Source organism: Sorangium sp. So ce693 (assembly GCF_051521375.1).
GTDB lineage: Bacteria > Myxococcota_A > Polyangia > Polyangiales > Polyangiaceae > Sorangium > Sorangium atrum.
This window is the reverse complement of the sequence record NZ_CP150347.1, coordinates 1037622-1498994: the sequence shown is the minus strand read 5'-3', so window position 1 is coordinate 1498994 and position 461373 is coordinate 1037622. Positions and strand designations below refer to the sequence as shown.

325 protein-coding genes, 4 pseudogenes and 1 riboswitch (2 of these 330 running past the window's edge) are annotated in these 461373 nt (G+C 70.4%); of the genes and pseudogenes, 156 read left to right on the top strand and 173 right to left on the bottom strand.

Annotated elements, in window-relative coordinates:
• Window positions 1–2464, top strand: the 3' portion of a protein-coding gene (locus WMF14_RS05590) for a DNRLRE domain-containing protein (protein ID WP_437799153.1). It extends 554 nt beyond the left edge of the window; the window shows 2464 of its 3018 coding nt (coding positions 555–3018); its start codon lies beyond the left edge, outside the window; the stop codon is at window positions 2462–2464.
• Between the two features lie 120 nt (window positions 2465–2584).
• Here the strand turns inward: WMF14_RS05590 and WMF14_RS05585 are convergent, their stop codons facing one another.
• Entirely contained in the window at window positions 2585–3703 is a 1119-nt protein-coding gene (locus tag WMF14_RS05585; protein WP_437799152.1) for a hypothetical protein, read from the bottom strand.
• Between the two features lie 627 nt (window positions 3704–4330).
• On the opposite strand from WMF14_RS05585, the gene WMF14_RS05580 reads away from it, so the two are divergent.
• Window positions 4331–5626, top strand: coding sequence for a trypsin-like serine protease (locus WMF14_RS05580; RefSeq protein WP_437799151.1), 1296 nt, complete (start codon window positions 4331–4333; stop codon window positions 5624–5626).
• Window positions 5627–5802: 176 nt separating this feature from the next.
• On the opposite strand, the gene WMF14_RS05575 is transcribed toward WMF14_RS05580, so the two are convergent.
• A complete protein-coding gene (locus WMF14_RS05575) occupies window positions 5803–6159 on the bottom strand; it encodes a hypothetical protein (protein WP_272100410.1) in 357 nt (118 codons plus the stop codon).
• Between the two features lie 496 nt (window positions 6160–6655).
• Window positions 6656–8917 (bottom strand): SdrD B-like domain-containing protein, encoded by a 2262-nt coding sequence (locus WMF14_RS05570; RefSeq protein ID WP_437799150.1) that lies wholly within the window; start codon window positions 8915–8917, stop codon window positions 6656–6658.
• Window positions 8918–9984: 1067 nt separating this feature from the next.
• Here WMF14_RS05570 and WMF14_RS05565 point away from each other — a divergent pair.
• Window positions 9985–10680: a hypothetical protein gene (locus tag WMF14_RS05565; protein ID WP_437799149.1), complete on the top strand. Its 696-nt coding sequence runs from the start codon at window positions 9985–9987 to the stop codon at window positions 10678–10680.
• Between the two features lie 120 nt (window positions 10681–10800).
• Here WMF14_RS05565 and WMF14_RS05560 read toward each other — a convergent pair whose 3' ends face one another.
• Window positions 10801–11376: an exonuclease domain-containing protein gene (locus WMF14_RS05560; RefSeq protein WP_437799148.1), complete on the bottom strand. Its 576-nt coding sequence runs from the start codon at window positions 11374–11376 to the stop codon at window positions 10801–10803.
• Between the two features lie 47 nt (window positions 11377–11423).
• Here WMF14_RS05560 and WMF14_RS05555 point away from each other — a divergent pair, with 47 nt between their 5' ends.
• Together WMF14_RS05555 and WMF14_RS05550 are read left to right on the top strand one after the other, a co-directional pair.
• Window positions 11424–12425, top strand: coding sequence for a hypothetical protein (locus tag WMF14_RS05555; RefSeq protein WP_437799147.1), 1002 nt, complete (start codon window positions 11424–11426; stop codon window positions 12423–12425).
• A 186-nt stretch (window positions 12426–12611) separates the two neighbouring features.
• Complete coding sequence (locus tag WMF14_RS05550) at window positions 12612–13139, top strand: hypothetical protein (protein ID WP_437799146.1); 528 nt, start codon at window positions 12612–12614, stop codon at window positions 13137–13139.
• Window positions 13140–13303: 164 nt separating this feature from the next.
• Here WMF14_RS05550 and WMF14_RS05545 read toward each other — a convergent pair whose 3' ends face one another.
• Window positions 13304–14239: a LysR family transcriptional regulator gene (locus WMF14_RS05545; protein WP_437799145.1), complete on the bottom strand. Its 936-nt coding sequence runs from the start codon at window positions 14237–14239 to the stop codon at window positions 13304–13306.
• A 69-nt stretch (window positions 14240–14308) separates the two neighbouring features.
• On the opposite strand from WMF14_RS05545, the gene WMF14_RS05540 reads away from it, so the two are divergent.
• The gene (locus WMF14_RS05540; RefSeq protein WP_437799144.1) at window positions 14309–14641 is read left to right on the top strand and encodes a cupin domain-containing protein; all 333 of its coding nucleotides are present in this window, start codon (window positions 14309–14311) and stop codon (window positions 14639–14641) included.
• Here WMF14_RS05540 and WMF14_RS05535 read toward each other — a convergent pair.
• A complete protein-coding gene (locus WMF14_RS05535; protein WP_437799143.1) occupies window positions 14536–15903 on the bottom strand; it encodes an FAD-dependent monooxygenase in 1368 nt (455 codons plus the stop codon). The two genes, WMF14_RS05540 and WMF14_RS05535, sit on opposite strands and share 106 nt — an antisense overlap.
• Window positions 15904–16108: 205 nt before the next feature.
• On the opposite strand from WMF14_RS05535, the gene WMF14_RS05530 reads away from it, so the two are divergent.
• Window positions 16109–17068 carry a TetR/AcrR family transcriptional regulator C-terminal domain-containing protein gene (locus WMF14_RS05530; RefSeq protein ID WP_276597520.1) on the top strand — a complete coding sequence of 320 codons (960 nt, stop codon included), beginning with the start codon at window positions 16109–16111 and terminating at the stop codon, window positions 17066–17068.
• Window positions 17069–17093: 25 nt separating this feature from the next.
• Here the strand turns inward: WMF14_RS05530 and WMF14_RS05525 are convergent, their stop codons facing one another.
• Window positions 17094–17459, bottom strand: a complete 366-nt coding sequence (locus tag WMF14_RS05525) for a VOC family protein (RefSeq protein ID WP_437799142.1) — start codon at window positions 17457–17459, stop codon at window positions 17094–17096.
• Between the two features lie 338 nt (window positions 17460–17797).
• Here WMF14_RS05525 and WMF14_RS05520 point away from each other — a divergent pair, with 338 nt between their 5' ends.
• On the top strand, window positions 17798–18325 hold the full coding sequence (locus WMF14_RS05520) for a hypothetical protein (protein WP_437799141.1): 528 nt from the start codon (window positions 17798–17800) through the stop codon (window positions 18323–18325).
• A gap of 53 nt (window positions 18326–18378) precedes the next feature.
• Here the strand turns inward: WMF14_RS05520 and WMF14_RS05515 are convergent, their stop codons facing one another.
• Window positions 18379–19848: a cytochrome c peroxidase gene (locus WMF14_RS05515; RefSeq protein ID WP_437799140.1), complete on the bottom strand. Its 1470-nt coding sequence runs from the start codon at window positions 19846–19848 to the stop codon at window positions 18379–18381.
• 224 nt (window positions 19849–20072) lie between these two features.
• Between WMF14_RS05515 and WMF14_RS05510 the strand changes: the two genes are divergently transcribed.
• The 10 genes from WMF14_RS05510 to WMF14_RS05465 all read left to right on the top strand — a co-directional run bounded on the left by WMF14_RS05510 (window position 20073) and on the right by WMF14_RS05465 (window position 34329).
• On the top strand, window positions 20073–21179 hold the full coding sequence (locus WMF14_RS05510; RefSeq protein WP_437799139.1) for a sensor histidine kinase: 1107 nt from the start codon (window positions 20073–20075) through the stop codon (window positions 21177–21179).
• Window positions 21176–21991: a LytR/AlgR family response regulator transcription factor gene (locus WMF14_RS05505; protein ID WP_437799138.1), complete on the top strand. Its 816-nt coding sequence runs from the start codon at window positions 21176–21178 to the stop codon at window positions 21989–21991. The genes WMF14_RS05510 and WMF14_RS05505 overlap by 4 nt, the downstream gene beginning before the upstream one ends.
• A gap of 135 nt (window positions 21992–22126) precedes the next feature.
• Entirely contained in the window at window positions 22127–22975 is an 849-nt protein-coding gene (locus tag WMF14_RS05500) for an SDR family oxidoreductase (RefSeq protein WP_437327767.1), read from the top strand.
• Between the two features lie 11 nt (window positions 22976–22986).
• Window positions 22987–25347, top strand: a complete 2361-nt coding sequence (locus tag WMF14_RS05495) for a tetratricopeptide repeat protein (RefSeq protein ID WP_437799137.1) — start codon at window positions 22987–22989, stop codon at window positions 25345–25347.
• Entirely contained in the window at window positions 25344–25607 is a 264-nt protein-coding gene (locus tag WMF14_RS05490; protein WP_272100378.1) for a GIY-YIG nuclease family protein, read from the top strand. The genes WMF14_RS05495 and WMF14_RS05490 overlap by 4 nt, the downstream gene beginning before the upstream one ends.
• Before the next feature lie 455 nt (window positions 25608–26062).
• Window positions 26063–26626: a PH domain-containing protein gene (locus WMF14_RS05485; RefSeq protein ID WP_437799136.1), complete on the top strand. Its 564-nt coding sequence runs from the start codon at window positions 26063–26065 to the stop codon at window positions 26624–26626.
• 34 nt (window positions 26627–26660) lie between these two features.
• Window positions 26661–26879, top strand: a complete 219-nt coding sequence (locus WMF14_RS05480; RefSeq protein WP_012233609.1) for a hypothetical protein — start codon at window positions 26661–26663, stop codon at window positions 26877–26879.
• A 755-nt stretch (window positions 26880–27634) separates the two neighbouring features.
• On the top strand, window positions 27635–31153 hold the full coding sequence (locus tag WMF14_RS05475) for a caspase family protein (protein WP_437799135.1): 3519 nt from the start codon (window positions 27635–27637) through the stop codon (window positions 31151–31153).
• Between the two features lie 177 nt (window positions 31154–31330).
• Entirely contained in the window at window positions 31331–32113 is a 783-nt protein-coding gene (locus WMF14_RS05470) for a M12 family metallopeptidase (RefSeq protein WP_437799134.1), read from the top strand.
• A gap of 47 nt (window positions 32114–32160) precedes the next feature.
• Window positions 32161–34329, top strand: coding sequence for a caspase family protein (locus WMF14_RS05465; RefSeq protein ID WP_437799133.1), 2169 nt, complete (start codon window positions 32161–32163; stop codon window positions 34327–34329).
• A 62-nt stretch (window positions 34330–34391) separates the two neighbouring features.
• Here WMF14_RS05465 and WMF14_RS05460 read toward each other — a convergent pair whose 3' ends face one another.
• Window positions 34392–34721: a DUF2325 domain-containing protein gene (locus WMF14_RS05460; RefSeq protein WP_437327760.1), complete on the bottom strand. Its 330-nt coding sequence runs from the start codon at window positions 34719–34721 to the stop codon at window positions 34392–34394.
• A gap of 225 nt (window positions 34722–34946) precedes the next feature.
• Here WMF14_RS05460 and WMF14_RS05455 point away from each other — a divergent pair, with 225 nt between their 5' ends.
• Together WMF14_RS05455 and WMF14_RS05450 are read left to right on the top strand one after the other, a co-directional pair.
• Window positions 34947–35918 carry a ferritin-like domain-containing protein gene (locus tag WMF14_RS05455; RefSeq protein WP_272100364.1) on the top strand — a complete coding sequence of 324 codons (972 nt, stop codon included), beginning with the start codon at window positions 34947–34949 and terminating at the stop codon, window positions 35916–35918.
• Window positions 35891–36805, top strand: coding sequence for a hypothetical protein (locus WMF14_RS05450; RefSeq protein WP_437799131.1), 915 nt, complete (start codon window positions 35891–35893; stop codon window positions 36803–36805). The genes WMF14_RS05455 and WMF14_RS05450 overlap by 28 nt, the downstream gene beginning before the upstream one ends.
• Here WMF14_RS05450 and WMF14_RS05445 read toward each other — a convergent pair.
• The 3 genes from WMF14_RS05445 to WMF14_RS05435 all read right to left on the bottom strand — a co-directional run bounded on the left by WMF14_RS05445 (window position 36741) and on the right by WMF14_RS05435 (window position 39527).
• Complete coding sequence (locus WMF14_RS05445) at window positions 36741–37412, bottom strand: RNA polymerase sigma factor (protein ID WP_437799130.1); 672 nt, start codon at window positions 37410–37412, stop codon at window positions 36741–36743. The genes WMF14_RS05450 and WMF14_RS05445 overlap by 65 nt on opposite strands.
• On the bottom strand, window positions 37405–38316 hold the full coding sequence (locus WMF14_RS05440; protein WP_437799129.1) for a helix-turn-helix transcriptional regulator: 912 nt from the start codon (window positions 38314–38316) through the stop codon (window positions 37405–37407). Before WMF14_RS05440 ends, WMF14_RS05445 begins: the two co-directional genes overlap by 8 nt.
• Window positions 38317–38435: 119 nt before the next feature.
• Window positions 38436–39527, bottom strand: a complete 1092-nt coding sequence (locus WMF14_RS05435; RefSeq protein ID WP_437799128.1) for an RNA polymerase sigma factor — start codon at window positions 39525–39527, stop codon at window positions 38436–38438.
• Between the two features lie 346 nt (window positions 39528–39873).
• Between WMF14_RS05435 and WMF14_RS05430 the strand changes: the two genes are divergently transcribed.
• The 3 genes from WMF14_RS05430 (at window position 39874) to WMF14_RS05420 (ending at window position 44137) form a co-directional block, all read left to right on the top strand.
• The gene (locus tag WMF14_RS05430) at window positions 39874–40893 is read left to right on the top strand and encodes a hypothetical protein (protein ID WP_437799127.1); all 1020 of its coding nucleotides are present in this window, start codon (window positions 39874–39876) and stop codon (window positions 40891–40893) included.
• A gap of 20 nt (window positions 40894–40913) precedes the next feature.
• Complete coding sequence (locus WMF14_RS05425) at window positions 40914–42554, top strand: hypothetical protein (RefSeq protein ID WP_437799126.1); 1641 nt, start codon at window positions 40914–40916, stop codon at window positions 42552–42554.
• Between the two features lie 392 nt (window positions 42555–42946).
• The gene (locus WMF14_RS05420; RefSeq protein WP_437799125.1) at window positions 42947–44137 is read left to right on the top strand and encodes a hypothetical protein; all 1191 of its coding nucleotides are present in this window, start codon (window positions 42947–42949) and stop codon (window positions 44135–44137) included.
• A 13-nt stretch (window positions 44138–44150) separates the two neighbouring features.
• Here WMF14_RS05420 and WMF14_RS05415 read toward each other — a convergent pair whose 3' ends face one another.
• From WMF14_RS05415 to WMF14_RS05400, 4 genes and pseudogenes are all read right to left on the bottom strand, one after another.
• Window positions 44151–44867, bottom strand: a complete 717-nt coding sequence (locus WMF14_RS05415; protein ID WP_437799124.1) for an energy transducer TonB family protein — start codon at window positions 44865–44867, stop codon at window positions 44151–44153.
• Between the two features lie 269 nt (window positions 44868–45136).
• On the bottom strand, window positions 45137–45415 hold the full coding sequence (locus WMF14_RS05410; protein ID WP_437799123.1) for a hypothetical protein: 279 nt from the start codon (window positions 45413–45415) through the stop codon (window positions 45137–45139).
• Window positions 45412–45576: pseudogene (locus WMF14_RS05405) on the bottom strand (HNH endonuclease); the annotation flags it as partial. The pseudogene WMF14_RS05405 and the gene WMF14_RS05410, both read right to left, overlap by 4 nt.
• A gap of 105 nt (window positions 45577–45681) precedes the next feature.
• Window positions 45682–51668: pseudogene (locus tag WMF14_RS05400) on the bottom strand (RHS repeat-associated core domain-containing protein); the annotation flags it as partial.
• Window positions 51669–51870: 202 nt separating this feature from the next.
• Between WMF14_RS05400 and WMF14_RS05395 the strand changes: the two are divergent.
• From WMF14_RS05395 to WMF14_RS05380, 4 genes are all read left to right on the top strand, one after another.
• Window positions 51871–52467: an HD domain-containing protein gene (locus WMF14_RS05395; protein WP_437799122.1), complete on the top strand. Its 597-nt coding sequence runs from the start codon at window positions 51871–51873 to the stop codon at window positions 52465–52467.
• A gap of 12 nt (window positions 52468–52479) precedes the next feature.
• Window positions 52480–53046, top strand: a complete 567-nt coding sequence (locus WMF14_RS05390; RefSeq protein WP_437799121.1) for a sterol desaturase family protein — start codon at window positions 52480–52482, stop codon at window positions 53044–53046.
• Window positions 53043–53801: a sterol desaturase family protein gene (locus WMF14_RS05385; protein ID WP_437799120.1), complete on the top strand. Its 759-nt coding sequence runs from the start codon at window positions 53043–53045 to the stop codon at window positions 53799–53801. The genes WMF14_RS05390 and WMF14_RS05385 overlap by 4 nt, the downstream gene beginning before the upstream one ends.
• A 568-nt stretch (window positions 53802–54369) precedes the next feature.
• Window positions 54370–55584 carry an aldose epimerase family protein gene (locus WMF14_RS05380; RefSeq protein ID WP_437799119.1) on the top strand — a complete coding sequence of 405 codons (1215 nt, stop codon included), beginning with the start codon at window positions 54370–54372 and terminating at the stop codon, window positions 55582–55584.
• A gap of 170 nt (window positions 55585–55754) precedes the next feature.
• Here the strand turns inward: WMF14_RS05380 and WMF14_RS05375 are convergent, their stop codons facing one another.
• Window positions 55755–56009, bottom strand: coding sequence for a hypothetical protein (locus tag WMF14_RS05375; RefSeq protein WP_437799118.1), 255 nt, complete (start codon window positions 56007–56009; stop codon window positions 55755–55757).
• 130 nt (window positions 56010–56139) lie between these two features.
• On the opposite strand from WMF14_RS05375, the gene WMF14_RS05370 reads away from it, so the two are divergent.
• Window positions 56140–57015: an alpha/beta hydrolase gene (locus WMF14_RS05370; RefSeq protein ID WP_437799117.1), complete on the top strand. Its 876-nt coding sequence runs from the start codon at window positions 56140–56142 to the stop codon at window positions 57013–57015.
• A gap of 44 nt (window positions 57016–57059) precedes the next feature.
• Here the strand turns inward: WMF14_RS05370 and WMF14_RS05365 are convergent, their stop codons facing one another.
• The 3 genes from WMF14_RS05365 to WMF14_RS05355 all read right to left on the bottom strand — a co-directional run bounded on the left by WMF14_RS05365 (window position 57060) and on the right by WMF14_RS05355 (window position 59906).
• Window positions 57060–57278, bottom strand: a complete 219-nt coding sequence (locus tag WMF14_RS05365; protein ID WP_437799116.1) for a hypothetical protein — start codon at window positions 57276–57278, stop codon at window positions 57060–57062.
• Window positions 57279–57346: 68 nt separating this feature from the next.
• Window positions 57347–58765: a glycoside hydrolase family 30 protein gene (locus tag WMF14_RS05360; protein WP_437799115.1), complete on the bottom strand. Its 1419-nt coding sequence runs from the start codon at window positions 58763–58765 to the stop codon at window positions 57347–57349.
• A 622-nt stretch (window positions 58766–59387) separates the two neighbouring features.
• Complete coding sequence (locus WMF14_RS05355) at window positions 59388–59906, bottom strand: hypothetical protein (protein ID WP_437799114.1); 519 nt, start codon at window positions 59904–59906, stop codon at window positions 59388–59390.
• On the opposite strand from WMF14_RS05355, the gene WMF14_RS05350 reads away from it, so the two are divergent.
• The 3 genes from WMF14_RS05350 (at window position 59896) to WMF14_RS05340 (ending at window position 63213) form a co-directional block, all read left to right on the top strand.
• Complete coding sequence (locus WMF14_RS05350) at window positions 59896–60492, top strand: glycoside hydrolase family 11 protein (protein ID WP_437799113.1); 597 nt, start codon at window positions 59896–59898, stop codon at window positions 60490–60492. The genes WMF14_RS05355 and WMF14_RS05350 overlap by 11 nt on opposite strands.
• A gap of 301 nt (window positions 60493–60793) precedes the next feature.
• Complete coding sequence (locus WMF14_RS05345; protein ID WP_437799112.1) at window positions 60794–62386, top strand: DUF5924 family protein; 1593 nt, start codon at window positions 60794–60796, stop codon at window positions 62384–62386.
• On the top strand, window positions 62383–63213 hold the full coding sequence (locus WMF14_RS05340; RefSeq protein WP_437799111.1) for a hypothetical protein: 831 nt from the start codon (window positions 62383–62385) through the stop codon (window positions 63211–63213). Before WMF14_RS05345 ends, WMF14_RS05340 begins: the two co-directional genes overlap by 4 nt.
• Window positions 63214–63251: 38 nt before the next feature.
• On the opposite strand, the gene WMF14_RS05335 is transcribed toward WMF14_RS05340, so the two are convergent.
• The 5 genes from WMF14_RS05335 to WMF14_RS05315 form a co-directional block, all read right to left on the bottom strand.
• A complete protein-coding gene (locus WMF14_RS05335) occupies window positions 63252–65210 on the bottom strand; it encodes a sensor histidine kinase (RefSeq protein ID WP_437799110.1) in 1959 nt (652 codons plus the stop codon).
• Window positions 65211–65354: 144 nt separating this feature from the next.
• Window positions 65355–66518: a formimidoylglutamate deiminase gene (locus WMF14_RS05330; RefSeq protein WP_437799109.1), complete on the bottom strand. Its 1164-nt coding sequence runs from the start codon at window positions 66516–66518 to the stop codon at window positions 65355–65357.
• Between the two features lie 164 nt (window positions 66519–66682).
• Window positions 66683–67321 carry a hypothetical protein gene (locus WMF14_RS05325; RefSeq protein WP_437799108.1) on the bottom strand — a complete coding sequence of 213 codons (639 nt, stop codon included), beginning with the start codon at window positions 67319–67321 and terminating at the stop codon, window positions 66683–66685.
• Window positions 67322–67382: 61 nt separating this feature from the next.
• Window positions 67383–67628 (bottom strand): hypothetical protein, encoded by a 246-nt coding sequence (locus WMF14_RS05320; protein ID WP_437799107.1) that lies wholly within the window; start codon window positions 67626–67628, stop codon window positions 67383–67385.
• Window positions 67629–67688: 60 nt separating this feature from the next.
• Window positions 67689–68666: a YegS/Rv2252/BmrU family lipid kinase gene (locus WMF14_RS05315; RefSeq protein WP_437799106.1), complete on the bottom strand. Its 978-nt coding sequence runs from the start codon at window positions 68664–68666 to the stop codon at window positions 67689–67691.
• 203 nt (window positions 68667–68869) lie between these two features.
• Here WMF14_RS05315 and WMF14_RS05310 point away from each other — a divergent pair, with 203 nt between their 5' ends.
• Complete coding sequence (locus WMF14_RS05310; protein ID WP_437799105.1) at window positions 68870–71950, top strand: PEP/pyruvate-binding domain-containing protein; 3081 nt, start codon at window positions 68870–68872, stop codon at window positions 71948–71950.
• Between the two features lie 216 nt (window positions 71951–72166).
• Entirely contained in the window at window positions 72167–72679 is a 513-nt protein-coding gene (locus WMF14_RS05305) for a DUF1993 domain-containing protein (protein WP_437799104.1), read from the top strand.
• 85 nt (window positions 72680–72764) lie between these two features.
• Here WMF14_RS05305 and WMF14_RS05300 read toward each other — a convergent pair whose 3' ends face one another.
• Entirely contained in the window at window positions 72765–73466 is a 702-nt protein-coding gene (locus tag WMF14_RS05300; protein ID WP_437799103.1) for a type 1 glutamine amidotransferase domain-containing protein, read from the bottom strand.
• A 143-nt stretch (window positions 73467–73609) separates the two neighbouring features.
• On the opposite strand from WMF14_RS05300, the gene WMF14_RS05295 reads away from it, so the two are divergent.
• Window positions 73610–74515: a LysR family transcriptional regulator gene (locus tag WMF14_RS05295; RefSeq protein WP_437799102.1), complete on the top strand. Its 906-nt coding sequence runs from the start codon at window positions 73610–73612 to the stop codon at window positions 74513–74515.
• Window positions 74516–74571: 56 nt separating this feature from the next.
• Here the strand turns inward: WMF14_RS05295 and WMF14_RS05290 are convergent, their stop codons facing one another.
• The 3 genes from WMF14_RS05290 to WMF14_RS05280 all read right to left on the bottom strand — a co-directional run bounded on the left by WMF14_RS05290 (window position 74572) and on the right by WMF14_RS05280 (window position 80939).
• Window positions 74572–76521 (bottom strand): FG-GAP repeat protein, encoded by a 1950-nt coding sequence (locus WMF14_RS05290; RefSeq protein ID WP_437799101.1) that lies wholly within the window; start codon window positions 76519–76521, stop codon window positions 74572–74574.
• A gap of 315 nt (window positions 76522–76836) precedes the next feature.
• Entirely contained in the window at window positions 76837–78873 is a 2037-nt protein-coding gene (locus WMF14_RS05285; RefSeq protein ID WP_437799100.1) for a sulfatase-like hydrolase/transferase, read from the bottom strand.
• Between the two features lie 5 nt (window positions 78874–78878).
• A complete protein-coding gene (locus tag WMF14_RS05280; protein WP_437799099.1) occupies window positions 78879–80939 on the bottom strand; it encodes a sulfatase-like hydrolase/transferase in 2061 nt (686 codons plus the stop codon).
• 154 nt (window positions 80940–81093) lie between these two features.
• On the opposite strand from WMF14_RS05280, the gene WMF14_RS05275 reads away from it, so the two are divergent.
• From WMF14_RS05275 to panD, 13 genes are all read left to right on the top strand, one after another.
• Window positions 81094–82368: a SprT-like domain-containing protein gene (locus WMF14_RS05275; RefSeq protein ID WP_437799098.1), complete on the top strand. Its 1275-nt coding sequence runs from the start codon at window positions 81094–81096 to the stop codon at window positions 82366–82368.
• 123 nt (window positions 82369–82491) lie between these two features.
• Window positions 82492–83022 carry an SRPBCC family protein gene (locus tag WMF14_RS05270; RefSeq protein WP_437799097.1) on the top strand — a complete coding sequence of 177 codons (531 nt, stop codon included), beginning with the start codon at window positions 82492–82494 and terminating at the stop codon, window positions 83020–83022.
• Window positions 83023–83466: 444 nt separating this feature from the next.
• Complete coding sequence (locus tag WMF14_RS05265; protein ID WP_437799096.1) at window positions 83467–84921, top strand: sensor histidine kinase; 1455 nt, start codon at window positions 83467–83469, stop codon at window positions 84919–84921.
• 369 nt (window positions 84922–85290) lie between these two features.
• Window positions 85291–85692: a c-type cytochrome gene (locus WMF14_RS05260; RefSeq protein WP_272100296.1), complete on the top strand. Its 402-nt coding sequence runs from the start codon at window positions 85291–85293 to the stop codon at window positions 85690–85692.
• 138 nt (window positions 85693–85830) lie between these two features.
• Window positions 85831–88431 carry a transglycosylase SLT domain-containing protein gene (locus WMF14_RS05255; RefSeq protein ID WP_437799095.1) on the top strand — a complete coding sequence of 867 codons (2601 nt, stop codon included), beginning with the start codon at window positions 85831–85833 and terminating at the stop codon, window positions 88429–88431.
• A 125-nt stretch (window positions 88432–88556) separates the two neighbouring features.
• Window positions 88557–89978, top strand: coding sequence for a protein kinase domain-containing protein (locus WMF14_RS05250; RefSeq protein WP_437799094.1), 1422 nt, complete (start codon window positions 88557–88559; stop codon window positions 89976–89978).
• Window positions 89979–89982: 4 nt separating this feature from the next.
• On the top strand, window positions 89983–91062 hold the full coding sequence (locus WMF14_RS05245; protein ID WP_272100291.1) for a dipeptidase: 1080 nt from the start codon (window positions 89983–89985) through the stop codon (window positions 91060–91062).
• Window positions 91063–91109: 47 nt separating this feature from the next.
• Window positions 91110–92300, top strand: a complete 1191-nt coding sequence (locus tag WMF14_RS05240; protein ID WP_437799093.1) for a hypothetical protein — start codon at window positions 91110–91112, stop codon at window positions 92298–92300.
• Window positions 92301–92533: 233 nt separating this feature from the next.
• The gene (locus WMF14_RS05235; protein ID WP_272100287.1) at window positions 92534–93079 is read left to right on the top strand and encodes a DUF1232 domain-containing protein; all 546 of its coding nucleotides are present in this window, start codon (window positions 92534–92536) and stop codon (window positions 93077–93079) included.
• Between the two features lie 82 nt (window positions 93080–93161).
• Entirely contained in the window at window positions 93162–94268 is a 1107-nt protein-coding gene (locus WMF14_RS05230) for a metallophosphoesterase (RefSeq protein WP_437799092.1), read from the top strand.
• Window positions 94269–94470: 202 nt separating this feature from the next.
• Window positions 94471–94647 carry a hypothetical protein gene (locus WMF14_RS05225; RefSeq protein ID WP_272100284.1) on the top strand — a complete coding sequence of 59 codons (177 nt, stop codon included), beginning with the start codon at window positions 94471–94473 and terminating at the stop codon, window positions 94645–94647.
• Window positions 94647–95789, top strand: a complete 1143-nt coding sequence (locus tag WMF14_RS05220) for a hypothetical protein (RefSeq protein WP_437799091.1) — start codon at window positions 94647–94649, stop codon at window positions 95787–95789. Before WMF14_RS05225 ends, WMF14_RS05220 begins: the two co-directional genes overlap by 1 nt.
• A 117-nt stretch (window positions 95790–95906) precedes the next feature.
• Entirely contained in the window at window positions 95907–96296 is a 390-nt protein-coding gene (panD, locus tag WMF14_RS05215) for an aspartate 1-decarboxylase (protein ID WP_272100281.1), read from the top strand.
• Window positions 96297–96371: 75 nt separating this feature from the next.
• Here the strand turns inward: panD and WMF14_RS05210 are convergent, their stop codons facing one another.
• The 10 genes from WMF14_RS05210 to WMF14_RS05165 form a co-directional block, all read right to left on the bottom strand.
• Window positions 96372–97757 (bottom strand): MATE family efflux transporter, encoded by a 1386-nt coding sequence (locus WMF14_RS05210; RefSeq protein ID WP_437799090.1) that lies wholly within the window; start codon window positions 97755–97757, stop codon window positions 96372–96374.
• Between the two features lie 409 nt (window positions 97758–98166).
• Window positions 98167–99819 (bottom strand): hypothetical protein, encoded by a 1653-nt coding sequence (locus WMF14_RS05205; protein ID WP_437799089.1) that lies wholly within the window; start codon window positions 99817–99819, stop codon window positions 98167–98169.
• A gap of 8 nt (window positions 99820–99827) precedes the next feature.
• Window positions 99828–101915 carry a PhoX family protein gene (locus tag WMF14_RS05200; RefSeq protein WP_437799088.1) on the bottom strand — a complete coding sequence of 696 codons (2088 nt, stop codon included), beginning with the start codon at window positions 101913–101915 and terminating at the stop codon, window positions 99828–99830.
• A 603-nt stretch (window positions 101916–102518) separates the two neighbouring features.
• Window positions 102519–102722, bottom strand: a complete 204-nt coding sequence (locus WMF14_RS05195) for a hypothetical protein (protein WP_272100273.1) — start codon at window positions 102720–102722, stop codon at window positions 102519–102521.
• Window positions 102723–102874: 152 nt separating this feature from the next.
• Window positions 102875–105325: a sodium-translocating pyrophosphatase gene (locus WMF14_RS05190; RefSeq protein ID WP_437799087.1), complete on the bottom strand. Its 2451-nt coding sequence runs from the start codon at window positions 105323–105325 to the stop codon at window positions 102875–102877.
• A gap of 495 nt (window positions 105326–105820) precedes the next feature.
• Window positions 105821–107572, bottom strand: coding sequence for a protein kinase domain-containing protein (locus tag WMF14_RS05185; protein ID WP_437799086.1), 1752 nt, complete (start codon window positions 107570–107572; stop codon window positions 105821–105823).
• A gap of 204 nt (window positions 107573–107776) precedes the next feature.
• Complete coding sequence (locus WMF14_RS05180; RefSeq protein ID WP_437799085.1) at window positions 107777–110326, bottom strand: sensor histidine kinase; 2550 nt, start codon at window positions 110324–110326, stop codon at window positions 107777–107779.
• 21 nt (window positions 110327–110347) lie between these two features.
• The gene (locus tag WMF14_RS05175; RefSeq protein WP_437799084.1) at window positions 110348–111052 is read right to left on the bottom strand and encodes a DNA-directed RNA polymerase; all 705 of its coding nucleotides are present in this window, start codon (window positions 111050–111052) and stop codon (window positions 110348–110350) included.
• Window positions 111053–111216: 164 nt separating this feature from the next.
• Window positions 111217–113121 carry a hybrid sensor histidine kinase/response regulator gene (locus WMF14_RS05170; protein WP_437799083.1) on the bottom strand — a complete coding sequence of 635 codons (1905 nt, stop codon included), beginning with the start codon at window positions 113119–113121 and terminating at the stop codon, window positions 111217–111219.
• 463 nt (window positions 113122–113584) lie between these two features.
• Window positions 113585–115870, bottom strand: coding sequence for a TonB-dependent receptor (locus WMF14_RS05165; protein ID WP_437799081.1), 2286 nt, complete (start codon window positions 115868–115870; stop codon window positions 113585–113587).
• Window positions 115871–116107: 237 nt separating this feature from the next.
• Window positions 116108–116315, bottom strand: a riboswitch (cobalamin riboswitch).
• A 160-nt stretch (window positions 116316–116475) separates the two neighbouring features.
• Between WMF14_RS05165 and typA the strand changes: the two genes are divergently transcribed.
• Both typA and WMF14_RS05155 read left to right on the top strand, forming a co-directional pair.
• On the top strand, window positions 116476–118362 hold the full coding sequence (gene typA / locus WMF14_RS05160) for a translational GTPase TypA (RefSeq protein WP_437297989.1): 1887 nt from the start codon (window positions 116476–116478) through the stop codon (window positions 118360–118362).
• 73 nt (window positions 118363–118435) lie between these two features.
• On the top strand, window positions 118436–118930 hold the full coding sequence (locus WMF14_RS05155) for a hypothetical protein (RefSeq protein WP_437799080.1): 495 nt from the start codon (window positions 118436–118438) through the stop codon (window positions 118928–118930).
• On the opposite strand, the gene WMF14_RS05150 is transcribed toward WMF14_RS05155, so the two are convergent.
• The gene (locus WMF14_RS05150) at window positions 118918–119856 is read right to left on the bottom strand and encodes a LysR family transcriptional regulator (protein WP_437799079.1); all 939 of its coding nucleotides are present in this window, start codon (window positions 119854–119856) and stop codon (window positions 118918–118920) included. The genes WMF14_RS05155 and WMF14_RS05150 overlap by 13 nt on opposite strands.
• Window positions 119857–120111: 255 nt before the next feature.
• Between WMF14_RS05150 and WMF14_RS05145 the strand changes: the two genes are divergently transcribed.
• A complete protein-coding gene (locus WMF14_RS05145) occupies window positions 120112–120921 on the top strand; it encodes a haloacid dehalogenase type II (RefSeq protein ID WP_437799078.1) in 810 nt (269 codons plus the stop codon).
• An 80-nt stretch (window positions 120922–121001) separates the two neighbouring features.
• On the opposite strand, the gene WMF14_RS05140 is transcribed toward WMF14_RS05145, so the two are convergent.
• The gene (locus WMF14_RS05140; protein WP_437799077.1) at window positions 121002–121895 is read right to left on the bottom strand and encodes a hypothetical protein; all 894 of its coding nucleotides are present in this window, start codon (window positions 121893–121895) and stop codon (window positions 121002–121004) included.
• Window positions 121896–122369: 474 nt separating this feature from the next.
• Window positions 122370–122990, bottom strand: coding sequence for a DUF1990 family protein (locus tag WMF14_RS05135; protein WP_437799076.1), 621 nt, complete (start codon window positions 122988–122990; stop codon window positions 122370–122372).
• A 285-nt stretch (window positions 122991–123275) separates the two neighbouring features.
• Between WMF14_RS05135 and WMF14_RS05130 the strand changes: the two genes are divergently transcribed.
• The 12 genes from WMF14_RS05130 (at window position 123276) to WMF14_RS05075 (ending at window position 136212) form a co-directional block, all read left to right on the top strand.
• Window positions 123276–123635 (top strand): hypothetical protein, encoded by a 360-nt coding sequence (locus WMF14_RS05130; protein WP_272100248.1) that lies wholly within the window; start codon window positions 123276–123278, stop codon window positions 123633–123635.
• Window positions 123632–124822, top strand: coding sequence for a caspase, EACC1-associated type (locus tag WMF14_RS05125; RefSeq protein WP_437799075.1), 1191 nt, complete (start codon window positions 123632–123634; stop codon window positions 124820–124822). The genes WMF14_RS05130 and WMF14_RS05125 overlap by 4 nt, the downstream gene beginning before the upstream one ends.
• A 136-nt stretch (window positions 124823–124958) precedes the next feature.
• Entirely contained in the window at window positions 124959–125456 is a 498-nt protein-coding gene (locus tag WMF14_RS05120) for an HD domain-containing protein (protein WP_437799074.1), read from the top strand.
• A complete protein-coding gene (locus WMF14_RS05115; protein ID WP_437799073.1) occupies window positions 125428–125835 on the top strand; it encodes a sigma factor-like helix-turn-helix DNA-binding protein in 408 nt (135 codons plus the stop codon). Before WMF14_RS05120 ends, WMF14_RS05115 begins: the two co-directional genes overlap by 29 nt.
• Entirely contained in the window at window positions 125832–126677 is an 846-nt protein-coding gene (locus WMF14_RS05110) for a nucleotide-binding enzyme (RefSeq protein ID WP_272100240.1), read from the top strand. The genes WMF14_RS05115 and WMF14_RS05110 overlap by 4 nt, the downstream gene beginning before the upstream one ends.
• A gap of 1323 nt (window positions 126678–128000) precedes the next feature.
• The gene (locus WMF14_RS05105) at window positions 128001–129491 is read left to right on the top strand and encodes a hypothetical protein (RefSeq protein WP_437799072.1); all 1491 of its coding nucleotides are present in this window, start codon (window positions 128001–128003) and stop codon (window positions 129489–129491) included.
• Between the two features lies 1 nt (window position 129492).
• Window positions 129493–129978: a hypothetical protein gene (locus WMF14_RS05100; RefSeq protein WP_272100236.1), complete on the top strand. Its 486-nt coding sequence runs from the start codon at window positions 129493–129495 to the stop codon at window positions 129976–129978.
• Window positions 129979–130133: 155 nt separating this feature from the next.
• The gene (locus tag WMF14_RS05095; RefSeq protein WP_437799071.1) at window positions 130134–131348 is read left to right on the top strand and encodes a DUF2169 family type VI secretion system accessory protein; all 1215 of its coding nucleotides are present in this window, start codon (window positions 130134–130136) and stop codon (window positions 131346–131348) included.
• A gap of 217 nt (window positions 131349–131565) precedes the next feature.
• A complete protein-coding gene (locus WMF14_RS05090; RefSeq protein ID WP_437799070.1) occupies window positions 131566–132606 on the top strand; it encodes a glycoside hydrolase family 16 protein in 1041 nt (346 codons plus the stop codon).
• 440 nt (window positions 132607–133046) lie between these two features.
• On the top strand, window positions 133047–133889 hold the full coding sequence (locus WMF14_RS05085) for a helix-turn-helix domain-containing protein (RefSeq protein ID WP_437799069.1): 843 nt from the start codon (window positions 133047–133049) through the stop codon (window positions 133887–133889).
• A gap of 45 nt (window positions 133890–133934) precedes the next feature.
• Window positions 133935–135122: a methylated-DNA--[protein]-cysteine S-methyltransferase gene (locus tag WMF14_RS05080; RefSeq protein WP_437799068.1), complete on the top strand. Its 1188-nt coding sequence runs from the start codon at window positions 133935–133937 to the stop codon at window positions 135120–135122.
• Window positions 135123–135489: 367 nt separating this feature from the next.
• Window positions 135490–136212 carry a glutathione peroxidase gene (locus WMF14_RS05075; RefSeq protein ID WP_437799067.1) on the top strand — a complete coding sequence of 241 codons (723 nt, stop codon included), beginning with the start codon at window positions 135490–135492 and terminating at the stop codon, window positions 136210–136212.
• 42 nt (window positions 136213–136254) lie between these two features.
• On the opposite strand, the gene WMF14_RS05070 is transcribed toward WMF14_RS05075, so the two are convergent.
• The 7 genes from WMF14_RS05070 to WMF14_RS05040 form a co-directional block, all read right to left on the bottom strand.
• Entirely contained in the window at window positions 136255–137781 is a 1527-nt protein-coding gene (locus WMF14_RS05070; RefSeq protein ID WP_437799066.1) for a hypothetical protein, read from the bottom strand.
• Window positions 137782–137894: 113 nt separating this feature from the next.
• A complete protein-coding gene (locus WMF14_RS05065) occupies window positions 137895–139691 on the bottom strand; it encodes an AMP-dependent synthetase/ligase (protein ID WP_437799065.1) in 1797 nt (598 codons plus the stop codon).
• Window positions 139692–140239: 548 nt separating this feature from the next.
• Window positions 140240–142096 (bottom strand): hypothetical protein, encoded by a 1857-nt coding sequence (locus WMF14_RS05060; protein ID WP_437799064.1) that lies wholly within the window; start codon window positions 142094–142096, stop codon window positions 140240–140242.
• A 154-nt stretch (window positions 142097–142250) separates the two neighbouring features.
• On the bottom strand, window positions 142251–143540 hold the full coding sequence (locus WMF14_RS05055; protein WP_437799063.1) for a glycoside hydrolase family 5 protein: 1290 nt from the start codon (window positions 143538–143540) through the stop codon (window positions 142251–142253).
• Between the two features lie 230 nt (window positions 143541–143770).
• On the bottom strand, window positions 143771–144127 hold the full coding sequence (locus tag WMF14_RS05050) for a hypothetical protein (protein WP_272100218.1): 357 nt from the start codon (window positions 144125–144127) through the stop codon (window positions 143771–143773).
• A gap of 79 nt (window positions 144128–144206) precedes the next feature.
• Entirely contained in the window at window positions 144207–144593 is a 387-nt protein-coding gene (locus tag WMF14_RS05045; protein ID WP_272100216.1) for an NFACT RNA binding domain-containing protein, read from the bottom strand.
• A gap of 14 nt (window positions 144594–144607) precedes the next feature.
• A complete protein-coding gene (locus tag WMF14_RS05040; RefSeq protein WP_437799062.1) occupies window positions 144608–145603 on the bottom strand; it encodes a lysophospholipase in 996 nt (331 codons plus the stop codon).
• Between the two features lie 93 nt (window positions 145604–145696).
• Between WMF14_RS05040 and lon the strand changes: the two genes are divergently transcribed.
• Window positions 145697–148132: an endopeptidase La gene (gene lon / locus WMF14_RS05035; protein WP_437799061.1), complete on the top strand. Its 2436-nt coding sequence runs from the start codon at window positions 145697–145699 to the stop codon at window positions 148130–148132.
• Between the two features lie 6 nt (window positions 148133–148138).
• On the opposite strand, the gene WMF14_RS05030 is transcribed toward lon, so the two are convergent.
• The 3 genes from WMF14_RS05030 to WMF14_RS05020 form a co-directional block, all read right to left on the bottom strand.
• A complete protein-coding gene (locus tag WMF14_RS05030) occupies window positions 148139–149062 on the bottom strand; it encodes an N-acetylmuramoyl-L-alanine amidase family protein (RefSeq protein WP_272100210.1) in 924 nt (307 codons plus the stop codon).
• Window positions 149063–149226: 164 nt separating this feature from the next.
• Window positions 149227–150477, bottom strand: a complete 1251-nt coding sequence (locus tag WMF14_RS05025) for a DNRLRE domain-containing protein (protein WP_437799059.1) — start codon at window positions 150475–150477, stop codon at window positions 149227–149229.
• A 667-nt stretch (window positions 150478–151144) separates the two neighbouring features.
• Window positions 151145–152368 (bottom strand): MFS transporter, encoded by a 1224-nt coding sequence (locus WMF14_RS05020; RefSeq protein ID WP_437799058.1) that lies wholly within the window; start codon window positions 152366–152368, stop codon window positions 151145–151147.
• Window positions 152369–152511: 143 nt separating this feature from the next.
• Here WMF14_RS05020 and WMF14_RS05015 point away from each other — a divergent pair, with 143 nt between their 5' ends.
• Entirely contained in the window at window positions 152512–153384 is an 873-nt protein-coding gene (locus WMF14_RS05015) for an MBL fold metallo-hydrolase (protein ID WP_437799057.1), read from the top strand.
• Between the two features lie 180 nt (window positions 153385–153564).
• Here WMF14_RS05015 and WMF14_RS05010 read toward each other — a convergent pair whose 3' ends face one another.
• Complete coding sequence (locus WMF14_RS05010; protein WP_437799056.1) at window positions 153565–156033, bottom strand: ATP-dependent helicase; 2469 nt, start codon at window positions 156031–156033, stop codon at window positions 153565–153567.
• A 179-nt stretch (window positions 156034–156212) separates the two neighbouring features.
• On the opposite strand from WMF14_RS05010, the gene WMF14_RS05005 reads away from it, so the two are divergent.
• Together WMF14_RS05005 and WMF14_RS05000 are read left to right on the top strand one after the other, a co-directional pair.
• Window positions 156213–158531, top strand: a complete 2319-nt coding sequence (locus WMF14_RS05005) for a D-alanine--D-alanine ligase family protein (RefSeq protein WP_437799055.1) — start codon at window positions 156213–156215, stop codon at window positions 158529–158531.
• Window positions 158528–159730 carry a P1 family peptidase gene (locus tag WMF14_RS05000; protein WP_437799054.1) on the top strand — a complete coding sequence of 401 codons (1203 nt, stop codon included), beginning with the start codon at window positions 158528–158530 and terminating at the stop codon, window positions 159728–159730. Before WMF14_RS05005 ends, WMF14_RS05000 begins: the two co-directional genes overlap by 4 nt.
• Window positions 159731–159754: 24 nt before the next feature.
• Here the strand turns inward: WMF14_RS05000 and WMF14_RS04995 are convergent, their stop codons facing one another.
• On the bottom strand, window positions 159755–160132 hold the full coding sequence (locus WMF14_RS04995) for an STAS/SEC14 domain-containing protein (RefSeq protein ID WP_272100194.1): 378 nt from the start codon (window positions 160130–160132) through the stop codon (window positions 159755–159757).
• Between the two features lie 153 nt (window positions 160133–160285).
• Window positions 160286–161527 carry a glycosyltransferase gene (locus tag WMF14_RS04990; protein WP_272100193.1) on the bottom strand — a complete coding sequence of 414 codons (1242 nt, stop codon included), beginning with the start codon at window positions 161525–161527 and terminating at the stop codon, window positions 160286–160288.
• 178 nt (window positions 161528–161705) lie between these two features.
• On the opposite strand from WMF14_RS04990, the gene WMF14_RS04985 reads away from it, so the two are divergent.
• The 5 genes from WMF14_RS04985 to WMF14_RS04965 all read left to right on the top strand — a co-directional run bounded on the left by WMF14_RS04985 (window position 161706) and on the right by WMF14_RS04965 (window position 168856).
• The gene (locus tag WMF14_RS04985; RefSeq protein ID WP_437799053.1) at window positions 161706–162794 is read left to right on the top strand and encodes a Gfo/Idh/MocA family protein; all 1089 of its coding nucleotides are present in this window, start codon (window positions 161706–161708) and stop codon (window positions 162792–162794) included.
• On the top strand, window positions 162791–163801 hold the full coding sequence (locus WMF14_RS04980) for an NAD-dependent epimerase/dehydratase family protein (RefSeq protein ID WP_272100189.1): 1011 nt from the start codon (window positions 162791–162793) through the stop codon (window positions 163799–163801). The genes WMF14_RS04985 and WMF14_RS04980 overlap by 4 nt, the downstream gene beginning before the upstream one ends.
• A complete protein-coding gene (locus tag WMF14_RS04975; protein ID WP_437799052.1) occupies window positions 163798–166263 on the top strand; it encodes a hypothetical protein in 2466 nt (821 codons plus the stop codon). The genes WMF14_RS04980 and WMF14_RS04975 overlap by 4 nt, the downstream gene beginning before the upstream one ends.
• A 134-nt stretch (window positions 166264–166397) precedes the next feature.
• Window positions 166398–167363: a hypothetical protein gene (locus WMF14_RS04970; protein WP_437799051.1), complete on the top strand. Its 966-nt coding sequence runs from the start codon at window positions 166398–166400 to the stop codon at window positions 167361–167363.
• Between the two features lie 116 nt (window positions 167364–167479).
• Window positions 167480–168856, top strand: coding sequence for an O-antigen ligase family protein (locus tag WMF14_RS04965; RefSeq protein WP_272100184.1), 1377 nt, complete (start codon window positions 167480–167482; stop codon window positions 168854–168856).
• A gap of 105 nt (window positions 168857–168961) precedes the next feature.
• Here WMF14_RS04965 and WMF14_RS04960 read toward each other — a convergent pair whose 3' ends face one another.
• A complete protein-coding gene (locus WMF14_RS04960) occupies window positions 168962–169693 on the bottom strand; it encodes a sugar transferase (protein ID WP_012233516.1) in 732 nt (243 codons plus the stop codon).
• Window positions 169694–169785: 92 nt separating this feature from the next.
• Here WMF14_RS04960 and WMF14_RS04955 point away from each other — a divergent pair, with 92 nt between their 5' ends.
• The 5 genes from WMF14_RS04955 to WMF14_RS04935 all read left to right on the top strand — a co-directional run bounded on the left by WMF14_RS04955 (window position 169786) and on the right by WMF14_RS04935 (window position 175901).
• Window positions 169786–170346, top strand: a complete 561-nt coding sequence (locus tag WMF14_RS04955; RefSeq protein ID WP_437799050.1) for an ATP-binding protein — start codon at window positions 169786–169788, stop codon at window positions 170344–170346.
• The gene (locus WMF14_RS04950; RefSeq protein ID WP_012233514.1) at window positions 170343–170642 is read left to right on the top strand and encodes an STAS domain-containing protein; all 300 of its coding nucleotides are present in this window, start codon (window positions 170343–170345) and stop codon (window positions 170640–170642) included. Before WMF14_RS04955 ends, WMF14_RS04950 begins: the two co-directional genes overlap by 4 nt.
• A 352-nt stretch (window positions 170643–170994) precedes the next feature.
• On the top strand, window positions 170995–172551 hold the full coding sequence (locus WMF14_RS04945; protein ID WP_437327674.1) for a GumC family protein: 1557 nt from the start codon (window positions 170995–170997) through the stop codon (window positions 172549–172551).
• The gene (locus WMF14_RS04940) at window positions 172544–174403 is read left to right on the top strand and encodes a hypothetical protein (RefSeq protein ID WP_437799048.1); all 1860 of its coding nucleotides are present in this window, start codon (window positions 172544–172546) and stop codon (window positions 174401–174403) included. Before WMF14_RS04945 ends, WMF14_RS04940 begins: the two co-directional genes overlap by 8 nt.
• A gap of 88 nt (window positions 174404–174491) precedes the next feature.
• Window positions 174492–175901: a hypothetical protein gene (locus WMF14_RS04935; protein ID WP_437799046.1), complete on the top strand. Its 1410-nt coding sequence runs from the start codon at window positions 174492–174494 to the stop codon at window positions 175899–175901.
• A gap of 93 nt (window positions 175902–175994) precedes the next feature.
• Here the strand turns inward: WMF14_RS04935 and WMF14_RS04930 are convergent, their stop codons facing one another.
• From WMF14_RS04930 to WMF14_RS04915, 4 genes are all read right to left on the bottom strand, one after another.
• On the bottom strand, window positions 175995–177689 hold the full coding sequence (locus WMF14_RS04930; RefSeq protein WP_044963983.1) for a SpoIIE family protein phosphatase: 1695 nt from the start codon (window positions 177687–177689) through the stop codon (window positions 175995–175997).
• Window positions 177690–178147: 458 nt separating this feature from the next.
• Window positions 178148–179482 (bottom strand): nucleotide sugar dehydrogenase, encoded by a 1335-nt coding sequence (locus WMF14_RS04925; RefSeq protein ID WP_272100170.1) that lies wholly within the window; start codon window positions 179480–179482, stop codon window positions 178148–178150.
• 326 nt (window positions 179483–179808) lie between these two features.
• Window positions 179809–181290, bottom strand: a complete 1482-nt coding sequence (locus WMF14_RS04920; RefSeq protein WP_437799045.1) for an oligosaccharide flippase family protein — start codon at window positions 181288–181290, stop codon at window positions 179809–179811.
• Between the two features lie 2 nt (window positions 181291–181292).
• The gene (locus WMF14_RS04915) at window positions 181293–181904 is read right to left on the bottom strand and encodes a polysaccharide biosynthesis/export family protein (RefSeq protein WP_437327669.1); all 612 of its coding nucleotides are present in this window, start codon (window positions 181902–181904) and stop codon (window positions 181293–181295) included.
• Window positions 181905–182166: 262 nt separating this feature from the next.
• On the opposite strand from WMF14_RS04915, the gene WMF14_RS04910 reads away from it, so the two are divergent.
• The 4 genes from WMF14_RS04910 (at window position 182167) to WMF14_RS04895 (ending at window position 187570) form a co-directional block, all read left to right on the top strand.
• On the top strand, window positions 182167–183522 hold the full coding sequence (locus tag WMF14_RS04910; protein ID WP_437799044.1) for a 3-dehydroquinate synthase: 1356 nt from the start codon (window positions 182167–182169) through the stop codon (window positions 183520–183522).
• Window positions 183519–184967, top strand: a complete 1449-nt coding sequence (gene eboE, locus WMF14_RS04905; RefSeq protein WP_437799042.1) for a metabolite traffic protein EboE — start codon at window positions 183519–183521, stop codon at window positions 184965–184967. The genes WMF14_RS04910 and eboE overlap by 4 nt, the downstream gene beginning before the upstream one ends.
• Entirely contained in the window at window positions 184964–185845 is an 882-nt protein-coding gene (locus WMF14_RS04900) for a UbiA family prenyltransferase (RefSeq protein ID WP_437799040.1), read from the top strand. Before eboE ends, WMF14_RS04900 begins: the two co-directional genes overlap by 4 nt.
• 366 nt (window positions 185846–186211) lie before the next feature.
• Window positions 186212–187570, top strand: a complete 1359-nt coding sequence (locus WMF14_RS04895; protein ID WP_437799039.1) for a hypothetical protein — start codon at window positions 186212–186214, stop codon at window positions 187568–187570.
• 55 nt (window positions 187571–187625) lie between these two features.
• Here the strand turns inward: WMF14_RS04895 and WMF14_RS04890 are convergent, their stop codons facing one another.
• From WMF14_RS04890 to WMF14_RS04880, 3 genes are read right to left on the bottom strand one after another with little or no spacing between them, the layout of a single operon-like run.
• Window positions 187626–188999 (bottom strand): alkaline phosphatase family protein, encoded by a 1374-nt coding sequence (locus tag WMF14_RS04890; protein ID WP_437799038.1) that lies wholly within the window; start codon window positions 188997–188999, stop codon window positions 187626–187628.
• A 12-nt stretch (window positions 189000–189011) separates the two neighbouring features.
• The gene (locus tag WMF14_RS04885; RefSeq protein WP_437804143.1) at window positions 189012–189896 is read right to left on the bottom strand and encodes a TatD family hydrolase; all 885 of its coding nucleotides are present in this window, start codon (window positions 189894–189896) and stop codon (window positions 189012–189014) included.
• Window positions 189897–189919: 23 nt separating this feature from the next.
• Complete coding sequence (locus WMF14_RS04880) at window positions 189920–190666, bottom strand: EboA domain-containing protein (RefSeq protein ID WP_437799037.1); 747 nt, start codon at window positions 190664–190666, stop codon at window positions 189920–189922.
• Window positions 190667–190804: 138 nt separating this feature from the next.
• On the opposite strand from WMF14_RS04880, the gene WMF14_RS04875 reads away from it, so the two are divergent.
• The 3 genes from WMF14_RS04875 to WMF14_RS04865 all read left to right on the top strand — a co-directional run bounded on the left by WMF14_RS04875 (window position 190805) and on the right by WMF14_RS04865 (window position 195087).
• Window positions 190805–192217: a PQQ-dependent sugar dehydrogenase gene (locus tag WMF14_RS04875; RefSeq protein WP_437799036.1), complete on the top strand. Its 1413-nt coding sequence runs from the start codon at window positions 190805–190807 to the stop codon at window positions 192215–192217.
• 90 nt (window positions 192218–192307) lie between these two features.
• Window positions 192308–194158 carry an MYXO-CTERM sorting domain-containing protein gene (locus WMF14_RS04870; protein ID WP_437799035.1) on the top strand — a complete coding sequence of 617 codons (1851 nt, stop codon included), beginning with the start codon at window positions 192308–192310 and terminating at the stop codon, window positions 194156–194158.
• A 167-nt stretch (window positions 194159–194325) separates the two neighbouring features.
• The gene (locus tag WMF14_RS04865; protein ID WP_437799034.1) at window positions 194326–195087 is read left to right on the top strand and encodes a YdcF family protein; all 762 of its coding nucleotides are present in this window, start codon (window positions 194326–194328) and stop codon (window positions 195085–195087) included.
• 18 nt (window positions 195088–195105) lie between these two features.
• On the opposite strand, the gene WMF14_RS04860 is transcribed toward WMF14_RS04865, so the two are convergent.
• The 3 genes from WMF14_RS04860 to WMF14_RS04850 all read right to left on the bottom strand — a co-directional run bounded on the left by WMF14_RS04860 (window position 195106) and on the right by WMF14_RS04850 (window position 199517).
• Window positions 195106–196230, bottom strand: coding sequence for a glycosyltransferase family 2 protein (locus tag WMF14_RS04860; protein WP_437799033.1), 1125 nt, complete (start codon window positions 196228–196230; stop codon window positions 195106–195108).
• Between the two features lie 300 nt (window positions 196231–196530).
• Window positions 196531–198969, bottom strand: a complete 2439-nt coding sequence (locus tag WMF14_RS04855) for a peptidylprolyl isomerase (RefSeq protein WP_437799032.1) — start codon at window positions 198967–198969, stop codon at window positions 196531–196533.
• A gap of 2 nt (window positions 198970–198971) precedes the next feature.
• Window positions 198972–199517 carry a YdcF family protein gene (locus WMF14_RS04850; RefSeq protein ID WP_437799031.1) on the bottom strand — a complete coding sequence of 182 codons (546 nt, stop codon included), beginning with the start codon at window positions 199515–199517 and terminating at the stop codon, window positions 198972–198974.
• Window positions 199518–199978: 461 nt separating this feature from the next.
• Between WMF14_RS04850 and WMF14_RS04845 the strand changes: the two genes are divergently transcribed.
• Window positions 199979–200800: an MBL fold metallo-hydrolase gene (locus WMF14_RS04845; RefSeq protein WP_237245092.1), complete on the top strand. Its 822-nt coding sequence runs from the start codon at window positions 199979–199981 to the stop codon at window positions 200798–200800.
• A gap of 87 nt (window positions 200801–200887) precedes the next feature.
• On the opposite strand, the gene WMF14_RS04840 is transcribed toward WMF14_RS04845, so the two are convergent.
• Window positions 200888–201715 (bottom strand): sigma-70 family RNA polymerase sigma factor, encoded by an 828-nt coding sequence (locus WMF14_RS04840; RefSeq protein WP_272100138.1) that lies wholly within the window; start codon window positions 201713–201715, stop codon window positions 200888–200890.
• Between the two features lie 380 nt (window positions 201716–202095).
• Here WMF14_RS04840 and WMF14_RS04835 point away from each other — a divergent pair, with 380 nt between their 5' ends.
• Window positions 202096–203979, top strand: a complete 1884-nt coding sequence (locus WMF14_RS04835) for a S41 family peptidase (RefSeq protein WP_437799030.1) — start codon at window positions 202096–202098, stop codon at window positions 203977–203979.
• A gap of 6 nt (window positions 203980–203985) precedes the next feature.
• Here the strand turns inward: WMF14_RS04835 and WMF14_RS04830 are convergent, their stop codons facing one another.
• Together WMF14_RS04830 and WMF14_RS04825 are read right to left on the bottom strand one after the other, a co-directional pair.
• On the bottom strand, window positions 203986–208188 hold the full coding sequence (locus WMF14_RS04830) for a DnaJ domain-containing protein (RefSeq protein ID WP_437799028.1): 4203 nt from the start codon (window positions 208186–208188) through the stop codon (window positions 203986–203988).
• Window positions 208188–211016, bottom strand: a complete 2829-nt coding sequence (locus WMF14_RS04825) for a serine/threonine-protein kinase (protein WP_272100131.1) — start codon at window positions 211014–211016, stop codon at window positions 208188–208190. Before WMF14_RS04825 ends, WMF14_RS04830 begins: the two co-directional genes overlap by 1 nt.
• Before the next feature lie 666 nt (window positions 211017–211682).
• On the opposite strand from WMF14_RS04825, the gene WMF14_RS04820 reads away from it, so the two are divergent.
• Window positions 211683–212111, top strand: a complete 429-nt coding sequence (locus WMF14_RS04820) for a hypothetical protein (protein WP_437799026.1) — start codon at window positions 211683–211685, stop codon at window positions 212109–212111.
• A gap of 275 nt (window positions 212112–212386) precedes the next feature.
• On the opposite strand, the gene WMF14_RS04815 is transcribed toward WMF14_RS04820, so the two are convergent.
• Window positions 212387–213337 carry a 3D domain-containing protein gene (locus WMF14_RS04815; RefSeq protein ID WP_437799024.1) on the bottom strand — a complete coding sequence of 317 codons (951 nt, stop codon included), beginning with the start codon at window positions 213335–213337 and terminating at the stop codon, window positions 212387–212389.
• Window positions 213334–215124, bottom strand: coding sequence for a hypothetical protein (locus tag WMF14_RS04810; RefSeq protein WP_437799022.1), 1791 nt, complete (start codon window positions 215122–215124; stop codon window positions 213334–213336). The genes WMF14_RS04815 and WMF14_RS04810 overlap by 4 nt, the downstream gene beginning before the upstream one ends.
• A 347-nt stretch (window positions 215125–215471) precedes the next feature.
• Between WMF14_RS04810 and WMF14_RS04805 the strand changes: the two genes are divergently transcribed.
• The 6 genes from WMF14_RS04805 to WMF14_RS04780 all read left to right on the top strand — a co-directional run bounded on the left by WMF14_RS04805 (window position 215472) and on the right by WMF14_RS04780 (window position 225895).
• Window positions 215472–216614 carry an SDR family oxidoreductase gene (locus tag WMF14_RS04805; protein WP_437799021.1) on the top strand — a complete coding sequence of 381 codons (1143 nt, stop codon included), beginning with the start codon at window positions 215472–215474 and terminating at the stop codon, window positions 216612–216614.
• A complete protein-coding gene (locus WMF14_RS04800; protein ID WP_437799019.1) occupies window positions 216611–218023 on the top strand; it encodes a GDSL-type esterase/lipase family protein in 1413 nt (470 codons plus the stop codon). The genes WMF14_RS04805 and WMF14_RS04800 overlap by 4 nt, the downstream gene beginning before the upstream one ends.
• A 132-nt stretch (window positions 218024–218155) precedes the next feature.
• A complete protein-coding gene (locus WMF14_RS04795; RefSeq protein WP_437799018.1) occupies window positions 218156–219586 on the top strand; it encodes a protein kinase domain-containing protein in 1431 nt (476 codons plus the stop codon).
• On the top strand, window positions 219586–220233 hold the full coding sequence (locus tag WMF14_RS04790) for a tetratricopeptide repeat protein (protein ID WP_437799017.1): 648 nt from the start codon (window positions 219586–219588) through the stop codon (window positions 220231–220233). Before WMF14_RS04795 ends, WMF14_RS04790 begins: the two co-directional genes overlap by 1 nt.
• 374 nt (window positions 220234–220607) lie before the next feature.
• Window positions 220608–224843 carry a protein kinase domain-containing protein gene (locus WMF14_RS04785; RefSeq protein WP_437799016.1) on the top strand — a complete coding sequence of 1412 codons (4236 nt, stop codon included), beginning with the start codon at window positions 220608–220610 and terminating at the stop codon, window positions 224841–224843.
• A 56-nt stretch (window positions 224844–224899) separates the two neighbouring features.
• Window positions 224900–225895 (top strand): tetratricopeptide repeat protein, encoded by a 996-nt coding sequence (locus WMF14_RS04780; RefSeq protein WP_437799015.1) that lies wholly within the window; start codon window positions 224900–224902, stop codon window positions 225893–225895.
• A gap of 140 nt (window positions 225896–226035) precedes the next feature.
• Here the strand turns inward: WMF14_RS04780 and rpsS are convergent, their stop codons facing one another.
• The 9 genes from rpsS to rpsL all read right to left on the bottom strand — a co-directional run bounded on the left by rpsS (window position 226036) and on the right by rpsL (window position 232944).
• Window positions 226036–226335 (bottom strand): 30S ribosomal protein S19, encoded by a 300-nt coding sequence (rpsS, locus tag WMF14_RS04775; RefSeq protein WP_020733179.1) that lies wholly within the window; start codon window positions 226333–226335, stop codon window positions 226036–226038.
• Between the two features lie 2 nt (window positions 226336–226337).
• The gene (gene rplB / locus WMF14_RS04770) at window positions 226338–227168 is read right to left on the bottom strand and encodes a 50S ribosomal protein L2 (RefSeq protein WP_272100109.1); all 831 of its coding nucleotides are present in this window, start codon (window positions 227166–227168) and stop codon (window positions 226338–226340) included.
• Window positions 227169–227170: 2 nt separating this feature from the next.
• A complete protein-coding gene (locus tag WMF14_RS04765; protein WP_012233478.1) occupies window positions 227171–227467 on the bottom strand; it encodes a 50S ribosomal protein L23 in 297 nt (98 codons plus the stop codon).
• Between the two features lie 15 nt (window positions 227468–227482).
• Window positions 227483–228106 (bottom strand): 50S ribosomal protein L4, encoded by a 624-nt coding sequence (rplD, locus tag WMF14_RS04760; RefSeq protein ID WP_272100107.1) that lies wholly within the window; start codon window positions 228104–228106, stop codon window positions 227483–227485.
• 13 nt (window positions 228107–228119) lie between these two features.
• Window positions 228120–228431: a 30S ribosomal protein S10 gene (rpsJ, locus tag WMF14_RS04755; protein WP_272100105.1), complete on the bottom strand. Its 312-nt coding sequence runs from the start codon at window positions 228429–228431 to the stop codon at window positions 228120–228122.
• A gap of 10 nt (window positions 228432–228441) precedes the next feature.
• Window positions 228442–229632, bottom strand: a complete 1191-nt coding sequence (gene tuf, locus WMF14_RS04750; protein ID WP_012233037.1) for an elongation factor Tu — start codon at window positions 229630–229632, stop codon at window positions 228442–228444.
• 9 nt (window positions 229633–229641) lie between these two features.
• Entirely contained in the window at window positions 229642–231756 is a 2115-nt protein-coding gene (gene fusA / locus WMF14_RS04745; protein WP_272100102.1) for an elongation factor G, read from the bottom strand.
• Between the two features lie 305 nt (window positions 231757–232061).
• Window positions 232062–232532: a 30S ribosomal protein S7 gene (gene rpsG / locus WMF14_RS04740; RefSeq protein WP_012233474.1), complete on the bottom strand. Its 471-nt coding sequence runs from the start codon at window positions 232530–232532 to the stop codon at window positions 232062–232064.
• 13 nt (window positions 232533–232545) lie between these two features.
• Window positions 232546–232944, bottom strand: coding sequence for a 30S ribosomal protein S12 (gene rpsL, locus WMF14_RS04735; RefSeq protein WP_012233473.1), 399 nt, complete (start codon window positions 232942–232944; stop codon window positions 232546–232548).
• A gap of 1422 nt (window positions 232945–234366) precedes the next feature.
• On the opposite strand from rpsL, the gene WMF14_RS04730 reads away from it, so the two are divergent.
• Window positions 234367–235263, top strand: coding sequence for a hypothetical protein (locus tag WMF14_RS04730; protein WP_437799014.1), 897 nt, complete (start codon window positions 234367–234369; stop codon window positions 235261–235263).
• A 70-nt stretch (window positions 235264–235333) separates the two neighbouring features.
• On the opposite strand, the gene ppk1 is transcribed toward WMF14_RS04730, so the two are convergent.
• The gene (gene ppk1, locus WMF14_RS04725) at window positions 235334–237547 is read right to left on the bottom strand and encodes a polyphosphate kinase 1 (protein ID WP_272100091.1); all 2214 of its coding nucleotides are present in this window, start codon (window positions 237545–237547) and stop codon (window positions 235334–235336) included.
• A gap of 193 nt (window positions 237548–237740) precedes the next feature.
• On the opposite strand from ppk1, the gene panC reads away from it, so the two are divergent.
• Complete coding sequence (gene panC / locus WMF14_RS04720) at window positions 237741–238631, top strand: pantoate--beta-alanine ligase (RefSeq protein WP_437799012.1); 891 nt, start codon at window positions 237741–237743, stop codon at window positions 238629–238631.
• Window positions 238632–239330, top strand: a complete 699-nt coding sequence (tmk, locus tag WMF14_RS04715; RefSeq protein ID WP_437799010.1) for a dTMP kinase — start codon at window positions 238632–238634, stop codon at window positions 239328–239330. It begins immediately after the preceding gene.
• 82 nt (window positions 239331–239412) lie between these two features.
• Here tmk and WMF14_RS04710 read toward each other — a convergent pair whose 3' ends face one another.
• On the bottom strand, window positions 239413–240969 hold the full coding sequence (locus tag WMF14_RS04710; protein ID WP_437799009.1) for a hypothetical protein: 1557 nt from the start codon (window positions 240967–240969) through the stop codon (window positions 239413–239415).
• A 422-nt stretch (window positions 240970–241391) separates the two neighbouring features.
• Here WMF14_RS04710 and WMF14_RS04705 point away from each other — a divergent pair, with 422 nt between their 5' ends.
• Window positions 241392–242531: a vWA domain-containing protein gene (locus tag WMF14_RS04705; protein ID WP_437799007.1), complete on the top strand. Its 1140-nt coding sequence runs from the start codon at window positions 241392–241394 to the stop codon at window positions 242529–242531.
• Between the two features lie 36 nt (window positions 242532–242567).
• Here WMF14_RS04705 and WMF14_RS04700 read toward each other — a convergent pair whose 3' ends face one another.
• A complete protein-coding gene (locus WMF14_RS04700; protein WP_437799006.1) occupies window positions 242568–243740 on the bottom strand; it encodes a tetratricopeptide repeat protein in 1173 nt (390 codons plus the stop codon).
• Between the two features lie 338 nt (window positions 243741–244078).
• Between WMF14_RS04700 and WMF14_RS04695 the strand changes: the two genes are divergently transcribed.
• A complete protein-coding gene (locus WMF14_RS04695; RefSeq protein ID WP_272100080.1) occupies window positions 244079–244300 on the top strand; it encodes a YdcH family protein in 222 nt (73 codons plus the stop codon).
• A gap of 266 nt (window positions 244301–244566) precedes the next feature.
• Here WMF14_RS04695 and WMF14_RS04690 read toward each other — a convergent pair whose 3' ends face one another.
• From WMF14_RS04690 to WMF14_RS04670, 5 genes are all read right to left on the bottom strand, one after another.
• Entirely contained in the window at window positions 244567–245070 is a 504-nt protein-coding gene (locus tag WMF14_RS04690) for a hypothetical protein (protein WP_272100077.1), read from the bottom strand.
• 134 nt (window positions 245071–245204) lie between these two features.
• Window positions 245205–246386, bottom strand: coding sequence for a serine/threonine-protein kinase (locus WMF14_RS04685; protein WP_437799004.1), 1182 nt, complete (start codon window positions 246384–246386; stop codon window positions 245205–245207).
• Window positions 246387–246421: 35 nt separating this feature from the next.
• Window positions 246422–247801, bottom strand: coding sequence for a serine/threonine-protein kinase (locus WMF14_RS04680; protein WP_437799003.1), 1380 nt, complete (start codon window positions 247799–247801; stop codon window positions 246422–246424).
• Between the two features lie 78 nt (window positions 247802–247879).
• Window positions 247880–249274 carry a formylglycine-generating enzyme family protein gene (locus tag WMF14_RS04675; protein ID WP_437799002.1) on the bottom strand — a complete coding sequence of 465 codons (1395 nt, stop codon included), beginning with the start codon at window positions 249272–249274 and terminating at the stop codon, window positions 247880–247882.
• Window positions 249271–250737: a formylglycine-generating enzyme family protein gene (locus WMF14_RS04670; RefSeq protein WP_437799001.1), complete on the bottom strand. Its 1467-nt coding sequence runs from the start codon at window positions 250735–250737 to the stop codon at window positions 249271–249273. The genes WMF14_RS04675 and WMF14_RS04670 overlap by 4 nt, the downstream gene beginning before the upstream one ends.
• Before the next feature lie 182 nt (window positions 250738–250919).
• Here WMF14_RS04670 and WMF14_RS04665 point away from each other — a divergent pair, with 182 nt between their 5' ends.
• Window positions 250920–251876: a hypothetical protein gene (locus tag WMF14_RS04665; protein WP_437799000.1), complete on the top strand. Its 957-nt coding sequence runs from the start codon at window positions 250920–250922 to the stop codon at window positions 251874–251876.
• 43 nt (window positions 251877–251919) lie between these two features.
• Window positions 251920–252939, top strand: coding sequence for a PEGA domain-containing protein (locus tag WMF14_RS04660; protein ID WP_437798998.1), 1020 nt, complete (start codon window positions 251920–251922; stop codon window positions 252937–252939).
• An 84-nt stretch (window positions 252940–253023) separates the two neighbouring features.
• Here WMF14_RS04660 and WMF14_RS04655 read toward each other — a convergent pair whose 3' ends face one another.
• Genes WMF14_RS04655 through WMF14_RS04645 form a run of 3 tightly spaced genes read right to left on the bottom strand, consistent with a single transcriptional unit; the run spans window position 253024 to window position 270331 of the window.
• Window positions 253024–260862, bottom strand: coding sequence for a beta-ketoacyl synthase N-terminal-like domain-containing protein (locus WMF14_RS04655; RefSeq protein WP_437798996.1), 7839 nt, complete (start codon window positions 260860–260862; stop codon window positions 253024–253026).
• An 11-nt stretch (window positions 260863–260873) separates the two neighbouring features.
• Entirely contained in the window at window positions 260874–268655 is a 7782-nt protein-coding gene (locus WMF14_RS04650; RefSeq protein ID WP_437798995.1) for an SDR family NAD(P)-dependent oxidoreductase, read from the bottom strand.
• Window positions 268656–268681: 26 nt separating this feature from the next.
• The gene (locus tag WMF14_RS04645; RefSeq protein ID WP_437798994.1) at window positions 268682–270331 is read right to left on the bottom strand and encodes a PfaD family polyunsaturated fatty acid/polyketide biosynthesis protein; all 1650 of its coding nucleotides are present in this window, start codon (window positions 270329–270331) and stop codon (window positions 268682–268684) included.
• Between the two features lie 561 nt (window positions 270332–270892).
• On the opposite strand from WMF14_RS04645, the gene WMF14_RS04640 reads away from it, so the two are divergent.
• The gene (locus WMF14_RS04640; protein WP_437798993.1) at window positions 270893–273472 is read left to right on the top strand and encodes an ATP-binding protein; all 2580 of its coding nucleotides are present in this window, start codon (window positions 270893–270895) and stop codon (window positions 273470–273472) included.
• A gap of 52 nt (window positions 273473–273524) precedes the next feature.
• On the opposite strand, the gene WMF14_RS04635 is transcribed toward WMF14_RS04640, so the two are convergent.
• A complete protein-coding gene (locus WMF14_RS04635; RefSeq protein ID WP_437798992.1) occupies window positions 273525–274274 on the bottom strand; it encodes a hypothetical protein in 750 nt (249 codons plus the stop codon).
• A 509-nt stretch (window positions 274275–274783) separates the two neighbouring features.
• Here WMF14_RS04635 and WMF14_RS04630 point away from each other — a divergent pair.
• Window positions 274784–275953, top strand: a complete 1170-nt coding sequence (locus tag WMF14_RS04630) for a hypothetical protein (protein ID WP_437798991.1) — start codon at window positions 274784–274786, stop codon at window positions 275951–275953.
• An 81-nt stretch (window positions 275954–276034) separates the two neighbouring features.
• Here WMF14_RS04630 and WMF14_RS04625 read toward each other — a convergent pair whose 3' ends face one another.
• Window positions 276035–277387: an MBL fold metallo-hydrolase gene (locus WMF14_RS04625; RefSeq protein WP_437798990.1), complete on the bottom strand. Its 1353-nt coding sequence runs from the start codon at window positions 277385–277387 to the stop codon at window positions 276035–276037.
• Between the two features lie 762 nt (window positions 277388–278149).
• Between WMF14_RS04625 and WMF14_RS04620 the strand changes: the two genes are divergently transcribed.
• The 3 genes from WMF14_RS04620 (at window position 278150) to WMF14_RS04610 (ending at window position 282637) form a co-directional block, all read left to right on the top strand.
• Entirely contained in the window at window positions 278150–280063 is a 1914-nt protein-coding gene (locus WMF14_RS04620; RefSeq protein ID WP_437798989.1) for a glycosyl hydrolase, read from the top strand.
• A gap of 234 nt (window positions 280064–280297) precedes the next feature.
• Entirely contained in the window at window positions 280298–281032 is a 735-nt protein-coding gene (locus WMF14_RS04615) for a hypothetical protein (protein WP_437798986.1), read from the top strand.
• 111 nt (window positions 281033–281143) lie between these two features.
• Window positions 281144–282637, top strand: coding sequence for a carotenoid oxygenase family protein (locus WMF14_RS04610; RefSeq protein ID WP_437798985.1), 1494 nt, complete (start codon window positions 281144–281146; stop codon window positions 282635–282637).
• 283 nt (window positions 282638–282920) lie between these two features.
• Here WMF14_RS04610 and WMF14_RS04605 read toward each other — a convergent pair whose 3' ends face one another.
• From WMF14_RS04605 to WMF14_RS04595, 3 genes are all read right to left on the bottom strand, one after another.
• The gene (locus WMF14_RS04605) at window positions 282921–283250 is read right to left on the bottom strand and encodes a nuclear transport factor 2 family protein (protein ID WP_437798984.1); all 330 of its coding nucleotides are present in this window, start codon (window positions 283248–283250) and stop codon (window positions 282921–282923) included.
• A gap of 107 nt (window positions 283251–283357) precedes the next feature.
• The gene (locus WMF14_RS04600; RefSeq protein WP_437798983.1) at window positions 283358–284188 is read right to left on the bottom strand and encodes an SDR family NAD(P)-dependent oxidoreductase; all 831 of its coding nucleotides are present in this window, start codon (window positions 284186–284188) and stop codon (window positions 283358–283360) included.
• Window positions 284189–284248: 60 nt separating this feature from the next.
• Window positions 284249–284557, bottom strand: a complete 309-nt coding sequence (locus WMF14_RS04595) for a hypothetical protein (protein ID WP_437798981.1) — start codon at window positions 284555–284557, stop codon at window positions 284249–284251.
• Between the two features lie 39 nt (window positions 284558–284596).
• Between WMF14_RS04595 and WMF14_RS04590 the strand changes: the two genes are divergently transcribed.
• A complete protein-coding gene (locus tag WMF14_RS04590) occupies window positions 284597–285361 on the top strand; it encodes a GxxExxY protein (protein WP_437798979.1) in 765 nt (254 codons plus the stop codon).
• A 228-nt stretch (window positions 285362–285589) separates the two neighbouring features.
• Here the strand turns inward: WMF14_RS04590 and WMF14_RS04585 are convergent, their stop codons facing one another.
• The 6 genes from WMF14_RS04585 to WMF14_RS04560 all read right to left on the bottom strand — a co-directional run bounded on the left by WMF14_RS04585 (window position 285590) and on the right by WMF14_RS04560 (window position 292131).
• The gene (locus WMF14_RS04585) at window positions 285590–285901 is read right to left on the bottom strand and encodes a hypothetical protein (RefSeq protein WP_437798978.1); all 312 of its coding nucleotides are present in this window, start codon (window positions 285899–285901) and stop codon (window positions 285590–285592) included.
• Between the two features lie 65 nt (window positions 285902–285966).
• The gene (locus WMF14_RS04580) at window positions 285967–286926 is read right to left on the bottom strand and encodes a protein phosphatase 2C domain-containing protein (protein ID WP_437798976.1); all 960 of its coding nucleotides are present in this window, start codon (window positions 286924–286926) and stop codon (window positions 285967–285969) included.
• A 261-nt stretch (window positions 286927–287187) separates the two neighbouring features.
• Window positions 287188–287565 (bottom strand): response regulator, encoded by a 378-nt coding sequence (locus tag WMF14_RS04575; protein ID WP_437549671.1) that lies wholly within the window; start codon window positions 287563–287565, stop codon window positions 287188–287190.
• A gap of 36 nt (window positions 287566–287601) precedes the next feature.
• Window positions 287602–288138 (bottom strand): chemotaxis protein CheX, encoded by a 537-nt coding sequence (locus tag WMF14_RS04570; protein WP_437798975.1) that lies wholly within the window; start codon window positions 288136–288138, stop codon window positions 287602–287604.
• A 48-nt stretch (window positions 288139–288186) separates the two neighbouring features.
• Window positions 288187–290976 (bottom strand): nitrate- and nitrite sensing domain-containing protein, encoded by a 2790-nt coding sequence (locus WMF14_RS04565; protein WP_437798974.1) that lies wholly within the window; start codon window positions 290974–290976, stop codon window positions 288187–288189.
• Between the two features lie 645 nt (window positions 290977–291621).
• Window positions 291622–292131, bottom strand: a complete 510-nt coding sequence (locus WMF14_RS04560; RefSeq protein WP_272097904.1) for a chemotaxis protein CheX — start codon at window positions 292129–292131, stop codon at window positions 291622–291624.
• Between the two features lie 474 nt (window positions 292132–292605).
• Between WMF14_RS04560 and WMF14_RS04555 the strand changes: the two genes are divergently transcribed.
• Window positions 292606–294777: an alkaline phosphatase D family protein gene (locus WMF14_RS04555; protein ID WP_437798973.1), complete on the top strand. Its 2172-nt coding sequence runs from the start codon at window positions 292606–292608 to the stop codon at window positions 294775–294777.
• A 36-nt stretch (window positions 294778–294813) separates the two neighbouring features.
• On the opposite strand, the gene WMF14_RS04550 is transcribed toward WMF14_RS04555, so the two are convergent.
• Both WMF14_RS04550 and WMF14_RS04545 read right to left on the bottom strand, forming a co-directional pair.
• Window positions 294814–296238: a multicopper oxidase family protein gene (locus WMF14_RS04550; protein WP_437798971.1), complete on the bottom strand. Its 1425-nt coding sequence runs from the start codon at window positions 296236–296238 to the stop codon at window positions 294814–294816.
• A 158-nt stretch (window positions 296239–296396) separates the two neighbouring features.
• Window positions 296397–297917, bottom strand: a complete 1521-nt coding sequence (locus WMF14_RS04545; protein WP_272097901.1) for a right-handed parallel beta-helix repeat-containing protein — start codon at window positions 297915–297917, stop codon at window positions 296397–296399.
• 481 nt (window positions 297918–298398) lie between these two features.
• Between WMF14_RS04545 and WMF14_RS04540 the strand changes: the two genes are divergently transcribed.
• Together WMF14_RS04540 and WMF14_RS04535 are read left to right on the top strand one after the other, a co-directional pair.
• On the top strand, window positions 298399–300123 hold the full coding sequence (locus WMF14_RS04540; protein WP_437798970.1) for a DUF1592 domain-containing protein: 1725 nt from the start codon (window positions 298399–298401) through the stop codon (window positions 300121–300123).
• Window positions 300124–300127: 4 nt separating this feature from the next.
• The gene (locus tag WMF14_RS04535; protein ID WP_437798968.1) at window positions 300128–301600 is read left to right on the top strand and encodes a DUF1552 domain-containing protein; all 1473 of its coding nucleotides are present in this window, start codon (window positions 300128–300130) and stop codon (window positions 301598–301600) included.
• A gap of 18 nt (window positions 301601–301618) precedes the next feature.
• Here the strand turns inward: WMF14_RS04535 and WMF14_RS04530 are convergent, their stop codons facing one another.
• The 3 genes from WMF14_RS04530 to trmB all read right to left on the bottom strand — a co-directional run bounded on the left by WMF14_RS04530 (window position 301619) and on the right by trmB (window position 305852).
• Window positions 301619–303220, bottom strand: coding sequence for a GMC oxidoreductase (locus tag WMF14_RS04530; protein WP_437798967.1), 1602 nt, complete (start codon window positions 303218–303220; stop codon window positions 301619–301621).
• 566 nt (window positions 303221–303786) lie between these two features.
• Complete coding sequence (locus tag WMF14_RS04525; RefSeq protein ID WP_437798966.1) at window positions 303787–304509, bottom strand: MXAN_6577-like cysteine-rich protein; 723 nt, start codon at window positions 304507–304509, stop codon at window positions 303787–303789.
• Window positions 304510–305171: 662 nt separating this feature from the next.
• The gene (gene trmB / locus WMF14_RS04520; RefSeq protein WP_437798964.1) at window positions 305172–305852 is read right to left on the bottom strand and encodes a tRNA (guanine(46)-N(7))-methyltransferase TrmB; all 681 of its coding nucleotides are present in this window, start codon (window positions 305850–305852) and stop codon (window positions 305172–305174) included.
• Between the two features lie 111 nt (window positions 305853–305963).
• On the opposite strand from trmB, the gene WMF14_RS04515 reads away from it, so the two are divergent.
• The 7 genes from WMF14_RS04515 (at window position 305964) to WMF14_RS04485 (ending at window position 316601) form a co-directional block, all read left to right on the top strand.
• The gene (locus WMF14_RS04515) at window positions 305964–308198 is read left to right on the top strand and encodes a hypothetical protein (RefSeq protein ID WP_437798963.1); all 2235 of its coding nucleotides are present in this window, start codon (window positions 305964–305966) and stop codon (window positions 308196–308198) included.
• A 390-nt stretch (window positions 308199–308588) separates the two neighbouring features.
• A complete protein-coding gene (locus WMF14_RS04510; protein ID WP_437798962.1) occupies window positions 308589–310928 on the top strand; it encodes a TonB-dependent receptor in 2340 nt (779 codons plus the stop codon).
• Window positions 310929–311073: 145 nt separating this feature from the next.
• The gene (locus WMF14_RS04505) at window positions 311074–311574 is read left to right on the top strand and encodes a chemotaxis protein CheW (RefSeq protein ID WP_437798961.1); all 501 of its coding nucleotides are present in this window, start codon (window positions 311074–311076) and stop codon (window positions 311572–311574) included.
• A gap of 155 nt (window positions 311575–311729) precedes the next feature.
• The gene (locus WMF14_RS04500; protein ID WP_272097893.1) at window positions 311730–312083 is read left to right on the top strand and encodes a response regulator; all 354 of its coding nucleotides are present in this window, start codon (window positions 311730–311732) and stop codon (window positions 312081–312083) included.
• A gap of 75 nt (window positions 312084–312158) precedes the next feature.
• The gene (locus WMF14_RS04495; protein ID WP_272097892.1) at window positions 312159–312740 is read left to right on the top strand and encodes a YfiR family protein; all 582 of its coding nucleotides are present in this window, start codon (window positions 312159–312161) and stop codon (window positions 312738–312740) included.
• 137 nt (window positions 312741–312877) lie between these two features.
• Entirely contained in the window at window positions 312878–314443 is a 1566-nt protein-coding gene (locus WMF14_RS04490) for a methyl-accepting chemotaxis protein (protein ID WP_437798959.1), read from the top strand.
• Window positions 314427–316601 (top strand): response regulator, encoded by a 2175-nt coding sequence (locus tag WMF14_RS04485; RefSeq protein WP_437798957.1) that lies wholly within the window; start codon window positions 314427–314429, stop codon window positions 316599–316601. Before WMF14_RS04490 ends, WMF14_RS04485 begins: the two co-directional genes overlap by 17 nt.
• Before the next feature lie 30 nt (window positions 316602–316631).
• Here the strand turns inward: WMF14_RS04485 and WMF14_RS04480 are convergent, their stop codons facing one another.
• Window positions 316632–317426 carry a hypothetical protein gene (locus tag WMF14_RS04480; RefSeq protein WP_272097889.1) on the bottom strand — a complete coding sequence of 265 codons (795 nt, stop codon included), beginning with the start codon at window positions 317424–317426 and terminating at the stop codon, window positions 316632–316634.
• 308 nt (window positions 317427–317734) lie between these two features.
• Here WMF14_RS04480 and WMF14_RS04475 point away from each other — a divergent pair, with 308 nt between their 5' ends.
• From WMF14_RS04475 to WMF14_RS04465, 3 genes are all read left to right on the top strand, one after another.
• The gene (locus tag WMF14_RS04475) at window positions 317735–318430 is read left to right on the top strand and encodes a DUF4339 domain-containing protein (protein WP_437798955.1); all 696 of its coding nucleotides are present in this window, start codon (window positions 317735–317737) and stop codon (window positions 318428–318430) included.
• Window positions 318431–319214: 784 nt separating this feature from the next.
• The gene (locus WMF14_RS04470; protein WP_437798954.1) at window positions 319215–320657 is read left to right on the top strand and encodes a glucose/sorbosone family PQQ-dependent dehydrogenase; all 1443 of its coding nucleotides are present in this window, start codon (window positions 319215–319217) and stop codon (window positions 320655–320657) included.
• Between the two features lie 357 nt (window positions 320658–321014).
• Window positions 321015–322706, top strand: coding sequence for a CotH kinase family protein (locus WMF14_RS04465; RefSeq protein ID WP_437798952.1), 1692 nt, complete (start codon window positions 321015–321017; stop codon window positions 322704–322706).
• 55 nt (window positions 322707–322761) lie between these two features.
• On the opposite strand, the gene WMF14_RS04460 is transcribed toward WMF14_RS04465, so the two are convergent.
• On the bottom strand, window positions 322762–323184 hold the full coding sequence (locus WMF14_RS04460; protein WP_272097884.1) for a DoxX family protein: 423 nt from the start codon (window positions 323182–323184) through the stop codon (window positions 322762–322764).
• A gap of 97 nt (window positions 323185–323281) precedes the next feature.
• On the bottom strand, window positions 323282–324184 hold the full coding sequence (locus WMF14_RS04455; protein ID WP_272097883.1) for a LysR family transcriptional regulator: 903 nt from the start codon (window positions 324182–324184) through the stop codon (window positions 323282–323284).
• 257 nt (window positions 324185–324441) lie between these two features.
• Between WMF14_RS04455 and WMF14_RS04450 the strand changes: the two genes are divergently transcribed.
• Entirely contained in the window at window positions 324442–325812 is a 1371-nt protein-coding gene (locus WMF14_RS04450; protein WP_437798951.1) for a glycoside hydrolase family 15 protein, read from the top strand.
• Window positions 325813–325991: 179 nt separating this feature from the next.
• On the opposite strand, the gene WMF14_RS04445 is transcribed toward WMF14_RS04450, so the two are convergent.
• The gene (locus WMF14_RS04445; protein ID WP_437798950.1) at window positions 325992–326879 is read right to left on the bottom strand and encodes a transglutaminase-like domain-containing protein; all 888 of its coding nucleotides are present in this window, start codon (window positions 326877–326879) and stop codon (window positions 325992–325994) included.
• 668 nt (window positions 326880–327547) lie between these two features.
• Here WMF14_RS04445 and WMF14_RS04440 point away from each other — a divergent pair.
• Both WMF14_RS04440 and WMF14_RS04435 read left to right on the top strand, forming a co-directional pair.
• Window positions 327548–328390, top strand: a complete 843-nt coding sequence (locus WMF14_RS04440) for an STAS domain-containing protein (protein WP_437798949.1) — start codon at window positions 327548–327550, stop codon at window positions 328388–328390.
• A 465-nt stretch (window positions 328391–328855) separates the two neighbouring features.
• Complete coding sequence (locus WMF14_RS04435) at window positions 328856–330181, top strand: trypsin-like serine protease (protein WP_437798948.1); 1326 nt, start codon at window positions 328856–328858, stop codon at window positions 330179–330181.
• Between the two features lie 83 nt (window positions 330182–330264).
• Here the strand turns inward: WMF14_RS04435 and WMF14_RS04430 are convergent, their stop codons facing one another.
• A complete protein-coding gene (locus tag WMF14_RS04430) occupies window positions 330265–332514 on the bottom strand; it encodes a prolyl oligopeptidase family serine peptidase (RefSeq protein ID WP_437798947.1) in 2250 nt (749 codons plus the stop codon).
• A 381-nt stretch (window positions 332515–332895) separates the two neighbouring features.
• On the opposite strand from WMF14_RS04430, the gene WMF14_RS04425 reads away from it, so the two are divergent.
• Together WMF14_RS04425 and WMF14_RS04420 are read left to right on the top strand one after the other, a co-directional pair.
• Window positions 332896–333162, top strand: a complete 267-nt coding sequence (locus WMF14_RS04425; RefSeq protein WP_437798945.1) for a hypothetical protein — start codon at window positions 332896–332898, stop codon at window positions 333160–333162.
• A 77-nt stretch (window positions 333163–333239) separates the two neighbouring features.
• Complete coding sequence (locus WMF14_RS04420) at window positions 333240–334757, top strand: M20/M25/M40 family metallo-hydrolase (RefSeq protein ID WP_437798944.1); 1518 nt, start codon at window positions 333240–333242, stop codon at window positions 334755–334757.
• Between the two features lie 23 nt (window positions 334758–334780).
• Here the strand turns inward: WMF14_RS04420 and WMF14_RS04415 are convergent, their stop codons facing one another.
• Complete coding sequence (locus tag WMF14_RS04415; protein ID WP_437798942.1) at window positions 334781–335413, bottom strand: HD domain-containing protein; 633 nt, start codon at window positions 335411–335413, stop codon at window positions 334781–334783.
• A gap of 291 nt (window positions 335414–335704) precedes the next feature.
• Between WMF14_RS04415 and WMF14_RS04410 the strand changes: the two genes are divergently transcribed.
• The gene (locus WMF14_RS04410) at window positions 335705–336148 is read left to right on the top strand and encodes a helix-turn-helix transcriptional regulator (RefSeq protein ID WP_012233393.1); all 444 of its coding nucleotides are present in this window, start codon (window positions 335705–335707) and stop codon (window positions 336146–336148) included.
• A 53-nt stretch (window positions 336149–336201) separates the two neighbouring features.
• Window positions 336202–336588 carry a VOC family protein gene (locus WMF14_RS04405; RefSeq protein ID WP_272097873.1) on the top strand — a complete coding sequence of 129 codons (387 nt, stop codon included), beginning with the start codon at window positions 336202–336204 and terminating at the stop codon, window positions 336586–336588.
• An 81-nt stretch (window positions 336589–336669) separates the two neighbouring features.
• Here WMF14_RS04405 and WMF14_RS04400 read toward each other — a convergent pair whose 3' ends face one another.
• The 3 genes from WMF14_RS04400 to WMF14_RS04390 all read right to left on the bottom strand — a co-directional run bounded on the left by WMF14_RS04400 (window position 336670) and on the right by WMF14_RS04390 (window position 339631).
• Window positions 336670–337797, bottom strand: coding sequence for a hypothetical protein (locus WMF14_RS04400; RefSeq protein ID WP_437798940.1), 1128 nt, complete (start codon window positions 337795–337797; stop codon window positions 336670–336672).
• An 89-nt stretch (window positions 337798–337886) separates the two neighbouring features.
• Entirely contained in the window at window positions 337887–338726 is an 840-nt protein-coding gene (locus tag WMF14_RS04395) for a hypothetical protein (protein WP_437798938.1), read from the bottom strand.
• The gene (locus WMF14_RS04390; protein ID WP_437798937.1) at window positions 338723–339631 is read right to left on the bottom strand and encodes an ABC transporter ATP-binding protein; all 909 of its coding nucleotides are present in this window, start codon (window positions 339629–339631) and stop codon (window positions 338723–338725) included. Before WMF14_RS04390 ends, WMF14_RS04395 begins: the two co-directional genes overlap by 4 nt.
• Window positions 339632–340309: 678 nt before the next feature.
• Between WMF14_RS04390 and WMF14_RS04385 the strand changes: the two genes are divergently transcribed.
• Window positions 340310–340903 carry a hypothetical protein gene (locus tag WMF14_RS04385; RefSeq protein ID WP_044963911.1) on the top strand — a complete coding sequence of 198 codons (594 nt, stop codon included), beginning with the start codon at window positions 340310–340312 and terminating at the stop codon, window positions 340901–340903.
• A gap of 67 nt (window positions 340904–340970) precedes the next feature.
• On the opposite strand, the gene WMF14_RS04380 is transcribed toward WMF14_RS04385, so the two are convergent.
• Both WMF14_RS04380 and WMF14_RS04375 read right to left on the bottom strand, forming a co-directional pair.
• The gene (locus WMF14_RS04380) at window positions 340971–342329 is read right to left on the bottom strand and encodes an FAD-binding oxidoreductase (protein ID WP_437798936.1); all 1359 of its coding nucleotides are present in this window, start codon (window positions 342327–342329) and stop codon (window positions 340971–340973) included.
• On the bottom strand, window positions 342326–343033 hold the full coding sequence (locus WMF14_RS04375; protein ID WP_437798934.1) for a FadR/GntR family transcriptional regulator: 708 nt from the start codon (window positions 343031–343033) through the stop codon (window positions 342326–342328). Before WMF14_RS04375 ends, WMF14_RS04380 begins: the two co-directional genes overlap by 4 nt.
• A gap of 685 nt (window positions 343034–343718) precedes the next feature.
• Between WMF14_RS04375 and WMF14_RS04370 the strand changes: the two genes are divergently transcribed.
• Entirely contained in the window at window positions 343719–345032 is a 1314-nt protein-coding gene (locus WMF14_RS04370) for a hypothetical protein (protein ID WP_437798933.1), read from the top strand.
• Window positions 345033–345131: 99 nt separating this feature from the next.
• Here WMF14_RS04370 and WMF14_RS04365 read toward each other — a convergent pair whose 3' ends face one another.
• The 6 genes from WMF14_RS04365 to WMF14_RS04340 all read right to left on the bottom strand — a co-directional run bounded on the left by WMF14_RS04365 (window position 345132) and on the right by WMF14_RS04340 (window position 351772).
• Window positions 345132–346094 (bottom strand): IS3 family transposase, encoded by a 963-nt coding sequence (locus WMF14_RS04365; RefSeq protein ID WP_437798931.1) that lies wholly within the window; start codon window positions 346092–346094, stop codon window positions 345132–345134.
• A 221-nt stretch (window positions 346095–346315) separates the two neighbouring features.
• A complete protein-coding gene (locus WMF14_RS04360) occupies window positions 346316–346753 on the bottom strand; it encodes a hypothetical protein (RefSeq protein ID WP_437798930.1) in 438 nt (145 codons plus the stop codon).
• A gap of 235 nt (window positions 346754–346988) precedes the next feature.
• Window positions 346989–348302, bottom strand: a complete 1314-nt coding sequence (locus tag WMF14_RS04355; protein WP_437798929.1) for a hypothetical protein — start codon at window positions 348300–348302, stop codon at window positions 346989–346991.
• Between the two features lie 169 nt (window positions 348303–348471).
• Window positions 348472–348708: a hypothetical protein gene (locus WMF14_RS04350; RefSeq protein ID WP_437798928.1), complete on the bottom strand. Its 237-nt coding sequence runs from the start codon at window positions 348706–348708 to the stop codon at window positions 348472–348474.
• A 995-nt stretch (window positions 348709–349703) separates the two neighbouring features.
• Window positions 349704–350717: a hypothetical protein gene (locus WMF14_RS04345; RefSeq protein ID WP_437798926.1), complete on the bottom strand. Its 1014-nt coding sequence runs from the start codon at window positions 350715–350717 to the stop codon at window positions 349704–349706.
• The gene (locus WMF14_RS04340) at window positions 350714–351772 is read right to left on the bottom strand and encodes a YaaC family protein (protein ID WP_437798924.1); all 1059 of its coding nucleotides are present in this window, start codon (window positions 351770–351772) and stop codon (window positions 350714–350716) included. The genes WMF14_RS04345 and WMF14_RS04340 overlap by 4 nt, the downstream gene beginning before the upstream one ends.
• Before the next feature lie 567 nt (window positions 351773–352339).
• Here WMF14_RS04340 and WMF14_RS04335 point away from each other — a divergent pair.
• The gene (locus WMF14_RS04335; RefSeq protein ID WP_437789980.1) at window positions 352340–353728 is read left to right on the top strand and encodes an IS1380 family transposase; all 1389 of its coding nucleotides are present in this window, start codon (window positions 352340–352342) and stop codon (window positions 353726–353728) included.
• Here the strand turns inward: WMF14_RS04335 and WMF14_RS04330 are convergent.
• The 9 genes and pseudogenes from WMF14_RS04330 to WMF14_RS04290 form a co-directional block, all read right to left on the bottom strand.
• Entirely contained in the window at window positions 353721–354404 is a 684-nt protein-coding gene (locus WMF14_RS04330) for a hypothetical protein (protein ID WP_437798923.1), read from the bottom strand. The two genes, WMF14_RS04335 and WMF14_RS04330, sit on opposite strands and share 8 nt — an antisense overlap.
• A complete protein-coding gene (locus WMF14_RS04325; RefSeq protein ID WP_437798922.1) occupies window positions 354401–355717 on the bottom strand; it encodes a hypothetical protein in 1317 nt (438 codons plus the stop codon). Before WMF14_RS04325 ends, WMF14_RS04330 begins: the two co-directional genes overlap by 4 nt.
• Before the next feature lie 192 nt (window positions 355718–355909).
• Window positions 355910–357058 carry a hypothetical protein gene (locus WMF14_RS04320; protein WP_437798920.1) on the bottom strand — a complete coding sequence of 383 codons (1149 nt, stop codon included), beginning with the start codon at window positions 357056–357058 and terminating at the stop codon, window positions 355910–355912.
• A gap of 1052 nt (window positions 357059–358110) precedes the next feature.
• Window positions 358111–358311, bottom strand: coding sequence for a hypothetical protein (locus WMF14_RS04315; RefSeq protein WP_437798919.1), 201 nt, complete (start codon window positions 358309–358311; stop codon window positions 358111–358113).
• Window positions 358308–358871, bottom strand: coding sequence for a sigma-70 family RNA polymerase sigma factor (locus WMF14_RS04310; protein WP_437798918.1), 564 nt, complete (start codon window positions 358869–358871; stop codon window positions 358308–358310). The genes WMF14_RS04315 and WMF14_RS04310 overlap by 4 nt, the downstream gene beginning before the upstream one ends.
• A 995-nt stretch (window positions 358872–359866) precedes the next feature.
• A complete protein-coding gene (ltrA, locus tag WMF14_RS04305) occupies window positions 359867–361186 on the bottom strand; it encodes a group II intron reverse transcriptase/maturase (protein WP_437798916.1) in 1320 nt (439 codons plus the stop codon).
• Between the two features lie 576 nt (window positions 361187–361762).
• Window positions 361763–361972: a hypothetical protein gene (locus WMF14_RS04300; protein ID WP_437798915.1), complete on the bottom strand. Its 210-nt coding sequence runs from the start codon at window positions 361970–361972 to the stop codon at window positions 361763–361765.
• Window positions 361973–362092: 120 nt separating this feature from the next.
• Entirely contained in the window at window positions 362093–362617 is a 525-nt protein-coding gene (locus WMF14_RS04295; RefSeq protein ID WP_437804465.1) for a hypothetical protein, read from the bottom strand.
• A gap of 180 nt (window positions 362618–362797) precedes the next feature.
• Window positions 362798–363211, bottom strand: a pseudogene (locus WMF14_RS04290) (RNA polymerase sigma factor); the annotation flags it as partial.
• A 263-nt stretch (window positions 363212–363474) separates the two neighbouring features.
• Here WMF14_RS04290 and WMF14_RS04285 point away from each other — a divergent pair.
• The 3 genes from WMF14_RS04285 (at window position 363475) to WMF14_RS04275 (ending at window position 367795) form a co-directional block, all read left to right on the top strand.
• Window positions 363475–364560, top strand: a complete 1086-nt coding sequence (locus WMF14_RS04285) for a hypothetical protein (RefSeq protein ID WP_437798914.1) — start codon at window positions 363475–363477, stop codon at window positions 364558–364560.
• 275 nt (window positions 364561–364835) lie between these two features.
• A complete protein-coding gene (locus tag WMF14_RS04280; protein ID WP_437798913.1) occupies window positions 364836–366221 on the top strand; it encodes a hypothetical protein in 1386 nt (461 codons plus the stop codon).
• A 38-nt stretch (window positions 366222–366259) separates the two neighbouring features.
• Window positions 366260–367795, top strand: a complete 1536-nt coding sequence (locus WMF14_RS04275) for a hypothetical protein (protein WP_437798911.1) — start codon at window positions 366260–366262, stop codon at window positions 367793–367795.
• A 177-nt stretch (window positions 367796–367972) separates the two neighbouring features.
• Here the strand turns inward: WMF14_RS04275 and WMF14_RS04270 are convergent, their stop codons facing one another.
• Window positions 367973–368614: a hypothetical protein gene (locus WMF14_RS04270; protein WP_437798910.1), complete on the bottom strand. Its 642-nt coding sequence runs from the start codon at window positions 368612–368614 to the stop codon at window positions 367973–367975.
• A 77-nt stretch (window positions 368615–368691) separates the two neighbouring features.
• Window positions 368692–369447, bottom strand: coding sequence for a hypothetical protein (locus WMF14_RS04265; RefSeq protein ID WP_437798908.1), 756 nt, complete (start codon window positions 369445–369447; stop codon window positions 368692–368694).
• A gap of 1028 nt (window positions 369448–370475) precedes the next feature.
• Between WMF14_RS04265 and WMF14_RS04260 the strand changes: the two genes are divergently transcribed.
• Window positions 370476–371159 carry a hypothetical protein gene (locus WMF14_RS04260; protein WP_437798907.1) on the top strand — a complete coding sequence of 228 codons (684 nt, stop codon included), beginning with the start codon at window positions 370476–370478 and terminating at the stop codon, window positions 371157–371159.
• A 547-nt stretch (window positions 371160–371706) separates the two neighbouring features.
• Here the strand turns inward: WMF14_RS04260 and WMF14_RS04255 are convergent.
• Together WMF14_RS04255 and WMF14_RS04250 are read right to left on the bottom strand one after the other, a co-directional pair.
• Window positions 371707–372288 carry a TetR/AcrR family transcriptional regulator gene (locus WMF14_RS04255; RefSeq protein WP_437798905.1) on the bottom strand — a complete coding sequence of 194 codons (582 nt, stop codon included), beginning with the start codon at window positions 372286–372288 and terminating at the stop codon, window positions 371707–371709.
• A gap of 13 nt (window positions 372289–372301) precedes the next feature.
• Window positions 372302–373051: an SDR family oxidoreductase gene (locus WMF14_RS04250; RefSeq protein WP_437798904.1), complete on the bottom strand. Its 750-nt coding sequence runs from the start codon at window positions 373049–373051 to the stop codon at window positions 372302–372304.
• A 1841-nt stretch (window positions 373052–374892) separates the two neighbouring features.
• Between WMF14_RS04250 and WMF14_RS04245 the strand changes: the two genes are divergently transcribed.
• The 4 genes from WMF14_RS04245 to WMF14_RS04230 all read left to right on the top strand — a co-directional run bounded on the left by WMF14_RS04245 (window position 374893) and on the right by WMF14_RS04230 (window position 379234).
• The gene (locus WMF14_RS04245) at window positions 374893–375300 is read left to right on the top strand and encodes a hypothetical protein (protein ID WP_437798903.1); all 408 of its coding nucleotides are present in this window, start codon (window positions 374893–374895) and stop codon (window positions 375298–375300) included.
• Window positions 375301–375402: 102 nt separating this feature from the next.
• On the top strand, window positions 375403–375930 hold the full coding sequence (locus WMF14_RS04240) for a hypothetical protein (protein ID WP_437798901.1): 528 nt from the start codon (window positions 375403–375405) through the stop codon (window positions 375928–375930).
• Between the two features lie 440 nt (window positions 375931–376370).
• Entirely contained in the window at window positions 376371–377801 is a 1431-nt protein-coding gene (locus WMF14_RS04235; protein ID WP_437798900.1) for a tyrosine-type recombinase/integrase, read from the top strand.
• 266 nt (window positions 377802–378067) lie between these two features.
• Window positions 378068–379234 carry a hypothetical protein gene (locus WMF14_RS04230; RefSeq protein ID WP_437798899.1) on the top strand — a complete coding sequence of 389 codons (1167 nt, stop codon included), beginning with the start codon at window positions 378068–378070 and terminating at the stop codon, window positions 379232–379234.
• Window positions 379235–379408: 174 nt separating this feature from the next.
• Here WMF14_RS04230 and WMF14_RS04225 read toward each other — a convergent pair whose 3' ends face one another.
• From WMF14_RS04225 to WMF14_RS04210, 4 genes are all read right to left on the bottom strand, one after another.
• Window positions 379409–379963 (bottom strand): DUF1003 domain-containing protein, encoded by a 555-nt coding sequence (locus tag WMF14_RS04225; protein WP_437798898.1) that lies wholly within the window; start codon window positions 379961–379963, stop codon window positions 379409–379411.
• Between the two features lie 172 nt (window positions 379964–380135).
• The gene (locus WMF14_RS04220) at window positions 380136–381800 is read right to left on the bottom strand and encodes a hypothetical protein (RefSeq protein ID WP_437798897.1); all 1665 of its coding nucleotides are present in this window, start codon (window positions 381798–381800) and stop codon (window positions 380136–380138) included.
• Window positions 381801–381959: 159 nt separating this feature from the next.
• Window positions 381960–383177 carry a hypothetical protein gene (locus WMF14_RS04215; RefSeq protein ID WP_437798896.1) on the bottom strand — a complete coding sequence of 406 codons (1218 nt, stop codon included), beginning with the start codon at window positions 383175–383177 and terminating at the stop codon, window positions 381960–381962.
• 775 nt (window positions 383178–383952) lie between these two features.
• The gene (locus WMF14_RS04210) at window positions 383953–384303 is read right to left on the bottom strand and encodes a hypothetical protein (protein ID WP_437798895.1); all 351 of its coding nucleotides are present in this window, start codon (window positions 384301–384303) and stop codon (window positions 383953–383955) included.
• Between WMF14_RS04210 and WMF14_RS04205 the strand changes: the two genes are divergently transcribed.
• Window positions 384284–384988, top strand: a complete 705-nt coding sequence (locus tag WMF14_RS04205; protein WP_437798894.1) for a hypothetical protein — start codon at window positions 384284–384286, stop codon at window positions 384986–384988. The genes WMF14_RS04210 and WMF14_RS04205 overlap by 20 nt on opposite strands.
• A 138-nt stretch (window positions 384989–385126) precedes the next feature.
• On the opposite strand, the gene WMF14_RS04200 is transcribed toward WMF14_RS04205, so the two are convergent.
• The 6 genes from WMF14_RS04200 to WMF14_RS04175 form a co-directional block, all read right to left on the bottom strand.
• Window positions 385127–385984 (bottom strand): ATP-dependent Clp protease adaptor ClpS, encoded by an 858-nt coding sequence (locus tag WMF14_RS04200; RefSeq protein WP_437798893.1) that lies wholly within the window; start codon window positions 385982–385984, stop codon window positions 385127–385129.
• A gap of 69 nt (window positions 385985–386053) precedes the next feature.
• The gene (locus tag WMF14_RS04195; RefSeq protein ID WP_437798892.1) at window positions 386054–386992 is read right to left on the bottom strand and encodes a hypothetical protein; all 939 of its coding nucleotides are present in this window, start codon (window positions 386990–386992) and stop codon (window positions 386054–386056) included.
• 256 nt (window positions 386993–387248) lie between these two features.
• Window positions 387249–387623: a VOC family protein gene (locus tag WMF14_RS04190; RefSeq protein WP_437798891.1), complete on the bottom strand. Its 375-nt coding sequence runs from the start codon at window positions 387621–387623 to the stop codon at window positions 387249–387251.
• A gap of 75 nt (window positions 387624–387698) precedes the next feature.
• Window positions 387699–388193, bottom strand: a complete 495-nt coding sequence (locus WMF14_RS04185; RefSeq protein WP_437804142.1) for a cupin domain-containing protein — start codon at window positions 388191–388193, stop codon at window positions 387699–387701.
• Between the two features lie 118 nt (window positions 388194–388311).
• Window positions 388312–389550 (bottom strand): DUF1552 domain-containing protein, encoded by a 1239-nt coding sequence (locus WMF14_RS04180; protein WP_437798890.1) that lies wholly within the window; start codon window positions 389548–389550, stop codon window positions 388312–388314.
• A gap of 122 nt (window positions 389551–389672) precedes the next feature.
• Complete coding sequence (locus WMF14_RS04175; protein WP_437798889.1) at window positions 389673–391418, bottom strand: DUF1592 domain-containing protein; 1746 nt, start codon at window positions 391416–391418, stop codon at window positions 389673–389675.
• Between the two features lie 431 nt (window positions 391419–391849).
• Between WMF14_RS04175 and WMF14_RS04170 the strand changes: the two genes are divergently transcribed.
• Window positions 391850–393439: a B12-binding domain-containing radical SAM protein gene (locus tag WMF14_RS04170; RefSeq protein ID WP_437798887.1), complete on the top strand. Its 1590-nt coding sequence runs from the start codon at window positions 391850–391852 to the stop codon at window positions 393437–393439.
• A complete protein-coding gene (locus WMF14_RS04165; RefSeq protein WP_437798886.1) occupies window positions 393429–393893 on the top strand; it encodes a hypothetical protein in 465 nt (154 codons plus the stop codon). Before WMF14_RS04170 ends, WMF14_RS04165 begins: the two co-directional genes overlap by 11 nt.
• Window positions 393894–393960: 67 nt before the next feature.
• Here the strand turns inward: WMF14_RS04165 and WMF14_RS04160 are convergent, their stop codons facing one another.
• A complete protein-coding gene (locus WMF14_RS04160; RefSeq protein ID WP_437798885.1) occupies window positions 393961–394794 on the bottom strand; it encodes a helix-turn-helix domain-containing protein in 834 nt (277 codons plus the stop codon).
• A 131-nt stretch (window positions 394795–394925) separates the two neighbouring features.
• Between WMF14_RS04160 and WMF14_RS04155 the strand changes: the two genes are divergently transcribed.
• Window positions 394926–395777, top strand: coding sequence for an NAD(P)H-binding protein (locus tag WMF14_RS04155; protein ID WP_437798884.1), 852 nt, complete (start codon window positions 394926–394928; stop codon window positions 395775–395777).
• 48 nt (window positions 395778–395825) lie between these two features.
• Here WMF14_RS04155 and WMF14_RS04150 read toward each other — a convergent pair whose 3' ends face one another.
• On the bottom strand, window positions 395826–396584 hold the full coding sequence (locus tag WMF14_RS04150) for a hypothetical protein (protein WP_437798883.1): 759 nt from the start codon (window positions 396582–396584) through the stop codon (window positions 395826–395828).
• A gap of 505 nt (window positions 396585–397089) precedes the next feature.
• Here WMF14_RS04150 and WMF14_RS04145 point away from each other — a divergent pair.
• Window positions 397090–397581, top strand: a complete 492-nt coding sequence (locus WMF14_RS04145; RefSeq protein WP_437798882.1) for a UPF0262 family protein — start codon at window positions 397090–397092, stop codon at window positions 397579–397581.
• Window positions 397582–397810: 229 nt separating this feature from the next.
• On the opposite strand, the gene WMF14_RS04140 is transcribed toward WMF14_RS04145, so the two are convergent.
• Entirely contained in the window at window positions 397811–398317 is a 507-nt protein-coding gene (locus tag WMF14_RS04140) for a DUF1993 domain-containing protein (RefSeq protein ID WP_272097846.1), read from the bottom strand.
• A 401-nt stretch (window positions 398318–398718) separates the two neighbouring features.
• Here WMF14_RS04140 and WMF14_RS04135 point away from each other — a divergent pair, with 401 nt between their 5' ends.
• The gene (locus tag WMF14_RS04135; protein ID WP_437798881.1) at window positions 398719–399291 is read left to right on the top strand and encodes a hypothetical protein; all 573 of its coding nucleotides are present in this window, start codon (window positions 398719–398721) and stop codon (window positions 399289–399291) included.
• A gap of 112 nt (window positions 399292–399403) precedes the next feature.
• On the opposite strand, the gene WMF14_RS04130 is transcribed toward WMF14_RS04135, so the two are convergent.
• Entirely contained in the window at window positions 399404–401314 is a 1911-nt protein-coding gene (locus tag WMF14_RS04130) for a response regulator (RefSeq protein ID WP_437798880.1), read from the bottom strand.
• A gap of 328 nt (window positions 401315–401642) precedes the next feature.
• Between WMF14_RS04130 and WMF14_RS04125 the strand changes: the two genes are divergently transcribed.
• Window positions 401643–402566, top strand: a complete 924-nt coding sequence (locus WMF14_RS04125; RefSeq protein WP_437798878.1) for an RNA ligase family protein — start codon at window positions 401643–401645, stop codon at window positions 402564–402566.
• 344 nt (window positions 402567–402910) lie between these two features.
• On the opposite strand, the gene WMF14_RS04120 is transcribed toward WMF14_RS04125, so the two are convergent.
• The 3 genes from WMF14_RS04120 to WMF14_RS04110 form a co-directional block, all read right to left on the bottom strand.
• Entirely contained in the window at window positions 402911–403909 is a 999-nt protein-coding gene (locus WMF14_RS04120; RefSeq protein WP_437798877.1) for a lipase family protein, read from the bottom strand.
• Between the two features lie 156 nt (window positions 403910–404065).
• The gene (locus WMF14_RS04115) at window positions 404066–405097 is read right to left on the bottom strand and encodes a lipase family protein (RefSeq protein WP_437798875.1); all 1032 of its coding nucleotides are present in this window, start codon (window positions 405095–405097) and stop codon (window positions 404066–404068) included.
• 313 nt (window positions 405098–405410) lie between these two features.
• Window positions 405411–406799, bottom strand: coding sequence for an IS1380 family transposase (locus WMF14_RS04110; protein ID WP_437789980.1), 1389 nt, complete (start codon window positions 406797–406799; stop codon window positions 405411–405413).
• Window positions 406800–407194: 395 nt separating this feature from the next.
• Here WMF14_RS04110 and WMF14_RS04105 point away from each other — a divergent pair, with 395 nt between their 5' ends.
• From WMF14_RS04105 to WMF14_RS04080, 6 genes are all read left to right on the top strand, one after another.
• Window positions 407195–408403, top strand: coding sequence for an aminoglycoside phosphotransferase family protein (locus WMF14_RS04105; protein ID WP_437798873.1), 1209 nt, complete (start codon window positions 407195–407197; stop codon window positions 408401–408403).
• A gap of 481 nt (window positions 408404–408884) precedes the next feature.
• Window positions 408885–409127 (top strand): ComEA family DNA-binding protein, encoded by a 243-nt coding sequence (locus WMF14_RS04100; protein ID WP_437798872.1) that lies wholly within the window; start codon window positions 408885–408887, stop codon window positions 409125–409127.
• Between the two features lie 461 nt (window positions 409128–409588).
• A complete protein-coding gene (locus tag WMF14_RS04095; RefSeq protein WP_437798871.1) occupies window positions 409589–410578 on the top strand; it encodes a lipase family protein in 990 nt (329 codons plus the stop codon).
• Window positions 410579–410723: 145 nt separating this feature from the next.
• On the top strand, window positions 410724–416351 hold the full coding sequence (locus WMF14_RS04090; protein ID WP_437798870.1) for an nSTAND1 domain-containing NTPase: 5628 nt from the start codon (window positions 410724–410726) through the stop codon (window positions 416349–416351).
• A gap of 907 nt (window positions 416352–417258) precedes the next feature.
• The gene (locus WMF14_RS04085) at window positions 417259–422958 is read left to right on the top strand and encodes an nSTAND1 domain-containing NTPase (protein ID WP_437798869.1); all 5700 of its coding nucleotides are present in this window, start codon (window positions 417259–417261) and stop codon (window positions 422956–422958) included.
• 97 nt (window positions 422959–423055) lie between these two features.
• Complete coding sequence (locus WMF14_RS04080; RefSeq protein WP_437798868.1) at window positions 423056–428794, top strand: nSTAND1 domain-containing NTPase; 5739 nt, start codon at window positions 423056–423058, stop codon at window positions 428792–428794.
• A 265-nt stretch (window positions 428795–429059) separates the two neighbouring features.
• On the opposite strand, the gene WMF14_RS04075 is transcribed toward WMF14_RS04080, so the two are convergent.
• The 5 genes from WMF14_RS04075 to WMF14_RS04055 all read right to left on the bottom strand — a co-directional run bounded on the left by WMF14_RS04075 (window position 429060) and on the right by WMF14_RS04055 (window position 435869).
• A complete protein-coding gene (locus tag WMF14_RS04075; protein ID WP_437798867.1) occupies window positions 429060–429860 on the bottom strand; it encodes a hypothetical protein in 801 nt (266 codons plus the stop codon).
• 371 nt (window positions 429861–430231) lie between these two features.
• Window positions 430232–431956, bottom strand: a complete 1725-nt coding sequence (locus tag WMF14_RS04070; protein WP_437798866.1) for a CHAT domain-containing protein — start codon at window positions 431954–431956, stop codon at window positions 430232–430234.
• Window positions 431953–433341, bottom strand: a complete 1389-nt coding sequence (locus WMF14_RS04065; protein ID WP_437798865.1) for a CHAT domain-containing protein — start codon at window positions 433339–433341, stop codon at window positions 431953–431955. The genes WMF14_RS04070 and WMF14_RS04065 overlap by 4 nt, the downstream gene beginning before the upstream one ends.
• On the bottom strand, window positions 433338–434717 hold the full coding sequence (locus WMF14_RS04060) for a hypothetical protein (protein ID WP_437798863.1): 1380 nt from the start codon (window positions 434715–434717) through the stop codon (window positions 433338–433340). The genes WMF14_RS04065 and WMF14_RS04060 overlap by 4 nt, the downstream gene beginning before the upstream one ends.
• A gap of 105 nt (window positions 434718–434822) precedes the next feature.
• Window positions 434823–435869, bottom strand: a complete 1047-nt coding sequence (locus tag WMF14_RS04055; protein WP_437798862.1) for a hypothetical protein — start codon at window positions 435867–435869, stop codon at window positions 434823–434825.
• Window positions 435870–436173: 304 nt separating this feature from the next.
• Between WMF14_RS04055 and WMF14_RS04050 the strand changes: the two genes are divergently transcribed.
• Both WMF14_RS04050 and WMF14_RS04045 read left to right on the top strand, forming a co-directional pair.
• Window positions 436174–436485, top strand: a complete 312-nt coding sequence (locus WMF14_RS04050) for a hypothetical protein (RefSeq protein ID WP_437798860.1) — start codon at window positions 436174–436176, stop codon at window positions 436483–436485.
• Window positions 436486–437209: 724 nt separating this feature from the next.
• On the top strand, window positions 437210–438676 hold the full coding sequence (locus WMF14_RS04045) for a hypothetical protein (protein WP_437798859.1): 1467 nt from the start codon (window positions 437210–437212) through the stop codon (window positions 438674–438676).
• A 194-nt stretch (window positions 438677–438870) separates the two neighbouring features.
• On the opposite strand, the gene WMF14_RS04040 is transcribed toward WMF14_RS04045, so the two are convergent.
• Complete coding sequence (locus WMF14_RS04040; RefSeq protein WP_437798858.1) at window positions 438871–439317, bottom strand: hypothetical protein; 447 nt, start codon at window positions 439315–439317, stop codon at window positions 438871–438873.
• A gap of 300 nt (window positions 439318–439617) precedes the next feature.
• On the opposite strand from WMF14_RS04040, the gene WMF14_RS04035 reads away from it, so the two are divergent.
• Window positions 439618–440094 carry a VOC family protein gene (locus tag WMF14_RS04035; protein ID WP_437327539.1) on the top strand — a complete coding sequence of 159 codons (477 nt, stop codon included), beginning with the start codon at window positions 439618–439620 and terminating at the stop codon, window positions 440092–440094.
• Between the two features lie 54 nt (window positions 440095–440148).
• Here WMF14_RS04035 and WMF14_RS04030 read toward each other — a convergent pair whose 3' ends face one another.
• The 9 genes from WMF14_RS04030 to WMF14_RS03990 all read right to left on the bottom strand — a co-directional run bounded on the left by WMF14_RS04030 (window position 440149) and on the right by WMF14_RS03990 (window position 456957).
• Window positions 440149–441450 (bottom strand): aminotransferase class V-fold PLP-dependent enzyme, encoded by a 1302-nt coding sequence (locus tag WMF14_RS04030; protein WP_437798857.1) that lies wholly within the window; start codon window positions 441448–441450, stop codon window positions 440149–440151.
• A 136-nt stretch (window positions 441451–441586) separates the two neighbouring features.
• The gene (locus WMF14_RS04025; RefSeq protein WP_437798855.1) at window positions 441587–442624 is read right to left on the bottom strand and encodes an aldo/keto reductase; all 1038 of its coding nucleotides are present in this window, start codon (window positions 442622–442624) and stop codon (window positions 441587–441589) included.
• 158 nt (window positions 442625–442782) lie between these two features.
• Window positions 442783–446658, bottom strand: a complete 3876-nt coding sequence (locus WMF14_RS04020; RefSeq protein ID WP_437798853.1) for an ATP-binding protein — start codon at window positions 446656–446658, stop codon at window positions 442783–442785.
• Between the two features lie 377 nt (window positions 446659–447035).
• The gene (locus WMF14_RS04015) at window positions 447036–447758 is read right to left on the bottom strand and encodes a hypothetical protein (RefSeq protein WP_437798852.1); all 723 of its coding nucleotides are present in this window, start codon (window positions 447756–447758) and stop codon (window positions 447036–447038) included.
• Between the two features lie 143 nt (window positions 447759–447901).
• On the bottom strand, window positions 447902–451822 hold the full coding sequence (locus tag WMF14_RS04010; protein WP_437798850.1) for an ATP-binding protein: 3921 nt from the start codon (window positions 451820–451822) through the stop codon (window positions 447902–447904).
• Between the two features lie 385 nt (window positions 451823–452207).
• The gene (locus tag WMF14_RS04005; RefSeq protein WP_437798849.1) at window positions 452208–453248 is read right to left on the bottom strand and encodes a metalloregulator ArsR/SmtB family transcription factor; all 1041 of its coding nucleotides are present in this window, start codon (window positions 453246–453248) and stop codon (window positions 452208–452210) included.
• Window positions 453249–453468: 220 nt separating this feature from the next.
• A complete protein-coding gene (locus tag WMF14_RS04000) occupies window positions 453469–454071 on the bottom strand; it encodes a glutathione S-transferase N-terminal domain-containing protein (protein ID WP_272097822.1) in 603 nt (200 codons plus the stop codon).
• Window positions 454072–454205: 134 nt separating this feature from the next.
• On the bottom strand, window positions 454206–455885 hold the full coding sequence (locus tag WMF14_RS03995; protein ID WP_437798847.1) for a right-handed parallel beta-helix repeat-containing protein: 1680 nt from the start codon (window positions 455883–455885) through the stop codon (window positions 454206–454208).
• A 133-nt stretch (window positions 455886–456018) separates the two neighbouring features.
• Complete coding sequence (locus tag WMF14_RS03990; protein WP_437798845.1) at window positions 456019–456957, bottom strand: helix-turn-helix domain-containing protein; 939 nt, start codon at window positions 456955–456957, stop codon at window positions 456019–456021.
• A 170-nt stretch (window positions 456958–457127) separates the two neighbouring features.
• Here WMF14_RS03990 and WMF14_RS03985 point away from each other — a divergent pair, with 170 nt between their 5' ends.
• Both WMF14_RS03985 and WMF14_RS03980 read left to right on the top strand, forming a co-directional pair.
• Window positions 457128–457583, top strand: coding sequence for a nuclear transport factor 2 family protein (locus WMF14_RS03985; RefSeq protein ID WP_437798844.1), 456 nt, complete (start codon window positions 457128–457130; stop codon window positions 457581–457583).
• Window positions 457580–458485, top strand: a complete 906-nt coding sequence (locus WMF14_RS03980; protein ID WP_437798843.1) for an NAD(P)H-binding protein — start codon at window positions 457580–457582, stop codon at window positions 458483–458485. Before WMF14_RS03985 ends, WMF14_RS03980 begins: the two co-directional genes overlap by 4 nt.
• Window positions 458486–458614: 129 nt before the next feature.
• Here the strand turns inward: WMF14_RS03980 and WMF14_RS03975 are convergent, their stop codons facing one another.
• The 3 genes from WMF14_RS03975 to WMF14_RS03965 form a co-directional block, all read right to left on the bottom strand.
• Entirely contained in the window at window positions 458615–459247 is a 633-nt protein-coding gene (locus WMF14_RS03975) for a MarC family protein (protein WP_437798842.1), read from the bottom strand.
• Window positions 459248–459363: 116 nt separating this feature from the next.
• Entirely contained in the window at window positions 459364–459834 is a 471-nt protein-coding gene (locus tag WMF14_RS03970; protein WP_437798840.1) for an MgtC/SapB family protein, read from the bottom strand.
• A 117-nt stretch (window positions 459835–459951) separates the two neighbouring features.
• Window positions 459952–460350 carry a low affinity iron permease family protein gene (locus WMF14_RS03965; protein ID WP_437798839.1) on the bottom strand — a complete coding sequence of 133 codons (399 nt, stop codon included), beginning with the start codon at window positions 460348–460350 and terminating at the stop codon, window positions 459952–459954.
• 317 nt (window positions 460351–460667) lie between these two features.
• On the opposite strand from WMF14_RS03965, the pseudogene WMF14_RS03960 reads away from it, so the two are divergent.
• Window positions 460668–460928 (top strand): annotated as a pseudogene (locus tag WMF14_RS03960) (nitrate reductase); the annotation flags it as partial.
• 4 nt (window positions 460929–460932) lie between these two features.
• Window positions 460933–461199 carry a hypothetical protein gene (locus tag WMF14_RS03955; RefSeq protein ID WP_437804463.1) on the top strand — a complete coding sequence of 89 codons (267 nt, stop codon included), beginning with the start codon at window positions 460933–460935 and terminating at the stop codon, window positions 461197–461199.
• 12 nt (window positions 461200–461211) lie between these two features.
• On the opposite strand, the gene WMF14_RS03950 is transcribed toward WMF14_RS03955, so the two are convergent.
• On the bottom strand, window positions 461212–461373 hold the 3' portion of the coding sequence (locus WMF14_RS03950) for a hypothetical protein (protein WP_437798838.1). The gene runs 2109 nt beyond the window's last position; the window shows 162 of its 2271 coding nt (coding positions 2110–2271); the start codon falls outside the window, past its right edge; the stop codon is at window positions 461212–461214.

Here is a 461373-nt window from a genome sequence, read left to right as displayed (position 1 = left end):
CGACTGGCTCTACCCGGCGATGCCTGCGGCGACCAAGACGCGCCTGATAGCTTCGATGAACGCGTGGATCGATTGGTACGACGAGAGCGGGTTGATCAAGAACGACCCGATCGGCAACTACTTCGCCGGCTACTATCTGGCCAAGACCACGGCGGCGCTGGCGACCGAGGGCGAGAACGCCAAGGCCAGCGCGTACTGGAACGACGTCGTGACGCGCATGTGGGGACAGCTCGTGAAGCCGAAGTTCACGAGCATGATGGGCGGCGGAGGCTGGCCGGAGGGCTGGGGCTACGGCGGCAGGGCCGTCATGTACATGGTCGAGGCGCTGTGGGCGACCAAGACGGCGACCGGCCTCGACTGGTGGAAGGAGCTGCCGCTGGCCCGTGAGGAGGCGACCTATGCCCGGTACTTCACGTGGCCCTCGCTCAAGCACATGGACGACCAGGGCACGATTCGCGCGGGCATCGACATGCGCCCTTCCGCGGCGCTGTTCCTCGGTCTGGCGACCATGCTCGAGCAGCAGGGTGACACCTCGGCCGCCGTCGCGCGCGGCTTCGCCGCCGACGTGATCGCGGCAGCGGGCGACGACTCGGCGCCGTGGTCCAAGTTCTTGTATGGCGATACGGGCGCCGCCAAGAGCGGGTACCAGTCGAGCGGCTTGTCGCACTTTGCGGCCGGCCCTGGCCACGTCGGCATGCGCTCGTCCTGGGACAAGACGGCCGTGTGGGGGGCGCTGTCTGGCGGCGCGTACATCAACGCCGCCTACTCCGGTGAGCAGATGTTCAACGCCGGCGGTCTGAGCGTGGTGGTCGGCGATCAGCCGGTGCTGATGAACGCTACCGGCTGGCTGCCCCAGAACTGCGGCAACGCCTGCGAGACCATGGTGAACGACGACAGCTACGGCAAGAGCCAGCGCCGGCTGTACAATACCTTCTTCGTCGACGACGCCACGAACCGGTACAACCCCGGACAAAATGCGCTCTCACCGGTCGATTCGAACGCCCATGTAGAGCGGTACGAGGACCGCGGCGCGTTCGTGCGCGCGCGCGCCACGGGCCTCGGAGACCAGTATGGCAGCGCCACGGTCAAGCCGGTCTCGCAGTTCACGCGCGACGTGGTGTTCTTCCGTCCAGGCAGCTTCGTGCTGTTCGACCGCACGACGGTGGCGAAGGCCAGCGCCGACCAGTGGATGAGCTTTCACACGCCCGTGGCGCCGCGTCAGGTGACCACCGCCGATGCGACACAGAAGCGCTTCGACGTCGTGGTGGGTGCGACGCTGGTCGGAAGCGTGCGCACGCTGCTGCCGAGGAGCGCGAGCACGACGACGACGACTCTGCCGGCTTCGACGGCGCGGCTCGAGGTGCACGCTCCGGTGCGCGCGGCGGCGCAGCAGTGGCTGACCGTCGTCTCGGCGGGCGCGGCGCTCGGCGAGCAAACGCGGCTGTCGTCCGCGGACGGCAACGTCATCGCCGGCAACGTGGTGGGCGTCGAGCTCTCGGCGCCGCAGAATCAGGTCGTGCTGTTCTCGGCCGATCAGGCCGCGACCGGCGCCGTGTCGAGCGCGGAGTACCTGGTCTCGCAAACGGCAGCCGAGCACGTGCTGGTCGACGTTGCGCCCTCCAGCTCCGGATATGCGGTCACGGCCGTCGCCTCCGGCGGAAAATGGCGCATCCGCGTGAGCGCGGGCGGCGCGCTGCAGGTGTCGGGCGCCAGCAAGACCTTGAGCTTCAAGGTCAGCGCCACCGGCGCTGTCACGGCGGGCTCCTCGACGCCTCCGACGTCGACGCCGACCACACCGCCGCCGCCCACCGAGCCGACGCAGCCGACGCCGTCGACGCCGACCGAGCCGACGCAGCCGACGACGCCCAGCGGCACAGCGCAGACGTTGACCTTCACGCAGGGCGTCAATGGCTACACCGGCGTGCAAGATCTGAGCATCTCCAGTTTGAATTACTCGTCCAGCAACCCTGTCGGCACGCTCTACAAGACCAACGACGTGCTCCTCGCCGACACGCGCAGCTACACCACCAAGGCGATCATTCGCTTCGACGTATCGCAGATCCCCACAACCGCCACGGTGACGGCCGCCACGCTCGACGTGACCTTCGAGAGCTGGGTTGGGCCGCAAGCCCTGAACGGCAACTTCATGAAGACGCCGTGGAGCTACAGCTCCGCGACGCTGGGCTTCACCAGCGGGGGCGCGGGCAGCAACTGGACCGCGCCGGGCATCGGCTCGGGCGACGTGCAGGGGCCGACCTTTCAGTTCCTGAACATCGACGCCAGCGGCTATCAGCGCAAATCCATCGCGCTCGACCCCGGCAGCGTGCAGAGGTGGGTCCGGAGCAGCGCCGCCAATCAAGGCCTCGTGCTCGCCAACGCCGCGACCGGCAAGGATCTGCGCATCTGCTCGAGCGAGGTGGCCAATGCCGCGAGGCGTCCGACGCTCTCGGTGACCTTCCAGTAGCACCGCGCAGCCGAGCGCAGGGGTGAGTCGTGCGAGGATCGCATTTCGGCTCCCCCGCCCTGCGCCGGACTCCCGCGCGTCATCAATTATCCATACGTCGACGATGAGGCAGCCCTGAGGTCAAGGCTGGGGGACGACCTCGTTCGTGGGGTTGCCGTCGATGTCACCGACCACGTTGTTGGACCAATCAGCGTACGTACACGTCGCGCACGACGTCGTGTAGCCCCAGTGGCTCGGGCCGAAGACGTTGTTGCGCAGGATCATGTCCTTGCCGTTCTCGGGGTAGAAGTCGTAGGCGCCGAGCGAGACGAAGTTGTCGTGGACATCGTAGTTCTGCAGCGTCGAGCCGTCGACGCCCTGGGTGAAGAGCACGGCAGTGATGGCTTGCCAATAGTTCGGCACTTCGTTGCCCGTGGCGGCGTCGACGCCGGGCTCGAGTCGGTTGTGGCTGATCTCGAGCGGCCCGCTGCCCCCGTACGGGAAGATGCCGCCCGTATGCGCGAGCGAGGGGTCCGCCAGGTGCGCGATGTAGTTGTCGTGCAACCAGCTCTGCTCGACGATCGTGTTTTGGCTGCAAAGGCACATGCCGCCGGTATTGGCCACATCCACCCGGGTCAAGCGGATGGTGCACGTCGCGCAGGCGTTCACGGCATGCTCGGTGAGGGCGGCGTTCGTACCTCCGAGGCCGACCGGCTCGGGGCGAATGGTCGTATCGCTGATGTTCAAGGTGAGCGGCGCGGACTCGTCGGCGTTGACCAGGATGCTGCGGTTCGTGGAGCCGGGCGGCGGCGCGATGATCGAGTTGGTGATGTTGACCGTGCCGTGGCAGCCGGTGCCGATGTAAATGAACGCGTGGAAATACATGTGGTCCAGGTTGACAGTGCCGTCGCAATCGTACAGATCCCACTCTTTGCTCTGGTCGTCGCTCGGCCACACTTCCGTGTACCCGGGCGGCACCGGGAGCTCTGGATCGGATTGGGCGTAGGTGCCCACGCCGGGCGCGCCGACGGTGAAGCGATCGGGGTAGCCCTTGGCGCTTGGCGCGTCGCCGCCTCCTGCTCCGCCACCGCTTCCGCCGCTCGTGCCTCCGCCGCCGCTGCCTCCGGCGCCTGAAGACATGGATGAGGAGCTCGACTTCATCTCGTCGTCACCGCACCCTGCGAGGAGGGCGCACAGCAAGACCACCCCCGGCAAGCTCGGTCCGAGGCCCGCTGCAGGACGATTGGTCGCTCTCTTCATGAGATCTCCTTCGCTTTCGGGGACGTCGCGTCGCTCGTGATCGGAGTTGCAGCCGAGCAGTCTACGGCCTGCTGCACGCCGGTCCTCAGCCTCATAAGCCACTCGTTTTCGGGGTCATGGGATCCGGAGGACGGGCCGAAACGACGGTCGGTGAACGTGCCGCGTATCGAGGGCGGCGTCGATCGAATTCATCAACGCCCGGCGCCTTGAGGCGACGTGAAAGGGGATCCCCATCGGCCGTGGACGGCGCTGACCGAGTCGGCGTGCCCAGCATAAAAATGCAATTCGGTGCGAACAGCGGGATGCCGCCTCGTTCCACGCCTCGAACGCGGCTGTTCCAGATCGTCGCCTGGCGCCGCTCGGAGTAGCGCAGCATACTCTGGACGTGATTTTTGAGCCGTCGCGGGCGGATTTCGTACGCCCGCCTTCGGGCCTGCCGCTCCGGCCGTCCCTTCACCGGTTTCAGCCAGGTGCCCCATGGGTCTGCTCGGAGACGCCGTCGCCGAGCCTGGCGCGCCGCAATCACAGGCCCCGTCACGTTGATTGCTGACGAACGCTGGCTCCTGGCGGAGGCGGACTCCGTCGGCGCGAACGATCGTCTGAACAGAATCATGATGTGGAGGCAGAATGAAGAAGAGAGAACTTGGTCATAAGCTTGGTCTCGCGGTGTGCGCTGGCGCCGCGCTCGGCCTCTCCACGGGCTGCTCGATTGAAGGCGCGTCGGACGAGCCGCTCGAGGCGTTCGAGTCGCATTCGTCCGCGATCATCGGCGGCCAGGTCGCCGAGGCGAGCCCCTGGGCCGTCCAGGTCTTCGACGTGCGCGGGAGCACCGGCGACTTCTACCAGTGCACCGGCACCCTCGTCGCGGCGCGCTGGGTGCTCACCGCGCAGCACTGCATCGCGGACGAGGGCGAGACGTCGGCGGTGCGCGTCGGCAGCAACACGTACCGCGAGGGCCAGCGCATCGCTGTCGACGCCGTCGAGGTGCACTCGGCCGACGCCGACATCGCGCTGCTCCACCTGACCGAGAACGCCGATGGACCGTTCGTCCAGCTGGCCCAGGCGACGTCGGTCGCGACCGGCAGGGACGCCACGGCCTACGGCTGGGGGAGCGAGGGCACGCCGCTGGTGATGGCGCCGTCGCTCAAGAAGGCGACCATCCACATCGACGGCTGGTACTCCGCCGAGGAGCTCATTGCGACGGGCGTGACGGGCGCGGGCTGGAGCGGCGACTCCGGTGGCCCATGGTTCGTCGACGGACGTCAGGTCGCCGTGTTCACGGCCTCGAACGGGCAGGACGGCACGAACCTGCACGCGAGGCAGCTCGGCGTCGACGTCGCGCGCCACCGCGCTTGGATCGACGCCACGATCGCCGGCGGCCCCACCGTCCACCCCAGCGGCCAGGTGGTGCTCCACGATCTCTCGAACTTCTCCGGCGTCTCGCAGGGCTTCGGGATCGGTCGCTACGACCTGCCGAACATGACGATCATCGGAGACAACCGCGTGAGCGCCATCAGGGTCCCCGCCGGGCTCCGGGTCACGGCCTTCATGCACGGCGACTTCGGGGGCGAGGCGCGCGTCTTCACCTCGGACACAAATCTCGTGGCCGCGGGCTTCGACAACACCATCTCGAGCATCGTCGTCGCGCACGCCTCGGACCCGCAGCCGGACGTGGTCACCTTCTACGAGAACGCCAACTTCTCGGGCGCCTCGGTCGTGTACGGCGTCGGCTCCTCCCTCTTTTACAGCACCCCATGGGACCAGAGGGCCAGCTCCGTCCGCGTCCCCTCGGGCTTCAGGCTGACGCTCTACAACGGGCTCTGGCGCTACTCGGGCGAGTGGCGCGTCTTCACGACGGACGCGAACCTCGCGCCCCAGAACTTCGACGACAAGACCCGGAGCTTCCTCATCGAGCGCTTGTAGGAGCGAGCGCGCGGAGCGGCCAGCGCTCCTCGCGCCGCGAGCCGAGCGCCGAATCGTCCCCGCGCCGGCCGCGCGAGGCATGAATACGCCACTATCGCCGTAGCGATCCCGACACTACCTGTCCATGGTCAATTCGACAGCTGTCCGCCTGGGTTGCGCGCGTTTGCCGAAACGCCCTAACAGGACGGGGATGCCTTGCGGCTGGATCCCGTCCTTCGAGGCTCGAGCTCAAGATGATTCTCGCCGGCGTTGCGCCGATGCCAGCGCTCGATCACGCTGACGAGGGCCGCGTGGATCCGGCCCAGCGCTGCCCCGAGTCCGGGTGAAGGCTCGTCGCACAGCGTCGGCGCGGCCGAGAGTCCCAGCCGATCCTGGATGATCTCCTGAGCGCGGCGAATGGATCGTGGATCCCGGCGGTCGAACCAGATGGCTTCGCCAAGCGACTCGCTGGCCTCGGGGCCTTCGTCCTCCGCGGGCCCGAGGTACAGGGTCACGGTGTGTCGTCCCACTGTGGCTGGTGGATCGATCAGCATGTTCCTGCAGCGTGCCCCGCGCTCGTGACAGAACGGTGGCGCAGACGAAGACTCTCCGTTGCAGCGCGGCGCTCGCCCCGCAGGCCGTGGAGTGAACGTTACCCCCGATGCACGGATAAGTTGCTGATACAGCGTCACTTTTCCGGGAGGGATGCAGATCGCGCAGGGTTCTCCGGCTCAACCAGCGCGTCCAGCATGGCTGTACGGTGGACGGCAACGACGAGGAGATTGACTTCCGGAGCCGCGCGCGGGGTCGTTCCACGCGCAGCGGGAGCCGTCGGGTGCCGCGCGTCCAGGGCGGCGATCCGCCTGCGCACTGTTGGCTGTAGAGAGGTTGACCACGGAACGGCCAGAACGGCCCTGGGGATCGAGGCGAGCCTGGAGAGGGGGGAGGGGCCAGCGCAGGTCGCGCTTGAGGTGGTTCGCTCGGGGCGGGCGCTGGCCTCGGGGAGCTCTCGTCTTGCTGGCCGATTACCGGTTATCGGCCGATCATCGGTCAGTCACGGTGCGGCGCGCAGAGGAGGCCGTTGTTGTAGTCGTCGAGCTTCGTGGCGAGCGGCTCGCCGACCGACCAGGGCGAGTTCTTGCCTCCCTCCTTCACGTTGCTGCCGAGCGGGTTCTTCTTGAGCCAGGCGTCGGCCGCGGCGATGGTGTCCTCGATGCAGCTCGACTGGTTGCCGATACCGACGTTGAGCTTGGCGACGATGAGGTGCTTCGCGATGATGTAGGTGACGTCGCCCTTCGTCGGACGGCTGATGATGTCGAGGAGCTGGGCCTTCGTGTACGTCTTGCCGCCGATGGTCAGCTGCGAGACCTTCCACGCGCTCTCGTGGTTCTTCCAGTAACCGGGGGTGCCCGTGCCGGGAGAGGCGCTCTGGCAGACGCCGCAGTCGGCCGCGCAGCTCGAGCAGTCCTCGGAGCCGGCCTTGCAGACGCCATCGCCGCAGACCGGCGGGCACTCGCCGCAGTCGGCCGCGCAGCTCGAGCAGGTCTCACCCACCGCGCAGACCTTGTCGCCGCAGACCGGCGGGCAGATGCCGCAGTCGCTCGGGACCTCGAAGCAGTTCTCGCCGGCCTCGCAGACGCCGTTGCCGGGGACCGCGGGGCAAGCGCCGCAGTCGCCGGTGCAGGTCGCGCAGTCCTCGCCGTTCTCGCAGACGTTGTTGCCGCAGACCGCGGGGCAGGCGCCGCAGTCGTCCGAGCAGGTGCCGCAGTCCTCGCCGGCCTCGCAGGTGCCGTTGCCGCAGACCGGCGGGCAGGCGCCGCAGTCGGCCGCGCAGGTGCCGCAGCTCTCGCTGCCGTTGCAGGTGCCGTCGCCGCAGGCGGGCGGGCACACGTCGCAGTCGGCGCTGCAGCTCCCGCAGTCCTCGCCGGCCTCGCAGGTGCCGTTGCCGCACTGGGGCGGGCAGACGCCGCAGTCGACGGCACAGGTGGAACAGCTCTCGTCGCCGCCGCAGACGCCGTTGCCGCAGGAGAGCTGGTAGCCGAAGTCCGCGTCGAGGAGGTCTTGTGCCCAGCCGAGCGAGACCACGCCCACGTTGTCGAGCCCGCCATCGGGGTCGGCCGTCGGCTCCTGTCCGGCGAGCGGGCCGCTCGCCATGAAGTTGTCGGGCGTGATGACCACCGAGTAGGTGCCCGCCGGGAGCGTGTCGAAGAGGTAGAAGCCGGGCTGGCCGGTGTAGGGGCTGGTGCCGGTGATGGTGAAGTCGAGCAGCTGGGTCCCCTGGAACAGCTCGACACGGACGCCGTTGACGCCGAGCTCGCCGGTCTCCGGCTCGTAGAGCCCGTCGGCGTCGCTGTCGAGCCAGACCGTGTCGCCGATCGACGAGTAGGTCACGTAGCCGAAGTCGGCGTTGGCGACGTTCTCACCCACGCCGAGGGACACGCCGATCGGCTCGTCGTCGCTTGTCAGGAGGTGGCCGAGCGGGAGCGTCGTGTCGTCGACGTCGACGACGTAACAGCCCGCGTTGAGCTCGGAGAAGCGATAGATGCCGTTCGCGCCGGTCACGGTCGTCTGGAGCGCGGCGCCCTCGGCGACACCGTCGCAGTTTGTGTCGCCGAAGAGGTCGACGACGACGCCGGAGATGCCGAGCTCGGAGGCGTCCTCGATGCCGTCCGCGTTCGCGTCGAACCACACCTTGTCGCCGATCGAGCCCTTCGGCACCGTGTAACAGACCTCGAGGAGAGGCCGGTAACTCAGGTCGGTGTGGGCGCTGCCCTTGTACGACGTCTTCCCGCTGGCGCCCTCCTCGAGGAGGATCCCGTAGCTCGGCGCCGTCCCGCTCACCCAGCTCTGCACCATCCCGGTGAGGTCGACGGTGGTCCACCCCGTGACGTTGGGCACGAACGAGGTGAACGCGGCGGGATCCATGCCGCCGAAGTTGTTCCACGTGACGAGCGCCTCGCTCCAGGGGGCGAGCACCTGGTGGACGTACACGGTCTTCGCCGTGCTCGTGTACGACAGGGCGTAAAATTTGGCCGACGTGACGAGAGAGCCGGCGGGGATGGGGCTCAGATCGAAGCGGAACAGGGCGCGCTTCTCTCCGACCGAGCTGGAGTACCCGGTGTTGACCTCGAAGGGGGACGGGACGTGGTAGCTCGGGGCGAGGCTCCAGATCTCCGCGTTGTAGATGTCACCCAGGACACCCCGCTTGATCACGGTGCACGTGGGAGACGGAGCGGTGGTGTTGGCGAGGCTGGTGGCGGTGATGAACAGCGTGGCGAGCGCGGCAGAAGATGCGATTACGATCTGCTTCATTGGTAGCTCCTTGAGGTCCTCACGGGTGAACCATTGCTGGAGCGTCATCCGAATAGCAGGCACCATGACACACGGGTCAGGCGAGGTCGGTTTCGCGGGCTCCGGTCGGAATGAGCCCCCGCAGGCTGATCAGGATCGGATCAAGTACGCGGGTGCTTTTGCTTCGATCGGAGAGCGGATGCGCAAGGTGACAGTGTTTAAGTTAGCAACTCAGAGATGAAGATGTCCAGATCTTTTTGAAGGCGGACGAGAAAAATGCATCGAGTTGCGAAGTGACAATTTTGGGTCGTGCGGTGACGTTTTTCGTCGTCTCGCGTCGTCTCGCGTCGTCTCGCGTCGTCTCGCGTCGTCGCGCGTCGTCTCGCGCCCCGTGGGGAGGAAGGCAGAGAAGAGCGCGGTCTGCCGCGTCGATGTCGCGTCGAGTTCGATGGCCAGTGTGCGGCGCGCGGTCCGCGGATTCTCGCGTGCCTCGCGCCGCGCGTTCGGCGGTGGCGCGCCACGACGCCCAGCGGGCCCAGCGGCCCTCTCCGACCCTTCGCGGGGGCCGAGGGATGAACAGGATCGGATCAGGTACGCGGGAGTGCCTGACGAGATTTGATGCAGAATGCGCACGGGACCATTTTTCAAGATAACGAGTCTTCGCGTCGCCTGTCTAGATCCTTTTTTTGCGGCATGAGCTTTTTGTGCGGCTCTTGATCTCGCGTGCGGGTGGGTGTTGGGTGCCGGGCGCAGCTCATCGCACATCGTTCGTCTCGCACGTCTCGCACGTCTCCCACGCTCATCGGCCACCGCGGCGCCCACCGCGGCCGGGGACGGGCGCCCTGGGGCCGTCCGCCGGCGCCCGGGCTTTGCTGAGATCGCCTGCACGCTGCGGAGCGGTGAGGTGGCCTACCGGATGAAGTACCCGACGGAGTCGCGGTCCGGGCATCACGTCCACGGGCACGTGGGGCAGGATGGTACTGGACCGCCGAATGGCGTTTGGACGCGCTACCCTCCTACCCTCTACCCTCTTTCCCCGACAGCGTTCGGCGCGCGCTCGAGGGTCGACCGGCGCTAAGGTCGCGCTCATGACGTCCACCGTGACCCGCAACACCGGCTCCACCATCAAGTACGCCGTCATCACGGCGGTGCTCGCCGGGCTCTCGTTCCTCTGTTTCAACGCGATGATCGGCCGCTCCGGTCCGCTGTGGCTGCTCTGTCTCGTCGGCGGCCTCGGGCTCGCGGTGTTCGCGCTCGGGTCGCTCCTGGCCGCCAAGGACCTGGCCGGCACGGCGACGTGCCCGCGCTGCCAGGCGACGCTCACGGAGATCGAGCTCAACCATACCGACGACCCGGCGTTCTGCGACAAGTGCCAGGCCGCGTACCTCGTCGACAAGCGCGTCCTCACCGTGCTCGCCGGCGACTACGTCCATCCGGAGCCGGGCTTTCCGGTGCCGGTGACGAGCGAGACGATCCGCTGGCCGGAAGGCTGCTGCGTGTGCGCGAAGCCGGCGACCCGCGGCATCGAGGCGAAGGCGCATGACGGTGAGACAGGGACCAACGCGGCCGTCGCCGCGGCCGGGCTCGCGCTCGGGAGCATCGCTGTGCGCACCGGCGGCGGCACGACCTACACGCTGCGCATCCCGCACTGCGCCGAGCACGACGACGGCGCGAAGGTCGAGATCGAGAGCAACAACAAGCCGCCGCTGAAGATTCGCTTTCGCTCCTACGCCTACCAGCGCCGCTTCCTCGAGCTGAACCCGAAGCCGGCGAAAGCCGCGTAGACCCGCTTCAGCGCTTCACGCGACTTCGTCGTTTGGATCGAGCGCGCTGACCTCCTCGAGGCCTTCCACCGCACCCGCTTCGTCGTGGAGCAACTCACGCATGTGCATCCGGACAGGCGCTCACCCCGCGGGCCGTGCCGCCGGGATCGGCACGCGGCCGATCGCGTAAGGCAGGATTCGTGCGATGTTGCGCGCGTCGTCGATCCCGCGGTGGTGTGTCCCGTGGAGCGGGAGTCCGAGCCGCTCGAGCGCGCTCGCCATGCCGTAGCGCTGGGTCACCCCGAGCGCCGCCGAGAAGCGCTTCTTGATGTTCATGTGCCCCTGCAGCGGCAGGGGCACGCCCCAGCGGGCCGCGTCGATCTCGAACTGCTTGCGGTCGTAATCGCCCCACGAGCAGAAGAGCGCCTCTCGCTGGCCGACGAAGCGCCCGAGCGCCCCGATGGCTTCGGGGAACGTGGGCGCGGAATCGACGTCTGCTTGCGTGATCGTGGTGAGCTTCGTGCAGAACTCCGTGAGCTTCGGCCGGATGACCGGGCGCACGAAGGTGGCGAGCTCGCTCACGGGCTCGAGCGTCGCGCCGTCCACGAGGACCGCGCCGATCTCGATGATCTCCATGATGCGCTCGGGGATGCGGCCCTCCTCGTCACATGTCGCCTCCAGATCGATCACCAGGAAAAATGCAGGATCCTTTCCCATGTCCGTCCTCCTTTCTGCTGAACCTTGATACGATCCGCCCTCAGAAAATGCCCGGACACGAAACCGGACAGGCCGCTCCCGCGGGCTTTTCCTGGGAGGATTACGTCGCCTGGCTCGTCGCGCAGCACGGCTCGTTGACCGCGGTCGCCGAGCGGCTCTCCTCCCTGCGTGGCTACGAGGACGACGTCACCTCGATCGAGCGCGCCCTGCGCCGGCTGCGGACGCGTGGCCAGCGGGACGGCGGGACCTGGGGGGCGCGCGCGCTCGCGGCCTTCGGCTTGCCGGACGCGCTCACCGAGCGTGCCCGCTGGATGGGCGCCTATCACTCGCGGTTCACCGACCTGCCCCTGCCCCTCGCCCAGGACCTCTTGCGCCTCTGGGATCGACCGCCGGTGAGCGAGGATCCGACCTCCCACGTCTTCCTCGCCCTCGCCCACGCCACCTGCGCGCTGCGCGGCGACGACCGCGAGGCCGGAAAGGCGCACCTCGCCCGCATCCGGCCGCTGCTCGGAAAGGCCCCGCCCGAGGCGCGGGTGGAGGCTCTGCTCACGGAGGCCTTCCTGGCGAGCCGTGATGACGTCGCGCGCGTGGCCGGCCTGCTCGACGAGATCGAGCCGCTCTTCGAGCTGCCGATGCCCGCCCACGACCGAGCCTGCCTGTTCGCCCGGTGGATCGATCAACGCGCCTTCGAGCGGAACCGCTCCTGGGGCGGCAAGCAGCCGGATCCGGCGGCTGCCGAGGCGCTTTACCGGCGCATCCCGGAGGACGGTCCGGCCTTCGCGCGGGCGCGACGGGCGAACGGGCTGGCGTATGCGCGGTGGAAGCAGGGTTTCCCCGAGGAAGGCGCGGCGCTCGCGCGCGAGGCGTGCCGGCACGCGGGGGACGGCGGGCTCATGCGGATGCGCGCGATGGCGCTGAACATGCTGGCGCGAATCGTGGCCGGCGAGGAGGGCGCGGAGGCGAGGCGGCGGGCGATGGCGATCGCGAACGAGCTCGAGGACGAGGTGCTCAGGCTGCGGTTCGAGCGGCGAGCGGGAAACAAGGGGTGAGGCGGATCATGACGCCTGCTCGATCGTCTCCTTTTCCGACTACCGGCGACCCCCGGGGAGGGGCTTCTGGCCGTCGCGCAGCTTCTCCTCGAACCCCGGAGCGCGTAGGCGAAGAAGCCGGATCGCCGCGCGAGGAAGTGTGACGCGGCGAACCGAAGTGGCGGCTGCAAGCGTCGGAGGAGCGTCATGGGCTTGACGACCATCCCCCCGGCGGAAGGACAATCCTTCACGATGATAACGGCCCGTCCTCCTCCGATGACGGCCGAGCTGCTCGAGCGCACGGACGGATACGTGGTGGCGGTGTGGCGGCGGCTCATGCTGCTGGTCTGGCGGGACAAGGCCAGCGCGGCCGGGATCGATCGCTCGCGGGAGCACTTCGCCCGCTGGTCGGCGAGCCAGCCGGACGGCGCGGTCTTCGTCGTCGTCCTCCCCCGTCATCTCACCGGACCGCCGGACGAGGCGAGCCGGGCCGCGATGCAGCGGGCGGCGCGCTCCCCTTCCCGGCACCTCAGGGGCACGGCAACGCTCGTCGAGTCGGAGGGGTTCATCGCCTCCTCGGTCCGCTCCATCATGATGGCGCTGACCACGGGGCGGGCGCCGAACGTCTTCCGGACGATCGGCGAGCTCGCGACCTGGGCGGCGACGCTCCTGAAGGACCCCGAGCTCACCGCCGCCGGCCTCGCGGAGGCGATCCGCGTGGCGCGCAAGGGTTGAGTCAGCCCGCGCGGCTATGCAGCGTCCCGAGCGCCTTGCGGCGCAGGACCGGTGCTCTTCCAGCGCGGCGGCCCTCGGGTGGGTGAGCACGCTGGAACATCGGTGGGCGCGCCGGCTCAGTCCTCGTCGACGGCCTGACGCCCCTTGGGAAAGACAGGCCATCGTCAACGGGACCGTCGCCGGCGCGCGCGTGAAGGGGTGATGAGGGAAGACGGCGCGCGGAGGAGCTCGACGAAGCGCGCGAGCGGAAAGCGCGCAGCCGCGTCGCGCCTGTAGACGGCCGCCCACTGCTCCGGGAGGCCCTCGCGGGTGAGGCGGCGCGCAGCGACCTCGCCGCGCGCGATGTCCGGCGCGACGGCCCACCGGGAGACGAGCCCGACGCCGAGGCCGGCCTTGACCAGATCCACGAGCGCGTCGGTGAGCGGGATGCGCGCGGCGAGCGGCATCGGCGCGCGCTCGCTGGCGATGAGCTCGCGAAGTCGCTCGACGTCGCTCCGCGGGGCGTCGTGGGTGAGGAGCTTCTCCTGACCGAGCTCGATCGCGGTGACGTACGGACGCGCGGCGAGCGGGTGCGATGGTGAGACGATGACCGTCCACTCGTCCTCGAAGAGCGGCTCGACGACGAGCGCGCGATCACGCACCGGCGAGCTCACGACGGCGAGCTCGATCTCGCCGCGGAGGAGCGCGGCGACGGGCTCGCGCCGCGCCTCGAGCACGATGCGCACGTCGACGTGCGGATGGTCCTTCGCGAGCGCCGAGAGGACCGGTGGGAGCCAGTAGTACGTGGTGAAGCACTCGACGGCGATGCGGAACACCTCGTGCCTGCGCGATCCGGCGTACTGCAGGTCCCCCTCGATACGCGCCAGATCGACGAGCATCGTGCGCGCGGCGTCGAGCAGCCGCGCGCCGGCCGGGGTGAGCTTGAGCTGGCGTCGGACGCGCGTGAACAGGACGACCCCGAGGCGGCCTTCGAGCTCGGCGAGCTGATGGCTCACGGCGGACTGCGTCAGGTGAAGGCGCGCCGCGGCGCGCGTGGGCCCGCCCTCTTCGGCGATGGCGCGGACGAGGCGGAGGTGGCGGATCTCGAGCATCTGGGACATGAGCTGCCCTCATGAAGCCATGCGAAACATGAGTTTCTCACATGCCGATACGACGATCATAGTGGATTCATGAACACGACGACCTTCCGCCCTCAGCAAGATCAGCCCTTCGAGACCGTCGCGCCCGGCATCCAGTTCAGCTTCCTGCGCCGCCACGACGGCGGCAACGGGCTCACGGTGCTCGTTCGCATGGAGAAGGGGGCGCACGCGCGGCGCCACGACCACCCCGGCGGCGAAGAGACATACCTCGTCTCGGGGAGGCTTCGGATCGGCGAGCGGGTGCTCTCGCCAGGCGACTACCTCTGGACGGCGCCGGGCGAGCGCCACGACGGATACGCCGAGGAGGAGAGCGTCTTTTTCGTCGTCCTCCCAGGCGGCCTCGACGTCATCGACGCGCGCTGAGCGGCGGCCCTCGGGGGAAGTACTGCGGTGAGCGCGTCCACGCCGAGGTGTCTCACGCGCGCGTCAGCACCTCGAGGAGGTAACGCCGGGTACGCGGGGAGCACGAGGTCGCTGGCGGCGCTCGTGACCATCTTCTCGAACCAGCGGGAGAGCGGGCGCGAGGTGAGCGCCCGGTACATCGTGTTGCGCAGCGCGAGCTGCACGCGGGTCGGCGGTGCGTAGAACGAGCCGACGTGCTTCGCCCCCTGCTGGCAGCGCCGGGCATACCGACGGATCCGCGCCTCGTAGCGCTGGAACGCGGCGCGATGATCTCCCTTCGCGACGGCGAGCTCACCCGCGAGCACGTACGCGCAGACCACGGCGAGGCCGGTCCCCTGTCCGCCGAGGGTGCCGCCGTAGCCGGCGTCGCCCAGGAGCACGACGCGACCGCGGGAATAGCTATCCATGTCGATCCGCCCCACGGCGTCGAAATACAGACTCGGACTCTGCCTCATCGCCTCGAGCAGACGCGGCACCTCCCACCCCATCCCCGCAAACCGCTCGGCCAGGATCGCCTTGTGCTGCGCGACCTCGCGCGGATCGTGGTCGAGCGGCCTGGAGGCGAACATCAGGAGCGCCGTTGCCTCCTCGGGGCGGCGGGCGCTCGTGATGCTGGCGGCCCGCCCCGGCTCGCTGAAGATGAGGCCCTGGTGATCGAGGCCGAGGTGGTTCGGCGCGGCGAACGTCGCCACATAATGGCCGTGGAAGCGCAGGAACCTCGACTCGTCGCCGAACGCGAGCGCGCGCACGCGGGAGTGCAGCCCGTCGGCGCCCACGACCAGGTCGAAGCGCCGCGGCCGGCCGCGCTCGAACGTGACGTCGACGCCGCCGGGCGTCTCGGTGAGCGAGGCGATGCTGTCGTCGAACACGAACTCGGCCGCGTCCTTCGCGGCGTCGTGGAGGATGCGGCTGAGATCGCCGCGCTCGATCTCGACGTCGCCGCTCGCGAACGCCGCGGGGAGCGTGACGATTCGCCGGCCGGCCTCGTCCACCATGGCGAGATCCCGCATGTGGGTCTGATGCTGTCGAATCGCGTCGAGCACCCCCATCTCGCCGAGGACGCGCAGGTGCGTCGGCCCGCGGAAGTCCACGGCGTTGCCTCCTGCCCGCAGGGCGGGGGCGCGCTCCACCACGGTGGGGGTGAACCCGCGACGCGAGAGCCAGTAAGCGAGCGCGGGGCCTGCGATGCCTGCGCCGGAGACGAGGACGGTGCCGTTCGACATGGGGACCTCGGGGGGAAGGTTGCGTACGACGTACGCAACCTGTCGCGTACGACGTACGCACGAGCATGGCGACGACGGAGGCGCCCGGCAGCCCCCCTAGGGCGCCATGGCCTAAGATTCTAGGCTAGAACAGCTGCGGCTGCGCGCTCTATCCCGGCGGCATCGCGCGCTCTTTCAACGGAACATCTGTGCTAGTACAGTCACCATGCCTCCGGTGAAGCGCGGTGCGTCGACGAACCGTCGCAAGTCGGGCGACGGACCGCCCTACGTGCAGATCGTGAACGAATTGCGCGCGCGCATCGCGTCCGGGCGCCTCCGTGCGGGCGATCGCATCCCATCGACGCGCCAGATCGTCCGCTCCTTCGGCGTCGCGCACGCCACCGCCACCAAGGCGCTGTCGACCCTGCGCCACGAGGGGCTCATCCGATCGATCCCGCGCTCGGGCCACGTGGTGGCCGAGGGCGATCGCGCGGCACGCGAGCCGTCCGAACGAGGCGGCGCCCTGACGCGCGAGCGGATCGTGCAGATCGCCATCCTGCTCGCCGACGACGAGGGGCTCGACGCCCTCTCCATGCGCGGTGTCGCCGCGAAGCTCGGCGTGCCGACGATGTCGCTCTACCGGTATGTGGAGGGGAAAGACGCGCTCGTGCTCCTCATGATCGACGAGGTGTTCGGCGAACACCCGCTGCCGAGGTCGCCTCCTCGCGATCTGCGCGAGGCCCTGATCCGCGCGGCCCGCGCGCAGTGGGCGCTGTACCGGCGGCACGGGTGGCTCGCGCACGTGATGCCGCTCGCGCGGCCGGTCGCGCTGCGCAACGTGATCGCGCACGCCGAGTGGATCCTGCGAGCCATGGAAGCCCCCGGGCTCGACGCGGTGACCCGGATCGAGGCGCACATGACGCTCTACAGCTACGTTCGCGGCGTCGCCGTGAACCTAGAGTCGGAGCGCGAGGCCGAGGCGACCACGGGGATGACCGAAGCGCAGTGGAACGAATCGCAGGGGGCCGCGTTCCTGGCGATCGCGACGTCGGGGCCATATCCGAGCTTCGCCAGGCTGCTGAACGAGCTCTCGGGCGGGTACGATTTCAACCTCGATCGCGTGTTCGAGTTCGGCCTCCAGCCGATGATCGACGGCCTCATGAAGACGCTGCGGCCGCGCGAATGAGCGGGCCCGCGGCGCGAAGCCGAGCTCACGCGCGCGTCATCACCTCGAGGATGTGCCCGTCGAGATCGCGGAAGTAGAAGCCGCGGCCGCCCTTCCGGTGGTTGATCCGGCCCATCTCCTTCGCGTGCGGATCGGCGCTGAAGGGGATGCCGGCGCGCTGGACGCGCTCGAAGATCCGGTCGAACTCCGCGTCGTCCACGAAGAACGCGTAGTGGTGCGGCTCGAACGTCTCCCGGTCGGCGAAGTCGAGCGTGAGCCCGCCGTTGATGCGCACGGGGGAGAACGGCCCGAACGGGGTGTCCACCGCGAGTCCGAACATGCGCGCGAAGAACTGCGCGGCAGCCTCCTTGTCGTGCGCGGGGACGATGGTGTGGTTGAGCTCGATCGACATCGGTGATCCCCTCCCCTCTTGCCATTCGATCCGGAGCGTGGATCGTCAAGCGGCGCGCGCGTCCTCTTCCATGCTTGACTCCCCCTGCGCGCTCCAGCCGGACAAAGCCGGGGGCGATGGGCGGCGCCCGGCCATCTCGCCGGCTCAGACCTGCGCGAGCAGCAGAGCGCCGCGCTCACGCCCGATACCGAGGGCGAGCGGAGCTCCGGCGAGACGTCCTGCGGCCCTCGGCCGCGGCGGGTGATCCATGGTTGCGATGGCAGCCCGCACGAGGCACCCTGTTTCGAGCTTGCCGCTGTGCTGATGAGGCGGCGGGGTATGGGCTGGAGGTGCACCTCATGCTGCTCGACCGATCCTTTCGACGAACGCTCCTTGCCGGTCTCCTGCTGAGCGCCGGTCCGTCAACCGCAGCCGCGCCCCTCATCGCGGCGCCGGGCTGCGCCGGGAACGACATCCGCTGCTTCGAGTGGCCCGAGGAGCTCGGGGCGTGCCTGGACCGCGACCAGGCGCGGGAGGAGCTCAACCTGATCAAGGAACGTTGCTCTGACTTGATCCTGTCGGTAGAGAGCGACGCGAAGCGGCGAGATGGCGCGTGCTGCTATGAGGTGATCTCCACGAAAGTGCCCGCTCGCTGCCACATCGCGGGCGGTGGTGGCGGCCGTGGTGGCCCGTCGGAAGGCACTGGTGGTCGGTTGGAGGGCGGTGGTGGCCAGTCGGCGGATGGCGGCGGCCAGTCGGAGGGTGGCGGCGGCCAGTCAGCGGGTGGCGGCGGCCAGTCGGAGGGTGGTGGCGGCCAGTCAGCGGATGGCGGCGGCCAGTCGGCGGGTGGCGGCGGCCAGTCGGCGGGTGGTGGCGGCCGGTTTTGACTGAAACTGGCTGGATCCGGCCAGTCTGACGATCCGCTCGCGTCGGCTCGCTCTTACAGCCGCTTCAGAAAGGCCACCAGGTCGCTCTTCTGATCGGCGGTCATGGCCTCGGGAGGGCCGATATCACCATCATCGTCCGGCTCCTTCTCCCCAGGTAGCGTGAGAGATGGGAATCTGCTGAGCAGGTGGTCGCTGTAGACTTCAACGACCCTTTCCAGGGTGTCCGCGGCATTGTCGTGGAAGTAGGGTGCAGTTTTCCCTATTCCACGCAATGTCGGCACGTCGAATGACTCAAAGTCGTTGAGGCTTCCGGTGATCATGGAGCGACCCGGATCGGCAGAAAAAAGTTGTAGCCCGAAGTTCGGCCCCGCGACGGGGTTGCCGTCGCTGTCCGGATCGTCATTGAAGCCCGCGGGGTCGCCATCGCCGTCCAGATCGTCATCGAAGCCCGGCGGGGCAGTCGGAGGCAGGTCCGCGGCGATCTCTCTTCGAGAATCGTCCGTGTAGAAGCGATACCGGTAACGTGGAAAGCTCACATCCCTTGTAAAGACATGCGAATCAGGGTCCAGCTGACCCATGAATGTTTCGTATGCTGACCCAATGTTCAGAAATTCGTTCCTGGGTTGAGCGACGAGCACCGGGGTCGGAGGATCTGTAGCTGGCACTTCATAAAGCACGGTTCCGTCGGGCTTGATGGCCGGGAAGGCCAGATCGTGAATCTCCCGATCCACGATGGTCGCCCGGTTGCCGCCCCCATGGCATGCCGCGCATATGGCCTTGTAAACCTCTCGTCCCCGCTCCTCCGTCGGAGTGAGCTCGAGCCCGTCCTCCACGTCGGGCGCGCTCTCCGGGTCGCCGCCGCCGGCGAGATACTCCGCGACGCTGCGCGCCCGGTCCGAGGAGAAGACATCGCGCTCGAACGCGGCGATGCGCTCGAGCTCGCCCCGGGGAGCTTTACCGCTCTCGCTGTGCCCGGTGATGGCTCCCTGGGCTTGATCTTCGAGCGTCTCCACGCGTCCATCCAGCTGGAAAGGCGCAGTCAACGCGGAGTCAGCGATGGAGGGCACCCCGCGCCACACGAAGAGCTTGCGATCGCTGGGGGTGATCACGTCGCCATCATCGTCTATCAGGTCCACGTTGTCGGGCAACGTGAGCCACACGCGCACGAGTCCCTTTTTCAGGTGTTCGAACGTGAGTTTTTCGGCCGTGGGGTCGTCGGCGTCGATCGCGCTGAACAGCGGGTCGTCCGGGTTCGCCTCCAGCAGCCGCGCCACGTGGGCGGGTGTGAGCGTGAAGTTGTCCTCCGGTACGTGGCAGGTGGCGCACGAGCGGCCGTTGGATCGCGGGAAGGGCGTGCTGAAGAGCTGCTCTCCCGTGAGGTCCTCTCTGCTCGTGCTGCTCGTGCCACAGGCGCTCGTCGCCATCAGCACGACTGCGGCCCAGCACCAAGGGCGGGTCACGAGCCGGCCTGGACGCGAGCCGCCGGACGGCTCGCGCTCTCTGCGGAATGTGTGTTGGGTCATGGTTCGTCCGTCTGAGCGAGTGGGATTGATGAGCTGGCTAGGTTTCTCAGCTCTCCCATCTGGCGCGCGGCGCTGCCGTACACTTCCGACGAGCCGGGTGTTGGTTCCGACGAGCCGTCGCTCCGCGCGCACGAGCCGGTGAGCGCTCGATTGCGGTTCTTCTTCCCGTCGTCGCGCGAGCGGCGAACGTTGTAGACCATGTCCCCGAATGGTAGCTTTCCTTCATGGAAGGCTCTGCTTCGGGTGCGCCGCTGACGCTCCACACCCGGCGACGCTGGCTCCTCGGCATGGCCTCGGCCATCGGCGTCGGGGTGCTCCAGACCGCCCCTGATCTCGGCGGCGGAGAGGACCTCGTGAGCATCGTCATCAGCTTCTCGCTCTGGCTGGTCGCGGCGCCGGTGGTGCTGCTCGCCCTCGCCGTCGCCTTCGAGCGCGGCGTCGAGCGCGGTTTGAGCCCGACGAGGTTGCTCGTCGTGAGCCTCCTCGGGGCGGTCGTCGTCGGGGCCCTGTTCGCGCTCGCGTTCGTGCTCGTCTTCGAGGGGCTCCTCGGCTTCGAGCTCGACGAGAAGGGGCCGCTCTCCCCGCCACTCGTCGCGGGCTTCGGCGCCATGATGGGCCTCGTGCTCGCCGGCGTCTGGGGGCTCGTCTTCGTGTCCCCGCACGTGACCGAACGAGCCCAGCGCCGCGCGCTCGAGACGGAGAAGCTCCGCCTCGAGGCGGAGCAACTCCGGGTCTCGGCGGAGCTCGCGCGCTTGCGCTCACAGCTCGAGCCGCACTTCCTCCTCAACACGCTCAACACCATCGCGGGGCTCGTGGTGCAGGATCCGCGCGAGGCGCGGCGCTTGATCGGGTCACTCGGAGACCTGCTCCGGGGCTCGCTGCAAGGTGAGGACGAGATGCAGCCGCTCGACCAGGAGATCACGTGGCTCAGGCGCTATGCGGAGATCCTCGAGTCACGCCACCGTGACGCCCTGCGCTTCGACTGGGACATTCCGGCCGACGTCGGCGGCGTGCTGCTGCCGCGGCTCTTGCTGCAACCCCTGGTGGAGAACGCGGTCCAGCACGGCGCGCTGTGTCGCGCGGGCGGCGGACGGGTGACCGTGCGGGCGGCGCTCCATGAGGCTGGCGCTTCATCGAAGCTCGTATGCACCGTGACGGACAACGGGCCCGGTCTCCCGGCGAACGAGCCGCGCTCTGGCGCGCTCGGCCTCCACACCGTGCGTCGACGACTCGAGCTGAGGTGCCCTGGATCAGCGCTGCGCCTCTCGTCGTCGAGCGAAGGAACCGCTGCAGTCGTCGAGGTGCTGATGACTCGAGGAGCAACGGCGTGAGCACGGAGAGCGACGCGAAGCTGCGCACGCTCGTCGTCGAGGACGAGTGGGCAGCGCGCGACTACCTCGTCGAGCTCCTCGACGGCTCGAACCTCGCGCAGGTCGCCGGCGCCGTATCGTCCGCGGGAGAAGCACGGGAGATCCTCCTCGGAGAGGGGCGCCGCGCCTTCGATGCGGTGTTCCTCGACGTGCGCCTCTCCGGCGGTCGCAACGAGGGGCTCGACATCGCGCGCGAGCTCGCGGCGCTGCAGGGCGCTCCGCTGCTCGTGCTCGCGACCGCGTTCCACACGCATGCGCTCGAAGCCTACGATCTCGGCGTCTCCGACTACCTCCTGAAGCCCTTCACCGAGCAGCGTGTCGAGCAGTGTCTGAAGAGGCTGCGGGCGCGTGACCCGCGGCCGGAGCGCGCGGGTCCGCTGCGGATCGCCGCGCGGCGAAACAAGGGTCTCGTGCTGTTCGACCGAGACGAGGTCTGGGCGTTCGAGGCCGCGGAGCGCTTGACGCAGGTGCACACCTCCCACGGCGTCTTCGACATCGACCTCTCGCTGGCGGCGATCGAGTCGTCCTTCGGGCGGTCCTTCGTGCGTGTGCATCGCAACTGGCTGATCAACGTGGCGCACGTCAAAGAGCTCACGCGAGAGGGCGAGACCCGCGTCTGGGTGGGCGACGGTCTCGCGGCGCACGGTCGCGGTGTCCACGTGCCGGTCGCGCGTGAGCGCGCGCAACAGGTGCTCGACTCGCTGCTCGCAAACACCGCTGGATTGCGCCGAGGAAACGAGCCCACGCGATCGAGGCGGCGCGGAGATGCGTGAGCACCGCGGCCTGCCAGGGGACGACCCGGTGCCGGCCCGCCCTCGAACGCCGGGGCCTTTCTGCCTGGGACGCCGGAGCCACCCCGGATCGCCCGGCGTGTGGCGGCGCCCGCTGAGCCGTTGTAAACGCGGGGCGTGACCCAGGTGCGCTCGATCTTCGCCCCAGGACTCTTCGGACACCAGGTAGCGATCGTCACCGGCGGGGGCAGCGGCATCGGCCTCGCGTGCGCGCGTGAGCTCGCTTACCTCGGCGCGAAGGTCGCCCTCTGCGGCCGCCGGGCCGACAAGCTCGAGGCCGCGGCGAAGACGCTCGCGGGCGACGGCGTCTCCGGCGACGACGTGCTCGCCGCGCCGTGCGATATCCGCGAGCCGGAGCAGATCGCCGCCTTCGTGGGCCAGGTCCTCGGGAAATTCGGCCGCGTCGACGTCCTCGTGAACAATGCCGGCGGCCAGTTCCCGAGTCCGGCCATGGACATGACGCCGAAGGGCTGGGAGGCGGTCGTGCGCAACAACCTGAACGGCACCTTCTACATGACGCGCGAGGTCGCGAGGCGCGCGATGCTCCCGGCGCGCCGCGGCCGGATCGTGAACGTCACCGCGTCGGTGAGCCGCGGCTTCCCGGGCATGGCGCACACGGGCGCCGCGCGCGCCGGCGTGGAGAACCTGACCCGCTCGCTCGCCGTCGAGTGGGCGGCGCTCGGCATCCGCGTCAACGCGGTCGCGCCCGGCAGCAACATCCGGTCGAGCGGCACGTCGCAGTACGGCGACGAGCTGCTCGAGCTCGCGCGGCGCGCCACCCCGCTCAAGCGCCTCGCCACCCCCGAGGAGGTCTCGCGGCTCATCGTCTTCCTGGCCAGCGACCAGAACGACTTCATCACGGGCGCGGTCTACGGCATCGACGGCGGGCAGCCGCTCTGGGGCGACATCTGGTCCGTCCCCGAGCCGGACGGCGCGCCGAGCGCCCCACCGGACGCGAAGGGCTGAGAGGGCGCGGCGTGACCTATCCGCCCCCGTCCCCTTCCGCCGAGCACGACGTGCCGGAGCTCATGCCCGACGCGCTCGACGACGACACGACGACGCCGTACGGGCCGCCGTCCTCCGGGATGCCGCCGTCGGCAGGGCCGCCGCCGTCCTCCGGGATGCCGCCGTCTGCAGGGCCGCCCGCCGAGCCGTCCTTCCTCGGGGACGCCGCGCGGCGCGTGCGCGACTACTTCCTCGCGCTCGACCCGACCTTCCTGTCCGCGATCGCGCCGCTCGCGCTGATCGCCGTCATCCTCTTCACGCGCGCCCCGTCGACGAACTACATCTTCGACGAGCAGGAGGCGCTCCTCGCCAACCCGTACGTGAACGCGAAGGGCGGGATCGGCTTCCTCGACGCGATCCACCGCGATTTCTGGGGGCTGCCGCCCGACCGGAGCGTCGGCTCCTACCGCCCGCTGCCGAACTTCCTCTGGCGCACGATCTGGGCTGTCACGAAGCAGCCGTTCTTCCACCACTTCTACAACGTCCTCTTCCACGCCGTGAACGGCGCGCTGCTCACGTGCGTCACGTTCTGGCTCACGCGGCGGCGCGGGCTCGCCTACCTCACCGGGCTCCTCTTCGTCGGCAGCGCGGTGCTCACCGAGGCGGTGAGCGGCATCGTGGGCATCGCCGACGTGCTCGGGGGCATGGGGGCGATCGCCGCCCTCGCCGCCCTCGCGCTGCCCGCGTGGGCGATGCCGTTCGGCGTGTTCGCGGCCGTGCTCTTCGGCCTCTTCTCCAAGGAGAGCGCGCTCGTCTGCGTGCCGCTCGTCCCGTTCGCCGCGCTGATCGCCGCGCCGCTCACCCACCCCACGCGGCCGGCGCGGTTCGTCCGGGCGCTGCTCGCGCTGCTCGCCGCGGGCGCGGCGTTCGTGCTCTACGTCGAGCTCCGGCGGCGCTGGTTCCCCGCGCCCATGCCGGCCGAGCTCGCCGCGCCGCTCCCCGAGGGCGCGCCGCTCGTGAAGCGCGCGCTCCACGAGGCGCTCGTCTGGTTCCACCAGGCGCCCCTGCCGCGCGATCCGCTCAACAACCCGCTCGGCGCCGCGGACATGCCGCACCGGATCGCCGGCGCGCTGCGCGTCTACTGGCGGGGCCTCACCCAGATCGTGTTCCCGTGGACGCTGAGCGGCGACTACTCGTACCCGCAGGAGCCGGTGCCGGACAGGCTCGTCTTCTTCGGCAGCGTCGCCGGCGCAGCGATGATGGTGCTGCCCCCGCTCGGCTCGCTCGCGCTCTGGATCGCGGCCCTCCGCCGCGAGCACCTGGAGCGGCGCGAGCGGCGCTCGGTGCGCGCCGCCTTCCTCGTCGACGGCGGCCAGGCGACGTCGCGGAGGTGGCCGCTGCTCCTCGCGGGGGCGCTCCTCGCGATCGCGGCGGCGGCGCTCGCCGCGTACGACTGGCACGTGCTCCGCCCGGCGGGGCGCGTGCCGCTGCTCCGGGCGCTGCCGCTCGTGCTCTGGCCGCTGCCGTTCCTGCCCGCGTTTCTCCTCGGGCTCGGGCTGCTTGTCGAGGGCGCGCGCCCCCTGCCCTGCCCTGCGACGGCGGACCGGAGCGCCTGGGTGCCGCTGCGCCGCGGCTACGCGGGGCTGTGCATCGCGGCAATCGGGCTGACCTGGGTCGTGGTCAGCTACTTCCCCCACTCGAACATCCCGGTCGTCCTGCCGACGGTGCGCGCCGAGCGCTTCTGGTACTTCCCGGCCATCGGCTCGTCGCTCGTCCTCGCCGTCGCCTTCTCGTGGCTCCACGAGGCGCTCGCGGGCTCGACCCTCACGCCGCGCGCGCGCTGGTCGTGGAGGGCGTGGGTGACGCCGGCGCTGTTCGTGCTCTTCTTCGGCTTCCAGTGCGCGCAGGCCTACCGGCACGCGATGGACTACCGCAACGACCTCGATTTCTGGGCGGCGACGAAGGAGGCGGTCCCGAACAGCGCCAAGGCGCACCTCAACTACTCGGTGATGAAGGGCGCCCGCGGCGACCTGGAGACCCGCCTCTCCGAGAGCAAGATCGCGATGGATCTCGCCCCGACGTGGCCGATGGCGCACGTGTACACGGGCGACACGCTGTGCCGGATGCACCGCCCCGACGAGGCCTTCCCGCATTACCAGCGCGGCATGGAGCTCGGCCCGAACGAGCTGAGCCTGATCGCGCTCGCGCTGCAGTGCCTGCACGACGAGCAGCGGCTCACGGCGCACGACGCGGAGCTCCGGCGGCTCGCGGAGGAGCACCCCGGGACGTGGCTCGCGTACCTCGCGATCGACACGCTCGACAACGGCGCAACGCACGGAGGAGTGGACCCGAAGTACCGGCCGCGCGGCTACAACGAGGGGCCGAAGGAGTGACCGCGGCCTGGCACGTCTACATCCTGCGCTGCGGCGACGGGTCGTTCTACACGGGGATCGCCCGCGACGTGGAGGCGCGCGTGGCGCAGCACGCGGCGGGGCGCGGGGCGCGGTACACTCGCGGACGGGGGCCGCTCGCGGTGGTCCACGTCGAGGCGGCGGCCGACAGGGGCGAGGCGCAGCGGCGGGAGGCCGCGATCCGGAGGCTGGGGCGCGCGGGCAAGGCGGCTCTCGCCGCCGGGGGCCGGGAGGCAACGTGAACGTTTACGTGGTCGTGAACGTGGTCGTGGTCGTCAACGGTAGGCCGTGAACGTGGTCGTGGTCGTGGTCGTGGTCGTCAACGGTAGGCCGTGAACGTGGTCGTGGTCGTCAACGGTAGGCCGTGAACGTGGTCGTGGTCGTCAACGGTAGGCCGTGAACGTGGTCGTGGTCGTCAACGGTAGGCCGTGAACGTGGTCGTGGTCGTCAACGGTAGGCCGTGAACGTGGTCGTGGTCGTCAACGGTAGGCCGTGAACGTGGTCGTGGTCGTCAACGGTAGGCCGTGAACGTGGTCGTGGTCGTGGTCGTGGTCGTCAACGGTAGGCCGTGAACGACCACGACCACGACCACGACCACGACCACGACCGCGTAAATGTTCGGATGTAGGAGAACGCGGCGCGAGGCTTGATGGTTGCCGTGGATCTCACGCCCGGGATGTAGACTACAATCGTCGGGGTGAAGCCCTGCCCCTTCTGCGCGGAGCAGATCCAGGACGCCGCGATCAAGTGCCGATTCTGCGGCAGCATGCTCGACGAGCGAGCGCCGGTGGCCGCGGCCCCCGCCGCCCCGCTCGCCCACGCCGGCGGCGCGCTCGCCCCCGCGCCGGGCGCGGCGCGCGTCCTCTTCGAGGGGACTCCGAGCTGGAAGGCGTGGTTCTGGTCCTACCTGGCGGCGGGCGTGCTCTCGCTCGTGCTGGTGGGCCTCATCTGGCTCGGCATCCTGCACTGGAAGCGCAAGAGCCTCCGCTACAAGATCACCGATCGCACGATCGACTACGAGGCCGGCCTGCTCACGCGCCGGATCGAGACCCTGCAGCTCTGGCGGGTCCTCGACATCGACCTCCGGCAGACGTTCATGCAGCGGCTGCTCGACGTCGCCGAGATCCGCGTGTTCACGAAGGACGCGAGCGACCCGGAGCTCGTCATCCGGGGGCTGCCGGCGTCGCGCGAGCTGTTCGAGGCGCTCAAGAACGCGGCGGAGCTCGCGCGCCAGCAGCGCGTGCTCGGCGTCGTGCAGTGAGCCCGCCCCACGAAGCCTAGATCGGAGCCCGACCATGCCCCCGAGGCGATCCCCTCTCGACGAGCTCCCGGACGTGCGCGACGGCCTGACCCGCGCCGAGCGCATCATCCTCTGGAAGCTCTCCGAGCTCGAGAAGGAGTTCAACGGCCGCAACGTGCCCACGGCCACGCTCTACGGCCGCGTCGTCGAGCACATCGACCTCTCGGTCCCCGAGTTCCAGCGGCTCATGCAGCGCCTCGTCGGCGTGCGCTGAGGGCGCCACGGCGCGTCACGCCCCTCGGCGAGCTCGCAGCGCGCACCCCGTCCTGTGACGGACGACCGCGGAGAACTCGCCGGGCGCTGCCGCCGGGCGACCCCGAGCGCCGCGCGGCGGACCTGGCGGTCGCTCACGCCGGGACGCCGGCCGTGAGCCGGCTGGACGTGCGGTGGCGCGCGCTCCTCGATCCCGGCGCAGCGCGACGGCGCGGCGGAGCAAGCTGCGCGAGGCCGCGGTGGAGCGCGACGCGCGCGGGCGCCGGGTCATCGGAGGCTGCATGGCCACGCAACCTCCGAACGCGCGGCGAGAATCCCCGATCGGCCTCTATCGCCGCCCCTCGCCGCTGCACCTCGCAGCCCCGCTCCTCTTCCGGTTCCGGGCCGGGCGAGCTGCAGCGCCGCAGGCTGACCGCGGCATGGAGGCGGGCCTCTTCGATGCGTGGATAAACGATAGAGGACGTCGGCCGTGAATGGCTCCTCGTCCCGAGGACCATCGAAGATGGTCGTGACCGACGCCTGACCCGTGGAGATTCTCCTTCTTCGTCATCGATCTCCCACGTCGGCGGCCGGTGGACGGCAAGAGCGCGAGCGCGGAGGCCGCGCGGATCAGCGCTACGCCTTTGACGCCGGCGCCTGTGACGATGAAGACAAGATTGATGAAGCCGCGCTCAGAGCCTGCCCGTCCCGGGCTGCCACGCAGGGTCATGGGAAGACGAGCACCCCTCCGCACGGCGGAGGCTGGAGAGCGGAACAATGGCGGATCCCAAGGAAAGCGACGCGAACGAGCCTCCGAGCGGACGAAACGTGCGGCCGATCAGCCCTTCCTTCTATGGCAACTACGCGGAGAAGTGGGCCGTGATCGTGGGGATATCCAGGTACAAAGATGCGGGCCTCAACTTGAGATACGCGGCTCGCGACGCGGAGGACCTGGACAAGCTCCTCAGGACGAGCTGCGGCTTCAAGAGCGCCAATGTCCAGCTCCTGCTCGATGAGCAGGCGACGACAGGCAGGATCACCTGGGCGCTCCGGAGCTTCCTCAAGAAAACTGCCAGGGACGATATCATCGTTCTCTACTTCGCGTGCCACGGCCAGCCGGACGTAGGGGCCCGAGGCAACATCTTCTATCTGATCACATGGGACACCGACCCCAGAGACGTCGGGTCCACGGCCCTGCCGATGCGGGAGGTGCAGAACGCCCTGAACGACTACGTGCTGGCCGAGCGAGGGCTCATCCTGGTCGATACCTGCCACGGCTCGCCGATCGGCGGCTCGACGCGGGCGCGGAGCGTCAACGCGGGCGACGTGATGAACCAGCAGGCGGAGGCGCTCAGCAAGGCACAGGCGGGGATCGCGACGATCTCGTCCACGCGAGCGAACGAGACGGCGCAAGAAGGCGCGCAGTGGGACGGCGGCCACGGCGTCTTCACGTACTTTCTCCTCAAAGGGCTGCGCGGCGAGGCCGCCGAGGACGACACCGGCAAGGTGACCGTGAGCAGCCTCTACGATTACGTGAGCAAGAACGTGACGGAGGCCACGGAGCCCGCGCCTCAACACCCCTGGATCAGCGGAAACGGCTTCGACAACAGCCTGCCACTCGCCTGGAGGTCGACGCTCGACATCGAGGAGCGGCTGGTGCTCGGCCGCCATCTCGCCGACATCGCGCGGCTCCTGGCCGATCGGGTCAGTATGGACCTGGCCAGCGCGCTCTTCGTCGAAAACACGGTGGACCTCGGCCTCGCGCGCCTCGATGCCGGGGACGTCGACCGCGCCATCCCGATCTTCCAGGCCGTGGTGAGCCAGGGCGGAGAGGGCGCCGTCGAGTCGGCGTACTACCTGGGCCTCGCGCTCGCGAAGGCGCACGGCGAGGGCGCGGCAAGGCAAGCTCTCGAGCTCTTCCTCGCAGAGGCCCCCGACGACCCGCGAGCGACCTTTGCGCGCGATCTCTTGACGAATCCGGAGCGCCGCGCGAGCACGGGCACCCGGCGCGCGCTGCTGATCGGCGTGAACCACGATGCTCGGGGAACGAGCGAGGACGTGGCGGAGGAGAAAGACGCGCGCTCGCTCCGCGAGGTCTTGATCGACCGGTGGGGCTTCGCCGCCGGCGACGCGACCTTGCTCTGCGGCCCCCAGGCAACGCGAGACGGCATCCTGAGCGCGCTGGAGAAGCTCGTCGATTCAGCGGCCGAGGATGACGCGGTGGTCGTCTTCTACAGCGGCATGAGCGGCCCCTCGCCCGCCGGAGCCTCCATGATCCTTCCCTACCGCGTCAGCAGCGGCGGCGCAGCAGCGGACGCCGGGCCCCCCGACGCGTCGATCGCGCAGGACGAGGTTCACAGGAGCCTCCAGCGCATCCGCTCACGGCGCAAGATGCTCATCATGGACACGAACATATCGCCGAAGCTGTTCGAGCTCGCCCGCGGTGCATCCTACGCCGCCCTGTTCGGAGCCGGCGCCGGACAGTATGCCATCACCGTGCCCATCGATGAGCGCTACGGCCGCCGCGGGCTCTTTTCATGGGCGCTGGTCGAGCAGCTCAAGACGGCGCTACCTAGCACCACGCTGGAAGAGCTCAGGGACAGAATCGCGGCGACCATGCACACCCGTTGGAGCAAGCGTCAGCAAGATCCGCACCTGAGCGGGACAGGACCTCTGTCCTACCGCCTCGCTCCGGTGAGCATTGACCATCTCACCCTCTTCGAGCTGAGCCGGCGCCGACGCTTCGACGGGTTCGCGCGCCACGAGCTCGAGGCGCGCTACGCTGCGGTCCTTCGCACGTTCCCCGCGCCGCCGCCCGAGCTGCACTACGCCGCCGGTCGCGGCTTCCTCGAGCAAGGAGCGTACGTTCGGGCAGCGGAGGCGCTGGCGGCGTCGGCGAGCGCGCGCGCCCCCACCGAGCCGGAGGCGCTCATGGCGGTCGGCGTCGCCCAGATCGGCGCTGGACAGCGGGAGGCCGCGGCCGGCTCGCTCCATGGATACCTCGGCGCCTTTACCCCGACGGAGCAGGCGCCGCTGGCAAAGGACGTGACCACGCTCATCACGCGGCTCGAGCAAGGCAACCGCTTCGCTGTCATCGTCGGAATCGACGCGTATGGCCATCCGGGCGTGCCCCGCCCGCGGGGCGCGGTCAACGACGCGCACGCGCTGGTTCAGGTGCTCATCGATCGGTACGGGTTCCTGTCGGAGAACGTGTGCTTGCTCCTCGACGGCGCCGCGAGCCACGCCGCGATCGTCGCGGCGTTCAAGGACCTCGCCGCGAGGCCGGAGGACGCTGCCGCGCTCTTCTATTTTGCCGGCAACGGCTCCTTCAACGCGAAAGGTGATCCGACGATCGTGAGCGCGGACGGGCGGAGCGAAGGCGTGCTCGACATCGCGCTGCGCGAGCTCGACGAGCTCGCCGCTCGGGGCTCGGCGCGGCTCGTCACCATCATGGACGCCGGCTGGACGAGCAGGACATCCGCTGAAGGGGCGAGGTACGTCGAGGCGGATCCGCGGCCGGTCCCGCTTCGACGCGTCCTGATCGGGCCCCGGGGCTTCGAGGTTCCCCCCCGCGTCGGCAGGCTGACCGCGCTCAATGGATCCATCAACATGGCAAGCACGAGCGACGACTGGCCGATGGTCGAGAAGCGCATGCCCCTGTCGCCGCCCGGCTCCGGTGACGCGGTTCACGGTCTCTTGACCTACGAGATGGTCAAGGTGCTGAGAGCAGCCCAGCCGACCGCGCTGACGTGGCGAGAGCTGTTCGGGATGATCCCGGCGACCCTCAACGTGGACATCACCGGAGAGGGAATGGAGGAGATCGCGTTCGACGACAGGCTCCTGGACAGCGCCCGCGCGTGCCTCACGCACCTCGATCGCGAGCCGGCCCGCCGTGCGCTCGCCGTGCTCGAGCGCGCTGACGTACCCAACCAACTCCTGTGGCGTGGGATCGCCTACTCCACGCTTGAGGACTACAAGGACAGCATCGAGGCGCTCGAAGCGTTCATCCAGGAAAAGGAGGGGAAGCTGTCGACCGCGGCGCACTATCACCTTGGCCGCGTGCTCTTCAGGAGCGGGCGTGACCTGGACCGCGCCGTGAGCGAGCTGCGCTGGGTGACGCAGCAGGATCCCAGCAACCCCGCCGCGTTTCTTTACCTGGGCAGGGCGCTCCGTGCCCGCGCCAAGAGCGACATCCGAGGGGAGGCGGCGATGGCCTACATCAAATACCTCGAGTCCGGCGCGCCTCCCGGCTACGAGGACGAGGCATGGAGTTTCCTGACAGCGAGAGGAGAGTAGCGCGCCTAGATCTAAATGGTCGAAGCGCGATCATCTCGCCAAGCTCGACGGCGATAACGAGATTGGCGACGAGCCTCCCTTGACCCGTGCCGTACGCGGTCCGAAATGATGGTCCGAAGGGTGTCGCGCTGTACGACCGCCACGCGCCCGCCCTCCAAGAAGGGTAGACGAACGCCCATGGAAACGAGAGAAGAACCGATCCACATCTGCCACGATCGGATACTGCCGCTCGCGCTGGAAGAGACCGCGAGGCGGATCGCCGTGCAGGAGAATCCGTCGAACGACGTCGACCCGAACATCGACGTGAACGATCCGAACCTCCCGCCGGCGGAGCGCATCGCGCTCATCGCGCAAAAGCGGTGGCGCCCCGGCAAGCGCCTGAGGTTCCGCTTCCTCGACGGTACGCCCACGATGCAGGCAAAGCTCGCTCAATGTGCGATGGAGTGGACGCAGCACGCGAACATCCAATTCGACTTCGGCGAGTCGGAGTTCGCGGAGATCCGGATCTCCTTTTATGCCGACTCGGGCTCATGGTCGGCGATCGGCACGGACGCGCTGGTGCAGGAGTATTTTCCGCTCCACCAGCCGACGATGAACTTCGGGTGGCTGCGCGACGACACCGACGACGAGGAGTACTCGCGCGTCACGCTCCACGAGTTCGGCCACGCGCTCGGCGCCATCCACGAGCACCAGAACCCGCAGGGCGGCATCCAGTGGAACGAGGAGGCCGTCTACAGGTACTTCTCCGGCCCGCCGAACTATTGGCCCCGGGCGACGACCTACCGCAACGTCATCGCCAAATACTCGGCAAACCAGCTGATCGGGACGCGGTTCGATCCGGACTCGATCATGCTCTACGCCTTCCCCGCGACCCTCACTCGCAACGGCGTGGGAACCAGGTCGAACACCGGGCTGTCGCAGCAGGACATCGACTTCATCAAGATCGCCTATCCCAGGTGATCTGCGCCGAAGCCCGACATCGATAACCCACCCGTTCGAGAAACCTCATGAACGACCAACGCAGCTCCGGCCCCCACGACGCGAGGATGAGCGAACCACGGACGTCGAGCCCGACGTTCCGGGCGTTGCTCATCGGCATCGACTTCTATTTTCGGAACTCTCTCCCGAACGGCGCGACGTACTTGTCGCTGCGCGGCTGCGTGAGCGACGTCGACCGCGTCGAGAAGGCCCTGCGCGCACGGGTGACCATGCCGCACGACATCAGGACGCTCCTTTCGTCAAACGTCGGGGACGAGGTGCCCGGCGGGCCGGAGAGCGCTTGGCCTACCTACAAGAACATGAAGGCGGCGCTGGATGGGCTGCTCGCCCGTACGCAGCCGGGCGACCACGTGTACATTCACTACTCCGGCCACGGCGGCCGCGTGCTCACGAAGTTCACCGACCTGAAGCCCGGCGGGTTTGACGAGACGCTCGTGCCGACGGACATCGGCGACGGCTCGCGCTACCTGCGCGACCTCGACCTCGCGTATTACCTCGACCAGCTCACGAGGAACAACCAGGCGACCGTGACCATCGTGCTCGACAGCTGCCACTCCGGCGGCGCGACGCGTGGAGTCAGCATCGCGACGCGCTGCGCGACGGGCGCCCGCGAGGGCACGGATCCCACGCTCGACACCGCGGAGCGCCCGACGGACGGCGTAGCCCCCGACGACGAGCTGTTCGCCGCATGGACGCGGCTCGCAGCGACGGGCAGCGGGCGGCGCGCGGCGATCGCCACGACCTGGCTCCCCGAGGCCAGGGACTACGTGCTCCTCGCGGCGTGCCGCGACGTGGAGACCGCGCTCGAGGTGCGCTCGGAAGGTGGCCAGTCGACGGGCGTGCTGACCGCGGCGTTCCTCGAGGCGCTCGAGGGGCTCAGCAAGGACCAGACCTGGAAGGCGCTCTACGAGGGCGTGCTCGCGAGCGTGCACAGCAAGTATCCGTCGCAGACTCCCCAGCTCCTGGGTCAGGAGGAGCGGCAGGTCCTCGGGGCCGAGCTGCGGCCGGTCGTGCACACGGCGAGGGTCGACGAGATCGACGCTCCGAACCGGAACCTGAAGCTGAGCGCCGGTCTCGTGACGGGCACCCCCGTGGGCGCGAAATTCGGGATCTACCCCCCGGGGACCACGGACTTCACGCAGGTCAACCTGCGCGCGGGAGTTGCCACCGTCTTCAAGGTGATGGCCGTGGAGAGCTGGGCGTCGCTGGAGGAGGGCGCCGCGATCGATGCTGTAGCGCTTGGCGCGCCCGCGCTCCTCGAGGACCTGGGATCCATCGAGCTGCGGCGAGCGGTCAACCTCTTTCACCGGAACGACCTGCCGCCGGAGATCGATCAGGATCAGGCGCTCGACGCCGTGGGCGCGGAGATCAAGACGAGAGGGCGAGGGTTCCTCGAGCTCGTCTCCGGCGGGACACCGCACTACCAGGTCGCTCTCGACAAGGATCGTCGCTACGAGATCTGGGACCCGTCGGGAGAGCCCATCCGGAATGTGGGGACGGTGGCGATCGGCGCACCGGATGCCGCCAAGGTCGTCGTCGATCGGCTGATCCATCTCCTCCGGTATCAGGCCATCCTGAAGGTCGCCGATCCGACCTCGGGGCTCAAGGACCGTATCCGCATCGAGCTCCTCGCCCCGCCGCAGGGGTGGTCGGAGAGCAGGCCGCCCGAGGGCGGGACCGTGATCAAGCCGGACGGCGACGCGTGCGTCATCGAGCCTGACAACTGGCTGTTCGTCCACGTCGTGAACGAGAGCGACAGCCCTGTCAACGTCGCCGTCGTCGATCTCGGCGATGACTGGGGGATCCGTGCCCTCGAACCTCCCCCGCCCGAGGGGCACATCCTCCCCACGCGGCGATATTCCACCGTCGACGCCAGGAGCGAGGCCCGTTTTGCGTTGCAGTTCTTCCTTTCCCAGGGGCGCGCCTCGTCGCTCGACGTCATCAAGATCTTCGCGACCCTCGGCGATGCGGATTTCTGGTGGCTCCTGCACACGTCGATCGACAGCCCCGTCACCCGGTCGCTGACCACGAGGGACACGGCCGCATTCGACGCGCTGTTCCGGCTACGCGAGGCGCTCGACGCGGAGGAGAACACGCAGCGCGACGCGCGCCCCAGGTCCGCGCCGGGTGAGGCGTGGACCGCGAGACAGCTCCGCGTCGCCACGCGGCGGAAGTGAGCCTCGATGGAGCGGCTACGTGACACGGAGTGCCTGCTCGTCCCGGCGCGCGATGCCCCTCGTCAGGCGGCCCGCTGCTCGAGCGCGGCCCGCAGCGCCGAGACGGAGGCGCTGCGCAGGTACACGACGGGCGCCCCGTCCGCCGCGAGGGTCTGCATCTGATCGCGCAGCGCGTGCGAGACCATCGTCACCATGATCACGATGAGCGCGATCCTCCCCACGCCGTGGCGCGCGCCCGGCGGCACGCGGTTCTCGTAATGGCGCAGCGACCAGCCGTGCTTCTCGACCACATCGCGGTAGCGGCTCGACATGCCGCCGCTGCCCCCGATGACGAGCACCGTCTGATCCTCGCGCTTCCTGTCGACCGCCTGGGAACGCCGCTCCGCCTTCATGCCGTGTCTCAGAGCAAGGCGTAAGCCACGCTTCTCGAGCGGTCATCTCGGCGCAAAACTCGTCGTTCTGGTCTATTCCCGGGGATTTCCGGGCAAATTGTCGGTGAGGCGCCGGGACCTTTGTCATCGTGACAGGGCGACCGCGCGGGCTCCGCAGCGCTGGCCACGAGGGCGCGCGGGCGCGCCGGCGCTGTGGTACGAGAGCGGCCCGCCTCTCCTGCCGCCATGCCGTCTCCCCCCGCACCGCCCAGCGACGCGCCCCCGCCCGGCACCGTCGAGCGCTGGGCCTGGGATTACGTCCTCTCGACGGACCTCGAGCACAAGCTCGCTCCGCCGCCCGTGCCCTCCCTCTGGGAGTCGGATGCCAAGCTGTCGGCGCCGGGCGCCGCGCCGGCCCCGCCGCGGCGCCTCGAGCGACCTGGACGGCCCGCCGCGCTGCGCATCTCGGAGCGCGCGCAGAAGAGCCCGGGGCCCGAGGCGCTGCGCAACCCGGCGCGCCGCGCGCAGCTCTTCCATGCGTTCCTTCACCACGAGCTCCAGGCGGCGGAGCTCATGGCCTGGGCGCTGCTCGCCTTCCCCGAGACGCCGCGCGCCTTCCGCGGCGGCCTCGTCCGGATCGCCCTCGACGAGGTGCGCCACATGCGGCTCTACGCCGCGTACCTCGCCGCGATCGGCCACCGCTTCGGCGACTTCCCTGTGCGCGACTGGTTCTGGACGCGGGTGCCCGCCGCCGCGTCGCCCGCGCAGTTCGTGGCTGTGATGGGCATGGGCCTCGAGGGGGGCAACCTCGACCACACCGCGCGCTTCGCCGAGCGCTTCCGCGCCATCGGCGACCTCGAGGGCGCCGCGCTCACGGAGCAGGTCGGCGCGGAAGAGATCCCGCACGTGCGCTTCGGGGTCCGCTGGTTCCGCCGCTTCACGCAGGCGAGCGGGACCGCTGGCCAGGCGGCGCCTTCCACGTCTGCCGCAGGCCATCCGGCCGCCGCGGGTGAAGCCGCGCCGCGCGGGCCGGATGATGCTGCGCCGCCGCCCGGTGCGAGCGATTTCGAAGCGTGGGTCCGCCACATCCCGCCGCCCCTCTCGCCGCTGCTGATGCGGGGCGAGCCGATGAACCGCCGCGACCGCAGCCGCTCCGGCCTCTCCGAGCCGTTCCTCGACGCGCTGGCCTCATGGACCGAGCGAGCGCCTGGGTCCTGAACTTCGACGCCGACGAGGAGCTGGCGCGCCCCGCGGGGTACACCCCGCGCGCCGCGGTCGCCGGCCGGGCGCCCGAGCTCGCCGTCCGGGTCTCGGCCCTGCTGCGCCCCGGCGACGTCGTGCTGAGCCCCGAGCTCCCCTCGCCCCTCGTGCCGCCAGCGCCTCCTGGAACGCCGCTCGTCGGCCGCGCGTGGTGCCCCACGCCCCGGGCCCTTCGCCTCCTCGGCCGCGCCGGCGTCGCCCTCGTGGAGGCGCCGCCGCTCGACGTGCTCCGGCGCGTCAACCACCGGAGGTTCTGCGCGGACCTCGGCCAGACGCTGCCCGGCGCGCGCTACGTCGCCTCGCTGGCCGAGCTCGAGGCCGCGATCGCGGAGCCCACGCCGACGGGCCACTGGCTGCTCAAGCGGCCGTTCGGGTTCGCCGGGCGCGGCCGGCGCCGTGTCGCCCGCGGCGCCCTGCTGCCCGACGCGCGGCCCTGGGCCGTCGCGTCGCTCGACCCTGCGTCGCCGGACAGCGGCCTGCAGGTCGAGCCCTGGGTCGAGCGCCGCGGCGACTTCTCGCTGCACGGGCACGTCGCCCGCGGCGGCGCGGTGCACCTCGGAGACGCGTGCATCCAGCGCTGCGACGCGAACGGGGCGTACCTCGGGGCCGCCCTGGCCGGCGAGGGCGACCTCGGCGACGGCGAGCGCCGGGGGCTCGTCGAGGCCGCGCTGGAGGCGGGGCAGGCGCTCGCCGGCGCGGGCTATTTCGGGCCGTTCGGGATCGACGCCTTCCGCTGGGAGGACGAGCGCGGCGCGCTGCGCTGGAACCCGCGGTGCGAGATCAACGCGCGTTACACGATGGCGTGGGCCATCGGCATGGGCAGGGCGCGGCCAGATCTCGAGTGACCGAGGCCGTCCCCCAGGGCAGCGAGCACGAATTCTGGGAGCGGCGCGCTGCGGTCGAGCGCAGCGTCCTCCGGAGCTGCTCTCTTCCGCGCGCCAGATGCTCCTGGATCGTGCTGGGGTCCTGACCGAGCTCGGCCGCTATCTCCTCCGCGGTGTGGCCCAGAGCGGCGTCCACCAAGACGTCGCGCAGCGCAGGATCGATGCGGCGCAGGTGGCGGAGGCTGAGCCGCGCCTCCACCTGCCCGAACGGCGACGGCATAGGGTCATCGATCGCCGCATGCGCATACGAATCGCGGCCTTTCTCCCACCGACGCTGGAACTCCCTGTAGTGCGTCGTATGGTGCCACACGACCACATCCAGCCAGCGTCTCGTGGCCTGCTTCATCGACAGCTGCTCGCGCGCAGGGACCCTTCCTGCCTCGACTGTCCTCCATACCGAGAGCAGGATATCCTGCATCACGTCGTCTCGGTCGCACTCTGGAACCTGGAGCCGGCGCAGCCTGTCCCTGATCATGGGCCTTTGCTGCACGATGGCATCGAATGCAACGCGCGCCTCGGGGCGCATGTCCAGGTCCACCGCGTCCGAGGCACGGCGGCGCTCACCCATGGCTCCCTACTCCCGGAAGTGTCATGTTCAGCGGAGAGCGCTCTGCATCCTCCCAATCGGACGCGTCGGCGGAGCTCGCCCCCGCTTCGTCACGCTGCAGTGGGAGGCTCGTCAACGTCGCAGCTCGCCCGGCGAGCTCCGCCCCTGCGGGGACGCGGACAGGGAGCGGCGATCGAAGCCGCGGCACCGGTGGCGGCGGGAGCTTCGCCCGCGGGCTCCTGGCAGCGAGCTCGGGAGACGGCACGACGGGCGGAGGAACGTCGAGCGCGCGAGGAGGCATCGTGGGCGGAGGCGGCGGCACCGAGCTCGGCGCCGGTGACGATGCCGACGCGGGACGCGCCGAGCTCTCGCGCCTGGTGATGGGCTCGCCCACCTGGATCACCGCGGTCTCCTCTGCGTCGGTCCGGTAGTCGTCGTGCAGCCGCCACAGGCGCTCCCAGTACCGAGCAGGCGTGCCGGTGAACGTCTCCAGCTGCCGGGCAAGGCCGGGCGTCATGGGAAGGTCGCTCCTCAGCAACCTCTCCACCTCCCTCGACGATAGCCCCGTGCTCTCGGCCAGGTTTCTCCTCCACGAAGGGTTCGTCGCGCAGAACGACTCGAGGACCCTGCCTGGCCTGGGGACGGGGCGCGCGCGGACGTCTGTCAGCTCTGCGAGCGCCGCATCGATGTGACAGTCCAGCAGGCGCCGGTATCGATCCCGCTCCGCCGCTGCCTGCTCCTTCGCCTCGGTGAGGGCTGCCGCCTCATCATTCTGCGCGTGCTCGCGCGTCTCGCGGAGCCCGCGCTCGCGTCCCAGCGCTTCACGCGCGGTGACCGCGAAGCCGATCGCGACGCAGGCTATCATCGCGAGCCCGAGCGGCGAAATGAGCCACATCGCACCGAGCAGATCCTCCATCGTAGTCATCGGGTTTCGTTTCCTGGACGTGACCGTTCTTGTCGGGAACAAGGCGGATCGAAGCCTTGTGCTGTCCGAAGACATCCCAAGCGTCCCCGTCTGCTTGCTGTCAGAGCACGGCCGAGGGCTCAGCGCAGCTGTCGGAGCATTGCCTCGCGCTCGGCGGCGAGCAGCCCATCGGGGAACTCCCGTGCGTGGGCGTGCAGCAGCTGGAGCGCCTCGACGTCGGCCATGGCGTTGCCGGCCTCGATAGCCCTCCGGGCCTGGTCGATCAGGCTCCTCTCGTGCTCGCTGATGACGGTCGGTCGAATGGCCCTCGCCGGAGATGCGGGCCGGCCGTTGGTCCTGGTCGAGGGAGCGGGCGAGCTGCTCGCCGCCGCCTGCGCGCGTGCGCCTCCTTGATCCCTGACCGACGAGCTCTCGTGCGCGATAGGCGCGGCGGGAATCGCGGCGCCGTGCGCGCCGTCTCGCGCAGGGGACGTCACAGCATCCTTCGCTTCAGGCAGGGTGACAGGGACGCGGACCGCCGCCGCCCCGAGCCACGAGTCCAGGTCGGCCAGGGGCGGCACAGCGGAGACGATCGCGCCGGTCAGCAGGACGAGCGCCGACTGAACGACGATCCTCATGCCCAGATGGCGCAGCGAGGCCACCCACGACGCGTGACGGCGGAAACCCAGCGCGAGCGACAGGAAGGCGCGATCGTCCCTGCCGTGAGAGCGCTCCTGCGCCTGCCACCGCTCCCGCTGCACCCGGAGCTCCTTGTGCGCCCGCCAGTGTCGCGTCTTCACCGTGGCCAGCGGGAGTCCCTGCTCGGCGGCGATCTCGGCGAGCGGGACCTCCTGGAGATCATGCTTGATGACGAGATCCCGGTACTTTGGATCGAGCTGGTCTATCAGCTGCCGCGTGAACTCTTCCTGCTGCCGTCTCCGGAGCAGCTCTTCCGGCGTGGGGTACTCGTCTCGGATCTCGCACTCCTCGAACGACGTCAGCACCTCGCCGCGGCAGCGCGCGTCACGGACGTGGTTGCGCGCCTGGTTGACGGCGATCGTGACGCGGTACGGGGCCGGGTCTCCCCCCGGGTCGAGCCGCTTGTCGGCCTCCAGCCCCCGCAGCAGCGCTTCCTGGGCGACATCCTCGGCGTTTCGCTCCGGCACGCCGTGGCGCCGCGCGAGGCGCCGGAAGAGCTCGAAGCCGGGGGAGACGGTCGCAGGCTTGTCCACGGTAGGCAGCACACTTGAGCCGGTCGAAAGGCTTCAAAGAAATGAACCGACCAGCAATTTCGGTCGGGCATTGTGGCACAACGTAGCATGATTAACCACACTCAGCCATCGCTGACCAGCGGCTGAGCGCATTCAATCAACCGACCAAAAATTCTCACCAAAACGGATCCAATCTGGCGATTTCTGTCGGTTGACGCCAAGAGGACGGCATCACTAGCGTGACTGGATGCGTTGCATCGCGCATTCGCTCTCGATCTTTCTTGCGCTCGGGGTCGCGACAGGACTCACGCGCTCGGCCAGCGCGGACGACATTCAAGCGAAGGCGAAACCGAGCGGCAGTTCATCGGTGAAGGACCATGTTCGCCGTGGTCAGAGGGCGCGCAATGCCGGACAGTGGGTCGAGGCGCACGCTGCCTACAAGGCTGCTTTCGACGCCGCAGACCCGACGACCAGCACCGAGCGAGAGCGCGCGGAGGTCGCCGGTGAGCTCGGCCTTTGCGAGGTCGCGCTGCGCAGGTACCGCGACGCGGCCGAGCACCTCTCCAGGAGCCTGGAACAGCGTGAAGCGCTGCCGGACGCGCTCCGGCGGCGGTTCGAGGCAGGACAGCGCGAGGCAGCGAAGCACATCGCGACGCTCGTGCTCGGGATCGATCCGCCCGACGCCGAGGTGTTCATCGACGGCGAGCGCATCGACCAGGTTGCACGGACGTACACGCGCTTCTTCGAGCCGGGCAAACACATGGTGCGGGCCCGCGCGCCGGGCCGTGAGGAGGCGCTCCATTCGTTCCTCGGTGTGGCAGGCGCGGAGCACGAGATCACGATGCAGCTGCCCCGTGCGGCGGCGAGCAGCGCCAAGGAGGCGAGCAGCGCAAGGGAGGCGAGTCGCGCCAAGGAGACCGCGACAGCGGCGCCGGCCTCAGCGCGCAGGTTGCCCGCCGCACGCGCGCAGGCTCCCAGCCCGTGGGCCTCCTGGCCGGGGACGCTGCGCATCACGGGGATCGCCGTCACGACGGCTGGCGTGACGGTGGGCACCATCCTCATCGTTCGGGCGGGCAAACTCGATGACGACCTGAGCGCCCGGCGTGACCTGCTCCAGGCCGAGCCGTCATCGAGCGCGTCGATGTGCTGGCACGCGCCTCGAAACTCGCCGTGTGGCGAGCTGGCGCGCCTTCAGGACGCGCGCAACACGTACGGCCGCGCCGGGCTGGCCGCGGTGATCACGGGCGGTGTCCTCGGGGCCATGACCGCCGCGTCATTCCTCACGGACTTCTCGTTCCTGGGCGTCAAACCGGCTGGGGATCGAGTCAATGTCTCGCCCGTGGCGAATGGAAGCGAACTCGGCGCGCGAATCGAGGGGAAATGGTGAGCACGAGGGCGGCCGAGAGAATGGGAGCGCTGACAGGCCGAGGCGCCGTGAGGTCGGTCATCGCCCTCGCAGTCTGCTTGTGGGGAGCCGGTACGCTGACGGCTTGCGCTGGCTATTCCGATGATTGCTCGGAAAAGCTGGCGTGTGCTCCCGAGCCGGAGCCTCCGCTCGACCCGTGCGCGGGAGAGCCCAGCACAGCGCCAGCGCTCGACAAATGCGGCGTGTTCGTCAGCGAGAACGGTGACGACAAGCACCCCGGCACGAAGGATGCGCCCGTGAAGACCTTGCAACACGCGGTCGGGCTCGCCGCGCACGGGCGAGGCCACGGGGAGGCAGCGACCCGGCGCGTGTACGCTTGCGGCGGGAGGTTCGAGGAGGCGCTCGCGTTGCCCTCGGGCGTCGATCTCTGGGGCGGGCGGCGCTGCGAAGACGGCGGGTGGTCGTACGAGGGGTCGTTCGGCGGGCCGGATCACCCGACGATCATCGCTCCGGCGGAGGGGATCCCGCTGCGGGTCCTCGGGGGAACCGACGCGGTCATCGCAGGGGACGACGCGACCTCTGTGATCTTCGGCGTGCGCGCCGTGGCGGCCGACGCCTCCGCGAGCGACGGGAAGTCGTCGATCGCGATGATCTTGAGTCCGGGTGCCAAGGCGAGGGTGGCGTCGAGCGATGTCATCGCGGGCAACGGCAAGGACGGGGAGGCGGGCAAGGACGCGCTCAGCGTCCGCGCGAAGGACGGCGAGCAGGGGAACCACGGCGCGGACGCATGTACCGCGGACGCCGCCGTGGGCGCCCTGCCCGTCGTGACCATGTGCGACGATGGGAGCGAGTCGACGGGCGGATACGGCGGCGACGGCGGACTCGACGTCGGCCGCGATGGCATGCCAGGAAAGCCGGAGCCTGCGGAAAATCCGCAAGGCTACGCGATTGCGGGGCTCGGCGCGGGCAGCGATCCGTGCACGAAAGGGGGAGACGGTGCGCCCGGTGCCAGCGGTGGCCGCGCTGACAGCGCGGCAGGTGAAGGCTACCTCGACATCCACGGATGGGTGGGTGTCCGGGGTGAGGATGGAAAGAAGGGCGGCCCCGGCCAAGGGGGGGGCGGCGGCGGCGGCAGCAAATCGCGTGGGCCCATGGTTGCGTGCCCTGGAGGCCGCCCTCAAAGCGGTGCGGCCGGCGGCTCGGGGGGGAGCGGGGGTTGCGGCGGCCAGGGAGGCCGGGGCGGCGGCTATGGCGGAGCGAGCATCGCCATCGTTGCACTGGAGGACTCGGAGCTAGAACTCGACGCCACGAAGGTTGTCGCAGGCAACGGCGGCAATGGCGGGGTCGGCGGAACTGGTCAACCAGGCGGCGTTGGGCGGTTCGGCGGCCACGGGGGGAAGGGCTTCACTAACACGAACATGTGGGAGGCATGTGCTGGTGGCCTCGGCGGCGACGGCGGCCGCGGAGGTGATGCGGGCGGCGGGCTCGGCGGCGCTGCCGTCGGCATCGCGTACGTGGTCCCCCATCTGACCATCCTGCCCGGCACGACCTTCGAGGTTGGAGGAGCTGGAGAAGGCGGCCCCGCAGGCAACGCCGATGTCAATGAGGAGGTGGGCAGCGGCGCGCGCGGCCCACGAGGTCAACTCTATCGTTTCGGTGCGGCAAACGAGCCGCCCCGTTGAGTCGCTCACCGCGGCGCCGCCGTCGAGGAATACCGATGATGTCAAAAGACACGATGGTCTTGCCCCTCGCCCTCTCTCTCGCCACGGTTGGCTGCGAGAGCGCGCCAGGCCCCATCGGCGCCGATGATCCGCCGTGTGCGCTCACATCGTCGTGCCAGGACGAAGCACCGCCGGAAGCCCTCTGCCTCGAGCACCTTGCGGCCGATCGGTTCGACGACGGCTGCGGCATATTCGTCAACACTTTTTTCTTTGGCGGCGATGACGCGAATCCAGGCACCAAGGCCAGGCCGGTTGGCTCTCTCCGGCGCGCGATTGCCCTGGCGCGCATCGGTCGAGGAAGGGTGTTCGTGTGCAGCGACGTCTTTGAAGAGTCCGTCATCCTACCCTCTGGCGTGGACCTCTACGGAGGCCTTCATTGCCAGACATTCGAACGCTTCAAAGAGAGTGTCACGACCGGCATCACCATCCGGGAGCGCCCATCTCCCATTGTTCTGACGGTCGAGCCGGCGGGCGCCGGCGACACCGGGGCGGCCGATGGCGTCTCGACGATCGACCACGTCGACATCTCCGGCGGAACCCATATCGGGATGCTCGTTCGTTCGGGCTCCGCGGTCGAGTTCACCCGGGGCGCGATCCACGGATCCTACGGAGTTGGCGGCGGCCATGGCGAGAGGTGGCCCGGGTTGAATCAAGCCCCTGACGGGCGGCACGGAATCTACGGGGGGGATGCGTGCTCGGCAGCCACCGTCGCCGGCGGACCCGCGGTGGTGAACCCGTGCGAGGGCGGCCTCCCGAGCGTCGGCGGCAAGGGAGGCGACGGGCGCGCCGACGGCGCTGGAGATGGAGAGGCCGGCGAGCCCGTACCCGCGCCGAACCCCGGCCACGAGGGGCAAGGAGGACTCGGCAACCGCGAAGACGGTGCTTGCGCCAGCGGCTTCTCCGGGAAAAGCGGCACGTGGGGCGCGGCCGGCGCAGCTGGCGAGGGCATCGGGCGGCTCACGGAGACCGGATGGGAGGGCGACAAGGCAGCCGAGGGGGGCCGCGGCATGCCGGGCCAGGGCGGCGGCGGGGGAGGCGGGCGTCGCGGCGGGCTCGCTGTGTGCGACGTGGCCTCCAAGGGGGGCGCAGCGGGCGGTTCGGGCGGCGCGGGGGGCTGCGGAGGTCGAGGCGGCCAACCGGGCGGGAACGGCCGGCCAAGCATCGCCATCGCCGTGCTTCACGCCAAGCTGACCGTGCGCGACAGCCTGCTCACGACGGACAACGCCGGGGGAGGTGGTGACGGCGGGCCGCCCGAGCGAGGCGGCGACGGCGGCCGAGGTGCACCGGGCGGGGCCGTGGGGGACGGCACCTGGTCGTGTGGCGGCGGCGAGGGAGGCCGAGGAGGCGACGGCGGCTACGGCGGCCCGGGGCGCGGCGGCGACTCGATCGGCATCGCCTACCTCGACGAGGACCAGCTCACGCTCGAGGGCGTCACGTATGAACTGGGACCGCCGGGCAAGGGCGGCGTGAGCTGGGATTGGTCTGGCGAAGAGATCGCCGGGGAGGACGGCATCGCCGTCAAGACGCTTCGCTTCCGCGAATAGGTGCGGTCATCGGTCAAGGGTTCAACGAGAGAGCCTTGGCTTTACAGTTAGACGTTTTTCGGGGATTCTGCCATCGGACTGCTGGAGTGCGTACGCGTGGATCGACATCCAGCGACGACAAGCGTCCCATGCATGAGGCCGTGGCGATCTTCGAGGAACGCTCATGGGCGAGCACGAAGGGCACCGCATGGCGGGGCGCACATGCCTCGAACGGGTCGGCGTGAAATATCCAGTGCACATAGACTTTCCCGCCGGGCGATGCGAGCGAAGGTGGCGGTGCGTCGAAGGGAACGGCGCGTCGCAATGCAGCGAGCGCGACCACGTCGAAGACGACGGATCCGCTGGACTTGACGACCCCCAGCTTCGCGAGGCTGCCATCCGCCTGATTTATGACGATCTCGACTCGCACCGCGAGATCGGTCGCGCCGCGGAGCGCGGGGTATGCTTCGCGCGCGGCCGCCAACTCCTCCTCATATGCGTAGTGGAGGTGTTCGTGCATGGATGCGATATAGATGGCAAACGGAACACGTGCCCCGCCGAGTGCGACGGTGTTGCCGGCCTGCACGTCGGGAACATAGACATCGCACAGCGCTTGTGCGACTCGCCACTCTTCGACGTTCAGTCGGTGATGCGGGGCGGTGGGCCTCGCCGAAGGCACGATCTTGGAGCAGGAGACCGCGAGAGCTGCCATGACCAAGAGGTTCAGTGCGTCCCACGACGTGTTGCGCATCCGTCGCAACACGCTCCGCCGTAAGACTCGACCGTCAAGACATCGGGCACAATGGTACTCTCGCCGGATGCGCCGACTGCCCAAGTCACACTTCTTCAAACTCAAACATGCCATCTTGCTCGCCTTGCTCCAAGTTTTCCCTCAGTCGGCTGAGCTCGTCGCACGCCCACGCGATGTCTCGCCCGAGTGCATTGCTCGACGAGATTATCAGGGAACGCTTGGAGGCACGCATCAGAACCCGACCATGCACTGCTTGGCCCCGGGCCCACCTATTGAGGCTCTCGAGTCCATGCTCCTCCCACCTTGCTCCGAAAGGCTACCCACCCCAAGGGCAGGTCGGCCACCTCCTCTACCGTCGGATCCATCGCAATAATCTCTTCCAGATGGACGATACGACCATCACCCGGGTCGGTGGTGCTTCCACATAAAAATTGCCATCCACCATCGTCGGCGTCATGAGAGATCATCAGGATCGGGGCCCCTGCTACAACCGGCGCCGTCGTGATGACACCAAGGTGCGGATCTTCTTCGAATCTCATGAGATTCATTTAGGTCCCTTCTCCAGATTGCAGTGTCGGCATAGGGGTTGTCCGTTCTCGGTGGTGCCGGAGCCTCCATTTACTCGGGAGGTTACGTGATCGACATGTCCTTCGTTATGGGGCGGGCTCACAGCTTTCGTGTGTTGCTGAGGTTTGACGACGTCGGCACCACAGTTGTCGCATCTGTTTACTCCCTGATGCTTTTCCGCGTTCTGCCTCCAAATTTCGTCCTTCCCAGCCTTCGTGAATGGCTGTGCAGGTCGGCTTCCTGGCGCGCCGCCCCTTGCCGTGGGCGGTGCGCCCTGCGGGCCCGTGCTGCCCGACCCGCTCGACATAAGCGCCTGCGTCAGTCCCTGGATCCCCGCCGCGATGTTGCCGACGCCGCCAACGACCAGCGTGGTCAACACCGCGATCGCGGGCACACCGATCGCCGCGCCGATGCCGGTGGCGCTCGTGACGCCTCCGAAGACCTCCCCCGTCAAGCCCCCGAGCGTGAGGGCGATTCCCCCGACGATCTGTCCGATGGCCATGCCCATCCTGGCTTCTGGTGTTCCGTGGGAGAGCACGCCCCCGGCGTCCAGCAGCTCGTGACCCACGCCGGCGAAAGGAACGGACCCGAGCAGCAACCCGGCGACGAACCCTCCCTCGATCTGGACATAGGGGTTCTGCGACCACTCGATCGGCGCCGTGGTCATTGGCTGGGGCACATAGCCGGACGAGTTTCCGGTCGTGCTGACATCGACAGGCGGGGCCGCCGCGCCGACCTCCGCAGCTTCCCGCGGACCTTCTACCAGGTTGGGAACCGTCTTGAGGCATTCGAGGCCCATGCAACCGGACTCGATGATGCGCTGTACTTCGGGATCCGTGGTATACTCCGGATCGGCTGGAACCGGGGGATCCGGTTCGAACCCGCTCGGATCCACGAAGTTGAGCGGGCTGTTGAGCACGTAGCTGTACGGATTCCAACTCTGCCCGAAGGACGGAATCGAAACGATCGGGTCGGTCGTCAAGAACCGCCCGATCCTGGGATCGTAGATCCTGCCCTTCATGTTCACGAGCCCGAGGTCGTCGTCGCTCTCGTGCCCGGTGAACCCCTGCGTCGTCTCGCTCGGGAACGACGCCGGCGGGCGCTCTGCCCACACGGGGTTCCTGCGCTGCCCGAACGGGTCGTAGCTCCGCCGCTCGATCACGTCGCCGTCCTCGTCGGTGACCGCATCGACCGAGCCGAGATGGTCGACATGCACGTAACGGGTGCCGTCGTCCGCTCCTCCCCGGGTCACGATCGCCACCACGCGCTCCGGCGAGTGGACGTGATACCGATGCTGCACGGTGCCTGACGCCGCATCGGTGACCCGCTCGTACAGATCGCCGAAGTAGAGCGTCTCCTTTTCCGGCGTGGTCTTGCGGATCCGCTGCTGGTCGCCGTCGTAGCCGAACGTGATGGTGCTCGCGCCCTGCGTGATGCGCTCCGGCAGATCGAACGGCGTATAGCGCACCGTGGTGCCGCCGGGCCGCGCCGTCTGATTACCGACAGCGTCATGCGCGAAGGTGTCCGTACCCGCGCCGGTGATCGCATGTGGGTGCAGCGGGTCGTCATACGAGAGATCACCGACGTCCGACTTGAAGGTGAGATTGCCGTTCGGGCGGTAGTCGTAGCGGAGCGCGCAGGGCGCCGCCGAGCTCTCGATATCGCCGAAGTACGCGCACGTCAGCCGATGGAGCGAATCGTACCGGAAGCGCTCCGTCGTGTTCTCGGGCTGGAGCGCATCGGTGCGGCGCGTGAGATTCAGGAGATCGTCGAACCCATAGTCCAGGTCTTGCACCTCCCCCGCGCCGCTCTGCGTCGCCATGTGCCTCAGGCGCTGCTTGTCCGCGAAGTAGCTCCGCTCCGTGACGGCGCCGTTGCCGAACACCTCCTCCCGGAAGCGCCCCGCATCGTCCACGTCCGTCAAGCGCCAGTAGGCGAGGTTCGTTCCGCTGTCGCGCACGGCGATCACGTGGCCGTGCGCGTCGTGGCCGTGCGCCACGACGAACGGCGTCGCGCCGGCCGGCGCCGGGTACGCGACCGTCTCGACGCGGCCGAGCTCGTCGTAGCCCAGCCTGGCCTCCAGGGGAGAGTGCTCGCCGTCGATGCGGAGCGCGATCGTGTCGAGCTGGCCGCGGCCGGTGTACCGGTACGTTTTCTCTCCGTCGGGGCTCGCGAGCGTGTGGAGCTTGCCGACGCCGTGCGCCGCGGTGTCCCAGGTCCACGTGGTCGTCAGGCGCTCGGCGCCGTCCTGGTCCACGCGCGAGCGGGGTCGACCGAGCGCGTCGTTCGCGCGCTCGGGCGTGTCCTCCCTGACCGGCACCGAGCGCCGCGCGATGTGCTCGCCCAGCGCGTCGTACACGACTTCCTGCATGATGCGCTTCGCATCGCCCGAGCCCTCCGACGGTTCCGGTTCGGGCCCGTATCCCAGCCACCGAATCGAGCGACCGAGGCTGTCGAACTCCACCGTATCGTCGGCCCCGCCGGTCGTGATGCTCTGCTGCCTCACCCGCCACGCATCCTGCGCCGGGCCGCCGTCCTTGGTGCGGGAGAGCGCGACCGTCGTCGTCGTGCCATCCGGGCGCCTCTCGATGCCGAGCCGCCCGAAACCGTCGTGCGCCCACGTCGTCACGAGCTGATTCGGATCGACCTGCTTGAGGAGCACGCCGAGCGCGTCGTCGAAGTCCACGAGCGTGGCATGCCCGGCCGCGTTCACGTGATTCTCGGGGAAGATGCCCTCCTCGTCGAAGTCCACGCTGGATGTGCGCTTGTGCCCGAAGGCGTCCTCCGCCGTGACGCCGGTGATGTTCCCGAAGTCGTCGCGCGCATAGGTGAGCGTCAGCTTCGTGTCCGGCAGGCCATCATCGCTCTCGGTGGACTCGGTCTCCACCTCGCCGTGGATCGTGTTCGTTCGCTTGAGGGTCCTGCACTGCGACATCCCCGCCGCCGCGCTGCACTCCTTCTGCGTCTCCAGCTGGCCGAGGACCCAGCGCTCTGTGTCGTTCTTGAACGTCCGCGTGACCTCGAGCGTCAGCTCGACGCCCTCCGTCGAGACCTCCTCGGCGCGCACGTTGCCGAACGTGTCGAAGTCCGTCACCTTCGATACCGAATCGCGCAGCAGCATCGCGCCGTCGCCGCCTCGCCCGATCTCCCGGACGTACGCCTCGACGGAGGGCGTCGCGCCGCTCGGGGGCGGATAGACCCCTTGCGCTCGCCTCACCCGGCGCTCGGTGGGCAGCGTGAAGTACGTGGCGCCGTCGTTGGTCGGCACGAGCGTCCGCGTCACGTCGCTGAACGAGAGCTCGATCTGCTCCGGTCTGGGCTGGCTCGCGAGCCCCGGAGCGCCGTGCCACGTCCGCTGGACGCTCCCCGCGAAGGGAAAGATCTGCAGCTCGTCGTCGAAGGTGACGTGGTCGTAGACGTCGATCGTCACGGCACCCGTATCCAGATCGGTGACGATCCGCTCGCCGAACCCGAGAAATCCGCGGCCCAGCCGGTGGTAGCGTCCGTCGCGGTAGCCGACCTCGAAGCGCCTCGCTCGATCCGCGCCGTTGTTGAGCGCGTACGCGCTGACCACCCGGCGAGGGCCCACGACGCAGCGCCGCGGATAGCCGCAGTCGTCCGCCGCGCTGGACCGCGCGACGTAGAGCGCGCTCCTCCGGTCCGGATCCTCTTCCGCGCCTCCGCTCGTGACCGGCGCATCGGTCAGGTGGCCGTACGAGATGCTCACGTTGGGCACGAAGCCCGGCTCGGTCGGCTCGTGCGCGTTCATCCCGTCAGAGACCGCGACCAGGAGATCCTGGTCGGCCGAGAGGTTCTGGAAGACGTTGAACACGCCGCCGAGGGGCAGGATCACGTCCTGGGCCCCGTCCCCGTTGAGATCGCCGGTGCGCGGCCCGTGCGGATCGGCGAGCGTGATCGCGTCACCGAGCTTGGCCTCGAAAGGAACCCCTGCGTCGACGAGCTTGAACGGCGGCCCCGCCAGGTCGCCCGTCGCTTGCAGGACGGCCCAGGAGGGGAGGACATTGGAGCCACTCAGCAGCATGCCTGGTGGGACGGGCATGAGGAGATCCTGCCGTCCATCGCCGTTGAAGTCGAGCGGCACCGCCAGGCGGAAAAGCGCGTCCTGGTCCTGGACCCCCAGCAGATCGCCGAAGCTGAACGCGTCGACGGTCCGGAACGGCGATATCACGAACGTCGACCCCGTGTTGAGGTAGGTGGTGAGCTGGCCGCTAAAGCCGGATTCGACGGCATCGGGAAGGCCGTCGCCGTTGACGTCGAGAAAGACGACGCGGCCCCCGCGCGGCACGACAGGGAGCTTGGTGTCGATGACCCCCCAGCGTCCCTCGCCCCGGCGCATGATCGCCTCGTAGCTATCTTTGATGAGCGCCGTCCCGTCACCAAACAACCTCACGGAGGGCACGATGAGATCGATCTTGCTGTCGGCGTCGACGTCGAGCGTGTGGAGCTCCAGTGCGCAGGGATAGCCGGTGAGCAGCTCGATCGACTCGCCCGTGGGGTCGAATCCCGCGGGCGTCGCGCCGCGCGCGGGCCTCCAGAGGTGGACGGTCCACACGGCGGAGAGCGGGTCCGGCACCAGCTCCTCGGCGTGGTCCTGACACTGGATCAGATCCGGCACCGAGTCGCCGTCGAGATCGGCAAGGTGCACCGAGGCGCCGGCGCGCCTCAGACTCGGCGGCGCAGGCGTGACCCCGAGCGGGAACGGCCGGCGGATGCCCGTGTCATGGAGCGCGAAGGTCCGGTCCGACTGGGACAGGAGCACGTGCCATGTGGTCTTGGTGTCGAAGACGTCGTGGAGAAAGACGTCCATCTGCCCATCGTCGTTGTAATCGAGGACCGTCCCGAGCTCGGGCTGAAGAAGGGCCGGGTCGGACGGTCCATCCGGATCGGCGACGAACAGCCAATCCTCGAGGAAGGCGAGCTCCGGCGACGCGAGAAAGGACGGCGACGCGCGGGGCCCGAGGTTGCGCGCCACCCGCCACGCGGTGATCGGATGCGACGGCGTGCTGGGCCCTGCGACGATGTCCGGAATCACGAGATCGTCGAGGCCGTCGGCGTCGATGTCGAACACCATCGGGCTCGCCTTCTCGGAGACCGGCTTGTCGATGTCCGTCGTGAGCCGCTCGAATCCGGGCTTTCCGCGGCTGTACTGAAACCGTGTCGGGGGCTTGCAGACCCCGTCGCTCGCGCACTCCTCGACCTGGGTGAGGAGGGTCCGGCTCGTCGTCGGGCTCAGCTCGTAGCGGAAACCGTAGCTCCGGACCAGCGCGTCGCCCGGACCGAGCATCTGGATCTCCTCCAGGCGAAGCGAGCGCTGGAGCGCCACGCCGCCCGAGTAGCCGTGCGAACCGCGGCCGAGTCCTTGGTCCCATACACGAAGCGCACCGCCCGGGAAGGCTCGAGCGACGGCGCGCCCTCGAAGCTCGTGTAGCGAATCTCGTCGACCGCAACTTCGGCCGCATGGCCATCTTCGGCCTCTGCGAGGCAGTACGCGTACGTCATGGCGTTGCCGCGGCCGTCACGGGCCTCGCTCGCGAGCCACGCGCGCGGCACGCCACCTCGCGCGAGCGGCTTGCTGCCCTCGGTACGCCCGTACTCCACGACGCGGCCGGAGGGCAGATACGCCTCGAAGAAGAGCGCCTCGACGTGCCCACCACCGTCCGGCGGATAGTGACCGACCACCTTGACGAAGGTATCCGGAAACGTCCGGTACTCGATGGTCGCCGGCGCCTGCCCCACGGGCACGAGGCGCTGGCCGTCGAGGCAGAGCCCGTCGTCTCCGTCGTAGCGCACGCCGCGGATCTCCCCGTCTTGCGCGAGGCTCTTCGGACATGGTGTGATCGCGGACAGCCCGGTGAGGGAGAAACCGTTGCCGAGCACGCCGTCGCCGCCGTCGCTGCGGTAGACGATCTGGAGCCCAGGCCCCATGCCCGCACGCGAGGGCGGGGTGGCCAGGTCCATGGTGTACACCGACTCGCCGGTGCTCGTGGTGGAGAACGTCCCCGGGATGGAGCCGGCGGCGACGGTCTCTACCTCTGGCGCGGGGCGGGACGTGGCAGGGCTGTGCGCGCGCTGTGTCCGGCAGGCGACGAGGCCAGGCGGCTCCGGCAGCGGCTCACCGAAGACGCACTGGCACCCGCCCGACGCGAGCACGCAAGCGAGAAACATCCAGAGCGGGATGAATGCCCGGAGCAACCAACGCGGAACTGGCGCCATAGTAGCCTCCCCGGCGGACAGGAGTACCACAGCGTCCCATCGCAGCGACGACGCGATCGGCGTTGCCTACCTCGACGAGGACCAGCCCACGCTGGAGGTGGTTACCCACGATGTGGAACCGCCGGGCATCGGACGCTGGAGTCTCTGACACGGGCGACGATCGGCGCGCCAGCGCCGGCGCGACCCGTGTTAGGATCTCATCATGGCCGAGCTCATGCCGACGCCGGACGCCGCGCCTTCGCATCGCCTCGGAGCGCGTCCGGCGCTCGGGGCACGCGCGCAGGAGCTCTTCGACGAGCTCTGCCCCTACCGCCGCGACGGGCTGCGCAACCACTGTCTTCGCGTATTCCACTTCACGACGCTGCTCCTCGAGCGCCGCCGCCAGAAGGCCGATCCCGACCTGCTCTACGCGCTGGCGATGATTCACGATCTCGGGCTGCTGTGCCCGGGCGAGCAGGGCGGAGACTACATGCAGCGCAGCCGCTCGCTGTTCCACCGCGCCTTCGCCGCGAGCTCGTTCGAGCTCTCCCCGTACGACCTGCGCGTGGCCGACGAGTGCCTCCTCTACAACCATCGCCTCCGCCCGACACCGGCGTTATGCCCTGAATCGACGGCGTTCCGGCAGTCGGTGTGGATGGACCACTCCCTCGGTGTGCGCCGCTACGACCTCGACGCCGCGTCGGTGCGCGACGGCTTCGCGCGTTATCCGCGGAGCGACTTCAACGCGGTCCTCCTCGACTTCGCCCGGCGCGTCCTCACGCGCGAGCCCTGGACCCTCGTCGATGGCATCTTCATGTGAGGAGCAGACCGCATGTCGACCCCGCGCGGCGCCATGTTCCAGGACCCCGCCGACGCGCGGCGGCTCGCCGTCGTCGCGATAGCCGAGGTGACCCTTCTGGGGATCGTCGTGTGGAGCGGAGTCGGCGCGCTCGCCGGAGGGCTCCTCTGGGCGGCTGGGCTCGCGGGCTGGACCTTGATTGAGTACCTGCTCCACCGCTTCCTCTTCCACCTGCCGGCGGAGCACCCGCTCGCCTTCGTCGGCGCCCGTATCCACCTCGCGCACCACGACGACCCGCACCGAACGCCGATCGTCAAACCCCCCGCTGCCACGCTCGGGGCCTTCTCCGCCGGCTTCTGCGCGACCGCGGCGGCCGCCGGGGTCTCCCGCGCCGCGCCGCTCTGGGCCGGGCTCGTCGCCGGCTATTTTCTCTATGAGCTCTCCCACCTCGCGGCGCACCTGCTCGGCGAGGCGGAGCACCCTCTTCCAGCGCAACGCCGCCACCACCTCCGGCACCACGCCGCGCCGCGCGCGCGCTTCGGGGTGAGCTCCGCGCTCTGGGACAGGGCGTTCGACACCGGCCGCGAGGCGCGCCGGTGAGCGCGGCTGGACACGGCGGCTCGCCCGACCCTGCCCCGCTCGACGACCCGGGCCGGGCCGAGCTCCGGCGGCGCCGGGTGATGTCGATGCCACGGTGGTACTCTCCCTGGCTCCACCTCGCGAGCACGGTCGGCCTCGGCTGTGGGCTCGCGGCGCTCTCGCTCACGCGGTTGCGAGGCCTACGGGCGTGGGAGCTCGCCGCGATCCCGCTTTTCTTCGTCTTTTGCAACGCCGTCGAGTGGCGGGCGCATCGGGGTCTGCTCCACCGGAGGCGGCGCTTCCTCGAGGCTTTCTACGACCGGCACACGCCGGTGCACCACCGCGTGTTCGTCGAGAGCGACATGGCGATCCGCACACCGCGCGAGCTCGGCTTCGTTCTGATCCCTTCCTACGGCATCGCGGGAGTCTTCGCGCTGACGCTGCCGCTCGCGCTGGCGCTCGGCGCGGCCGGTCAAAGCAACCTCGCGTCGCTCTTCGTGGCGACGTGCATGGCGTACATGGTGCTGTACGAGTGTCTCCATCTCTCGTACCACCTCCCGCCGGACAGCAGGATAGGCCGCAGCCGCCTCGTGGCGCGGCTCCGGCGTCACCACAGCGCGCACCACCGGCCGTCGTTGATGCGGCAGTGGAACTTCAACGTCACCTTCCCGCTCTGGGATCTGGTTCGCGGGACGTACCACCGCGGCGGCGGCGCCGCGGACGCGGCGACCCGGGATGGGCGCTCCAGATCTGCGCTCGAGCGCCAGGAACGGTGATGTCCAGAAGACATGCAGGTCGGCACGAAGGGCAACGAGGTCGGCTGGAGCGCGTACCAGGAGTGAATGAACGCCGGCGCGCTCGTCTCGACCGGCCAGAGCCATGCGATTGTGATCGCTCACATTTTTTTTGATGTCAGCGATGATCCGTCGGTCCACGGCCAAGCTCGACGTCGGATGGCTGGCAAGTCTCCTCCGGAGCGGCGCGTCAAGAGGGCGGGCGCAGGGCCACGGTATTGTTCGATGTGGATTCCAATTTCGAGATCGAGGCTCGCCTCGCGCCGGTTCATTTGAGTTGACATGGGCAATGTGAACGTTCACAATTTCGTCTCCGGGTATCGTTCCGCTTTGTCCCGGGTAGCCGTCGTGCGCACCGGACTCTTGATCCTTTGTATCGGGATCGATCTCTGCGCCGACTCCAACCGGGTGTCGTGAATGCAAGCCATGGCGAGATCGCGGGGGCTCACCCGCGCTGGGCTTGCTCAGGTGGAGCCGATCCAGGTGAGACAATCCTGGCGGAGGGAACAGCATGGCGATAGATAGGACGAGATCGTGGTTCGGATTGACGATGACGGCGTGCCTCGCCGGCGCATGCGGCGGCGCGCAGACCGTCGACACGCCCCCTGCGGCGGCGCCGCCCGCGCCGGCGGCGGCCCCCGCGCCGGACGCCTCTCCGGCGGCCCCGGCCGCCAAGCCCGAGCCCCCTGGTGGTGAAACCATGAACGCAAAGCCCGCTTCCGTCTCCAAGGCGCCCTTCGGCAACGCCGATGGCAAAGAGGTCATCCTCTACACGCTCACGAACGCGAACGGCCTGGTCGCGAAGGTGATGACCTACGGCGCGACGGTGACCGAGCTCCACGTCCCCGACAAGACAGGGAAGATGGGCGACATCGTCCTCGGCCACGACAACTTCGACGGGTACCTGAAGAGCAGCCCGTACTTCGGGGCGACGGTCGGCCGCGTGGCCAACCGCATCAAGAACGCGCAGTTCCAGCTCGATGGCAAGACCTACAAGCTCTCCGCGAACAACGGCGCCCACACGCTGCACGGCGGCAAGAAAGGCTGGGACAAGGTCGTCTGGGACGCGGAAGCGACCGAGACGCCGGATGGCCCGTCCATCAAGCTCACGTACGTATCGAAGGACGGGGAAGAAGGCTACCCCGGCACGGTCAACGCGACCACGACCTACACGCTCACCAACAAAAACGAGCTCAGGGTCGAGATGTCGGCCACGACCGACAAGACCACGATCGTCAACATGGCCCACCACAGCTACTTCAACCTGGGAGGGCACGGCTCGGGCTCCGTCGCCGACCAGGAGCTGACGCTGCACGCCGACAGCTACACCCCGCCGGACGCCACCGGCGTCCCCTCGGGCCAGATCAAGCCGGTGAAGGGGACGCCGCTCGATTTCACCGCCGCCAAGCCGATCGGCAAGGACCTGGAAGCCATGGGCGGCAAGCCGGTCGGATACGACCACAACATGGTCGTCAGCGGCGACCCGCACAAGCTCCGCGAGGCGGCTCGGGTCAAGGATCCGAAGACCGGTCGGGTGCTGACGATCGAGGCCGATCAGCCGGGGCTCCAGTTCTATACCGGCAACTACCTCGACGGATCGGCCAAGGGCAAGGGCGGCGCGGTCTACAACCAGTACAGCGGCCTGTGCCTCGAGCCGCAGAAGTTCCCGAACTCGATCAACGTCCCGGCCTGGAAGAACGAGGTCATCCTCAAGCCCGGCCAGCGCTACGCGCAGACGGCCGTCTTCCGGTTCACCACCGAGTAGCTCGTCGACGGTCACCCGCGCGGCCTCGCGGCGCCTGCGCGCTCACACGAACGTCACGATCGGCTTCACGTCCGCCGACCGGCGCGCGAGCGCCCCGGCCCGACGTCGGTGCCGCACACGCCGAGGGCGAGCGTCTTGACGAGCTCGGCGAGTCGACCCGTCGACGAGAATCATTGCTTCGCAGCGTAACGCAAACCAATTCCAGGAGGATCCATGACCCGCTCGAGCACATGCAGTATCTCTCTCCTTGTCGCGCTTTCAATCGTTGCTTGCGGGTCCGACAACGAAGCCGCCGACGGCTCGGGGGGCAGCGGAGGAAAAGGAAGCAGCAGCTCTTCGAGCAGCAGCAGCTCTTCGAGCAGCAGCAGCTCCTCGAGCAGCAGCAGCAGTTCTTCGAGCAGCAGCGACAGCAGCACCTCGGGCACGGGCGGCACAGACGACCCGAACCCGAACGGCGGGGGAGGACAGGGCGGGACGGTCGATACGGTCGGCACCGAAGGCGACGGCGATTTCGAGATCGGGCCTAACTACCAGGACGCCCCGGAGATCAGGAGGATGGGCGGCGTTCCCCAGGGGCGGACGTTCACGTTCTCCCTGTCGTCCCGGGAGAGCGAAATCTTCACCGGCCACGATTCGACCTTGAACGACAACGCCAAGAGGGATTTCAACCGCCACGTGGAGGTCGCGATCCCCGCGACGTACGTCGACGGCGCGGAGGCGCCGTTCATGGTCGTCCAGGACGCGACCAACAGGGACGAGATCATCAACACGATCAACAACTTCGTCGCGGACCCGAACAACCGTTTCCCGAGCGTCATCGCCATCTTCGCCGCGAGCGGAGGGGGCGACTCGTACGGCAGCGAGCGGGGGCTCGAATACGACACCATGTCGGATGCCTATCAGAGGTTCGTCGATACGGAGCTCCTTGAGGCGGTCAAGAACAACCAAGCCGTCCACGCCGCGTACCCCAACCTGAAGTTCACGAGCAACCCGGACGGCCGCGCCAGTTACGGATGCAGCTCGGGCGGGGCGGCGGCGCTGACCATGGGCTGGTTCGGCCACGACACCTACCGGAAGATCGTCACCTACTCCGGCACGTTCGTCGACCAGCAGAACCCCGTCGCGCCCACCGAGGCCGAGTATCCCGACGGCGCCTGGGAGTACACGGAGGGGCTCATCCGCGACAGCCCGCGCAAGCCGCTGCGCATCTTCCTGGAGGTCGGCGAGAACGACCTCGGCAGCGACCGCGATGAAGCCAGCCACCACAACTGGCGGATGGCGAACCAGCGCGTGGCGGCGATCCTCAAGGAGAAGGGGTATCATTACCGCTTCGTCTACGCGAAGGGCGCCAGCCACTGCGACGGGAGAGTGCTCAGGCAGACGCTCCCCGACACGCTGCGCTGGATGTGGCGGGGCTATCCGGTCGATTGATGTTACGGACCGGTGAACTTGGGTAACGGTTCAGACCGGCAGCCTCAGCTACCTGGCACGGCCGTCACGTCGCCCGGCGGCGGGGGCATGCGCCCGTACGTGTAGTCCTCCAGGATCTGCATCATCTCCTTGCGGCGAGCCCGCCACTGCTCCGCCGTGCTGACCTTGCTCCCTTCGACCATCGTGAGCGGATCGGGCATCTCGGGGGTGACAGGGAGCTCGTCGACCGGGATCGGGGCGGAGTCGTCGACCGTCCCGCGCAACGCGCCGATGCACAGACCCGTGAAGCGGGTGCTCCGACGCTCGATGATGGCTGTCGCTCCAGGGAAAATCAGGGCATCGGGATGACGAAGGTGGTGATGGAAAAGGCCGGGACCGTGACCACCAGGCGATAGCCTTCGATCGCCATGTCGGGGAGCCGATCGAGGTCCTCCGTGCGCGAGGTGCGGTGCACTTCCGCGGCGGGACCGACCGCGGGGAGCCGGGTGAGATCGAGCGTGTAGCCGCGGCTCGCGTCGCGATCCCCGTTGCGGACCACGAGCGAGAGAGAGCTCCCGTCGGCGCTGACCGCGGCCACCATGTCCTCGCTATCGACGTCGACGAAGCGCGCGCCGGGCCGGATGTAACGGCTGAAGCCGGCATGCATGTAAAAGCGCTTGAGGGGCGCGTAGGACTGCTCGCTGTCGTTCAGCGTGAAGCTCGCCCAGCTGCGCGACGGATCGCCCGACTGCCAGTCCACCCAGGCCTCCGGCTTCAGCTCGCGCAGATCTTTGATGATGCGCTCGGCCATGAACAGCGCCGCGTCCGTGTCGTCGCTGATGCTCTGCCCGAGCGGTCCCGACTCCGATTGCCACAGCCGCTTGCCGAGCCTCGTCGCGAGCTGCCGGAGCTGGTCGCGCTGGCTGCCGGCGTACGAGTGGACGTTGAGCTGCTGGAACGCCGCGTTCGTCTCCGCGCCGAAGGCGCCGATGTTCCGGACGGCGTCATCCATGCTGTTCTCGTCCGACGCGCTGACCACCGTCTCGCCGAGGCCCTTGCTGGTCAGCTGCCTGGCCACCTCCTGGATGATCTTCTCCTGACTCGCCCGGTCGAAGTGGCAGCCTTCCTGGGAGCCGTTCGATTTCCACCAGTCGGCGAAGGGCTCGTTCAGCGGCTCCAGCGTGCGAAAGGTGATCCCGAACTCGTCCCTGTAGTGACGGACGACCTCCGTGAGGTAGTGGGCGAAGTCGTCGTAATGGTCCGCTTTGAGGTTGTCTTTGCCGTTGCTGCTGCCCGAGGCGCAACCGCTGTTCGTCATCCAGTAAGGGGGAGAGTTGGAGAACGCCTCGAAGATCAGATCCGCTCCGCGCTCCGCGATGCGCAGGAGGACGGCGCGCTGCCTGGCGTCGTTCGCCCACGTGAAGGTCCCGTCGGCGCTCTGGAACCCCGGCATCTCGCGATGCTCCTTCATGTGCTCGTGGGACGGGTTCTCCCCGCCGCCGATGTTGTAGCGGAACACGTTATAGCCGAGCCCATTCACCGGATCGACGACCGCCTCGACCACGGCGTTGCGCTTGGCTTCCTGCCATCCGCCCACGTGATCTGCCCACCAGCACAGGCTCGTGCCCCAGCCCTCGAAGGACTGGTGCGCCACGCCCGTGTCGACCGTGACGAGCTCCGTGCCCGGGGCGGCGGTCACCGTGGGGCGCGGCTCGCTCGGCGCGCCCCCGCTCGCGCCCGACGAGCCGCCGCTGGTCGAAGCCGCGCTCACCGCCCCTGCCCCGCCGGAGCCCGCCAGCGCGCTGCTGCTCGAACCCGCCTCTCCTCCCGCTCCGGTCGAGGGCGCGCCGCCGCTTCCACCGTGCGACCCGGCCTCGTCCGAGGGAGCTGCCGAGTCACGACCGCAGCCCGATACGAGGACAAGGGCGATCGCGAGGATGGACGAGGTTCTCGACGTCCTGGTCATCATGGGCTGTCCCCGAGCTCCGGCGCCTCCCGGTCGCTCTATGGTGAGAGGTCTCAACAGCTCTCTCAGGTGGTCGATGACCTGTCCGGCCGGACAAGGCGACGAACAGGCAGCGTCTTCCCGAGAACGGCGACATGAGAGCATGACGGCGCGGAGCGTGGAAGATGGGACCCGAGCCGACCCCATCTTCCCGCCTTCATGTAGTTCTCTTGCGCTGTTTCACGCGGCTCGGTGCGTCAGGGATCCAGCGCGTCAAGGATCCAGGGTGACGGGGAAAGCGCTTGCCTCGGCAGCTGTTCGCAAGCCCACCGTACCGGGGGCGCTTGTGCGACCTCGTCCGCGGCTAGGCCGGGTCGAGCCTGAGGGCGGGCCTTGGACCAACGGCTGGAATGACTCTACAGACCGTTGTCGCCACCGAGCCCTGGTGCTAGCCATGATCACGAGAGCGGCTGCGGGGAATTGAATCACTTCGCCAAGGAGGAGCCGTGAATTTAACTTTGTTAAAACATTTTACTATCATCGTGGGTTTGGTTGCCGTGGGCTGCGCGGGGCCGGACGACGACTCCTCTGCAGAGACCGGAGCGGGTGGCAGCTCGTCTGGGACGGGCGGCGTGACCGCGGGCACCACCGGCACCACCGCCACCACCGGCACCACCGCCACCACTGCCACCACCGGCACCACCGGCAGCACGGGGGGCGCGGGCGGGTCGACGACGAGCGGGACCACGAGCAGCACCACCACGAGCGGGTCGACCACGAGCGGGACCGGGGGCTCGGACGGGGTCGGGGGCTCTGGCAGCACGACGACGAGCAGCTCCACCACAAGCAGCTCCACCACAAGCAGCTCCACCACGAGCAGCTCCACCACGAGTAGCTCCACCACGAGCAGCTCCACCGCGAGCACCACGGCCTCGACCGGAACCGGCAGCACGCCCGTGGCGTGCACGGAAGGCGACGCGAAGATCTGCGACAACAAAACCGGCCAGCACTGCGGGTACACCTACGAGTACTGGAAGGACAACGGAAGCGGCTGCCTGGTCAACACGAATGAGGGCTTCAGCGTAGACTGGAGCAACATCAACAACCTGTTGGGTCGTAAAGGCATCAGGCCCGGAACCAAGGACCTGGTCGTCACCTACGACGCCGACTACCAGCCGAACGGGAATTCCTACCTGACTATCTATGGGTGGACGAAAAACCCGCTCGTCGAGTATTACATCGTCGACAGCTGGGGCAACTGGCGTCCGCCGGGCGGAGAAGGAAAAATGGGCACCGTCAACAGCGACGGAGGCACCTATGACATCTATCGGACCCAGCGTGTCAACCAGCCTTCCATCGAAGGCAACAAGACGTTCTATCAGTTCTGGAGCGTTCGCACGCAGAAACGCACGAGCGGAACCGTCACCGTCGCCAACCACTTCGACGCATGGCAGAAGGCGGGGATGAGCATGGGGAGCTTGTACGAGGTCTCGATGTCCGTGGAAGGATATCAAAGCAGCGGGAAGGCCAACGTGAAGTTCTCGATGGAATGAGCGCTGGGCCTTGAGCATCGTCGTTCCGGCCAACCGCGAGAAAACATAGGCGTTCACGGGCTGAGGGGGCTCCGGCTCATCGGAGCCCAGGACGAGTGAACGGCGCTTTCCCGGAACCTCGGTTGGCAGGGCGCGGTGTCAGGCGGCTCGCGGCGGGCGGCGGCGCGATCGGTGGAACGGGCGAACGGGCGGCACGTGCACGAACGTTCGCCCGACCGGAGCGAAAGTCCGGATTTCTGGCGGGCGGAACCCGTGCGGCGCTCGAAGGTGGACCGCCCGTCGGGTACGCTGCGGCCCGGACATGAAACAGCACGCGCCGCGCTCCCCTGACGCCCCGGCCCCCGGGGCCGACGCGAACGCGCCATCGCTGCCGTCGCCGCCTTCCAGCGCCACCACGCGGGTCCACAAGACGCGCGTCCCCGAGGCGTTCGGGGAGGCGCCCACGATCATGTACATGCCGGGCGACGAGCCCGATCGCGCGCCAGAACCTGCCCCGCCCGCCGCAGCCAAGCAGGCCCGGCCCACCGCGGCCGGCGGCGCCGCTGCGCCCGGAGACCGCGACCGAGGCGCTATCGACGAGGTCACCTTGCGCATGCCCTCCAGGGCCGGCGCCCAGGCCGGCGACGAGGCCACCCTGCGCATGCCCTCCAGGGCCGGCGCCCAGGCCGGCGACGAGGCCACCCTGCGCATGCCGCCCAGGGCCAGCACCCCGGGCGGGGAGCACGACGACCGCACGCTCAAGATGCCCGAGCGGCCAGCGCGCGGCACGGCGGCGGACGAGGACAACGCGCCGACCGTCAAGGCAGAGCCCAAGGGGTCCTACGTCGACCTGAACGCCGAGGACGAGGACAAGCCCGGGGACCTCAGGTCGTCCGCCCGCGCCTTCCTCAAGCGCCATCACAAGAAGCTCTGGTGGCTGCACACCGCGTATGCGCTCAGCCTCGGCGCCTTCGTGGTGACCTTCGCGCAGAAGGGGTTCCAGCACGCCCGCTTCCTCGCGGTCACGGTCAGCGTCGCCTGGCTGCTCGTGCTCCTCTTCTTCCGGCTCTTCGGCACCGGCGCCCGCCAGGACTTCGCGACGGCGTGGCGCGGCGCCCGGCTGCGCTTCCTCGTGATGACCTATGTCCTGAAGAACCTCTATCAGGGCATGCTCTTCTTCCTCCTCCCGTTCTACTGGAAGAGCGCCAGCCTGGACGCGCCGAACCGGTGGTTCGTCCTCCTCCTCGCCGCCTGCGCCGTGCTCTCGACGCTCGATCTCGTCTTCGACCGCGTGCTCATGCGCTGGAAGACCCTCGCCTCGGTGTTCTACGGGGTGACGCTGTTCGCGTGCCTGAACCTCGTCATCCCCGCGCTCCTCCCCGACACCCGCACGCTGTACACGCTGCTCTCCGCCGCCCTCGTGTCCGTGCTCGGCTTCTGCACGCTGCACCTGCCGTTCGGGGCCCTCTGGAGCCGGATGGGCGTCGTGTTCCTCGTCGTCGCGATGGCCGCCGGGGTCGGGCTCGCCTACGGGACACGCGAGCTCATCCCCCCGGTCCCCATGCACCTGTCCTCCGCGGCCGTGGGCCCCTCGGTGCTCCCGGATGGGCGGCTCGCCATGTCCGTGAAATCGCTTCATTTTTCCGTGATCCGCGAGCTCCGCGCGGTGACCGACGTGGTGGTGCCGGGCGGCGACGGCGATCGCCTCCTCCACGTCTGGCGGCGCGAGGGGCGCGAGGTCCTCCGCGCGCCGGAGGAGACGCTGCGCGTGCCCGGCCCGGAGGGCGCGGTGCGGCTGAAATCGCAGCTCGTGGGCGGGAGCCTGCCGCGCCGCCTAGCAGGACACTGGACGGTGGATGTCGAGACCGAGGACGGCCAGCTCGTCGGCCGCACCGCGTTCGAGGTGACGGAATGAGCTGGCCGCTCCGGGGTGAAGGTGGCGCGAGCGCCGCAGAGCGGGCGCGCTGGGTCGACGCCGGCAACATCGCGAACGGGTTCCTCGTGTTCGGCAACGTCGTCACGGGCTTCATCGCGATCGGCAACGTCGCGCGCGGCTTCATCGCGATCGGCAACGTCGCCGTCGGCGTCGTCGCGATCGGCAATGTCGCCCTCGGCGTCGTCGGCGGCTTCGGCGCCACGATCGCCGTGGGCGCGTTCGCCGGCGCGGGCGTGCTCGCCCTGCCGGTGCTCGACGGGGTGGCGGGCGTGGCCAGCCTGCTCGATCTGAATCCGTTCCTGTCGGCGCTCCCGATCGCCCTCTGGCTCTTCGCCGCGCGCGTCTTCTCGGGGCAGCGCGCGCCCCGGCTGGGGCCGGATCCCGAGCTCGCGCCGCTCTCGTCGGTGCTGGGCGGCGAGCGCTCCGAGGGCTGGGTCCGCGGGCGGGTCGAGCGCGCGGGGGACGGCGCGCTCCGCCTCACGCAGCGCGGCCGGTCCGTCGAGCTGCCCGCGACCCCGGAGGCGCTGCGCGCGGGCGCGGCGCTGCTCCCCGAGGGGCGCGGCGCGCGGCTCTTCGCCCTCGTGCGGGCGGAGGAGCACGTCCGCGGCGGCGAGGGCGGCTACCGCGCGGCGCAGGAGCGCGAGCGGGTCCTCACCGTCGCCGATCTGCTGGCGCCGCCGGCGTGGGTGCCGCCGTGGATCAACGGCGCCGAGGTGCAGTGGTGGCTCGCGCGTGCGTGGGCTGTCGGGGCGGCCGTGGCGCTCGTCCTGAGGGCGGCGCAGCTCATCGCGGGCGCGATGGGATGAGCGGCCGCTGCTTCCCTGCTCCGTTACTCGTTACTCCGTTACCCCGTCCCTCCGTTGCTCCGCTCCTCCGCCGCCTTCCGCTCGCTCTCGGGCACCATGGCGGCGTCGCCTCCCTCGATCTCCGGAGGCAGCGGCAGCCGGACGCGGAACGTCGTGCCCTGGCCTGGCTCGCTGTCGACAAGGATCTCCCCGCCGTGCGCCCACACGATCAACCTGCAGACGTAGAGCCCGACGCCGAGCCCGCTGTGCGCCTCCGGTGTCCACCGGAACGGCTCGAAGAGCCTGTCCCGCTGCTCCGGCGTGATGCCGAGGCCGCGATCGTGCACGGAGATCACCGCGAAGCCGGCCTGCCGGACGACCGACAGCGTGATCGGCTGTCCAGCGCCGTGCCGTGACGCGTTCGACAGCAGGTTCGTGATGACCTGCTCGATGCGCGCGTCGTCCCAGTAGCCAAACACGGATCGGTCGAGCTGGAGCTCCAGGGAACACCCGTCGGCCTCGATCTGCTCTGCCACCTGCCGGGCGGTCCTGCGCGCGATCTCGTTGAGCTCCGTCCTCTGCAGGTTCAGCGCCGGCGGGCCGGTCGCGAAGCTCGCGACGACGAACATGTTGTTGATGACCTGCGTGATCCGGGCGAGCTCTCGCGACGACACCTTCAAGAAGCGGCTGATGTCCTTCGAGCCCAGCGTCACCATGAGCGGCTGCGATCGCGATCGCAGCATGTGCTCGTACAGGAGCCGCAGGCTCGTCAGCGGCGTGCGCAGCTCGTGCGAGGCGAACCGCAGGAACTCCTCGCGGACGCGAATGGCCTCTTTCAGCTCCGTCTCCGCGCACTCCAGGCGACGGACGCGATCCTCGAGCTCCCTGCGCAGCGCCTGTTCGCGCCGCACGCCGGTGGCCAGGTCCTTCGCGCGCCGCTGCAGCAGGATCGTCAGGACGAGCGTGGCGAGCATCATCACGCCGCAGGCCGTGAGGACCACACGGCGCGTCACGACATACACGCCATAGGCATCGTCCTTGTCGATCTCGGTCGCGAGGCCGAGCTCGAGCTCCTGATCCCACAGCCACGAGCCGACGACCGGGACGCCGCGATAATCGCGGTATCCCTCGACATCGACCCCGGCGATCCCCGCGATGGCGCTGGTCGCCATGCGCGTGAGCGGCTGCTCCGCACGGGGCAAGAGGCGCCCGGAGCCGTCCGGCACCTCGCCCCCGGGATCGCGTATCTCCACGTTGAGGCTCGTGCGCTCGCCGGCCGCCAGGATGCCCATGTCGCGGAGGTTCTGGGCGAACCTGAGCTCCGTGACGGCACGACCGTGCCTGTCGAACGCGTAGGTCTCCCCTGACGCGCCGACCTGTCCGCGATGGGCGATCTGCGTCAGCTCCTTCCCGGGATCGATGCGGAAGGCGAGCGCCGCGATGATCTCCCCTTCTCCGGCGACGGAGCGCACCGGCGCCGCGACCAGGAGGACGGGGGTGACCCTTCCGATGACGGTAGACCGCATGGCGAAGGGAGTACCCATGACCGTCGAGCCGCGCAGGGCCGCGGCGATGGTGTCCGGGTCGTGGACGCTCAGCGTCTTGGTGGCGAGGAGCTCATCGCGATCCGAGGCGATGTGGGTGCCATCCAGCGCGATGACGTCGAAGCCGAGGAACTGTTCCCGTTCAACGACGTTCTCCAGCTCCAGCCGCAGATCCTGGAGGTACGGGCTATCGCGGAGCGAGCGATCGCTGCGGCGCACCTCGACCTGGGCCGCGACCGCGCGCTGTATCCTCGGCTCGTTCGCCCAGAACCCCGCGGCGCCCTTCGCCTGCCGCGCCCACGTCAAGAGCCCTTCGCGGGTCGTCGAGAGCACCGCCTGCAGCGTCGCCGCGATGTTCCTGCGATGGACGTCCTGGATCTCGTGGAGGCTCAGGAGCAAGACGACGCCGATCGGCAGCAGCGCCGCCAGGGGCATCCAGTCGAGCCATTCCTTGCTTCGCCGTTCGTGTCCCATGCATGACGCAGGCGAGACGCAGGGAACGGCTCCTCACAAACCACGCCACACACCACGTGTGAGCGCGCTTCACGCTCGCCCGCTCGGCCCGGGCCCGCCTCGATCCCCCGGCGCCGAGGCGCGCCGGCGCATCGTGTCGATCCATCAATGCGCAGGCGGGCCCGAGGGCGCGGGGCTCCCCTCCACGATCGAAGGGCTCCCGCTGTACACCACCGCGTCGAGCAGCCGCTCCTCCCGCACCAGCGCGAGCGTCGGCGCGTCCCGGCGCACCGAGATGCTGCCGCCGGGATCCGCGAACCCGCACGCTTCCGCCCCCCGCTGCGAGCCGATCTCCCAGAGCGCCTCGGCCGGCGTCGCCCCGCCCTCGCCCCGCAGCGTCACGCGCCGGCCCGTCCGCAGCCGCTCGCCCAGCTCGACGCCGCGCACGTCCTCGAACGGATCGGTGATCACGTGGCTGTCGATCCCGACGCACAGCCGGGCGCCCGCCGCGCGCAGCGCGCCGACGTCGGGCAATCCGTCGCCGAGGTCGCGCTCGGTCGTCGGGCACAGGCACGCGAACGCCCTCGCCGCGCCGAGCAGCGCCGGCTCGTGCGGCGCGAGGTGCGTCGCGTGCACCGCGACGAAGCGCTCGCTGAGGACCCCGCGCTCGGCGAGGAGCTCCACCGGCCGCCGGCCCGTCTCGGCGAGGCACGCCTCGATCTCGGCCGGCTGCTCGGCCACGTGCATGTGCACCATGAGCCCGCGCTCCGCGGCGTAGCGCGCGATCTCGCCGAGCCACGCCGGGGGCACGGCGCGCACGCTGTGGGGCGCCACGCCGACGCGCACGTCCTCGCGGCCCGCGTAGCGCGCCCGGAGCGCCTCGACGTCCGCGAGCGCCGCGTCGAGCGAGGCGTCCGAGAACCGCCGCTGCGCCCCCTCGGGCGCCCTGCCCGCGCCCGCGCGCGAGTAAACGACCCGGAGGAGCGCGATCCGGAGGCCCTCCTCGCGCGCGGCCTCGATCACCGCGTCCGCGAGGACCGTGCGATCCGCGTAGGGCGCGCCGCCCGGCTGGTGGTGCACGTAATGAAACTCGCCCACCGTGCGCACGCCCGCGGCGCGGAGCTCGCGATAGGCCACCTTCGAGATCGCATGAATGGACTCCGGCGTGAGCGACTCGGCGAGCGCGTACATGGCGCTGCGCCACGACCAGAAGTCGTCCGCCCCCGACGGCCCCGGCCGCTGCGCCTCACCGCGCATCCCGCGCTGGAAAGCATGGGAGTGGGCGCTCGCGAGCGCCGGCAGCTCGATGGCTCGCTCGGTCAGCCTCATGCCGCACGTCGCTCCCGTCGGTCCCGTCCATCCCGTCTATCACGCCGGGATGGCCGGGGAAAGGCGCGGTCGGCAGCGCGGCTGGCGCTTAGCCGCGAGCCAGCGCGGCGTTCGGTGCCGGAGCGGGGAGCAGGCGGCCCGAGGCGCGCCGGGTCCGCCTCCGATCACCCGTCGCTTGGCGTCGTGAAGAGCTGGAAGCAGCCAACGCCGAGCTTGCCGCAAGCCCCGTCGAGCAGAGTGTCGCCCCTGTCGGTTTGCTCGTAGAAAGCCATGGTGAGCGCGCTGCACGCGGGGAGCACACCGCGCGTGTACGCTCGCATCTCGGCGGCGCAGGCGTCGATCTCCGCGATGGTGGCCGTGCACTGCCTCGGCTGGCCGCAGGGCTCTGCTTCGACCTCCACGAGGGCCTGCTCTATCAGCTGCTCTGCCTGGCTCGGGTCGGCCATGCACCCCTCGACCAGCTCGGAGCACTTCGCCTGCAGCTCGGCGTCGTTGGTCCCGGGGTCGTCCCCGTACGCCGCGCCGAGCACGCCCTGCATGAGGCACACGTACTCGACGGTCACCTCCTCGGCGCTGCAGCGGCGATACCCCTTGCACGCCTGCTCGACCTCCGCTGGCGAGAGCTCGCTGACGAGCGCCGACGTGTCGAGTCCGGAGCAGGACGCAGCCCCGGAGCCCCCGCCCTCCGTCGAACCCGTCGAGCCGCTCGGCGTCGCCCCGTCGTCGTCTCCCCCGCAGCCCAGCCCCGAGAGGCCGCAAGCCACGCACGCGCCCACCACCCCAGCCCAGAACGTCGTTCGCATTCCTCTGCACTCCCGATGAAAGGTCAAGAATCGAGCCCTGCCGCGGCAGAACCACGTTTCCTTACGCCGGGCGGCTTCGATTCCTCCCTGACGAGTCCGTCACGATGCTGCTCGCCGCGCCGCCGCAACCCCAGAACGTGGTCGTAGTCGTGGTCGTGGTCGTGGTCGTGGTCGTGGTCGTGGTCGTGGTCGTGGTCGTGGTCGTGGTCGTCAACGATAGGCCGTGAACGACCACGACCACGACCACGACCACGTAAACGACCACGACCACGACCACGTAAACGACCACGTAAACGTAAACGACCACGACCACGATCCGGCCCCGGTCGTCTGGATCTTCCCCGGGCCTTCGTGGCCCGAGCGCGCTTCACCGCTTCGGCTCGACCTCGAGCTCGGGCAACCCCGCGAGCTTCACCTCGACGTCCGCGGCGGGCGGCGCCTCACGCGCCTCCTCGCGGAGGGGCGCCATGACCATCAGGGCGCGCGGGAGGCACTCCACCACGAGCGGAGTCGTCCCGGACTCCTCGCCGTCGATGAGCACGTTCTGGGGCGGCTCGGTGGTGATGCTGACCCGCCGGGCGGCGAGGAAACCGACGTTGTCGCGCTCGGCCGGCTCGCCGTCGATCGCGGTCCTCAGGAGGTGCAGCCCGGTCGCGACCGCCTCGACCAGCGTCGTGGCCGACACGATGGTGAGGTCGAGCCGCCCGTCGTCGGGGGACAGGACGGGCGGCCCCTGCGCCAGCACCGTGCGCGGAGGCGCCATGTTCGCGACGGTCACCGCGACCGCACGGCAGTGGATCCGCTGGTCCTCCGTCTCGATCTCGACCGCGAACGGCTCGAGGCTCATCAGCTTCTTGAGCCCGGTGCGGATGTACGCGAGCACACCCCAGCGCTGCTTCTCGTCCTGCGGGGTCTCGCCGACCGTGTCGGCGTGCAGCCCGACCGCCGAGAGCAGGATCATGGTCTTCCCATTGGCGCGGGCGGCGTCGATGCGCGTCGGCTCGCCGTGCACGAGCACCTCGATCGCGCCCTCCAGGTCGTCGGGGATTCCCAGGGAGTGCGCGATCGAGTTCGCTGTTCCGAGCGGCAGGATGCCCAGGCACGCATCGGTCCCGAGGAGCGCGGACGCCACGCTGGAGATCGTCCCGTCGCCGCCCGCCGCGATCACCAGGGAAGCGCCTTCGCGGCGCGCTGCATCGGCGCAGGCGGCGGCAGAGCGATCCGCGCTCGTCTCGTAGACGCTCAGCGTGAGCTCGCGCTGGAGCCGGGCAGGCAGCGACTCGACCACATCACCCGCATGGCCCGCAGCAGGGTTGACGATCAGCGCCGCTCTCCGCTCGGTCATGGCGGCATCGTAGAACGCCGAACCGGTTGAAACCCCAAGAAAAATCGGCAGGGTGGCCGCGAGCAGCGCCAGCGCGAGCGGCCGCGCCGCGGCCGTACGGCTGTGCCTGCGTGCGCCACGCGCGCGACAGCGACGCCCCGCCGCGCAGCCCCGAGGCGCCGCTCATCGCACGGTGGCACGGCAGTTGTACCGCGATGTTGTTCATGAGACTTCAGCGAATCGGTCGACCGGCTTGCCTTGCGCTCGCGCTCCTCGGCGCGGGGACGCTCGCCGCCTGCGGAGAGGACTCGTCAGAGGCGACGGGTGGCAGCGGCGCCACGAGCAGCGGGGGCGCCACCGGCGGCGAAGGAGGCGCGGGCGGCGACGGCGGGGGGAATGGCGGGAGCGCCGGAGGCGGCGCTTCATGGCCCGTCGACACCTACCCGATCGACATCACTCCATCGGAGGACTGGAAGAACCAGATCACCTTCCCCTTCGAGCCCTTCGCCGCCTGGCCCGCGACCTTCCAGCCGCCGGGCTGGGTGAAGTTCACCGTGCTGATGCACGATCCCACCAAGGTCTATTACCAGGACAGCAACAAGTTCCCGTTCCACGGCGAGTTCGCCACGACGCGGCTCGACCCGTTCTTCGACATGTCGCAGTCCGAGTTCGACCAGGTCTCGCTGCACGAGGAGGGGCAGAAGGCCATCCTCGGCGCCGTGCTCTTCCCGCCGACCCCGGAGAGCGTGCCGGAGTACGGCATCCAGCTGGTCCGCCAGGACGCCTACGATCCCGAGGTGGCGCGCGTCGTCCTGGAGCTCGTGAAGGACAGTGTCATCGCGCCCCAGGGGGCGAAGCCCTTCTATTTCCCGACGTACGAGCAATCGGCGTCGGCCGCGGAGAACAGCGCGTTCTTCGAGGCGAGCGGGTTCCCGGTGAGCTCGGTCGAGCGGTGGCTGGACGGCGACGCGTGTTATGCGACGGGCTGGGCCGTGGGCCGGCTCCGCTATGTCCCGCCGGACGCGATCGACGCCGCGTATGCGAGCGGCGAGCTCCGGGCCGAGGACATCCTGCTCACCGACTCCATCCCTGCGGAGGTGCCTTATGTGGCGGGCATCGTCTCGCTGTCACCCGCGACGCCGAACGCGCACACCGCCCTCCTCGCGACCTCGTTCGGCATCCCGTTCGTCTACCTCGGCGATCCGGTCGCCGCGGAGGCGGCGAAGGCGCTCGACGGCGAGGAGGTCGCGCTGCGGGCCTCGCTGCAGTACGGGGCCATCTGCCGCGCCGCGCTCTTCGAGGCCGGAGGGATCGCGCCGGCGGACAGGGAGCAGCTCCTCGCGCTGAAGCGGCCCGGCAAGCTCGGAATCCAGCCCAAGGAGCGCCTCGGCGCCTACGCCGGGTCCACCGAGGATCTCGGCCCCGCGGAGATCGTCCATTTCGGGGGCAAGGCCGCGAACTATGGCCTGCTGCGGGACGCCATCCCGGAGAGCTCCGATGTCGCGGTCGCGCTGTCGTTCGATCTCTGGGACGATTTCCTCGATCAGGTCATGCCCGGCGGCCGCACGCTGCGCGCCGAGATCGCGGAGCGCCTCGCAGGCCACAGCTACCCGCCCGACATGCTGGCGCTCAAGGCCGATCTCGCGGCCATCCGCGCGCGGATCACCGGGGAGACCGCCTTCTCGGCGGGGCAGCGGCAGGCGATCGAGGCGGCGCTCGAGGGCTTCACGCCCACGAAGAAGATCCGGTTCCGGAGCTCGACCAACGTGGAGGACAGCGCCGTCTTCACGGGCGCGGGCCTCTACGACAGCTACAGCGGCTGCCTGGCCGACGATCGGGACGCGGACCAGGACGGGCCGAGCCTGTGCGACCCCGGCGAGGCCGGCGAGCGCGGCGTATTCCGCGCGATCCGCAAGGTGTACGCGAGCTTCTACAACGACAACGCCTTCCTCGCCCGGCTCCTCCACGGCGTGGACGAGGCGGAGGTCGGCATGGGCGTCCTCGTCCATCACTCCTATCCTGACGAGGACGAGATGGCGAACGGCGTCGCGACGCTCACGCGGCGCGAGCTGGTCAATGACCAGATCCAGATCGTGACGCAGCTCGGGGCGACGTCCGTCACCAACCCGGAAGGCGGAGCGCAGCCGGAGGTCGTGACCGCGAGCCTCTTCGACCAGGAGACCTCCATTTACCTCCTGTCCGGCTCGACGCTCGTCCCGCTCGGCGGCCACGTGATGCGATGGGAGGACGATTACCAGGCGCTCGCCGCCCTGCTCGGCCGCGTCGAGGCGCGGTTCAGCGAGCTGAACCCCGGCAGGAAGTCGTTCCTGCTCGATTACGAGTTCAAGAAGATGAAGCCTGGGAACCTCGTCGTGAAGCAGGTGCGCGAGGTCGCGCTCCCGGACACGACGCCGAGCCTCACGCCGTTCCTGCTCGACGAGCCCCGGGAGGTCTGCACCTTCCAGGGCGAGTTCGGCGACGTGTTCGCGAACCACCGGCTCAAGGTGCGCGCGACGCTCTCGGCGAAGAGCGGGTTCCTCACGCCGGCGGCGCTCGCCGGCGCGCTCTTCGAGGACGCGCGGCTCGACTACCTCTCCGGTGGATCGGTGGCGACGCTCTCGGGGAGCCCCGCTGGGTGGCCGGCCGCGTCCCACGCGTACGATAGCGAGACGACCACGGACTCCTTCGTGGACGGCGCCGGGGCCTCGGCGATCACGTATTCGCTCGCCGCCTCCCCGGTGCCCGAGCTCCTGCCGCCGTCGCTGGGCCCGCTGGTCGCGCTGCGCGACGTCGGGATGATGCTGAGCGCCGCCTACGCCACGCCCGTGCCGGCGCTCGACTGGGACGGCACGCCGCTCGACGTGTCCTCGGAGGTGGTACAGCTCGACGCCTGCCCCGCGGACGGCCCCGCGATGGCGGGCGCGCTGCTCCAGGAGCGCTCGCTCTCATGGACGTCCGGCGTCGCGGTGGAGACCTTGTTCTACTGGCCGCCGGGCCCCACGGGCCCCACGGCGGGGTACACGGCGCCGCTCCACAAGTGGGTGGGGACGCGCATCGAGGGGCTGACGAGCGCTCCGATCGTGCTCAAGGGCTACCACGCGCAGACGTACCACCCGCAGCACCACAACTTCTCGGAAGATTTCATCTTCGAGCCCCGCCTCGAGCCCGGCCTGGATCCCGCGATCCTCGCCGAGCTGGAGCAGAAGGGCATCCGGCTGATCTATGTCCGGACGTCGGACGGCGGCGGGGAGAGCGCGAAGCTGTGGACCCTCGATCCAGCGGGCGTGTTCCACCAGGTCGACTGATCGGCGCCCGGGCGGCCTGCGGAGCCCCGGTGAACCCCGCCGCCGCCTGAGGCTCCGCCGGGCGCGTCACTCGTCCTCGAAGCGCACAACCGGGCTCGGCTGCCGCTCCAGGCGACCGCGCGGCGTGGACCGAGGCCGGCGCGCGCGCGGAGTTGACGCGCGGAGGCTGCGGGTGGACCAGAAGCGCCGGCTGTTCCTGCTGACGAGGAGAAGATCATGAGCCTTTACGACAGCTCGTTCCCCCAGATGACTCGCATGCTCGGCCAGGTCCTGGTCTGGCTCGACAAGGCGGAGGCCTACGCACAGCAGAAGAAGTTCGATCCGGAGGTGCTCCTCGCCGCGCGCCTCGCGCCCGATCAGTGGCCCCTTAGGCGTCAGATCCAGAACATCATCGCCTGGCCCCTGCGGCTGGGCGCGCTCCTCACCGGCGCCGAGCTGCCGCAGCTCGAGACGGGCAACGAGACGATCGCGGAGCTGCGCGCGCGCATCGGCAAGACGATCGAGCAGCTGAAGGCGCTGAAGCCGGAGCAGCTGAAGGGCGCGGAGGACCGCACGATCCCGCTCTTCTTCCTGCCGGGCAAGGGCATGAAGGCCCCGGACTTCGTGTTCCAGTTCGCGCTCCCCAACTTCTACTTCCACGCCACCACCGCGTACTCGATCCTGCGGCACAACGGGCTCGACGTCGGCAAGTCCGACTTCATCGGGTCGCTCGACCTCCGCGACCTGTGACCGAGGCGGCCTCCGCCTCCCCGCCGGCCTGCGACCCCGACCCCTTCCCCTCGGGCGCTGGGCCTCGGCCCAGCGCGGCGCTCGCTCAGCGCGCGCTCTCCCTCGGCTCCTGCTCGGCGAGCGCCGCGAGCGTCTCCTGCGCGACCCGCGCCGACGACGCAGGGTTCTGCCCGGTGACGAGCCGGCCATCCCGGACGGCGAACGGCTTCCACACCGGCCCTCGCTCGTAGCGCGCGCCCAGGGAGCGCAGTCGCGATTCGAGGGCGAACGGGACGACGGCCGCGAGGCCCACGGCCTGCTCCTCCTCGTCCGAGAAGGCGCTCACGCGACGCCCCTTCACGAGGGGCTCGCCGCTCGCGAGCCGGACGTTCACGAGCGCGCCGGGGCCGTGGCACACGGCGGCGACCACCTTGCCCTGATCGAACGCGCGGCCGAGCAGCCTCGCCGTGGCGGCGTCCTCGGCGAGATCCCACATCACGCCGTGGCCACCGACGACGAAGTACGCGTCGTGGTCACCGGCGATCCCGTCGATGCGGAGCGTCGACGAGAGCTTCGCCTTCGCCCGCTCGTCCTCGAGAAACGCGCGCACGGCGTCGGACGGATCCTCGGCGCTCTTCGGGTCGGCCGGCGGCTTGCCGCCCTGAGGCGACGCGATGTCGACGTCCGCCCCGGCCTCTATGAACGCGCGGTACGGCGCGGCGAGCTCCTCGAGCCAGAACCCGGTCGGTTGCCCGGTCTCGCCGAGGCGTGCATGGCTGGTGACGATCAAGAGAACCCTCGCGTTCATGGCGTCTCGCTCCTCTGGGCGCCTCTGCGCCCGTTGCGGTCGCGCCCCTCGCGCCCGAGGCGCTCGGGCCCGCGGTGACGGGATGAACCTAGGCCCTCGAGACGATGCAAACCAGCGAGATGATCTCACGCTATAGATGAGCCATGCTCATCAATTACGAGCTGCTCCGGACCCTGCTCGAGGCCGGCGTCGCGCCCACCTTCGCCGAGGCGGCGAGGCGCCGCCGCGTCACGCCGTCGGCCGTGAGCCACCAGATCAAGACGCTGGAGGCGCAGCTCGGCGTCCCGCTGTTCGAGCGGGTCGGGCGCAACGCGCGGCTCCTGCCGGCGGGCGAGGGCCTGGTCGGCGCGCTGCGCGAGGCGTTCGCGCGCATCGACGACGCGCTCGCCGCGGCGTCGGACGACCACCGCGAGGTCCGCGGGGCCGTGCGCATCGGCGGGCCGGGCCCGTTCTCCCGCATGTGGCTGCGGCCCCGGCTCGCTCGGCTCCTCCGCGAGCACCCCGAGCTCGTCATCGACGTGCGCTTCGACGTGCCCTCGGTGCTCGCGCGGCGCCTGCTCGCGGGGGACGACGATCTGAGCCTGCTCGTGAGCGCCGAGGACACCCCGGGGCTCGAGGCGCGGCCCGTCTACGTCGAGGAGTTCTCGGCGGTCGCGTCGCCTGCGATCCTCGGAGCGCGCGGCCGCCCGGAGACGGCGCGGGAGCTCGCAGAGCACAGGTTCGTGGTCTTCGACGCGGATCTCGCGATGCACGCCGCGTGGTGGCGGGCCTCGTTCGGCAAGAAGGCCCCGCTGCCCCCGAAGATCGCCTGCCGCATCACGAGCCTGGACGAGATGCTGGCGCTCGTGATCGCGGGCGTCGGGATCGCCGTCCTGCCGAACTACTTCATCGCCGAGGCGGTCGCGGCGAAGCAGGTCGTCGCGGTGGGGCCGCGGCCGGCCAAGGGGCGCCGGGGCGCCAGGAACACCATCCACCTGGCCTGGCGCAAGGGCGCGGCGCAGACCGCGCGCTTCCGGGCCGTGCAGGCGGCGCTGCTGGAGGAGGGCTGAGCGCCGAGCGCGGGCTCACCGGCCCGCGCGCGGCTCGGCCGGACGGCCGGAGAGGGTCAGATGTCCTCGAGCACGAAGACGTACGCCGAGCCCGACGCGCTCCCGAAATCGTCGTCAGAGGGCGCGCCCACCACGACGGTATCCCCGTCGAGCGCGACCGCATTGCCGAAGTTGTCGTAGCTGGCTCCGTCGGAGGCAAAGAGCTCTTGCTGCTGCGTCCAGGTGGACCCGGAGCGCTCGAAGACGTACGCCGCCCCCGTGTCGGAGACACTGGCAGCATCGCCGCCCGTGGCGCCGATGACGGCCCTGTCGCCCTGGATCGCGACGGAGATCCCGAAGGCGTCATAGGAAGCCGCCCCCGTGGGGGCGAGCACCTGCTGCCCGGTCCAGCTGGAGCCAGAACGAACGAAAACGTAAGCAGCGCCCGAGCTGTTCGACGGATTCCAGTAGTTAGAGGCCCCCACGAGCACGGTGTCTCCGTTGATCGCCACGCTCTCGCCGAAGAACGTCCCCGAGCCCGTCCCAAACTTCACGAGCTTTGCCTGCTGCGTCCAGCTGGAGCCAGAACGAACGAAGACGTAGGCAGAACCCTGGTTGGAGGACGGGGCGTCATCCTGGGGCGAGCCGACGACGATGCTATCCCCGCTGATCGAGACCGACCAGCCGAACTCGTCGTACTGGGCGGCATCGTCGGGGATGAGCTCTTGCTGCTCGGTCCAGGTGGACCCGGAGCGGGTGAATACCCAGGCTGCGCCGTCGTTGGGGACCGAATGGTCATGGTAATGACTGCTGGCAACGAGGGTGTCTCCGTCCAGCGCGACCGACCAGCCAAAGGAGTCGCTTGCAACAGCGTCGCTGGCGTAGAGCTTCTGCTCCAGGGTCCAGCTGGAACCCGAGCCGACGAAGACGTAGACCGCGCCGACGGAGGAGGCGCCGCCCGAGCCGCTCTTGGCGGGCGCCGCGGCGGCGATGGTACCCCCGCTGATCGCGACGGAGTAGCCAAGCCACCCGCATCCATCCATGCCTGGATCGGGGCACGTGAGCCTGGCCTGCTGGGTCCAGGTGGAGCCGGAGCGGGTGAAGACGTAGACCCCGCCATTGTTTCTCAGGCTCCCGCCGACCGTCGTCGTCGTGTAGTAGGCACCCACGACAGCCGTATCGCCGCTGATTGCGACCGATCTGCCGAAGAGGCTGTTGGCTGTCCCGTCCCCGGGCAGCAGCTTCTCCTCCTCCGTCCAGACGAGCGGGTCGACGACCACCGGATACACCGCCCCGGTGTCGTCGACCTGGAGCGACACCTGGCCCGCATTCACGGCCAGCTTGGCTGGCAGCACCTTCCCCATCGCATCGACCACGTGCAGGTCCGTGTAGCGCACCACCGCCTGCCCCTCGGCGTCCCGCCATTCGACGGCGTCCCCGCCCTCGGCGAGGGCCGCCTCCAGCGAGCTGTGGGCCTCCAGCGCGACGGTCACCGGCCCACCGCCCGCGGCCCTGCACGCGGGCGCCGAGGCCAGCGTGAAGCCCTGCTCCAGTCCCAGCGGCCCGTTGACGTACCACTCCACGAGGTCCCCGCGCCGGTACTCGATGCGCCCCTCGGCGGTCGTGGGCGCCGTGGCCTGCACGGGATCGAGCGCGCCGCCGCAGCCATAACCCACAGTGGCGACCGACCAGCGCCAGTCGCCCTGCCCCTCGCTCGGCGCGATCGTCACCCCCGACGTGGTGAGCTCCGCGCTGAACCGCTGCGCCGGGTTCTGCGCCCGGACCGCCGCTCCCCCTTGCTCCGCGCGGTATGCCTCCGAGGCCCCTGCCTGCACGGCAGCGATGTAGGCGGCCCGCAGCCCCGGCGGCATCATCGCGTGCTGGCTCGACCGCGGGGCCGTGGCATCGACGACCTCCGTACCGAGAGGCGCATCCCCCACCTCGGCGTCAACGGCGCACGAGGCGCTACCCACCACCACAACGCATGTCAGCCCGAACAACCCACCCAGCAGATTTCTCCGCACCATGTTTTCCTCGCTTTGCAAAAGAGAGGAATCCAGATATTGGTTTTTTAGCTTACAGTCAACAGGGCCGAACGATTTCCGCGGCGGCGATGGGGTTCAGGCCCTCTGCACGGTGATGTCGGTGCTTTCAGAAGAGTACGGCAGGATCCCCACGTGCGGATCCCTCACGCGATCTCCCCATTCCCATTCGGGAGATGAGGTGAGCTTTCAGTGAAAGCTGCGTGACATCCCGCAGAGCAAGCGCGATTTCGTCCGCGAGGGCGTTCGACAGCCGCAGAGACGCGCACGCCCAGGCGCAGCGAGCGCTCACCGGAAGGCTCACCCGCCCCAGTCGACCTTCGGCCTCCCCGGCGGCGTGACGTTCGGCATCTCGTGGAAGAGCCCCCGCGCAAGGTCGGGCAGCGGCGCGCACGCCTGCTCGCCCAGGTTGGTGAGCTCCAGCGGGTCGTCGAGCACGTTGAAGCAATGGTACTCGCCGTCCCACTCGCGCGCCTCGATCTTCATCGGCCCCTGCATCATCCCCCAGTTGCGGAACGCGCAGCCCCACACCCACGTGCAGTTCGTGAGCGGCATCGGCGCGACCGTGCGCTCCGGCCGCGTCAACGGATGCCCGATCATCCGCCGGCGGAACGGATCGAGGCCCGGCTCGTCCCAGAGGCCCATCAGATCGAGGAACGTCGGCGCCAGGTCGAGGTGCCACACGAACGTGTCCTTCGCGCTTTCGATGCTCGCCCGCTCCTCCGGCGCGAGCGTCCCCTCCGGCGCGTCGACCCACGTCGGGACGAGGATCTCCTCGTCCCAGAGCGAGCTCGTGTGGCCGAGCTGCCAGTGCTCCCGGAACGACTCGCCATGATCCGACGTGTACACGATGACCGTGCGCTCGCCGCTCGGCGCCCCGCGGATGTGCTCGATGAGCCGGCCGACCGCCATGTCCGACAGGTAAACGACGTTCTTGTAGTAGTTCTTGAAGTGCTCGTTCTTCTCGGGCGCCTTGGTCAGCTCGCTTGGTTGAAACGGTGAATGGAGCGGATCGCTCACGTACGGGAAATGGACGTTCGAGTAATGGACGACCGCGAAGAACGGCTCGACGAGCTCGTCCCACTCCTCGATCACCCGATCCGTGAGCTGCCGATCATAGGCGCCGTAATCGAGGTCGGCGCCCGGATCGAGCTGGGTCGCGACCGCCCTGTGCGAGACCGGGATATCCTGCACATAGAGCCGAGCGTTCCCGAACATGAGGTTCTGGCTCGTCCAGTACGCGGTGTCCCACCCGGCCGCATGGGCGTAATCCCAGAGCAGGGGGGCAGAGCCAAGCACAGCGAGGCTCTCCGTCGGAGGGACGCCGGACCAGATGTTCGAGATGGAGATGGCCGTCGTCGAGTCGTGAGCGCGCATCTGCAGGAGCGGCATGCGGCGGGGCGCGGCGGCGTTGGAGAACGGAGTCGCCTTGTCGCAGGCCGGGTCGTACGCGACGCACGTCACGTCCGCCCGCTGGCTCTCCTGCAGGATGAGCACCACGTTCCGCGGCCGCGCAGGCCGCGCCGAGAGCCGCGGCACGCGCTCCGGGTGGCGGCGCTGCACCCGCAGATCCGGCGAGTCGTTCGTGATGCCGAGGTGCTCCTTCACCAGGGCGGTGATGCCGTGGAAGTAGATCATGTCGGCCGACGACGACTGGATCACCCGGTAGCTCACCGGGATCATCGCCACGCCGGCCAGCGCGAGCGGCACGACCGCGGCGGCGAGGCGCCGCCGGAGCCGCCGGGGGCGCACGAGCCGGCGGGAGAGCCGGAGCGCCCCAAGGGCGAACCCGAGCGCGACGGCGAAGTGGGCGATCACGCTCGGGTGCCCGAGCGGGAGCGTGCCCACGATCGACCAGGGGATCGACTGGGAGTGGATCTGGGAGTCGATCGAACAGTAGATGTTGTAGAGGGCGTGGAAGCCCCCCTGGACGCCGCACGCGAGCGTGAAGAGCGCGACGAACAGCGCGCCCACGGCGCCGCGCGCCGCGCCGCGGCGGCCCGAGGCGACGTAGAGCAAGAGGCCCCAGAACCCCAGCGACGCCGCCACGGTCGCGGCGTACCCCGCGGCGTGCGGCCGATCGAACGTGGTCATGTGGCGGGCCCGGCGCAGCACGTCGAGGACAAGGAGCCAGAGCGCCGGCGAGGCCAGGAGAGCAACGCTGATCAGCCGGCCGCGGCGGAGCGCGGCCTTCCGCGCGGCGCGCGGGCGGGCGCGGGCGAGGTCGCGAGCGTCGGCGCGCGCGGGGCGATCGTCCGCGTGCGCGGGCAGGCTGATGGCGGGGGACGCGGGCGGCTCGGCGAGCGCGCCGCCCTCTCGGTCGATGTCCTGGGTCATCCGGATCAGTCGTGGCGAGGCACCGCCGCGAGGTCGCGGAGGTGGGCGGGGACGTCGACGCTGCCGGCGGGGCCGCCGTAGAGGGCGTCCGCGAGCCGGGGCAGGTCGCCGCAGGCGGCCGGCCCGAGGTCGCGCTGCTCGCGGGGGTCGGCGAGCACGTCGTAGCAGTGCCAGGCAGTGTCCCAGGCGCGGGATTCGAGCTTCATGTTGCCGCGCATCATCCCCCAGTTCTTGAACGCGCAGCCCCAGATCCCTGTGCAGTTCGTGAGCGCCAGCGCCGCCGGCCCCGGCGACGGCCGCAGCAGGCTGTGCCCGACCATCGCCGCCCGGTACTCCGCGAGCGCCGGCTCCTCCCAGAGGCCCATCAGGTCGAGCACGGTCGGCGTGACATCGGTGTGGAAGACGGGCTCGTCCCGGGCCGCGCGCAGCGCGCCCTCCTCCGCGGCCGTCAGGGTGCCCGGCGGCGCGTCGACCCATCCGGGCACCCGGATCTCCTCGTCGAGGATCGAGCCCGTGTGGCCGAGCTGGCCGTGCTCCCGGAACGCCTCGCCGTGGTCCGACGTGAAGACGATGACCGTGCGCTCGCCGACCGGAGAGCTGCGGACGAAGCGGATGAGCTCCGCGATGGCCGCGTCCTGACGGTGGACCGCGTTCCTGTAGAAGTTGCGGTACGCCTCGTTGTCGTCCGGCGCCTTGCTCTCGAGGGCGGGCTGGAACGGCGCGTCCTCCGGGTCGACGAGGTAGGGGACGTGGGTGTTCCCGAAGTGAGCGACCGCGAGGAACGGCTCGCGCAGCGAGAGCACCTCGGACTGGACGTGCGCCGACAGCAGCCGGTCGTCGGCCCCGAGATCGATGTCGGCGAGCGGATCGAGCTCGGTCGCGCCGCACTGGTGCGAGACCGGCAGGTCCTGCACGTAGAGGCGCGAGTTGGCGAACATCATGTGGTGGCTCGTCCAGTAGGCGCTGTCGAAGCCGGCGGCGTGCGCGTAGTCGAAGACGAGCGGCGCCGTGTGGAGCGCCTCGCGGGTCGCTGTCGGCTGGAGGCCGGACCAGAGCACCGCGAGCCCGATCGCCGTCGTCGAGGCGTTCGAGCGCATCTGCGTGAGCGGGAGCCGATCGGGGACCGCCGCGTCGATGCGCGGCGTGCCGGGGCACGCGACGGGCGCCTCGCCGGCAGGGACGCCGACGCCGACGGGCGCGCGCGCCGAGCACGTCGCGTCGGCGCGCACGCTCTCGGTCAGGATGAAGAGGACGTTGCGCGGCGGGCCCTGCTTCGGGGTGACCGGCGGCAGCGAGGGCGGCGTGCGGAGCCCGGGGCGCACCTGCGCCGTGGTCTGGACGCCGGCGAGCTCCTTGAGCAGGCCGCCGATCGCGTGGAAGTAGATGACGTCGGGCGTGGAGGCCTGCACCGTGCGGTAGGAGCACGGCAGGACGAACGCGGCCACCACGACCGCGGGCGCGGCGAGGCGGGCGGCGCGGGCCCACGCCGTGCGGCCGGGCCGCACGATCCGCCGGCCCAGCCACACGAGCGCGATCGCGAGCAGGAGCGGCGGGAGGACCGAGCGGAGGAAGTTCTCGCCGTCGGCCCGGAGCTGGCCGAAGAGGCTGGCCGAGAGCGAGGTCCCGAAGAGCGTTGCGTCGAGGTTGAGGTACGTCGCGTACTGGCGGTGGAAGTAGAGCTGGCCGCCGAGCGACAGCGTCGCGAGCGCCACGAAGAGCAGCGCCGCGAGCCACCGCGACGCGCCCCGCCGCGACGAGGCCGCGAAGAGCAGGAGCCCCCAGAGCGCGGCGCTCTCGACCATCGCGCCGACGTAGCTCGCGATGTGCTTCCCGCCCAGATCGAGCAGGCGATCGCCGCGGATGTGGACGTCCGCCACCACGATGAGGAGCAGCGGGAGCGCGAGGAACAGGCGGCCGTAACGGCGGCGGACGCGGGCGACGGCGCGCAGCCGCGCGCGCGCCGCGGCGCGATCTGCGCCCAGATCGCGGGCGAGGCCGCGAGACGAGCGGCTTGCGGCGTCGGCCTCGACCGACGGGGGATCGTTGAGCGCCTTGGAGCGGAGCACGGAGGCGCGCGAGTTTACCGAGGACGTGGCGTACCGGGAACGTTTCTGAGTCGGCTCGGTGGCATCGGGGTGACGGCGCCGGCCGGGATTGCCCGCCCGGGGGGACGAGAAAACCCTTCGACCGCCGCGCGAGGCGTGCCATGGAGGCGTTCGCATGGCGGAGCAGCTCTTCCTGAACGGGATCCGCGGCGCGCAGCAGGCCCCCGGGGCCGCGGCGCCGCCGGCCGAACCCGCGTCGACCGAGGCCGCCGCGCAGCCCGAGCCGCGGCCGACACCGGGCGCGCCGGCGCCCGAGCCGCCGCTCGAGGCGGCGGCCAGGCTCAGCGCCGAGCTGGAGGCCGCGCTCGTGCGCGAGCTCATGGCGGCGTACCAGAGCCTGAACTACACGCATTTCCGGCGAAAGCTGCGGTCTGCGTCCATCGAGCTGTCCGACGCCGCGAGCCGGCTCGGGCGATGGGTCTCGGAGGCGCGCGCGATCGAGATCTCGCGGCCGCTCGTCCTGACGCAGCCGTGGGGCGTCGTGATCGAGGTGCTGAAGCACGAGATGGCGCACCAGTACGTGCACGAGGTGCTGGGCGTCAGGGACGAGGCGGCGCACGGGCCGGCGTTCCGCGAGGTGTGCACGCGCCTCGGCATCGACGGGACGGCGGCCGGGATGCCGGCCGCGGGGCGCTCGCCGGCGGATCCGGCCGCGCGCGGCGACGGGGACGCGTCGGAGGCGAGCGTGGACGCCCGGATCCTCGATCGCATCGCGCGGCTGCTCGCGCTCGCCGACAGCCCGAACGCGAACGAGGCGCAGGCGGCGATGAGCGCCGCGCAGCGGCTGATGCTGAAGTACAACCTCGACGTCGCGAAGGCGCGCGCCGCGCGGCAGTACGGCTTCCGCCACCTCGGCGCGCCGAGCGGGCGCGTGGGCGAGACCGAGCGGATCGTCGGCGGCATCCTCGGGAAGCACTTCTTCGTCGAGGCGATCTGGGTGCCTGTCTACGTGCCGCTCGAGGGCAAGCGGGGCAGCGTCCTCGAGATCTGCGGGACGCCGGCGAACCTGGAGATGGCGGCCTACGTGCACGCGTTCCTGCACCACACGGCCGAGCAGCTGTGGCGCGAGCACAAGCGGACCCACGAGGTGAAGGGCAACAAGGACCGGCGGACCTACCAGGCCGGGGTGATGCTCGGGTTCCTCGAGAAGCTGAACACGGAGCGGAAGGTGTCCGCGGAGCAGGGGCTCGTCTGGGTGAGGGACGCCGATCTGGACGGCTACTATCGGACGCGCCACCCGCACGTGCAGCACCTGCGCCACGCGGGCAACCAGCGGACGGCGGCGCACGCGCACGGGCGCGAGGCGGGGCGAAAGATCGTCCTTCACCGCCCGATGCAGGGGGCGACGGGCAACCGGGGCATGCTGCTGCCGCCCGGCAAGAAGGGCTGAGCTCGCGACGCCGGATCCGGGCCGCGCGACTCGGACGGACGACGGGGACGAAGAGGACGACGAGAACGACGGGAGAAGGCGCAGCGCCGGCGTCTCGGCGGCGGCGCGCGCCCGACGCGCTCGTTGACGGAGAAGGAGCGGTTCCGGCACGATGGCACGGCGCGCGGGCCAACCTGGGAGAAGAACGAGATGCCGCTCCTGTTCACCATTGAAGAGCGCTTCGATGCCTCGCCCGAGGACGTCTTCCGGCTCGCGACCGACATCGATTCGTTCGGCGACTGGATGCCCAATTTCGTGCGTGCAGAGAAGCTCACGGGCGCCGTCGTCGGCAAGGGCGCGATGTGGCGTGAGACCCGCAAGATGTTCGGCAAGGAATCGACCGAGCTGTTCGAGGTGACGGCAGCGGAGCCTGGCAAGCGTCTGGACCTCTTCGTCGACGGGCAGAAGGGCACCACGGGGCGGGGGGCCTACCGCTTCCGGTATGTCTTCGAGCCCGAGGGCGCCGGCACGCTGCTCAAGATGGAGGGCGAGATCGCCGGGATGGGCTGGTTCATGGAGACGGTGGGGCGGCTGTTCATCGGCAGCTTCAAGAAGGCGGTGCACGGGGATCTCAAGGCGATGAAGACGCACCTGGAGCGACGGCGGGCGAGCTAGCGCTGCGCCGCTCGGCCCCTGGAGAGGCGCTGGTCCCGGTCGCCCGGCCCCCGGAGAGGGTGTCCGTGGAACGGCGCGGGGGCCCCACCGAACTCGCCCGATCGACGTCCTCTCTCCGGCGCGCTGCGCACGCCGGAGAGAGGACGTCGATCGGGCTCAGACAACGGTCCGTCCCCCGCGCCGTTCCACGGACACCCTCTCCGGGGGCCTCTTCGGTGTTCATCAAGCTCGTTCGGTCGCGCTCGGAGCACCAAGCCCGACCCCCCAGCGCTCACCAACGTAATCGTGAACGTGGTCGGTTTATCATCCCTCGACACGAGCCGAGGGGACATATCCCTCGACACGAGCCTAGACGACATTCGCTGATGCAGCGAGGGCGATCCTGCGCGGCTCCGGCGCGCTTCCCGCGTTGCGCTGGGGCGGACGGCGTAACAGCATCCCGGAATGGAGATGAGAGGGCGGAAGGACGCGGCGAGGTCGAAGTCTTCTCTTATGCTCGATCGGCTGCCGTCTATCCTGCTGCCGCTGTTTGCGGCGTTCTTCGTGGCTATCGCGAGCTTCGTGATCTCCGCTGGCTACGCAGAGCACCGGGCCACCGAGATCGACGCGGCGGCCATGAGCTTGGCGGAGAACGCCACGCCGAGCATCATGGCCCTGGCGGCCGCGCGCGCCGAGCTGAGGCATACCCAGGCGCTCCTGAGCGACCTTGTCAACGACGCCGCGCTAGGCCGCCCGCGCGACCGCCACGAGCTCGACGAGGCGCGCGACAATCTATCCCGGAGCATCGACGCCTACCTCGGCATGCCCGTCTATCCGGGCGAGCTCAAGCAATGGCAGACCGTCGCGCAGGCGCTCGGCAAGCTCGATCTGGACACCGATCGGGCCCTCTCGCTGGTGGCGAACGGCCATCCGGACGAGGCCAACAAGCTCGTGGACGGCGCGCTGCGGGTGGACTTCAATTCGACGAGCGAGGCTGTGATGGACAGCATCGAGCTCAACGCGCGGCAGGCACGTCATCTGGCGATCGAGATCGCAGCCAACCGTGTCCGCTCTCGTGGGATCGCGCTCGTGCTCAACACGGCGAGCGTGACGTTCGCGGTGCTGGCCTGCGCGGCGGCCGCCGTGCAGATCCGGCGCCATGTGAGGCTGCTCTGGCAGCAGGGCGTGCTCCTGGAGCGTCGAGCGGATGAGCTCGAGCAGTTCGCCGGCCGGGTCGCGCACGACGTGCTGAGCCCCCTCGGCGCGGTTGCGCTCGCGCTCGACCTCGCCCTGCGGCGGTACGGTGAGGGAGAACCGGCGCGCAAGGCGCTCGAACGGGGCCGGCAGGCCATCATGCGAGTCAAGCGCATGACCGACGGACTCCTGGAGTTCGCTCGCGCGGGCGCGAGGCCGGAGCCAGGCGCGCGCGCCGAGGTGCGCCCCGTCGTCGACGATCTCATGGCCGAGCTCGTCCCTGACGCGGCAGAGCTCGGCGCGGAGCTCTGCGTCGAGCCCTTCGCTCCGTGCGCGGTGGCCGCGAGCCCCGGCGTGCTGACCAGCATCCTCGCCAACCTGATCCGCAACGCGCTCAAGTACCTCGGCGACGCGGCGGTCTGTCGCGTCGTGATCCGGGTGCTCGACGAGAGAGATGCTGTGCGGATCGAGGTGGAGGACACCGGGCCCGGCATCGCGCCGGCCCTCGAGCAGATGGTGTTCGAGCCCCATGTCCGAGCGCAAGGCGCTCGAGTGCCGGGCCTCGGCCTGGGACTCGCCACCGTCAAACGCTTGACCGAGGCGCACGGCGGCCGCGTGGGGCTCCGCACGGTCGTGGGCAAAGGGAGCCTCTTTTGGTTCGAGCTGCCCAGCGCGAGCGCCGCGTCAGCGCGCGCGTTCGAGATCGGCTCGAGCACCAGCCCGTGACCTCCCGGATACTGCGCCCGGTCGCTCTGCGAGCGACGCGAGGACGCCGCTCGCGAAAGAGCGGCGCATCGGCGAGCGGGAGACCCACAGGCCGTGGAGCGAAGGCTGCCTCATCGTCGATGCATGGATCCCCATGGCGCCTCGAACTTGTACAAGGTTGCCCCCTCGGGCGACCCGCGGCGCCTCGCACTTGTACAAGGTTGCCCCCCTCGGACGACCCCGGTTTCTTTCCGTTCACACCGATCCGTCTTTGTTGACCCGGTGCGCCACCCCAGGCACCATCGGCGCGCAGCGCCCGGCCGGCCTGCATGGCTGGAGGCTCGACTCCGGCTCGCTCCCCTTCCCCTAACAAGCTGTTGAGGTGCTTTGATGCCCGTTCGTACGATGCTTTTGCTCTGCTTCGCGCCCTTCGTCATTGGCGCTCTCCAAGGTTGCGGCGGTGATGACGGCGGGGGCGACACCTCCGGGGGATCGCCGCTCGGTGAATGTCCGCCGGACTCGGCCGCGCAGGCGGATACGGGCTACCAGGCGCTCCAGACCCAGTGCGCGCCCTGTCATTTGTCGAGCTCGGAGGGCGCGTCGCGCATCGGCGCTCCGGAAGACGTCAACGTCGACGACGCCGCCAGCGTCAGGGCCGAGGCGGCGGAGATCCTCGCGGAGATCCGGATCGGCGGAGCGAATGGCGGGGACGGGATGCCCATCGGCTCGAAGCTCTCCGACGACACGATCGAGGCCATCCGGGTCTACCTCGCCTGCGACGCGGCCCAGTAACGCCGCGCCCGCCACGCCCACTTTTCTCACGTCCGAACGCCGGCGCGCCAGCTCACGAGAGGGCGCTCCGGCGGCTCCCCGGCGCGCCGCTCGCCTCGATACGCTGTGCGACCGCGCGATCCGGAGTATGGTGCAGGCATGTTCAGGCTGGATGCCCGCTCCGGGGCCGCCGCGCTCGTGCTGGCCACCACGCTCGCGCTGACCGCCTCGCTCGGCGCCTCGTGCGCCGGCGCGCCCGCCGCGAAGCGTGGGGCGACGGCCTGCCCGCCGCTCTGCCCGCAGCCGGTGGCCTCGCCGAGCGCAGCGCCGCCGGGGCCCGTCGTCCCGGGCACGCCGGGCGAGGCGCCGGCGTTCGACCCCGAGCGCCTCACCCTCGTGCTCGACGACCCGCGGCTCGCGCAGGTGCAGAAGCTCGTCGAGCAGGAGGCGTACGCAGGCGCGGCCGCGGCGATGGCCCAGGCGCTCTCGGCGCCCCTGTCGCCCGCGGACGCGGCGGCGTTCCGCTACCAGCTCGGGCGGCTGCGCGCCCTCGCGGGCGATCCCCTGGGCGCCGCGAAGGAGTACGACGCCGCCGCGGCGGCGGGCGGGCCGCTCGCGGATCACGCGAGGTTCGCGGCGGCCGATCTCCTCGCCAGGGCGGGGCAGCCTGACGCGGCGCTCGAGCGCGCGCGCGCCGTCGCGTCGGACGTCGCGATCGCCGACGAGCTCGATCGGGTCGTCGCCGGCGCGCTCGCCGACAAGGGCGACATCGAGGGCGCGGCCGCGCGCTGGCGCGCGTACCTCTCCCGCAGCTTGCCGGCGTCGACGTGGGTGCCCGAGGCGCTCCGCTTCGCGCGCGCGCTGCTCCGCCACCCGAGCGAAGAGCACGCCGAGGAGGCGGTCCGCGTCGCCCGGCGCGTCATCGACGAGGCGCCGGGCGGCGCCGGCGCCGGGGAGGCGAAGGAGATCCAGGACCAGGCCCTGTCGACGCTGCCGTTCGCGCAGCGCAAGCCGTTCCTCGATCTGGGCCCCGCCGATCTGCTGGCCCGCGCGCGCGCCTTGCTCGCCTCGCGCCAGGACAAAGAAGCGCTCGCCGTCACCGACGCGCTGATCGCCCTCCCCGAGGCGCAGGCGCCCTCGGCCTTCGCCTGCGACGCGTTCGCCGCGCGCGGCGAGGCGCTCGGGCGCCTCCGGCGGCGGGCCGAGGCCGCCGACCTCTTCGGCACGGCGATCGAGCGCTGCGGGCCGGCTGCGCCCGCCGCCGCAAGCGCGGCGCCCGCCGCCGCAGGCGTCGCGCCCGCCGCCGCAGGTGCGAGCGCGCCCGCCGCCGCAGCCGTGGCGCCCGCCCCCGCGAGCGGACCGCCCGCCCCGCGGCGGCCCGAGACCCTCTACAACGCCGGGCGCGCGTCGCTCCGCGTCGATCGGCACGCCGAGGCGGCCGCGCGCTTCGCGCTGCTCGAGAAGGAATACCCGGATCACCGGCTCGCGGACGACGCGCGCTACCTCGGCGCGCGCGCGCTGCTCGGGCTCGGGGACCAGGCGCAGTTCGTGCAGCTGCTCACCGCCATGCCCGACGACTACCCGTCGGGCGACATGGTCGCCGACGGCCTGTTCGAGCTCGCGCTCTTCGAGATGGAGCGCGGCGACTGGGCGGGCGCGGTCAGGCCGCTCGAGCGCGCGCTCGAGCGGTTCCCGCACGAGCGCGCGTACCACGCCGCCGGCAGGCTCCCCTATTACCTCGGGCGCGCCCACATCGAGACGGGCTCGCCCGACAAGGGGAAGGCGCTGCTCGAGCAGGTGATCCGCGACTACCCGCTCTCTTTCTACATGGCGCTCTCCCACGCGCGGCTCGCCGACGTGGACCCGGCCGCCGCCCAGCGCGCCCTGTCTGCGGCCCTGGAGCGCGACGCGAGCGCGCCGTACACCGAGCTCAGGAGCCCGCTCTTCGCGCAGCCCGCCTTCACGCGCGCGGTCGAGCTCGCGCGCCAGGGGGAAGCGAGGCTCGCGCGGCGCGAGCTCGACCTGCTCGGCGTCGGGGGCAAGACGGCGCCGCGCGAGGTGATGTGGGCCTCGGCGTTCCTGCTGGCGCGCGCGGGCGCGCTGCCGCAGTCGTACAGCATCCTGCGCACCGCCATGGCGGCGCCGACGGCCGTCGAGCTCGCGGGCGAGTGGGTCGATCACTACCCGGTCGGGCGCTGGCGCGGCGCGTGGGAGCTCGCCTTTCCGCGCCCCTTCGTGGACGTCGTCACCGCGGAGACCAAGCGGAGCGGGATCCCAGAGGCCCTCGCCTACGCGATCATGCGCGAGGAGTCGGCCTTCGACCCGAGGGTGGCCTCGCCGGCTCAAGCGTTCGGGCTGATGCAGCTCATCGTGCCGACCGCGAAGCGGGTGGCCAAGCCGCTCGGGCTGCCGTGGAGCGCCGACGCGCTGAAGCGCCCCGAGGTCAACATCGCGCTCGGCTGCCGTTACCTCTCGGAGCTGCGCGGCCAGTTCTCGGACAACCCGCTGCTGGCGATCCCCGCCTACAACGCGGGGGGCGGCGCGCCGAAGCGATGGATCGCGGAGCGCCCCTCGCAGAGCTTCGACCTGTGGGTCGAGCGCATCCCGTACGAGGAGACGCGGCTCTACACGAAGCGCGTGATGACGAGCCTCGCCGTCTACGAGCTCCTCTACGCCGGCGCTCAGCCGGGCGAGGCCCTGCGGACGCCGCTCCCCGCGAGCCCGGCCGCGCGCTCGGCCGTGGCGAACGCCGCGCCCTGACCCGCGCTGGCGGAAGCCGCGCGCCGAAGCGCCGGCGGAAGCCGCGCGCCGAAGCGCCGGCGGAAGCCGCGCGCCGCCGAGGTTTCGGCGAGCGGGCCGCGGTGAAGCTTTGGTAGAGTCCGCGTGTGATCGACCCATCGAGCCCTTCCCATCAGCTCGTGGGCGCCGTGCTCAACGGGCGCTTCCGGATCGTGCGTCTCCTCGGCGAGGGGGGCATGGGCGCGGTCTACGAGGCCGAGAGCCTGCGCGGCGAGGGCAAGCGGGCGATCAAGGTGCTCCACCCCGAGTTCACGCAGGAGGAGCAGGTCCTCCACCGGTTCTTCGCCGAGGCCGAGGCGACGAGGGGATTCGCCCACCAGAACATCGCCTCGGTCTTCGAGGCGACCCGCGCCGAGGACGGCACGCCCTACCTCGTCATGGAGCTCCTGCAGGGCGTCCCGCTCTCCGCCTACATCGACGCGGGCAACCCGATCCCGCCGCAGCAGGCCGTGCCGATCATCCACGAGGTGCTCCAGGCGCTCATGGCGGCGCACAGCCACAGGGTGATCCACCGCGATCTGAAGCCGGAGAACCTGTTCCTCATCCGCGATCCGCGCGGGGGCTTCCGCGTGAAGGTGCTCGACTTCGGCATCGCGAAGGTGATGGACGCGGCCGGCGGAATGGGCCTGAAGACCCGCGCTGGCACGCTCCTCGGGACGCCCGGCTACATGAGCCCCGAGCAGATCAAGAACGCGCAGGGCGTCGACGCGCGCGCCGATCTCTGGAGCGTCGGCATCATCTTCTACGAGATGCTCACGGCGACGCAGCCGTTTCCTGCCGAGAACGAGTTCGCGCGGCTCACCGCCGTGCTCGCGAAGGAGGTGCGCCCGATCGAGCAGGTCGCGCCCCACCTCGCGGCCTGGGGCCTCTTCTTCCAGCGCGCCCTCTCCAAGGACGTGGCGGGGCGCTTCCAGACGGCCGAGGAGATGGCGCAGACGCTGGGCGCCATCGCGCATCGCACGGGCATCACGACGCCCAGCGCGCGGCCCGATGCGCCGGCGTCGCCCGCGCTGACGCACCAGCTGCCCTCGCTGCCGCCGCCGCAGCCGCTCCCGAGCGCGACGCTGCCGCCGCAGAACATGGCGCTGCCGCCGCAGAACATGGCGCTGCCGCCGCAGAACATGGCGCTGCCGCCGCAGAACATGGCGCTGCCGCCGCAGAACATGGCGCTGCCGCCGCAGAACGTGACGCAGCCGGTGCAGAGCGTGCCGCCGGTCGGGTCCAGGATCCCGACGGTGCCCCCGCCGCGCATGTCAGCGCCGCCTATCCAGGCGTCCCCGTCGGTGGCGCCCACGGCGACCTTCTCGGCCAGGCCAACCCACATCAGCGCGCAGCAGCCCGCCGGCGTGCCGACGCTCACGGGCGGGCACTACGACGTGCGGGTCGTGGACGTCCCCCTGGCTGCCGAGGGCGGTGGCTCCGAGGGCGCTGCCTGGTGGCTCGTGGGGCTCATCGGGCTCGTGTGCCTCGGGGTCGGCTTCGCGCTCGGCGTGCTGGTGAGCCGGTGAGCGCATGAACGGAAGCGCCCGCATCCGCGCCCTGCTCGCCGTCACCTGCGCCGCCGGCGCCCTGGGCGCGCCGCAGCCCACGCTCGGCGACCCGCCCGCGGAGCCCCCCGTGCCGGTCGTCGATCTGCACGTCGACGTGCCCTGGCAGGTCCACTTCAAGGGGCGCGACAGGCGCCTCGGCGAAGGCCACGCCCGCAGGGAGACGCTCGTCGCGGGCCACTACCTCGGCATCGTGCTGCCGATCTACCTGCCCGACCAGGCGCGCCCCGAGGGCCCGCAGATCGAGGACGCCAGCGCGGTCCTCGCGACGATCGAGGCGATCATCGCCGCGAACCCGGTGTTCCTCCCGCTCGGCGCGGCGCGGGCCGAGCCGGGGAAGATCAGCACCTTCCTCTCGATCGAGGGGGCCGGCGCGTTCGCGGCGGACATCGCGCAGATCGACCGCTTCATCGCGCGCGGCGTGCGGCTCATCAGCCCGAACCACGCGAAGAACTCGCGGCTCTCGTCGTCCGCGACCGGCGAGCCGGCGGCGTACGGGCTGACCGAGCTCGGCAAGCGGTTCTGCGAGCGCGTCTACGAGCAGGGCGCCCTGATCGACGTCTCGCACATCTCAGACGCCGCGTTCGCGGATCTCGTCCCGATCGCCGCGGCGCACGGCGCGCCGATCGTCGCGACCCACTCGAACGCGCGCGCTGTGGCGAACCGGCCGCGCAACCTGACGGACGAGCAGCTGCGGCTCATCGCGCGGAGCGGCGGGGTCGCGGGGCTCAACTTCCACGCCCCCTTCGTGAACGGCACGAACGAGGCGGACGTCGACGACGTGGTCGCGCAGGTCGATCACATGGTCCGCGTGGCCGGCGTCGATCACGTCGCGATCGGCTCGGATTTCGACGGCGGCATCGTCCCGCCGAGGGGGCTCGGCGACGCGTCGGCGCTGCCGTCGCTCGCCGCGCGGCTCAGGCAGCGCGGCATGTCGCGCGAGGACGTCGTGAAGATCTTCTCGCAGAACGCGCTGCGCATCCTCGGCTGGCGGCCGGCGATGGATGCGAAGAGCGCGAGCGCGGCCGGCGGCGCGCGCCCGTAGCCGGAGGCCGCCGCGCGCCGCCCGCGCGATCGTGGTAAACGCCACGCATGCGCAGGGAAGTCGCTCGGCCGGCGCAAGGGCTTCTCGCCCTCGCGCTCTTCGCGTCCATCGCCGGCCCGAGCTGCGCCGAGCTCCCGCACGTCGAGGGCGCCGCCGATGCCTCCTGCCCCGATCTGCGCTGCCAGGGCGACGTCCTCCGGGCCCAGCTCGCCGCGAACCTCGCGCACGTCGAGGGCGCCGGCGAGGCCTCCTGCCCCGAGCTGCGCAGCCCGGGCGACGTCCTCGGGGCCCAGCTCACCGCGGACGCCCGGGCGAACGCGAAGGTGAGGACGTTCGTGCAGGCCGCCAAGGACATGGCGGTCGTGTCGGTCGTCATCGAGGCGCAGGTGGCCGACGCGTGCCGCCGGATGGGCGCGGATCTCGGGATACCCCCCGCGCAGATGGCGCCGCGCGACGAGGTGGGGGGCCAGGCCAGCGGCGCCTGCGGCCCGGTCTCGGCGGCGCTCGACGCCATCTTCCTCCAGGACGCCGGGGTGGGGGTCACGCTGATGCAGCCGGACTGCGAGCCGAGCGGCGCGCGGTGCAGCGGCTCGTGCAACGTGGAGCTGACCCCAGAGGATATCGTGGTGTACTGCGAGCCCACGCAGCTCTCCGGCTACTGCCGGGGCCGCTGCTACGGGCCGTGCGACGGGCGCTGCACCGGGCAGTGCTGGGGGGGGCAGTGCTCCGCCTACGACGCGCAGGGCCGCTGCGTGGGGCAGTGCGACGGCAAGTGCGACGGCGGCTGCGACGACACGTGCCACGAGCGCTGCGCGGGCACCTGGCAGGCGCCGCAGTGCTCCTGGATCGAGTGGCCCCCGAGCGGCGACGCCGAGTGCGAGGCGAGCTGCCGCGCGTACGCGGCCGTCCACGCGGCCTGCACGCCCACGCTGGTCCAGACGCGCGTGGTGCAGGGCGGCGAGATGGCCGCGCGGCTCGCGGCGACGCTGCAGGCCAACCTGCCGGCATTGCTGCACGCCCAGAAGGCGCTCGGCCACCGGCTCCTCGGCGACGCCCAGACGGTGGTCCAGGTCGGCGCCGCGCTCCCGCGGCTCGTGGGCGACGTGGGAGCTCACGCGCTCGCTTGCGTCGCCGGGGCGGCCGAGGCCTCGAAGAGCGCGTCGGAGCGCATCCAGGTGAGCGTGCGCGCGAGCTCGAGCGTCACGGAGCTCGTCGGGTACGGGTTTACGCACCAATGATCGCGGGGCTGCCGCGGGAGAGAGCGCGCGCCGCGCGGTGCGCGCGCTCTCCCGCGGCAGCCCCGATCGACGCGCGCTCGCGCCGGCGACGTGCGCTCGCGCTGCCAAGGACGTCCCGGTCGCAGCGCCCGGCGCCCGCGCCCGAAGCGGCGCCGAGCGCCTTCGCCTGCATGGATGGCATGGACGGCGCCGCGCCGGTCGGACTACCCTCCGGCTCCCGCCGGGAGGATCCCATGACCGATCTCGACGACCGCTGTCTCGACACGTTCCCCGAGTGGCTGCGCAGCCTCGCCTCGGACGCCACGGATCTTGCGGGCCTGCTCGCCTCGCCGGACAGCCCGGAGGCCACGCGCCGCTCGCTCGCGGGGGGCCTCAACTACCTCTTCAAGTCGCTCGACCTCATCCCGGACGGCATCGAGGATCTCGGCTTCCTCGACGACGCCTTCGTGCTGCGCGTCGCCGCGTCCTTCGCCGCTGCGGAGAGCCCGGAGCTGCGCGACCAGGCGCCAGCCCTCGCGCGGCTCGCCCGCGACGCGGAGCTCATCGCCGAGCTGCTCGGCGGCGACTACGCCCGGCTCAAGGGCTACGTGCGCTCGCTGGAGAAGGGCGCCGCGCGCGGCCGCACCGTCGACGACATCCTCGGCGACGAGCAGGTCCGCACCTCGTTCATGCACGAGATCACCGGCTGGGCGTCGAGCTACACCGCTCCGAGCTTCAGCCGTGACGCGAAGAACCTGATCAAGCTGAAGTCCTTCCTCTCCGCCAAGCTCCCGGCCTGATCGCGCGCGTCGAGGCGCCGCCGCGGCGCGTCCACCGCTCGCCATGGTACACCCCCGATCATCCCCCGGAGGATCGCGTCCGATGTCAGCCGCTCCCCGCTTCACCGCGCTGCTCGCCGTACTGCTCGCCGCGGGCTGCGACGCCGACCGACCCGCCTCGACGGCGCACGGCCCGGCCGCCGCCGCCTCGTCTCCGCCCTCGCGCTCCGCCGAAGCCACGGCCTCGCCGCCGCCCGACGCGGATCGCTCCTACGCCTACCCGGCCGCCGAACGCGTGGTCGCCATCGGCGACGTCCACGGCGACCTCGCGGCGACGCGCGCGGCCCTGCGGATCGCGGGCGCGATCGACGGCGCGGATCGCTGGATCGGCGGCAAGCTCGTGCTCGTGCAGACGGGCGACGAGATCGACCGCGGCGACGGCGAGCAGGAGATCGTCGACCTCTTCGATCGCCTCGCCGTCGAGGCGCGCGCCTCCGGCGGCGCCGTGTACGCGCTGAACGGCAACCACGAGGTGATGAACGTCCAGCTCGATTTCCGCTACGTCACCGAGGGCGGCTTCAAGGACTTCGAGGACGTGCCGGGGCTCGACACGTCGGGCCCTCGCCTCACGCCTGTGCCGCCCCCCGCGCGAGCCCGCGCCGCCGCGTTCGTCCCCGGCGGTCCCTACGCCAAGAAGCTCGCGGCGCGCGACGTGATCATCGCGGTCGGAGACACCGTCTTCACGCACGGCGGCGTGCTCCCGGCCCACACGCGCTACGGCATCGCGCGGATCAACCGCGAGGTGCGCGCGTGGATGGAGGGCAAGAGCCCCTCCACGCCGGCCGTGATCGCGGCCGAGGACAGCCCGGTGTGGGCGCGCCTCTACTCAATCGAGCCGCCGCCGAGCCCGGGGTCGCCCCCCTGCGCGGCGCTGGACCAGACCCTCGCGGCGATGTCCGCGAAGCGCATGGTCGTCGGCCACACGGTCCAGAGGCAAGGCGTCACGTCGGCCTGCGGCGACAAGATCTGGCGGATCGACGTCGGCATGGCATCGCATTACGGCGGAAAACCAGCAGCGCTGGAGATTGTCGGTGACACCGTGCGCGTCTTGACGGCCGACGCAACCAAGGCGGCCGAGGCGTCCAGCGCAACCGATGCAACCGCAGCCAGGGCGACCAACGCGACCAACGCGGCCAAACCGAAAAAATAGACGTGATGGTGAGAAAATTTCAGCGCCGTCCGCAACGCGATCGCGTGTCGTCATCGACCATGTTTACGTTCACAATCACGCCGAGAAGCGCTGAGAGCAGAAGGCCCCCGGGAGCGCCCGAGCTCCATTGACGGGCGCGGTGAGAACCGGATAACGTGAATAGCAAACTGGGGTTCTTCGATCCCCAGGGGAAGGGAATCAGATGCCCGAGCGGCCGCTCGCGCTGATCCACGAGGCGAATCTGAGCGACGGGGTGACTACCCTGACGCTCGGCGAGCGGCGCCCTCCCCTCCCGGTCCCCCCTGCTGCGCCGGCGCTCCTGAGCCGGTGCCGGCGGTTCGAGCGCGGTACCGCGCGGCTCGACGCGGGGAGCTGTTGATGGACGACGACGAGCTGCTGCGCGCCCTCACGCGCATCGCACAGCGGGATCCGACGACCGATCCGCGCTGGCGCAGGCTCGCCGAAGAGACGCGCCCGGAGGACGCGCAGAACGCTCCGGGAGACGCCGCGGACACCGCGGCGCGCTCGAGCGCCGAGCGCGAGGCGCGCGAAGTCCGGCCGCCCCTCGACGACGAGACGCGCGCCCGGCTCGCCGACCAGCTCCTCGCCCAGCTCCGGGAGCCGCGCGGCGGTGCGCCCGCGCCGTCTCCGCTGGCGCGTCCAGCGGTCGATCGGAAGTCCGGGATCCGCTTCCGGTGCCCCGAGGAGTGGGACTGCGACGCGGAGGAGGCGAGCGACGTCGCCGACGCCTCGCCGCTGGGCGCGGACGCCGACTCGCTCAGCGGGACGAGCGCGCCGTCCACCACGGACGCGCCGGTGTGTCGCGCGATCGACGGCGAATCGGTGCCGCCCGGGACATCGGAGCCGCCGGGGGATCCGCGCTCGAGCGCGGCGCCTGGGCAGCCTGCCCAGCGCGCGCAGGACGGCGCGGACGCCATCGCCAGGCCGCCGCGCAAGGGCCTGCCGTACCCCGAGCTGGCGGTCGAGCGGCGGACCGCGCGGCGGACGGCTCCGGCGGCGCGGGCCCGGGCGGCCGTGGGCGTGGTCGGCTGGGTCGTGTCGGCGGCGCTCGTGTCGCTGCTCGCGCTGCGGCCCGCGCCGTTCGCGCCGGGCGCCGCCCCGCTCCCCGACTACACGCTCGCGACGACCCTCGGCGACGGCCAACAGCAGGGCGACCGCGGGCTGGGCACCCCGCGCCACGTCGGCAGGGGCGAAAGGCTCACGATGGCGCTCTCGCCCGGCACGCGCGTGCCAGCGCCGGTCGCGGTAAGGGCCTTCCTTGTGCAGGGCGGGAGCGCGCGCCCGTGGTCCGTGCAGGTCGCGCTGGACGGCGCCGGCGGCGGGCGCATCTCGGGCACGCGCGAGGAGCTGTTCCGGGACGTCGCCGAGGGCCCCTGCGAGGTCGTCCTCGTGGTCGGCCACCCCGACGCGCTGCCGGGCCCAGACGACCCGCTGCCCGATGAGAACGCCGTCCACCTGGCAGGTGGCCGGCTCCTGCGGCAGCGATTGTTCCTTGACTGACCGACGCCTGCGCGCATGAGGTAGCCCGTCCTTTCCCTGGCGGGGGAGGCCCGCCTCGCCCGCGGGCCTGCGGCGCGCGCCGCCGTCCCTGGTCGGGAAGGGCAGAGGGCATCACGCATGAACCGACGGATGTTCAAGAGCAAGATCCACCGCGCGACCGTGACCGACGCGGATCTGCACTACGAGGGCAGCGTCACGATCGACGCCGACCTCCTGGAGGCCGCCGACATCCTGCCGTACGAGGCGGTCGACATCTGGAACGTGACGCGCGGCTCCCGGCTCACCACGTATGCGCTGGCGGGGGCGCGCGGCTCGGGCGTCGTGTGCATCAACGGCGCGGCGGCGCACCTCAATCAGCCCGGCGACCTCGTGATCATCGCGACGTTCGCGGACATGGACGACGCCGAGGCGCGGCGGCACACGCCGCGCGTGCTCCGCGTCGACGGGCGCAACCGGCCGCTCGCCGACCAGCCCCCCGAGACGCCGGGGCCGCTCGCCCCCAACTGAGCGGGCGCGGGCCGGCCGGGCGCCTCGCCCGAGGCGCCGGCGCCGCGCGCCCAGCCAACCAACGGAGCGCGCACGTCACCCGGCGTGCGGCAGCGCCCGCGTCACCGGCGCGCGGGCCAGCCGGACGAAGCGCGCCGAGAGCCCCACCGCGACGGCGATGAGCCCTGCGGTGAGCCCGAACCAGAGCCCGCGGACGCCGAGGTCGAGCCCGAAGGCGAGCCCGATCGACAGCGGCAGGCCGAAGGCCCAGTGGGCTCCGAGGTTGGCCCAGAACGGGAACCGCACGTCGCCCGCCCCGCGCAGCGCGCCGGCGGCGACCGCCTGGACCCCGTCGAACAGCTGGAAGAGCGCGGCGATGCGGAGCAGCGGGACGCCGATGGCGAGGACGTCGGCGTCCGGGGTGAACGCGCCGATGAGGGCGCGAGGGAAGGCGGCGTACGTCGAGGCGCTCACGCACATGAGGCCGGCGCCGAGCAGGAGTCCGAGCACGCCGGGGCGCAGCGGCGACCGGCCCGCGCCGACCGCGTGCCCCACGCGGACGGCGGTGGCGCCGCCGACGCCGATGGCGCCCATGAACGTGAAGGAGGCGAGCCCGATGGCGATCTGGTGCGCCGAGACCACGGTCGCGCCGAGCCGCCCGGCGAGCAGCGCCGTCATCCCGAACACGCCGACCTCGGCGAGGAGCTGCAGCCCTATCGGCACGCCGAGCCGATAGACCGCCGCCACCGGCACCGTGCCCTCCTCCTCGCGGGGCGCCGCGCGCCGGCGCCGCGCGGAGAAGAGCACGATCGACGACAGCACCGCGCTGGCGAGGCTCGCAGCGAGCCCCGCGCCGAGCGCGCCGAGCTGCGGCAGGCCGAGCGGCGGAAGGCCCACCCAGCGCAGCGCCTCGTCGCCGCGGACCATCAGGTTGCAGGCCACGACGTTGACCGCGTTCGCCGCGATGACGGCGACGAGCGCGGGGCGCGTCGCGCCGTGGGCCTGGAGGAAGTTTTTCCCGGCGAGGAACACCGGCCAGAGGAAGATCCACAGCGCGTGGCCGAGGATGTACCGGCGCACGCCGGGGACGAGCGCCGGATCGACGCCCATGGGCGCGAGCGCGAAGGTCGCCGCGAGCGCGGCCCCGAACGCGACGGCGCTGACGGGCAGGCTCGCGCGCAGGGTCGCGCGCAGCGCCGCCCACGCCAGCCCCGGGCGACCAGCGCCGATCGCCTGCGACGCGAGCGGATCGACAGCGGCCGAGACGCCGGTCCCGAGCGCGTTGCTCGTGTGGACGAGGGTCCTCCCCATCGCGCAGGAGGCGAGCTCGTTCACCGAGACGCGCCCCACGATCGCGACGTCGACGAGCGCCATCGCGATGAGCCCCGCCTGCGCCACCGCGATCGGCAGCGCAAGGCGCGCCAGGACGCGCAGCTCGGACCGCGTGCTGTCCGCGGCGAGAGGGGCGGAAGCAAGGCTCAAGGGGTCACCGGCTCGACAAAGGGGCGCCACCATAGCGCGCCGGGGTGGGAGCGCTCGCCGGAGGTGGGACAACGATCTAAAAGATGAGCAGTTACGAAAGCTTATAAAGAAACGAACGAGCCAACCCGAGAAGAGAAGAAGAAAAAAACGCCAAGGCGCAAAGGCGCAAAGGCGCAAAGGCGCAAAGGCGCAAAGGCGCAAAGGCGCAAGGAGAGAGATAGAGCCTCTCTCAGCTCCGGGCGTCGTCTTGCACGGACAGCACATTTCCGTGCTTCGGCGCGTCGCCGTGCGCCCAGCAGCGCTCACTCATTCTTCTCTCTTTTTTGCGCCTTGGCGCCTTGGCGCCTTGGCGGTTTTTCGCCTTCCCGCTGCGCGTCGCTCCGCCCTCTTCGCGCCCGCGCCCCAGGCCTCACCAGGCGAGGTGGACCCTGCCGTCGAGGTACACGCGCTGCGCCTCGCCGAGGCCCGTCGACTCGCCCTCCACGACGCGCAGGATCCCCGTCGCGGGCCCGAGCGCCACATCCCGCCCCGCCTCGAAGCGCTGCGCTCGCACCAGGGCGCGGTAGGCCTTGTCCAGCAGGAGGGCCCGCTCGCGCGACGGCGCCACGAGGTACGCGAGATCGCGGTCGCCGCCGGGCGCGCCGCGCCGCACCTCCGCCTCATCGAGCGCGCCGCCCGGGAAGAAGCGGGCGAGCATCTCCGCGTTCCCGCGGTAGTCGTCGGCCCCGCGGGCGCGGCGCAGGTAGGTCAGCACCTCCGGCTCCGCGTGGCCGGCCTGCGGCACGTCGGGCATGCCGCGCAGGTCCTGGTGCCGCCATCCGGCGGCGCCGGGCACCTTGCGCGCCAGCGAGAAGGTGTGATCGACCGTCACCCCCACCGCGCCGTGGCAGCCCATGCACGCCCGGTGCTCCTCCGCCGTCTGCAGCCGCAGCCGGCCCTGCTCGTCCTCGATGAACGCCTGGATCTGCCAGCCGAACGCGTTGCGCAGGCCGACCTCCGGCCCGCCCGGGTGGAACGGCGGCTGCCCCTCGTCCTTCTCTTCCGCCTCGCGCTCGTACGCGCGCGCGATGGCCCAGTCGTCCGGCTCGTCGACCTTGCGCGCGTAGCGCAGCTCCTTCATCCGCGCGGCGAGCAGCGCCGGGCGATCCGGGTCGAGGTACCGCACCGAGTGCAGGAGCTCCGCCCCGCGCGGGTAGAGCCACGTCCGCACCGGGATACCGGCCGCCCCGCCGGCGTACCGCGCGGGCAGGCGGATGATCCGCGTCACCGCGGGCTCGAGCGCGCCGTCGCCGTCGAGATCGACGCCGGCGAGGAGCTCGCTCACCGGCTCCACCTCCCGCCCGGCGGCCGCGTCAGCGGGGCCGGCCGCGCCCTCCCTCGCCAGGGGCGACGGCGACGCGATCGCCGCCTCGAGCAGCGCGAGGTTCAGCTTGTACACCTCGCGCGACGGCGCGCCCGAGGCGTCCTCGCGGAACGCGGCAGGCAGCCGGAGGAACACGTCGCCGGCGCTGCCGTTCGTGGGCCAGAAGCTGCCGGGGAACGGCTTGTAGCGGACCGCGCGGAAGCCGCTCCCGTCGCGCGCGAAGCCCTCCTCGTCGAGCCCGGCCCCGAGGTCGAGATCCGGCACGTAGCCCGGGTAATCTCGGCGCGCGGCGAGCGCCTCGCGCAGCGGCGCGTAGTTGTCCTCCCGGATGTACTCGAGGATCTCCGCGTCGCTCGTCCGGGCGGCGGCGGCCGAGAGGTCCTCGAGCAGGTTCGTCCAGGGGTTCTTCCGGGCGGCGTCCGAGAAGGTGGTTTCGCGCTGGAGCTCGTGATCGGCGAGCGTGTTCGGTCCGATCCCGATCGTGTGGCACGTCCAGCAGCCGTTCGCGCCGCTGGCCGTGGTCGCGTAACACATCGGCGGGATCGACGCCTCGGGGTTGCCCGCGTCACCGGCGCGCGCGGCCGCGGTGGCGAGCGGGTCGTAGCCGCCCCCGCCGCAGCGCGCGCCCGCGGCGAGGACGGCGGACAGCGCCGCGAAGGCCAGGGGCGCGGACAGCAGGCGCGCGCGGCGAGCGGGCATGGCGGAGATCACTCGGGCAGGAAGGTGACCGCGATCACGCTCGACAGGGAGGCGTCACCCTTCGGCCACGTGCTGTAGGCGTTCTCGCCGGGGTGCTGCACCGACATGAAGATCGTGCCCATGTCGGGCGTGAAGGACGGGCCGGTCGCCTCCGCGTCGCTCGGCAGCGCCACGACGCGGAACGCCTTGCCGAAGCTCGGCTGGGTCACGCCCGGCTGGCCCGCGCGGTGGGCGGGGTCGAGATCGAGGTAGTAGAAGGCGTCCGCGTGGGAGGCCACGCCGAAGTTGCCGTCGGTGCCGAACCACACGCCGCCATCGCGGTCGAGGAGCAGGTTGTCAGGGCAGGAGGCGTCGAAGTCACCCTGCCCCTTCGAGCCGTGCCACACCTCGAAGTACAGGAACTCGGTCGACGCGCCCGGGTTCTCGGGGTCGGACTCCTCCAGCGAGAAGATCGAGCCCACCGCGTCCGCGCGCTTCGGGGACTGGGTCGCGTGGGTCGCCGGATCGTGGACAGCGCCGCCCTGATCGAGCGACGTTTGCCCTGTGTGGTTGGTGAACGCCACGTAGATGCGCGGCTTGCCGCTCGGGTCGCGCGGGTTCCACTCGATGTCCTCGGGCCGGTTCAGCTCCATGATCCCGACCTTGTTGCTCGCCGTGAACAGCGCGCGCCAGACGTCGTAATCGGTCTGGAAGCCGCCGATCCGGTTCCAGTTCACGTCGCGCAGCGCGTCGCCGACGGTCTTGGCCGGCGCGCCGAGCGCGGCCGCGTTCGGCGCGAGGGCGGCGCTGTCGACGGAGAGCTCGATCCACTGCCCCGTGCCCGGGGCCGCCTCGGTCGGGGCCGCGTGGGTCGCGACAAGGGTGTTGCCGGTCGTGTTGTCGAGCCCTGCCATGTGCGCCGCGTAGAGCTTGCCCTCGTCGAGCAGCGCGCGGATCGCCGCCCGCGTCATCCCGGCCGTGTAGTTGCCGCTGGTCACGTACTTGTAGATGCGGCCGCCGCGGCGATCGTCGGTCCCGTAGACCACGATCGGCCGGCCCGGCACGAGCCTCCACGCGTCGTCGACAGCGAACGTCGCGGCCTCCCAGCGGGCGCGGCCCATGAAGCCGAACTTCTTGTGGCCCGTGCCCGGCTGCGTCTTGCCGTCGTACTCGCCCGCGGGCTGCCCCGGATCGATCTCGGTGAGGTAGCCGTAGTGGTCGCGCGGCTGCCGGCCGTTCGGATCGGAGATGCGCCCGAACTCCGCGCTGGTGCTCGCCTCGAAGACCGGGCTCACGGGCGCGCCCGGGTCGAAGCCCCGGCCGGCGAGGAACCGCTGATCTCCCGACCAGCTCGCCTCGAGATCACCGTAGTAGTCCTGCACGTTCTCCTCGGCGGTGATCACCGTGCCCCACGGCGTCTGCCCGCCGGCGCAGTCGCCCATGATGCCGGCCACGAGCCCGCCAGCGAGCGCCGCGCCGGTCGCGTCGTCGTGGCCCGGGCTCGAGAGCTCGTGCCCCGCGAGGCGGCTCAGCGTCTTGCTCGTCGCGTCGTAGCGGACGGCGGTCGCGCTCCGGTCGACCGACCACGCGCCCGTCGCCGGGTCCTGCACGGTCCGGAGCCAGGAGCCGCCGACCTCCTTCTTTTCCCAGCGGATATAGGTGTCGACGTCCGCCTGCGACCAGACGTTCGACTCGACGTCGTTCGTGAGGACGCCGAGCTTGCGCAGGTGTCGGGCCAGCGTGAGGTGCTGCCCCGTCGGCGCGGAGCTGACCGTCGGGCTTCGCCCGGAGACGTACTCGTGGTTGACCCAGAGCCACCCGGCCATGGCGGAGCCGTTCCACTGCGGCGCGTCCCCCGCGGTGGCGGCCCACCCTTCGCCGAAGAACGCTGTGTAATCGTTGTTGGCGCCGAAGCGGGGCGCGTCCGGCGCGGTGCTGAAGGTCAGCGGATCGAGCCATGTCACAACGATGTCGGAGCGCACGCCGGCGAGCGCACGGATGGTGTCGGTCGCGGCCGCGCGGAGCGGGAACTGCTCGCCCTCGGGCAAGGTGCCGGTGGCGAACAGCGCGACGCGCTCCCTCACGTAGTCCGCGAGGTTCCCGGCGCTGCTCCACACCGGCGCGTCGTCGCCGGGCGCACCGGGCTCGCCGGGTGCTCCGGGTTCACCAGGCGCCCCAGGCTCACCGGGCGCCCCGGGCTCACCTGGCGCCCCAGGCTCACCGGGTGCCCCAGGCTCACCGGGTGCTCCAGGCTCCCCCGGCGCCCCAGGCTCACCGGGCGCCCCAGGCTCCCCCTGCTCACCGGGCTTCCCCTGCTCACCGTTCGTGCCGTCCTTGCCCGGTGCGCCCTGTTCACCGGGCGCGCCCTTCGCGCCATCCTCGCCGCAACCGCTCCCGATCGCGGCAAGGCCGCCTGCGAGCACCAGAAGCAACGCCGTCCTCAGGGTCCGCCTCGTCATCATTTCCTCGTCTCCGCCGGGTAATGGCCGCAGACGATGCCTGGCGACGGTGGCGCCCCAATGCCCCTCACGCGACGAGTTGTTGTCAGAGACCGCCCGACCCTCGAGCAGGCGTGTCATGAGCACCACACGACCGGCGACCACGCGCGGACGCCACGGCGAAGATGCCCTCGGAGGACCAGCGCCGCCGCGCGGCTCGCCATCACCGCGCGCCCGTCATCACCGCGCGGTTGTCGTCACCGCGCGCCCGTCGTCGCTGCGCTACTCGTCGTCCTCGTCGGGCACGACGACGTCTTGACCGAAGCGCGCGCGCGCTTCGAGCAGCTCCTTGTCCGAGATCCAGGTGCGCTCACAGCCGAGGAGCGGCTCTACCTGATAGACGTCCTTGCGCTGCTCGCCGTGTCCGTCTTCGAGGACCCGGACTACCTCGTGATGGAAGCCGCAGGTGGGGCAGAGCGCTCGCATGAAGGGTCACTATAGTGCGGGCGCGCTGAGCGCAAGGCCCTCCCCCCGCGCGCCGTCGACCGCGGAGCGGCGTCGGGCGGCGGGGGAGGTCAGCGTGTGTGAGGGGAGCGCCGGGGCGCAGGGAGCGCCGAGCGCGAGAGGAGACGCCCGGCTCAGGCCGTGGCGCGGGCGCCGGCAGCGGCGGTCGTCTTCTCGTCCGACTTGATCCGCATCCCGTAGAAGGAGCGGTACACGAACACCATCGAGAGCACGAAGAAGATGCCCGCGAGCACGAGGCTCGTCCCGCGGTCGATCTCGATCGCCAGCTCGACCGCAAGGAGGCCGAACAGCGTCGTGAACTTGATGATGGGGTTCATCGCGACGGACGAGGTGTCCTTGAAGGGGTCGCCCACGGTGTCGCCGACGACCGTCGCCGCGTGGAGCGGCGTGCCCTTCTCCTTCAGCTCCACCTCGACGAGCTTCTTCGCGTTGTCCCAGGCGCCGCCGGCGTTCGCCATGAAGATCGCCTGATAGAGCCCGAAGAGCGCGATGCTGATGAGGTAGCCGATGAAGAAGAACGGCTCGAGGCAGGCGAAGGCGAGCGTCGAGAAGAAGACGCCGAGGAAGATGTTGAACATCCCCCGCTGCGCGTACTGCGTGCAGATCTCGACCACCTTCTTGCTGTCGGTGATCGAGGCCTTCTCCACGCCCTCGAGGCGGATGTTCGCCTTGATGAACTCGACAGCGCGGTAAGCGCCGGTCGAGACCGCCTGGGTCGACGCGCCGGTGAACCAGTAGATGATCGCGCCGCCCGTCACGAGGCCGAGCAGGAACGGCGGGTGGAGCAGCGAGAGCTTGTCCACGTTCGACGTCAGCTTGTTCGTGAGCACGACGATGATGGAGAAGATCAGCGTCGTCGATCCGACGACCGCCGTCCCGATGAGCACCGGCTTGGCCGTCGCCTTGAAGGTGTTGCCCGCGCCGTCGTTCTCCTCGAGGTAATGCTTCGCCTTGTCGAAGTTCGGGGTGAACCCGAAATCCTTCTTCAGCTCAGCCTCGACGTTCGGGACGTTCTCGATGAGCGAGAGCTCGTAGACCGACTGCGCGTTGTCGGTCACCGGGCCGTAGGAGTCGACCGCGATGGTCACCGGGCCCATGCCGAGGAAGCCGAACGCCACGAGGCCGAAGGCGAACACGCTCTCGGCGATCATGAGCTGCCCGAGGCCCTGGGCGGAGAAGTAGTACGAGATGCCCATCAGCACGACGAGGACGATGCCCATCCAGTACGCGCTGAAGTTGCCGGCCGTCAGGCCCGACAGGACGTTCAGCGAGGCGCCGCCCTCGCGCGACGCGGTCACGACCTCGCGGACGTGGCGCGACTCGGTCGAGGTGAAGATCTTGATCATCTCCGGGATGATGGCGCCCGCCAGGGTGCCGCAGGTGATGATCGACGAGAGCTTCCACCAGAGCGTCGTATCGCCGCCGAGGTTCGGGATCATGAACGCCGACACGGCGTAGGTGAGCGCGACCGACACGATCGAGGTCAGCCAGACGAGGCGCGTCAGGGGGGCCTCGAAGTTCATCTTGTCGGCGTCGGCGTAGGACCCCTTCGCGATCGCCTCGTTGAGGAGGTAAGAGCCGATGCTCGCGAGGACCATCACGATGCGCATCACGAAGATCCAGACGAGCAGCTGGACCTGGACGGCGTGGTCGGGGACGGCGAGGAGGATGAACGAGATGAGGGCGACGCCGGTCACGCCGTAGGTCTCGAAGCCGTCGGCGCTCGGGCCGACCGAGTCGCCGGCGTTGTCGCCGGTGCAGTCGGCGATGACGCCCGGGTTGCGCGCGTCGTCTTCCTTGATGTTGAAGACGATCTTCATCAGGTCGGAGCCGATGTCGGCGATCTTCGTGAAGATGCCGCCCGCGATGCGGAGCGCGGAGGCGCCGAGCGACTCGCCGATGGCGAAGCCGATGAAGCACGGGCCGGCGTAGTCGGCGGGGATGAAGAGCAGGATCATCAGCATGAGCATGAGCTCGGTGCTGATGAGGACCGCGCCGATGCTCATCCCGGCCTTGAGCGGGATCGCGTACGTCGGGAACGGCTTGCCCTTGAGGCTCGCGAACGCGGCGCGCGAGTTCGCGAACGTGTTGATGCGCATGCCGAACCAGGCGACGCCGCAGCTTCCAGCGATGCCGACCAGGCTGGCCAGCAGGATGACCACGACCTTCGCGGCATCCATGTGACGCAGCACGCCGAAGTAGAGAACCATGACCGCGCCGATCAGGATCTCGAGCATCAGGATGAACTTGAACTGCGTGACCAGGTACGTCTTGCAGGTCTCGTAGATGAGCTCCGAGATCTCCCGCATCGCGCGGTGGACCGGCAGCTTGTTCAGCTGCGAGAAGGTGACGAGCCCGAACACGAACCCGAGCGCGCAGACGCCGATGCCGCCCATGAGGAGCGTGCGGCCGTCGACGCCGCCGAAGGACTGGGTGCCTAGGTCGGGGAGGATCAGATCGGATTCACTGGCGCTGGCGAGCCCGCCGCTGAGCAGCAGGGCAAGCGCAGCGAGCCCGGCCAGCAGCGGTGCGAGCCAGGCCTTGTGGGACCGGAGAACGTTCATGGACGGTGTGCCTCCATCGCAAAATCAGAGGCAGAAGACGGCGCCATCGCCGCCCGCTGCTTCGTGGTTCCGAGGGGTTGGCCGCCTGCGTAAAGGGGAAGGGGACCGGCGCGCTGCCGGATGGGCTCTTGCTCTAACGCCGACGCTTCAGCACAGCCTCGTCCCTCGACGACCGGAGGGTGACGGAGTGCCCAGTGCTGCCAGGCATGCCTCCACCGTGACCGGACCCCCGAGGCGCGCGCTAGCTACCATGCACCAGAGACGCCGTCGAGAGGGCGCGATGCGCGCCCACGACGAGAAGGCCTGTCAGCTGCGCGACGTCAGGAGATAACTTAGGGAAATTACGTACGATGATGGGAGATTACGTACGATGGTGGGAAAAGAAACGAGCGCTGACGACCGAACGCCGTCACACGCTGTCGCGTTCGGTCGCATTCAGCTGCGCTCGGACGCTTTCAGCCGCGCTCGATCGTGTTCAGCTGTGCTCGGCCGTGTTCAGTTGCGCTCGGTCGCGTTGTTCAGCCGCCGATCCGAGCCGGAGAGCCGCTGATCCGAGCCCGAGTCCGCGCCAGGGCTGGCGTGGGACGTGAGGAGCTCCGCCACGAGATCGCGACACTCCGGCTTGTTGCGGAGGTGGCTCAGCAGCAGGTTCGAGGCCTCGCTGAACGACTTCTCGTAGGCGAGCCCCTCGCGCGTGCGCGCCGCGACGCGCTCGCGCCCCTGCGCCAGGTCCTCCTCCAGGGCCTCGGCGTAGCGGGCGAGCTGGGCGCGGAGCTCGTCGATCTGGCGGCGCAGGTCGCGCGCGTTCGCCTCGCGCGTGTTCTTCTTGTGCTCGTAACGCCCGAGCTGCTCGCGCTTCGCCTGCGCTGTCGCGCCGGCCGCGCCCGCGCGCTCGTAGACGAGCGGATCGTGGTTGCCCTGGCGGGCCGCCCCGTCCGCCAGCTGGCGCGCGGACAGCGCGAGCTTCTCGGCGGCGGCGAGCTCGACGCGGACCTTCTCGACGTCCTCGCCGTCGGCCATCGCCTCGCGCATCACGCGCGACTCCTCGTGCGCGAGCTCCTCGACCTTGCGGCCGATCTCGGCGCGCAGCGCGCGGCCGCGGCGCTCGAGCGCCTCGAGCTTGCGGGTGAGGCTCGCGACCTCGCCCTCGAGCTTGTTGGCGCGGGCGGCGAGGTCCCAGGCCTGCGCAAGGCCGTTCTGGACCTCCTGCGGCACCTGCCCTGACGGGTAGGCGCGGGAGACCATGCGCGAGAACAGGGCCGCCCGGCTCGCCCACTCGATGACGCCGGCGCTCTGCGGCGGCGGCGGCGGCGGCGGCACCGGCACGCCGTCGCTCCCCTCGACCTCCCACGCGTGGGCCGGGAGCCCGCGCTGGAGCGCCTTCAGCTCCTCCTGGAGGTGGTGGGCGTCGCGGTAGCGCTTGCGGATGTCCTTCTCGAGCAGGCGCAGCACGATCGCCTCGCCCTGCGAGTGCGCGTCGGGGCGGATCGAGCGGGGCCGCGGCGGCGCGTGGGTCCGCTGCATCTCGAGGAGCGTGTCCCGGTCGTTCGCGCGGAAGGGGAGCTGCCCGGTCAGCATCTCGAAGAAGAGCACGCCGAGCGCGTAGAGGTCGGACTGCGCCGTCGCCTCCTCGCCGCGCGCCTGCTCGGGCGACATGTACTCGGGCGTCCCGAAGACCGCGCCCTTCGGGGCGAGGCGCGGGTCGCGCGCGATGGCGGCGAGGCCGAAGTCGAGGATCTTGACGAAATCCTTCCGGCCGCCGCGGTGGGTGAGCAGGATGTTGTCGCTCTTCAGGTCGCGGTGCACGACGCCGAGGTCGTGGGCGCGCGCGAGCGCGGCGCACATCTGCTCGAGGATGTCCACCGATCGCGCGATCGGCATCGGGCCGCGCGCGAGCTCCGCCGAGAGCGGCGTGCCGACGAGGTATTCCATGACGAGATAGAGCTCGCCCTCCTCGGTCTCGCCGATGTCGTGGATATCGATGATGTGGGCGTGATCAACGCGGTTTGCGGCGCGCGCCTCGCGCAGCATCCACGCGCGGAGGTGGGTCTCTCCGCGGAGATCGGGCCGGATGAGCTTCAGGGCGACGACCCGGTCGATCAGCACGTGGCGAGCGCGATAAACGACGCCCATGCCGCCTTCGCCAAGCCGTGCCTCGAGCCGGTACCTGCCGGCCACGACCTTGCCGATCAACGGATCGGTGCTCGAAGCCTTGGGACCTGCCGGTCGCTGAATCGCGCGCTCCATGGTGCCTTCGTTTCTCCTCAGCGCTTCCCCAGATGAGCCGTTCGCGTCTCTCAGGGCCTTATTGCGCTGTGCGGTGAGTCGGATCGCTCGCTGAACGTATCCGGTTTGAAACAGCTGGTCTACGGGCCCGCGGTCGGGTGGCGATGAATCTCTTCGCGCTCCGTTTGGAGGTGGGGTGGGAGACCGGCGCCGATGGCGCGCGCGTCAAGCCTGCGCGACAGGTCGTACGGGCGGGCACGCCTCTGCGGGCGGCCGTGCGGGCGGGCACGCCTCCGCGGGCGGCCGTGCGGGCGGGGGGGCATCGCCTTGCGGACGGGCGCTCGCTGGGCGAGGATCGAGGGGTAAGCGACAGACGAAGCGCGCGCCGTGGAACGAGGCTTTCGCGCCGGCAGAGGACGGGCGCGGGCCTGCGCCGCGCCCGTCCTCTGCCGGCGCGAGGGCGAGCGTGCCGCCGTGCCTGCGGACGATGTCGGTCGAGATCGACAGCCCGAGGCCGGTCCCCTGCCCTCGCGGCTTCGTGGTGAAGAACGGATCGAAGATGCGCTGCGCGAGGTCCGGCGGGACGCCCGGCCCGCTGTCCGAGATGGCGACGGCCGCCATGTCCTCGTCGATCCAGGTCTCGACGCAGATCGCCGGCGCGCCGGGCGTCCGCGGCGCCGCGCCGCCGCCGGAGGCCCCCTCCTCGGCCGGCGCGGCGGGCGCCGGCGGCGCCTCGAGCGCCTGGATGGCGTTGACGAGGAGGTTCATGAACACCTGGTTGATCTCGCCGCCCCGGCAGGTGACGGGCGGCAGCTCGCCGTAGCGCCTGATCACCTCGATGCGGGCCTGCCGGAGCCGCGGGCCGAGCAGGAGCAGCGTCTCCTCGAGCCCCGCGTGCAGGTCGACCGGCAGCGGCTCCCCCGAGACGCGCGAGAAGCTCTTCAGGTTCGTGACGATGCGGACGCTGCGCTCGACAGCGCGGTGGACGAGGGTCGAGATGCCGACGAGATCGTCGAGCGCCGCCTCGGTCTGGAGGCGCTCGCGGAGCGCCTCGAGCGCGCGGCGGCGGTCTTCCGGGAGATCGCGCTCCGCCTCGCGGTACGCGTCGAGGACGGCGCGGAGCTCCGCGGCGCGCTCCTCGATCGGCTGGGCGGCGCCGGCGATGGCGTTCAGCGGGTTGTAGATCTCGTGCGCCACGCCGGCCACGAGCTCGCCGATGGAGGCGAGCCGCTCGCCCTGGATGAGCGCGGCCTGCGCCCGCTTCAGCTCGGACAGGGCGCGCGTGAGCTCGGCGGTGCGCGCGGCGACGTTCTCCTCGAGGCCGGCGCGCTCGGCCTCGAGCTCGGCGATCGTCCGGGACAGGGCCTGCCGCATGCGCTCGACGCTCTCGCCGAGGCCCACGACCTCCTTCGGCCCCGACAGCCGCGGCACGGCGGCGTCGAGCTCGCCGCGCGCGACCTCGTCGGCGGCGCGGGCGAGCCGCGCCATCGGCCGGGAGAGCTCGCGCGCCGCCCGCGCGACCACGCCGAGGGCGGCGAGCACGAGGAGGGACAGCGAGGCGAAGAGCGCGGCGATGGCGTTGAAGTCCTCGTCGAAGGAGGAGCCGGTGGCGAGCGCGCGGTAGAGGCCGATCGAGGAGAAGAGCGAGAGCAGCCCCGTGAACAGGAGGGGCAGCCCGAAGTCGCGGAGCATGCGCCGCCGGAGGGGCATCGGGGGCGCGCCGCCGTGCTCGGGCGCGCCCGTCCAGGCGCGCAGGAGGTCCACCGCGCGGGCGACGGAGTCCTTGTGCCAGGCGCGCTGGTAGAACGAGACGCCGAAGGCGAAGAGGGCGCCGAAGCCGAGCTGCATGAGCGCGTCGGCGACGCTGGAGGTGGCGCTGACGCGCACGTAGGCCATGCCGATCGCGGTGCACCCGAGCCACAGCGCGAAGTTCAAGGAGGCGAGCACGTCGGGGAGCCGCTCGGCGCTGGCGAGGCCGCGGCCGAGCAGGGCGCGGTCGCCGGAAGGGCCGGCCGCGAGGGCGGCCACGGTCGGGCGCGTGGCGGGGCGCACGGCCAGGGTGAAGCCGAGGGTGCCGGAGAGGGCGAGGAGGGGGACGACCTCGAACCACGCCTGGAACACGACCTGGCTCTGGGTGCGGAGGAACGCGACGCAGAAGAGCAGCATGACGTGCCCGCCGACGATGCCCGCGGTCGCCGCCGACTCCGCGAGCCTCGGCCGGAGCGCCGCGGCGAGGGCGCGCGCCGAGGCGGCGTCTCCGGCGCCGCCCTCGACGGCGCCTTCGCGGAGCAGGGCGCGGTAGATCGCGCGGCGCATGCCGCCCGCCATGACGCCGAAGGCGACCGCGGTCACCAGGAGGCCGAGCCACGACGGCGGCGTCGCGCGGCCGATCCCGAGCGGCCCTGGCCAGGAGGGGGGCGCGGTCGGGACGCCTCGGAACGCGAGCGGCAAGACCGCGAGCGGCCACGAGAGGGTGCGGATCGCCGCGGCGACGGCGAAGCCACGGTCGCCGCCGCGGGTCAGCGCGCCCGAGAGCGCGGCCGAGGCGGCCAGGGAGGCGAGCAGCAGGATCGCCGGCCACGGCGTCGTGAGGGCGGCGGGAACGACGGCGGAGAGGAACAGGAGCGCCGAGAACAGCTCCCAGCCGGTCGCGACGAGCTCTGCGCGAACGCGCGGGGCGCGGAGCACGGCGGTCGGGAGCGGCGGCGGCGTGGTCACGAGGCGGGCGGCATGGAAGCGCAGGGCGCGCGCCCTCGCAACGGCGCCCGGGCTCACGGCGGGGCGCGCCTCCGCGCGTCAGCGGCCGGGGAGGCGGACGCCCGGGAGGACGGTGCGGCGCTCGACGACCTCGTCGAGCGCGTCGGCGTCGATCAGGAGGTGCGCCCGCAGGCTGTCCTCGATCGCCGAGAACACCTTGCCCTGGTAACGGATCTCGCGGCCTGGCCCGGCCGCGAGCCAGTAGTTGCCGCCGGGGCCGCCGCCGTCGCCGGCCGCGCTCGGGCTGGCGAGGAGCGGCTCCGCGTTGCCGGGGAACGGGTCGGGCGGGGTCGCGAAGCCCGGGAACGACGGCGCGGGCGGCGCGAGCGGCGAGGAGGCGAAGGGCTCGGGGCCTGCGGAGAACGTGAGCGACGCGCCGGGCTCGAAGCTCACCGACAGGGCGCCGCCGCGGGCGGCGACCACGACGCCGGGCGTGCGCTCCTCGACGACGACCTCCTCGATGACCTTCCCGGAGACGAGCAGGAGCTTGTGGCTGCTCGTCACCTGCGAGCTCTCGGCCGTGAGCTCGCGGCGCAGCGCGATCTGGTGCGAGACGTAGAATTGGAGGTTCTTCACGTCGCTGTCGCTCAGGTCGTGCTGCACCCGGAGCTCGTGCGTGAACGGGACGAGGCGGGGGCCGCAGCCCACGAGGAGGAGCGAAAAGAGCGCCAGGAAGAGCGGGGCGGACGCCGTGGACAGGCGCCAGCGCGCCGCGGCGTGGGTCGTGTGGACAGAGAACGGCATGGGAGCCCTCGTTGAGGAGGCCTCGGCGAGATGGCCGCGGCGCACCTCTCCGCAACGGGGCGGCCGGGCGCAGCTTACAGCGGGCGAAGAACCGCTCGGATGGTGCCTGCCGACGCCACGGCGGAATCGCCCTCGCCTCGGGGGCGCGTGACGGGATGAGGCGCTCAGCCGGCGCCAGGACGAGCGGAGATGTCCGCCAGGTGCTGTCTCAGCACGTCCGCGCGGATCGGCTTGACCAGGTGCACGTCGAACCCGGCCTCCCGGCTCATGCGGCGGTCCGCTTCCTGGCCGTAACCGGTCATCGCCAACAGCGATATGCCCGCGAGGCCCGGAATGCGACGCAGCGCGCGCGCGACGTCATAGCCTGTCATGCCCGGCATGCCGATATCGAGCAGCACGACGTCCGGCTGGAGCTGCGCCGCGAGATCGAGCGCTGAAGGACCGTCGAACACGGCGTGCACGTCGTGGCCCATGCGCTTCAGCAGCAGCGCCATGCTCTCGGCCGAGTCTCGGTTGTCGTCGACGACGAGGACGCGCAGCTTGCGCCCCGCTTGCGCTGCGGGCGCGCCCACCGTCGGCGGCGCGAGAGGGCGCGTCCGCCGCGGCAATCGCACGATGAACTCGCTGCCGCGGCCGGGCCCCTCGCTGAGCGCCTGGACCGTCCCGCCGTGCAGCTCGACCAGCCGGCGCACGATCGTCAACCCGAGGCCCAGCCCGCCCTCGGAGCGATCGAGGCCGCGATCCCCCTGCGTGAACAGGTCGAACACCTGCGGCAGCAGCTCGGGCGATATCCCCGCGCCGTTGTCGCGGACACGGAGCGTCGCGTGCGCGCCGTCCGCCTCCACGGTGACCCGGATCGAGCCGCGGGGCGGCGTGAACTTCGCCGCGTTGTGCAGCAGGTTGCTCACCACCTGCGTGAGCCGCGCCAGGTCGCCCTGGACGATGGCGAGCGGCTCGGCGGGCAGCTGCACCTCGAGGACCTGCTCGCGCGCGTCGATCCAGGTCCGGGACGCTTCCGCCGCGCGCGCCACCACGTCGGCGAGATCGATGCGCTTGGACTCGAGGGCGATCTTGCCGCGCGTGATGCGGCTCACGTCGAGCAGATCGTCGACGAGCCGCACGAGCTGACCGAGCTGTCGTTCCATCAGGCCGGCCGCCCAGACGACCTGGGCGTTGTCCTTGCCTTCGAGCTTGAGGACGCTTGTCGCGTTGGCGATCGGCGCCAGCGGATTGCGCAGCTCGTGCGCCAGCATCGCCACGAACTCCTCCATCTGGCGCGCGTTGGACTCCATCTGTTCCAGGCGCTTGCGCTCGCTCAGGTCGCGCGTGATCTTGGTGAAGCCGCGCAGCTCGCCGTTCGGGCCGCGGATGGCCGTGACGAGGACGCTCGCCCAGAACGACGAGCCGTCCTTGCGCACGCGCCAGCCTTCGTCCTCGAAGCTGCCTTCGCGCCGCGCTTCGGCGAGCACCGTCTCTGGCCGGCCGCGCGCGATCGCCTCGGCCGGATAGAAGCGCGAGAAGTGCGTGCCGATCACCTCTTGCGCGGAGTATCCCTTGATCCGCTCCGCGCCGGCGTTCCACGTGGCCACCCGGCCCTCGGGGTCGAGCATGAAGATGGCGTAATCCTTCACGCCTTCGACCAGCGTGCGGAAGCGCTCCTCGCTGTGCCGCAGCGACTCTTCCTGGCGCTTGCGCTCGGTCAGATCGCGCGTGATCTTGGCGAAGCCGCGCAGCTCGCCGTCGGGGCCGTAGAGGGCCGTGATGATGACGTTCGCCCAGAACATCGAGCCGTCCTTGCGCACGCGCCAGCCTTCGTCCTCGAAGCGGCCTACGCGCCGCGCCTCGGCGAGCTCTGTCTGTGGCCACTTCCGCTCGATCGCCTCGGCCGGATAGAATCGCGAGAAGTGCGTGCCGATCACCTCTTGCGCGGAGTATCCTTTGATCTGCTCGGCGCCTGCGTTCCACGTGATCACGCGACCCTCGGTGTCCAGCATGAAGATGGCGTAGTCCTTCACGCCTTCGACCAGCATGCGGAACTGCAGATCGGCGCCGAGCCCTGTCGGATCCATGCGGCACAGCCTACAGCATGGTTACACGTTCGCCACGCCGTGCTCTCCCTTCCTGTCCTGCTCTCCGCGTCCGCGAGCCGTCATCGCGGCGGCCGGCAGCGGCGAGTGACGAGCACAGCAATGACCCCATGAGCCGGCGCCGAGAGCGTCCGCCGGTGGCGGCGCAGGGCCGCCGCGACCCGCTGGAGCGGCTCGAGCGTGCCAAGGCGGACTCATCGATTGTGGAGCCATCGAGCGTGTCCAGCGCGAGCCACCCGACCTCGAGGACACCGCGATTGACGAGCGCTACGGCGCCCCAGCTCCCCGGCCAGCCGCAGCGTGGAGGGGCCATGACGGCGCCGTGGATGGGTCGAGAGCAGGGTTGTCGCGCATTCCTGCGGACCACCCGGCATGAGTGGAGTGGAACGCGCGGCGGGGACGGCGCGGACCGTCGGAGTCGACACCGCTTCAGGCGGCGATGCGCCTACTCCCAGTAAAGCGTCGCCCGCCCGATCGCCGTGAACGGCCACCCCGGCGAGTAGTGGATCCCGGTGACCGGGGCCGGCTCGTACGGCAGCCGCGACTCGCTCGCGAACTGGACCTCGCGCCACGTCGTGTCGAAGAGGTTCTGGATGTCCACGGCCACCTCGACGTGCTTCCACCGCAGCCCGGCGTTGGCGTCGACGACCGTGAACCCCTCGGCGGTGAGCGACTCGTCCTCGGTCGCGGGCCGCGCGCCGATCGCCTTGACCCGCAGCGCCGCGAACGGCGTGAACGCGCCGAACGTCGGGCGGACGCCGACGCCCGCGGTCAGCGTCCGGGTCGGCGCGAGGGCGACCGCGCTCGCGTTGCCGGCGTTCTCGCGGAAGCGCGCGCGGGTGAAGGTCGCGTCCACGTCCGCGAACAGCCAGCTCCCGAGGCGGTAGCGCCCGCCGATCTCGATCCCGTAGCGCCGCGTCTGCCCCGACGCCTCGGTCGCGCCCGCGTCGCCGCTCCACACAAGCTCCGAGTCCACGTCGAGGAGGAACCCGGCCCCGCTCAGCGACAGCCCGCGCAAGGGCGCGACCCGCACGCCGACCTCGTAGCCCGTCGCGGGCGTGATCAGCGTCGCCGCCCCCTCGCCCAGCACCGCGCCCTGCGCGTCGTTCGAGTGGAAGCCCCGCCCGAAGTGGGCGAAGAGATCGAGCCCCTCGACGGGCGACACGATCGCCGTGAGCTTCGGGAGCAGCTGCATCTGCCCCCGGGTGCCGCTCGCTCTGTTCCCCGTCCTCTCGAGGTCCTCGCCCGGGTCGTCCACGTTGACGTCGATCCACTGCCCACGCGCCCCGAGCACGACGCGGAGCCAGCGCCGGAGCCGGGCGTCCTGCTCGACGTAGACGCCGATCTGGCTCTCGTCGACGTGGGTCCTGCTCTTCTCCTCGATCCGCTCGCGCGCCTCGTCGTGGTGGAGGGATTTGTCGATCGCGTCCGCGCGGATCTGCGCGCCGAGCGAGGTCGTGAACCTCGCCCCGCCGATCTCGTATTGCCTGCGGAACCGGAGATCGGCGCCCCCGACGGTGCGGTCGTCGTTCTGCTCGATCTGGTCGCCGTGGACGGCGTCCTCGCTGAAGAACGTGAAGTTCGAGTACAGCGTGAAGCGGTAGCGAACGAGGTAGGCCAGCGCGCTCAGATCGGCGTCCCGCCACGCCGTCGAGTAGGCGAGGGACGCCATGTGCCGCTCGGTCGCCCCGCCCTCGGTCGGATCCACGGCGCCGAAATGGTCGATGCACGGCTGTCCGAACGCCGACGGCGGCGGGTTCAGCCCGCCCTGCTCGCCCTCGCCGCAGACGGCGCGCGCGGGGATCTGGCCGGAGCCGTGCCAGGTCGATCCATACGACATCCATGTCATCTGGACCTTCCCGGTGTCGCCGAGATCGTGCGTGGCCCGCAGGTACACATTGAAGCGCTTGAGCCGCTCCGGGCTCAGGAACGGCCCGTCGTTCCGGTAGATCTCCGCCGCGGCCACAGCGCGCCACGCGTCGCCGAGATCCGGCGAGGCGATGACGAGGCCGCGCTGGATACCGTACTGCCCCAGGCTGACCTGCGCGTAGCTCTCCTCGAGCTTCTCGGCGAAGCGCAGGTTGACGGCGCCCGCCGTACCGAAGTCGCCGATGCCGGCGTAATAAGGCCCCTTGTAGCCGTCGAGCCCTGTCACGAGCTCCGGGATCATGAAGTAGAGATCGGTGAAGCCGTGCCCGTGGCCGTGGCTGACCATGTTGACGGGCACGCCGTCGACGAAGAAGGCGACGTCGGTCCCGTGGTCCGCGTCGAACCCGCGGAGGAAGTACTGGTTCGCCTTGCCGCCGCCCGCGTGCTGCACGGCGAAGAGCCCGGGGACCGACTCGAGGATGTCGCCCGGCCGCAGCCTCGGCCTGAGCTCGAGCTCCCGGTGTCCGACGGAGACGCGCGACGCGGCCTCGCTGCCCGGCCTCTCCGCCTGGATCGTGACCTCGATCGCGGCGTCGCCCTCGGGCGCGCCCGCGCTGCCCGCCGGCGCCGCGGCGTCGCCCGCGGGCGTGCCCGCGCTGCCCGCCGGCGCCGCGGCGTCGCCCGCGGGCGTGCCCTCACCGGAGGGCTCTGCAGCGGCGGCCTCCGGCGGGGCAGCGGGCGCCTCGGGGGTGTCGCCCTCGGCGCGCGCGGGCCGCGCGGCGGCCAGCACCATGGATAACGCGGCGAGCAGATGAAATGGATGGCGGTGCCCGTGGCTCGTCGTGACCGTCTCGCGCAGCATTCGTGTCCTCCTTCGCTGCAATCGCGCGGAGCGGCTTCGGGCCGCTCGCGTCGAGCTCCGCGAGGACGAAATGGCTGGCCATCGCACGGTGCGCTGGACCGACCTCTCGCCCCCGCGGGCGACCGGAAGGCGACGCGGGGGCGGTTCGGTATCCGGGACGTGGCAGAGGCAGAGCTGCACCGGCTCGGACCTCACCGCCTCCCTCGAGGCTCCCAGGTCGAACCGGCGCCGGATGTCTCCCGCCGCCGGGCGCTGGCAGGTCTTCGGGCTCGCGAGCGCTCCGGCCTGGCCGGCTCCCTACTGTCCACCGCTTCCCAGCCCTCGTCGGGCCAGTGCTTGGGGTGGAGGTCGTTCTCGCTTACCGCTGCGGGGCAGCCCCGGAATTTCACCGGGTTCCCTCTTCGGCCCAGGCGAACGCCCGGGCACCAGCGCGGCGCGCACCCTATGGCCGCGCGCCTTCGGCTGTCAATCGCTACCGCTCCCCTCGCCCGCCCGGCGAGGGCTCGCCCGCGCCACGCGCGCGCCTCGCGCTCTCCATCCGAGCGCCTCCCTGCGCGGCTGCCGCGCCGCTGCCGTGCAGGCCGAACGTTCGGGCTCTAGCGAGGATGGGCTCGCTCCTCCGTGGGTCGCGTGCTACACGGCCGCCGCCGTATATGCCCCGTAACGATCTCCGCAATATCGCCATCGTCGCCCACGTCGACCACGGGAAGACGACCCTCGTCGATCACATGCTCCGCCAGTCGGGCGCCTTCCGAGAGAACGAGGTCGTGGCCGAGCGGGTCATGGACTCGAACGACCTCGAGCGGGAGCGCGGCATCACCATCCTCGCGAAGAACACGAGCATCCGGTACCGCGGGGTCAAGATCAACATCGTCGACACGCCCGGCCACTCCGACTTCGGCGGCGAGGTCGAGCGCACGCTCATGATGGCCGACGGGGCGCTCCTCCTCGTCGACGCCGCCGAGGGCCCGCTGCCGCAGACGCGCTTCGTGCTCTCGAAGTGCCTCCAGCGCGGCTTCCCGGTCATCGTGGTCATCAACAAGATCGACCGGAGCGACGCGCGCGCCCACGAGGTGCTCTCCGAGGTGTTCGACCTCTTCTGCGACCTCGAGGCGAGCGACGCGCAGATGGACTTCTCGACGCTCTACGCGATCGCGAAGTTCGGCCAGGCGAAGCGAGAGCTCGAGCACGAGGCGAAGGACCTCGAGCCGCTCTTCGAGACCATCCTCGAGCGGGTCCCCGGCCCCTCGGGCGACCCCGACGGTCCGCTCCAGGTCATCGTCTGCAACACGACGCACGACGAGTACGTGGGCCGGCTCGCGGTCGGCCGCGTGGTCCGCGGCACCGCCCGGTCCGGCGCCGACGTCGCGCTCCTCGCCGAGGGCGGGCAGTCGCGCGGCTACGTGAAGATGCTCTACGCCTACGAGGGGCTGAAGCGCGTCGCCGTCGAGAGCGCCGTCGCGGGCGAGGTGATCGCGATCGCCGGGATCGACGCGGTCACGATCGGCGACACGATCACGGATCCGGCGCACCCCGAGGCGCTGCCGCGGATCGTCGTCGAGGAGCCGACGATCAAGATGAAGATCGGCGTCAACACGTCGACGTTCGCCGGCAAGTGCAAGCAGTCGAAATTCCTGACGAGCCGTCACCTGAAGGAGCGGCTCGAGCGCGAGGCGATGAAGAACCTCGCGATCCGGGTGGAGCCGACCGAGGTGCCCGACACGTTCGTGGTGCTCGGCCGCGGCGAGCTCCAGCTCGCCATCCTGGTCGAGACGATGCGGCGCGAGGGGTACGAGATGCAGCTCTCGAACCCCGAGGTGGTGACGCGCGAGATCGACGGCGAGGTGATGGAGCCGCTCGAGCTCGTGGTCGTGGACGTGCCGGACACCTACGTCGGCATCGTGACCGAGCGCCTCAGCTCCCGGCGCGGCCGGATGGTGAAGATGACGAACCCCGGCTTCGGCCGCGCCCGCCTCGAGTTCCGGGTGCCCTCGCGCGGGCTCATCGGCTTCCGCGGCGAGTTCCTGACGGCGACGCGCGGGACGGGCCTGCTCAACACGATGTTCGACGGCTGGGCGCCCTGGGGCGGCCCGATGATGCGCCGCCCGACCGGCGCCATCGTCGCCGATCGCGTCGGCGTGGCGACCCCGTACGCGCTGCACCACCTGCAGCCGCGCGGCATGTTCTTCATCGTCCCCGGCGTCGAGGTCTACGAGGGGATGATCATCGGCGAGCACAACCGGCCGAACGACACCGACGTCAACGTCATCAAGGAGAAGAAGCTGTCGAACGTGCGCAACCACGGCAAGGACGAGAACGTCCTCCTGGCCAGCCCGCGGCTGCTCACGATCGAGACGGCGATGGAGTGGATCGACGGCGACGAGCTCGTCGAGGTCACGCCCGACGCGGTGCGCGTCCGCAAGAAGGTGCTCGCGTGCAACCGCCGGGAGCGCCGCGAGGACGCGATCGAGCAATCGCAGGCGGTGGAGTGAGCGGCGGGGGGCGCGCGGGACGCCCGACGCGCGCCCCTGCCGTGCCTGCCGCGCTTAAGATGAAGATGCCCTGATGAGAACGACGCTGCTCTTCGCTTTCCTGGCTTCAGTCGTCGTGCTCTCGGGGGCGGGCGCTTGCGGCGGGGCCGTCGTCGTCGACGGGCTCCCCGAGAGCTCCGACGGCGCCGGGGGCGCTGGCGCGGCCGAGGGGTCGCAGTCGGCGAGCTCCGGCCGGCCCTCCATCGAAGAGCAGAAGGCCTCGTGCGATTTCTTCTGCTCGCTCTTCGACGGCGTCACGTGTCCGGAGCTCCGGTGTCACGAGCGCTGCGCCGACCTGCTCTCCGAGCAGCGCCCCTGCAACGCGCAGACCGCTCCTTTCTTCGATTGCATGGGCGAGACCATCGTCTCCGCGGACCGGATCCCCTGCGAGTTCCTCGCGCCGTCGATCGCGTCGCTCTTCGATTGCCTGAGCGGGCGCGATCGGGAGTGCAGGACCGATTTCCTGCCCCAGACGTGCGACGCGCCGTTCGAGCAGCTCAGGGCGTGTCAGCGCGATCAGGGCCGGTAGCGGGGGCGCTCGCCGCCTGACGCGCGCGGCCGCGCGCCGGGGTCGAGGGCGCTCCGGAGCGGCCCGAGGGCGTCGACGACGAACGCGACGAGCGCCTTCACGCGCGGCACCCCGCGCGTATCGCGGTGCACCCCGAGCCACAGCTTGCGCCCTGGCGGCGGCGAGGGCGGCGAGAGCAGGCGGAGGCCGGCGGTCGCGTCGCCGAGGTAGCGGGGCAGGCAGACGAGCCCGACGCCGGCGGCCCCCATCGTCGCCTGGGGCTCGCGGCCGTTGGTGCGCGCGGCGACGCGGGCCTTCGCGGCGACGGCGCGCACCCACGACAGGTCGGCGATCGCCGGAGGATCGTCGTTCATGGTGACGAGGGCGTGGCCCTCGCACTGCCGGCCCCAGTCCGGCGGGCCGTGCTCGGCGAGGTAGTCCTCCGATGCATAGAGGCCGAACGCGATCCGCGCGACCTCGCGCTGGAAGACCTCGTGGTGCTCGAACGCGGCGGGGCGAAGGGCGATGTCCGCTTCCCGCCGCGGCAGGCTCAGCCACCGCGCGTCCGCGATGAGATCGACGGAGATGGCGGGGTGGCGCCCGAGGAACGGGACGAGCAGCGGCCCGAGGACGCGCGTGGCGAGCCACTCGGACGCGGTGATGCGGAGGTGGCCTCTCAGGCCTGCGTCGCGCCCGGCGGCGGCGCGCTCGGCCGCGAGCGCGTCCTGCTCCATGCGCTCGGCGTGGCCGAGCACGCTCTCGCCCGCGGCCGAGAGCGTGAACCCCGACGGCGAGCGCTGGAAGAGCCTCGCCCCGAGGCGCCGCTCGAACGCCGCGACGCGCCGCCCCACGGTCGGCTGGGTGACCTTCAGCGCGCGCGCGGCGGCGGAGAGGTTGCCGTGCCGCGCGACGGCGAGGAAGTAGCGCAGATCGTCCCAGTCGAGCATGGCTCCGGGGCGCGGGGCGCTGCTGCCGGAGAGCGCTCCGCGCCATGCAAAGGTGCATGCCGAGTCTACGTCGATGGTGGATCCCCCGGCAACGGCGGACCGCGCATGCTCTCCAGCGTGCGTTCGCGCACCCGCGACCCCGCGCACTCTCGCACTCGGGCGATCGGGCGCTCGGTACTCGCGTTCTCGCGCTCTCGCGCTCTCGCGCTCTCGCAGGTCGTGTGTTTCACATCGGATGATCGGATGGAGGCTGGCATGTTGACGAATCGTCGTGAGTTTCTCCACCGCGTGACCGGCACGGCCGCGGCGGGCTTCCTGGGCTCTGCCCCGGCCGCGAACACCTCCTGTGCCGCGCAGCATGGGCCGGCGCCGCCGCGACCCGCGGCGGGGTCGAGGATCAAGGCGGTCGCCTTCGACGCCTTTCCGATCTTCGATCCGCGGCCGATCGCCGCGCTCACGGAGGAGCTCTGCCCGGGCAAGGGGGCATTGCTGAACGAGGCGTGGCGCACCCGGCAATTCGAGTACACGTGGCTCCGGGCCGCCTCCCACGAGTATGCCGACTTCTGGCAGGTGACGGCGGATGCGCTGGTGTTCGCCGAGCGCGCGCTGGCGCTCGATCTCGGGGAGGAGAAGCGGGGGCGGCTCCTCGGCGCGTACCTCGATCTCCGGGCGTGGCCTGACGTGCTGCCGGCGCTCGGGGCGCTGAGGGGCGCGGGGATCCGGCTCTCGTTCCTGTCGAACTTCACCCCGAAGATGCTCGGGGCCGCCATCGAGAGCTCCGGTCTGGGGGGCCTGTTCGAGCACATGCTCAGCACGGACCGGGCGAGGACGTACAAGCCGGATCCTCGCGCGTACCGGATGGCGCTCGACGCGTTCGGCCTCACGCGCGAGGAGATCGCGTTCGTCGCGTACGCCGGCTGGGACGCCGCCGGGGCCCGGTGGTTCGGCTATCCCACGTTCTGGGTCAACCGCCTGGGCCTGCCGGCCGAGGAGCTGGGCGTGAGCGCCGACGCGACGGGAGCGAGCCTGTCGGATCTTGTGAAGTTCGTGAAGGAGAGGGCATGACCGGCGGGGCCATGCCCTCAGCGCCTACGTCGAAGCAGCGGGCGTGACCGGCGGGGTACGCCGTCGACACCGAGTCGAGGCTAGGGATTCCCCTGCTGCACGGTCTCGTCTTCGACCGTGCCTTGCTCAACCTCGTCGCCGTCGATCGGGGCGGGCTCTTCCGGGTCCTGCTGCTGTCCGCCGCCTTGAGCCGGTTGCGCCCGCGCGAGCAGGCGCGGCGTGATCTGCTCGAAGTCGTCGCCGTGGAAATAGTACCCGATCCTCCGGAGGTGCAGGTGACGCTGCACGATCAGGGTCCACAACCGATCTCGCGCGTCCTCGGCGGACGATCTCTCCTTCTTCTTCACCTCGACCCGCGCGCCGGCCGGGGTCAGGTTCTCGAGCAGCCACTCGCTCGTGCGCCCGAGCTTCTCGATCTCCTCCCGCGTGAACGGGTGCAGCCCCTTCAGGGCGCTCGCGTGCCGCATGAACAGCGCCGCGAGCTCCATCCCGTCCCGGGCCATATCGTACTTGCCGGTGCCGGATCGGATCTGCGCGACCCGATCCTTGTCGAGCAGGCCGCGCCGGGCGAAGAGCTCCGCCTGCGTCAGCAGCTCCTCGCGCGGGCCGCTGACCTCCTGCAGCGCCCGCTCTATCTCCCTCGGGCTCGCCGTGCGCGGCAGCGCTTCGCGCGAGGCGAAGAGGAGCGCCCTGGCGATGTCCGGCAGCTGCAGCACCTCTTTCAGAGGGATCCTGGGCAGGTGCTCGCTCACGGCCTGGGATTGCTTCCTCGTGCCGCACACCGCCGCGACGCCGCGCTTCACATTGACCAGCACGATGCGCGGGTCGGCGCGGCACGCCTGCACCTCGGCCTCCGGGATCTCCGCTGCCATCGGCAGGTATTGTCTGTAAAGGGTCTCGTAGCTCCGGGTCTGCTCGTCTCCCGCGGCATCCGCCGGCGGGGCGCTCTCTTGTCGGCTTTTCGTTCTCGCCATATCGCGGACCATAAGAAGCGGTCATCACGAGCGAAAGCGGCCGGTCATCGTCTGTAATCTGGTGAGGTATCATGCAGAGTCGCATGCGCCCGCGTACCTGAGCGAGCCGCCGCAGGCAGGTCTGTATGATGCATTTCATCGGGAGGCACGCGCGCAGGCACATTTGCATGATGGCTTACTTCCGGATGAGGCGGCGCAGGCAGATCTGCACGCTGGATTACTTCCGGATGAGGCGCCGCAGCCACTTTTGTATGATTTTTCACTTTCAGGAGCCGACGCGCAGCCCCACCCGCGCATCGACCTGCTCCCGGGGAACTCTGCGAAGGCGGATCCGGGTGCTGTGGAGCTTCAGGGCGCTGCGGAGGATGCGATTCCGGGTGCCGGCGGATGGCCGTGCGGGCCCTCGCGTGATGTGGTGAGGGGGCGCTCGGCGCGCGGGTCCCGTCACGGGGACCGCTCCGCTCCCGGCGCGCCTCACGGCTGCGAGGTCACGGCGCTGCACATGGCGCGCATGGAGTCGCGGGCGAACCGCGCCTGGACCCGGCGCGCGTAGGGAAAGCCCAGCCGGGCGAGGAGGTGGTTCGGCCGGGAGACGGCGAAGATGTCGTAGGCGACCTCGCCGGAATGCTCGTCGTGCTCGACGAGAAAGCGCTCCTCGCCGCGCTCGCCGTGCTCCTCGAGCGTCCCGTAGGCGAAGCCGAACCGGCGCACAGGGCCGCTCGTCTCATCGACCGTGGAAACGATCCGGCACGCGTTGAGCCAGTGAATCCCGAGCACGCGGACGAGGATCGCCACGGTGACGCCGGTCTGGAGGGGAGCGTCGGGAGAGCAGAGCTCGACCCAGCCGAGCCGGAACTGTGCCCAGCACCGCATCGCCTCGACAGCGCGGTCGAAGAGCGCGGCGCCCCGGCCGAGCACCACGCGGTGGTGGTCGACGTTGAAGCCGGCAGGCGGCCGCGGGCGGCCGTCGCCGGCACCGGTGCAGCCGACCTCCGCGTAGGAGAGCGGCCGATCCGCCTGGCGAGCGAGGAAGGCGTGGATCACGGCATCCGAGGGGCGAGCGAGGGAGAGCACGAGGGGCAGGATAGCTCGCACCGCAGTATGTTCCCGTCACTTCCGCCTCGTGTGTCTTTGCAGTCACGACGACGCGCAAGGAGCACCTTCGCGGCTGGCCGACCTGCACGGATCCGCCAAGGCCTCTCACGTGGGAATCAGCATGGACATGAGATGGGCTGGACGATCGCGAAGCAGCCCTCAGGCGCGCTCCGCAGGTCGAGACAGCGCCGCGCGCACCACGCGACTCCCCCGCACGGCTGGCACCTACCGGCGAGCGCTGATACGCTCCTCGGCGACTCGTAACAGCGAGGAGGTGCATGGCCAATGGACATGCAATTCAATTTTCACGACGCCGAGGTCGAGGCGGACCAGCTGGACGCGATGCTCGAGAGCTTGATGCGCGACGTCGGCACCGCAGGCGCGACCCCGGCCCGCGTCGTCGAAGGGCGCCTCCCGAAGAACGCAAAGGGAGACGCCTTCACCGTCGGCGCGATCGCGGTCGCCGCGCTCCCCGCGGTGCTTCCCCAGGTGATTCAGCTCGTCAATGAGTGGGTCGTCCGCGCGCCGAAGCGCCGCATTCGCATCCGGGGGAAGAACGGTCTGGAGGTCGAGTTCACCTCGGACAAGCCGCTCGGGGAGAAGGAAGTGCTCGACCTCGCGCGCCGCATCAGCGCAATCAAATGACAGCCCTGGACAGAGATCCTGTGCTGGGCGGACGGGACCGCATCGCGCTCATCATCGCGAACGGAATGTATTCGGACGACAAGTTGCGCTCGCTTCAGGCGCCCGCCCTCGACGCATCGAAGCTCGCCGACACGCTGGAGAGCCCGGACATCGGCGATTTCCGCGTCCAGCTCTGCGTCGATGGCAGCCAGCTCGAGGTCCGGAAGGCCATCGGCGCGCTCTTCCATCGTCGCCATCCGGAGGATCTGCTCGTCCTCTACTACTCCGGTCATGGCCTGAAGGACGACTGGGGTCACCTCCACCTCGCCGCGCGCGACACGGAGAAAGAGCTCTTCAGCGCGACCTCGGTCGACGCGGCATGGATCAGCCGCCAGATCGATCAGTGCCCCGCGAAGCGCATCGTCCTGATCCTCGACTGCTGCTACAGCGGCGCGTACGAGAACTCCGCCAAGAGCGAGCAGGACAGCGTCGACATCGCCGGGACGTTCATGGGAGACGGCTCGGGTCGCGTCGTGATCTCCGCCACGACGTCGGTCCAGCTGGCATGGCAGGCCGACCAGCCCGTGGGGGTGCCCTCGCAGTCGATCTTCACGCGCCACCTCGTCGAGGGCCTGTCGACCGGCACAGCCGATCTGGACCGAGACGGATACGTCGATGTCCACGAGCTCTGCGAGTACGTGCAAGCGAGCATCAAGGCCGAGGGAGGCCGGCAAACCCCGCAGATGTGGACGCAGAAGTACGAGGGGCGGCTGCGCATCGCCAAGGCCCCGCTCCGGCCCACGATCCCGGCGTCGGGCGGGAACGCCGCGATCACCTACGAGCTCTTCGTGTGCAACGGGCCTCTCGAAGGTCGGCGGTTCGTGCTCCACCCTGGAGAGTTCAGGGTAGGGCGAGAGCCCGACTGCTTCATCCGCCTCGATGATCCGAAGGTGTCGCGAAAGCACGCGACGATCGTCGTCGGAGCGGAGGAGGTGCGCGTGATCGACCAGGGAAGCACGCACGGGACCAAGATCGACGATCAGCGCATCACGAGCGCCTTGCTCCCGCAAAACGGCCAGATCATCGTCGGGGGCACCGTGCTCCGGCTGGTCCGCCTGGAGGCTGCATGCGCACGTCAGACCCAGGAGACGGCCGCGCACCCGCCGACCGCGCCGAAGAAGCGATCGGCCACCCTGTTCACTCCCTGACTCCTGGCGCAGGTGCGCCCGCGCTATGCTTCGGCTCGCCCGGCGAGCGCGGCCTCCCGGTGGGTGTGACTGCGCCCCAGGGTGAAGGGGCACCGCTCGCCCGCAGCCCGCGGGCGGCCTGACCGCCCTCCCGTCGATGCACCAGGACCTCCTCGATCTCCTCCTCGCCCTCGACCGCGTGCCGCAGGATCCGCGCTGGCACCCCGAGGGCAACGCGCTCTTCCATTCCCTGCAGGTATTCGACCTGGCCCGCCGCGAGACCGCGGATCGCTCGCTCTGGGCCGCGGCCCTGCTCCACGACGTCGGCAAGGCGTTCGCCTGCGCGGACCACGCCGAGGAGGGGGCCGACGTGCTCGCGGAGCTCGTGTGCCCGCGGGTGGTCTGGCTCGTGCGGCACCACCTCCACCTGCTGCGCGCGCCCGGCGCGACCAGGCGGCGCCTGCGGCGCACGAAGGCGCTCGCGGATCTCACGCGGCTCCGCCGCTGGGACGTCGGCGGCCGCTCGCCCGAGGCGACCGTGCTCCGCCCCGAGGCCGCCGTGGAGCTCCTGCTCGACGGCGCAGACTGGACCCTCCTGTCGATCGGCGGCGAGCCCGCCCCTTCCGATGACCTGCGAAAGGAGCCGCTCGCCTGAGCGCAAGATCCGCCGTGAGGTCCTCTGCGACGACGTCGACCGCTGGGGCGACGATCGCCGGCTCTGGGGCGGCGAGGCCGAGCCGCCCGGGCGAGAGCGGCTCTGCGCCGCGGTGCGGGACGCTGTCGAGACCGCGCTGACGGCGAAGCAGCGGGAGGTCGTCGAGGCCTATTTCTTCGACGGCCTGTCGCAGGGCGAGATCGCGCGCCGCCTCGGCGTGGCGCAGCAGGTCGTGCAGAAGCGCCTGTTCGGGGCGCCGCGGGGCGGCCAGGTGGTCGGCGGCGCGATGCTCCGGCTGCGGCAGGCCCTCGAGCCGGCGGTCGCCGCGGCGGCGGCGCCGGCGACGCGCGCGGCGCGGGTGGCGCGGGTGGCGAGATGAGCGCCGAGCGCTTCGGCGGGCTGCGGGCCCGCATCGCCGCGGAGGCCGCGCGCCTCATGTACGAGGAGGGCGTGGACCAGTACTTCACCGCGAAGCGCATGGCCGCGAAGCGGATCCTCGGCGCGGTGGAGGGGCGGCGGGCGCGCTACCGGCCCGCGGACCTGCCCTCCAACGGCGAGATCCGCGAGGCGCTGCTCCTCTTCGCCGAGCGCGCCGAGGGGAGCCAGCGGACGCGCCGGCTCTTCGCGCTGCGCATCGTGGCGCTGGAGGCCATGCGCGCGCTCGCGCCGTTCTCGCCGCGGCTCATCGGCTCGGTCTCCACCGGCCATATCCGCCGCGGTAGCGACGTCGATCTGCACGTGTTCCCGGCCGACGAGGAGGCGCTGGAGCGGCACGTGCGGGCGCTCGGCTGGACGTTCGACCGCGAGCGCGTGACCCTCCAGAAGGGCGGAGAGCTCCGGGAGTACGTCCACTACCACGTGGCGGACGCGGCGCCCCTGGAGCTCACGGTGTACGCCCCGCGCGATCTGAGGGCGCGGCCCCGCAGCAGCACGGATGGCAAGCCGATCGTGCGCCTGGGCGTCGCCGCGCTCTCGGCGCTCTGCGCCCGGGATCACCCGGACGCGTGGGAGCGTTACCTGGAGACCGGCGAGGTGGAGGGCATGGACGCGCTGCTCGAGGCGGACGAGGACGAGCCGCTCCCCGGGCCGTTCGATGGGCTGCTCGACGACACCGGCAGCACGGGAGAGGACGGCGACGAGCCGGTCTGCGCCGAGCCCGGCGAGGAGGACGACCCCGATCAGGACTACGATCCCCTGCCCGGCTTCGAGGGCGCAGCCTGAGGCCCCCGCCCCCCGGAGGGCCTGCCGCCTTCACTCCACAGCCTGCGGGGCCGAGCGGCGCGGCGCCGGCGATGCGCCGGGCACGGCTCAGAGCGGGCCCGAGCTCCCGCCCCGAATCGAGGGTGTGACGGCGCTGCGCGTGCCCCGATAGGGCGCGGGGCAAAAGCTCACGATCCGGAGGAAGGTCCGCCGCTTCGAGCGGCGCTGCGAAGCCTCGGAGCGACATCGCAGGCGTGACACTCACACAGATCTGTTGGTCACACCACTCCGCCAGGATTCCTTGCCTCCGCGGAGCCAACGTCGATTGGGGGGGGCGAGAAAGCATTGCTTTTAACGCAAATTTGCGGTTGGCTGAGCTCGACGGGGGATCCATGAGCCATCACGGCCATGCACAATCCATGAGCGCCACTTGAGCGTGCTGCGATCGGACTCAAGCGGGTCCGTGTCCCCACTCACCCAACGACAAGGAACGAGCATAATGTGCGCGAGACTGCCACATGAATCTCCAGCGTCGGCGTCACGGCGATGGGGCCGAGTCTTCCTGATGGCAACTGCCGTCACTTTCCCGATCATTGGCTGCGTCTACGACAGTGATCAGCCGTGTGGGCCCGGCCAGACCCTGAAGGCCAACTCCGAATACTCGGCGCTCTGCGTCTGCGCCGAGGGCTATGCCGCGACGAAGAAGGGCTGCGTGCGCTGCCTCGAAAACGAGGAGGCCGGGGCCACTGGCTGTGTCTGCAAAGCCGGATATGGCCGCGCTGACGCCGCGGCCCCCTGCAATGCCTGTGGCGAGAACGAAGTGACTGGAGCGACAGGGGCATGCGAATGCGCGACGGGGTTCAGCAGGGCGTCCGCCGGGGCGCCATGCACGGCGGCCCCCGCCGGCCTGGACGCAGCATGCGATACCGCAACGACGCCTTGTCCGGACGCAACGTACAATCACTGCCACGCCGTCTCGGGGACCGCTGGCTACTGCACCAGCCAAGGATGCACGAGCTCCGCCGACTGCGCGGGCGGACACATGTGCGATCTCACGGTCACCCCATCCTACTGTCGCCGACCGCCCGTCGGCGCGGGAAAACCTTGCGCCAGCGACGCGGAGTGTGCAGGGACCGAGGCCACGTACTGCAATACCGCCGTGACGCAGAAGTGCCAGGTTCAAGGCTGCACGCTCTCGCCGGACAACTGCTTCGCCGGCACCGTATGCTGCGACTTTACCGCCTATGGTGTTGCCCAGTACCAGTGCGTCGCGGAAGGGAGCTGCATCAATTGAGAACGCGATCCGTTGCTTTCCGTGGCGTGCCCATTCACGTTATCTTGGCCATGTCCTCCGCGCTGCTGCTCGGGTCGTCGTTCGCGGCGGCTCAAGCAGCTCCGACGCCTGCGGAGACGGCTGGTCCAGCAGCCCCCTCCGGACCGGCTCCGGCGCCGGACGCGTCCGGTGCGGCTCCACCTTCGGAGCCAGCCTCTCCGGCTCAACCCGGCACGAGCGCGCAGCCGGGCGCAGCGAACGCGCCTGCCCTGGCGGCCAGCCCGGCCCCGGGCGCCGTGGCACCTCAACCAGGGACAGGGGCTGCCGGCACGGTCGACGCCAGCGCTGCCCCGCAGGCCGGCGGAGGAGCGGATGCTTACGCGCCGGCCGCCGAGGCGATCGCGGAGGACCTGACCGACGAAGCGACCAAGATCAGCATCTATGGCTTTGCTGATTTCACGTTCTCCGCGCTGCTCAGCGACGCGAAGACATCGGGCGCCTCGACCGGAGTGGGCCCGAATCCGAGCTTCTACGTCGGCAATCTGAACGTCTACCTCGACTCGAATCTGGGCAAGAAGTTCCGCTCCTTGATCGAGGTCCGCTTCACTTACCTGCCCGACGGGGCGGTCATGTTCGATCCGGCGACGTTCCAGAACACCCGCGTCAGCGCCGACTTTCCGGACTACACCGACTTTTCCAGGACGAAGAAGGTGGGTGGGGTGATCATCGAGCGCGCGTGGCTCGAATACGCAGCCCATCCGCTCTTCAACATCCGGGCCGGACAGTGGCTCACCCCCTATGGGATCTGGAACGTCGACCACGGGTCACCGGTCATCCTGAGCAACACGCGACCCTATATCATCGGCGCCGAGTGGCTGCCGCAACGACAGACCGGCATCGAAGCGTATGGCAGCCATGGCATCAGCGACACACAGGTGGGCTACCACCTCACCGTTTCAAACGGCCGCGGCCCGGTCGACAGCTACATGGATCTGGACAAGAACAAGGCCGTTGGCTGGCGCCTCTGGCTTCAGCAAGACACTCCATACGGCACCGTCACGGTCGGCACATCGGGCTACAAGGGCCGCTACACCGACGCCGGGCAGGTCGCAGCGCTGGAGGACGGCGCGTTTGTCACCAAGTTCCCCGTCACCGCGAGGTACGACGAGCTCGGCCTGGCCGCCGATCTCAAGTACACCTGGGGCGAGTTCCTGTTCCAGTCCGAGTACATCATGCATGACGTACGCTACGACGACGACTATCGGCCGGCTGGGATCATCCCGGGGACATGGGCTCCCGACAACCGCACCTGGGGCGCTTACTTTCAAACGGGCTATCGATTGCCCTGGTACGGTATCATGCCCTGGTTCGGCCTCGAGTACGACCGCCTCGGCAAGTCCAGCCCCGTGTATGAGGGGGCCGCTGCCGTCGGCGGCTTGAACATCCGCCCCACGGACAACGTCGTCCTGAAGCTCGTCGGCGTGCATGTATGGATGCCCTACCTGAAAAAGAAGAGCCCCGACATGGATCAGCTGGTCGCGCAGGTCGCGTGGAGTTTCTAGGATGATCGATCGAAGAACCCTCTTGATATCATGCGCATTCGCATTCGCGGCGATCACCTCGGTGACGCTGGCCGAGTCGTACGGCGCGGAGAACGTGGGACCTCTGGCGATCGTCGTCTCGAAGAGCTTCCCCACGAACGAGATCTCGTTTGGCGATCTGAAGCGCGCCTACATGGGCAGCCCGGTCGTAGCCAACGGGAAGCCGCTGGTCCCTATCACGTATCCCAGGGGTTCTCCGGAGCGCATCGGCTTCGACAAGGCGGTCCTCGGCATGTCGCCCGAGCAAATTGGCCTCTACTGGATCGATCGCAAGATTCGTGGACAAGCCGGTCCGCCGAAGCACGTCCCGGATGCGGCTGCGGTCCTGTGGATCGTGGGCAGGGTGGACGGGGCCATCGGATTCGTTCGCGCATCCGCGGCTGGGAAGGACGTCAAAATTCTTCGCGTCGACGGCAAGCTGCCAGGCGATCCGGGGTATCGTCTCTAGCTCATCGATTTCATTCGTTCGAACCACCGACGGCAGCCCGAGGCCGCCCCACGAGCGAACGCTCCCCGGGCGGTCGGCTGAACCCCGCGACGACGCTCCGGTGTCGTTGCGGGGCGGGCTTGACCCTCGTGAAGCCCCGGTGCTCTCATGGAACGGTGACATCGGATGCCTCGCCCACTCCCAGCGCGCCCGCGGCGCCTTCCGGAACGGCAGCAGCGGGGGTCCTGTGGCGCGCGCGCGGGCGGCTCCACCTCACGGTGATCGCCAAGGCGACCTTCGCCTTCGTCGACGGCGCGCCGATGGTCCCGGTCGAGCCGCAGCCGATCATCGACGCCGACATCCACCATCACAACAACCCGGGCCGCAGCGTCCGGTTGACGAGCGACCTCGCGCCCTACCTCGCGCGCATCGACGTGTTCTTCACGGGCCACGCGCACGCGCCGCCGGGCCCGCCTGCGGCGCCCTTCTCCGTGCGCCTCGCGCTCTTCGCCGGCGAGCGCCCGATCCTCGACAAGGCGCTCTCGATCGAGCCCGGCGGCGCGGAGAAGGCGGTCCCGCTCGCCTACGAGCGCGCGTTCGGGGGGATCGGCATGGCCGACAACCCGTTCGGCACCGATCGCCCCGCCGTGCTGGATCCCTCGCGGCGCGACCACCCGGCGGGCTTCGCGCCGATCGGGAGCGTGTGGCCGTCGCGCAGGCGGCTGCTCGGGCGTACGCCCCACAAGGCGCTCGAGGGGCCCCTCCTCGAGATCCCCGACGATTTCGACTGGAGCTATTTCCAGGCGGCCCCTCCCGATCAGCGCGTCGAAGCCCTGGTCGGCGACGAGTGGCTCGTGCTCGCGGGGCTCCACCCGACGCTCCCGGCGCTGCGGACGCGGCTCCCCGGGGCGCGCGCCCTCGCGCGCGTGCATGGCCTCTCGGCGTTCGGCGTCACGGAGGGGCAGCCGCTCGATCTGGTGCTGGACACGCTGCACATCGACGGCGACAGGCAGTCGTGCTCGCTGGTCTGGCGACGCAGCTTCCCGCTCGCGGAGGAAGCAGCGCTCGCGGCGGTGCGCGTCGTCGTCGGCGTCGAGGTGCCGGGCGCACCGCCCGCGTGGCAGGCTCCCGCCGAGATCGCGATGGCCGCCCCGAGCGCCGTCGCGGCGGCCGATCCGACCGAGGTGACGCTCAACCGGTCCGATCAAGACGTCGAGGCGCGCGATCGGCGCGGCGCCGCCCGGCGCCCCGAGGCGACCGTCGCGCAGACGAAGCGAGCCCCCGTCGGGTCGGCGGCCCCGCTCCCGCTCCACCCGGCTGCGGAGCCGTCGCCCGCGGCGGCGCCCGGCCCGCAGACGCCACGCCCACCGAAGGGGCATTCCATCTCGTAGACCCAATTCGCTCTCCTTCGAGGAACAGGAAGATGTGGTATCTGGCCCCTCACCAGACGTCTCACTGCGTGCGGCCAGGCGCTCGATCTGGAATGGATCAGTCTTGATGAAAACGCATCGCGAATCTCAGGGCGTCGTTGCTTCGAAGGACGGGGCGCTTCGCGGCGTGCGCTGCATCCGCCGTGCGGGCATGATGCTTCTCGCGGCGCAAGTGTTGGTGGCTTGCTCGAATGACACCGCCGCCAACGACAGCGGTGCCGGAAGCGCCGGGGGCAACGGCGGTGACGGTGGCAGCGGCGACGCCGGGGGCAACGGCGGTCATGGCGGCAGCGACGGGAACAGCGGCGCCGGCGCCGGCGGTGACGGCGCCGGCGGTGGCGGCGCCGGCGGTGACGGCGCCGGCGGTGACGGAGGTGGCGGTGACGGAGGCGGCGGTGGCCACGTCACCGTGTCGGCCGAGCTCTTCGACGACTTCACCTACACCGGCATCACCGACGACGATCTCACGAGCTGGTGGTGGGTCCGCGCGGAAGACGGAGCGCCCGGGGTCGACGGCGCCCGATGGCTGCCGTCGAATGTGTCGTTCATCGATGATCCCGATCTCGCCTCGAACAGACTGCTACGGCTCGAGGCGACCACACGCGGCTCCGGCGAGAGCACCTCGCACGCAGAGCTTCAATCGAACGACGACAAGTTCCGCCTGGGGACGTACTCCGCTCGGGTAAAATTCAGCAACACGCCTCTGACCGGGACCCGGCACCTCGCCGACAAGCCGGTCGAGACGTTCTTCGCGATCAGCCCGTGGATCAACGACCCCGAGACCGATCCCGGCTATTCGGAGCAGGATTTCGAGTACATGCCCAACGGCGGGTGGGGTCAGGAAGACACCAGCACGCTGTGGCTGACCTCGTGGGAGACGGCCACGCTGGAGAACACGCAGTCGAACCCTGCGGCCGGGGACCAGTCCGGCTGGAAGAGGCTCCTCATCCAGATCACCGAGTCCGACATCCGCTACTACATCGAAGGCACGCTGCTCTGCACGCACGGTGCGACGTACGTCCCCGAGACGAACCAGCACCTCGACTTCAATCTGTGGTTCGACGAGCTCGCCGCTGGGCAGACCGAGCCACGGACGTACGCCGAGGACGTCGACTGGGTCTATTTCGCCAAGGATGCCATCCTGTCGCAGACCGAGGTGGACGCGCAGGTGGCCCGCTTCCGCGCGTCGTCGATCGCCCGCGAGGACACCCTGCCTTAGAATACCGATCGCGTTTTCAAGCGAGAAACGAACCGCCAAGTCGCCAAAAGACGCCATAAGAAGTACAAATACCTTGGCGTCTCATGGCGTCTTGGCGTTCAAATTCTGCGCTTTTCAGGCAGTTCCAACCCGTTTGTCGCTCTAGCGCCTGCGTCGCCCGGGTTCGGCCGTGGTTGCGCGTGGGGCATCGCCGAACGCCCCGCGGAGGCCAGGCCTTGGAGTGAAGGAGGCCCCCTCGACGGAGCGCGTCGGCCCGGAGCGGCGGGCCGAACCGGACGACGCGGGTGCAATCGGCTCACGGCGGCTGCGGCTCGCAGGCAAGACGCCCAAGGAGCCAACGCCATGAACGCACACCTGGCACGGCCGCCGCGCGGCGGCGGCGTAGGGCGAGCGCTGGGCGCGTTGCTCGGCCTCGCCACCGCAGATACATTCGGTGACCCATGGAGGTCACGACGCTGATGCGGGGCGAGGCCATCTCGGTGGTCGACTACCGGTGCAGCTCTGGACCTGAGGACGCGCCGTTCGCCGAGCTCCACCGGGGCTTCTCCGTCTCCTACGTGCGCAAGGGCAGCTTCAGCTACCGCGTCCGGGGGGAGGCGTTCGAGCTCGTGGCCGGGTCGCTCCTGGTCGGCCACCCCGGCGACGAGTACACGTGCTCGCACGAGCACGTCGTCGGCGACGAGTGCCTGTCGCTCCAGCTCGCGCCGGCGCTCGTCGAGGCGCTCGGCGACGGCGGCGGCGCGTTCCGGGCCGGCGGCCTGCCGCCGCTGCCCGAGCTGATGGTGCTCGGCGAGCTCGCGCAGGCGGCCGCCGAGGGCAGGAGCGACATCGGCGTCGACGAGGTGGGGGTGCTCCTCGCCGCCCGCTTCGTCGAGGTCGCCTCCGGCCGGCAGCGAAGGCCGCGGGACATCGGGGCGCGCGACCGCCGCCGCGCCGTCGAGGCGGCGCTCTGGCTGGACGAGCACGCGCACGAGCCGATCGACCTCGAGGGCGCGGCGCGGGAGGTGGGGCTCAGCCCGTTCCACTTCCTGCGGGTCTTCGGGAAGGTCCTTGGCGTGACCCCGCACCAGTACCTGGTCCGCGCCCGCCTGCGCCGCGCCGCGCGCCTCCTCGCCGACGAGGCCCGGTCGATCACCGACATCGCGCTCGACGTCGGGTTCGGCGACCTCTCCAACTTCGTCCGCACCTTCCACCGCGCGGCCGGCGTCTCGCCCCGCGGCTTCCGGAAGGCGGCGAGGGGGGATCGCAAGATCTTCCAAGATCGCCTCGCCGCGCGCTCCTAGGATGGCCGCCGGACGCGGGCGCCCTGCCTGCCCGCGAGCATCTCCATGACAGCAACGGCACACGGATTCCTCCTGTTCGACACGGCGATCGGCCGCTGCGGCATCGCGTGGGGCGAGCGCGGCGTCGCCGCCTTGCAGCTCCCCGAGGCGCGCGAGCCCGAGACGCGATCGCGCCTGCTCCAGCGCCTCCCGGGCGCCCGGGCGGCGGCGCCGCCGCCCGAGGTGCAGCGCGCGGTCGACGCGATCGTCGCGCTCCTGCGCGGCGAGGCGAGCGACCTGTCCGCCGTCGCGCTCGACATGGATCGGGTGCCGCCGTTCCACCGCCGCGTCTACGAGGTCGCGCGCACCATCCCGCCGGGCGCGACGCTGACCTACGGCGAGGTCGCGGCGCGCCTCGGGGCGAGCGGCTCGGCGCGCGCCGTGGGGCAGGCGCTCGGGCGGAACCCGTTCGCCATCATCGTGCCGTGCCACCGCGTGCTCGCCGCCGGCGGCAAGGCCGGCGGCTTCTCCGCGAACGGCGGCGTCACGACGAAGCTCCGCCTCCTCGCGATCGAGAGCGGCCAGGCGCGCGGCGCTCCGGAGGCCGCGCCCGGCGGCGACTTCGGCTTCGATCCGGGCGCCGCCGTCGATCACCTGCGCGCGTCCGACGCGGCGCTCGCGCGCGTCATCGACGCGGTCGGGCCGTTCGCCATGCGGATCGACAGGACGTCGAGCCTCTTCCTCGCGCTCGCGGAGTCGATCGTCTACCAGCAGCTCACCGGGAAGGCCGCCGCGACCATCTTCGCGCGCGTGCGCGCGCTCTTCCCGCGAGCGCACGAGGGCCCCACGCCGGCGCAGCTCCTGCGCGCCTCCGACGAGGAGCTCCGCGGCGCCGGCCTCTCGCAGGCGAAGCTCCTCGCGCTGCGCGACCTCGCGCGGAAGACGGAGGACGGCGAGCTCCCCACGCTCGCGGAGGTCCACGGCATGGAGGACGAGGCGATCATCGAGCGCCTCACGCGGGTGCGCGGCATCGGCCGGTGGACGGTGGAGATGCTCCTCATGTTCCGCCTCGGCCGCCCGGACGTGCTGCCCGTGGACGACTACGGCATCCGCAAGGGTTTCGGGATCGCGTTCAAGCGACCCGAGCCGCCGGCGCGCGCGGACCTCGAGAAGCGCGGCGCGCGGTGGAAGCCGTACCGCACGGTGGCAAGCTGGTACCTCTGGCGCGCGGTGGATCTGGCGCGGAGCGGCTGAGGCCTCGCCCCCCCACAGCGGCGCTCGGGCTGCCCAGCGGGGCGCCTCCTCCGGCGCGGCCGCCGCCGCCCAGGCGGGCTGCCTTCGCGGCGCTGCCCTCGGTCGGGCTCGCCATTGCGGCGCTGCCCTCGGTCGGGCTCGCCATTGCGGCGCGCCCTCGGTCGAGCTCGCCATTGCGGCGCGGCCCTCGGTCGAGCTCGCCATTGCGGCGCGGCCCTCGGTCGGGCTCGCCATCACGCTGGCCGGCGTCGAGGCTCGGGGCTAAGTTCTCGCCGGCCCGAGAGCGCCGCGTGGAGCGCCGCACGACGCTGGACAAGGTTGCCGTCGCCGATGGCGACGAGAAGAGCACGCAAGGAGCACGACAGTCATGCTGAAGAACCTCGAAGGGCAGCGCGTTCCGGATGTCACGTTTCGCACCCGTGTCGACGGTCAATGGAAGGACGTGGCCACCAAGGACGTGTTCGCTGGCAAGAAGGTGGTGGTGTTCGCGCTGCCGGGCGCCTTCACGCCGACCTGCTCGAGCAGCCATGTGCCGCGCTACAACGAGCTCGCGGACGAGTTCAAGCGGCGCGGGGTGGACACGATCGCGTGCGTGTCCGTGAACGACGCGTTCGTGATGGATGAGTGGTGCAAGGCGCAGGAGGCGGACAAGGTCCTGTTCCTGCCCGACGGGAACGGGGAGTTCTCCGAGAAGATGGGCATGCTCGTCGACAAGGCGAACCTCGGCTTCGGCAAGCGCTCGTGGCGCTACTCGATGCTGGTCGACGACGGCGTGATCAAGAAGATGTTCATCGAGCCCGAGGTCGCGGGCGATCCATTCGATGTGTCGGACGCCGACACGATGCTGAAGTACCTGGCTCCGTCGTCGAAGGCGCCGCACGACGTGCTGCTGTTCACGAAGCCGGGGTGTGGCTACTGTACCAAGGCGAAGCAGCTCCTCGACGCGCGGAAGATCCCTTATGACGAGGTGGCGGCCTCGCCGCGCCGCCTGCGCGCGGTGAGCGGCAAGGGCACGACCCCGCAGGTCTTCGTCGACGGCAAGTACGTCGGCGGCGCCGACGAGCTCGAAGCCTACCTCGCGAAGGCCTGATTCACGAAGGCGGCCTGGGCGTCCCCCGTCGCCGGGGGGCGACTACGCGCCGCCCTCCGGGTCCGACGGCTCGGCGCGGAAATGGGTCACCGCCGGCGCCGAGGCCGGGGACGCCGCCGCCGAGGCCGGGGACGCCGCCGCCGCCGAGGCCGGGGACACCGCCGGCGCCTCCGCAGGGACGACAGCCGGCCTGCGGCGCGAAGCGGTCGTGCACCTGTCGCTCGCCATCGCGAACTCCCCGATGCTGTTCCAGAGCTTCTCGAACTGGCTCTGATCGAAGCCGGAGCGGGACTGGAGCAGGTCGTACCCGCCGTAGGTCGGATCGGCCCCGTCGCCGTCCTCCGGATCGATGAACCGATAATGGCCCATGACATCCGCGTGGTCGGCGTCGACAAGGATGCTATGCGCCGCGTCCGGGTAGACCATCGATACGGAGTTGACGATCCCGTCGTTCATCTCGGGCGTGAGCTGCTCGCTCCGGCTCGGGTCATCGAGCCAGGGGACGGCGCAGGAGGGCCCGAGGGCCTCGACCACCTTCGGACGCCCCATCACGTCGGCCGTGATGCCGTAAAGGAGGCTGAAGACGCCCAGGAACGACCCGCCGGGATCGCGCTTCGCCCTGGTGACGATCGACCGGAGCGCGATGCCCTTCTGCCTGTAGTAGTCGCTCAGGTCCTCCTCGACCTCGGCCCCGAGCAGCCCGGCTTTCCCTGTCTTCTTCGCGCTCTCGGCGCAGACGGCGAGCTCGCGCCGCCAGGCGGCGACGCTGCTCACGGCCAGGCGACGTCGGGAGTGGCCCCCGGCGCGCCGCGGCGTGCCTGAGGACGACAGCGGATCGAGATCGTCGAAGGCATCGGTGTCCTCCGCGACGTTAAGCAACCAGCAGAGCACGTTGAAGTACTCGCTGCGCGCCTCGGCCATGGAGAGGCCGTCGCGCTTCGCGGCGTGGAAGCGATCGATCGTGTCGAGCGCGGCGCGGGCGATGCCATCCGACTGGCCGAGCGTCCGCAGGGCGCTCCTTGCGAGGCGGGCCGTGACGCTCGAGTACCTTTGGCCAGCCAGGCTGAGCAGACCGTGGGCGACTCCGGCCGTGGACATGACGCCAGGCCTCCACCGGCGGAAGACGTGGGCGAGGTTCGTCCCGCGGTGCGGCGTCGAGAGGAACTGGATCGAGCAGATGCTCTCGAGGAGGGTCTGCGCCGGGACGCCGTAGACCGACCGGTCCTGCTCGGTCGCGGCCAGGAGCAAGAGCATGAGCGTCTTGATGTCCCTACCGCCCGTCGAGTGGCCGACGAGATGGAGGCAGTCCCGCTGGTCGGTGCCCACGCCCCCGTAGAACACCCCCTTTCTGAAGCGATCCGCGAGCCAGTGAAGGAGCCCATGCGCGCGCGTGTCCACGCTCGCCGTGGGCAGGTTCGCAAAGCAATGCACCGAGAGCGGGGCCCGATACGCCCCGGCAGCGGCCTTCCGGAGCACCTCCGTGACGCCGTAGTAATAGGAGACCGAGCCCAGGATATCGAAGCCCGCAAAGCCGGGCACGAGGACGAGGTGGCTTCTTGACTGACTCATGCCTTTTCCCTCCCACTTGACGAGCTGCGCTCACCCGCTCCGGATACGAGCACAGCCAGACGATCTCGTATCGAGCAGGCGCCCCCCAGCGCTCCGGGCTCCGCGGCCCCCGCTCACTCGGCGGGATACATCTCGTCGATGGTCCCACGGAAGCGCTGCTCGATCACGTTGCGCTTCATCTTGAGCGTCGGCGTCATCTCGCCGTCCTGCACCGAGAACTCGCGGCCGAGGACCGTGAACCGCTTGATCTGCTCGAAGCTGGCGAGCTCCGCGTTCAGGGCGTCGACGTGCGCCTTCACCTGGCCGACGACCTCGGGGCTCGTGATCGCGGCGTCGCCGCCCAGGGCGCCCCGCTCCTTCAGCTCGGCGAGCTTGCCCTCGGTCAGCGTGATCAGCGCCGAGATGTACTTGCGGCCGTCGCCCACCATGCACACCTGGCTGATGATCTCCGCCGCCTTGAGCCTCTCCTCGATCGGTAGCGGCGCGATCATCTTGCCGCCCGAGGTCTTGAGGATCTCCTTCTTGCGGCCCCGGATCTTGAGCTGCCCGCGCTCGTTCCACTCGCCGAGATCGCCTGTGTGCAGCCAGCCGTCCTCGAGCGTGGCCTCCGTCGCCGCCTTGTCCTTGTAATAGCCGACGAACACGTGCCGGCCGCGCGTCAGGATCTCGCCGTCCTCGGCCAGCTTGAACTCGACGCCCGGCACGGGCTTGCCCACGGTGCCCGCGCCCTCGATGCCCGGCTCGGTCATGCAGATGACGCCTGTCGACTCGGTCTGGCCGAAGTCCTCGAGGATCTCGAGGCCCAGCGCGCGGAACCACGTCGAGATGTGCGGCGCGAGCGCCGCCGCGCCCGAGGCGAGCACCTCGGCCTTGCCCAGGCCGAGCGCCGCGCGCACCTTGCCCAGCACGAGCTTGTCGGCGAGCGCGAGCTGCAACGCGTCGAGCGCGCTCGGCGCGCGCTGCGCGTACTTCGCCTGGGCCACGCGGGCGCCCACGGCGAGCGCCCACTCGGCCAGCTTCTTCTTGGCGCCCTTGCCGCCGCGCACCTTCGCCATCACGCCTTCCATCATCTTCTCCCAGAGCCGCGGCACGCAGAGCAGCAGCGTGGGCTGCACCTCGGGGAGCTCGCTCGAGACGTTCTCGAACTTCGAGCAGAAGTTGACGGTGTAGCGCTGGGTAAGGCCGGCCCCGACGCACTGCAGCTTCTCGGCGATGTGACAGAGCGGGAGGAACGAGAACATCGTGCCCCGCGCGAACGGCAGGTTCCAGTACTTCACGGCCATGTCGGCCGTGTAAGCCAGGTTGTCGTGCGACAGCATGGCCCCCTTGGGGTTGCCCGTCGTACCCGAGGTGTAGATAAGGAACGCGCCGGCCCTGGGGTCGATCTTCGCGAGGTAGTCGGCGAACGTCTTCGCGCCCGGCTGCCCCGCGAGCGCGCGGCCCTCGGCCAGGGCCTGTTCGTACGAGATCGCCTTGGGAGAGATCGATGTGTCGCCATCGAAGACGAGGATCCACTTCACGCTGTCAGGGGCGGAATACTCGCCCTTCTCCCCGGAGATCTTCTGAAAGTACTCCTTGTTTTGCACCGAGAGCAGCGTCGCCTCGGTGTGGTTCAGGATGTACTGGATGTCTTTCGCGGTGGAGTTCGGGTAGAGGCCCGCCGACTTGCCCCCGACGAGCAACGCCGCCAGGTCGACGTGGACCCACTGCGGGCAGTTGTACGAGAGGATCGCGCCGACCTGGCTCGCGTCGAAGCCCTTGGACTCGAGGAACAGCGCGATGTGGTGGACCCGGTCACGGTACTCGCGCGCGGTCAGCGTCTTCCACTCGCCTTGAGATTTGAAGCGCTGGGCCGGCGCGTCAGGAGATTCGTTAGCCCACTGTTCCAGACGGTGGAGGACGGTGCTCATGGCATCTCCTGCGGCTCAAAGCCTCGGGGGGGTCGCGGGATGGCCAGGATGCGGGAGCCGCCGGGGCATTGTCAATCAGCGTCGAGGAGCCCCTCGGAGCGCCGGCGACGAGCCGCCGGTCGTCCTGTTCCGTGCGCCTCGCCCTCGCCTGCCGGCGCCGCCTCGAGCGCGGCGGCGAAGTGCTCCGCGGCACGATCGAAGGCGAGGGCCTCGCGCCGAGGAAGGCCAGCGCGAGGGCGCGTCCCTCCTCGGGGATGAGGGAGCCGACGGCGAGGGGGCGCACGTCGCCCGCGTCCGCGTCGCTCGGGGCTGCCGGGAGCAGCCGCGTGACGAGCTCGCTCCGGTCGGCGTGTGTCCGGCGCCCGACCCGAACAGACGAGGCGCCGCGCGGGGCCGACGAGGGCGGCTCGTACCCTGCTCGTGGTGCAGGGGAGCGCCTCTTCGGTGCTCCGCCTGCCGCGGAGCGGCGTGGTGCTCCTCGGCCTACCGCGCGGGTGGGCGGGGTGCAACGAGGCCCGCCCTCCTCGAGGAGGCAAACGGCCCGCCGATCACTTCGAAATGACCTTCGTGCACGTCGCGCCGAAGTCGATGTAGCCGACCGGGCAGCTCCCCCAGCACACGGGGCCCGCGCCGCTGTAGCCGGAGGCGCAGGCCGGATAGCAGAGACCCGCGTCGTATTGCTGGCCCGCGCCGCAGCTCGTCGGCACGGAGCCGGCGCCGCGCCCGTAAGAGCTCTTGGCGAAGATGTGCGCGTCGCGCCGGCACGTGCAGCCGTCGTTGGTATACCCCGTCGGGCACGTGGAGCAGCCCTTGGCGAAGGTCAGGCCGCACGCGTCATACCAGGGGCACGCGGAGTTGTTGGCGTTGATGATCTGCGCGTCGCGCCGGCACGTGAGGCCGTCGTCCGAGTACCCGGACGGGCAGCTCTGCCAGCACACCGGGCCGACCCCGTAGTAGCCCGACGCGCAGGCCGGATAGCAGAGACCCGCGTCGTATTGCTGGCCCGCGCCGCAGAGCGTCGGCGCCGTGCCGACGCCGCGCCCGTAGCTCGGTTTTGCCACCGTGGAGGAGCACGTCGCGCCGTCATCGCTGAAGCCGGGCGGGCAGGCCGGCACCGCGGCGGGGGCCGGGACGGCGGGGTTCTGCACGTGGAGGCGCGCCTGGAACTCGTAAAGGCTGTGGATCGCACCTGGGTTCGCCTCCAGCACCTGGATCATCGCGCCGTCGCCCACGACATCGGAGAGATCGAGCAGCGCGTTGGCGATGCGCTTCTCGTTCCAGTCCCGGTACTGGGTCGACGGGCACGCGGCCCCGCCGCCGCAGAGGCGTCCGCGCGCGCCGACGCGGGCTTGCTCCCAGTAGTTCGCGAAGCCCTCGTTGAAGGCGTACCCCGGGTTGGCGATCTCGGAGCCGTCGTGAGAGCGTCCATAGACATAGGCCACGTCGTCACCATTCCAGTGGTTCAGATCGCCGTCGGCGACGTGCCGCACGCTGTGCCCGAACTCGTGGGTGATGACCCTCCGGCGCCCCGCGGCCGTGCTCCCCCAGGTGCTCGTGAGGAAGTCCGTGCGAATGTTGATGTAATCGTAGAACGTGAAGGGCGTGCCCACGTAGACCCCGCTCCAGCGCAGCATGCGCAGCGCGTGCGCGGGCGGCTGGGCCCCGCGGGCAGCGTGGAAGTCGCGCAGGGTATCGACGCCGAGCCGCCAGAGCTCGCAGTCGACGCCGCTCAGCGTGACCACATCCACGTCGAGATCGCCGCTCGAGCGCGGGCTGCCGGCGACGTCGACCCCCTGGCCGCGCGGGGCGTGCAGGTCGTCCATGATCGTGAGCGGCGTCGTCACGCCGCTCGAGCTCACGACGCCGTCGAACGTCACGTCGAGGTGCACGCTCGCGCTCGCGGTCGACGAGATGGGGATCCTGAAATCGCCGTTCGCGTCCGTCACGCCGCTCCCGAGGCCGGGAATGCTGAGCGGCGCGAACGCGAGCGCGCTCGTGACGGTCCCCGCGCCGTCCGGCGCGGCGCACTGCAGGCGCCCGATGACGGCCGCGGACGGCGGCACGCAGTGGAGGCTCGTCACCTCTGCGGCGCAGAGCGAGTCCCACTGGGTGTTGCAACAGAACGGGTCCGCCGCGCAAACGCAGCTCTGGACGGCCGCGTCGTTACAGCCGGCGAACGGGTGCGGGTTCACGCAGTCGTTCACCTTGAGCTCGCTGTCGGCCTCGGCCGTCGATTCGGCCGCGGCCTGCAGCTCACCTGGATCGCCGGAGGGCCCTGCGCCCTCCTCATCGCCCGACGGCTCGGCGCCTTCGGGGACGGCGCACGCGGCGAAGGCCCCCGCGGCGAAGAACAGCACGGTGGACGCAGAAAATCTCGCCATCCCGACGTTGCGTGTCGATGACATGCCCCTCTCCTTGATGTGGCCTGGACCGATCCATCTCGTCCAGCCACCCCAGGTACGCGGGCAACGCTCGGTGGTTTCGCGCCACCGTCCAGCTTCGCGGTGGCCGAACCAAGCGACGGCCGGCGGCGCGCCCTCCGCGCCGCCGGAGCGCCGACTACCGGTTGACGGCGCTCACGACAGCTTGCCACTCCGTCGAGAACGAGCCGTCCGTGCGCTTGATGTCCGTCCCCGTGTCCCACAGCACGGGGACGACGCCGCGCGACTTCGCCGCCTCCACCACCGACCGCATCCACAGCGTCCGCGACGCGGGCTCACGGGGGTAATTCGTGCCCAGCGTGACGCCGAACTCGCCGAGGATGATCGGGATGCTCCGCTGCGCGCTGAACGCGCCGAGCGTGTCGAACTTGCTCTTCAGCTCCGCCTTCTCGGGCTCCGAGCCCCACGTCGTCTTGGGAGAGCCCCAGCTCTCCACCGTGTCGAGGCCGCAGAAGGTGTAGGGCGTGTAGTAGTGGATCGAGAGGAAGAGGCTCTTCGTGCCGGCCGGATCGGTCGGCACCTTGAAATCGCTCACACAGGTCCTGTCGACGTCCGTCACGAAGCCGGCGATGAGCAGGGCGCGGCTCGCGTTGTAGCCGCCCTGCTCGCGCACGGTGGTGACGAAGAGCTGGTTCATCTCGTTCAGGGCGGCGTAGTCCGGCGTCCCGCCGTCGTGAACGCCGTTGACCCAGTAGTTCCCCTCCTCGTTCATGCCCTCGAGGATCAGCTTGTGGCCGACGTCGCTGAAGGCCGTGGCGATCTGGGTCCAGTAGGACGCGAACCTGGTCTTGACGGCGTCGGTGAGCTTGTATTTATCGGCGTTGTCCTCGTTGTAGATCCAGCCCCCGTCCCAGTGGATATTCACGATCGAGTACATTCCGGCGGCCTCGATCCAGCCCACCACCTCCTTGACTCGGGCCATCTTGGTGGCGTCGATCGTGCCGTTGGCTGCGTAGGTGTCCCAGGCCACGGGCACGCGCACCGTCTTGATGCCGTGGCTGGCCATGCCGTCGATGAACGTCTTCGTGATCAGCGGCTGGCCCCAGCCCGTCTCCCAGGCGGTGGTGTTCTCCAGCGTGTTGCCGATGTTGGTCCCGATACCCATGTCGGGGACCATGGCCGCGGCATCCGCCGGCGTCGCCGCTCCGCCGGCCCCGCCGGAGCCCCCGGTTCCCCCCGTGCCGGCGCCGCCCGCGCCGGCATCGCCCGTACCGGCGCCGCCCGCGCCGGCGTCGCCCGTACCGGCGCCGCTCGTCGTGGCGTCGCCCGTGGCCGTGCTTCCGCTGCTGCCGCCGGTGGCTGCTCCAGAGGCCGCGCCTGCGCCCGACGAGGCATCGGGATCCGTCGAGCTGCAAGCGACCAGCAAGCCGAGAATCGAGAAGGAAGCGAGTCGATACGCGTGAGTCATGGGTCCTCTGCGGGTGATGGGAAGGGAGCTCGTCTCCCTCAGGTTGCGCTGCGCCCCTGCCGGCCGTCACAAATCGCACGGACGCTCCCGGACCGCGATCCGCGCCGGATCCTGGGAGCCCGAGCTCCTCCTTCGCGGCCAAGGGGCGGCTCGCCACCAGGGGGCGGCTCGCCGTCACCCTGCCGCCGCTCGCGGGCGGTGCGCCGCCTCGGCCCTCGGGCTCGGATGACTCAGCCGCTGGCCCAGGCGTTGATCCGCTCTGCCCAGCCGGCAGCATCGTCGATGGTGAGGACGAGCCGCCGATACCACTCCCCCTCGAGCTCGATGGTCAGCGGGTGCTCCTTCCGGCTCCGCACCCAGTACCAGAACTCCTTGCCGCGCGCGGTGAAGTACGTCCCCGCCTTGATCACCCCCGGCAGGGCCGTCCCGGGCGCGCGGATCTCCTTCCATGTGGAGGGCGGCAGCGCCGCCTCCGCCCGCGCCACGTGCTCGCGGGGAACCACGATGGGCCGGAGCCTCACGGCCCACAGCCGCTCGGCGCCTTCCAGGGTGAGCGTCAATCGATCCCCTTCGATACGAAGCTGCACGGCCACAGTCTAGCTGTTCGCGAGCGCCTGGCGAACAGGGACCGCTGCACGACGCGCGCCGGCGCTCGCCGACGCTCGCTTACCCCGGATCGCGCCCGGGGATCTCCGGCCGCACGCGCACGCTCTTCCACCGCGCGAGCTGCACGAGCCCCGCGGGCGCGCCCCGCGGCTTGCTCACGTCGGCCGCGCGGCAGACGTGGACCTCCACCTTGGCGGCGCTCCTCGCCTTCGAGTACCACGCCGCCGCCGCCGCCGCGCGCTCGACCACCTCGCGCGGGACCTCCACGCGCTCGGGGTTGCGCACGATCACGTGGCTGCCCGGCGTACCGCCGGCCACGTGCAGCCAGAGATCGTGCGGCTCGGCGATCTCGAAGGTCAGCGCGTCGTTGTCGTCGTCGCCGCGGCCGACGAGCACCTCGAAGCCATCGATCGTGAGCGTGCGGTACGGCCGCCCCTTGCTGCCCATGCCGGCCCCCGCCGTCAGCCGGGCGCGGCGCCGGCGCGCGGCCCGGCGCCCGATTGCGCGGGCCTCTCCGGAGCTCTCGCCTCGCTCGCCACCTCGGCGGCGAGCCACGCGAGCAGGTCCCGCACGACCTCCTCGCGGTTGATCTCGTTCAGCATCTCGTGGCGCCCGCCGGGGTAGAACCGCTGCGCCACCCTGCGGAGGCCGGCGGCGCGGTACGCCTCGATCATCTGGGTGACGCCCTTGAGCAGCCCGCCGACCGGATCGCGAGAGCCGGAGAAGACATAGAGGGGCAGGTCCTTCGGGATGCGCGACAGCCGCTCGGGGCGCGCCAGCGCCGCCATCCCGTCGAGCAGGTCGACCCAGAGCGAGGTCGTCGCGGGGAAGCCGCAGCGGGGATCGGCCATGTACACGTCGACCTCGGCGCGATCGCGAGAGAGCCAGTCGAAGGGCGTGCGCGTCGGCGCGAACACCTTGTTGAAGCTGTCGAAGCTCATCGTCTGGAGGAGCTGGCTCTTGCCGCGCTCGCCCAGCCGCCTCCGCTCCGCGCGGGCCACGAGCCGGCCCGCGTCCACGAGCGCGTTCGCCTTGCCCGCGGCGCCGGAGAGCACCGCGCCGTCGATCGAGCCGCCGTGCTCGATCAGGATCTCCTGCGCGAGGGCGGCGCCCATGCTGTGGCCGAAGAGGACGACCGGCAGGCCGGGGTGCTCGCCGCGCGCGCGCGCGAGGAGCTGCGCGAGATCGCGGACGACCCGCTGGAAGCCGCCCTGGCTCGCGAAGAAGCCGAGCTCGTCGCTCCCGCGCGCCGTCGCGCCGTGGCCGCGGTGGTCGTTCGCGTAGACGGCCCACCCGGCGGCGCAGAGCGCCTGCGCGAGGCGCGCATAGCGGCCCGCGTGCTCCGACATGCCATGCGCGACGTGGACGACGCCGCGCGCCCCCGCGTCCGGGAGCCAGCGGTACACGAAGAGCTCTCGGCCGTCGTCCGCCTGAAACGTGAAGGTGTCCGCGGGCATCGCGAGCCGACCCTACCACCGCTCCGCGCTCGGCTGACCACGATTCTCGATGCTTCCGCGCCGAAAGGAGTTTTCGGTACGGTCCTCCATGGCATGACGTTCGCACAAAGGCCGGTCATGCCCGAGCGCCGATCGTTGCCCGTGCTCTCGTTGCGCGACACCGTCCTCTTCCCTGGGATAGCGACGCCCATCACGGTCGGACGGCTGAAGACGCTCCGCGCGGTGGAGGCCGCCCTCCGGGTCGAGGGAGAAGACAAGCGCATCTTCGCGGTCGCCCAGCGCGACGCCGCCGAGGAGCCCACCGCGGGCGGCCTCTTCTCGATCGGCGTGATCGCCCGCATCACCCAGGTGCAGCGGTTCGGGTCGGGCCTTCAGCTCGTGCTCTATTGCGAGCGGCGAGCGGCCGCGCCCCGCTACACCGAGGTCGACGGCGTGATCCGAGCCCCCGTCATCGAGCTCGCCGATCTACCCCTCCGTCCAGAGGAGGACGGCGCCCTCGAGGCGCTCTCCCGCGAGGTGCGCGAGCGCGCCGTCGAGTACGGCCGGCACCGCGGCGCGCCGGAGGACGTGCTCAAGCAGTTCGTCGGCAGCATGTACGGCCCGGCCGAGCTCGTGAACCACATCGCTTTCTACCTGGACCTCCCGACCCCCGAGAAGCAGGCGCTGCTCGAGATCCTCTCGACGGAAGAGCGGATGCGCAGCCTCGCGCTGCACCTCTACCGGCAGATCGGCATCGTCGAGACCCAGGAGAAGATCAGGACGACCGTCGAGGAGGAGCTCGGCGAGCGGCAGCGGGAGATCTACCTGCGCGAGCAGCTGCGCGCGATCCAGAAGGAGCTCGGCGAGGAAGACGACGAGAACGCAGCGGCACGTCTGGAGCACAAGCTGCAGCGGGCCAACCTGCCGCCGGAGATCCTGCAGGAGGCCCGGCGCGATCTCGCGCGGCTGCGGCGCATGGGGCGGGAGACGTCGCCCGAGGCGCAGGTCCTCATGACGTGGCTCGAGTGGGTGGCGGATCTGCCCTGGAACCAGCGGACCGACGACCACGTCGACCTCGATGGGGCGCGGGCGATCCTCGACGAGGATCACTACGGCCTGGGCGACGTGAAGGACCGGGTCCTCGAGTTCCTGGCCGTCCGGAAGCTGCGCCTGGAGCAGGCGAGGAGCGAAGGCGAGCGGAGCCGCGCGATCTCCCGCGGGCCGATCCTGCTCTTCCTCGGTCCGCCCGGGACCGGCAAGACGTCCATCGCGGAGTCGATCGCGCGGGCGCTCGGGCGCAAGTACGTCCGCGTCTCGCTGGGCGGGGCGCGCGACGAGGCGGACATCCGCGGCCACCGGCGCACGTACGTGGGCGCGATGCCCGGCCGCATCCTCCAGGGCATCAAGCGGGTGGGCTCGAAGAACCCTGTGATCGTCCTCGACGAGGTCGACAAGCTCGGCGCCTCCTACCAGGGCGATCCCGGCGCGGCGCTGCTCGAGGTGCTGGATCCGGCGCAGAACGACGGCTTCGTCGACCACTACCTCGGCCTGCCGTTCGACCTGTCCGAGGTGCTGTTCATCTGCACGGCGAACTTCCGGGAGACGATCCCCCCTCCCCTGTTCGACCGGATGGAGCCCGCGCTGTTCGCCGGATACACGGAGCAGGAGAAGCACGAGATCGCCCGGAAGTACCTGCTCCCCCGGCAACGGAAGGAGTGCGGGCTGCGCGAGGAGCAGCTGCGCGTGACGGGCACGGCGCTCGGCGGGATCATCAGCGGATACACGCGCGAGGCGGGCGTACGCCAGCTGGAACGGACGCTCGGCGCGCTGGCGCGGAAGGCCGCGCGCAGGATCGCAGGCGGCGAGATCGAGCGGGCTGTGGTGGGCGCCGATGAAGACGTGAAGGAATTGCTCGGCCGAGCGAAGATGCGCCTTGAGCGGAGGCTGCAATACGATCAGCCGGGGGTCGCGACCGGCATGTATTACACGCAGATGGGTGGCGACATCATGCACGTCGAGGCGAGCGTGATGCCCGGCAAGGGCGATTTCGTCCTCACGGGGCAGCTGGGCGACGTCATGAAGGAGAGCGGCCGCGCGGCGCTGAGCTATGCGCGCGCGCACGCGGCGGAGCTCGGCGTGCCGTCCGATCGGCTGCAGCGGCGGGACGTTCACATCCACGTTCCGGCGGGGGCGGTGCCGAAGGACGGGCCGAGCGCGGGCGTGACGATGGCGGTGGCGCTGGTGAGCGCCCTGTCGGGCAGGCCGGTCAGGAGCGACATCGCGATGACGGGGGAGATCACGCTTCGCGGGACGGTGCTGCCGATCGGGGGGATCAAGGAGAAGGTGCTGGGGGCGCACCGCGCGGGGATCTTCGAGATCCTGCTGCCGGCGGACAACGAGGCGGATCTCGACGATCTGCCGGCCGAGGTGAGGAGCTCGCTCGAGTTCTACCTGGTGAACACGCTCGACGAGGCGCTCGCGCTCTGCCTGCGGCTCCGCTCGATCCGCCTGGAGGCGCCCGAGGAGATGCCGCACGCGCGGGCATCCTGACGCGCCTCAGGTGGGCGGCGGGGAGGCCGGCGCGCCGGCGCCGCCGAGCGCGCTGGCCGGCGCACCCGCAGCGCCGAGCGCATCGGCCAGCGCGGCGGCCGCAGCGGCGGCGAAGGCGTCGAGCGTGGCGGGCTCCGTCCAGCGGGTCGCCTCGCGGGCGTCGAGCGCGTGGTGGGTCTCGACGAGGATGGAGGGCATGGAGGGGCGGCGCAGCACGAAGATGCGCTGTCCCGGGGGGCGCCGGTCGAGGAAGACGCCGGGCTGGGCGGTGTCCGGCTCGTACAGGCCGCTGTACGCGGCGCCGTCGTAGGGCAACAGGCCTGCTTCTTCCATGCGCCTCGCGAAGCCGCGCGCGAGCGCGAGCCGGAGGGCGCAGAGGGCAGGCTCGCCTTCGTCGGACCACAGGACGGCGAACCCCGGCGCGGCGAGGCTGAGCGGGCACTGGCGGCCCTGGCCGGGCGACCACGTCTCGGTCCTGCCGCGCACGTCCGAGTGCAGGCTGACGAAGGCGTCGGCGCCCCACCGGGCGGCGTCCTCGACGCGCTCCGCGTAGGGCAACGGCCGATCGCCGGTCCTGCCCACGCGCGCCTCGAAGCGCCCCGTGGCGACGAGCCGCTCGGCGAGGGCGCGCGCCGCGGCGAGGGTGAAGTCCTGCTCGTCGACGCAGAAGCAGGAGAGGTTGCCGGAGTTGCCAGGGGCGCCATGTCCGGCGTCGAGGTAGACGCGGCGGACCCCGAAATCCGGCGGAAAGACGGCGGAGGGGGCGACGACGCGGGCCCCTGGAAAGGGCCACCCGCTCGGCGCGATCGGGAGCTTGAGGGCGCGCCGCGCCGCGATCTCGCGCGGGGAGCCCGGGGCGAGCGCCCGTGAGAGGGCGGCTGCGCCGGCAGCGCCGGCGAGACCGAGGAGGAGCTTCCTGCGCGAGATCACCGCGGCTCCGCTTGCTATCAAAGGCGGAGCGCGGCGTCAGGTTCTCGGCAAACGAGCGTGGCCGAGGTGACGAAGGAGGCGCGACGTGGCGACATCCCGAGATCGCCCGGGACGCCCGAGGGCTCGTGCCCCGGCGTGCCCCTCCGCACCTCGGCCAGATCCCGCTACTGGGCCGGCGTGTAGCAGACCTCGAGCTTCGGCCGGGGGGCGACGTTCGTTTGCTCGCTCGATCGGATGTCGGTCCGACCGTTCACATCGTGGAGCGCGACGCCGTAGTTCGGGGAACCATCCACCCAGGACTGCACGAGGGCCGCCACGTTGGTGGTCACGACGGCGCTCGCCTGGGCGACGGTGGCGATCGAGGCCTCGACGGCCGCGTTGTACCCGGGGAAGTTGCCGGCGTGCACGGTCGACTCCTGCCAGGGGCCGTTCACGCGGTGCAGCTCGATGGTGCTCGCGCTCTCCTTCCACGTGTGAGACAGCGAGAGGGTCGCGGACTCGACGTCGGAGCCCGCCGGGATGAACGACAGATCGAAGGCCAGCACGCCCAGCTGCACGCCCTCGGGGAACGTGTTCATGACGACATACGGGTAATCGCCGTACGGCCACGAGACGCCGGGCTGGATATGCGCATCCTGCACGCTCCCGTAGGTGCCGCGCTGCACGACCACGCACAGGGGCTCGGCCGGCGGGGGGGGCTCGCAGGCGTCGCCGATGCCGTCGGCGTCTGCGTCGGCCTGGGAGGGGTTGGCCTGCGCCGGGCAGTTGTCGCATGAATCGAACACCCCGTCCTGGTCCGTATCGGCGGCGACCACGGTGACATTATCGAGGAGCGTCCCCTGGCCGTTCGAGATGCCCAGATCGTTGAACTGGAGGCGCGTCGTCGTGCCGGAGGCCACGAGGGTATAGGTGTAATTGACCCATGCGGAGCTGGCGGTCGTGAGCGTGGCCACCTGCTGGCCGCCCCAGACGACGCCGAGCACGTTCTGGCTCGCGTTGGTGCCGGGGCGCGCGGCGAAGGCGAACCGGAGCTGGTAGGTCGCTCCCGGCACGGTCGTGAGGTTCTGATAGATGCCGCTCGAGTCCGTGGCGTCCAGCTCGACGTGCTGGCTGCCGTGCGCGGGGCTCATGCCGTTCGAGTGGTCATGGATCTGGATCTGGCCATAGGCGGCCTGCCAGCCGGTGATCGAGCCGTTGTATATCGACGACGTGCCGGACGACACGTTCGGCGATTCGAAGCTGCCGTTCGTGACGATGTTGCCGGAGGGGAGCACCGAGCAGGAGAGGAGCGCCGCCGCGCCCTCGCCGATGGCGTCTTCGTTATCGTCGCGTGGCTCGGCTGTCGCCATGCAGCCGGAAATCATCGAGGCGAGCGCGAGCGCAGAGGCAGAGATCGACAGATAGGCGGTTCTCATGGGAGAGCTCCTCGTCGCGGCGACGGCATGGCGGCGCCGCGCAGTGCGGCGAGCTGCCGCACGCTGTGGACTTTTAAAATACTATTTACAAATCGGGCGATGCTGAGATGGTGCTCCATTTGCCCGAAGGCGGAGCGCTGAAGGCGTCATTCATCAACCAGCGCGTGCGGCACGACGGCACGGCCGTTACCAGGCGCTCGCCTCCCGGATCGTGGCCGACCTCGAGCTCCCTGGCCCCCAGGAGGACCTCACCCCCCTGGGGGAATGAGGGTCGTCTCCGGCCGGGCGATCGATGGACGAAGTCGGGCGAGCGCGGTCACGAGCGATTCTTGCAGCGGTCAGCCGTAGCGCTGTCTGGTTATATCATGAAGTGGGCGCGCGGATCATGGTCTTTCGCACCAGCCAGCGCCGCGACGAAGAATGCTGTCCTCCTGAGCTCGTGAGAAAAAGAGCCATCGTGGGCACCGTTGGCGCCGAGGGAAGAGGAGAGAGCAAAAATTCTCCATCTCTCCTCTTTCCCTCGGCGTTTCGGCGTCTTCGGCGTCTTCGGCGTCTTCGGCGTCTTCGGCGTCTTCGGCGCCCTACTTGCCTCTACGATTCAATTTCGCCACGTCACGGAACTGGGGCGAAATGGGGCACTGGGGCAAAATGGGACGGCGGAGCCCGCTCACCCCTCGCCCGCTCTCCGCTCGCGCAGCGGCAAGAGCAGCCCGAGAAAGACAACCGAGATCACGGTCCCCAGGGCGAACAGGCCTGCATAGCCGAGCCGCTGGGCGAGCGCGCCCGAGAGCCACACCGCGGGTGATTTGCCGAGCACCTCCACGCTGGCCAGCAGCGTGTAGTGCGTCGCGCCGACCGAACGCCGGACACGCGACATCATGAAAGCGAACACCGCGGTCGTGAGGGCGCCGCCGAAGAGGTGCTCGGCCACGGTGACCGCGACGACGGCATTCGCGGTGGGCGCCCCCGCCGCGGCGAGGGTCCACTCGCCCGCCATCGCGACGGTGCGCAGCGCCGAGGTCACCCCGACGGCGGCGAGCAGCGGGATCCGATGCGACAGGAGGCCTCCCGCGAGCGAGCCGGCGATCGACGCGACGAGGCCGTACGTGCCGACCCAGAGGCCGATCTGGTGCGGCAGGAAGCCGGCGTCGACGAGGAACGGCTTGAACATCATGTCGACCATCGCCTCGCCGAGCTTGTAGGTCCCGAGGAACGCGACGACCCAGAGCGCGCCGGGCGCCCGCAGGGCGGCGAGGACCGTCGCGAGCACCTCGCGGAGCGACCGGCGCGCGTGCGCCTCGACCTCGCTCGCGGGAGGCTCGCGCAGCGCGAGCGAGGCCAGCGCCGAGAGGAAGACGAGCACGGCCATCGCCCCGAACTGACCGCTCCAGCCGATCCAGGCGCTCGCCCAGACGAGCAGCCCGCCGGCGGCGAGCATGCCGACCTTGTAGCCGACCACCTGCGCGGCGTTCGCCAGGCCGAGCTCGCCGCGCCCGAGCAGGTCGATCGCGAGCCCGTCGACCGCGATGTCCTGGGTGGCCGCGAGCAGGTTCATCAGGAAGACCAGCGCGAGCAGGGCGCCGAGGTGGCGCGACGGCGGGACGAACGCGGCGGCCGCGCACGTGAGCGCGAGCAGCACCCCGAGCGGCAGGATCCACGAGCGGCGCCTGCCGATCCGCTCCCAGCCGTAGCGGTCGACGAGCGGCGCCCACAGCGCCTTTGCCGCCCACGGGATCGCGAGCGCTCCGGCGAAGCCCACGCCGGAGAGCGAGACGCCGCTCGCCCGCAGGAAGACGGGGAGCGCCGTCGCCTGGAAGCCGAACGGGATGCCCTGGGCGAAGTACAGCGCGGCGAGGGCGGCGATCGTGCCGGCGCGCGTTCGGTCTGCCACGACGGACAATCGTAACCGAGCGGACGAGCTTCGGTCGCCCGAAACACGGACACTTGCGTACGGTTCGATCTCGATCCGGTCTCGATCTCGATGAGCACGCCGCACCGACTCACCCCATCTGCCGGCCGGACGAGCCCGCGCCGGTGCCCGCACCGATGATCGCCGACACGTTCTCTCCGCGGTCGCTCGCGCCGGCGGGCGCGGTCCGGGTGCGATGGCTGGGCACGGCGGGGTTCGCCATCGAGCACGCCGGCGCGGTGGTGCTCATCGATCCGTATCTCACGCGCGCTTCGCTCCTCCATTGCGTGGTTGGCCAGCTTGTCCCCGACGTGGACGCCATCGCGCGCCACGCGCCACGCGCCGACGCCGTCATCGCGGGCCACACCCATTTCGATCACGCGCTCGACATCCCGGACATCGCTCTTCGCACCGGGGCCACGGTCTTCGGCTCGCGCTCCGCGGCGGCGCTCTGCCGCGCTTCCGGCGTCCCCGCGGCGCGCGTGCGCGACGTCGAGCGCGCGCCGGGCGGCGAGCCCGTGGTCGCCGAGGTCGGCCCGTTCCAGCTGCGCTTCTTCCCGAGCGCTCACTCCCGCCTGCTGCTCGGCCGGGTCCCCTTCCCCGGCGACATCTCCGATTGCGACCAGGTCCCGCTCCGGGCCGAGCGTTACCGGTGCGGCGCCGTCTTTGCGGTGGAGATCCGGGTCGCGGGCCGGCGCATCGTCCACCTGGGCAGCGCGGAGCTCGTCGAGGCGGGCCTCGATTGCAGGGAGCCCGACCTGCTCCTGCTCTGCGTGGCCGGCTGGACCGCCTCGCGCAATTTCCCCGAGCGCGTCGCGCGCGCCCTGTCGCCGCGCGCGGTGCTCTTCTCGCACTGGGACAATTTCTTTCTGCCCCTCGATCGCCCCGCCGTCGCGCTCCCAGCGATGCAGGGAGAGCGCCTGGCGGAGCGCCTCGGCCGGGCGTCACGCGACGTGAGATTGGGTGTGCTGCCGCTGCTGGGCGAGGTGTGGCTCTAGGTCGAGACTCGCTATTTCCTCGCCGTCCGCGGGGACTCTGTACCAGCGTGGATGGGAGCTGTCCGGACAACCGTTCATTCGGTGGTCGAGGCGATGTTCCGACGCTCACCCGACCTCCGCCACGTGCCTCGCGCAGCCGGAATCGTCCCTGGCGAACGCGCGACCAGCTACCCGCCCTTCTCACGGCCCGGCGCGCAGGAACGCCACCTTGATCCGCTTCTTCCCCCACCCGGAGAACTTCACCGTCGCGATCGGATCCGCCCCGGGATCCACGCTCTCGACCACGCCCGGCCCGAACCGCTCGTGGTACACCCGCATCCCGCGCCGCAGCGCGAGCCCCTCGCCGCCCTCGGCGCCCGGGTCGACGGCCTCCCGCTCGACATACCGCTCGCCCGGCGCCCGGTCGGGGACGTCCATGCCGCGCGCCATCGCCCCCCTCGCCGGCTCGCCCTCCCGCGAGAACCGCGCCCCTGCGAACCGCTCGTCACCCTGCGCCTGCGCCCCGGGCCTCCGCTCGCGGCCCTCCCACGAGCGCTCCGGGCCGCCGAAACGGAGCCCGGACGCGGCGTACCCGCCGCCCCCGCCGAACCCGCCCTCGACCCGGCGCTGCGCCATCATGCTGGCGGGCGTCGCGATCGGACGCACCGAGGCCGGCGGCAGATCCGCGAGGAAGCGGCTCGGCAAGCCGTAGCGCGTCTGGCCGAAGATCGCCCGCCGCGCCGCGTGCGTGATCCAGAGCCGCTCGCGCGCCCGCGTGATCGCGACGTAGGCCAGCCGGCGCTCCTCCTCGATGTCGCCCTTGCGGTTCGGATCCTGGCTCCGGAACGGGAACAGATCCTCCTCCATGCCCGTCAGGAACACCGCGTGGAACTCCAGCCCCTTCGCGGCGTGGATCGTCATCATCGCGACCTTGGGCACGTCCGCGAGCGCGTCGACGTCCGACACCAGGCTCACCCGCTCGAGGTAGCCCGCGAGCGTCGCCTCGTCGCCCGCGGCGGTCGCCTCCTGCTCGTAGTCGACGAGCGACTGCACGAGCTCGCGCAAGTTCTGGAGCCGCGCCTCCGACTCGACGCTGTCCTCCTGCTCGAGCGCCTTGGCGTAGCCCGACCGCGCGAGCACCTCCTCCGCCAGCGCGCTCGGCGACGCGCTCTTCGCCTCGGTCATGAGCCCGAGGATCAGATCGCGGAAGCCGAGCAGGCTGCGCTTCGCCGCCGGCGCGAGCGGCGGCAGCTGGCCCCCCGGCATCGCCGACGGCGGCACCCTCCCCTCCAGGAGCGGATCGATCGCCTCGAACAGCGACACGCCCAGCAGGTCCGCCGCCTGGATGAGCTTGTCGACCGTGCTCTGGCCGATCTTGCGGGCGGGCACGTTGATGATGCGGTTGAGATCCACGTCGCTCTTGGGGTTCGCGATGACGCGCAGGTACGAGAGCAGGTTCTTCACCTCCGCCCGCTCGAAGAAGCGCGTGCCCCCGATGATCTGGTACGGGATGCGCGCCTCGCGCAGCACCTCCTCCAGCACGCGCGACTGCGCGTGGATCCGGTAGAACACCGCGATCTCGTTCGGCGAGACGCCCTGCGCGATGAGCTCGCGGACGCCCTCGACCACCCACGCCGCCTCGTCGTGCTCGCTGTCCGCCGCCACCACGTCGATCGGCGTGCCGTCCTGGTTCGCCGTCCAGAGCTCCTTCGGCTCGCGATCCGACGCGTGCCGGATCACGCCGAGCGCGCCCCGCACGACGTGCCCGATCGAGCGGTAGTTCTGCTCGAGCTTCACCACCGTCGCGTGCGGAAAATCGCGCCGGAAGCCGCGGACGATCCGGACGTCGGCGCCGCGCCAGCGGTAGATGCTCTGGTCGTCGTCGCCGACGACGCAGAGGTTGTCGTGGCTCTTGCAGAACGCCCGGACGAGCCGGTACTGCACCTGGTTCACGTCCTGGAACTCGTCCACGAGCACGTGGCGGAAGCGCCCCCGGAGGTCCTCGCCGGCGAAGCTCGTCGGGTCCTCCGCGATGCGCAGCACGGAGAGCAGGAGGTCGTCGAAGTCCACCGCGCTCGCCGCCTTGAGGTGCCGCTCGTACGCCTCGAAGCACCGCGCGATCGCGTCGTCGAAGTAGCCCTTGCGCTCGAACTCGGCGGGCCCCCGCCCCTCCTGCTTCTCCGCGTGGATGCGCGAGAGCACCTGGCGGGGCGGATAGCGCCGATCGTCGAGGTTGAGCTCCTTGAGCACGCGGTTCATGACCGCCCGCTGATCGTCGTCGTCGTAAATGATGAAGTTCTTGTCGAGCCCGGCCGCCTCGTGGTGCCGGCGCAACAGGCGCGCGCACACCGCGTGGAACGTGCCCACCCAGAGGTCCTTCACGATGTCGGCCCCGATGAGCCCCTCCAGCCGGCGCTTCATCTCGGTCGCCGCCTTGTTCGTGAACGTCACCGCCAGGATCCGGTAGGGCGGGACACGGTGCGTGACGATGAGGTTCGCGATCCGGTACACGATGACCCGGGTCTTGCCGCTCCCCGCGCCCGCGAAGATGAGGAGCGGCCCCGCCGCGTGGCTGGCCGCGCGCGCCTGCGGCTCGTTCAGCTCCTCGTGAGGGAGGCCAGGCTCGGGCGGCGGAGAGCGGTCGGCGTCGTGTGCGGCGAAACGATCCACACGGGGTCGCTAGCACGACCTCCGCGCGAGCGGGAGCCCGCCGAGCCCCGGAGCCCCCTTCGGCGCTTCCCGTTTTTTCCGCGGCAAATCACGCCCGCTGGCCGTAACCTCGCACGTCCGTGCGCCTCCGGCAGAGCACCGGGGGAGCAGCGGCCCGGACGACCGGCCCAGGAGAGACCATGCGCATCGCGCTGACGCACAACCTGAAGATCACGAGCTCCGCCGAGGAAGCCGAGTTCGACAGCCCGGAGACGATCGCCGCCATCGCCGGCGCGCTCGAGCGGGCCGGGCACGAGGTGGAGCGGATCGAGGTCAGCGGGCCGGCCTCCCGGGTCCTCGCCCGGCTCGAGGCGCTCCAGCCGGATCTCATCTTCAACACGGCCGAGGGCCACAAGGGCAAGACGCGCGAGGCCTTCTATCCGTCACTGTTCGACGAGCTCGGCATCCCGTACACAGGCTCCGACGCCTACACGCTGAACGTCGCGCTCGACAAGTCGCTCACGAAGCGCGTCCTCGCGAGCTACGGCGTCGCCACCCCGCGCGCCCGCCTCGTCAACCGGACCACCCTGGAGAGCGGCGCGCTCGACGACGTGAGCTTCCCCGTCATCGTGAAGCCGAATTTCGAGGGCTCCTCCAAGGGCATCTTCCGGGAGTGGAGCGTCTGCGAGGACGCGCACCACCTCGCCGAGGTCGTCGAGCGGCAGCTCGCGCGCTTCGAGGCGGGCCTGCTCGTCGAGCACTACATCGCCGGCATCGACGTCGCGTGCGCCTTCGTCGACGGCCTCAAGGACACGAACGGCGCGCGATCGAGCGGCACCGGCATCCCCGAGGGCGTCCTCACCCCGATCGAGTTCGTGATCGATCCCGAGGTGCCGGGCAGCTACAACGTGTACGACTTCAACCTGAAGCACGCGAAGCCCGAGCAGGTCACGCGCCGGCCCGCGCAGCTGCCCCCGGCCACGATCGAGCGCATCCGGTCGCTCACGGCGCGCGTCGTGCGCGCCCTGGACCTCAAGGATCACGCCCGCTGCGAGTTCCGGGTCTCGCCGTCCCCCTCGCGCAGCCAGGGCCACGACGTCCACTTCCTCGAGGTCGACGGGCTGCCCACCCTCCAGCCGGGCGCCAGCGTCTTCGTCGCGGCGGCGCAGCGCGGCGTCGACTTCGACGGCGTCATCCGGGCCATCGTGAGGAGCGCCTGCAAGCGGCGGGGGCTCCTGCCGCTCCTGGAGAGCAACCAGCAGCGCCGGGCGAAGCGCACCGCGCTCCGCGTCGGGTTCACCTACAACATGAAGCGGAGCGACACGGCCGCGGCCGACAAGGCGGGCCCCGGCACGATGCACGACCTGGAGGCCGAGTTCGACTCGCCGCGCACGATCCAGGCGATCACGAGCGCCATCGAGAGCTACGGCCACACCGTGGTCCCGCTCGAGGCGACGCCGGACCTGCCGCGCGCGCTCGCGGCTTCCGGGGTCGACGTCGTCTTCAACATCGCCGAGGGGCTCCGCGGCCGCGGCCGCGAGGCGCAGGTGCCGGCGCTCTGCGAGCTGCTCGGCATCCCCTACAGCGGCTCGGACGCGACCACGCTCTCGCTCGCGCTCGACAAGGGCCTCACGAAGCAGATCCTGCGCGCGGCCGGCATCGAGACGGCCGAGTGGCAGGTGGTCACGACCGGGCGCGAGAAGCTGAAGCCGTTCCGCTACCCGGTGATCGTGAAGCCCAACGCCGAGGGGACCTCGAAGGGGATCACCTCCGCGTCCGTCGTCAAGGACGAGGCCGCCGCGCGCGCCGCGGCGAAGCAGCTGGTCGATCGCTACCACCAGCCGGCCCTCATCGAGGAGTACATCACGGGCCGCGAGTTCACCGTCGGCCTGCTCGGCGAGCGGCGGCCGAAGGTGCTGCCGCCGATGGAAGTCGTCTTCGTCGACCCGCCCGCCTACCCCGTCTACGGCTACGACGAGAAGCAGTCGGACACGCCGCGCGTGCGCTTCGAGTGCCCCGCGCAGCTCACGCCGTCGGAGCTCCGCCGCGTCGAGAAGGTCGTGCGCGACACGTTCGCGGCCCTCGGGTGCCGCGACGTGGCCAGGGTCGATCTGCGCATGACGAAGGACGGCAGGGTGTACGTCATCGAGATCAACCCGCTGCCCGGGCTGACGCCCGACTTCAGCGATCTCTGCGTGATCGCGAAGGTGGCGGGGATGGATTACCGGATGCTGATCGGCGAGATCCTGGCCGGCTGCCTCAAGCGCCACCGCGACGCCCGGGCCGCCGCGACGCCGCGGCCCGCGTTCACCGCGGCGGCGCCTGCGGCGGGCGCCGCCGCGCCCTCCGCGAGCGCGGCGGCCGCCTCGCCGGCCGCCGACCCGGGCCTGCTGGCCGCGCCCTGCCCTGCGCACGCCGGGCCCGCGCCGCTCCCGGCGGAGCACGCGCCGCTCCCGGCGGAGCACGCGCCCCTCTCCGACGCGGTCTCCGCCGCGAACGGCGAGGTCGCCGGCCCATGAGCGCGCCCTCGGCCGCGCTCAGGCGCCCTCGGCTGCGCGATCTCGGCGTCGCGATCGGCCGCTTTCCGACGGGTCCGGACAACGCCATCACGGACGTCGCCGGGGTGCGGGTCCACCACGTCACCAAGATCCAGGGCGAAGGCGAGCTCGTCCCCGGCCTCGGCCCCGTGCGCACGGGCGTCACCGCGGTCGTCCCGGCCGACGGTGACGTCTTCCTGGATCGGGTGTTCACCGCGAGCTATGTGCTCAACGGCGCAGGCGAGGTGACCGGCCTCTCGCAGATCAACGAGTGGGGCCTCTGTGAGACGCCGATCCTGCTCTGCAGCACGCTCTGCGTCGGCCGCGTCCTCGACGCGACCGTCGCGTGGCTCTCGCGCCGCCATCCCAAGATCGGCAAGGACTACGATGTCGTGATCCCGGTCGTCGCCGAGTGCGACGACAGCTTCCTCAACGACGCCGTGGGGCGCCACGTGACGCAGGCCGACGTCGACGAGGCGATCGACGGGGCCCGGAGCGGCCCCGTGGCAGAGGGGTGCGTCGGCGCCGGCACGGGCATGCAGACGTTCCACTTCGCGGGCGGGATCGGCACCTCGAGCCGGTCGGTCCCTGTCGGCGGGGTCGACGCCGTCGTCGGGGCGCTCGTGCTGTCGAACTTCGGCGATCGCGAGCTGCTCCGCGTCGATGGGGTCCCGGTCGGGCGGCTCATCAGCGATCGCTTCAACCACGTCCCGCGGCGGGGCCCCGCCGGCTCGATCATCGTGCTCGTCGCCACCGACGCCCCGCTCATCCATCGTCAGCTCGCGCGCCTCGCGCGGCGCGCCGCGCTCGCGATCGGCCGGACCGGCGGCTACGCGGCCAACAACTCGGGCGAGATCGTCCTCGCGTGGAGCACCGCGAACCGGGTGCCTCGCGTCCCCACGGAGCAGTGGAGCGCCCCCCGCTCCAGCCGCTCGCTCAGCGTGCACCCCCTCGCGCCGGGCCGGCACATGGCCGAGCTCGTCCTCGACACCGAGATCGACGCCCTCTACGAGGCCACAGTCGACGTCGTGGAGGAGGCGATCCTCAACGCCATGTTCGGCGGCGTCGACATGACCGGCCACAGCGGCCACCACGCGCCCGCCCTCCCGCTCGACGCCGTGGCCGAGATCCTGAAGCGATACCGCCCCCCGCACCCCTGCGACCCGCCGCCCCTCTTCTAGCGACGCGTCGCCCGCGCCTCAGCGCTATTCAGGATCGCCGTGGAGGAGCCACTCGTGGGCTGCGTCCTCGTCCCAGAAGCGCCGGAGGACCTTGTCCGTGCCGCTCTCGCGCGCCACGCGGTTCAGCTGGAGCGCGACGATGTCGCTCTCGATGATCTCGGCGACGCGCATCACCCCGAGTTCCAAGCCGAACTCCTGGACGGCGCGGATCTTCTCCGCCACATCGGGGGACATCGGCCTGAACCCGCGGACATCGGCCTTGATCTTGATCTCCCGGCCCTGGAGGCTCTCGCACGCCTTCCTCAGCTCGCTGACGAAGTTCTCCATCTCCTCGAGGCGGACACGCCCCTCAAGGACGAAATCCACCATGGCGATGATCCGGTCGACTTTGATCTCGAACACGTTGAGAGACCTCCTGCCAGTTCCCGAAGGGGCGGGATGGGGCGGCGCGATCATACCCCGGATCGCGCACGGACGCGCCTAGGGATCGCGACGCTCACGCGGCAGCGACGCTGGCCGTCGGCCGTGGGAAGCTCGGGCTGGCGTCGCCGCCCTTCACGCCGCGCGCGGCTCGCCGACGCGCGACTTGCCCTGTCCGCGCCGCACGGCGATGGCCTGCTCGTAGATGGTCTCGTACCGCGAGAGCAGCGTGGGCCACTGCCGCTCCTTGAGGATCCACGCCCGCGCGTTCTTGCCGACCTGATCGAGGCGCGCCGGGTCCTTGAGGGCCTCCACACACCGCTTCGTGAGGTCGGCGCTGTCGCCCGCCTTGAAGACGAACCCGGTCTCGCCATAACGGACGAGCTCCCCCATGGCCGCGACGTCGCTCACCATCACGGGCCGGGCCATCGACATCGCCTCGAGCGGCTTCAGCGGCGTCGTGAGCTCGGTCGTCCGGGTCCGGATGCGGGGATACACGAGCAGGCTCGCCATCGCGTAGATGTTGAACACCTCGTCGTGCGGCACCCGCCCGGTGAAGGTCACCTTGGACTCCACCCCTCGCTCGCGGGCGAACGCCTTGAGCTCCATCTCCTGGCCGCCGGCCCCGGTGATCACGACGTGCGCGTCCGGGATCTCCCGCGCGATGTCGCCGATCGCCGCGATGAGCGTCTGGAGCCCCTCGTACGGCTGGAAGGTACCGACGTAGCCGATGAGCTTCTTTCCGGCGAGCCCGAAGCGCTCCCAGGCGCCGGGAGGAGCCTCCCGCGGCGCGAACTTGTCCGAGTCGACGCCGTTGCCCACGACGTGGAGCGCGTCCGTGCTGCGCACCCGCGGCGCGACGGCGTTCTTCAGGGCCTCGCAGATCGTGACCGTCGCGTCAGCGTACTTGTAGACGATCGTCTCGAGGCCGGCCGCGATCTTGTAAGGCGCCGAGTCCTCTTTGAATTTGCCCCGGTCGACGGAGGCGTTCTCCCAGAGATCGCGCACCTCGTAGACGAGCGGCAGCCCGAAGCGGCGCGCCGCCGCGAGCGCCGGAAGCCCGACGAGCATCGGCGAGTGCGCGTGCACGAGATCGGGCTGGAACTCCCGGATCGCGTCCTCGACGCGCGCCTCCAGCGCCCGCACGAGCGAGAGCTCCCTGACCAGCGGCAGCTTCTTGCCGGTCGGCTCGCGCGTCCGCCAGTACGAGATGCCGCCGATCTCGTCCTTCAGCGCATCCCCGGACCCTTGCTGCGCCGACGTCACCACCGCCGGCCGCATCCCGTGCTCGGCCTGATGCTTGATGATGTAGTCGCTGCGGATCGTGTACCCCGCAATGACAGGCAGCGACGTATGAAGAACATGGAGCACGCGCACGAATCACCACCCTTCTTTATGCTGCGCCGCGCAGCCTACCCGAGGCCGCCGCGACCGTCATCAAGCTCCTCCACGCGCGTGAATGCGCGTGGAGGAGCATGGACGCGTCCACGCTGTTCGGCGGGCCGGCGGAGAGCCTAGCTCTCGGCTGCCACGTTGCGGTACGCTCCGCCGCCGCATGACCCTCAAAATCGCGATCGTCGGCTGCGGCAAGATCGCCGACGGCCACATAGAAGAGATCCAGAAGATGCCGGAGCGGGCTCGGGTCGTCGCCGTATGCGACCTGGAGCTCCTGATGGCCGAACAGATCGCGGTGCGCTACGGCATCGCGAGCCACTACGACTCGTTCGACCGCCTGCTGGACGTCGAGAAGCCCGACGTCGTCCACATCACCACCCCTCCGCAGTCGCACCTGTTCCTCGCCCGGCGAGCCATCGAGGCGGGCGCCCACGTCTACGTGGAGAAGCCGACTGCGCTGAACCTCGCGGACGTGCGGCGCCTCATCGAGCTCTGCACCGCCGCCGGGAAGAAGATGACCGTCGGCTGGGAGTACCAGTTCGATCCCCCGGCCGTCGAGATGCGCAGGCTCGTCGGCGACGGCGTGCTCGGCGATCCCGTCCACGTGGAGAGCTGCTTCGGCTACAACCTCGCCGGCCCCTTCGGCGCGGCGCTGCTCGGTGACGGCTCGCACTGGGTCCATCGCCTCCCGGGCAAGCTGTTCCACAACAACGTCGATCACCTGCTGAACAAGATCGTCGAGTTCGTGGACGACGAGCAGCCGAAGGTCACCGCGACCGCCTACGCGCTCAGGGAGAAGCGGTTCGGCGACTCGCGCGACGACATGCTCGACGAGCTGCGCGTCACGGTGCAGGGCGCGCGCGTCAGCGCCTACGGGACCTTCTCGTCGCACGCGCGGCCGCCCGGGCACTTCCTCCGCGTCTACGGCACGAAGAACACGCTCCACGTCGACTTCACGAGCCGCACGGTCACCCTCGACGCGTCGCCGAAGCTCCCGAGCGCCATCGGGCGCGTCGTCCCGGCCTTCGATCAGGCCCTCTCGTACCTCCGCGAGGGGGGCAAGAACGTGGTGCGGTTCGCCCGCAGCGACTTCCACTTCTTCTCGGGGCTGAACCGCCTGATCGGCCTCTTCTACGACAGCATCACGCGGGGCGCGGAGTTGCCCATCTCGTACCGGGACATGATCCGGGTCGCGTGGATGATGGATGAGATCTTCCGGCAGGTCCCGCAGGAGAAGGCGCGCACATGAAAGTCCTTGTCACCGGCTCGAACGGCTTCCTTGGGTCGGCCCTCGTCGACCGGCTGCTCGCCCATGGCGAGACCGACCTCCGCTGCCTCGTCCGCCCCGCGAGCAACCGCTCGCGGCTCGAAGAGATCGAGAAGCGGCGGGGCGTCCCCCTCGACATCGCGGTGGGCTCCCTCGCCACGAAGGAGGCCGCCGAGCGCGCTGTCGAGGGCGTGGACGTCGTCTACCACGTGGCCGCGGCCATGGGCGGCGCGCCCGCGGACATGTTTTTGAGCACCGTCGTCGCCTCGAAGAACCTGCTCGAGGCGCTCGTCCACACCGGCCGATCGCCGCGTGTCGTCCTGGTCAGCTCCTTCGGCGTCTACGGCGTCGCCGATCTCCCGCGGGGGTACATCGTCGACGAGAACACGCCCCTGGAGGCGCGGCCCGCGCAGCGCGATCTCTACTCGCAGGCGAAGCTCCGGCAGGAGAAGCTCTTCTGGGAGTACCAGGCGCGCTACGGCTTCCCGCTGACGGTGCTCCGCCCCGGCGTCATCTACGGCCCCGGCGGCAACGCCTTCTCCAGCCGCGTCGGGATGAGCCTCTTCGGCGTGTTCCTGCACCTCGGCGGCCGCAACATCCTCCCGCTCTCGTACGTCGACAACTGCGCCGAGGCGATCGCCGTCGCCGGCCGGAGCGACGTCGCGCGGGGGCAGGTCTACAACGTCCACGACGACGACCTGCCCACGGCCGACGTCTACCTCGCCCGCTACAAGCGCGAGGTGAAGCCGATCCGCTCGCTCACGGTGCCCTACTTCGCCCTCACCGGGATATCGAAGCTCGTCGAGCGCTACCACGCCTACTCGAAGGGGCAGCTGCCGGCCATCTTCACGCCCTACAAGAGCGCGACCTCGTGGAAGGGGAACCGGTTCGACAACACGAAGCTGAAGGCGCTCGGGTGGAAGCAGCTGGTCTCCACGGAGGAGGGCCTCCAGCGGACGTTCACGTACCTCAAGGAACGCGCGACATGACGGGCTGGCGGCCGCTCGCGTCGCTCGGGCTGGCGCTCGGCCTCGCGGGTCTCCTCGCCGGCTGCGAGCGGCGGCAGACCCCGGGGCCGCCGGCGGTCCACAGCGGCGAGGGCACCCAGTCCGCGACCGCGGCCCTCGCGGCCGCGGCGCCGCGCTTCGAGGGGCCGCCCGCGCCGCCGGCCACGCCGACCAAGGGGCACCCGCGGCTCTGGGTGCGCGCGGCCGATCTGCCGAAGCTCCGGGCGCGCGCCACGCAGGCGAACCCCCTGTTCAAGGAGCTCGCCGCCGTGACGGCCGAGGCCGCGGCGGCGATGGACAAGGGCAACATCCCCTCCGAGGGCGACTGCACCCACGCCCGCATCTACTGCGAGGCGCACGCGGAGCTGTTCGCCTTCATGTCGCTCGTCTCGGGCGACGAGGCGGCCCGCAACGACTACGCCGCCCGCGCGCGCAAGATCCTTCTCACCATCGTCGATCGCGTGAACAAGGGGGATCCGCAGGATCCCTTCGTCCGCAGGTTCTCGACCGGCGACCGCGCCCGCTGGGCCGGAGAGTCGTTCGGCCTCACGGTCGACTGGATCTACGGGTACCTCTCGGCCCAGGACAAGGCGGCGATACGGCCCGTCTTCCTCCGCTGGGCGGAGGAGCAGCTGCAGTCGTCGACAACGAGCCACGATCACCCCGAGCCCGTGGGCAAGCTGAACGACCCGGCGATGCTGAAGGAGCCGAGGAAGCGCAGGTACGCCGTGAACAACTACTTCACGTCGCACATGCGCAACCTGACGCTCCTGTCGCTCGCGTTCGACGAGGCCGACGATCCGCCGGATCCGAAGCCGAGCGGCACCTACCCGCGGCTCAGGGACTACTTCGCCAACGTCACCGGGGCGTGGCTCTACATGACCGACAGCGTCCTGCGGAACGACGCGCGCGGCGGCGCGCCGCCGGAGGGCTTCCAGTACGGCCCCGCGACGCTGGCCTACGTGAGCGAGACGCTGCTCGCCATCCAGACGGCCGGCGAGGCCGATCCGGCGAAGTGGGGCCCGCAGGTGCACCTCGACGGCAACCCGTTCTGGCACGAGTTCATCCCGGCCCACCTCCACAGCCTGAGCCCCGCCACGCCGGCGGGCCGGCTCGGGCCGACCCACGAGGCCGCGTGGACGGGCGACGGGGAGCGCTACGAGTACACGGATCACATCGACCCGTTCGCGGCGCTCGGCCTCCACGCCGAGAACAGCGGCAACGCCGAGCGCCTGAACGCGCTCCGCTGGATGGCCATCCACGCCGGCCCTGGCGGCGCCGCGGCCCTCGCGCGGCGCGCCCGCTCGCAGCTCGGCCAGACCCACAAGCGCCACTCGATCCTGTACTTCCTCCTGCTCGACCCGGCGGTCACCCCGACCGACCCGCGCCCCTCCATCCCGCTCACGCACTACGGCCCCGGCCTCGGCCAGGTCTTCGCGAGGACGAGCTGGGGGCCCGAGGCCACGTGGCTCCAATTCCAGCTCGGCTGGGAGCAGATCGACCACCAGCACGGCGACGGCCTCAGCTTCGGCTTCTACCGTGGCGGCGAGTGGCTCACGAAGGAGCGCGTCGGGTACGGCGCCTTCATGGCGAGCTCCGAGCAGCACAACACCCTCGCGGTCGAGAACGACAAGAACCGCCGCTACGACGACCCGAACCGCGGCGAGCTCTGGCGGCGCGGGTCCCAGTGGCCGCTCGTGCACACGGGGGATCCCAGGGTCCTCGCGAAGAGCTTCGCGCAGGACTACGTCTACGTCCTCGGCGACGCGACCCCGCTCTACAACTCCGAGTACGAGAACATCCGCGACGTCACGCACGTCAGCCGCGCGCTCGTGTGGCTCAAGCCGGACCACCTCGTCCTCTACGACCGCGCCGCGACGGGCAAGGACGGGCGCTTCAAGCGCTTCTTCGTGCAAACGCCGAGCGCGGCGCAGGTCGCGGGGAAGCTCGCGACGGCCACGACCGCGAAGGGGCAAAAGCTCTTCGTGACCACGGTCCTGCCGGAGAGCGCCGTCGTCGTGGCCGAGCCGTACAAGCCGACGGGCACCTGGGACACCAAGCCTGCCGAGAACGAGCCGATGCTCGCGACCCTGCGGGTCGAGCCGCCGGCCCCGATGCCGAAGGACGCGCGCTTCCTGCACGTGCTCCAGGGAGCGGCCGGCAACGCGACGGCGGATCCGGTGGCGCTCGTGCGCACGAAGCGCGGGACGCCGTTCGTGGGCGCGGCGGTGAAGGGCACGCTGGTCCTGTTCCCTGTCGAGCTGGGCGCAGTGTCCGAGGTGCAGTTCACCACGCTCCCCGGCGTGGCGAAGCACGTCGTCACGGGCCTCTCCCCCGGCGCATCCTACGACGTGATCAGGAAGCCCGCGGCCGACGGAGACGAGATCACGATCCGCGCCGGCTCGGCCGCCAAAGCCGACGAGGGCGGTGTCCTCGCCTTCTGAGCGCCGTGTCGCGAGCGGCAAGCGGCAAGCGGCAAACGGCAAACGTGACGATGGCGCCATCCGCGCCCGCTTGTCCTCGGCGTGGCGCGCTGCAATAATCCATCCTCCTTGCCCACGTCCTGTACGGAGATGCCATGAGCAAGAAGCGACTCGTCTCTGCCGGCACATTCCTCGTCGCGCTGGGCGCCCTGTTCATCCCCATCGAGGGCACGGCGCCGGCCGCGACCGGCCCCATCGCGAAGGCAGGCTCGCTCGATCTGTCGGGCTTCGCGAGCACCCGGCCCGATACCCCGCTGGATCTCCTGTTCATCCATCACTCGTGCGGCGGCCAGCTCCTCACGGAGCCGGGCGCCGAGAAGGAGAAGGCGTCGTGCGTCTACGAGGCGCACCCGAACGGAGGTGGGCTCAAGAAGAAGCTCACGGATCAGGGTTACCGCGTCCACGAGGCCTCCTACGGCAGCGAGATCGGCGAGAACACCGACCTCTTCGACTGGGCGCCCAAGTTCCGCGACAAGATGGACAAGGTGCTCCGGGTCGCGCTGAACGACCAGATGCACCCGGACGGCGTGGTGAACCGGATCGTCGTCTTCAAGTCCTGTTATCCCAACAACCGCTTCGTCGGCGAGGGCTCCGCCCCCGGCAACCCGGCCGGCCCGGAGCTCACCGTCTGGAACGCGAAGGCCACGCTGACGTCGATCCTGCCCGACCTCGCGAAGCGGAAGGACACGCTGTTCGTCTACATCACCGCCCCCGCCAACATCCTCAAACGCTCGAAGGAGCCCGCCTGGAAGTGGACCGCCAAGCGGCTCCTCGGGAAGCCCTCCGACGCCGAGATCGCGCAGCGCCAGGCGGATCTCGCCCGTTCGTTCAACAACTGGGTCAAGTCGCCCGACGGCTGGCTCAGCGGCTATCCGGAGAGGAACGTCGTCGTCTTCGACTACTACGACGTGCTCACGAACAAGGGCGAGTCCAACTTCTCCCTCCACGGCTCGGAGGGCAACACCGACAACCACCCCTCGAGCGCGGGCAATGCGAGGGCGGCGGACGAGTTCGTCCCGTTCCTGAACCAGGCCGTGCGCCGCGTGGGCCTCAGCACCTAGCGTCGAGGGCCCTGCAACCGCGCCGGAGGGAGCGAGCGCAAGTCGCTTGACGCGAGCCGCGATCCTCCGGAACGTCCCCCACCACCCGAACGGCGTCTTCGCCGAGGACCCTCGACATGCTCGCGCTCCCCGGGGTCATCCTTCTCATCATCTTCATCTACGGCAGGCCCCAGGAATGGGACGAGCGCTTCGAGAACCTGCCGTTCCTGTACCTCTGGCTCGGCCTCGCCTTCATGGGCATGGGCCTCGACCTCGCCATGGGCAAGGTCAGGCTGAAGGCGACCCCGCAGCTCCGGTGGGCCATCGTCGTCTACTTCTGGTGCGTGTTCACGCTCGGCTTCCGGAACCCCGCCGAGTTCTCGGAGGGCTTCGTCTCGATCAGCGTGACGTTCGTGCTCTTCTTCCTGATCGGGCACAGCACCGACGGCTTCAAGGGCTTCCAGAAGCTCGCCACCACGGTGCTCATCATGGGCCTCTTCGTGGCGGGCGTCGCCGTGCACCAGGGGTTCTCCTCGTTCCAGTGCCTGGCGATGACGCAGACCATCGGCGGCTCGCGCGGCGAGGCCGGCATCCCCGACGGCCGCTCGTGCGAGCTGCGCGTGGACTGCCGCGAGGGGCCGGGCGCCGATCCCGAGGTCGAGTACCTGTGCGAGCGCGTCGGCCTCTTCAAGACGTCGACGATCAACGGCCGCGTGCGCTGGCGCGGCGTGCTCCAGGATCCGAACGAGCTCGCGCTCACGTCGGGCATCGTGCTGCCGTTCAGCTTCGCGATGTTCGAGCAGAAGCGCTCCTTCATGCGCGCGCTCCTGGTCTTCGGCTCGCTCCTCTTGATCGCGACCGCGATCATCCTCACGCAGTCCCGGGGCGGCCAGCTCGTCTTCGCGACGGTGCTGGGCGTCTACTTCGTCAAGAAGTACGGCATCCGCGGCGCGATCTTCGGCGCGATCTGCGCGGCGCCGCTCATGATGCTCGGCGGCCGCGGCGGCGACGAGGCCGACGAGTCGGCGGGCGAGCGCACGGAGATCCTGGGCGAGGGGCTGAACATCTACCGGATGTTCCCGCTGATGGGCGCGGGCTTCCGCCAGTTCACGGAGCACCACTGGCTCACCGCGCACAACGCGTACCTCCTCGCGCTCTCGGAGCTCGGCCCGCTCGGGATGTTCGCGTGGTCGGCGATGATCTACCTCACCCTCAAGATCTCGCTGGTCGCGCTCAAGCGGTACGAGCACGGCGCACAGTTCGCGACGATCCGCGCCTGGGCCATGGCGATCATGGCCGGGTTCTGCGGGATGATGGTCGGGATCTTCTTCCTCTCGTTCACCTACCACTACGTGCTCTGGATCTACTTCGGCCTGGCGGGGTCGCTGTATTGCGCCATCAGGAGCGTCGATCCGAGCTTCTCGATCCAGTTCGAGAAACGCGACCTCTACCGGCTCATCCTGGCCGACCTCGGCCTGGTGTTCGTGATCTTCTTGCTGAGCAAGAGGGCCTAGCGCAGCCGCGCGGAGCTGCCCCGGTTCTGCAGAGAGAGCGCCATGACGCGCGGAGCGATCGCGGCCGCGACGCCCGCGTCGGCGTTCCGGAGGCGCGGCGCCCGCTCAGCGCCCCAGGCCGAGGACCATCACGAGCGGCGTCTTCACGATGATCGAGAGCTCCATCTGCAGGAACGTCGAGAGCTTCTCGAGCGACGCGGCGTACGCGAGGTCGAAGAGCAGCTTCATCCGCATGTCGTCGGCCTCGGCGCCCTCCGCCTCCTCGAGGCCGAACGGGTTCGTCAGCGTCGCCTCGAACGCGGCGACCTCGCTCTCCGCCGGGGCGCGCCCGGTATACCCGAGCGACACCTGCGCGAGCCCCGTGATGCCCGGCTTGATGTCGCGCATCCGCTCCTCGAAGAACGGAATGGCGAGCGCGAGGTTGACGAGCAGCTCGGGGCGCTCGGGGCGCGGCCCCACGATGCTCATGTCCCCCATGAGCACGCTCCAGAACTGCGGGATCTCGTCGAGGCGCGTCTTGCGCAGGAAGCGGCCGACCCGGGTGATGCGCGGGTCGTCCTGCTGGGCGAGCACGGCCCCCGTCAACTTCTCGGCATCCACGCGCATGGAACGGAACTTGCGCATGTGGAATTCGACGAATCGCGGGTAGGCCACGCCGTCCCGCACTTCCGTGCCGATGAGCATCCCGGCACGGCGCTGCATGTAGAAGATCGGCCCGGGCGACTCGAGGTAGATAGCCGCGCCGATGAGAGGGTAGAGCGGGAGGGTCAGCGTGAGACCCACGAGCGAGCCCGCGATGTCGATCGCACGTTTCGCTACACGAACGCCAGGTGTCACTGTTTACCTTGTGGCTCCCATAGTCGAGAACGTGGTAGGGTACAAGCTCGGATGGAGGTTTGGGCGTGATCCGACTCCGCGTACCAGGTTCGTTGACCTATCGCCACCTCGCCCTCCGCGTGGTGGCGGCCGCATGCAAGATGGCCGCGCCTGGGAGGGTCGAGGGCGGGTCGCCCGGCCTCACCCAGGAGGATTTCGAGGACCAGACCGTCTCGGCGTTCGGCGAGGCGTTCAACAACATCGCGATTCACGGATACCGCGCTGGCCCGCCGGGCGACGTCGACATCGAGATCGAGTCCGACGCGGACGGCATTATCATTCGCTTGATGGACACGGGCTGCAGCTTCGATCCCGCGGCCATCGACAACCCTCCCATCGACGACCTCCCCGAGTCCGGGATGGGGCTCTTCATCATCAAGTCATTCATGGATGAGGTCGACTACTGTCCCGGCAGCCCGAATGTCCTTCGTCTGGTGAAGCGGAGGGAGGGCAGCTCGTGTATTGCCGGCGACGAGGGTGAAGGCAGCAGCGAACAAGAGCATTCCGACGCCGATTTCGCCGGGGCGACAGGGCATCGGACAAGCAGTTTTCGAATGCGGAGCGTCTCCCGTTCGGGCGCGACCCGCGCCGCAGGGGGAATCAAAATCCAATGAGCTATACGCGGACCGATAACGGCAGTGAGACGGTCGTGCAGTTCGAGGGGACCCTCGACGCAGTGACCGCACCGGAGTTCAGGACATTGGTGGACGAGCTGGTGGCCGAGAACCGGCAGAACATCACGCTCGAGCTCTCGTCCCTCCGGCTGATCGACAGCTCGGGCGTCGGCGTCATCGTCTCGCTGTTCAAGCGGGTACGGGCCAACGGCGGCCAGGTGCGCATCGTCGGGCTGAGGGATCAGCCGCGCGCGATCTTCCGCCTGCTGCGCCTCGATCGGGTGTTCCCCACGTGACGCTCGGTGGCGGCGCGCGCGCCGCCACCCCGGCCCCCCGGCCCACCCGTCGACGACGGCCGCGGTGGCAGCGCCGCGCGGCAGGTGTCGCGCGGACGTTGCTGAGCGGCTGGAGTCGCCCGGACGGCGCCCACCCGTCGCCGCGGCGCTGGTTGCGCGCGCTGCGCGTGCTGCGCGTACCGGAGGCGTGTTAGGCGTGGGGTTGCGCGCGGCGGGCACGCGGCGGGCACAGCCGAGTGCAACAAGCTGGCGCTCGGGCGTCGCACGTCTACCATAGCCAACCAGCCTGCCAGACCGGGGTGCGCGTCCTCCGGGCCGGGCGGAGCAAGGCAACCTTCGAGGAGCGGGGACCATGGACAAGAAGATGAACCAGCAGCCCTCCGGGCCTACCCCGCCCCAGGAGGCGCTCGGGGCGATTCCCGCCGACGCATCGGCGCGGCCTGCAGGTCCGCAGCCGCCCAGCGTCAGCGCGATGATCAACCGGACGCTGGCGCACTGGTACGTGGCGGTGCTGGTGGCGATCGCGGGGCTCGGGTTCACGGTGCTCGTCGTGCAGTCGAGGAAGCCCGCGTACCGCTCCGAGACCGTGATCTTCTACCGCGAGGGCGTCAAGGCGACGTACCTCGGGCCGGACGGGCCCGACCCGCTCCGCACCCTCTCCGCGCGCCTCAAGGAGACGCTGCTCGCGCGCTCCAACCTCGAGAAGGTCGTGACCGAGTTCAACCTCTTCCCCGACGTCCTCGAGAAGCGGGGCATGGTCGACGCTGTCGATCGGCTCCGCGCCAAGATCACCTTCAAGGCCCGCTCGCAGGACACCTTCGCGATCTCGGCCGAAGGGGAGACGCGCGAGCAGGCGCAGGAGGTGACGCAGCGGCTCGCGGACATCCTCGTCGAGGAGACGACGCGCATGCGCAGGTCGCAGGCGAAGCTGACGAACGAGTTCCTCGACGCCGAGCTGAAGCGCGCCGAGCAGGACGTCGAGAAGGCCGAGACCGAGCTCGCGGCCTTCCTGGCAGAGCACCCCGAGTTCGCCACCGAGCAGTCCACCCCCGGCGGCTCGCAGGGCGGCGCCGCCATCCGCGAGCGGGAGCGGCGCGCCACCGGGACCGACCCGACCCTCGAGGCGCTCGAGCGGCAGGTGCCCCGCCTGCGCAGCCGGCTCACCGGCAAGCCGGAGCAACCGGCGGTGAGCGCCGCCGGGGTGCCCTCCCCCGCGCTCACCCGGCAGCGGGATCAGGCCGAGCAGGAGCTCGCCACCGCGCGGCGGGATCTGGCCGACAAGCAGTCCCGCTTCACCGAGCAGCACCCCGACGTCCGGGCGGCGGCGGCCCGCGTGACCAACGCCGAGGCGGCGCTGCGGCGCGCCGAGCAGGCGCTCGTCCTGCCGCCGGAGCCGGTGGTGGAGGTCCCCGCGACCGACGAGGCCGAGAAGGCGAAGATCAAGTCCCAGCTCGCGGCTCTCGAGCGGGAGATCGCGGTGCGCAGGGGCGCGAAGAAGGGCAACGCGGCCGACGCGAGCGAGGCGGCGAAGCAGATCATCAACACCGAGACCGACTGGTCGCGGCTCACCCGCGAGAAGGCGCGCGCGCAGCAGCGCCTCTCCGACCTCGAGGGCAAGTCGTTCCGCGCCGAGATCGCAGCGAGCTCGGAGCAGGGCGGCTACTCGGCGCAGATCGAGGTGCTCGACCCGGCGTACCGGCCGAGCGCGCCGTCGAGCCCGTCGCGGTTGATCATCGCCATCGGCGGGCTGTTCTTGTCCGTTGCGGCCGGCATCGCGGCCGCCGCGGCGCGTGGCATCGTGTTCGACGATCGGGTTTACGACATGGAAGATATCGATCGAATGGCGCTCGCTCCGGTGCTCGTCGTCGTACCGCCCGCCGCGCGCGCGCCCCGAGGGCGCCGTGGCTGAGGCAGGCGGAGCTGAGCCGGGAAAGCCGCCGCCGGTCGCTTCCCTCGAGCGGGCGCTCGATCAGGTCTGCGACTTCCTGAGTCGCGCGGAGCAGACCGCGCGGGTCCGCGCCCTCGTCATCGAGGCGCGCCGGCTCCGCAACGTGGTCGGCAACTGGCGCTCGATCGCGCCGGATCCGGACGTGCGCGAGGAGATGATCGCCCGCGTCCTGCGCCTCGCGAACGACGCGGAGGACGTGGTCGCGGCGGAGCGCCCGAGCTCCAGCCAGGACGACCCGAGCGCCGCGTTCGACTCGCCGACCATCCGGCAAGATCTCCCCCCTTCGCCGCAGCACCCGCAGGCGATGGGGCTGCGCCTCGGCGCCGCGCAGGCGCCGGGCGCTCACCCCGGCGCGCCGCAGCCGCTCAGGGGGCCGTCGCCGGCGACGGCGCTCTTCCTCGGGGGTCCTGCGGCGGACCACGGCGAGCACCGCGCGCATCCGGGTACCGCGACGGTGCTCGGCATGCCCGCGCCGGCGCTGCCGCCCGGCCCCGACCGGCAAGGCTCATCCCCGGCGATCGCGCGCGTCGTCGATCTGAGCGCGACGCTGAGCAGCCCCGGGCTCGTGTCGAGCGGCGGGAGGCCGGGCAGCTCGCCGGCGCTGCCGGTGCCGATCGACCGGGTCATCGCCCCGCCGGCGCGCGACGTGGGGGTCCGGGACGCGGCGGCGCCCCCCGGGGGAGCGCCGCCGCTCGAGCGATCGTTCAGCGGCGCGTTCACCTCGCCTCCTTCGCTCGTCTTCGATCGCGTGGTGCCGCCCGCGACGCGCGAGGTGACCGTGCGCGAGGTGCCGCAACCACATCAGCAGCAGCCGCCGCAGCAGCCGCCGCCCGAGAGGCCGATCGAGCGCTCGCTCACCAGCACGTTCAGCTCGCCGCCCTCCCTGATCTTCAACCGCGTGGTGTCGACCCCGGCGCACCAGGCCGTGGACGCGAAGCTGCAGTCGCTGGATCCGACGTTCGAGGAGCCGCCGTCGCTGCACATCGAGCAGCTGCGCTCCCTGCCCACGACACCGGAGAACGCCGGGCTGCTCCCGGAGGAGTCGCTGCGCGGCCCGGGCGAGATCACCGTGCGCCCCGTGCCGATGCCGGACGCCGTGGATCCGAACATCGTGATGCTCCGCGCGCCCTACTCGCCCCAGGCCGACGCGTACCGGACGCTCCGGCGCAAGCTGCCGACGGGCTCGGGGATCACCATCGCCGTGACGAGCGCGGGGCCCGGCGAGGGCAAGACGTCCTGCGCCATCAACCTCGCGCTCGCGCTCCGCGAGACCGTCCGCGGGAAGATCCTCCTCGTCGAGGCGAACATCCGCAAGCCCGGCATCGCGAAGGCGCTGCGGTTCGAGCCCCCGAGCTGCTTCACGGAGCAGCTCCAGCGCCATGTCAACGACCGGTTCGCGCCCTGGGTCGTCGTCGATCAGGCGGCGCCCGCCGTGGCGCCCGGCGACGAGGGCGGCGAGGCATCGTCGGACAGGAACGCCGCGCCGATCGGCGGCAGGTCGCCCGACGCGAGGCTCGCCCTCCAGACGCCCGTCCACATCCTGGCCGTCGATCCCCGCACGGAGCGGCCGCCGATCTTCGACGGGGTGGCGTTCTCGACCGCGATCGAGAGCCTCAAGCGCGCGGGCTACTCCTACATCATCATCGACACGCCGCCGGTGCTCGGCAGCATGGACCTGAACGTCATCGGCGACTCGGTGGACGGCGTGGTCCTGACCTCGCTTGTCAAGAAGTCGACCCGCAAGGCGATCCGCCAGGCCATCGAGCAGCTCCGACCGGCGCCCATCCTCGGTGTCGTCCTGCTCGACGCCTGAACGGCCGGCGCGCGGCGCCCGCCTCCTCGCACCGAAAGGTCGGGGAGGCGTAGCCGAGCGCCGGCTCCATTGTTACCTTGCAGCCCTCATGCGCTCCGGACGAGGTATTGCGGTCGCGGCCTTCGGCTGCGCGATCCTCACCCACCACGACGCCCGGGCGCAGGACGCAACCCTCCACGGCGTCTTCACCGGGTCGATCGGCGTCACCGACAACGTGACCTCCGCGGCCGAGCCCCCGGCCGGGCCCGGTCCCGACGCCGACGGCTTCGGGACCGCGAGCCCCGGCCTGATCTTCACCTACACGACGCCGCGGACCGCACAGACGCTGTCCTACACGTTCTCGACGAGCTTCTTCTTCCGACACGCGGAGGCGAGCTCGTACTCGAACGTGGCCGTGTGGTCCGGCCGCTTCGTCACGTCGCCGAGGACGTCGCTGACGCTCGGGGCGTCCGGGTCGCAAGGCCAGCTCAACACGTTCCAGCTCGAGCAGACGCCGGGGACCACGACGCTCCAGGGCACCGCTGGCGGGACGACGAACTTCGTGCAGGGGTCGTTCAACGAGGGGTTCTCGTTCCAGCCCTCGCCGGTCTGGTCGCTCGGGCAGGCGGCGGCGTTCGCCGTCTACAACCCGCTCCTGGATCGCCCGCAGCGCACGTACAGCGTGACGAACACGCTGAACGCGAACCGAAGCTTCCGTCACGACGTCGCGGCCCTCGCGCTCTCGGTCGGCTACACCCATTTCGACAACGTTCCGGTCACCGACACCGATCCCGCGACCGAAGACACGTACGCGTCGCGCGACCAGCTCCTCAGCACGCTCGTGGCGAGCTGGCAGCACGACCTCGGGCGTCGCTTCTCGAGCCAGGTCGACGTCGGCGGGGTCGTCGCGACGGACCTGGCGGGCGGCGCCGGGTCGCTCGCGCGCCCGACCGGGCTCGCGGCGCTGCGCTACTTGCACGAGCGGGGCGACGCGGCCGAGCTCGCGTACACCTATGCGGCCACGCCGAACGTCTTCCTGCAGCAGATCCAGCTCTCCCACATGCTGACGCTCCGCGCCGCGGTGCCCATCCACGCCGCCTGGCACCTGTCGGTCGAGGGCTCGGCCAGCGCGCAGCTCGCGCAACCTCTCGAGACGAACGCGGCGGGTGATCTCGACACGGGGCCGACGACGCTCGCGGTGCTCACCGACGTTGGGCTGCTCTACAGCCCCGTCATCGTCATCCCCGACTTCGCGCTCGCGCTCCGGTACCAGCACGCGAACCAGCGCACCGAGGCGAGGACGGCGGAGCTCCCCGACACGCGCGTCGTCCGGAACACGCTCCTCCTGTCCGTGTCGGGCGCGTTCCCGCGGCGGATGGCGCCGGGCTCGCGCATCTCGATGACCCAGCCCTTCGGCTCTGCAGGCCCTTCCGGTACGCAGCGCCGAGAGCCGACGCCGAGCGAGCCGCTGGAGGGCGAGTCGCCGGCGTCTGCTGGCGCGGGCGACGCCGCTCGCTGAGCGCGACGGGGCGCGGGCGCGCTCCCCAGGGGAGGCCGGAACCCCGCCCTCGGCGCGCTCAGGGGCTCCGCCGGGCTGCCGAAGGCGGCGCGCTCAGGTGCGCCGCGCGAGGAGGAAGGCCCTGTCGTCCTCGGGCAGCTGGTCGCCGCGGAACTCCTCGAGCATGTGCGTGAGCTTGTCGGCGATCGACGCGACCGGGCGGCCAGCGCTCGTCGCGCAGAGCTTGGCGAAGCCCGTGCCGAGCGCGTGCAGGCCGAGCATCTGCTTCGACGAGTTGCGCAGCTCGGTGAGCCCGTCGGTGTACATCGCGAGCACCTCGCCCGGCGCGAGCACGCTCTGGTGCGCCTCCATCGGCACCGGGCCGACCCCGAGCGCCGGGTTGACGGCCGCCTGGAGGTGCCGCAGGCCGCCCTCCGCGGTCGCCACCAGCGCCGGCGGGTGCCCTGCGTTGACGCACTCCATGCGGCCCGTCGCGGGGTCGAGGGCGACGGCCACCATCGTGACGAACGAGTGCTCCGGCAGGTACTCGCAGAGGTAGGCGTTCAGCCGGTCCATCATGCCCGTGATCCCGCGGCCGGCGTCGACCGTCGCGCGCACCATCGTGTGGACGCTCGAGCCGATGAGCGCGGCCTGGAGCCCCTTGCCGCAGACGTCCGCCACGGCGAGCATGAGGCGGCCGTCCGGCATCGGGACGATGTCCACGTAGTCGCCCCCGACCCACCGGCACGGCTCGAAGCCGAGCGCCACGTCCAGCGCCTTGAACTCCAGCCGCTTCGGGACGAAGGTCCGCTGGATCTGGTGCGCCATCTCGAGCTCCCGCTCGATCGCCGCGTGCGCCTGCGCGTGGCGCCGCGCCTCCCAGGCCGACTCGGCCTGCTGATAGACCTCCGCCGCGAGCGCGATGAGCCCGAGCCACTCGACGCTGCCGAAGTCGGGCGGCAGGGTCACGTAGAGCAGGTTCATCATCTGCTCCTCGACGCGCAGCGGACAGGCCACGACCCAGAGGGCCATGACGTCGCGCGACATCGTGAGCTCGACCGTGGCGCTGTCGCTCACCAGGTTGCCGGCGAGCACCGGCTCGCGCGTGTCCTGCACCGCCGCGAGCACGCGGCGCGAGATGTACGGCGGGGCGACGGAGTCCTCGCGCCGGAGCGACTGGAAGGGGCGGTGCGGCCCGGACAGGATCGTCAGCGCGCCGTTCTGCCGGAGCCGCAGCGCGAGCGCCATGCTGCCGTGGAAGTCCTCGCGGACCATCAGCTGGCAGAGCGCGTCGAACCGATCCGTCGCGTCCTCGATGCTGAGGAGCCGCCGCGACAGGTCCATCAGGGTGAACAGGTGCTTCGCCGCGATCCGCGGCGGGTCGAGCTCGCCGAGCTTGCGGATCGCGGTCGGTTTGTCCTCCTCGAAATGGAGGCCGCCCGGGTCGATCGGCACGCGAGGGGCCCGCGCCGTGAGCTGGAACTCGAGGATGTAGTCGCCGATCCCGATGCGATCGCCCGGCTTCAGCACCTTCTCGTTGATCCGCTCGTCGTTGACGAGCGTCCCGTTGGTGCTGCCGAGGTCGCGGATCCACCACCGGCCGAACGGATCGCAGAAGAGCTCCGCGTGGCGCCGGGAGACGGTGTAGTGGTCGAGCGTGAGCTGCACGCCCGGCGCTCTGCCGATGACGATGTGGGACTCCGTCAGCGGCCGTCGCGTCCCCGGGAGATCGCCGAGCCGGATCTCCAGGTGGCCCTTCCAATCCGAGCTCGATGGCGCAGGGCCCAGGCTGTCATCTGCAGGCGACATCGTTCGACCTGGCCCGACCATGGGCGGCGGCGTGGACATGGACCGTCTTTGATGGGTACCGAACCGGCGCCCTGACATCAAGGGGATGCTCGCGATTTCGCGAACTCGGCAAGTGCCGCGCCGCATCCGGTTACCGGTTACGGGTTACAGGGTTACGGGTTACAGGGATACGTGGTTGCGAGGATACGCGGACACCAGGTGACGCGGCTACGATGTCGCGAGGACACGCGGAGCCCCGGCGGTTGTCGAGGAGTCACCCAGGAGCTCGACCTTGACGCGCCCGCGCGGTGGCGTGGGCAGCACGCGGGCATCGCCGCGGCGCGCCGCCCACAGCGCGGGAATTGAGCGACACGCCACCGGGTCAGCGACGGCGGGCAAGGACGCCGCCGCTGGATGCCCGGTCACCAGGACCGCGCGCCCGCGTGCGAGCCTGCCCGCGCCGCTCGGGGCGCCCTCCGTCAGGCCTTGACGACCTTGGGGTTCGCCGCGCGGTAGACGCCGCGGGCGTCGACGATCAGGGCGGCGTGGTTCAGCACCAGATCGTAGTCGACCACGGAGTGGTCGGTGACCAACATGACCGCGTCGTGGCTCTTGAGCGTGTCCTCGTTGAGGGGGATGGACGAGAGCTCCGGCAGATGCGGCCAGGTGCGCATGCGCGGCAGCTTGGGCACGTGCGGGTCGTGGAAGCTCAGCACGGCGCCGAGCCTGCGCAGGAGCTCGATGATCTCGAACGCGGGGCTCTCGCGCGGGTCGTCGATGTCCTTCTTGTAGGCGACGCCGAGGAGCAGGACCTTCGTGCCCTTCAGCGCCTTGCCGCGCTCGTTCAGCGCGAGCTGGAGCTTGTTGACGACGTAGTGCGGCATCTCGACGTTCACCTCGCCGGCGAGCTCGATGAACTTGGTGGACACGCCGTACTCGCGCGCCTTCCACGCGAGGTAGAACGGATCGAGCGGGATGCAGTGGCCGCCCCAGCCCGGGCCGGGGTTGAACCGCATGAAGCCGAACGGCTTGGTCGACGCGGCGTCGAGCACCTCCCAGACGTCGATGCCCATGGCGTCGTAGACGACCTTGAGCTCGTTCACGAGGGCGATGTTGATGGCCCGGAAGATGTTCTCGGTGAGCTTCGCGGCCTCGGCCGCGCGCGCGGAGGAGACGGACACGGTGCGCGCGATCGCCTGCGAGTAGAGCGCCACCGAGAGGGCCAGCGACGCGCGATCGACGCCGCCGACGACCTTCGGGATGGTCGCGGTGCTGTGATCGCGGTTGCCCGGATCCTCGCGCTCGGGCGAGAAGGCGAGGTAGAAATCCTGGCCCATGCGCAGGCCCGATTGCTCGAGGATGCCCTTCACGAGCTCATCGGTCGTGCCCGGGTACGTGGTGGACTCGAGCACGACGAGCTGGCCCTTCCGCAGCCGCTCCTTGATCTTCTGGGCCGAGCCGACGACGTAGCTCATGTCGGGCTCCCGCTGCGCCGTCAGCGGGGTGGGGACGCAGATGAGGATGGCGTCGGGCTCGTTGAGCCGCGAGAAGTCGGCCGTCGCCTCGAACAGGCCGGTCTTGGCGGCAGCCGCGACGCGCGCGGGATCGAGGTGCTTGATGTAGCTCTTCCCCTCGCTGAGCGCGGTGACCTTCTCGGGGTCCACGTCGAAGCCCAGCACGCGGAAGCCCTTCTCGATGAACGTGAGCGCCAGCGGCAGGCCGACATAACCCATGCCGATGATGCCCACCTGGGCTTCGCGAGAGTTGATCTTGGCCAGGAGGCTCTCGACCGCAGCGGGATGCGTCTCTGCCATTTCCTTTTATCTCCAGTGGTGGAGGGGAGCCGCCACGCGGATCCCGACCCAGTTTCGAAGAGAGGGGCCCGACGCTACCACAGGCCCCTAAATTTCGCTCGAGTGTCGCGTGGGACCTCAACGATTGCGCGGGGAGAGGTGCTCCTCGTTGCGCTGCGCTGCGCGCCGTGCGCTTGTTGAGCTCGTTGCGCTCGCTACGCACGCTACGCATGTTGCGCTCGCTCACGCGCGTTGCGCTCGTCACGCTCGTCACGCGTATTGCTCTCGTCACGCTCGCTGCGCGCGCTTCGCTGGTCACTCCGGATCGGTGACATTCAGGAAACGCCTTAACGGCGGCGGCGGACCGCCTCGCGGGCGAGCTGGAGGAAGTCCCGTGATGCCTGCCGCGCGATGACGAGCGCGGAAGCGACGAAGGCGAGCCCGCCGACCACCACCTCGGCGCCAAGGCGGCACCCGCGGGGCAGGCCGTGGAGCGACCGCATGCCGTAGCGGACGGCGAGCACCGCGACGACCATGGGCAGGCACGCGAGGAGCGGGCGGACCAGCGGGCGCAGGAGCCGCATGTACGGGACGCCATCGGCGCGCTTGACCACCCAGAGGCTCGCCAGGGCGTGCACCCCGAACGCGACGCCGACGCCGGCGCAGGCCCAGAGGACGCCGCCGATCGTCCCGAGCAGCGCGATGCTGCCGACGATCGCGGCCACCTTGAGCCACTCAAGGACCATGATCGTCCGCGTCCGGCCGTAGACCTGCATGTACGAGGACAAGACCCAGCCGATCGGGCGCGTGACGCCGAGCGCGGACAGCACGGCGAGGAGCGGGCCGGCCGGCTCCCATGCCTCGTTGAAGAAGGTGTCGTTCAGGATCGTCGGGGCGACCGCGCCGAGGCCCACGGCGAGCGGGAAGATGAGGAGCGCGAGCAGCGTGAGCGCGCGGACGAGCGCCGCCTTGCGCTGCTCCGGTTCGAGCTTCGCGAACGACGGGACGAGCACGTCGCCGATGCGCTCGCCGACCTGGGAGGCCGGGATGTCGGCGAGGTTCCACGCGAGGTTGTAGAGCCCGCCGACCTGCTCCCCGAACAGGCGGATCATGACGAGGTTGTCCCACTTGGAGGCCCCGAAGTTCGCCAGCGACCCGAAGTTGAGCGGGATGCCGAAGGCGAACAGCTCGCGCGCCTTCTCGCCCGACAGCGGGCTCGGCGTCAGCCACTCGGAGAGCTTCACCGCCGGGACCGTGGTCACCACGCGCACGACAGCGCGCAGGAGCGTCGCGACCACGATGGCGTTTCCTCCCCAGCCGAGCATGGCGAGGGAGACGGACGCCGCGGTGTAGGTGAGCTCGCCGGCGGCGTTCCGGAGGCTGACGCTGCGGAAGCGCATCTCGCGGATGAGCAGGCGATCGGGGACGTACCAGATCCGATCGATGAACATCGCGAGGATGAGCCCCGGCATGAACTGGAGCATCCCGGGCGCGCCGACGAGGTGCACCGCGATCGGCTCCCGGAGGAGGTAGACGGCGGCGATGGCGAGGAGGCCCGCGACGTGGAAATAGACGGTCGCGTTGAAGACCATCTGACGGTCGAGGTTGGGCCTCGACGCGATGAACTGGCCGGTCCCGAGGCTCGACATGAAGTGCGCCGTCATGATCACGACGGACGCTGCCGAGACCTCGCCGTACACATCCGGCGCGATGAACCGGGTGAGCACGAGGGTGCCTATCAGGCCGAGCACGCGCGAGCCGAGCCCCGTCGCGATCGTCCAGACCGCGCCGAGGACGGCCTTTCGAGCAAGCGCGGAGGAGCCGGCCACGATCAGGGCACGAAGACGGTATCGCCGGCCTTGAGCACGAGGTCCTGCTCGGGCCGCTTGCGCGAGGCGATTTCGTCGTAGTTGATGGGGATGTGCCGGAATTTGCCCGGGCTATCCATGCGGATGAGCAGGATCTGATCCGTCGAGGCGAACTGGTTTGGACCGCCGGCCAGCGCGAGCGCCTCCGAGACGGAGACGAAGTAGTTGGAGGCGAAGATGCCGGCGCGCGCGACGTTGCCGCTGACCACGAACCGGTAGCTGTTGATCCCGGTCACGGCGACGGTGATCACGGCCGTCTCGTCCTTCACGAACTCGGCGAGCCGCTTCTTCAGCTCCTCGCGCACCTGGGTCGGGGTCCTGCCGGCCACGTAGACGTCGCCGATGAGCGGCATCGTGATGACGCCATCGGCCCGGACGAGCGCGTCGCTCGACAGGTCGGCCATGCGCCAGACGTTGATCCGGATCTGGTCCCCTACCCCGATCGTGTATTCGTGCTTACGCGGGTCGTACTCCTTCGCGTAGTTCGCCGGATTGTACACGTACGTGGGCGCGCACCCGGCGGAGAACGCGGCGAGGGCGAGCCCTGCCGCTGCCGTCAGAAGCACTCCTCGCATGAAGGACCGTTTCGAGGGACGGGTTGTGCCTTCCATGGGCGTCTGCATTGAGGAGGATGTCAGGCGGTACGGGGTTGCGATCAAGCGGCGATCACGGGGCCACGAGGTGAACTCGGCCGTACGGCGGCGCGATTCACCGAGCGGCGCCAGCATTGCAGGAAGGCCGTCCGCCGCCAAGGGGAAGTTTTCGTACCGCGGCAAGACGCGGGATCCTCGCGAGGAACCAACTTGACGGGCCGATGACCTCTCTCGAAAGTCGGCTTTGATGCTGCTTCATCTGCAACGGATCGCGGTCCCCTTCGAGTACCCCGTCTACTTCACGGAGGGCGTCTTCTCGCCGAGCAACGCCGACCTCGCGGCCGCCATCGCCGCGAAGGAGCCGCGCCGGCGCCACCGCGTGCTGCCGGTGATCGACGGCGGCGTCGCGGCGGCGTGGCCGTCTCTGGCGGACGACATCGCGCGGTACGTGGGTGCGCGCCCGGACCTGCTCACGCTCGCGGCCGAGCCGATCGTGGTCCCCGGCGGCGAGGCGGCGAAGAACGACGGCGCGGCGACGGCCGCGCTGCAGGCGAGGCTCGACGCGCTGGGGATGGATCGGCAGTCGTTCGTGATGATCGTCGGAGGCGGCGCGGTGCTCGACATGGTCGGCTACGCGGCGGCGACGGTGCACCGAGGCGTCCGGGTCGTGCGGATCCCGACCACGGTGCTCGCGCAGGCCGACTCCGGCGTCGGCGTGAAGAATGGCGTCAACGCGTTCGGGAAGAAGAACCTGCTCGGCACGTTCGCCCCGCCGTTCGCGGTGCTCATCGATCCGCGCTTTCTGGAGACGCTGCCCTTGCGCGACAAGGTGGCGGGGATGGCGGAGGCGGTGAAGGTCGCGCTGATCCGGGACGCGAGGCTGTTCTCGTGGCTGTCCGAGCACGCGCCCGCGCTCGCGTCGGGGTCGCTCGCGCCGCTCGCGCAGCTCGTGCGCCGCTCGGCGGAGATCCACCTCCAGCACATCGCGAGCGCGGGCGACCCGTTCGAGCTCGGGAGCGCGCGGCCCCTCGACTTCGGGCACTGGGCTGCGCACAAGCTGGAGTCGCTCACGAAGCACAGGCTCCGCCACGGAGAGGCGGTCGCGATCGGGATCGCGATCGACACCCTGTACGCCGAGCTGGCCGGCCTGTGCAGCCAGGCGACGGCGGCCGCGGTGGTGGCGGCGCTCGAGGCGCTCGGCTTCACGCTGTGGGACGACGCGCTCGCGCTGACGCGCACGTGCGAGCGGGGCGAGCGGGGCGAGCGGGGCGAGCGGCTCTGCGTGCTCGATGGGCTGGACGAGTTCCGCGAGCACCTCGGCGGGGAGCTCACGGTGACGTTGCTCGAGGACGTGGGGCGCGCCCGCGAGGTGCACGCGATGGAGGAGCGGCACATCGTCGCGGCGATCGCGCGCCTGCGCGAGCGCGCCGCGAGGCGGGGCGCGCTCGCGGCGACCGGCGCGGCGGGCGCGGCTACGGGAACGGCGGGCACGGCCACGGGAGCGGCGGGCGTGGCCACCGGAGCGGCGGGTGTGGCCACCGGAGCGGCGGGCACGGCCATGGGAGCGGCGGGCGTGGCCACGGGAGCGGCGCAATCATGAGGCTCGCGTGCGCGGGCGCGCCGCACCTCACGTACTGCACGAACATCCACGCGGGTGAGACGTGGTCGGAGGTGAAGCAGAGCCTCGAGACACACCTGCTCGCGATCTGGTCGCGCGCGACCGGCGGGGAGGAAGGGGCGCTGCGCGGACAAGGCGGCAGAGGGGCGGATGGCGTCGGGCCGAGCGCGCGCCGCCGGTGCGGGGTGGGGCTGCGGCTCTCGGCGAGGGCGGCGGCGGAGCTCGCCGAGCCGGCGGAGCTCGACGCGTTCCGCGATTTTCTCGAGCGGAACGGCCTGTACGTGTTCACGCTGAACGGCTTTCCCTACGGCCGGTTCCACGGCGCGGCGGTGAAGGAGCGCGTGTACCTGCCCGACTGGCTCGACGAGGAGCGGCTCGCGTACAGCAATCTCCTGGCGACGCTCCTCGCCGAGCTGCTGCCGGCGAACGAGGGCCTGATGGGCAGCGTCAGCACGGTGCCCGGCGCGTTCAGGCCGCGGGTGCGCACGCCGGGCGACGCGGCGGCGATGGCGCGGCGGCTGGTCGAGCACGCGGCGCACCTCGTCGAGATCCGCCGCCGCACGGGCAAGCACATCGCGCTGGCCCTCGAGCCGGAGCCGTGCTGCTTCCTCGAGACGACGCCCGAGGCGATCGGCTTCTTCACCGATCACGTGTTCGCGCCGGAGCGCGCCCGCGAGCTGTCGGCGCTGGCCGGGATGAGCCTGCCGGACGCCGAGGAGGCGCTCCGGAGCCACCTCGGCCTCTGCTTCGACGCGTGCCACATGGCGGTGGAGTTCGAGGACGCCCCCGCGTCGCTCGCGGCGCTCCGCGCGGCGGGGATCGGCGTGCACAAGGTGCAGCTCAGCGCCGGGCTGCGCGCGCGCGTGGCGGAGCGCGAGCCGGCGACGATGGCGAGGCTGCGCGCGTATGCGGAGGACGTCGTCTACCTGCACCAGGTGGTCGAGCGACGCGAAGGCGGGGGCGAGCTCGTTCGCTACCTGGATCTGCCCGAGGCGCTGGCGTCGCTCGAGGGCGCGAAGGCGGCGCCGCCCGGAGCGCAGCCGGAGGAGTGGCGCGTCCACTTCCATGTGCCGATCTTCCGGGAGCTCGAGGGCACGCTCGCGACGACGCAGCCGGAGCTGGCAACGCTGCTGTCGCACCTGCGAGACTCGCCTGCGACGCAGCACCTCGAGGTAGAGACCTACACCTGGGATGTACTGCCGGAGGACCAGCGCCGCGGCGGGCTTGTCGAGGCGGTGGCGAGGGAGCTCCGCTGGGTGGAGGAGCGGATGGTGGGTAACGGGAGCGTGGGCGCCGACGTCGGCGAGGGCCGGGGCGTTGGCGGGGGCGGCCACGAAGTCGGGGCGAGCTCCGGTGGGCGAGCGGACTCCGGAGTCGGCGCGAACTCCGGTGGCCGAGTGGACCGCGGAGCGGGGGCAGAGCGATGAGCTCGCGCGCACGGGTGTATCTGCGGCTCGGCCGCGTCTCGAACCTGCCCACGGTGTGGACGAACGTGCTCTGTGGCATGGCCCTGTCGGGGTCCGGGCCGCGGGCGTCCGAGGTGGCGCTGGTGGGGTTTGCGGTGTCGCTGATGTACGTGGGCGGCATGTTCCTCAACGACGCGTTCGACCGGGAGATCGACGCGCGCGAGCGGCCCGAGCGGCCGATCCCATCCGGCCTGGTGAGCGCTCGGGAAGTGTTCGCGGTCGGTTACGGCCTGCTCGGGGCGGGGGTGCTGATCGTGGGCGGCCATGCCTATGTGGCGAACCGAGGGATGGCGCCCGCCCTGGCGAGCGCGCTGCTCGCCGGGGCGATCGTCCTTTACGATGCCTGGCACAAGGGGAACCCGCTGAGCCCCGCGTTGATGGGAGCATGCCGCGTGCTGGTCTATGTGAGCGCCGCGCTCGCGGCGGGCGGGCAGCTCGGGAGCGCGGTGATCGGCGGGGGCGCGGCGCTGCTGTTCTATCTGATCGGGCTGACCGCGATCGCGAAGCAGGAGAACCTGCTGGCGGTGCGCAGCCTGTGGGCGCTCGGCTTCATGGCGGTCCCGTTCCTGGCGACGCTCGGCGCGCCGCTCACCGGGATGATGGGGACGATCGCGTACGGGGCGCTCGCTGGCTGCGTGATCCACGCGGTGAGGTTGCTGCGGGGGACGCGGAAGGACCGGATCCCGCGCGCCGTGGTGACGCTCATCGCGGGGATATCGCTGCTGGACGCGGTGCTCATCGCGAAGAGCGGAGCGCCGGGCGCCGGCGGCGCGGCGGCGCTGGCGATGATGGGATTCCCGCTGACGCTGGCGATGCAGAGGGTGGTGAGGGGGACGTGAAGACTGGCAGGTGAGCCAGCATCTCAGCCGATATCCTCATCGAAGAGACGGCAACAACAGCTCGGGTTACTGGAGATGCGAGTCATGATGTTACGCAGCGCGCGGACCATTCAGGCATGCCTTCTTGCGTTCATCCTCGCAGGCCCCGGATGCGCGCTCGTCCTCGGGCTCGGCGAATTTGAGGACTCTCCCGCGCCAGAAGACCAGAACACAGGCGGGAATGACAGCGCGAGCGTGTGTAAGCCGAACATGGCAGAAAATTGCTACAGCGGCCCACAAGGCACCGCAGACATCGGCCTGTGCAAATCTGGGACACGAACATGCGACGAGAATGGGACCACGTGGAGCGCATGCAAGGACGAAAGATTGCCAGCCCAAGAGCTCTGCGCGTCTGACGACGACGAAAACTGCGACGGACTCGACTGCATCTTGTGGGCACAGACGTTCGGCAGCGATGCAATAGCCCACTCGATAGCAATCGACAGAGAGGGCAATATCATCGCAGCCGGCGGCTTCTCGGAGCCCGTACATCTCGGTGCTGAACCACTCACGAGCGCTGGCGGGTCCGACATATTCGTCGCAGCATTCGACAAATCCGGGAATCACCTCTGGAGTCACAGATTCGGGGATGCTGCGGCCCAGGAAGCGACGTCCGTCAGCACAGACGCCTCAGGCAACATCTTCTTGACTGGCGTCAGCAGCGGCACGATCAACTTCGGCGGCAGCGATGTAGGACCAGGCCTCTTTGTAGCGAAATTCGACGACAAAGGGGCCCACATCTGGAGCCGCGGTTTTCCGGCGAACCCCGTCAATGAGCGCATCTTCGACCAATTCGCCAGGATCGTTCGCCCCAAGATCAATAGCACACAACACGGCGACGCGCTGCTCTCAGGAACGTTCAGGGGGAAGATCGAGTTCGATGATGCGATCCTCACCTCCGCTCCAGCGAACACGCTGGACATGTACATCGCAAAGCTCGACGGGAGCACAGGCTCCGCGAGCGTCGAGCAGGGTGGATGGGCACGGAGATTCGGCAGCTCCGGCGACGACATGCTCATAGACACCGCCATCGATCGCAGCAACAACATCGTCATCACGGGGAATCACCAAAATTCGATCAGCTTTGGCGATTCGCCGGAGCTTGACGGTGCGGGAATGTTCCTGGCAAAGCTCGACAGCGACGGTAACCCGACGTGGGCGCGCGGCTTCCACAATGGTTACCCCTCTGCTCTGGACGTCGACGCCCTCGGCAACATTTCTGCCACGGGCAATTACGACGAGAGCATCGAGTTCGAAATCGGCAAGACCCTCGGCGCATCCGCAGAACACACAGCAGTCTTCGTCGCCCAATTCAACACATCCGGAGAGCACCGATGGAGTCGGGATTTCGAAGGAACCATCCACAACGCGACAGCCGACATCAGCACAGACGCTCTTAACAATATCGTTGTCACCGGCGATTTCAGCGGCGAGCTGAGAGTGGACAACGAGATACTGGAGCACGCCGAGCTTCCGTCCCCCTGGGTGCTCAAGCTGGACTCGTCAGGAAAGACGCTCTGGAAGGAATCCTACCCGAGCGGCGGACCGTCATTCGGAATCGCGGCAAGGACGGACCCGAGCGCTGAGACTATCATCGCCGGATCGTTCTCTCGAACAATCATGTTCGACTCTGGCACACTGAGGAGCGACCACGAAACCGTCTTTATAGCAAAGCTTGGATTTTAGCATCGCGCCTCGAGCAAACCGAGCACGGCTCATCACACAAACAGTCCAAGCTGCGTCAGTCAAAAATGTGGTCCAACACAATTTTGCTGACGTCGACAGCGTGCACGCGTTCGTCTGGCAGCATCGAGTCACAAGTAGACAAAATGAGCGGCCCCTGCTCCGATCGCTCGGTCAAACGACCGTGCGATCCATTTACCAGCGCGGCGTCTAGCGGGATCACGTCCATGAGATAGCGAAACCCAAGCTTCTTCTTGAGAAGCCTCCAAGCAATACGGACGGGCAAGGCGCGCAGCTTGGGATCAGCAAATAACTCCACAGGATCGTACCCAGGCTTGCGATGAATATCGACAGTCCTGGCAAACTCTGGGGCACTGTCGTCATCGAGCCAGTAGTAGTAGCTAAACCACCGGTCCGCTCGTGAGATCGCGATGAGCTCCCCCGATCGCGCATGTTCGAGCCCGGCGGAACGCTTGCCTTCCGCGTCGAGGACGACCTCAACTCCGGGGAGCCTCTCAAGAAGCGCCTTCACCTCTTGAATACGCTCCGGGCGACGCACATATACATGCGCTATCTGATGATCCGCCACTGCGAACGCCTCGGACGCGCCGGCGTCGAGCTTCTCGAGACCACGCTCGTTCCGGACGCGAAGAAGGTCCTGCTCTCGGAGCGCACGGTTGATGTGCACCACGCCGGACACGCGCGTGATGCCGTACTCGGACAGGACGATCACCCGTGCCCCGTCCTTGCGCACATGGTCGATCAGCTCCCCGCACACGGCGTCCACCGCGCGAAGGTCATCCTTGATCGCCGGATGATCCGGCCCTAGCCGCTGCAGGTTGTAGTCGAGGTGCGGGAGGTAGACCAGCGTCAACGTTGGTCGGCGCGTGTCGTACACATGGCGCGCGCACCGTGCAATCCACTCCGTCGATCGGATGTCCGCGTTCGGACCCCAGAAATTGAAGAGCGGAAACTCACCCAGCCGGACGACGAGCTCATCGCGCAACGACGCCGGCTCGGTGTAAATATCCGGCAGCTTGAGCCCGTCCGCCCAGTAGATCGGCCGCGGCGTCACCGCATAATCCGCCGAGCTGTACATATTGTACCACCAGAACAGCTTGGCACAGGTGAACGTCGGATCGCGCCGACGCGCGGCCTCCCAGATTTTCTCCCCTGTCACCAGCTGGTTCGCCTGGCGCCAGAGGTTCACCTCGGCGATGTCACGGAAGTACCAGCCGTTCGCGACGCAGCCGTGCCCGCTCGGGAGGAGCCCTGTCGTGAAGGTCGACTGGACCGTGCACGTGACCGCTGGCAGCACGGTCTGGAGCGGGCGCATCGCCCCTTCCCGAGCGAGCCGCTTCAGGTTCGGCGTGGCGTCGCCGAGGAGCTCGCCGGTGAGCCCGACGACATTGAGGACGACGGTGCGGTGCATGCGCGCTCTCGATCAGCCTTTCACGACGGGGGCCTGACCGCGCAGCACCGAGTTCCCCTCGAACAGGGCGCGCTGATCCACCGCCGGCGCCTCGCCGAACTCCGCGAGATCGAGCCGGCCGCTCTGGGAGAAGAAGGCGAGGGGGTTCTTCCAGACGATTCGCTCGATCGCCTCGTCCGCGATCCCGTTCTCGCGCATTCGCGCCGCCGTCTTCGGGACCTTGAGCGGATCGCTCACGCCCCAGTCCGCCGCGCTGTTGATCAGGATCCGCTCGGCGCCATAGGTCTTGACCAGCGCGACCATCCGATCCTCGTCCATCTTGGTATTTGGATAGATGGAGTGACCGGCCCAGCAGCCGGTCGCGAGCACGAGCGGCAGCGTCTCCTCGTTGTTGTGATCGATGAGCACGCGCTCTTCAGGGAACCAAAGCTCCCGCACCAGCGCGAGCGTCCGCTCCGTGCCGCGCTTCTTGTCGCGGTGCGGCGTGTGTACAAGGATCGGGAGATCGTGGTCTCGAGCGAGCTCGACCTGCTGGGCAAAATACTTCTCTTCCTCCGGCGTCATGTCGTCGAACCCGATCTCGCCGACGGCGACGACGCCCTCCTTGTCGAGATAGCGCGGCAGGAGCTCGATCACGCCTTGCGCTACGCGGGGGTTGTTGGCCTCCTTCGGGTTGAGCCCCAGCGTGCAGAGGTGGCGGATACCGAACTGGCTGGCCCGGAAGCGCTCCCAGCCTAGCAGGGACGTGAAGTAGTCCTCGAAGGTGCCGACATGGGTCCTCGGTTGGCCGAGCCAGAACGCCGGCTCGAGGATCGCGACGACGCCGGCCGCAGCCATCGCCTGGTAGTCGTCGGTCGTCCGCGATGTCATGTGGATGTGAGGATCGAATAGTTTCAATGGTCCCTCCGCATCGCGCCGCTTCACTCGGGGATCCGCGTCGCGCGCTCGCGCTCATGGTCCAGGGAGAGCAGGCCGATGTCGGCCGGAACGCTCCGGCCAGCCGCCCTCCGTTCGCTCGCGAAGTCCTCCGCCATCCTGGCGAGCTCGCTCGAGCGCCGCCGATCGAGCCCTACAATCCGGGCGAGCGCCACGCCGATGAACATCGCCTTGAGGACCATCTGGTTGAAGTTGAGATCGGGAAAATAAGCCGCTGGGTAGGGATTCTCGCAGGTTATCGCCTCGAAGACGGGCAGTTCGTTGGTGCGGCACGCCTCGACGGCCAGCGGAACGAAGCGCTCCGCCTCGACCAAGAACGGCAGTGCCCGCAAGAGCGCCTGCCGCTCCCGTCCATCTCCCTGCTCGTAGCAAACCCGAAGCAGCAATTCGAGCTCCGGTGCGGGAAGGCGCCTCGAAACCTGCACGAGCATCGTTACCCGGCCGAGCTCATCCAACCCTCGCCCTTCGATCGCCCCGGCGATCCCGGCAGCAGCCAGCTCATCCCGCTCCTCGGCGCGAAGCCCGAGCGGCTCCTTGCCGAGCACCCGTACCGCCGCAGTGAACGTCGCTAGGAAGCGATCGCGATCGAACCAGGTCGACGCCTCGCTCACCGGTGCACCAAGGCGCGCACCGGTCCCAGTCAATGTCTCGACGCGCTCCAGCCAGGAACGCGCCACCGGCGGAATCCGGCGCGACAGAATTTCAACCAGCAGTAGGGAAGAGTCTTGCATTGTAGTCATCCCCGCCGATCCAGGGCGCCTGCCGCAAGATACCGACGTCGCCGAGCGGTGGAAAGTTATACCAAGGGGCGCGCTGTTCGGATAGTGTCCTACTGCATGATAGACCAGAAGCGTTTCCGTTTGTCTTTCATGCCCATCGCAGCCGCCGTCGTCGGGATCGGCTTCATGCTGAATGGCTGCGGCGGCAGCGACTCGGGAGCAGGAGGCGGCGGCGGGGGAGGCTCCGGTCCCGGTACGACGGGCACCGGCGGCAGCACCTCGGCGGGCACTCCGACGAGCAGCGGAACCAGCTCGGGCACCAACTCGACCAGCTCGGGCGCCAACTCGACCAGCTCGGGCGCCAACTCGACCAGCTCGGGCACCGACCCGACCAGCGGAGCGGGAGCCGGCCCAGCGAGCGGAACCGGCGTGGGAGGGAGCGGGACGATCGAGTGCGACGAGCCGGGCGGGACCGTACCGCCGCTCCGCCTCACCGAGGTAGCACGCGGCCTGAATCAGCCCTTGTTCGTGACGAGCGAGCCCGAAGATCCCAGCCGGCTCTACGTCGTGCAGCAGGGCGGAACCATCCGCCTCATCAACGGAGGGGAGCTGCAGAGCGCTCCGTTCCTCGACATCACCGCGGACGTCCAGGGGAGTGAGTACGATGAGGACGAGCGAGGGCTCCTCGGACTCGCGTTCCACCCGCAGTATGCGAGCAACGGAAGGTTCTTCGTTTACTACAATACAAGGTCACGAACGCTGGTCCTCCGGGAGTACAAGCGTTCAGCGAGCAATCCGGATCGAGCCGACCCGCAGGCGACCGAGCTCTTCTCGATACCGGTGCTGCGAGGCAACCACAATGGCGGGATGCTCGCGTTCGGCCCCGATGGGATGCTCTATATCGGCGTGGGGGACGGCGGCGGGGATACCTCCGACCCGGACCCGAACAACAACGGGCAAAACATCGAGGTGAAATACGCCAAGATACTTCGCGTAGACGTCGAGAATCACCCGACGGCGCCGGCTGGGAATGTCCGCGGCGGAGACCCGTACGTGTGGGACTACGGACTGCGCAACCCGTGGCGGTTCAGCTTCGACCGCTGCAGAGGCGATCTCTACATCGGGGATGTCGGTGGGCGCCTCTTCGAGGAGATCAACATCGAGCCGCGCGGACAGGGCAACAAGAACTACGGATGGAGCGTCACCGAGGGGGGTACGTGCCTCAAGGACGACGAGGCGACCAGCTGCGACTCGCCGACGATCACACGGCCCGTCGTGGCATATGACCACGACAGCGGCGATGGCTCGGTGACAGGCGGCTATGTCTATCGTGGGAGCAGGATCCCGGCGCTTCGTGGGAAGTACCTGTTCGGCGACTTTGAAACGGACCGGGTCTGGATGCTCACCTGGAAGGACGGCGTCGCCACGCCGAGGAGCTCGCTGAGCCAGGACCTCGCCTCTGAGAGCACCATCCAGGGCCTGGCTTCGTTCGGCGAGGACGCTGCCGGCGAGCTGTACATCGTCTCCTATGGAGGCAGCATCTTCCGGATCGATCCGGAATAGATTGGCACGTGGTCCGCAGGGACCAGCGCGGCCGTCCGTCGTTGGTCCCCATTTTTCCGAAGAGCAGCTTACCAGATCTGGATTCGAGCCATGCAGAAGACGCGGAGACTGGCGGTAGGTTGGGCGCTCGCGCTCGGGTTGCTGAGCCACGAGGCAGCAGCTGGAATCGATGACCTCCAGGGCACGGGCCCCGACGAGATGCCACAGCCAAACAACCTGGGCACCGCGGAGCGCTGCGCCGGCTGCCATCGAGCAGAGATCCAGGAGCACCAGGATTACATGCCCACCGACACGTGGGCAGGCACCATGATGGCCAATGCATGGCGCGACCCCGTCTTCAAGGCCGCTCTTGCGGTCGCCAACCAGGACGCGCCGGGGGTCGGGACCTTCTGCCTGCGATGCCACTCCCCCATCGGGTTCCTGAACGGGAGGGCGACGCCCCCGGACGGCTCTGGATTCGACCCCGAGGCGTCGGTCGACGGCAAGATCATCGACGGCCAGGGGGTCAGCTGCAGCGCTTGTCATCGCGCGCTGACGACGCCAGGCGCTGACGACGGGTACATCATCGGCAATGCTCAGCTCGTGTTCGACGTCACGCCCGCGGTTGCCGGATTCACAGCCACGCCCATGGTGTCTGGCCCCTATGAGGACGTCGTCTCTGAATCTCACACTGGAGAACGGACGCCCGAGCTCGCCGAATCCGCGTTTTGTGGCCAATGCCATCAGGTCACCAATCCGGAGATCAAGCTGAAGGACGCGGACGGAAACGATACCAACGTCGAGTTTCCGCTCGACACGACCTACGAGGAGTGGGCTTCCAGCGACTTTCGCAATGGCGGATCGAGCGCTCAAGGCTGCGTCGATTGTCATATGCAGAGGAGGACCGGCGAGGTGCCTGTCGGTGATCGCGGGCCGATTCGAACCGATCCGCGCACGCACATCCTCGTCGGCGGCAACCACTGGGGCATCCAGGCCGTCATGGCGGCCGACCCGGCGCGCGCCGCGGACTACGCCGACTCCTTCCAGCTCGCGCTCGACAGTACGCTCAAGAGCCTCGCCTCGGCCGCCTCGGTCACGCTCGTCGAGGCCCCGCAGGAGGCCGCGCCAGGAGAGGAGATCGCCGTCACCGTCCGGGTCGAGAACCTCACCGGTCACAAGTTCCCGACGGGCTATGCGGAGAGCCGGCGCGCCTGGATCGCCGTGTTCCTCGTCGACGAGAACGGCGTCGAACGGCCGCTGCTCGGCGGCTACGACGCCGACACCGGGGAGATCCAGCACGAGCCGCCCACGCACGAGTACCGGGCCGTGCACGGGAAGTGGAACAGCGAGGCGGGCGTGGGCGAGAAGGAGGAGCACCTCGCGCGCCACGACATGATCATCTCCGACACGCGCATCCCGCCGAAGGGCTTCGTCCCGTCGCGGACCACCCAGCCGACCCAGGAGGTCGACTTCACCGATGGGAACGGCGGATACCGCAACTACGACGAGGCGCGCTTCACGCTCACCGTCCCGGCCGACGCCTTCGGCAGACAGACGCTCTCGGCGCGCGTGTACTACCAGTCGATGACGAAGGAGTACATCGAGTTCCTGCAGTCCGCGAACAGCACGGACGAGACGGGAGACGATCTCCTGGCCATCTACGAGGAGACCGGCGAGGCGCCGCCCATCCTCGTCGCGGCCGATGACGCGGAAGCGCCGCTCGATCTGGGAGAGCCGCCCGTCAACGCCAGCAGCGGCAACGGCGCCGGCGGAAGCGACAGCAGCGGCAACGGCACCGGCGGCGACAGCTCGACCGGCGGCAACGTGGGCCGCTCCGGCGACGACGGCGGCTGCGGCTGCAGGATGCCCGGCAACGCCCCGAACGGGTGGCTCCCCGCGGGCCTCGCGGGGCTCGCCCTCGCGGCCGCAGCCAGGCGCCGGCGCACACACCGGCGGCATTGAACCTCGCTCCACCACGAGCCGCCGCGAGCACGCGTCGCCTCGAGGCGGGCGATCCCCGATCGATTCCGTCCCGCCGTTCACCTGGAGACGGCCCCTTTTTCGCTCGAATCACCTCCCCGGCGCCTGCATAGATCGGGCGTACCCGGCGCCTCACGGCGAGCCTCGCCTTGCCCATCTCCCGCCTCGTCGATCCCCTCCTCGTGCTCCTCGTCGCCGCCGGCGTCGGCCTCGCGCTCTCCGGCAGCGACTGGAGCTTCCGAGCACGCGGGGCGAAGATCGGGCGGGCGCTCGCGTGGAGCGCTTGGCTCGCGCTGTGGCTCCTCTCCACACCCTGGCTCTCCAGCACGCTCGCGCGCCGGATCAGCACGGCGCCGAGGGACCTGCACGCGGATCTCGCCGGAAGCTCACCCGAGCGGCGGGTCCTCGTCATCCTCACCGCCGGCATCGACGCCGACGAGTTCGGCGAGCCGCCCATGGAACGGCAGTCGGCGGAGGGCCTCGAGCGCGGCCTCGCCGCCGTGCGCGTCTACCGCGAGTACGGCTTCGACCACATCATCGTCTCGGGGAAGGACCTCAGGAGCGCGCCCACCGAGCTCGCCAGCGCCATGGCCGATCTGCTCGTGGAGCTCGGCGTTCCCAGGAAGAAGATCATCCTGGAGACCGAGTCGCGCGATACCCGAGAGAACGCCCTCCAGTCCACGCGGATCGCCCGCGGCCTGTCGGCCGACGCCGTCGTGGTCGTGACAAGCGCGCTCCACATGCCGCGCGCCATCCGCATGTTCGAGCGCGCAGGGCTCGACGTCCTCCCCGCGCCGGTCAGGTTCCAGTCGCGGCCGCCCGACGGGCTAGAGCAGCTTCTCCCGGAGTCGCTCTCCCTCAGGCGGTCGCATCGCGCCGTTCACGAGCTCGTGGGCCTGCTGGAGCCGTAACCCCGGCGCGCCCCCGCGCTACCAGGTGACCTTCTGCGAGCCGCGGAGGTATCGCCAGAGGCCGACCACCGCCGCCGCGTTCAGGACCACGAACGTCCGCGCGAGCGCGCCGAGCTTGCCCGCAGCGCCCCCGAGCGCCGCGAGCAGGTAGAAGGCCACCTGCCCGCCGAACAGCGCGCGCGCCGCGTAGAGCGTCCACGAGGCGTCGCCGCTCATCTCGGCGCCCGTCCACGCGACCGTCGACGTGATCAGCAGCGCGGCGAGCGCCCAGGGGCACACGAGGCGGAGCAGCTTGTGCGAGAAGATCTCGAACCAGGACGGGTTCCTGAACGGGACGAGGAGCGCCGGGAGCAGCGAAAAGAGCTGATAATTGCCGGCCAGCGTGCGCACCTTGCGGCCGAACTCGCGCTCGTCGCCGAACGCGTCGTCGTACGCGATCGCGTCGGGTGCAAACAGGATCGAGCGCCCCTCGAGGCGGAGCCGCATCGGCACCCACATGTCGTCGAGGATGACGCCCTCCGGGAGCTGGCTCATGTCGGCGCGGCGGATCGCATAGATGGGACCGGTCACGCCCACCATGCTCCTGAACCGACCCTCCTGGAGGCGAATCCAGTTCTCGTAACGCCAGTAAGCCCCCGACCCCGCCGACCCCTTCAGCACCAGGTTGCCAGAGACGCAGCCCGCGTTCGGATCGGCCAGGAGCCGCACGAGCGCGCGCAGCGCTCCGGGCACGAGCGGCTGGCGGATGTCCGTCATCAACAGCACCTCGCCCGTCGCGACCTCGAGCATCTTGTTCACGCCGATCGGCTTGCCACGGCGCGCCTCGCTGACGATCACCTTCACCCGAGGATCGCGCTCGGCCAGCTGTCGCGCGACGAGCACTGTGTCGTCCGTGGAGCCGTCCGAGAAGAGCAGGACCTCCAGCTTGTCCTTCGGATAGTCGAGCGCGAGGAGGCTCTCGACCTTCGCCGGGAGATACGACGACGCATTGAAGACGGGAATGCACGCCGTCACCGTGGGGACGTAGTCCGGATCCTCCTTCCGCTGCGCAGGCCAGAGGCGCGCCAGGATGCCGATAACGATCGGGTACCCGAAGTAGGTGTACACGAGCACCGCGACAGCCAGAAAGGAGGCAATGACCACGCTAAACTGTAGAGCGCCGGTCGGGGGCGGTTGTCAACCGACATGGAAGGGCCACGCCGCGGCACGGCCGTTCACGTTTGCACGCGCACGCGCGTCACGCTCCGCACACGAGCGATGCGTGGCGCATGTCGCACACTCCTTGAAGCGCACCGCGTGAGGCGCGTCGTGCGCCGCGCGCACGCCACACAGGCGCCGTGCGCCGCGCGCACGCCACACAGGCGCCGCGCGCCGCGCGCACGCCACACAGGCGCCGCGCGCCCGAGGTCGTCACAGGACGCGCGCGCAGCGCGCCGACCGCGATCAGTCCCGCACCTTCACGCTCCGGATGACGTCCCCATCCGCGAGCGCAGCCCACGGCCCGGCGGCGACGCCGACGGCCGCGTACTGGCCGTCGAGGTGCGGCGCGCGCGCGTGCATCACGAAGAGCTGGCTCGATCCGGTGTCGCGGCCGGCGAGCGCGACGCCGACCCGGAGCGGCTCGAACGCGACCGGCGACGTCTCGCAGCGCAGCGCCGGCCTGCCGGGCGGACCTCCGGCGCCGTCGCCGAACGGCGCGCCGAACTGGGTGACGAAGCCGGGCACCACGCGGTGGACGATCTTGCCGTCGTAATAACCGGAGCGCGCGAGGTCGACGAAGCGGGTCACCGCGACCGGCGCGAGCGCAGGGTCGAGCGTCATCGTGAGCTCGCCGGCGTCCGTGTCGAAGATCAGCGCAGCGGGCGCGCGCACGAGCGCGGAGGCCTCGGCCGGCACCTCGCCGACCGGCGGCGCGACGGCCGGCCGCCCCGCCCCGCCCGCGTCCCCCGGCAGACCGGCGTCGCACGCGATCTTGCGGCCCCTGAGCACGCCGAGCGCCGTTCCGGCGCGCGCCCGCGTCGTGGGGTGGCTCGATCGGCAGAGCTGCTCCAGGCGAGCCTCCGCCGGCTTGAGCGCCAGCGCCCCGACCGCGTCGACGACCGCGCCGATCAGCTCCGGATCGTCGCGCGCACCCGGGCGGTCGAGGATCGAGAGCAGCGCGCCCTCGATCGCCGGCGACGTCACCGCAGCGGGAGCGTCCTTCTCGTCGCTCCGCTTCCTGCGCTTGCGCTTCCCCTGCCCCGGCGCCTCCGACGCGCGCTGCGGCTGCCGCGCGATGACCTCCGCCGCGGCGGCGACGAGGCCCGGCTCCTCCGCGGCGAGCGCCTTCGCGAGCAGGTCGGGCGCGCCGGCGATCTCTTCATGCGCGGCGATGAGCTCGATCGCGGCCTCCCGCGCGCGCAGCTCGCCCGACGCGGCGTACGCGCGGAACGCGGCGAGCCGCGCGCCCGTGATGGCGTCGCGGCCGATCACCTCGACGACCGCCCGGGCGCCGATCGAGCCGCGCACCGGCGCGCCTGCGTCCGGCTTGCTCCCCGGCTCCGCCGGCGCCGTGACGTCACAGCCGAGGAGCAGCGGATCGCGGTAGTCCCCGCCCGCGAGGAGCCTGGCGGCGCCGCAGCGGAGCCACGCGACGCGGCGGAGGATCGCCGCGGGCGCGCTCGGCGGCGGCGGGAGGGCGGCGAGATCGCGGAGCGCCTTGCGCGCGGCGCCCGCAGATCCGAGCGCGTCGAGCGCGGTGAGCAGCACGCCGAAGTCCTCGCTCACGAGGCCCGTGAGCGCGATCGGGTCCGCGCTCGGGGCGAGCGCGGCGACCGCGTCGGCGAGGGCGCGCTGGCCCGGCGGGCCGAGCCGCTTGAGGGCGCGCGCGGCCTCGGCGCGCTCGCTCGCGGTGAACACGCCCTTCGCGGAGAGCACGCGCGTGAGCTCGGAGGCGGCCGCTTCCCCTGCCCGGCCGAGCGCGCGCACCGCGAAGAGCCGCGCGTCGGAGGCCTCCGCGAGCCGCGCGGTCGCGACGTCGCGGATGCGGGGGATGACCGTGAGCGGGACGTGCTCGAGCCGCCCGATCGGGTAGAGCGCCTCGGGTACCGGCGGGCTCGCCGCGCTCCCCGAGGCGAGGTTGAGCAGCGCGACGAGCGTCTCCTCGCGCAGCTTGAGCTTGATCGCGGCGAGATCGCCGAGCGCGTACGCCGCGTGGATCGCGCGCTCGCGCGGGCCGTCGAGCCACGCGACCAGCGTCGGCTCCGACGCCTCCGCGCCGCACCGCCCGATGGCGCGGGCGATCGCGCCGCCCGCGTCGAGCAGCGGCGCCGCCGCGGGCGCGCCGCCGCTCGGCGCCGCCGCGGGCGCGCCGCCGCTCGGCGCCGCCGCGGGCGCGCCGCCGCTCGACGCCGCCGCGGGCGCGCCGCCGCTCGACGCCGCCGCGGGCGCAGCGGCGCTCGCCGCGCCCGCGGGGCTCGGGCGAGCGTCGCGGGCGAGGGCGCGCGCGACGAGCGCGGAGACCGTCTCGGCCTCGCGCTCCTTGCACGAGAACCCGAGGCCGTAGGCGGCCCACGCGACGACCTCGTCGTCCTCGTCGGCGAGGGCCCGCGCGAGCCCAGGCCACGCCGCTTCTCCGCCGATGCGCGCGAGGGCCCGCGCGGCGGCGCGCCGCACGCCGACGTCGCGGCTCTGCTGGTCCGCGGGGCTCACCTCCAGGGCGGCGCGGCGCTGCTCGGCCGCGAGGAGGGCGCCCCGCCGCTCCGCTGCCCCGGCGCTGGCGGCCGGCGCCGCCGCGGAGCTCCCCGCGTCGGGCGCGGCGCCCGGCGCCGGCTCACCGGTGCAGGCGGAGAGGGAGAGGAGCAACGCGAGGACGAGGAGAGGAGAGGAGCGCCTTCTCGGCATGATCACGGTTCACCCTGACGAGCGGTGTCGAGCAGCCAGGCGGCGCTCTCGCTGAGGATCCGCCTGCGGCGCATCGCGCGCGCGTCGAGCCACATCGAGATCACCTCGTGACCGCGCTGCCACGCGCGCGCAACCACCGGCTCGCCCACGCGCGACGCCGGCAGCCCGCAAGCGTCGATCCCGACGTCGTGGAAGTTCTGGAGAGCCCTGGCCATGTGCCAGGAGCAGGTGACGATCGCCGCGCGCCGCGCGCCCACGCGGCGCAGGAGGGCCGCGCTGAAGATCGCGTTCTCGTGCGTCGTCAGCGACCAGAGATCCTGCAGGATCGCGTGCTCCGGGACGCCGGCGCGCCGCAGCTCGGCGGAGAGCACGCGCGCCTCGATCTGCGCGCCCCAGCGGCGCCCGCCGCTGGCGATCACCCACGGCGCGACGCCGTCGCGGTAGGCCTCTGCGGCGCGCGCCGCGCGGCGCGCGCCGGGGGCCGCTGGGCGTCCCGACGGAAACACCCTGCAGCCGAGGACGACGATGGCGTCCGCGTGGAGCGGCATGCGACCGACCATAGCCCATCGGCCGCGGCCTTCGCGTGCCCGCTGCGCTCGATCGTCCTGCCCTCCCGCCGCCGTCCGCGGGCCGTGCCGCTGCATGCCTGCGCCGCCCTCGGGCCGACCTGGGGCCGCCACCTGCGCCCCCGCCCCGCCGCCACCGCCTCTGCCCCGCCGCCACCGCCTCGCCTCTGCCCTGCCGCCACCGCCTCTTCCCCGCCGCCCGCGCCTCCGCCCAGCCGCCGCGCGCTCCCGCCCTCCAGAGGCGGGCGCGGCCTGCCGCCGGGCCGCGACCTATCCTCTGACTACATTGGCGCCTTGGCCCTGCTCCCCCGGCCAGGTCTCCACGTCTGCGACCTTCCTTGCTCCCGGTGCACCAGGCGGCTTGACGCTGCCCGCGCTCGGAATCTAATAGCTCTACCTTGAAACGGGCGGGGTTCAGCGAGCGAGGCAGGATGCGGATCAAGATGTGGGGGGTTCGCGGAAGCATCCCCACGCCCGGTGCAGGCACGGTCGAAGTTGGCGGCAACACGAGCTGCTATGAGATCCGTGCCGGTGAAACGCTGGTCATCCTCGATGGCGGGACGGGGCTCCGTCTCCTCGGCCAGGATCTGGTCAAGGAGATGCCCTTCGAAGCCTGGATGTTCTTCAGTCATGTGCACTGGGATCACATCCAGGGCTTCCCGTTCTTCACGCCGGCGTTCGTGCGCGGGAACAAGATCCATCTCTACGGTGGCCTCAACGTCTCCCGGACGCTCGAGGAGACGCTCGCCGGGCAGATGGACTACCCGAGCTTCCCGGTGCACCTCACGGAGATGGGCGCGGCGATGACCTTCCGCGACCTCTACGAGGGCGAGGTGGTCACGATCGGCCCGAACGACGATGTTCGCGTGACCAACGCGCGCGGCAACCACCCGAACGGCGTCTACGCGTACCGCGTCGAACACGAGGGCAAGGTCGTCGTGTACATCACCGACTCCGAGCACTACGCGATCGTGGATCCGAAGCTGAAGAAGCTCGCGATGGGCGCCGACGTGCTGATCTTCGACGCGATGTACACGCCCGAGGAGTATGCGGGCGAGGTGGGCGGCGGCCCGAAGACGGGCTGGGGTCACGCCACGTTCGTCGCGGGCTGCGAGCTCGCGAAGGCGGCGGGCGCCAAGCAGCTCGTCCTGCACCACCACGACCCCAACCAGACCGACGCGATGGTGCGCGAGAAGGAGATGCGCGCCCGCGAGCTCTTCCCGAACACCATCGCCGCGCGCGAAGGCACGGTCATCGAGATCTAGGGCGCCGCCTCCGGCTCGAGGCGGCAAGGAGCAGCGCGCGGCCAGACGCGGCGCTGGAGCGCGCCGCGTCTCGCTGCCACAGGCGCCTCAGGCGCTCTTGGCCATCGGCTCGCGGGTGATCTCCTCGATGCGCGCGCGCATCCGCTTCTTCGCGCGCTCCTCGATCTGCCGCACGCGCTCCTTGCTGACGCCGAAGTCGGCGCCGAGCTGCTCGAGCGTCACGGGGCTGTCCGTCAGCCAGCGCTGGTTCATGATGGAGCGCTCGCGGGGCGACAGCTCGTTCACGACCTGGAGCAGCGCGCGCGAGAGCTGCGCGCGCTCGTCGGCGGCGCAGGCCTCCTCCTCCGGCGTGTGCCCGCTCGACGCGAGCCGCTCCACCGGAGCTATGCCGTCCTCGGTCGGAGAGCGCTCCAGGCTGACGTCGCGCGCCATGAGCAGCGGCAGCAGCTCGGCCGCCCGCTCCTCCGACAGGCCGCTCAGCTCCGCGAGCACCGCCGGGTCCTTCTCGTGCGTCTTGCGGTAGATGCGCAGCGCGCGCCGCTCGCTCTTCGACGACCCGAGGCGCACGATCCGGTACCCCCGCGCCACGTGCTCGCGGATCTCCGCCCGGATCCAGTAGGCCGCGTAGGTCGCCAGGCGGCAGCCGCGGTCCGGATCGAAGCGCTCCGCGGCCTTCAGGAGGCCGATGTTCCCCTCCTGCACGATGTCCTCCATCGGCAGCCCCCAGCGGCGGTACTCGAGCGCGATCGTCATCACGAAGGGCAGGCACGCCTCGATGAGGCGCCGGCCAGCGTCCCGGTCACCTGCTCGCCAGCGGAGCGCGAGCTCCCGCTCGGCGTCCGGGCTCAGGGTGGCGTAGTTCGCGAGCTCTGTACGATAAGCCGAGAATGCCGCACGATCCCAGGTGGCGCTCATGATCTCTCCGCTCTCCACCGCGCGCGCCGATCAAGGAGGGCTTGCGAGCCCCTGCGAGCCGGCGGGCGGCACCGGGGCAGATGCAGGCGTGATGCCGGGATAAACCCTAGGAAATCGCCTTTTTTTGCGCTGGAATGCGCAACGTGTTCGGATCCACCGACGGAAGCGAAAGCTTTGCGGGAAAGCGGAGGAGCACGGATGCGCAGCGCTGAGCCCAGATCCACGGCGCACGAGCGGCGAACGAGGCGGACGAGGTGCGCGCAGTGTCCCCAGGCCGCGGGCGACGGCGCCGCCCGCGCGGCGCGCGCGCTCGCTCTCCGCGCGCACGCCGCCGCGGTCGCCCCTGCCCCCGCGCGCCGCATCGTGATATCCGGGGAGCAGTGAGGACGCGCGTCGCGGGCTCCGTCGCGTGCATCGCCGCAAGCCTGGCGACGCTCGCCCTGCTCTCGCGCGAGGCGGAGATCCCCCTCGCGAGGGCGCGGCGCGGGCTCGCGCAGCCCTTGCTCCACACCGTCGCGCCGGACGACGAGGAGATCGACGGCGTCGGATGTGACCCGAACGCCCTCGACCGCGGCATGGCGGTGCCGAGCGGAGCGCCGACGTCGCTCGACTGCGAGCAGGCCCGCGCCATCGTCGCCCAGGCCCGCACCACGCTGGCCGCTCCGCCGCTCCGCGTCGATCCCGCAAAGTTTGCCGAAGCGACCTCCGACTGGCTGGATCCGCACGGGCTGTGGTCGGTCGCCCCCGACGCGCCCGTGGGCGCCTCGCTGCGGCGGGAGGCCGCCGCGCTCCTGGACGAGCTGCAGGCGCCCGTTGGCAGCGGGCCGTGCGCGGCGGCGCTGCGCGTCGGCCAGGAGCTCACCCGCTGGTCGCGCGAGCTCGATAGGCTCTTCGACGAGGGCTACCGGCGCGGCCTGGCCAGCCCGCCTGCGACCCACGCCGCGGCGTGGGAGCTGGTCTCGTCGGCGCCGTTCGAGGACGGCGAGGTGACGCGCAGCGCCCGGGACCTCGCGCGCAAGCTCGGCCGGGAGGTCGGCGGGCTGCGCGCGCACCTCGGGGAGCCGCTCGCCCGGTACGCCGACGCCGTGCGCGAGCGCGCCGCGCCCTCGATGAGCGAGGACGGCTGGGCGCGCACGGTGATCGCCGCCGCGGTCCGCGCCTACGTGCCCCAGCTGGACGCGCACGGCGCCTGGGCGCCGCTCGAGGAGGAGGTCTCCATCTACGATCTCGACCTCGAGGCGCACCCGCCGGCCCGGCTCTGGCAGGAGATGACGCGCACCGCGATCGGGGTGCGCATCGACCGCGGCGCGCTCGCGCCGCTCGAGGACGGAGACGTGGTGATCCGGATCCAGGATCTGCCGATCTCCGGCATGAGCGTCGAGCAGGCCGAGCAGCTCGCCGTGCTGTCCGACGTGCACCCCGGGACGACCGCCCGCGTGGCGCTGCTGCGGCGCGGGGCCGCGGCGCCGCTCGAGCTGACCGTGGCGCCGCAACCGGTCGGACCCCAGCCGCCCGAGGCGGCGCCCTCCGAGCTGCCGCTCGATCTTGTGCGCTACGGGGACGGCAAGGTCGCGGTGATCGCCATCCCCGACGTGCCCGACGACCTCGGGGATCGGGTCGCGGCGGCGCTCCTCCGCGCGCGCGCGCAGGGCGACACGCGGGGCGTGATGCTGGACGTGCGCGCCAACGGCGGCGGCTCGACCGACGGCGCGATCGCCGCGCTGGCGCTGTTCCTGCCGGGTGTACCGCTGTTCCCGATGCGGCGCCGCGACGGCGGCGTCGAGGTGGAGCGCTCGCCCGACGTCCCGGAGGAGCGCGGGTGGAGCGGGCCGCTCGCGGTGCTCGTCGACGGCGACTCCGCGAGCGCGGCGGAGATGATCGCCGGCGCGATCGGCAGCTACCGGCGCGGCGTGATCATCGGCGATCGGACGTACGGCAAGGGGTGCGCTCAGGAGTACCTCGACGACGACGCCCACGTCGGCGTGCTGCGGCTCACGACGCTCCTCTACGCGCTCCCCGACGGCGCGCCGGTGCAGAAGGTGGGCATCGTGCCGCAGGTGCAGCTCTCGCTGCCGGCGACGAGCGAGCGCGAGGCGCGCGTGGACCGGGCGCTAGGCCCGTGGCGAGGCCCCGACGTGCGCGATCTGCACCGCGTGCGCGACGTGCCCTGGCCGGCGCACGCCGGGCGGATAGGGCCCTGCCGCGACGAGACGGTCTGCCGCGCGCTGCGGTCGCTCGGCGCGGTGCCCGCGGCAGCGCGCTGACGCGCGTCAGCGCTTCCAGAACTTGCCGAGGAGGCCGCCCGCGGGCGTCGGATCGGTGGTCGTGCGGCTCCGCATCTCCTGCAAGCGGACCTCGCGGATGGCGTCGAGGTTCTTCGGGTTGAGCTCCGCCGCCAGGCGGAAATCGCCGATCGCCTTGTCGATCCTCCCCGAGCGCTTGAGGAGCATGCCGCGGTAGAAGAGCGCCCGCTCGTAGCGAGGCTCCCTCTCCAGGACGGCATCCAGCGTCTGGATCAGGTCGTCGTAGTGCGCGCTCGTGGCCCCCTCCGCGAGCACAGGCGGGTCGCCGCGCCGCTGCGCCTGGATCCAGACGAGCAACGTCATGTACTCGGGCTGCTCCGGGTCGGCGTTGAGCGCGCGCCGCGCGCGGGCCTCGGCGCCCGCGAGGTCGTTCTTCTTGAGCAGGATCTCGGCCTTCTGGAACTCGAGCGCGGCGTCGACGGCGCGGGCGATCTTCTGCTCGTCCTCGGCGGGGGGCGGGGCCTCCTTCGGCGCGCTCTGGTACTCGGCGCGCCGCTTCGGATCGCTCAGCGTCTGGTAGGCCTCGCTGATGCGGGCGAACACGCGCGCGACGAGCGGCTTGACGTCCTGGAGCTCCGCCGGCGTCCGGTCGGGGTGCCACCGCTTGGCGAGCGCGAAATAGGCGCTCTGGACGCGCTCCGGAGGGGCGTCCTCCGCGACGCCGAGCATCTCGAAGAAGCTCTCGCCGTCGATCGACGCGGCGCGCGCCTCGATCTCGGCGCGGCGCGCGGCGAGCTCGGGGTTCGGCGCGGCGCGCGGCAGCGGCGGGAGATCGGGCGCGAGCGCCGCCGGTCCCTGCGGCTTGGCCGGCTCCGCGGCGCGCGCCGGCGGCACGGGCGACGCCGCCTCGGCGCGCCCTGCCCCGCGCGCGGCCCTGACCTCCGGGCCGACCGCCGCCATCTTGACGGTGGGCGCCTGCTGGGGCGGCGGCTGAACGCGGGCGCTGGTGAAGGTCGGCGCAGGAGGCGGCCTCAGCGCCTTGGGGTCCACGCCGCGGTAACCGCCGCCCGGATCACCACCGGACGCGCGCGGGTCGAAGGGCGCCGCCGGGCTCGGGGTCGGCGCGCCGCTCCAGGACGCCGCCTCCGGCGCCGCGGCCGGAGGCGGCGCCGTGGAGCGGCGCGGAGCGACCGGGGCCCCGGCGCGCCTGCTGGACGGCGCCGCGACGTCGTCGGGCTGCCGCAGCGGTGCGCGGCCGTCGGCCTCGCCGCGCGCCGGGCGTGGACCAGGCATCGTCGAGCCCGCGGCAGGGCGCGGCGAGCGCGCCGCCGCGCCGGACGGCTCGCGCTGGGGCGCTGGCGCCGCGTCGGCCGCTGGCGTGCCGGCGGCCCGCTCCCGGCCGGGCCCGGCGGGACCGCCGACCCCGACAGGGCGCCGGCCCGGCGCGCCGAGATCGAGGTGCCGCGTGATCGCGAGCGCATAGATCATCAGGCGCACCACGCGTTCCTGCGCGACCCCCGAGGCGAGCAACTCGGCCAGCGTCATGCGCCGCATCCGCAGGAGATCCACGATGGCCGCCTCGTCGCGATGGAGCTGGAACCGCTTCATCTCGGCCTCGACGTGGAGCCCGAGCTGCCGGTTCTGGATCCGGTCCAGGGTCGTGTCGATCAGCGGATCGTCGGCGTGGAGCCGGACGCCCGCCATGATCACCGCGAGGGGCTCGCACCCGATGAGATCCGGACCGCCGTAGGACGACAGCAGGTTCTGGGCGTCGTAGTAGGCGTAACGCGTCTCGGGCGGGAGATCGTAGAGCGCGACCAGCTTGCGCACGAGCTGCTCGCGCAGCACGCCGAACACCGTCTCCCTGTCGAGCAGGCCCCGGGAGACGAGCAGCCGGCCATGCAGCACCCGTCGCTTGGTGATGTCCCGGAGCGTCTCCCGGAGCGTCGCCTCGTCCAGGAGGCCGAGATCGAGGATCACCCGATCGAGCGGGGCGATGATCGTCCCGGTCCAGATCTTGGCCGGCACGCCGTCGCTGAAGAAGATGCCGTGGCGGACGCCCTCGGGGTTGATGAAGCACGTCGTGCCGGTGAGGCGCCGGTCGAGCATGTACACGAGGAGGTGGACGAGCGGCGTGCGCGCGAGCGTGCCCTCCGCGGTCGGCGGGTCGCCCGGCAACGAGAGCACGGCGATCGGACCAGCCATCGCCGATGGCGGCAGATCAGACACCGGGTTGCGCTCGCGCCGCTGCGGCGGATCTCCCCAGCCGCGGGTTCGCACCGAAGGCGGCCGCGCGCTCTCCTCGGGGACCTCGTCCGGATCGCTGTCTGTCTGCACCGACCACGACTCCTCTCCATGAGCGCCCGGGGCGGGCGAGTGCGGGTCCGCCACCGAGGCGGGCTCCAGATGCGGTGGATCGGGCCAGCGCGCCGTCGTGCGCCCTGGCCGCAAGGTCGGAGAGAGCCTGCCGGACGGCGCAGGCGGCAGATCCGCGAGCATCCTGGCGTCCGCGCCGTCGCCGGGCAGCCCCCCGAACGTGGCCTCGGGCGGCGAGGCCGGCCCGCGGGCGGCGTCGCTGGCCCGCGGCTGCGTCCTCCGGCTCGCCGGCGCGTTGGTCATCGGCAGCGTGGGCGACGAGGGCCGCGTGATCTGCTGCTGCGGCGGCATGCGCAGGTTGCCGAGCGGCGACGCCGGCGCGGTGCGGATCGGCGGCGACTCCGCCGCGAGCGCCGGCGAGCGGAGCGACACCTGCGGCGCCTCCTGGATCGCCGCGTGGGCGCGCATCGACGCGGCGGCGGGGTCGTCGCTCGTCGCGACGATCCGGCGGATGTGCCGCGGCGGCTCGCCCTGACGAGGCCGCTCGGCGAGATCGACCTCGAGCGCGCGCGGGATGGGGCCGCCGGAGGCGTCGAGGACCAGCCGGACGCGCGGCTGCGAGTACCGGGCCGGGTGCGCCGGCGTCTGCACGACGAGCGCGACCTCCCCGGTCGAGAGCTCCACGAGGGTGCCGGTCGGAAAGATGCCGAGCGCGCCCACGAGTAGCCGCAGCACCGTGCGGTCCGCCGGATCGGCCGCCTCCTGCTCGAGCTTGGCGATGGCCTCGTCGGCGGAGAGCGGCGCCTGGCCCGGGGCCGCCGTCAGGAGGTCGTTGAAGGCGCGGGCGGTCGCGAGGATCCGCGCCTGGAGCGTCGGCTGGCGGAGGCCGCGGTAGACAGGCCCGAGCGCCGGCTGGCGGCGCACCCAGTGCGCCTCGTAGGCCACGACGGTGCGCATCACGCTGGGCTCGTTCACAAGGCCGAGCGCGGTCAGCACGACCGCCGTGCCCGCCGGGACGTCCGCCTCCTGCTGCTCGCTCAGCTGCGGGACGAGCCCGCCGGAGCCGCTCGTCGCGGCGCCCGTGAGGCGCGGCCGGGCGATGTCGAAGAGCAGCGCCGCCATCGAGAGCCGCTGGAGCAGGACGACGTCGCTCGTGATCTGCCGCGCCATCGCGAGGCTCAGGATCGCGGTGTTCACGGCGCGCCCGGCGTCGTCGTGGTTCTGGTTGCGCAGCGCGGTGACGCCCAGGAAGGCCGGCGTCTCGTTCGAAGACAGGTCGACGAGGCGCTGGGTGATGCGCTTGACGCCCTGCCGCAGGGTGTACCGGCCGTGCCGCAGGTCGTCGTAGAACCGGCGGATCATCACGATCGCCGTCGCGTAGGTGCGCACGATCGCGGAGGTCTCGTCGCCCTCGCGATCGATCGCCACCTCGCGGCGGAGCACGGCCTCGTCCACGGCGCGCAGGCGGACGCGCGGCGCCGGGCGGTCGGCGAGCGCCGGCTTGCTGCTGCGGAGGGCCTCGGCGAGCGCGGAGGCCAGCGCGTAGAGATCGCTCGCGCGGACGTCCTTGGCGACGCCGATCTCGGAGTAGCCGCAGCGGCTCAGGACCTCGCCGAGCTCGAGCGCGCCCTCGTAGACGGCGCGGTTCGCCTTGAGGAGCTGCCCGGAGACGAACACCGAGCCGCGGGTGAACAGGATCGAGACGTTGTGGCCGGAGCGCTGGCCGAAGTCCTGGACCAGCGAGACCGTCTCCTCGACCTGCCGCACCATGGCCTGGTTGTCGATCGCGTGCAGCGTCGAGAGCTTCACCAGCCGGAAGAGGGCCTGCACGACGCTGGCGGCGAGATCGCGCGCCTGCTCGCGGCGGATGTTCTCCGACACGTTCTGGCTGATGACGTCGACCTGGGGCGCCATCACGGGACCTCCCCGGCGGTCGAGATCCGCTTGCCGAGGCGCGCGGCGATGGCCTCGGCGGCGGCGCCCGCGGCGTCGCGCAGCGCCTGGCTGTTCCAGGGCCGCCGCTTCGTGGCGGCGAGCGCCGCGTCGAGCGCCTCCTGCGAGCGCGCCTCGCGGCCGAGCAGCTCCGCCGAGAGGCAGCGTGTCTGCTCCGCTGCGTCGTCCGCGAGGAGGCCGTGCCGCTGGAGCAGCTCGACGGCGACCGACTCGCCGCGCGCCGGGTTGAGCGTGTAGAGCGCGCCGAGGAACTCGCGCCGCTCGTCGAGCGTGAGCTGGTGGAACGAGCTGTCCTGCACGCGGCGGACGAGCAGCGGGCCGGCCGCGCGGACCTGGTGGTGCGCCAGCGTGCGGAGCGCCGCGACGCGCACGTCGGGCGGCGCCGACTCGGCGAGCGAGAGCAGCTCGTCCCGGATCTGCTCGGGGCTCGTCGCGAGGTGCGCGATCGCCTCGCAGCGGAGCGCCGCGTTCGCGCACCCGGAGAGCCGCTTCAGCGCGCCCAGGGCGCCCTGCGTCCGCGACGCGGCGAACATCTTGAGGATCGGGCGGGCCACGTCGAGATCCAGCGTCATGAGCGCGTCCACGACCCCCTCCTCGTGCCCGGGCAGCGTCCGCTCGACGTGGCCGAGCAGCGCGCGGCGCAGCGCCTCGTGGCCGGTGTGCCCCACGACCTCCATCGCGACGGGCAGGGTCTCGCTGCCGAGCTTGTGCAGGATGGGCGCGAGCCGCTGCGCGACCAGATCGAGGTCGACGGGGGCGGGCTGCGCCGCGCCGCCGGGGGCGGCCGTCATGACGACGCGCGTCGCCTCGCGGAGGAGCAGCCGCATCGTGTCGGGCGGGAACATCCCCCGGGCGAGCTCCGTCGCGAGCGCGCCCCCCTGCTGCTTGGGCGCGAGCGCGTCGAGGGCCTTCTCGATCGCGTCGTGCATCCCGAAGAGCACCTCGAAGCGGCGCGCCAGGATGAGATCGCGCGCCGAGGCGGCCATCGGCTCGGTCACGAGCTCGACGTCCTTGTACCGCCTGGCGTTCAGGAAGGCGTCGGCCACGACCTCGACGAAGCGCTCGCTCCAGCGATCCGGGCTCATGACGAGCTGCGTGCCGAGCGCGCGCTGCGCGACCGGGTCGAGCGCGAGCGCGCTCGCGGCGCGGCGCGCGGCCCGCAGCGCGGCGGCGTCGGTGTCGATGACCATCGCGGCCGCCTCGGCGCGGTTCGCCTTCTCCTCGGCGGCGCGCCGGGCCATGCCCTCGAGGTCGTCGGCCTCGTGCCAGAACTGCTCGCGGTCGGCCGCGTCCCCCTCGACGAAGACGCTCACCACGTCGTAGCGCACGTGCTCGAGGCGGCGCTCCCACAGGGCGGCCGCGACGTCGTCCTCGGGGGCGAGGTCGCGCAGCGGATCGAGCAGCAGCACCTCGCAGAGGGCGCGCAGCTCGTCCTCCGTGATGCCGGGGAGCAGCTGGACGCGCCGCACGCCGGCCGCGAAGAGGTTGTACGGGACGAGGTCGAGCGGGTGCTGCGGCTCCCACACCGTCCGCCGGCGATGTTCGAAGGCGTACGGCGTCAGCGTCCAGTGGACGAGGGTCCCGTCAGCGCGCAGCGCCTCCACGATCGCCTGGAAGGTCGCGCGGAGCTTGTTGTCCGCGTCCGGATGGCGAAAGCCGTAGTGACGCACCGCCGGGAGCAGCCGCTCCATGCGGCGGAACACCTCGGTCAGCCGCGTGACCGCAGGGTCGTCCGGCTCCGCCTCGCCCGGCTCGTCCTGAGGCGCGGGCTCCTCCGCCGCCCGCATCCCGACGGCCGTGGGCGAGTCGTCCGGCGGGGGGCGCCTCGTGCTCGTCGGCGAGGAGCGGCGGGGCACGGACGCGCCGACCTCCTCGAGGACGCGCAGCACCTCCTGCCGCATCTGCGCGGCCGACTCGAAGCGGTTGCGCTTGTCCCAGGCGAGCGCCTTGTCGACGAGGCCGATGACCGAGGCGGGCAGCTCGGGCGCGATCCGCGCGAGCGACGGCGCCGGCGTCGTCGCGGCGAGGATGAACGCCTCGTTGTCCGAGCGCCCCTGGTGGAGGCGCTGCCCGCTGAGCACGGCGTACAGGGTCGCGCCGATCGAGAAGAGATCCGCCCGCCCGTCGACCCCCTCGGTGAGGCCCATCGCCTGCTCGGGCGCCATGAACGACGGGGTACCGAGCGCCGTGCCCGCCTTCGTCTTGTCGCCGGGCGCGCCGCGCATCCTCGCCACGCCGAAGTCGAGCAGCTTCACCACGTTGTCCTTCGTGATGAAGATGTTCGCGGGCTTCAGGTCGCGGTGGACGATGCCCTCCGCGTGGAAGCTCTCGAGCGTGAGGAGCACCTCCCCCGCGATCCAGAGCGCCTCGGCGACGGGGAGCTTCCGGCTCTTGCGCTTCCAGAGCTGCTGGACGGTCTCCCCGTCGAGCAGCTCCATCACGAGGAACGGCTCGTCCTGCTCGGTGATGTCGTCGTCGAGGATCGCGACCCGGCCGGGGTGATCGATCTTGTTGGCGACGTAGCCCTCGCGCAGGAACCGCTCGCGGATGCCGACGTCGCGCGCGAACTCGGCGTGCAGGATCTTCAGCGCGGCGCGCGAGCCGTTCCGGTGGTGCGTTGCGGCGTACACGGAGGCCATGCCGCCCACGCCGAGGAGCGAGTCGATCCGCCACTTGTTCTTGACGGTCATCCCGAGGCGGGCGCGCGCCCGCTGCTTCTCGTCCGGCGCGTCCGTGACTTCCGAGGGCGGAGGGATGACGGACTCGGGGAGGACGCCACGTGAGGTCATTCGGCCACCGGAAGGCGGGAAATCGTATCACCTCCCCGCCCGCACGAGGTTCCGGATTTCGGCGAGCCGGCAGTGCACCTTACCGTTTCCTGGCGCCGGGCGGGTGCAGGGCGACGCTGGCACGGTAGCTCGTTCCGCCCGCCGGAAGTCCGGCCCAGGGATGCGAGGGAGCGCCGCACGGGCGGCGAGCCGGCCGGGATGACGAGGGGTGGCCGCCGGCCGATACGGCACCAGGGCGAGGCCCTGCGCGTCGCTCGGGGAAGCGATCGCCAACGCGAACGGCAAGCGGGTGCTTGCGTGCGCGAACGGCACGTTCGCGGAGAGCGTGACGATCGGGGTGGGGGTCGAGGTGATCGGGGGCTTCGTGCGAGGCGGCGACCCCGGCGTGACGACGTGCGAGGACGGGGCTCAATTCCTGGCTGCGATGGTGGTCGAGGCGGTCGTGGAGACGGAGGCCCCGGCGCTGGCGGTCGAGGCGGCCGCGCAGCAGGCATCGCCCATGCGGCGGCCCCGGGCGACGCGCCGGCGGTACAGTTCACTCCGGGCACGGCCGGCGACGGCGGCAGCGCCGCGCCCGGCAGTCCGTCGGAGAGCGCCGGCGCGCCGGGAAGTGCTGGGCTCTGCTGGGATTTTGCGTCGCAGACGCCGTGTGGAGGAGGACCGCCCATGAACACACCGAAGTATATCCGCGCCCGGCTGCTGGCGGACCCGGCAGCCTCGCTCGATCCGTGGATGGATCCGGTGTGGTGCGCGACGACGCCTGAGGCGGAGAAGCAGCGGCATGCGGAGAAGCGTGCCCGCCGGGTCATGGAGATCTACGGGGTCGAGGACCCCCGGATGGAGGCGCTGCTCGTGCGGCTGGCGAGCCAGGTGGAGCAGTGGGCCGCCGAGGAGCGAGCCACCACGCAGGAGGCGGACGACGAGGCATGGGTCAGCGCGGTGCCGGACAAGGGCGAGACCGAGCGGCGCAGCTCGCGCCTGGCGCTGATCGGCGCGGTGCTCTTCGTGCTGGGGGGTCTTGTGCGGCGTGGCGCTGGCGGCGCTGCGGCTGCGCTGAGACAGCGACGTAGCGAAGCCGCGCACGGCGCGGTTTGATCAGGAGCAGAGGAACACGCGCCGCGGAGGGCGGCGCGCCATGGCTCGGCTCGTCTCGAAGGGCAGCGCTGGGGGCCCTGCCGCTGGCGGCCGAGACGGAAGTCCGCCGGCGCACCACCGCCGCCAGAGCCGCCGAGCCGCGTGCCCGGCACGTGATGACCATCCGCGCTGGGGGCTCGGAACACCGATGGGCGGAGGGCGGCTCGATGCGCGAGGTCCACGGCGTGCTCGAATCCGCTTCCGGAGATCCCCGGCGGGACCGCCGGTGCGCGGAGCTAGGACGGCCCGGCAGGGCGCCCGAGCGCGCGGCACCGGGCGTCCTCGAGCATCACACGCACGCCGCGGTTGGAGGCAAAGATCGCGTTGAGGCGCGCGGTGACCGCAGGATCGCCGGTGAAGACGTCGATCTGCCGTCCGACGACCTTGATGCCGCGATCCTCGGCGACGAAGCAGCCGTCGTGTCGGCCCCCGCCCGGGAGCGGCAGCCCGACGAGCTCGGGCACGAAGAGGGACGTGCCGAGCGGAATGACGCTCGAGTCGACCGCGACCGTGCGCAGCGGCGTGATCGGGCGCCCGGTCGCGCCGCGGCCATACGGGAACCGCCGCGGATCGAGCCGCTCGAAGCAGACCTGCTGGCCGGTGCGCGGGCAGACATCGGCGCATGCGCAGCCGCGCCGCGCGAAGCTTACCGTGTCACCCGAAGCGAGCCGGCCGCTGCCCTGGACGCAGACCTGGTCGTGGAACGCGCGCGGGACGCTCGCGAGCGCCGCGCAGGCGGCGTCGTAGAGGACCGCATCCTTCGGCCCTCCGCCCTCGCTCGGGAAGTCGTAGTAGGTGTTCCGGAACATCCCGGGCGCGAGCCCCGGCGCCACCTGTGGCGCCGGCGCGGCCTGCGGCGCCGGCGTCGCGCGCGCGGGCCGGCCGTGCTCGCGCACGAGGATCACGGGGTCGCCCTCGCCCGCGGCGCCGCCCAGATCGGTCTGCGCCGCGCCGGGCGCCTCGTCCTGCGCGCCGTCGACAGCGGCGCTGGCGCCCCGGTCGCGATCGCCGTCGTCCGGGGAGGGCTCGTGGAGCCACCCGCCGCCTCCGCGCGCGATCTGCGGCTCGCTCGAGCCGTCGTGGACCCAGTCCGCGCCTCCCTTCGTCGTGCACCCCGCGGGGAGCGCGAGCAGGAACGCCTGGAGCCCGCCGATGACGAGCGCTCGCGCGCGTGCCGCGCTCGTCAAAAGGCGCCTCCGAGCCGGGCGAGCTCCCGGAGCGCCGCGGCGGCGATGTCGGCGCGCGCCCAGAACGCGGCGGGTGAGCCGGCGCTCTCGGGCGCGGCGCCGGCGGCGATCACAATGGGCGCGGTGTCGCCCGCGCCCGGCTGGCCAAGGCGGCTCGCGACGAGCCGCAGCGGCTCGACCATCAGCGCGAACGCGATGTCCGAGCCGAGCGGCGCCAGCGCCTTCTTCATGGACGGGACCTCGCCGAGGCGCTCTCCCTGGAGCGCGGCGACCACGCCGCGGAGCCCCGCGCCCGGATCGTTGCCGACGGCCGCGAAGAGGCCGTCGTCGCGGACCAGGTAGAGCAGCTCGATCGACGACGGCGGAAGCGCCGCTCCCTGCGCGGCGGGCCCGCCCTTCCCGCCCTGCGGCCCCGCGCCCTGCGGCCCCTTGCGTGCCTGCGCCCCTCCGGCGCCGGCGGGCGCGCTCGTGCCGGCGGTCCGCTCGAACCGCACCCGCCGCACGTCGCCGTCGAGCAGCGGAAGCGCCGCCTTGCCCGCGGAGACCCGGAGCCCCTCGCGCTGCAGCGCGGCCTTGAACGGCGGGAGCTCCGCGGTCCCGAGCAGATCCTGGATGGAGGCCTCGAGCTTGGCCCGGTCGCCCACGGCGGCGCGCACGAACGCCGTGGGACCCGCGCCGTCGAAGCGGAGCCCGCCGGCGAACCAGTCGCCGCGCGCGTCCGACGCCGCGCGGATCGCGGCGCCGAGCCGCTCCCGCTCCGCGGCCGGGAGGTCGCCCTCGACGAGCCCAGCGAGGGCGTCGACGAGCCTGGGCACGTTGTCGGCGCGCGTCGCGGCCCGATCGCGGACGAGGATCCCGACGAGCGAGTCGGCGGGCAGATCGAGCAGCGGCTTCACGTCGCCGACGGCGAGATCGGCCGACGCCTTCGACGCCGGGCCGCCCCCTGCCTTCGGCGTTCCGGAGACGCGCAGGTGCGCGTCCTCGTCCAGCACCAGCGTGAGGCGCGCTCGCTCGAGATCGCCGAGCATCGCGAGCGCGCCCTCGATCATCGGGCCGAGCGGCACCGCGGTGGCGCGCGGCGCGCCGTCGGGGCCGCGCGCCTTGTCCCAGGCGCTCCGCGCCGCCTTGAGCACCGGGCCCTCGAGCGCGGCCCTCGGGAGCTCGACCGCGAGATCCTCCTTCGGCACCTGCGCTTGCGGCATCGTCCGCGCGACGTAGGGGCCCAGGGAGATCAGGTCCCCCGGCGTCTCCGCGACGAGCAGGTAGTTGCCGAGGACGCCGAGGGCCACCGGGCTCGCCCCCTGGAGCGGCTCGAGCAGCGCGATGGCGGTCGCCGCGTCGGGCTTCGCGCGGAAGCGCGCCCCCTCGCCTCGCGTGAGCTGGTCGATGAAGCGCCCCCCGTCCTTCACGTGGATGCCGAGCGCGGCCCGCGGGCGCGCCCCATCCGCGGCCTCCACGGCCGCGCCGAGCACCGGCACCGCGCCGTCGATCTCGGACGCGACGGTGATGGGCAGGCCGAACAGCGACGCGGCAAGGGCGCCGGCGCTGCTCGGGAGGAGCGCCGCCGAGCCGCCGACGAGGGCGCGCGCCTTGGCCCACGTGGCGTCCGGCGTCGGGAGGAACGCCTCGGCGATGAGCCCCGCCGGCGCGGGCACGGGGCTCAAGGCCGCGGCGCCGGCGTCGGACGGCGCGCCAGGCGATTTGCAGCCCAGGGCGCCCGCGCTCAGGCCGAGGGCGATGGCCAGGAGCGCCGCAGCGCCGCGGCGCACGGCAGAGGTCGATCGCACGATCACGACCCGAACGGTAGCGCCTTCTCGCCGCGGTCGACCACGAACCTGCAAAATCGCAGCGCGCGCGCCGGGCGACGCGCGCGAGGTCCTCGCCGCCGAGCTGCTCGTGCGCGAGGATGCTCGTGCGCGAGGAGGCGACTCCCGGGCACATTGCATCGACCGGCCGAGGAACCGTCGGGCCGCCGTCGCGGACAGGGAAAGCCGTTGGCTGCAGCCGCGGGTGCACGCCCCGGCCGGACAGCGGCGCGCGGCGTGGCAGCTGCCCGCATCACCCCTGCGCTGCTGCGAGGCGGCGTCAGCGGAAAGCTGCGGAGCAGGCGCACCGCTGCGGTAAGCTCCAGCCGATGCCTCGCCCCGGCTACGACAGCGTGGTGCTCATCACCGGCTTCCCCAAGTTCATCGCGCGGAAGATGCTGCAGCACATCCTCGCGTCGGAGCCGCGCACGCTCGTGGTCGCCGTCGTGCTCGCGAAGTCGTCAGCGCAGGCGAGCGCGGAGCGCGACGCGCTGCCGGCGGCGGACCGCGAGCGCCTCGTGCTGCTCGAGGGGGACGTCGCGGCGATGGATCTCGGGCTGTCGGGCGCCGAGTTCCGGCAGCTGGCCCGCGAGGTCGACCGGATCCATCACCTCGCGCACGTGGGCCACGCCGGGGCCGACCAGAGCACCGCCCACGCCGTGAACGTCGTCGGGACGGCCGAGGTGATCGAGCTCGCCCGCGCCTGCACCTCGCTCCAGTGCCTCGTCCATCAATCGACCGCGTTCGTCGCAGGGGACCGGACGGGGACGGTGTACGAGGACGATCTCGAGGCCGGCCAGGCGTTCCGCAACCCCGTCGAGGAGACGCGGATGCGCGCGGAGGTGCTCGTGCGGCGGGCGATGCGCCACGTGCCGGCGGCGGTCGTCCGGCCGACCACGGTGGTGGGCGACGCGACGACCGGGGAGATCGACCGGCTCGACGGCCTGTACCTCCTGGTGCTGCTCATCATGGCGGCGCCGGCCGACATGGCGATCCCGATGCCCGGCCGCGGCGACGTGCCGCTCAACATCGTCCCGATCGATCACGTCGTCCGCGCGTCCCACGCGATCGGCCTGAACCGCCTCGCGCCGGGTCGCACGCTCCACATCGCCGACCCGCACCCGCTGTCGGCGCGGCGGGTCTTCGATCTCATCGCGCGGGCGAGCGGCCGCCGCGCTGCGCGCGGTCACATCCCGTCGAACCTCGCCAAGGCGCTGCTCCGTACGCCCGGGATCGAGCGCTTCGTCCGCAGCCCGCGCGCGTTCGTCGAGCAGCTGATGACCCCTGTGCGCTACGACGCACGGAACGCGGATCTCGTGCTCACGGCCGCGGGGATCGCGTGCCCGCCCTTCGAGTCGTACGTCGACGTGCTCGTCGGCGCCGTCCAGGAGCGCGTCCGCGAGCGGCGCGAGCGCCAGGAGATCGAGGTCAGCGCGGACGCCGAGCTCGACGTCGAGGATCCGCTGTCGTGAGCGGCGCAGCCCGCTCCGCAGCCCGCGCGGAGATCCCGGAGCGCCGCGCGGCGCCCTGCAGCGCCCCGCGGCGGCGCGCGCCGGCGCGGCCCTTCACCGGGGCGTCGCGGCGCGCCCTCGCGGCGCTGCTCGCGACCGCTGCGCTCGGCTGCAGCGCGACGCGCGAGCACGTCGCGCCGCCCGCGCCCGAGGTGGGATCCGCGCCGCCCGCGCCAGCGCCCGCGCCGCGCCTCGCAGAGGCCCCCGCCCTGGAGACCGCCGCGCCGCGCCCCGCGGAGGCCGCGCCGGCGCGCCCGCCGGAGCTGGATCTGCTGCGCCCGGAGGACGGGGTGTACGCCCACTTCTTCGCGGCGCTCCGCGCGCTCGAGCAGGGTCGCCGCCGGGATCACGTGCGCATCGCCTGGCTCGGCGACTCGCACGCCGCAGCGGACTTCTGGAGCGGCGCGGTCCGCGCCGCCCTGCAGCGGCGCTTCGGCGACGGCGGGCTCGGCTTCGTGCACCTCGGCTACGCCGCCTACCGCCACGACGGCGCGCGGCTCACGGCCGACGGCAAGTGGCGGACCCGCCCGAGGTCTCCGGGCGGCTCCACGCCGGCCGACGACGGCGTCTTCGGGCTCGGGGGCATCCTCTTCGGCGCGCAGACGGCCCCGGTGCGCGCGGAGATCGCGCTCACCTCGGCGCGGCCCCCCGCGCGGCTGCTCTGGGATGTGTGCTTCCGCCCGAGCGCGCCGAGCGACGAGGTCGCGGTGACGATCGAGGGCGGCCCGAGCGAGGTGCTCCGCGCGGCCGCGGGCGAGGCCCCCGGCGCGCTGCAGCACGCGCGGCTGGCGAGCGCGGGCGCGGTGAAGCTCGGCGTCGCGCCGTCGGGCGGGGCCGAGCTGTGCGGGCTGGTCGTCGAGCGCGATCCGGAGGCCGGGGCCGGGGTGGTGCTCGACACGCTCGGCATCAACGGCGCCCGCCTGGCGACGCCGCTCCGGTGGAGCGAGCTCGGCTGGGCCGCCGAGCTCGCGCGGCGCTCGCCGGAGCTCGTCGTGATCGAGTACGGCACGAACGAAGCGGGCGACGTCACCGCGGATCCGTCCCTCTACGCGAAGCAGCTCGCCGAGCTGCTCGCCCGCGCCCGCAGGGTGGAGCCCGACGTCGACTGCCTGGTGCTCGCGCCGACGGACCGGAGGGACGCGCCGGAGCGCACGCCCGTCGTCCGAGACGTCCTGCGCGACGCCGCGCGCGAGGGCGGCTGCGCGTTCTGGGACACGTACGAGGCGATGGGCGGAAGGGGCTCGATCGAGGCCTGGTACCGCGAGCGCCCGCCGCGCGCGTCGCGCGACGGCGTCCACCTGACCTTCCGCGGCTACCAGGAGCTCGGCGTGAAGCTCTCGAACGACATCCTGGAGCGCTATCGCCCCTGACGAGCGGCCCCGCCTCCGGCGCCCGTTCGACGCCGACGGCGGACGGCCGGCCCGGTGGCCTTGCTCGTGCTTTTCGGTCTCGTCGCTCGATCGGCGTGAAGGCTTCTCACGCGCGATGGGCGAAGGGGGCACATGCTTCATGCCGGGGACGTTGCAGGAGGTCGCTTCCGGCTGATCCGGCAGATCGGCGCGGGTGGGATGTCGAGCGTGTGGTGGGCGCGCCACGAGCTCATCGGCCGGGACGTGGCGCTCAAGCTGTCCCCGGCGCTCCGGGACGAGCAGGTCGTCGGGCGGTTCATCCGGGAGGCGAAGATCATCGGCAAGTTCCAGCACCGGAACATCGTCGGCGTCGTCGACGCCGGCGAGCTCCAGGACGAGGGCTACCTGTTCCTGGCCCTGGAGCTCCTGCGCGGCTCGCCGTTCGCCGACCGCCTCCAGCCGAACCGGCCGCTGCCGCCCGAGGAGGTGGTGCCCGTCCTCATCGAGGTGTGCTGCGGGCTCTCGGCCGCCCACGCCGAGGGCGTCGTCCACCGCGACATCAAGCCGGAGAACATCATGATGGCGACGGTCCCCGGCGAGGGGATCGTGCCGAAGATCGTCGACTTCGGCATCAGCCAGCTCACGGGCGCGGGCGACGCCATCACCATCGACGGACAGCTGCTCGGGACGCCCTCGTACATGAGCCCGGAGCAGGCGCTCGGCAAGCGCACCATCGACGCGCGCGCCGATCTCTGGGCCGTGGGCGTCATGCTCTACGAGGCGCTCAGCGGCGCGCAGCCGTTCACGGGAGGCAACCACCACGCGGTCCTCCGGCGCATCCTCGAGACCGAGCCCGCGCCGCTGCCGGCCTCGATCCCGCCGCGCCTCCGCAAGATCGCCGGCCGATGCCTCGAGAAGGACCCGGCGCGGCGCTACCCGGACGCGGCCTCGCTGCGCGCGGATCTAAAGGCCGCGCTCGACGATCTCGGCGCGAGCGCGCCCGCGCCGATCGTGGTCCTCTCGCCGCCGGCCTCTGGCTCGCGGCCCGGGGAGATGACGCGAGCCCGCGGCGCGCTCGCCGCGCCCCCGAGGCTCGCCGTTCGCGCGCTCGAGCGGCTCTGGACCCGGGCGCCGCGGGCGCCTGGATGGCGGGAGGCGACGACGATCGGGCGCACGCAGGGCGCCGCCGCCCCGCAGGACGCGGCGCGCCGCGCAAGGACGATCCTGGCGATCCGGCTCGCGGGCGCGGCCGCGCTCGCGGCGACTCTCTGCTCGGCCGCGCTGCGGGAGCAGGCGGACGCGGGGCCCGAGAGCGCGGCGCGCGAGAGCCTGCGCCCTGTGCTGGCCACGGCCTTCGCCGACAGCGGCGCCGCCTGGCGGCGCGGCGCCGGCGCGCCCGAGGCGACGCGCAGCGGCGCGCCGCCACGGAACGCGGCGAGCCACGACCGCGCGCCGGGCTCGCCCGAGCGCGCCTCGAAGGACCCGGGCAGCGACGAGCTCGGATCGGCCTCCGAGGACAAGCCCCCGCGCTGGCAAGCACCGCGCGGGCCATCTCGACGCCGCATCACGAGCCCCGGGTTCTGATGACCAGCGCCGCACCGATCACCGCTCTTCGCAGACGCCGCTGGCGGCGCGCCGCTGCGCTCGGGCTCGTTTGCTGGGCGCTGCTCTCGCCATCCTGGCTGCACGCGCAGGACGACAGCGCGACGCGCGCGCTGAGGCTCCAGTTCGCGCAGGGATTGTCGCTCGAGATCGCGGGGCGCTGGGCCGACGCGCTCGACAGGTTCGAGGCGATCGCCCGCCGGCGGCCGACGGCGAACGTGACGTACCACATCGGCCTCTGCCACGAGCGGCTCGGCCGGCTGCGCACGGCCGAGCGGACGTACCACAACGCGCGCGCGATCCTCGGCGCGGACGCGGACGCGCGGAAGGCGTCGCCGGCGGTGCTCGCCGAGATCGACGCGCGCCTCGAGGACCTCGGGGGACGGATGCCGAGGATCGTGCTGAACCTCGCCGGCGCGACCGACGGCGTGACCCTGCTGCTCGACGGCGAGGTGGCGCAGCCGTCGCGGGCGATCCGGGTCGATCCGGGCCCCCACGTCGCCGTGGCGCTCCGGCACGGGATCCCCGTGGCCGCGAGCGCCTTCTCGAGCCACGAGCGCCGAACCAGGTTCGTGACGCTGACCGTTCACCCCGTCGCGCTCCGCGTGTCCAGCGTGTCGCGCCCCTGAGCTCGCCGAGCCTGGACGGCCCGCACCGAGCTCCCCACACCCCGGCACCTGTGTGTGAGCGGCGGGGCCCGCGCCCCTCGCTCCGGACGTGATCGCGCTGCGGTGGCGCGCCCTGCGAGGAGCGTCCTCTCCACGCGGCCCTGCGGCTCGTCGCGGGCGTGTGTCCGGCCGCGCGCGGAGCGCCCACACGCCGGCCAGATCTCGCGGGCCGTGGCGCTTTGCCGCACGCGCGGCGCTGGCCCGACCGTCCAGCGCCCGCTTGGATCCCATGCGAGCCGCACCTGACAGGGCGCTCCGGACACGCCCAAACTCGCCGAGTCGTCGGCCGTGAACGCTGGATCCAGCTTCTGACGTCCTGATAGCATGCGAGACCCATGGCGCTCGACAGGCCGCCCGGTGCGGGCTCTGCTTCGCGACTCGGCAACTATGAGCTGCTGAGAGAGCTCTCCGGTGGCGGCATCGGCTCCACGTGGCTCGCGCGGGCGTCCTCCGACGAGGGCGAGGCGAAGAGCGCGCCGCCGGTCACGATCCTGCGCATCTACCGGCACCTCACGAAGAAGGCCGAGACCGCCGACAGCATCCTCCGCGAGGCCGGGATGGCGCAGCAGGTCCGCTTCCCCAACGTGCTCTCGGTGCTCGACGCCCGCACCGCCGACGGCGAGGTCTTCATCGTCTCGGAGTACGTGGAGGGCGAGCCGCTGGGCGCGCTTGTGCCTTTGGCCGGCGCCGAGGGGCTGCCGCCGCCGGTGTCCCTCCGGATCGCGATCGACGCGCTGCGCGCGCTCGCGTCCGCGCACGCGGCCCAGCCGGCGCCGCTCGTTCACGGCGAGCTGAACCCGACCCACGTCTCCGTCGGCATCGACGGCGTCACCCGGGTCGGCGGGCTCGGCGTCGCGCGGGCGATCGCCGGGCTCGCGCCCATGGGGACGAGGAACCCCGATCGGCTCGCCTATGCCGCGCCCGAGCGGGTCAAGGCGATGGCAGCGCACGCGGAGGCCCCGCTCGATCCGCGCGCGGATCTCTTCTCGGTCGGCGTGATCCTCTGGGAGCTGCTCGCGCGGCAGCGGCTGTTCTCGTCGAAGCTGGAGGCCGCGGTCATCCAGAAGGTGCAGTCGGCGCCGATCCCGCCGCTCGCGGGGCTCGCCGGGGGCGCCGTCCCGGCCGAGGTCGTCGATGTCGTCCAGACGGCGCTGGAGCGCGATCCGGCGCGCCGCTTCGAGAGCGCCTCGGCGATGCTCGCGGCGCTGGAGGCCGCGGGAGCGGGGCGGATCGCAGGGGACGAGGACGTGGCGGCGGCGGTGAGCAGGCTGGCCGGCAAGACGATCGAGCCGCGCAGGACGATGATCGCGGCCGCCATGGCGAGCCCCGCCGGCGCGGACGGGTCGCGGCCGCCGCCGCGCGCGCGGGGCATGACGCTGGTGGGCGTGGCGATCCCCGCGGCCGACGGCGCGCTCTCCCCCCGCGGCGACGGCCCGCGCCAGGCCATCACCGCGCCGACGCCGCGCGCGCGCGGCGCGACACCGGGCGCGCCGCCGGTGGCCGCGGCGGGCGCGCGCGGCGCGACACCGGGCGCGCCGCCGGTGGCCGCGGCGGGCGCGCTCGCCGCGAGCCAGGTTCGCCCGACGGCGGCGAAGGACGCCGCCGCGCCGAAGAACGGCCTGGCGGCCAAGCCGGCGGTCGGCGCAGGCGCGTCGAACGGCGCCGGGCCTGCGGGCGCCGATGCGGCGCACGCCAGCATCGACACCGAGTGGGGCTCGGTGGAGGACGTCCCGGCCCGCGACCTGCCCGGGCCGCGGCGTCCCGCAGCGACCCTTCCGCGGATCGAGCTGTCGGGCCAGGGCACGGAGGACCGCGCCGCCGCCGGTGCGAGCCCCGAGCGCGCCGCTGCGACGGGGGCGACCACGGCGAAGGAGCAGCCGCCCGCGCGGCCGGCCGCGCCGCGCCCGGGCGATCCGGGCGACGCCCTCGCGGCGCGGGCGACGCCGACGCCGGCCGAGGGGACGGTCCCGAAGCCGCCGGCGCCGGCCCCGGGAGGGCCGTCCCCGAGGCCGCCACGCCCACCGCCGCCGGCTCGCGCGGCGTCGCCGGCGCAGCCCGAGGCGCACGGCAAGGTCGCCGCTGCAGCGCCCGCGGCTGTCGGGCCAGCGCTCGCGCCGAGCCCTCCGACGCCTCGGGTACCTGTGCCGCCGCTGGCGCCGCCGGCCGCTGCCACGCGCCGCACGCCCGTGGTGCCCGCCGTGACGCCGGCGCCACGCGCGGCCGCCACGCCCCCGCCGCCGCCGGCGAAGACGATGAGCCGCGCGCCGGTGACACCGTCGGCGCCCCTCCCGCCGGCGGCGCCCGCGCCGGCTGCGTCGCCCGAGCCTTCTCAGCCGCTGCCCCCCGTTGCGCCCGCGTCGACCACCGCGCCTGCGATCCCTGTCCCCGCGAAGACCCCGCCGCCCCCGCCCGTGGCGGCCGCGCTTCCGGGCGGGGCGCCTGCGACGCAGGAGAGCGCGCGCGGCAACGGTCCGGCATCGACCTCCACCAGGACGATCCCCACGCCGACCGGAGTCCAGGGCCAGACGAAGCTGTGGGGTCGCGTGGCGTCGGCCGTGGACCAGCTGGGCCCGGGGAGCACCCTCGGCCGCTACGAGATCCTCATGCCGGTCGCCAAGGGCGGCATGGCGGCCGTCTGGGCCGCGCGCCTGCAGGGCACCCGCGGCTTCAGGAAGATCGTCGCCATCAAGACGATGCTGCCCGACGTCTCCGACGACCCCGACTTCGAGTCGATGTTCCTCGACGAGGCGCGGGTCGCGGCGCGGATCAGGCACCCCAACGTGGTCGAGATCCTCGACCTCGGCGAGGAGGACGACGTCCTCTACATCGTGATGGAGTGGGTCGACGGCGAGACGGCCGGCACGCTGCAGAAGGCCGCGAAGCGGCTCGGCGGCATCCCGCAGCGGATCGTGCTCCGCATCGCCTCGCAGATCTGCGCGGGGCTCCACAACGCGCACGAGCTCCGCGACGACAGCGGCGTGCTGCTCGACCTCGTCCACCGGGACATCTCGCCGGCGAACGTGCTCATCTCGACCGCCGGGTTCGTGAAGATCGTCGACTTCGGCGTGGCGAAGTCCAAGGGGCGCCTGCACGTCACGCGCGCCGGCGGCATCGTCAAGGGGAAGACGCCGTACCTCTCGCCGGAGCAGCTCGGCGGGCTCCCCATCGATCGCCGGAGCGACATCTTCTCGCTCGGCGCGCTGCTGTACGTGCTCACGACGGGGCTGCACCCCTTCCGCGCCGAGACCGACCTCGCGACCATCGAGAACATCACCATCAAGAACCCGCTCCCCCCGCGGGAGCTGAACGGCGCGATCCACCCCGAGCTCGACAGGATCATCCTCAAGGCGCTCGAGAAGGACCCCGAGAGCCGCTTCTCGACGTGCGCGGAGATGCAGCGGGCCATCGATCAGGTCGCGTCGACGCTCGGCGAGCCCACGACCGACGAGGACGTGGCGGCCTTCGTGCGGCAGGCGATCGGCGAGATCCAGTCGAAGCGCGCGCAGGAGCTCCGCGACGCGATCGCGGCCGTCGACGCAGGCGCCGCCGTGAACTCGGAGCGCCGGCCCGGGGCCTCTCTGGAGGGCCACGCTGCGCTGGCCGACGTCGGCGCGGGCTCGCACGAGGGCGGTCCCGTCGCCGCGCCTCCCCCTGCAGCACAGGCGCCGGCTGGCGCCGGTCCGGCGTCCAGCAGAGGGGCCGCATCACCGATCGCGGAGGAGGAGCCGCCGGTCAGCCTGGAGCCGATCTCGTTCGAAGAGATCGCCGCGCCGGCGCAGCCCGCCGAGGCGCCGCCGCGGCTCATCATCGCGCCCGCGCTGCAGCCCGACGGCGAGCCGGCCGAGCCGGTGAGCCCGCGGCCCGCCGCCCGGGAGGGCAAGCCGCTCGGCCCATCCGCCAAGCGGATCCTCCCGGCGGCCGGCGTGCCCGCCACGAAGGTGCTCGCGGCGGCGGATCCTCCCGCGTCCCGGGCCGCGGCGCTCAGCGAACGCCTCGCGAGGCGCGGCTCGCGGAGCCTCGCCAACGACGTCGGCGAGGTCACGGCGGTCGACCGATCGTTCGAGACCGGGCAGCGACGCAAGCGGCTCCAGCTGATCGTGGCCGGCGCGGCGATGTTCTGCGTGGCGCTCGGGGCCGTCGCGCTGGTCGTGCGCGGCGGCGACGAGCGCTCGCGTCCGGAGGTCGGCAAGGCGCGCGTCGATGCGTTGCCCGCGGCCACGGCGGCCGACACCACCGCCACCGCGGACGCCGTCCCGACTCCGCCCGTTTCGCCGGTGGAGCCTCCTCAGACGGCGCAGCCGGCGTCGCCGCCCGCTCCCGAGGCGTCGGCGACGCCTCCCGAGGCAGCACCGGCGCCCTCGCCGACGCCTCCCGCGGCGGAGCCGACGCCTCCCCCGACGGTCAAGGCACCCGCGGCCGCGGCGGCGCAGCCCGTCGCCGCGCCGCAGGCGTCGCGCCCACCGTCGACCACGCGCCCCCGGACGACGTCCACGCCGGCGAAGCCTGCGCCCAAGCCAGCGACGACCGGCAAACCCAGCCCCAAGAAGAAGTACAACCCATCGGGTATCTGAACACCGTGCGATCTCGACCCTGGCTCCGTGCGCTGCTCTTCGGTGCGGCATCTTGCGTGTGCTTGTGCACGCTCCCCGGGCCCGCGGCCGCCGCGGACGGCGCCGCGGCGACGCCCGCGCCGGACGCGGTGGAGAAGGCGCAGAACCACTTCAAGAAGGGCGCTGCCCTCTACGAGAGCAAGCGCTACGCGCTGGCGCTCGAGCAGTTCCGGGCCTCGTACGCCACCGTGCCGAGCCCGAACTCCCACCTCTACATCGCGCGCTGCCTCGCGGATCTGGGCGATCACATCGAGGCGTACCTCGAGTTCGATCAGGTCGCGGCGGAGGCCGCGTCCCGGGCGAAGGACGAGCCGCGCTATGCCCAGACGGAGCAGACGGCGCAGCTCGAGCGCGACGAGATCGCGCGCAAGATCGCCCTCGTCACGGTCACTGTCGCGCATCCGGACGCGGCGACCTCGCTCGCGGTGGCCGGCAAGAACGTCCCGCGCGAGCGGTGGGGCAAGCCGTTCCCGGTCAAGCCCGGCAAGACCGACATCGTCCTGCGCACGAAGCTCACCTCGACGCCGCAGACCCTCGATCTCTCGGCGGGGGAAGCGAAGACCGTCGCGCTCGACGCCGAGCCGAGCGGCCCGACCGAGGCCGCCTCCGGCTCTCCGGCGCTCCTCGACGAGGGCCCGAGCCCGCCCTTTTCGGAGGCGCCCTCGCCGCGTGCGTACCTGCGGCCTTACGCCTACGCCGCTGGCGGCGTGGGTGTGGCGGGGCTCGCGATGTTCACCGTCGCCGGGCTGATGGCGAACAGCACCTACAGCGATCTCACCGAGACCTGCAGGGGCCCCTGCCCCGCCGATCGCCAGGACGACGTCGACGCCGGCAAGACCCAGAAGACGGTCGCGAATATCGGCGTCGTGGTCGGCGCGCTCGGGCTCGTCACGGGCACGACCCTGCTCATCCTGAGCTTCACCGGAGGCGGCACCGGCGGCTCGCAGAGCGCCACGGCCTCGACGCAGCTGCTCGTCGGCCCGGGTTTCACCGGTCTACGCGGCACCTTCTAACGCACGGGGCTCACCCGCACGGCGATGCGGACGCCGTGCTCGCGGCGCTCAGACCGTAGCGGCGCAAAAAGAAACGGGCAGGGTCGCTGCTGCGACCCTGCCCGCTTCATGTCGATGCGCTCGCGGTTGACGCGGAGCGATCAGCGACCGCCCGGGCCGCCCTTGGCAACCTTGGACTTCTTGTCCCCGGAGTGGCCGTGGAACGTGCGCGTCGGGGCGAACTCACCCAGCTTGTGGCCGACCATGTTCTCCGTCACGAACACGGGAACGAACTTCCTCCCGTTGTGCACGGCGAAGGTCAGACCGACCGACTCGGGCAGGATCGTCGAGCGGCGCGACCACGTCTTGATCACCTTCTTGGCATTGGTCGCCTGGGCCGCCTGGATCTTCTCCAGCAGGTGACCGTCAATGAAGGGCCCTTTCTTGATGCTCCTCGGCATGACTAACCCTTGGTCCCGCGCCGCCGGACGATCATGCCGTCGGTGCGCTTGTTGTTCCGCGTCTTGAGGCCCTTGGAGAGCTGACCCCACGGCGAGCACGGGTGGCGCCCGCCGCTCGTCCGGCCCTCACCGCCGCCCATCGGGTGATCGACGGGGTTCATCGTGACACCGCGGTTGTGCGGCCGGCGCCCGAGCCAGCGCGAGCGCCCCGCCTTGCCGAGGCTGATGTTCGCGTGCTCGGAGTTCGACACCTGCCCGATCGTGGCGCGGCAATCGAGGTGCACCTTGCGGATCTCACCGCTCGGGAGGCGGACCTGCGCATAGTCGCCGTCCTTCGCCATGAGCTGCGCAGCGACGCCGGCCGAGCGCACGAGCTGACCGCCCTTGCCCTTCTTGACCTCGACGTTGTGGATCGAGGTGCCGGGCGGGATGTAGCGGAGCGTCAGGCTGTTGCCAGGCTTGATGTCCGCGTTCCGGCTCGCGAGCAGCGTCGCCCCGACCGCGAGTCCGTCGGGCGCCAGGATGTAGCGCTTCTCGCCGTCCACGTAGTGAAGGAGCGCGATGCGCGCCGTCCGGTTCGGGTCGTACTCGATCGCGGCGACCTTCGCCGGGACGCCGATCTTGTCGCGCCGGAAATCGATGATCCGGTAGCGCTGCTTGTGACCACCGCCGCGGAACCGCGACGTGATCCGGCCGTTGTTGTTCCGGCCGCCGGTGGACGTCTGCTGCTCCAGCAGCGACCGCTCGGGCTCGACCTTCGTGATCTCCTTGAAGTCGCTGACCGAGTAGTAACGCCGCGCCGGCGAGGTCGGCTTGAAGGATCTGATTCCCATCGCTATTCCGCCTTCTCGTCGAAGAACTGGATCTCGTCACCCTCCTTGAGGGTGACGATCGCCTTCTTCCAATTGCGCAGCTTCGCGTAGCCGCGCCCCATGCGCTTGTCCTTGCCGCGCATGATCAGCGTGTTGACGTCCACGACGCCCACCTTGAAGAGCGTCTGGATGGCGTCCTTGATCTGGATCTTGTTCGCCTCGCGGCGGACCTCAAAGATGACCTTGTTGCCTTGGTCGCGGAGCCGGCTCGACTTCTCCGTGAGGATGATTGGCCGGCGGATGATCTGCTCGGGCTGCATGTCGGACTCCCCTGACTAGCGAAGGCAACGCGCCTCGAGCGCCTTGGCGGCGTCCCTCGAGACGATGAGGTGGTCGTGCCTGAGGAGGTCGTAGACGTTGACCCCTTCCGGCGGCAGGTACTGGTGGTTCTCCAGGTTGCGGAGGCTCTTCACCAGCTTCTCGTTGCCGGCCGTGTCGACGACCAGCGACTTCCGGTCCGCCTGCAGGGTCGTCAGCGTGGCAGCGATCGCCTTGGTCTTGATCTCGGAGACCTCCAGGCTGTCGAGCACGATGAGCCGCCCCTCCTTCGCGAAGAGCGAGAGAGCGCTCTTCAGGGCGCCGATCCGCACCTTGCGCGGCGGACGGTACGACCAGTCCTTCGGCTCCAGGGCGTGCGCCATGCCGCCGCCCGCGTGGTGCGGGGCGCGGATCGAGCCCTGGCGAGCGCGGCCGGTGCCCTTCTGGCGATAGAGCTTCTTCGTGGAGCCGGCGACCGCGCTCCGCTCCTTGGTGGCCTTGGTGCCCGAGCGGCGGGACGCGAGCTGCGCCTTCACGACCTCATAGAAGAGGTGCTCTTTCACCTCGGTCCCGAAGACCTCGTCCGAGAGGTCGAGTTCGCCGACCTGCTCCCGCTTGAGGTTGTAAACGGTAACCTTCATGGTACCTGGACTCCTAGCTCTTGATCTCGACGTCGACGCCGGCCGAAAGGTCGAGCTTCATCAGCGCGTCGAGGGTCTGCTGAGTCGGCTCGATGATGTCGAGAAGCCGCTTGTGCGTCCGGATCTCGAACTGCTCGCGCGACTTCTTGTCGACGTGGGGCCCCCGAAGAACCGTGTAGCGGCGGATCTCGGTGGGCAGCGGAATGGGCCCCGCGACGTGCGCCCCGGTCCGCTTCGCCGTCTCGACGATATCGCTCGTCGACTTGTCGAGCAGCTGGTGGTCGAAGGCCTTGAGGCGAATCCGGATCTTGGTTGTATCAGGCATGGTGCTCTTCCTACGCGAGGATCTTGGTGACGACGCCGGCGCCCACCGTCTTGCCGCCCTCGCGGATGGCGAAGCGCATCTGCTCCTCCAGCGCGACCGGCGCGATGAGCTCGATCGTCATCGTGATGTTGTCGCCCGGCATCACCATCTTCACCCCCTCGGGGAGGTTCACCGTGCCGGTCACGTCCGTCGTCCGGATGTAGAACTGCGGCCGGTAGTTGGTGAAGAACGGCGTGTGGCGCCCGCCCTCCTCCTTCTTGAGGACGTACACCTCACCGGTGAACTTCGTGTGTGGCGTGATCGACCCGGGCTTCGCCAGCACCTGGCCGCGCTCGATCTCTTCCTTCTCCACGCCGCGGAGCAGACACCCGACGTTGTCGCCCGCCTGCCCCTGATCGAGCAGCTTGCGGAACATCTCGACGCCGGTCACGACCGACTTCTTCGTGTCCTTGAAGCCGATGATCTGCACCTCGTCGCCGACCTTGATCACGCCGCGCTCGATGCGGCCCGTGGCCACCGTGCCGCGGCCCTTGATCGAGAACACGTCCTCGATCGCCATCAGGAACGGCTTGTCGATGTCGCGCACCGGCTCGGGGATGTAGCTGTCCAGCGCGCTGAGGAGCTGCTGGATCGTCTCCTCCCACTTCGGGTCGCCCTGCAGCGCCGGCAGCGACGCGCCCCGGACCACCGGCGCGTTGTCGCCGTCGAACTTGTACTTCGACAGCAGCTCGCGGACCTCCATCTCGACCAGGTCGAGCATCTCCGGGTCGTCCACCGCGTCGCACTTGTTGAGGAACACGACGATGTGGTTCAGGCCGACCTGCCGGGCGAGCAGCACGTGCTCGCGCGTCTGCGGCATCACGCTGTCGAGCGACGACACGACGAGGATCGCCCCGTCCATCTGCGCCGCGCCGGTGATCATGTTCTTGATGTAGTCGGCGTGCCCGGGGCAGTCGACGTGCGCGTAGTGGCGGTTCGCCGACTCGTACTCGACGTGCGCCGCCGCGATGGTCACCGTCTTGGTCTCGTCACGGACCGTCCCGCCCTTCGCGATGTCGGCGTACGAGATCGCCTTCGCCAGGTTGCGCTTCGACTGCACCTTGACGAGCGCCGCCGTGAGCGTGGTCTTGCCGTGGTCGATGTGACCGATGGTGCCCACGTTCACGTGCGGCTTCGTACGAGTGAATTTCTCCTTGGCCATGGCGTCTTTTTAACCTCGCTGCTTGGCGACGATCTCTTCCTGGATCGCTGCTGGAACCGGTGCGTAATGAGAGAACTGCATCGAATGGGTCGCGCGGCCTTGCGTCTTGGAACGGACGTCGGTCGCGTAACCGAACATGGTTGAGAGCGGGACCTCCGCGCGGATCACCCGGGTGTTCGCGCGTTGCCCCATATCGAGGATGCGGCCACGCCGCGAGTTGAGGTCTCCGATGACGTCCCCGAGGTAGTTCTCGGGCGACACGACCTCGACGGCCATCATCGGCTCGAGGAGCACGAGCCCCGCCTTCTTGGCGCCGTCCTGGAAGGCCATGGACGCGGCGACCTCGAACGCGGGCCCGGAGGAGTCGACCTCGTGGTAGCTGCCGAAGTGGAGCCGCACCTTGATGTCGACGACGGGGTAGCCCGCGAGCACGCCGCGGCCCATCGCGTCCCGGATACCCTTCTCGATCGAGGGGATGAACTCCTTCGGGATGATGCCGCCGACGATGTCGTTCTCGAACACGAAGCCCGCGCCGCGCTCGGCCGGCTCGATGTCGATCCTCACGTGACCGAACTGGCCGTGTCCGCCCGACTGCCGGACGAAGCGCCCCTCCACGTCGGTCGCCTTCTTCGAGATGGTCTCCTTGTAGGCCACCTCGGGCTTGCCGACGTTGGCGTCCACCTTGAACTCGCGCTTCAGGCGGTCGACGATGATCTCGAGGTGGAGCTCGCCCATCCCGGCGATGATCGTCTGACCCGTGTCCTCGTTCGTGAAGGTGCGGAACGAGGGATCCTCGTAGGCGAGCTTCTGCAGGCTGAGCCCGAGCTTGTCGAGATCGGCCTTGGTCTTCGGCTCGATGGCGATCGAGATCACGGGGTCGGGGAACTCCATCCGCTCCAGCACGATCGGGTTCTTCTCCTCGCAGAGAGTGTCCCCGGTGCGGGTGTCGCGGAGCCCCACGGCAGCGTAGATGTTGCCCGCGTAGCAGACGTCGATCTCCTCGCGCTTGTTCGCGTGCATGCGGAGGATGCGCCCGAAGCGCTCCCGCTTGCCGCGCGTCGAGTTGAGCACGCTGACGCCGCTCTTCGTCGTGCCGGAGTAGACACGGAAGAAGGTGAGGTTGCCGAACTGGTCGTTCATGACCTTGAACGCCAGCGCCGCGAACGGCTCTTCATCGCTCGCCTTGCGCGAGACGACCTTGTCCTTCTTGTCGGGCAGCGTCCCCTCGACGGCCGGGATGTCGACCGGCGACGGCAGGTAGTTCACGACGCTGTCGAGCAGGAGCTGGACCCCTTTGTTCTTGAACGCAGAGCCGCACAGGACCGGGACGATCTTGAAGCCGAGGGTGCCCGCGCGGATGGCCGCGTGGATCTCCTGCTCGGTGATCTGATCGACCTCGCCGGCGATGAACTTCTCCATCACCTTGTCGCTCGCGTCGGCGCACGCCTCGATGAGCTTCTCGCGGAGCTCCTTGCACCGCGGCAGCAGGTCGCCCGGGATCTCCTGCCAGTCGTAGCGCTGGCCCTTCGTCTCCTCGTCGAACACGGCGGCCCGGAGGGTCACGAGGTCGATCACGCCGCGGAACGAGTCCTCCGCGCCGAGCGGGTAGTGGATCGCCACCGGGTTCGCGCCGAGGCGCTCGCGGATGGAGTCGACGCACATGTCGAAGTCGGCGCCGACCTTGTCCATCTTGTTGATGAACGCGATGCGCGGGACGCCGTACTTGTCCGCCTGCCGCCACACCGTCTCGCTCTGCGGCTCGACGCCGTTGCCGCCGTCGAACACCGCCACCGCGCCGTCGAGCACGCGGAGGCTCCGCTCGACCTCGATGGTGAAGTCGACGTGACCGGGCGTGTCGATGATGTTGATCCGGTGAGAGACGCCCTTCTCGGGGCCCTGCTCCGGCGCCCAGAAGCAGTTCGTCGCGGCGGACGTGATGGTGATGCCGCGCTCCTGCTCCTGGACCATCCAGTCCATCGTGGCTGCGCCCTCGTGGACCTCGCCGATCTTGTAGTTGACACCCGAGTAATAAAGGATGCGCTCGGTGACCGTGGTCTTGCCCGCATCGATGTGGGCCATGATCCCGATGTTGCGCGTCCGTTCCAGGCTGTACTCGCGTGCCACTTTTCCTTCTCCGTCGTGTGATGCGTGGGGTGAGGGTTCCGGACTCAGGATGCAAAACACCCTCTCCAGCCCGGCCCGCCTCCGTTGTGGCGGGCACTTGAAACCTGGAGAGGGTGTCGGGGTACAGCAGCAGCTTTTCTAGGTCCCGCGAGGGCGGGCGCTGTCGCGCTCCCTCGAGAGGACCGGCTCTGTAACCCGATCCTTATGTCAGCTGTGCCATCTCGCTCTACGCGTCTCCTCGCCTGGGGATGGGACCTGAAATGACGAACCAGCGCAGATCCGGGATCCGCGCTGGCCTCGCTGACCTACCAGCGGTAGTGGGCGAACGCCTTGTTGGCCTCCGCCATCTTGTGCGTGTCGTCGCGCTTCTTGACCGCGTTGCCGCGGTTCTGCGCCGCGTCGACGAGCTCGGCGGCGAGCCGCTCGCGCATCGTCTTCTCGCCGCGGCCGCGCGAGTAGGTCACGAGCCACCGCATCGCGAGGGCGACGCGGCGCTCGGGGCGGACCTCGACGGGGACCTGGTAGGTCGCGCCGCCGACGCGCCGGCTCTTCACCTCGAGCTTCGGCTTCACGTTGTCGAGCGCCTTGCGGAAGACGTCGATCGGCTCCTCCTTGAATCGGTCGCGCACGATGTCGAACGCGCCGTAGAGGATCCCCTCGGCGGTCGCCTTCTTGCCCGACTGCATCAGGGAGTTCGTGAACTTGGCGACGAGCTTGTCCTTGTACTTCGGGTCCGGAATGATCTTCCGCTTCGGGACTTCGCGACGACGGGGCATCTTCGTTCCTCTGTCAGGCCTTCGGGCGCTTCACGCCGTACTTCGAGCGCTTGCGGTTGCGGGTCGCTTTGTTGGTGGAGCTCGGCCCGGCAGCGCCGGACGCGTCGAGCGTGCCGCGGACGACGTGGTAACGCACGCCCGGCAGGTCCTTGACACGGCCGCCGCGGATGAGGACGACCGAGTGCTCCTGCAGGTTGTGGCCTTCGCCCGGGATGTAGCTCGTCACTTCCATCTGGTTGCTCAGCCTGACGCGGCAGACCTTGCGGAGCGCCGAGTTGGGCTTCTTCGGCGTCGTGGTGTAAACACGTACGCACACGCCTCGCCGCTGCGGGCAGGACTTGAGCGCAGGAGAGGCCGTCTTGTAACGAGCGGCCTCGCGGCCTTGGCGGATGAGCTGGCTGATGGTCGGCATAGTGACGCGGATTTCCCCCTGAGGGATGGGGACGCGCAGGATACCCAGGAGGCGACCCATGTCAAGCGGGACGATACCCGTTCGTGTTGGATACGCCAGCGAGCCGTTCGTTCGCGTCGATTCGCGGCGCTTCCCGTAGGTTCCCGTCGGTTCCCGTCGGTTCCCGTCGGTTGCGTCGACGCGTCCGCCGCGTGGGTCGCATCGTTCACGTAGGTTGCGTCGGTCCCATCCGTTGCGCTCGCCGAGGCGCTGCATCGTTCGTGGCGGTCGCATGGGTCGCGTCGATCTCGCTGCGCCGGCGGGGGCCGTGCTCTGCGTGTCCTGGCCCCGCGCGACGAGCTCGTGGGTCGCGGCGCGCTGCGGGGGCCGTCCGCGCACGTCTCGTTCGACGGGGCGCTCGGCGTGCGCCGGCGGCTCCCGGGATGCGCGGGCCCCTGCGCGCGCCGCACGAGTCGGACGCCGACGCGCGCCGCGGGCCCCTTGGCGGGCCGCCTGCTGTTCGGTACGGTCGCTGCGTGACGAAGAAGCTTTCACGCGCCCAGCGTAAAGAAAGCCGGCGCAAGGCGCCGCAGAGCAGCGCTGCGTCGAGGACGGCGTCCGGCGTGGATCCGGGGAGCGCGGGGCCCTCGTCGCGAAGCGATCGGGGCGACAGCGCGACGGCACGAGGCCCCGCGGGGGCGCGCGTCGATCCGACGGCGAGCCGAGGCGGCGACGACCCGCGCGGCGCGCGGGCGCGCGGCGCCGCTGCTCCGAGCAGCGCGGAGCCCGCGCACCCGCGCGACGCCGCGGAGCTCGCGCGGGCACGCGGCGCCGGCGATCGATCCCATCGGAGAGGCAGCGTCGAGGCGCAGCCCGCGCGAGCGCGCGGCGGAAGCACACAGACGAAGCCAAAGCGAGATCGCGTGCTCCTGGTCTTCCTGGGCCTCGTGGCGCTCGCCGCGGTGATCGTGTTCGCCGCGCAGTCCCCCCGCGCCCCGGAGCGCGCCGCGCCGGAACCCGCGAAAGCCGCTCCGGCAAAGACACACACGGCGGAGCCGTCCACCGCGTCCCCTGCCACGCCGACGGAGACGGCCGAGTTGCCGGCTCCACCCGTCGACTCGTCGCCGCCGACGATCGTCACGGCCGAACCTGCCGCAGCGGAGACGGCGCGCGCTGCAGCCCCGCAGCGCGCTGAAGCCGGCGCCTCGTCAGAGGGAACCGCTGCCAGCGCCTCTCCGAAAGGAGCAGCCACCGGAGCAGCCGCGGCCGCCCCGCCCAAGAAGCGCACCAGCGCACCGAAGCCGGCCGCCGCACCGCCCGTGGCGACACCTTCAGCGGGGGCGACGCCGGCAGCGGAGGCGGCGCCTCCGCCGGAGCCGGCGCAGAAGCCTGCCGAGCTTCCACACGAGTGATTGCAACCGCCGTGATGAAAGGACGCCCGAGATGCTTCGCTTGAATGCTTCGCCCGACGCCGCCCGAACGCCGGGCTGCTCGCCGCGCACCCGCGCGCGGGCGCTCGCCCTGCCGCTCGGCGTCGCGCTGTCCGGCCTCCTCGCCGCGGCGACGGCGGGCGCGCAACCAGCGCCGCAACGACAGCCTCCTGCAGGGTCGCCCGTGGCGCCGGGCCCCGCGCGGCAGCAGCCCGGCGCCGCCGCTGCGCCGCCGGCCGCCTCGCCGCCAGCCGCGCCGACCCCGGCTGCTGCGACGCAACAGCCCGGCAGCGCGCCTGCTGCACCGCCAGGCGCCGCGGCGCCGCAACCCGCTCCGCCGGCTGCCTCCGCGCCGCCGTACCCTGCGGTCCCCTACCCGGCACCGCCGCAGGAGGCCCCTCAGGCTCCGCCAGGCGCCTCGCCGGGCTATCCGCCCCCGGGTCCCCCGGGCGGCTACGCTCCTTACGGCGGCGCTTACCCTCACGGCGGCGCTTACCCTCCGCTCCCGCCGGGCTACCCCGTGAGCCCGTCGGAGATCCCGCCTGCTCCGCCCCCGGTTCCCCTGCGCCGGAAGAGCCCGGGCCTGATGCTGGGCGGCATCGCGCTCACCGCCGGCGGCACGATCGCGTTCTTCACCGGGACCGGCCTGCTCGCGTCGGCGAGCAACCGATACGAGATCTACTGCGATTTCGGCGGCTTCACGGGCATCTGCGAGACGCGCACCGATGGGCGCCGTCAGCTCGCCGGCGCGCTCGTCTCCGTGGCGGGCGGCCTCATGATCGCCGTGGGCATCCCGCTCTGGGTCATCGGCGGGAAGAAGGTGCCAGCCGGCGACGCGGCGCCCAAGGCCTCTGTCGAGACCACGCTCTCGCTCGGCCCCGGCTCCGCCGCGTTGCAGACGCAGTTCTGAAGGGCTCCCGCGGCCCGATGCTCCGCCCCGCGCGCGAGGCCGCGGGGACGCCTCTCCTGCGCGCCGTCGATCAGAGCAGACCCTTCTTCTTCTTGGCGCCCTTGCGGTGGCGAGGCTCGCCGTCGTCCGCGCCCGCGGGCATGCGGAGGATGTGGAAGCGCCCGCCGCCTCGCGCCAGCGGATCGCTGAGCTTCACCCGCTCGCGCGCGAGCTCGATGAAGCGGTGCTGCGACCGAAGCAGGGGGGCGCCGGCGGGCTGCTGGAGCTTGTGGTAGCTGCCGTCGCTCGCGAGCTCCCAGGTCTTCGCCGTGTCGGACATCACGGTGTTCAGCATGTCCTCCACGCGCGCGCGGGTGGCGGGCTCGATGATCGGGATCATCAGCTCGACGCGGCGATGGAAGTTGCGCGGCATCCAGTCGGCGCTCGACATGTAGATCTCTTCGCTGCCGCCGTTCGCGAACCGGAACAGGCGCTTGTGCTCGAGGAAACGATCGATGATCGCGCGCACCTGGATCCGCTCCGACAGGCCCGGGATCCCCGGCCGGAGGCAGCAGATGCCGCGCACGGCGAGCTTGATGTCGACCCCGGCTTGCGACGCCGAGTAGAGCGCGTCGATGACGTCGACGTCCACGAGCGCGTTCATCTGCGCCACGATCTCCGCCTTGCGCCCGGCCCGCGCGTGGGCCTCCTCACGCGCGATGAGGCCCAGCACCGCCTGGTGCAGGCCGAGCGGCGCCACGAGGAGGCGGTTCCACTTGGGCGGCGCGCTGTAGCCGGTCAGCAGGTTGAAGAGCGACGTCATGTCCTCGCCGATCTCCCGGTTCGCCGTGAACAGGCCGATATCCGTGTAGAGCCGCGCGGTCTGCGGGTTGTAGTTGCCCGTCGACAGGTGCACGTAGCGGCGCAGCTTGTCCTTCTCGCGCCGCACCACGAGCAGCGCCTTCGCGTGCGTCTTCAGCCCGAGCAGGCCGTAGATCACCTGCACGCCGCTCTGCTCGAGCGTCCTCGCCCACTGGATGTTGCTCGCCTCGTCGAACCGCGCCTTCAGCTCGACGATGGCCGTCACCTGCTTGCCGCTCTCGGCCGCGCGCGCGAGCGCCTTCAGGATCGGCGAGTCGCCGCCGGTCCGGTAGAGCGTCTGCTTGATCGCGAGCACGTTCGGGTCGTCGGCGGCGCGGGAGACGAACTCGGCGACCGGATCGAACGACTCGTAGGGGTGGTGCAGGAGCACGTCCTGCTCCCGGATGACGGCGAAGATGTCCTCGACGTCCCGGAAGAGCGGCGGGACCTGCGGGGCGAACGGCTCGTCCCGGTACTCGCGGCGCTCGTCGTCCGCGACGATGCCGATGAGGTCGGCGATGTGGAGCGGCCCCGGCACCCGGTAGACGGCGTGCGACGCGTCGACCTTGAGCGCGCGACAGAGCCGCTGGACCGAGGTGCCGGCGCCCTCGCCGAAGCCGATCTCCAGGCGCACGGCGTTGCCGCGATCGCGCCGGCGGAGCTCGGCCTGGATCGTCTCCAGCAGGTCCTCGCCCTCCTCCTCGTCGATCTCGAGGTCCCAGTTCCGGGTGACGCGGAAGGGGTACGTGCCGCGCAGCCTGCCCGAGGGGAAGAAATCCTTCACGTGCCGGGCGATCACGTCCTCGAGCAGGACGAACGCGCGCGCCGCGCCCTCCACGCGCACCCGCATCAGCCGGCTCAGCCCAGGCGGCACCTGGATGACCGCGAAGCCGGGCTCCTGCGCTTCATGCTCCCGGGAGAACATGATCCCGAGGTTGATCATCTTGTTGCGCAGGTGCGGGAACGGGTGCCCCGGGTCGATCGCGATCGGCGTGAGGATCGGGAAGATGTCCGTGCGGAACCGATCGTCGAGCGCGCTGAGCTCCGTCGCGCCGAGCTCGTCGGGCCGGACGATCACGATGCCGGCGCGCTGGAGCGCCGGGATCAGATCCGAGTGCCACAGCTGGTAGGCGTCATCGACGAGCGCGTGGACGCGCGCGCTGATCGCCACGAGCTGCTCGTGGGGCGTGAGCCCGTCCGGCGGGACCTCCGCGATCGTGCGCTGCGTCTGCGCCTGGAGGCCGGCGACGCGCACCATGAAGAACTCGTCGAGGTTCGAGAAGAAGATGCTCAGGAACTTGAGGCGCTCGAACAGCGGCACCTCGTGCGACCTGGCCTCCGCCAGCACCCGCGCGTTGAACTCGAGCCACGAGAGCTCGCGGTTCAGGTAGTGCGTCGGGTCCCCCTCGATCGCGATCACCCCCGGGGCGGCCGATATCGGCACCGGGCCGCTGGAGGGGGCGGAGCTCCCCCCGGACCGAGTGCTGGAGGGGCCGCCCGGGCGCGATCCAGGTCCGGCGGCCGGAGCTGAATCGATGGCGTCTTCCGAGTCGGGAGCGATGGCGTTGTCTGGGCTGGACGGCGGGTCGACCATGATCGAAGCTCCGATTTTGCCGTACGTCTGATAGGATTCCATTATGGAGTTTTGGCGACATCCTGGCGACCTCAGGGTGGCGTGCGAGCGGGCTCGTGCGGCAGGGCGCCGCGTCGGCCTCGTCCCGACGATGGGCGCGCTCCATGCAGGCCACCTCGCCTTGATCGCGGAGGCGCGGCGGAGGACGGACTTCGTGGCCGTGACCGTCTTCGTCAACCCGACCCAGTTCGGCGTGGGCGAAGACCTGGCGCGCTACCCGCGGACGCTCGAGCGAGACCTCGCCGCCTGCGCGGAGGCCGGCGCCGACGGCGTGTTCGCGCCGGACGTCGCCGCGATGTACCCGCCCGGCGAGGAGACGCGCGTGCGCGTCGGCGCGACCGCGGGCCCGCTCTGCGGCGTCCATCGGCCCGTGCACTTCGAGGGCGTCGCCACCGTGGTGACGAAGCTGCTGTCGCTCGCCGGCCCGTGCGTCGCCGTCTTCGGCCGGAAGGACTACCAGCAGCTCCAGGTCATCCGGCGGCTCGTCGCCGACCTGTTCCTTCCCGTCGAGGTCGTCGGGGCGACGACGGTGCGCGAGCCGGACGGCCTCGCCATGTCGTCCCGGAACGCCTACCTTTCGCCCGAGCAGCGGAGCGCGGCGCGCGCCATCCCGCTCGCCCTCGCCGGCGCGTGCCGCGCGTTCGCCCGCGGCGAGCGGCGCGCCGCGGCGCTCCTCGAGCCCGCGCGCGCGCGCCTCGCGGCCGTCGCGACGAGCATCGATTACGTGGACCTCGCCGATCCGGAGTCCCTGGCGATCTGGAGCGACGCAGCGGCGATCGGCGATCGGGCGCTGCTGGCGGTCGCCGTCCGCGTCGGGACGACGCGGCTCATCGACAACGTCGTGCTCGGGGAGGACGCGCCGCCCGTCGTGGAGGGGAGCGAGGAGGCGATCTAGATGCCGAAGACGAGAGGCGAGCAAGAGAGCCCGGCGTCGCGCCCGGCGGGCGAGGCGGGCCGTGGCGTCTTCGTGGTGTTCGAGGGCATCGACGGCGCCGGCACGAGCACGCAGGCCGAGCGCTACGCGGCGCACCTCAGGGCGGCGCGGCGCCTGGTCCACGTCACCCGAGAGCCGAGCGCCGGGCCGGTGGGCGCGCTGCTCCGGCAGGTCCTGACCCACCGGATCTCGCTCCCCGGCGCCCACCAGGCGGAGATCATGGCGCTCCTCTTCTCGGCCGATCGCCTCGATCACCTCGGCGCCGAGATCGAGCCCCTCCTCCGCGACGGGTACGTCGTGATCTCGGATCGCTACGACCTGTCGAGCCTGGCCTACCAGTCGACGACGGCGAGCGAGGACGGGGGGCGCTCCGAGGGGATCATCGAATGGATCCGTGAGCTCAACCGCCACGCCCTGAGGCCCGACGTCACGGTGGTGATCGACGTGACGCCCGAGGTCGCCGAGAAGCGCCGCCGCGGCCGCGGGGGGGCGGAGGAGCTGTTCGAGAAGACAGAGCTGCAGGCGCGGCTCGCGGAGGCGTACCGCCGGGCGGAGGAGCTCGTCCCGGGGGACCGCATCATCCATATCGACGGGGATGGCCCGGTCGACGAGGTCTCCCGGGCGATCACGGCGGCGCTCGCGGCCGTCGTGGAGCGGTGAGCCAAGGGCCCCGGCCGAACATCGGAGTCGAGCCACCGAGGGCGCAAGGTCCCTGTGGCTCCCCGCGCCCGCGTCGCGCGCTCTACGGGCAAGCCGCGTTCGCGATCTCCACATCGTCGATGTTCCAGCTCGACACGATGTCGACGAAGGACTCCCGCCCGATCTCGTAGCCGAAGCGGACCCGCAGGCTGGCGTTCTTGTGGGGCGTCAGATCATAGACGACCTTCGTCCAGGCCGAGTCGCGGACGCCGGGGTACGCCCCCGACTCGAAGAGCACCTTCCAGCGGACGCCGTCGTAGACCTCGACACGGTTCGTCATGTGGGGCGTCTCATCGCTGTTCAGGAGACGCCAGAACGTCAGGTACACGCCGCCCGCGACATCGGCGTTGACGACCGGGCTCGTCAGGTAGAAGTACGGGTGGACCCCGACGGGCGCGTTCCCTCCGATGACCACGCCGGCCACCCCGTTGTCCGACGTCGCCGTGTGATCGAGCGCCGGATCGGCGTGCCCGTAGGTCTGGCCGGTTGACGCCTTCGCCGCGCCGATCTGCCAGGTCGGACCGAGCTCCCACCCGGCCGCGTCGCTCTCGAACGTATCCCGGAAATAGACCACCGGCGCCGCCGCGGCGGCGCCGCCCTGACAGACGCCAGCCAGGCAGGACTCCCCCACGGTGCACGAGTCGCTGTCAACGCAGAGCCCGCCATCGGGGACCGGGCGCGCCGTGCACACCCCGGACTCGCTGCAGACGCCGCGCGTGCAACCGATCGCCCGCGAGGGGCACGGCTCTCCGGGGGTGGGGATGGAAATACAGGCGCCGCTCTCGTCACAGACGCCACGATTGCACTCGTCGGTCCCAGAGAGGCAGGCGCCGCCCGGTCCGATCGGCTCAGCATAGCAATTGCCAGAGCCCGGATCGCAGGCGCCATCGTTGCACCCGACGCTCAGCGCGCTGCAGTCCTTCGGGACGCCCCCCTCGCAGCGGCCGCTCTGGCAGGTCTTGCCGACCATGCAGAGATCGCCGGAGTCCGCGCACGGCGCCCCCTCGTTCCCCGGAACCGCCTCGCACGCACCGGAGGCAGGGTCGCACGCACCAACATGACAGGAGTCCGGCACGTGGAAGAAGAAGCAGTCCCGCGGGGTCCCGACGCAGGCGCCGTCCAGGCACGCCGCGTCGAGGAGACAGCGGTCTTCCGTCGCGCACGGGGCCCCGTTCGCCCTCGGCTCCACGCCGCAGCGAGGAGCGCCGCCCGCGTCGACGCACGTGACCACGTGACAGGCGTCCGGCGCGAGGCCGCAGTCCTCCTGGGCCCCGCCCTGACAGACACCCTCCTCGCACACCTCGCCGACCGTGCAGGCGTCCCTGTCGTCACAGGGCTCCCCGCCCGCGCTGGGGACGAGCTCGCAATCGCGCGTCGCCTCGTTGCACACGGCCACGACGCATTGCGAGGTCGGAACGAGCGAGCAGTCGATCCGGCACGGCGCGCCGTCCCCGCCTGCGCCGCCCCCTCCGCTCGAGACAGCCGCCCCAGCGGCGCCGCCGGCCCCCGCCGGGCCCGAGCTGCCCGCGGATGTCGCAGTCGAACAGCCGAGATCCGTCAGGGCGACAGCGGAAAGTACCCATGGAATCCACCTAGTCATGTTCGCCTCTTTCCAGCAAGCGTGACGCACCTCGTGGGAATTACGCGTCCTTCGCGGCTGCGCAAGGAAACATGATGTTCCCGCGCGCGAGCACCCGGAACGGTCGGCGCAATCAGCGACGAGCGAAGACACCGAGCCCCGCCGCGCCGACGAGCGCGCGAGACCCTGCGAGAGCAACGAGAGCAACGAGAGCTGCGACAAGCGACGAGAGCCGTGACAAGCAGCGAAAGACAAGAGAGCAACGACAGCGCGACACGAGCCAGGCTTACAAACCGGAGAGCCCCTATCGCGCCTCGATCGAGATACGCATACACTGACGAGATCGTCTCGGAGCTCGGCCATCCCTCGATAGACAGACCACTTCGCGCGTGGAGCCCCGCGGCCCCGACCCACGTCGCACCCATTTCCAGAGGAGCGCAGAGATGTCCTTCCGACGTCCTTTCGTGTTTGCCCCTATCCTCGTCGCCGCCGGGATCGCGGCTCAGTCGGGCGGCTGCGCGGCCACCGAGGACGAGAAGCCCGCGAGCATCCCCCGGCCGGATGACGCCGCGAGCGGCGGCGACGGCGGCGCCTTCGGCGTGAGCAGCGCGAGCGGAGACACGTCGCTCGGCGAGGGGGGAGGGCTCGGCGGCGCCGGCGAGGGCGGCCTCGGGGAGGGGTCCTCCTGCGCCCAGGCGAGCGCGGAGGCCACGCTCCTGCCGCTCGATATGCTCATCCTGCTCGACCGATCCGGCAGCATGCTCGGCTCGAAATGGGTCGGCGTCACGAACGCGCTCTCGGCGTTCGTCACCGACGCCGCCTCGGCCGGGATGAACGTGGGACTGACCTACTTCCCGCTGAGCAGCAACGGGCAGAGCGACTGCAACCACACGAGCTATGACGAGCTCGCGGTCGCCATCGGCGAGCTGCCGCTGAACACGCAGGAGCTCACCGCCTCCATCCAGAGCACCTCGCCGGGCGGCGGGACGCCCATGCGGCCGGCGCTCCAGGGGGTGCTCACGAACGCGACCGCCTACAAGGACGCGAACCCTTCTCACAAGGTGATCGTCGTGCTCGCGACCGACGGCGATCCCTCGGGCTGCTCCGGAAACACCGTCGCGAGCACCGCGGAGATGGCGCAGCGGGCCCTCCGCTACAACGGCGTCCAGACCTACGTCATCGCGGTGCAAGGCTCGACGCTCACCAACCTGGACCAGATCGCCGACGCCGGCGGGACGACCCGCGCGTTCGACGTCACGGCGGACATCACGGCGTTCTCGGCGAAGATGGCCGAGATCCGCGCGTCGGCGCTCCCGTGCGAGCTCCTCATCCCCGCGCCGCCCGCGGGCGCGGTCCTCGACACGAGCCGGGTCGCTGTCAGGTTCGCGCCCGAGGGCGCGAGCCCGCTGGAGGTCCCGAAGGCGGACGACGCAGCGGACTGCGGCACGGGGCCGGGGTGGTATTACGACGACGAGGCGCTCCCGAAGAAGATCATCCTCTGCCCCGCGTCCTGCACGACGGTGCAGCACGAGGTGCGCGCGGAGCTCGACGTGCTCTTCGGGTGCGCGCCGACGCTGAACTGAGCCGCGCGGGCCCCTTCCCCGCCGCCCGGGCGGGGCTCACGGCCGCTTCGGCGCCGCCGTCTTCAGGGCGTCGAGCGCCGCGAGGAGCTCGGCCTCGGTGAACGGGAGCCTCGCGAGGGCCGCCTGCTCGTCGGCGAGCGCGAGCTCTATCTCGCGCTGCGCGTCGCGGGCGCGGAGGACCCACGCCGACGACTCCCCCGTACGGTCGCCGAGGCGCACGGTGCCAGCGAGCATCTTCTGCCCCTTCTCCAGGAGCACGCGGTAGCGCAGGCGCATCGCCCCCTCGAACAGCTGCCTCTCCCTCGGGGTGTCGGCGCTCCGCGGCGGCGGGACCTGCATCACGTCGCGGTGGAGCTCCTTGTAGAGCTGCCCGATGCGGTAACCCGCCATCGCCGACCAGTGGGCGTCGAGGCTGCGCATGGCCTCGGTGTAGGCGCTCTGCGCGTCGAGCAGGCCCTGGCAGCGGCGCTCGAGCGCCTCGGCGAAGCTCGCCGGCACCGGCACGAAGGTGATCGCCTCGCTCCGGCGCCGCCGCACCTCGCCGAGCGCGAAGCTCACCTGCGCGAGCTCGATCGGCGGCTTGCCTGACTCGCCCAGCCGGTGCTCCTCGATGAGATCGCGCGCGAGCGCGACCTGGCGCGCCGCCTCTTCCACGAGATCCTGCTCGACAAGGCCGAGCGCGAGCGCGCCGCGCGCCTCGATCGCCTCCAGCACGCTCAGATCGCCGAGGCGGAGCAGGCGGCGCGACACCTCGACGAGCTCGGGCCACCGCTCGAGGGCGGCCGCCGCGCGCGAGAGCCGGAAGAGCGCGCCGCGCGCGACCGCATGGTCCGGGAAGCGCTGCGCGACCTCGCGGTAGCGCTCGGCCGCGAGCGCGCGGTCGCCGAGCGCCTCGTGCGCGAGGCCGGCGTTGAAGAGGCTCGGCGGCGCGACCTCGCCGCCCGGCGCGAGGCGGGCGAGCCGCTCGAACAGGGGCGCCGCCTCACGCGCCTTGTCGGCCAGGAGCAGCGCGCGCGCCCGCTCGAACTCCGCCGCGAGCTCGGCGTCCGAGTAAGGCGACACGACGACCGGCGCGAGCTCGACCGGCGCGCGCGCCGAGGCCGGCTGCGGCGATCGCGCCCGCGCCGGCACGGTGGCCTGCGAAGTGCATCCGCCCAGGACGACCGCAAGGGCCAGGAGGGCGACCGAGGTGGCGCTGGAACGCGACATTGCCGGGGAAGAATAGCCCCGCGCTCGAGGTTGTTCCGCAACGTGCATGGACGGAGAGTCCGGCCCGGCCGTCCGGGACACCGGTGGATTGCTGTACGCCTTAGGGCAATCCCTGGCTACAACGGCCGCTCTGTGAAATTGCAGAATGGCCTCGCCCGACAAAAAGCCTGCATGGATCCGCCATGTTGCGGTAATCTCGCATTCGTTCATCAGGCCGCTGTCTCGGCGTGTAGCACGGTCGGCGGCGGTCTCCTCTCCAGCGACGATCAGGACGAGGGCCTCTGTTGTGGGCCCTCGAAGGCATCACGGCCCCGTTGTGGGGCCTTGGAGGTGGGCACATGAAGCATCAGATCATCTCTCCTCGCGCGGTGACTGCAGTCGGCCCGGAGCAGCGGCTGAGCATGGTGGAAGCGCGTCATCGCGAGCTCGACTCACGCCTCAGGCAGCTGGGTCGACGGGCGTTCCTGACACCGGGGGAGAGAATGGAAGCTGCCCAGCTCAAGAAGCACAAGCTCGCCGCGAAGGACGAGATCGAATCCCTGCGCCGGCGGTTGTCGTAGCGAGCGACCCCTAGCCGACCCTCGATCCTGCGCCACATACGGCGCACCCCCGCCCCTTTCCGCTCCATTCCAGACATCCAGCGCGCCAACGCAATGGGCCGCTCGCACGCTGTGCACGCCGCACGGCTCTGGGCCCGCTGCAGGGACGCGCGCACGCCCGATCGCCACGGCGGATGCACCGGCGGGGGCGCGCGCACGCCGCGGGAGGCTCGCACCCAATTTGATGCTCGCGAGGCGCGACGTGCGAGGGCGCCTGCGCGCTGCGGTCAGAGCGCGGGCGCCGACGGCTCGGACGGCGGCTCCTCGGGCGATGCGGGAGCGTCGGTCTGCGGCGCGGCGCCCCCCTCGGGCAGCGCCTCGGCGCCGCCGTACACGTCGCGGTTGAGGTCCGCGAGGGTCTCGGTCAGGCGGTTCTTCTGCTCGCTGGTGATGCCGCCGGGGGCCTGCTTCTCGGTCGCCGCGGCGAGCCCGAGCCAGTGGCGCGCGTTGTCGCGGTAGCCCTTGCGCGGATCGGCGACGCCGGTGCCCTGCGGCGCCAGGTCGGCCAGGCGGTAGTCCGTCATGCCCCGGAGGTAGGCGTACTGCGCCCGCTCCGGGACCGAGAACGAGTCCTGATCGTTCTCGAGCACCCGGAACAGCGCCAGCGCCTGCTCGAACCGGTTCGCCTCGTAGTGGCTGCGGGCGCGATCGAGATCCTGCGTGTAGGTCGCGCAACCCGACGCAAGGGCGAAGGACGAGAGAAGGAGGACGCACGGGACGAGGCGGCGCATGCGCGCAGGGTATCTCCCGCGTCGCCGGGCGATCAAGCACGAAGGCAGCGCACCACACACCACGCGCCACGCTGGCCGCTGACGCGCGCCGCGCCGCCGCCGTCGCACGCCGCTCCGCATCCAGCGGATCGCCGTCAGTGCAGGAGCGTCGCGGCGAGCACGCCGCTCACCGCGAGCAGCGCGATCGCCAGCAAGACGACCGCCCAGACGAGGCCGCGCGCGGGCGCAACAGGGCGCGCGGCCGCGACCGCGCCCGGCCCTGTCGCCGACGACAGGGGGGCGACCGGGGGCTGCAGCGCAGCGGCGACCGGGGGCTGCGGCGCAGCGGCGACCGGCGCCCGCCCGTCGCCCGAGGGCAAGGCCACCGTATCGGCCGTCTCCCACACCCCGTCAGGGGGCCGCACGGCCGAGGGCGGCTTGCCGTCCGGGAGGCCCGCGGAGGAGCCGCGATCCATCGAGTCGGCCACGCCCGACGCCACCATGAACGCCTCGGAGAGCTCCCGGGCCGAGGCGAAGCGCGCGTCCGGCTCGACGGCGAGCGCCTTCCGCATCCAGGCCTCGACCTCCACCGGGATGCCAGCGCCCGGCGCCGCCGCGGACAGCGCGGGCGGGGGCGTCCCCAGGATCTTGGCGATGAGCGGCCCGAGCGCCGGGGCGGTGAAGGGACGCGCCCCCGTGAGACACTCGAAGACCACGACTCCCAGGGACCAGAGATCGGACCGGTAATCGACGCTCTTCAGGCCTTTCGCCTGCTCCGGGCTCATGTAGTAGGGCGTCCCGAGGAGCGCCCCCGTGCGCGTGGGATCCATCCCGGTGATGGCGAGCGCGTCTGTCACCTTCGCCACGCCGAAGTCGAGGATCTTGACGATCTCCCCATCATCCTCGCGCGCGATGAAGATGTTCTCCGGCTTGATGTCGCGATGGACGAGCCCGACCTCGTGGGCGCGCGAGAGGGCGCGGCAGATGTGAGAGACGATCTTCGCCGTCTCCGCCGGCGTCAGGCGCCGGCGCGCGGAGAGGCGATCGCGCAGGCTCTCGCCTGCCAGACACTCCATCGCGATGTACGGCAAGCCATCGTCGGTGAGGCCATGGTCGAGCACCTTGACCACATGGGCGCTGCGGATCCGCGCCGCGATCTGCGCCTCACGATCGAAGCGGGCCCGGGCGGTCGCGTTCTTCGCGGCCTCGACGTCGATGAGCTTGATGGCCACCGGCGTGCGCAGCGACAGGTGCTCTGCCAGCCACACCGAGCCCATCCCGCCCCTGCCGAGGAGCCGGGCAAGGCGGTACTTCCCGGCGATGCGTTGACCTTCCATGGCCGGCAGCAGGGTAACGCGGTGCGCGCTCGCCGTCAGTACGGGAGTTGGTCGACGATCCCCCTCGCTTGCGTCGTCGGCGCCGACGGCGGCGGGGCCGATGTCGCCGGTGTCGCCGGCGCCTTCAGCGTGCCAGAGAGCGTTCTCGGTGAGGGCCGCCTGGACGACGACGCCGCGGACGGCAAGACGTCTGCCACAGCAGGCTCGTCTCGAGAGGGGAGGGGCGCGGTGGGCGAGCTCGCCATGGATGCTGGAGGCGCCGCGACCGCCGCGGGCGGCGGCTGCACCGCCGCTTCCGCCGAGGCGGGGACCGGAGCGGCAGGCCCGTCCGCCGTCGAGCGGCGGAGCGCAGCGAACGCGGCCACGAAGGCCACCACGAGGAGCGCCGCGACCGCGACGGCCCTCGACGGCAATCTCGCGCGCCCGTCGGGGGCCGCGAGGGCCGGGGGCGCCGCGACGGCTCCCGAGCTCGGAGACGCGGCGAGCGGCGCGAGCGCGCCGACGACCTTGCCTCCAGCGAGCGCGCCCGCCGACGTGGGATCGGCGTAGCGGCCGAGGACCTCGACGAGCGGCCCCAGATCGTCGAGCCGATCCTCGCGCCGCTTCTGCAGGCAGCGGTCGAGCACCCCGGCGACGTCCGCGGGCAGGTCGGGCACGGCCGAGCGGATGGACGGCACCTCGCGCTGCAGGAACGCCGTGTACATCTCGCCGAGGTTCTCGAACTCGAGCGGCCTCCGGCCGGTGAGCGCCTCGAAGAGGATGACGCCCATCGCCCAGATGTCCGCGCGATGATCGATGTCCTTCTCGCTCATCGCCTGCTCGAACGACATGTAGTGAGGCGTCCCGAGGATCGAGCCGGTGCTCGTGTTGCCTCCCTGCGTCTCCGAGCTGATGGAGGTCGGGTCGAGCACCTTGGCGATCCCGAAGTCGAGCACCTTGGGCACGCACCCGCCGGCCTGCGGCTCCGAGAGGAAGATGTTGTCCGGCTTGAGGTCGCGGTGCACGATCCCCTTCTCGTGCGCGGCGCGGAGCGCAGAGGCGACCGGCGCGAGCAGGCGCGCCGCCTCGTACAGCTGCAGGGCGCCCCTGCGCTTGCGCAGCCCGGAGAGCGGCTCGCCGCGGAGCAGCTCCATGACCATCACGGGCGTGTGGTCCTCCTCCTCGAAGACGTCGAGCACCTCGATCACGTTCGGGTGCTGGATCGCGGTCGCCGCCTTGGCCTCGCGGAGGAAGCGCCGGGTCTGCGCGGCGTCGACGACGCCGCGGATCATCTTGAGCGCGACGTCGCGCCCGGTGCCGACGTTCCTGGCCGCGTAGACCTCGCCCATCCCGCCGCGGCCGATGAGGCGCTCGATCCGGAAGCGCCCGGCGATGATCTTGCCGGCCGGGAGGGAGCCCTGGAGATCGTCCGACACGAGCGGCAGCGTACCGTGGTTCCCGGCCGGACGCAGCGGTTCGCGGTCGCCGGCCGGCCCCGATCCGCGGCAGCGCGGTCACATCGACTGCGCGCAGCGGAAGCCGGTGGCCGGATTGAACGCCGACGCCCTCTCATGGCTGCGCGCCGTGGCCCGGGCCCCCAGCTTGTAACCCGACCAGGAGCTCCCGCGATAAGAGAAGCTCGGCGCCGCGCCGGGCGCGGGCTCGCGACACACCGGATCGACGAGGAGCGGCCCGCCCGACTGCCAGCAAGGCGCGGCGTAGGGAGCGAAGGTGTCGGCCACCCACTCGGACATGCTCCCGGCGAGGTTCCGGATGCCGAGGGCGGTCACGTCGCTCGGGGCTCCTCCGGCGACAGGCCCCCAGGGCACCGGCGCGTCGAGCGGGCGACAGCCGGAGTTCTCGAACACGTCGTTGTCGACCTCCCCGCTGCGCCGGCCCCTGCCGAGCAGCGCCATCGCGCAGAGATCCCCGCCGTTGCCCCAGGGATAGGCCGTCTCGTCATCGAGGTTGCCGGCCGCGACCTCCCATTCAGCCTCGGTGGGGAGCCGCAATCCCCGCGCGGAACAGGCCTCCTCCGCCAGCGCGTGGGTGACGCAGTTGACGGGCAGCGCGTCGTTCGCGCCGTCGGACGCGCCGAGGTACGTGCAAGCGCCCAGGTCCGACCCCGGCGCGTCGAGGTCCCTGGCAACGGGCTCTGACCGGATCTGCCCTGTCGCCACGAGCTCCCGGACGGTGCCCACGGTCATCTCGTCCGCGTCGATGGCGAACGCGCCGAGCTGCACGAGGCGCTCGGGCTGGCTCAGCTCGTCGAGATCGACGGTGTAACCGGGTCGCGGCGTCCCGAGAAGGAAGACCCCTCCGGGCACACACACCATCCCCGCGGGCACCGGCCCCTGGCAGGGTACCGGCGCCGCGCTCGGCCAGGAGCCGGGCTCTGGCCGGGCCTCGACCTCGGACAGCAGCGGGAGCACCGGCTCCGGCGCGAGCACGCCCGCCTCCGGATCGCAGGTCGCGCGCTGCTCGGGGAGGCTCAGGACGCCGAAGCAGCGCATGGACAGATCGAGGGCCACGCGCGTCTCGCCGTCGAGCGGCGGGAGCCTGGCCACGGCGTCGATCAGCGCCGGACCGCGGGGGAGGCCGTCGGGGCCCGCCTGCTCGGCCCGATAGAGCCGCGCGCGGACCCGCACGGCGGCGCCTTCCTCCCGCGGGACCACGCCGAAGCTGACGGGCAGGCTGTCCGGCCCATCCACCCCGATGAGCCGCATGCATCCGGTGCAGATCGCACCCTCGCCCATCACCTCGAGCAGCAGGTGATCGCCGAAGCGGGGCGCCGGTGCGTCCGTGGAGACGCTGACGAGCCACTGGCGAGGCTCGGGCTCGCACGCCGAGAGCGCCGGGAGCAGAAGCCCGGCGGCCGCGAGCGCCGCCGACAGGCCACGAGCCGTCACGGCGCACCTCCCGCGTAGACGCACCGGAAGCCGTGCAGCGAGTCCAGGACATCACCTCTCCGGAACGCGGGCCGGGTGTTCGCGGGGCCGCTGGCCCAGTCTCCGCCACGGGCGGCATGGGCGTTGATGCCGTCATCGTCGCAGCGGGGCTCGACGAAGATCCCTGGCGCGCTCCAGCAGCCCTCTCCGTACGGAACCAGCTTGTCGGCGCACAGCTCGCTCAGGCTCCCGCCGAGATCCAGGACGCCATCCCTGGAGCTGTCGCCCAGGCCGCCGCACGCCACCGAGGGCCGATGCGAGCCGACCTCCTCCGGCCCCGGATCGCCAGGGCACAGCGTCCCCCGCCCGGCGCTCGCCGTGCAGCACGCGGGAGACGCGTCACCCCAGGGATAGATCCGCCCCTGCCCTCGACCCCGCGCGGCGTGCTCCCACTGCGCCTCCGTCGGCAGATCACCGCCGCTCGCTCTGCACGCCTCCCGGGCGAGGCGCCACGAGATGCAGTTGAGGGGATACCCATCGTTCGTGCCGTCGGCGGCGCCCAGCCAGCGGCAGTCTGCGAGCCCCGCCCTGCCCGGATCAGGCCCGGCGAGGTCATCGCCTTCCGCGTGGAGGAGCCCCTGGTTCAGCAGCGCACGGAAGCGACCGACCGTGAACTCCGTCCTGTCCATGAAGAACGGGCCCACATGCACCGGCCGCGGCGGCACGACCGAGACGTAGCTCTGCTCGTCGACGCCGGCGAGCTCGGCCTGGCCGAGGACGCTGAATCCGCCGGGGATGCAGCCGGCATCGGCGCCCTCGGGCGCGGCGCCGCAGGGGATCTCCCGCGCGCGCGACCACGTGCCGGCGCGCGTCGCGCCCATGTCTGCCTCCGATCCGACGAGGACGCCATCCGACGGGACTGCCGCGCGCCTGGAGGCGTCGATGCACGTGTGCGGCGGCTTGCGCAGCGACGCGGGCACGCCCAGGCAATCGGCCGAGAGCACGAGTTGCACCGTCTCCACGCCGGACGCGGGGAGCGCGACCTCGATCAGCCGGTCGATGGCGCCCTCTGTCGGAGGATCGATGGTCGAGAAGACCCTCCCCTCGATGGAGTCCTTACCCCGCGTCGCGACGGCGCCACGGAACGCCCGGATGCGCAGGCGGAGCACGGCGCTCCCCTCCTCCGGCGCGGCCACCCCGAAGGAGAACGGCCAGGACGAAGGGTCCGGCAGGACGAAGTTCGCCGTGCAGTCGACGTCATCGATGCAGCCGGGGCGCCACGCTTCGTCGAACCCGTCGATGCGCACCGTATCGATGACCGCCTCCGGAGAGATGGAGGGGTCCGCCAGGAGCTGCGCGGCGACCGGCGCGTCGGTGTCCACGACGACGAGGAGCTGCCGGCGCTCTCGCTCGCCGCAGGAGGCGGATAGCCCAGCCGCAGCGAGCACGGAGAGGATCGAGAGCGCGCGTGTCGGTTCGACCACCTGCGGCCTTTCGCCTTTCTCGTTTCTCGTTGCCGCCCGACCGGACCCAGGAGTAGTCTCCTCGCTATCATCGAGGAGCGGCGAGGCCAAGAGGGTTCTTTCGCTGCTTCACCCGAATCACGCCAGTCACGCCAGTCACCCGAATTACCCGAACATCGCTCTGCCGCTCGCGAGGAGATTGTATGTCGTGGGTCACCCGGCCAGTGCTCGCCGCGCTCTCCGTAGCCATCGCGGCGGCGCTCTCCCCCGCGTGCGACGGCGATTCCCCATCCGAAGCTCCGGGAGCGGCGGCGAGCACGGGATCGGGCGCCGGCGGCGGCAGCGGTGGTGGCGGCGGTGAGGCCACGTACGGCGCGAGCGCGTGCGGCACGTGCGTCGAGCAGACAGCGTGTTTGTCCCAGGTGAACGCCTGCGCGGCCGACCCGGGCTGCGCCGCCTACCTCGACTGCCTCGACGCGTGTCCGCTGGGCCCGAGCGGAGACGCGGACATCGCGTGCGAGCAGGCGTGCCCGCCCGTCACCGGCTCTCTTGGCCAGAGCGCGAAACAGGCATTCATCGACTGCCGCCTCTCCGGGCCGGGCGCGGCGTGCGCCGGTTGCGGTCAGATCCCCGCCCCGACAGACCCGGATTTCAACCAGACGTGCTCGCCGTCGACGGATCCGAACACCTGCTATCAGTGCGAGGACGAGCGCTGCTGCGAGACCTACCAGGCGTGCAAAGACGACCAGGATTGCCAGGACCTTGTCACGTGCGTCAAGGCATGCGCCGAGGACCCGGAGGAGGCGGCCTTCTCGCCCTGCGAGAGCGGGTGTTACGAGGCGCACACCGCAGGTTACGTCGCCTACAGCCACCGGATGGCGTGTATGCAGTACTTCTGCTTCGACGACGACGCTTGCGGCAACGAGCCGCTGGACCCCTGCGTCAAGTGCCAGAACCTGCACTGCGCCGATGAGATGGCGGCTTGCCAGCATGAGATCGAGTGTGCGTTGCTGGACAACTGCCAGGTCCCGTGCGACGTCGCGGACCAGGCCTGTCTCCTGGAGTGTGACGCCATGTTCCCGGACGCGGTGGCGACCCACAAGGCCGGGCTCGATTGCGCGCTCGCCCACTGCGAGATCGCTTGCGCCGGGACGGACTGAGGAGAGACGGCCAGGGACGAGGGGTACGATGCGGACGCGATGGATGCTCGGTGGCTTGGTCGTGGCGGCGCTCGATCTCTCGACGGCCGGGCGCGCACGCGCCGAGGCGCCGGGTCCGGCGGCGGCGCCGGCAGAGGCGCCGGCGGTCGATGAGCGCACCGCGCGCGGCAGGGCAGCGTTCCTGCTCGGCGTGCAGCGCTCGAAGGACGCGCAGTGGGGCGAGGCGCTCGCCGCCTTCGAGGAGGCGGCGGCAGCGCGGGACGCGCCCATCGTCCAGTACAACATCGGCTTCTGCGAGCGCGCGCTGGGCCGCTACGTCGCCGCGCGCCGCACCTTCCGCCGCGTGCTGGCGGGCACCGAGGGCCTCGCGGCCGCGCAGATCGACGACGCCAGGGCGTTCGTCGCCGAGCTGGATCAGCTCGTGGTCCGGGTGGCGGTCACGCTGGATCCCCCGGGCACCCCGCTGACCGTCGACGGGCGCGCGCTCCGGCTGGCCACGGACGATGGGACCCGGGTCTTCGTGACGCTCCCCGGCTCTGCCGAGCGCGCGGCGGCGCCGGTGGAGAAGAGCTTCACCGTCGAGCTCGATCCCGGGGTCCACCTCTTCCGCGCGGCGCGGCCAGGTCGCCAGGATGCGTTCGTTCAGAAGACCTACCGGCCGGGGGAGAAGGCGACGCTCGATCTGCACCTCGACATCCTGCCCGCACGCGTGGCCGTGCGCGCAGAGCCGGCGCAGGCGCTCGTCCGTGTGGACGGCCGCGAGGCCGGGCTCGCCCCCATCGACATCGAGCGACCGCCGGGGAAGTACAGGATCGAGGTGGTGCGGGACGGGTTCGAGACGTACGCGGCGACGCTCGATCTGCACGCGGGGCAGCGGGCGGATATGACGGCCAAGCTGATCCAGGTGCGGCCGTCGCTGTGGACGCGGTGGTGGTTCTGGACGGGCGCTGCGGCGGTGGTGACGGGAGGCGTGGTGCTGACGTACGCGCTGACGCGGCCGGAGCCGGCTTACAACGGGGGCAGCCTGAACTGGGTCGCGGAGCCGGCGGCGATCAGGTGGTGAGGGGCATCGGGCGCGCGGCGCGGGCCGAGAGGGCTGCCGTGCTGCGCGCGCGGCGCCGGCTTGTTCCTAGGACCGAGCAGCGGCTCACCCCCCGAGCCGCCTCCCGAGGAGCCGCGCCGCGAGCTTCCGCAGCCAGTCCGCCCGCCGCGCGTCGGGCGCGACGAGCCGCCCCGTGCGCGCGGCCTCCAGGATCGCGGCCGTCTCCGGCGTCGGGTCGGCGCACGCCTGCAGCACCCGGAAGACCGTCGCGTCCTCGTGCGCGACGCCCGCCTCCTCCACCCAGGCGTCCACCGACGCCGCGAACGCGGGATCCCCGGGGAACGGCTGCTCGACCGCGTTGCTCGGGCCGAGCCCGTTGATGCCGCTGATCACGAGGTCCTTGCGGTCCTTGTAGGTCAGCCCCGCGAGCTCCTCGGGCAGCAGCGGGCGGCCGATCCAGATGTCCTGCACGCCCATGCCGAGCGGGAACTCGAGCCGCCGCTCGAGCGGCTCCGGCGGCAGCGCGCCGGAGAAGCGCACAGGCACCACCGGGACGCCCACCGCGAGCGCCATGTCGATGAACGAGCCGCTCATCTTGCGCACCGGCGTGCGGCACTCGAGCGATCGCGTGCCCTCGACGTGCACCATCACGCCCTTTCCGGCCCCCTGCATCTCGGCCCCGAGCTCGGCGATGATGGTCCCGAGCGACGCCTTGTCCTCGCGATCGAAGTACGTGATCACCTTCGGATCGCGCGCGCCCGGATACGCGAAGCAGTGCGCGAGCATCGTGCCGAGCCACGTCGTCCGGTGCTCGGCCTTGGCCAGCGTGACCGTCGAGACCTCCGTCAGGCCGGACACGGCGATGCCGAACAGCAGCGACTCCACGCCGACCTGGTGGTTGCCGAGGTAGAGCAGGCTCCGGCCCTTCACGGCGCTGAACGCCGCGGGATCGACGACGTGCACCCGGCGGATGAACCGCTCGATGAGCCCGAAGTACAGGTCCTCCGCCGGCCACCGGCCGATGCCCATGGCCGCGCCCCAGTAGCGGCGGACCGGCGCGATGTCGATCACGGGCGGGCCCGCGTCGCGGACCACGACCTCGGAGCCCTCGCGCGCCACGGTGAACGGCCAGCGCGTCAGCGGCTGCGCCGACGAGACGCCGGCGAGGGACACGGTCGACGGGTGCACGCCCGCGCGCCGCGCGACGTGATCCTTCACCGCCGCCGCCTCGACGAGGTCACCCGACGCGGCGTAGAGCTGCGCCACGGTGCCGGGCATCCAGTCCATCGTGCGCACGTCGGCGGGGCTGCAGCGCGCCTCGCCCGACGCCGCGTCGACGCGCGAGACGGCGAGGTCGACCGGCGCGCGATCGCGCAGGAACGCCCGGCGGATCCCGGGCGGCGCGCCGCCGATCGGCCCCTGCGGGAGCAGCACCTCGACAAGCCGGAGCTCCAGCCAGACGCGCTCTCCCGCCGCGGACCCGACCTCGGCCCCGGCCTGCGCGATGGCCTGCACCCGGAACGAGACGAAGCGATCGTCACGGCCCTCGTAACGCACCTCCACGCGCACCGGCGACTCGGGCGCCGGCCCGTACACGCGGAGCGACGGGATGCGCGACGGGAACGCGATCTGGGCGGGCGGGCACCCTGGATCCCACAGCGACAGCCGATCGTGCGGGATGGTGTGGGTCAGCGCGTCGAGCATGCCCTGGTGCAGCGTCCCGGGGGGCACCGAGCCCCTCCGGGGGTCCAGCACCGCCGACGAGCCGCGCGCGCCGAGCCTGAGCGCGGTCAGGTACTGGAACGCAGGGCCGTGGAACAGCGTCCCCGCCGCGTACGGATCGTCCGCCTCAGGCGCGTCGAGCGCCGGCTCCGGCGCCGGGGCGGGCGGGTAGTCACGGGCCACCCGAACGCGGCCGGTGCACACGGGCTCGAACCGCGAGAGCGCCGGGTTCGATGCCTCGCGCCACGCGAGCAGCCGGACATCGAGGACGTCGCCGGAGCCAGTCGCCTCGGCCTTGACGCGCACCGGCCCCGGCACGGGCAGCCAGCGCTGCACCACCACGTCCTCCACGGCCACGACCACGCTCCCCGGGCGCGCCCGCAACGCTGCGCCGGCCAGCCGGTCGACCATGCTCATCCCGGGGAGCGCCGGGAGCGTCCACGTGGGGCGATGGTCCGCCACCCACCCGTCCGGGTCCAGCACCTCTTCAGCGTCGTCGAGCGCCGCCGGCGCGGCCTTCGCCGCGGGCGACTCCTGCGGGCGCAGGCGCGGGCTCCCGCCCACGGCGCCGGGGAGCGACGCGAGGCGGCGCGCGCTCGCGCGCGGGTCGAAGCCGACGTCGCGCCGCGCCCGGGGCGAGGCGCCGTCGACGATCCGCACGCCGAGCGTCGCGCCGTAGATGCGCAGGCCGTCCACCCAGAGGTAGGACTCGGCGATGACGTAGGGCCCGCGGTCGTCGCGGCCGACCTCGAGGATGTCGGTGTCGACCGTCACCCGCCGGCTGGCCGGCAGCACCTGGCCCCGGTACCGCCAGGAGTGCTCGTGCCCCGTCATCACGGGCTCGAACCGCGGATCGCGCAGGCCCGCGTGGAGGTCCTGGTGCAGCATCCAGAACTGGATCGTCTGCAGCATCGCCTCGATGCCGAGCGAGCCTGGCTGCACGGGATCGCCCAGGAAATGGGCCTTGAAGAACCACTCCGACGCGTGGACGTCCCGCCGCGCGCGGAGCCGGCCGAGCCCCTTCCGGCCGCCGGCCTGCCACAGGCCGTCGACCCGGTCGATCATCAGCAGCGACGGCCGCGCGAGCCCGAGCTTGCCGCCGCAGTACCGCGCGGGGCGCTTGCGGAGATCGACGTCGAAATCGGACGGCTCATCGAGCGCGGCGACCTCCTCGGGCCTCGGCGGGATCCCGATCTGCGTCGCGAGCGCGGCCTTCGGGAAGAAGCCGAACACCGTGTCGAGCTCGTACACCCGCGCGCCGCCGAGGCTGCACTCGACCCGGAACGAGAGGATGATCATGCCGCCCGAGCGGGACATGTTCGTGAGCCGCGACCTGGTGCGCAGCGCGCTCACTGCCGGCGCCGGCGCCGGCAGGACCTCGGCGTGAAGCGTGCCCTTGCCGTCGAGGTTGCGGAAGTACAGCGCGCCGTCGTTCGAGAGCGCGCAGCCGGCGTAGCTCGCGAGCCAGCCGCACGTCTGGAGCGCGGCCTCGAGCACCACCGCGAACGGCATCGTGAGGCTCGCGTTCTCGTCGAAGTACCACGCGTCCTCCGGGACGTCGTACTCGACCTCGACCTCGGCGCCGGCCTTCATCGCCGCCATGGGGCGCGAGACCGACAGGACCCGGCTCATGAAGTGGTACGGCGGCCCCGGGAGCCGGGCGACGTGCTGTCCCCCATCGAACCTGCGGTAGAGCGGCCCGAACGCGTCCGACGGCCTGCCCCAGGCGCACGAGAGCAGGCTCCGGTAATCGAACGGGAAGCCGCCGGCGTCTGCAGCGGCGCCATCCGGCGGCGCCGCACCCGTCTCGGACCAGGGGACGCGCGCGACCGGCACCGGCTCGACGTGGCCGTCGAGCAGCTCGGGGGCGCTCGTCAGCGGCCAGTCGGGGCTGAGGCGCAGGCCCACGCGGCGGGCGTGGAACGCCTTGAGGCCGTCGACCGTGCACAGGAAATCGGCGAACACCGTCGGGCACGGGCCGTCGTGGACCTCCTCGACGAACACCTCGTAGGTGAGCACGCGGCTCGTCGGGACCACCTGGCCGCGGCAGCGGAGCAGGTAGGGGATCTCCGGCACGGGCTCGAAGCGGAAGCCGTCCGCGTCCACCGTGAAGCCCATGGCCGCCATGTAGAACGCGAGCGCCTGCAGGCAGCCCTCGAACATGAGCGTCCCCGGCATGCAGGGGTCGTCCTTGAAGTGGCCCTCGAAATACCAGCCGTCCTTCGTGATCGGCAGCGTGGCCCGGAGATAGCCGCGCTTCCACGGGCCGCCGGCCGGGTCGAACACGTCGACGCGATCGAAGAACAGCATCGGCGGCGCGCTGATCCGCGGCGTCCTGACGTGGGTGCTCAAACGATCGAAGGCGGGGCCGAACGCCGCCGCGCCGTCGCCGGCCGCGAACGCGAGGAGGTCGGCCCGGTCGAACGCGGACTTCTGGCACGCGATCCGGGGCGGATCGAGGCGGGCGGTCTTCGCATGCTCGGCGGTGTCCGCGTCCCAGAGGACGCCGCCGGAGCTCGCGAGCTCCTCGTCGGTGAAGAAGCCTGCCTGGCCCTTGCGCGTCTTCAGGCGCAGCTCGCCGCCGATGCGGCAGTCGTAGTGGAAGAAGAACAGGCGGACGTCGCCGTGCTTCGCGTGCCCGTCGACGTGGATGTCGTAGACGAGCGTGTCGCCCGGGCGCGGCAGGCCGCCGTAGAAGGTGAGCTCGCAGCCGAGCAGGCGGTAGACGCGCTCGCCCTTGTTCTCGAAGTCCGCGCCGAGCCAGCTGATGAGCAGCAGGTCGGCCTGGCCGCTCTCGATCATGACGCCGGCCGGCATCGCGCCGTCGTGCAGGTACCAGGAATCCCACCGCACGTCGGTCTCGGTCCACATCGTGCCGAGCTTCATCGAGCCGGGCTCGGCGTCGATCCCGGTGACCCGATCGGCCAGCAGGAGCGGCGGCATGGGCATGCGTACCTGGCGTCGATAGGCGTCCTGCCGGGCGAAGAGCGGGCCGAACACGTCGGAGATCCGGCCCGAGGCGAGGTGCTCGAGCTGCTCGCGGCTGAACCGGGGGCCGCGGGGCGCGAGGGAAGACGCCGCGGGGAGCTCCGGCTGGGCGGCGGGGCGCGGCGCAGGCAGCGGCGCGGCGGCGGGGCGCGGCGGCTCGACGACGCGCGGCTCGACGACACGCGGCTCGAACGAGCGCGGCGGCTCGGCGCGGGCAGGCTGCGGCGGTTCGGCGCGGACGAGACGCGGCGCCTCGATCGGCTGCGGCGCAGCGGCAGGGCGCAGCGCCTCGATGCGCGCGAGAGGCGGCGACTCGACCGGACGCGGGGCCTCGGTACGGACCGGCGCGGCGTGGGGCGCCTGCGCCAAGGGGGCCTCGACCACCACCGCGGCCGCGCCCGACGACGCCTGCACGAGCGAGTGCAGCGCGCGCTGCCGCATCTGAAGGAACCGATGGTGGACCTGGGCCTGCTGCTCCGCCCACTCCTTGTGGATCTGCGCAAGCTGCACGGTGAACGCCGCGGCGCCGGCGATCACGTCGCTCGGGATATCCACGGCAGCGGCCGCGACGACCGCCGGTCCGACCGGCGGCGGCTCCTCTGCCAGGCTCGCGGCGACGGCCGCGACGACCGCCGGCTCGACCGCCGCCGGCTCGACCGCCGGCGGCTCGTCCCAGGACGGCGCCCGCTCCGCGTCGGCGGCAGAGAACCCCGTGGGCCCGGGGTACAGCGGCGGCAGGTCGTCGAGAGCGGACGGCAGAGGCGGCGCAGGTTCCATGGAGTCTCCGGGGGATGAACAGGAGGCCGCGCCGGGCACGACGATCGCCGGCGGGTGGGCGGGGAGCGTGAGCATCGGCCCCTCCGCCGATCGCGGCGGCGGGAGCGGCGCGGCAGGGCCGCCGGCCCCGATGCGGACCGACAGCGAGCCGCCGCCGAGGCCGGCGCAGCGGACCTCGGCGACCCGGATCTCGTCGGACCACGGCGCCCCGTCGAGCCTGCGGCCGTGACGGCACGCGAGCACCGCGGCGGCCACGTGCAGCAGCCCCGACGCGGCGTGCGCGTGGCCGAACCGCGGCGCGAGATCCGTGGACGACAGCACGAGGCCAGGGTCGCCCGGCTCGTCCACGACCACCGCCAGGACCGGGTGCCGCTCCCGGACGGCGTCGTCGAGGCGCTCGAGCACGAGCACCACGGCGGCGTCGCCGGGGGGCAGGCGGACGCCGAGCGCCTCGAGCGCGGCCGCGTGGGCGGGCTCGCACGAGAGATCCACCGCGCCGACGATCGCCGCGTCGACCGCGCCGGCGCGCAGGGCGCGGGACGCGACGCGCAGCGCCCAGGGGCCCGACAGCTCCTCGGCGGCGATCGTGAACGACGGTCCACCGACGTCGAGCTGGCTGTTCAGCCGGTTCGCCGGGATGTTCGGCATGTTCCCGACGACGCCCGCCGCCTGCAGCGCAGGGATGATCGCGTCCTGGAGCGCGCCGACGTCGGCCGACGGACCGAGCCGCGCCGGCGCCGTCTCGGCGAGCCGCCAGCGCGTCATGTACCTGCACACCTCGGTGTCGGCGCCCATGCCGATGAGCACGGCGGTGCGATCGCGCGGCAGCGCGAGCCCCTCGGTGGCCTCGATCGCCGCCTCGAGCAGCAGCGTCTGCTGGGCGAGCGCCTGCTGAAGATCGCGCGGCGGGAACCGGAGCCGGTCCGCGGGCAGCGCGACGGCCGCGCGGCGAGGATCCGCGCCGCGGCCCGAGAGGAGCGGCTCGGCGAAGGCCCGGACGCCGCTGAGCTCACCGACGCACAGGCCCATGGCCACCACGGCCAGGTGGCCTGCCGGCGCGGGGCGCGCGGCATCGACAGGGCGCGAGGCCGCTGCAGCGACCTGCGGCGCGGCGTGGGCCGCTCGGCTCCTCGGCGACGACGGCTCGTACGCCTCCACGAGGAGGTGGGCGTTGTTCCCGCCGAACCCGAACGCCGACAGGCCCGCGAGCCGACGCCCCTCCCACGGCTCGGCGCGCTGCAGCACCCGGAAGGGGCTCGAGGCGACCGCCTCGCTCAGCGGATCGGCGTGCAGCGTCGGCGGGCGGATGCCCGCCGCCATGGCGCCGAGCAGCTTGAGGAGCCCGGCCGCGCCGGCCGTCGTGACGAGGTGACCGAGGTTCGACTTGAGCGAGCCGAGCGGGACCTCGCGGGAGCCGAACACCTCCTTGAGGGTCGCGATCTCGGTCGCGTCGCCGAGGGGCGTGCCCGTCGCGTGGCACTCGAGCAGCGACACCTCGCGAGGATCGAGGCCGGCCGTCGCATACGCGGCCCGCATCGCGCGCAGCTGGCCCTCGACGGCGGGCGCGAGGAGGCCGCGGCCGCGGCCGTCGTTCGACAGGCCGACCCCGCGGATCACGCCGAGGATCGGCCTGCCCGCGGCCTCCGCGTCCGACAGGCGCTCCAGGACCACGAACGCCGCGCCCTCCGCCGGGACCAGGCCGTCGGCCTCCGACGAGAACGGGCGGCTCTGCCCGCTGCGGCTCATGGCCGACAGCGCGCAGAACCCGATGTGGATGAAGAGATCGTCCGAGCGGCACACCGCGCCTGCGAGCATCCGGTCGGCCTCGCGATCGTGCAGCCGCTCGCAGGCGAGCGCGATCGCGTACAGCGACGACGCGCACGCGGCGTCGAGCGCGAACGCGCCGGCCCCGAGGCCGAGCACGTCGGCCAGCAGGTGGGCGGGCAGCCCCGACATGAACCGGTTGCGCGGATCGGGCCGCGGGACGCCGGCGAGATCGCCGAGCCACGTCGACTCGACCCACGCCGACATCGCCGACGACGGGAACGAGAGGTTCCCGAACACCGCGCCCGCGCGGTCGGACCGGCCCTCGTGCCCCGCCTCGCGCAGCGCCTCGCGGCCCGCGTGGAGCACCCACTGGAAGAGCGGGTCGAGCGCGAGCAGGGACTCGGGCGGCCCGCCCCGCCGCGGGAACGGGTCCCTGGCGAGCACGCGGCGGAAGTGCTCGTCGAACCCGGCGACGTAGCCGCCGCGGTCGCTCCACGCGCGGTCCTGCGCGTCGCGCACGTCGCGCGCGGAAGGCCCCGCGAGCGCGCGCTCGCGCGAGAGGCGCCAGCGGCCGTCGGGGGCGGCGGACAGGAGGTCCCTGCCGGCGAGCACGTTGTCCCAGAGGGCCGCGGGGTGGAGCGCGCCCGGGAGGACGCACCCGCGGCCGACGATGGCGATGGGCTCGAACACGCTGGCCTCGATCACGCCTGCCCGCGCGCCGTGTCGGGGCGCAGGACGTACTGCACGTCGCGCAGCTCCGCGACGAGCGAGCCGCGGTCGTCGACGAACGCGATGTCGGCCTTCGTGCGATCGCGGGCCACGATCTGCCCGCGCACCACCGCGCGCAGCGGGCCGTCGGACGGCCCCTCGGCGAAGGTGTGCAGCGCGCCCACGGACATCGGGAGCGCCGCGCCGCCGAGCACGTGCTGCGTCCACAGCGTCGCGAGCTGCAGCCCGCCGTCGAGCGCCGCCGGATCGGTCTTCCACGGCTGGGCCACCCAGCCGGCCTCGCGGAGGCCCACGACCGTCCCCGCGATCCCGTCGCGGCTCACGCCGTCGAGCCGCCGGATCACCTGGAAGTCGCGGCCGTGGAAGAGCGTGCGGCCGTCGTACAGCTCGCCGCCGGAGGGCCACGGGCCGAGCTCCGGCGCGGCCGGGCCCTTCGGGGCCACGCGCCCCTCGGGCGGCTGCATCTGGATGGTCGCCGCGTAGTGCAGCGCCCCCTGCGGCCCGCGCAGCTCCGCCGCGAGCACCGCGCCGTGGCCGTTGCTCACCTCGCGGCAGTCGACGCGGAACACCTCGCCGCCGGACTCGTACGCGGCGAGCTTGATCCCGCGCAGGACCCGCACGTCCCGGAGCTCGGTCACGACGAGATCCGGCCGGCACGCGCGCGCGGCGCGGGCGAACCACTCGAGCGCGATCACCACCGGCACCACGGGGACGCCGTTGATGGCGTGATCGCCGAGGTAGGGGTGCGTCGCGCGGTCCGCGCGGACGGCCAGCGCGACCCGGCCGCCGTGGCCCTGGGCCGCGAGCGCCTTCGGCTCCGCGCCGAGCACGAGCTCGACCGCGCCGGGCGGGGCGCCGCCTTGCCCGCGCGCGCCGCGATCGCCTGAGGCGTCGCACAGCTCGTCGAGGAGCATCTTCGCGCCCGCGGCGAGCGGGATGAGCGGCACGCCGAGCTGCGCGAAGTGGGCCTCGAGCGCCGCGTTCACCATGCCGCCTTGCCAGGGGCCCCAGCCGAGCGACTTCACCCGGCAGCCGGGGCGGCGGGTTGCCTCGGCGGCCGCGACCTTGTTCAGGACCTCGTTCGCCATCGCGTAGTCGCACTGCCCCTTGTTGCCGCCGCGCGCGGCGATCGAGCTGAAGAGGACGATCGCCTTGAGCGGGTCGCTCGCGGTCGCGCCGAGCAGGGCCCGGAGGCCGTCGACCTTCGTGCTGAACACGCGCTCGAACTGCTCGACCGTCTTCTCGGCGACGAGCTTGTCGGCGAGCACGCCCGCGCCGTGGACGATCGCCGTGACGGGGCCGAGGGCGCGGCGCACGCCGTCGAGCGCCGCGGCCACCGCCCGCGCGTCGTTCACGTCGGCCGGGACGTAGAGGGCCTCGCCGCCGGCGGCGCGGATCGCGTCGAGCGTCGCGCGGACCTCGCGGTTCGCGAGGATCTTCGCGACGCTCTTGCCGATCTCCGCCGGGGTCACCCGCTGGCCCTCGGAGGTCGCCGCCTTGACGAGCGCCGCCTTGAGCGCGGCCTCGCCCTCGACGCCGCGGCACGCAGCCGGCTCGTCCTCGAGCGCGGTGCGGCCGAGCAGCGCGAACCGCGCGCGGCTGGCCCTGGCGAGCGCGATCAGCGTCGCCGCGGTGACGCCGCGGGCGCCGCCGCTCGCCACGACCACGTCGGACGGCCCGAGGGGGAGCGGCCCGGGCTGCGCGTCCTGCCGGACGCTGCGCGGCGCGGTGCGCCGGCCGTCCGCGCGCAGGCCGATCTCGAGCTCGACGCCGCCGGACAGGAGCTCCGAGGCGATGGCCTCCGCGAGCTCGGCGGCGGGGCGGCCGCCGCGCTCGAGGTCGATCGCGCGGCAGGACGCCTCGGCCCACTCCAGCGCCGCGGTCTTCACGAGGCCCGGCAGCCCGCCGACCCAGGCGCGGTCCGAGCCCGCGATGCCGAAGTCGCCGCCGGTGTCCTGGACCGTGACGAACAGGGCCGGCTTCGCCGCGATCGCCTGGGCAGCGAGGAACGCCTCGCGGTGGACGGCGAGCGCCTCGTCGGCCGTGGCCAGCTCGCGCAGGCCGCCGAGGAACACGGCGCCGCGCGCGCCGCGGGGCACGGCGGGGGCGTACTCGGCGGCGATCCCGCGCGCCGCGAGGGCCGCGACGAGCGCGGGGCCGATCGCGTCGTGGCCGGTGACCACGATGGTGCCTGCGTCGAAGAGGCCCGGCATCGCGAGGCCGGCCGCGGGCACCGGCTCCTCGACGAGCGTCCACCGGCCGAGGGGCGCGGAGGCCGGCTCCTCGGCGGGCTCCGCCGGGGCAGCGCCGGCGGCGACAGCGGCGGAACCGAGGCTCGCGCGGAGGTGGTCGACGACCTGCCCCAGCGTGCGCAGCTGCGCCAGCGCCGAGGCGTCGACCTCCGCGAGGCCGGGTGTCCGGTCGCGGACCGCCGACAGGATCTCCACCCGCTTGATGCTGTCGATGCCGAGGTCGCTCTCCAGCTCCATCTGCAGCCCGAGCATCTCCGCCGGGTAGCCCGTCGTCTCCGCGACGACCGCCATCACCACACGCTCCACCTCGGCCGCCGCGGGCGCCGATGCGGAAGCAGCGGCGGGCGCCGCGATGGCAGGCACCGTGGCGGCGGCGGGCGCGACGACTGCCGGGCTGGCGCTGGCGGCCGGCAGCGAGGCGCGGAGGTGGTCGACGACCTGCCCCAGCGTGCGCAGCTGCGCCAGCGCCGAGGCGTCGACCTCCGACAGCCCCGGCGTCCGGTCGCGGACCGCCGACAGGATCTCCACCCGCTTGATGCTGTCGATGCCGAGGTCGCTCTCCAGCTCCATCTGCAGCCCGAGGATCTCCGCCGGGTAGCCCGTCGTCTCCGCGACGACCGCCATCACCACACGCTCCACCTCGGCCGCGCCTGGCGCCGCGCCGGAAGCGGCAGCAGGCGCCGCGACGGCAGACGCCTTCACGGCGGACGCGGCGACAGCCGGGCTGGCGCTGGCGGCCGGCAGCGAAGCGCGGAGATGGTCGACGACCTGCCCCAGCGTGCGCAGCTGCGCCAGCGCCGACGCGTCGACCTCCGACAGCCCCGGCGTCCGGTCGCGGACCGCCGACAGGATCTCCACCCGCTTGATGCTGTCGATGCCGAGATCGCTCTCCAGCTCCATCTGCAGCCCGAGCATCTCCGCCGGGTAGCCCGTCGTCTCCGCGACGACCGCCATCACGACTCGCTCCACCTCGGCCGCGCCTGGCGCTGCGCCGGACGCGCCGGAAGGCGCGGCGGAAGCGGTGGCAGGCGCGGTGGCGACGGCGGGCGCGGCGGCTGCCGGGCTGGCGCTGGCGGCAGGCAGCGAGGCGCGGAGGTGATCGACGACCTGCCCCAGCGTGCGCAGCTGCGCCAGCGCCGACGCGTCGACCTCCGACAGCCCCGGCGTCCGGTCACGGACCGCCGACAGGATCTCCACCCGCTTGATGCTGTCGATGCCGAGATCGCTCTCCAGCTCCATCTGCAGCCCGAGCATCTCCGCCGGATAGCCCGTCGTCTCCGCGACGACCGCCATCACCACCCGCTCCACCTCGGCCGCGCCTGGCGCCCCGACGGAAGCGGCAGCAGGCGCCGCGACGGCAGACGCCTTCGCGGCGGGCGCGGCGACAGCGGGACTGGCGCTGGCGGCCGGCCCGGCGGCCGGCAGCGAGGCGCGGAGGTGGTCGACGACCTGCCCCAGCGTGCGCAGCTGCGCCAGCGCCGAGGCATCGACCTCCGACAGCCCGGGCGTGCGGTCACGGACCGAGGACAGGATCTCCACCCGCTTGATGCTGTCGATGCCGAGATCGCTCTCCAGCTCCATCTGCAGCCCGAGCATGGAGACGGGGTACCCCGTCTTGTCCGCGACGACGTCGAGGACCAAGCGCTCGATATCGACACGCGGCGCAGCGGCGACCGCCGCCTGCGTCGCCGCGGCGACCGCAGGCGCCGTGACGGCCGTGGACACTGCCACCGCCGGCGCAGCGGCCGCCGCCTTCACAGGCGCAGCTGGCGCCGCCATGGCCGCTTTTGCTGTCACGGCAGGCGCTGCAGCTGCCACCTTCGCTGCCAAGGCAGGCGCCGCCTGCGCCGGCAGCGCGACGGCCGTGTGGAGCTCCCCACCTGCCCCGTTCAGGCCGTCCAGGGTCACGGTGCTCCTGCCCTCACCGGGGCGCGCGGCCGGCGCCGCTGCAGGCCGTACGGACGCCTCCGAGACAGGCCCCACGTGCACCGGAGCGAGGAGAACCGGCGAAGGCCGTACCTCGGACACCGTCGTCGCAGCGACGGGATACGGAGCACCGGTCGCCAGCGCGGCAAGCCCTGCGAAGGACGCCTCGGCGGCCTGAAGGAAGGCGATGTGGCTCTCCGCCATCGTGCGCTGGTACACGCTGTGGGCTTCCGCCGTCGCGCGCTGCGCCTCCTGGTACGCGGCCAGCCACGACGCGCTCGCCGCCGGCCGCGACGCGCTCACCACCGGCGCCGGCGAGCTCACTGCCGGCCGCGGCGCGCTCACCACAGGCGCCGGCGAGCTCACTGCCGGCCGCGGCGCGCTCACCACAGGCGCCGACACGCTCGCCAGCGCAGGCGCGGACGCGCTCACCGCCGGCTGCGACGCGCTCACCCCAGGCGCGGACGCGCCCACCGCCGGCTGCGACGCGCTCACCCCAGGCGCGGACGCGCTCACTGCCGGCCGCGACGCGCTCACTGCCGCCTGCGACGCGCTCACCACCGGCCGCGGCGCGCTCACTGCCGCCTGCGACGCGCTCACTGCCGCCTGCGACGCGCTCACTGCCGGCCGCGACGCGCTCACCACCGCCTGCGACGCGCTCACCACCGGCCGCGGCGCGCTCGCCACCGCCCGCGCCGCCTCCGGCGCCGGCTTCTGCGCCGCCCGCGGCGGGCTCGCCGCCGGCAGCGCCTTCGCGCCCCCCTGCGGCGGGTACGGCTTGCCGTAGTTGCTCCCGTTGATCTGCAGCGCCAGCTTCGGCTTCGGCAGCGCCCGCGGATCGCTCGGCGCCGCGAAGCCTTCCCAGAGGACCCGCGTGTCCAGCGGCACCCCGGCCACGGCGAGCCGCGCCACCGCCTCGAGCAGGCTCGTCACGCCGTGCTTGCCCTTGCGGTCGAGCGCCACCGCCCGGTGCGGCCGACCGCTCAGGATGTCGCCGACCAGGTTCGTCAACACCGAGCCCGGCCCGACCTCGACGAACGTGCGCACGCCGTCCGCGTACATCCGCTCGATCTCCTCCACGAACCGCACAGGCTCCGCGAGCTGCCGCGCCAGCCGGTCGCGCGCCGCGTCGCCGCCGCCCGCGTACGGCTCGATCTCCGCGTTGCTGTACACGGGCGCCGCCGGCGCCTCGACCGCGATGCCCGCCAGGAACTCGCGGAGCGGCGCGCTCGCCTCCGCCACGAGCGGCGAGTGGAACGCCGCGGCCACGTCGAGGCGCCGCGCCTGGATCCCGGCGCCCTTCAGCCGCTCCTCCGCGGCCTCGATCGCCGCGACCGAGCCCGACAGCACCACCTGCTTCGGGCCGTTGTGGTTCGCGATCACCACGCCGCCGAGGCCCAGCGCCCGCACCTCGTCGATCCCCCGCGGGACCGCGATCATCGCGCCCCGCTCCGACGACGCCGCGCCCATCAGCTCGCCGCGCCGCCGCGCCACGCGCAGGAGGTCCGCCGCGGACAGCGCCCCGGCCGCGTGCAGCGCCGTGATCTCACCGAAGCTGTGGCCCGCGAACGCCTCGGCCCGCACCCCGAGCGCCGCGAGCAGCGCGAGGTGCGAGAGGCTCGTCGCGCCGATCGCCGGCTGCGCCCACCGCGTCTCGCGGAGCCGCGCCTCCTGCGCCGCCCGGTCCTCGTCCGAGAACACCGGCCGCGGGAACACCACCTCGTGCAGCGGCGCGTCCGCGATCGATACGCCCGCCGCCGCGTCCCAGGCCGCGCGGGCCGGGTCGAACGTCATGAGCGCGTCCGCGCCCATCCCGACGTACTGGCTCCCCTGCCCCGGGAACAGGAACGCCACCCGCCCCGGCGCCTCCCCGCTCGCGCAGTGCACGAGCGGCGCCGAGAGCGCCTGCTCCGGCCTCGCCGCGAGGTGCGCCGCGACCTGCTCGAGCTTCTTCCTGAGATCCGCCTCGTCCGTCGCGCACAGCCCGAGCCGCGCCGGCCTCGACGCGTCGAACGAGAGCACCGACTCCCGCGCCAGGAAGCGCAGGATCTCCGGCACCTCCGCCTCCTTCGCCAGCGCCCGCGCGCGATCCGCGAGCGCCGCCGGCGTGTCCGCCGACAGGAGGAAGAGCTCCGCCGGCAGGGCCCGCACCCGCCACGCCTTCGGCGCCGGGCCCGTGTACTCCTCCAGCGCCACGTGGAAGTTCGAGCCGCCGAAGCCGAACGAGCTCACCGACGCCCGCCGCGGGTGGTCCCCCGGCCGGATCCACGGCCGCGCCTGGGTGTTCAGATAGAAAGCGGTCTTTTCTATGTCGAGCTTGGGGTTCGGCTTGTCGACCTTGATGGTCGGCGGGAGCACCTTGTGGTGCAGCGCCATGATCGCCTTGAACAGGCCGGCCGCGCCGGCCGCCGCCTTGGTGTGGCCGATCTGCGACTTCACGCTGCCGAGCGCGCACCACTGGCGGTCTTCGCGCCCCGACGCGTCGAACATCGCGCGCAGGCCCTCGAACTCGGCCGCGTCGCCGGCCTTCGTCCCGGTGCCGTGCGCCTCCATCAGCTCCACGGTCTCGGGGCCGTACCCCGCGGCGGCGTACGTCCGGCGGATCGCCTTCGCCTGCCCTTCCGGCACCGGCGCGTACACGCTCTTGCTCCGCCCGTCCGAGGACGAGCCGATCCCGCGGATCACCGCGTAGACCCGGTCCCCGTCGCGCTCGGCGTCGTCGAGCCGCTTGAGCGCCACCATCCCGATACCCTCGCCGAGCAGCGTCCCGTCGGCCTTGTCGGAGAACGGCCTGCAGTCGCCCGACTTGGACAGCGCGGGCGTCTTGCTGAAGCATATGTACATGAACGCGTCGTTCATCGTGTCGCAGCCGCCCGCGATCACGAGATCGGACTGCCCGAGCGCCAGCTCGTTGATCGCCATCGACATCGCCGACAGCGACGACGCGCACGCCGCGTCGGTCACGCAGTTCGTCCCGCCGAGGTCGAGCCGGTTCGCGATGCGCCCGGCCACCACGTTCCCGAGCAGGCCCGGAAAGCTCGACTCCTGCCACGGCACGTAGTTGCCTGCGATCTTGTCGCAGGCGCGCTTCACCTCGTCCTCCGGATACCCGAGGTCCCGGAGCGCCTTCGCCCACACCGGCCGCTGGATCCGGCTCACCATCGACGCGAGCAGCTCCTGCGCGGAGGTGACGCCGAGGATCACGCTCATCCGCTCGCGGTTCATCGCCTCGAACTGCCCCTGCGCCGCGTCCTCCAGGACCCGCTTCGCCACGATCAGCGCGAGCAGCTGCGTCGTGTCCGTCGCCGGCACGATCGAGGGCGGGACGCCCCACTCGAGCGGATCGAACGGCACGTCCTTGAGAAAGGCGCCGCGCTTCGCATACGTCTTGTCCGGGGCGGACGGGTCGGGATCATAGTAGTCCTCGACCAGCCAGTGGGTGCTCGGGACATCCGTGATGAGGTCTGTCCCGGACAGGATGTCACGCCAGAAGCCGTGCGCGTCGAGCGAGCCGGGGAAGATGGCGCTCACGCCGACGACGGCGATGGACGGGATACGCGAAGACGAAGGGTGCATGAGGACCTCGGCAGATGATCAGGCGCTCAGGCGAGCGGGCGAGGAGTGAAGTGGAATGCGGCGCTCGGCACGGGGACGCCGTACGTCCGGAGCTGCTGCGCGCGCGTGACGACGGCCGCGCCCTCGAGCAGGTTGCGCGCGACCTGGACCGCCGTGCGGCGCGCCGGGTCCTCGAGGAACGACCCCTTGACCCAGCGGTTGAACGCGCCCATGGCCGGGCCGCACCAGATCTGGTAATCGGCGCGGCGCTTCGGGTCCCCGGCGATCGCCCACTTGCTGGACATGCCGAGATACCAGCGGAAGATCAGCGCCATCTTGTGCTTCGGCTCGCGCGCGGCGCGCTCGAGCTCCGCCGGGTCGCGCTCCGTGAAGAACCGCTCGCAGCCCGCCCACACCTCGTCGCACGACATCTGGAACAGCTCCCTCTCGATGCGCGCGCGCACGTCCGTGGGCAGCAACTCGATGGAGTCGTGGGCGACGTAGAGGTCGTAGAGCCGCTGCGCGCGGACACCGAACATCGTGCCGCGCTTGAGCACCTGGACCTGCACGCCGAGCTCGAACATGTCGGCGGCCGGCGTCATCACAACGTCCGGGAGATCGGCCTGGGCCAGCATCTTCTTGCCCTCGTCGGACAGGCCCGACTCGATGCACGACTGGTTGACCGAGCCCGTGAGCACGTACGCGGCCCCGAGCGCGAACGCGGCGGCGATCGACTCCGGCGTGGAGAGGCCGCCGGCGGCGCCGACGCGGATCGGCCGGTGATACCCGTACTTCGCCGCGAGCTCGTCGCGGACGCCGAGGATCACCGGGAACAGCGCGACGAGGGGCTGGTTGTCGGTGTGACCGCCGGAGTCCGCTTCCACGGTGATGTCCTCGGCGACCGGCAGGCTCCGCGCGAGCTCCGCCTCGTCGCGGGTGAGCCACCCGTTGCGAACGCAGGTATCGAGGATCTCGGCCGGCGCGGGCGACAGGAAGCGCGCGGCGACCTCCGGGCGCGAGATCTTCGCGAACAGGTGGTTCTTCCGGTCGACGCGGCCGTCGGGCAAGCGCTTGACGCCGCTGTAGGCGAACCGCACGACCATCGGGTTCAGGCCCATGTAGGCGGCCGCCTCGGCCCGCCGGACTCCCCTCTTCAGGTAGAGCTCCACCGTGTCGCTCTCCAGCCTGGGCTGGTTCGGAGCGTGGATGAGGTTGCACCCCCAGGTGGGGCCGTCCGCGCCGAGCGCCGCGGAGATCTCGTCGATCGCCTGCTCGATCCGGTGCAGCCCGAGGCCTGCGGCGCCGAAGAACCCCATCATGCCTGCCCTGGCCATCGCGATCGTGAGCCGCGTCGTGTGGATGCCGTTCGCCATCGCGCCCGCCACGTAGGGGAAGCGCAGGCCGTGGACCTCGACGAACGAGCGGTCTCCGAGCCACTCCGGGTACAGGGCGGGCAGCGTGCCGAGGAGCGGGAACGTGGGGACCCCATTGACCTGATCCTCGCGGAGGACAGCGCCGCCCCGGGACACGCCGACGCGGCCATCCGGCGTCTCACGCACCACGTGCACCGGCTCTCGCACGCAGGAGACGGCCTCCCGCAAGTCTGTCGATGTGAACGCGGGGAGCCAGGGCCCGCTGCGCCAGATGCCGATCGGCTGGAGGCCGGCGCTGCGGATGACCTGCGGATCCTCAATCATGCTGAGCTGCCTCCTAATGACAAGCACGGCCTCTATAACACCCGTCGTGAGCGGCCTGCGGTAATGGTTCGGTCACGGCGCAACGGCGCGCCGGACCCGTTCACCCGGCGATGAAAGCGCTTTCCCCCGGTTCCTGCGGGCCTGACGCGCCCTCGTGACGCACCGCGCCTTTGTTTCGTGTCTGTCACACGCGCCGCAGCGCGGCGCTCACCCCTCCGCATCGATCCCCCACGCGCTCGAGGAGACGAAGGCCCGTCCGGAGCGTCAGAGAGACCCCATCGAGGTTGACGGAGAGGACCCGTCGCCGCCGTGCGCGGGCGCCGGCTCAGGGCGGGTGGGACGAGGGCGGCGACGTGCGCAGGCCGGCGCCGCCGGGAGGGCTCGACGGGACCGACACCAGGCGCTACCACAGCGCCCGGCGGCGAGGTGAGCGGCGGATCCGACGCGCCAGCCTGCTCGGGTGTCATTTTTCACGGCCGTGCGTGCTCTGCTGCGGCGTTCCCGTGCCCAGCAGGTTTGATGTCGCCCGCGCTCGCCTTATGCTCCTGTGACGATACGACGATGAGACGTCTCTACCGCCTCTCCGCCAAGATGAGCAGGCTCCTCGCGGCCCGTCGGACGCGCGAAGCACGCGCGAGGACGCCCCGTGTGGCGCCGCCGGACGAGGCCCCGACTGGCACCGCCGCGCAGGAATGGACGCCGCAGCCCGTCGACCAGCAGCAGGCGGTGCTCAAGTACGTCATCGCCAACGTCCCCCACGCCATCTTCTGGAAAGACCGTCATGGACGGTTTCTCGGGGGAAATCAGAACTTCCTCAACGACACCAACACGAAGGTGCTGGAGAACCTCGTCGGCAAGACCGATTTCGACGTGTGGGGCAGCAAGAACGCGGAGTGCTTCGTGCGCATCGACCGGGAGGTCATGGAGGGCGGCACCCCGATGCTCGACGTCGAGGAGCCGCTGCTCCGCCCGGACGGCGAGCAGCGGTTCCTGCTCACAAGCAAGGTGCCCATCCGCGACGAACGGGGCGATGTGACGGGGATCCTCGGGATCTACGCGGACATCACCGAGCGCAAACGGATGGAGATAGAGCTCCAGAAGGCCAAGGAGGCGGCGGACGCCGCCGCCTGCGCCAAGGGAGAGTTCCTCACGGTGATGAGCCACGAGCTCCGGACGCCGCTCTCCCTCATCCTGGGACCGCTCGAGTCGCTCCTGTCCAACCGGGACGAACCGCTCTCGCCGCGGGTGCGGGCCGACCTCGAGCTCGTCCAGCGCAGCGGGCGGCGGCTCCGCCGGCTGGTCGACGATGTCCTCGATCACCAGAAGATCGAGGCTGGCAAGATGCAGATCGACTGGGAGGCCGTCGACGTCGGAGAGCTGGTGTCGGACATGGTGGAGGAGGCTCGCCCGGCGGCGGCGCGCGGTGGGCTCGATCTATCGATTCACCTGGATCCCGAGCTGCGGAGGGTCCCCGCCGACCGGCGCAAGCTCGAGAAGATCGCGCTCAACCTGCTGGGCAACGCGCTGAAGTTTACCCCGCCTGGCGGGCGCGTCACCGTCGACCTGCGGGCGCTCGATGGCCTGTTCGAGCTCTCGGTCGAGGACACCGGTCCTGGCATCCCGGAGGACAGGAGACACCTGCTCTTTCAACGGTTTCAGCAGATCGACGCCTCGGCGACGCGAAAGCACGAGGGGACGGGGATCGGGCTGTCGCTGGCCAAGGAGCTCACGGAGCTCATGGGCGGCACGGTCGGCGTGGAGAGCGAGCCCGGGGTCGGCTCTCGCTTCTTCGTGCGGCTCCCGCGCGCCGCGGATTTCCTGGCAGCGCGGCGGGCGCCCGTCGCGCCGGAGCCGCCGAGGTCGGTCAACGGCGCGGGCGCCTCCGAGCCCCCCCCGTCGTCGATCAACCTCCGCGGCTTCGAGGTGCCTCCGCTGCCCGCCGCAGGCGCGCCCCGCGGCGACGACGGCGCGGAGGGGCCGCGCGTGCTCGTGGTGGAAGACAACCCGGACATGAGATCTTACCTGGCAGACATCCTGTCGGCCGGACACGAGATCGTCCTGGCGACGAACGGCCGGGAAGCGCTCGAGTCGATCGCGGCGAAGCGGCCCGATGTCATCGTCTCGGACGTGATGATGCCGGAGATGGACGGATTCGAGCTGGTCAGGCGGCTCAAGGGGGATCCCGCGCTCCGGGACATCCCGGTCCTCCTCTTGACGGCCAGGGCGAGCGGCGCCGAGGCCGTGGGGGGGCTCGACGTCGGCGCCGACGAGTACATGAGCAAGCCGTTCGACCCCCTGGAGCTCAGGGCGCGAGTCCGCGCCGCGGAGCGGCTGCACCGCGCCTATCTGGAGCTCGCAGCGAAGAACCGCGAGCTCGCCGCGGCGCTGGAGCGGCTCTCGGAGACGCAGCAGGAGCTCCTCCAGGCGGGCAAGATGGCGGCGATAGGGACCCTTGTGGCGGGGCTGTCTCACGAGATGAACAACCCGGTGTCGGCCATCCTGATGAACGCCCAGCTGCTGCTCAGGCGGCACCGGAAGGGCCACGGGCTGCCGGACGAGGCCACGATCCTGAAGGCGCTCGGCACCATCGAGCGGCAGGCGAACCGGTGCTCGGATCTCGTGACGGCGCTGCTCGAGTACGCGCGCGGCAAGCCGATCGGCCGGGAGCCGTGCGACGTGCGCGCGGCGCTCCGCCGCGCGGTCGACCTGTCCGCGCCGCGGGCGCGCGAGCGCAGGGTCCACCTCGAGGCGGACAGCACCACATCGGCGCTGCCCGAGGTGCTCGTCAACGCATCGCAGCTCGAGTCCGCCTTGCTCAACGTGATAGGCAATGCGCTCGACGCCAGCCCGCACGGCAGCGCCGTGGTGGTCGAGGCTCGCCCGCTCCCGCGCGGCGACATCCACGGCGTCGAGATCGACGTGCACGACCACGGCTGCGGCATCCGCGCCGAGGACCTGAGCCGCATCTTCGAGCCGTTCTTCACGACGAAGCCGCCCGGGCAAGGGACCGGGCTCGGGCTGTCGCTGACGCACCGGTTCATCGAGGAGCACCACGGCAGCATCCGTATCGAGAGCGCGCTGGGCGAGGGCACGACGGTGCGCATGTGGCTGCCCGCGCGGCAAGCGGACGGGGCGGAGTGAGGCGAGGGAGCGCGTTCTCACGACCACGCACGACCACGCCGGCGCCGCGGCGTCAGCTCGCCGGCGAGGCGCGGAGCTCTGCGGCGAGCGCCGCGCCCAGGGCGAAGAACGCCGGGCGGGCGGGCTCCGGGCCGCCGCCCAGCCGGCGCTCGAGCCGCGCAGGATCCCAGCCGCAGGCGTCGTAGGTCTCCAGCGCGTGCCGGTCGCGCCTGGACAGCCGGGCCCTGGCGCCACGGAGCGCCGCGGTCATGGCCGGTAGCACCGCGGAGAGCGCGCGGCCGGTCTCCCCCCAGTCGTCGAGCGACGACGGGCTCTCCAGCACATCGACGACGAGGCCCGTGAAGAACAGGCCGACGATGGCCTCGCAGAGGCGGTCCAGCGAGCCGTGCACGGCGTCATCGCCCATCGTCCAGAGCGCCGGGTCCGGGTTGAAGTAGCCCAGGAACGCTTGCAGCATGAGCATCGGCGTCTCGGGCATCAAGAAGCGATGCTCGCCTCGCTCGCGCGTCCGCCTGCGGAGCACGCGCATCATCGAGATCATGATCTCGCCGACCGCGAACCCCTGCCGCGCCTGCTCGGCGAGATCGTCGTCCATGTCCACCTCGGCGCGGACGCCGGGGCTGAGCCGGGCGACGAACGAGATCCCGAGCGGGTGCACGAACAGCGTCCTCGTGGCGAGCATCTCGACGTCACGGAGGACATCGGCGGGGAGAATCACGGCATAGGCGACGAGCGCACGCTGGACCGCGCCCGTGATGAGCGGGTCCTCGTGGACTTCGTCGACCAGGTCGTCCAGGCTCATGATCGACTCCGCATGATCGCGGAATAGCACAGCTGGACCTGGACGAGGAGCGGCGCCCGCTTCGCGCCGAACGCTCGCGCTGCGGCCGGCGGCAGCGCGACATCGAATCTTTCATTTATTTGCGACGAGCGATCTGTCATTTATTTGTGACGAGAAATCTCGTCATTTATTGATGACGAAAAGGGAGGCCACGGCGCCCCGCGACCCCCTCGAGCCTACATCGCATCGCATCAAGCTCGGCCTCGAGGCGGAGCTCGCTCTGCTTCAGGCCCTCGAGCTCCCCCACCCTCTCCTTGACGGCCGGGAGCCCCTCGGCGATCTGATCGTGGCGAGCCTCGGGTCTCCACGCCGTCGCGGTAGGGGGTGGACATGGCGGCTTGGATGCCCGGGGCGGTCAGAGATTGGCTCGGAGCCTGCGGCGCGACGGCAACGGATTTTGGCAGCGCCGCCGGCGGCCGAGCGCGCGGCGCGCGCGCCGGAGGGGCGCCCCTGTGTGGTAGCTTCGGCGCATGACCAGCGCGGGAGCGACGCTGCCAGTCCCGGTCGCGACGCCGCGCGGAGCCGCGCTTCGCGCCCATCTCATCGAGTTCCTGCTCGTCGGGGGCGCGACGCTCGTTCTCTTTCCGCTCGCGTGGCTCGCCCGCAGGGCCGTCGGGCTCGACGCGGCGGAGCTCGCGATCGGCTTCCTGACGTTCCACGCCGCGTCCCTGATCAACGATCCTCACTTCGCGGTGACGTACCTGTTGTTCTACAAGGACGCGACGCGCCGCGCGTTCGGCGGCGCGTTCGCCCCGGCGCAGCGAGCCCGCTACATCGTCGCCGGTCTCCTGGTCCCGCTCGCGCTGCTCGCGTGGGCGATCGGGGCGCTCTCGACCGGCTCGGCGCGGGCGATGGGCTTCATGATCCAGCTCATGTTCCTCCTGGTGGGCTGGCACTACGTGAAGCAGGGCTTCGGCGTCCTGACGGTGCTCTCGGCGCGGCGTGGGTTCCGGTTCGACCCCCTGGAGCGCAAGGTGATCCTCGTGCACTGCTTCGCGGCCTGGGCTTACGCGTGGGCGAGCCCGGCGGATCCAGGCAGGGAGGTCGAGGAGAAAGGCATCGTCTACACGTCGCTCGCGCACCCGCCTGCGCTCGAGCCCGTCACCGGGCTCGCCTTCGGGCTCAGCGCGCTCGCGCTGCTCTGGGTCATCGCGCGCAGGTGGCGAACGGAGCGGCGCCTGCCGCCGCTCGCGCCGCTGGCCGGTTTCCTCATCACGGTCTGGCTCTGGACGGTCTACTCGAGCCTCGACCGGCTCATGGTCTACGTGATCCCGGCGCTCCACTCGGTTCAATATCTGTATTTCGTCTGGCTCCTGAAGGGGAACGAGGCGCGCGCCGCCGAGGGCCCGCCGCTGTTCGGGCGGCCGACCGGCCTGCGCCTCGGGATCCTGGCGGCGACCGCCATCGGCCTCGGGTGGGTCGTGTTCCGCGGCGCGCCGGCGCTCCTCGACAGCGCGCTGGTGCTGAGCTCGAGCGACGGCGAAGCGATGTCCGACCTGGGCCCGACACCGTACTTCGCAGCCGTCTTCGTGTTCGTGAACATCCACCACTATTTCATGGACAACGTGATCTGGCGCCGGGAGAACCCCGAGACAGCGTATCTGCTGCGACAGGACGACCGAGGCAGCGCGGCCGGCTGAGCGAGCAGGCCGGCGCGGCGGCGCCTCGGGTCCCGCCCCGGCCCTGCGAAGACCGGAGCGCCGGCCGCCCTCAAGGCCGCTTCACGCCCGCCTCTTCGCGGCCGCCCCCGCCGCGCGCGCGGCGAGCTGGGCGGCGGCCGCCGCGGCGCCGAGCGCCGTCACCGCGACCAGGGACACCCGCAGCCACGCGGCGGCGGCCTTCTCTGGCCGGTAATCGGGCAGGTACGGGCGGGCGGCGCGCGGCAGCACCCAGGCCTCGCTCCCCGGGCCCTCTCCGCCGATCGCGTGCACCGCGCGCGCGAGGCGGGTGCCGGGATACGAGCGGCTCTGCAACCAGGGGATGAAGCGGAAGAAAGGGACGTGGCCAGGCGCCTGCCGCTCCATCCAGGCGAGCGCGCGCCGGAGCTCGGCGGCCGTCTGGGGAGCGCCGCCGTCGCCTTCGAGTCGGCGCCATTCGCCATGGCCAGGCAGGAGCCACGCGAAGCGGAGCTGGCCGGCGCCCGCCAGCGCCACCAGGCGGCGCACGGAGCGGATCTGTCGCTCCCAGTCGTTCCAGCACTGGAGCCGGAACGCCACGATCTGGCCGACGCGGCGCGAGTAGGCGAGGTGGTCGCCGGTGAACAGGAAGCGGCCCCTGTACAGCAGGCACATCGAGCCTGCGGTGTGGCCGGGCTGGGAGAGCACGGCGAGCTCGGCGCCGGCGAGGTCGCCGTCGCCGAGCGGCGAGCCGTCGAGGGTCATGGGCTCGAGGCGGTCCCTGAGCTTGATCTCCACATCGGACGTGGCCGGATTGCGCCGGTCGCCGCGCGGGCTCACGTCCGCGGCGCCGAGGACGCGGCGACACCCGGGGAAGCGGGCCGCGAACTCGGCGTGGTGCACGGTGTGGTCACGGTGGGTGAGGAAGATCCACCGCACGCCGCCGTGCGCTTCGAGGAAACGGAAGACGGCCTCGGTCGGGCTCGGCAGGTCGACGAGCACGCCGCCGGCGGGGCGCTCGATGAAGTACGCCGTCGCGCCCGCGTTTTCGCGCGCGGGATGGCCGAGGGCCCAGACGTCCTCTTCGATGCGGCGCGGCCAGGCGCGGAACGGGGCGCCGAGCGCTCCCAGCCCGGCGCGCGCGCGGGACGGCGACGATCGCAGGCGCAAGGCGTTGACCGGGCAGGCGGCGACAGCCGAGCGCGCCGCCTCGAGATCGGCCCGGCACCGGGGCTGGCGCAGGATGCCGGTGAAGGCCCCTTCATCATAGGTGCCCGCGAGCACGGCGGGGCCGCCGCGCCGGACGTCGCCGTCCATGGCCTCCCAGTGCGCGGGCGCGACCTCGCCCAGGAGCTCTGGAGCGAAGTTCCTGCAAACGCCTGCACCACAGCAGGCGCGCGTGACGTGAAGTCGTCCCCAGTCGCCCTCCTCGATATCGTCGCTCTGCGCGTTGTCCATAGCCGAGCAGACTACCACGTTGTTCGCAAGCTGGCATGTGCGCCGATCGCCTCGAGCGGCCGGGCGCGCCGATCAGGACAACCACCATGACATCATCACCACACCACCCGATCGTCCAAGTCGTACACAACCGTCCTCCGTATCGATGACATCCACAAGACGGCGGAGATCGTCGTGCAGGCGACTGAATGCGCGCATCGTCTCGGTAGAAGAACGTAGATGGGGACATGGCGAGCAGAAAGTTCTACCTCCACGTCGGGAAGCCGCGCCGGGGCAATCGCATAGAGACCACCACGACGCCGAGGCCGCCAGGAGAGAGGTGGCTGCGTCGCCGTGACGCTCTGCCGTCCTGTCTCCCCGATTTCTTGGCGTCCTCGCCGAGGCCGCGCGCTCAAGCGCGCTCCATGATCATGATCCATGGACAAATGAACCGGTTAATACCACACCGGGGCGGTGGTCGATTTTGCCCGAGAAAGATCACAGGGAGACGGGGAGGCGGGGAGATTTACCAGGTTTTTTCTCCCCGCCTCCCCGTCTCCCTGTTCAAATTGGACCAGTACCACGCCGGGCTGCAGGCCACGCGCCCGCAGCACATCGACAGGCGCCAGCGCGCAACGCGCTGCGGCGTCACGCCAGAGGCGCGCACGGCGAAACCGGCGCGAAACCGGCGGCGGCGGCGCGCCCGGCACGTGGCCGTTGACACTGAACCGATTAACACGCTCTATTTCGCCCGTCGCTGCCACCGTTCGCAGGGAAGAACCCATGAATCTCATCCAGCTCAGCCCACGCTTCCATGCCGCATTCCTCCTGTGCTTGACGGCCGCTTGCGGGTCGTCGAGCGACGACACGCCGCCAGAAGGCTCGGGGGGCGGGCCGTCAAGCACATCCGGAGACACGTCGTCGAGCGCCTCGGGAGGCGGGTCGTCCAGCGCGTCCGGAGGCGCGTCGTCGAGCACCTCGACAGGCACGCCGGACGACACACCGGAGTTTCCGGACACGCCGAGGGGCGACCTCCTCGAGGACCTCTGGACGTCGTCTCGAGCCGGCAAGTTCCGGTTCGGTTACGAGAACGCCATCACGTGGGGGCTCTACGATCCGGGCACCAAGCAGCTCGTGTCGACCAACGACTGGTTCTCGAGCATGGCGGGCGCCGCCAGCCGCGGCGAGCGGGGCTGGTCGTCGGACGCCGGCGCCACCGTGGGAGAGAACCCCGGGCTGATCGGCATCTCCCTCGACGCGATGGTCTTCGATCCGGTCCCGTGGAATCGCCGCGACGTCACCGCCAACGCCGCGGCGTACATGCTGGAGCAGCCGGGCGGGATGGTGGCCTTCGACTGGCACACGCCCCCGTGCAACTACGACGTCAGCACCTCGGACTTCGCGGACGCCATCGAGACGCCGCTCGCGACCATCACGGTCGACGGCCAGAGCGTCCCGATCCACGCCCAGGGCGGAGGCACCCCGTTCTACGCCGAGACGTACTATTCGCGATCCCTCGGCTCCAGCGCGGACATCCCCGAGAACCTGAAGTGCATCTGCAAGATCGCCAACGACGTGCCGATCGAGCAGGGCACCCACGCCGGGATCTCGGCGCGCGACTGGCTCGTGGCCCACGCGAAGTACGTGGCCCAGTTCTTCCGCGAGCACGGGCTCGACGGCAAGCCGATCGTCCTCCGTCCGTTCCACGAGCACACAGGCGGATGGTTCTGGTGGGGTCAGCCCTACTGGAACTGCCAGGCCCTGCTCGACGACGATCGAGCCGTCACCGGCCCCGCCGCCTACAGCGCCGCGTACCGCACGTTCGCCGAGGCCGTCCGGAGCGAGCCGGGGATGGAGAACGTGATCTTCGCGTACTCGACGGACAAGGTGCGAAAGCTGAGCGACAGCTCGGTGACGCCCGCCGAGGCGAAGGTCAGGGATCCGGAGAGCCTCTCTCGCGACATGCTCCGGGCCCGCCTCATCGAGGAGCTCACCGAGCTAGGCGCGGCCTACGAGAGCCCGCCCCAGGAGGCGATCGCGGCGCTCGAGAACGACGCCCAGCCGCCGTCCGCCCTGCTGGAGGAGTACTACCTCGAGGCGTACCCTGGCGACGATCTCATCGATATCCTCGGCATCGATCTCTATTACCCGTACGAGCGCGCGGCGTCCTCGGCAGATCTCGAGGACATGAAGGCGATGGCGAGCGCCGTCGCGGCGATCGGCGCGGCGAAGGGCAAGCCTCACGCGCTCACCGAGACGGGCACCTACCGGCTGCACCTCCTCCACCGGGTCAGCAAGCTCGCGGCGGGCGCGTCGCTCGCGCTCTACCCGGCAGACCACGTGAGCAAGTGGCACGACGCCCTGTTCGATCAGGGCCTGCGGACGGAGTTCCTGGCCAACTACGGCCTCGGCTCGGCGGGCGCCGTCACGCTCTCTTCCGCCGAGGTAACGAGCCTGTTTCCGGACGCGGGGCAGGGCGCGCTCACCGAGGACTGGTACAACACCCACCTCCTCGATCTCGCCAAGAGCGCCGGCGTCGCTTACGCGCTGACGTGGCAGACCTACTACGACGGCAGCGACTTCGACGACAAGGCCGTCTACTACTATGTTCCGTTCCCGGGCCACCCGGAGGCGGACAACTTCCGTCGCTTCGCGGCGGATCCGGCGGTCTGCTTCGGCGCGACAGCCTGCCAGTAGCCCGGCGAGGACCGGGGCGCGGACATCCGCTCTAGACGTGAAAGCTGCGTCGAGCCCCGGGCCTCGCGGTCAGGCGTCCGGGTTCAGGCGGTCCCAGGCGGCCCGGAGTCGCCGGAGCGACGGAGCTCCGGCGGCTCTTTCACTGTCATCGTCGCCGCGGCCGAGGCTCCCTCCCCGGCGCGCGCTGGCCTCGACGACCGCGCTGGAGTAAGGGGAGATCGTTCAGGAGGCACCATGGGCATCTCCATCGCGTACTCGGGCAAGCTCCGCGACCCGACCGTCGTCCCAGAGCTCGTCGCGGATCTCGCCGCCAAGGCCGCGGCCGCCGGCTGGCCCAGCAAGACCATGAAAGAGCTCATCGAAGACCGGCGCGTGACCTGCTCGGGTCTCGAGGGGATCACGCTCTATCCCCACCGTGAATGCGAGCCTCTCCACTTCCACTTCGACGGTGAAGGCACCTTCGTCAACCACACGTACCACGCGCTGCTCAGCGACCCGAAGATGGCGGACATGATGCGTCAGGCGCTGGCGGAGTCCGCGGCCATCACGCGCAACCTCACCCGCGCAGCGCAGGACAAGTCGGGGCGCGGCGGAGGGCCGCGCGTCAGCGTCAGCGTCCCGAGCCTGCCAGAGGCCCCGGGGGTCGAGTTCTTCAAGGAGGGGAGCCGCTACAACTGGACGAAGACCCAGTTCGCCGGCCCCAAGGTGCACGTCGCCGTGTGCGCCATCCTGCGGTACGTGAAGCAGCGCTATGCGCCCGAGCTCGACGTCAAGGACGACAGCGGGTACTTCGTCGACGGGGACTACGAGAAGCTCGAGGGCCAGCTCGCCTACGTCGAGCGCCTCACCTCGCTCGCATCGCAGGCCATCGAGGCCGCCGCCGCCGCGAGCAAGGGCCCGATGACCCTCGACGCGTTCGTGGACCGGATCAACGAGGAGCTCGCCGAGGCCAAGGACAGGCTGCACTGACGAGCGCCTGCGCCGGTGGGCCGGCCGCTTCGACGCCAGCCCATGTAATCGATGATGACATCACCAGCACCTCGATGTGATCGTCGATCACATCGGCCGCCCGGAGGTCCCATGTCCATCGCCGTGTCCGCCCCCGACTTCGACGCCGCCCTCGACGCCGCCTTCGCCGGCGCGGGGGGCGTCTCTACGGACGCCGCTCGCGGAGCGCGCGCCTTCGATCACCCGCTCGACCTCGAGGCCGAGTACGGCTTCACGCCGCTCGCGGTCGAGGGGGCGCTGCCCGAAGGCCTCGAGGGCACGCTCTTTCGGGTGGGCCCGGCCCGCGCGACCCTCTTCGGCGTCCGCGTGCCGCACTCCTTCGAGGCCGACGGAGGGGTGCTCGCGGTGCGGCTGTCGGGCGGCCGGGCGGAGGGCGCGCACCGCCTGGTGCGCAGCCGCGGCCTGGTGGAGGAGCTCGCGGCCGGGCGGCGCCTCTACGGCTCGACCCTTTCCTGGCCGAAGCGCGTGCTCCACGCGCTGCAGGGCAAGCGCAGGGGCAAGAACGTCGCGAACACGAGCGCCTTCATCGCCGGCGGCCGGCTGTTCGCGCTCATGGAGGCCGGCAGGCCGACGGAGCTCGATCCCGCGACGCTCGACACGCTCGGCGAGAGCGATCTCGGCGGCGCGCTGGGTCCCACCTTCTCGGCCCACCCGCACCGGGTTGCCGCCAGGAAGACGAGCTACAACTTCGGCGTCCGCTTCGGGCGCAAGACCCAGCTCGACCTCTACGCGGTCGACGACGACGGGCGCGCGCGCTCGCTCGGCGCGGTGCCGCTCTCGGCGCCGGTGATGCTCCACGACTTCTGCGCCACCCGCCGGAACCTCGTGTTCTTCGTCTCGCCCGCGATGATCCGGGTGGGGCGCGCGATGCTCCAGTGGGGAGGGTTCGAGTCCTGGGTGCGCTTCGAGCCCGGCCGGGGCACGGAGGTGATCGTCGTCGACATCGACGACGTCTCCCGCGTGCGCCGCTTCGGCGTCGACGCGTTCTTCCAGTGGCATTTCGCGAACGCCTACGACGACGGCGAGGACCTCGTCGTCGACCTCGTCCGCTACCGGACGCTCGCCACGCTCGGCGCGATCGGCAAGGACCCGGATCGCCCCGAGCTCGCCTCCGTCGACGCCGGCGTCCTCGTGCGCCACCGCGTGCGCGCGAGCCGCGAGCAGCTGCTCGTGGAGGACCTCGGCGGCGTCGTCGGCGAATTCCCGCGCGCGGACCCGCGGGTCGAGGGGGAGCGGCACGGCGTCGTCTTCCTCGCCACGAAGGGGCGGGCCGACGACCCGAATGGAAACGGCATCGCGCGCGTCGACGTCGACACGGGCGCGATCACCCTGGCGCGCATCGCGCAGCACGAGCGCCCGTCCGAGCCGGTCTTCGTGCCGCGCGCGCCCGGCGCCCCCGAGGGGGACGGCCACGTGCTTGCCCTGGTCACCGACGCGAAGGCCGGGAAGAGCGCCATCCACGTCTGGGACGCTGCGCACCTGGACGATGGGCCAGCGGCGCGGGTCCATCTGCTCCACGCCTCGCCCCAGACCTTCCACGGGGCGTTCCTGCCCAGCGCGGACTGAAGGCCGCTGCTTCCGCCCCGACTGGCACGTTCGCCGTCAGGCAGCGAGAGGAGGTGGCGCCGCGCCGAGCGAGAGGCTCGTCGAGCGTCGAGACCGCGGTGAGACGCGGCGCTGCAGCGACAACCGGGGTTGAACCCACGAGAAAAAGCAGGAATTTTACAGGGAGGCGGGGAGGCGGGGAGGCGAGAGCGAGAGACGGCAAGATGGAGAAATTCATGTCTTCTTCCTCCCCGTCTCCCCGCCTCCCTGTGAAAATTCTCCGGGTTTCAACGTGATCGGTATTCTAGAAGATCGGGAGCCCGCTCATGGTCGAGCTGGGCACGGAGCGCCGCGAGTCCCAGTGCTCGACGATGTCGCCGCCCTCGACGCGGAACAGATCGTAGAAGCCATAGGCGGCGTTGTTGCGCTTCCCTTCCGACAGGGTGAAGACGAAGTTCCCGTCGGCGATGACGTGGTGCACCTTGACGTAGCTGATGCCCTCGTCCTTCACGTACTCGACGAGCGCGGCGGGGCCGCTCGCGTCGATGTCGCGGTGCTCGACGTAGCTCGCGCCGAGGAACTCCGACGCTCGCGAGTGCGCCCCTCCGATGAGCACGGCGTCGATGAAGCTCACGGGCCGCGGAGCGTTTCAAACATGCTGAAGTTCTGAAGGAGCCTTTCGAATGGCGAGCTCAGCGTCTGCGCCGAGGAGTGGAGCACCACCCCCCCACGCTCGAACGCTCACTGTCGTGTCGCTCGCTCTTTGGCGATCTCGGCGCGGCCGCCCTTCTCGACGAGCGCCGGAAACATCCGGCCGAGGCGCCAGAGGAAGCGTGCCCGCGAGGGCAGCACGATGACGGGCTCGTCATCGGCCGCCGCATCGAGCGCCTCGCGCGCGAGCGCGTCGGCCGGGTAAGGCGGGCCGGCGAGGGCCTCGAGCAGCCGTCGCGCGTTCGGAACCCACGGGACCGCCGGCAGATCGGGGGGATTCTCGGAGTCCAGGATCGGGGTCTCAACCGCGGCCGGGCAGAGCACGCTGACGTGGACGCCGTAGGCCGCCGCCTCGATTCGCAGGCTCGTGCTGAGGCCGACGACGGCGTGCTTGGTCATCGCGTACGGCGTGAAGAGCGGCGCTGGGCCCAGGCCGGCGAGCGAGGCCACGTTGAGGATATGGCCGCTCTTCTGGCGCACCATGATCGGGTAGCCCGCCACGATGCCGTGCAGCACGCCGCGCACGTTGATGTCGAGCACGCGATTCCAGTGCGGGACCGGGATCTCGTGCGCCTCGCCGGCAACGCCGATCCCCGCATTGTTGATGAGCAAGTCGAGGCGCCCGCCACGGGCAGCGGTGTCCTCGATGGCCTCGCGCATGCCCGCTTCATCACGCACGTCGAGCGCGCGCGACGAAGCGCCGTTTCCAGCCTCGGCCGCCACCTTCGCAGCGGCGTCGCCGTTCACGTCCGACACCGTCACGCGCGCGCCGCGCCGCGCGAGCTCCAGGCTGAGCGCTCGACCGATCCCCGAGCCGCCGCCTGTGATGAAGGTGACTGCATCCTTCCACGTTTTTTTCATGGGCTCTCCGAGCAGGACAGGGAATACGACAACCTCTCTCGTGTCAAGCTCCCGTTCGGCTTATTCGGCATCGTCCTCGTCCACTGTTTTAAAGAAAGCGTGCCCCGTGTTCTTGAACCGCAGAAATCTCCACCAACTTAAGGCGTTGACGCTCTCCACCTTCAGCACCGGTGCCCCACCCTGATTCAAGAGTGCATACTCCCCAGTGGTCCAGTCCGCGAGGACCATCGCCTTGGCGATTTCCTCTGCTTGCTTCACTGAGCGGGCTCGAACCGCGCGCGTCGCGAAGAAGCCAATGATCGGTGGTTCCCCGTCTGCCCCCTGGACCTTTATACCCTTCCCTTCGAGAATCACGCTGTAGTAAGGCATCGACCCATTCCTGCTCGAGAGGCCGAACGTCTTGCCGGTATGCCGCCGCGCGAAGCGCGGTCGGCACCAGCGGCTTGTTGGGCGGGAGACAGCGGAAGAGAGAGAGAGAGAGAGAGAGAGAGAGAGAGACCAACGTGGAGAGGCAAGAGGTGGGGAACATCCTTCGAGCCTGCTCGCTTGGGGTCGACTGCTTTCAGGTCGGCCGTTCGCAGGGCGGTTCCCGGCGATGTCAATCTCGCGCAACCAGAGCTGGCCTCGCGTCGACATATAGACATGAGCATGGACTTGGTACAGGGAGACAGGGAAACGAGGAGATTGTGGGATCTGTCCGAGCGAGTCATTGGAGCGTGCATCGAGGTGCACCGTCACCTCGGTCCCGGGCTCCTGGAGTCTGCCTACGAACAATGCTTGTGTCATGAGCTGCCGCTCATGGGTTTGAGCTTCGCCAGGCAAAGGCAAATTCCAGTAACCTACAAGGGAGCCACGCTCGACTGTGGCTATCGACTCGACGTTGTCGTCGAGGGAAAGCTCATACTGGAGCTCAAGGCTGTCGATCACCTGCTGCCAGTCCATGAAGCTCAGGTGCTCACATACCTGAAGCTGATGGACCTGGACGTCGGGTTGCTCGTCAACTTCAACACGCCGGTGCTCCGCCGTGGGATCCGACGACTGGTACGCCGCGATGCGGAGGCTGTCCGGTTCTCCCGATGTCGAACTGAAGACGACCACCCCGGCACCACCAGCCGCCCCGCATCGATGCCGCCCGAAGCAGTCGCCGCCAAGCCTGATGGTTCGAACGACTGATCCCCATCTCTCGCCTCCCCGCCTCCCCGCCTCCCTGTGAATCTTTCCTTCTTCCTCTCCGCTCAACACCGGCGCTAACTGCACCGAGGTCCAACGATACCGCAAGCTCACCGCGAAGGATAGACTCTGGCAGACTGATGTACCAAAGGCACGTCAGTCGAAACAACCTCGACCCGGCCCCGGTGTCAGGTTCAGCGGCTCGTTAGGGGGCGTCCACACGTCGACCAGTCACCTGTGTTGCTGACGACGTTCGAGCTCCGCGGTCGCACGCGCGGCCTCGTCACGCAGGCCAAGAACCTCGACGGCATCTCGCCACAGCTCAAGGGACGACATGTGTTCGGACCGGAGCTCGTCGGGTCGGCTGCCGGCAAGTGCAACTACGGTCTTCGCGATGGCGGCCGCCTTGAGATGCTGGCCTTCGGCGAAAAACTGGCGAGCGACCTCGAGGTATGCGGCAGCAGCGCCACGAAACTCGTTTCTTTTCGCGAGTTCGTCGGCCCGGCGCAGCGCATCCCAATGGTTCGTTCCGTCCGTTGCCACTCCAGGTCCCCCCTAACGAGTTGCCGCTCTGCCGCGCCGCGAAGCGGCGTCGGCAGAGCGGCAGGTTAGCCGACGCGCTCGCCGAGCACCACCGCGACGTCGTCGGGCCGGTTGCCCGATGGAAGAGTCACCGCCTGGATCAGTGCCTCGACCGCCGTCTGCACATCGCCTGTGCGGGCGAGAGCGCCGAGGGTCGCCCACGACGCGTACTTCAGGAGGCCGTCGGTTGCGACCAGGAGGCGCCCCGTGAGCGGCCGGCGGGGGATGCCGACGGGGCTGCACGCACCGCTGCCGACCAGCGGCTTCCGAATCTGCCCTGAAGTCAGGTCGACCAGCCCGCCCGGCTCGACGACGAGCGCACCCGAGTCCCCCACGCTGGCCCCCCAGAGTTCGCCTTGGCTCACCTGGACGACGACGAGGGTCGTCTCGCCGCACCTCGGCTCCGCTTCCAGCTCACCGTCGAGTCGGCGGATGCTCTCGCACCAGAAGTCCGGATCGAGCTCCCTCTCCGCGCCGAGCGCTACCATCGCGCCCGCCGCCGTGCTCGCCGCGGCCGCACCGCCCGCGAGCCCGCCGGCGCCGTCAGCGACTGCCACGGTCCATCGATCGCCGCGGCAGCTCAGCTCGAGGCGATCCTCGTTCCTGCTGCCTGCCACGCGGCGTGACCAGAAGCGCATCCATCCAGACGGGCGCTCGAGCTGCGCGCACTCGTCGCCTCCCACCAAGGACCTGATCTCCACGCTGGAAACGACATTGTTCTCGAAGCGGAGAACGGCGCCCTCTCCCTGGCCGCACCTCGAACAACCGATCTCGACGAGCCCGGAGACGGCGACGAGTCCGCCGACATTTTCGCCGTCGTCTTCGAGCGGCGCAGGACGCCCGGGCGGATCGAACCAGCAGAGCGCGTCACCGAGCCTGTACTCGTGCTGCCTGCAACGGCCGAACTTGTACTGGATGCGCCACTCTTGGGAATGCCCGCAACCGGGGCAGTCCGCTCGGGCGATGACCACATCAAACAATCCCATGGAGCTTCGCCCGGCTGACGAGTAGTCGACAGGTCAGCCGAAGCCGGTGGACCAGGTCTGCCCATTCGGGTGCCCTTGGTGACTTTCCGCACGGAGAGTCACACGGATCGGCGCTACGCCGCAAGCACCGAGCGCTGTCCAGCGCCGCAGGGTAGATCCGCCCAACACCGGCGGCAGTCGCCGATTTTCCGTTGTACCGGGGAGCGACGCCCCTCGGTCGGGCCGATGTCGCGGGGATGGCCGCGGCTCGCGCCCCGAGGCTCACGGCTCGCCGGCGAGCTTCTTCACCGCGGCGAGCAACAGATCCGGCTTGAACGGCTTGATGATCCACCCCTTCGCCCCGGCCTTCCGGGCCTTCTCGATGAGCTCCGGCTGCCCCTCGGTGGTGAGCATCAGGATCGGAACGCCCGACGCGAGCCCCTTGTCCCGCAGGCTCTGGATCATCTCGATGCCGTTCATCACCGGCATGTTCACGTCCGCGATGATCATGGCCAGGTCATCCTTGTGGGCGGCGACCGTGGCGACCGCATCTCGGCCGTTGTCCGCTTCCAGCGTGCCATAGCCCGCCCCCGACAGGAGAATGCCGACCTGCTGGCGGACCGTACTCGAATCCTCGACGAGAAGAATCTTCTTGGCCATGTGACGTGTCTCCTCTTGTGTGTACGGCCATCCGGCTCAGAACAGCAGCACTTCGCCCTCGGGCTGCGGATCGGGCATGTTCACTTCCTCAAGCTCCAGCGCGGTGTCGGGGGCGAGCGCGTCGAAGAGCACGGCGAGCCGGTCGGGCCCCGCGGCGAACAGGAGCCGCCGGAAGCCCTCGCTCTGCTCCTCCCTGGCGCGCAGGTGCTCGCCGATCGCGGCGCTCGGCGTCGAGAGCACGATGACCAGCCCGAGGTGGCGCAGGCGGTTCTTCACCCGCCCGAGGAGCTGGTTCGAGAGCTCGCTCGCCCAGTCGCACACCATGTCTTCGTCGATCTCGCGCTGCTCTCGCAGCGGGTGGCTGCGCATGATGAGCGCCACGGGCGCGACGAGCGTCAGGCTCCCGCGAAGGTGGTCGCCCGTGAAGCCGATGAAGGAGACCACCGCGTTGCCCGGCGTCGCCTCCGACGCCGCGTCGTCCAGCCGCAGGAGCGCGACGCCGTTGTCGCGAAATAGGTGCACGCACGACGAAGCGAGCTCCTCATGGATGCGGTCCCAGCTCTCCGAGTTCATTCCCCTCTCCTCGATCTCTCGCTCTGCATTGTCGATGTGCTCACCGTGTCACGCGCTCCCCGACGCCATGCCCGGGCTCGATCCGCCCCGCGAAGGGGGAGGTACCAGCGAGCCCCGCCCGCTCGGAGGCGGCAGCGAGGCCGTCGTGAGCGACACCCCCACGGCGTCGCTCGGATCCCGGGGGAACCGGAAGCGGAAGGTCGTCCCCTGGCCACGCTCGGTGTCGAGCTCTACCCGGCCCGCGAGCCGCCGGCACTCGTGGAGCGCGACGCCGAGACCGACGCCGCGGCCGGAGACGTCCGTGACCTGCTCGGCCGTGCTGAAGCCCGGCGAGAACAGCGCGGCCTCGAGATCGCGCCGCGTCGCGCCCGGCAACCCGACGGCCACGGCCTTCTCGCGCACGCGCTCCCAGTCGATGCCCGCGCCGTCGTCGCCGATCTCGATGACGATCTCGTCCGTCGTCATCCGCGAGCTGAGCGTGAGCTTGCCCCTCGACGGCTTGCCCGCCGCCTCGCGCGCCTCCGGCCGCTCGATCCCGTGGTCCATCACGTTGCGCACGACGTGGCCCAGCGCCTGCCACATCCCGGCGAACCGCGACGCGGGCAGCCGGACGCCCCCGGCGTCGATGCGCACGTCGGGCTTCGGCTTGCCGAGCTTCCGGGCCAGCGTCTCGGCCTGGTCCTTCATCCGGCTGAACCGCACCTCGGTCCGCTCGTCGCGGAAAGCCGCGATGGCCCGCTCGATCTCGGTCGGATCACGGCGCTGGCGCACCATGGCGAGCAGGGCATCGACCTCTTCATGGCCGACGTCGGCGCGCGAGGACTGCGCCGTCGACGCGAGCAGGACGCTCACGCGCCCCACGAACGCGAGCCACACGTCCCTCAGCGCGTCGATCTGCTCGTCGGACGGCAGCGCGCGCTCCTCGACGACGAAGCTCTCGATCTCGTGCGCCACCCTCGCCACGCTCGTCACGTCCCAGAGCCCGGCGTTCCCCTTGATCGTGTGCACGAGGCGCATCACCTCGTCCACCTCGCCGCTCGACCGCGCGCTCACGGCGTCGACGAGCTTGGTCGTGTCGTTGACGAAGCCGACGAGGCCGAGCCGGTCCTTCACGGCCCGCTCGAACACCTGGATATACTCGTGCTGCTGCTCGGCCTCGCGCACGGAGGCGATCGTGGACGTGACGTCCGTGATCACCATCAGCGCCCCGCTGAACTGGCCCTCTCCCGACAGGATCGGCTTGAAGCCGAGCGCGAGGTAGCGCCCCTCGCGGTGCAGGGTCTTCGGGAGCTGGTCGAGGACGACCTCGAGCGGGAGGAAGTCGTCGCAGGCGGCCTCCCACCCCATCCTGAGGAACGCGCGGGCCCGCGGATCGTGGCCGGCGATGCGCTCGGCGAAGTGCTCATCGCGCGCCGGTACGCCGAAGAGGCGCTCGAAGGCGGCGGAGTGCACGGGCTCCATCGTGCCGTCCCTGTGGATGGTCACGAGGGCCTGATCGACGTTGTCGAGGACGAGGCGCATCTCCCGGTTGCGCTTCTCGAGCTCCGAGGTCCGCTCCGCGACAGTGGCCTCGAGGTTCTGCCGGTGGCCCTCGAGGACCTCGTCGCGCGCCTGGATGCCCGCCAGCATCTCGTTGAAGGCGTCCGTGAGCGCCCCGAACTCGTCGTCGGCGGTCTTGCGGGCGCGCGTCGTGTAGTCGCGCGTCCGCCGGACGTGGGCCGCGGCCTCGCCGAGGACCTCGAGCGATCGGGAGATCCCCCGCACGAGCACCAGCGCCAGCGCGACCGACACGAGGAGCACGAACGCCGAGACCGCGATGCCGTCACGCACCGTCCGCCGCGTGTCCGCGACCCTGGCCGCCGCCGCGCGCCTCATCCCGGAGATCGCCTCCTCCTCGATCGCGGCGAGCCCGTCGACGCGCCCCTGCTGCGCCTCGAACCACGCGTCGTGATCGATCGCCAGCGCATCGTCCGTCGACGTGATCGCGGCGGCGCGCAGCTCGTCGGCGCGCCGCACGCGCGGGTCGGAGCGGGCGGCGTCGTAGAGCGCCCGCGCCGCCTCCGACGCGTTGGCGATGAACTCCTCGTGATAGAGCTGCTCCTCCGTCATCAGCGTCACGAGCGTCTTGAAGGCGCCCGGCTCGAACTGCGTGGACGCGAAGGCGTGCGCGAGCAGCGCGTGCTGGCGGCTGGCGCGCTCGGCGAACTCGTGGACAGCGACGATCGACTGGATCCTGCGCAGGAGCTCGCCTTCGTCGCTCAGCTCGGAGAGGCCGGCGTTGGCCCGGATGAGGCTCACGTTGATGCCGCCGAAGACCCTCAGCACGCCGTCGAGCGACACCGTCTGCGCGTCCGCCTGGCTCCGGAACGCGCCGAGCTCGCCGACCTTGGCGCGCGCCTCCGCGAGATCGCGGGCGAGCCGGCGCGGCAGCCCGGAGAGGTCGCGCGCGGCCAGGAACGCGTCGAGTTCGGCGAGGCTCTCGTCGGTCGCCGCCCGCGCGTCCCGGAGGTGGCCGCCGGCGCGCAGGAGCTCCGCCGCGCGATTGAGCGGCGGCGCGGCGCGCCGCTCGACCTCGACGTCGATCGTCTCCGGAGGCCGGGCCTCCAGCCCCTCGACCAGCGCGGTCCACGCCCGCTCCTTCTGGAGAGCGTGCAGCGGCTTCGCCATGATCGAGGAGAGCTGCGCGAGGTCCTCGATGGAGCCTATCCCCGCCGCCCTCGCCGCCTGCTGCCGCGCGTCGCCGACGATCATCGCCGCCAGCAGCAGGGCCCCCGCGACGGGGACGCCGGCGAGCGACCACAGCTTCAGTCGAATCGAAGCGCTACGCAATGTCGGCATGCCCCCGTCCCTCCGGCGTGGCCCGCGCGGCGCGGCGCCCGCACGCATCTCGTGTGCTTCGTGACGAGGGATCTCGCGCGAACGCCTGTCCCCGCGCGCGGCGCGCTCAGCACGAGCACCGGGCGAGCTGAGCCCCGCGCGCGGCGCTGATGATGCTGATGATGCTGATGATGCAAACGACAATCGACGCGTGCACACGTGGAGTCATCATCGACGTTCGTCCGCACACCATGTGTGCTCTCCTGATTCACGTTCTTTCCTGTTGTGATCTCTCACCCAACTGTGGTGCGAGCGTGATGGAGCGCGTCGAGTTCCCCGCCCGTTCTCGTCGCTGTGTATGCTACGCGTGAAGTTCGCTAGTCCGCAAGAGCGCGTGCGACGTCGGCTGGAGCCGCAACGAAGGCTCTGCGAACGGGGAGAAATCAATGATGATGGGTCGGAGTTCACTGCGGCGAGCACCGGCACGGCGCCTCGCGCGCGCTTCGAGCGCAGCCATCGGAGCCGTGCTCGCCACGGCATCTCTCGCGCATGCGCAGAGCCCTGGCGCCGGCGTCGCCCCGGCGCCCGCCGCGACCGGAGCGCCTGCCGCCGCCCCTGCCGCCACCGGCAGCGGCGCCGCGGCAGCGCTGTGCCGCGCAAGAGGGCTCAGAACAGGATCACCTTGCCATCGAGCGGAAGCGGGGACGAGTTCGAGAACACCAGCGAGCTCTCGTCGAAGTCGCCGCCCAGCGTGACGACCACCTCGCCCTTCAACGTCCGGAAGGCATAGCAGAACTGCTGTTTGCTGCCCCGGTACCGGCGCGCCACGTCGGTCGCGCGGCGCAGCTGCGGCAGCTCTGCGTGAAGCGCTATCTGGAACCGCGCGAGGCGGCTCTTCACCTTTCCCATGAGCTGATTGACGACCTCGCGCATCCAGTCGTCGACGCTATCGAGCGTGGGCGGCAGCCCCGTCATCGCGCGAAATACGCCAGGGTGCGCCGACAAGGCCAGCAGGCCGGAGAAGCCGGGCGCAGAGAACTCGACCGTGCTCGCAGGATCGCTGTGGACGAGCGCCTCGTCGCGGCGCTCCCCGAGGTCCGCAGGCGCTATGGCGACGCCGTAAAAGTGGAAGAGCTCAACGGTCGCGCCCTGAACGAGGACGTCGATGGTCCGCACCTTGCGCGAGGAAGCAGACCTCGAAGCAGGCGACCGCTCGCTGGACGGGCCGGAACGCCCGGGCCCGGAAGGCTGCCCGAATGGAGGCGGGGGGATCGAGTCGCGGCGGTCGGCGCCAGGACGGTCAGGGACGCTGTGCCCCGACCTCATGTCGGACTCGCCCTCCGGTGTCCTGCCCCGCTGCCGCATGATAAACGCTCAACTTAGCTCATCTATCCCTTGAAGACCAATGCGGTCCTAGGACAGGACTCACGAGCACCCGAAAGCTTATCTACCATGTTTGGTCACGTTTGACCACGCCCGTCAACGCTCGGCCGTGCTCGGCCATGCTCGTCAACGCGTAAGCACGCCCACTTACCTCACCCACCGGGCGCCGCGCTTTGCGCTTTACAGGCGTGGCCGCCAGCGCGCGAAGCGGCTGGGTCCACGAGGAGATTGACATCGGCGAAAGTTCCAGGATTCCCTGGTCGCCCGATGCTGAAGCGCAGAGATTTCCTCCGAGCCACGCTCGTCACCGCCGGCGCGCTGGTCGTCCCGGCTTGCGGCGGCGACCCCGAGACGATCAACCCGGTCGATAACGAGCGCGAGCTCGCAGACGGCTCCGGGTTCTTCCCCCAGTCGGTCGCCTCCGGCGATCCGCGCCCCGGCAGCGTCGTCCTCTGGACCCGCGTGCAGGACGGCGCAGAGGATCTCGATCTCGAGGTCGAGGTCGCCACCGACGCCGGGTTCGCGCAGCGGGTGGCGCTCGACGCCGGACAGGCGAAGGTGAAGGCGCTCGCGAGGCACGATCACTGCGTGAAGGTGAAGGTCCGCGGCCTCGCGGCGGGCACGGTCTACTACTACCGATTCATCTACGTGAAGGGCGAGACCAGCTATGCATCTCGCGTGGGGCGCACCAAGACCGCCCCGGCCGAGGGGGCCGACGTCAAGGTCCGCTTCGCCTACGTGTCTTGCCAGGATTACGTGGGGCGGTACTACAACCCCTACCTGGCGCTCGCCCAGGAGGAGCTCGATTTCTTCGTCCACCTCGGCGATTACATCTACGAGACGGACGGCGATCCCAGCTTCCAGAGCACGAGCGGGCGCCGCGTCGTCTTCACCGACGTGGCCGGCAGCATCTCCCTCGGTGACGGCGACGGCGCCTACCACGCGGCGAGATCGCTCGATAACTACCGCGAGCTCTACAGGACGTACCGCTCCGACGCGAACCTCCAGAAGGTCCACGAGAGCTTCCCCATGATCGCCACGTGGGACGATCACGAGTTCTCGGACGACTGCTTCGGCGCCACGGCCACGTATTTCGACGGCCGGCAGGACGAGACCGACGCGGACCGCCGCAAGGCCGCGAACCAGGCCTGGTTCGAGTACCAGCCCGTCGATTACGGCGACGACGTCGAGCTCGACCCGGGCGCCTCGCTCCCGGACGAATTCCACATCTACCGCGACTTCGTGTTCGGCCGGCACGTCCACCTGGTGATGACCGATCTGCGCAGCTACCGTCCGGATCACCTCATCCCCGAGGACGCTTTCCCCGGCAGGGTCGCGCTCGATCAGCCGAAGCTCGTGGCCGAGCTCGGGGAGGTGCCCGCGGCCGCCCTGCCCTACGTGGACGTGGAGACCTACGGCGATGGCATCTATGCGCCGGTCCTCATCGGGGCCGCGGAGGCCGTGGGCTACGATCCCGCCGAGGTGACGGGGAAGATCAGCGTCGCCTTCATCAACGAGATCGTCGCCGCCGCCAACGAGGGCCTGCCGGCGGACATGCAGATCCCGCTCATCGACCCCGCGGAAGCGGGCCTGGAGCGGGGCATCGCCTACGTGGATTTCGGGAAGATCAACGCGTACGGCATGATCGGTACGCGCTACTTCACGGCCAAGGACACCTTCGATATCTACGCTGCCATCCGCTACAAGGAGACGCAGGGCGCGAGCGAGGACATGATGGGCGCCGAGCAGGAGGCCTGGTTCCTCGACACCATGGAAGGCTCGAAGGCGACCTGGAAGGTCTGGGGCAACGAGTTCTGCCTCGTCCAGCTCGCCGTCGATCTCAGCCCCTATTCCCTCCCCGCCCAGTTCAAGCGCAGCTTCTATCTGACCACCGACGCCTGGGACGGCTTCCGCAACAAGCGGGACGAGCTGCTCGAGAGGCTCGTCGGGCTGGGGGGCGTCGTGGCGATCACCGGCGACGTCCACGCCTTCTACGCTGGGACGCCCGGCCCGAGCGGCGATCCCACGAAGAAGATCGTCGAGCTCGTGGGCGGTTCCGTCTCCTCGGCGTCCTTCCGCGAGATCCTGACGAGCCAGGTCGCGAGCGATCCGACGCTGCGCGGGCTCCCGGGCGCCGCGGCGCTCGCCCTCAGCATCGACTCGCTGCTCACGTCGGCCGAGACGAAGATCAACCCGCACCTCGCCCACGCCAACAGCAACGCCCACGGCTATGTGGTGGTCGAGGCCAGCGGGCAAGAGCTCGTCGCCGACATGCGGAGCATCAAGGGCGCCGAAGCGCAGACCGACTACTCGGGGAGGATCGGCGATCTGAAGATCAGCAGCACGCGCTTCCGCGCCCTCCCCGGGGAGAGCGAGCTCTACATGGACGACAAAGGCACCTGGAAGCGCTGGGATCCCTCGACGCAGGCATGGGTCTGACGCCCTGCAGCCCTCGCACCTCATCGGAGGGACGGTTCACGGCATCAGGTGGAGCATCGCCATCATCCCCAGATCCGCGTGGTCGAGGATGTGACAGTGGAACATCCACATGCCGGCGCGGTCGTCGAACGGAATCGCGATCCGCACGGTCTCTCCAGGCACGAGGCTGACGGTATCGCGCCATGCGCGCACGGGCGGCCCGGCGCCGTCGATGTCGAGCACCTGAAAGAAGAACCCGTGCAGGTGGAACGGGTGATCGTAGTTGGTGGTGTTCGTCAGCGTCCAGATCTCGACCGTGTTCGTCTTCGCAGAGAACATGAGAGAGCCGCCTGTCTGGCCGTTGATCCCGAGCACCGCTCCGTCGGCGTCGCCCTGCTCCATGAACTCCACCGCCTGCCGCTGCGCGCCCGTGGTGTCGATCGAGGCGATCTCTGCCAGTCGCTCGGGAAGCGCCGGCGCGCCGCGCCCCGGAGGCTCGTCGGCCAGCTCGAGGCGCATGAGGTCCTTGGGATCGTTCTCGCTCGGCAGGTGGAATCGATTCGCGTCCAGGAGCGGGATCACCACCGACTGGCCCTCGACGGGCAGCAGGTAGAGCTCAGCGCGCTCCCCCGGGGCGAGCGTCACCTCGTCCACCGGTAGCGGGCTCTCCGAGAGGCCCCCATCTCCACCGATGCTCACGAGCGGCTGGCCCGGCACGGCGAAGCGGAAGTACCGGCTGCGCGCGGCGTTGACCACCCGCCAGCGCTGCGGAACGCCCTCCCGCGCCGCGACCGTCGGCACGATCTTGCCGTTGACCAGGACCCTCGATCCCTCGCGCCCGAAGTAATCGCCGAACCATCCGCTCTCGTCGGCGGCGGTGAGCGAGCCGTCTTCCTCGATGCCGATGTCGCTCATCACGAGCAGCAGCTCGTCGCCGAGCGGCGCCTCCTCCGCGGCCTCCTCGACCACGAACGCGCCGTAGAGGCCCGCGCCGACCTGGGCGCTCGAGCGAAGGTGCGGGTGGTACCAGAAGGTGCCCGCGTCCGGCACGGTGAAGGAGTACTCGAAGCCCTCGCCCGGCTCGATAGGTTTCTGCACGTGCTGCGTCCCATCCATGGCCGCCGGCACGCGCAGACCATGCCAGTGGACCGTCGTCGCCTCGGGCAGGTGGTTCTCGAACTTCACCACCACGCGATCGCCCTTCTTCGCGCGGATCGTCGGACCGGGGAGCATCCCGTTGTAGGTCCAGACCTCGGTCATGAGCCCTGGGACCACCTCGATCTCGGCCACCTTGGCCTCGAGATGCACCTCGACGACGTCGGGCGCGGGGTCGTGATCCTCGGCATCCGCCAGCCGCAGCGCGTCGTCCCAGCCCGCCGGCTGCCGGAGGTCCGGCGGCGGCTCTTCCGCGCCGCACCCCGCGAGCAGGCCCACGAGCGACAGGGTGACCGCAATCTCTCCGGCAAAGCGTGCCGAGGACACGCATCCTTTGCGCCTCGCGCGGGGCAAGGCGCATCCGATCCAGCGCATGCGCCGCCCTCTGCAAGGCGTGAGCCCTTACGGGCGAGCCGACCTGGTTGTGGGAGTCGACCCCGCGGGCTGCGGGGTGAGCCTCGCCGCGCAGGACTGCGCGGCGAGGGCTACCGCCCGAACGCGCCGATCGTGAAGCTCGCGCCGTCGTTGCGCGCCCTGGCCTGCTGGTGCGGCGTGTACTGGTGCTCCACCGGCGGGAGGCCGTCGAGCGAGGCGCCAGCGCCGATGAGCGGCGCGCTCGCGGCCGGCATGAAGTCGTGGTCTGCCTCCGACGCGAACGCCGGATCGACGCCGAAGATCGAGGCGTCCAGGCCGTCCACCCGCCCGACCACCTTCACCACCTCCCGGACCGGATCGAACGGCAGCCATCCGTTCGTCACCCAGTTCCCGGACAGGGTGAGTGCCCCGGCGGCCACACCGTCGCGGTCCCCGAGGAAGGTCACCGCGCGGAGCTCGGTCGGCTCCAGGCTGCTGGCGAACACGTTGTTGCGGGCGTCGATCCGCTCGTCGTTGGTCGAGGCCTCGAACATCGAAGAGCGATCGTAGTCCTCGTAGTCGTCGTTGTTGACGAAGACGGTGTTGGCGAAGAAGTGGAGCGTGCCCTTCCTGTAGTACTCGGTCTCCCCGCTGTCCCCGCCATAGTGGATCATGGACGGGCCGTAGCCGTTGCGCAGGAGCACGTTGCCGTAAATGAACGTCTCGTGGAACGACGGCAACGCGACCGAGTCCGTCGCCTCCTGCGCGTCCACGAGATCGATCAGGTGGGCACCGTCCTCGATCCAGTTGTACCGGATCACCACGCCGGCCGAGCGCTCCTTGATGTTGTTGCCGTGGCCGCCGCGCGTGGGGCCGAAGCGGTTGAACTGGTAGATGACGTTCGAGGCCTCGTTGTAGACGTTGTGCTCGTTGTAATCATCGAGGCCGTTGTCGTGGATGTAGTTCGACTCGATGAGCACGTTCGTTGTCAGGATATCCCCGCCGGCCGTGCCGACGAAGAGGCCATTGGCGTTGTCGTGCACCTCGCAGGCGCGGATGGTCACGTGATCGCCGCGCTCCACGAAGACGCCGGCCGCGAAGTCCGCGTAGGTCGCCCGAGACCCCGACTTGTCGGTGAACCCGTGGGGGGGCGCTGCGTTCTTGATCTCGAGCCCCTCGATCGTGATGTGGGTGGGCTCGAGCTCGTACGCGTCGTCGTGTTTGTGACCCACGATCACGACCCCCCGCACCTGGTGGCCGTCGAAGGGGAAATCGAGCTCGGGCCGGGTGGTCGCGTCCTCACCGTCGATCACCGGCAGCTCGCCGTTCGGCCCCGGAACGCCACAGAGCCGGATCGGCTGCTCGGCCGTCCCCTGGCCCCCGAGCATGATCTTCTCGTGGTACCCCTCGGCACGCCAGAAGATGCGCACCGTGTCGCCGGCGACGAGCGATTCGAGCGGGACGTCGCCGATCGCCTCGAACGCCTTGCCAGGGCCGACCTGGTAATCCTTGCCGCTTCCGACGTGGCTGCAATCGACGTGAATCGGCGGAATGTTCACGACGGGCGGAGGGAGCGGCGCCGGACCGCCGTCGGCATACGTCGTTCCGCCAAGCTCGCCGGTGCAACCGGCGGCGAGGAGCAATCCGGTCACGCAAGCTCGAACCTTCACAGAATTCTCCACGATATGGGCCATAGAAGCTCCATTGTAATTTTACACATTCCGAACCCTTCTCGGCTCGGTGAGGCAAGATGACACGCCGATGCACTTTGTCATGCGACCGGACATTGCTGTTGTCGCATCTTCCGCCCCTGAGGTAGCAGGATGTAATCCAGGCTCGCGCCCGATGTCGCTTTCGCGTCATTCGAGACGATGACGTAGGATATGCAATGGGTGCATGAGCTCCATGCGGCCTATGAGCTGGCTCCCGCCGATGAGCTGGTTGATTATCCACGATGGATAGAAGCCCCGGTTCGGCGATCGCTCGATGCCGATCCCCGGCGGGCGGCGAACACGCAGCACAGCGCGGCTCGATAATTCCCAGGAGAATCGAGTTGACGCCCCTGCGATCCAGCCCGCTGTGTTCAGCGACAGCGCGAGGACTGAAGCCATGAAGCGAACGAAGCCCAGCCGCGTGAGACCCCTTGACGTCCTCGATAGAGTCACCGCGCCAGGGCGGCGCGCGACGGCTGCCGCCGGCGCGGTTGTCCTCGCGGCGTCCCACCTGCTCTCGGGCTGCGTCGGCGACCTCGGAGGCGACCGCGGCGGGTCGCCGAGCGCGAGCGGGCTGGTCGACGTCGCTCCAGCGGGGATGCGCCGGATGACACCGGAGCAGTTCACGAGCTCGATGCGCGACCTGTTCGGCGATCCGGGGCTCGAGCTCGACCTCGACCCGGACGCGGGAGAGGTCGCCTCGCTGCTCGCCGTCGACAAGCTCAACGCCGCGGCGGAGGCGATCGTCGCGCGGCGCGCGTCGTGGGGGACACGGGTGTTCCCGTGCGACACGAGCGGCCCGGACGACGAGGCGTGTGTGGACAGCTTCGTGCGGACGTTCGGGCGCCGCGCCTTCCGGCGCACGCTCGACGAGGCCGAGGTCGCGATGCTCAAGGGCCAGTACGCCCGGGCGCGGAAAGAGCAGTCGTTCGAGGACGCCCTCCTCGTCGTGCTCGAGACCATGATCCAGTCGCCCGACGTCTATTACTTCGTCGAGCTCGGCCGCGACGGCGGCGGGAGTGAGCCGCTCGCCTCCGGCGTCCGTACGCTCACGGGCTGGGAGCGGGCGTCGCGCCTGTCGTATTTCCTCTGGAACACGACGCCGGACGACGCGCTGCTCGACGCCGCGGAGTCGGGCGCGCTCGACACGGCGGAGGGCGTGCGCGCCCAGGCGGAGCGGCTCCTCTCGAACGACCGCGCCCGCGCCACGGCGAGGCGCTTCTTCGCGGATTGGCTGGAGCTCGACGGCACGAACAAGCACGCCTCGCTCGAGAGCGCGCCGAAGAGCCCCGAGATCTATCCCGAGGATTCACCCGGGCTGCGCGCTGCCATGCGCACCGAGCTCGAGGCCCTCGCGGAGCGCGCGCTCTTCGAGGGGGACGGCAGGTTCGAGTCGTTGCTCACGACGACGGACGCCTATGTGAACGGGCCCCTCGCCGCGCTCTACGGGGTGGAGGGCCCCGCCGACGAGCGCACGTTCTCGTGGGTCTCCCTCCCCCGCGATCAGCGCGCGGGGATCTTCACGCGGGCGGGCTTCCTGAGCGTGTTCGGCAGCATCGAGGTCAAATCGCCGATCCGCCGCGGCGCGTACATCCTGGAGCAGGTGCTCTGCCACCCCCTCGGCCCGCCGCCCCCCAACGCGAGCGACGTGCCGGTCAAGGGCGGAGCCGTCGAGGAGAACGGCGAGGTGGTGCACAGGACGATCCGCCAGGACGTCGAGGCCAAGACGTCGAGCGGCACCTGCGCGAGCTGCCACAGGATCATCAACCCGATCGGCTTCGCGTTCGAGCATTACGACGCGCTCGGACGATGGCAGTCGCAGGAGGCGGGCGGAGACGCGCAGGCACCCTACAAGCTCGACATCGACGCACGCGGCAGCCTCCCTGCGCTCGCTCCGGACGAAGATGGCGTGGAGGTCGACGGCGGCGTCGGGATGTCGGCGGCCCTAGCGGCGAGCCCCGCGGCGCGCGCTTGCCTCACGAAGCGCTTCTTCCAGACGGCGCTCCGGCGCGTCCCGATCGACCAGGATCTCGCGTCGATCGAGGCGGCCACGCCGACGCCCGAGAGCGGCGGCAGCATGCGTGATCTCATCCTCTCCCTCACGACCAGCAATGCCTTCTTGCACCTGCGCCAGAAGGAGGAGTGAACCCATGCGCCGCGCCGCTTTCAGCCGAAGGAATTTCCTCCGCACCGCGACCGGTCTGTGCGTCGCCCTGCCGTTCCTCGAGGCGACCCATGGGGACGTCTGGGCCGCGAACGGCAGGGCCAGGCGGTTCATCGTGTTCTTCAGCCACGGCGGCACGATCACGTCTCGCCACGCCTCCGGGGAGAAGGGGGATCCCTGGAAGCCGGGCGCCTGGAGCATGCTCGACCTATGGGCGCCCGGCGGCGAGGGGTCGGCGCTCGAGGTCCTCGGCGAAGAGATGGCGCCGCTCGAGGCCCACAAGGGCGACCTCACCCTGCTCCGCGGCGTCGACGACGCCGCCGGGATGCTCCAGGGAGACTACGGCGGGCACCACGGCTGCTCCAACGCGACCGTGCTCACCTGCGCCGATACGACCTCGGGAGGCGACGACGCCAGGGCGCTCGGCCCATCGATCGATCAGGTGATCGCGCAGCGGCTCGCCGGCGAGAGCCCGGCGCCGTTCTCGTCGATCGATCTCATGGTCGACGGACACAACTACGGAGAGCCGCTCTACAACGCGGCGGGCGAGCAGGTGTCCAGCGAGAAGGACCCGACGAGCGCCTTCGACCGGCTCTTCCAGGATGTCACGGAGACCGGGGCGGGTCCGACGCCCGAACAGCTCCGGCTCCGCGCGCACCGGAAGAGCGTGCTCGACGGCGTGAGCGAGCACCTCTCGGCCCTGAAGGGGCGCGTGAGCGCGGCCGACAGGCACCTGCTCGACGCGCACGCCGAGCACATCCGGAGCCTGGAGAAGAAGCTCGAGGGCATCGCCAACCTGGCGGCCTGCACGAAGCCGGACGTCGGCGGAGCGCCCGTGTACCAGGGATACGGATCCTACACGGGAGGGGGGATCAAGGAGGCCGCTCCCCTGCTGGTCGACGTCCTCCTGCATGCGTTCCGGTGCGGTCTCACGCACGTGGCCACCTTCCAGATCGCCGACGTCCTGACCAGCTGGCTGCCCCAGCCCTACAGCACCGACCTCGGCCACAGCCTCGGCCACGCCGGCCTCGACGTCGGCCCGAGCGGCGCGGAGCCCGACAGGCTCGAGGACTGGCGCGCGACCATCCTCGCGAACCGCAACTGGCGTATGGAGCTCTTCGCACGCCTGCTCGACGGGCTGAAGAGCACCCCCGAGGGCGACGGCACGATGCTCGACAACAGCGTCGTGCTCTTCACGAGCGAGTTCGGGTGCGGAGGCGGGCACTCGCCCCGCGATATCCCCGTCCTGCTCGCCGGCAAGGCTGGCGGCAGGTGGCCGGGCGGCCGCCACGTCAACTACAACAAGCGCGCGAGCGCGGATCCCACCCAGTCCGAGTACGAGACCGACGCCTCGATGCACAACGTCTACACATCGATCCTGCGCGCGTTCGGCTCCGAAGACGAGCACTTCGGAAATGAAACGGCGTACAGGAAGGGCCCGCTCGCGGAGCTGCCGTGAGAGGCGTACGACGCTCCTTCAGCGCGCGGCCCCGGAGAAGGCGGGGTTGTCGCGCCTCGCTGGCAGCTTGCTCATCGCCCGTTCGGCCATCGCGGTGATGGTGAGCGACGGGTTCACGCCCAGATTCGAGGGCACCATCGAGCCGTCGATCACATAGAGGCCCTCGTGGCCGAACACCTGGTTGCGATGGTCGATCACCCCGCGCTCGGGGCTCTCGGCGATGGCGCAGCCGCCGAGGAGATGCGCCGTGGTCGGCACGTTGAGCACCGCTTCGTTGATGGCGTTGCGCGGGGTGCCGTCCATCAGCACGGCGAGCCGCTTGCCGACCTCGTTGGCGACGGGGATGTACGCCGGCGGCTTCGGCTGGTCGGGCGGCCTGCGGGTGGTCATGCCGCCGCGTTTCCACACGAGCTGCATGTAATTGTCCAGCGTCTGCATCACGAGGAGGATCGTGGAGCGTTTGGCGAATTTGAACGGCAGGAGCCCGGAGATCAGATCGATGGGGTGGAGCAGCCGCCGCCCCAGCCAGCGCAGCCAGCGCGGCAGGCCCGGCGCGTCGTCGGTGAGCACCGTGCCCAGCGCGCCCATCACGTCGGAGCCGGCCGGGTACCGCACCGGCTCGATGTGCGTGCGCGCGTCGGGGTAGATGCCGCTCGTGATCGCGATGCCACGGGAGTAGTCGATCCGATCGTCGCTGGCCGTCACCCCGAGGATGACCTCGCTGTTGGTGCGCACGTAATGGCCGAGCTGCGGGGAGAGATGGGGTAACCGGCCCTCGGCCCTCGCCTTCAGCAGGAGCTTCACCGTGCCCAGCACGCCGGCGCTGAGCACGACCGCGCGCGCCCGAAGCCTGCGGCGGCGCTTCCTGAGCAGCGCGGTGGAGCGCTCCAGGGTGAGCTCGTAGCCGCCGCCCGGGAGCGCGTCGATGGCGGTGACCATCGTCTCGGGCTGGATGGTACAGCCCTTCTTCTCGGCCAGATAAAGGTAGTTGAGGTCGAGCGTGTTCTTGGCGCCGAAGCGGCAGCCCACCATGCAGCCGCCGCAGTGGACGCACGTGGCGCGGTCGGGGCCCTCGCCGCCGAAGAACGGGTCCGGCACGCGCTGCCCTTCCTGCTCGCCCTCCTTCGTGAAGAGGACGCCCACGCTGGCGACGTGGAACGTGTCCCCCCGGCCCATCTCGTCGGCGATCTGCCGGAGCTGCCGGTCGGCCGGCCACAGCTTCGGGTTCGCTGTCACGCCGAGCATGCGCTTCGCGAGCTCGTAGAAGGGCATCAGCTCGTCGCGCCAGCTCGTGCCGGCCGGCCAGCCGGGGCTGGTGAAGGCCTCGGGCGGGGGCACCAGCAAGGTGTTGGCGTAGACCAGCGAGCCGCCGCCCACGCCCGCGCCCGAGAGGATGAGCGTGTCCCTGAGCAGCGTCAGCCGCTGGATGCCGTGACAGAGCAGCCTGGGCGCCCAGAGGAACTTCCGTACATTCCAGTTGGTCTTCGGGAAATCCTCCTTGCGCCAGCGCTTGCCGCACTCGAGCACGGTGACGCTGTAGCCCTTCTCGGTGAGGCGCAGCGCGGAGACGCTGCCGCCGAAGCCGGAACCCACGATGGCAAAGTCGACGTCGAAATCCATGTCGCCTGCTTCTCGAGGAGGAGTATGGCCCAGTCGGTCCCCCGAGCCCACCGGAGGACGCGGCTCGGCCTCGCGCCTCGCGCCTCGCGGACGGAGCGCCCGCGCTCCACGCCACCGCCGCCGCGAGCGACGCGCGCCTTCCTGGAGAGGCGCACGCCTCCGCACGGATCTCGGCGGCCGGAGGACGCTCTCGACGTCCCCGGTGCGCCCAGGCCAGCGCCGGTGCTGGTCGGCTGCTCGCTGCGCAGCAGCGTTGCGCGGCGACGCCCGGCGTGAACGTTTACGTGGTCGTGGTCGTGGTCGTTCACGGCCTACCGTTGACGACCACGACCACGACCACGACCACGACCACGTAAACGTTCGGATGTAGGAGAACGCGGCGGGAAGCTTGGTTAACGCCTATGCCGGGGTCACCCTCTATGACCCGGACCGGAGCTGGAACGGCTATACGATCTTCCAGGCCGCGGGGAGGTCGCGGACGGCGCAGCCAACGGTACGAGGCTCATCACACCTCCGAGTGGTGAGCGTGCGCCGGAGCAGCCCCCTCTTCCGTGCCCTCCACTCCCCTAGCGGCAGATACCCGTGATGCAGTTCTGTCCATCGTTGCAGACCGTACCGCATCCTCCGCAGTTTCTCTCATCGTTGCTGAGATTCACGCATCGGCTACCGCAGTACGCCAGCCCCGCATTGCACGTGCACTCGCCGGCGGTGCAGAAGGAGCCGCCGCCGCATGTGTTGCCGCACGCGCCGCAGTTGAACTGATCGAGCTTCGTGTTGACGCAGAGCGGATCGCAGTAGGTCTGCCCCGCCAGCGGGCATGTGCAGGCGCCGGCATGGCAGGTCGAGCCCGCTTTGCACGTGGTGCCGCAAGCCCCACAGTTCATGCTGTCCGTCTGCGTATCGACGCACGCGGGATCACAGAACGTCTGGGTCGGGGGACACGGAGGTTCGCTGGCCCCACCCTGCCCCCCCGCGCCGCCGTCACCGCTCCCGCCTTGCCCTCCGGCGCCCCCGAGCCCGCCCGCCCCGCCGGTGCCACCTGCGCCGCCGTCACCGCTCCCGCCTTGCCCCCCGGCGCCCCCGAGCCCGCCTGCGCCGCCGGTGCCACCCGCGCCGCCGTCACCGCTCCCGCCTTGCCCTCCGGCGCCCCCGAGCCCGCCCGTGCCCCCCTGCACGTCTCCACCACTCCCCGCGTCCCCGCCGGTAGCGCTGGCCGTGCTCGTGGTGGTGGAGCCTGACGTGGCGCTCGTCTCCTCCTGGGTGCTCTCGCTGCTGCTACATCCGACCATCGGTGCCGAACAGACGCCCACGCCCGCCAGCCAACCCAAGATCCACATGTTCACGCGCGCACGATGCATGCCGTCCTCCAGGTGTAAGAGGTAAGTGGAGTCGTGCCAACATCGAGGCTTGCTCTGGGCAGCTTCGACGACTCCCACGGACCGCTGTCGCTGCAGACGACGCGCGCGGCTCAGCTTTCTTTCATCTCGAGTCCCGATAGCGTCAGCCTCTGTTCGGGGAGCCACGGAGAGCCCAGGACGACACGTTCTCTCGCCGCTCGCATCCCCATGAAAGATCGCCCGTATTCAGCAGGACACACCTGAGCCTCGATAACGGCCGACCGGCCGCGTCCTCGACAACGAGGCGCGCAACTCCCACTGTTGCGTCACCACGGCGGTGTCGGCCCACGACGAGGGTCGGCGGCGCACATGCGACGATGGGCTCTGCTCGCCGCGCAGCCTCGGCCCCCTGCCGCGACCGGCAATGGCCAGCTCAGCGCGCTTCGCAGGAGCTTCTGATCACCCGACTACAGATCGCCCCGCCGCAGGCGCGCCATGATGAATGTCCGGGCGAGGATCGCGACGGCGGCCGCGATGCACTCGATGTTCGAGGGCATGACGTGCAGCGTTGTCGCCTTCCGCCTCGCGCGCCTCATCCACCGCGCCCAGCGGGCTCAACCATCGTCGCGGCCAGGATCCAGCAGCGCTCCGCCCGCCGCCCGCGGCCGCCTCCGGTAGAGCAGCCGGCTCACCGGCAGCCCGTCGGCGATCGCGTGGTGCTCGCGGGGGCTCCGCGCGCCGTAGGGGTTCTCGGCGAGGTGCGGAGAGCCGGGCGCGTCGCCCGCCGGCTCGAACGCGGGGTGCGCGCCGATCTGCTCGGCGTAGAGCGCGCCGCGCTCCTCGACGTCGGTCTGCACGAAGAGCTCGCCGCCGTCCACGAGCAAGCGCGCGAGGCTGTCGAGCAGCGCCGGGCCCATCACGAGGCGCTTCGCGTGGCGCTTCTTCCACCACGGATCCGGGAAGTGCAGGAAAAACCGCGCGATCGACGCGTCCGGCCGGAGCCGCGCGAGCGCCTCGCGCGCGTCGGCGTTGAGCGCCCGCACGCGTCCGCCGAGGCCGCTTTTCCTCAGGCGCTCGTCGACGATCGCCGCCCACTTCAGGCGGATCTCCAGCCCGAGCAGCCGCGCCTCGGGGCTCGCCGCCGCGCGCTCGAACAGGAAGCCGCCGCGGCCAGGGCCGATCTCGATCTCGACGGGGCCGGCGCCCGGGATCAAGGCGTCGATGGAGACGTCGTCGCCGTCAGGGAAGCGAGGCGCGTCGGCGTAGGGGTGGTTCGGGCGCGGCTGGAAGACCATGGAGCCCCGGCGCTCTACCAAATGCCGGCCGCCCCCGCGCGGGAAATCCGCCGGCCACCGGGCGCGGGAAATCGCTGTCCCCGGGCGGCACGGTGGTATGCGTCGGGCCCCATGGCGGCTCCTCCGGCCCCCTCCCGGCTGCGCGCCCTCGGCGCGCGCGCCCTCCCCTATGCGCCCGCCCTCGCCGCGAGCGGCACGCTCGGCGCGCTCTGCGTCAGGGCGATCCTTGCGCAGGCCGGGGGCCCGGCCCTGCCGCTCGACGACGCGTTCATCCACATGCAATACGCCCGGCGGCTCGCCGAGGGCGGCTTCTTCAGCTTCGTGGCGGGCGACGGCTACTCGAGCGGCGCCACGAGCCTGCTCTGGCCCGTGCTGCTCGCCCCCTTCCACGCGCTCGGCCTGCGCGATCTCTCGCTCGTCTATGCGGTCTGGGCGCTCGGGCTCGTGTTCCACGCCGCGCTCGCCGTCGAGACCGCGCGCCTCGCGCGCCCCCTCGCCGGCCCCGCGGCCGCCGCCGGCGCGGGCGCGATGTGCGCCGGGTTCGCCGCGTTCGCGTGGTTCGCCTGGAGCGGGATGGAGACGGTCGCCTTCGCCTGGATCCTCACCCGCACCGCGCGCCTGGCGGCGGCGCTCTGCGAGCCAGCTCCGCCGGATCCCGCCACGGGCGGCGCCGCCCCCGCGCAGCCGGCCAGCGCGCCCGCGCAGCCGCCCAGCGCGCCCGCGCAGCCGCCCACCGCCTCGATCGCCCGCTCCCTCGCGCTCTGCGGCTTCATCGCGCCCCTGCTTCGCCCGGAGGGCGCCCTCGCCTCCCTGCTCGCCGCGGTCGCGCTCGCCTTCTCGGCGTCACGCTCCGCGCCTCCAGCACCGCTCCCGGCGCCGCCTCTCCCCGCTCCGTCGCCCTCCCGCGGCGGCGCTCTCTGGCACTCCGCGCGCTCCGCCGGACGCCTGCTCGCCCTCGCGCCGCTCCTCGGTCCGCTCGTCGTCCCGGCCTTGAACCTGCTGCTCGCGGGCCACCCGACCTCCTCGACGACCTCGGTCAAGTGGCTGATCGGCAACCCCAACTACGACGGGCCGACGCTCAGGGCCGCGCTCCTCGACAACGTCCGGCTGCTCGTGACCGACGTGATCGACGGCGGCCAGTGGACGGCCGTCTTCCTCCCCGAGGGCTCCGCCGCCGTCATCGCCCTCGGCGCCGTCGCGCTCGCCGTGGCAGCGCACCGGAGGGGCCGCCCCGCGCACGCCGCGATCGTGGGCGCCCTCGCGCTCGGGGCGCTGCTGCCCTGCACGTACCTCAGCTTCCTCTGGAACCGCGTGCGGTACGTCTGGCCCTTCGCGCCGGCGTGGATCGTCATGGCCGCCTGCCTCACGCGCGAGCTCGGCGACGCCGCCCAGCGGCTCCGGCCCTCGCTCCACTATGTGACGCCCCTCCTCGCCGGCGCGTTCGCCGGCGCCCTGGCCGCGCGGCTGCCCTGGGCCATCGGCGACCTCGCCAACTCCGCCCGCGCCATCGATCGGCAGCAGGTCTGGCTCGGCCGCTGGGCCGCGAAGCACCTGCCGGAGGACGCCAGGATCGGCGTCAACGACACGGGCGCGCTCGCCTACTTCAGCGGCCGCAGGACCTTCGACGTCGTGGGCCTGACGACCGAGGGCGAGGCGCGCTACTGGGTGGCCGGCGCCGGCTCCAGGTTCGAGCACTACGAGAAGCTGCCCGCCGAGCGCCGGCCGACCCACTTCATCGTCTACCCGCACTGGATGGCGTGCGCGCCGGTGCTGGGCCGCGAGCTTGTCGACGCCACCGTCGAGGATCAGGCCATCCTCGGCGGCACCACGATGGTCGCCTACGAGGCGCGCTGGGACCTCCTCGGCTCAGGGGCGCTGCCGGTGAGGTCCGTGCCCGGCGAGCGGATCCTCGACGAGCTCGACGTCTCGGACCTCGAGTCCGAGGCGGCGCACGCCTACGCGCTCGATCCGCTCGCGGACCAGCGCAACATGGCGATCGCGCTCGCCGCGCCCGAGAGCAGCGCGCCGGGGGAGCTCGACCCCACGCGCCCGGAGCTCGCGGACGGCGGCCGGCAGCACCGGACAGCCGACCGCTTCGTTGCCCGCCTCGCGGCGCCCCCCGCCGAGGCGCGCCTCGTGCTCCGGGTGGCCTCGGACGAAGGCGCCGAGCTCGCCGTCTCCGTGGCGGGCGAGGAGATCGGCACCGTCGACGTGCCGCGTGGACCGTGGGTGGAGCGGGCGCTGTCCCTCCCCGCCGCGCGCCTCTCGACGCCGACCCCGATCGCGATCACCCTGCGCCGCGGCGCAGGATTCCACGCCTTCCATTACTGGATCGCCGGGCGCTGACGCCAGCCACCCACGCGGCCAGCCCCCGAGGAAACACCACACCTTCTCACATCGACCTCCCATCGAGTCGCGCCCTGGAGCAACGCCCGCTCCCAAGATGCGCTCTGGAGAGCACGCCGGCGGGCTCGCGGCCCTCCACGTCGAGCGTTCAGGACAGCCATTGACGCATCCGGGCATTCGTGTAATATCGGGATGTTCGCGCAATACAGCAAGTCAGCGAACAGTTCCGTCGCAGATTCGTGGGGGGAGACCGGGCAGCGCGCGCACGCCGGCGCCGTCGCGCACAGCCATGGCCGGCGATCCTGGCGGGCTCCAGGACCTCGGGCCATCGGCACGTCGGCTCGCCCCGATCGTGTGCGCCCTGCCCGGCGCTCGAACGTGGGGAAATCCATGCGCAAGTCGGCTTTGCTCCTCTGCTCGCTGCTGTGCCCTCTCGGGGCGGCGGGCTCCGCCTGGGCGCAGAGCCCGGGGAGCGAGGCGCTGGCGAGCGGCGATGACGGCGGTCAGGGGCAGTTCCTCTCGCTCGATCTCGAGGAGCTGCTCAACGTGAAGGTCTCGTCGACTGGCTTCTTCGAGACCGAGAGCAAGACGTCGACCGGTCAGGCGAGACTCTACGATGCGCGCACGCTGAAGCTCTATGCCGTGCGCTCCCTCGACGACCTCTTGCAAGCCCACCAGCCCGGCGTCCTGATCGGCGAGCACGAGCGCACCTCGCGCCTCATCGGCGTGCGCGGCGTGCTCATCGACAACAACGCCAAGACGCTCGTCATGGTCGACGGCGTGAACACGAACATGCGCGCCCATTTCGGCGCCATCGGGAGCACGCTGGCCGTGCCCCTCACCGGAGACATCGAGCGGGTCGAGGTGATCCTCGGCCCCGGCGCCATCGTCCACGGCTCCGGCGCGATCAGCGGCTTCGTCAACGTCCTCAGGCCGACGGGGATCACCCGCCCCGGGCTCTGGGGCAAGGCGTCGTATGCCTCCGGCGACACGCGCACCCTGGAGGCCAGCTACGGCGGCCTGCTCAGCGAGAAGCACAACGCCGATCTCTTCCTCTACTTCGGCCACGCCGACAACGAAGGAGAGCTGCCCCAGGCGCCCCGGCCAAACACGGCGGAGCTGTATGGCAAGGGCTACGCCGGCGTCACGACGTCTCCCTTCCTGCACCACACGCGCGTCGACGCCCTCGGCGAGCCGAGCTACAAGGGCTTCGGCCGCCTCCGCTACGGCTCCGAGCGCAGCCCCGTCAGCGTCGATCTGCGGCTCGACTACGCGCAGACGTCGATGATGGGCAACGCCCCGAACAGGGCCATGACCCGCGAGCAGCTCGCGGGCCAGTGGTCCGACAGCAACACCGGCCATGTGCGGCAGAGGACGTTCGCCGTCACGCCGGAGATCCACGTCCACCTGTCCGAGCAGCACAAGATCGAGCTGGTCCCGACCTTCTCGGCCTTCGAGACGGCCCTCGTCCCGGCCGACTGGGTCGCAGACGAGATGGCGAAGGCGTCCAATCCGGTCCCGGGCGGAGGGCTCCTGCCGGTCGGGGGCCTCGGCGAGGAGCACCGGGACATCAAGGCGGTCTACAAGACGACGGCGCTGCCGAACAGCCAGATCGCCATCGGCGCGTCGGCGAGCCACAAGCGCTTCAGCGGCCAGAGATCCCGCTGGGGACGGCTCTACGGGACCGCCTTCGAGTCCCCGGAGAGCTTCTCGTGGACCGAGCTCGCCGCCTTCGGCGAGAGCACGGCCACCTTCCACGATCTCACCGTCTCCGCGGGCCTGCGCTTCGATCACACCGAGTTTGGAGAGCTGAACCTCCGCGGGGGCCTCTCGCGCGAGCCCGAGCCGGTGAACAGCCCCTCCTACCGCGTCGCGGCCGCCTACGCCATCAGCGACACGCAGAACGTCAAGCTGTCCTACCAGAAGGGCTTCCGCTTCCCGGATGCCGCATACTTCAACTGGCTCGAGCAATTCAACGCTGCCTTCGAGGACGAGCCCATCGCGCCGCTGCCCTCGCTCGTTCCGGAGTCGTCCCACCTCGTGGAGCTCGACTATGTCGTGGGCCTGCTCGACGAGCGCCTCGCCCTCGACGTCGCGGTCTTCTATGAGCGCTACAGGAATACCCTTGGCTGGGTGTCGTGGGATCAGGTGCGGCCCGAGGACTTCGAGGAGCACGTGGCCCACAACCCCAGGCACCCGTCCGCGGGCGGCTGGTGGGGCAGCTTCTCGAACAGCGCCGCGGACGTCGACGCCCTCGGCGGCGAGATCGGCGCGATCGGCGACCTCGGCGGCGGGTTCGCGGGGGACCTCTGGTACAGCGTGTCGAAGCCGTTCGGCGCCGAGAGCGACCTCAACATCCTGACCAACTGGGACGGCGAGACCTGGGCCAACTACCCCATCCACCTCGTCAAAGGCCACCTGAGCTACAGCGCCAGCCGGTTCACCGCCGGGCTCGCCGCGACCTTCCGGACTGGCATGAACAGCCACGGCTCCAGGGACGCGCCCGCCCACGACACGGACGAGCTGCCGCCCAGAGATCGGCTGACGGCGCGCCCGGCGTTCAACCTCGACGCCTCTGTGTCTTTCTCGCCGATCGATCGCGTCTGGGTCTCCGTGTTCGGCAAGAACCTCACGTTCAACAAGGTCCCTCCGCCGTCCTACGCCTCGCACCGGCTGATCATCACCACCGGTCGCCCCTACGTGGGCGCCTCGGTCGAGGCGTCTTACTGATGCCGCCGGGGCATGCGCGGGAAGGCAGACGCAGGAGCACACACGACAGCGACAGCAGAATCGACGTCAGAAATCTCCTGACACCGTGCAGCCCGATACGAATGCACCACCCCGGCGTCTGCCCTTGTGGTAAATCGAGGACACCTTGTCCGAAGCAATCAGCCAGGTTCACGATCTGCGCGACGACGCCCCGGACAAGGGCCTGCGCGAGAGGGCCGTTGTCGATTTCCTGCTCTTCGACATGGGCGCGGTGACCTTCGCGCTCAGGGCGCAGCAGGTCGAAGAGGTGATCGCGTGGCGCGCCCCCTTGCCGCTGCCGCGCACCGACCCCCGGGTGATGGGCATCCTCCAGGACCGGGGGAGGATCATCGTGATCCTGTCACCCGCCGTCGCGGAGCCGGCGGCTACCCCGCTCCGCATCGTCGTCTGCCGCGCTGCGCGCGGCTACCTGGGACTGCCCGCCGGCAAGACGCGGTGTGTCGCCGCGGTCGAGGTGTTCGGGGAGCCTGCGCCGAACGCCGTCGTCGACACCAGCGAGGGAGCGGTGACCTTCCTCGACGCAGCCCACCTTGTCGACGCTTCGGACGCTGCGCCTCGGCCCTCGGCGGCGACGCGCGAAGCTCAGGCCATCTGGTCGAACCCATGAGCGTTCCGAGCTCCCGATCGCCTGCGTCCAAACCCAGACCGCCGCTCGATTCGGCCGTCGAGGCGTCCCCGGCGAGCGGGGCCCCGCTGTCGCGGTCGCCGGCGAGCGCTCCGGCGAGCACGCCGACAACCGCGCCGACCAACGCGCCTGTGCTCGTGATCGACGACAGCGAGATCGCCCGAGAAGAGGTGTCTCGCGTGCTGCGCTCTGCCGGTTTTCAGGTGCTCGCGCTCCCCTCCCCCATCGGGGCGACGCAGGCCATCGTGCGGCACCAGGTGCGCGTCGTCGTCCTGGACGTCTTCATGCCCACCATCCGTGGGGACCGGCTGCTCACCCTGTTCCGGAAGAACCAGCGGCTCGGGCAGCTCAGCGTCATCCTGATGTCCGGACACTCCGAGCGGGAGCTCGAACAGCTGCAGCTGGAGGTCCAGGCGGACGCGGTCCTCTCGAAGCGCCACCTCGATCGTCTGCCGGCCCTGGTCAAGCGGCTCGCCGCCAAGGAACGTTGACGTGGGGTCCGCGGTCGCCTGATGCCACGCTTATCGAGGATCCGTCCGCGCTCCTACGAAGCTCGCCAGCGGAACATGGTATCTCCGATCTCGTCGATTCGAATGCTGATGGCCGCGGCGCTCCTCACGACCGTGAGCACCGAGAGCCGCTCTGCCGCCTCCGTCCCCTACGAGCTGCGGGGCGCCATCCTCCTGCGATCGATCGGCTACGAGAGCGGGTTCGCGAGCCGCGCGGGCACGGCCGTGCTCGCGGTCGTCGGGGCGGAGTCGGGCGCGAGCGCAGAGGACGCGAGCGCGATGGCGGCCGTGCTCTCCAGGCTGGCCGCGAAGACGACCGTGGCCAAGCGGCAGGCGTCGGTCCTGCGCGTGACGTACAGCGGGAGGGCCCAGCTGCAGGAGGCGCTGCGCGCGGCCGGCGCCGAGGTGGTCTATGTGGCGCGCGGGCTCGCCGCGGCCATCCCGGACATCCCGTCGCGCGAGGGGGCCGTCGTCCGCATCGTCGTGTGCGGCGACGGCGACGACACGAAGCGCGGCTGCGCCGTCGCCGTGGGGCTCTCGGGCGCCAAGCCCGAGCTCCTGCTGAACGTGAAGCACGCCAACGCCGTCGGCCTCCGCTTCGACCCGCAGCTCCTCCGGCTCGCCCGCATCGTCGACTGAGGCCCTCGCGACGTCCGCCACCGGACACCGCGCATCGCCGCTCGCAACTTCACCGCTCACGGCTCACGACTCGCGATCTCCCATCTCCCAGCCAGCGCTTCTCGTTCCGCGTCCGCCATCGCCGTCCCTCACCCGCCATGCTCAATTTTCGCTCTATCCGCTGGAAGATCGCCGCCCTCGTCGCGTCGGTGGCCATCGTGCTGTCGGCGCTGGATCTGTGGCTGATCCCCGAGCACGCCGCGCGGGCGAGCGAGGCCGAGCTGCGCGAGCGCGCCGGGATCCTCGCCACCATGCTGAAGGAGCCCATCGGCGTGGCCATGGACCTCGAGCAGCCGCCGGAGACCTTCCCGGACACCCTGCGCACCGCGATGACCGATCCCCTGGTGAGCTGGGTGTCCGTCTACGACGCGGGGGGGCAGCGCATCGCCGCGATCGGCGCGGCGCAGGCGCCCGAGGGCGCGCGGGGCCGGGGCGACGCCGGCGTCGTCGTCAGCGAGGCCCCGATCCGGTCGCGGAACGGCGATCGCCAGCTCGGGACGCTGGCCGTCGGGCTGCGCAGCGACCGGATCGCCGAGCGCCGCGCCGACGCGCGCAAGACCATCGCCCTGCAATCGGCGGGGATCGCGCTGCTCGGCCTGGGCCTCGCCTGGGTCATCTCGGCGCGCATGACGCGCTCGATGGCGCACATCAAGGAGGCGGCGGACCGGATCGCCCGCGGCGACGTCTCGGCCCGGCTGTCCCTCAGGATCTCCGACGACGAGCTCGGGGACATGGCCAGCGCGTTCGAGCGGATGAACACCCAGCTGCGCGAGCTCCAGGAGACGGCCGCGCGGGTCGCTGGCGGCGACTTCACGTGCAAGATCACCGGCGACGGGGAGCTGTTCGCCGCGTTCCGCTCCATGGTGACGAGCCTCCAGGAGCTCGCCTCGCGGATCGGCAACACCTCGGCGGAGGTCGCGTCGGCCGCCGCCGGCATGTTCTCGTCGGTGCGCGAGCAGGAGACGAGCGCGAGCCAGCAGAACGCGGCGCTCGAGGAGATCCGGCGGACCGTCGAGGCCCTGACCGCCAGCGCGGATCACATCGCGAAGGACGCGACGACCGTGCACGAGATGGCGCAGCGGAGCCTCGTCAGCGTCCAGCACACCGCGGAGCAGACGCGCCTCGTCAGCTCCCACTCGGACCGCATCGGCGAGATCCTGTCCTTGATCCAGAGCATCGCCGACAAGTCGGACCTGCTCGCGCTCAACGCCGCGCTCGAGGGCACGAAGGCCGGCGAGGTGGGGCGCGGGTTCTCGCTCGTGGCCGCCGAGATGCGCCGCCTGTCCGAGCACGTCATGGACTCGGTGCGCGACATCCGGAAGCTGGTGGCGAACATGCACGCGGCCTCCCACGCGTCCGTGCTCGCGACCGAGGACGGGATCAAGCTGGCCCGCGACACGGCCGCGGCCGCCGCGCAGATCTCGGACGCGGTGGACCACCAGCGCGAGGGGACGGCGCGGGTCAAGACGGCGATCGTCGACATCGTCGGGGCGGTGAACGACGCGCTGACGAGCAGCGTGGCCGCGACGCGCTCGGCCGAGTCGCTGCTCCAGCTGTCGCACGTGCTCAAGACGACGGCGAAGGCCTTCCGGGTCAAGCCGCTGGGGGCGAGGGCCGGCAAGCCCGAAAGCGCGGAGGCGGACGCGGATGAGGAGCCGGGCTGATCTCGTCGCCGCGTTCCACCGGACCATGCCGGACCGCGTGGCCCAGGCGACCGACCTGTGGCTCGGCTACGAGCAGGGCCAGAGCGGCAACCTGCAGGTGCTGCGCCGGCTCCTGCACACGCTGAAGGGCGAGGCGCACATGCTCGAGCTCGCCGCGTGCGGCGACCTGGCCGAGCTGGCGGAGGACGTCATCGACGCGGTGCGGGGCGGCGCGCGCCCCACGCAGCTCACCGGCGACAGCCTCCTCGGCGCGCTGGAGGGGCTGGGGCTCCTGTCGGCGAGCCCCCGCGGCGACGCCGCGCCCGAGCTCGAGATCGTGAAGGAGACCCTCCGCGCGGCGCGCGCGGAGCTCGGCGGCAGCGGCCTGCCCGCCGGCGAGCTCGCGCCGCCGCTCGCGCCGCCGCCTGAGTCCGTGCACGAGAGCGTCCTGCCGCCGCGGCTGGACCCGCCCGACGCGCCGCCCGACCCCGCCCAGCCGACCGCCCGCGCGGCCCTCGACGTCGAGGCCGTCGGGGCGCTCTTGCAGGAGCTCCAGCGGCTCCACGGCGAGCGGGAGGTCATCCAGCGGCGCCTCCGCGAGTCCCAGCGCATGCTCCGCGCGCTGCTCGTCGAGATCGACCCCCGGGGCGCGCCGGACCGCTTTGCAGAGCGCATCGCGAAGACGCTCGGCTATGGTGCCGAGATCGAGCGCCTCCTGGGCGCCGTCCGTGCGGACTCGTCCAGCAACGAGTTCGCGGCGGGGCGCGCGCTCGGCGAGCTCGACGAGGTGGTCCGTAGGGCGTCGGTCGTGCGCACCGAGCGCCTGCTGAACCAGGTGTCGCTCGCCGCCCGGAGCGCCGCGCGCATGCTGGGCAAGGACGTCGAGGCGCGGGTCGAGGGGACGGGGCTGCTCGACGCGGCCGTGGAGCGCCGCCTCGAGCCGGCGCTGCTGCACCTCGTGCGCAACGCCATCGACCACGGGATCGAGCCGGCGGACGTCCGGGCGCGCCGCGGCAAGCCCGCGCGCGGGACGGTGGCGGTGACCGTCATCCAGACCGACGCCGCCGTGCGGATCGAGGTGAAGGACGACGGCGGCGGGGTCGACTTCGCCCGCCTGCGCGAGGTGCTCGCGCCCTCGGTCCCGGGCGCCTGGTCCCTCGACGACGCCGAGCTCATCCCGTACCTGTTCGCGCACGGGCTCACGACGAGCCGCAGCGTCGGCGCGATCTCGGGCCGGGGCGTCGGGCTCGACATCGTGGCGCGCGAGATCGGCGCGCTGGGCGGGCAGGTACGGGTCGACTCGAAGCCCGGGCTCGGCACGACCATCCTGCTCGTGGTGCCGAAGAACCTGCACGGCGAGGAGGTCGTCCCCATCTCCAGCGGGCGCTTCCGGTGCGCGGTGCCGACCCACGCCGTGCACTCGGTCGTGCTGCTGGAGGACGAGGAGCTCCTGCACACCCCCGACGGGCCGCGCGTGCGCCTGACCAGCGGCGCCGGCGCCGAGCTCGCGCCGCTGTACGCGCTCGGGGCGGTGCTCGGCGACGGAGGCCAGCCCGAGCCCGGGGACGCGGCGCTCGTGCTGCACCACGCCGCGGGCCTCTTCGCGGTGAGCGTCGGCGGCTACGAGAACCCCCGGCTGGTCGCGCTCGTGCGCTCCGAGGAGATGCCCGTCACCTCGCCGCTCGTGCGCGCGGTGGCGCCGACCGCGGACGGCGAGGCGATGCTGCTCCTCGACGTGGAGCGGCTGTTCGCGTACGCCCGGCAGGCGCCACGGGAGGCGCCCTTCGCCGCCGCCGAGCAGAAGCGGGAGCCGCTCGCGCTGGTCGTGGAGGACGCGCCCGTCGCGCGGGAGCTGCTCTGCGGCATCCTGCGGTCGCTCGGGCTGCGCGTCGAGGAGGCGACCGACGGGCGGGAGGGGCTCGCGCGGGCGCGGGCGGCGCCGCCCGACGTGGTGCTGACCGACCTGGAGATGCCCTACATGAGCGGCCTGGAGCTGGTGGCGGAGCTCAGGCGCTCGCCCGGGCTCGCCCGCGTGCCGGTCGTCGTGCTGACGACGGCGGCGCAGGAGCAGAGCGAGGCCGCGCTGCGCGGGCTCGGCGTGCGGGCGGTGCTGTCGAAGCAGCGGTTCGTCGAGGAGGAGCTGCGCCGGATCATCGCGGCCAGCCTGGGGGGCGCCTGACGACGCGCAGGTCGAGCGCCCCCGCGGCCGTCACTTCGCCGCGGGGGAGGCCCCCGGCAGCGCGACGGAGATCTCGACGCGCCCCGGAGGCAGCTTCGTCTCCCCGAGCGCGGCGGCCGCGGGGTCGTGCTCGGCGTGCCCGACCGCCGACAGCCGGGCCCCTGCCACCGAGCACTTGTCCTGGAGGGTCTGCGTGACGGTCGCCGCCCGGACCGCCGAGAGCTCCCACGGCGTCGGATAGGCGGCCTGCAAGGGCGCAGGGACCGAGGCCGGAGGACCGCTGACCGCGCCGACGCGCAGCGGCGCCTGGCCGCCGCCGCTCGCGGACAGCGCCCCCGACACCTGGCAGAGGAGGGCTTGCCCCTGCGGGCTCACGTCGACCGTGTTGGGGAGGAACACCGCGCTCTCCGAGAGCGCGACGAACGCCTGTCCCTCCGCGACCGCGACCGCCGCGACCCCTTTCTTGACGTGCTTGTCGAGCTTCCCCGCGAGCTCCGCCTTGATCTGCTCGACCCGATCGACGCCCGATTTCTTCGCGGCCTCGGTCTGCTGCCGCTCCGCCTCGCTCTTCTCGATCTGCGCCGTCTTCGCCTGGAGCTCCCCGCGCACCTGGCTCAGCGTCTGTTCGAGCTCTTTGCCCCTCTGGTTCGACTTCCGCTGCTCCTCCAGCAAGAGCACGTGAGCGCGGTGGAGCGGGACGTAATATGCCGCCACGAACGCCGCGGCCGCGACGAGGAGGAGCGCCGGCATCACGCGCATCCAGCGTCGGAAGCTGGACGATCCAGCGCTGTTGCCGGCCCCGATCGCCTCATCCGCGATGTTCATGACTGCCTCCATGCTCCGCCGCCATCGCCGGCGAGAATACCGGCATGGCGAGGATCTCGCCAGCGCCACGGGTCACAGCGTTACAGCTCACACCTCACTCATTGCAAAAATCCGCACCGTCTCGAAAGCACGCGGAGGCTCATGTCGGTGTGTACGGTGCGCGCGCGCCGTGGCATCCTCGTGGGCGCAAGGGAGGACTTTGTATGAAACCGCCGCCCCTTCCGGCCAGGCGCCCGGCGCCGCCCGTTCCGGCAACCGATGATCGCGAGAGTCTCTGGCATGTCGCGATCGCGCCTGACGACATCAAGGTGCTGACGTTGGACAAGCTCGACGACCTGTTCCGTCTCGACGTGATCGACGAGACGACGAAGATATGGCGCCCTGGGATGGCCGCCTGGCAGCCGCTCGGCGTCGTGGCGGGAATCGAGCCGACGTCGCCCGAGCCGGCGCAGGTCCAGGGTCCTCCGCCGAGCGCGGCGCGTCGGGGCCCGCCTCCGCCGCCCCCGCGCGCCCCTGGGCGGCGGAACATGGACTCCGACCATCCGACGCCGGTGGCGTCGAACATGTCCTCCACGATGCCGCTCGGCGCCCCGATGTCGCTCGGCGACACGATGCCGCTGGGAGCGCTGGACGACAGCTCGCCCAACCTCGTGACGCGGACCGAGGTGCAGGCGCCGCCCGCGGCGATGCTCGCGGCGTCTCGGCCCACCTCGCCGCCGTGGATGCCGGCGGCGCGGGAGCCGGAGTCGTTCAACGAGTCGCCCTACGCGGCGCCTCGCGCGCGCGAGACGGGCCGGGCGCAGCGCCTGACGCTGGCGCTGTCGGTCGTGGCGGGGCTGCTCGTGACGCTCTACCGCAATGACGTCCTCCTCGACGCCGCGCGTTCCTCCGGCCATCAGGGTGAGTATCTGAAGATCGAGACCGCGCTCGGCGGGCCCGGCTTCGGGACCCCGCGCTCGATCGAGAAGCTCAGCGTGACCGCAGAGCAGGCGCCGGCGAAGTAATCCCACCGAGATCCAGCGCTCCTTCGAGCGTTGCACGGCACGCGGCATCGCGAGCGCGGCCGCGCTGCGGCGTTCGGCCGCCCTGGCACAGCGACCCAGACACGAAGGCCGCCGAGGCGCAGGCGACGCCACGAGAGCGAGAAGGGCTCGCTCCTCGGCGCCCCGGAGGCTCGTCTCCGGGCGGTGGTCGACTTTGCCCGAGAACGATCACACGGAGACGGGGAGGCGGGGAGATTTACTGAGTTTCTTTCTCCCTGCCTCCCTGCCTCCCCGCCTCCCTGTCCAAAACTGACCAGTCCCCGTCTTCGTCTCGCAAGAGCACCTCCGCGGCGCCACGCGCTGTCAACGGAGGATCGCCCCGAGGCTCGCCGCAACGCAGGTCGCGCTTCGCGCTGGGGCTTCGAGCCGACCGGAGCAGCCATGTCTGCGCCAGGAACGACACAGTGGCTCGTCCGCGCACAATGTCGTCCACCAGTATCGCAAATCAACGTTGTCAGTGCAGACGAGCTCCAGATTTGCTATAGTAAAGACCTTACTCTAATCGGGGAGGGCACTACCGGATCTCATGCGATCCCCGGTTGCACGCCGAAATTTGCCCAACGCGTCCGCCACGCCGTGGCGCGGTGGGCTCTGGTCAGCACCGATATTTGAAATCCCTTGAACAAGACAGGGAGGTGGTCCTATGTCGCCCTTTATCTCACGCAACCTGGCTGTCGTTCTGGCTCAAGTTGGTTTGCTTACCACGGCTTCGTGGAGCCTCACCGGATGTGATCAGGCGGGTCACGTGGACGAGTCGCTCGAATCCGATGCTCAGGCCATCGTCACCGAGGAGGCCGACGAGGCCGACGAGGCCGGTGTTACCGAGGATCTCGGCGATGGCGACGAGGCGTGCTCCGGCGAGGAGCCGACCTTCACCTCGCGCGAGATCGTACGGGATCTCTCGTTTCCGATGCGGATCGTCTGGGGGCCGGACGGCTACCTGTGGCTGACCGAGCGCACCGCGAAGCGGGTCGTGCGCGTGAGGCCGGAGGACGGCCTTCAGAAGACCGCTATCACCATCCCGGAGGCGTTCCAGTCGGGAGGTCAGGACGGGCTGCTGGCCCTGGCGCTGCACCCGGATCTGCTCAAGCACAAAGGGAAGGACTATGTGTACGTGTCCTTCACCTACAACGTCGCGGCAGATCCAGCGGTGGACCGCAGGACGAAGATCCGCCGCTACACGTACAACCGGGCGACCGAGACCCTCGGGAGCCCTGTCGACGTCATCACGGGCCTGCCGGGGAGCGACGATCACAACTCCGCGCGGCTCCTGTTCGGCCCCGATGGGAAGCTCTATTACACCATCGGGGATCAGGGGAACAATCAGTTCGCCAGGATGTGCAACCCGAACCGCGCGCAGGAGCTGCCCACGGCGGCCGAGGTCGCGGCGCACGACTGGTCGAAATACGTCGGCAAGATCCTGCGCTTGAACGTCGATGGCTCGATCCCGAAGGACAACCCGAAGATCGACGGGGTCCGCAGCCATATCTACTCGTACGGCCATCGCAACGCGCAGGGCCTCACGTTCGGCCGGGGCGACAAGCTCTACGCGAACGAGCACGGGCCGAAGAGCGACGACGAGCTGAACCTCATCCAGGCCGGCAAGAACTATGGCTGGCCGTACGTCGCCGGCTACAAGGACGACCAGGCGTACACGTACGACAACTGGTCGGCCTCGAGCCCGACGCCGTGCAACGAGCTCTCCTGGAGCGACTTCGCTCCTCCCCCGTCCGTGCCGCGGCAGCTGGAGAGCGCCTTCAGCCATCCGGACTTCAAGGAGCCGCTCCTCACCTTCTACACCGTCCCCAACGACTACGTCTTCTTCGACTGGGCGTGCGGGTTCAGCCAGTACATCTGCTGGCCGACGATCGCGCCCTCCTCGCTCCACTACTACCCTGCCGGGCACGGCATCCGCGGGTGGGGGCACTCTCTCCTGATGACCTCCCTCAAGAAGGGCGCTGTGTACCAGGTGAAGCTGAGCCCGAACGGGAAGTCCGTGGAGGGCGAGCCCGTCGTCCTCTTCCAGACCACGAACCGGTACCGCGATCTCGCGATGAGCCCGGATCGCAAGACCTTCTACATCATCACGGACACCACGGGGAACACGAGCGGGCCGACCGGCGGCGTCACGACGGTCCTGGACAACCCGGGGGCGATCCTCGAGTTCAAGTACACGACATCGCACTGAGCCAGCAGACGTCGGGCGCGGGCGCGGGCGCGCCCGCGCTCAGGCGCTCGCGGGCGCCCTGTGGAGCTGCAGCAGGTCCCTCGACGGCGCCCTGCCGGCCAGCGCAGCCGCGCAGGGCGCGTCCTCGGCGGCCACGAGGTCAATCAACGTTCGTGCCGCCGGCCCGCCCCGGATCCCGAGAGGCCAAGCGCGCCTGAACCCCGGCTCTCCGGCGCTGCCCCGCGCCGGCCGACGCGCAATCACGGCGTAGGAGTGCAAACGGTGCGCGCGCCCGAAACGGATAGCGCGGCAGCCCTGTGTGTCAGTAGAATGGAGGATCCTTGAACTCTGAATGAGGTCGAAGTGGAAAATCATACCATGGTCAAACGAGGGCGCTTTGCCCGGTTTCACCGTTCCATCTCGCTCGCCCTGATCTCTCTGAGCGTCGCTTGCGGCCAGGCACCGGCTGGCGACGGCAACGGCAACGGCAACGCGGCGCCGCCCCCGTCCCTGATCGGGGATGTGTCGTTCTCCACGCCCAGCCAGACGTTCAGGGATCAGATCCAGGTGGGCATGTCCACGGCGATCGAGGGGGCCGAGATCCGCTACACGCTGGACGGGCTGCTGCCGACAGCGTCCTCCACGTTGTACACGGGCGAGCCCGTGCCCCTCACCGCCACGACGCAGGTCCGCGCTCAGGCGTTCGTGGGAGGCGCCGCGACCGGCGCGGTGAGCACCGGCCTCTACATCGCGCGCACCATCGACGCGACGTCCGATATTCCCATCGTGATCGTGGACGGTTACGGCATGGGCAAGCCGACCGACAAGGAGGTCTACTTCGACGCGGCGGTGATGATCTGGGAGCCGGTCGACGGCGTGGCGTCGATCGCCTCGCTGCCCACGATGGCGATGCGCGGCGGGTATCACGTGCGCGGTCAATCGTCGCAGAACTTCCCGCAAACGCCGTACAAGCTCGAGCTGTGGGACAACGACGACAAGGACCTCGACTACCCCGTGCTGGGCATGCCCGCCGACTCGGACTGGGCGCTGATCCCGCCCTACTACGACCGCACGTTGATCCGGAATCCGTTCACGTTCACCCTGGGCCGCGACATGGGCCTCCAGGCGCCGCGCGTCGAGTTCGCCGAGGTCTATCTGAACTACGACGCGCGCGCCATCGGCGAGGCGGATTACCAGGGCATCTACTGGGTCTCGGAGACCATCAAGAACAACAAGGTCCGCACCGATCTCAAGGAGCTCAAGGAGACGGACCGGGGACTGCCGGACATCAGCGGCGGCTACATCTTCAAGTTCGACCAGGCGGCCGCCGAGGAGCCGAAGCTCGCCTGCACCGGCTCGGATCCGCTCCCGTCGTTCGGCGGGTTCGGCGGCCCCCGCCCCGACGAGGGCGGCACGTGCTGGATCGATCTCGAGGTCGTGGATCCCGATCCCCTGAACGACGAGCAGAAGACCTGGCTGACGCAGTACATCCAGGAGTTCCACGACAGCGTCCATCAGACGCCGATCGGCGATTACTCGTCGTACATCGACGTGCCGTCGTTCATCGACTACCTGATCATCAGCGAGCTGACGCTCAACGTGGACGCTTACGTGCGGAGCGCCTATTACTTCAAGGATCGCGATCAGAAGCTCAAGGCCGGCCCGCTGTGGGATTACAACTTCGCGCTCGGCGGCGTGGGCGCCCAGAGCGCGACGCCGCAATCGGGCGACGACACCGGCTGGCGCTTCAGCGGCACGAGAAACGTCAACAACTGGTATCAGAAGCTCACCGCGGATCCGAGCTTCATGGCGCAGGTGAAGGCGCGTTACACGGCGCTCCGCCAGACGCACCTGTCCGAGGCCGCGATCGAGGAGCGCATGAACGGGCTGAGCGCGCCGATCTCGCAGGCCGTCGTCCGCGACTTCGCCAAGTGGCCTGTGTCGGACGTCATCGAGTCGAGCGAGGGCTTCCTCGGCGGCCCGACCGCGCCGACGTGGGAGGGGCAGCTGCAGGGCATGCGCGACTTCCTGCGGGCCCGACTCGCCTGGATGGACGCCAACCTGCCGTGACGCGGCGCGAGCGGCCGCGCAGATGGCGCGGCCCTCCTCGACCGTGCGCGAGGTGCTAGCTGCGCTGCAGCCGGCTCACGGCGAACGCGCCGTCGCCGAGGAAGGCCTGCGCGCCGAGCGCGATCATCAGGAAGGCGACGTACTCCCAGCCGCCCCCCTGACCGGCGAACATCCAGCCGTTCGGCAGGTGCACGAGCAACGCGCCGATCATCACCGGCAGGAGCAAGAGCGAGACCAGGCGAGTCCTGAGCCCGGCGAGGAGCGCCGCGCCGCCGAGCAGCTCGGCGAGAAACACCGGATACGCCGTCCAGCCCGGAAAGCCGCTCGCCGCGAAGAACGCGACGGTGCCCGGCAGCGTGTACACGAGCGGCTTGGCGAGCGCGTGCGCCAGGAACACGGCGCCCAGCCCGAGGCGCAACGTCAGCGCGGCCAGCTCGGCCGAGCGGGGAACGGAGAGGATCGTGTCGACACGGTTCATGGGTGATGCCTCCATGACCCGAGGAGTAAGCCCTGGCGCCGCGCCACGGTAGAGCGCGCCCGGGAACGAATTGTTCTCGGGGGAGAACGATCTGCCGCTACGCCCACGAGATCCCGCGGAACGCGGCCGCCAGGTGCTCGACGAGCCGCCGCACCCGCGCGGGCGGGCGCCGGCCGGCCGCGTGCACCGCGTAGATGCCCATGGGCCGGGGCGCGAACGCGTCGAGCAGCGTGACAAGGCGCCCGGCCGCGAGGTCCTCGTCGACCATGAAGCGCGGCAGCACCGCGAGGCCGATCCCGGACACGGCCGCCTCGCGGAGCGCCGTCCCGTTGCTCGCCGTCAGCGGGCCGGAGACGGGGACGGAGATGCGCCCGCCGGCCCCGTAGAAGCGCCACTCGTCCTCGACGCGCAGGTGGAGGTAGCGCAGGCAGTCGTGGCGCAGGAGATCCCCCGGCTGCTCGGGCCGCCCCCGCCGCTCGAGGTAGCCCGGCGCGCCGACCACGTGCAGCGCCGTCGTGGCGAGCTGGCGCGCGACGAGGCTCGAGTCCTTGAGCTTCGTGATCCGGATGGCCAGGTCGACGCGCTCCTCCACCAGGTCGACGAGCCGGTCGTTCAGCATGAGCTCGACGTGCGCGCCCGGGCTCGCCCGGAGGAACCGCGCGAGCGGCTCCGCCAGGTACATCTGCGCGAAGCTGACCGGCGCGTTGAGCCGGATGCGGCCCCGGTCGGCGTCGGACGCGCCCCGGACCGCGGCGGCGGCCTCCTCGAGCACGCGCGCGCAGCGCGAATACAGGTTCATGCCGGCGTCCGTGACGGTGAGCTTGCGCGTGGTGCGCACGAGCAGGCGCTCGCCGAGGCGCTCCTCCAGGCGCGCGACCCGGGTGCTCACCATCGACTTCGACACCCCGAGCTCCGCCGCGGCCGCGGTGAACGAGCGGCGCTCCACGACGCGCGCGAAGCACAGCAGGGCGGGCAGATCGTCGAAGAGCGGGTCGACCATGCGCCCACTGTGCACGGCGGGGCGGATTGTTCGCAACGGCGAACATCCGGGGTCGGCGTCGCCCGCGGTCGCCCGGCGAACGCGGCGCCGTGTGGCGGACGGCCGGGGCCTCTTCGCGGAGCGCGATGCTCAGAGGAGACCAGACGACAACGCCGAGACGCTCCCATGGCCGAGTGACGCGGTGCGCGACCGCCGTACGCCTAGCGCGCGGATCGGCACCCCGCTATAAACGAACAAACCACGAGAGAGGGGGTTTCATGGCCAGCTCATTCAACTACCTGAGCACGAGCGTCGACGTCTCGTCCGTATCGTTCGACGCGATCAGCAAGTACATGCAGGTGCTCCTCCTGCGGAACTTCGCGACGGGGACCTGGGTCTTCAGCAAGGGCGCGATGCAGTCCGTCAAGGGGTGCGTGCTCGCGTCCCCGTCCCTGCCGGACGACAGGGGTCAGACCGACCAGGACTATGTGCACCACTGGATCCGGGACGCGGCCATCTGCATTCCGGAGGCGCTCGACAACCCGGTCTTCATGGCGCGGAACATCTGCGAGGATTACACGATGTTCTCGGCGCTGTGCCAGGAGAACGCCGAGCGAGCGAGCAGGTTCGCGCTGGCGTGCTTCCACATCGACGGCACCGTGCGCGACAACTGGACCTCGCAGACGGATGGCCCGGCGCACCGCATCCTGTCGCTCCTCGCCATCGAGGATCGGCTGTCGCTGCAGGCGCTCGCCACGGCCAGGTCCATCATCGAGAAGGACACCCGGTACCTCCTCTCGGCGTACAAGGAACAGACGCACAACCTCTGGGAGGAGACGGCCGGATTCAGCTTCTATGCCCGCTCCGTGCAGCGGAAGGCGTTCCTCTCGCTGATCGGCCGCGCCGACGAGCTCGGGCTCTCTCCGTACACCAACGACATGTGGGCGGCGGCAGAGTGGCTGGGCAGCCAGATGGCGACGCACCAGGGCACCTACGACGGGCAGCCGTACTACGCGTCCATCACCGGACCGAACGGCAAACCCAGCGATGGCAGGGGAGCGACGCTCAACGTGGATGTCGTCATGTCGGTCGTCTACGGATCCACGAGCTGCGCGGACCCGGTGCTGCTCTCGACGGCTGCGCTGGTGCGCGAGGCGTTCGTCCAGGGCGACCTGCGGTACCGCATCAACGACGCCGATCGGGCGCTGCCTCGGAGCAGGGGGCCGATGATCGGGCGGTACCCGGAGGATACGTACGACGGCAACCAGTCGGATGCTGGTCCGGACGCCGGTCACCCGTGGGCGCTCACGACGTGCAACTTCGCGGAGCTCTACTTCATGCTCGCGGCGAAGATCAAGAGCTCCCCGGGCGCCGTGGTCGTGAACGCCACGACGCAGAAGTTCTTCGCGCAGGTGGGCGTGAGCGATCCCGCCGATCCGGACATCGCGGCGAAGCTGATCGACGCGGGCGACAGGATGCTGGAGGCGGTGATCTACCACTCCGATCGCCTCCAGCTGAGCGAGCAGTTCGATCGCGACAACGGGTATGAGTGCAGCGTGAGCGATCTGAGCTGGAGCTACGCCGCCTTCCGCAGCGCTGTCAGGGCGCGCGAGTCCGCCGTGGGAGATTTTCCGAGCCGCCACGGGTAGCCCGAGCGCGGCGCGCCCGTACCGGTTTCCGCCCACCTCAGCCCCATGCCGAGCAGAGCGGCGGTCTCCCGCACAGGAGACGGGCCCAGATCGGCGTTTTCGGCGCGCAAGCGCACTCCGGTGCGCTGAGCACCGAAAACGTCGAGGTGGGCCCGTATCCGAAGCGGGTGACCGCCGCTCTAGAGCGAATCCTGACGGTTGAGCACGGCGTTGAAGACGACCGCCGGCACCCGCAGGCGCTCGTCGCCCTCGTAGAGCTGGCGCAGCTCGGCGAAGCGCGCGTCGGGCGCTCGGGTGATCGCGGCGAGCCGGTCGAACAGCGCGAGCTGGTCGTCCCGCAGCGGCTCGTCGGGTCCGATTCCGATCATCGCACCCCAGTCGTCCCACGGCAGCATCTCCATGTTGTTGAGCGCTGCGAAATCGCGCAGGACGTTGCCGCTGATGAACCAGAACCCGCGCATGTCGAACATACCGAACCTCGACGGATCGGCCTCCCCGGCGCGGCACTGCGCCCAGGCGTCGCCCGCGATCACGAAGCGGCGGCGCGGCACGTCGAGCACATCGAAGTCGGGCTTCAGCGCCGCCCGCTGAACGTCGTCGATCTGCGCGTCGACGAGGACCCAGCGCGCCTCGGCGGCGTTCCAGTACTCGCAGACCCAGTGGTCCACGAGGTCGACGGCGTGGAAATAGCCGCCGAAGCCGCAGCGGGCGCGGGCAGGGATCCCCTTGGCGCGCAGCAGGGCGACCAGGAGCACCGTGAAGTCACGGCAGGTGCCGACGAGGCGCGTGTCGAGCGGCCGGGCGGCGGAGAGCGGCCGATCGTCGTGGGCGAAGAGGCGATCCAGCATCCGGTCCGTCGGGCGGAGGTGAGACTCGCCGCGGCGCTCGTCCGAGAGCTCCACGCCATAGGCCTGCGCCCAGTGCAGGTGCAGCAAGAGGCCCTGTACGACGCGCACGAGCGAGGCCACGTCGCCCGGCAGCTCGTCGAACCTGGGCGCGTGCGCGCCGCCGGACGTCATCGCCGCAGGGCGCGTGTAGAAGTCGAGGATCTCTCGGGGGGTCGTCATCGTTCGTTCTCCACGAGGTGAACCGTCCGGGAGACGGTGTCGTCTGCCCGGAGATCTCTAGATGAAGACGGGAGGAATATCGACCTCTTCGAGCTGAAGAACGTCCGGTGGGCCGTATTCCGTGTCCACGCTCGCCTTCATGTGCCTCCTCGAAGCTGGCAAAGACCGATGGCGCCCTCGCCAGCCGTCCCCTCGCCGGAGAAGGGCTGATCAGCAGGTGAGGCGCCGCGGGGCGCACGCTCGCGTACCTGTCGGTCCTCCTTCATCTTCCGACGACAGCACGGTTCCGCCGCGACCGGTCCGATGTTCACCGCTCGCGGTGAGCCCCTGGACGAGGCAGCGATCGCGCAACAGGAACCCGCCCTCGCTGCCGCCGGCCGCGCAGCGTTCGCCCGTTCGCCCGATGCGGCGCTGGACAGCGCGGCGCCGCTCGGGGAACACTCGGGCATATGGGATACGAGGGGGACGACGGTAGCGCTCAGCTGGCTCGCCGCCTGGAGGCGATGGAGCAGGAAATGGAATCGCTGCGGGCGGACGCACGCAGATGGCGCGCGCTGATGGCGGCGCGCTGCTTCAGCGTGTCGATCCACCACTCCGTCGGCAGGACCCACGCCGTCAATCCCGGCTGGGAAGCGCTCTGGCGGGCCCCAGCCGAGGCTTTCTTGCAAATGAACTACAACATGCTGGAGGACCCGCAGCTCGTCGAGAACGGCATCATGCCGCACGTCGAGCGGTTCTTTGGCGGCGAGGAGGTCGCGATCCCGCCGATCAGCTACGACACCGATCTCGTCGATGAGCTCACGGGCAAGGCGGGCGGAGCGGTGTGGGTCTGCTCCTTCGGCGTGCCGGTGCCCGACGCACGGGACGGCTTCGAGGGCGTGCTGTTCCAGTTCGCCGTCCCGGAGGCGGCCGATATCCAGCACAAATACGAGGCCCTGATCGAGGAGCAGCGGGCGCTCCAGGCGTCGCTGGAGGCGCGGAACCGGGAGCTCGAAGAGACGGTGCGGGTGATCGCGGCGCAGCGGGACGCGATCCAGGCGATGAGCGTCCCGGTGATCCGCGTCGCGGACGGCGTGCTCTGCCTCCCCATCGTGGGCATGATCGACGACGCGCGGGCCAGCGCGCTCCTCGAGCGCCTGCTCGAGGCGATCGCCGCGCAGCAGGCGGCGCAGGTGCTGCTCGACATCACCGGCGTGCCGGCGCTCGACGCCCGGGCCGCCGCGCAGCTCGTCGGGGCGGCGTCCGCAGCGCGGCTCCTCGGCGCGTCCTGCACCCTGGTGGGCGTCTCGCCCGCGCTGGCGCAGACGCTTGTCGAGCTCGGCGTCGACCTCGGCGGCCTCGACACCGCGGCGACGCTGGCCGAGGGGCTGACCCGGGCCCTCGCCGCGCGCCGCGGGGCGGCGCAGCGGAGCGCGGCGGTCGCGGCGCGCGCGCCCGAGCGAGGCGAACGGGGAGCGGCGCATCGGCCGGCGGCGCTGCCCCCTGGAGAGGGTCCCTCCCGCAGGCGGTGAGCGCTCGTCCGGCTACGGCGCCGTCAACCAGATGGAGAACGGCGGGTAGGTGAGGTTCAGGCCGCGCCGCGTCCCGTGCAGCGCAAGGCCGGCGCGCGAGCAGAAAACTTAATCGGTTCATAATTCACCGCCGTGAGCGGACGGCGCGCCCCGCCCGACCCGGGATCGCGGCCGTGGAGGCGCCGGGGCGCCATGGCCGGCGCGGCGAACCGCGGGGGCGCGGGCGGCGCTCCTTCGGCTGGCCTCCGGCCCCTGGCTCCTGCGACGCAGTCGTGGCGATCTGGCGACGGCATGCACGCCTTGCATGAGGTCCATGATGCATTCGAGTTGGAAGGGCGCCAACCGTCGCCATAAACACTCCCCGTCGCACCGATACGACGCGGGGGGCGCGAAGCGTCGAGACGCTCGGGGCGACAGGAGAAGCAACCAGTGCGCGCACCTGTATATGCTTTGCTCTCATTATGCTTGGTCGCCTGCAGCGTGGAGGGCTACGACGAGACCTCCGAGGAGATCGGCGCGGCGGATGACGCGCTGATCGGGGGGCGACCGGCGCTCGAATCGGAGTATCCGTCGACGGTCCTCGGCCCGGGATGCACCGCGGCGAAGGTCGGACCGCGCCACTTCCTCACCGCCGCTCACTGCGTGGATGACGAGTACAACGCCACCGTGTCCCCGAGCTACGGGCCAGGCGGCTCCTACTGGGTCAGCGCCACCAACACGCCCCCGATTTGGCCCTACGTCGAGCTGACGATCGAGCAGACGTACATCCACCCGCAGTGGCTCGCGGACTGCGCCGCCGCGCTGGCGGGGGGAGCGACCGATTGCGCGGTCAACGTCCTGAACCCGGGGCACACGCCCGACCTCGCGCTCGTCGTCGTCAACGAGCTCTCGCCGACGATCCCGGCGGCCGTGGTGGACGGGGCGCCGGTCGCGGTGGGGGATCCCGTCGTGGCGACCGGCTACGGCTGCGAGGACCCGAGCGGCTCGGGCGGCGGTCTCTTCAAGCTCCAGGAGCTCACCGCGTCGGCCTCCTCGATCCTGAATCACCCCGGCTCCTACGTCTCCGGCCAGGACATCATCGACGTCGCGGCGGCGTACGTGCTCACGCCGGGCTACGCCAGCAGCACGAGCTACGCCAGCCTGTGCCCCGGCGACTCGGGCGGCCCGCTCTATCGCCAGAGCGCGACCGACCTCGTGGTCGTGGGCGTCAACGCCTATTACACGTTCCCGTCCGGCTGGAGCGGCCCGGCCCCCTCGCAGACCAACTGGCACACGCGGCTCGACACCGCGGCGCGCTACCCGGTGACGACGTGGCTCCAGGGCCTCGGCGTGAACGTGATCAACGGCGGCACCGCGCCGACCTGCACCGACGGCGTCAAGAACGGCACCGAGACGGACGTCGACTGCGGCGGCACGTGCACGGCCGACTGCGCGAACGGCAAGGCGTGCGTCACCGGCGCGGACTGCACGAGCCAGAGCTGCGTGGCCGGCGTCTGCCAGCCCAGCACCGGGACGGCGCCGTGCAGCAGCCTGTGCACGGGCCCCACCGTGTACTCGAGCGCGAGCTACAGCTCGGGCAACCTCGGCACCGGCGCGCGCTGCTTCGAGACCACGGCGAGCCTGAGCGGCGCCAACTGCGGCAACTTCGCGGGCGGCCGCACGTTCGCGGTCAACGGCACGAGCGTGACGTGCAACGGCGGCAACATCACCCTGCCCGCGAAGCGGAACGGCGGATACTGCTTCCAGGCCTCCGCCGGAAACGAGGCGTGGGCCTACTTCACCAGCTGGTAGAGGGAGACGCGCAGCGAGCGAACCGCGGCCGCCCCCGCCCGGGGCGCGGCCGCGGCCGTTTCATCACCTTTCATCATTTTCCATCACCGCGGCGCCGCGTCCTCCTTGGCGGGCGGGGCGCCGAGGCCGAGCTCCTTGAAGAGGAACGCGAACACGTCGGCTTGCTGCTCGATCTCCTCCGAGAGCGGCGTCCCGGCCCCGTGGCCCGTCGAGCCGCTCGCCCGGAGCAGGATGGGCGCCGAGCCCGACGAGGCCGCCTGCAGCCGCGCCGCCATCTTCCGCGAGTGCCATGGATCCACCCGCGGGTCGTTCGCGCCGGTCAGGAACAGGATCGCCGGATACGCGGCGCCCTCCTTGACGTGGTGATACGGCGAGTAGGCATAGAGCGCCTTGAACTGCTCGGGATCCTTCACCGTGCCGAACTCGGTCACGTTGAACGCCCCGTTCGGCGTGAGCTCCACCCTGAGCATGTCGTAGATGCCGACGTGCGACACCACCGCCTTGACCATCTCCGGGTGCTGCGTGAGCTGCGCTCCCATCAGCAGACCGCCGTTCGAGCCGCCGAGGATGGCGAGCCGCTGTGGGCTCGTGATCCGCTCGTCGACGAGGTGCTGCGCGCACGCCGCGAAGTCGTCGAAGACGTTCTGCTTCCTCGTGAGGTTGCCGCCGCGGTGCCACGCCTCCCCGAACTCGCCGCCGCCGCGCAGGTTCGCGATCGCGACCACCCCTCCCTGGTCGAACCACAGCCGCCAGAGGGGGTTGAACCCGGGAGCCATGCTCGTGCCGTAGCCGCCGTATCCCGTGAGGAGCGCCGGCGCGGTCCCGTCGAGGGGTGTGCCCTTCCGGCGCAGGATGCTCATGGGAACCTTGGTCCCATCCTTCGATGTGCACGCCTCCCGGGCGACGTCGACGTCGGCATAGGAGACAGGGGCCGTCATCGCGAGCGGCGTCTTCGCCACCTTGCCGTCCCTGGCCGAGTACGCGAACCAGGCCGCCGGCTCGGTGTAGCTCACGCCGCGAAAGAGCATGTCGTCGCCTTGCGTACGCACGAGCTGCCGCACCGAGGAGACCTGCGGGATCGGCACCGTCCCGAGCGCCTTGCCCTTCAGATCGAAGACGCGGACCTGCGACGGGCCGCCGAGCAGATCGCGGACGTAGAGCCGCCCTGTCGTGGGCAAGAAGTCCTGGATCACCGCCTCGCTCTCGGGCACGACGAGCTCCGCCCTGGCGAGGTCCAGCTTGCCCGGCGAGAGGCGCAGCACCTTGCCGCGCGGCGCGTCCTTGCGCGACAGGAGGTAGAGCCGGTCGTCGGCGCCGAACACGACCCGGATGACCTTGTCGGGCAGGTCGGCGAAGCGCGTCCACTTGCCCGAAGCGTCGAGGAGATAGTGCCAGTACTCGCCTCCATCCCCGTTCTGCACGCTGGCGAGCACGAGCTTGCCGCTCTCGCTCGTCGTGAGCTCCACCTCGGCGATGCGGGGGAATTCCTTGCCGAGCGCGTACTTGTCGTCCTTGTCCGGCGTACCGAGCTTGTGGAAATAGATCTGCTGAAAGAAGCCCATGTCCTCTGGCGGGCGCTCCCCGGGCCGAGGGTGCCTGGTGTAGTAAAACCCCTTGCCGTCGCCTGTCCACGCCAGGCTGCCGCCCGCGGTGCCGCTGTTCGCGTAAGGGACGGTGTCGCCCGTCTCCTTGCCTGTCGCCACGTCGTAGACGCGCACGGTGCCGCTCTCGGTGCCGCCTTCGGACAGGGAGACAGCCACCTTCTTGCCGTCGCGCGAAGGGACGAACCAGTCGATGGTCGTGTGCCCTTTCGGGTCGATGACCTCTGGATCGACGAGGGTCCGCGCGGAGGCGGGGTCGTTCACGGAGCTCAGGACGACGAGGAAAGGCTGCTGCTTCGGCGGCTGGTTCTTGAGCGCGAAGATCTGCCCGCCGGCCTCGTCGAGCGCGTAGTGGTTCGCGGAGGTCGCCGACAGGATCTCCTGCACGCGCGCCCGGATGGCGCCGCGCGCCGGCACGGCGTCGAGGTAGGCGCGCGAGAGCTGGTTCTGCTCGGCGACCCAGCGCTCCACCTCGGGGGAGCTCGCGTCCTCCAGCCACTGGTAGTCGTCGACGACCCGGGTGCCATGGTACTCGCTCGCCACGGGCCGCTTCGCGGGCGCCGGATAACGAAGCCGCCCCGGCCCGAGGGGCGCCTCCGGCGCGGCGTGGGGCGAGGTCGCGGCGGCCGGGGACGCGGCCGGCATGTCCAGCGGCCTCGACGCGGGGGCGCTGCACGCCGCGAGCAGCGGCAGCGCCAGGGTGACGGCGGAGGTGGTGCGCAGGCGGTTCATGTCGCCGACGCTAGCCGGCGACGGGGCGGTCACGGAAGAGGGCGAGCGACGTCGCGATCCTGCAACCGTGCAAGCCGGCTCCTCGCAGAATCGAAACCCGCCCGATCGGCGCCCGAGACATAAGTAGGGGATTTTCCGAAGGGTGTACTTGGTACGGAGGATGCTTAGTCGGGGACCAGCTCCGCCGGCGGCCTCCGCCTAATCCCCCGAGGCGCCCGGCGGCGCTGCTATTTTGTCCTCTTGATTTCGGGCAGCCGCTCTGGTCGCGGCGCCTCGATGGTCGAGGCCGGTGGGCGCTGGCGTCCCTGCATCGATGGCAGAGGTCGCCTGGGTCCCGGGCACCGTGAGAGGCGCGGCGCCGTTCCTGCTACCGTGCGCCGCATGTCAACTTACGGGAACGAGGGGGCGGCTGCGAGCGGCGAGGTCCGCGAGGTCGACGAGAGCGTCCTGAAAGATCTCGAGTCGAGGTACGCCGACGTGGCTTGCCCGGTGCACGGCGACCCGCCGAGCTTCGAGCTCGCGCCCGACGGCTCCGTGGTCGAGCGCTTCTGCTGTCCAGCGCTCCTCTCGATCGTCCGCGAGCTCCAGGTCGCCGCGGGCGAGCGCCCTCCGCCTCCAGAAGACGGGGACGAAGAGATCAGACGCTGATCCCCGCCGCGCAACGAGGGTGTCCATGAAAGCGGGGGGAGGACCGTTCCCGGCCGACGCGCTTTAAGCTGCGCGCCATGCTGGACATCGATCGCCGCACCTTCATCGCCGGCGCCGCGGCCTCCGGACTGCTCGCCTCGTTTCCCCGCCTCGCCAGGGGCGCGAGTGGCAAGGCCGTCGACCTTTCCCCGGTATACGACAAGATCACCGAGCAGCGGAGGCAGTCGATCGAGCGCATCCAGCGCTGGATCCAGCAGCCGTCGATCTCGGCGCAGGACGTCGGCATCGCCGAGTGCTGCGACCTGACGATGGATTTCCTGCGCGAAGCCGGCTTCGGAGCGGTCAAGAAGATGAAGACCGACGGGCACCCGGGCATCTTCGCGACGCTCGACGCCGGCGCGAAGCAGACCATGGGCTTCTACTTCATGTACGACGTACAGCCGGTGGAGGAGAAGGAGTGGTCCTCGCCGCCCTTCGCCGCCAAGCTGGTCGACAAGGCCGGCGTCGGCAAGGTCATCGTGGGGCGCGGCGCGGTCAACCAGAAGGGACCGCAGGGGGCGTTCCTGGCCGCGCTGCACGCGGTGCGCGCCGCCGGCCTGAAGCTGCCGGTCAACCTGGTGGTGGTCGCCGAGGGGGAAGAGGAGCTCGGCTCGCCGCATTTCTCGCAGGTGGTGTGGAACGATGAAGTGATGAAGGCGCTCGAGAAGTGCCAGGGCGTGATGATGCCGGCGGCGGATCAATCGCTGTCGGGCACGATCAACGTCGTCCTGGGCGCGAAGGGCATCGTCTACGTCGAGCTGGAGGCGAGCGGCAAGGCGTGGGGGCGCGGCCCGCGCGACGGGGAGATCCACTCCAGCATGAAGGTGGTCGTCGACAGCCCGGCCTGGCGGCTGGTGCAGGCGCTCGGCACGCTTGTCTCGGCGGACGGCAACGAGCCGATGATCGACGGGCTCACCGACGCCGTTCGCCCGGTCTCCAGCCAGCAAAAGAAGCTGCTCGACGACCTGGCGGCGCGCTGGGACGAGGCCGACTGGAAGAGGGTCTTCGGGGTCGACAGGTGGGTGAACGACCTCGACGAGCGCGCCATGCTCGAGCGGTACGTCTCGCGCCCGTCGGTGAACATCGACGGCCTCTATGCCGGCTACATCGGCGAGGGCTCGAAGACCATCCTGCCGCACCGCGCCTTCGCCAAGATGGATATCCGGCTGGTGCCGGACATGACCGCCAAGGACGTGCTCGCCAAGCTGCGCAAGCACCTCGACAGGCGCGGCTACAAGGACATCGTTATCAAGAACATCGGAAGCTACGACCCGACGGACACCGCGCTCGAGGCGCGGCCCATCCAGACCGAGCTCGCCGTCTACAAGGCCGCGGGCCTCGACCCGGTGATCTGGCCGCGCCTCGGCGGCTCCTGGCCCGGCTACCTCTTCACTGGAAAGCCGCTCGAGCTCCCCGCCGGCCACGTCGGCCTCGGGCACGGCTCCGGCGCCCACGCCAAGGACGAATACTTCGTCATCGAGCCCGCCGCCGGCAAGAAGTACCTCGGCCTCGACGGCGCGATCCGCTCGTTCGTCGATTTTCTGTTCGCTCTCTGAAGCTCTCTGGGCTCCTCCGAGCGCTACTCGTCGAACGCCGCGCCCGCGATGACGTCGCAGAAATGGATGGGTCGAAACCCGTCGAGCCTGCGCTCGCCGACGTCGGCCACGACCGACGAGGTGGCCGCCGCCTCGTTTCGGCGGAGCAGCCCGCAGAGCGCGGAGGTCATCGCCTCCTTGAAGCCGAGCCGCGGATAGCGCCCGAGCGCCTCCTCGACGAGCCCATCGGGCAGGAGCGTCCGGGGCGCGTAACCGACGTCGATGGCCGCGCCCATCTGGCAGAGGGCGATCTCGGGGCGCTTTCGCTGGGGTATCACGACGGTGGTGTGCAGGGCGATCGCATCCCAGACGATCTCCTGCTCGCCCGCGCCGACCCCGCGCGCGGCCAGGAAAGCCCTCGCCGCGTCGGCCCCCTCGACCTCGAAGCGCGTCTCGACGGGGGCCGAGTCGGTGAGGCCCAGGTCGTGGAACACACACGCCAGATAGAGCAGCTCACGGTCGTACGACAGCCCCCGGAGCTGCCCCAGCGCGTCGCCGAAGACGTACGTGCGCGCCACATGGTTGAAGAGGAACGGGGCGCTGACGGCCCTGGCGTGCTCGGTCGCCTCGGCGCAAAGGTTGCTGTCCGGAATCTCGGGTAGCTCGATCGCATTCATTGGCTCCTCCCGGGTTTGCTTGGGCCTGGCTCGGGATCTCACGAAGCGCCGTCACGGCGGCGTAGCGCCCGAGCCCGCAGACGGCCCGCGGCCGCGTCGCCAGTGGGTACCAGACGGCGCGTCTGTCCCAAAAGACAATGAAGCTGCAATTTCAGCCAAGGCCGACACTCGCTCTGTGGCGCGCGCGGCCCGGTCGGCCTGGTTCCTCGTCTTCCCCGGCCCCGCCTCGCGCGCCCCTCCGGCGGGGTCGCTTGAGCCCGCCGCCGCCACGCTCTATCCTGGTCGCCGGCGATGCTGCTCGGACACGACGCGCTCAGGAACCTCTGCCGGGCGCGAGACCTGCTCTCCGAGGTGCGCGAGTCGAGGCTCTCGATCGAGGACGTGGCGCGGGAGGTGGCGATCTCGCCCTACCACTTCATCCGGCAGTTCGAGGCGGTGTTCGGCGTGACCCCGCACCAGTACCGCATCCGGCGGCGCCTTGATCTGGCCAAGCAGCTCCTGGCGGCTGGACATCACTCGGTGACCGACGTGTGCATGGAGGTCGGGTTCTCCAGCCTCGGCAGCTTCAGCGCGCTGTTCGCGCAGCGGATCGGCGTGCCGCCGTCGGCGTACCGGCGCCGCGTCCGCGCGATGGTCCAGGTGCCAGGGAGGCTCCCGTGGGAGCTCGTCCCCGGCTGTCTCACCCTGATGGGCCGGCTGCCGCCGGGCGCGTTTCGCAGTTTTCGAGAAGCGTGAGCCGGGCGGCCCTGGCAGAGTCGGCCCGAACCGTCAGCTCAGCGAGGCGATCGATGAGGATCAAGCTCAACAGCATCATGGTCGAGGACCAGACACGCGCGCTCAAGTTCTACACGGAGGTGCTCGGCTTCAAGAAGAAGAGCGATTTCCCGGTCGGGGAGTACCGGTGGATCACCGTGGTCTCGCCGGAGGGCCCCGACGACCTGGAGCTCGTCCTGGAGCCGAACGCCAACCCGGCGGCGAAGACATTTCAACAAGCGATGTTCGCGCAGAACATCCCGCTCACCGCGTTCGAGGTGTCGGACCTCAAGGCCGAGTTCGCTCGCCTCAAGGAGCACCAGGTCGCGTTCACCCAGGAGCCCACGCCGATGGGCCCGGTCATGATCGCGGTGTTCTCGGACACCTGCGGGAACCTGATCCAGCTGTATCAGCCGCTCTGATACCGCATCGCCAGGGCCATCCTGGCCCTGATAGGGTGTCGCCCAGGGATGTGCGGCTCGCGAGGCATTGCGCGGCGCGCGTCACCGCGGCGGCGCTGGCTGGGGCTCGGCCTCGATGTCGCCGTCCGGATCGCGCCGGTCTCGACGACACGGGCCGAGGTTCTTCAGCAGCTCGACGGGCAGCGCCACGTCGACCGAGAAGCGCTGCTCCTCCGGCTTGCTCGCCCAGGGAGGGCGCCGCGTCTGCGTCTCCACCTTCGCGTGGTCGAGCAGCTCGGCGAGCTCGTCGTTGTCTTCGCGCTTCGCGTTGAGCCGCCCCATGGAGAGCGCAGCGCCGAACAGCTTCGACAGGTCCTCCATCTCCTGGCCGGCGGGGCCGGCGACCTCGGCGACGACGGCGACATCCTCCGAAGCGTCGACGTGGATCTCCACCCGCTCTACGGTCTCTCGGATCCGCTCGGCGAGATTGTCCTGGTCCGACGGCAGCATCCTCGAGAGATCGTCGGGCGAGAGCACTCCATAAACATCGCTGTAGGCCTGGTGTTCCTGGAGGATGGATCCCTGCGCGGGATCGGTCGATTCGAGCCGATCGATCGCATCCTCGACGAGGCCGGCTTCGGCGCGCGGGTCCACGAGCAGGACGTCAGGCCCCCACGTCGCGACGACCCTGCCCGTATCCTTCTCCTCGTAGAGGATGCCTTTCTCCCCGTACGTCCTCGTGGTCCATCGCTCGCGCTCGAACTTTGCGCCCTCGAACGACCCCTGGAGCACCATGAGCCCCGTGCTCGACGTGGCGACGCGCTCCACGTCTTCCAGCACATCGATCCCGTATCGGTCCTTCAAGCGCGCGACGCCGGCGCGCTCGTCGCCGCGCGCCAGCATGCAATCGAGCCAGATCTGCATGATCGGCGACTCTTTGAGCGCCTCGATCTCGAACACCATGGCCGAGCGCTTCGGATCGGCGGGCAGGGCGGCCAGCACCGGGTCGCGCTTCCATTGCGGCGCTTCGACGCCGGGCGGCGGGGCAGACAGCGGCGGCAGCGTGCGGCGACGGCTGGCGCGCTCCACCTCTGCCGGCTTCGGGTAGCGCGGAAACTCGATCTTCCGGGGCCGGACAGTGGGCTTCTCCTTGTCCCCGCGCGACATCAGCCACGCGGCGAGCGCGAGGAGGACCATCGCCGCCGCGAGCCACACGCCCCGCTTCTTCATCGGTCTCATCGGGTCGTCACCCCCGCCCAGGCGCCGGGGAGCCGCCGATTCCGATCGCTCACCGCCTCGTCGAGCATCGCCGCTCCACCCTAGAAATCCTTCTCTTCGAACACGTGGATGCCCACCGCGAGCGCGGCCAGGCCGAAGATGAGCAGCCCTGCCACCTGGCTGGCGAGCACATCCCCCTTGATCGCCGTCGCCACCGCGAACTCCGCCGACGCGTCGGCGAGCGCCGACACCCGCGGAAGCGCGAGCGTCGCCGCGCGGAAGGCCCAGCGGGCCAGGCCGGGCTCGAAGAACGAGTCGAGCTGCTCGCGGTACCCCGCGATGATGCCGAGGAAGAACAGCGCGATCCCCACCGCCGCGGACAGCGCGGCGCTCCGCACCATCACCGCGGCCGTGAGCATCGCCCCGTAGATGCCGGCGAACGTCGCGCTCGCGAGGAACGCGGCCACGATCGGGCTCGCCATCCACACGCCCGCCCTCAGCCCGAAGATGACCGTGATGCCGACGGCGCCGTACAGCGTGCTGACGAGCGAGAGCGCGAGCACGCCGAGGAACGTGCCGAGCAGGAGCTCGAACCGCCGCACGGGCAGCGAGAGCAGGTGCTCGATGCGCCCTGGCGCCAGCAGGCTCGGGCCGAAATCGGCGCAGGAGACGATCCCGAACGCGAGCCCCCCGTAAAACAGCACATACGCCAGCGCGCGGCCCACGTAGCGGAGCGCGACGTCGACCGAGCGGATCTCGCCGCGGCCGACCTCCCTGCCGAAGAGCCGCGTCGCCGCGAGCGCGCCGTCCACCACCTCGAGCTGCAGCGCGCTCCCGATCACCACGAGCGCGAGCGTGACGCCGATCCCGAGGGCGAGGAACCACCTCCGCGACGAGGCCTCGCGCAGGAGGTCGCCGGCGACGCTCAGCGCCGCCCTCACGCCGCACCTCCGCGAGCGCCGCCCGCGCCCAGCGCCTCCGCCAGCACGTCCTCCAGGTCGCGCAGGTCCCGCGAGAGCTCGACGAGCAGGGCGCCGGCGCGCCGCGCCTGATCGAGCGCCTCGTTGAGCGCCGCGGGGCTCTCGGCCTCCAGGCGCCACCCGCCCTCCCCGTCGACCGGACGGAACCCGAGCGCGGCAACCCTCGCCGCGTCGACGCCGTCCGCGAACCGCACGCGGTACGCCGTCTCGCTGCCGCACAGCTCGACGAGCGCGCCCTCGCGCACGAGCCGCCCGCCCGCGAGGATGCCGATGCGGTCGCAGATGCGCTCGGTCTCCGACAGGAGGTGCGAGTTCAGGAACAAGGTCGCCCCCCGCGCGCGCTCTTCGCCCAGGATCCTGCGGATCTCGGCACGGCCGAGCGGGTCGACGCCGTCGGTCGGCTCGTCGAGCACGAGGAGCTCGGGCTGCCCGAGCAAGGCCGCGGCGAGCCCGAGGCGCTGCCGCATCCCCTTCGAGAACCCGCCGATCTTGCGGTCCGAGTCGGCCCCGAGCCCTACCCTCTCGGCCAGCGCGCGCAGCGCGCCCTCGCCTGGCGAGAGGCCCTTCATGCGGGCCACGCTCGCGAGGAACTGCCGCGGCGTGAACGCGCTGGGCAAGAAGAGCCGCTCCGGCAGGTACCCGATCCTGGCGCGCACGCCCGGGTCCTCCGGCTCGCCGCCGAGCACGCGCACGGCGCCGCTCGTCGGGCGCACCACGCCGAGCAGCGTCTTGATGAACGTCGTCTTGCCCGCGCCGTTGAGGCCGATGAGCCCGAACGCGGCGCCGCGCTGGATGGCGAGGTCGAGGCCTGCGAGCGCCGTCTGCCCGCCGCTCCGGCGGAAGAAGCCGCGGTAGACCTTCCTCACGGAGGACGCTTCGATGGCCAGCACGGCGGCGTAGTCTGGCCGGCCGACCGCCGCACGCAAGCGGAATGCCGGAGGCGAGGGAGAGCGGAGCAGGAATCCTTCCGTCGCGACGGCGCGACCACGCGCGCGCTGAGCCCACCTCGAAACACAGGCTCAGCGCAGAGCCAAACACATCGTGAGGGGGCGGGAAGTCCAGATGCTCCGGGGGCGTTCCGGCCCCATCCTCCGCCCGCGGGCAGCGTCAAGCGCCAAGGAGCACGTGGTTATGACAGACCATGTCCGACCGGGTCCACGCCTCGATCACGCCCCCTCCTCTCCAGTTCTCCACAGGGGTTCTCCACAGGAGATCCCCTGGACAACAGCTGGATTCTGTCGATTACCTTCGCCGCGCGCGCCACCTCTCGTCATGGCCACTCGCGCGGCCGGGAGGCGCCTCGCGCCGGCGGGTGAAGCGCGCCCGATCACCCACATAAAGTATTGTAATCACAATACTTTTTCGACTCGCGGCGCATCCGTCCGCCCTCGACAGGTTGGGACAATGTCCGTCCGACCGATCCCTTTCCCGACGGGTCGAAGATGACTATCCATGGTAGACACCAAGGACGCGGCGCGACGGCGTGTCTCTCGTACGACGCGTGTCGATGGCGCGCCCGAATGCTTCGTTTTGCAGGAGACTTCATGGAAAAGATCTCGCTCACGTACTTTGTCGACTTCGTTCTCAAGGCCGGGACGCCCAAGCTGACCGGCGTCAGGGAGTTCAAGGAACGGAAGGACGAGCTCTACACGGACTTTTACAGGCAGGTGCGAGAGGCGATCGTTGACATGCACAGGAGCGGAAAGCCCACCAGCGTGCTCGACGGCTTCCTCGCCGCGCAGCACGACGAGCGGCGCCGCCGCATCTACCCGTCGGTCGTGAATGGATATCGCAAGTTCCTCGCCTCGGCGAAGATGACGTGGTTCGAGCCGCCGGCGTCGACGTACCGCCTGGGCGATCTCGAGATCAACGTCAATCCGGAGCTCGGGCTCGTCATCGATGGCACTCCCCACGTCATCAAGATGTATTTCCGCGGCGAGCCGCTGTCGTCCAAGCGCGTCTCGGTCGTGCTGAACCTGCTGATGAACGGGCTCGCGGAGAGCACGCCGGGCGGCGCCTTCGCGGTGCTCGACGTGCGGAACGCCAAGATTCACACCTTCAAGGTGCCGAACCCGCGGCTCAGCCTGCTGCTCCGCGGCGAGGCAGCCTCCTTCGCGACGATCTACACCGGGCTCTGATCGCGGCGGCGCCGCGCGAGGCGGTGCCGCGCGAGGCGGTGCCGCGCAGCGCGGACGTCACGCCACGTCAGCTGTCGATCACCTTTCCGGGGTTGAGGAGGCCGCCCGGATCGAAGGCGTGCTTGATGCGGCGGTGCAGCGCCAGCGACGCCGCGCCGAGCTGGCGGATGAGGAGGCCGCGCTTGAGCGTGCCGACGCCGTGCTCGCCGGTGATCGTGCCGCCTAGGTCGAGCGCCTGCGCCATCACCTCGTTGAAGGCCGCGACCGCGCGCGCCTCGGCCGCGGCGTCGTTTCCGTCGAACACGACGAGAGGGTGAAGGTTGCCGTCGCCCGCGTGCGCCACCGTCGCGATGGTGGTCTGCGTCGCGGCGGCGATCGCCTCGATTCGACGGAACATCTCCGGCAGCTGCGGCAGCGGCACGGCGACGTCGTCGACGAGCACCGTGCCGAGCTTCTCGAGCGCCGTGAGCGCGAGGCGGCGCGCGGTGAGCATCATCTGCCCCTCGCTCTCGTCCTCGGTGGTGGCGATCACCGTCCCGCCGGCGGCCTCGCAGGCCGCCTGCATGCAGGAGAGCTCGGCGGACCCGGGCGCGTCGCTCTGCGCGATCAGCATCGCGGCAGCCTCGGTGTCGAGGCCGAGAGGGCGGAAACGCTCGACGGCGCGGAGGGTCGTGCGGTCCATGATCTCGAGCATCGACGCATCGACCGAGCGGACGATCGCCGCGACCGCCCGGCCCGAGGCCTCCAGCGAGGTGAACGTCGCGACAAGCGTGGTCGCCGGCGGGGGCCGCCGCCGCAGGCGCAGCGTGATCTCGGTGATCAGCGCGAGGGTGCCCTCGGAGCCGACCAGGAGCCGAGTCAGATCGTAGCCGGCGACGTCCTTGCGGCTCCGGCCGCCGGTGCGGAGCAGCGTCCCGTCGGCGAGGACCGCCTCAAGGGCGAGCACATAATCGGACGTGACACCGTATTTCACGCAGCACAGGCCGCCCGCATTGGTGGCCACGTTGCCGCCGAGGCTCGAGACGGCGTAACTCGATGGATCGGGCGGGTACCACAGCCCCCGTTCGTGCGCGGCGGCCTTGAGCTCTCCGTTGAGCACCCCCGGCTGGACGACGGCGAGCATCGCGGCGTCGTCGATCGCGAGGATCCGGTTCATGCGCTCGAAGCTCAGCACCACGCAGCCGTCGGTGGCGGTTGCCCCGCCGGCCACCCCGGTCCCGGCGCCGCGCGGCACCAGCGCGGTGCGGTGCCGGGTCGCCCATTGCGCCAGCGCCTGCACCTCGGCGGTCGAAGCAGGCCGCGCCACCGCGACGGGCCAGCCGCCGGGCGCCCAGAGGGCCTGATCGCGGCGATAGCCCTCCATGATGTCACGATCCGTCACCAGGCCATCGCCCAGGATGAGGGCAAGTTCGTCGAGGGGATTCATGTGCCGTAGAACTCCGAGAGGTGCGCCCTGAGGAGCGTCGCTGCCGACTTCACGTTACCGCGCTCGATCGCGCGCAGGAGCGCCCGGTGCTCCTCGACCACCCGCGGCCGGATCGCCGCGAACGAGCGCGCCCGCAGCGCATCTTCGAGGTGGAGCCGGATGCTGTCCTTGACCGCGACCATCACGAGGGCGAGCGCCTGGTTGCCAGAGGCCGCGACCAGCGCGACGTGAAATGCGATATCGACGTCGTGGAACTCGGTAGGGGAGATCTGCTCCCGCTCCATCTCCTCGATCGCGGCGCGCGCCTCGTCGAGGTGAGCGGCGATCGGCGCGGCCGCCGAGCGGGTCATCGCGGCGGTCTCGATCGCGACGCGCAGCTCGATGAGGTCCGGGAGCGACACATTCCGGAGCTGGACAACGTGGGTGAGCGCCTCGCAGAAGCGGTCGACCGCCGCATCAGGGCTCGCGGCCTGCATCGGTGAGGTCCGGCCGCGCGACGCGAGCAGCCCCTGCGCCTGGAGGTGGCGGAGCGCCTCGCGGATCGTCGCGCGGCTGACCCCGAACTGCTGAGCGAGCTCGCGCTCGGGCGGGAGGCGCTCGCCTGACGAAAGCGAGCGATTGAGGATCGCGTCGCGGATCTGGTCGGCGACGTCGACGTAGATCGCCGAACGGGACACCGTCCGGAAGCGGGGGGCGTTGGTCATGTTATCCGTTGGTCAGACCAATGTACCGAGGGCAATCCTCGCGATCAAGACAAAATCGGGAATCCATGACGGTCAGGTGGATTAGCTTCGGAGGAGCCATCGCCCTCTCCGTGGGCCAGGGAAGGAAGATGCCCAAGGACGAGGTTGCGGTGGCGAACCGGGGCGATCGGCGGGATCCGGCGCGGTTTCTGGGGGGCGTGACGACGGATCGCAGCCCCTCGGGAGGCGTGGGCCCAGCCCGGGCCCAACCGGCGAGCCCCGGGCCCGGGGCGCTGGCGCCGGCCGACCCCTCGCCTCGGGTTGCCGTGGTTGCCGAGCTTGCCACCACGCTGAGCCACGCCGTCGGCTTCGGGGACGACATGGCAGCCCGGTTGGTTCACGAGGCGATCGGTCGGCTGCTCGGGTTGCCGATGGCTCCGAAGGGCCGAGCAAGCTCGCGCCGGTAGTCGAGCCCGCTGCTCGCGTCGAGCGACGCCGGAGCCTTCCGGCTCGCCGCCGCAGAATCTGCAGAGATATACACGGTTGCATGCATCGCGTTTTCAGGAGAGTGGTCGAACCGCATAAAATAATATTCTGTCAACCCGGGGCAGGCCCCGCAATTGGAACTTGACGCTCCCGCAACGTTCGGATTTCCTTCTCCCGGAAGAGCTTGCGCACACAACGACGATACAGGAGGTAAAACCCAGTGACTCAGCGAAAGGACCCCTCAAGCGAAGGATTTCTTGATGCACTTGCTGCCAACATCCAGGTCGTGCTCGACGCGAGAGACGCTCTACTGGCGAACCCTAATCACACCGAGACGCCCTGGAAGATCGACTCTGCGATCTATCGAGCAATCGTCACCATGGCAGTAGACGGCATTGAGGCCGTTTTTAAGACTTGGGAAGACGAAAGCTTTGCCAAGATCTACTTTGGCAAAACAGAAAACAAGAATATAGTTCGCAAGCTCGTAGAAGGATTCGCCGTACATGGAGTCGCGATCGAGCAAGATACGGCAGAAGACTATCTAGCGCTCAAGTATCTACGAAACACATTTGCTCATGCCGAATGGAAGGAAGAGCAGCGGCAACACATATCGACCAGGGGGTTTCCGATAGACGTCAACGATCAATCGTCCGCGCACTTGATAGCGCGAGTAATTGACGTCACGCGCGCCATGCTGCGCCACGTGGACAAGGCCATGTTCAAACACTTCCTGGTCGATGAGAGGTTCCAAGCATCGAGCGACTTACATATCGCATTGTCCTCGCGTGAGAGTGACGGTCTATGGGCCCTGGTGCGTCCTGCAAGGTTCCCTTTTCTTTGCTGGAGGAACATCGAGCGCGTCGATACCTGGTGCCATAGCAAGACAACCAAATCGGAGGAACATGCCCAACGAGCGATCGATATTGCACTGGAATCTTGGGAATGCTATGTCAATACGGTTGATGTCGACGCAGCGGGCGCGAACGAAACCGCTGCTACGTTGGAGGAGCTCCACAGGATCAACCTGTATTCGGCATTCCCATTCGGCATTCTTAAGCTCGAAGAAGCGGCGGATTTCTATCGTGCATCCACGGAGCTCGAAGGGTCGGGCGTGCTCGGACATTTTGAGCCGTTGTTACACGAGATTGACGCTGCCAGACGTGTTGGGGCCTCCCCGACGGGCCCTATATGGGATTCGGCAGTGCCGGAGCACGTGGCTGCAGCCTTGGTCCGGTTCGCTCTCCCCCGGCTGGAGCAAGGACTAGAATTGGCAGTCGCTCGGGCCCTCAAGCGCGGCCATCATCTCTATGACAAGATGAGGAATTTGAGCCCTATCGAAGTGTTTCTCGTGCTGTTGCCTCGCATCACGCAATACCGCATAGATGATCTGCGCCATGCCGGTGCTCAGGCGCTTCGCCTCTTCAGGGCTGCACGCGCCTGGTACAGCTTCGTCGAAAGTACGCCGTCACATCCCCAAAAACCGCTCTCCTCTGCGTTCTTTGAGCGCTACGAGCAGATGCTCACGCAGGGGTAGCCACCGATCTCCACTATATTCAGTAGAGCGCGCCGCATGACCATGCATGCGCGCTCGCGGGGGGTGTCAAGATAGTTGGCCGTTGATCTGGTCACATCCTCATGATGTGCTTGAGCCTCGTGAGCGTGGGGGTTGAGGGTTACGGGGCCGATCGGTGTCCAGTTGCGAGTCTGGCCAGTCCAGCGCAAGGGCGTCCTGCGGCGGGCCCGCTGGTAGAGGGCATGGCGGGCGGCGAGCAGCGCGCCGTCGCGCCTTGTGTCGGTCGTCGGGCGTAACGAAGCGGATGCTGCTGTGCAGGTGCTCGCCGTTGTACCAGGCAACGAAGCGCTCGACCCGGTGGCGTGCCTGCTCCACGGTGGCAAACGGGCGGCGTGGGTACTCGGGGCGGTACTTGAGGGTGCGGAAAAGGGCCTCGTCGTAGGGGTTGTCGTCGCTGACGCGAGGGCGGCTGAAGGAGGGCACGACGCCCAGGCGCTGCAGCGTGGCGAGCATGGTCGAGCCCTTCATCGGGCCGCCGTTGTCCGCGTGCAGCACGAGGCAGCCGGAGCCCACGGCTTCGCGGCGGCAGGTCTGCTCGACCAGGCGAGCGGCAGCGAGCATCGACTCCTCGGCCTCGACCGACCAGCCGACGATCTTGCGGCTGTCGACGTCCACGATCAGGTACAGGAAGTAGAACGCGCCGCGCACCGCGCTCCTCAGGTAGGTGATGTCCCAGCACCACACCTGATTGGGCCTTCTGGCAACGAACTCGCGGGGACGATGGGCGCTCGCCGGTCGAGCCGGATTGCGGTGCGCCAGCAGCCCCTGCTCGCGCAGGACGCGGTAGAAGCTCGACTCCGAAGCCAGATACACGCCGCGATCGGCCAGGCGGGGCACGATCTGCTTGGGCGAGAGATTGCGAAACTCGGGGCTGTTGGCCGTCTCGACGATGCGCCGGCGCTCCGCCTCGGTCAGCTTGTGCACCGGGGCGTATTGCCGCGCACTCTCGTTGATGCCGAAGCCCCTCTTGCCGAGCATGCTTCTTGATGGCGAGGGGCCCTGCCCAGCGAAGCTGGCCATCATGGAGCGTGCTCGCGCCGAGTCGTGGGCCGACGCCGCCCCGCGCTCAGCCTCGTCGACCCCGGCGAGAGCCGCAAGGGGCCGTGCCCATGGCGATGGCCGGGCGCTTACCCCTGCTCGGTCGTCACACGTAGCCGGCTCCCGCCTAAAATGCGGTTGCAGCGGGCGGCGCCTATTGCCGAGGTGGTGCGCTGTGCGGCTATGCGAGCAATCTCTTCGAGCAGTTACGGTAGTCGGACGCTCTCGGGGGACGCCACCGTCAGCGATCGGATTTTCGCGGCGCTATCGCACGACTCGACGCTTGCCCTGACAACCTCGCCCCACACGTACTCGCCCCCGTTTGGCCACACGCGCATGTCACCCTCAGGGATCTCGGAGCGGATGCTCCAGGTAGCCGTAGGAAACTCGTTGAACGCCTTGAACCGACCGCACCAGCCGGTCTGGCCGACAATGTCTGTGGCCTCGCCGAGAGTCTTGGGAGGGCTGGCCTTAAACGCGGCGTCGATTCGCGCGATTTCGGCCAGCACGACGCGGTTGCGATGCTGGCGTTTGCGAACCTCCTTGTTGCGCTGCTCATCGATGTCGCGGCATGCGCCCAATCCGAGCCACCCGAGCACCAAGAGCGGCACCACGATCGCCCAGAAGTAGACCTTGCGTATCATAGCCCATGTCGAACGTACCAGGACCGGCGAGCGACGTCAACGATCAGTAGGCGATCCTACATCGGCAGTAGGCGAGGATGTCCAGCACAGCGATACACAGGACCGCACCCGGCTTGAGCAGCCGTGTCATCTTCTGGAGGGTGGCGAGCCGACCGCGGGCGATCATGCCCGGATCCGGTATCCGCCGGCGGTCATGGTCTCGATGAGCAGCGGAATCTCCACGCTGTGACAGCGATCAATCGACATCCACATGCGAAGAGTCCTGGTCGTCGTCTGGAAAGACGACTTCTTCACCGTCTCTGCCCTGCGGAAGGCCGACTTCCTGAAGCCATGACGTCGTGGAGGCGTCTTCGGAGAATGGGTTGGGAATCCATTGGATATGCGTTCCATTGTTCCTCAGGACTACTACTCCGGTTAGCTTGCTGCCCCAGGCAAAATCATGCATGTGTACAGCGTCGAGATAGAGTCCATCCTTGTAGAAGGCCATGAGTCCCTCCGAGCCGTGGCCCCAGTCGTCGAGTGTCGAGCCCCATCCGTTCTGGTACGCGCGCTCGATCGCCGCCTGCACCTCCTTTTTTCGCTTAGCCCGCGAGGATGCAACCCAGCTCTTCCGTTCTGCGTTCGTTGCGCTGCTGAGCCAGGCTCTGTGACCAGTCAAGGCTGAGTTCGTCATCCCTGGCCTGAGCGCCCATTCCTCGGAGACGTACGCCACGACGAATGGCAACTTGCGCTTTTCAGCAGGCAAATTTTCCCTGCGAACGGCTTTCCGTTTGATGTCATGCAGGAAGGCCGAGCGCAGCTCGTCGTCCGGGAGAATGCGCGCCGACGTCACGCCGCCGGACGCATAGCCTTCGCCAGCCGTGGTAGGCTCAAACCGAAAGCATGCGATGATGTCTCCGCTCCCCCACGCTGCATCCCACGCTTCATCGACCCCGGCTCCGAGTGTAATCTCTGGTGCCTGCTCCGGGGCACGGATGGTGATCAGACCGGGGGCTGGGGTCGCTGACAGCTTTGCGAACTCGCGGGTCGCCAACTCGATTACCCTTTGCGCGGTTTCCTCCTGAATCTTCCGGTCGTCATGGCTGATCGCTGAGGAGCTCAGCGCAGGGCCCAGGGCATAACTTATCCGGAACGGGAATTGGCCATTTTTTACCATCTCATGGACGAGGAGGTCCATCGCGGTGGCGCCGTTTGAACGGCAAGTCACCTCGACGAGGATCGCACGCCCATCGATCGTACTGATTTCAATGTCGGGAGTGTAGATTGGTGCAGAGCCGAAGGCGCAATCGTCGAGGATGGATACATTCGCTGGGAGCCTTTGCAAGCAGAGGGCGACCATTACCTCGTGCGTCAGGTTGATAAACTTGCTGCAGTTGCCACCTGAGTCACGAACGAGCTTATCGACTCCGGCGACGCCTGCCTTCAGAGCTTGCGAGATCACGAGCTCCCCGCGCCATCGGGCGAAACCGTGAGGGTCGTCCTTTGCGATTGAGGCAAGAAGGCGCCGGTTGTTCGCGAACAAACGCTCTATTGTTGGATATGCGGCCATCTGCTTTCCTCGGGATTATGGTGTAGCATGCGAGCTTACGCCCCGCAGGCTGTGGAGTGAAGACAGCTCCTTCGCTGCATGGGTAAGCTGTTGATATAGCGTCACTTTTTCAGGAGGGAGGAAACGCGTAAGGAACCTTCTGTCACCTGAGCGGCCAGGAAAGCGGCGTCTACTGCAAGCGACTCCAGCCCTTGAGCACGTGCGCGAGGTACTGGCGGTCCAGGCGGAGCCGAGGGAACGCGGTTTCGATGGGCATCTTCGGGATCCGGGCGACCTGGCTGACCTGCGCACGCTGGTCAGCCAGGAGGATGACGAGGCGCTCTCGGGGCGTGGTCAGCAGGAACTGGTTCAGCAGATCGCACCACTCGACGGGCCCGTGGGGCGGGAACGGCAGGCGCCTACTCATCGGCCATGTGGTGCGGATCCGCGAAGGCCACCTCCCGGCAGCGGCAGGCCTTACGCGTGCTACCGGCGGGAGCGCGTTCGCCCCTCTGGTATCGCCGACAGCCCGAGCAGCCGACCGAGCGCCTCGTGGACGACGCGGGCTGCGATCTCATCTCCGAGCGCGACGGCGCGGGTAAGCGTCTCGGAGAGAGAGGCGACTACAGCGGCCCGAGGGGACGGCTTGATCATCAAAAGCTCACCGGGCTCGGGTCCCGCCGATTGGGCCCGCGCTGGGTCCATGCCTTCCAAATGGGGGCGATCGGTGGTCTGGTGCCCCCAAAACCCCGGGTGAAGCGACGGATCGCGACGGTTCGCCACGGCAAATTCGTTGCCCAAGGACGAAGTTGCGGTGGCGAACCGGTGCGATCCGTCGGATCCACCGGGATTTGCGAGGGGCGTGACGACGGATCGCACCCGCTCGGAAGACATGGACCCAACCCGGGCCCAATCGGCGAGCCCGGGGCCCGGGGAGCTCCCGCTGGCCGACCCCTCGCCTCGGGCCGTCGTGCTCGCAGCGCTCGCCAACGCCCTGAGCTGCGCCGTCGCCCTTGGGGACCACGTTGCGGCTCGAGTCGTTCACGAGGCGATCGGTCGGCTGCTCGGCCTAGCGCCAGCACTGGAGGCGCGAGCCAGGTCGCGCCCACCGTAGCAGGTCGCTTTGACGAGGCGCCCGGATAGGACAGATGCAGAGCTCCGCAGAGACCGAGCCACGTCTGCGCGGTCCGCTATCGCCCTGCCGATGAGCCGCCGCGCCGCAGGCGCGGTCGGATCCATGGGTTCGTTCGGCGGCCACCTCAGAGTACGTCTTGTCGCCAGCTGAGGCAGCCACCGACTCCTCGACCGCAGTCTGGCGGTCGGTGGTGCCGATGAGCGCATCGAACACCGCGGCGGCGCGCCTGTTCGAGGAGTTTATCGCGCTTATCCTTCCATTTCACGTTCGAAGAATCCTGTGCTGCCTCAAGACAGTTCCCCAGGGATGCCCTGCAGCGCAAGCGCACTCGCCACCAGTTCAGGAAACTCGCAGGCATGGTCGTCCAACTCGCGCAGTTGAACAGTCATCGTACGCCCAGCGTCCTGAGAGAACTTTACCACCATGTTGCCAACCGAGCAGAATGCGCGGTTGCCTTCCTTGTTAGTGCCAACGCTACCTGCTAGCACGACCACCTCCCCGGAGTCCAGCGGCAGCGACCGCCCTTGCGGAAGCGTGGACTCGATGACATGGCCGATGCCTACTCCACGCTGCCTACAAGATGGAACGGCGAACACATTGGACTCATCGAAAGAGAACAGCCTATCTCGCACAAATGCTTGAAACAGAAGCTGATCCACGACACGGATCGAGCTACGTACAGCTGCCACCGCGGTACCCAGCTTCGCTGTTGCCTGCGCGCCGAGTCTCATCGGTGGCTGCAAGAGCTCTAAGAGATCCTGTGGCACCGAGTCGACGTCCAGGCTGAGAAGCCGGCGTTCGATGTACTCTCCTGCCTTCTTGACCACCTCCTCATGAATTTCACCACCAAAATGCCCGAACAGTTGGACGGCTGGGGTTGCTGCCATCGCCGTTCGAAGCGAGGCAAGCAACTCCGGCGAAAACGATTCTCTCGATTGCGACACATCGAGTCTCCCAAACTGTCCATATGGGTCGCAACCTGACACCGCGTACGGCGCGACATCGCTCACGGCCGCCAAGCACGCGCGGTTAACTTGCATGATAACCCCGTGCGCTTCTGACAGAAGGGCGCGTTCGTCGGACGTTAGAGGCTCGACTGCGAAGCCCGCCGGCAACTCGACACGGGGATCGACAAGCAGGTACCCCAAAATTTGGGACTTTGCTTCCCATGCGCGCTGACCCAATAAGGCCCTTGGAGGGCTATGCAGACTCGCGATCAAGTCCGCCACGGGCTTTCGCATCCGCATCCGCATGACAATCTTTGCCACCCGGAAGGCGATCGTGAGCAACGGCTCGCTCATACTGGAGACTCCTTGAGGCGCTTTTCGATTAGCTCTCGAACATCGGCATCCGTTAACTGCGACGATTCATCGCGGATTCCTTCACGCGCGGCGACGAAGACTAGATTTTCACCGACAAGCATATCGAGCACCAAATTTGGCATGTGTCGCGCGGCAAGAGCGACAAATTTCTCGACCAGCCAACGCTCGCCGGTAGTGTCGTTGCGAACGAACGGCGACCATACGTCCGCATGGTATCGGGACAATGTTCCGAGCGCAAACAACCCCATCAGGTACAAGATGACGACGGGCGGCGCATGCCCCCGGTCTTCGGGGCGCGCGATCGGAAGGTACTGCCGTCCTGATAGCGAGGAGATGCTGATGGGTGCTCCTGGTCGCAACTTTCGGCGCAAGATGACGTAAGTTTCCGTATACTCAGCGGGGCGATAATACGAGGCGAACCCGGGAACACGGCCGAGTGGAGCACTTTCGCCGTGTTTCGCCAATGAACGACGTGCGATGCGATCAAACTGAGACGATCGTGTCTTCACGACCTCGATCGGGAGCAGCAGCGGGAGCGCCGCCGGGTAGCAGTCGAGAAAATCCTCGTGCAAATCAGGGATGGATCCAAAAATGTCACGCAATGACCATGCCGACGAAAGTGAGGGCGCGCTGGGCGAGATCGCCAAACGATACGCCTGAAGACCACCATTCGGGCTCTGATCGGGCGCGATCTTGATGTCGCCGATGCTTGTCCCGTCGGTCTCGCGACCAAGCGTCATCCCATGATGATGCAAGGCATGGGCGACGGGTGACGAGCAAAGGCGGTATGCTGCCATCAGATTGGTCGCTCCGTAGTATAAGAGGAGTGGGGATACTTGCAGCGTTGTCGAGCGCGCGGCTTGAAAATACTCGTCGGCCTGGACCACGGCTGCAGTGATGGTGTCCACCACGGTTGGCGGCGGTGTGGACGAATGGCGTTCCTGAAGCAGGCGCCGGACGTTCTCAGGGTAGCAGTAACGCCTGAGCCGGCGCCAGAGGTCCTCCAGCGGGTTCTCGGTCGGGACGGTGCGCATCAGGGGCGCGCTCCCGGGCAGACGCACAGCACAGACTTGCGGGGACAAACGCAATAGCGCCTCGGGCGCGACTTCCCGCACGTTGGGTACGTCGTAGCAACAGCTATTTTTCGTGCATTTCTGCGGTCGTTCGACTGCCGGAGGTGTGGAGCAACGATCCCGCGATTGGGCAGGGAAGGACTGCGACGGTCGTTCTCGACCTCTGGACGAGAACCGCCCGCCGAACGATAGGTGGTGCCGCGGTGGGGGCATACCCCCGCCGTCGGAACCAACCCAGGGTTGGCTTGCGCTCCGGCTTCTTCATATTCAGTCGCTCTCAAAAGGCAATCCCTCTGTCATGTATCCCGTTTCAAAGTCGCCATCGGTAATCCGGGAACGCGGAAGACCGGTTAGAATCCGCAGAATCGTAGCGTACGACACTAGATGCAGGTCTTCTCCGCGGGTCTTGACGAGTGCACTGAGCGTGGATTTCGCGCCCAGAAATCCGATCCGGGGCGTGAGAAATCCGGCGCTGTAAAAGGAACGCCTTGAAAGAAAGGCTCGGCGTGGCGACCCGTCCGGGTTGCTATGACCAAACGAAGGCACACGCCGAGCACCTCCAAGGTGCGCCGGCGCGAACTCGGGTTCAAGAGGAAAGGCGACGGGCGGCACCAGGAGCGAATCCGGCGGCCAAACCCTGCCATGATTCACATCGCGCCCACGGAGAAGAATCTGACGGGCATCGCAGGGCTTGCCCCATTCGGCGCCTTCATCCGGGAGCTTGGCGTCGACGCGGCCTTGAGCCGCAGGTTCTTCCGGCTGAAGTCGGGTCGCTCGGTTATCTACCCGATGGCCGCGCAGATGCGCCTGCTGATGGACGGCGCGCTCGCCGGCGAGGAGCGCGTCTTCGGCATCGAGGCGCTCGCCGTCGATCCGCTCTTCGTACGCCTCGCCGGCGGGGTCGTCCCGAGCATCGACACCGTCTACCGGGACCTGTGCCGCTTCGACGACGATGCGCTCGAGGCGCTGCACAGCATGGTCGTCGATCACGGGCTTGCCCTGGTTGCTCGCCGAAAGCACCGATTCGTGCATATCGACGTCGACACCACCGTGGAGCCGCTCTTCGGAATGCAGGAGGGGGCGCGGCCGGGCCCGAACCCGCGCTACCACGGCCGGCCGAGCTATCATCCGATCCTGGCGCGGATCGCCGAGGTTGACGCCATCGTCGGGGCCAAGCTGCGACCGGGCGACACGAGCTTCGGCGAAGCCGATGTGCCCTTCGTCGAGAAGTGCATTGATCGCGCGCGCGCCGCAGCTCCGAGTGCAGCCATCTACGTACGGATCGATGGCGCTGGGGATTGCAGCGCCTTGATGCACGCCGTTGCTGCGAAGGGATGCTTTTTCCTGACCAAGGCGCGGATGAGCCCCGATCTGGTGGGCAGGATCGCGTACGCCACCGGATGGCGGACCATCGACCGAGATGCCGACGGTCGTCCTCGACGGCAGGTGACCGAGGTGCTCTTCCGGCGCCGCGATTGGCCCGATGGGGTCCGCGTCATCGCCGTACGCACACGCGACCGGGAGAATGGCAAGCAGATCAACCTTTGGGAGGGGCTCGACTACACGGTGCAGGTCTTTTTGACCAACGAGCCGGTCGAAGCGCCGGAAGACGTCGCGGCGCGGTATGACCTGCGCGCGGGCATCGAGCCGCTCATTGGCGAGCTCAAGCACGGGTGGGGATGCGGTCGCGTGCCGAGCCACTGCTTCAACGCCAATCATGCCGCGCTGCTGCTGAAGCTGCTGACGGCCAACCTGATGCGCCGCTATGTGCTGGAGCACGTTCCGCACCTGGCGAGCTGGCGAACGCCGTGGCTGCGCCGCGCGCTGATCCTCGTTCCGGGAAGGTTGGCCCGGTCGGGTCGGGGCACGACCCTGCACGTGCCGACGTGCTCGCAGCTCGCCCGCTGGCTCAATTGAAAATGAAACCAGCCGAAATGATCGTGGGGGGTAAGGGGGGCGTGCGCCTTCGTGACGCTCTGGGCGTCAGCCAATTGTAGTTTAAACCGCACGCGCTTGGCCGAGCGCCGCTCGCACGGCGCCTTCGGCTCGCTCGTGCCCCCCTGGGCGCGAAATCCACGCTGAGGTTAACTCCAAGCAAACGGACCGCAGCGAAAGTAGAATCGGAATTTATCCACGCCGTGAGCGGTTGATCAGGGAAATCGGTGCGGGACCGTAGGCCGGCAGGTGCGACAAGGGTGGCAAGCGCGGCGTCGACGGTGGAGCCAACTTCTCCTCGAAACCCGTTGTCAACGAGAGGCGCCGCCAGTCCACGGGCGCGAAACTCAATGGTAACGGGATCGCCCTTTGACGTGCGAATCCTGATGCCATCAACGCGGCCCACGAATTCGGTGACCAAGGAGCCGTCATTATTGGTTAGTAGAAACTCAACCCGCGCGTACTGTTTGATGCACCCCGGGTTTTTGTCGACAACCAACGCGATCTCGCAATAGTCAATCTGGCTGGAGCGCCCGCTGATCGTGTATTTTTGAATGGCACTGCTCAAGAAGGTCGCAGCGAGGTCGCAGCCATCGAAGACCCGCAGTTCCTGCGGTGATTGCCCCGGCGGACATTCCCCGATGATCGCGGCCTTCACGCGCCAACCTCCCACTCCTCGACAGATAATCGCCTTTCTCCGACGCGAAGATTGTCGCCAGCCGTCAAGATTACTTCGGTGCGCGTCCAGAAGTCGCGGGGTACGGCCCTACTCTTTGCGATGTGACGAGCGTCATCCAGGTCGACGCGGACGCGCCAGTCGCCCAGTAGGTCGTCGCCTCGTGAACCACGAAGCAATGAGGTATCCGAGAAGCCGATCTCGAGCGTACGGGTTCCCGGCACACCGCTAAGCAGGCAGGCAACCTTGAGAATAATAAATTTTGCGTCTTTCTGCTCTAGCTTGCCCCGCCGCAGCCATAGGAATAGGCGGTCGTCGTGTCGCGCGAGGACCTCAACACGTCCTCCTGCTGAAGATTCGACTGCCTTGGCGAGCTCTTCCATTGAGAAGTTCGGTGAGCTCAATGGCTCAGGTAGGCCGTCGCCGATCGCGATGCGAGACTGCTCGCCAAGGATCCTGACGTGCTGCTCGACCTCGGTAAGCCGACCATGCAGACGGTCGAAAGCAAGTCTCAGGGTCAACACCAATGCCCGATCGGCATCGGCTACGCCGTCGCGTGCAGCCTCTTCCTCCAAGTCGGAGAGAGAGAGCTGCTTCAACCCAGGACGAGCGAGCAGTCGAAAGGTCCGCACGAAGAGCTGCTCATATAAGCGTTGCGCTCGCTCACGCGACGGAGCTCGCCCAGATTGTTGGAGAACATCGAGTATCTCGTTTGCCAGCATGTCCGTGGGAGGTTCGCCAGTCGCCCACTCAAAGCGCGCGACGAGATCGCGAAGTGAGGACCTATCTGAGAACGTCTGCTGCGCCTGCTCCCATATCTTGCTAGGTATATTACGTGGACGTTGTGCACCGACCAGGAGAATCCGCACCGCATCGAGCGCCTCTACGTCGTCGTTGGCCAGCCCTCTGCGAATGTTCTCCCAGAGGTGTATCCCGGGCAAGCCATTACGAACGGGGTGCTCCTGTTCACGGGCAACTGCGGCAGTCGTCGTGAACCGAAATATAATATTCACACTTGGGTTCGAGACCAAATGATCTATGGCATTTGCCAGCGCCTCGAGCGCCCGCTCATTTCGCAGAGAGACGGCCTGATTCGCGGCCTTGACCTGCTCAACGAGTCGCTCCTCGTTGGGAGCACTCGTAATACGATCGATGTCCTCGCCACGCTCGAGCTCAAGGATTTCGCCCTCGGCGAGATTCAACCATCGCATGAGGGTTACATCGACCTGAAAGACAAATCCGCGGATTGCGGACCAAGCATCGCGATCCCGTGAAGTTGTAAAGGAGGATGTCACGCCTCGAAGTTCCTCTCGAGTTCGGTCCCTCTCAACAAATCCGGCTGACGAAGATGGTGCGTACCAACGATAATACGAGCTCCGCAGGCCAACCCAACGATGGTTTCTGCCGCGTGTAGGTGCGCGCCGCGCACCCACACGTCGGTCAGCAGGACCGAGGTAGGCGATGAGATGAGGGTAAAAGACATGGCGCTATCCGAGTTGGTGCCTTGCAACAGAAGCCAAGCCGAGGAGCATAGCGATGGTATCCTCAATGCGGCATTCCACTGAGCGAATGCCCGGCGGCCAGTTCATATAGCTCCGCCTGAGATCGAACCGTGGCAGACGATGTAGGCACTCCAGTACGCCGGGGGGGATCTGCACGCGCGGGCTCGGGTGCTCGAACACTACGGTGCATCTAGGCAGCGCAAGCACAACCGCTGCCCAAGCGTCCGTATCGGCGAACATCCCCATATGGGCCATTCTTGGGACTTCCTCCAGCGGGCGCGGATGCACGCAGTGTCCAACGAAGATGGGCGTATCGACCTTTCCGTAAAATGCGTGCCAGAAGCCATTGGACCAGAAACAGCTCATAGGACCGAGAAAGACGGGCTCGGTTGCTTGGGAATCGATGAAGGGCCAGTCGTCATCCTGTAGGTCGATCCAGAGGACGGAGGGCGACGTTGACGATGCCTGGGCAGCGTCGGCCTTGATGCGGGAAAACTTGCGGGCCACGACCTCGCCAGAGCCACTCTCGTGGGGACGCGGCCTTCCTGCGGGCTGGACATCATGCTCTAATATCGTTACGCCATCGTAGCGGCGCGGAGTATGTGTGAGAATTTCACCTCGATTGAACTCAGCAAACAGTCGAGCTTCGTCTCCGTCCATTTGCTTAGCCTTGACTTCTACGACAAGCTGTTCGCCATCGAGAAATGTGGCCCGAAAATCCGGTCTCACCGTGCGTCCAAGGATACGTTCCACGCGCGCCCCGGCTTCAGCGAGGTAGCCCGCAGTGCGGATCTCTGCCAATTGCGCCGCGCAGTTTTGATGGTCCCGCTCCGACGCAAGGGTACGGAGGTGTGTTGGAAGCCAGTCGACTGCGGAAGATTTGAGCTCAAGAAGCGCTCGAATGGCCCAATTGGTGTTGGACAGCGCGTCGAGGCTGTCGCGATTGTAGACGCTGTCGTCCGTGGCCAAAAGTAGGCGACCAAGAGGATGAATCTTATGGCTAGAATCGTTGCGGAGATTGGCCAAGACCTCCACAAGCATGTCGTCAGTGAGGACATGGTTCAGATGGGTGCATCGGTGCTTCAGCAGTCCGCGACGAATCGCTGCGCTGTCGGGGCCGAACGGGTGTGTCATAGTCAGAGGGCTCGCCTTTTCATTCGCCTAGCTATCAGTCGATTGGTCAACCGAAGCCGCCGGACCAGGTCTGTCTAGATCGTCGCCTTCTATAGCCTCCCCCACGGAAAGTCTCATGAATCGGCCCTGCGCCGCAAGGCTCAAATGCTGTCCGACGCCATAGGAGAGCTCCGTCTAGCACCGGCGGTAGTCGCCGCCTTTCCGCGGGCCGGGGGCGCGGCGGACGCACAGCCGGACGCGTCTCGCATGGGTGACACGGCGCGGGCTGCGTCATCGGGAGGCTACCAGACACATACCGGTCCGTTCACAACCTCGGATCGAACGGGCTGTCGAGGGGGCTGCGGACGGCCAGGCCGCCGCGGCTCAGTACGTGCTTGGTAGTCGAGAATTGACCCACCTCTGGTCGCGAGGCCGGTTCACCCCCCGGTTCACGGTGGTCGCGTCGAACGCGCCGCCGGCGCGTTCGGGATCGAGTCGGTGGGGAGCGTGCGGGCCGCGACAGGGGGCGAGGTGCGACGCTGGGGGCTGCATCGCGCACGGCCGTACCGGGTCTACCGTCGGCGGTTCCAGCCTGATCCTCGCGTTGGCAATCGGCAGCACGTGTGCTCGTCGCCGTCGTACCAGGTGGCGAGGCGGAAGAAAACGTAGGGGGCGTGGCGGGAGCCCAACCCGGACTACTTCCTAGTACTACAGCCGTACTTGCGGGCCATCTGCGGCTGTAGGCAGGCGGACGGACAGGGATTTTTCGACGATTTTGATGCCTACAGCCGCACCTCGGACTAAGTACGGCTGTAGTACTAGGTGATCGCGTAGGTCGCGCTGCTCAAGCGGCGCGGCCGGTCGCTGCGCCCCCTGCGCAGTCTGGCGGTCATGATGCGGGACTACCCGTGCAAGCCGCTGCTCGCAGCGGTGCGGATCGCGACGCACTACGGGCTCGACGACGTGGATCGGCTCGAGAGCCTGGTGCTGCGCTGCGTCGCCGGCGACTTCTTTCCGCTGCCGTCCGAGGCGGAACTAGCTCAGCTCGGCGGTGCTCGATCCGAGCCCGACGCCTATTCTTCGCCCAGAAGCACGAGGATGTTGTCGCGCAGCTCTCGCTTGACCCGCTGCCGGTTTGGGTCGTCCTCGTAACCGGCTGCGACAGGTGACACCTTGATGACCCCTTTGAACATCATGAGAGCGTCGATGGTTCGTTCGGCCTCATGGTCGTCCAAGTCGCGCCGGAAGTGCACAACCAGGCCTTTGATGCTCATTGCTGCCCCACTCTCCGGCCGAAGTCCTCCATGGTTACCCGAAGCCCCATGATGTCGCGCAGCGCACCGAGGGCCTTTGTGCGTCGCTTGTAGAGCGTAGAGATAGGTAGCCCCGCATCTTCTCCCACTCGGGCCATCGGGATCCCATCCAGATCGTGTGCCACGAGAACAAAGCGCAGCTGCGGCTCGAGCTCGTTCACCGCGTCGATGACGTCCGAGCTGATGCTGTCGGATTCCATCGCAGCAGCGGCATCCGGTGCTGGATCGGCTACATCGATGAAATCGACTAGCTCCTCCCTGCGGTGCTGCATACGCTCGTGATAGTGCGAGGTAACGTGTACGGTGATTGCGTTCAACCAGCGTTCCGGCCTACCACGCTTCGGATCGAACCTGGGCCAGCTCTCCCAGGCGTTGAGCCAGACTTGGCCTGCAACGTCGGTACGATCGCACCGTGGGACCCCCAGCCTCCCCAGCCAGCGCAGCACGGCGCGTACCACCGACGGGCAAAACAGGCGCGCACACGCGGTGGCGCGCTCGTCCTCATTCGACGGACGACCCATGGCTCCACTCTCCCCCGTGGGCAATCGCCAGTAATCTGATGATGCCGCGTCTCCGCACACATGCGGCACCGGCTCGCGGACTTCCCCATAGGCGTCCGCGACCAAAGGAAGACGTCAGCCGTACCTGCTCAGTTGCCGGAGCGGTGGCATGGTCGCCAGCAGGCTCCTGATGGCGTGTAGCTGCGAGGCGCGGCGGCGCTCATCCATGGCTCCCTACTCCCGGAAGTGTCGTGTTTAGCGGAGAGCGCTCTGCTTCCTCCCAATCGGCCCCGTTGCGGGAGGTCGCCCCCCCTTCGTCACGCTGTACCGGGAAGCTCGTCAGCGTGGCAGCGCGCCGGACGAGCTCTGTCCCCGTGGCGGCGCGGACAGGGAGCGGCGACCTAAGACGCGGCTGCGGAGGCGGCGGGAGCTTCGCGCGCGGGCTCCTGGCCGCAAGCTCGGGAGACGGCACCACAGGCGGAGGAACGTCGAGCGCGCGGGCAGGTATCGTGGGCGGAGTCGTCGGCGCCGAACTCTCGCGCTTGGTCAAGGGCTCGCCGACCTGGATCGCCACGGTCTCCTCGGCGTCCGTCCGGTGGTCGTCGTGCAGCCGCCAGAGGCGCTCCCAGTACCGAGCAGGCGTGCCAGTGAAGGCATCCAACTGCCGAGCAAGGCCGGGCGTCATAGGAAGCTCGCTCCTCAGCAGCCGCTCCACGTCCCTCGGCTCCAACCCGGTGCTCTCGGCCAGCTTTCTCCTCCACGAAGGCATCGTCGCGCAGAACGACTCGAGGACCCTTCCTGGCCAGGGGACGGGGCGCGCGCGGTCGACTGTCGACTCTGCGAGCGCCGCGTCGACGTGACAGTCCAGAAGGCGCTGGTATCGGTCTCGCTCCCCCGCCAGCTGCTCCTTCGCATCGGTGAGGGCTGGTAGAGTAGCCCCCGGTCAACTACCCCGGGGGCCCTCGCCAGATCCGGACAAGGAGATTTCCACCATCCGGCTCTTCCGCCGAGAGGGCTCAGGGAGACGTCCAGAGCTGGACGCGGATCTGCGGTCTAGGCAACGGGAAATCCCGCAGCAGTCCTTGAAACCGCTTCCAGTTCAGGTGCGCACGCTGGCTCCGCCGGCATAGCCACTTGTGCCATGCCCGTTCGGTCGCACGGATCAGGAGCGCGATGCTCCGCAGGTTTCCATTGACGCCGAAGTAATTGCGGTGCCCGACGATGCGCCGTGTGAGCGCGGCGTGCTGTTCCTTGACCGGCCGGTGCCGATGGCGTCGGCAAAAGTCGGCGACGGCCGTGATGGCCCGTCGGAGGCGCGCCTTGCGTGTCTTCATGCTCGGCATCCATCGACCCGATCGGCTTCGCCGCCAGTAGTGCGTGAAGCCGAGGAAGTCGAAGGTCGCCGGACCCTTACCCCCAGGTCCCGGGTTGTCCGGGCGCCCGAAGGGCAGAAGGCGGGTCTTGTCCGGATGCAGCTTCAGTCCGTACCGCTCGAAGCGCCGCGGTAGCACCTCCATCACCCGCTTCGCTTCGTCCTCCCTCTCAAAGCCGATGACGAAGTCGTCGGCGTATCGGATCAGGGTAGCCTTACCCACGAGCCGCGGTTGGACGTCGCGCTCGATCCACAGATCGAGCACGTGGTGAAGGTAGACGTTACCCAGCATCGGCGACAGGACCGAGCCCTGCACCGTCCCATCCTCCGGCGCGGAAAACTCCGCACCGTCGAGGACCCCTACATGCAAGCACTTGCCGACCAGCCGCAACAGCGACTTGTCGGCGACCCGGACCTGGAGCATCTCCATCAGCTTCTTGCGGTCGATGCTGTCGAAGAAGGATTCAATGTCCGCCTCCAGGATCCATTCCACCCCGCCGAGCAGCATCCGGTTCAGAGCTCGCAGCGCGCCGTGCGCGCTGCGACCGGGCCGAAACCCGTACGAGACGTCTCGGAAGACCGGCTCGTAGACGACCTCCAGCACTTCACGCACCGCGGCCTGGACGATCTTGTCCTCGGTGCACGGGATGCCGATCGGGCGCGTCTTGCCCCGTTCCTTCGGGATGTGCACCCGCCGGATGGGCTGGTGCCGGTAGCGCATCGACTTCATCCGCGCGTGCAGATCGCCGACGTTGCGCTCCAGGTCCTGCCCGTACTGCTCCTTGGTGATGCCATCCACGCCCACCGCAGCGTCCTTACGAAGGCTGCGGTACGCTCGCTGCAGCGCCTCCCCGTCGATGAGGTGCGCCAGCGCGAGGAGGACCCCTTCCGGGTCTCGCTCCGCTCTCTCCCTTACCTTCAACAGTCCCGGTGACATGGTGTTCGCCGTCGTGGCAGCGCTCATGGTTCCCTCCTGAAGTTCCTCTCGACACGGGTCCCCTTTGCTTGACGGGCTCCGGTGCCCTCCGTTCGCCCGCGTCGTCGCTCGTATGGGACCCTCCGACTCCCTCGTCTCCTTCGGCTTCGGCTCCGGTTCCCCTTGCTGTGGGCCTACCGCGAGGCGGATGCGTATTTCCTTGCGGAGCCCGCTGGGCTCGGCTGCGAGACACGGGCATCCGCGGCGTGTCTCGCCCCGGGGACGGATCACCGGCTCCCCGTCGTACCGGCGTTTCTCGTGGAGAGACGAGGGCCTCCCAGGTGCCTGGGCCGTCCTCTTGCTGCGCGCCGCAGCCAGCTACCCCGCCGGGTGCGTCCCCCCTTCCCGCCCTTGCGAGGTAGGACGCTGTTGCCTTCAGGCAGGAGAACGCCCTGGGCACCCGGATGTTGATGAATTTCGTGGCTGGCACGCTGCGGCTCGCTCGCTCGCCTGCCTACGCATCGCCGAGCCCCTCACGGGGTCCGTCGCAAGGCTGGCTTCCGGCTGGTCGGGCGTGACCTTGGCCGGGCGGGATTCGCACCCGCTGGACGACGAAACCCGATTTCAGAAGCTTCCGCTCACTCCTTTCCCTCGGGACCAGCCTTGCCTGGTCGCACCCTCCTCGTCATCGTGCGCGTGCTCGCGCGCCTCGCGAAGCCCGCGCTCTCGTCCCAGCGCTTCGCGCGCGGTGACCGCGAAGCCGATCGCGACGCACGCGATCATCGCGAGCCCGAGCGGCGACACGAGCCACATCGCCCCCAGCATGTCTTCCATGAACTTTCGCCTCCTTGACCTGAGCGTTCTTGTCCGACGCAAGGCGGATCTCGGCGTTGCGCTGCGCGGAAGCAGCGCCGCTATCCCCGCCTGCCTAGCTGTTGATGGGTAGCCGACGGTTCAGCGAAGCTGCCTGAACAGCTCTTCGCGCTCGGCGGCGAGCCGCCCTCGCGGGAACTGTCGCGCGTGGGCCTCGAGCAGCCGCCGAGCCTCGACGTCGGCCATGACGTCGTTGGCCTCGATGGCCCTCCGCGCCTGGTTGACCAGGCTCCTCTCGACCTCGCTGGCGGTCCTTCGAACGGCGCTCGTCGGAGGCGCGGCCCGATGACTTGTCGTCCTCGAGTTCGAGAGAGCGGGCGTGCCGGTCGCCATCGCCTCGCCACGCGCGCTTCCGTGTTCCGTCGGCGACGAGCTCTCGTGCGGTGTTGCCGCGGCATCGGGATCGCCGTCGCCGCCGGCGGGCACCGCGGCGCTCTGGGCGCCATCTCGCCCAGGGAGCACCACGGCGTCCTGCACCGCGGGTGCGGTGGCAGGGGCGCGGACCGCCGCCGCCCTGATCCGCGATTCCAGGTCGTGCAAGGTCGGCACCGCGGAGACGAGCGCGCCCGTCAGCAGGACGAGCGCGGCCTGAACGAGGATCCTCATGCCCAGACGGCGCAGCAAGGCCACCCACGACGCGCGACGGCGGAACCCCCACGCGAGCGGCACGCAGGCGCTGTCGTCCCGTCCGTGAGAGCGCTGCCGCGCTCGCCACCGTCCGCCCTGCACCTCGAGTTCCTCATGCGCCCGCCGGTGTCTCGTCTTGACCGTGTCGAGCGGGACCCCCTGCTCGGCGGCGATCTGGGCGAGCGGGATGTCCTCGAGGTCGTGCTTGATCACGAGATCCCGGTCCTTGGGATCGAGTTGGTCGAGCAGCTGCCGGGCGAGCTTTTCCCGCTGCCGTCTGCGGAGCAACTCTTCCGGCGTGGGGCACTCATCTCGGATCTCGCACTCATCGAACGACGTCAGCACCTCGCCGCGGCAGCGTGCATCACGGACGTGATTGCGCGCATGGTTGACGGCGATCGTGACGCGGTACGGCCCTGGGTCGCCGCCCGGTTCGATCCGCTTGTCAGCATCCAACCCCCGCAGCAGCGCTTCCTGGGCGACATCCTCAGCGTTTCGCGCCGGGACACCGTGGCGCCTGGCCAGGCGCCGGAAGAGCTCGAAGCTGAGGGAGACGGGCGCTGGCTTGGCCACGGTAAGCAGCACACCTGAGGCGGCCCAAACGGTTCAGAAAAATGAGTCGAGGACCAACTTTGGTGGGATAATGTATTCAATTGCATGCATCGAGGCCACGTTCGGCCATGCCTGACGGACGGTTGAACGCATTCCCTCGTCCGACCGCCAATTCTCGCCAAAGCCGTCGAAACGTGGCGGTTTCCTGCCGGTTGACGCCGAGCACCCGGCGTCAGTACCGTCGCTGAATGCGTTCCACTGCGCATTCCCTCTCGATTCTTCTCATGCTCGGGGCCGCAACAGCCTTCACGAACTCGTCCAGCGCGGACGATATCCATCCGAAGGCGGGACCGAGCGACGGGTCGACGGTGAAAGAGCATGTTCGCCGTGGTCTGAGAGCGCGCAAGGCCGGGCTGTGGACCGAGGCATATGCTGCCTACAAGGCGGCTTTCGAGGCCGCAGACGCGGCGACCAGCACCGAGGTGGAGCGCGCGGAGCTCGCCGGCGAGCTCGGCCTTTGCGAGCTTGCGCTGCACAAGTACCGTGATGCGGCCGAGCACCTGGCCAGGAGCCTCGAACAGCGTGAAGCGTTGTCAGAAGCGCTCCAGCAGCGATTCGAGGCAGGGCAGCGCAACGCAGCGCCGCACGTCGCGCGGCTCGTGCTCGGCGTCGATCCGCCCGACGCCGAGGTGCTCATCGACGGTAAGCGCATCGGCCGGACCGCGCGGACCTACACGTTGTTCTTCGAGCCAGGCCAACACATGGTGCGGGGCCGTGCACCGGGCTGCAAGGACGCGCTTCATTACTTTCGCGCCGTGGCAGGCGCGGAGCACGAGTTCACGATGCCGTTGCTGTGTGCGGCGGCGAGCGGCACCAAGGAGGCGAGCGGCACCAAGGGGACCGCGACCGCGACGCCGACCCCCGTGCGCGCTTTTCCCGCTCCGCGCGCGCAGGCCCCCAGCCAGTGGGCTTCCTGGCCGGGGACGCTGCGTGTCGTGGGAATCACGCTCGCGACGGGCACCGTATCGACAGGCGCCATCCTCATGATCAGCGCCAGCAAGCTCGACCAGGATATGAGCGCTCGGCGTGACCAGCTCATGAGCGACCCAAGCTCGAGCTCATCCATGTGCTGGCAAGCGCCAGAGCGCTCGCCGTGCGGCGAGCTGCGGCGCCTGCGCGACGCGCGCAACCTGTCCGACCGGGTGGGTACGGCCCTCGTCATCACCGGCGGTGTGATCGGCGCGGCCACCGCCGCGTCTTTCTTCACCGACTTCGCCTTCCTGGGGCGCACGCCAGCGCAGGATCGGGTCAATGTATCGCCCGTCGTGACCGGGCACGAGACGGGCGTGAGGATCGAGGGGGTGTGGTGACCATGCCGGGTACCGAGGGGATGCGGCCACGGGAACGCCGAAGAGCATTGGCAGCCGCCGTTGCTGTCGTGGTCTGTGCGTGGGGAGCGAGCAGCACGCTGCTGGCTTGCACTTCGTACCGCGACGATTGCTGGGAAGTGATGGAGTGCGTCCCTGCGCCTGAGCCGACTCTCTGTGACGGCGACCCAGCGACGACAATGGCGCTGGACGAGTGCGGCGTATTCGTCAGCCCGTTGTCGGGTGACGACAGGAGCCCTGGCACGAAGGACGCACCGGTGAAGACCCTGCAACACGCGATCGGGCTCGCCGCGAGCGGACGAGGCAACGGCGAGGCAGCGACCCGGCGCGTGTATGCGTGCGGCGGGTTGTTCGAGGAGGGGGTCACGCTGCCTTCCGGGGTCGACCTCTGGGGCAGCCGACTCTGTGATGGCGGCGGCGATTGGTCGTATGAATGGTCGGCCATCGGACCGAAGGCGTCGACCGTCATCGCACCGCTTGCGAGGATTCCGGTGCGGGTCCTCGGGGGTGAAGATGCAGGCATCGCGGGGGGCAACGCGACGTCGTTGATCGTCGGCGTGCGCGCTGTGGCGGCCGACGCTTCCGCGATCGATGGTAAGTCGTCGATCGCGATGATCTTGAGCTCGGGGGCCCGGGCGATCGTGCGGGACAGCCAGATCATCGCGGGCAACGGCAAGGACGGGGAGCCGGGAGAGGACGCGCGCAGCGAACCGACCAGCGACGGCGTGCAGGGGAACGACGGCGCGGACGCCTGCACCGCGGACTTCGCGAAAGGCGCGCTTCCCGTCGTGACGGTGTGCGACGACGGCATCGAGTCGACGGGCGGACCTGGGGGCTACGGCGACCTTGAATCGGGGGGCGATGGCACTGCGGGGCAGCCGGTGCCCGCGGAGACTTCGGAACTTGACGGCCATGCGGGGCTCGGCCCGGATCTCACGAGATGCACCGACGGCGGCGATGGCGCACCCGGCGCCCACGCTGAGCGCGCGGGTGGCGCCTTGGGTCCAGGATTCCTCAGCGACGATGGATGGATCGGTGTCCGTGGTGAGGACGGGAAGAAGGGCGGCGTCGGCCAGGGGGGCGGCGGCGGTGGCGGCAGCAAATCGCGCGGCGAGATGACGGCGTGCCCGGCGGGCCGACCTCAGGCCGGGGCGGCCGGCGGCTCGGGAGGAAGCGGGGGCTGCGGCGGCCAGGGAGGCAAGGGCGGCGGCTATGGCGGGGCGAGCATCGGCATCATTGCGTTGCAGGGGAGCGCGCTGACGCTCGATCGGACGGAGGTATTCGCGGGCAACGGCGGCCGCGGTGGGGTCGGCGGAACGGGCCAACCAGGCGGCGTTGGGCTTCAGGGCGGTTGGGGTGGGGTCGGCTATGGCGACATGTGGCCTGCGTGCAGCGGCGGCCGTGGAGGCAACGGCGGTCGCGGAGGCGATGCCGGAGGTGGTCTCGGTGGCCCTTCGTACGGCGTGGCGTCCATCGCTGCCTCCGTGAGCTTCGGGCCGGACGCGCCTGCGAAGGCCGGAAGAGGTGGAGACGGCGGACTGGCCGGCAATGCCGCGCCTGATGACCACGTCGGCAGGGGCGTGCAAGGCGACTCCATGTCTTACCGTCAATTCGACGTCCCCGATCCCCCACCGCCCCAGTGAATGTCCCCCCATGCACGACACGACATCGAGGGAGAACGATGCGAACCACAAGAGCGATCTATCTGTCCCCCGCGCTGCTCCTCGTCGCGGCCGGCTGCGGCACCGCACCGGGTCCCAACGAGCCGGGCGGAACGGGCTGCGACGGCACCTCCTCGTGTCAGGGTGACGCGCCGACAGAGTCGTTCTGTCTCGAGCGCCTCGCCGCGGACGTGTGGGAGGATGGCTGCGGGGTGTTCGTGGCCGGCGTTTGGGGCGACGGCGACGACACGAACCCGGGTACGAAGGAGCGGCCCGTGCGCACGTTGCAGCGCGCCGTGGAGCTCGCACGTACCGGACGAGGGCGCGTGTTCGCATGCGCGGACGGCTTCTTCGGGCCCCTCACGCTGCCTTCCGGCGTGGATCTCATCGGCGGCTTCAGCTGCATCGACTGGGATCGCATGCTCGACACGCGCTCGCTGCTTCAGATTTCAGCTATCGACGGCATTGCCTTGTTCGTCGTACCGGCGAGCGCCGGAGATACGGGAGCCGCGGACGGTGTATCGACGATCGTCGACATGCGGTTCAAGTCGGGCGGCCCGATCGGAATGCTCGTGCAATCCGACACGGTCGTGGAGCTCATCCGCAGCGAGGTTGGCACGTCGTACGGCTGGGCAGGTCATGATGGGGGGCGCGGGCCACATCGTGCAGCGGACGGACCGGATGGCCTGTATGGTGACGATGCGTGCTCGGCGGATACCGTACTCGGCGGCTCGGCGGTGGTGAATCCGTGCGACGGTGGAATCCCGAGCGTTGGCGGCAAGGGAGGCGACGGGCTCCCCGACGGCGCGGAGGACGGGAACGACGGGGAGCCAACGCCAGAGCCAAACTCCAGGCAGGGTGGCTGGGGAGGAGGCGGGGACGTGCCCGGCGCCCAGTGCAGCAATGGATCCCCCGGGCTCTCCGGCATGATCGGCGCCGTCGGCGCCGCGGGTCAAGGCATCGGACGCATCACCGAGACAGGCTGGGTGGGTGAGTGGGCAAGCGACGGCGGCAGGGGGATGCCGGGTCAAGGAGGCGGCGGGGGCGGCGGCCGTCGAGGCGAACTCGCGGTGTGCGGCGTGGCCACCAAGGGAGGCGCCGGCGGCGGTTCCGGCGGCGCTGGCGGCTGCGGTGGCAGGGGTGGCCGAGGGGGCGAAAACGGGCACCCGACCATCGGCATCGTCGCGCTTCATGCCAAGGTGACGCTGCGCGATAGCGTCATCACGACCATCGACGCGGGGCCGGGCGGCGACGGCGGGGAGCCCGAGGAAGGTGGCAAAGGCGGGCGAGGCGAACTCGGCGGCGCCGTGGGGGACGGCACGTGGTCCTGTCAGGGTGGCAACGGTGGCCGAGGGGGCGATGGCGGCTATGGCGGCCCCGGACGCGGCGGCGACTCGATCGGCATCGCCTACCTCGACGAGGACCAGCTCACGCTGGAGGGCGTCACCTACGAGCTCGGTCCGCCGGGCAAGGGCGGCATCAGCTGGGGCTGGTCGGGCGAGACGATCACGGGGGAGGACGGCATCAAGGTCGAGACACTGCGCTTTCCTGAATAACCGGATTGAAGCTTACCGCAGCGAGCTATCCGGCTCGATAGAACCGGGCGCGGAGGCCGAAGGTCCCGTCGGCGAGCTCGGCCCGCTGTGGAGGGTTCGAGCCCGGTCCGCTGCGCTTCATGCTCTGCCAAATCGCTTGGGATGTCGGTGAGTGTCGAGGCTGAGAGCATCACCGGCTTACCATGCGTCTGAAAAAAGGCAATCGTATAGCCTGGCCTCTCCGAAACGTCGTAGATTGGTCGCCACGTCCGGCACGACCACGTTGCCGACCTCCGGCGGCATGCGCTCGTATCCCCATGTCGCTTCGATCTCTTGGGCGATCCCTGCAGCGTACGGCTGCTCATCGGGCGATAGCTCAAAGGAGATGACCTGCCGCGTGGGTTTGTCTTCCATCGAAGGTGGTTCGACAAGCTCGGGCTTGACCAGCTTGATCAGCTTGCCAACCCAGGCGGGCAGGATGTAGGCCGTGTCATGGACGAAGATGGTGACGGCACGAGGTGGCGTCGCGCGGAGCGATTTCTTCCTCTCGATCCCCTCGAGATCATCGACGAGGCGCGAGCTGTAGACGATGTAATAAGGGACCAGGAAGCTCACCCTCAATTCGATTGCATGTCGGTGTTCTCCGGTGGCCTTCGGAAGATAGAGAGATCCGGAATAACAGCTGTCGTGACTTCCCATCGCGAGATGAGCTGAGAAATTGTCGACCTCGTTCTCGGGGAACTGCTCACGCAGGCGCCGCAACATGCCAAGCCACTGTTCGCAATCGGCGCCGGCTCGGCGACGGGCGTCCACCAGCCGTCGATCCTCTTCTGTTTGCACGCGACCAAGATCCTCGTACGGAACTCGCCGAGGGTAGTGGCGATATACGACGCTGAACAACTCCTCGACCCCGTGCTTCATGGCTGTGTGACTCTGGACCCAGCCACGCGCTTGCGGAGGCTGATGTCCATCTCATCCTTTAACATGGTACAGTAGATTCCTCGCGGAATAGTGGGGTTTGCCCTCATTATTTTACGCGAAGCTTTGGTCGCCACGTCGGCACTGATGCGCGCGGCCTCGTCTGCTGGAATCTGCCCCTGAGATCTGTTTCGCAGTGGCATCCCGAACGTCATCTGTGGACATTCCCAGAACTCCGGATATATCTCAACCCACCGCTTGACCTTCAGAATAACGGTGGCTTTTTGCCAGCCTCCCGATTCGCCTGTTCCGTCGTCGGGGATCGTCGTAACGAAACTGAAGATGGTTGGCGAGAAGCCGTTCACTCCGGCTGGCGGACACTTCGAACTGCAAATGTCGCTACAGAATACGTAAATCTGGCCGTCTCCAGCGGTGTCACCGGGGCCTGAGCATGTGCCGTTTGTCGGACTCTCCGAGCTGTCTTTCGGGCGCTCTTCTTCCTCTTCGTCTGAGCCATCCGTTTTGTTGCACTGGATCTTTTGCTCGCTGGCGCCTTGCCGTTCTCCCGATGGCACATTTCCGAAGTCACCGGATGCGCTGGAGCTGAAGACCGGAACGGGCTCCGAACCTGGTCCCGCACCTGCGCCCGAGGTCCATTCGTCGCGAGGGTAGCAGTCTCCCACCGTCCAGTTACATGCCGCCAACACCCAGGCTGCGATAGCTGCAATGAGAAACGGACTCGTTCTTGAGCTCATCTAGAACTCCATCGCATCACGGGGCCGGCAACAACAACGACGGATGCGTAGCCTGTTAGAACAAGACTTCTACCATCGATCCAATCAAGGTTGGCGCTCGCCGATATGCCCAGCGGCCCCGCAAAGTACGCGCTGGCTTGCGCATGTCCGCCCACCGCCATCCCGGCAACCTGTCCACACAAGGCGCTTCCGCACGCTGGCATGAAATAGAGCGCAACCGATGGGCCCACGTTAATGTCGCCATCCTTCCAGCTATATCCAAGGGCAACGGAGGTGTGATTGTAAACGCCGGGCCCACCTATCTGGATTGGAGGCACGACGCTGCACAGATCATGAACCTTCAACAGGAGGTTCTTTTCAAGGTGCCACGATACCCCAGCATGCGGGCCTACCGCGAAGCGCGGCGCAGTGCCAGCCTGGATCCAACCGAGGCTTACACCGGCGCTCAGCTCCGATGCCTCTACCTGCGTCGAAGCAACACCGAGCACGAGAGCGAACATCGCCGCCGATGCGACCCGTCGGCATTCCGTTCTCATCGGTTACTTCCCCCTTTGTCATCGCCCGGAGAACGTGGCGATGCAACCAATTCTTCTGATGGCAGGATTGGGCGTCAAATGCAACCTAGAGGAGGGCATCCCAATGGACATGGGTCGTACCGTCCAGAGCGTGGGCCACTGCGCAGCTGTCTGCGGTGCCAGTGTTCGGCAGCCTGCTGTCATGTTCGGCAGCCTGCTGTCACTGGCGGTCTGTCCACGTGGCCGTGAGAGCGCTCGGACGGCGGTGCGCCCTGGGCTGCACGACGTCGCCCGCGTGCCAGCACCACAAGCGAGCGCGACTCGCCGCGACGCCCTGGGCGGGCCGCCGCCGCGGACGGCGCGCCTGTCGGTTATCATTGCGGGGCTGAGGGGACCGCCTTCTGGGAGGGTACGCGCCAAGGGCGGGGACCCAGGGCAGCACATGCCGCACGAGCCGCCCGCCGGTGACGCGGAAGTGGACTCGGCCGGGCCATCCCTCGTACGATCGACCCCATGCGCTCGGGGAACATCAGGCGTCGGTTCACCATCTGCGTCGCTGGAGTCGTCGCGCTCTGGAGCGCCATACTCGTTTCATGCGGCAAGAAGGAAGATCAGCCGGGGCGTACCCAGCAGGCCACGACCACGGCGGCTCCGACGCAACTGCCACCGCCACGCGCCCTCACTGAGAAGGAAGAGGTCCGCGCGGTGGCGCAGTTCATGTGGCCACACGCCAGGAAGGTCGACGCGGCAGACTTTCGATGGGCGGGATGCTCCGACCGCACCGTTGGGTTCGACGCATCACGATCTTGCCTGGAAGGGATCTTGAAAGAGGTCGAAGAGCTTCGCTCAAAGATGCCAGCGAAGTTAAAGGTACAGTCTGCATGTGGCATCGAGACCGAAAAGGCACATCGGGACTTCGTTGATGGTCGCGTCGCCTACCTTCGCGACCATCTGGCGTGGATGGACCAGAACGCGGCCACACTGAAGAGAGCCATGTCGAACAAGTCTCTCTCGTCCGCATGGAGTGCGATGTCTGGTAAGGTCAAGGACAGCAGGCCACTGGACGTCGTAAACGAGAAGTACACCAAGGGTCTTCTCATTATCACCCAACTGCCATGCATGCAGAGCCAGCTCGGCTGCCCTTCGCTGGGCTGCAACAGCGGCATCCTCAACAGGATGGCTGGCCTTCCTGACTGAGAGAGCTCGGGGCCACACGCGTACAGGCGGAGGCTACAACCGGCGCCATCGGTAGCGCGCCGGCTGCGCCGCTGGCCCCTACGGCGCCCGTGGGCAAGACGGAGTCGGAGCCCCCGCCGTCCGAGCCACCAGCGACGCAGCCTAGCCGTGGGGCTCGCTTCCGAGCTCAGGTCGGTCGAGGATCTGGTCCGGGCCGCGCTGGCAGAGCCCGCCGTGGCGCCGCCCGTCCCGCAAGCGCTCCCCCCTGCCGACGCTGACCGGGCCCGTCCGGCAACTGCCCGGCGGCCGCGGTTGGCTCCGCCTCGTCGCGGGCGGGTCCGCGTCGTCAGCTCCCTCCGCTCCCCAGCCGCCGGCTGGCCCCGTCGTGGCTCCGTCGGAGCCGGAACCACCTCCTTGTAGATGGCCTCGAAGATCCGCAGAAATCTGACCAAGGCACCGCAGAAATCTGACCGCGGGAAGATGCGCGCGAAATCGCGCGGGTGCTCGACGCCGGGGCAATCCGGGCGCATCGCCTCGGCTCTCCTGCCGCCAACGGCCGCGGTCGCGATCAGAGCAGCTTCATCGCCTGCCGGACCACCTCGCGCAGCTCCTGACGCGTGCGGCCGTTGCGGGCCGCGAGCGACATGCCTTGCAGCGTGACGGCGAGCAGCCGCGCGACACCCTTCTCGTCGAGGGATGCAGGGAGCTCCCCGCTCTTCTTGCCGCGCGCTAGGGCGGCGCGCAGCTGTTGCTCGGAGTGGCGCACCGCTTCGGCGGCGGCCTCGACGACCTCGGGGTGGGTGTGCCCACACTCGGCCGCCGCGAGCTGGAGGAAACAGCCTCGCGGCTCGCCGCGAACGGCACCGAAGGCGGCGTCGAGGTTGTTGAGCAGGTAGCGCTCGACGGCGGCGCGCACCGAAGGGCCCTCGTCCAGCTCGTTCGTGGCCTGAGCGGCAAGCGCGCAATAGCGCTCCAGGACGCGCGCGAAGAGCGCGTCCTTGTCGCCGAACGCGCCGTACAAGCTGGCCCGCGAGAGGCCGGTCGCGTCCACGAGATCCTGCACCGACGTGCCCTCGTAGCCGCGCGCCCAGAAGGTCTCGAGCGCGCGGTCGAGCACATCGCTCTCGGTGAACTCGCGGGGCCGGCCCATGCGGCCTCCATTGTTACAGCTGGGTCGCCCCGCCGTCGACCGGCAGGTCGAGCCCGGTCGTGTAGGTGGCGTCGACGGCGAGGTACAGCACGGCCTTGGCCACCTCTTCGGGCGTGCCGAACCGCCCCATCGGGTTCGCTGCGGCCATGTTCTTGGTGAAGGAGTCGACGACCTCGGCCGGCAGGCCGGAGCGCGAGAGGATCGGCGTCGTGATCGGACCGGGGCTCACGGCGTTGACCCGCACGCCCTCCGGGATCAGCTCCGCCGCGAGCGTGCGCACGATCGAGCGCAGCGCCGCCTTGGAGGCGGAGTACACGGACGTGCTGGGGATACCCTTCACGTCCACCACGGAGGTGTTGAACACGATGCTCCCGCCCTTCTTCACGAGCGGCGTGAGCGCCTGCGCGGCGAAGAACGCGCCCTTCGCGTTGGTCCGGAACGTCGTATCCCACAGGGCCTCGGTCGAGGACGCGACGGGCGCGAACTCGCCGGGAATGCCGGCGTTCAGGAACACGAGGTCCAGCTTGCCGAGCTTGGCCTCCACGTCGCGGGCGAGCGCTTGCAGGGCAGGCAGATCGCCGGTGTCGGAGCGGAGCACGAGGGCCCGCGGCCCGAGCTCCTTCTCGGCCACCTCGAGCCTGTTCGGGTCGCGCCCGGTGACGGCCACGCGCCCGCCCTCCTGCAGCAGGAGGCGCGCGGTGGCGAGGCCGATGCCGGAGCTACCCCCGGTGATGAGGGCGGTTTTGTCGGCGAAACGGGACATGGCGTTCTCCTCGGCGCGCCGCGGTGGCGGCGCTGGTTCTCGGTTTGGTCGTCGTCGGAAGGGCGCAAGTGGACGCACCGTTCCGGAACGAACGTTCTGGAATGATCGTACCATAAACACTCCGCGCTGACGCGCAAGGCGCCTGGGCAGCCCCAGCGTCCACCGCGACGTCGCGCGGACCGTCATCACCAGCTCGTCCATCGATCGTCTCCTGCGGGCTGGGGTCGGTGACCTCGCTCGACGCGAGGACGTCAGCCCGCACGCGCACGGTTGCGCACTGGGCCAACATCTCGGAACTCGTATCCATCACGCGCAGGCGGTGGCGCTCGCGGTAGGCGCGCTGGTGGTCGCGGTGGTCGAGGCGGCCCTCGGGGGAGCGCTGGTACCGCAACCGAGCTGCCCGCAGCGCCCGCCGCCGGGCCTGTTCGGCGCACGCCTCGCCGCAGTAGCGCTGCCCGCGATCGCAGCGACGGCAGACGAAGAAGAGTCGGTGGCAGAAGCCGCAGAAGACGAACCGAAGGCTGTCGCTCACGGATCCATGAGCGACAGCCGAGAAGTTGGCCGGGCCTTCGCCGTTGCGCCGTGCCGCTCGGGGACGCTCCCTACCCCCGTCCCTCGCACCGGTGAACTTGTCGGCTGCCCCTGTCCCGCTTCGACGTCACGATGCGAGGGTCAATTTCCTGCGGATCGCGGTGGCCCTTAACACCTCCTCCATCAGAGCCTCCGCCCGGTCCGCGCAGGATGGTGCAGTTGAACTTGCTCGGCGGCTCTGAGTAATGTCGGCCTGCGGGTGGATCTGCAGCGATCCATATTATGCCGGTGTCGCACGATCTGAGGCTTTTCGATCACAGCCGGCAGAACCACTGGCGGGCGAACGCCTGGGGCTGTGCACGATGCCGCACGTGCAGCAGCGTTGCCCTCCAGCGCGGCCTGACGACCGCGCGTCTGGAGCCGCCGACGGCGCGAGGGTAGCTGCTCCTGCCACATCCGAACCTCCGTTGTTGCGGTGTTTCGGGTTCGGGGCGGAGCCTGAACGAGAGCCCGTGAGGAGGCCCGAAATGGTAATTCTGACGACCCGGTATCTCGTCGCGAGTTACCGGGATCTCGTCAGGTGTGGAAACCGCTCTGGTGACGCGCAGTTAGACGGCTTCGAGGGAGCGCCCGAGGGGCCGATTTGGGGGGGCGCGAAGGGGGTCGATTTGGTAATTTTGCGCGGGGTCGGCTGAGGGGCTCCGGCGAGCCGCCGACCTCCGTTTTGTCGCATACGTATGCAAGGGCGGCACGCGGCGGGCACGACCGCGGGGCGGCGGCCCGAAGGGTGCGGCGTGAGCTCGTCCCGGCGGACGCCGGGCCGGCCTGGACCTGGAGCCGAGCACGCAGCAGGGCGCGAACACGGCGCACGGGGCCGCGGAGCTCGTCCAGGCGGGAGGCTGGCGCAAGGCGGAGCTCGCCCAGGTGGACGCCAGCGCGGCTCGCGGCCGCGGCGCCGGGCGATCTGGCCCCGCTCGATGGCCGGGCCGTCGGATCGCCGGGAGGGCTCACCCCGCACACCGAGCTCACGTGATCGGGTCTCAGCGAACGCCAGTCAGGGCACGGTGGCACGTGAGGACCGGCGTTCTCTTGGTCGCACGCTACATCAGACTTTAATGCCGTCGCCCTCGCCAGGAGCCGACTCTTGTACTGTGCTTTAACGCTCTTTAAAGTTGAACGGAAAATTAAGGCTTCGCTCTGGCAGGTTTGTGGTTCGGTGCTTTTGTAGACGCATGAGCTCGCGTCGCTGGTACGAGCTCGCGTGCGGAGTTGTCCGCGCGCCGAGCCACGTCCTGGAAGAGTGTTTCCAGATGAACAAGCAGACCCGGTGCCACCTGCGCGCGATCGCACGGCTGCACCCCGAGATCGGCAACCTGTGTGATCAGCTTGAAGCGCCCTGGAACGCCGTGCGAAGGATCGCGCACGCGCCGGGGGCGGCGGAGCAGTGGGAGCGCGCGGCGCAGGTGCTCGGTGAGCTCGTGGAGAAGCGCCAGGGGACGGCGCCGCGCCGGTCGAGGCTGGAGGCTGCGCGCCTGGAGGCGCTGAAGCGAATGGGACCGCCGATGGAGGGGGGAGGAAAACTTGAAAGCAGCATGCGAGCCGCGTGGGAGGCGGCGGAGCGCGGGACGCGCGCGGTGCCAAGCCCACGTCCGGGCGATCGGCATGCTCGTCTGCGGTGCAGCGCTGCCCGGCGGGAAGCGCGCCAGTCGAGCACATGAAGCGGCGTCGCGTTGGACTTTCGCCGCTTGCGTCTCCCGTGCGTGCCTATCGTGGCCGCTCGCCGATCCTATTCACGAACGCAACACGGATGGAGGTATGGCATGACACGAGCGGCTCTCGCGCGTGTATCGGCACCGCTTGCTCTTCGTCAGGCTGGTAACGGCACGCGCGCCATCGACAGAGAGAGCCTGGAGACGCCCACCGGCGGATGGTCCAGCCCGAAGATGATCGACCAGTCAGCCATGACGACGGCACCCGCAACGCTCGCGATCCCGCTGGATGGGCTGACGATCACGGCGCCGCAGCCGGAGATGCTCTCGCAGAAGAACGTCGAGGCAGTCACCGGCATCCCGGCGCGCGTCTTCCTCGAGACGATCCGCGCGCCGGGCTTTCCCCTGCCGGTCACGAAGCTCGGCAAGCTGCGTCTGGTCGAGCGCGAGGCGTTCGTGGCGTACCTGCGCGCCCTGGCCGGTGAGCCGGCCTCGCGTCGTACCGCAGAGGTGGATGAGCGCACTCGGGTTGCCGCTGTGCTGGCCTCTGTCGGCCTTGAATCTGTCCCATGCCCGAAAACCGACCGGGCGAGCGCTCCTCCCGCAGGAACACGCCGTGCTAGGCTGCCGCGGAAGTAGAGCGGGCCCGCCCGGCGGTGGAACGCCGGACGGGCCCTTGATCGAGCCCCGCTTTCACCGGAGACCGACCCATGACCGACGTACCCCAGCGACGGGCGCGCGCCAAGCGCTCGCCTTCCTCCCCCGCCTCATCCCTTCCTGCACAGGCATCGACCGACCGGCGTTTGCGTTCGAGCCGGTCTAGCGGGCGCTCCTCACCGGTGGCGGAGCTAGCTGCGCCCGTCGCAGACTCGCCGGGCTCCGCGGGCACGATCGAGCGCCCGAAGCTGCCTGCTCGCGCGCCTGGCAGGCCAGCAGGAGACAAGCGCACCAACGGCTCCGGCTCCGTCCGGCTGCGCGGGAAGAGGTGGACCGCACGTCTTAGCCTCGGCGACGCCGGTCGACCCACGTTCAGCTTGCCGACGTGCCGGACCGAGTACGAAGCCAACGCACGCCTGGAGGTGCTGGCCGACCTCGCCGGGCGCCTGCTCGCAGCCGGCCAGATCGTGCTCGGCATGCCGCTGCTGGAGCAGGCTGCCGCGCGCGAGGGCAATGCGCTCCGTGATGTCCGGCTCGCGATCGACCAGCTGTGCCGGGGCGAAGCGCGTGCCCGCGCAACCGGAGAGACCACCTTCGCGGAGTTCTCCGAGCGAGTTCTGTCCGGACAGCTCGCCGAGCAGTATCCGGATCATGTGAAGGCGATTCGCAGCGCGGATGACTATAGATCGAGACTGGCCCACGTGCTCGAGGTGCTTGGTCCTGTTCCTCTCGCGCGCTTCACACTCGATCATGCCGATCACGCGATGTCATTGCTTCCAGGGCACTTGCAGTCCGGAACGCGTCAAAAGATCGCTCAAATCATCCATCGCATATTAGCGCTCGCGACCTACCCGGCGCGCGTCATCGGTAGCAACCCTCTGCCGCGGGGATGGATCCCCAAAAACGATGATGAGAAGGCAAAGGGCTACCTCTACCCCGACGAGGACCATCGCCTCATGCGGTGCCAGGCGATCCCTCTTTGCTTCCGGATCTACTACGGCTTCCTCGATCGGGAAGGCATGCGAGCCGACGAGGCCGGAAGGCTGGAATGGTCCGATGTCGATCTGGAGCGCGGCGCAGTGGTTCTCGACGAGAACAAGACGGACGATCCCCGCGCGTGGGCCCTCTCGCCCGACGTAGCGCGCGCGCTCCGGAAGTGGCGCGAGCTCTGCCCGGACAATACACGTGTCTTCGTGGGGAAGTGGGGCAACGCCTTGCCGGGGCACAACGGGGCGAAGAACTTCAGAGATCACCTCCGACGCGCAGGAATCGATCGGCCTGAGCTCTTCGAGACCACGGATGCAAGGCTGAATATCCGTTTGCACGACACGCGCGCGACCTTCATCACGGTCAAGCTCGCGGTCGGCCGCGCGGAGACGTGGATCTCCGATCGGACGGGACACAGCTCGAGCGACCAGATCCACAACTACAAGCGTGCTGCGCGCAAGGTCGCGGAGCTCGCCCTGGGCGACTTCGCCCCCTTGGACGAGGCGCTCCCCGAGCTGAGCGGCAAGGGCGGCTCGGCAGCAGGATGTGGTCCGGCGTCCGGCGAACACGGAGCGGGAGCGGCGAGCGACGAGGGCTCCCTCGCCGCCGCGCCCCCCTGCGACGTGGCGACCCGGAGCGACGTTGCCCGCGCCCTCGCGGTGACCATGGACGCACCCGAAGACGGCCGGTTGGGCCCGCGTTGGGCCATGCCGGAAGAGGACCTGGTCGGCCGCAAGCCGGAACCAATCGAAATCGTTGTTGTTTCTTCCGATCGTTCGCCGGCACCAGGGAAGAAGCCCAAGAACGTCCCTGGTGCGAACGAGTGCCCGGGTATAACTTTAACGATTTCGAAAATATCCACTTGAGACTCGGCCCCCTGGGTCGCGCGGGATGGCGCGGCGCGGCCGCGTCAGCGCCGCCGGGCGGCCGGCGGTGCACCGACCCGGCGCCTAGCTCAGGAACGCCTCCTTGGAGACGCTGATCCACATACGCCGGAGGTGCCCACACGTCCCCACCACGAGATTGATGAGCCGCGGCGCCCCGGAGGGCGCACTGCTTCCAGGAAGTCGAGAGGATCCCACGACCGAGCCGGCACTCGCCGGCGAGGCACAGGATGGCAACGGAGGAATCGATGATCCGTACGGCTCGTATCGCGCTGGTGGCTCTCACGCTCGCGCTCCTGCCCGCCTGCGGCGAGGCCACGGCGACGGCCAGCGCGGAGATGGCCCTGAGCGAGGAGCTCGGCGCCGCGGCGCTGGTCGAGGAGCACGACGAGGGGAATGTCGCCTGGCGCATCGACGGCGACGGCCAGGTGAAGGCAGCGATCACCGCCAGCTCCGGTGTGCGCATCAAGGAGGACGTCGGTGGCACGCTCGTCTGGAAGCTGCCGTCCGGAGAGGCGCGGACCATCCCGCTCGCGATCGACGCGAGGACGGGGCTCCTGGTCGCGGAGGGGCCAAAGCTCGAGGCGGATCTGACGGAGATCAGCTACACGCTCACGATCTCGGGCAAGCCGTGGAGCGGCGTGCTGCACGTGCCCGCGGGCGGCACGGCGGAGCTCGTGGCGAGCGCCAGGGTGAGCGCGGAGAGCAGGGTGTCCGAGGTCACGGTGGGCCCCCACGGCGGCTCCGTCCAGGTGGTCGGCGACGATCGGCTCGAGATGGTCGCGAACGAGGCCACGGGAGAGGTGCGCGTCTATGTGCTCGATGCTCACCTCAAGCCGGTCGCCATCGAGGGGCGAACGCTCAAGCTGGGTCTCGTGGCCGAGCGACCCGAGGTGCTGGTCCTCGCGCCGGCTTCTGCTGGATTCTACTTCGTGGGCAAGCTCGCGGCGGTGGTGAACCCGTTCCGACTGACGGTCGCGCTCGGATTCCACGGCACGACGCGCGTGGCGCTCTGGGGCTATCGGCCCGGCGTGCGCGTCATCGCGACGGCCGCGCGAGCGCCGCGGGTCAACATCCTCGTGAAGAGCTTCACTGATGGGCCTGACATCGACCTGCACGCCGGCGCGCGCGCCGACGTGAACGTGAAGGTGCATGACCATGATCGCGGCGGCGACAAGGTCAAGGTCATGATCCATGACAAGGACCATGGCGGCGGCAACAAGGTCAAGGTCATGATCCATGACAAGGACCATGGCGGCGGCGGCACCAAGGTCATGATCCACGACAAGGACCATGGCGGCGGCGGCACCAAGGTCATGATCCATGACAAGGACCATGGCGGCGGCGGTAAGGCGAACGCGCATGGGAGCAGCGGCGGCGCGGCAAAGGCAGGCGGCGCCAAGGGCAAGCGCTGAGCTGCGCCGAGCCCGCAGGCGCCCCAGCTGGGGCTCGACGCCTCCGAGGCATCTGGACTTCCCTCCCCCGATGCTGCCCGAGAAGGATTCGATCGAGGGGATGCTGAACTTCGACATGCTCGGCTCGCCACGCTGCGCACCGGGCTCATCCAGGCCTCGCGCGCTCAGGCGGCCTCAGGTGCCGGGCCTGTCGCGCGCCGCCCGCTCGATCTCCTCGATGACCTCTTCGGGTCGGACATCCTTCTTCAATTCGTCCAGGTTTGCGTCATCTCCGCTGGTGACACCGAGATGACGAGCGATGTCGTCCACGAGGCCGATCAAGCGCGTAACCTCGTGCTCGGCGAGGAGGTTGATCTGGAGATCCAGATCAGCCCGTTTGTCCGCGAGCGCCTGCATCCGGTTCTGGCTGATGAGCACGAAGGTCGACAGGAAGATCGCCTCGACCGACGCGATCATCGCCAGCATCACGAACGGGAATGGGTCGAAGGGCTTGATCCCGGGGACGATGCCCAGGTTCAACAGGATCCAGCCGCCGAACAGGAGAGCGTGGATATAGACGAAAGTCATGCTCCCGGCGAAGCGGGTGATCGTGTCTGCCACCATCTCTCGATGGGTCTTTCCACGTTCCATCTTCTCTCGTACGGCGAGCAGGGTATCTATGTTGCGCCGAACCAGGTTGTTCAGCTCGCTCGCGTTCGCGTGACGTCGATTCCGATCCATCGAGGCCATGCGGGATGCAAGTTTCGCCCCCACGGGACGGCCTGTGCCCTTCGCGGCGTGGCCGTGTCCGCAGGGGATGGCTGGCCGCTGCGCCAGCCCGCAGGGCGTCGGGACCGTGTGGCCCCAACCCGGGCACGATCGCCGGTGCCTGGGCCTGGTGCGCGGCAGCGAGCCCCCGCCCTCAGGGCGTGAACATGCCCGTGTACGTCTGTGCCTGGGCCAGCGTCGCTCCTCGGTACTTGAAAGGCGCCTGTCGCGTGTGCTCGCCCAGGTACGCGGTGATCTGCACGCTGTAGTACCGCCCGCTCTCGAGCACGCCCTCCGGCACCTTGACCGTGGTCGCCGTGGTGTCGACGCTGAGCACGCTGGTGCGCTGGCTCAGCACCGCACCGTCCGCATCCTTGACGTCATCGTAAAGGAAGACGACGACGCGGTATCCGTCCGGCTCGCCCAAATCCGGCGGCTCGAAGGTGATGGTCGGTGTCGCGCCGGCGCCCTCGGTCACCGTGTCCGCCGGCAGGCTCACGCCGTCGATCCGCGGGTCCCGCGGCAAGCCGAGCAGCGGCTCCACCGCCGCGCCGTTCGCGTCCTCGGCGCTCATGACGACCGCAACGAAGCCGCGCAAGCTCTCCTGGACCTCATCGAGGGGATGCATCACCCGCGTGCGGAACGTCACCCTCACGTCGAGCAGCTCCATGCCTCTCTCGGCGTACGGGTTGCCATACTGGTACGTCGCCGCGTGGTCGCCGGGGTGGAACGTCGTCAAGGCAGCATTGCACCCATCCGGGCAGAGCTCGGGGTCGCACGTGTCGTCCGTCGAGAAGCAGGTCGGGTCGACCGGCTCCTGGCCGCTCGTGACCTGCGCCTGGAGCAACGTGGGTGTGCTTCCATAGAGGGGCACGCCGGTGCCGGGCTCCTGGTACACCACCATCGAGGTGACCGTGCTCGAGAGGACGGCCGGCGCGTTCGCCGTCACCTGCGCGATGAACCGCGATATCCGGAGGTCGGCAGCAAAGCTCGACAGCTCGAGCGGCGCAAACGAGCCGCCGAAGGCGATCGCCTGCCCGTCTTGCATGTTCACCTCCCGCGTCGAGAACGATGCTTCCGCCGCCTCGTAGGTGAACGAGGACCAGGGATCGTGCGGGTCCGCCTGCTCCGGCGGCGAGCCGGCCTGGTGCGCGACGAGCTGGGTGACGTGCAGCACATCGCCCCGGGAGCCATCGACCAGCGGCCGCCCGCCGTCGTGCGACGCCGGGAAGACCTTCTGCCGCCAGTTGAACGCCCTGCCCGAACAGACCGTATCCCCGTCGGCGGGCGCGCCTTTCGTCCCCTCCTCCGGGACGAGCGAGGCCATCGCGTCGACATTGAAGCTGTAGAGCTCGATCCTGTCCTGGAGCGGCTGGACCACCGCGCCCTCCGCGTCGCGGCTGAACTGGTGCCAGGGCTTGAGCCCGTCCGCGGTGAGCGCAGCCTCGGTGTCCTGCGTCGCGTTGCTGTTGTCGGGCCGCCCGGAGTACGCGCGGCCGAAATCGACGGTGCGCGCCGTCGCCTGCAGCATCGCGCGGCTCTTCGGCGCGTTCGTGGCGCGCTCGTCCGGCGCGGCGGTCGTCACGATCCAGTACTCGCCCTCGGGCACCGACGGGATCTCCCAGCGCGAGCCGTCGGCCGACAGCGCGCCCGGGAAGGTCCGCACCGCGCCATCCGCGGCGATCACCTGGGCCTCGACGGACTCGTACTCCGACAGGTCCCGGCTCACGGTGATCTCGCCGCCCTCGGTGACGTACCGATCGGTCAGGCCGAGGACCACGCCCTCGAACGACTCTCCGTCATCTCCACATCCCGGCACGGCCGCAAGGATCGTTATCACCAGCACTGAAGAGAGATGAGTCCACGTGCGCATCGTCCCAGTAGACGAAAGCGTGCACAAGCAGCGCAAGTGGAAAATTCCGCCCGATGCGGTTCTCCCTCAGGCGCGCTCGCCGTCAGGCGCGCTCGCCGCGGCCGCTCACGCGGCGACGAGCATCCGTTCCCCGTCGCGCCGCGCCGCCGCCCACGTCTCGTCCCAGGCCGCGTCGGCCTCCGCGCGCGGGAGCCGGCCGAAGGCCTGCACCTCCTTCCGCTCGCCCTCGACCTCGGCGTCGTCCGCCGGCGGGGCCGGCGCCGGCCCCGTCATCGCGTCGCCGACCGCCTCGCGCACCTCGCGCCCGCCCTCGGAGAGGCAGTAGGCGAGCACGCGCCACCCGAGCTCGGCGTGCAGCGCCTCGTCGCGCGCGATCTCGCCGAGCGCCGCGCGCACGCCCGCGTCCTTCGCCCCCGCGAGCGACCGGCGCGCCCGGGCCGCCGCCGTGCCCTCGCCAAGACAGCCGTCGTGCCACGCCTCGAGCGCCATCCGCACGAGCGCCGCCTGGCGGTCCGCGTCGCGCGCCGCCGGAGGCGGGAGAAGCGCTGGCCTGAGGCGCCACCCGGCGAGCGCGCTCGCGATCTCGCTGCACCGCGCCGTGTGGCGGACCTCATCGCCGAGCGCGGCGAGCGCCCGCGATACGAGCGACGCGGGCGCGCCCACCGCCATGAGGTCCCGCGCGAGGGCGACGAACGCCGGGATCGAGCCGCACTCGGCCCGCGCGCTGTCCAGCCACGCCCCCGCGAGCGCCGCCCGGGTCGCGCGATCGAGCCGCGCCGGGCGCGATGCAGCGGGGCCCAGCCCGAGCACCGGCGGGAGCACCACCCCGTCGGCCGTGCGCAGCGGCCGGCCGTCGATGACATGCGACCGCTCTCCGAAGGGCCGATTGGCGCGGAGGCCCATGCCAAACATCCCCTCGGGGACGAACAGCTCGCCCGACAGCGGAATGACCGCGCGCGCCGAAAAATCGACGACCACCGGCTCGAACAGGCTGGCCATCGCGCCGACGTGGAGGCCGTGCTGCGCCGGGAACTCGTCGCTGATGCGGGTGCGGTACGTCCAGCCGAGCTCACCGTCGATGCTGCAGGCGACGGCCTGGTCGGAGTTGCCCGAGGTATCGCCGCCGCCATGGCTGCCTATCGCGAAGCGGCCGGCAGAGAAGTCGAGCCATGTCGCCTGCACGAACGGACCGAATCCCATGCGACCCGAATCGAACACTCCGGCCATGCTGCCCTCCATGAGGAACGTCGCGCGGAGGTCGCCGCCAAGACCGAAGGCGAGCTTCTGGCCGAAGGAGACCGACACGGAGATCCCAACCGACATGGCAAAAGGATCGTCGGCGCGCGCCTGGCCGGGCAGCGAGACGAGGGCGGCAACACCGAGGGCGGCAAGCGTGGGCGGGAGTGCGCGGGAACCCAAAGACATGAAACCTCCGTAAGTTCAAAAGGGGGCCAAGAATCGATCTCGACTCCAAATTTACCAGATGGCGCGAATCGGGACGACCGCGTTGCATGACGGAAAGCGGCTCTGGGGGGCGGGAGCACGCGCCGCGCGCGGTCCGCTCGGAGCTCCATGCCGCCCGACCGACGGCGAGCGAGCTCGTGGCGGAGAAGGCGTCACGCGCAACAGAGCGCGACCTTCTGGGTGGAACATCCCATCCAAGAGCCCGCGAAAAAGATTGACCTCCGATCCCGCGGCGCTGACACATAGTCATCTGGGTGTTGCAAAAAGTTTGCCGAATTGAGAAATTCCCACCGCCAGGCGGATGGGGCACCGGCGCCCTCGGCGGGACCGTGATCCCCCTGTCTCTCGCCTGCTCGACCTCGGGGGTGCGGCTGGCAGCAACGACACGTCGGGCTCGGAGGGCGCAAGGCGGTGGGCTCCATGGCGATCGCGCGCGGCCGTGTCGATCGGGTCATCTCGGCCCCGATCGAACGACCGGTGGTGATCGCGGGGCTCACCTCCTGCGACGACAGCTCGCAGCGCCCCGAGGGCAGGACCTGCCGCGCGCCCTCCCATGCCAGTGAGCCTCGCCGCCCCGCGGCGCGGCTGCCCTCCTGCTTAACACGAGAAAGGAAACGGAGACCATGACACGCACTTATCGCCACTTGCTGCTGCCGCTGACCCTCGCGCTCTTCTCGCACGTGGTCGGCTGCTCCGGTTCAGGCTCGGATGCGGACACCTCGAGCGACGGCTCGACCACCTCCGGCGGCGGCACCACCGCATCCACCTCCGGCGGCGGCACCACCTCGTCCACCTCCGGCGGCGGCACCACCTCATCCACCTCCGGCGGCGACACCACCTCGTCCACCGCGAGCGGCGACACCACCTCATCCACCGCGAGCGGCGATACCTCCTCGTCCACCGCGAGCGGCGATACTTCCTCATCCACCGCGAGCGGCGGGACGACCGAGAGATTCAGCTTCTTCGTGACCAGCCTCGCCGCCATGCGGGAGCTGTCGGGCTCCCAGGACGGCTTCGGGGGCGACCTCCGCTTCGGGGAGACGGGGCCGGGCGCCGGTCTCCGCGGCGCGGACAAGATCTGCGCGACGATCGCCGAGAAGAGCCTCCCGGGCGCAGGGGGCAAGACGTGGCGCGCGTTCCTGAGCGCCACGGCAGGCGAGGACGGGAAGCAGGTCAACGCGATCGACCGGATCGGCGAGGGGCCCTGGTACGACCGGCTCGGCCGGCTGGTCGCGAACGAAAAGGAGGAGCTGCTCAACACGCGTCCCAGCGGGGCCGACGCGGCGATCATGAACGATCTGCCGAACGAGGACGGCGTCCCCAACCACCAGCCCGATCCGAACCAAGCCGCGGTCGACAACCACGACACCCTGACGGGCTCCAACGCCCAGGGGCAGCTCCAGGGCGCCACGGCGACGTGCAAGGACTGGACGGCCAAGACGGGAGACAGGGCCGAGGGTGGACCGCAGCTTGGACACTCGTGGCCGCGGGGCGGCGGCGGCGGCCCGGGCGGGGGCGGGAGCGGGTCCCACTGGATAACGTCTCACAATGCACCGGGGTGCGCGCCGGGGGTCACCATCGTGGACATAGGAGGCCCCCAGCAGGGCTCGAACACCGTCGGCGGCGGCGGCGGCTACGGCGGCATCTACTGCTTCGCCCTGATGCCCTGACGCAGGCGACCCGGCGCGCGCCGCCTCCCGGCCGACGACACCATGAGCCGCCCCGAGCTGCCGGCTGAACGACGAGCTCGTCGAGCTCACCGCGGGGCCGCCGTGCTGGATCGGGCGCTGGCAGCGCCGGCCGTCGTCTCAGGAGGATCGCGGCGCGCGCAGCTCGCCGCCGCGCGCCTCCTCCGCCCGGGCGGGCTCGGTCGCCCAGGTGAAGCCCATCTCCTCGGCCGCCGGGCCGAGCGTGATCCGGATCGGCATGCCGCGCTCGCGCGCGACCTGCGTCGCGCGCGCCACGAGCGCGGCGGCGACGTCCGGCGGATACGGGCCCGCTGCGGCGGAGCCCGCGAGGTGCACGGTCAGCATGAAGTGCGTCGCCTCGACCTCGTCCATCCCGAAGCAGTCGACGAGCAAGCGCTCCACGGCTTCCATCTTGGTCACGTCGTCGTTCCAGAGCACGATCTCGACCAGCTCGCCTGCATGGTTGCTGCGCTCCGGGGCGCGGGGCGGCTCCCGGCTCACCTGGTCGAGGTCGGGACACGCCCTCGTGAGCAGCGCGGCGGCGAAGCAGCGCTCCCCCGCCGACTGCGCCACGACCACCAGATCGATCGGCGACGGGCCCCGCCACGACACCGACCTCGACCAGGCGCGATCCACGATGGCATTCGCGGCCGGCGACAACTCGAGCGTGGCGAGGTCCGTGGGTGCCTCGCGCGGCCCCGCGAGGTGTCGAGTCAGCTCGCGCCGCAGGGACGCGGCGCTCGCGCCGGCCGATGCGACCAGCGTTGCCACCCGGCGATCGCAGAGCGCAGCGAGCACGACATGCTCCGGGAGCAAGACCCGCTGCCCGCGCCGGACGGCTTCGAAGCTCGCCGTGTACATGACCACGGTGCTATCGCCGCGCGGGCGCGCGCGTGAGCGCCGCTTCCGCCGGCGGTGGAGGATGGCGAGCCCGGTCGCCAGCACGAGGAGCAAGAGCCCCACGAGGAGGATGCGCATGTGCCCTGCGCATCCTACGCCGAAAAGAGGGTTGCCTCCAGCGCGCCTCGTGGGGAGTTGGTTTTGTGATCAGTTACAGGGCCCGAGGTCGGCCCACTCGGCCGGGCACCAGGACGTCGGGTTGCTCGGCGGGCAATCCGGGTGCGACCACCAGATCTGCTGGGTCGCCGACCAGAGGTGGCCGCCGTTGGTGACCTGCGTGGAGGGCGTATACACCTGCGCCGACGCCCACGCGGGCACGCCGCTGCAGTTGCTCGTGGGCACGGTCGACGTGCAGGCCTCCCAGGTCGACGGCGACGCGCTGAGGTTCTTGTTCTGGTAGACGTAAGGAGCGGCGTCGTGGAACGACCAGGTGCTCGCGCCCGACATGTTCTGCCAGGCGCCCGCCGTCGTCTTCACCTGCTGGCGAAGCATCTTGATGGGCGCCTGGCAGGAGACCTGCGGCTGGGGATACTGCGGGCCCACGTCGGCGAAATGCTCGATGTCGTGCGCATACATCTCGACGGTGGTGCGCGCGTCCTGGGCGAGGAACTGCCAGCCTGCGCCGTCCTTCATGTCGACATAGAGGCAGAGCTGGGCGCCGGTCACGCTCGCGACGCGCTCGGGCGTGCACCACTCGTACTTGAAGACGACCTGCTGCCCGGGCTGCAGGTTGCCAAGCGAGCCGCCGCAGGTGCCACCCGAGCCCCACTGGGTGTTGCAGCTCGAATGATTCCCCGTGACGCCGTTGTCATCTCCGAAGTAGTAGACGAACCACCCGTCCGGGCTGTGGTAGATGCCAGACTCCAGATTGTAGTACCACTGGCCAACCGCGGTCCAGGCCGTGGACGCGTTCAGGAGCTGGGGGACCTGCCACTCGATGAGCCAGCCACGGGTGTCACCGACGGTGCCCGTGTAGCTGCTCGTCAGATCGTAAGTTCCGCGCTGGCTCGCCACCCCGAGGCTCTCCTCGTCGTCCACGCCGGCATCGGCGGTGCATGCGGCGGCGCCGAGGGCTCCGAGGAGCAACAGCGCCGCGCCAATCCGCGGCAGGACAGCGCGTGACGGACGGAGAGAACAGGCATGCATCGACAGAGTGCTCTTCTCGATCATAAGGATTCTCCTGACAGCAATGTTTTCCCCCGCGGCCCTGAATAGCGCGAGCCGAGGCCGCCCACCGTTAAGTCGTGTTAAGGCGAACGACGTGATTCAGGGGTGAGGCGCTGGGCGCGCAGGAGCGGGTCGCGGCGTAGGTCGATGCGCTGGTGGCGACGTGGAGTACTGCTCAGCCCGCTTCAGCGTCGATGATCTCGATGCGGTTCCCGAACGGATCGTCGGTGTGGAACCGCCGCACGGCGGGCAGCTCGTCGCTCCAGCGCACGGCGTGGCCCGCGGCCAGGAGCGCGGCCGCGATCTCGTCGATGCCCCTCACGGCGAAGCCGGGGTGCGCCTTGCGCGCCGGCTGGAAGTCGCGCTCGACGCCGAGGTGCACCGTGACGCCGCCCGCGCGGAACCAGGCGCCGCCGCGGGACGCGAGCGGCTCGGGCTTGGGGAGCTGCTCCATCCCGAGCACGTCCCGGTAGAACGCCACGGCGCGCGGCTCCTGCCCGGGCGGCATGGCCAGCTGCACGTGATCGATGCACAGGAAGGTGAAGGGCATGCTCCACCCAGGATACATCGACGCGACGCGGGCCGCGAGCGGCGCCCTGCCTGCCCGCGCGACCTCGAAGCGCGTTCACCGGCGCGCCGCCTCCCATTCGGGGCTGCTCAGGAAGTACGTATCGTAGAGCTCCTGCACGTCGCGCAGGGTCTCGGGCGGCTCCTCGCCGCGGGCGATGCGCGTCAGCTTGCGGAAATAGTCGAAGCGCTCGACCCCGGGGGTGATGACGACCAGGAGCTCTGCGCCCTTGCCGCGCGCGGCGGCGAACGCGTGGGCGACCCGCGGAGGGACCACGAGGAGATCGCCCTTCTCGGCCGTCACGACGTCGCTCCCCGAGAGGACCTGCACGGCGCCGTCGAGCACGTAGAACATCTCGGCCGAGCCGTCGTGACGATGAGGCCGCGCGCCGTCCGCGTCCTTCGCGAGCGTCAGGCGCACGGTGGAGAGGGCTCCGCCCGTCGCGCTGCTGTCCGCGAGGAGCTGGATCCGCGCGGCGGGAGAGCCGACGATCTCAGCGTCGGCGCCACGGACGACGACCGACCGATCGAAACAAGGCTGGATGATCGACATGCCGCCCAGTGAAGCACCCGCGGGAGGAGCGCTCACCTGGAAAAGCCTACGGAGCGCGCCCGCAGGCGGGGCGCCGCATGCGCTGCGTTCCGCGCCGCCGGCGGGAGGCGGCGCCTGCTCACGTGAGCGGCAGGGCGCCCCCGGTGTTCAAGACGCCCTCACCGAAGCTCTTGACGTCTTCGAAGCCCATGTAGTGGAAGCAGCTCACGAGCATGTCGGCGAAGGAGCGATCGCCGCGGAAGTCCACCAGCCGCCCGCGCCGGAAGTAGTCGTGAGCCTTGCCTGCGAACACGACCAGGCTGTCCTCGATGCTGTGGCTGTCGCCCTGCCCGAGCTCGTTCCAGTGCACGACGAGCGTATGATCCCAGAGCGTGCCGTCGCCGTCGCTCGTGTTCTTCAAGATCTCGTAGAGCTTCGTGTTCTGCTCCCAGAGGTGCCTGTGGATCTTGCGCACCTTGGCGAACGAGTCGTCGTCGCTGTTGTGCGAGATGTCGTGGTGCCCGTCGCTGAGACCCAGGTTCGAGTAGACGCGGTTGCTGGTGTTGCCGCTCCAGTTGAAATGCACCACGCGCGTCAGATCGCAGGCGAACGCGAGGGCGCTGATCTTGAAGAACAGCTCGCCCATGATCGCGTGGTTCTCGTCGGCGTACGGGTTGAGCCGCTCGCCGAGCGGGGTCTTCACGCACGCGGCCGCGCCGTTGCCGGCCTGGAGCGCGCGCTCGACGTCGCGCATCGCGTCGAGGTGCTGCTGGATCTTGGCGCGGTCCTCGGCGCCGACCCGGGTGAGGAGGGAGTTCCCCTCTTCGCGCACCAGATCGATGGCCGACTGCTTCTTCGCCAGGCGCCTCAGCACCTCTTGCTGCGCGCCCCCGTCGTCGGGCATGGAGGCGAAGATCCGGGCGTAAGCCTCGTACGGGTCGGTCTCCGGCGGGATCGGGTTCTGCTCGCCCGCGGGCCCCGCGTGGGAGTGCGTGTTCCAGATGTCGTTCCACTTGTCCCCGACGCGGTACACGAGGTGCCGGTGAGCGATGCTCTCGTTGGCTTCCAGCACGCGACCGCCGATCTCGTAGTCGGCGCTCGGCCCCTCCACGTAACCGATCGTGCTCTCGGTGCCGCCGATGGGGAACGATCCGGTGCCGGACTTCCACGGAGCGAGCGAGCTGCCGCCCTGCTGGTGGTTGTCGGCCCGCTCGGACTCCGGCAGATCGTAGAAGTGCTTGTGCAGGTTGTTGAGAAAGAGGAGATCCTCGCGGTAAGGCTCGAGCGGGGCGAGGAACTCGCCGAGCTGAAAGCTCGTCTCGCCGCGGGCGTCGAAGCGCCTCTCCGTCTCGTCGCCGTTCGCCTGGAACACGAACATGATACGGCGCGGGGACGGCGTCGTCTGGGCTCGCGCGCGGCTCGAACGCATCGCATCGAGGAACGGGAGCGCGAGCGCAACTCCGGATGCGCCACGCAGGAAGGTACGGCGGCTCAGAGGTTTCATTGTTTCTCCGGGACGATGACGGGGCGGTAGCGGAAGGCGTCGGTCTGCGTGAGCGCGACCACGAGCTCGGACAGGCTGTAACCGCTGTCCTTGAACGCGAGCGAGAGCGACGCCATCGAGCAGCGATCGGCGTCGGTCTTGTCGCGGCCGTAGAAGAAGCGGAAGTTTTGCAGCACATAGCAGGCGCGCGCCTCCTCGCTCTGCGCGAGGCGCTGCCCCAGCTCGGCGGCGTTCGCCACAGGGCCGTTGACGTCGCGCGTGCTCGAGATGGCGCTCGAGGTGTCGATCGGCCTGCCGGCCTCGTCCGTGGTGCGGGGGCGGCCCACGGCGTCGAACGACTCGAACACAACGCCGATGGGATCCATCAGCGAGTGGCACCCCGCGCAGCTCGGCTCGGTGCGGTGGAGCTCGAGGCGCTCGCGCTGCGAGAGCCCCTCTCCCAGGCCCTCGAGATCGAGCTTCACGTTGTTGGGCGGCGCGGGCACGATCTGGCACAGGAGATCGGTGCGCACCTTGAGGCCGCGGCGGACGATGGAGGTGCGGGTCGCCTTGTCGCGAGTGAGCATCATGCCCTGGGTCAGCACGCCCGAGCGGCCAGGCATGTCGACCCTGACGAAATCGTCGCCGCTCACCCCGCTCACGCCGTAGTGCTGCGCGAGCGGGCCGTTCACGAAGCTGTAGTCGCCGGCGAAGAGGTCGCCGAGCGAGCCGCTCGGGCTCGCGAACAGGTCCTTCACGAACGTGCGCGTCTCCGCTCGCAGCAAGGCGGGCAGGTCGCGCGAGAGGTCCGGATACACCGCCGGATCGCGGTTCATGCTGCTCAGGATGTCGGTGTCGAGCCACTGGTCGAAGTACTCGAGCAAGCGCTCGGCCTTGGGATCGGCCAGCATGCGCCGCACCTGGGCTTCGAGCTGCTCTGGCGTGCCGAGCTCGTCCGCCTCCGCCGCCCGCGTGAGCTCCTCGTCCGGATGCGACTGCCAGACAAGGTACGAGAGCCGCGAGGCCATCTCGTACGGCGTGGGCTCGGTGACGTCACCCGTGCTCGCCTGGCCGAGCTCGACGCGATAGAGCACGTTCGGCGACTGCAGCATGCTGAAGACGACCCACTCGATGCCGTCGTCGAAGGTGTACCCGTCCGATCCTGCGGTGAAGCGCTCCTCGTAACTCTGGACCTCGGCCTCCGTGAGCGGCCGCCGGTACGCCTTGGCGCCGAAGGCGCGGATGAAGTCGCGCGCGCACTCGAGCTCACCGAGCTCCTCCGGATCGCAGTCGACAAGGCCCGAAGCGTGGGCCGCGACAGCGGCGACCTGCTCCGCGGCGTCGAGGAACTTCTGCGCGACGAGCGAGCCGACGGTCAAGAAGCTCGCGTTGTTGCGGAAGCCGAGCGACTCGGACTCGTTCGGGAACGTGGCGACCACCTTGTCGACGGTGGAGGCCACGCCCGGGACGCCGGAGAAGAGATCCTTCACCGTGTTGGCGTACTCGTAATTGCTGAGACGGCGGAGCGGCGCGGTACCGGGCTGCGGCGTCTGGCAGAACGCCGAATCCAGCACGTCTTCCGGGGGCTCGACGATCCCAGGCTCGTCCCCGCCGGGGCCTGTGCCAGCCCCCGTGGACTGGCCGGGCCCGCCGATCTGGCCGTTGCAAGCCGCGACGAACGCGAGCAGGAGCGGCGCAGCGTACCTGAGGTGTGAGCCGAAAAGCTCGAGAGGCCAGCGATGCGTGTGTTGCTCGGGGTTCACCGTGTTCTCCACGCCGCGCCCGAAGAAAGGCACGAGTTGGTGCGAGCGCCGACCACATGGATCGGCACCTGCACGGGTTCCCGACGCTGCGACTCAACAGCGCCGATTTGATATGATGTACCAGAACCTGTCCCGTCCGGCTCACGGCAGAGGTCGATCGCGAACATTTTTGTGCCCCAACGACCCACCAACCCACCCATTTTATCTACCGCTGTCGCGTTTTTTGAACCCCGACGGTATCAGCGCGCGGCGTCTCGCTGCACATCACTGCCGAGAGCAGATACTTCAACCACCAACGATTTCGATGCCTGGACGTCGAGACGTCGGGATCGCGCTGAAGGAGCAGGCGCCTTCCTTCCGTCGTGAGGTCGTGGCACCATCGCCGCGCCAGGCGCCGTTCGAATCGACAGACACTCGCGGAGGTGCGGCCGATGGGGGTCAAGGTTCTCTTCATCGTCAAGGAGATAGAGGGGGCCGAGCCGCTCGGCGCCCTGTACGTGGCGGGATGCCTGGAGCAAGCGGGCCACGAGTGCAGGTTCATCGGCACGCGCGGCAACGATGTCCTCGCCGAGGTGCGGCGGTACGGGCCGGACGTCATCGCCTTCGGGGCGACGACGGGGCTCCATCGCTATTATCTCGGGCTCAATCACCACATCAAGCAGCATTACCCGAAGGTGGTGTCGCTGATGGGCGGGCCGCACGCGACCTACTATCCGGAGGTGATCCAGACGCCGGGGCTCGACGTGGTGTGCCAGGGCGAGGGCGAGGACGCCGCCGTCGAGCTGTGCGACGCGCTGGCGCGAGGCGACGATCACCGCGGTATCCGGGACCTCTGGGTCAAATCGGAGGGGAAGATCTACAGGAATCCAGCGCGCGGGCTGCGCCGCGACCTCGACGCGATCCCCTTCCCTCCGCGGCATCTGCTCTACGAGTACGACGACAGCCTGCGGCGGCGCCCCCTCAAGTCGTTCACCACCAACCGGGGGTGCCCCTTCCCCTGCAGCTACTGCTTCAACCCGTCGCTGGTCGAGCACTACGGCTCGAGCTGGAAGAAGGTGCGCGTCCGGAGCCCCGAGAACGTCGTGGCCGAGCTCGTCCAGGTGATGAAGCAAGGCCCGCTCCAGTTCGTCGGCTTTCGCGAGAGCATCTTCGTGTACGACGCCGAGTGGCTGAGGCAGTTCGGAGAGCTCTACCGTCGCGAGGTGAAGCTGCCTTATTACTGCCACCTGCGCGCCGACATGATGACCGAGGAGATGGTGGATCTCCTCGCCTGGTCTGGCTGTTACACCGTCAACGTCGGCATAGAGACCGCGAACCCCGAGCTCGCGAACGGCGTCCTGCGGCGCCAGATCCGGATGGACCGGCTCGTCCACGGGATCCGCCTCCTCAAGCGCGCGGGGATCGTGGTCTTCGCCGACAACATCCTCGGCATCCCGGGCGGGACGCTCGACGACGATCTGGCGACGCTGGAGCTCAACATCGAGCTCGACGTGGACTACGCCGCCGCCACGTTGTGCACGCCCTACCCGGGGACGGGCATCGCTGCGTACGCGGTCGAGCACGGCCATTTCAGCGGGGACTTCGACCTCATCGACGACAGCTATTACACCGAGTCGGTGCTGCGCTTCTCATCCGATGACGAGAAGAGGCAGATCGAGAACCTGCACAAGGTGTTCGCGGTCACGGCCGCCATTCCTGCCCTGCTGCCGCTCGTGAGGCGGCTCATCAAGCTCCCGCCGAACGATTTCTTCTATGCGATGTTCCGTGCCTGGTACCTCGTCTGCCACATGACGGACGTGATGCCGCGCCGGCTCGAGCTCGCCGAGCTCGTCAACAGCGCGCTATCGATCTTCGGGGTGTACCGCGGAACCGACGGGAACCGGTACCCCGCCCCGGCCCCCGAAGCGTTGCCCGTCGTTGCGCTGCCAGCGCAGGCTGCCTGCGAGGACACGAGGACCATCCAGCTGAGGCGCCGCCCGCGGCTCGAGGCGGAGAGCGCGGAGGCGCCGGATGTTCGCTGATCCGAAGAAGGTGGGGCTGCGGCGGCTGAAGAGGCGGCTCAAGGCAGGCGCGTCGATCGCGATCGCCATGGCCGCCGGGGCGTTCCTTGCCTGCAAGGGCGGCGCGAGCGACCCGGGCGCGTCGCCGAGCGGCCCCGACGCGCGGACCGGCCCTGACCGGCGGGGCGCGGCCGGCGGGAGCAGCGGCCAGAGCGCGCCAGCCCCGACCAGCGGCTCCGTGAGCGGGGGCGCATCCGACGCCGGCGAGGAGATGGATGCCACGGCGCCAGCGGACGGGGAGGCTGGCCAGGCCATCCTGGTCCGCGACGCCGGCGCCCCCGCGGAGGCCGGCGCCGGCGGGGCGATGATGGTCCCGAGCGGCAAGCCTGACGCCGGCGTGAAGCCCCGCGCACCGCACGTGGACAAGGAAGAACACCGCAAGGGGATGCCGGTGCGGGACAACCTCCTCGAATAATCCCGGGGGCGCGCAGCCCCGGGATGCGCCGCGCCTGCGGAAAAGAAGCGCGCTGCCGGCGCCGAGGTCACCCGCGCGCCGTCGCGCCGCCGCACTCGGGCCTCGCGGACGGACGCGCGCCGGCGAGGTAGGCCCGCGGCGTCACCCCGAGCAGCGACCGGAACTCGGCCGTGAGGTGGGCCTGGTCGTAGAAGCCGGTCTCGAGGGCGAGCCGCGCGAGGCTCGTCGTGGCGAGGCGCTCGGCGGCGCGACGGATACGCGCGATGCGGGCGTAGCGCTTCGGCGAGATGCCGATCTCCTCGTGGAAGAGCGCGCGCAGCGTCCGCTCGGCGACGCGGAGGCGCCGCGCGAGCGCGGGGATGGAGGCGTCCGGGTCGGGTGCCTGCGCGGAGGCGTCGAGGGCATCGACGGCGCGGCGCAGGAGCGCCCGGCGCGCCGGGGCGTCGACGCTCGCGTCGACCGCGCGGCAGAGGGCGTCCTCGAGCAGGCGCACCGCCGCGGCCGGGTCTCCGCCGGCGCGCGCGAGCGCTTGGCGGAGCTCGCGCGCGCGTGCGCCCCAGAGGTCGTCGAGCGGGACGACGCGATCGACGAGCTCGTGGGCGGCGACGCCGAGCGCGGGCCGGGCGCCCCCGGGGTGGAACGAGAGGCGAGCATAGAGAGGCACCGCGCCCGAGGGCTTGAACGTGGCGCGCTGAAGCGGCCCCACGGCGGCCACGACCGGCTCGCCGCCGGTCCAGCACGCGACGAGCGACGTGGTCCCGCTCGGCAGCCGCGTCCACCCCGCTGGCGGCGAGGGGACGGCGCTCATCACGTGGACGTCGGAGACCCAGGAACGGAGCGGCGCGCGCGGCGAGAGGTCGCGGCGCTCCGAGCGGGAGGGCGGGAGCAACGGCGCAAGCACGGCGGCAGTGTAGCGCGCCCGGCCTCGGCCGCCTCGGCCGTCGCGCGCCGAAGCGCTCGACCTTCGTGCCGGAATCTCCAAGAGGCGGCCTCGCCGGGACAGCAGGCTTCGCTCTCGAAACGGAGGTGTTCATGATCCTTGTTGCTGGTGCGACAGGCACCATCGGTCGCGCGCTGATCCCACAGCTGCTCGCCGCCCGGGCCGACGTGCGGGTGCTCACCCGCGATCCCGCCCGCGCGCGTGCGCTCTGGGGGAGCGACGTCGAGGTGGCCTGCGGAGACTTCACGGATGCGCCATCGCTCGCGCGCTCGCTCGAAGGCGCCGACCGCGTCTTCTTGCTCACGGCGCCGGGGCCGACGGTGGCCGATCACGACCGCGCGATGGCCGCGGCGGTGGTGCGCTCGCGGGTCGAGCAGATCGTCAAGCTCTCGGCTTACGGCGCCGAGCAAGAGGACCTCATCGCGTCCAGCTGGCATCGGGCCGGAGAAGAAGCGGTGATCGCGACGCGGCGCCGCTTCACGCTGCTCCGGCCGGCGGGATTCCACTCGAACGCGCTCGCGTGGGCCCCCAACGTGCGCGCCGGCGCCCCGATCGAGATCTCGACCGGCACTGGGAAGCACGCGATCGTCGACCCGCGCGACGTCGCGGCCGTCGCCGCCCGGGCGCTCACGTCGAACGATCACGACGGGCGGGCGTATACGCTCACCGGGCCCGCCGGCCTCGACGCGCACGAGCAGATCGCGATCCTCGCCGAGGCGCTCGGGCGCCCGATCGCCGCCGAGGACGTCACCGTCGAGCATGCGACGGCGAAGATGCGGGCGGCCGGCGCCCCGGAAGTGTTCGTCGGGGCGGTCGTCCAGGGCCTCACGTTCCTGCGCGACGGGCGCGCGTCGGCGCCGACGGACGCCGTCGCCGCGGTCCTCGGCCGCCCGCCGCGGCCCTTCGCGACGTGGGTCCGGGATCACCTCGACGCGTTTCGCTGAGCGCCCGCGCTCGCGGGGGCACGCCGCCGAGAGGCCCACATCACGCGATCATTGGTAGAACCCGACGTCGTCGATATAGACGTCGAAATCTTCCCCTTGGGTGAACCCAAACTCGATCGCGAAGAGCCCTGTGAGGTCGATGGGCTCGGCGGTTGGCTCGGCGCCTTCACCACCGCGCGCGAACTCCTCGAAGGGGATAACGACCGGGGCCCACTCCGCGCCGAGGTGCGTGGTGGTTGACCAGTCGTCGAAGCACGGATTGGCCACGTCCTCTCCCGATTCATCGCAGATCCCGCCCGCGGGGTCCGAGGTCTTGTCCGTGATGTTGACCTTCATCGTCGTCGCCGCGCCCGCGTCGCCGAGCTTGGCCCAGAACACGATGCCGCTGTACGCCGACGCGTCGTAGGCGAGCCGGCCCCCGTCGGGGCCGTTCAGCGCGAAGCCGAACCCCGCGCCCCACTCGGTGAAGCCGGATCCGAACGTGTGCATCGCCATCGTGCTCTCGCCGCGCGGCTCCGCGAGCGTCTCCGGGATGAACCCGACGGGGTTCTCTTCCGAGTAGACCGGGGGAGTCTGCGTGCCCGTCCCATCATTGAAGCTGTACCAGTAGCCGACCCTGCCACCGGCCTCATCGATGGCGCTGTCGCCGTCTTCCATGTCGTCGATCAGCTCGACGTCCGTGGGGACGACGACCTCGCCCCCGCCCGCCCCCGCGCCGGCCTCGCCACCCGTACCGGCCTCGCCGCCAGCGCCCGCGCCGGCCTCGCCACCCGCTCCTTCCAGGTGGTAGCTATCGTCCAGCCCCACGAGCGTGGTGCATCCACCGGCTGTGAAAATCCACGCCGCGCACATCCATGCTGCACGCCTCGTCGCCATATCTCCTCCTACCACCACCGCGTGGGCCCGGTCCACCGCGCCCCATCAGGCTCGGCGCAGACTGCTTCGGGCGGCGTCGATGCGGGCGGCTGGCGCCTTCCACGACGAGACATTTGAGTGCATCGCCCGGAGTCATTCTCTCAAACAGACCTTGTCGTCGTTCCCCGAAGCGCTCGACCTGTGCACAAAGCGCGTCCTTCCGTGACGTCGCCGCCCAACAAGCTGTTGAAGCGAGCGGCTGCGCGTCGGTGGTTGGGGATGACGAAGCAGAGATTGCTACGGAATTCTATCCGGGGCGTTCGACGGTCTCGACGGCGATCGCGCACCGGGCCAAATGTGGACAATGCGTAGATTATGGAGTTATGTTGACTTCTCGGTACCCTACCGTGAGCCGTTACAACTGTGACGCGTGAGCGCTACACTGAGCTCAGCCCCTATGCCCGTCCATGCCATCCGAATCGAAGAGCGCCTCTGGTCGAGCGCGTCGCCGCTCCGCAGGCAGGAGTGGCGCACGATCACGGCCGATATCGTCTCCGGCGAGCCGCCCTGGCCCTCGCGCGAGCCCTGCACCCTCGTCGCCGGTTGCGACGACAAAGATCTCCACTTCGTCTTCACGGCGAGCTCCCTCCCGGTGGACGCGCTCGCCCTCGCGCGGGCGGACGTCGCGCCGCTCGTGGGCGAGTACGTGGGCCTCATCAGAAAGCTCTCCGGGGACGACCTCTACCCCGCCCACATCGAGCCGCTCGACATGGCCAAGCGCGTCCTCCACGACGCCGGCGCAGGGCGGATAGGCGCCCTCCTCCCCGACCTGAGCCCGAGCTTCGAGACGCGCCGCCGCTTCTTCTCGCTCGTCGTCTCGCTCCTCGTCGACACGACGCGGCTCGGCCCGCTTCCAGCGCATCAACACGATCGAAGGCGCGCGCGGTAGTCAGCCCCCTGACAGCCACGGCGTCAGGGCATGCCCGCAAAAAAAGAAATCTTCATCTCTTCTGAATCCGCCCCCGAAGCGACGACGAGCGGCGGTCACCCGCACAGGAGACGGGCCCAGATCGGCGTTTTCGGCGCGGAAGCGCACTCCAGTGCGCTGAGCACCGAAAACGTCGAGGTGGGCCCGTATCCGCAGCGGGTGCCCGCCGCTCGGGTGGCCGCCGCTCGGATCAGCGGGCGCCTAGGAAGTCCATCTTGCCGATGTCGAGCCCGTTGTGGCGCAAGATCGCGTAGGCGGTCGTCACGTGGAAATAGAAGTTGGGCAGCACGAAGTTCAGCAGGTAAACAAGGCCCTTGAACTGCAGCGTCTGGTCGCGCGCCGGGATGGAGACATCGCGGTCCTCGGAGCCGTCGATCTGCTCGGGCCGGAGGCTTTTCAGGAACGCGACGGTCTTGGCGATGCGGGCCTGTAGCTCGTCGAAGCTGGCCTCGTTGTCCTCGTACTTCGGCAGGTCCACGGCCGCCAGCCGCGCTCCACAGCCCTTGGCCGAGTCGGTGGCGATCTGCACCTGGCGCGTGAGCGAGAGCATGTCCGGGGCGAGGCGCGCGTCGAGCAGGACGCGAGGCTCGATCTTCTTCGCCTCGGCATACGCGGCCGCCTTGGTGAGGATCGCCGAGAGGTTGCCGAGCATCCTGACGAGCACCGGGACCGAGGCTTGATACATCGAGATCGTCATCTTCTCATCTCCTTGCTATCGCACGGTTCAGGCAGCGCGTTCCCCGCACGGCGCACGCGGCGCGGCGCCGACGCACCCCCCGGCGGGGACGCGAGCAGGCGCGAACATAGGGCATCCTGCTCGTCAGGCAAGCACGCTCTCTCACGCGGGGCCGCCCCCGACCACCCGGGCGCCCGAGCACGCGCCCGTTCGCCGGGATCCACGGACTCCAGCGCTGAGGACACGCCCGCCGGGCGCTCCGCGCCATGACGCGCTCGTGAAGTAATGTAAAGGGCATTGACGAACCAGACTCCATGACGGGATGCCGCGGCGAGCGGCTCGGTGCCGGGGAGGGCGCGGGACGGGAGCGCGCCGTGATGGCCCTCGACGGCCGCGAGGGCGGCGCGCTATAGGGGGCGCCGATGCGAAACATCCTTTTCCTCTGCTTGTTCACGGCTGCGCTCACGACCGCGTGCGGCTCCACGACGACCGACCCCGACCCGACCGGGAGCGGCGGGTCGACCGCCAGCTCGACCAGCGAAAGCTCGACGGCCTCCAGCTCGACCAGCGAAAGCTCGACGACCTCCAGCTCGGCCACTGGCGCGACCTGCGTTCCTGGCGAGACCATGTCCTGCACCTGTCACGCCGTCAGCGCGCCGGGCGTCGCCACGTGCCTCGCCGACGGCAGCGGCTACGGACCGTGCATGGAGCAAGGCGGCGGCGCCTGCCGCTGTCCCCTCGGGCGCAGCGACGGCTGCTGCCCTGGCGACGGCATCTGCTGCGCGTGCGTGCAAGGCTGCGATCCAAACACGGATCCCCTGCAAGATGCCGAGACGGACGCGCTCATCGCCTGCGTCTGCGCGACGGGCGTGTGCGCCGAGGAGTGCGAGACGGAGTGCGCCGGCCGGGGCATCGCGGCGGACTGCAGGGCGTGCGTGCAGCAGGCGGGCGCGGACGCGTGCAAGGCGGAGTACGAGGCCTGCGGCGGGACATGAGCCCGCGCCGCGCGGCGCGCGGCGCGCGGCCAACAGCGCGCCGGGGGGCGGGGTCCGACTCCCCCCTTCCCGGCCGGCCCCGATTCCCACCTTCCCGCCCCCGGGCTCGTCGCTACATCCTCTCGGGCTCTGCCGCTCTCGCCTGCAGCAGCGCCTCGATCCGCCGGAGCAGCTCCGCCGGGTTGATCGGCTTCGGCAGCACACGCCCCGCGCGGGCCGAGAGGAACCGCCTGCTCACCTCGCTCGTGCCCCCTCCGGTCATGAACAGCACCCGGTCGACGAGCGCCGGCAGCTCCGCCTCGATCCACTCGTGGAGCTCTATCCCCGTGCCCTCCTGCATCACGATGTCGCAGAGCACGACATCGAAGGCCGAGTCCAGCCGGAGCGTCCTCTGGGCCTCTCGGCCCGAGCGCACGCAGACGACCTCGTGCGACGCCTCGAGGAGCCCACGCAGCGCGCGCAGGAGGAGGGGCTCGTCGTCCACGATCAGGATCCGGGCGCGCCGCGTCGGCTCGTCATCCCGCGCGGGCGCAGGCGGCGCGCGACGAGGGGTGCGCTCGGCGCTCGCCCAGGCGGGCAGCCGGACGCGGACGCAGGTGCCGACGCCGGCCTTGCTGCTGACGCCGATCGTGCCGCCGCACGACTCGACGATGTTGCGGCAGATCGCGAGTCCGAGCCCCGTCCCCTCCCCCGCGCGCTTCGTGGTGAAGAACGGCTCGAACAGCCTGTGCATGTGCTCTTCGGGCACGCCGCAGCCAGAGTCCACGATCTCCGCGACGACCTCCCGGCCCTGATCGCGGGTCCGCACCTCGACGACGTTGTCGGCGACCCGCCCCTCCCCGATCGACTGCGCCGCGTTGATGAGCAGGTTGACGAACACCTGCGTCAGGCGCCCCTCCGCGCCGCTCACGGGAGCCACCGGGGCGAGCTCGCGCACGACCCGCGCGCGGTGCTTCATCTGGGAATGCACGATGTTGAGCGCGCTCTCGATCACCGCGTTGACGTCGGTCGGCCCGATCGCCTCGTTCGCCTCCGCGCGCGCGAACACCCTGAGATCCCCGACGATGTCCATCACACGCGCCGCGCCGTGGCGGGCGTCCGCGAGCGGCTGGGCGAGGTGCTCGGCGGCGACGCCCTTGTCCGCCAGCCGCCGCACCTCGCGGGCGAGCAGCTCGAGGTTGGCCACCACGTACGCGAGCGGATTGTTGATCTCGTGGGCCACGCCCGCCGCCAGCTGGCCGACCGCGGCGAGCCGCTCGCTGCGCTCGAGCCGTGACCTCAGCTCCTCGGCCCGGCGCCGCCCGGTCACGTCGCGCAGGAGCGCCATGCGCGAGGGGCGCCCCTGCCAGTCCACGTCGACCCAGCGAACGTCGATGGCGACCTGCTGCCCTCCGATCTCCAGGCTCGTCTCGCCGGCGCAGAGCGCCGCCGGACAGCCCCGCCCGGCGACGGGGCGCCCGTCGCCCAGCAGCGACTCTGCAGCGGGGTTCGCGAAGAGCACCGTCCCGGAGGGATCCAGCACGATCACCCCATCGGCGCTCCGGGCGATGAGCTGGTGCAGGTTGGCCTCGTTCTCCCGGGCCTCCGCCATCGCCCGCGCGAGCTGCGTCAGGAGCTGCTGGCGGCTGACCGCATAGCGGATGGCTCGCCACAATGAATCCGCGTCGAGGCCCCGCTTCACGAGGTAATCCTGCACCGAGGCGCCGAGCGCGCGCTCCGCGAGGCGGACGTCGTCGTGGCCCGTCAGCACCACGATGGGCACATGGGGGTCGACCGCACGCACCCGCTCGACCACCTCGATGCCTTCCCCATCGGGCAAGGACAGGTCGAGGAGGACGACATCCCACCCCTCGTTCACGCGCGCGAGCCCGGCGGCGAGCGTCTCCGCGTGCGCGAGCTCGGCGCGCTGCCACGGCACGGCGTCGAGGTGGCTTTGCACGACCGAGGCAGCGATGGCGCTGTCCTCGATCAGCAGGAGGCGAAAGCAAGGCGCAGGCGGCGCCCGGCTGGGTTCAGCGGACATGGTGACCCCCTGACGGCTAAGGAACTCCTACACTTTCCCGGAAGTCAAGCGCCTCGCGCGCTGGCCGCGCCAGCGGATCGCAGCACGGGCGGAGCGGGGATTGGCGTGCTCCTCTGCGGTGGACGACGCGACGCACCATCCCGGCGCCGGTGGGGGTCGATTTTGCCGAGAAAGATCACAGGGAGGCGGGGAGATTTACTGAGTTTTTTCTCCATGCCTCCCCGTCTCCCTGTCAAAATTTGACCGGTACCCCGGCGTCCGAGGAGCGGCTGCGCCGTCGGCGCTATCGTCGCTGGAAGCCGCGCCGTCGGCGCTATCGTCGCCGGAAATGGAGTTCCTTCCCTTCCCGAAGATGCCGTGCCTCGGCGCGAGCGAGGCCCCGACCTGGGTCGCGCTCGAGAAGATCCACGGCGCGCAGCTCGTGATCGGCGTGGACGCGGCCGGCGTCCATTTCGGCAAGCGCAAGGGGTGGCTCCGGGACGAGGACCCCTTCTTCGGCTGGCAGCTGCTCCGCGCGTCGCTCCGGGACGCCGCCCGCGCGGCGTACGCCGCGGTCGGCGCGGCGCGGCTCGTCCTCTACGGCGAGCTCTTCGGCGGCGGCTACCCGCATCCGGACGTGCCCTCGGGCGGCGTGAGCCCCGTGCAGACCGGGGTCTGGTACGCGCCCGACCTGCGGTGGGCGCCCTTCGAGCTGCGCGCGGTCGATGCCGGCGAGGACGCCTTCCTGGCCTGGAGCGAGGCGGCCCCGGTCGCCGCCGCGGCGGGGTTCATGATGCCCCCGCTGCTCGCCCGGGGGCGCAAGGCGGAGATCGCCGCCGTGCCCGAGCGCTTCCCGTCGCGCGTCGCGTCCGCCCTGGGGCTGCCGCCCCTCGGCCCGGAGAACCTCGCGGAGGGGCTGGTGGCCAAGCCCGACGTCCGCATGCCGGCCGGGGCCTACATGGCCTTGAAGCGCAAGATCGCCGAGATGCGCGAGGATCGCTTCGACGAGAGCGCGCCGTGGGACCCGGAGCGCCCTGTCGACCTCGCCGCGCTGATCCGCTGGGGGGAGCGGCTCGTGAACGGCCCGCGCCTCTCGTCCGCCGCGTCGAAGGTGGGGCGCCACGACCGGGCCGCCGTCGACGAGGAGGCGGCCCTCGACGTGCTCGTGGATCTCGAGGCGGCGTTCCCCGGCGCGATGCGGGCGCTCTCGCCCGAGGACGGCGAGGCGCTGGAGCGCGCCGTCAGGACGGCCGTCGCGGGGCAACCGCTCTAGACGAGAGCGTTGCTCGGACGAGAAGAATGAAGGCGCAGAGAAGACGCCAAGGATGCCAAAAGGGAGAAGAGATGGGGGAATGATGCGCTGACGACCGGCGGCGTTGGTTGCTTCTCGCCCCCAATGCTCTCCTGGCAACCTTGACGCCTCAGAGCCTTTCTCAGTAAGAAGAATCGTGGCTCTCAGAAGATTACAGACTGAAACTTGCAGAATGCCCTGAGCCGTCACCTTGACATGGCCATTCGATGCGCCAGCAGACTGCCGATGAAGGCGGTCAAAGTCAAGGATGACGGATCTAGGCTCCCAACAACGCTCACGGCGGCTGCGCGGCACAGCCCCGCCCCTCACCCCGCGAGCAGCTCAATAGCTCGGTGACGCCCAGAGCACCAGAGATAGTTAATCGGAGAGTGATCGGACATAGAGAACGGGAGGCTGACCCAGCGCGCAAACGCGAATTGCTCGAGCCCCCACGCAATGGCACCGATCGGCACGGTCAGAAGAGCGGTATACACCTGCGAGATAGCCTTCGGCCGGAGCAGCCACCCTTGCTCTGCACAGTAATACTCCTTCCCGAAGTGCGCAAACGAGCCGGTTGTTCGCGGCGGCAGGCGCGGGACGAGGTCATGTTTGTAGACGTGCCGGAACACCCTCGCACCGAACCGCTCCTCACATGTCTCAACGAACACATGGTCGCCCACCATCGGTTGCCCGAAAGTATACACTCCATGAAGGGTGCTCCGGATCGCGTCTCGCAGCCGCTGGTCGTGGTCGTTCCAGAGCATCGCCGAGGCGAGCGCGGCCATACCGCCGCCAAGGCTATGTCCCGTAATGTAGAGCCTTTTGATAGGGCTGAAAGGAGGCTGGGGGGCACGGTCCTCTGATTCCAGCGGAACGCCCAAGGCTCGCGCGAGAGCCTTGCGGAATCGCGGCCTGACGATCTCTACGTTTCGATAAAATCCGTCATGAACGCGCCCGATGTCCACGAACTGCACCATGCGGGTATTCGCGTTCAAGAGCCATTGAGTAACGTTCTTAGGCGCCGTCCCTTGGAAGCAGAGGACACCGAATTCGCCATTTTCGCTGCGGATCAAGTACGCATTCGCGTCCACGAGGAGCGCATCGTTAGCGATAGCGAAGTGATCCACATGAAAATCATGATTGAACTTCTGCCGCATCACGAGCTCGAACTCATCCCGCGCGTAGGCCCACGCGCAAGCCGCGGCGAGGAGGTACGCAACATCCTCATCATGCTCCTCCGGCTCGGTCGCGCGGGCCAACACCGAACTAACGACGACAGAGGGCAACCCACTCATCGAATCACATGAATTCGGCTGAATAGACATCGGAACTTCTCCACAAACGAGCGTTCACGGATGAGATCACATCGCTTTGAGGAATGTATCACCTTACAGTCATCGTCTCGCCTGATGCACGCCCTCGGTTGGTCTTCGACGTGTGCACATCACCTCGTAGTCGCGGCTCACTCTTACCTGACTGGGTCAGCCCACAAGCGACTCAGACGCTCGGTGCAACCCGGAGCACCTGAGATAATTGATCGGAGAGTGGGGCAACAGGAATAGAGTAATATTCCCGCGCACAATCAATAGGAGTAGCTGCTCCCCCCAGATGGCGAGCCCGCCGACGGCCATCATGGGGTACACAAGGCTGACCACCGGCAGAATCATTGAGAGCGCCCAAAGCCGACCTACCGGCGAGGCGACGCTTGCTTCGAGCAGCCAACCCTGATCTCCACACCTGTATTTCTTACCAAATGGCACTAACAAATCAACCGAAAACATGGAGCTCATCCGCTGAAGAGCAGAATCTCCTTTCAACAGGAAGGGTCTCAGGGACGGGATGATGTCGCCCGTATACTCGTGCCGAAACACCCTTGAACCGAACTGCTTCTGACAGCTCGTTGCGAACGTACCGTCGCCCACCATCGGCTGGCCGAACGTGTACACCCCATGGAAAGTGTGTCGAATTGCAGCACGCAAGCGTTCGTCCGGATCATTCCATAGCATCGCCGTAGCGACGGCGGCCATGCCGCCGCCGATGCCATGGCCCGTGATGTACAATTTTTCAATCGGGTTGCAACAAGGAGACTCCGCGATACCACCCTCAGGCTCGAGCGGAACGCCCAAGGCCCGTGCGAGGGCCTCGCGGAACGCTGGCCTGATGACATCAACATTACGAAAAAACACGTCGTTTACGCGCCCGATGCCCATAAACTGCACCATGCTGGCGTTCACGCTGGTGTTGAACGTCCACTCGAGAAGCGTCCTCCATTCCGCTCCTTGAAAGCAGAGAATGGCGAGTTTTCCATTATCGCTGCGAATCAAGTGCGCATTTCCGTCCACTCGGAGCGCGTCGTTGGTGATACGGAATGATTCCACGTGGAAATTGTGCTGAAACTTCCGAACAATCGCTTTCGCAAACGAATCCCGCGCGTAGGCCCATGCGGAAACCGCGGCGAGGAGATACGTGGCATCGCTGTCATGCTCCTCCGGCGAGGTCGCGTGCTCCAGCAACGTTCGAACGACGACAGCATCCAGCGTAGACGCTAAAGGGAATGCTGTGTAACATGAGCGGGTAGTCATCGAATTACCTCCCCAAACGAAAACAGGTGACACTCCCTTCACAGCATGAGTGCGAATGTACCCATGACGCGACCGCCGCTTAACGTGGATTTCGCGCCCAGGGGGGCACGAGCGAGCCGAAGGCGCCGTGCGAGCGGCGCTCGGCCAAGCGCGTGCGGTTTAAACTACAATTGGCTGACGCCCAGAGCGTCACGAAGGCGCACGCCCCCCTTACCCCCCACGATCATTTCGGCTGGTTTCATTTTCAATTGAGCCAGCGGGCGAGCTGCGAGCACGTCGGCACGTGCAGGGTCGTGCCCCGACCCGACCGGGCCAACCTTCCCGGAACGAGGATCAGCGCGCGGCGCAGCCACGGCGTTCGCCAGCTCGCCAGGTGCGGAACGTGCTCCAGCACATAGCGGCGCATCAGGTTGGCCGTCAGCAGCTTCAGCAGCAGCGCGGCATGATTGGCGTTGAAGCAGTGGCTCGGCACGCGACCGCATCCCCACCCGTGCTTGAGCTCGCCAATGAGCGGCTCGATGCCCGCGCGCAGGTCATACCGCGCCGCGACGTCTTCCGGCGCTTCGACCGGCTCGTTGGTCAAAAAGACCTGCACCGTGTAGTCGAGCCCCTCCCAAAGGTTGATCTGCTTGCCATTCTCCCGGTCGCGTGTGCGTACGGCGATGACGCGGACCCCATCGGGCCAATCGCGGCGCCGGAAGAGCACCTCGGTCACCTGCCGTCGAGGACGACCGTCGGCATCTCGGTCGATGGTCCGCCATCCGGTGGCGTACGCGATCCTGCCCACCAGATCGGGGCTCATCCGCGCCTTGGTCAGGAAAAAGCATCCCTTCGCAGCAACGGCGTGCATCAAGGCGCTGCAATCCCCAGCGCCATCGATCCGTACGTAGATGGCTGCACTCGGAGCTGCGGCGCGCGCGCGATCAATGCACTTCTCGACGAAGGGCACATCGGCTTCGCCGAAGCTCGTGTCGCCCGGTCGCAGCTTGGCCCCGACGATGGCGTCAACCTCGGCGATCCGCGCCAGGATCGGATGATAGCTCGGCCGGCCGTGGTAGCGCGGGTTCGGGCCCGGCCGCGCCCCCTCCTGCATTCCGAAGAGCGGCTCCACGGTGGTGTCGACGTCGATATGCACGAATCGGTGCTTTCGGCGAGCAACCAGGGCAAGCCCGTGATCGACGACCATGCTGTGCAGCGCCTCGAGCGCATCGTCGTCGAAGCGGCACAGGTCCCGGTAGACGGTGTCGATGCTCGGGACGACCCCGCCGGCGAGGCGTACGAAGAGCGGATCGACGGCGAGCGCCTCGATGCCGAAGACGCGCTCCTCGCCGGCGAGCGCGCCGTCCATCAGCAGGCGCATCTGCGCGGCCATCGGGTAGATAACCGAGCGACCCGACTTCAGCCGGAAGAACCTGCGGCTCAAGGCCGCGTCGACGCCAAGCTCCCGGATGAAGGCGCCGAATGGGGCAAGCCCTGCGATGCCCGTCAGATTCTTCTCCGTAGGCGCGATGTGAATCATGGCAGGGTTTGGCCGCCGGATTCGCTCCTGGTGCCGCCCGTCGCCTTTCCTCTTGAACCCGAGTTCGCGCCGGCGCACCTTGGAGGTGCTCGGCGTGTGCCTTCGTTTGGTCATAGCAACCCGGACGGGTCGCCACGCCGAGCCTTTCTTTCAAGGCGTTCCTTTTACAGCGCCGGATTTCTCACGCCCCGGATCGGATTTCTGGGCGCGAAATCCACGCTTAAGAGGCATCCTTGTGCCGTCACGAAAAGTTCGCAAGCCGATGCAGTCCGCCCGCCACCCCGCAGCGCAGCCTTGCCTCCCGGGTGGCCTCGCGGCTCAGGCACGGCGCCTCACGCTGCGCACGCGGGCCCATCGGACCAGACCATCCCTTCCGTGGGGTCGCGCGCTCGGGATTCCGGAGCTTCCAGCGGGAGTCTAAGGCGATTGATTCTCGCGTCATGGGAGCACTTCCGGGCGCCACAGATCTGAGCTCTCGACCAGCACCGGCCCTTCGCTATCATCGCCCAGTGCCGACTCAACCGCCGCGCCTCGCCCGGCTCGTCCTCGTCAGCACCGCGGGTGAGCTCCTGGGCGCGCTGCCGCCCTTTCCGGTCGCGACGCCGTGGTGGCAGGACGCGCAAGCGGTCGTCCAGGGTGCCCGCGAGCGCTTCGGCCTCCAGGTGACGGTCCTCCGGATGCTCGCCGCCGAGCTCCCGGCGCCCCACGGCGGGGCGGTCACCTACCTCGCGGAGGCGGAGATCGACGCGCCGCCGCCCGGCGTCGCGCCCTGGCGCGGGGCGCTCGACGACCACCCGCTCCGGCAGCCGTGGGCGCGGCCGGGCGGACCTGCAGACGACCTCGCGTGGGCGGACGCCGTCCTGCGGGATCGGGGCCTCGCGCGGACGGCGCCCGCCGAGCAGGTGCGGTCGTGGAACCTATCGAGCCTGTGGCGCCTCCGTGCTGGCGACCAGACGGTCTGGCTGAAGCACGTCCCTCCCTTCCTCGGGCACGAGGGGGCCGTGATCGCGCGTCTCTCGGGCGGACCCGTGCCGGCCCTCCTCGGCCACGACGGCCGGCGGCTCCTGATGCTCGAGATCCCGGGCGAGGATCTCTACGAGGCCGAGCTGCCCGTCCGGGAGAGGTTGGTCTCGCTGCTCGTCGGGCTGCAGCGCGACGCGAGCCGGAAGGTCGACGAGCTCCTTTCGCTGGGGCTGCCGGACTGGCGCGGGCCGGCCCTGAGCCGGCTCGTCGCGGACGTGGTGGGTCGGACGCCCGAGCTGTCCGCCGGCGATCGGGCGATCCTCGACAGCTTCGTCGATGGCCTGCCCGAGCGCTTCGCTCGCCTCGCCGAGGCCGGGCTTCCCGACACGCTGGTTCACGGCGACTTCCACGTGGGCAACGCCCGCGGCGACGCGACGTCGGCCGTCCTGCTGGACTGGGGCGACAGCGGCGTCGGGCATCCGCTGCTCGATCAGCCAGCGTTCCTCGACGGGGCCCCGCCCGGCGCCGTCGAGCCGCTCCGGAGCTCCTGGAGCCGCGCGTGGCGCGCCGCGATTCCGGGCTCCGACCCCGAGCGCGCCGCCGAGCTGCTCGCGCCCGTCGCCGCGGCCCGCCAGGCGACCATCTACCGCAAGTTCCTCGACGACATCGAGCTGTCGGAGCACCCCTACCACGCGAGAGATCCCATGGAGTGGCTCGCGCGGACAGCAGCGGTGGTGCGCTCTCGATCCTACTAGAACACCGATCACGTTGTTCGAGCGTGAAATGAACCGCCAAGGCGCCAAGGACGCCAAGAACAGAACTCTATCTTGGCGTCCTTGGCGCCTGGGCGGTTCAAATTCTGCTCTTTTTTGGCGGTTTTAACCCGTTTGTCGCTCTAGTCTCGACTTGGGCAAAGCTGCCCGGTGTCAGGGAGCTGTGTCCAAGTCGAGAGTACATCCGGCGCGGGACCGTGAACTTCGTGGCGTTCACGAGGCGATCGGTCGACCGCTCGGCCTGTCGCCGGCCTCGAAGGTGCGAGCAAGCTCGAGCCGATGGTCGACGCGCCGCTCGCCTGGAGTCGCCGCCGGCGCTTGCAGCCCCCGCGCCGAGCGGCTGCCCGGTCAGGTCCTGCTGTTCGACGCCGCGGGGCCCCTCCCCATCGCAAGCACGCTGCACCAGGCTCTGGGCGGGCAAGGGCCAAAGGACCGCAGTCACAGAGCTTGCCCGGAGGCGCGAATGGCTGACACGACCGACATCAACAAGGCGGGCACGGAGGAGTTTCAACGGGTGAGCCAGGTGAGCGAGGAAGGCGCGCAGATCATCGTTCAGAAGCGCGAGGAGCTCGGGGGGTTCAGCAGCTGGGAGCAAATCCAACAGGTGACCGGCATCAGCACCATGATGATAGAGAGCCTGAAGGACGCGGGCTTTTACGTGACGCACGCGAGCACGCCGACGCCGCCCCGTACAGAGTCTCGGTGATACAGCGAAAGAGCAGCCTGAGGCTGCTCTCGAGGCTGGGCGCGTCGAGACACCCTACGAGGCCTTGAGCGGCATGGGTCGGCCCGGCCGGGGAGAGAGCGCGGCGGGGCTGTTGCTCGCCGCGGCGAAGCGGCTCCGTTCGACATGGTCGCGAAGCGGCTTCGTCCATGCCGCCCCGTTCGCCCTGGTCGCTTGACGCGCGCAGGCGCAGGCGCGCAGGTTGGCATCGAGGACCTGCCGGCGGTAGGCTCGTCGAGCGCGCACACAGGATCCGTGGCAGGGTGCTTGCCTGTCCGACTCGCACGAAGCGGCGTCCTGGGGAGCCAGGCAGCTTGATGACGGGAGGGCTCATGACCGATTCCATCGTTGCCACGCCGTGTCTGGAGATAGCGGGGCCGTCAGCGGCCCCCGGATCGGATGCCGAGGCCGAACCATCCGCCGAACAAGGCACGATCCAGCGGATGTTGCGGGTGGATCGGGCGGTGCGCGAGCCCGACGCCGAGGCGACGCTCGTCCTGTCCCTGGCATCGGCGTGGATGTACTCGGATCTGGACACGCTGGAGAAGGCGATGTCGGTTTACGGCGACTGGGACCTCGCGAGGATCAGCGTGCGGAACGATGCGCTCTTCGTGGCGAGCGACGTCTGCTTCATCCAGAGCAGGTGCAGGCGCCTTCTCATCCTGTGCGTCAAGGGGACCGAGCCGGGGAACCTCTTCAACTGGCTCACGGACGCGAGCGTCGTGTCGCAGCGATATTGCTCGCTCGGGCACGTCCACGGCGGCTTCGCCCGCAACGTCGATGTGATGTGGTCGATCATCGACAAACACCTCGGCGCGGCGCTCCGCGGCGAGTACATCCGTGATGTCCTTCCGGGCACCGAGGTCTCCCCGCGCCCCAGCGCCGCGTCGACGCCTGCTGCCGGGCATGCGCCCGAGGCCCAGGGCAAGCTGGAGGCGCTCTTCATCACCGGTCACAGCCTGGGCGCAGCGATGGCGGCCCTCATCGCCGCGCGCCTGTTCACGGACAGCAAGTACGGGGAGATCCGGCAGCGGCTCCGCGGGGTCTACACGTTCGGGCAGCCGATGCTCGGCGACGCGGGCTTCGCTGCCAGGGCCGAAGAGCTCTTCGGGGACAGGCTGTTTCGATTCGTCTATGCCAACGACATCGTGCCGCGCCTGCCGCCGCTCTCGACGGGGTACTTCGTGCACTTCGGGAGGGCGTACCGCTCGAGGGGGCAGGGGTGGACGTACGAGGGCAAGATCGCGGGCCAGACGCGCACGTTCCTCGTGAGCGCGGCGGTCGGCATCTTCGCCTGGGTGAAGGAGCAGCTGCCCATCATCCGATGGGTGCCGGTGCCGTTCTCGTGGGGCGATCACTCGCCGGCCAACTACGTGGAGGCGTCGCAGGTAGGCACGGCCCAGCCGGCCATCTTCCGATTCAGGCTCGAGTAGGCGGGCACCGCGCCCCCGCCCCTCGGCGCGGCGCCGGGCCGCCGTGGGCGTCCGGCTCCGCGCGCCACGTGACGCGTCGATCTGACGGTGCGTGACCGCTCGCCCGAGGCCACCGCGCGAGGCGGCAGCGACCGGAGGGGCTGTGATGAACCAGGAGAACCTCGCTCCAAGGACGGTGTTCCAGGGCTGCTACGAGATCCTCTCGCTGCTCCGGGAGAGCAGGCTCGCCCTCGTCTACGAGGGGCGGCAGATCGCGAGCGGGCAGCCGGTCGTCCTCAAGATCATGCGCCTCCCCCGGGACGACGGCCCCGCGGATCTGGCGCGCCGTCGCAGCGCGCGATTTCTGCGGGAGATGCGCTGCTGCGCGCGGCTTCACCATCCCGGCATCGTCCGGCCCATCGACGCGGGGCAGGCCGACGCGGGTCAGCTCTATGCGGTCTTCGAGCGCGTGCCCGGGCAGAGCCTGGCCGAGCTGCTGTCGGCCCAAGGCCCGCTCGAGCCGCCGGAGGCGCGGCACCTGATGAGGCAGGTCCTCGACGCGCTGGGCTACGCGCACCGGCAGGGCGTCGTCCACGGGGACCTCAGGCCGGCCCACGTGATGGTCGCGCCCTCGGAGGCGCAGCGGAGCGCCCTGGTGCTCGGCTTCGGCTTCAGCGCGGTCGCCGCCGTCGCGCGAGCGGACCAGGAGGAAGCGCCCGTGTCCGGCCGCGAGCTCGTGGGCTCGCAGGCTTACCTGGCGCCCGAGCAGCGCCGGGGGTTCCCGCCGACGGCGCGCTCGGACCTGTACGCCTGGGGTCGCATGTTTCTCGAGTGCCTCACGGGCAGGCGTGCAGGCGGCGGCGGGCCGCCGGAAGGAGTGTCTCTCCAGCGAGATGGCCGTGAGCCCGTGAGGATGCCTCGAGCGCTCCTCGATCACCCGCTCGGCACCCTCTTGCGACGGGCGACGGTCAAGGAGATCGCGGCGCGGGACGTCACGGCCGACGGCCTGCTGCGCGAGGTCGACGCCTGCGATGTGGGCGGGCTCCGCCGGGAAGACCTGATGAAGCCGGACGAGCTGGCGATCGGAGCAGCGAGAAGGACAGAGGAGCGAGCGGGCAGCGCCGCGCTTCCACCGGGACTGGCAGCGGCGTGGATGCCGGAGGAGCGAACAGGCAACGCTGAGCCCTGCCAGGAGGAGGCGCCTGCGCCACCGTCCGCTGGGCCCGCAAGGGGCGTCATCCCTCTGGAGGCCGGCGACCGCATCAAGCATTACGAGATCATCCGCAAGCTGGACCAGGGCGGCATGAGCGTCGTGTACTTGGCCCGCGACACGAAGCTCGGACGACTTGTCGCGCTCAAGCTCCTGCTCAGATACAGCGGGCACAGGATCGAGCGCTTCCTGGCCGAGGCGCGGGCCACGGCGCGCTGCAGGCACGACAACATCGTGGTCATCCACGAGGTCGACGAGATCATTGGATGTCCCTACCTCGTGCTCGAGTACATCAAGGGTCCCACGCTGCGCGAGTGGATGGCCCAGCGCGAGCACCCCGGCGCGTCCGGGTCGCCCGGCGCCCACACGCCGCCCGGCCCGAAGGCGCCAAACGTCGTGATCGAGCTCATGACGCCGGTGATTCGCGCGCTTGTGTGCGCGCACGAGCACGGGATCGTGCACCGCGATCTCAAGCCGGAGAACATCCTCCTGGATGACGCCGGATGCATCAAGGTGGTCGATTTCGGCATCGCCAAGCAGATCGAGGCCAAGGTGGTCTCGACGATGACGAGCGCCCGGGCGGCGCTCGCCGGAGGCGCTGGCCAGCGCCGGAGAAGCGCGGCTGTCGGCACGCCACGGTACATGTCCCCCGAGCAACTGCTGGGCGGGGACGTCGATCATCGCGCTGACCTGTGGGCCGTTGGCATCATGCTGTACGAGCTGCTCACGGGGAAGCACCCGCTGGAGCCGTTCTCGCGCGCGCGGTTCTCGGACATTGCGAGCCTCGATGTTCCGATGCCCCGCCTCAGCGAGAAGCGCCCGGATGTGGGTGCGCTTGGCGCCCTGGTCGACCGTTGCCTGAAGAAGAGCAAGGCCGAGCGCGTCGGCTCGGCCCTGGAGCTCCTTGCCGAGCTCGAGGCGCTCTTGCCCGGTCGACAGGCGCTCGACCTCGGCGAGGAGGAGAGCCCATTTGCCGGCCTGTCCGCCTTCCAGGAGGCGGACGCGGCGCGCTTCTTCGGCCGCGATCGCGAGATCGCCGCCACGACGGCGCGGCTGCGCAACCAGCCGCTCCTGGCTGTCGCCGGGCCCTCCGGGGCGGGCAAGTCGTCGTTCGTGCGCGCGGGGGTGATCCCGGCCTTGAAGGGATCCGAGGAGCGCTGGGAAGCGTTCGTTCTGCGCCCGGGGCGCCGTCCCCTGTCCTCGCTCATCGATGTGCTCGTGCAGGTCGCCGGGGCGGAGTCCACGAGCAGCGCAGCGACGGGTCCGCCCGAGCTCCCCGATCACGAAGAGCTGCTCGCCACCCTGCGCTCCCAGCCGGGCTATCTCGGTGTTCGGCTGCGCGCGCGCTGTCGCCGCGCGGGACCCGGGCACCGAATCCTGGTCTTCGTCGATCAGTTTGAAGAGCTCTACACGCTCGGCGCCGCGCCCGAGGAGCGGGCGGCGTTCGTCGCTTGCCTGGAAGCTGCGGCCGACGACGCGTCGTCGCCCCTGCGCGTCCTGCTCGCCATCCGCTCGGATTTCCTCGATCGGATGGCCGAGGATCAGCATTTCATGAACGACGTGACCGGCGGGCTCTGGTTCCTTCCGCCGATGGGGCGAGGCGGCCTGCGCGAAGCCTTGACGAGGCCGATCGAGGCGGCCGCTCATCGCTTCGAGACGGCGGAGATGGTCGAGCACATGCTGAGCACGCTCGAGAGCACGCGGAGCCCCTTGCCGCTCTTGCAGTTCACGGCCGCTCAGCTCTGGGAGGCGCGGGATCGCGCGCGCCGGGTCTTGACGCGGGACAGCTATGACCAGCTCGGCGGCGTCGCCGGCGCCCTGTCCGCCCACGCGAACGCGGTGCTCTCGGCGCTCCCATCTCGCGAGCAGCGCCTGGCCCGGGCGGTGCTCTTGCGCCTGGTCACGCCCGAGCGCACGCGCGCGGTGGTGAGCCTGGGCGAGCTCCGCGAGCTGGCCCAGGACGGCGAAGGTGATGCCGGCGACGCGGTCGTGCAGGTGGTCCAGCGCCTGGCCGGCGCGCGGCTCCTGCTCATCGAAACTGGCGAGGAGACCGGCGGTGCGTGCGATCGCGCGACGGTGGAGCTGGTCCACGAGTCCTTGATCGAGAGGTGGCCGAAGCTCGGGCAGTGGCTCGCCGAGAGCGAGCAAGATGCGCAGTTCCTGGCGCGGCTGCGCTCCGCCGCTCAGCAGTGGGAGGCGAGCGGTCAGGCCGAGGGGCTGCTCTGGCGCGATCGCACGGCGGAAGACGCCAGGGCGTGGCACGAGCGCCGCCGCGCTGCCCGCGGAGCGGGTGGGCGCGTCGGGCTCAGCAGGCGCGAGGAGCGCTTTCTGCTCGCCGTCGTGGACCTGTCCGAGCGGGCGCGGCGCCAGCGCCTGCGCCAGCAGTTCCTGATGGGCGTGCTCGTCACGCTCGGCGCGGTCGCGCTCGTCGTGTCGCGCCTGGCGATAGACGCCAGCCAGGAAGCCCGGCGTGCCGATCAGGAAGCGGCCAGTGCGCGGGCCGGAGCCCGAGAGGCGCGCAACGCGACCCGCATGGCCACAGCCCGCGAGAGGCAAGCCGATCCCACGACCGTGATCGCGATACTGCGCGAAGTCGAGCCGCCCAATGTGCCGCGAGGGTGGTCTGTTCTCGCGCACTGGGCACTGCACAGCGGGATCGCTCGCGCGGTGCTCAGCCATCCCGACTGGGTCATGCACGCGCGCTACAGCCCCGGCGGCGAGCGCATCGTCACGGCCTGCGCCGATGGGGCCGCACGTGTGTGGAACGCCGATGGCACGGGCGAGCCCATCGTCCTTCGTGGTCACGGCGATCGGGTCGCTTCGGCCACGTTCAGCCCCGACGGCAAGCGCGTCGTCACCGCGTCGCACGACAGGACCGCGCGTGTGTGGAACGCCGATGGCACGGGCGAGCCCATCGTCCTTCGTGGTCACGGCGATCGGGTCGCTTCGGCCACGTTCAGCCCCGACGGCAAGCGCATCGTCACCGCGTCGCACGACAGGACCGTGCGCGTGTGGAACGCCGATGGCACTGGCACGCCCGTGGTCCTCCGGGGTCACGACGAGGTGATCTATTCGGCCGCGTTCAGCCCCGACGGCAAGCGCGTCGTCACCGCGTCGCACGACAGGACCGCGCGTGTGTGGAACGCCGATGGCACGGGCGCACCCGTGGTCCTCCGGGGTCACGACGACCGGCTCACTTCTGCGGCGTTCAGCCCCGATGGCAAGCGCGTCGTCACCGCATCCTGGGACCAGACGGCGTGGGTACAAAATGCCGACGGCACCGGCGCGCCCCTGGTCCTCCGGGGTCACGACGAGGTGATCTATTCGGCCGCGTTCAGCCCCGATGGCAAGCGCATCGTCACCGCGTCCTGGGACAAGACCGCGCGCGTGTGGAACGCTGACGGCACCGGCGCGCCCATCATCCTTCGGGGCCATGAGGAGGGTATCGCTTCCGCGGCGTTCGGCCCCGACGGTAAGCGCATCATCACCGCGTCCTGGGACAAGACCGCGCGCGTGTGGAACGCTGACGGCACAGGCGCGCCCATCATCCTTCGGGACCACGGGAAGGGGGTGCTGGGGGCAGCGTTCAGCCCTGACGGCAGGCGCATCGTCACCGCGTCCTGGGACAGGACCGCGCGCGTGTGGAATGCCGACGGCACAGGCACGCCCGTGGTCCTGCGCGGTCACAAGAGCGAGGTCTTCTCGGCGGCGTTCAGCCCCGACGGCAAGCGCATCGTCACCGCGTCCTGGGACAAGACCGCACGCGTGTGGAGCGCCGACGGCACTGGCACGCCCGTGGTCCTGCGCGGCCACAAGAGCGAGGTCTACTCGGCGGCGTTCAGCCCCGACGGCAAGCGCATCGTCACCGCGTCCTGGGACAAGACCGCGCGCGTGTGGAACGCCTATGGCACCGGCACGCCCGTGGTCCTCCGGGGTCACGACGATCGGGTCACTTCGGCCGCGTTCAGCCCCGACGGCAAGCGCATCGTCACCACGTCCTGGGACAAGACCGCACGCGTGTGGAACGCTGACGGCACCGGCGCGCCCATCATCCTTCGGGGCCATGAGGGCCGGGTCCGTTCGGCGGCGTTCAGTCCCGACGGCAAGCGCATCGTCACCGCGTCCTATGACAAGACCGCGCGGGTATGGAATGCCGATGGCACGGGCGAGCCCCTGGTCCTGCGCGGCCACGAGCACTGGGCCATAGGGGCAGCGTTCAGCCCCGACGGGAAACACATCGTCACAGGGTCCCAGGACAAGACCGTGCGGGTCTGGAACGCCGACGGTTCGGGCGAGCCACAGGTCCTGAGCGTCTCCGACTCTCCGGTCAACGCTGTGGCCTTCAGTCCGGATGGCAAGCGCATCGTCACCGCGTCCGACGACAAGCTCGTGCGGGTGTGGACCGACCTCGATCCGCTCCGCGGTGCCGACGACCCGAAGCAGTGGACCGCGACCACCTACTGCATGCCCGTCGAGCGGAGGATAGAGCTCCTTAGCATGCCCGAATCCATGGCCCGAGCCGACCGGGAAGCCTGCCTGCGCCGCGTCGAGGAGGCCCGCGCGGCGGCCCGGGAGCAGCGGTGAGCTGTTTCCGCCCTTCGGTGGCCATCCATTCCGGTCTCGGCTCCGCCGCCCCCCTCGCCATGCCACGCTGCCACGTCGCGACCTCGTCGCGCCCCCTCCGAGGCCGCCCGTTGCGGTTTCGACCTGACCCGCCCCCCTCGCGAGGCCGCTCCGCCACATCGCGACCTCCCCGCCTCCCCCTCCGAGGCCGCCCGTTTCGGTTTCAGACCGATCCGACCCCCCTCGCGAGGCCGCTCCGCCACGTCGCGACCACCCCGCCTCGCCCTCCGAGGCCTCCCGTTTCGGTCCCGACCGACCCGCCCCCCTCGCGAGGCCGCCCCACCCCATCGCGACCTCCCCGTTCCGCCTCCCCTCTCGCGCCGCCCTACGCCCTCACGGCGGAAACCCCAGCGACTCCCCTTCCTCCCCATCGTCTCCGTCAGAGCCCAGCACGTCCGGGGGGCCGGGCAGGGCACGCCGAGCGTGCCTGGTCCTGCGGCGGCTGAGGCCACAAGGCCAGGCCGGAGCGCCCGCTGCGCTGCGCCGCGCGCGTGCTGTCCCAGGCACCCTCTGCTCCAGAGCGCCCTCTGCATTCGCTCCCTTCGCCAGCTGGCTTGATGCCATGCTCGTCCGGCAGGGCGGCTGGCGGCACGCGCGCCCGTGAGGTGCGCTGGATACACGCTTGTGCCGGACGAGGGGCGGAGACGACTCTATAGAAGAAGCGATGGGCAGCGAGGTTGGCTGCCCGAAGAAGAAGCGGTAGGGCAGCGAGGCTGGCTGCCCCAGAGCCGGGCCGGCCACCTCATCGAGCTCTCTTCGCGGGCGCGGGGCAAGCTCGACCACCGGGCTCGCTGCGTCGGCGACATCGATCCGGATGAGGACGTTTCGCCCGCAACTGCCACGCGAGGCGGCCGCGACCGGAGGGGCCATGATGAACCAGGTGACCCTTGCTCCAAGGACGTTGTTCCAGGACCGCTACGAGATCCTCTACTCGCCCTGGGAGACCCCCTACGCCGCGATCTACCACGGGCGGCAGCTCGCGAATGGGCAGCCGGTCGTCCTCGAGGTCATTCGCCTCCTCCCGGAGGGGGCCTCCGGCGACGTCGCGCGCCGCCGCCGCGCGCGCTTTCTGCTGGAGATGCGCCGCTGCGCGCGGCTCCGCCATCCTGGCATCGCCCGGTCCATCGACGCGGGGCAGACGGACGAGGGGCAGCTCTATGCCGTCTTCGAGCGCGCACCCGGGCAGAGCCTGGCCGAGCTGCTATCGGCCCGCGGCGCCCTCGAGCCAGAGGAGGCGCGACGCCTGATGAGGCAGGTCCTCGACGCGCTGAGCTGCGCGCACTGGCAGGGCATCGTCCACGGGGACGTCAGGCCGGTCCACGTGATGATCGCCTCCTCCGGGGCAGAGCGGCGCGCGCTGCTGTTCGGCTTCGGCTTCGCCGCGCTCGCCGCCGGTACACGGGACGAAGGGCACGCCTCGGGCACCGAGTTCGTCGGCTCGCAGTTCTACGCGGCGCCCGAGCAGCGCCGAGGATTTCCGCCGATCGCGCGCTCGGATCTGTACATGTGGGGGCTCGTGTTCCTCGAGTGCCTCACGGGCAGGCGGCTGGGTCGCGGCCTGTCGCCGGACGGGGACGCTCCCCGGCCGGAGCGCGGTGAGCCCGGCCGGATCCCTCGCGCCCTCCTCGATCACCCGCTCGGGTCCCTCTTGCGACGCGCGACGATCGAGGACATCGCCGCGCGGGCCGCCACGGCCGACGGCCTGCTGTCCGAGCTCGACGCCTGCGAGGTGGCCGGGCTCCGCAGGGAGGACCTGACTTTGGACGACACGCCGAGCGGCGAGGAGCTGAAGAGGGAGGAGGCTTCCGGCCGCGCCCTGACCGCGTCGGAACGAGACGGCGCGACTCAGCAGGACGGCCTGGGCACGCCCGGGACCTCCGGCGCGGAGCCCGCGCGCACATACACGCTCGCCGAGGTCCCGGCCAGCCCGACATCCAGCGGGCAAGCGCGCGACACCGTGCCTCTCCGGACCGGTGATGCGGGGACGCCGGTGGAGCCCGTCGCGGACCGCGTGCACCTGAAGGCCGGCGACGCCCTCAAGCACTACGAGATCATCCGCAAGCTGGGCCGGGGCGGCATGTCGATCGTTTACCTGGCCCGCGACACGAAGCTCGGCCGCCTCGTCGCGGTCAAGCTCCTCCTCAGATACACCGGGCAGGGAATCGAGCGCTTCCTCGACGAGGCGCGGGCCACGGCGCGCTGCAGGCACGAGAACATCGTCGTCATCCACGAGGTCGACGAGATCCGCGGATACCCCTACCTCGTGCTCGAGTACATCAAGGGTCGCTCGCTGCGCGAATGGATGGCCCAGCGCGAACGCTCCGCCACGCGGGGATCGCCCTTCGCTCCTACGCCGCCCGGCCCGATGTCGCCCGGCCAAGTGGTCGAGCTCATGATTCCGGTGATTCGCGCGCTGGTCTGCGCGCACGAGCTCGGGATCGTGCACCGCGATCTCAAGCCGGAGAACATCCGCGTTGACGACGCGGGCTGCATCAAGGTGCTCGATTTCGGCCTCGCCAAGCGGATCGACGCGAGCGTGGTCCCCTCGCTCGCGAGCGCGCCGACGGCGCTCGCCGGAGGTGCTGGCCAGCACCGGCAGAGCGCGGTCGTCGGCACACCTGGCTACATGGCGCCCGAGCAATTGCTGGGTATGGACATCGATGCTCGCGCCGACCTCTGGGCGGTGGGCGTCATCCTCTACGAGCTGCTCACGGGCAAGCATCCGCTGCACCCGTTCTCGGTCGCGCGGCTCCCGGCCATCGCGGATCTCGACGTCCCGATGCCCAGCCTGAGCGAGCGGCATCCGGAGATGGGCGCGCTCGGCGCCCTCGTCGACCGCTGCCTGAAGAAGCACAGGGCCAAGCGCATCGGCTCGGCCATGGAGCTCCTCGCCGAGCTCGAGGCGCTCCTGCCAGGCCGAAAGTCGCTCGACCTGGGCGAGGGCGAGAGCCCGTTCGCCGGCCTGTCCGCGTTCCAGGAGGCCGACGCCGCGCGCTTCTTCGGCCGCGACCACGAGATCGCCGCCATGGCGGCGAGGCTGCGCACCCAGCAGCTCCTGGCCGTCGCCGGGCCCTCCGGGGCGGGCAAGTCGTCGTTCGTGCGCGCGGGCGTGATCCCGGCCCTGAAGGCGGCCGGGATCTGCGGCGAGTCGTTCATCCTCCGCCCGGGGCGCCGGCCGCTGTACGCGCTCGCCGATGTGCTCGTGCAGGTCGGCGAGGCGGAGCGCAGGACGAGCGCGACGGCGGGCTCGCCCGGGCTCGAGCTCCCCAACCACGACGGGCTCGTCGCCCTCCTGCGCGACGAGCCGGGTTCTCTGGGCGCCCGGCTGCGCGCGCGCTGCCGCCGTGACGGGCCCGGGCACCGCGTCCTGCTCTTCATCGATCAGTTCGAGGAGCTCTACACGCTCGGCGCCGCCCCCGAGGAGCGGGCGGCGTTCGTCGCGTGTCTGGAGGGCGTGGCCGACGACGCGTCGTCGCCCCTGCGCGTCCTGCTCGCCATCCGCTCGGATTTCCTCGACAGCCTGGCCGAGCACCGCGGCTTCATGCTCGACGTGACCCGCGGGCTCTCGTTCCTGCCTTCCCTCGGGCGCGACGGCCTGCGCGAGGCCTTGACGCGGCCGCTCGAGGCGGTCGGGTATCGCTTCGAGACCGCGGAGATCGTCGAGCACATGCTGGGCACGCTGGAGGGCACGCGGAGCCCCTTGCCGCTCCTGCAGTTCACGGCCGGCAAGCTCTGGGAGGCGCGGGATCGCGGGCGCCGGCTCCTCACGCGGGCCAGCTATGAGCGGCTCGGCGGCGTCGCCGGCGCCCTGTCCGCCCACGCCGACGCGGTGCTCTCGGCGCTGCCGCTGCGCGAGCAGCGGCTGGCTCGCGCGGTGCTATTGCGCCTGGTCACGCCCGAGCGCACGCGCGCGGTGGTGGGAATGCACGAGCTCCACGAGCTCGCGCGGGGCGGCGCCGGAGACGGCGCCGGGTCCGTCGCGCAGGTGATCCAGCACCTGGCCGGCGCGCGGCTCTTGCTCATCGCGGCGGGCGCAGAGGCAGGCGGAGATAGCGGGGGCACGACCGTGGAGCTGATCCACGAGTCCTTGATCGAGAGGTGGCCGAAGCTCGCGCTGTGGCTCGCCGAGAGCGAACAAGACGCGCAGCTCCTGGCCCAGCTGCACGTCGCGGCCCAGCAGTGGGAGGCAAGCGGTGAAGCCGAGGGGCTGCTGTGGCGAGATCGCGCGGCGGAGGACGCCAGGGCGTGGTACGAGCGCCGTCGCGCCGCCCAGGGAGCCGACCTTCGCGTGGCGCTCAGCGAGCGCGAGGAGCGCTACCTGCTGGCCGTCGTGGCCCTCCTCGAGCGCGCGCGGCGCCTGCGCCAGTGGCTCGTCATGGGCGTGATCGCCACGCTCGGCATGGTCGCGTTCCTCGTGTCGTGCCTGGCGATAGACGCTCACCATGAAGCCGCGCGCGCCGACCAGGAGGCGGCCCGCCGGCAGGCCGAAGCGCGGGAAGCGCGCAACGCGACCCGCATGGCGACGGCGCGTGAGCTGCAGGCCGATCCCACGACCGTGCTGGCGATCTTGCGCGAGATCGAGCCGCCCGACGTACCGCGAGGGTGGGCCGTCCTCGCGCGCTGGGCGCTGCACAGACGGCTCGCGCGCGCGGTGCTCAGCCACCCGGACTTGGTCAGCCACGCAGCCTATCGCCGCGACGCCAAGCGCATCGTCACGGCCTGCGCCGACGGGACCGCGCGGGTGTGGAATGCCGACGGCACAGGCGCGCCCGTGGTCCTTCGAGGCCACAAGGATCGGGTCTCTTCGGCGGCGTTCAGCCCCGACGGCAAGCGCATCGTCACCGCGTCCTACGACAAGACCGCTCGCGTGTGGAACGCCGACGGCTCCGGCGAGCCCATGGTCCTGCGCGGTCACCAGGGTCCGGTGACTTCAGCCACGTTCAGCCCCGACGGCAAGCGCATCGTCACCGGCTCCTGGGACAGGACCGCGCGGGTGTGGAGCGCCGACGGCTCCAGCGAGCCCGTGGTCCTTCGCGGTCATGAGGATCGGATCGAGTCTGCGACGTTCAGCCCCGACGGCAAGCGCATCGCCACCGGCTCCTGGGACAGGACCGCTCGGGTGTGGAACGCCGACGGCTCCGGCGAGCCCATACTCCTGCGCGGCCACCAGGATCGGGTCGTCTCGGCCACCTTCAGCCCTGACGGCAAGCGCATCGCCACCGGCTCCTGGGACAGGACCGCCCGGGTGTGGAGCGCCGACGGGTCCGGCGAGCCCGTGGTCCTTCGCGGCCATGAGGATCGGGTCTTTTCGGCGGCGTTCAGCCCTGACGGCAGGCGCATCGTCACCGCGTCCCACGACGAGACCGCTCGCGTGTGGAACGCTGACGGCAAGGGCCAGTCCGTGGCCCTCCGTGGTCACGACGGTGGAGTTAATTCCGCGGCGTTCAGCCCCGGTGGCGAGCGCATCGTCACCGCTTCCTGGGACGGGACCGCTCGCGTGTGGAGCGCCGAGGACGCGAGCGAGCCCATCCCCCTTCGTGGCCACGAGGATCAGGTCTATACATCGGCGTTCAGCCCTGACGGCGAGCGCATCGTCACCGCTTCCTGGGACAGGACCGCGCGCGTGTGGAACGCTGACGGCTCCGGCAAGCCGGTGGTCCTGCGCGGCCACGAGAGTCGGCTCTGCTCCGCGGCGTTCAGCCCCGACGGCAGGCGCGTCGTCACCGCGTCCTACGACAAGACCGCCCGAGTGTGGAACACCGACGGCTCCGGCAAGCCCGTGGTCCTGCGCGGCCACCAGGATGTGGTCTCTTCCGCGGCGTTCAGCCCTGACGGCGAGCGCATCGTCACCGCGTCCTGGGACGGGACCGCGCGCGTGTGGAACGCTGACGGCAGGGGCGAGCCCATCGTTCTTCGGGGTCACGAGGAGCAGGTCGCTTCGGCGGCGTTCAGCCCTGACGGCAAGCGCATCGTCACCGGGTCCTGGGACACGACGGCGCGCGTGTGGAACGCCGACGGCACCGGCGCGCCCATCGTCCTTCGGGGTCACGGAAATCGCGTCCGTCGGGCGGCGTTCAGCCCTGACGGCAAGCGCATCGTCACCGCATCCTACGACAAGACCGCTCGGGTGTGGAATGCCGACGGCACCGGCGCGCCCATCGTCTTTCGCGGTCACGAGCACTGGGTGCAATCGGCGATGTTCAGCCCTGACGGCAAGCGCATCGTCACCGCATCACAGGACACGATGGCGCGGGTGTGGAACGCCGACGGCACAGGCGAACCCCTGGTCCTTCGTGGCTCTGAAGCCGCGATCAATGACGCGAGCTTCAGCCCCGATGGCAAGCGCATCGTCACCGCATCCGACGACAAGGTCGTGCGGGTGTGGACCGATCTGGAGCCGCTCCGCGGCATCGGTGATCCGCGGCTGTGGACCGCGACAGCTTACTGCATGCCCGTCGATCGGAGGACAGCGCTCCTTCGCGTACCCGAAGCCATGGCCCGGGCCGACTTGGAAGCCTGCCTGCGCCGCGTCGAGGAGGCCCGCGGGGCGGCCCGGGAGCAGCCTTGAGCAGAAAGAAGGGAGAGGACGGGAGAATGGGTAGTTCAGGGGGCAAGGAGCTCCGCATCGTCCTCGGCCGAGGCGAGCGGGTGGACCGGAGGGGGCCATGATGAACCAGGTGACCCTCGCTCCAAGGACGTTGTTCCAGGGCCGCTACGAGATCCTCTCCCCGCCCTGGGAGACACCCCACGCCGCGATCTACCACGGGCGGCAGATCGCGGGTGGGCGGCCCGTCGTCCTCGAGGTCGTACGCATCCTCCCGGAGGGGGTCTCCGGGGGCATCGCGCGACGCCGCCGCGCGGGCTTCCTGCGGGAGATGGGCCGCTGCGCGCGGCTCCGCCATCCCAGCATCGTCCGGCTCATCGACGCGGGACAGACGGACGAGGGGCTGCTCTATACCGTGTTCGAGCGCGCGCCCGGGCAGAGCCTGGCCGAGCTGCTGTCGGTCCGCGGCGCGCTCGAGCCGCAGGAGGCGCGACGCCTGATGAGGCAGGTCCTCGACGCGCTGGCCTGCGCGCACCGGCAGGGCATCGTCCACGGGGACGTCCGGCCGGCCCACGTGATGGTCGTGCCCTCGGGGGCAGAGCGGAGCGCGCTGCTGTTCGGCTTCGGCTTTGCCGCGGTCGCCGCCGGAGCGCCCGGCGAAGAGGACGGAGCGCGCGCCTCCGGCACCGAGCTCATCGGCGCGCAGGCCTACGCGGCGCCCGAGCAGCGCCGGGGGTTCGCGCCGATAGCGCGCTCGGACCTGTACGCGTGGGGGCTCGTGTTCCTCGAGTGCCTCACGGGCAGGCGGGCAGCTCGCGGAATGTCTCCGGATGGGGACGCTCTCACGCCGGAAGGCGGCGAGCCCGGCCGGATCCCGCGGGCGCTCCTCGATCACCCGCTCGGGGCCATCTTGCGACGGGCGACGATCGAGGATGTCGCGGCGCGGGCCGGCACGGCGGACGATCTGCTGCGCGAGCTCGACGCCTGCGAGGTGGCCGGGCTCCGCCGGGAGGACCTGATCCTGGACGCCGCGCCGAGCGGGGCCGGGGCGAGGCGAGAGGAGGCCGCCGGCTGCGCCCTGACCGCCTCGGGACGGGACGCGGCGATCCACCCTGACGACCTGGGCGCGCTCGGGACCTCCAGTGAGGAGCCCGCGCGCACGCTCGCCGAGGTCCCGGCCAGCCTGACATCCAGCGGGCAAGCGCGCGACGCCGTGCCTCTCCGGACCGGCGATGCGGGGGCGCCGGCCGAGCCCATCGCGGGCCGCATGCACCTGAAGGCCGGCGACGTCCTCAAGCACTACGAGATCATTCGCAAGCTGGGCCGGGGCGGCATGGGGGTCGTGTACCTGGCCCGCGACACGAAGCTCGGCCGCCTGGTCGCGATCAAGCTCCTCCGCCGTTACACAGGGCACAGGATCGAGCGCTTCCTGGACGAGGCGCGGGCCACCGCGCGCTGCAGGCACGAGAACATCGTCGTCATCCACGAGGTCGACGAGATCCTTGGATGTCCCTACCTCGTGCTCGAGTACATCCCGGGTCGCACGCTCCGCGAATGGATGGCCCAGCGCGAGCGCCCCGGCGCGCCCGGGTCGCCCGCCGCCGCGCCGCCCGGGCCGATGTCGCCCCGCCAGGCGGTCGAGCTCGTGGTCCCGGTGGTTCGCGCGCTGCTCTGCGCGCACGAGCACGGGATCGTGCACCGCGATCTCAAGCCGGAGAACATCCGCCTGGATGACGCCGGATGCATCAAGGTGCTCGATTTCGGCATCGCCAAGCAGATCGACGCGGGCGCGGCCCCGACGATCACGGGCGCGCGGGCGGCGCTCACCGGAGACGCTGTCCAGCACCGGAAGAGCGCGGTCGTGGGCACGCCTCACTACATGTCGCCCGAGCAATTGCAGGGCAGCGACGTGGATTGTCGCACCGACCTCTGGGCCGTGGGCATCCTGCTCTACGAGCTGCTCACGGGGGAGCACCCGCTGCACCCGTTCTCGTACGCGCGCCTCTCGGCCATCGTCGACGTCGATGTCCCCATGCCCAGCCTGGGCGAGAGGCGCCCGGACGTGGGCGCGCTCGGCGCCCTCGTGGACCGCTGCCTGAAGAAGCGCAAGGCCGAGCGCATCGGCTCGGCCAGGGAGCTCCTCGCCGAGCTCGAGGCGCTCCTGCCCGGCCGGAGGGCGCTCCAGCTGGGCGAGGACGAGAGCCCGTTCGCCGGCCTGTCCGCCTTCCAGGAGGCGGACGCCGCGCGCTTCTTCGGCCGCGATCGGGACATCGCCGCCATGACGACGCGGGTGCGGAGCCAGCAGCTCCTCGTCATCGCCGGACCCTCCGGGGCGGGCAAGTCGTCGTTCGTGCGCGCGGGCGTGATCCCCGCCTTGAAGGGAGCCGAAGGCCACTGGGAGGCGTTCGTCCTGCGGCCGGGGCGCCGTCCGCTGTCCGCGCTCGCCGATGTGCTCGTGCAGGTCGCCGAGGCGGAGTCCACGCCTGGGGCGACGGCGGGGAGCGGGGCAGCGAAGGGCGCTCCCGAGCTCCCCGATCATGACGCGCTGGTCGCCACCTTGCGCACCCAGCCAGGTGCCCTGGGCGCCCGGCTGCGCGCGCGCTGTCGCCATGAAGGGAGGAGGCGCCGTATCCTGCTCTTCGTCGACCAGCTCGAGGAGCTCTATACGCTCGGAGCCCCCTCCGAGGAGCTGGCGGCGTTCGTCGCCTGCCTGGAGGGCGCGGCCGACGACGCGTCGTCGCCCCTGCGCGTCCTGCTCGCCGTCCGCTCGGACTTCCTCGAGCGCGTGGCCGAGGACCGCAATTTCATGACCGACGTGATCCACGGGCTCTGGTTCCTGCGGCCCATGGGGCGCGATGGCCTGCGCGAGGCCCTCACGCGGCCGCTCGAGGCGGCCGGGGTTCGCTTCGAGACCGCCGAGATGATCGAGCACATGCTGGGCACGCTGGAGGGCACGCGGAGCCCGCTCCCGCTCTTGCAGTTCACGGCCGCGAAGCTGTGGGAGGCGCGGGATCGCGCGCGGCGGCTGCTCACGCGGGACAGCTATGCACGCCTCGGCGGCGTCGCCGGCGCGCTGTCCGCCCACGCGGACGCGGTGCTCTCGTCGCTGCCGTCGCGCGAGCAGCGGCTGGCCCGGGCGGTGCTCCTGCGCCTGGTCACGCCCGAGCGCACGCGCGCGGTGGTGAGCCTGGAGGAGCTCCGCGAGGCAGCGCAGGAAGGCGATGGCGCTGCCGGCGACGCGATCGCGCAGGTGGTCCAGCGCCTGGCGGGCGCGCGGCTCCTGCACATCGAGGCTGGCAGCGACGAGGCCGGAGGAGCGCGCGACCGCACGACGGTGGAGCTGGTCCACGAATCCTTGATTGACAGGTGGCCGAAGCTCGGCCAGTGGCTCGCCGAGAGCGAGCAAGACGCGCAGTTCCTGGCCCGGCTGCGCGCCGCGGCCCAGCAGTGGAAGGCGAGCGGTGAGGCCGAGGGGCTGCTCTGGCGCGACCGCGCGGCGGAGGACGCGAGGGCGTGGCACGAGCGCCGTCGCGCCGACCGGGGAGCCGACTGGCACGTCGGGCTCGGCAAGCGCGAGGAGCAATACCTGCTGGCCGTCGTGGGCCTGGTCGAGCACGCGCGGCGTCTGCGCCGGCGGCTCGCCGTCGGCACGGCCGTCTCGCTGAGCGCGATCGCGGTCATCGTGTCGTTCCTGGCGATCCGTGCCAATCAGCAGGCCACGCGCGCCAATCAGCAGGCCATGCGCGCGGACCAGGAGGCGGCTCGCGCGCAGGTCGAAGCCCGGGAGGCGCGCAACGCGACCCGCATGGCCACGGCCCGCGAGCTGCAAACCGATGCCACGACCGTGCTCGCGATCCTGCGCGAGGTCGAGCCGCCGAATGTGCCGCGAGGGTGGGACTTCCTGGAGTGGTCGGCGCTGCACGGCGGGGTCGCTCGCGCGGTGCTCAGCCATCCCGACTGGGTCATGGACGCGCGCTACAGCCCCGACGGCGAGCGCATCGTCACGGCCTGCTCCGATGGATCCGCGCGCGTGTGGAACGCCGATGGCACGGGCGAGCCCATCGTCCTTCGTGGTCACGACGATCGGGTCGCTTCGGCCGCGTTCAGCCCCGACGGCAAGCGCGTCGTCACCGCGTCGCACGACGGGACCGCGCGCGTGCGGAACGCCGATGGCACGGGCACGCCCGTGGTCCTCCGGGGGCACGACGATCGGGTCACTTCGGCCGCGTTCAGCCCCGACGGCGAGCGCGTCGTCACCGCGTCGCACGACGGGACCGCGCGCGTGTGGAACGCCGATGGCACGGGCACGCCCGTGGTCCTCCGGGGTCACCACGATCGGCTCAGTTCGGCGGCGTTCAGCCCCGACGGCAAGCGCGTCGTCACCGCGTCCTGGGACAAGACCGCGCGCGTGTGGAACGCTGACGGCACGGGCGCACCCGTGATCCTCCGAGGTCACGACGACCGGCTCACTTCTGCGGCGTTCAGCCCCGATGGCAAGCGCGTCGTCACCGCGTCCTGGGACCAGACGGCGTGGGTGCAAAACGCCGACGGCACCGGCGCGCCCCTGGTCCTCCGGGGTCACGACGAGGTGATCTATTCGGCCGCGTTCAGCCCCGATGGCAAGCGCATCGTCACCGCGTCCTGGGACAAGACCGCGCGCGTGTGGAACGCTGACGGCACCGGCGCGCCCATGGTCCTCCGGGGTCATGAGGACGGTATCGGTTCCGCGGCGTTCGGCCCCGACGGCAAGCGCATCGTCACCGCGTCCTGGGACAAGACCACACGCGTGTGGAACGCCGATGGCACCGGCGCGCCCATCCTCCTTCGGGGGCACGGGAAGGGGGTGCTGGGGGCGGCGTTCAGCCCTGACGGCAGGCGCATCGCGTCGGCGTCGTACGACAAGACCGCGCGCGTGTGGAACGCCGACGGCACAGGCACGCCCGTGGTCCTGCGCGGTCACCAGAGCGAGGTCTACTCGGCCGCATTCAGCCCCGACGGCAAGCGCATCGTCACCGCGTCCTGGGACAAGACCGCGCGCGTGTGGAACGCCGACGGCACAGGCACGCCCGTGGTCCTGCGCGGTCACCAGAGCGAGATCTACTCGGCCGCGTTCAGCCCCGACGGCAAGCGCATCGTCACCGCGTCCTGGGACAAGACCGCGCGCGTGTGGAACGCTGACGGCACAGGCGCGCCCATCATCCTTCGGGGCCACGAGGATCGGGTCGAAGCGGCGGCGTTCAGCCCCGACGGCAAGCGCATCGTCACCGCGTCCTGGGACAAGACCGCGCGCGTGTGGAACGCTGACGGCACAGCCGCGCCCATCATCCTTCGGGGCCATGAAGGCCGGATCCGTTCGGCGGTGTTCAGTCCCGACGGCAAGCGCATCGTCACCGCGTCCTATGACAAGACCGCGCGGGTATGGAATGCCGATGGCACGGGCGAGCCCCTGGTGCTTCGTGGCCACGACCACTGGGCCATAGGGGCAGCGTTCAGCCCCGACGGGAGACGCATCGTCACTGGGTCCCAGGACAAGACAGCGCGGGTGTGGAACGCCGACGGTTCGGGCGAGCCACTGGTCCTGCGCGTCTCCGACTCTCCGGTCAACGCCGTGGCCTTCAGTCCGGATGGCAAGCGGATCGTCACCGCGTCCGACGACAAGCTCGTGCGGGTGTGGACCAACCTCGAGCCGCTCCGCGGTGTCGACGACCCGAAGCTGTGGACCGCGACCACCTACTGCATACCCGTCGAGCGGAGGATAGAGCTCCTTCGCGTGCCCGAGCCCATGGCCCGAGCGAACCGGGACGCCTGCCTGCGCCGCGTGGAGGAGGCTCGCGCCGCTACCCCGGAGACCCGACCATAACCGGCTGTCCGTCCGAGCGACTCAGCCGACCGGTGATGCCCAACCTGGGTCGGGTCGCCCCGCGCGATCGCGCCTGAGCCATCGAGAGCATCGCGGCCTGGAGGCTTGAGTCGGCGAGCCGGGGCCAGGGCGCGTTCGCTTGCGGTCGCGTGGGGTCGACGCGGCGCAGGCAGCCGCGCTGGAGAGGGCACCTCACCGGACGAGGCCGGCGCCGCTCAGGAGCTCAGAGGCGATGCCGGCGCCACGCCGGTGCGCGCCCCGGCCTTCAAGCCACCAGGCGGAAGCTGGAGAGCGGCATGCCGTACACCCGCTGCGACCCCTGCACGTCGACCTCGGTGATCTCGAGCTCGGGGTTCCCCACGCCGCCGCAGAAATAGTGCATCACCGACCTGGGATCGTAGGCCGTGAGGTCGATGGTCTGCGACATGTCCTCCCGGGGGCAGGCGGGCGGAGCGCCGCTCCGGATGTGCTCATGCCGGAAGCCGAGGACGTGACCCAGCTCGTGCCGGAGCACGCCGACGGGGTTGAACCCGAGCGAGGGCGAGAAATAGGAGGGATTGATCAGGAGCTGCCTTCTCCCGACCGGGTCGTTCGGGAAGAAGGACGCGGCGATGAAAGCCCCGCCGGAGAGGTTGAGCCGCACCGGGAACACGACCTCTGCGGGGCGGCTCGTGCTCCCGTCGAGCTCGGCCACGTGGCGGAACGACACGCCGCAGGTCTCCTCCCAGTCGCGCGTGGCCGTCAGCATGTTGGCGCGCACCGTCGCGTACTGGCTCTCGTCCCGGAAGGTCGCCCTGAGCACGCAGTACGTGATCACGAACCCCGGACGCCAGCGCAGCGGCCTGCCGTCCTGCAGGATGCCGACCAGCCCCTCCCCTCCGGGGCCGGCGTCCAGGTTCGGCGGCTCCACGTTGGCGGCGTGAGGCACGTAGTCGGCGAGCTGATCCTCTTCCAGCAGGAGGTCGCCCTCCGCGACATACATCAGCTTCCCATCGAGCTCGAACGTGGGGAGCCTCGTCTTGAGCTCCCCTACCTTCTGCGCGATGGCCGGATCGGTGATGGCCATGGCGATTCTCCTTGGCCCGGAGCACCCGGGCTCTTGGGTGATGGTTGTGGTTCCGATCGCGTGAGGCCGCGGATCACCTCCTGAAGGTGTCCGGGCAGCTCAAGGAAGAGCGCGCGGCTGAGCGGGTCGGCGCTCTCGGGCGCGGAGCCGCGGACGAGCGCGTCGATGAGCAGCTCCTCGCGCGAGCCGAGCGTGTCCCCCCGCACGAGGTAGAACGTTTGACCTTCGATCTCGATGCGATAGCGCTCCTCGGTACGGCGGAAGAGCTCGGACCGGTCAAGGAGCGCCCGCAGCTCGGGGTGAGCCTCCAGCAACGAGGGTTGCGCCGGCTCCTCCGGCCTGATCGCTTTCATATCGACCCCGGCGCGGCCTCAGGGCAGCGGCACGACGATCGCATTGTTCCAGCCGCACATGAACAACCTCGGTTCGGATGCGAGCGCGTCAACCCGCAACTCGTACACGGCGGGGAACGCGCCGGGCAGCGTCAGGTCGACCTCGAACAGCGGACCAGCGCCGAGCGTCACCGGCTCTCCGGAAGGGGCGGACGCGACGAACCGCACCTCGCCCGGTTGATCCAGGGCGAAGAACGCGCGCAGCCCCGCAGCCTTGAGCGCCGACGCCGGCCGGGCTGCCCGCACCGTGATCGCCTCGGCGAAGGACAGCCGTCCTTCCAGGCGCGACACGGAGACCGGCCCCATCTGCTGGACAGACACCGTCACGGTATCGCCGGGCTTCGCCTCGTTCCGCGCGGGCCACACCAGGGTGGCCCCCCCCTGCCGCCTGCGGTCGAGGAACCCCGATTCCACCGTATCGAGCATCAAGCTCGAGAATTGTCGCGTCTCCGGGGGCAGCGTCGCCGGCAGCTGGCTCCGCGCCTTCCAGGCCTTCTCTCGCAGCGCCTGGTCGTACTCATCGAGCGGGTCGAACGCGGTCGGCGCGGTGCACAGGAAGTCGAACAGCGGCTCCACGTTCGCCGCGCGGAAGAGGACGGGCGCCGACCAGCTGGGCGGATACGGCTTCTGCGCGAACATCTCCTCGCGCCCCGCCCGCACGGCCCGTTCGACGTCGCCAGGGCTCTGCTTGAACAGGCTGAGGACGAACGCCTGGAGGAAGCGCTCGGCGTCCACCGCCTCCAGCCGGTGACTCATCCCGATCGCGCACTGGACGCCGGATTCGCCGTGGATCAGCGAGTGCGCCACGTTCTGGTTGCCGCGCATCCACTGCGGTAGCCGCTCGCGCAGCGCCTCGCCCGCTGCGGTCATGCAGCCCGCGAGCACCACGACCGGCACGGGCCGGTTCAGGAGCTCGCTCCGGAGCTGATCGGCGCGGATCGGGTTGGCGAAATCGCTGCCGTCGAGCTCGAACAGGAGGACGCCGATCGGGGGGAACCCCTCGAACCCGACCTCCTGGAGGTCGCCGTGCCCCATGTAAACGAGGAGATTGTAGCGCACCTTGCGCAGCTCGGCGCGGAAGGCATCGTAGGTGACGGGCCCGCCTGCGCCCGCCTCGCTGCTCAGCACCGTGACCTGCACGACGTCGGCGAGCCCGCACCCGCGCGCGATCGCGACGACGCGATCGCGGATGGGCAGCACGGGCGGCACGTCCCCGCCGAGGTCCTTCGGGTTCGTGCGGACCAGGAGCACGCGGAAAGGCCAGCTCCAGCGCAGCGTCGGCGGCGCGGTCACCCCGCGGTGGCGCTTGTACGAGTGGACGATCCCCCGTACCCAGGGGTGCAGCGCGAGCGGGTCGGCGTCGAGCTTGAGCAGCTCGAAGGGGACGTCGTGCAGGTACGGAAGCACCGCCGGGTGCGGCCGGAAGACGATCCGGAAGGGCTGAGTCGCCGCGTTCACCGCGGTGCCCAGGTGGCCGCGGAGATCGTTCTGGAGCAGCCAGCCGGTGACCTGCTCGGCCAGGGACTCGGTCATCTGCTCCGACCCGTGGCCGCTCCGCAGCTCGTCGAGGTCCGCGGGCGGGAGGCTCGGAAAGGGCCGTTCGAGCTCGTCATCGATGGGCGCGAGGTGGCAGGCATGGACGCACAGCCGCAGGTGCGAGCCCCCTCCAGGCTCGATGTCGACGACGAACTCGGGGTTTCTCATGGCTCCGTGTCCTCGGACAGGAATTGCTCGAGCGCCTCGTCGAGGGCGGCCTGCCGCTGGCCCTCGCGCTCGATGAGGCCCTTGCCCGGGAACTCGATCCCGAACGACGCGTAGTGGGCCTCCAGCATCTTCGCCGCGCCGAGCAGGTCGCGGGAGCACGAGAGATCGGCGGTCACCTGCGCCGGCGTGAGCGGCACGTCGTCCTCCGGGGTCTGCCCCGCGCCGAACGTCGGCCACGTGGGAGAGCGCCGCGCCTCGTCGCCCTGCCGGGTGAACTGCCGGCCGCCGCGGTGCCGGAGGAACAGGACGACGGGCGTCAGGAGGGGGCGCTGCGACGCAGCCATCATCGCGTCCTCCACGTCGAGCGACGCCGCGAGGCGCTCGTAGAACGCGCGCCAGAACTCGCGGTGCACGCGGGGATGCATGGGACCGAGCTGGGCGGCGATCGTGGGGCCATCGCCGCTTTGATGACCGAAGTGCGCGAACGCGTGGTACACGGCGGGCATGCCGCCGTGGCCCACGCGGGGAGTCTCCGGCGGGGTGAGCGAGAGGATCGTGGCGCTCGACCCGCGCAGCATGGCAGTGAGCTCCAGGGAGGAGAGCGTGTCGTCCTCGTCCCCCGAGAACTCGAGGAGGCCCTCCAGGCCGAGCGGCACCATGCCGTCGGCCACCACGTGGATCACCTCGAATCCCGCCTGGATCGCCGCGGAGAGCGCTTTGCGCGCGTCGTCCTCCTCGATCCAGGCGACCTCGATGCCGGAGCCCAGGCCCTCCAGCGCCTCGGAGAGCGAGGCGGGCGCGCCGCCGGTCGGGTCGACCACGGCGACGCGCAGCGGCTGTCCCTCCCGCAGGGAGAGCGGCGGCACGACCCGCCCCGGGATCCCGCGCACGATCGAGAGGCGCGGCGGGCGGTGCTCGCCGTGGAGGAGGATCTCCCAGGGAAGCTCGTCGAGCTCGGGCGTTTCGGTCGACCACCAGATGCGCAGCCGCCGGGGCGCGTGCGGCCGGAGCCGCAGGATCGCCCGGAGCCCGCGGGAGATCGACCCGATGAGGCGGCGCCGCAGCTCGAGCAGGGCCTCCTCGCCCTCGTAAAACATGCTCAGATACTCGGCGTAGCTGAGCCAGGTGACGGAGATCTCTTCATGGCCGATGAGCGGCAGCCCCGCCATCTCGGGCAGCGGCGACGCGCCGCCCGGCTCGACCGCGCCGGGGTCCCCGAGCAGCAGAGAGGAGATATCGAGCTTCGTGTAGATCCACGCGTGGTAGCGCCGGCACACGCGGCGGCCGATCGCGCGCGGCGTGACCGGCTCCGCGGGGCGGACCGGGGCGATGCGGACGAGGATCTCTGGATATCGAGAGAGCTGCGCGCTCGGCCTCGTGGTCATCCGCAATCTCCGGCGAAGTCGACCGACCGCGCGATCCGCGCATAGGACGCGGCGCGCTGCGGGGACAGCGACGCCGCGCCCGCCAGCATCGGCGGCCGCGGGATCGCGGCGAAGAACTCCATCGTTCGCCGCTGGACGGCGCCGAGCTCGACCGGCGACGGCGCCGAGGCGACCGCGAGCTGCGCCGCGACCGGCACGAGGCGGTAGGGGAAATACGAGGGTTTGTCCGGCGCCGGGCGGAGCTCACCGCTCCTGAGAAAGCGCGCGAGCGCGTCTGCCCGCTTCACGTCGGCCGCGACGTCCGGGTGGAGCTCCCTGAGCGCGCGACCGCCGAGCGCGTCCAGCTTCCTCTCCAGGAACGTGCCCGCGATCGCGCCGAGGTCGCCGAGGAACGGCGCGACCCAGGCCGGCGCGGGCAGCGCCCGCCAGTCCTGCTCTACCTGGTCGGCCGCGCCGGCGAGCGCCGCGACCCCGAGCCGCCGCAGCAGCGCGGCGAGCAGCGGGACGCGGATCATCGGGTGCGGGTGAGGATCGCGCCGGTCAAGCTCGCCTTGCTGGCTCCCGGGCGCGAGCAGGAGTTGCAGCGACGCGAGCGCCAGCGCGAAGCCGGCGTTGCCGAGGAGGACACCGATCGCGTCGGCGAGGATCTCCCGGGTCCAGCCGAACCAGATCTCCTGCCGGTCGGACGGGATCTCCCCGTCGGTGCCGAGGAGCAGCGCCCTGGTCAGCTCGCTCGAGAGCGCCAGATCCTGATCGACGTTGTGGCCGACCTCGTGGCAGAGCATGACAAGGAGCCAGGCGCACTCGGTCTGATCGGCCGGCAGGAGCACGATCGGTATCGGCAGCCGGAGGTCGCGGTAGCTCCGGAGCGAGCTGCGGAGGGCGCGGAGCGGGTTCTGGCGGCTCACGGCGACCGGCCCGTAGTGCGCCTCCAGGCAGACCAGCGGCGGCTCGCGCATCCCCTCGCGGGGGACGAGGCCCCAGTTGCGCGCCGTGTTCATGCACGCCTGGTAACACTCGGCGGCCACGAGGTCGGCCGCGTCGAGCGGGGGGGCGAGCGCCGGCTGCTCCCGCTGCGCGAGCGTCTGAGAAAAGATGTTCCACACCCCGTGCGCGCCCGCGATCTCGACGAGGAGCTTGCCGAAGCCATCCGCGAAGTCGGCGTCGGACAGGTCCGCTCCGAGCCGCTCCAGGATGCCTCTCTGGCGCTGGATCAGCTCGTTCATGAGGATCTTCAGCGCCAGCACCTGGCTCTTGTGGATCCCGAAACCTCGCGTGTTCGCCGCGGCGGCCGCCTCGAACCGCGCGACGTCGCGCGGGAGCACGTCGATCCGACACTGGAGCTCGGCGGTCGCCCTGGCACGCAGAGTGGACACGGCCCCTCCTCTCCATGTGTGCTTAACGGCGCAGGGCGGGATGTAAAGCCTGCGCTTCCGTTCTCCCGACTCTCCCGGCGTCGCGCGAGCTCGGCAGCATCGCTGTCAGATGAGGGCGCTCGACGCGGGCTGCGCCGGCGCGGGCAGACCGAAGAGCCCCGCGAAGAGCCTCGGTCCTGAATAGGCGATCAAGAACCCGACGGCGACACCGCCCCAGAAATCCTCGATCGCGACGATGGGCTGCACGTCCCTCTTGCGCGCGAGCAGGACGACCGCCATCACGACCAGGACGAGCGACACGGCGAGGCTGAAGCCGGCCTCCACGTCGAGCGGCGCGGCGCCGCCCCGCGCGGCGAACCAGCCCCCGACGCCCCCGAGCACGGCGCCGCAGATCATGCTCGCCAGCGACGAGCTCACCTTGAGGACGTGCTCGATGGTGTCGACGTTGCTCGCGCCGTCGATCTCGTACTCGACCTCGATGAGCAACCGGTACGACGCGGTGCGGAACCACAGCGTGCGCCGCGATCGCACGGTGAAGCTCCGCGCCGTCGAGTTCCCGGCCTGGAGCACCGTGGGAGGATCCGGGGCCCCCGACGACAGGATGGCGTCCCGGACCGCGCCTGCGTCGTCGCCGAGGAGCCCCTCGGGCGCGGTGCTCCCCTCCTCGCCGTCCTCGTTCCACGCGCCCGCCGTGGGTCCCCGGCCCCGGAGGCCCGCGCTGTGCCGGAGCGGCGGGTGGAGCGCCGCGAGCGCGGCCTCGCCGCCTGCTCCGCGGAGATCGCGCGCGATCGCGGGCGCCCTCGGCGCCTCGCCGCGCCCGGGCGGGCGGCGCCGCAGCAGCCGCCGGACGGCGCGGCGCAGCCGCGAGCCGAGGGTGTCGCCGCCCGGCGCGAGCGCCCGCGCGGCGCCCTCGATCACGGCGAGTCGGTCCTCGAGCCTCGCGATCCGCTGCTCTGTCCACTGCCGGTCGACATCGATGAGCTCGGCGGGCAGGCTCGTGCTCACGCGGCACAGCGAGAGCGGCGCCTCGAACGGGTTCTGCACCGTGACGAAGAGGGAGAACTCCTGTCCTGCGACCAGCCCGTCCGTCGATGTCGACACCGAGGTCCGGATGGCTCCCCTGAACGGCTTCGCTGGCTCCGGTCCTGCCATGAGCTCGTTGGATGAGCGCACGTCGGGCGGCGTGCCGCGCGCCGCCTCCGATCTCCGACGATCACGCCGGATGACCCCGGCAGGCTGCCGCAGGAGCGCGCGCTCCTCCATGCCCGCTTCCAGCGGTCGATCGGGTCCACAGGGGGACGTCGCGCGGCCGTGCGAGGCGATGGGTCCAGTTCGGGGGCCGTGGCCTTCGACCTCGTGCTGGACGAGCGTTCGCCCGGTCCTCGGCGACCCGGCGCGGATCACCGCGGGCCTCCCTTGACAACTTAGGACGCAGGGGCGCGCGCTCGCGCAGAAAGTGACGACGCTGCCCGACGCCATCGTGTCCGCGGTGGGCGCGCTCTCGACGTTGGAGCAAGAGGCGTTCCTGGCCGGGGTCGTGAAGATCATCCGTTCCTTGCAGCTCAGCGGGCATATCCCGGTGAGCCGCATGTGCGTCACCTGCAAGTACTTCCGGCCGAACGCGCATGAAGGGGCGCTGCCCCACCACTGTGCTTTCGTCGACGCGCCGATGGCGGGCCGACACCTGAGGATCGACTGCGGCGAACACGAGCAGGCTGAAGAGGCGCAGCGCGAAGACGCGTGGAGGCGCTTCGTCCAGCCCGAGTAGAGCGGTGCTCCTCCTCGCGGGATGCGGGCGCAGCCGCCAGGCAGGCGGGTGGCACCGCCGCGGGAGGTTGCTCCGGATCAGCAGAAAAAGCCGCCGAGACGCCAGAAGACGCCAAGATGATTGTGATTTTCTCGATGTCTTGGCGCCTTGGCGCCTTGGCGGTTCATTTCTCGGTTGATCAACGGGAGCGGTGCGCCAGAGCACCGCTCTACATACGATAGCCTCTTCGAAGCCTGTTACCGGCCAGTCGCCGTCGCGACGACCATTTCAACGCCCCGAGCGCGTCGCTCGGGGTGAGCGCGGGGTATTGCCCGCAGAAGGAGTGAACGAACATGACCATCCATGGATATACGTATGGAACAAGCGCCGTCGCGAAGTCCGCCCTGCGCCGCCTCGCGTGCCGTTCGGCCGGTGCAGCTCCGGCAAGTCACGATGTTCCGAGGCCCCGTGTCACGATCACGGATCGAGCGCGTGAGGAGCGTGCGGCAACGCAGGTGAGCTCGTGAGCGCGCTGCTACCCTTTCCTGCCGCTGCGGCGGAGAGGTCGAATGTGTCCCGTCAAGCCGGGACATGTCGCGCGGTCGGGGATTGACATCTCCGAGGCGTTCGGATCTCATCCTCGCGCATGACGCGTGAAAGATTCGGACACGGCGGGCGCTCGAGTGCCAGGCCCAAGCTGGGTTTCATTCTGGGGCTCCTCCTCGTCGCGGCCTGCGGACAGAAGGTGCGAACATTCGAGTCGTCGTCGAGCTCGAGCGACGTGGGCAGCGGCGGTGGCGGCGGTCGTCCGGACAGCGTCGGCAGCGCGACAGGCGGCGATGGGACCGGAGGGGACGGAGCAGGCGGCGACGGGGCGGGCGGCGACGGGACCGGTGGTGACGGGACCGGGGGCGAAGCCCCCCCGCCCCACTGGGATACGTTCGAGCGCGTCGGTCATGACGATCTCGCCAACCAGATCTCGAATTTCCTTCCGCAGGTCGCGGTCTCGGCCAACGGCGACGCGCTGCTCGTGTTTTATGATCAGGGCACCGTCTGGGCGCGCCGCTATGTCAAGAAGAGCGACAGCTGGGACCCGCTGCGGCAGGTCAACGACGCGGCCACGAGAGGCGTGAACGCCAGGGTTGCCATCGACGCCGATGGCAACGGGGTTGTCGTCTGGTATTCGGCCTCGGTGGGCGGCGCCGTGTTCGGCAAGCGGTTCACGGCGTCGCTCGGATGGCCCGCCGGGTGGGGCACGGTGGAGACGATCGCCGAGGGCACCTCGGGGGTCTCGAAACATTCGACGACGGTCGCGATGACCCCCGCCGGCCATATCGCCGTGGGGATCGACGTGAACACCGTCGACAGCTCGGCGCGTGAGGGATACCTCGCCATCTACGAGGGCGGACAGGGCTGGCAAGCACCGATGAAGGTGTCAGGGAGCACGACCAGCTGCAACGGCACGGCTGTCGGCGTCTCGACCGTGGGCACGACGCTGCGCGTGGTGACAGCGTGGTACCAGTCGGACGGCGAGCGTCTCAACGTGCTGGGCAACGTGGTGACCTACGATCTGACGACGCACAAGGGCAGTGCGGAAGGCCCGAAGCCGCTGGAAGCGGACGACACGCTCGACCACCTGAGCCCACGCGTCGTGATGGACGGCAACGGGAACGCGATGGTCGTCTTCCTCCAGCGCGACTCGACCTCCTCGGTGTCACACGTGATCGCCAATTCCTATTCAGGGGGCGTGTGGGCCGGAGCGACCGGCGTGGACACCGCGGGCCAGAGGGCGAGCGAGCACTCCGTCGTGATGAACGCGGAGGGTGACGGGGGCGTGGTGTTCCGTCAGTGCGGTGCCGGCTGCGCGATCTGGGCGCGGCGCTTCTCGGGGACGACGTTCCAGCCAGCCGACAAGCTCTCGGCCGACGAAGATAGCGTGAGCGGTCCCGAGATCGCCGTGGATGGGGCCGGGCGAGGGCTCGCCGTGTGGACCCAGAAAGCCGCGGCCCTCCGGTCGATCTTTGCCAGCGAGCTCTCGCCCGCGCAGGGATGGACAGAGGCCCACGCGCTGGAGGACGACAACGCCGCCGAACACTGGGAGCCGACAGTGGGCTTCGGCCCGAACGGGACCGGGATCGCCGCGTGGGTGCGTGAGACGACGACGAACGACATCATGCGTCGCTCGATCTTCGCCGACGTTTACAAATACTGAGGACTGAGCTGGGCGCCCGGTCACCAACATTAACGTGGTCGTGGTCGTGGTCGTGGTCGTGGTCGTGGTCGTGGTCGTGGTCGTTCACGGCTTGTCGTTGACGACCACGACCACGACCACGACCACGTTAACGTCTATGACCACGTTAACGTCTACGACCACGTTAACGACCACGACCACGTTAACAAAGGGGCTCAGGGCGGGGGCACGTTGATCAGGCGGGCCGCGCACCGGCCGCCCTGGCAGAGGCAGCCTCCGCCGCAATCCATCGTTCCGGGCCGGCACTCCTGCGTGCACATCAGGCCTCGATCACACGTCGGCGCGGTGGCCTTCGCGATGCACGCGGCCGCGTGGCACGCGCACACGGGCACACAGTCTGCGTCGCTCTTGCACGGATCGCTGCCCACGACGATCCGCTCGCCCATCGGGGCGGCTGCCGGCGGCGTGGCGGGCTCTTCCGTCGGAGGGATGTTCGTGCCGGGAGATGCGTTCGTGCCGGGCGGCGCGTTCGTGCCGGGCGGCGCGTTCCCGCCAGGAGGCGCGTTCGTGCCGGCAGGCTCATGCGCGGACGCCCTGCACCCGGCGCCGCAGAGCCCCGCGGCCAGGATGACCCCCATCGACCCATCGAGGATGTGTCTCATGCGGGTGCTCTCTCACGGATCGCCACGACGTTCCACCCCGCCCGCGAGCTCATCCTCGCCCGTCGCCGCTCCGCAGCGGCGGCCGACGCATCACGGCGGCCGCCCGGCGGCCTGCCGCCCCGCCCCCCCTCGGCCGCCCCGGCGACCCTGGAACCCAGCCGCCCCGGTGGACCGAAAAAAAATCGTCGGCTCCATGTCGAGCCGGCGCAACGTGCTCCGACATCCAGGCAGAGCGCGGTCGCGGTGACCCCGCCGTCCTCACCTCACCGCCGGGCCCGACCCCGGCCAGGAGCCCCGATCATGACCACCACGCAGAAGATCAAGACGTGCCTCTGGTTCAGCAACAACGCCGAGGAGGCGGTGAAGTACTACCTGTCCATCTTCAAGGGCTCACGGATCCTCTCGGAGCTCCGCTCGGGAGACGCGGGTCCGGGGCCCAAGGGCTCGCTCGTGATGGCCGAGTTCGAGCTGAACGGCCAGCGGCTCATGGCCCTGAACGGAGCCAACCAGAAGTTCAACGAGACGTTCTCGCTCGTCGTCACCTGCGAGACGCAGGAGGAGGTCGACGAGCTCTGGAGCAAGCTCACGGCCGACGGCGGCGCCGAGAGCCAGTGCGGGTGGCTCAGGGACAGGTTCGGTGTGTCCTGGCAGATCGTCCCGTCCGCCTTGATCCGGCTCATCCAGCACCCGGACCCGGCCAAGGCGGGGCGGGTCATGCAGGCGATGATGCAGATGAAGAAGATCGACATCGCGCGAATCGAGGAGGCCGCCCGATAGGCGCTCTCCTCCCGCCCACCCGCGGTCCGGCGAGGGCTCGCCGGACCGCGCCCCTCACGCCAGCGCGCGGATCGCGCGCAGCACCGCCTCGACGTCCGCCTCGGAGTTGAGCAGGCTCGGCGCGACGCGGACATACGAGGTCGCGTACGGCGACGTCGACGCGATGATCTTCCTCTCGCGGAGCCTCCCCACGACGGCCTCCGGCGTCATCCCCGCCACCTCGAAGCATACGATCCCCGCGGAGAGGGCGTCGTCGAGCGGCGTGTGCAGGGTGACGTGGCCCATCCCCTTGAGCCCTTCCTTGCACTGCCGGTTCAAGGCGTGGATCCGGGCCGCGACCTTGGCCTTGCCGATGCCCCGGTGGAACGCGAACGCCGCGGGCAGCGCCCACCGGTGCTCGAAGGAGTGGAACCCTCCGGGAGTCATCATGTCCGCGGTCGTGGGCGGCGGCGGCTGCTGCCGGAGCCAGGCTTCGTATGCTGCCTTTCCGAAGGACGGGATGCTCGGGCGCAGCGTCGGCCAGAGCTCCCGCCTGCCCCAGAGCACGCCGGTGCCCCGCGGCCCGAACATCCATTTGTGACAGCCCGCGGCGAAGAAGTCGCAGCCGAGATCGGCCATCGTGGCGTCCTCGACGCCGAAGCCGTGCACGCCGTCCACACAGCAGACGACGCGCTCCCCCGGGGCCCGGCCCTGGTTCGCCCTGGCGACGACCTCGGCGATGGCGCGCACCGGCGTCTTCACGCCCGAGCTCGAGTGGACCCACGTGATGGCCACGACCCGCGTGGCCGGGGTGAGCGCCTCTTCGATCGCCCCCGCCATCGCCGTCGCCGTCGCCGCGCTGCCCCTCGCATAGAGCGCGATCTTTCGCACCACCGCGCCGGTCCGCTCCGCGGCGAGCCGGAGCGACTCGTGCGTGGAGTAGTGATCGTGCACCGTCGTGAGCACCTCGTCGCCGGCCTCGAGCGGCAGGCCGAGGTACATCGACGCGAGCCCCATCGTCGTGCTGTCCGTGAGCGCGATCTCCTCGGCCCCGACGCCCATGTACGCCGCGGCGGCCTCCCGCACAGGCGCCAGGTCTTCGTGCGCGTGGAGCGCGTCCACCGGGTTCTCGTCGAGCTCCCTCCGCAGCCTCTCGATCGCCTCGCGGACGGGCCGCGGGTGCGAGGCCAGCAGGAAGCCCGTCATGTGGATCCACGCCGGCGACAGGTTGAACTCGCCCCGGACGCCCTGCCACGGATCGGCCGGCGCCTTCCGGCGAGCGCCCGCGCTCGTCATCGCCCCCGAGCCCGCGCAGCCCGCGGCGCCCATCGCCAGCAGGCCTGCGAGCAGGCTCCGCCTGGGTAGCTTGGTCATCATCTGATCCCCCTCCGTGCCGGCGCGGCGGCTGCCCGCCGGCGCCGCAGCATCGCGCGGCCGGGAGCGCTGCGCTCCCGCGAACAGAGCGGTCGGACCGCGCCGCCCCGGGCGAGCGGGGCCGCCGGGGGCAGCTGGATCAGGGCGCCGGGTTCGGGTACCGGGCGTGGATCTGGTCGATCTCGCCGAGCACCGCCGCGTCGAGCACAACGCCTGCGCTCTTCACGTTCTCCTCGAGCTGCTCGAGCGTGGTCGCCCCGAGGATGGTGCTCGCCACGAACCAGCGGCTGCGCACGAAGGCGAGCGCGAGCGACGCCGGGCTCAGGCCGTGGGCGCGCGCGAGCTTGAAGTAGGCCTGCACCGCCTCATCCACGTTGGGCTTCCTGTAGCGCTGGCCGAAGGACTCGAACCGGGCAAAGCGCGAGCCCGGCGGCGGCCCGCTCAGGTGCTTGCCCGTGAGCAGGCCGAACGCGAGCGGGCTATAGGCGAGCAGCGGCACGTCCTCGCGGCGCGAGGCCTCCGCGAGCGCGGAGTCGAACGTGCGGTTGACGAGGCTGTAGGCGTTCTGGATCGACACCGGCCTGGGGAGCCCGAGCTGCGCCGCGACGCGGCTCCACTGCGCCACCCCCCAGGCGGTCTCGTTGCTGAGCCCGAAATACCGGACCTTGCCGTCGCGGATCACCTCCGCGAACGCCGCGAGCTGCTCGGCGATCGGCGTGCTCGACCGCTCGTTCGCCGGATCGTAGGCGCTCGCGCCGAACTGCGGCACGTACCGATCGGGCCAGTGGATCTGGTAGAGATCGATGTAATCGGTCCTGAGGCGCCGCAGGCTGTCCTCGACCGCGCGCCGGACGTTGGCGCGGTTGATCGCGAGGGAGCCGCCGCGGACCCACGGGATCGGGCGGCCCGGCCCCGCGATCTTCGTCGCGACGATCACCTTGTCGCGCGGCCGCTGGCTCAGCCACTCGCCCACGTAGCTCTCCGTGCGCCCCTGCGTCTCGGCGCGGGTCGGCACGGGGTACATCTCGGCCGCGTCGACGAAGTTGATGCCCGCGTCGAACGCGTAGTCGAGCTGCGCTCTGGCGTCCTCGAGCGTGTTCTGCTCGCCGAACGTCATCGTCCCAAGGCAGAGCTCCGAAACCCGGAGCTCGCTGTCACCCAGCTGTCGATAATGCATCGCTATACCGTCCGTTGGCCCTCGAGTACCACGAGCCCGCGTCAACGTCCACTATAACGGACAAATATTCTTTTATAACGGACATCACGCCCGTACGTGTCGACCAGTTCAAGGAGAACCTCCTTCGAACAGCGCGATGGGGATCCCTGCACGGCGTATCAGCAGCGCTTGCGGGCCAGAGGCTCCTCGATGAGCGCCGTCAATCGATCGATCTGGATGGGCTTGACGAGATGCGTCTCGAAGCCTGCCCCCTTCGAGCGCCGGAGATCCGCCTCCTGCCCGTAACCGGTGATCGCGATCAGGCGAACACGCTCACCCGCCGGCTGCTCGCGCAGGCGCCGCGCGAGCTCGTAGCCGTCCATCACTGGCAGCCCGATGTCGAGAAGCGCAACGTCGGGCGCAAACTCTTCCGCGATCCGGAGCGCGGACGGGCCGTCGGCGGCGATGCGTGTCGCGTGCCCCATCGCGCCCAGCGACTCGGCCAGGAGCTCGACGGCATCGAGGTTGTCGTCCACGAGCAGGATGCGACGTCGGTCGGCGGGAGCCGGACTCCCCTGCGTCCCGGCCGGCGGGCGCGCCGGCGCGGCCTCGGGCGAGCGCACGTTCGCCGCGGCTGGCAGCCGGATGGTGAACTCGCTTCCGCGCCCGCGGCCTTCGCTGTGCGCGCTCACGCGGCCGCCATGCATCGCGACGAGGTTGTGGACGATGGCGAGGCCCAGGCCCAGGCCGCCCTGCGAGCGGTCGAGCGCCTGGCGCTCCTGCACGAAGCGCTCGAAGACGCTCGCCAGCATCTCGGGGGCGATGCCGATGCCATTGTCGCGCACAGAGAGGACGACCTCGCCCTCCGTGCGCTCGGCACGGACGGCGATCTCACCGCCGCTCTCTGTGTACTTCGCCGCATTCGTGAGCAGGTTCGAGATCACCTGGGCGAGCCTCATGACGTCGCCGTCCACGGCGAGGCCGCTCGAGGGGACCGTGACGGTGAGATGGTGCCGGCGCTGCTCGAGCAGCGGGCTCGCCAGCTCGACCGCCTTGGCCACGACCTCCGCGAGCTCGGTCCGCTGCTTCTTCAGCTCGACCTTGCCCCGCGTGATGCGGGAGACGTCGAGAAGGTCGTCGACGAGCGCCGTCAGGTGCTTGATCTGGCGCTCGATGACGAGCCGCTCGCGCTCGGCGTGGCCTCCGGCGCGGAGGCGCATCAGGTGGAGCGCTGTCACGATCGGGGCGAGCGGGTTGCGCAGCTCGTGGCCGAGCATCGCCAGGAACTCGTCCTTCGCGCGGTTCGCCCGCTCCGCGTCCCGCCGCGCGTCCTCCGCGCGGCGCAGCAGCTCCTCGCGCTCCCGCGCCGCCACCTCGAGCTTCTTTCGCGCCCGCACGGACTCGGTGACGTCGAGCGCCACGACCAGGATCCGGGTGACGGCGGCGCCAGCGTCACGCATCGGGTGCAAGTTGAAGCTCCAGTACGACTCTTCCGGCACGCCGCGCCCGTGATCGAGGTCGAACCGGCAGTCGTAGGTGACGAACGGCTCGGCCGTCGCGTAGACCCGGCGGAAAACATCGAGGAGCGGCGAGCCGACGATCTCCGGGAAGGCTTGCGAAAGCGTGCGTCCGATCACGTCGCGATGGCCCACCATGGCCACGAAGTGCGGGTTCGCCATCTCGACGACGAGCTCGGGGCCACGGTAGACGGCGATCCCGACGGGGGCATGCTCGAACAGCGCATACATCTTCCCGCGCTCCCGCTCCGCGGCCCGCCGGTGCTCGGCGAGCTGGAGGTGGGTCGCGACGCGAGCGACGAGCTCGCGCGCCGAGAACGGCTTCACGAGGTAATCATCGGCGCCGGCCGCCAGGCCCTCGATGCGAGACTCCTCGCCCGCGCGCGCCGAGAGCATGATCACCGGCACGCCCCGCGTCGCCGGATCGGCGCGCAGCGCCCTGAGCAGGCCGAAGCCGTCGAGGCCCGGCATCATCACGTCGGCGACGAGGAGATCCGGCGGCAAACGTCGGGCGATCTCGAGCGCGGCGGCGCCGTCGCTCACGGCCTCGACGGTCCACCGCTCATCGAGGATGCGCCGCACGTACATGCGCATGTCAGCGTTGTCGTCGGCGAGGAGGATGCGCGCGCTCGGGCCGAGCGGGGCCGCGACGTGGTCGGGCTCGACGTGATCGCCCGAGGCGAGCGCCTCGGCGGGCACGAGCGCCTCGGCGGGCGCATCCGCGGTGAGCTGCCACCGCAGCGCCTCCTCGACGTAAGGCGCGGCGCCGGTCGCGGTCGACGAGAGCGTCTTCTCGGCGCGGATACGCTCCGCCGGGAGGTGCGCGGACCCGCGCGGGATCGCGATCGTGAACGCCGTCCCCTCGCCCACGCGGCTCTCCGCCCGGACGCTGCCGCCGTGAAGGCGCACCAGCTCATGCACAAGCGCGAGCCCGATCCCGGAGCCCTCGTGCGTGCGCGCCCGCGCGTCCTGGACGCGGTGAAAGCGCTCGAAGAGGTGCGGCAGCTCGTGCTCGGGGACGCCGGTGCCCGTGTCGCGCACCACGAGATCGACGTGATCCCCGCACGCGCGAAGCGACATGACGATCTCGCCGTCGAACGTGAACTTCAGGGCGTTGGACAGCAGGTTCAGCACGATCTTCTCCCACATGTCCCTGTCGACGAAGACCGGCTCCGGGAGCTTCGGGCAGTCCACCTTGAACGCGAGCCCGGCTCGCTCGATCGCAGCGCGGAACGCGCTCGCGAGATCGGCGGTGAAGCCGGCGAGGTCCGTCGGCTCGTAGGACGCCTGAGCGCGGCCCATCTCGAGGCGCGAGAAGTCGAGCAGCGCGTTCACCAGCTTGAGCAGACGCAGCGCGTTGCGGTGAGCGAGCGAAAGGTGCTCGCCGGCCAGCGCGCGCGCCGGCGACGCGAGCGCGTCCTCCATGGGGCCGAGCATCAGCGTCAGCGGCGTCCGGAACTCGTGGCTCACGTTGCTGAAGAACAGCGTCTTCGCGCCGTCGATCGCGGCGAGCTCCTCGGCCCGCCTGCGTTCCTCCTCGTAGGCCCGCGCGTTCGCGATGGCGGTCACCACCTGATCCGTGATCAGCCGGAACAGCCCGCGGTACGGCTCGTCGAGCAGGCGGCGCGGGCTCACGCCGCCGACGAGGAAGCCATACGGGCGATGTTGGCCCGGCCGCGAGAGGGGCAGGACGATCGCCTGCTCAGGCGCGCTGCCCCAGCAGCTGAGGGGCAAGGCGCCGAAGCGGGCCGCGAGATCACCAACGAGGAGCTCGCCAGAGGCGCGCGCCGCCTCCGCGAACGGCCAGGTCGAGGTCCGCTCGTCTCGCTCGTGGAGGGAGATGCGCGCCGGCTTCGCCGCTCCCTGGTATCCGTCGAGCCCGCTCGCGCCGACGAGGCGCGCCTCGCCCGTATCGCCGTCCAGCAGATAGAGCAGCGAGAACGGCAGATCAGCGTCGTTCGCCGCGAAGATCTCCACGGCCGTGCAGCACGCCTCCTCGGCAGACTTCGCCTCGGCGGAGCGCGTCGCGAGATCGCGCAGCATGCGGAGCTGGCGCGCGTCGACGACTTGCTCCGTGGTCTCCTGCACCGTGACGAGGACGCCGACGACCCGCTCGGCGTCGCCGGGTATCGGGCTGTAAGAGAACGTGAAGTACGCCTCCTCGACGAAGCCTCGCCGGTTCATGGGGAGCATGAGGTGCTCGCTCCACGTCGCGGGCCCCCCGTCGAGCACGCTCTTCGCCATCGGGCCGATGACGTCCCAGATCTCGGCCCACACCTCGACCGCCGGGGCGCCCATCGACGCAGGGTGTTTCATGCCCAGGATAGGCCGATAGCCATCGTTGTAAATGTGCAGCATTTCCGGCCCGAGCAGCGCGAGCATGGGGAACCGATTGCCGAGCACGAGGCCAACGACGGTCTTCAGGCTTATCGGCCAGTTGGCGATGAGGCCGAGCTTCGTCTTCGCCCAGTCGATCGAGCGCATCAGCGCGCCCATCTCGCCGCCCCCGGCGAGGCAGCCCTCGGCGCTCCCGTCCACGGCGCTGCCATCGGGCGAGGGCGCGACGACATCTGAAGATTTCTTCCGTATGCCGGCTGGCCGCATGCAGCGCCATGGTGGATGAAATCCACGGCTTTTGCCACCGGGACACGCGCGCACGGCTCAGGCGCCGCCGGCCTTGAACCGCCCGGCGGCGAGGACACGGGCGAGCGCGGAGGCCGCCGGGGACGGCCCGGCGGCGCGGTACGGCAGAGCGTGATCGCCCGAGGAGGGTGGGGCGAACGGCGAAGTCTGCCAGTCCGCCGACGTCGCTACGCGACGCTCACGTTCACGACCGCAGTGGGCAGCTCGAAGTGCACCGTGACGCACCACGAGCCGGCGGCGGTGAGCGCCTCCGGAGACGGCCTTGCGAGGGATCAGGGCATTCCCAAGCAGTAGCGAGGCCCTTCGAAGCTTCGTATGAATTGACCATCTTCGCTGACGTTGAGCGTGAAGTAGCTATAGGCGGAACCCTCCTCACATTGCGCTCCGTACTCTTGCGGACCAGCCGTCGTCCCGCCGATGGGATCGAGCCATTGTTCGACGGCAGGCGTTGACGATTTCCATACCTCGGGCGTCGAACAACCCAACTGGACCTGGTACACATGGTCCGCGTCGTATGTATACCTGAACGCCACGACATTCCTGGGGTAGTCGCAGAATTTGGAGACGTGCGAGCCCGCCATGCTGCCGATCACCGGGCCGGCGTCGTACCCCTCCCCCGTGTGGCCGTCGCTCTGAAAGTCGGCGCAATGAAGGACGAACCCGTTGAGCCACGCGTCACCCCAGACGCGGGCGCCCACGGCAACCCCCTCGCCGGGCACGCACTCCTGGACCATCACATCGCCGCCCATTGCGCCACCGCCCGTGCCGCCACCGGCGCCGCCCACCTCGCCGCCTCCCGCTTCGCCTCCGCCGCCACCGGCGCCGCCCGCCTCCCCACCTCCGGCTTCGGCGCCGCCGCCACCGGCGTCGCCGCTTCCGCCAGCTCCTCCAGCGGCCTCACCGTTGAACTCGAGCGTTCCTATCCCAGAGACCAGCGTGCACCCCGCGGTCGCGGCGAGCCCTGCGACCAGAACACCCATCCTCGCAATTCGCATGCGTTGCATATCCATCGTTCCTTCTCCCGTCAAAAGCTGCCTCGGTCTCGCCGCGGCGCGCGTCGCCAAAGCGCTCCGCGCGCGGTAATGTCGTGCCGTGCATGAGCCCTCGCCGAACTCCAGCGGGACGAGTCTGACGTGGATCATTCGGCCCTGCAGGCCAGAGGCTCCTCGATGAGCGCCGTCAATCGATCGATCTGGATGGGCTTGACGAGGTGCGTCTCGAAGCCTGCCCCCTTCGAGCGCCGGAGATCCGCCTCCTGCCCGTAACCGGTGATCGCGATCAGGCGAACACGCTCACCCGCCGGCTGCTCGCGCAGGCGCCGCGCGAGCTCGTAGCCGTCCATCACCGGCAGCCCGATGTCGAGCAGCGCAACGTCGGGCGCGAACTCTTCCGCGATCCGGAGCGCGGACGGGCCGTCGGCGGCGACGCGCGTCGCGTGCCCCATCGCGCCCAGCGACTCGGCCAGGAGCTCGACGGCATCGAGGTTGTCGTCCACAAGCAGGATGCGACGCCGTTCGACGAGAGAGGGAGTCCCCAGCGTCCCGGCCGGCGGGCGCGCCGGCGCGGCCTCGGGCGAGCGCGCGCTCGCCGCGGCCGGTAGCCGGATGGTGAACTCGCTTCCGCGCCCGCGGCCTTCGCTGTGCGCGCTCACGCGGCCGCCATGCATCGCGACGAGGTTGTGGACGATGGCGAGGCCCAGGCCCAGGCCGCCCTGCGAGCGGTCGAGCGCCTGGCGCTCCTGCACGAAGCGCTCGAAGACGCTCGCCAGCATCTCGGGGGCGATGCCGATGCCATTGTCGCGCACAGAGAGGACGACCTCGCCCTCCGTGCGCTCGGCACGGACGGCGATCTCACCGCCGCTCTCTGTATACTTCGCCGCATTCGTGAGCAGGTTCGAGATCACCTGGGCGAGCCTCATGACGTCGCCGTCCACGGCGAGGCCGCTCGAGGGGACCGTGACGGTGAGATGGTGCCGGCGCTGCTCGAGCAGCGGGCTCGCCAGCTCGACCGCCTTGGCCACGACCTCCGCGAGCTCGGTCCGCTGCTTCTTCAGCTCGACCTTGCCCCGCGTGATGCGGGAGACGTCGAGAAGGTCGTCGACGAGCGCCGTCAGGTGCTTGATCTGGCGCTCGATGACGAGCCGCTCGCGCTCGGCGTGGCCTCCGGCGCGGAGGCGCATCAGGTGGAGCGCTGTCACGATCGGGGCGAGCGGGTTGCGCAGCTCGTGGCCGAGCATCGCCAGGAACTCGTCCTTCGCGCGGTTCGCCCGCTCCGCGTCCCGCCGCGCGTCCTCCGCGCGGCGCAGCAGCTCCTCGCGCTCCCGCGCCGCCACCTCGAGCTTCTTTCGCGCTCGCACGTACTCGGTGACGTCGAGCGCGACGACCAGGATCCGGGCGAGAGCAGCGCCCGGGTCACGCATGAGGTGAAGGTTGAAGCTCCAGTACGATTCTTCCAGCACGCCGCGCCCGTGATCGAGGTCGAACCGGCAGTCGTAGGTGACGAACGGCTCGCCCGTCGCGTAGACCCGGTCGAAGATCTCGAGGAGCGGCGAGCCGACGATCTCCGGGACGGCTTGCGAAAGCGTGCGTCCGATGACGTCGCGATGGCCCACCATGGCCACGAAGTGCGGGTTCGCCATCTCGAACACGTGCTCGGGGCCACGGTAGACGGCGATCCCGACAGGCGCCTGCTCGAACACTGCGTACATCTTCTCGCGCTCCCGCTCCGCGGCCCGCCGGTGCGCCGCGAGCTGGAGGTGGGTCGCGACGCGAGCGACGAGCTCGCGCGCCGAGAACGGCTTCACGAGGTAGTCGTCGGCGCCGGCCGCAAGGCCCTCGATGCGAGACTCCTCGCCCGCGCGCGCCGAGAGCATGATCACCGGCACGCCCTGCGTCGTCGGCTCGGCGCGGAGCGCCCTGAGCAAGCCGAAGCCATCGAGGCCCGGCATCATCACGTCGGCGACGAGGAGATCCGGGGGCGATCGCCGGGCGCTCTCGAGCGCGGCGGCGCCGTCGCTCACGGCCTCGACGATCCACCGCTCATCGAGGATGCGCCGCACGTACATGCGCATATCGGCGTTGTCGTCAGCGAGGAGGATGCGCGCGCTCGGGTCGAAGGGGGCCGCGCCGCGGTCGGGATCGACGCGATCGCCCGAGGCGAGCGCATTGACAGGCGCCTCGGAGAGCTGCCACCGCAGCGCCTCCTCGACGTAAGGTGCGGCGCCGGTCGCCGTCGACGAGAGCGTCTTCTCGGCGCGGATGCGCTCCGCGGGGAGGTGCGCGGACCCGCGCGGGATCGCGATCGTGAACGCCGTCCCCTCGCCCACGCGGCTCTCCGCCCGGACGCTGCCGCCATGCAGGCGCACCAGCTCATGCACAAGCGCGAGCCCGATCCCGGAGCCCTCGTGCGTGCGCGCCCGCGCCCCCTGGACGCGGTGGAAGCGCTCGAAGAGGTGCGGCAGCTCGTGCTCGGGGATGCCGGTGCCCGTGTCGCGCACCGCGAGCTCGACGTGGTCCCCGCACGTGCGGAGTGACAGGAGGATCTCGCCGTCGAGCGTGAACTTCAGCGCGTTGGACAGCAGGTTCAGCACGATCTTCTCCCACATGTCCCTGTCGACGAAGACCGGCTCCGGGAGCTTCGGGCAGTCCACCTTGAACGCGAGCCCGGCTCGCTCGATCGCAGCGCGGAACGCGCTCGCGAGATCGGCGGTGAAGCCGGCGAGGTCCGTCGGCTCGTAGGACGCTTGCGCGCGGCCCATCTCGAGGCGCGAGAAGTCGAGCAGCGCGTTGACCAGCTTGAGCAGGCGCAGCGCGTTCCGGTGGGCGAGCGAAAGGTGCTCGCCGGCCAGCGCGCGCTCCGGCGACGCGAGCGCGTCCTCCATGGGGCCGAGCATCAGCGTCAGCGGCGTCCGGAACTCGTGGCTCACGTTGCTGAAGAACAGCGTCTTCGCGGCGTCGATCGCGGCGAGCTCCTCGGCCCGCCTGCGTTCCTCCTCGTAGGCCCGCGCGTTCGCGATGGCGGTCACCACCTGATCCGTGATCAGCCGGAACAGCCCGCGATACGGCTCGTCGAGCAGGCGATGCGGGCTCACGCCGCCGACGAGGAAGCCATACGGATGAGGCTGTCCCGGCCGCGAGAGGGGCAGGACGATCGCCTGCTCCGGCGCGCTGCCCCAGCGGCTGAGGGGCAAGGCGCCGAAGCGGGCCGCGAGATCACAAACGAGGAGCTCGCCAGAGGCGCGCGCCGCCTCCGCGAGCGGCCAGGCCGAGACCTCGTCGCCTCGATCGTGGAGGGAGACACGCGACGACTTTGCCGCTCCCTGGTACTCGTCGAGCCCGCTCGCGCCGACGAGGCGCGCCTCGCCCGTGTGGCCGTCCAGGAGGTAGAGCAGCGAGAACGGCAGATCAGCGTCGTTCGCCGCGAAGATCTCCACGGCCGTGCAGCACGCCTCCTCGGCAGACTTCGCGTGGGCAGAGCGCGTCGCGAGATCACGCAGCATGTGGAGCTGGCGCGCGTCGAGCACTTGCTCCGTGGTCTCCTTCACCGTGATGAGGACGCCGACGACCCGCTCGGCGTCGCCGGGTATCGGGCTGAAGGAGAGCGTGAAGTACGTCTCCTCGACGAAGCCTCGCCTCTGCAGCGGGAGCAGGAGGTGCTCGCTCCACGTCGCGGGCCCCCCGCCGAGCACGCTCTTCGCCATCGGGCCGACGACGTCCCAGACCTCGGCCCAGACCTCGGCCGCCGGGGCGCCCATCGACGCAGGGTGCTTCGTGCCCAGGATAGGCCGATAGGCATCGTTGTAGATCTGCAGGAGCTCCGGCCCCACCAACATGATCATGGCAAACCGATTGCCGAGCACGAGGCCGACCACGGTCTTCAGGCTTATCGGCCATGTCGCGACGGGGCCGAGCTTCGTCTTCGCCCAGTCGATCGAGCGCATCAGCGCGCCCATCTCGCCGCCCCCGGCGAGGCAGCCCTCGGCGCTCCCGTCCACGGCGCTGCCGTCGGGCGAGGGCGCGACGACGTCTGAGGATTTCTTCCGTATGCCGGCTGGCCACATGCAACGCCATGGTGGAAGAGATCCGTGGCTTTTGCCACCGGGACACGGGCGCACGGCTCAGGCGCCGATGGCCTTGAGCCGCCACGGCAGCCAGGAAGCGGGCAGGCGCGGCGGCGCAGTACGGCAGAGCGTGATCGCCTGAGCGGGGCGAGGCGAACGGCGAAGCCTGCCAATCCGCCGACGTCGCTACGCGACGATCACGTTCACGACCGCCGTGGGCAGCTCGAAGGGCACCGTGACGGACCGCGAGTCGGCGGCGGTGAGGGTGTCTTCGTCATGGCCGACCAGGAACGTGGCTGACAGCTCGTGCGAACCATTCTCGACGGGTTGGTGGCGCCCGCAGGAAAGGCGGCCACTCGCCGCCCTCTCGCGCCGCGACGCCGGATCACTCGCGCAGCCGCGTATCCGTGTTGTAGCCGCGCGGCGCGAGGGGCGAGAGCCTCTCCAGCCAGATCTGCTCGAGCAGGGTGAGCTCGTCCGACACGGAGAACCCGGGCTCGTCCTTCTGCTGCACGACCTCGAGCACCTCGAACGTGAAGGCGTCGGCGCCGTGCTGCTGCCAGTCCCGCTGGAGAGCCTCGTTCTGGTGCCCGCCTATGGACAGCATGAAACGGTGCTTGTTGAGCGGCCCATGGAGGTTCGTGCTGCTGCCGAGCAGCACCTTGCCGTTCACCGTGTTCTTGACCTGGAAGATGCCCGCCTGCTTCGGGGTCTCGAGATACTTCCGCTTCATCTCCTTGCGCGTTTCCATCGTGCTCGCTCCTGCGTGCTCCGCCCCTGATCCGGGCGTCCTGTTCTCCGTCTCGGGTGTCGTGTCCTTCGCCTCGGGTGTCCTGGCCTCTGCCGCGATCAGCTCGTAGTGCTGGCCGTCGCGCGCCATGTATCCCTCGTCGACGAGCATGCGCCGGATCGTGCAGTGGTCGGGATACAGGGCCTTGATGATCTCGTTCACCTCCTGCTCGCGGTAGCGCCGGCCCGCCTGGAACTTGCCAAGGAACTGCTCGAGCACGATGCGCCGCTTGCGCCATTGCTTCGGCATCTGGACCAGCACGCCCCCGCGGAAGAAGGCGCGCATCACCTGGCTCCGGGCCCGCTCCGCGCGCCGCCGCGCAGCGCCGTCGGCGGCGGAGGGCAGCGAGACGAGCTCCTTCAGCGTGAGGCGGAGCAGATCGCCGCGCAGCGCATAGACCAGGTAATACTGGGTCTTGCGCTTCGTCACGAGCCCGGCCTCGTCGAGCTTCCGGAGGTGGAAGGAGACCGTGGACGGCGCGCGCCCCAGCCGCTCGGCCAGCTCCTCGGCGCAGTGCGGCCGCTCGATCAGGGCGTTCACCACCTGGAGCCGCGACGCGTCCGCGAGCGCCTTGAGCACGCCGATGCGCGCCTCGACGCCCAGCTCGCGCGCCGGGGGATCTGATTCGACGGTCATCGAACTGAATCTAGGCAGCGCTACGGCGCCGTCAATCTGTTTCGACAGTCATCGAACCGGAAGCTCGCGACGTGGCCGCCGCTCGTTCGGGCGTCACCGTGGACGAGCGCGCAGCCGGGCTCGGGCGCGAGCCGGACGCGGGCGGGAAACGGACGAGGCGACGAGCGTCGACCCCCGCAGGGGCGGCGAGCGCCGCCTGGGACCCTCCTACTTCAGGAGCTCACGGCGAGCGGTGCTGCGTGGCGATCATGGACGGGCGTTGGCCTACGACGTCGAACCAGCGCGAGAGGCCGCTCCGGCCGCCCCGCCACGCCCGATCCGGCCAGCGGAAGTCGAGGTAGCCGAGCGCGCAGGCGACCGAGATCGCGCCGATGTCCGCGAGCGCTCCCGAAAGCGCACCGGCGTCGCGCTCCAGCCGGTCGAGGCCGGCCTCGATGGCAGCCGCCTGGCGCTGCATGACGCTGCTCGATCGCTCGCTGGATGGGCGATGCTCGTCGGCGAAGAGGCGCCCGGCAGCGGCGTTGACGCCGTCCGCGATGCCCTGCCGGAGCAAGGCGCTCCACCGCGCCTCTCCCGGCGCTGGATACAGCCCGCCGGCCACGAGGTGGTCCAGGTACTCGCAGAGGAGCGCCGACTCGAAGAGCACCCGCCCGTCCCCCAGGACCAGCGTCGGGACCTTGGCCAGCGGGTTCAGGGACCGCAGCGCCGCGTCCGACCAGGGGTTGACCAGCACGAGCTCGATCCGGTCTCCCAGCTGCAGCTCGTGGGCGGTGACCCGCACCTTGCGGGCAAAGGGGGATGTGGGAGCGTAAAAGAGCTTCATGGCGAGCAGTACGCCACCGGGCGAGGAGAGGGACAAGGGAACGACGATTCGAGGAGCTCACGCGCGAAGCGACGCTCCTCGGAGATCAGGAGTCATCTTGCGCGATCCGCTCCCTCCTGGACGACCGACACCCGCTAAGGCGGCGGCCAGCGGACACCGAGCCCCTGGTGCGGCGAGTCGGCGCTCAGGCGGACGTCGTCTGCTGGGGCCGGCAGCGCGCGCCACACGTCGGGGTGCTGGTCGGGCTGCTCGCCCTGGCTCTCGGCGAGCGCCTCGTAGAGCGCCCCCCGGTGGAGCACGTACGCGCCCTTGGGGTACGTCACGGCGCGCTCGTCCGGGCTGAGCGTCGCGCGGTCGGTCCACCACTCCAGGCGCCGGTAGTCCTCGTCGAGGGCGCCGCCCATGAAGTCGCGGAAGCGGACCCGCTCCACCGCGACCGTTGGATTGTCCTCGGCCTGCACGCTGTCGAAGAGCCACATGATGAACGGATAAGGCCCGTCCACCCGGTTGCCCTTCAGGATGTGCGGGTTCGGCGCGTTGCTGCCCACGGCGAAGACCTGCACGGGCTCGTCCATGTCTGGATACACCTCCGTGTAGTTGAAGTGGAACCCGAGGAAGACGTTGCGCTCGAAGCGTATCGTGGCGCCGGTGTCCACCGCGTGTGTGTACACCCCGCTCAGCGACGTGTCGGCGAAGTAGTTGTCCGTGAACGAGACCGTGTCCGAGGGCGAGCGCGGATCACCGTCCACGCGCGTCGGGAACAGCTCGACGAAGAGGTCGCCCGTCCCGATCACGACGTTGTGGTGGAAGCTCGAGCTGCCATAACGCTGGCCGAACTGCACGTTGCCGTCCTGGTAATGGTCGAACGCCGACCGCCACCGGACCGCGCCCGGCCCGATGACGTTGTGGTGGATCTCGCAGTCCGAGCCGAGCTGCCCGACCTGCAGCGCCTCGGTGCCGGTGCGGAGGAACCGGTTGTCGACCACCTCGAGGCGCTCGAACGCGTGCTGCGGCTGCGCCTGGGTGCTGCCGAAGTAGATCCCCTCCGAGCCGACGTCGTGCACGTAGAGGTCGTGGATCTTCACGTTGCGCATCGTGGCCTGCCCGTCGTCGTCGGTCTTGGCGACGATGCCGGCGAACTCGGCGCGCGCGACCTCGAGGGTGTCCAGCTCGAAGTCCGACGCTCCTCCGCCGATGGCCAGCCCGGAGAGGCCCTCCTTGCTGAACGCGTCGTCGATGAAGATGCCGTACGTCCCCTGGCCATGGGCGAACGCGCCCTCGGCGTGCCCCCGGAACCCCTCGTCGCCGGTCTTCGAGACTGGATCGTGGCGGCCGGTCAGGATCCAGCCCTTTCCGCCCTTGATCACGAACACGTAGTTGGCGGCGTCGCCCCCGACCTTGACCTGTCCGCCGAGGTTCGTGATCACGAGCGGGCGCTCCGCGCTCCGCTCGGGCAGGCCGCCGAGCAGGACGCTCCGGTAGCGGCCAGCCGGGATGTAGAGCCGATCGAGCGCGCTCCAGTCGACCTCCGGGAACGACCCGGCGAGATTGGGATAGGCGATCTCCGGGAGCTCACCCTCCCTCGGCGCCGGCTCCGGCAGCGTGAAGGTGGTCGTGGCCTCTCCGAAACGACCGTAGGCCGGGACGCCCGGCGTGGAGCCCCCGACGCCGCCCCCGCCAGAGGTGGCGCCCCCGACGCCGCCCGCGCCAGGCGTGGAGCCTCCGGCGCCGGCGGTGGACTCCGCATCATCGCCATCGCCGCCGCACGCCGCCATCGCGACGAGCAGGACACCTATCCTCGCGCCTTGCCGCATCCGCAGGAGGATACGGCATCAGCAGGGCGCGCCGCGCCGAAAGCCGCGCACCACGCGCCGGTGCGTGGGAGCTGGTGTTCAGAGCCGGGTGGACATGATACCGGCTGCGCCGCTCAGCGGCGCCGCCGTCTCGTCAACCTGCGCGTCTGACGGTGGGCGCGCGGTCGTCTCGCCGCCTCGCCTGCCGGTAGCCGATGGGGCTCACGCCGTGGGCGCGCGCGAAGGCGCGCGCGAACGCGGGCTCGCTGTCGTAGCCGACGCGGGCGGCGACGAGCTTCACCGGGAGCGTCGTCTCGCCGAGCAGGACCGCAGCGCGCGCGAGGCGCAGCCGGCGCACGTGATGGCCGAGCGGCTCGCCGAGGAGCGCCGTCGCGCGCGCCGCGAACGCGGATCGCGAGAGCCCGGCCGCTCGCGCGAGGTCCCCGAGCTCCCACGCGCGCTCGGGCGAGGCGCGCACCCGCGCGAGCGCGGCCGCGATCGGCTCGTCCCGGAGCGCGTCCCGCCGCGGCAGCGACGCCGCAGGGTCGCGCAGCGCGCTCGCGAAGAGCGCGTGCGCCCACGCCTCGCCGACCGAGCGGCGCAGCGCCGCCGAGAGCGCCGGCGGGCCGGCGAGCAGCGCGAGCGTGTCGTTGAGCCAGCGCGCGAGCCCCGGCGCCGCGCCCGCGACGTGCACCGCGGGCGGCAGCAGCGCGACCCACGGGGCGCCCGCCGCGTCGACGTGCAGGTCGACGACGACGAGGCGCGTCTCCGGCGGGGCCTCCGTGGCCAGGGCGTCGTCGGCCACGGCGCGCATCCCGCGACAGAGGGCCTCTGGGTGCGCGAGCGAGGTCGTCGGCCGATCGCGGATGGCGTGCTCCTCGGCGCGCGGCAGGAACACGAGCTCTCCCGCGCCGAGCGCGAGCCGCCGGCGCGCGACGTCGATCCACCCGCCGCCGCGGAGCGCCGCGTACACCCGGGCGGAGGCGCGCTGCGCCGGCTGCCGCTTGCCCCAGCGATCGCCGAGCGCGAAGCGCCTCACCTCGGCCTCGCGAAGCACGACGCTCCGGGCCAGCTCGTCGAACGCGGCGGACATGGCGCGATCGACTCTACACCACGCGGCGGGCCGCGCCACGCCGGCGCGCGCGATCCGCCGGGAGAGCGGCGCCGGCCGTGGACCGTGGACGCGCGGATCGTGGAGCTGGACGCGCGGCAATCGCGGCGTCTCTACGCTGGCCTCGTCGACACGAAAGGAAAGGACATCCCATGACACACCCCCTCCCGCATCCCCGGCCGCTCGACGCCGCGCAGGCGCTCGACGCGCTCCTCGATCTCATCGGTCGTGACATCAATCGCTGGCTCGACCTCTTCGCCGACGACGCAACCGTCGAGTTCCCGTACGCGCCGGCGCTCGGCGCGCCGGCGCGCCTCGAGGGCAAGGAGGCCATCCGGCGCCATTTCGAGGGCATCCTCCAGAGCTTCCACGGGCTGGAGCTCCGGGACGTGCGGCGGTATCCGACGACCGATCCCGACGTCGCGCTCGCCGAGGTGCACGGCTCGGCGACCATCGGGCCCGCGCGCAAACCCTACGAGCAGGACTATGTGATGATCGTCGCGACGAGGAACGGCCGCGTCGTGCGCTACCGCGAGTACTGGAATCCAGCGCCCGTCCTCGAGGCCTTCGGCGACGAGCTCAACACGCATCGCGAGGGGGCGTCATGAGGACGCGCGCGGGGAGCGACGGGCCGCTCGTCCTGATCACCGGCGGGACGGGCACCACCGGGCGAGCCGTCGCCTCGCGGCTCGCGGCCGCCGGCGTGCGCGTCCGCACCGCGAGCCGCGCGGCGCCCGCCGCTCGCGACGGCGTGGAGCACGCCCGCTTCGACTGGGCCGACGCCGCGACGCACGATGAGGCGCTCCGCGGCGCCGATCGCGTGTACCTCATGGCTCCCGCGATGGTCGAGGATCCCTCGGCGCTCATGCTGCCCTTCGTCGAGCGCGCGCTCGCGAGCGGGGCTCGCCGCCTCGTCCTGCTCAGCGCGTCGGCCGTGGCGGAGGGGAGCCCCGGGCTCGGCCTCGTCCACCGCGCGCTCCGCGAGCGCGCTCCGGAGTGGACCGTCCTCCGACCGTCGTGGTTCATGCAGAACTTCATCGACCCGCGCCACCCGCACGCGGCGGCGATCGCCGGGCGCGGCGAGCTCACGACCGCGACGGGCGGCGGCCGCGTCGGCTTCGTCGACGCCGACGACATCGCGGAGGTCGCCGCGCGCGCGCTCCTCGACGACACGCCGCACGACACATCTCACGTCATCACCGGCCCGGAGGCGCTCAGCTATGATGACGTGGCGGCCATCGTGTCCCGCATCGCCGGCCGCGCGATACGCCACGTCCACGCCGGCGAGGAGGACGCCCGCGCGTACCTCGTCCGGGCGGGTATCCCATCGCTCTACGCCGCGTTTCTCGTGAGCCTCGACCTCGCCATCCGCGACGGGGCCGAGGACCGCGTCACCGACGTCGTTCAGCGCGTGACGGGCCGCCCGCCCCGCGCCTTCGGCGACCTCGCGCGCGCCCACGCGCACGTCTTCCGTGGGGAGCCCAGCGCGCGCGGCGGCCCGGCCGCCTAGCGACGTCCGATCCGCCGGGCCCCGCCGCGTCGAGCCGACAGGCGAGCTCGACGACGACCGCCTTCACTCGCTCCCGACGTGCCCGACCCCACTGCGGCGGCCACACCCCTCGTCCGGCTCCACGGGGCGTCACCCGCGCCAGAGCTCCTTCACGCCGTCGGCCATGAACTGCACGGCGATGGCGGCCAGGATGAGGCCCATGACGCGCTCGAGCACGGCCATGCCGGACGCCTTGAGCGCCCGCTGCACCAGCCCTGCGCCGCGCAGCACGAAGTAGGAGGCCACGAAGGTGATGGCCACGCCCGCGAGCACCAGCCCCATGGCCACGGGGTCGTTGCCCCCGCGCGCCATCAACACCATCACCGTGGCGAGGGCGCCCGGCCCGGCGAGGAGCGGCATGGCCAGGGGCACCAGCGCCACGTCCTCCTTCGCGATGCCCTCCTGCTCCTCCGACGGGGTGGTGCGCGTCGCCGAGGAGCGGGCGCGCAGCATGTCCAGCGCCGTGACGAGCAGCAAGAGCCCGCCCGCGACGCGGAACGCGGCCAGCGAGATGCCGAAGACCCTGAAGACGACGCCGCCGAAGAGGGCGAAGAACAGCATGAGCCCGCCGGCGACCGCGCACGCCCGCCGCGCCGTGCTTCGCACCTTCTCCGGCGGATCGCCCGCGGTCATCGTCAGGAACAGCGGCACGATGCCGAGCGGATCCACGACGAAGAAGATCGCCGACAGCGACACGAGAAAGACCGAGACGTAATGGGCCATGCTCATCGGATGGGTCGCGGCCCCCGCGGGCCAGGCGCATCTCCCACATCCTCGATGGCCGCGCCAGAACAGCGTCGTGGAGGGACGAAGCCCTCGTCGAGCCGCGCCGCGCGCCGCTACGCGGCCCCGTTCTCGTCATCCTCTGTCGAGATGCGGCGCTCGACGCGCCTCGCGACCGTGAGGACGAGCAGGGTAATTGCGCTCCCGGCCACGACGAGCCGCCACAGCCCGTATCCAGCGCTGATGCCGAGCGCAGCGGAGACCCAGATGGCCGCGGCGGAGGTGAGCCCTGTCACCCTCGGTTTGCCGCCGGAGCGCTGCGAGAACCGGAGGATCTCCCCCGCGCCCAGGAATCCGATGCCTGCCGCGATGCCCTGGACGACGCGGCTGGCCGAGTCCGCCGAGGCTTCCAGCGCGGCCATGACGAAGATCGCGGAGCCGACGCTCACCAGCATGTGCGTCCGCAGCCCGGCCGGCTTGCCGGCGGCGTGGCGCTCCCAGCCGACGAGCGCGCCCGAGGCGAGCGCGAGACCCAGCCGGAGGATGAGGTTCAACAAGGTGCTCCGGGACGGATCCAGCGGGCTCATGTCCGACGCCGTAAAGGTCTGAGTGCTTGAACGCAAGGGCCCTCGACCACGTGCCTGGCACGGTGCCTGGAACCGTTGGTGTCTGCTCGGGGTCGGGCCACAGGGCTGTCTCTGGGGTCAGGCGTCGGGGCAGTCGGTGTCGTCCGGCGCCTTGCGCGCGGCCCTCGCAAGCGCCTGATAGCGCTTGCGAGACTGCTCGAGCGCGCCCTCCTCCAGCTCCTCGAGATCCAGCAGCGCGTTGTGGGCGCCGTGCGTCGCGCGAATCAGCTCGTCCAGCTTGAGCTGCATCGCCTCGGTGTCGCGCGTCTGCGTGTTCTGGATCAGGAACACCATGAGGAAGGTGATGATCGTCGTCCCCGTATTGATCACGAGCTGCCACGTGTCGCTGAAGTGGAAGAGGGGCCCGGTGACCGCCCAGACAACGATGACGGCCACAGCGAGCACGAACACCTTGGGCCGCCCGCAGAGGTAGGACGTCTGCTTCGCGAATCGCGCGTACCACGTCTTGTTGTGCACCGTCGCTCCTTTCCACGACCGCTCGCTCGGGCTCGGGCCTCGGTCCTCGTGAGTGCAAGCGCCGAGCCACGGCTTCCGGCCGCGCGGGACTCCGCGTTTGAGCAGCGTCACGGCGCGAGATCGCGAGCCGCAGCTCGGGCGCCGCGAACAGCCGGCGGGGGCGGAACCTCCGCAGCGCTCGGGCGCACCGCCGCACAGAGCGTTCGTTGTCGAGCCTGGCGGGCTACTACAATGACGCGCGTGCAGGCGCTTCTGTAGCAAAATGCATCACTCGCCCGACTCGCTGTTGCGCGCGAGGAGCGGTAATCGGAACACCCATGCTGGACCGGATCGCGGATCCCTGGGGCGTCCGGACGCCGTACGGGCGGGACGAACCGTGGCCGACACGCGTCGATCAGCTCCTCGATCCCGGCCTCGCCGAGGGCGACGTGGAGCGCTGGGTGCATTCCGCCTGCGTGCTCTGCGCGAACGGCTGCGCCCTCGACATCGCGGTCAAGGACGGGCGCATGGTCGGCGTCCGCGGGCGCGGCGCGGACCACCCCAACCACGGTCGCCTCGGGCCCAAAGGCCTCTTCGGCTGCCGTGTTCCTTCCCTTCCACCACGGCAGCTGGGACGAGGACCCCGGGAGCCACCGCTGGCCGCGCGGCGCGAACGAGCTGCGGCGCCTCTACCCCATGGCGCACGACTGCGAGATCGGCTGGGTGCTCCTCGGTGAGGCGGGGCACGCGGCGCGCGACGAGGGGCTCAAGGCGCTCGCGGAGGCGGCGCTCCCGGAGAAGGAGGTGCAGATCCGGTGGCTAAAGACCACGCTGCGCGAGAGCGCCGTGCAGCTCCTCGTCTTCTCCTGATCTCCGCGCTGCTCAGTCGAGCGGCACTGGCAAGGAGGCCGAGCCGACCAGGTAATCGCGCGCGCCGACACCGCGCTCCTGCGCGAGGGCGAGCGGGACAGGTCGGTAGAGCAGCGTGGCGGTGACGTTCGCGGCCGCCGAGCAGCCCGCGGGGATCGCGAAGCCGTGCGACGT

Excerpts from the sequence above, each read along its gene's own strand:
- WMF14_RS05585 (WP_437799152.1), bottom strand. The coding sequence starts at position 3,703 with ATGAAGAGAGCGACCAATCGTCCTGCAGCGGGCCTCGGACCGAGCTTG.
- WMF14_RS05580 (WP_437799151.1), top strand. The coding sequence starts at position 4,331 with ATGAAGAAGAGAGAACTTGGTCATAAGCTTGGTCTCGCGGTGTGCGCT.
- WMF14_RS05575 (WP_272100410.1), bottom strand. The coding sequence starts at position 6,159 with ATGCTGATCGATCCACCAGCCACAGTGGGACGACACACCGTGACCCTG.
- WMF14_RS05570 (WP_437799150.1), bottom strand. The coding sequence starts at position 8,917 with ATGAAGCAGATCGTAATCGCATCTTCTGCCGCGCTCGCCACGCTGTTC.
- WMF14_RS05565 (WP_437799149.1), top strand. The coding sequence starts at position 9,985 with ATGACGTCCACCGTGACCCGCAACACCGGCTCCACCATCAAGTACGCC.
- WMF14_RS05560 (WP_437799148.1), bottom strand. The coding sequence starts at position 11,376 with ATGGGAAAGGATCCTGCATTTTTCCTGGTGATCGATCTGGAGGCGACA.
- WMF14_RS05555 (WP_437799147.1), top strand. The coding sequence starts at position 11,424 with ATGCCCGGACACGAAACCGGACAGGCCGCTCCCGCGGGCTTTTCCTGG.
- WMF14_RS05550 (WP_437799146.1), top strand. The coding sequence starts at position 12,612 with ATGGGCTTGACGACCATCCCCCCGGCGGAAGGACAATCCTTCACGATG.
- WMF14_RS05545 (WP_437799145.1), bottom strand. The coding sequence starts at position 14,239 with ATGTCCCAGATGCTCGAGATCCGCCACCTCCGCCTCGTCCGCGCCATC.
- WMF14_RS05540 (WP_437799144.1), top strand. The coding sequence starts at position 14,309 with ATGAACACGACGACCTTCCGCCCTCAGCAAGATCAGCCCTTCGAGACC.
- WMF14_RS05535 (WP_437799143.1), bottom strand. The coding sequence starts at position 15,903 with ATGTCGAACGGCACCGTCCTCGTCTCCGGCGCAGGCATCGCAGGCCCC.
- WMF14_RS05530 (WP_276597520.1), top strand. The coding sequence starts at position 16,109 with ATGCCTCCGGTGAAGCGCGGTGCGTCGACGAACCGTCGCAAGTCGGGC.
- WMF14_RS05525 (WP_437799142.1), bottom strand. The coding sequence starts at position 17,459 with ATGTCGATCGAGCTCAACCACACCATCGTCCCCGCGCACGACAAGGAG.
- WMF14_RS05520 (WP_437799141.1), top strand. The coding sequence starts at position 17,798 with ATGCTGCTCGACCGATCCTTTCGACGAACGCTCCTTGCCGGTCTCCTG.
- WMF14_RS05515 (WP_437799140.1), bottom strand. The coding sequence starts at position 19,848 with ATGACCCAACACACATTCCGCAGAGAGCGCGAGCCGTCCGGCGGCTCG.
- WMF14_RS05510 (WP_437799139.1), top strand. The coding sequence starts at position 20,073 with ATGGAAGGCTCTGCTTCGGGTGCGCCGCTGACGCTCCACACCCGGCGA.
- WMF14_RS05480 (WP_012233609.1), top strand. The coding sequence starts at position 26,661 with ATGCCCCCGAGGCGATCCCCTCTCGACGAGCTCCCGGACGTGCGCGAC.
- WMF14_RS05475 (WP_437799135.1), top strand. The coding sequence starts at position 27,635 with ATGGCGGATCCCAAGGAAAGCGACGCGAACGAGCCTCCGAGCGGACGA.
- WMF14_RS05470 (WP_437799134.1), top strand. The coding sequence starts at position 31,331 with ATGGAAACGAGAGAAGAACCGATCCACATCTGCCACGATCGGATACTG.
- WMF14_RS05465 (WP_437799133.1), top strand. The coding sequence starts at position 32,161 with ATGAACGACCAACGCAGCTCCGGCCCCCACGACGCGAGGATGAGCGAA.
- WMF14_RS05460 (WP_437327760.1), bottom strand. The coding sequence starts at position 34,721 with ATGAAGGCGGAGCGGCGTTCCCAGGCGGTCGACAGGAAGCGCGAGGAT.
- WMF14_RS05455 (WP_272100364.1), top strand. The coding sequence starts at position 34,947 with ATGCCGTCTCCCCCCGCACCGCCCAGCGACGCGCCCCCGCCCGGCACC.
- WMF14_RS05450 (WP_437799131.1), top strand. The coding sequence starts at position 35,891 with ATGGACCGAGCGAGCGCCTGGGTCCTGAACTTCGACGCCGACGAGGAG.
- WMF14_RS05445 (WP_437799130.1), bottom strand. The coding sequence starts at position 37,412 with ATGGGTGAGCGCCGCCGTGCCTCGGACGCGGTGGACCTGGACATGCGC.
- WMF14_RS05440 (WP_437799129.1), bottom strand. The coding sequence starts at position 38,316 with ATGACTACGATGGAGGATCTGCTCGGTGCGATGTGGCTCATTTCGCCG.
- WMF14_RS05425 (WP_437799126.1), top strand. The coding sequence starts at position 40,914 with ATGGGAGCGCTGACAGGCCGAGGCGCCGTGAGGTCGGTCATCGCCCTC.
- WMF14_RS05415 (WP_437799124.1), bottom strand. The coding sequence starts at position 44,867 with ATGCGCAACACGTCGTGGGACGCACTGAACCTCTTGGTCATGGCAGCT.
- WMF14_RS05410 (WP_437799123.1), bottom strand. The coding sequence starts at position 45,415 with ATGAATCTCATGAGATTCGAAGAAGATCCGCACCTTGGTGTCATCACG.
- WMF14_RS05395 (WP_437799122.1), top strand. The coding sequence starts at position 51,871 with ATGGCCGAGCTCATGCCGACGCCGGACGCCGCGCCTTCGCATCGCCTC.
- WMF14_RS05390 (WP_437799121.1), top strand. The coding sequence starts at position 52,480 with ATGTCGACCCCGCGCGGCGCCATGTTCCAGGACCCCGCCGACGCGCGG.
- WMF14_RS05380 (WP_437799119.1), top strand. The coding sequence starts at position 54,370 with ATGACGGCGTGCCTCGCCGGCGCATGCGGCGGCGCGCAGACCGTCGAC.
- WMF14_RS05370 (WP_437799117.1), top strand. The coding sequence starts at position 56,140 with ATGGGCGGCGTTCCCCAGGGGCGGACGTTCACGTTCTCCCTGTCGTCC.
- WMF14_RS05345 (WP_437799112.1), top strand. The coding sequence starts at position 60,794 with ATGAAACAGCACGCGCCGCGCTCCCCTGACGCCCCGGCCCCCGGGGCC.
- WMF14_RS05340 (WP_437799111.1), top strand. The coding sequence starts at position 62,383 with ATGAGCTGGCCGCTCCGGGGTGAAGGTGGCGCGAGCGCCGCAGAGCGG.
- WMF14_RS05335 (WP_437799110.1), bottom strand. The coding sequence starts at position 65,210 with ATGGGACACGAACGGCGAAGCAAGGAATGGCTCGACTGGATGCCCCTG.
- WMF14_RS05330 (WP_437799109.1), bottom strand. The coding sequence starts at position 66,518 with ATGAGGCTGACCGAGCGAGCCATCGAGCTGCCGGCGCTCGCGAGCGCC.
- WMF14_RS05325 (WP_437799108.1), bottom strand. The coding sequence starts at position 67,321 with ATGCGAACGACGTTCTGGGCTGGGGTGGTGGGCGCGTGCGTGGCTTGC.
- WMF14_RS05315 (WP_437799106.1), bottom strand. The coding sequence starts at position 68,666 with ATGACCGAGCGGAGAGCGGCGCTGATCGTCAACCCTGCTGCGGGCCAT.
- WMF14_RS05310 (WP_437799105.1), top strand. The coding sequence starts at position 68,870 with ATGAGACTTCAGCGAATCGGTCGACCGGCTTGCCTTGCGCTCGCGCTC.
- WMF14_RS05305 (WP_437799104.1), top strand. The coding sequence starts at position 72,167 with ATGAGCCTTTACGACAGCTCGTTCCCCCAGATGACTCGCATGCTCGGC.
- WMF14_RS05300 (WP_437799103.1), bottom strand. The coding sequence starts at position 73,466 with ATGAACGCGAGGGTTCTCTTGATCGTCACCAGCCATGCACGCCTCGGC.
- WMF14_RS05295 (WP_437799102.1), top strand. The coding sequence starts at position 73,610 with ATGCTCATCAATTACGAGCTGCTCCGGACCCTGCTCGAGGCCGGCGTC.
- WMF14_RS05290 (WP_437799101.1), bottom strand. The coding sequence starts at position 76,521 with ATGGTGCGGAGAAATCTGCTGGGTGGGTTGTTCGGGCTGACATGCGTT.
- WMF14_RS05285 (WP_437799100.1), bottom strand. The coding sequence starts at position 78,873 with ATGACCCAGGACATCGACCGAGAGGGCGGCGCGCTCGCCGAGCCGCCC.
- WMF14_RS05275 (WP_437799098.1), top strand. The coding sequence starts at position 81,094 with ATGGCGGAGCAGCTCTTCCTGAACGGGATCCGCGGCGCGCAGCAGGCC.
- WMF14_RS05265 (WP_437799096.1), top strand. The coding sequence starts at position 83,467 with ATGGAGATGAGAGGGCGGAAGGACGCGGCGAGGTCGAAGTCTTCTCTT.
- WMF14_RS05260 (WP_272100296.1), top strand. The coding sequence starts at position 85,291 with ATGCCCGTTCGTACGATGCTTTTGCTCTGCTTCGCGCCCTTCGTCATT.
- WMF14_RS05255 (WP_437799095.1), top strand. The coding sequence starts at position 85,831 with ATGTTCAGGCTGGATGCCCGCTCCGGGGCCGCCGCGCTCGTGCTGGCC.
- WMF14_RS05245 (WP_272100291.1), top strand. The coding sequence starts at position 89,983 with ATGAACGGAAGCGCCCGCATCCGCGCCCTGCTCGCCGTCACCTGCGCC.
- WMF14_RS05240 (WP_437799093.1), top strand. The coding sequence starts at position 91,110 with ATGCGCAGGGAAGTCGCTCGGCCGGCGCAAGGGCTTCTCGCCCTCGCG.
- WMF14_RS05235 (WP_272100287.1), top strand. The coding sequence starts at position 92,534 with ATGACCGATCTCGACGACCGCTGTCTCGACACGTTCCCCGAGTGGCTG.
- WMF14_RS05230 (WP_437799092.1), top strand. The coding sequence starts at position 93,162 with ATGTCAGCCGCTCCCCGCTTCACCGCGCTGCTCGCCGTACTGCTCGCC.
- WMF14_RS05225 (WP_272100284.1), top strand. The coding sequence starts at position 94,471 with ATGCCCGAGCGGCCGCTCGCGCTGATCCACGAGGCGAATCTGAGCGAC.
- WMF14_RS05220 (WP_437799091.1), top strand. The coding sequence starts at position 94,647 with ATGGACGACGACGAGCTGCTGCGCGCCCTCACGCGCATCGCACAGCGG.
- panD (WP_272100281.1), top strand. The coding sequence starts at position 95,907 with ATGAACCGACGGATGTTCAAGAGCAAGATCCACCGCGCGACCGTGACC.
- WMF14_RS05205 (WP_437799089.1), bottom strand. The coding sequence starts at position 99,819 with ATGCCCGCTCGCCGCGCGCGCCTGCTGTCCGCGCCCCTGGCCTTCGCG.
- WMF14_RS05195 (WP_272100273.1), bottom strand. The coding sequence starts at position 102,722 with ATGCGAGCGCTCTGCCCCACCTGCGGCTTCCATCACGAGGTAGTCCGG.
- WMF14_RS05190 (WP_437799087.1), bottom strand. The coding sequence starts at position 105,325 with ATGAACGTTCTCCGGTCCCACAAGGCCTGGCTCGCACCGCTGCTGGCC.
- WMF14_RS05185 (WP_437799086.1), bottom strand. The coding sequence starts at position 107,572 with ATGGAGCGCGCGATTCAGCGACCGGCAGGTCCCAAGGCTTCGAGCACC.
- WMF14_RS05175 (WP_437799084.1), bottom strand. The coding sequence starts at position 111,052 with ATGCCGTTCTCTGTCCACACGACCCACGCCGCGGCGCGCTGGCGCCTG.
- WMF14_RS05170 (WP_437799083.1), bottom strand. The coding sequence starts at position 113,121 with ATGGATCCGACAGGGCTCGGCGCCGATCTGCAGTTCCGCATGCTGGTC.
- WMF14_RS05165 (WP_437799081.1), bottom strand. The coding sequence starts at position 115,870 with ATGCTGCGCGAGACGGTCACGACGAGCCACGGGCACCGCCATCCATTT.
- typA (WP_437297989.1), top strand. The coding sequence starts at position 116,476 with ATGGGCTCGCTCCTCCGTGGGTCGCGTGCTACACGGCCGCCGCCGTAT.
- WMF14_RS05155 (WP_437799080.1), top strand. The coding sequence starts at position 118,436 with ATGAGAACGACGCTGCTCTTCGCTTTCCTGGCTTCAGTCGTCGTGCTC.
- WMF14_RS05150 (WP_437799079.1), bottom strand. The coding sequence starts at position 119,856 with ATGCTCGACTGGGACGATCTGCGCTACTTCCTCGCCGTCGCGCGGCAC.
- WMF14_RS05145 (WP_437799078.1), top strand. The coding sequence starts at position 120,112 with ATGTTGACGAATCGTCGTGAGTTTCTCCACCGCGTGACCGGCACGGCC.
- WMF14_RS05140 (WP_437799077.1), bottom strand. The coding sequence starts at position 121,895 with ATGGCGAGAACGAAAAGCCGACAAGAGAGCGCCCCGCCGGCGGATGCC.
- WMF14_RS05130 (WP_272100248.1), top strand. The coding sequence starts at position 123,276 with ATGGACATGCAATTCAATTTTCACGACGCCGAGGTCGAGGCGGACCAG.
- WMF14_RS05125 (WP_437799075.1), top strand. The coding sequence starts at position 123,632 with ATGACAGCCCTGGACAGAGATCCTGTGCTGGGCGGACGGGACCGCATC.
- WMF14_RS05120 (WP_437799074.1), top strand. The coding sequence starts at position 124,959 with ATGCACCAGGACCTCCTCGATCTCCTCCTCGCCCTCGACCGCGTGCCG.
- WMF14_RS05115 (WP_437799073.1), top strand. The coding sequence starts at position 125,428 with ATGACCTGCGAAAGGAGCCGCTCGCCTGAGCGCAAGATCCGCCGTGAG.
- WMF14_RS05110 (WP_272100240.1), top strand. The coding sequence starts at position 125,832 with ATGAGCGCCGAGCGCTTCGGCGGGCTGCGGGCCCGCATCGCCGCGGAG.
- WMF14_RS05105 (WP_437799072.1), top strand. The coding sequence starts at position 128,001 with ATGTCCTCCGCGCTGCTGCTCGGGTCGTCGTTCGCGGCGGCTCAAGCA.
- WMF14_RS05100 (WP_272100236.1), top strand. The coding sequence starts at position 129,493 with ATGATCGATCGAAGAACCCTCTTGATATCATGCGCATTCGCATTCGCG.
- WMF14_RS05085 (WP_437799069.1), top strand. The coding sequence starts at position 133,047 with ATGGAGGTCACGACGCTGATGCGGGGCGAGGCCATCTCGGTGGTCGAC.
- WMF14_RS05080 (WP_437799068.1), top strand. The coding sequence starts at position 133,935 with ATGACAGCAACGGCACACGGATTCCTCCTGTTCGACACGGCGATCGGC.
- WMF14_RS05075 (WP_437799067.1), top strand. The coding sequence starts at position 135,490 with ATGCTGAAGAACCTCGAAGGGCAGCGCGTTCCGGATGTCACGTTTCGC.
- WMF14_RS05070 (WP_437799066.1), bottom strand. The coding sequence starts at position 137,781 with ATGAGTCAGTCAAGAAGCCACCTCGTCCTCGTGCCCGGCTTTGCGGGC.
- WMF14_RS05065 (WP_437799065.1), bottom strand. The coding sequence starts at position 139,691 with ATGAGCACCGTCCTCCACCGTCTGGAACAGTGGGCTAACGAATCTCCT.
- WMF14_RS05060 (WP_437799064.1), bottom strand. The coding sequence starts at position 142,096 with ATGTCATCGACACGCAACGTCGGGATGGCGAGATTTTCTGCGTCCACC.
- WMF14_RS05055 (WP_437799063.1), bottom strand. The coding sequence starts at position 143,540 with ATGACTCACGCGTATCGACTCGCTTCCTTCTCGATTCTCGGCTTGCTG.
- WMF14_RS05045 (WP_272100216.1), bottom strand. The coding sequence starts at position 144,593 with ATGGGCAGCAAGGGGCGGCCGTACCGCACGCTCACGATCGATGGCTTC.
- WMF14_RS05040 (WP_437799062.1), bottom strand. The coding sequence starts at position 145,603 with ATGCCCGCGGACACCTTCACGTTTCAGGCGGACGACGGCCGAGAGCTC.
- lon (WP_437799061.1), top strand. The coding sequence starts at position 145,697 with ATGACGTTCGCACAAAGGCCGGTCATGCCCGAGCGCCGATCGTTGCCC.
- WMF14_RS05025 (WP_437799059.1), bottom strand. The coding sequence starts at position 150,477 with ATGAGAACCGCCTATCTGTCGATCTCTGCCTCTGCGCTCGCGCTCGCC.
- WMF14_RS05005 (WP_437799055.1), top strand. The coding sequence starts at position 156,213 with ATGCGCATCGCGCTGACGCACAACCTGAAGATCACGAGCTCCGCCGAG.
- WMF14_RS05000 (WP_437799054.1), top strand. The coding sequence starts at position 158,528 with ATGAGCGCGCCCTCGGCCGCGCTCAGGCGCCCTCGGCTGCGCGATCTC.
- WMF14_RS04985 (WP_437799053.1), top strand. The coding sequence starts at position 161,706 with ATGACCCTCAAAATCGCGATCGTCGGCTGCGGCAAGATCGCCGACGGC.
- WMF14_RS04980 (WP_272100189.1), top strand. The coding sequence starts at position 162,791 with ATGAAAGTCCTTGTCACCGGCTCGAACGGCTTCCTTGGGTCGGCCCTC.
- WMF14_RS04975 (WP_437799052.1), top strand. The coding sequence starts at position 163,798 with ATGACGGGCTGGCGGCCGCTCGCGTCGCTCGGGCTGGCGCTCGGCCTC.
- WMF14_RS04970 (WP_437799051.1), top strand. The coding sequence starts at position 166,398 with ATGAGCAAGAAGCGACTCGTCTCTGCCGGCACATTCCTCGTCGCGCTG.
- WMF14_RS04965 (WP_272100184.1), top strand. The coding sequence starts at position 167,480 with ATGCTCGCGCTCCCCGGGGTCATCCTTCTCATCATCTTCATCTACGGC.
- WMF14_RS04950 (WP_012233514.1), top strand. The coding sequence starts at position 170,343 with ATGAGCTATACGCGGACCGATAACGGCAGTGAGACGGTCGTGCAGTTC.
- WMF14_RS04945 (WP_437327674.1), top strand. The coding sequence starts at position 170,995 with ATGGACAAGAAGATGAACCAGCAGCCCTCCGGGCCTACCCCGCCCCAG.
- WMF14_RS04935 (WP_437799046.1), top strand. The coding sequence starts at position 174,492 with ATGCGCTCCGGACGAGGTATTGCGGTCGCGGCCTTCGGCTGCGCGATC.
- WMF14_RS04930 (WP_044963983.1), bottom strand. The coding sequence starts at position 177,689 with ATGTCGCCTGCAGATGACAGCCTGGGCCCTGCGCCATCGAGCTCGGAT.
- WMF14_RS04925 (WP_272100170.1), bottom strand. The coding sequence starts at position 179,482 with ATGGCAGAGACGCATCCCGCTGCGGTCGAGAGCCTCCTGGCCAAGATC.
- WMF14_RS04915 (WP_437327669.1), bottom strand. The coding sequence starts at position 181,904 with ATGCGAGGAGTGCTTCTGACGGCAGCGGCAGGGCTCGCCCTCGCCGCG.
- eboE (WP_437799042.1), top strand. The coding sequence starts at position 183,519 with ATGAGGCTCGCGTGCGCGGGCGCGCCGCACCTCACGTACTGCACGAAC.
- WMF14_RS04900 (WP_437799040.1), top strand. The coding sequence starts at position 184,964 with ATGAGCTCGCGCGCACGGGTGTATCTGCGGCTCGGCCGCGTCTCGAAC.
- WMF14_RS04890 (WP_437799038.1), bottom strand. The coding sequence starts at position 188,999 with ATGCACCGCACCGTCGTCCTCAATGTCGTCGGGCTCACCGGCGAGCTC.
- WMF14_RS04880 (WP_437799037.1), bottom strand. The coding sequence starts at position 190,666 with ATGCAAGACTCTTCCCTACTGCTGGTTGAAATTCTGTCGCGCCGGATT.
- WMF14_RS04875 (WP_437799036.1), top strand. The coding sequence starts at position 190,805 with ATGCCCATCGCAGCCGCCGTCGTCGGGATCGGCTTCATGCTGAATGGC.
- WMF14_RS04870 (WP_437799035.1), top strand. The coding sequence starts at position 192,308 with ATGCAGAAGACGCGGAGACTGGCGGTAGGTTGGGCGCTCGCGCTCGGG.
- WMF14_RS04855 (WP_437799032.1), bottom strand. The coding sequence starts at position 198,969 with ATGCCGAGAAGGCGCTCCTCTCCTCTCCTCGTCCTCGCGTTGCTCCTC.
- WMF14_RS04850 (WP_437799031.1), bottom strand. The coding sequence starts at position 199,517 with ATGCCGCTCCACGCGGACGCCATCGTCGTCCTCGGCTGCAGGGTGTTT.
- WMF14_RS04845 (WP_237245092.1), top strand. The coding sequence starts at position 199,979 with ATGTGGGGGGTTCGCGGAAGCATCCCCACGCCCGGTGCAGGCACGGTC.
- WMF14_RS04840 (WP_272100138.1), bottom strand. The coding sequence starts at position 201,715 with ATGAGCGCCACCTGGGATCGTGCGGCATTCTCGGCTTATCGTACAGAG.
- WMF14_RS04830 (WP_437799028.1), bottom strand. The coding sequence starts at position 208,188 with ATGGCGCCCCAGGTCGACGTCATCAGCCAGAACGTGTCGGAGAACATC.
- WMF14_RS04825 (WP_272100131.1), bottom strand. The coding sequence starts at position 211,016 with ATGACCTCACGTGGCGTCCTCCCCGAGTCCGTCATCCCTCCGCCCTCG.
- WMF14_RS04820 (WP_437799026.1), top strand. The coding sequence starts at position 211,683 with ATGAACACACCGAAGTATATCCGCGCCCGGCTGCTGGCGGACCCGGCA.
- WMF14_RS04805 (WP_437799021.1), top strand. The coding sequence starts at position 215,472 with ATGCCTCGCCCCGGCTACGACAGCGTGGTGCTCATCACCGGCTTCCCC.
- WMF14_RS04795 (WP_437799018.1), top strand. The coding sequence starts at position 218,156 with ATGCTTCATGCCGGGGACGTTGCAGGAGGTCGCTTCCGGCTGATCCGG.
- WMF14_RS04790 (WP_437799017.1), top strand. The coding sequence starts at position 219,586 with ATGACCAGCGCCGCACCGATCACCGCTCTTCGCAGACGCCGCTGGCGG.
- WMF14_RS04785 (WP_437799016.1), top strand. The coding sequence starts at position 220,608 with ATGGCGCTCGACAGGCCGCCCGGTGCGGGCTCTGCTTCGCGACTCGGC.
- rpsS (WP_020733179.1), bottom strand. The coding sequence starts at position 226,335 with ATGCCGAGGAGCATCAAGAAAGGGCCCTTCATTGACGGTCACCTGCTG.
- rplB (WP_272100109.1), bottom strand. The coding sequence starts at position 227,168 with ATGGGAATCAGATCCTTCAAGCCGACCTCGCCGGCGCGGCGTTACTAC.
- WMF14_RS04765 (WP_012233478.1), bottom strand. The coding sequence starts at position 227,467 with ATGCAGCCCGAGCAGATCATCCGCCGGCCAATCATCCTCACGGAGAAG.
- rplD (WP_272100107.1), bottom strand. The coding sequence starts at position 228,106 with ATGAAGGTTACCGTTTACAACCTCAAGCGGGAGCAGGTCGGCGAACTC.
- rpsJ (WP_272100105.1), bottom strand. The coding sequence starts at position 228,431 with ATGCCTGATACAACCAAGATCCGGATTCGCCTCAAGGCCTTCGACCAC.
- tuf (WP_012233037.1), bottom strand. The coding sequence starts at position 229,632 with ATGGCCAAGGAGAAATTCACTCGTACGAAGCCGCACGTGAACGTGGGC.
- rpsG (WP_012233474.1), bottom strand. The coding sequence starts at position 232,532 with ATGCCCCGTCGTCGCGAAGTCCCGAAGCGGAAGATCATTCCGGACCCG.
- rpsL (WP_012233473.1), bottom strand. The coding sequence starts at position 232,944 with ATGCCGACCATCAGCCAGCTCATCCGCCAAGGCCGCGAGGCCGCTCGT.
- WMF14_RS04730 (WP_437799014.1), top strand. The coding sequence starts at position 234,367 with ATGCTTCGCTTGAATGCTTCGCCCGACGCCGCCCGAACGCCGGGCTGC.
- panC (WP_437799012.1), top strand. The coding sequence starts at position 237,741 with ATGGAGTTTTGGCGACATCCTGGCGACCTCAGGGTGGCGTGCGAGCGG.
- tmk (WP_437799010.1), top strand. The coding sequence starts at position 238,632 with ATGCCGAAGACGAGAGGCGAGCAAGAGAGCCCGGCGTCGCGCCCGGCG.
- WMF14_RS04710 (WP_437799009.1), bottom strand. The coding sequence starts at position 240,969 with ATGACTAGGTGGATTCCATGGGTACTTTCCGCTGTCGCCCTGACGGAT.
- WMF14_RS04705 (WP_437799007.1), top strand. The coding sequence starts at position 241,392 with ATGTCCTTCCGACGTCCTTTCGTGTTTGCCCCTATCCTCGTCGCCGCC.
- WMF14_RS04700 (WP_437799006.1), bottom strand. The coding sequence starts at position 243,740 with ATGTCGCGTTCCAGCGCCACCTCGGTCGCCCTCCTGGCCCTTGCGGTC.
- WMF14_RS04695 (WP_272100080.1), top strand. The coding sequence starts at position 244,079 with ATGAAGCATCAGATCATCTCTCCTCGCGCGGTGACTGCAGTCGGCCCG.
- WMF14_RS04690 (WP_272100077.1), bottom strand. The coding sequence starts at position 245,070 with ATGCGCCGCCTCGTCCCGTGCGTCCTCCTTCTCTCGTCCTTCGCCCTT.
- WMF14_RS04685 (WP_437799004.1), bottom strand. The coding sequence starts at position 246,386 with ATGGAAGGTCAACGCATCGCCGGGAAGTACCGCCTTGCCCGGCTCCTC.
- WMF14_RS04665 (WP_437799000.1), top strand. The coding sequence starts at position 250,920 with ATGTCGTGGGTCACCCGGCCAGTGCTCGCCGCGCTCTCCGTAGCCATC.
- WMF14_RS04660 (WP_437798998.1), top strand. The coding sequence starts at position 251,920 with ATGCTCGGTGGCTTGGTCGTGGCGGCGCTCGATCTCTCGACGGCCGGG.
- WMF14_RS04650 (WP_437798995.1), bottom strand. The coding sequence starts at position 268,655 with ATGCACCCTTCGTCTTCGCGTATCCCGTCCATCGCCGTCGTCGGCGTG.
- WMF14_RS04645 (WP_437798994.1), bottom strand. The coding sequence starts at position 270,331 with ATGATTGAGGATCCGCAGGTCATCCGCAGCGCCGGCCTCCAGCCGATC.
- WMF14_RS04640 (WP_437798993.1), top strand. The coding sequence starts at position 270,893 with ATGAGACGTCTCTACCGCCTCTCCGCCAAGATGAGCAGGCTCCTCGCG.
- WMF14_RS04635 (WP_437798992.1), bottom strand. The coding sequence starts at position 274,274 with ATGAGCCTGGACGACCTGGTCGACGAAGTCCACGAGGACCCGCTCATC.
- WMF14_RS04630 (WP_437798991.1), top strand. The coding sequence starts at position 274,784 with ATGACCAGCGCGGGAGCGACGCTGCCAGTCCCGGTCGCGACGCCGCGC.
- WMF14_RS04625 (WP_437798990.1), bottom strand. The coding sequence starts at position 277,387 with ATGGACAACGCGCAGAGCGACGATATCGAGGAGGGCGACTGGGGACGA.
- WMF14_RS04620 (WP_437798989.1), top strand. The coding sequence starts at position 278,150 with ATGAATCTCATCCAGCTCAGCCCACGCTTCCATGCCGCATTCCTCCTG.
- WMF14_RS04615 (WP_437798986.1), top strand. The coding sequence starts at position 280,298 with ATGGGCATCTCCATCGCGTACTCGGGCAAGCTCCGCGACCCGACCGTC.
- WMF14_RS04610 (WP_437798985.1), top strand. The coding sequence starts at position 281,144 with ATGTCCATCGCCGTGTCCGCCCCCGACTTCGACGCCGCCCTCGACGCC.
- WMF14_RS04600 (WP_437798983.1), bottom strand. The coding sequence starts at position 284,188 with ATGAAAAAAACGTGGAAGGATGCAGTCACCTTCATCACAGGCGGCGGC.
- WMF14_RS04595 (WP_437798981.1), bottom strand. The coding sequence starts at position 284,557 with ATGCCTTACTACAGCGTGATTCTCGAAGGGAAGGGTATAAAGGTCCAG.
- WMF14_RS04590 (WP_437798979.1), top strand. The coding sequence starts at position 284,597 with ATGCCGCCGCGCGAAGCGCGGTCGGCACCAGCGGCTTGTTGGGCGGGA.
- WMF14_RS04580 (WP_437798976.1), bottom strand. The coding sequence starts at position 286,926 with ATGGGATTGTTTGATGTGGTCATCGCCCGAGCGGACTGCCCCGGTTGC.
- WMF14_RS04575 (WP_437549671.1), bottom strand. The coding sequence starts at position 287,565 with ATGGCCAAGAAGATTCTTCTCGTCGAGGATTCGAGTACGGTCCGCCAG.
- WMF14_RS04570 (WP_437798975.1), bottom strand. The coding sequence starts at position 288,138 with ATGAACTCGGAGAGCTGGGACCGCATCCATGAGGAGCTCGCTTCGTCG.
- WMF14_RS04565 (WP_437798974.1), bottom strand. The coding sequence starts at position 290,976 with ATGCCGACATTGCGTAGCGCTTCGATTCGACTGAAGCTGTGGTCGCTC.
- WMF14_RS04555 (WP_437798973.1), top strand. The coding sequence starts at position 292,606 with ATGCTGAAGCGCAGAGATTTCCTCCGAGCCACGCTCGTCACCGCCGGC.
- WMF14_RS04535 (WP_437798968.1), top strand. The coding sequence starts at position 300,128 with ATGCGCCGCGCCGCTTTCAGCCGAAGGAATTTCCTCCGCACCGCGACC.
- WMF14_RS04530 (WP_437798967.1), bottom strand. The coding sequence starts at position 303,220 with ATGGATTTCGACGTCGACTTTGCCATCGTGGGTTCCGGCTTCGGCGGC.
- WMF14_RS04525 (WP_437798966.1), bottom strand. The coding sequence starts at position 304,509 with ATGGTCGGATGTAGCAGCAGCGAGAGCACCCAGGAGGAGACGAGCGCC.
- trmB (WP_437798964.1), bottom strand. The coding sequence starts at position 305,852 with ATGGTCTTCCAGCCGCGCCCGAACCACCCCTACGCCGACGCGCCTCGC.
- WMF14_RS04515 (WP_437798963.1), top strand. The coding sequence starts at position 305,964 with ATGGCGGCTCCTCCGGCCCCCTCCCGGCTGCGCGCCCTCGGCGCGCGC.
- WMF14_RS04510 (WP_437798962.1), top strand. The coding sequence starts at position 308,589 with ATGCGCAAGTCGGCTTTGCTCCTCTGCTCGCTGCTGTGCCCTCTCGGG.
- WMF14_RS04495 (WP_272097892.1), top strand. The coding sequence starts at position 312,159 with ATGGTATCTCCGATCTCGTCGATTCGAATGCTGATGGCCGCGGCGCTC.
- WMF14_RS04490 (WP_437798959.1), top strand. The coding sequence starts at position 312,878 with ATGCTCAATTTTCGCTCTATCCGCTGGAAGATCGCCGCCCTCGTCGCG.
- WMF14_RS04485 (WP_437798957.1), top strand. The coding sequence starts at position 314,427 with ATGAGGAGCCGGGCTGATCTCGTCGCCGCGTTCCACCGGACCATGCCG.
- WMF14_RS04480 (WP_272097889.1), bottom strand. The coding sequence starts at position 317,426 with ATGAACATCGCGGATGAGGCGATCGGGGCCGGCAACAGCGCTGGATCG.
- WMF14_RS04465 (WP_437798952.1), top strand. The coding sequence starts at position 321,015 with ATGGTCAAACGAGGGCGCTTTGCCCGGTTTCACCGTTCCATCTCGCTC.
- WMF14_RS04460 (WP_272097884.1), bottom strand. The coding sequence starts at position 323,184 with ATGAACCGTGTCGACACGATCCTCTCCGTTCCCCGCTCGGCCGAGCTG.
- WMF14_RS04455 (WP_272097883.1), bottom strand. The coding sequence starts at position 324,184 with ATGGTCGACCCGCTCTTCGACGATCTGCCCGCCCTGCTGTGCTTCGCG.
- WMF14_RS04450 (WP_437798951.1), top strand. The coding sequence starts at position 324,442 with ATGGCCAGCTCATTCAACTACCTGAGCACGAGCGTCGACGTCTCGTCC.
- WMF14_RS04445 (WP_437798950.1), bottom strand. The coding sequence starts at position 326,879 with ATGACGACCCCCCGAGAGATCCTCGACTTCTACACGCGCCCTGCGGCG.
- WMF14_RS04440 (WP_437798949.1), top strand. The coding sequence starts at position 327,548 with ATGAACTACAACATGCTGGAGGACCCGCAGCTCGTCGAGAACGGCATC.
- WMF14_RS04430 (WP_437798947.1), bottom strand. The coding sequence starts at position 332,514 with ATGAACCGCCTGCGCACCACCTCCGCCGTCACCCTGGCGCTGCCGCTG.
- WMF14_RS04425 (WP_437798945.1), top strand. The coding sequence starts at position 332,896 with ATGTCAACTTACGGGAACGAGGGGGCGGCTGCGAGCGGCGAGGTCCGC.
- WMF14_RS04420 (WP_437798944.1), top strand. The coding sequence starts at position 333,240 with ATGCTGGACATCGATCGCCGCACCTTCATCGCCGGCGCCGCGGCCTCC.
- WMF14_RS04415 (WP_437798942.1), bottom strand. The coding sequence starts at position 335,413 with ATGAATGCGATCGAGCTACCCGAGATTCCGGACAGCAACCTTTGCGCC.
- WMF14_RS04410 (WP_012233393.1), top strand. The coding sequence starts at position 335,705 with ATGCTGCTCGGACACGACGCGCTCAGGAACCTCTGCCGGGCGCGAGAC.
- WMF14_RS04405 (WP_272097873.1), top strand. The coding sequence starts at position 336,202 with ATGAGGATCAAGCTCAACAGCATCATGGTCGAGGACCAGACACGCGCG.
- WMF14_RS04400 (WP_437798940.1), bottom strand. The coding sequence starts at position 337,797 with ATGAAGAAGCGGGGCGTGTGGCTCGCGGCGGCGATGGTCCTCCTCGCG.
- WMF14_RS04385 (WP_044963911.1), top strand. The coding sequence starts at position 340,310 with ATGGAAAAGATCTCGCTCACGTACTTTGTCGACTTCGTTCTCAAGGCC.
- WMF14_RS04380 (WP_437798936.1), bottom strand. The coding sequence starts at position 342,329 with ATGAATCCCCTCGACGAACTTGCCCTCATCCTGGGCGATGGCCTGGTG.
- WMF14_RS04375 (WP_437798934.1), bottom strand. The coding sequence starts at position 343,033 with ATGACCAACGCCCCCCGCTTCCGGACGGTGTCCCGTTCGGCGATCTAC.
- WMF14_RS04365 (WP_437798931.1), bottom strand. The coding sequence starts at position 346,094 with ATGATGGCCAGCTTCGCTGGGCAGGGCCCCTCGCCATCAAGAAGCATG.
- WMF14_RS04360 (WP_437798930.1), bottom strand. The coding sequence starts at position 346,753 with ATGATACGCAAGGTCTACTTCTGGGCGATCGTGGTGCCGCTCTTGGTG.
- WMF14_RS04355 (WP_437798929.1), bottom strand. The coding sequence starts at position 348,302 with ATGGCCGCATATCCAACAATAGAGCGTTTGTTCGCGAACAACCGGCGC.
- WMF14_RS04350 (WP_437798928.1), bottom strand. The coding sequence starts at position 348,708 with ATGAGTAGGCGCCTGCCGTTCCCGCCCCACGGGCCCGTCGAGTGGTGC.
- WMF14_RS04345 (WP_437798926.1), bottom strand. The coding sequence starts at position 350,717 with ATGAGCGAGCCGTTGCTCACGATCGCCTTCCGGGTGGCAAAGATTGTC.
- WMF14_RS04340 (WP_437798924.1), bottom strand. The coding sequence starts at position 351,772 with ATGCGCACCGTCCCGACCGAGAACCCGCTGGAGGACCTCTGGCGCCGG.
- WMF14_RS04335 (WP_437789980.1), top strand. The coding sequence starts at position 352,340 with ATGACCAAACGAAGGCACACGCCGAGCACCTCCAAGGTGCGCCGGCGC.
- WMF14_RS04320 (WP_437798920.1), bottom strand. The coding sequence starts at position 357,058 with ATGACACACCCGTTCGGCCCCGACAGCGCAGCGATTCGTCGCGGACTG.
- WMF14_RS04315 (WP_437798919.1), bottom strand. The coding sequence starts at position 358,311 with ATGAGCATCAAAGGCCTGGTTGTGCACTTCCGGCGCGACTTGGACGAC.
- WMF14_RS04310 (WP_437798918.1), bottom strand. The coding sequence starts at position 358,871 with ATGGGTCGTCCGTCGAATGAGGACGAGCGCGCCACCGCGTGTGCGCGC.
- ltrA (WP_437798916.1), bottom strand. The coding sequence starts at position 361,186 with ATGAGCGCTGCCACGACGGCGAACACCATGTCACCGGGACTGTTGAAG.
- WMF14_RS04300 (WP_437798915.1), bottom strand. The coding sequence starts at position 361,972 with ATGGAAGACATGCTGGGGGCGATGTGGCTCGTGTCGCCGCTCGGGCTC.
- WMF14_RS04295 (WP_437804465.1), bottom strand. The coding sequence starts at position 362,617 with ATGAGGATCCTCGTTCAGGCCGCGCTCGTCCTGCTGACGGGCGCGCTC.
- WMF14_RS04285 (WP_437798914.1), top strand. The coding sequence starts at position 363,475 with ATGCTCGGGGCCGCAACAGCCTTCACGAACTCGTCCAGCGCGGACGAT.
- WMF14_RS04275 (WP_437798911.1), top strand. The coding sequence starts at position 366,260 with ATGCGAACCACAAGAGCGATCTATCTGTCCCCCGCGCTGCTCCTCGTC.
- WMF14_RS04265 (WP_437798908.1), bottom strand. The coding sequence starts at position 369,447 with ATGAGCTCAAGAACGAGTCCGTTTCTCATTGCAGCTATCGCAGCCTGG.
- WMF14_RS04260 (WP_437798907.1), top strand. The coding sequence starts at position 370,476 with ATGCGCTCGGGGAACATCAGGCGTCGGTTCACCATCTGCGTCGCTGGA.
- WMF14_RS04255 (WP_437798905.1), bottom strand. The coding sequence starts at position 372,288 with ATGGGCCGGCCCCGCGAGTTCACCGAGAGCGATGTGCTCGACCGCGCG.
- WMF14_RS04250 (WP_437798904.1), bottom strand. The coding sequence starts at position 373,051 with ATGTCCCGTTTCGCCGACAAAACCGCCCTCATCACCGGGGGTAGCTCC.
- WMF14_RS04245 (WP_437798903.1), top strand. The coding sequence starts at position 374,893 with ATGAACAAGCAGACCCGGTGCCACCTGCGCGCGATCGCACGGCTGCAC.
- WMF14_RS04240 (WP_437798901.1), top strand. The coding sequence starts at position 375,403 with ATGACACGAGCGGCTCTCGCGCGTGTATCGGCACCGCTTGCTCTTCGT.
- WMF14_RS04230 (WP_437798899.1), top strand. The coding sequence starts at position 378,068 with ATGATCCGTACGGCTCGTATCGCGCTGGTGGCTCTCACGCTCGCGCTC.
- WMF14_RS04225 (WP_437798898.1), bottom strand. The coding sequence starts at position 379,963 with ATGGCCTCGATGGATCGGAATCGACGTCACGCGAACGCGAGCGAGCTG.
- WMF14_RS04215 (WP_437798896.1), bottom strand. The coding sequence starts at position 383,177 with ATGTCGGTTGGGATCTCCGTGTCGGTCTCCTTCGGCCAGAAGCTCGCC.
- WMF14_RS04210 (WP_437798895.1), bottom strand. The coding sequence starts at position 384,303 with ATGGCGGCGAGGCTGGTCACGAAGAAGCTGAATCTCTCGGTCGTCCCG.
- WMF14_RS04200 (WP_437798893.1), bottom strand. The coding sequence starts at position 385,984 with ATGCGCATCCTCCTCGTGGGGCTCTTGCTCCTCGTGCTGGCGACCGGG.
- WMF14_RS04190 (WP_437798891.1), bottom strand. The coding sequence starts at position 387,623 with ATGCCCTTCACCTTCCTGTGCATCGATCACGTGCAGCTGGCCATGCCG.
- WMF14_RS04185 (WP_437804142.1), bottom strand. The coding sequence starts at position 388,193 with ATGTCGATCATCCAGCCTTGTTTCGATCGGTCGGTCGTCGTCCGTGGC.
- WMF14_RS04180 (WP_437798890.1), bottom strand. The coding sequence starts at position 389,550 with ATGTTCGTGTTCCAGGCGAACGGCGACGAGACGGAGAGGCGCTTCGAC.
- WMF14_RS04170 (WP_437798887.1), top strand. The coding sequence starts at position 391,850 with ATGGGGGTCAAGGTTCTCTTCATCGTCAAGGAGATAGAGGGGGCCGAG.
- WMF14_RS04165 (WP_437798886.1), top strand. The coding sequence starts at position 393,429 with ATGTTCGCTGATCCGAAGAAGGTGGGGCTGCGGCGGCTGAAGAGGCGG.
- WMF14_RS04155 (WP_437798884.1), top strand. The coding sequence starts at position 394,926 with ATGATCCTTGTTGCTGGTGCGACAGGCACCATCGGTCGCGCGCTGATC.
- WMF14_RS04145 (WP_437798882.1), top strand. The coding sequence starts at position 397,090 with ATGCCCGTCCATGCCATCCGAATCGAAGAGCGCCTCTGGTCGAGCGCG.
- WMF14_RS04140 (WP_272097846.1), bottom strand. The coding sequence starts at position 398,317 with ATGACGATCTCGATGTATCAAGCCTCGGTCCCGGTGCTCGTCAGGATG.
- WMF14_RS04135 (WP_437798881.1), top strand. The coding sequence starts at position 398,719 with ATGCGAAACATCCTTTTCCTCTGCTTGTTCACGGCTGCGCTCACGACC.
- WMF14_RS04130 (WP_437798880.1), bottom strand. The coding sequence starts at position 401,314 with ATGTCCGCTGAACCCAGCCGGGCGCCGCCTGCGCCTTGCTTTCGCCTC.
- WMF14_RS04125 (WP_437798878.1), top strand. The coding sequence starts at position 401,643 with ATGGAGTTCCTTCCCTTCCCGAAGATGCCGTGCCTCGGCGCGAGCGAG.
- WMF14_RS04120 (WP_437798877.1), bottom strand. The coding sequence starts at position 403,909 with ATGTCTATTCAGCCGAATTCATGTGATTCGATGAGTGGGTTGCCCTCT.
- WMF14_RS04110 (WP_437789980.1), bottom strand. The coding sequence starts at position 406,799 with ATGACCAAACGAAGGCACACGCCGAGCACCTCCAAGGTGCGCCGGCGC.
- WMF14_RS04100 (WP_437798872.1), top strand. The coding sequence starts at position 408,885 with ATGGCTGACACGACCGACATCAACAAGGCGGGCACGGAGGAGTTTCAA.
- WMF14_RS04095 (WP_437798871.1), top strand. The coding sequence starts at position 409,589 with ATGTTGCGGGTGGATCGGGCGGTGCGCGAGCCCGACGCCGAGGCGACG.
- WMF14_RS04090 (WP_437798870.1), top strand. The coding sequence starts at position 410,724 with ATGAACCAGGAGAACCTCGCTCCAAGGACGGTGTTCCAGGGCTGCTAC.
- WMF14_RS04085 (WP_437798869.1), top strand. The coding sequence starts at position 417,259 with ATGATGAACCAGGTGACCCTTGCTCCAAGGACGTTGTTCCAGGACCGC.
- WMF14_RS04080 (WP_437798868.1), top strand. The coding sequence starts at position 423,056 with ATGATGAACCAGGTGACCCTCGCTCCAAGGACGTTGTTCCAGGGCCGC.
- WMF14_RS04075 (WP_437798867.1), bottom strand. The coding sequence starts at position 429,860 with ATGGCCATCACCGATCCGGCCATCGCGCAGAAGGTAGGGGAGCTCAAG.
- WMF14_RS04070 (WP_437798866.1), bottom strand. The coding sequence starts at position 431,956 with ATGAGAAACCCCGAGTTCGTCGTCGACATCGAGCCTGGAGGGGGCTCG.
- WMF14_RS04065 (WP_437798865.1), bottom strand. The coding sequence starts at position 433,341 with ATGACCACGAGGCCGAGCGCGCAGCTCTCTCGATATCCAGAGATCCTC.
- WMF14_RS04055 (WP_437798862.1), bottom strand. The coding sequence starts at position 435,869 with ATGGCAGGACCGGAGCCAGCGAAGCCGTTCAGGGGAGCCATCCGGACC.
- WMF14_RS04040 (WP_437798858.1), bottom strand. The coding sequence starts at position 439,317 with ATGAGACACATCCTCGATGGGTCGATGGGGGTCATCCTGGCCGCGGGG.
- WMF14_RS04035 (WP_437327539.1), top strand. The coding sequence starts at position 439,618 with ATGACCACCACGCAGAAGATCAAGACGTGCCTCTGGTTCAGCAACAAC.
- WMF14_RS04030 (WP_437798857.1), bottom strand. The coding sequence starts at position 441,450 with ATGATGACCAAGCTACCCAGGCGGAGCCTGCTCGCAGGCCTGCTGGCG.
- WMF14_RS04025 (WP_437798855.1), bottom strand. The coding sequence starts at position 442,624 with ATGCATTATCGACAGCTGGGTGACAGCGAGCTCCGGGTTTCGGAGCTC.
- WMF14_RS04015 (WP_437798852.1), bottom strand. The coding sequence starts at position 447,758 with ATGCGAATTGCGAGGATGGGTGTTCTGGTCGCAGGGCTCGCCGCGACC.
- WMF14_RS04010 (WP_437798850.1), bottom strand. The coding sequence starts at position 451,822 with ATGTGGCCAGCCGGCATACGGAAGAAATCCTCAGACGTCGTCGCGCCC.
- WMF14_RS04005 (WP_437798849.1), bottom strand. The coding sequence starts at position 453,248 with ATGACCGTCGAATCAGATCCCCCGGCGCGCGAGCTGGGCGTCGAGGCG.
- WMF14_RS04000 (WP_272097822.1), bottom strand. The coding sequence starts at position 454,071 with ATGAAGCTCTTTTACGCTCCCACATCCCCCTTTGCCCGCAAGGTGCGG.
- WMF14_RS03995 (WP_437798847.1), bottom strand. The coding sequence starts at position 455,885 with ATGCGGCAAGGCGCGAGGATAGGTGTCCTGCTCGTCGCGATGGCGGCG.
- WMF14_RS03990 (WP_437798845.1), bottom strand. The coding sequence starts at position 456,957 with ATGTCCGCCGCGTTCGACGAGCTGGCCCGGAGCGTCGTGCTTCGCGAG.
- WMF14_RS03985 (WP_437798844.1), top strand. The coding sequence starts at position 457,128 with ATGACACACCCCCTCCCGCATCCCCGGCCGCTCGACGCCGCGCAGGCG.
- WMF14_RS03980 (WP_437798843.1), top strand. The coding sequence starts at position 457,580 with ATGAGGACGCGCGCGGGGAGCGACGGGCCGCTCGTCCTGATCACCGGC.
- WMF14_RS03975 (WP_437798842.1), bottom strand. The coding sequence starts at position 459,247 with ATGGCCCATTACGTCTCGGTCTTTCTCGTGTCGCTGTCGGCGATCTTC.
- WMF14_RS03970 (WP_437798840.1), bottom strand. The coding sequence starts at position 459,834 with ATGAGCCCGCTGGATCCGTCCCGGAGCACCTTGTTGAACCTCATCCTC.